Raw genomic sequence first — 461373 nt, 5'->3', positions numbered from 1 at the left:
CTTCGGCGCGCAAGTTGGCAGTCTCATAGACATCGTCAGATCCTGATGCTCCACGGAGTCCAGCCCGAAAGGCTAACGACGTTTGACGGTACAGCATCAACATTGGATCGGGCTCCTACCTACTCTAGGGGGGGCAGCCGGCTGACCGGATCGCGGTAGACACCAGGCACATGCCCCTCCATCCTTCAAGTCAGAGGGACAAGCAGGGCTCTATCGCGCGGGGGCGGGATGACAACCGACGCGACGGCTCACGCCATTTAAAAGGGGCTATCCATGTGTGGCGATCCGATCCCGATACTTGGTCCACTGCGCCCGCCGACGGGTGACATCGGGACGATCCTGCTCGGCGGCAATCATCGTCTTTTTTTGTAACTGAGCTTCTCGGCGTGGACGAACTCCCACATCGTGCGGTAATCGACCTTCAGGCCACGCTCAGCGAGTTCGGCCACCAGCCCGCGCACGGTAAAATCGTTTCGGCACCGTTGCATCAGCCATTCGCGGTGCGGCCCCGCAATCTTCTTTGGCCGATAGCCCCCGATCTGGTCTGGCTTGACGCTACCGGTCTCGTGGAAGCGCTGTACCCAGTTGATCGCCGTGCTGATGCCCACCCCAAATTGAGCCGCTGCCTGATGCCGCGACAGGCCACCTTTGATGACAGCTCTCACTACCCGCTCACGAAGGTCGTCCGAATAGTGGACTCGATTGAGGGCCATGTGCCGCGAAAGCGGCGGGTTGCTCTTAACCGCCGTTGGTTTGGCTGACGGAGAACTCATTCCAGATGAGGTCGGAGTTATACTTGATTTTATGGGGACGTGCTGTGCTCGTTCGCAGTTTGAGTTGAACGGAAAGGATGAGGATCGTTTGCGTCTCTACATTCGCCGGCTTCGGCCGACCACAGAATCGATAGATCGCGCAGTCGAACATCTCGCACGAGGCAATTCAGGTCACATGGTCGCCACGCTATCGGCATGCGCAAAAGTGATGGAGGCGGATGGCAACATAGACCCGGAGGAGATCAAAATGCTCGACGGATTCTCGCGGTCCATGACCGGGCTTCCGTTGCAATATCCATAACGGCGAGGAACCGTTCTTGCTGCCGACGCAGAAGACCAGCACCGTCTTGAAGCCGGCGTTTCGATCGACGGGGCCGGACCAGTAGCGGAGGAAATATGCGGGTTTCGGCGCCAGGGCATGCCCGATTGATTCCGCGGCTGCGCGGGAGATGCAAATTATCAAGTAAGTGCCCATCGGCGCCGTGACGGCAGCATGTTCTCGATTTTGACGATGTCGCGCAGCAGCTGCATCTCGGTCGCGTTGAGCCACGATCGCAGCTCTCCGAACTCGAGCAGATTGTCGACGTCAGGAATGCTGCGGATCTCGGCGAGACGACCTAGCTCGAAACCATCAAGCAGCTGCGGCAGGCCCGCGCCAACAAGGCAAAGGACGGCAAAACCGCGCTCGAGCAGCTCAACGCGCTGCAGGGCAACGCCAATCCGACCGAGGCCGAGACCGCGCAGATCGGCGAGCTCGAGACCAAGGTCGACGCGCTCGAGGCCGAGGTCGCCGAGCTCGACAAGCAGATCTCGGCCGAGGAAAAGAAGCTGCGCGCGGGCCGTCGCGAAAGAGGCGGCTGTCCTGGCGAAGGTCAAGGGCTATCAGCCGGCGGAGATCGTCGGGGAGATCCGCCAGGGCGACCGGCACGTCATCCTGTTGAATGATCCCTCGGCGCCGGTGCCGGCCGGCAAGGTTGCCTTGTCGACCATGCTGCCGCTGACGGATCGCGATTTGATGCCAGGGAACGGGCTCAGCAGCTCTACCGTTCAAAACGCTGATCCCTGATGCGGTCCCCGAGCGTGGCGCAGATAAACGCGATCGACCGCAAACTGTCATCGAAGGCGCCGCGCCTGGCCGCGATGCCGCCGGCCGAATTCGAGGCCGCGCTCGATCGTCACCAGGAGGAAATGCGCGCCGGCGTCGGCCGCGATCGCCGGCGCCGAGGTCAACATCATGGGCGTCGACGACGCGACCAGGCGAATCCGGGGGCAGATCATCGCATTCGAGCTGCAGGTCCGCGGCTAATGGGCAAGGTGTTCGACGGGGCTGATTATGAGCGCAAGCTCGACGCCGCGCGCAATGGGATCTCGACCAGTGAGGAGGCCCGTTTCGTCATCACGGGCGACCTGGCCGGCCTCAACGCGCGGAAGGCGTTCCAGGAAGCAAAAGAGCGCGCGCTGATGAAGGCGCGCAAAAAGATGCTCGACCGGATCGAGCAAGAGCAGGCGGACCACGCGCTCAACGATTGGATTCCGACAGAGGTCGAGGAGATCGTGACCGGGCCGAATGATGAGATCGTCTCGGTCGATGGCTGATGCGCATCGTTTTCCGCTATCTGGCGATGCAGGACATCGTCGATTTCGCGCTCGAGACGTTGCGAGAGCGATCGCCGGTCGGGCTCGGTCGGAGATCCGCATCCCGGTCTCTACCGGGATAGCCACACGGTTTTTCTAAATGGTCATGTCGTCAGCGACGTTTCGGCATTCCGTCGCGGCGACCAGATCAATATCTCCAACCCGGTCCCTTACGCGCGCAAGATCGAGATCAGCCGGATGAAAATGAAGGTCGAGCCGAAGGTCTACCAAGATACTGCGCTGCTCGTCGCGGCGCGGTTCGGCAATCGCGCCTCTGTGAGATTTACGTTCATGCCGGTCCGGTTCGGAGACATTGCGGCCTATGCCGCATTCGCGCAGCAGATCAAGGCCGGCCGGCGCCGAATGTTCGACAAGGCAGGCCAGGCGTGGCTTGTTCGTCAGCCAGCGCTCGAGATCAGGTCACGCTAGAGCGCTGAGTACTGCTTTGGACGACGCAAAGCGAGCGTGTCAGGCGACGCCGGCACATTGGCAAGAAATGTCGACTTTGTCAGCTTTTTGTCAGCTTGTCTACATAACAACTCGTTGCGATGAGAACCAATTACAACAATGCCTACGGGCAAAGTGTGGACCAGCAGCGCGATGCGTTGGCCGGCACTTCTGGCGCAGATACAACTGCTTTTACGGCCGCTTTAGCTGCTGAAGGGCCAGCCTCTTTCGCTGTTGACAAGAGGACAGGTGAGTCAGTCAGGCTACACAGAGTAAGTAGCAATATTGGCAACGCCCAAAGCGTTTCTTTGTTTTCTGATGCCAATGAACGCAATAAGGTGGGAAGTATGACCGTGGCGCCGGGGCGCGACAATTTGCGAATTCTCACCATAGAGAATGTCGGCCGGTCGAGGTACAAGGGGGTCGGGACGGCTATGATCGCAGTCGCCGATCACATTAGGGAGTCCGCGGGCCTTTCCACGCTATCCCTTCTCTCTCAAGATGAGGGAGCTTCAGAATTTTTCTACAAGAAGGGATTCCGGTTTACGGACGAGGACAAGAATGCGGAAATGCGGACTCTCATTTCCAATCCACGATACGCTCCAGATGAAATCCTTATGGGCGAGATGGAGCGCTAGCATACCTCAGGGGGCAGGGCTGGCCAGGCCCCCTGAGAGAAACCAGTTCATCTATAGTTAAGGCTTGTGCCGGCCGTCATGGATTGGACGGCCGGCCAAGCGCTGGCGTAGAACAGCCGCAACTAAATCTCTGGTGCAGGTGCCGCATTGGGCATCTGACATGGATCCCGACTTTGGGGCCAGGTACTTAGAGTTTTACGCCTGATTGGCGCACCCCGGGGACATGAACAGGCGATGGACATGAACAGGCGATCGCCGCTCGCGGTGGGCCGACCACGAAAATCAGGCGCTGAGCGCCCCTGATTGCGCATTTCATCTACCCCCGCAACAAGACGCGGATACTGCAACTCTGTTGCTCGGGCGACTTGGTGGGCACGAACCGCGTAGCGGGCGCGTGTGAAACCGTTTCGGAGCCGCAGTTGGATTAGAATTGACTAAGCTACCCAGGATCTCAGCAAGCTACGCCGACACTTCGTTGGTCATGGACGTTCAGCTTTTTATCGGGGCGAGGGCGGGGCCCGAGGACCTTACCCTCATCCCAAAAGGGGCTCTTTGATCCTAACGCTGTTCGCGCGCGCTGGTCGTTGTGACGCTTTTGAACTCCCTTTGCTTCATGTCGAAGTTAAAACGCGCTCGATCAACTCCAGAGGGCGGCCCACGTCTTGGGGCCGACAATTCCGTCAGCCTTCAACGGGGTACCATCGAAATCAACGTGAGATGCCTGGAATACCTTCACCGCAGCCTCAGTGTGCGGGCCAAAATCGCCGTCTACGGCCCCAGGATCAAGCTGAGGGTCCGCATAGTGTTTGAGTATCTCCTGGAGGAGCCTCACACCGCTGCCCTTTGAGCCCTTCTTGACCGTCTCTGGCGTTAGCCTGAACCAAGTCGCCGGCCCCACGATGCCGTCAACTTTTAGGGGAAACGAGAACGCCCAGTCATGCCCTACGGATCGATCAGTTTGATAACTTCTGACCGCCTTTCGGGTCACAGGTCCGAAGATGCCGTCATCTGTTCCGAGAGGAAGATAATATCGCTCAATCAACGCCTTTTGCGCCCTCTTTACCGCATCACCTAACGTGGATCAACCAGGTGACGATGGGTTGAGCTGTGCCACCGAAGATCGCTATCGCAAAAGCGTAAATCGTCGCGAAGGCGCCGCCGCGGATGTTCTTGGGCAAACCTTCGGCCATGCTCACATAGAAGGCGCTATACGGGACCGTTCCGATGAAGGTGAGCGCGCCGAGGCCTCCGAGAAGTGCGATGGCACTGCGGCTCTCTACGATCCACCAGAACACCGGATAGGTCATCAGCAGCGCGGTGACCTGCGGCCATATCATGATGTGCCGGCGTCCGGCACGATCCGCGAGCCAACCGCCCAGCAGTGCGGCGCCAATTCCTACTGCATTGCTGACGAGCGTGGTGGCGAAGGCGAGAGGCGCAGAAACTTGCAAGGTATTCAGCGCATAGGTGGTCATGTATTCCGTGATGTAGGTAAAAATTGTGCAGCTGGCCAAAATGACGAGTCCCAAGCTCATCATGCGGCGGACGGCACGCAATCTCTTCGCACTCTCGACGACGGGAGCCGAAGCTTCCGGGCGGTGTAATGTCTCCGGCAGGGCGCTCCGCAGCCAAAGTCCGAACGGCAGCGTGGCGGCGCCGAGCAAGAACGCGATCCGCCAACCGTACGCGTCCAGTGCCTCACTTGTCATCGCGAGGGAGAGTATTTCTCCAACCAGCGCTCCGGCGGTTGCAGCTATCTGTTGGCTGGCAGGCTGAAACGAGACAGCAAGACCCCGGGCTTCGGCCGGGGCCGCTTCCATCAAATAGGCAGTAGTCGGACCGACCTCACCTCCCAGAGCGAAGCCCTGCACCAAACGTGCGAAAATGGCCAGTAACGGAGCGCCAATTCCTATCGTCTCGTACGATGGCGTAACAGCTAACGCGAGGATCGCGGCGCTCATCATGGCAAAGCTGGCATTCATCGCGGGCCGGCGCCCGACCCGATCCGAGTACGAGCCGAGCACGATGGCCCCGATCGGTCTGGTTACAAAACCCGCGCCAAACGTCGCGAGCGACAGCATGAGGCTGGCAAACGGGTCGCTCGCCGGGAAGAACGCCTGACCGATCTGGATTGCGAAAAAGCTATAGGTCCCGAAGTCGTAAAATTCGAGAATATTGCCGATCGTTGCGCCCAACACGGCGCTGCCGGTCAGGCTTTCGTCCGGCGCAACGAGAATCGGCTTTCGATGCTCCGGAGTGAATTGACTGGCCATCCCCGATCCATCTCGGTCGCGATCTGGCCGAAGACTTCGGCCAGCCAGGTCGCGCGCGTTGCTCTCCATCTAACCTACACGCCGTCTATCTTGAGGCGGCCAGGCCGCGCGCCGATTTCCCAGATGTAGATGAAGCATGTCACGACGAAGCCCATCGTAACGCGTGCAATAAAAATGCCTGCTTCGTGCAGCCCGATTCAAGCCTTGCACTGATCGCGGCAATCGCCCGCAAAAATGAATAAAGGAAACCGCTGCAGCCATCGGGCGCGGGCAGTCGTTGTGGTCCTGCGCGATGGCGAGTTTGCGACAACATTGGCAGTCACCGAACAGAAGGCCTGCTTTCACACAGAAGGGCCGCCATGCGTGCATGCTGCGTTCAGCTGGCTGCGCGTGCGCGGAAGTGTCAGGCGATTGGCCCGGCTTTTTGCTCCACCGCGTGGTAGTTGCGTGAAGCTGCATGCTTTGTCGAGATTGTTCCCTGCAGAATAAGATCTTCGTGCGATCAAACGTAATGGGAGCTTGCATTGTTGATGGCACCTTGAAAACGGCCGACATCGCGCCGGCCGCCGCAGGCATCAGGCGGTGATATCCGGTCATGGCGAGCCGCAGCTCAGCTGGCCGCAAATGACAAGCGTGATGCGCCAGAGTTGAGCCCCGAAAAGTGGAAGTCAAAGGCATCAGCGATGGCGACGACGCGCCTCTGTGGGTGGATTGGATTCATCAATGTCGTCCTAGGATTATAGCCTTCCTTTCATATTGCGACGCTGCCGTCAGGTTATGGCCGCAAAGGCGTGCGGCCTCCGTAACCAATAGCGGTCGCGCTCCGCTCACGCATCTGCTGTGCACACGCGCTCGAAGCTCGATGGCAAAGCACGCCTGCAATCAAAAGCCTAGAATAGAATGTGTAGTATGAAAACGAAGACAATGACGACCATCGTGCTTGCGGTTCACGCGTTGCTCGGTTCGCCCAGCGGGGCTGTTGAAACCTACGATGTCACCGATTCGAACGGCGTGCCATTCATACGGGCGCGGATATTCGGTGTCGGAGATGGCCCTTTTTGTTGTGGCCCAGGTGACGAGCAGCGCGCACTGCGGAATTTGCCGCAATGGGAAATAGATCATTCACTGGCTGCGATTCAGTATTGGGCTGAAATCATTAAGGTCATACCGGGTCAATCGCCGGCCATCGTCAACGTCGCCAGGATTGCCATTGACAACGCATGGGCCTCTATCCAATCGTCAACCGATGGCGGGAACAAGGTGCAGGCGGCACTCACGAGGCAGGATCCCGGCTCGCTGACCTACGGGGCGCATGGCATGGTTGCGATCGGACAGATGGGGTTTTCAGCCGAAGCATACATCCCTTCGCAATTACCGATGACGCCAACGATAGGTCTCGCACCCGTTATGATTCATGAGATCGCCCATCAGATGGGAATCGCCAGTACTATTGACGGCTACGAAGCATCGCCGCATTTCCCCGAAGCGATAAATGCCTGGACGGACCATTTGCACGATGACAATGGCAAACAAGCCAAGCCGGGACAGGCGATCTATTGCTCCGGCTGCGCCAACCCGCGAGCTGACAACGTTTTCGACCTGCGCCGCGATCAGGGCTATTTCGCCGGGAAGCATATGAGTGAAGTGCTGGCCGGCGCCATGCCCGGTATTCCCGTGTAGGCGATGCATGAGGACGGGTCGCCGGATGCAGCCTTCGTCTCGCATAGCGAGCTCAAGAACAGCTTAATGAGCCACCAGCGATACCGGAATTACAGATCTTTCATGGAGGCGGAGTTGGCCGCGTTGCAGGATATCGGCTATACCATCGATCGGCGCAAGTTGTTCGGTTACTCTATCTACGGCAACGGTCAGAGTCTGATTAGCGCGACGTGCAGGCGCTCGGCGAGCATGGCATCGCAGCAAGCTTCGACTTTGGCAACAATGCGATGGGCAATCACCGTGAATATCGTGGGTATATTCGCACGATTGGCAATAACCCGGCCCCGATGCTGAACGAAATCGACGGTCCGCTCGTCAACACGTTCGATCTGACCGGGCGCCTGGCTGGCAGTTACGCGGCGATGTACATGTCGAACAGTGGTTATGTGGGCGAGATCAACGTGATGGGTGGCGCAACGCTGTCAGGGGACATCCTGTCTGATTACGCCCAACTTGACGAGAAGGGTTCGCCGCGCCTGACCAAATTGACGTTCGGTATGACGCCTGACGCGAATGGTCACTCAACGGGACAGCCGGACGCAAGCTTTGCAACCCGTTATGAAGGTAACATCATTGGACGCAACAGGTGACGACATCGCTGCAATCGCCGACTTTAATGGCGAGCGCGACAGCTCAGGGCGACAACACCTACGCGTTGACACTCTCGCGCCCAAGCGATGCCTATTCGCGTTATGGGGCCGCCCGGTCGGCGCGGCGCTCGATCGGGTAGCTGGCAATGCTGCGGCGGGACTGCACTCGCTGATCGCGGCACTCGACTTCTCCGCGCCCGACGGCACGGGGGTGACATCTGCGCTGCGTCAGCTTTCGCCGTCCATCTATGCGTCGGAGAAGGGCAGGCGTGTCAACGACAGCTTCTATGCGCGTTCTGCAGTGTATGACCGTCTCGAACAGGCCTTTGGAGGCGCGCCATCCTCGCCGATGGGGGTGATGGGTTATGGTCCTCAGCAGATGCGAGGCGGCAAATCTGGCTCTGCCATCGCTGGCTGGTATGGCAATGATTTCAGCGTCTCATCGAATCATTGGCTGAAAGCAACAAGTCTAAAAGGCTCGTTCACGATCGAGAGGGTACCGTCGAGCGCCGCACTTCCGTGCACCACGAGGCGGCTGAACGCACCAGTATCGTTCACTGCGACCTGCAAGCGCCCGGTGGACGTTTGCAGATAGCCCCCATTCGCCGTTATGTTGTTGTCACGACCATCGATGAGCGGCGCGACAGCCCCGCTATTGGTGAAGCGGCCATCGGTATTGAGCAGATAACTGCCGTTCAACCTGTCGCTGCAGTTGTCCGGCGGCGTCGCGTTGCTTACCGGCAATCACGAAGTGTACGACGCAACTGTCGCGCAACACGCAACCCTGTCCGGTCTATGGCAAGGATCACTCGCTTACTCAGCGTGGCGCCGGCCCGACTTCTTCTGACCTGCCATCCTATGACTTGCAGCGCTATGCAGCCTGGAGTTCTGCTTTTGGCGGATGGACAAGCCAATCGGGTGATCGCAATGCCGCAAGCACCAGATCCGGCATTGGCGGCTTCATGACCGGGATCGACGCGTCGGTATCTGACGACTGGCGGTTCGGTGTTCTTGCAGGCTATAGCCGCTCCACTTTCAACGTCGGCTCCTCTTCGTCATCAGGCCGCAGCGATAACTACACTTTCGGGACCTATGCCGGCACCGAGTGGAGCGTGCCAGAAGGAGCCATCGCCTTCCGCTCAGGCATTGCCTATACATGGCACGATCTTGAGATGAGCCGCAACGTTGCGTTCCCGGGGTTCAACGACAACTTGATCTCGGATTACGATGCGGGCACTTTCCAGAGTTTTGGAGAATTGGGCTACAAGGTCCATCTCGGCAACTGGTCGGTGATCGATCCCTATGCCAATCTTGCCCATGTTCGGGTCGCGACGAATGCTTTTAGCGAGAGGGGATTGAACGGGGCGGCGCTTGATATTCACGCCGACACGATGCAAACGACGCTCTCCACCCTTGGCGTCTATGGGACCACCCGTCTTCAACTTGGCGACATCGCCACGACTGCGCGAGCTGATGTTGGCTGGCGTCATGCCGTTGGTGACCGCATTCCGCTGTCGACAGCTAGCTTTGCTGCCGGTTCCAGCGCTTTTGTGGCTTCGGGCGTATCCATTGGCAAGGACGTGACACTCGTCGAATCCGGTCTGAACTTCCAGCTTTCCCGCGAAAGCACCCTTGGCATCGCCTACCAGGGCCAGTTCGGCTCAGGCGTCACCCAGAACGGATTCAATGCCATCTTCAACGTGAAGTTCTGATAGCATGGTCAGTCGACTTTTGGCCCGGCGCGCTACCCGCAGCAGGCTCATGTTGGTTCTAATCCAGGTCTCGTCGACAAAAACCTAGCGCCGGGATCGAGGTTAGCCTGCATGAACGCCAGCGCTGGCGCGCGCGGTTGGCGTGTTTTCGCCGCCTGCCGCAGATCATTGGCCACCGCTTGCTGAACCCTTCATTGCCAGAGTTGACGGTCTCCTACAGCCTGCGGAGGATGCGCCGCATTGCTGGGCGCCCGGCTCTTTAGCAAAGCTCTGCCAAGCGGTCACCACCTCCGCGCGTCCTCCTTCGGATTGCCCTCAGCCAGTCCGCGACCGTTTCAGCGAGAGACGGCGAAGGCATCGCCTGCGCCTGGCCGTGGTTCGGCCCGGACGGTTCATTTCCGTCGGCGAGGAAGAAGTAGGACCGTCGGGCCGACATACCCTCGGCCCTCAGGGGTGTATCCTAGTTCCTCGGCACCTGCTCGGGCAGCGATTTTCGGACAGAACTAGGTGGGTGAGCTCCGCATACAGAGCTTGAGCAAGATCTCTAACCTGCGCCTGTCGCTTCCTAACTTTGGTGAGAACGCTCGTGATGATCGCCAGAAGTGGCACCGATGATGAGGAAGCCCGCTTTTTACGTATTCTCGTTGCCAAACGATATTATCATGGCCAAGGCGGCGATTGCGCCGAGCGCAATGGGTCCCGCGATCAACCAAGCGCTAACTGTCCGCATAGCCAGCTCTTCACTATAGCACGACTCCATAGTGCCGAACTCTCCGGGGAGAGCCGGCCGTGTCGCGCCGCATGCAAATCTCCAGTTCCCTGCGATTACATTTCGCCCGAAACCTCGCGCGCTTACATCTGCTGATACCTGATACTGTTGCTCGCGCTTGCGACAACTACCGACCTATAGGGTAGGCAGCGGGATCTCGCCCGCTATAAGATTGTTAGGTTTGACGCTGCAATCTTGGGACTACAATTTCCATGCATTCTTCTTTTGTCCTCGCTGTGGGAGTTCTCCTGCTTCTTGATCGGGCGCGCGTCCTATCGGCTCGGTTACTGCGCTGGCCGCGAACAAGGTCGATGCGAGGCCTATCGTTTGTATATCAGGCATCCTGGCCGGCGCTGATCAAGGCGTGAGCCGCCGCAAAGTGCCTAAACTGTCCGCGACGCGCGCGTCGCGATCGGGTCGACGGTCTTTGCCCTGATCGCCAGTGCCTTCCTGTACGTCCTGTCGCCGCAGCCGAGCGATCCGAATTTGCGCGGCACCCTTCAGCCGCGGGATGGGGAAATCGTCCCGCTTGCGCTTGGCGGGCCAGTAGGAGGGGATGGTCCGGCAGGCAGGGGGCCGTACTCGACTCCCATGCGGTTGACTAGCACTTCGGGAAATCATCCTGCCAAGGTACTCGCATAAAATCGCCCCGCGCATGGGCGGGCTCGCGGATCTCCGCGCTGCTGACCCGCGGGCCGCCGGTAACATGAACCGGGACATGCCAAAGCCAGACGCCAGGTGTACGCTCGCTGGCGTAGCAAATGCGGCCGATCTGCTGACCGTCCTTGAGGACGGGATTTCGGTCGGCCGCAGCGCGAGGCTCATTCGTCGTCGCCCTTGTTTTCGATTGCCTTGGGCGCCTGCTACTCCTCGAGCTGCTCGCGCCGGCGCTGCTGCGCCTCGGCCGTGCGCTCCATTGCCGCGCGGACGTCGTCGACGGTCGCGTCGGTGTAGAATTCGGACGTGATGGCAATGGTGGAATGGCCGAGCAGTTCATACACAATGCGCAGATTGCCGGTCGCGCGCAGCGTCCGCATGCCGGTCGTGTGGCGCAGGTCGTGAATGCGTCCGTTCACGCCGGCTTTATCCCATTTTTGTTTCTTGTTTGAGGCGAAGCCGGCTGACGTGATCGGGGCGCGTTGGCCCTTGACTAGGCTCAGGACCTATTAATTTTGATTGATGCGTGATTCAAGGTCTCGGATTCGGAGGCTTTGATGGGTGATTTGTTTTTGCTGAGCGAGCGCCAGATGGCGCGCATATCGCTGTGTTTTCCGTTGGCGCTTGGCGTGCCGAGAGTTGACGACCGGCGCGTCGTGAGCGGCATCGTTTATGTCATCCGCAACGGCCTGCAGTGGAAGGACGCGCCGAAAGGCTACGGCCCGCACAAGACGCTCCATGGGAGAGGCGCGTGGATATGAAGGAAGCTTCGGCTATGACGGAAGCCTCCGGGCTGACGGACGAGGAGGGTGACATCGAGCAGAGTTTTGTGGCCAGGCCGATTAACCAGACGGAGCCGCGAGCGAACCGAAGCCCGCTGCATTCGCACTCGTCCGACAGCGCGATGCGCTGGGCCGAGCAGTTGCGCAAGGTGACCGTGAAGTCCCCATTGCAGTCGCTCCTCGTCGCGTTCCTGCTCGGGGTTTGGGTCGCGCGCCGGCGCTAGGGAATGTGTGGGTGTGTGAAGCTCAAGACGTCTCAGACCTCGCTGGGCTTCCACGATCTTGCGATCGCGAGCGCCCTCGATGAGGGCGGCGCTGAAGCCCGGCGGAGCGGGCAGCAACCTCTTTCCCGAAGGCGTTGCCACGGTAACGGCCCCCGACACGGTCTTGACCATGGCAAAGCAGGGCGTTGTCCTCAGGCGGCCCGCGGGATCGAACGGGCACCTCGCCAAACAGTCCGGCCTGCCGACCTACTCCGGCGACAACGACGGTCGCGGACGCCCAAAGCGCCGTCCGAAGCCCAAGATCAGCGAAAAGGCCGCCCGGAAGGCCCGCATCGGAATTCGAGAGGGAGCATTCACGACAGCAGGCCGAGCGCCGCCGTGAAGAAACCGCAAGAGCAAGAGACCGTGAGCTGCGGGACAAGGGGTCGCGAAGGCGCAGGTGGCGTTCGATCGGGCAAAAGGTGAGCATGAAGCTAAGGCGAGGGCCATTGAAAGCGGCGTGCGGCATTCGAGAGACGAGCCGAAGACGAGAAGGCTCGCTGGGAGAAGCAGAACAAAAAACTCGATGCCGCCCTGCGTCGGGCGCGCGAATAGCGCCACAGTGTCGTCTACGCTCGCTACGCGGGCTGGTCTCTCGACTCGCTCATGAAAGCAATGAACGGAACGGCCCCACGTCGCGAAGCATGCCCCAGCAGAACCATCGTCACGACAGCCTGCGTGAGCATCATGCTGACCTCCGCAAGGCGGCGGCCCAAGGCCGCCGCAGCCGCATCGCGAGGCCGCCGGGGCGCGGCGGATCGTCATCGTCGCCGTCGAGCTTGCGCAACGCGGCCACGATATCTGCGAGCCCGATGGTGTGGCCCATGCCGGGGATCTCGCGCAGGGCGGGGCAGGATTCGACGGCGTAGATGTCCGACGCCCATGATGACAGGATGATCCGCTTCTCCGGTACCGAGAGCCCGTTGTCGTTCAGGACATCCCCCGCAGACGCATAGTGCGCGGCTGGATGAAACGGGGGATTGAGATTGCCGGTGTTCGTGTTGGCGTTGGTCATCGGTTGACTCCCTTACACGCTCCTTTCCTCGGGACTGGTTTTCAGTGAGTTCGGGGCGGCGGCGACCGCCGCCCACGATGGTCTTTACTGCGCGTTGATCGCGATGCGCTTGACGTCCGCCCGCGAGTTCTCGGATTTCGGCAGCGAGATGGTCAAGACGCCGTTCTTGAACGACGCCTCGGCCTTGTCCTCGTCGACGTCATCGAGCGCGATCTGCCGCTGGAACGAGCCGTCGTGGCGCTCGGTGAAGTATTTGCCTTCGTCCTTGCGCTCGCTCTTCTTCTCGCCGCGGACGGTCAGCACGCCGTTCGCGATTTCGATCTGGACGTCCTTTCTCCGTCATGCCGGGAAGCTCGGCTGAGATCGTCAGCGCCTTGTCGGTCTCGCTCAGTTCGATCTTCGGCCAGCCGAATTGCCCTTCCATGAGCGGTGATAAACCTGTGCCGCGGAAGACGTCGTCGAACAGACGGTTCATCTCGCGATGCAGCGTCATGAACGGATCGTAGTTGCCGCGCGTGGACGCGAGCTCCTGGTTCCTCGACCAGGGAATGAGATCACGGATTGCCATGGCTTTCTCCTTCGTTGCATGAGGGAAGGGAGCGCGGCGGCGCTGGCGCGCGCCGCACTCCGCCGTCGCCCCTCGACCGGGCGTCAGGCCGCCTTCTTCTGCTCGATCTGCGACGGAGATCCACCGCTTCCGATCTGGATCCGGCGCGGCTTCATGGCCTCCGGCACCTCGCTGACCAAGTCGACGATCAGCAAACCGTCTCGGAAGGAAGCCTCCTTCACCTGGACGTAGTCGGCGAGATTGAACACCCGCCGAAATGGACGGGCGGCGATGCCCTGATACAGATATTCGCCGGTCGCCTTCTCGAGCTTGCTGCCCTCGATGGTAAGCGCGTTCTGCTCGGCCGTTACGGTGACGTCGCCGGCGCCGAAGCCGGCGACGGCGAGCGAGATCCGGTAACGGTCTTCGCCGAAGCGTTCGATGTTGTAGGGTGGGTAGTGGTCCTCGGTCGCCTGGCGCAGCGTGCCTTCGACGAGGCCGGCCAGGTCGTCGAAGCCGATGGTGGAGCGCCATAGGGGCACGAAGTCAAACGTGGTCCTCATAACCAAGTCCTCCAGAGAGCAAGATGGATACGAAGGAGCGCAGGACAGGGGTTTCGGACAGATCCGAAGACCCAACCCGGCGCCCGTGCCGGACCCGTTAAAGGCGCCCGGCGCACCGCTCTCGCGGCGAAAAATGACGTAGAAAAGCAAGAGGCTGTTTCAAGAGGGGAGCGCAAAAAAAATTGCAGCCGTCGGGCACAGCGCGTCGCCGTGCGCCGCCTTTCCGAAGGACTTGCAGATGCGACGAGAGGCATTTTGACAGCCAATCGCGTCCGAATATTTTTTTTGCGCCGGGGATCTCTTTCCCCGCTTTCGCAACACCGAAAACGACCGTGACGACCGTCAGGAGAGACGACGAGACGAAGATCTGGCCTATCCGTGCGCACCGCAGCAACATTCACCGCTATCGACGGCTGCTAAGGAAAATCAGGAGAAGGTCCACATAGTTTTTCCTTGCGGTTGAGCAGAAGCTGCTCGAGTTCCCGGCGGCAGCCGCCTTCCCGGTAGATCTCCGGTCGTGCGGAGGGGTATGCCTTCGCCTACGCATGGCTCGAAGAAAGCTTTGTCCGGACCGCCGTAGACTTGCTCCCTCGGCCCATCACCATCGACGTTGGTGAGGGCGCCAACGCCAAACGGCACCCAACCAATCTTCGCGCTCAATCGCCAAATTGACTGCACTCATAGGGCGATCGATTAACACATAGCAACCATTCATTGAAGGCACCTGACGGTGAAAGTGAGGAGGTGGCGCGGCCTGTTGCGATCCCCGCAATCAGGGGAATTGCCGCTTGGCAACTCCCGATGTTCCTTATATGTTCGACTTAGGCCGGAGAGGATTCGATCCAATGAATGTAGAACTTTTGGCCGCTCTCAAAGAGGTCGCGAAGCGTCGGGCGCGGGTGCGCTGCAGGTCTTGATCAAAGAGGGTATTAACAACTCTCGCGGCGGATTGACGAAGGAATACGGCGGTCGGACGTTAAAGAAGGTTCGTGCCCTCCGTCGTAAATGAGTCGTTCTGCGACATCGCTGGCGATGGTTTCCACGGATGCGAGCGACAAGTCGGTCTGCGCGTGCTCAGCGGCGAGGACTTTACGCCCAGCGAAAAGGCATATTGATTGGCTCGGTCCCGGCGTGTATTTTTGGGAAGGCGATCCGGTTCGGGCATGGGAGTGGGCTAAAGACCGAGGCTACTCTGAACCGTTCGTTATCGGGGCGATCATAGACTTGGGCGAATGTTTAGATCTCACTTTGCGTGAAAATCTTGAGTACCTAAGCATCGCCTACTCAGACCTGCGGCGCGTTCGGCGCCAAGCTAAGTCGAAGCTTCCTTCAAACAAGGATGGTCGCCGACTACCAAAACGCGACAAAGTACTCAGGTTTCTCGAGTGTGCGGTGATTACTCACCTTCATCACATGGTCGCAGATGCCGTCGCTGAAAAACGTTACCTCGATTTGATACAGTGCGCGGGTTGTTCGAGGGGGAGATCCCGCGTTTCGCGGCGCTCGATTCTATAGCCGCACCCACACTCAGATTGCCGTAATCAACCAGCGCCTTATCCGTGGTGTTTTTCTTCCGAGAAGTCTTGATAGCCGGTCGCTCGAGCAAGCGATGTCTGGCTCCTAGTCGGCTATTCACTCCCTGGCATTTAATCCAAACGTCTGGCCAGCTGGACAAGTTTGTTGTTTGCAGCGCCCAGTTGTCGAAGAGGTGCACCAAAGCTGAAAATTATCTCTGGATGAAAACTAGCGCCGTATTAGTGCGAGGCGTCGCCAAGGCTGATTCCGGGAAAATTCGGCAAGCGCCTGTGCCTCAGTTTGAGATTGTCTGGCTTCCTGCCTGCTTCTTGCACACGCGGCGCAACCCCGGACGGTCCGCTTGTCGATCCCCGTCAGCGCATCCTCCCGGCCAAGCCAGAAGCCGTCGCCGCGGTAGCGACAAGCCTCTTATCAGTCCGGCGAAAAATTTTAGAACAAAAATGGCCAGAATGCGTGACAATGGTTTTCAACTTCTTAGGGACGCGTCAGGCGGGGTGGATATGCGCTTGGTAAGGTTCTGACGCTCGGCGAACGACGTGTTGATTAGGGCCGGATCCGTTGTCCAAGAGGTAGATCTTGATCCGGCCGATGCACTTGGGTGGGCTATGGCCCCCGGATGCGGCCACCGCGAAAATCTGTTCAGCATCGCCTAATCAGCATCAAAATAACATCTCGCGCCCGCAGGGAGCCTGGCTACGGTATGATAGCCGAAGCAACGATTCGGCGGCCAGATCTGGCCTTGACCCCAAGTCCGCGCCGCCGTAGCGCCCCGTCCGAAAGGGCGGGGCGCTTTCCTTTTGCATATGTCCCTTGCGGGCGATTCTAGCAGAGCATCAGATGGGTACGCCGCAACTGTATACTGTCAAACAGGCCTTGGATCGTTGGTCGCGAGCGGTATTGTGGATACGGAAGCAGGCCTTCGATCGCGGGCGCGGCAGAATGTCGTGTTCGAACTCGGCTTCGTTATCGGGAAGTTTGGGGCAGCCAATGTGGCTGCGCTTATGAAGTCGACGGTGGAGAAGCCATCCGACCTTGATGGCATTGCCTATATTCCCTACGGCCCGGGCACTTCCTTGAAGACTGAGCTTGCACGCGAAATGTATCACATGAAAATCCCCTTCGATACCAAGGCTGTTCTTACAGCTTAGGTAAGCCTCGATCGTGCATCAATCTTGAAGAATGCTCGACGTGATCGAAGCCGGCGATGAGGGTGGTGATTGGCCGCGACCCAGGCGCGGCTAAGTAGGCTGATCAGTTTGATCTGCATCGCTAAGTCCAAGGGAGTAACTGGTGCTGCGACCGCCTGCGGCGTCTTTTGAATGCCGCTTGATCAAGTCATTAATGTCGCGCGTTGCGGTAGGTTGCGAGAGCTTGGCAATTTTTCCTACTTCGACGAAGTGAGCTTTCCCTGGAAGTCCGTCGAGCAGCCGATTTAGCATCAGTTGCTGGCGATCGCTGAGGCCGCTCGTGGCATGCTTTCCCAGAACGCTGCCTTCTGCAAGACGCTACCGATGATCGTCTCAGCGCCGTCGAAAGCCCGACCCAGGCAACCGAGAAACCAGTCGAGCCAATTGGTGATGTCGAGCGTGCCACGTCGGGTTCGCTCAAGGATGTCGTAGTAGGCTTTGCGCTCCTTCCGGATTTGCGCGGACATGCTGTAGAAGCGCTGCGTGCTTTGTTCGGAACGCACGAGTGCCAAATCGGCGATCGCCCACGAGCGCCGCCGCTTTGGCCATCGGCGCCTCCACGTTCTGCTCAAGCGGGAGGGCTATGTGATCAACCACAAGAAGCTGTTCCGGCTCTACCGGGAAGAGAAGCTTGCGGTGCGTCGCCGTGGCGGCCGCAGGCGGGCGATCGGGACCCGGGCGCCGATGACGGTGCCGATGGCGCCGAACGACCGCTGGTCGCTCGACTTCGTATCGGATCAGCTCACCGATGGTCGCCGCTTCCGTATCCTCACCGTGGTCGACGACTGCACCCGCGAGTGCCTGGCGCTGGTGGCCGACACCTCGCTCTCGGGCACCCGGGTGGCGCGGGAGCTGGACCGGCTGATGATTGAGCGCGGCAAGCCGAAGATGGTGGTCAGCGACAACGGCAGCGAGCTCACCGGCAACGCCATCCTGACATGGGCTGATCAGAGCCGCGTGGCATGGCACTACATCGCGCCGGGCAAGCCCATGCAGAATGCCTTCATTGAAAGCTTCAACGGCCGGCTGCGCGATGAACTGTTGAACGAGACGCTGTTCATGTCGTTGGCCCAGGCCCGTGTCGCGCTCGGATGCTGGCGGGTCGATTACAACGAGGCACGACCACACTCGCAGCTCGGATGGAAGACGCCGTCCGAGTTCGCCTTCACCTGCCACCTGCGGCGGGAGCTGGCGCTGCGCTATGCCGAGGGCTCCGCGCCAGCTCCCGCCGCTGCCACCGCCCAACCGGGCAAATCCAACAGCCGGGGCGAACTCAGGACTGGATAAAACTTGGGGGCAAGGTCATGCGACCTGGAGGGAACAGGCCGTGGCGACCAGGTTTGAGCGGATCGACGCTTTCGCACGGCCTGCGATCCTGCCGCGCCTCCGCCGTGTGCAGGCATGGCGCCGCGTCCGGCTGCAGCGCCTCCTATCTGATCCCAACATCGCACAGAAAGATCCGGGAAGGCTCAAGTCCATCAAAGCCGCACAAAATTACATGGCCGTCTCCGTGCGCGTCAAAGCCATCCTTGCCGGGATCATCGATCGCTAGGGGCGCCGGGAGCGGCGCGGTGTCGAGTGCGCGAAATCACCGCATGCGCCGCCTCGTGATAAGCGGTGATCTCGCGCTCTTCTAACACTTCGACCCGCTTGATTTCCGGAAATTGACAGCGGGACCGTCGACCGAGATTGCTGGGCGTAGCTTTGACGCGCGCATCCGCGTGATGGCAGAGAGCTTCCGTTCTGGACGCAGCCTCGGTGTTGGCCTACTCGCTTCAAGCTTTGCCAGCGCGGCAAGTACGATGCCGGTTGCGAGTTAGCCTTCAGACCATCTCCTCAGCGCCTCTATGGCGTTCTCCAAAGCCTTTTCATGGCATAATCTCCACGGGCGGCCTGCGGAAAAGCGCGCGGGCGGCTGGAGGGGCCACCCGCGCTAGTTTGCGCTTCGAAGAGGCTTTGCTGTCTCATGGGGGTTGCGCGAGCATATGAGCAGCCGAGCCATACATGCGTCAGCAACCAGCGTGCCAAGCCATCGTACCGGCATTCCGCCTGAACAGAGACAAAACGCTGCGCTTTCAACCCGCGGTCCCCGAACAGCTGTTTGCGCCTCGATTGCAGTTCCCCACATGCATGTCATCGACCGGACACAGCTGAGCGAGATCAGACGTGCAGGGATGCAACGGCGCCACGCAGCGCCGATGACGGTTAATCCAGGTCTTTCATCGTGTCGAAACTGGCAGCAAAACTGCCTGCGCTGCCGATGCTTGCGGGGGCGCCACGATCGACATGAAGCCGCTGTAAATAGGGCTGGGTGCAAACATCACGACGTTCGCAAGTCGGAAAGAGAACAAAACCCACACAAAACAATGCGAACTGTGGACCATTTTTTGGCACGAAGAATGCAGACCCTCGATATGCCCAGGGGCGCCCTCCCCTGGACATGGCCACCATCGCAACTTGAGGCCGTGGCTGGCCACTTGAGGTTAGCGGCGCGTGATATCGACGAGGGACAGTGCCTGTGCAGGACACGGGCAGGCACCTGCGTCACGTCGCCGCTAACTTCTGTCCGTCGCCAACAGCGCATCAATGGTTGGTCCGCTTAGCATTGACGTGTCGATAAGAAGGCACCCGCGATTCACACAGAGCATTCCGCACATTCTCGACACTTCGCGCGTCATAACGGATGACCCTCGCGTCCTCTTCGTCGCCTGGAAGACGCTGCACCGCCATTGATCAACGGAACGAGCCAACGACTATGGGACGTGTGAACGACAAGGTCATTCTGGTGACCGGCGGGGCTCGCGGAATGGGGGCAGCTAATGCGCGCCTGCTGGTGGCTGAGGGGGCCAGGGTCGTGATCACTGATATTCTTCATACAGAAGGAGAGGCTCTCGCGGCTCAACTTGGCAATTCGACCATCTATGTGCCTCAGGACGTTACCCAGCCGAAGCAGTGGGCCGAGGCGGTCGCAAGCGCCGAGGGTCGCTTCGGCGCGCTCCACGGGCTGGTCAACAACGCCGCGATCGCCAACATAGCCCCTATTGAGCAGTTCTCGCTCGATCAGTGGAACAAGACCCTTGCCGTCAATCTAACCGGCGTATTCCTCGGAATGCAGGCAGCCCTACCGGCCATCCGGCGCGCGGGCGGAGGTTCGATCGTCAACGTCTCGTCCGTCGAGGGGCTGCGGGGCAGTGCCGGACTCCACGCCTATGTCGCTTCGAAGTTCGGCGTGCGGGGCATAACCAAGTCCGCTGCACTGGAAGCCGCGGCCTCGGGAGTCCGCATCAACTCGATCCATCCCGGCTTCATTGCCACCCCGATGACCGAGAGCTTCGAGTCCTCCCTTTTCCCCGTTCCACTCGGGCGGGCAGCCGAGCCGCAGGAAGTATCGCAGGTCGTCTTGTTCCTCCTCAGCGACGAGTCCAGCTACCTTACCGGTTCGGAGGTCGTCATCGATGGAGGTCTGACGGTCGGCGTCCCACGCAAATGCCTGGCGCCCGAGAACCTCTTTTGATTAGCCTGACTGAATGTCCAATCTAGTCGGATAGAATGTTGCGATGTACTACGGTAGCGGAAATTACGAAGCTTTTGCCCGCCCTCGCAAACCCGAAGGTGTGGACAACAAGACTGCGTGGTTCGTCGGTGCGGGCCTGGCGGCGCTTTCCGGTGCGGCCTTCCTGATCCGCGATGGCCATATGCGTGGCGACCGGATCACCATCCTCGAACGGCTGAAGATACCCGGTGGGGCTCTCGACGGTAACCAAGACCTAGGAAGGGGCTTCGTGGTCCGGGGAGGCCGCGAGATGGAGGATCATTTCGAGTGCCTATGGGACTTGTTCCGGTCGATCCCTTCGCTGGAAACTGAAGGTGCCAGCGTGCTCGACGAATTCTACTGGTTGAACAAGGATGATCCGAACTACTCGCTGCAACGGGCGACGGTGAACCAGGGACAGGACGCGCGCACCGACGGCCTTTTCACTCTGAGCGAAAAGGCGGAGAAGGAATTGATCGCCGTCTTTCTTGCCTCCCGTGAGGAGATGGAGAACAGGCGTATCGACGAAGTGTTCGGGAAAGAGTTTTTCTGCAGCAATTTTTGGCTCTATTGGCGGACGATGTTCGCCTTTGCGGAGTGGCATTCCGCCCTGGAGATGAAGCTTTATCTGCATAGGTTCATCCATCATATCGGGGGCCTACCGGATTTCAGCGCGCTGAAGTTTACCAGGTACAATCAGTATGAATCGCTGGTTCTACCGTTGTGCAAATGGCTGTTGGAGCAGGGCGTCAACTTCCGCTACGACGTCGAAGTCACCGATGTCGATTTCGACATAAAGGCCGGATGCAAGCAGGCCACGGCTATCCACTGGCTGGAGGACGGCGTCGCCGGCGGCATCGGCCTTGGCGCCGACGATCTTGTCTTCATGACGATCGGGTCGCTCACCGAAAACTCGGACCAGGCAGACCATCACACGCCCTCCAGGCTCGACGAAGGCCCGGCGCCTGCTTGGGATCTGTGGCGGCGTATTGCGGCCAAGGACGCGGCGTTCGGCCGCCCGGATGTCTTCGGCGGCAATATTCCTGCAACCAAATGGCAATCGGCGACGATCACGACTCTAGATGCGCGCATTCCAGCCTATATCCGCAAGATCGCCAAACGCGATCCGTTCAGCGGCAAGGTCGTCACGGGAGGGATCGTCACGGCGAAGGATTCGAACTGGCTGCTCAGTTGGACTGTAAACCGTCAACCGCATTTCAAGTACCAGCCCAGTAATCAGATCGTCGTCTGGGTCTACTCACTTTTCGTCGACAAGCCTGGCGACTACGTGAACAAGCCGATGCAAGATTGCACGGGCGAGGAAATCACGCAGGAATGGTTGTATCACCTCGGCGTGCCGGTCGAGGACATACCGGGACTCGCCGCGATGGCCGCAAAGACAGTGCCGGTGATGATGCCCTACGTCACCTCTCTCTTCATGCCGCGGCAGGCGGGTGATCGACCAAATGTCGTGCCCAAAGGCGCTATCAATTTTGCCTTCATCGGCCAGTTTGCTGAGTCGGCGGAGAGCGATTGCGTCTTCACGACCGAATACTCAGTGCGCACGGCGATGGAGGCCGTCTACACGCTCCTCAACGTCGAACGTGGTGTGCCAGAGGTGTTCAATTCGACCTATGATATCCGCAAGCTGCTTGCGGCAATCGGCAGACTGCGCGACGGCAAGGAAATCCGAATTCCCGGTCCGGCGTTCTTGCGCGACCTAATGCTGAAGAATATCGGCGCTACAGAACCCGGCAAGACTGCTCAATGAATATCATCGATCTCCGAGTGAGGGCTTTGTGCGTTCGCCTGTCTTGTGCAGCTGGAGAGCTCGTTCTCCACGGCCCGTACGAGTGTGAATTGCAAGGGGCAAGCCCTTCGTCGAGTGTCGAAGGCGGCACACTCGTAACATTGCACATGACGGCACACGCGAAGGGCGGAATTGTTCTCGGGCCGCGATTCATAACATGGCGTGGTAATGGAAGCCGCAACAATCGTGCCCGCACATAATGCTGGCGGCCGACCCGTCTGCGTGACACTCGCGTTCGATGTGCCACCTGAGCTCCAAATCGACCAGGTGGCGGAAGGAGGTTTTCTCAGGACGCGCCGAGATGCAGTATCCATAACGTCGCCGGTCGGCGACGTGCAGCCCGGCTGCGGATAAAGCAGAGTGCGATCGGGGCCTTGTTTCTCAAGCTTAGTGGGTTGCTTGCCTTACCGCAGACGATGGCGATGGTTTGAGATGATCCAATATTTTCGAGCCTTCGCTGAACGACTTCGACCAGAATTTCTCCGCGAAGTCCAGATGGCACTTCAGTAGCTCTGAGGGAGTTTTAGAGTCGGCAAGATTTCTCAGAAAGCTTGCTTGTTCGTGCAGAGAGGAAGCAGCCAAACTTAATCCATCCTTTAATGCCGCGGCGTACAGGTGCCTTGTCGATTCGATCGATTTTTGCCATTCCGGAAAAATTGATGGAATGCGTGATGCCGCTGCTGCAGGTTCTCCAACGCCATCGGCGGCGGCGCCGGTCAGTCCGGGCTCTGGACGTGGCCGCCGTTCGCGTTTCTCGTCTTCGGTTGTATTCGCGTTCATTCGACGTCTCCTAGCCTAAAAGAGGATTTGTAACACCTGAGTTGTTCGCTGCTCAGTTCCGATCGTCAACCTTCAGAAGGTTACCACACCCTCCAACATGTCATACCTACCTCTTTTGGTACGGCGTGATCGCGCCGCAAATTGCGCATTCTAGGCGCCACTTGCTGGAATGTTCACCCATCCCCGGTTCAGAGGCTGAGAACCGCGGCAACCTCGTTGAGGACGAGCGCTGACTGTGTAGATCGACGGTGCTGCCAAAGGTGGTGCGGTCGCACGTCGATGCGCTTTGCCGTGATTGCGGCTGGCATTGGCCGCCATCACGCTCGCATCCATCGCGATGGCGCGGGAACGATAACCTGCCGTTTGGGCGGGGCGGCTCACGGGTATGGCGCGGACGCCTGGTTGATGTTGGGGGCGACGCCCGGCCGTTCAATCCGAACGACGCCGTCCATGTCGATATCCTGGATTCTCGAAGTCGGGATCGAGCAGGCGAAGCCCCGTGGCGACGTCATCAACGTTCGTCTCCCCATCCGGCTCTCGGAATCGGCCATCTGCATATTCCGTTTCGCGATTGCGCGTGCATTCGGTTTGCCTGTCGCGGGCGCGCGGCGCTTTTGCCTGCCACTTTCTCCTTTTGAGCGTCACGATGTGTAGCAGGCTATACTAACAGCTTAGTCCAGTCTCGTAAAACCGCCGCTCGACCCGCGCCGCAGGAAATTGAGGCTTTTCCGGCGAGGTGTGTTGTGGGCATGGCGAGATACTCCTTTGTCAGTGGGCTAAGAACGGTCCGAACCGGGCGCTCATCGTACCCCGTAGGTCAAGGTGCACACCGCGCAAAGATCGGCGCAGGCAACGATGCCGTCGGCTGTGCTGCCGATCGATAGTGATGCTGTGGCTGATGAAGGGGCGCGCACAGCTTGGGTCCGCCAGGTAGGCCCATACTGGCCCGTGGCGCTGCGGCCGGAGAGCAATATCAGCTACGCTGATGCCCGAGGCCTTTCACGTCTCGAGGCAAACGAGCTCGCGCGTTGACCTTGACGCCCCGCGGCGAGGTAAATCTGGGCCGTCGCGCTCGCGGTTAGCCAATATAGTTGAGGTTAACCGCGCTATGTTATTGACGTTGCGCCCCTATGCTTGATCCATTGCACCGGAAACTGCACACCCGGCCCACCGGAGAGGTGGAAGTGTCCTTCCAGCTGACCGTCCTGAAAGTGCTGGCCGGCCAATCTGCCGGGCGGGCCTCCGTTGCCGACATAAGGCACGCCGTTGAAATCCTGATGAACAGCGGCCGTGACTGGACCGATCGCATGAAGCGGCTGGCCGAACGCGCACCTGACCTGAATATCTTCTCGGCCGGGTTTGTCTTTCGCGATACTCTTGGCTGGGAAATCACGGAAGAGGGGCGGCAATTCCTCTCCGCGCTCGAAAAGGCCGTCGCCGATCAGAGCGAGCGGCCTCGATCAGCCATCGATCCCCCATCCAGCGAAGTCACCGCGCAACCGGTCATGGATGCGCAAAATCACTTATTCCTCCCCATAGTCACCGTCAAAGGTCGCGGCGTCGCCGCGGGAAAGGCGGGTCTAATCGACGTAGAGCATGACGCGGCGCAGCTTTAACTTGTCACGCGGCCTCTGGCCGAACCGCGTGCCGATATTTTGCAGCGAAGTTTCTAAGAGTGTGTCGTATCAACTTCCTGACAGTGGTCTCAAGCTGACAATAGAACCTCGACAATCTCTCAACGCGCGATGAATGGGCGGAGCACGCCCCGATGGGCGGCATTCATGTTTGGTGGAGTGGGCGCGCGTCGATTCGCGCAGCTTGGATAAATGAGTTGATTTTCAACGTAGGATGTTGTTGTCGCCGCGTGAGCCGATCGCTTACAAGCTCAGCGCGTGTAAATCTTTTGAAGAGCGTGGGTGAAACTGGCTAATCCCATTGGTAAGCAAGTGTTGCGTACATGGACCAGGCCGGAATCCTGCTCATCAAGCCGACGCGCGCGCGGAAGCTGCGTCTGTGGCGTAATTTGTGCAGTCTAACCGCTTAATTGTGGAAGTGGACTTCCTCGAAGGATGTGGCGAGTTTCCGAGCCGACACCTTAGTTGCTGCGCTGCTCTCGCAGGCGACAGCTGAGACGTTGCTCTCTTGCCGGGGAGCTTGATGACTGCGAAAGTCCTGGTTAGATCACTGTCCTTCAATTTGGAGAATCGTGCGGTGGCAATGGGTATTGTGAAGTGGTTCAATCCGACGAAGGGATATGGCTTCATCAGGCCGGAAGATGGAGGGCCGGATGTCTTCGTGCATATCCGTGCAGTCGAGAAGGCAGGCTATACGGGGTTAGAAGAGGGGGCTCGGGTCAGTTACGAGCTGAAGGCCAATCGCTCGGGCAAGATGTCAGCCGAAGATCTCCGGGTCGGGTAATCAGATCTGTGCGGTGATCTCTCTCCACTCGTCAGACTGCCGTCCGGTCCGGCCGCGGAGGACTGCTGCGCGCTACTGATGGACCGGCTCTTGTGGCGTGTGCGTCGTCACGTTCAGCGAGAGCGTGCAAGCGCAATCTCTCGAATGGTCCACGCTTGGCAAGCAGTCGAGGAACCGAATGGTTGGCGCGCGGTTTGTGCGTTTCGCAAGGAGTTCGTCCAACTCGGCAAAAGCTTGCAGCTACCATGAACGATGTCGGAGATCGCCATGCACGCCGCCCTGAGCCTGATCGCGATCTGGCTGCTGATCAACGCGCTGTTCTTTGTCGTGATGACGCCCGTCGGTAAATCGGCCCGTAACGCTCGGCGGGAAGCAGAGCGTACACACTCCATGTTCGGAGGTAAGCATTAGGCGACCGGCGGGTACATCGCCACGTCCCGGTCATGGCCCTAACGATCGAAGCCGCTGGTCTATCCGAAGACGCGAGGCTATCCGCCCGGCAATTCGTCGATGTCAACTTCTGAACCAATGTCGGCAAGTTGACATCGCCATGCGGCCGGAGCGGCTGAAACGCACGACTTTTCGGCCGGCACGCGGCTTGCAGTGTTCGAGCTGCCAGCTGGCACAAGCCGCCCAATGCACGCTGACGAGATCGGATGCGCATTGTTGGCTGCTTCCGCTTAACGCGAGACCTGCAAGCGTGGCCGTTCGACCTCATCCGGGACAAGCCCATGAACACGTCAGTGCTCTCCACCGCGTTGCGCTCGATTGCCTGTTTCACCTCCGCGGCGCTGTTGCAAGAGCGGACGGCTGCGGGGCCGGCTGACGACCCATTCCTTTGGCTCGAGGAGATCGAAGCGCCGCGCGCATTGGCTTGGGCACGGGCCGAGAACGACAAGACGCTTGGCGTGTTCCAGTCAGATCCCCGCTATCGGCGCTTTTACGAAGAGGCGCTCACCATCCTGCAGGCCAAGGAAGCAGGATGATCACGGCGCCCCATTCAGCATAGGAGGCGCGGAACGCGTCGACCTTGTCGGACAGGCCGTTAAGATGGATCAGCTTATGTCTACGGTTCGAACGGCGGCGACACACGGTCACCGGCGGCGCCGGCGTGACCGGATTCCGTACGTTTCGTTGGGGCGGCGCGGTCTGGAAAATTTCTGGCAAGACGACACGCAGGTGCGCGGCGTCTGGCGGCGCACCACGCTTGAGAGCTATCGCAGCCAAGACCCGCGATGGGAGACCATCCTCGATGTGGACGAACTGGCTGTCGCCGAGAACAAGAATTGGGTCTTTAAAGGTGGCAACTGCCTTCCGCCGGAAGAACGCCTCTGCCTGCTAACGCTTTCCGATGGCGGTAAGGACGCCGCGTTCATCCGTGAGTTCGACCGAGACGCCAAGGCCTTCGTTGAGGCCGGCTTTGATCTTCCCCAGGGTAAGCAGAGTGTCCGATGGCTCGATGGTGACACAGTCCTTCTTGCACGAGACTGGGGCGAAGGGACCCTGACGCAGGCCGGCTACCCCTTCGTGGTGAAGGAGCTCAAACGCGCTCAGCCGCTCGCTGAGGCGCGCGAGATTTTTCGGGGCCAACCGACCGATGTTCAGACGATGCCCTTCGTACTTCGTGACAGTGAAGGCCATATCCATGCGGCCGGCGCCATCCGCGTGATCAGCTCCTTCGAGCACGAGTATGTGCTCTTCGGCGCCAATGGGCCTATCACGCTCAATCTGCCCAGGAAGGCGGCTATCGTTGGGGTCGTGAGTGGCCGCCTGCTTGTGACGCTTGACGAAGAATGGACGCCGCCCGGCGACACCAGCTTCGCGACCGGTTCGATGATCTCGTATGACCTGGCCGAATGGAAGCAAGATCCGCTGCGCGCTAGACCGTCGCTTGTCTTCCAGCCTGGGCTCCGGCAGGCACTGAGCGGGCTCAGTCGCACGAGGAACTTGATGATCCTGACGATCCTTGACAACGTTCAGAGCAAGGCGTTCATCTACAAGTATGATCAAGGGGCTTGGTCCGCCACGCCGATCCCGGTCCCGGACAATGCGAATGTTAGCGTGTCAGCAGGTGATGTTCACGGTCTCCGACTATTTCACGCCAACATCGCTTTGGTACTTCGATGCCGCGAGCAAACAACTCGAGGCATTAAAGACGGCACCTGCGGCCTTCGATGGATCCCGGCATGTCGTGGAGCAGCTCGAAGCGACCTCGCGCGATGGCACGCGGATTCCCTACTTTCTGGTGCGGCCCAAGAACGCAAGATTTGACGGCGCGATCCTGACGCTTCTCTATGGTTATGGCGGGTTCCAGATTCCGCTCCTTCCATTCTATGCGGGACCAATGGGGCGGCTCTGGCTCGAACAGGGCAATGCTTATCTCGTTGCGAATCTGCGCGGGAAAACCTGATCCGCCGGAACATCACCAGTCCACGACGACTAGGCGTGATCGGCGGCAGCCAGGGCGGACTGCTTGTTGGCGCCGCAATCACCCAACGGCCCGAGCTCTTCAACGCGGCGATCATCCAGGTTCCGCTCTCTGACATGCTTCGATTCACCAAACTGGGCGCGGGCGCCTCCTGGATCGCCGAGTATGGTGACCCCACCATTCCCGAGCAGCGCACGTGGATCGAGGCCTACTCGCCCTACCAAAAGCTGGTGCCGGGCAAGACTTACCCCGCCCCTTTAATTCTCACCTCCACCAAGGATGGTCGCGTGCATCCAGCGCACGGCCGCAAGGCCGCCGCGAGGCTCGCTGCGCTGGGCCAGCCTTACTTCTACTACGAGAACATCGATGGGGGACATAGCGCTGCGGCCAATCTGATCGAATATGCGCGTCAGCTAGCCCTCGAATACACCTATGCATCCAGGCGGCTTTGTCTTGAGTAAGTTCGACGGACGGGGTGATCAAAGCCGATAAAGACCAGTCGTCTCGGCATCGCCACGTTGGTCAGCGGAGCTCATCAGCCGGCCGCAAGGCGATACCACCGAACGACGCGATCGGCGGGCAGGATGGTACGCCGGACTTTGACGACCCTTGGGAATTCGCGCCGCGCCCGAGAGGTCTTCGAACACGAGGTCGCCAATTGCGGCTCGCCATCCAGTCTGGCTAACCGCCCGCATTTCGGTCTGGCCGAATTTTCGCAGAGCATGATTGGCCCAAGACTTGCTACTCCAACCTCAAACTCCGTGAAATTCTTAAGAGATCACGCAGCAATCTCATGTTGCACCGAGCGGAGTTCTCCACTCGAAGCGAGCCTCACAGGCCAAGAGATCCGAAGCGCCTATGTGCCTCGATCGAGGTTTGATCGGAAGGTGGGCAGGGAGAGTAGGTTGGTAAGTTTGCCTGGCGGGCCGAGGGTCGAACGAGGTCTCAGTGGTTGGGCGGTCCCGCCAGTCAGCAATATCGGTTGTAGGTGCTGAAGAGAATCCAGGCTCATTGCAGGCCCAATAACAGCCACGCAGTTAGAGGGCGGGAAAGAAGCAAGTCAGATGCACAAACTACCGATCTTGAAAAGCCTTCATCTGTTTGAGGCGGTGAGCGAGTTTCCAAGCTTCTCAAAGGCGGCTGAGCGGCTGAACATGACGACCGGAGCGGTAAGTTACCAGATGCGCATCCTTGAAATTTGGTTCGGCAGGAGGCTGTTCGTTCGCCACAGCTCGGGCGTGCGGCTGACGTCCGACGGCGAACAGCTAAAGCACAGCTGTGCGAGCGTGTTCACAATGCTCGAGAAAGGATGCTACGAACTGCGAAGGCGCGATGCGGGAAGATCAGTGGTGGTGGGGTGCTCAACCACATTCTTGTCGCATAGCCTCTTACCTCGGATTGGTGCGTTCCGCCAACTACATTCGGACATTGACTTTGTCTTCGAGACCGATGCCGATCTAAACGCGTATCCGGCATATTGAAGCAACCGCTTCCCGTCCATGAGGTGCACGTATCCAACGAAATGATTGGCCCTGTAAGCAGCGCCGGCTGCACTCGAGGCGATCAAAAGCCCAGAAGACATCTTGTCAATTCCTCTGCTGCACGCGTCCGTCAGGTTGGACGCCTGGAACGAATGGGCCAACGCAGCTGCAATATGTTTGCGGGGATCGCGTGACGTCGTGTTCGATACATTCCCCTAGCTGTGAAGGCGGCCAAAAAGCGGACTTGGAGCCGCAATATCGTCGCAGGTTCTGGTCAGAAGCAACCTTAAAAAGGGGGAGCTTGTGGCTCCATTTGGCTTTGTGCCGATCGATCGCTCAATCTACATGTTTGTCAGTGAGCACGCGCGAAATATGGTCGCTGTTAAAGAGTTTCGGCGGAGGGTATTGGCAGAAATACTCAGCCGGGACTATCCACTGTCGCCGCTCCACGACGTGTCTCAAGAGGCGAAGCAGGTAGTCAATTGAAACTGTACCCGCAGGCTCACTCGTCACGTGAGTTCGTTGATGGCCGCGTGTCGACTTCCATAGCAGGCTCACACGAGGCAGAGTCTTCACGGATGAGGGGCCGGAAATCCGTGGTGCACTGCTAAGAGATGCAGGATTGTAAAAGGATCGTCGACATAGGCCAACCCCTTCGCGTATTCCGCATTTCCCCGGTGCAACGCTTCCCTTCTCGAAAATGAGAACGGGCACGGACTGATGATCGGGGCCGAGCCTCTCGATGAGCTCGGTTCGTGGCCGCAGCCAAGCAATCCGGTGAAGGTCGAGATTGGTGGCCCGACTTGGGAACGCGGACAGCACCCCCTCCAGCACGGCGCATTGCCAGCAATAGAACTCCTGCCCCGGAAATGCCGGATCTGCAAAGGGTCGTTCTAGAAGGCGCAGCTGATCGCGTGGCGTAGTGTGCATCGTGGATCTATCGATCGACAGGACATGAAATTTGAGAATGCCTGGATCTGACTATGGCGAAGGTCGGGACGACGAAAGCGAGAAATGCGCTAGCTGCACATATCAGCACGACCAGCCGGAAAGAGAGCTGATCACCCAGAAACGAAAAAACATGCCATTGCCTGCGACGCCGCTATAAGTACAACATTGAAACAGCCCGGAAAGGCGGCCGGCTCGATTCGGCGCCACTAACGAAACCATGTGCGTGTGAGCGGCAGCCGCAAATATTTGGCCGAAGCCAAGCATCGCGCTGCTGGAAGCGATCGCCACAGGCAGGCCCGCATCGAGTGACATGATTGCCAGGCATGCCGCGAGTAGCACCGCGGCCCCGGCGATGGTTGGTAAGGCGCCCAACCGGTCGAAAATCGGCTTGACAGCTAGCGCGCCCAGCAAGGCGAAAACGCCATTCGTCATGACAAACGTCAATAGAACGCCTCGATCAAGCACTCCTGCAGTTGTGGCACGTATTGCAGGATAGACGTTGATGAGGCCCGCTCCCAGATTGAGAAGAAGGACCGCAAAGAACGCGGGATAGAGCGGCGCCAAATCCAACATGGTTCCCGAGGACGGCGATTCAAGGACTGACGGAAGTCTATTGGAACGCTGCTTGATGCCAAAGAGCACCATCAAGGAAAGCATGACCGCCGATAAGTTGAGAGCCAAAACGCCGGGCAAGTGCAGCTGGTCGACGAGCATGGCACCTGCAAACATTCCGAGCAGATATGTGAGCCAGTCGATGTTGGCGATGTTGCGACGCACCGAGATCATGCTGTCTTCGGATGTGATACGGCGGAAGAAAGAGACTTCCGCGGACAAGTAGACGGGCTGGACCAAGCTCAGGACAGCGATTGAAGCATAGCTCAAAACAGAATCGATCTCGTCCGTGAAGGAGATGGAGAGCAGGGTGCAAATTCGAAGCACATTTACGATCATCATGACAGCGATCGGATCGCTTCTGTCGATAGGAGCAAAAATGACCGCAATCCCAAGGCCTGCAGCGCTGAAGAGATTGCTTTGCAGATCGGGGCTTTTGGAATTGATCTCGGCCGCGGCCAGATAGGATTGCAGAGCAGCTCGTGGTTTGTCTTGCCGCATCAAGATGTTGCCCTGCTCGAAGTGAGCTCCTACGCCGCATCAGCGCTTTACACCACGCTCGCCAGCCTCTCAGGCGCCCTCTGACGAATAAGACGGGCTAGTCGGGCGCGATCGGATCAGTAAGGCGGCGATTGACACTATAGGAGCCGTCAGCGCGTATGGGGAATGTCCTTTAAGAGTTGATCCAGATGGCCACGTGGGCATAGCTGCGGTATCGCAATGAATGGATTTTCTGAATCGATTTCACTGCCAAGGGTGGGCCGTTGCGCGGCACCCTAAACATAGCTCAATGGTACAGCAGTGGTGAACTTCAGATCCTCCATACTGATGAATGAGCTGACGTCAGCGAAGTCGAGCCGGGTGATCAGCTGTTTATAAACCTCATCGTAAACATCTACGCTCGGCACGACGAGGCGCAGCAAATAGTCGATCTCGCCCGTTAGGCGATAGGCTTCAACGATCTCTGGAATGTCGGCGATAGTGCGGCGGAAGTCCTCTACCCAGCCGATCGAATGATGTGAGGTGCGTACACCCACGAACACCGTCATGGGCAGATTGGCCTTGCGGCGATCCACCAGTGCGACGCGCCGACTGATCAAGCCGCTGTCTTCCATGCTCTTGATGCGACGCCAGCAGGCGGACACCGATAGATTGGTCGATTTGGCAAGCTCTGTGACCGGAATCGATGCATCCGCTTGCAAGCGGTCCAAAATCTTTCGATCGCGATCGTCCAAGAGGCATGTCCTTTCAGCCGGCTTCGGGGGCGGGCGCAAATAGTTTTTGCGTTGGAGAAATAAGGAGTTTGATTTGCGCTTACCAGCGATATCGAGCGAAACAATGCCGAGATTTGCTGCATACGGCACGTTAAGCTCATGTGGCGTTCGGTTGAAGTGGAGAACACCAAAGTGGAGCAGACGATCGGACTCATCGGGGGGATGAGTTGGGAGAGCACAGCCATTTACTACAAGGAAATCAACGAAATCGTGCGCCGGCGACGCGGCGGCCTGGCATCCGCCGACATCTTGCTGCGTTCGGTGAATTTTGAGGATATCAACGCCCTGCAGAGAGCGGGAGACTGGGAACAAGCCGCCAAACGTTTGGCGAAGATCGCTCGACAGCTGGTGGATGGTGGTGCTGGATGCATCCTCATCTGCACCAATACGATGCATCTGATTGCCGACACGGTCGCGGAGAACCTAGGCGTGCCGCTCATCCACATCATCGATGTGACCGGAGCAGCTCTCGTCACAGCGAGCATCAAGCGGCCGCTGTTGCTGGCCACGCTCTACACAATGGAGCAGCCGTTCTATTGTGACCGACTGCGTGAGCGGTTCGATCTTTCGCCGATCGTGCCCGACGAGAAGGATCGAAGCCGGATCCACAATGTTATTTTCAATGAGCTTTGCTGCGGTGTCATTTCGGATCAGTCACGTCAGGCCTTTATTGAAATCATCGCGCGCGGTCGCGCAAGAGGCGCCGATGCGGTCATCCTCGGCTGCACCGAGATCGGCCTGCTGATCGGGCCGGAGCATACACAGCTGTCGCTGTTCGATTCGGCCAAGCTGCACGCCAAGGCGGCAGCTGACTTCGCCGACGGCAAGCCGCCTGCCGGCGCCGTTTCAGTTGAGCCGCACAGAGGCTGTCCCACGATGACAGCTGATCGAGCGCCACGATATTCCCTCAGCTCTCATTTGCAAAGCTGCGCCGAGGTGGAAGAGCATTGATTCGAGATCTGCGCACTCGATGGTGTGTGCTTGGTCAGTCCGCCCAGACCACTTGTGGTATGAGCCATTTCAGCCCAGTGATCGAAGACGTCGGTTGTCCGAAGCCCGACAGTCAGACGTCGGTATCCAGACAGCGCGCCGAGAGGTGCCGCGATTCGTCAAAACGGCCGTCGGCGTCACTGGCACGTCGGTTGCTCGATGTGCCGAGCATCCGCTGCGGCGACTATTGCGATCTCGCGGCACCTGATCTGTAAGTCAGATGAAGCTTGCTCGTTCATTTCAAGTGGTCAGCGAGCTGCATCGGAGACGCAGCCTCGCCTGGCAAGCTCTCTATCTTCCGGTGGGGCTTCGGTCCTGCGCCGAGGATAAGATTGACTCTGTGCGGTATCGACGAATGGCGATCCTAAACGTGCTTCGCACAATTCGAACAACTTGCTGTGAACAGTTCCTCAAGTCGTTCTGGCAAAGGTCCACCTTCTGCCGGAGATCAACAGTCCAAGGCTTTGAGGATTGTAGTCATCTGCAGAACGGAGACCGTACGTAAATGACCATTGAGCCGATCGAGGATAATTGGCGGCTTGAAGAGGAATCGAGGCGACGAGACGAGCCCAAAGTCAAGCTCCTTCGCGCGCGATCGGATGTGGCCAGGTACCAAGCAGAATTGACAGAGCTCGAGCAAGCGCTGAAGCGTGAAGACGGCTCATCGATCTGCTCTGGGACACTTCAGCGCACGTGCGCAGGAGGTCGGAGAGCGTAACGTGCGACCACGTCAATTGGAGCCTGTCTCGGATCCCGCTAACCTCCGAGCGGATGCTGGGGGCAGCGTCCGACCGAGCGACAGCTGGAAGTAGGCTGCCAACCGGGTCTTCGCAACAGGGGCTTGGCTTGGTGCAATGGCTGAGCGGTGTAGAGCGCAAGAATTCGCGCACAAGTGCAAGTGGCGAGAAGCCAAGCCGCGAACGCTCACGCGCGTGACAAGTGTTGGGATCAGCCGTTTTGACCGGCTCATCTTTGTTCGCTCACAAGCAAGGCGCTGTCGCCGGGTTGCAAGGTTCACGCCTCCTCTGCGTCTTATAAATGTCATCTTGCCCAGGCCAGTGAGCCGCGCTACGGCCGATCCAGCCAGCGCTCAGCTTCACACAAAGCATGCTGCAAGGATGCGGGCGGCAAAGCTCGAGGTAGTCGATGACAAAGCGTTTCCGCGACTGGGCCTTATTGTCCTTCGTTGCTTTCATGGTTTTCTGCCCTATGGCCAAGGCGCAGGACCGCCGCATTGTTGCCGAACCTGTTGCACCTCACACGGTCTGCGACCGCCCGGTGCCGTCTGGCACAAACGATACGGCCAGGTTGCAAGACGCCATCGACCATTGCCCCGCCGGCGCGGCGGTCTATCTGGGCCGCGGCCAGTACTTCTCGGGCCCGCTCGGGATGAAATCAGGCGTCACCTTATGGATCGGACGTGGCGCCACGCTTGTCGCCATGGCCGAACCAGCTCTCTATGACAAAGGCCGGCGCCATTGTGGACGGATCGCAGGCAAGGGCGATGGTTGCCGTCCGTTCATCAGCTTTTCCAAGACGCGTGGCGGCGGCATCTATGGCGACGGCACCATCGATGGCCAGGGTGGAGCAGCCATGGCCGGCAGCACCGAAACTTGGTGGCAGTTGGCCCGCCGCGCCCAGACTGAGAGCGGCAATCAGAACGCCCCGCGTTTGATCCAGATCGATCAGGCGCAGGACATCACGTTCTATGGTGTCACGCTACGCAATGCGCCCAATTTCCACGTCGTGATGAACAGGGTCGAAGGTGCCACCTTTTGGGGGCTCACGATCGATGCGCCGGCCGAGGCCCGCAACACCGACGGCATCGACCCTGGCGCCAGCCAGGATGTGACCATCACCCGCAGCTTTATCCGCACTGGAGACGATAACGTGGCCATCAAAGCCGGCGACAATGGCCCAAGCCGTCATATCTCCATCGTCGACAATTACTTCGGCTGGGGACATGGAATGTCGATCGGCAGCGAAGTGAACTCCGGCGCCAGCGACATATTGGTGCGAGACCTGACGCTGGATGGCACGACATTCGGCCTGCGCATCAAGAGCGATGTCAGTCGAGGCGGCTTGGTGGAGCGAGTGACATATGAGAACGTGTGTCTGCGCGGCAACCGATGGCCGATCGCCTTCGATACAAAGTACAATCCACACGCACAAGGCTTCAGCATTCCAGTCTATCGCCGGATCGCTCTGCGCCATGTGCGCGGCGACAACGGTACGCTGCTGATGCGCGGTGTAGACGGCAAGCATGCACTTGACGTGACGCTGGAGGATGTTCGGTTTGCCGAGTCTGCGACTTGGCGGCTGGAAAACGCCAATGTAACCGCCGATCATTCTGCAGTGTCGCCGCCGCTGCCCGGCCGGGCTGGAGAGAGGGGGCCGGGCGGGTGGGAGCAATGCGCAAAGGCCTTCCGGAACTAGCCCGTCTTATTCGCGAGAGGGCGCCTGAGAGGCTGGCGAGCGTGGTGTAAAGCGCTGATGCGGCGTAGGATTCGGTTGCAAAGCCAACCCCATCACCTCAACCGCGAACGCCAGGCCCGCCATGACCGATGATACGATTCTGCCCTTCTCGTTTCCAGCCGTTCACGCCAAGAAAGTCACAGCTGCCTTCGATGGCGGTCGGCTGACCTCGAACGGGGGCGTGATGCTTCTGGCGATGGCCGAGCGGCGTCTCGGCTTGGCCGACAATTTGGCCCGGGTGTTCCCGGATCGGCGCGATCCGACGCGGGTCGTGCACAGCCTTGTCGATATGTTCCGCGCGCGCATGTTCGCGATCTGCTGCGGCTACGAGGACGCCGACGACCTCGATCATCTGCGGTCCGATCCCGCATTCAAGCTGGCCTGCGGACGGCTGCCGGACACGGGTCGCGATCTGTGTTCCCAACCGACGCTGTCGCGGCTGGAGAATGCTCCGCGCCTGCGCGACGTGATCCGACTGACCTACACTTTGGTCGACGCATGGATGGATAGCTACCCGCGCGAGCCGGCATCCGTCACGCTCGACATCGATGATACCTGCGATGTCGTCCACGGCCATCAGCAGCTCTCGCTGTTCAACGCTCATTATGACGAACGCTGCTTCCTGCCGATCCACGTCTACGACACGGAGAAGAGCCGGCCCGTGGCGGTCGTGCTGCGGCCCGGCAAGACGCCGGGCGGGGTCGAGGTGCGTGCCCATCTGCGCCGCCTGATACGGCATATCCGGACGCGGTGGCACAACACGCGAATTACGTTCCGTGGCGACGGGCACTATGCCCGGCCGGAGGCAATGGCGTGGTGCGAGACCAACGGCATCGACTACATCTTCGGTCTGTCCGGCACCAAGCCGCTCGCCAGAAAAGTCGACGAGGTCGCCGACGATATCCGCACCCGACGCGCCATCGAGAACCTAGCTGTTCTGCGCGGCTATACCGAGACGCGCCACAAGGCAAAGTCCTGGGATCGCGAACGGCGCACCGTCGCCCGTATTGAGGCGACGATGCTCGGCCTCGACATCCGCTTCGTCGTCACCAGCCTCGATGTCGGCTCGGCCGAGTGGATCTACGACAGCCTGTATTGCGCGCGCGGCCAAGCCGAGAATCTGATCAAGCTGCATAAGACGCAGCTCGCCTCCGATCGCACCAGTTGCCGTTCGGCGCTCGCCAACCAGGTCCGTCTCGTTCTCCACACCGCCGCTTATTGGTTGATGCTGACCGTGCGCGGCGCCATTCCCAAAGTCCGGGAATTGGCCACTGCCGAGTTCGCGACGCTGCGTCTTCGTCTCTTGAAAATCGCAGCCCGGGTCGTCGAAACCGCGAGCCGCATTCGCCTTGCGTTCGCCGCGGCATGCCCCGAAGCCGACCTCTTCCGCAGCTTGCCCGGCGCGCTGCTCCCGCTCGGCCCGTAACCGACCGGGCCTGCGCCCGCTCACCCGCCCCACTCCTCCAACGCGTACAAAACAGCTTGATGTAGAACCCGGTGACAAAAGGCCGGACGGTCACCCACGCCAGCCGCCAGCCCCCGTCAGACGTCAAGAACGACCGTGCTCTCGTGAATAGATCGGGCTAGTTAATGCGTAACCACAACAACTTCGTGTCCGGCGGGTCAGGTTTCGTGTCAATGCGGTTGAGATTGAGTGGCGTTGCGCCCCGGGTCGTTTCATGGCGCTCACGTCCCTGCCAAGCTTTCCGAGAAGACTTGTCGCGGTCAGCCGCTCTGGAAATCGCGCGCAAGTTCCCGGCGGCATACTCGCTGCGTTGGCAAGGTTCGGCTGCTGTTGCGCTGCGGCAGTTTGTATCGATCATCGAGCGCGCAGCGGATCGGATGGAGAAGGTCATATGCGAATGATCGCGCTATCCGCTGCGGCTCTCGCGGAATGTTGCTCTGTCTCGGCAGCCGATACTCAGTTGCTTTTTGTGTCGCACGCCGGAGAGACGGCCTATCACTCCGTGCAGGCAGCCATTGACGCACTGCCACCGCAAGGCGGGGATATCCAGATCGCGCCTGGCATCTATCGCGAAAAGGTCAAAGTCCTCAAACCTGGTGTTCATCTCAAAGGTACCGGCAAAAAGCCGGATGATACGATCATCGTGTACGGCGATGGCGCAATCAACGTGGGAGGGACAGCCCGTTCTGCGACGCTCAACGCCTCGGGCGATGACTTCCGGCTCGACAATCTGACGGTCCAAAACGACTATTCCCTCAAGGGGGACAATCCAGCTTCGCAGGCCGTGGCGCTATCGGTGACCGGCGACCGGGACGCAATCATCCATGTTCGCCTGCTTGGCGCCCAGGATACATTGTTCGCCGGTAAGGGCCCTAACGGTCGAATGTCGCGGCAGTACTTCTCTGATTGCTACATCGAGGGGCATGTCGACTTCGTTTTTGGCAATGCGAAGGCCTATTTCAGGCGCTGTGAGTTGCACGGCATCGCAAATCAAGCGGTTTTGTATACGGCGCAGAGCAAAGGAGCACCGGGCGAGGACAGTGCCTTTGTGTTCGATCAGTGCAGGCTGACTGCCGAGCCTGGTGCGCGCTATGTTGCGCTTGGCCGCGCTTGGCGCCCCTATGCCACAGTGATCTTCCTGTCGACGAAGATCGATGCGCCGGTCATTGCGGAAGGCTGGCGCGAATGGGCCCCCGGCAAGACGGATACGTTCAGGACGGCCTACTATGCCGAATACAAATCCTCCAGCATCGGGGCCAATCCCGCAGGCCGCGAGCCTCATTCTCATCAATTGACTGACAGCGAAGCCGCGAAATGGTCGCTGAAAGCGTTCTTCGGGGGCGCGATAGATTGGCTGTCCAGCGAACCTTCAAGATAAAAATTAGACGAACGCTCGGGAAGTGGAGGGTTTTCAAACCCTTTGACCCGAGCCTCGTTGCGCTCGGGCGGCTCGTCCACAGCAACTCGCATTCGGGCAGGGGCGGCCATCGTAGCGCGCCAGATTCTTGTTGCCTCCTTTAGAAGAAAAGCAAAGCGATCGACATTGCCGGCTGCGAATTCTTAATTCTTGTCAGCTTTTCGAAAGCTGGATCCCGTATTCTCCAGAATCCAACGACCGCTGAACGGCTGCCGCTTGCGGCCTTGTAAGGCGTGCGGATTGCGCAAGCCCTGTACCATCGCAAGGAGAGCAGGATGGATCCAACCGACCCCTTCTTCAATTCGGGCGCTTGAATCGAGGAGTACGCCGCGCAACAGGCGCGAGCAGGCAACGTGTCAATCGGCGTTCAAATTTGACCCCTCGTATTGCCTCAGGAAGTAATGTTACCCGGGATGAAGGTCTACGAACTGCCCCAGACCGGTCTCGAGCCGCGGCCAGCTCGGTGGAGAGGCTGTGGGCGGGGCGGAGTGCTCATCACACGCAGCGCCGTCCACAGCCTCGGGCCGTATTTCATCCACGGGCATGGATACGATGGCTGTCTCCGCCACCTTCCGCCGGAGGGACCGAAGCAGGCGCTGAACGATCGAATGCTGCTTGTCGCTGAACATCGAGGGATCGATCGTGGCGAGCCTGCCCACGATGGCCAGTGCAGTGAGCTGTGGCTCGACGGCGAGCCAGTTCTCGATGATCGCGAGATGGGGATCGAGCTTCGAGGGCATGCGAATACGCGTTTTGTATCGCTGTTTCGGCCGGCGGTGCGTGGCCCGCACTTCGGCGGTTTTTGCCGCCGTGCCGAGCGATCGGGCAAACGAGAGCGGATCAGCCGGCGATACGGTGGGAACCTTCGCAAGACCGCGCTTGCCGATCCGTTCGCCGAGCTCTTCCTGCGCCGTGCGGATCGTGGCAAGCAATTGTATGGGATCGAGAGTCCGATACGTGTGGCGCAGACGGCGCTTGACCGCTGATGGGAGTTTCGGGTGCCCCAGTGCACGTTCGTATGGTGTGGCAGGCGGATGATAGCGTTTGATGATCTTGGCACCCTCGCGGCGCTTCTCTTTGAGCTTGAATGACGGCTGGAAGAAGTTCACCAGCAGGCGCGCCGCCGCGTAGAGACGTGCCATCACGCGGGCCGTCTCGACCCCGTCGAAGCGCCCGTATCCGACGAGCCGCCGGACCACCGCACCGTTCTTCTGCTCCACGAAAGCCTGATCGTTCTTTTTGTAGGCACGTGACCGCGTTACCTCGATCTTCTGTGCTCGGCACCATGGAACGACGACGTCGTTCATGAACGCGCTGTCGTTATCGAAGTCGGCGCCACAGATCACCCACGGGAACAGGCCCTGCGCTCGCTTCATCGCTTCCACGACGAGGCTGCCATCGCGTGTCACCAGGGGCAGGCATTCCGTCCATCCTGTTGCGATGTCCACCATGGTCAAAGTCTGGATAAACGAGCCGGCGACGCTGGTCCCACCGTGCGCGACCATGTCGATCTCGCAAAAGCCTGGCGGCGGGTTTGCCCAGTCATTGAAAGTGCGGATCGGCACCTCGCGTCGAATCGCCGAGTAGAATCCGACTCGCCGCCGGCGCCCCCCAGCAGCCGCAATTTTAACGTCGATCAACATCCGATCGATCGTCGCCGCGCTCAGAGTTGTCAGCAGCGCACGCTCTGCGCTCGTTGGCTTCAGCCGGCCATGCCGCTCGAGTGCGGGCAACAGCACTGGGATCATCGATACGAGGCGCTTACCGCAGACGCGATCGGAGGCTTCCCACAGCGCGATCAGCGCGTCGCGCACGCTGGCGTATTTGCGTCGCCGACTTGTCGCTGGTTCGGTTGGGCTCGTTGCCCCTTCGTCCAGTGGTGGCCTGGGCCTGTCCCTTCCGGCAACCGACAGTGCTCGCACCGCGTGCTTGCGGTGCCAACCCGTCGTCGCTGTCAACTCGTCAAGGATCCGTCCCTTCTCAACTCGTCCAGCCGCACGGTAGCGCCTCGCCACCACGGCCAACACCTCGCGCCTTGCGCCCATGCTGATCCCGCTCGCCATTGGCGCCACCGACCTGATTCGGTAACGCCGCCCCAGTCATCAGCGGAATTGTTCGGTAACATTTTCGATGAGGCAATGCGCCCCTCATCGGCGTCCAATTTTGACCCCTTTGCGCGGCGGGCTTTGCTGGTAGCGCTCGTCTCGTCGGAGCTGGCCGGGATAGCGGAGGCGAGACGAGCGCGGGTGGCGTGATCGTCGTCTCGGCTCTTGAACCGCCAGCTATCGTTGCCGGTCTCGACAATGTCGCAGTGATGGGTCAACCGGTCGAGCAGCGCGGTGGTCATTTTGGCGTCGCCGAACACGCTCGGCCATTCGCCGAAGGCGAGATTGGTGGTCACGATGACAGAGGCGCGCTCATAGAGCCGGCTGACGAGGTGGAAGAGAAGCTGGCCACCGGACTGGGCGAAGGGCAAATAGCCGAGTTCATCCAGCACGATGAAGTCCATCCGGGTCAGATGCTCGGCGAGCCGTCCTTGCCGTCCGTTGCGGGTCTCGGTCTCGAGGCGATTGACGAGGTCGACTACGTTGAAGAAGCGTGAGCGTCACGAGAGGATCACGGGTGCCTGGGCTTGACTTGCGCGGAATGCTCTGGATAGCGCGGTCGGGATGATTGACGCCGCCGGCGCGCGGTGATGGGTTGATCCCGGTTCGGAGCGGGCAACGGGGATCAGAATGACCAGCGAGTCGCAGCTGCGCGAGAAGCTTCGGAAGATCGAGGCGTTGTTCGTGGGGGCCGGAACTGCTGGTGAGCGCCTTGCAGCGGAAGCCGCGCTGCAGCGGGTGCGGGCCCGGGTCGAGGAACTTGCTCGCCACGATCCACCGATCGAACAGCAATTCTCACTTCCCGACCAGTGGTCTCGGCACCTGTTTCTGGCGCTTTGCCGCCGATATGGGCTGCGGCCGTTTCGTTATCGCCGACAGCGACGTAACACGGTGATGGTCCGTGCGTCACGGGGCTTCGTTGATCGAGTCCTGCTGCCCGAGTTCACCGAGCTGGAGGGTGCGCTGCAAGTGTATCTGCACGAGGTAACGCTGCGCGTGATCCGCGAAGAGATCTACGACGACGCCAGCGATGCGCAGGAAGTTCCCGACGCCGTGCCGTCGAACTGATCAAGCGGCGAGCTTTGGCTCCGAACCATCGCGCTCGGCTTTCCAATTCCACGGCAGCAGCGTGTTCAGCTGATTGATCTTGGTACGTCCGGAGACGATGCGCTCGAGAACATCAGTAAAATAGTGCCGTGGGTCGATGTCGTGAAGCTTTGCGGAGTTGATGAGTGATGCGAGAGTGGCCCAGGTTTCGGCGCCGCCCTCACTGCCTGCGAACAGATAGTTTTTCTTTCCCAGCCCGATCGGCTTGATGCTGCGTTCGACCGTATTGCTGTCGATCTCGATGCGCCCATCATCGATGAATCGCGTCAGGCCATCCCAATGGTTGAGGGTGTAGCGGATCGCCTTGCCAAGGCCGGATTTCTTCGAGACTTCCAGCAGTCGCGCCTCGAGCCAGGGCTTGAAGTCCTCGATCAGCGGTCTGGTGTCGGATTGTCGCACCGCAGCTCGCTGCGTCGCCGGCAAACCGCGAATGCGATCCTCAATGGCGTAGAACATCGCGATCCGCTGCAGCGCTTCCGCGGCAATCGGCGATTTCGTCGCGATGTGGACGTCCCAGAACTTCCGCCGCGCATGCGCGAAGCAGAACGCCAGTTGTACCAGACGGCCGCCGTTTTTAATCAGCCCCTTGTACCCGGCGTAGCCGTCGACCTGCAGGATGCCGTCGTAGTCTCCAAACAGCTGCCTGGCGCGGATTGCCTTGCGATCCTCGGCGAACACGTAGACTACTGCCGGCGGCGCCGGGCCGCCCCACGGGCGGTCGTCGGTGGCGATCGCCCAGAACTGGCAGACTTTGGTTCTGCCACGGCCGGGATCGAGAACTGGCAGCGGCGTCTCGTCGGCAAACAGCCGCGGGTAGGACATCACTGCGCGGCGCAACAGCGCGTGAAGCGGCTTCAGCCACCAGGCGACGCGGCCCATCCACGAGGCCAGCGTTTGCCGGTCGAGCGTGATGCCTTGGGCGGCAAACATCTGTTCCTGGCGATACAGCGGCAGCTGGTAGCCGTATTTCATCACCGCGACGTGGGCCAGCAAGGCTTCCGTCACCATTCCACCGTCGATCGCCTGGGCCGGCGCGGGTGCCTGCAGAACACCCTGGCGGCATCCCCGGCAGCCGTACCGTGGACGCATGATGCGCTTGACCCGGTACTGCATCGGAATGACGTCGAAGGCTTCCTTGACGGTCTCCCCGATCTTGTGCAGCTGCTCGCCGCAGCAAGGGCAGATGTGGCTCTCGATATCGATCACGACATCGATGCGCGGCAAATGCTCCGGAAGCTTCCCCCGGTTGCGTCGCGCCGGTCGCTTTCCACGGCCCTCCGCTCCGTCAGGCAGCCTGCCTCCGGTCACGTCGTCGTTGGCGGCGGCACGAACCGCCTGTGCCCTGATGGTGAAGAGAGACAGCTGTCCGATATCCAGTGTCTCGGAGCGCGGACCGAAGATCGTGCGCTTGTACTGGGACAGGATCATCAGGAGCTTGTCGTTCTCCTGGATCGCAGCGTCGCGTTGGGCGATCGCTGCATCACGCTCGGTCGCCAGCGTGCTGCATTCCTCCGACAACGCCGCAAGCCGTGACGATAGCGTCATCACGGCTTGTCGGAGCAATGCTGGATCGGAAGGCAAATCACTCATGCAGAGCGATTCTACAACAACTCCGCATGAGTGACGAACGACTCTTGATAATGATCAACCAGCTCGCATCGGCTGATCCACAACTCGCATCGGCACACGCTTCCAGTCCGAGCCATCGAGCAGCACCGAGAGCTGAGCATGAGATAGCGACATGACGCCTTCCTTGATCGGCGGCCAGGTGAACTGCCCCTCGATTCTTTTGTAGTAAAGGACAAGGCCGCTTCCATCCCAAGTCAGGATCTTCACGCGATCTCGGCGCTTGGAGCGGAAGACATAAAGTCCGCCGTCGAACGGATCGGCTCCAAAGGCCTCGCTCACCAGCATCGCCAGCGAGTCCATGCCGCGGCGGAAATCGACCGGCTGCGTCGCAATCCAGATCGACAACCCAGCTCGAAGCCCGATCATCGACCAACCGTCCCGACCGCCGCCAGCACCTCGCACAGTGCCTCCCGGTCGACTGTCCCCCTGACACGGATGCGAATCGCGCCGACCTCGATCTCGATCGCCGCCTGCTCCTCACTCGGGCGCCCACAGCCGGTGATCGCGACCGGCACAAAGCCAGGTGGCATGCCTCTGTCCCCGCGCTCCGCGACCTGCGCCCGCGTAGCCTGGCGACGCCAGAGAAACAACAGGCTTGGACTGATGTCGTGTCGCCGCGCCACTGCGGACACGCTTGCACCCGGCGCAAAACTCTCCGCAACAATCGCCGCCTTCGCATCGGTCGACCAGCGCCGACGTCGGCCCGTCCCGGTGATGATCTCGACACGCTGCAGCGTGTCGGCGCCGTGTTCGAGGATAGGCATATGCCTATCCTTATCGCTATCCTTACGACTATCCTTTGACATTGTGACCTCGCGACAAACCATTCCGCGAGATCTTCCTAGCCGACCAGATCAACCCTCAGCGCGTGGTCTCCGCATGACGCTCACAGCGCCTCGCAGTCTTCGAGATTGTATTGGATCAGCTTGACTTTCCATGAAGCATCCCCGGTCTTTTCCCAGTTCTTGCGCCAGACGACGCTCTCGGTGCCCGAAGCGTCCGGCTCGGTCCAGCGGCAGCCGAGGCATCCCGCTGTTTCCTTGAGGCCGTTCGAGTAAGTCGGAAAATAGAAGTGCGGGTAGATGATTGTGAGTACATTCGTAAGCGCAGCTAAAATAGCATCAACGGGCTTCTTACGCCGGGCTTGACGTCGCATGCGCGCGATAGCGGTTCGCTCGTAATTGCCGTAGGAATAAAGGCGCGGTGCGTCATACTGCGCAACAGTGTCGAGAAACCGCGTGAACATGTCGGCTTCCCCTTTCTCATCATCCGCCCAGAACGAGTAGTGCTCGACGCGCTCGCCTTCGCAAACAACGAGCCCGATCAAATAAATGAAGCCAACTTCAGGATCGCCTTCCATATCAACATAGATGCGCACTCTCGCTTCTGGAATTGTGGGTGCGCCCAGCACATAGATTGTTCGGTCGCGAATGGCTAGCGCGTGCAATGCATGGTCTCGCCGGGTAAGTGGGATATCGGCGCGTTTGCCACAGCGCCGAGGCCGAAAGGTATGTGCGAGCTGGGTTAGCGTGAGAATGTCCTTGCGGGCGTATCGTTTGATCGCGTTTTCGCCGATTCCGCGCAGAAGGCTTAGATTGTCCTCCCGGATGGCTTGGTCACGGCAACGATCGCGGAACAAGCAGATACGGCAATGGTCATTCAGCAGCAGCTTCGGTGGGGCTTCGGCGCGCTGCAAGCGCTCGGCCTCTTTGAGGATATTTTCCGCCCTCGTCAGGCTCGATCCGAACCGAATGCTCGTCCTCGCGCTGTTTTGCCCGAGATAAACGGTTCCGCCATTAGGAAGCGTCTTCTGAATTTTGGCGAGAAGAACTGCGCGCGTGGCGAGTTGCTGGCGATCGAGAGCGCGAACCCGCGGCGCCGCGCAGAACAACACCGGCTCATACCGATAGGCTCCGAGTGCCGAAGGTCCATCGATCTTGCGAAGGGCATCAAAGTGGACAGCATAGCGATCGTCCTCCAGAAGACCTCCAAGAATAAGCGACGCTCTCTTGCTAAGACTCGCCGCCGACAATTTAAGGTTAGTCGCTATCTCGGCTTCGCCGTATTCGCGTTGGATCTTTTCTATTATCCTAGGTTCCTGATTGACTCGCTGTTCGATCAGGAGCTTCTCGTACCCGGATTGGGTCCCCTGCTCACCACGCAGTTGATAGTATGCCTTCAACCGGCAGTGCTGTAGCGCATCGACGACATCGCCAGTGATCTTGGAGGGCATCGTAAACCTCCTTTGCCACCTGCAAACCTAGGATGCTTATTGCGCGCGATTATCGCACAATTCAGGCAACTCAACTTCCGAAGGGGACGGGCTGTCGATAAAGGGAGTGCAGAGCGCGGGTTCGCCTTTTCGTGCGATGAAGCTGCCGAATCTACCATTGAGACGGAGGGACTGTTGTCGGATCGAAGCCTGCGGACTAGGTTGTGAACCGCATGAGCATAGCGACAGGCGAGCAGACCTGAGCTGCTGCCGGTTTGATGGACACCGAGATTAGGTGTTTCATGAAGCCGGAGGTGGCGATGAAAAGACGGAAGTTCAGCCGCGAGTTCAAGGTCGAGGCGGTCAAGCTGGTGCGGCAACGTGGGGTGTCGGTGGCGCAAGCTGGCCGTGACCTGGATGTTCATGAGAATGTTCTCCGCAAATGGGTGAAGGAGTTGGGCTCCGACCCGGCGCAAGCCTTTCCCGGCCACGGGCAGATGAAGCCGGAGCAGCAGGAGATCGAGCGGCTGCGCCGTGAGGTCGCCAAGCTGAAGGCCGAGCGGGATATCCTAAAAAACTGTCCAGCGCCGTGGCGTGCCTGCGCGGGGTAGAAACAGCCTTGTGCTATCGTCTGAGGCCGGGAGGGTAGCGGCCGTCAGCTTATTGGAGGCACTGTCCCCGTTAAAAAACGTGGTCCATGGGTGCATGCGGACTTGAGAGTGGTGACGGCGCTCCGGCGGCGATCCCGATTAGGAAGATGACAAATTGGCATAACCCAGACCCTCCTGCCCATGATTGGACGGAGGACCCGCAATGCTCAAGACGACAACTGCAGATCGCCCGGAATTGAAGCCAGTCAACGTCGGGGCGGCTGCCATCGACATCGGATCAAAGATGCACATGGCCGCCGTGAACCCGGCCTGCACCGATGTCCCAGTGCGCACGTTCAGCACGTTCACACAGGACCTGCATAGTCTGGCGGACTGGTTCAAGACATGCGGTGTGACCAGCGTCGCGATGGAATCCACTGGCGTCTATTGGATCCCGGTCTACGAGATTCTGGAGCAGCGCGGGTTCGAGGTCATTCTGGTCAACGCGCGGTATGCCAAGAATGTGCCCGGGCGCAAGACCGATGTCAGCGATGCTGCGTGGTTACGCCAGCTTCATTCCTATGGGCTGTTACGCGGCAGCTTCCGTCCCGATGCCGAGATTGCGACCCTGCGCGCTTATCTGCGCCAGCGGGAGCGGCTGGTTGAATATGCTGCCGCCCATATCCAGCACATGCAGAAGGCTCTGATGGAGATGAACCTGCAGCTCCATCATGTCGTCTCGGATATCACCGGAGCGACTGGTATGCGGATTATCCGAGCCATTGTTGCAGGCGAGCGCAATCCCGACGTTCTGGCAACCTATCGAGACGTGCGCTGCCATTCTTCAACGGAGACGATCCGCGCGGCGCTGATCGGCAACGACCGGGAGGAACATGTCTTCGCTCTGACCCAATCGCTGGAACTCTACGACATCTACCAGGCGAAGATGCTGGACTGCGACCGCAAGCTCGAAGTCTTGATCGCCGCGCTTAGCAACAGAGAAGCAAAGCCGGTCGGAAAGCTATCCCAGCCACGCGTAAAGACCAAGCAGGTCAACACACCCACCTTCGATGTCAGGACCGCGCTGTACGGTGTGCTCGGCGTTGATCTGACTGAGATCCATGGGCTGGGTCCGTCACTCGCATTGAAGCTCGTCGGCGAGTGCGGCAAGGATCTGAGGGCGTGGCCAACCGCCAAGCACTTCACCTCTTGGCTCTGCCTCGCACCCGGCAACAAAATCTCCGGTGGCAAGGTACTATCTTCACGCACGCGGAGATCCTCCAGCCGGGCAGCCGCACTACTGCGATTGGCAGCCACAACCGTGGGGCGGAGCGATACGGCGCTCGGAGCATTCTATCGCCGGCTGTCCTCACGCGCGGGCAAGTCGAAGGCGGTGACGGCGACCGCCCGCAAGATTGCAGTTTTATTCTACAACACACTCCGGCATGGCATGAGCTACAGGGATCCAGGTGCCGACCAATATGAGCGACAATATCGCAGCCGCGTCCTCGCTAACCTTCAGCGCCGGGCCAAATCGCTCGGCTTTGTCTTGCAGGCCATTCCGTGCAACGCCAATCAGGCTGTTTCTTAGGAAGGCCGCAGCCTACTTCGCGAAGGAAGCGACATGAAGTTCGCCTTCGTCGCGAAGCACCGGACGATCTGGCCGGTGGCATGGCTATGCGATGCGCTGGGAGTGTCGCGGTCGGGCTTCCATGCCTGGCTGAACCGCTCTCCCAGCGCCAGATCCCGCAGCGACGAGGAGCTCGGCGGCAAGGTCAAGGCCAGCTTCGCCGCCAGCGACCGCACCTATGGCGCACGCCGGGTGTGGCGTGACCTGCTCGCCGACGGGGCGGATTGCGGCCTGCACCGGATTGAGCGGCTGATGCGCCTGCAAGGCTTGCGGGCGCGGCCGCGACGTCGGCGCTTACCGAAGGACAGCGGCGATCGACAGCTCGAGACCGTACCGGCGAACCTCCTTGACCGGCAGTTCGCCGCCGAGCGGCCGAACCAGAAGTGGATCGCCGACTTCACCTATCTCTGGACGGCCGAAGGCTGGCTCTATGTCGCAGCGGTGATCGACCTGTTCTCACGCCGCGTGGTGGGCTGGTCGATGAGTGCCGCCATGACGGCACAGCTCGTGACGGACGCATTGTTGATGGCCGTCTGGCGGCGCGGCAAGCCGGATGCGCTGTTGCATCACTCCGACCAGGGCAGCCAGTACACCAGCGAGCAGTTCCAGCGCCTGATGGCCGACCACGGCATCGTTTGCAGCATGAGCCGCTCCGGCAACGTCTGGGACAACGCGGCGATGGAGAGCTTCTTCTCCTCGCTCAAGACCGAGCGTACGGCCAACAAGATTTATCAAACCAGAGATGAGGCACGCGCCGATGTGTTCGACTACATCGAACGATTTTACAACACGACCCGCAGGCACTCGACCATCGGCTATCTCAGCCCGGTTGAGTTCGAGCGCAAGGTGGGATTAGCTTAAGCGGGTGTCCATCAAACCGGCAGCAGCTCAGGTCGCCGGTCTTGGTGACGGCGGCGCGGGAGTTGGGTTGCCCGGTGCTGTAGGACCCGGCCCCGTTGGACCGGGGGCAGGCGGTGTTGACGGCCCCGGCAGCATCGGTGCCGATGCTGGAGCTGGGTCGTTGAGAAAGCTCGGTATCAGTGGCGAGCGATTACCGGCACCACCGTAAGATCCGGACGTCCCCATCAGCCTCCCCGGGGCTTGACCTTGCGGGATGCCGCGGCCGCCGCCTTCAAGGGCTTGCTGCCGCTCTCCTCCCACCGTTCGATGATCCCGTTCAATCGCGTGAGGTTGGCGGGCTCGGTGATCACGCCATTCCATCCGCTCACGGGCCAGGCACCGCACCGATCGGCTGGTAACGCATCAAGCAGATCGAGCAGGTTGGTCTGCAGTACCGGATGGGTCTTCACCAAGACGGTGACGCCGTCGATGCCCGGCGGTATGGTCTGGAATGAATCGCTCCCCATGACGCGCGCGCGCACCGCCTCGAACACCTGTGCGGCTTCCACGGGCTTGAGGCCTCGCAGCTCGGGATCGAGTCCTTGAACTGCGAGCTTGGCGCCAAGCAGCTTCTCGACCACCCCGGTCAGATGTCCCAACGCCGACGATGCCCCGAAATAGTCCTTCCGGTCCTTTGTGACGAAGAGGTATGGCCTGAGATCCACATCCGCCAAGGAAGGTTGAACCCGCGCCCAGGCACGGATTTGCGGGGAGGCCAGCCACTCGGCCAGGAGCGCGCTCTCGGGCGGATCGGCGGAGGTCGCCTCATCCTCCTTAGCCGGCTTGGCTGCGTTCCCATCTTTCGCTGCGGGCTTGGACAGGGCGGCTGCTTGCACCTGCGGATCCGCCGTCTCCCTCTCCAGTGTCGTAAGATCGGCGCAGTAGCCGTTCGTGTCGGCGGCCGCGGCATAGGCGATCTGATCGAACAAACGTGGGATGAAACGCTCGGCTAGCATCAGCTTCGCGAGTACCGGTAGATGGACATCAGCCCCGAACCCCCGCGCTTCCGCCGTGCGTTGCCGTAGCAGTAACGAATTGAGGAAACGCTTGATCTGGCGCGGATTGCCCTTTGCACCGCTGGCGAGGATCGGTCCGATTTGATCGCTGAGCAGCAAGGCGTTTTGGGCCGACGGTGCCTTATCGCCCAAAGCTTCCTTGATGGTCGGGAAATCGAGCGCTCCGCTTTCCCATGGCCTCCTCAAGCGCTCGCGCGCCACAGCGATCAATTTGTCGTAGCCCACATCGGTCACGCCGATCTCGGCGCCGACTAGCAGCAGCGTGACGTAGATGCGGGTCTCAGTCTCACCAAGTGCTGGGATACGAAATGGGACCTGGATGAGCTTTTCTAGATAATTGCGAGCGTAGTCACGCGGACCTGTTGTGTCCGGAAGATCAGGAAAATGCTTGCGGACGGCATACTCGATCATTGCCTCGTCGGCCGCGACCACGAAGGCGGTGCCGGACGTGAACACGAACAGCCGGATCGCTTCAAGCGTCTCGATCGCGGTGTCTGGCAGGCAGCGATCGAGATCGTCGACCAGAACCACGAGCTGCTTCACTCCTGCATCCTTGAGCAGCTGATCGAACGCCTTCCGAAACTCCGCGATCTCTTCCGGGACGTGTTTTGCCTCGGCATCGGGCTTGATCACCGATTTCAGGCCGTCGATAGCGGCGGTGATGTTTTCCTTAGTCGCAAGCTTCGTGGGATCCGCGAGCAAGCTCTCGAGGCCACCCACAATCGTATGCAGCTGATCCGGTGTCGGAATGCCGGTGAAGGCTGTTAGCGCGAGTCCGCCCGCATGCTTTGCGACCTTCAGCCAATCGATCCTCTTCAGCGCATCCTTGACCGCTGCCGTTGCCTTGGTAAGAGCAGGGCGCTTCTCGATGAGCCCTGTCACGATACCCTCGATCAGCGCGATCTTGGCGTCCTCGAAACCTTGGAAGCGCCATCCGTTGAACTTGAGGCAGAGAACGCCAGCATTGCTCCCGAACTGGTCTTCGATCATCTCGAGGACGCTCGACTTGCCCGCACCCCAATCGCCATGCACGCCGATCGTGAGCGGCTGCTCTGGGTGGTCGCGCAACGTGGCGACGATCGTCGAAGCGATCGCTTCGTTGTTTAAGAGGTCGACGCGAGTTTCGTTATCGGCGAGGATCATCGGAAAGCGAATGCCTCTAAGAAAAAGACAAGTCTTGGGCGACTCAACCAAAAATGGAGATAACTTACAAAACTCGCATAGAGTTGTAACCTCTATGTTCCGTTATCCACGAAATCGGTGCATAGACTTTGGTCGCGGTTGTGCCATGGGGAGCGCGAGACAGGCCTGAGCCGCGACTTCGACACGGCTGGGGCAGTCTGCTCAGGTAATGGTTAGGCCTAAACTTCAATCCTGGCGGGCCGTGTGACCCATTGGGCTTTTCGGTCGATCCATAGACCGGCTATGCCGATCTAGCGGCGTGAATGACTGGCGTCTCCTCGGGCCGCGCAGCGAGTTTCGACTGATAAGGTTGGTCGTAAACGGAGTCAGTCTCCAGACTGATAAGGAAATTAAGAAAAGCTCGTCAGTTCCGAGTGCTGCTGGCAAAAAGCATCAATGATGGCAGGGGAATTAACATCTTCGTTGCACCTGACTTGGCGGTCTCCGGCGAAGATCGTGCTTCGCGAACCAGCGCCCCAAGCCGATCAGAAGGCCGACTAGCCCCGTCTTTGCTATATTCGGTGAATGCTCGCTCTTCCGGCAATGGGGTCGCATCGGCCGTGCTGGCACGGTTCGTATCGAAACGTATCAGAGTCAGGGCGCAGCCGACACCGCTAGCCTCGAACTGGACTAAAAAGCTCAAGAGGGGCTATCGCTAGGCCTGGAACGATCCAGGGGCTGGACGATGGGCGAGGCGAAGCGCAAACGAGAGGCGGTTCTAAACGGCCCCTGTCCGTGTGGCTCGAAGAAGGCCGCACGCTTTTGTTGTTTCAATGGCAAGGAGTGGCACAAGCCCGCCGCCACTCTCGGGCTGAAGACCCTTCCACGTTCGTCAAGCGTGCCCAAGTGCTACATGAAGGAATTGGGGTCTTGCGTTGCCCCCATCTCCGGCGAACACATTATCTCAGAGTCGGTAATAAGGGTTCTGATGGGCGATGGCGAGTTCTCGATTGGAGGTTTGCCTTGGCTTGCGCCGGACGAAAGGAAGAGTCTAGCGCCCCAAAGCCTGCGTACGAACTGCTTATGCACCAAGCACAATAGCACGCTGCATCCGCTGGACGACGCGGCGCAATATTTCTTTGCGTCGCTTAAATCCTATCTCGAGCGCGATGAGGGGATGCGGCACGCCCTTGTCTCGGGGCATGACGTTGAGCGGTGGCTCCTGAAGACCGCGAAGGCCGCCGCGGTCTCAAAGAATCTCGCAAGGGGGCGGACACCCCTCTCCGGAGCGTTCTCGCAGGACTCCGCGATACTCGACATGCTCGACGACCCGCGCCATTGGCCGGAGGGTGCCGGACTCTATTGCACCATGAACGCGGGCGACCAGATGTCCAATCATCCGCGCTTCCAGTTGCAGCCGCTCACGAACGCTCAAGAAGATATCGAAGCACTAGCGCTGAAAATCCTGGGCCTTGGCTTCGTGCTGTTGCTCGAACCACTTGATGTCAACAAATATCCCTTCTTACATGGGGCAAAGTATCGGCCAGGAAGAATCATCATATCGTACCCGACCTCGACCTGCTGGCTCACGATGAGTTGGGATGATGGGAGGACGCATGAGGCATTGACAGTGCAGTATGTGCGAGCCGCGCCGTGAGATAGGCCGGCACCCAGATCAAGCATGCGGGCCAGCCGCTCAGTCTGGCGCGGGAGCTTTCGGCCAAACCCAGTCGTGGCCGGTTTTTGCCTTGAGCCTGGCTAGCAGCTTTTCCATCTTTTCGACGGTCATTACGTCGAGAAATTTGGTCAAGTCGTGCCACTCTGTTGCTCCCCCAATTTGGTATTCGAGCGAAAGATCGAATTTAAGGAGAAAGCGGTTGTCCTCAAATCCGACCTCCATCGCGTTCGAGAGGGAGTGATGATCGTCGTTATGAGCGTATCTCTTGTTTCTCATCTCGACGATCTGATCATGCACCCTGCGGAGTTTCTGGGGGAGGATAGCGCGCGAGAAGCCGCTGCCGCTGCCGCCTTGATGCAGACGAACATAGGTCACGACAAATGCCGTCGTGAGCATATCGAGTTCCAGAATAGCATCCATGTCCGCGGCAAACTTGTATTCTGACAGGCGTTTTGCCGTGTACTTCAATGCCACCAGCGCGGTGAACGAGTTCGAGATTTTGACGAGCTGCGACAATTCCTTGTCGACAGATTCAAGGATAGCGCATCCGTTGTCCGCTATCGCTTGGATATGGTTCCGCCACTCCTCGGGAAGGTGCTGAAGAGCCTCCTCAGGCAGTGAATAATATACGCTTTCTTCCTCGCGTTCGATGGGATCGTCTTGCAAGTGGCTCCTTTATCCGCTGGTTCATGCTGGCGCGATGTACATAACCGTCTGCGCCGAGGCCGACCAGGAGCGTATCCTTTTCCTGCGAGAGATGTCAGCAGACGCTTTTGCCGGCATCCATGCAGCTGTGGTATGGTAAGCGCATGCAGACGACAGAAGTCATTTCGCGCCTGAAGGCTGTAGAACCCAGATGCGGGCTTTTGGCGTGGGCGGACTCTATCTGTTCGGTTCCTGCGCCCGAAACGAGGCATGGTCCGATTCCGACGTCGATGTGTTCATCGATAGGGTGCCGGGTGCGGAACTGGATCACGATGCATTCATTGGTGCCTATGGTGTTTGAAATCCGCGCTGCCGGCCAATGTCGATTATGGAACGCGTACCCGAGTTTCGAAGTTCATCCGTGAAGAGGTCGAGCGGGAAGCCATCCGCGTCTTCTAACGGCACCCAGCAAGACCCCTGTTATCCGCCTTCTGCACATTGTAGATGAAGCCGAGGCCATCTGCCGAGCGCTCTCTGGTGTATCGAGCGCAAGCTTTCAGGAGTCTTGGTTGCTACAGCGTGCCGTAGAGCATGAACTGCTCATTATCTCGGAAGCCGCAAAAACCCTCCCGCTCCGAGGTCAAAGACGATGTGCCCGATGTTGCGTGGCGCAAGATCGAAACCTTGGGGAATTGTCTGCGTCACGAGTACAGCGACGTCGATCCCGAGCTGATCTGGAACATCACGCAGGACTACTTGCCGAATCTCCTGGCAGCTGCGCGGCGTCGTGCGGAGAGTTTGCGTGAGGGGGCGCCGGCCTAGGGTTCTGCCAGTGGCGGGGTCGATATTTCATTCTTCGGCGGTTCTGGCCTTTGACCCCCGCGGGGAGGCCATTTTTGCGTATAATATCGGCGTTGTTGAAACGATGGTGATCGTCCGGGAAGCTCTCGTGAGCGCCACGTACAGGTCGTTGCGGCTAAGCTTTTCAGGCGCAACGATAATGGCGTGATCGAACTGGAGGCCCTTTACGAGGAGTGTGCTTCCGACGGACCGTTGCGCTAGGCGCCGCCCAGTGTGTCGCATCTTGTTTTGAACGTGCCAGGCGGCATCCGCGAGAGTTGAATGCTCACCTCGGACGACCAGCCTCAGGGTGTTCTGCACAGCTTGCATGTTTCGCGGGATCGTGAGCACGGATTTCGCGGGATCGTGAGCAGCTTTTCAGCGGCTCAGCCCGCTTCGGCCGACAACTCAACCGGCTTAGGAACTGCCTCGTCAGTGAACGAGGAAGGCCGATGCCCACCCAGAGATTGTCGATGCGCCGGATCAAAGAGGTTCTCCGCTTAAAACATGTTCAAGGCTTGCCGGAGCGAGCCATCGCGCGCACCCTGGGCATCAGCAACGGAGCCGTGCACAGCTATCTGCGCCGAGCCGGGGCTGCCGGACTGAACTGGCCGTTGCCGGTCGGAATGACCGACGAAGACCTGGAGCTGCTGCTTTTCCCTGCGCCGAGGCCTGCGTCACAGAGCCCACAGCGGCCCGTTCCCGACTGGGGCTATGTCGACAAGGAGCTGCGCCGGCGCAACGTGACCCGCCGGCTGCTGTGGGACGAGTATCGCGCCAGCCATCCCGATGGATTCGGCTACACATGGTTCTGCACGACCTACGAGGCCTGGAAGGGGCGAGCCCGGCCTTCGATGCGGCAGACCCATCGTAAGCGTGGCGTTGAGGCCCTAGAGAATTTTGGTACTCAATCCTGAGAGCACCGCTAGAAGAAGAGTCATCTTCTGCAAGGGTGCTCACAATGGATGACCATTCGGACGACATAAGACGACCGTTGTCACCGCGCATCGAAGTGTACGCAGGCGCAGGTCGAAAGCGCTGGCCGGACGATTTGAAGGCACAGATTGCCGCGGAAAGTCTTGAGCCGGGGGCGATTGTCACAGATGTCGCGCGTCGCCATGGGTGCCGACCCCAGCAGGTGCACGACTGGCGGCGCCGGGCGCGTTTGGGCCAGTTAGTGCTGCCGGCTTCGGCGGACACGTTGTCGTTCGTGCCGGTGGTATCGGAATCGGCGCTACCGGCAGCCGCAGAGCCCACCGGGTCGCCGGAAGCAGCCGTAGTGACGGTTGAACTCCAGGGGGCACGAGTGGAGGTGCGAGGGACGCCTGGCCTTGCTGTGTTGAATGATGTGTTCTTGGCGCTTCGACGGACACGTTCATGCTGATGCCGCCCGCGAGCCTCATGATTTACGTGGCGACGCAACCTGTGGACTTCAGAAAAGGTGCGGAGGGCTTGGCGCTGTTGGCGAAGGAGACGCTGGGCCATGACCCGATGAAGGGCGTGGCGGTGGTGTTCCGTGCGAAGCGCGCCGATCGGGTGAAGATTGTCGTCTGGGATGGCAGCGGCCTTGTGATGTATTGGAAGCGGCTCGATGGCAGCGGCTTCAAATGGCCTCCCATCGTAGCCGGCGTGATGCGGATGAATGCCGCGCAGCTGTCCGCACTTCTGGCCGGCATGGATTGGACGCGGATGCACGCGCCTCGAATCCTGCAGCCGAAAGCACTTGCGTAGGACGTAAAATCTTCGCTGCATCGGGGCGCGAAGCATGGCAGACTTGGGCCAATGAGTGATTTGCCTGATGAGCTGCCGAGCGATCCGGCCGAGTTGCGTATCTTTGCCGCGGCTCTGCTGGATGGCTGCGCCAGGCTCGAGCGGTTGCTCAAGCTTGCAAAAGATGCGCAGTTCGGTCGATCCTCGGAAAAGCTGGACGCTGATCAGCTCCAGCTTGTTCTGGAGGATATCGATCAGGCCGTCGCGGCTCTCGAAGCAGCCGAAGATGGTGCCAATCCCAAAACATGCGAGAAGAGAGCTGCCGAGCGCAGAGCCAATCGTGGTCAGTTGCCGGAGCATTTGCCGCGCATCGTCGAAACCCTGATGCCGGCTGCAACCTGCTGCCCGTGCTGCGAAGGCGCCCTTTTTGAGATCGGTCACGATGAGAGCCAGAGGCTGGACGTCGTACCGGCGCAGTATCGCGTCATCGTTACCCGCCGACCCAGACTGGCCTGCCGCGCCTGTCACGGCGTCGTCCTCCAGCACGCCGCTCCCGAGCGACTGATTAGGGGAGGATTGCCGACCGAGCGACTGGTCGCGCATGTGATCGATGCCAAGTATCATTGGCATTTGCCGCTTTACCGCCAGGCGCAGATGCTGGCGACGTACGGAATAGCGCTGGACCGTTCCACGCTCGCCTTCTGGGTCGGGTATGCCGCCCAGGAATTGAAGCCCTTGTGGCATCGTCTGCGCCAGCTTCTGCTCGCCTCTTCGAAGCTCTGTGTCGATGAGACCCCCGCACCGGTGTTGGATCCGGGGCGCGGCAGGACCAAAACCGGCTACTTCTGGGCGCTCTCGCGCGATGACAGGCCCTGGGCCGGACCTGACCCACCTGGGGTGGTCTATGCCTATGCACCGGGCCGTGGGGCCGTTCATGGCTTGCGCTTGCTCGAGGGCTATCGCGGCATCATCCATTGCGACGGCTATCAGGCTTACAAGACCATGACCCGAGAGACGCGTGCGGACGCCCTGTCCGGGACGCTCGCATTCTGCTGGTCGCATCTACGACGCCAGTTTGTGAAGATCGAGCGCGAGGCTGCTCCGGCGCCAGCTCCGGTTGCCCGCGAGGCTCTTGAACGCATCGCTGCGCTTTACGCAGTCGAGAAAGCGCTCCGCGGCCGATCGGATGCCGAGCGCCGTGCTGGCAGGCAGGCGCATGCCCGACCTCTGGCTACAGCCTTGAAGCAGTGGTTTGAGGCGAAGCTTGATCACCTTGCACAGAAGAGCGACACGGCGAAGGCCTTACGTTACGCGCTGCGCCATTGGGACGGCCTGACGCTCTACCTTGATAACGGGCGCATCGAGATGGACACCAATGCGGTCGAGCGAGCGATGCGGCCGATCAAGCTCAACGCCAAGAACTCCCTTTTTGCCGGTTGCGACGAGGGCGCCGAGAATTGGGCAGTTCTGGCTTCGTTAATCGAGACCTGTAAGCTCAATGGCGTCACTGCCGAGCACTGGCTCGCTGATGTTCTCGCGAAGCTCGTCAATGGTTGGCCTGCGGCGCGACTGGACGAACTGCTCCCTTGGGCGTCGATCTACACGATGCATGCACACGATCCGAGGCTGGCGGCATGAGCCTGAACACGACCGCGGTCCGGATCAAGGTGACCCTCAAGGATGTAAAACCGGAGGTGATGCGATGTCTTGTCGTGCCGCTCACGCTGCGCCTTGATCGGCTGCATCTGACGCTTCAGGCGGCGTTTGGTTGGACGAATAGCCATCTCTTCGAGTTCCTGGCTGGCGACGCCCGTTGGGGTATCCCTGATCCCGATGGAGATTTTGGCCCTCAGCCCATCGATGCTCGCAAGACGCGGCTCTCCAATATCGTTCAAGAGACCGGCGCGAAGACGATCCATTATCTCTACGACTTCGGCGACAGCTGGGATCACGTGATCAAGCTCGAAAAGTGGTTCGACAACACGACAACAGAGGGACTTCCGTTCTTGCTCGAGGCCGCCGGCCGTTGTCCTCCGGAAGATGTCGGCGGTGCGCCAGGCTACGCCGAATACCTCGACGCCATCAGCGACGCCACCCATCCGGAGCACGAACATATGCGCCTCTGGGGCCCGGAGCAGTTCGATCCCAACGTCGTCGACCTGAAGGCGCTTGAGGCCGCTGTCAACGCGTTGTCCGACATATGGAAGCCGCGCCGGCACACCACTCGCTCAAAATAGACGTCAAGCGTCAATCAAATGGGCCTCAGAGCTACCCTTACGACCCATCTGGGCGGCGAGAAGGTTTTCGTGGATTTCGCCGGCGACACCATCGACGTCATCGACCCCTCAAGTGGGGAAGTGCAGTCGATGAAGCTGTTCGTCGCAGCGATGGGCGCCTCCAACTATACCTACGCCGAGGCCTGCCCAAGCGAGGGGCTCGCCGACTGGATCCGGGTCCACATCAACCTTTTCGCCTTCCTCGGCGGCGCGCCGACATTCGTGGTCTGCGACAATCTCAAGGCCGCCGTCACCAATCCCGACCGCCACGATCCTGGCCTCAACCGAACCTATGCCGAGATGGCGAGCCATTACGGCACGGCCATTCTCGCAGCCCGGCCGCGGCGCCCAAAAGATAAGGCAAAGGTCGAAGTTGCGGTGCAAGTCGCCCAGAGATGGATTTTGGCGCGGCTGCGCAACCAACGCTTCTTTTCGTTGGCGGAGCTGAACGCAGCCATCAAAATACTCGTCGTCGAACTCAATGCCCGGCAGATGCGCGACTTTGGCGCCAGCCGCGCCGAACTGTTCTCCGAACTCGACAAGCCCAAGCTCACAAAGCTGCCGGATCAGGCTTACGCTTTCGCGCGCTGGAAGCGATGCCGGGTCGGCCCCGACTATCATATCGAGATCGATGGACACTGGTATTCCACGCCATATCGGCTCATCCGTGAGCTTGTCGATGCCCGCATCGACGACAGGACGGTCGAGATCTTCCACAACGGCCGCAGGATCGCCAGCCACGCCCGCGCGCCCAACCGGCGGGGCCACACCACCACCGCCGACCACATGCCCAGCGCCCATCGGCGCTACGGCCAATGGACGCCCGCCGGAGTGATCGCCGCCGGCGAGCGGATCGGTCCGTCGACCGCCGCCTTCTTCCAGGCCGTGATCGCGGCCCGGCCGCATCCCGAGCAAGGCTTTCGCACCTGCCTCGGCATTCTGTCGCTGGCCAAAAGCTACAGCGCCGAGCGCGTCGACGCGGCCTGCCGGCGCGGCATTCTGATCAAGGCGCGATCCGTCGCCTCGATCCGCTCCATCCTCCAGAACGGCCTGGATCGCACCTTTCTCGACGAGCCCTCCGAACCCCAACCCCTGCGCCACGGCAACATCCGCGGCCGGGATTATTTCCACTGAAGCCAAGGAGACCTGTATGCTCACCCATCCCACCCACGAACGCCTGATCGAGCTCGGCTTGAGCGGCATGGCCAAGGCCTTCGAGGAGCAGCGACGATCACCTGATCTCGAAGCCTTGCCGTTCGAAGATCGCATCGGCCTGCTGGTCGACCGGGAAGCCGCGGAACGCGACACCAGGCGGCTCACTACGCGCCTCAAGCTGGCCGCGCTCCGCCAGAATGCTTGCTTGGAGGACGTCGATTTGCGCACGCCGCGGGGTATCGACCGGGCCGTCTTCGCCAAGCTGGTCAGCGGCGACTGGATCGATCGCCACGAGAATTTGCTCATAACCGGAGCGACCGGATTGGGCAAAAGTTGGTTAGCCTGTGCCCTCGGCCACAAGGCCTGCCGCGACAATCGCTCGGTTCTCTATCATCGCGTCCCAAGATTGTTCGAAGCGTTGGCACTCGCGCGGGGGGATGGACGTTATGCCCGCTTGCTCAAAACCCTTGGCCGCGCCCAGCTTCTGATTTTGGACGATTGGGGATTGTCAGTGCTCACCGCTGCCGAACGGCGCGATCTACTGGAAGTCCTTGAGGACCGCCATGGCCGCGCCTCCACCATCGTAACCAGCCAACTCCCTGTGGACACATGGCACGAAGTTATCGGAGACCCAACCTACGCCGACGCTGTCCTCGATCGCCTCGTCCATAACGCTCACCGCCTCCAGCTTGCCGGCGAAAGCATGCGAAAACGCAACGCCAGAACCATCACCCTTGACGAGCAGCCAGAACGCTGACTCTATCACCGCCTCGGCCGGAGCGGGCTGCTCACGATCGTCTGAATTCGCCGCTCATGATCGCGCGAAATCGCTGCTCACCATCACTGAAATATGCATCAGTGCGACTTCACGGCAAGGGAAACAAGGTTTGACTCTGTCCATTGTGGTCAACGACGGCAACCTCGTTGACTCGTCTTGTGGCCAACCGGAACAAAAGTGAAGCGGTCTTTCTCGGGAGGACGAACCAGCCTTGACGCGCTTCGGAATACACCGTCTTGTGACCCAATATGCCGCTATGGCGGGCGAAACGGTGCCGACGTTGGCGACGAAGCGCGTGAGCCCACATACGGTTCGGCACACACCGGCCGTGCACCTGCTGCGCGCCGGCGTCGACATCAACACGATCCGTGCTTGGCTCGGCCACGTGTCATTAGACAAGCGTCGAAGTCGCCTTCGTTGACCAAGGCTACACAGGCGACAAGCCTGCAGCGGCGGCTGCAGAACACGGCATTGCCCTCGAGGTCATAAAGCTGTCGGAGGCCAAACGAGGCTTTGTGGTATCCGTCCGAGGGCGGCCGTCTTGCGAGTTTTTCCGATCTGTAGCTGACTGTCCTTATGGACGGACATAAGGACAGTGCGGTGCTGAGCCGCATGGATTTGGTGGAGACCGGTCGGCGGCGACGCTGGACGCGTGCGGAGAAGCTCAGAATCGTAGAGGAGAGCTTCTCGGGGCCACGACTGGTGTCGGCGACGGCTCGCCGGTATGGGATATCACGTCAGCTTCTGCTGAGCTGGCGCAAGGCTTGGACCTGTCATGATCCGGCCGAAGAGGATTCGATCGGCCCGACATTCGTCCCTGCGATAGTTGCGGCAAGTACGCCGCCAACGACGGAAGCTGTCGAGACAGGTCAGATCGAAATCGTGAGCCCTCAGGGGCTGCGCGTGGTCTTCGGCCCCGGTGCGGATATCGAGGCGGTCGTTCGAATTGCTCGGGGCCTGGCGCGCCGATGATCCCGATCCCGACGGGCGTGCGGGTGTGGCTGGCGACGGGCCATACCGACATGCGGTGCGGCTTTCCGAGCCTGGCTCTGCGCGTGCAGGAAGTGCTCAAGCGCGACGCCATGGGCGGCGGTCTTTTCTGCTTCCGGGGCAAACGCGGTGATCTATTGAAGGTCATTTGGCACGATGGCCAGGGCGCCTGCTTGTTCACCAAAAGACTCGAGAGAGGCAGGTTCATCTGGCCATCGGTTGCTGGTGAATCGGTAACGATCTCTCCGGCGCAGTTGAGCTATCTGTTGTCCGGGATCGATTGGCGCAACCCTCAAGAAACCCAGCGTCCGACGCGGGTCGGATAGTCGTTTTACGGTTTGAATCTGCTGCTCGATCTGATTCAATGGCTCCATGATATCGAAGCCGGATGATCTTCCATCGGACCTTGTCAGTGCCCTGGCGGCGCTGCAGGCCGAGCGTGAGGCGCGACAGAAAGCCGAGGCGAAGGCCGCCAACTGGCAGGCGCAAGCCGCGAATGCGCAGGCGAAACTGTCGGATACCGAGGCGCTGATCGCTCATCTCGAGTTGCGCATCGAGAAGCTGAAACGCGAACTGCACGGGCAGCGATCCGAGCGCTCGGCACGGCTGCTCGAGCAGTTGGAGTTGGAGCTCGAAGAACTCGTCACCACGGCGAGCGAGGATGAGCTTGCCGCACAGGCCGCAGCGGCGAAGACGCAGAACGTCCGCCCCTTCATGCGCAAGCGGCCGGTGCGCAAGCCATGGCCTGACGATATCGAACGCGAGCGCGTCGTCATTGAGACTCCAACGACCTGCGCCTGCTGCGGTGGATCGCGGCTGGCGAAGATCGGTGAGGATGTGACCAAGACGCTGGAGGAGATCCCGCGCCGCTTCAAGCTGATCGAGACGGTACGCGAGAAGTTCACCTGCCGCGATTGCGAGAAGATCAGCCAGCCGCCCGCGCCGTTCCATGCCACGCCGCGCGGCTTCATCGGCCCACAATTGCTGGCGACGATCCTGTTCGACAAGTTCGGCATGCATATCCCGCTCAACCGCCAGAGTGCGCGCTTTAAGGCCGAGGGGATCGACCTGCCGTTGTCGACGCTGGCCGACCAGGTCGGCCACGGGACCTTCGCCGTCATGCCGCTCTTCCACTTGATCGAACGCCACGTGCTCGCTGCCGAGCGCCTTCATGGCGACGACACCACCATCCGTATTCTGGCGAAGGGCAAGTGCACGACCGGGCGGATCTGGACTTATGTGCGGGATGACCGGCCGTTCGCCGGGCCTGCGCCGCCGGCAGCGGTCTATTACGCCTCGAGCGACCGACGAGGCGAGCATCCACAGAGACATCTGGCCGCCTTCGCCGGCATCTTGCAGGCGGATTGCTACAGCGGCTTCGAGCCGCTGTTCGACCCGCAGAAGAAGGCGCTGCCGATTACGCCGGCGTTTTGCGTGGCCCATGCGCGGCGGGGCTTCTTCGAGCTGGCTGATATCGAGAAAAATGCTCGGGAAGGCAAGAAAGGCAAACCGGTCTCCCCGATCGCGCTGGAGGCTGTCAGACGCCTCGATACGTTGTTCGAGATCGAGCGCGCCATCAACGGCCGCGGTGCCGGCGAGCGGCGTGCCGCTCGCCAGGAACAGAGTAAGTCACTTCTCGAGGACATGCATGCCTGGCTGCTCCGCGAGCGCGAAACCCTCTCGCGTTCCTCCGAGGTCCTGAAGCCGATTAACTACATGCTCAGGCGCTGGGACGGCTTCGCCCGCTTCCTCGACGACGGCAGGATCTGCTTGACCAACAATTGCGCTGAGCGCGCATTGAGAGGCATCGCCTTGGGAAGGCGCAACTGGACCTTCGCCGGCAGCCAACGCGGCGCCGACCGTGCCGCCATCATGCTGACGATGATCACGACCTGTCGCCTCAACGACGTCGATCCCAAGGCCTGGCTCGCCGACGTCCTGGCCCGTATCGCCGATCATCCCGCATCGCGTCTGCACGAGCTCTTGCCCTGGGAATGGAAGCTCCTGCGCCAGGCCGACAAGCCAGCCAATCAGCAGGCCGCCTGACCTTCACCCTTCACCCAATGCCATCATAGACCTCGCCGTGCCCGCGCGCATGCGTCAATCAGGCGGCCTCCGTCGTATGCGTACGCTTTGTGCTGCTCCCAAGGCGATGGGTCGTCGAGCGCTCCTTCGCGTGGGCCACACGCTTCCGAAGACTTGTCAAGGACTACGAGCGATGCGCTCAAACCCTCGCCGACCTCCACCTCGTCGCCTTCTCATGCATCATGCTCAAAAACGTCGCTAAACTCGCTGCTAGTTCCTAACAGCCTCTAGCAATCATCTCGATTTGCTGCTCTTCCGAGCCATCGCACGATCTGAAAGTAGCAGCGTACAAACGCGCCTGCACGGCAATACAATTTGGAGTGTTGTCCAATGCAACAGCGACCCTCTCAAACATCCAATCGTTTCGGTTGTTCAAATAGGCGTCCGATTCGACGGAAAACACCGAAAACTCCAGCGCTGTGCTCGCGAGCGCGCAATAAGCCATCTCGAGTTTTTGCAAGTCGACATGAGATTGCCCGGCCAGCACGTAGCGCTGCAGATTCGAGAGCTCGACCTCCTCATGGTCCACCAGTTGGAGCGATCTTAAGGCCCGTCGCGCGAGCCAAGGCTCAAATGGCGCGGTTCCCGATTCCGCCGAAGATGGCTCCCTGCGCGAACTCCGCTAATTGCGATAGGGTAATCATGAAGCCGTCTTCGCTTATGCGCGAGACCAGACTTTGCTATACGCATTCTGCGCCGATGTATCTTCCAATACTCCTCGCGGAGGCCATGGCCATTCGCGGCCTTGTCCTTGGTCTAGCAAATGGCAGTGGGGCGACATTCGCGATTTGCGAGGGCATCGTCTGCACTCGGCACCTCTTGCAAGACCCGCCGTCCCCAGATCATGCGTGTCCACGACTCCTCTCCACCTGGCGCAATCTTCGCAAGGGTCTCCGGTGCATCGGCAATGGTGATCGGCCAACCCTCCAGAGTGGCGAGCCAGTCGTTGTTGAACGCCGTCTCTTGATATCGAAAACCCTCATCGGGCAAGATGACAACCGTTATCGCTCTGGGATGGCGACGTGCATACCATTGCCCCACCAAGGCGGCTGCCCCGCTCGTCGGGCCCATAAAAAGCGCGTGATCCCGAGAAAGCTGATGGGTGGCAGCGAAAGCTGGCAGAGCGCCAACCCAATGGACCTCATCGACTAGCTGGTGATCCAGATTGCGGGGCAAAATCGAGTTGCCGAGCCCGCGCAACAGCCGCCGGCCGGGCGTGTGGCCGAATAGCACACTGCGAGGGGTGTCAACAGCGATGACTACAAGTTCGGGAAAGACCTGGCGCAGGATAGCCGCCGTGCCGCAGAGAGACCCTCCAGATCCGGCGCAGCCGACCAGACAATCCACGTGGCCGACCTGACGCACGAACCATTCCGCAAGCCTGCCGTAGGCAAGGCAACTCTCCGGATTATCATACTGCCCAGGCCAAAAGGTTCCCGCATGTTCCGTGCGGATCGCCTGCAGCCGTTCCAGACGGCGGCTCTGAGCCCCCGAACCTTCAGGATCGTCCACAATATCGAGGCGCGCCCCGAGTAGTTTCAGTCGGCAGCGGAGCGTTCGATCGACCAGTGTTTTGGCGCTGATTATGGTCAAACGATAGTCGTGTGCCGCCGCGACCATGGCGAGGGCTAGGCCGAAAGTGCCGGATGTCGTTTCGACGATGTGACCACCTGGCGCAAGGCGCCCAGAGGCCCGCGCACGGGCAATCATGAAGCGGGCCGGAATTAGTTTCATCAACGGAAAGCAGGCAGCGAAGAGGTTAGGAGCAAGACGCGCTGGTCGCGGCGTTTCATAAGCGGCAAGGAACGTGCCGGCGGTGTTCATGAGCAGGCGGCTCCATAGCCGCGCGCCGCAAAGACCATGATGTCCTCAAATCCGGAACAATAGAGGCGCTCGGCTAAAGCGGCGGTACGTTGAGTGACGTCAGCTTCTTCCGCTGGGAAAAGGATACCCATTAGGCTGCCACTGTGGGCTACTTGAAGCCCGCAAGCGCCGACCTGTGCCGTCAAATGCAGCAAGTCTTCAAAATGGGACTTCGAGAGATAACGCTGGTTAATCCGAGAACTCGCGGTCGCCATTCGCCCGAGCAGCCGAGCATCCTGTCGCATAATCGCCTGGGCGGCCAAGCCTCGCAAACACCGAAATTGCTCAATCTCCCGTGCATCGTAACGCGCCGGCGGCAGTTGCAACGTGTCGACTGGCTGGTCGTTCGGATGCCTGAAGCCCACCACCATGAAATCCGGATACTCGTCGGCGAAAAGCTCGATGACCATGCCTTCGCGCTGAGCATATAAGACCGATTGGCCATCGTATGCGGCAGGATCGCTGGCACCTTCAGCCGCCACCGCAAGACGCGATACCGTCGCGCGGGAAAGTGCCGCCCCCGCCGAGACTGCCGCTGCGCGGATCGCCGCAACGACATCGGCGGTCGAAGAGCCGTAGCCATGACCCGCCGGAATATTGCTTTGGATCGTGAGATCTCCGCCAAATTGATCATAGCCGAGATGCTCGAAAGTCAGGGCTATCGCCCGCGCGGCCTTACTGCGACCAGGCGGACTCGTCCTTATCCCCTCGGTACTCTGCGGCCAAAACGTAGCGACCGAGTGCCGAGCTGGAAATGGCAAGGTGATCAGACCGCGATGAAGACGCCCGTCCTCTCCTTCAAACACTCCCTGCAACAACTCACCATGATGGCCGATTGCTCGGCCAACACCGACTTGCGTCGAGCCTCGCCGCGAGTTCGCCGACTGGGTTAAACTCACGACGATCCCCATCCAATAATGCCTAGCCGGTAACACCTACTCCCAGCCTAGCATTCATGATTGCAAAAGTCGGCTCCGATGACACCTACCAGACTTGGGGATACGCGAGTTGCTACCGGACCATTTGGGCAGTCCTGGCCTCGGATTGAAGGTGATGCTGCGGAAGCCGTCCAAAGTAGGCTAGCCAGAGCCGGGCCATAATGCAATGACTTCGCAGTTGCGCGATCAGGATCATGAGAACCATTTCGGCTGTGAGCGTGAACAGGCCACAACTGTCCTTCGTAGACGTTCGGAATAACACTTGTCTGCGGCAGCTGCTCGCGGTCCTGACCTGAACTCCGCGCAGCAGGCCATCATCGTGGCGACGCAAGCCAACGAACATCAAGAACGCAGCTATTCGGGATCGAGTTCGGCTCGACCTTAATTTGATAGAATCAAGTTGCCATCAGTGGTCATGAACGTTTCGATTCCGTCTTCGCGAACGACGACCGCGTCTTCGACCTGCAGGCCACCCCAGCCTGTTTCGTAATATGGTGTCTCTACACAGATTACCATCCCCTTCTCAATGATGTCTGTACTGGTCGGCGTAAGATCGGGCAGATCGTAGCCATCGATCCCGATGCCATGTCCAACATGCGAACGTGCAAAGTGATTGATGCCTTCTTTCCGCGTGACGTCGACGGCTCGCGCGAAGACGTCTGCGGCCTTAACACCTGGTTGAATCATTTCGAGTGCAGCCTGAACGCCGCGATGTAGCGCGCGATGATATGATTTCATCTTTGCCGACGGTTCCCCGAACACGGCGACCCGCGCAATATCGGCGCGGTAATGCTTGAAGCGCCCGCCGACGTCGAATCGGATGATGTCACCCTCGACCAAGCGAGCCTCAGATGGTTGTACGTTGGGCATGGCACTGCGCGTACCGAAGCCGATGCAGCCGAGCACTGGCTCGCAATCGCTTTCGACCGTCTTCCGGTGAAACGAACGCCCCATCTCGATTTCCGTGATACCAGCTCGCGCTTCCGCCACCGCGGCTTGGATCGAGCGCTCGGCGACTTGCGCGACGTATCGCAATCGGTCAATTTCCTCAGCTGTTTTGACGGCGCGAACTCTTCGGAACAGGCCAGAACCTGGGATGAGTGTCGCATTCGGCAGGAGCTCTTGCAGGCTTTCCCAATTGCCCGGCATGAGCCCGAGCTCGTCAATTGCAATACGTCCCCTGTCAGCGCCCGCGTCGGTCATCGCCTTGACGAGCGCCTTGACCGGCGTCCCATCGTCGGGCAGGCCCAAGAGGTGCAAAAGTTTCTCGTCAACACCGCTGTGCAATTTCTCTGTACGATACATCTCAAAGTAGCCGAACCTGCGGATATTGGGTACCCAGACATTCTGGTCGGCAAGCAGGTCCAGCAGAGCAGTTGAGGCCACCACGGTAGATCGCTCGGGGCCTTTTCGGGGGATAACGACGTAGGTCTGAGGCCCCCGTCTGATCCATTGTGATAGTGCCCAGTACCCACTTGCGTAGGTCACGTTCTCCGGCGAACTCGCCACCAGAGCGTCAATGCCCTCTGCCGCAAGGACGGCGTCGAGACGATCCAGATTGATTAACTTCTTGGATTGGCTTGGAAGCAAAAGCCCAGTCATGTCAAGCTCCACGCCTTTACTGTCATTAGGACCTTCACTGACATTAAGTTGCGACGTCATCGGAATAATGCTCCTGCGCCATCGGCAAGCGAGTGCCTTTCTATGCTCATGGGCTCCCGCCGGGACGTTCGGCCTGTGCAGCCTTTCACGAGGCGCGAGGCGTTCTCCGACCTAGATAGTTTCCTGGCGTCTGCAGAAACGTCCACTTTAGTAGCAACAAGCATGCCAGACGATCCTTAATTCAAGCTACTGATGAGATTGTGGGAAGTGGTTTTTCGAGCGACGATGGCGTGTGCCCGAAAGCTGACAGAGGCGGCGCGCCTGTAAGACACCGGACAAGTGTCACACTGGTCGCCTTCCGCTGCAAAGTGGCGCTTCAGCATTGCAAACAACGGATCGCGGGCACAACGCCATCCTGACATGGGGTCGTTCAGAGCCGCGTCGTCTGGCATTACATCGCACCCGGCAAACCGATGCAGAATGCCTTCATTGAAAGCTACACGAAATCCGGCTCTCTCCCGCGCGTCCGTTTGCAACCGTCTAGGAGCCCGTCCAGATATGTTTTCGTGACGGGCATTTGTTGTAGAGTAGCAGGCTCAGGCTGCGTTTGCGAGGTTGAACAGCTTGAGGAGGTTATGGACGGTGCAGATCATTGTCCACTCGGCGCGCACTTTCTCGATGCCCCGCAACAGGAACTGGCGGAAGCCTCTTGCCTGTTTGATCTGCCCGAACACCGGCTCCACCACTTGCTTTCGCAATCGGTAGGGTGTTTCGAAGCCGCCATCGTCGATCTTCTTTCGCATGGCCTGTGTCAGCGGGCCGCCGACTTTTCCGTTCGCTACTGTCGGGTGCTTGGCGCGTCCGGGCGCGACATAGCCATCGATGCTGCGTGTGTCGAGCGCTTCGAGATTGGCTTCGCTGCAGTAGCCGGAATCCGCTGAGGCCTGCCGCGGCTTGCGGCCAAGATTGCTCTCGATGGCCTCGATCAGGGGCACCAACTGGCCCTGATCGCTGCCGTGCTGGGTCAGTTCTTGCGCGACAATGATCTGGGCATGTGCATCGACGGCCGCCTGGGCATTATAGGCCTGAACGAAGCCATCCTTCGACTTCATGATGCGGCTTTCCGGATCGGTGAAGTTGCGTTGCGCCTTGGGATTGGGTTCCTCCGATGGCAGCGCCGCCGGTTTGCCCGGCTTCTTGCGGCCTTCGGCCTGGCGCTGCTGTTCCTTTTCGGCCTCGATGCGGCGCTCTTCCTCCGCCGCCAGTTTGGCGTCCGCTTCCAGCGCCGCCATCGCTTGCTGGATCTTCGCCAGCCGTTTCTGCTTGTCGACGGTCCAGTCCGGCAGTTCGTCGCTGTTGCCGAAAGTCTCATCCTCCGAGGCATCCGCCGCCTCGGCGGCCGCCAGCATGCGAGCGACCTCGGCCTTCAATTCCGCCTCGCGCTTCTTCATGCGCTCATAACTCATCGCCTTGTGTTTCGACGCGTTCGCCTTGATCTTCGTACCATCCAGCGCGACATGACCGAGCTTGACCAGCCCGGCCGTCTCGCACAACTTCAGAACCTGCACGAATAGCGCGCCGAGCGCCTTCAAATGTCGCTTGCGAAAGTCGCTGATCGTCCGAAAATCCGGCGCATCCAGCGCCACGATCATCACAAAATCGTTCCGCTCCCGGCAGGCCTTGGCAATCCGACGCGACGAATACAGCCCACTCGCATAGCTATGCAGCAGCAGCGCCACCATCATCCGCGGATCAAACGGCGGCTGCCCAAGCCCGCTCACATAGCTGCCCATGATCTCCCTGAGATCGAGGCTCTCCCGCACCAGATCAACCATAAACCGCGAGACATGGCCTTTCGGCACGAAGTCCTGCACATTCGGCGGCAGAAGCAGCGTCTGATCGATGTTCCAAGGCCGAAAATACTTGCTCATCGCCCAATGTTGAATCAGACCCGACCAGATTTGAACAGCGACTATCCAGACAAGCTCCTAGGACGACATGGGAAGGGTCGCCCGCATCGGACTCGCGGCGCGGACGTTCAGTCCTGAGTACCCTCATATCCGGCAGGGTCGAAGTCGCGCGCCGTTTATTCCTCTCCGGGCCCTAAGATCGGTTAGGTCACTACAACGCCGGTGCGCCTTCAACCGTCCACACCCCATCTTGGCCGCCCCCTCGTGGGTGGCCATGCGTCGAGAAGTAACCACTTCATCCGTAGCAACGTTGTAGAGCTTCCCTTTGTGATCGGCAATTCTCGCCATCTCTTTTTCCATTTGATCTTGGTCTGCGTCGTGGGCGTATCCGCGCAAATGGATCAGCACTAAGTTGCCGCGCCTGGGCAGCCGCGGAACCTTGTCGAGGATGTGCTGCGGTGCTCCTTTTTGATCTCTACGCCGTATCCGTAAACCAGTCCGTCGTCGTTGGCGATCTCGTGTATCACGTACTCGATTTCATTTAGCTCATCGGGCGTGAGGTCAAGTGCCACTGCAGTCGCCTTGGCTTCCTCGCGGTCGTACTCATCTTCAATGTGTCGGCTGTTCATTGGTTTCAAAGTTTTTGCATGGGTGATCCATGAACTGAGCCGCCCGGGTGGGCTGATCAGACGTCGTCGCGGTTGAACAGGTGACCTCAATGCACAAGCGGAGCGTAGAGTGTACTTGGTGCTAATGCCCACTGCTCAGAGTTGGCGTTGATCTTCCCTCAACGGAGGTGCGTTGGAGCACATTTAATCGCCTGCTCCGCATCTGCCGGCATGGGCAGCTGAGCTGGTCCGCAAACCTGAACAGTGCGATAAGTGTTACTCGGCGCCAGTCCCAGCGAGGAGGTAAAATGCTTTGGACTTGGCCACGGGGAGAGGTCGTCGCCGCATTCAGCGATCAGCTTCAGCGAGAGGTAAGAACCGAAGCCGTCGATCGTGGTGATGTTCGACGCCGCGAGGCCCGCGGCGCTGATCCATGGCCATGACCGCGATGGATGCTCCGTTTCTTCAACACGGCTTCGATCCGGGCGTCGCAGGCAGATGCCTTCTCGCGGTAGGCGTCGTAAAGCGCAAGTGCTTGCTCGAGCGCAAACAGATGCTCGGCGCGATAGCTTCCGGTGAGCGCCTTCGCGATCGTCTCGGCGCTGGAGTGGCAACTGTAATGGCGCAAGCACGCCAGCGCCTCCGGATCGCGCTCGCCTGCAAGGACCGCGCGTATGACACGCAGGCCGGTCGCGCCGGTGATGTCGGCGACAACGTAGTGCAGCTGAAGATTCATCTCCGTCAAGGCCTTCTGCATATGCTGGATGTGTGAGGCCACGTACTCCAGCAGACGCTCGCGCTGACGCACGTAGGCTCGTAGCTCGGCAATCTTCCCTTTGGGCCGAAAGCTGGCCCGCAGGAACCAAAATGAATGGAGCCGCTGCAGCCATTGCGCATCGCTGACATCGGTCGTGCGCCCCGGCAGGGGCTTGGCATCGCGCGTTGACAAGAAACACGCTAAATCCCCAGGGATCGAGAAGCTCGAAAATGGGAATCCAGTAGACGCTGGTCGACTCCATGACGACGGTCTCGACGCCGCATTGAGTAAACCAGTCGACCAGCCGATGCAGATCGGTCGTGAAGGTACCGAAGCTGCGGACTGGCTCCGGTGCGCGATCTGCCCTCACAGCAGCCATGTGCATAGTCGCTCCGACGTCGATGGCACGCGCGTTCGGGTGCACCATCGGCATCTTACCACCGTTCCTCGACTTCGATCTTTTGGGGTTCATATCCAGTCCTCCTGCTGACCGCGGTGGAAGGGCTGGGTCGCGCTATTGGTCAGATTCTTAAACGGGATCACCGGATGGCGTCACCACTCTCAAGTGCGCAACAACCCATGGCCAGGTTTTTTAGCGGGGTAACGTGCCACCAAAATCGTATCGGCCGCTCCCTTCCGGTCGGCAATCTAGCGCCGGCCCGTTTCTATCCCACAGGGGGAGCGCAGCGCCGCGCATAGTTTTTTTAGAAGGAGCGCTCACCAAGGCGGGATTGCTGAGCGCAAAGCGATGATCGACCGTGCACACGATCTGCCGATCCCCAAGCAGGCGGAAGCTCCGAACATCAGCCGCGGCAGCGTCTACTATCTGCCCCGTCCAGTGCCGCCCAAAGACCTCGCGCTGATGCAACGGCTCGACCGGCTGCATCTGTAGTTTCCCTTCGCCGGTTCGCGAATGCTGCGAGGAGAGCTGGCGCCGGTTGTTTGGACAGCGCCCCGCGGGATTTAAGTGGATTCCTGCCGGGTTATGCTGAACGCGGGGCCTTACGATTTTGTCGTTGCGTCGGGAGGGCGTAGCCCGACCAGAGCGACGACAAAATCGTCGGCGACGGTCATGCGGCCATCACCATAGCTTGCGTGCCGAAGTAAGCCTCGTCGGGCGTGCGCCCGTCAAGGCTCGAGTGAGGGCGTCCCTGATTGTAGAAGGCCAGATACTTGGCAATTGACGCTCGCGCCTCGGACACGCTGTCGTAGGCGCGGAGATAAACTTCTTCGTATTTGACCGTGCGCCAGAGCCGCTCGACAAACACGTTGTCGCGCCAGGCGCCCTTGCCGTCCATGCTGATGGCGATCTTCGCGTCCAGCAGCACATCGGTGAACTCGAGGTTGGTGAACTGGCTGCCCTGGTCCGTGTTGAAAATCTCGGGCCTGCCGTGCTTCGCCAACGCCTCCTGGACCGCTTCGACGCAGAAGGCCGCCTCCATTGTGATCGAGACGCGATGGGCCAGGACCCGTCGGCTGAACACATCGACGACCGCCGCGAGATAGACGAAGCCACGCCGCATCGGAATGTAGGTGATGTCCATTGCCCACGCCTGGTCGGGCCGCTCGATCTTCAATCCGCGCAACAGGTACGGGTAGATCTTGTGACCCGGTGCCGGCTTACTCGTGTTCGGGCGACGATAGACCGGCTCGATCCCCATGCGCTTCATCAGCGTCGCGATGTGGCGGCGACCGGCGTATACGCCCTCCCGCCGCAGCAACGATCGCTGCATACGCGCTCCCGCGAAGGGATAATCGAGATGCAGCTCATCGAGCCGACGCATCAAGGCAAGGTCCTCGGCCGAAACTGGCCGAGGTTCATAGTAGACCGTGCTGCGAGCCAGCTTCAGGACCTTCGCCTGGCGCACGATAGAAAGATCATGACCGCGGTCGATCATCGCTTTGCGCTCAGCAGGCCCGCCTTGGTGAGCGCGCCGGACAAAAAATCGTTTTCCAACGCCAGCTCGCCGATCTTGGCATGTAACGCCTTCAAATCGACCGGCGTCTCGGCCGACGCCTTGTCATGCCCAAACACGCCGGCGGCGCCTTCCAGGAGCTGGTTTTTCCAGATCGTGATCTGGTTCGGATGAACATCAAACAGTTGCGCCAGCTCCGCCAGCGTCTTGTCGCCTTTGACCGCAGCCAAAGCAACCTTCGCCTTGAATGCCGGAGAATGCATCCGGCGGCTCTTCTTCGTCATCTTCGCTCCTGATTCGCGGCAAGAATCCTCGCCGCTGTCAGGCAGAAAATCCACTCAAGCTACTGTCCGAATTTGCGGAGCCAGCTCTAGGCCTGCTGGCTACCGATGCAAGATCGGCCGCCGGCATGTCAGAACGCTAATGCGGCGGATGGGGATAGAGGCGCTCTACCGCCGTCCGCGCACCACCCAACCCGAGCCCGGCCACAAGATCTATCCGTATCTGCTGCGCGGTATCGAGATCACGCGTCCGAACCAGGGCTGGGCGATGGACATCACCTACATCCCGATGGCGCGAGGCTTCGTCTATCTGCCCGTGGTGCTGGACTGGCGACCCGCCGGGTTCTGTCGTGGCGGCTGTCGATCACCATGGAGGCTGCATTCTGCGTCGCGACACTCGAAGATGCCCTGGCCCGTCACGGCAAACCGGAGATCTTCTCTCGCAGTTCACCGGCGCGGCGCTCACCGGCGTGCTCACCGACAACGGCATCGCCATCAGTATGGACGGCCGGGGCGCCTGGCGGGACAACGTGTTCGTCGAGCGGCTGTGGCCCAGCGTCAAATACGAGGAGGTTTATCTGCGGGCCTACGAGAACGTCAGCGAAGCTCGTGCCTCGATCGGCCGATACCTATCGCAGCACAGCACACCGTCGGGGCAGGCTAGACGCTAGCGCGCGACGAGTTCACCCCGAAGATCACCGCACTGTTATCGGTGAGTGTTGTGAACGGAGCAAGCCGCGTGCCGAACTGAATTCGCAGCCTCTGAAGGCATTTCGTAGTGGCGCGCCGTGTCGAGGTGCCGACATTGGTTTCAACTCAGACAGTCTGTCAGTCGACAGGAGATCGACGCGGCACTGAAGGTAAAGAACGCGCTGGAAGCCGTGCCCGAGCAGGCATCAACGCAGCCTCTCAATGTTATGGCAGCGACAACGACCTTGCCCTGATGCGGCGGATCGACGAGTTGTTCACCGGCTGGTCGTTCCTGGCCTCGCAACGAATGACTGCAATGCTGAAAGCTGAGGCGCTTCAGGTCAATCGCAAGCGCGTGCAACGGTCGATACGCCAGGGTCGCAGCGCTGGACGTCCTAGCCTTGGCAAAGGCTCTACTTATCGACGCGGAAAATCTGCTCAGACGACCGGGACCACCTCACTGGGATTGGCATCACTTTTGCTTACTTTTGGTTCGCTGGCGGGCGGGTCTCAGGTGGAGATTAGAATGTTTAAGTTGTCGAAGATGAAAGTACTTGCGCTGCCTTTTGCGGCAATGATTGCGTTATTCCCAGCATCTGCGAAAGCGCCGATCTGGAGTTCGAGCGATCAATACGGCAATTTTTCCCTTAATGGCTATTCCTGGAACAACGACGTGTATGGTCAAGGTGCTGGACCTCAAACGATCTCGGTGCATTCGGTCAATCAATGGAGCTTGTGGTCGAACCAACCTGATACCGGCGGCATCAAGAGCTATCCCCACGAGGCTTTCAATGTTGGAAAACCGCTGAGCGCGATCAACAACCTGAGTTCAAGCTTCAATCAGAGCGTCCCGACTGGCGGCCGCTGGAACTTCGCCTACGATATCTGGGACAGCTCAAATGCCTACGAAATAATGCTTTGGACCAATTACACCGGGAATCCCGATGGAAGCGGCGATGTTAAACCCATTTCTTACAAGTATAATTCGTCAGGGACTGCCGCGATCCCAGTCTACACAAGCGTCAGTGTGGGCGGAGCGACTTGGAACGTGTTTGAAGGCTGGAACAAACACAAGGTTATCTCGTTCCTGCGCACTTCCAAGACCAACAGCGAGACCGTGGATATCAAGAGTATCCTGCAATGGATAAAGTCGAAAGGATATTTTGGGGACATAACCGTCGGCAGCGTCCAATACGGCGTTGAGATCACCTCGTCCCCCGGCGGACTAAGCTTTGACGTCAACCATTGGTCCGTGCTCTCGAAGTGACTACTTGGGACCGTCGATGAGGTGATCGTCGGCCCGAACGGGAGGTCTTTTCGGATCGTTTGCAGCAACGCGGCCCCTTGGTTGCCTCTGACCTGCCCCTGCGTATTTCCTCCAGATGGAGTTAGAGTCCGGCCTACCATCTAAATTCGGCTCGGCGTTGGCATACGGAGTAAAGATCGTCCTTGAGCGTGCCGGCTTTCAGTCTCCTCCTGAGACATCAGAAGTCAGCTCTGCCACACGCAGAGATGATAGAGAGCCGTTGATTGCCGAGGCGGTGGTCAGAATCACTGAGTCAAGCGACGACCGGATTTCCAACCATCGCCGAGACCACGTCAATCCGGGTACCGTCCGGAAGGTGGTTGGAATTCGCAGTGGCGCGATCTCCGGGTACATGAAGGCATCTGTTCGGGCTGGTCAATTGGCTGATCGATAGGTTTGGCGGCGAGCGTCTGCCAGCCATCGATCTTGCACAGGTTGATTCGGCCGGAGGCGAGCAGCGCCCAGAACAGAATGGCAGCGGTGTCCGCGGACAGCAGCACGGTCTGGATCTTGATCCGCCGCTTAAACTCCTCGTGCAGTCGTTAGATCGTACGCATACGACGAAGGCCGCCTGATTGACGCATGCGCGCGGGCGTGGCGATCTGTAAGATAGCGTTTGGTGAAGATCAGGCGGCTTGCTGATCGTCGGGCTTGCGGGTTTGGCGCAGAAGCTTCCATTCCCAGGGCAGCAGTTCGTGCAGGCGCGAAGCGGGAAGATCGGCGATGCGGGCGAGGACGTCGGCGAGCCAGGCCTTGGGATCGACGTCGTTGAGACGACAGGTCGTGATCATCGTCAGCATGATTGCGGCACGGTCGGCACCACGCTGGCTGCCGGCGAAGGTCCAGTTGCGCCTTCCCAAGGCGATGCCTCTCAATGCGCGCTCAGCACAATTGTTGGTCAGGCAGATCCGGCCATCGTCGAGGAAGCGGGCGAAGTCGTCCCAGCGCCTGAGCATGTAGTTCATGGGCTTCAGAACCTCGGAGGAGCGCGAGAGGGTTTCGCGCTCACACAACAACCAGGCGTGCATGTCGTCGAGAATCGGCTTGCTCTGCACCTGGCGCACAGCACGGCGCTTGTCGACGCTGCTGCCGTTGATGGCGCGCTCGATCTCGAACAGCGCATCCAGACGCCTGACTGCCTCCAGCGCGATCGGGGAGACCGGTTTGCCCCGGCGGCCCTCCCTGGCATTCTTCTCGATGTCGGCCAGCTCGAAGAAGCCCCGCCGCGCATGGGCGAAGCAGAATGCCGGCGTGATCGGCAGCACTATAGCGCGACATGTATGGAACGGCCCGCGGGCGCAAGAGCTTTCTCAGTCGACTTCACACATGGGAGCGGTGCGGTCATGTATACGGCCTGTAAAGCGCGGCGCATGACCGCTGGCCTCGATGAAGTCCGCGACACAAGGGGCTAAATCAATCAGACGCGCTTGAAGCGCATTGTCGCGCCAGCCTCACTCGTGTCGGGATTTCGTCCCGTGGGTTCATCGCCTGTTATTGCTCCTTGCCCTCTGCCGGCCCGCGCCGGTCAGATCTCTTTGACAACTGCTGTATTATCAAGCGGCAGGCGTAGTCGTCGCTAGCGTCTCCGGATGCCGATAAATCCCACCCCTGTTCAAGAGCGCCCAGGCAATTCGCGCTGTCTTGTTGGCCAGTGCGACCGCTGCCACCTTGTACGGACGTCTGGCGAGCAGCGACTTCAACCATGGCGGCGCCCGATCAGCCTTCCGGGCAATTCGCAGGACGGATGTCGCCCCAAGAACGAGGAGGCTCCGAAGTTCGGGGTTTCCCATCTTCGAGATTCGCCCCATCCGCTCCTTGCCCCCACTCGAATGCTGTCGCGGCGTCAGTCCCAGCCAGGCAGCAAAGTGACGAGCGGATTTGAAGCCGCCGGGATCTGGCACCAGCGCCTTGATGGTCGCCGCTGTAATGGCTCCAATGCCGGGGATGGTAGTCAGTCGGCGCATGTCCTTGTCGGTCCTTGCCGCAGCAACAATGGCTCGCTCGAGCTTGTCAATCTGGTCCGCCTGAGCCTCGATCTGATCGGCAACTGCCGTCAGCGCGAAGCGCGCTGCCGCAGGCAAGCGGATATCTGCTACATCCCGTACGATTGCAACCAACGCCTCGACCTTTGTCCGGCCGGCGGCGGCAATGATGCCCAACTCAGCCAGATGCGAGCGCAGGGCGTTGATCGTCTGCGTTTGCTGTTTCACCAGAAGTGCGCGACTCTTCAGGACCATCGTTCCGGCTTGTTGCTCGGCCGTTTTGATCGGAACGAAGCGCGTGGTCTTGCGAGTCACGGCTTCGCTGATGGCCTCGGCATCCGCCGCATCCGTTTTTCCACGCTTCACAAACGGCTTGACGTAAGCTGGTGGGATCAGCCGCACTTCATGGCCGAGAGTTGCAATCTCGCGTGCCCAATAGTGAGCGCTGCCACAGGCTTCTATTCCGACAAGGCAGGCCGGCTGCTTCGAGAAGAAATGCAGGACCTCGCTGCGCCGTAGTCTCCGGTTGAACACCGGCGAGCCATCGGCACCCGCGCCGTGAACTTGAAAAATGTGCTTCGCCAAATCCAACCCGATGGTGCTAACCTGCTTCATGGAACGGTCCCTCCTTGTGGCGTTCGAACAACGACCACGTTTTAGCACGATGATGCTGTCGGAGCGGGCCGTTCCACCACATCAATCAGGATGAGAGTGGCGCGTCAATCAAGATGAGACAAGGCAGCCGAGTGGGCGGATCATTGACGCTGGCCGCGGGTTTGGCAAGGCTTGATTGACGCTGCGCGACAATCACGCAGGATTGCCAGCGTCAATCGTTGCCTTGTCGAGTTCGTTGGGGGTCGTATGAACGGGCGGCCGGCCTGGACCGCGCTTGCGATCGAGGGCAACTTTTCGACGGTAACTTTCGACGTTCATCTCGAGGATCGTGGCGTGGTGGACCAAACGATCGATGGCAGCCAACGTCATTGCCTGGTCCGGGAAGATACGCCCCCATTCGCCAAATGGCTGATTGGCCGTGATCAGCAGCGAGCGTCGTTCGTAGCGGGCGGCGATCAACTCGAACAGCACACTGGTTTCCGCCTGATCCTTGCTCACATATGTGATGTCGTCGAGGATCAGGAGGTCATAGCGATCGAGTTTGGCGATCGCGGACTCCAGCGCCAGCTCGCGCCGCGCGACCTGCAGCCGTTGCACCAGATCAGTGGTGCGCGCGAAGAGAACGCGCCAACCGTTCTCGACGAGAGCCAGGCCGATCGCCGTGCCGAGATGGGTCTTGCCGCCGCCCGGTGGACCGAACAAGAGCAAATTGGCGCCGGCCTTCAACCAGGCGTCGCCAGCGGCGAGCGCCATCGCCTGTGCCTTTGATAGCATCGGCACACTTTCGAAGTCGAAGGTGGCGAGCGTCTTGCCGGCGGGCAAACGCGCTTACACCATGTGTCGCTCGATCCGACGGCGGGTGCGATCGGCCGCCTCGTGCTCGGCAAGGGCGGCGAGGAAGCGGGCGGCAGGCCACCCTTCCTTGTCCGACTGTGCAGCGAGCTTCGGCCAGATCGCCTTGACGCCCGGCAGGCGGAGCTCATTGAGAAGCAGCTCGACACGGGCAGTATCGACGGAGGTAGCGATACCAGTCATGCAGCCTCTCCCAGGTTCGAGCGGCCTGACATGACGCTGACGCAGGCGAGTTCATCGTAGACGTCGAGCGGCGCCAGCTTGACGGCGACTCGCGGGATCGAGGCCGCCTCAGGTCGGAAGCGGTCGCGCAGCGCGGCAAGATCGGGTAACTGTCCGGCGTCCAGATCCATCGCGATCACCTCGGCGAGTTCTGCTTCGCAGGCGCGCTCGTGAGCCAGCGCCAGAAGCTCGACCGTCACCTTGCAAGCGCGCCGGTCATCACCATGCTCCCGCAAGGTCTCGAACAGACGTTTGTAAGCTGCACGCGGGAAGAGTTGGTCGCGATAAACGAGATTGAGGAGCGCCATTGGCTTGCGCCGCAGGGCATGGATGACGTGCCGGTAATCCACAACATGACCGCCCTGGCGCTCGGACACAGGCCGACCGCGCCGCAGCGTCACGACCGGCGTGACACCAACGAAGCATTCGAGCCGGTCGTCGAAGATGCGCACGCGCAGGCGATGGCCGATCAATCTTGAAGGCACGGTGTAGAACACGCGCCGCAGGATGAAGCCGCCTGACGACGTCACCGGGATCACTTTCTCCTCAAAGTCGGTCGTGCGGCCTTTTGGCAGCGGCGCCAAGGCCTCCTTCTCGAGCGCGATCGGCTTGGCGACGTTGGCGTTGCGCCGGCCGACAATCTCGTCGACAAAAGCACGGTAGGCATCGAGACTGGCGAAGTCGCGCGTCCCTCGCAGCAACAGCGCATCTTCCAGTGCCCGCTTGAGATGGCCGTGCGCGCTCTCGATCGAGCCGTTCTCATGTGCGATGCCCGCATTGTTGCGCGTTGGCGCCATGCCATAGTGGCCCATCAGCCCGGCGTAGCGCTGCGTCAGATCCTCCCGTGCGTCGGCGGCCAGATTGCGGAACGCTGCCGACAGGCTGTCGCTGCGATGCTCCCGCGGCACGCCGCCAAGCGCCCACAGCGCGTTCTGCAAGCCCTCCGCCAGGGCGACGAAGCTTTCGCCGCCGAGCACGACATGGGCATGCTCGAAGCCGGAGAACGCCAACCGGAAGTGATAGAGCCGGTGATCGAGCGGCTCACCCGCGATGGTAATACCGAGCGCGCTCACGTCGGTGAAGTCGGACAGACCCAGGCGACCGGGCTCGTGCTGCTGGCGGAAGATCACGTCTTGTTCTGGGCCGTTGAGCGCCCGCCAGGCGTTGATGCGCCGCTCCAGCGTGCGGCGGATGTTCGGGTTCAACTCGTGATGCCGTCGGCGCAGCTCGTCCAGCACGCCGATCACGCGGATGCCGGGCGCAGCCTTCAGGATCGGAACGATCTCGGCGTCCCAATAGGGCCCGAGCGGATCGGCCCGGCGCCGGCCCCTCGGCGTCTTCTTCTGTGAGGGCGGGCGACAATCGCCCTCGATTCGATACGCGCTTGCCTTCGAGAACCCCGCCTTGGCCGCGGCGGCCTCGCGGGACAGTGTCAATCGGTAGGTCATGTACAGCCTCATCTGGTGGTCGGTGATGTCAAGGCCAGGCAAGGCATCGATTCCCTCTTGTCGAGACGAATCAACAGCTTGCACCAGCCGCACCCGGCCGCCAGACGGGTCCAAAAACGCGCGACGCCGATGGGGACGGTCCTCCGGTCGGGCTGCGCCCTCCCTTCGGTCCGTCCCCATCGGCGCAGTCTCACCTTGATTGTCGCTGGCGTCTCACCCTGATCGCCGCCGCGCAATGATTGGCGTGGACAAGATCGGCGAGATACGGCGCGCCTATTTCGAGCAGGACCGCTCCATCAAGGAGATAGTGCGCACGCTTTTGGTATCGCGCGCGACGGTGCGCAAGGTCATTCGGGGCCACAAGACCGAGTTCAAATACGCGCGGGGCGTTCAGCCGACGCCTAAGCTTGGCGATTGGGTCGAGGCTCTGACGGAGATCCTTGGAACCGAAGCTAATCTGCCGAAGCGGGAACGCCGCTCGACGCAGCGGCTGTTTGAGGAATTACGTGGGCGCGGATATGACGGCGCGCACGACAGCGTGCATCGCTTCGTCAAGTCCTGGCGCGACGAACGCGCCCGGGTCCCGGCTCTTGCCTATGTGCCGATGAGCTTTGCGCCTGGGGAAGCCTACCAGTTTGACTGGAGCCACGAGACGATCACGCTCCAGGGCTTGCCGCTGACGGTCAAGGCGGCGCACATGAAGCTGTCGCACAGCCGCATGCCGTTTGTGCGCGTCTACTTCCGCGAGACTCAGGAGTTGGTGTTCGACGCGCATGACAAGGCGTTCCGGTTCTATGGCGGGGTTTGCCGGCGCGGCATCTACGACAACATGAAGACGGCGGTCGAGGCGATCTTCGTTGGCAAGGCGCGCCGGTATAACCGCCGTTTTTTGCAAATGTGCTCGCACCATCTGATCGACCCGGTGGCCTGCACACCCGCCTCGGGATGGGAGAAAGGTCAGGTCGAGAACCAGGTTGGCAACTTGCGTGACCAGATGTTCCGGCCGAAGCCTCGGGTCAAGAGTCTCGCCGAGCTGAATGCGTGGCTGGAAGATCAGTGCATCGCCTACGCCAAACGAACCAGGCATCCGGAGTTCAAGGATCGGCCGATCTGGGACGTGTTCCAGGAAGAACGCGCGAGCCTGATGGAGCTTCGCGGCCCCTTCGACGGGTTCGTCGAGAAGGCCGTTAGGGCCAGCACCACTTGCCTGATCATGGCCGATCACAATCGCTACAGCGTCGATGCGCGCGCCGCCGGCCGGATGGTTCTGGTGCGCTCCCATGCCGAACGGATTGTCGTCTTGCTGGGCGACGAGGTGGTCGCCGACCATCCGCGCCACTTCCGGCGTGACCAGATCATCTACGATCCCTGGCATTATCTGCCGGTACTAATGAAGAAGCCCGGTGCCTTGCGCAACGGCGCGCCGTTCAAGGATTGGGCTCTGCCACCCGCCCTGACCCAGGTCCGCGCCAAACTGAAGCAACACGCCGACGGGGACAGACAGTTCGTCAAGGTGTTGGGCGCCGTGCTCGATCACGGGCTCGCCGCGGTCGAAAGCGCCTGCGCCGAAGCGCTGGAAGCGGGCCTCGCTAGTGGCGATGTAATTCTGACCGTGCTGGCACGCCGACGGCAGCCCACGCCGCCGCCCAGCATCATTACGCCCGACGCGCTGCGCCTGAAGATCGAACCCGCGGCCGATTGTGGCCGCTACGACAGCATAAGGAAGATCGCCTGATGGAACGCCATGAGATTCTGGAGGCCATGAGCGAACTCAAGCTTTACGGCATGCGCGCCAGCTTCGATGAGATTGTCGGTAAGGGTCTTGCGCGGCGCGATGAGATCTATCCGCTGATCGCCAGCCTGATCCAGGCCGAACGCACCCACCGGCAAGCCCGCTCGATCAGCTATCGTATCGGCGAAGCCAAGTTCCCGGTTCTCAAGGACATCGACAAGTTCGTCTTCGCGGACACGCCTGTCGATGAAGGACTGGTGCGTGAACTCGCCTCCGGGGGCTTCCTCGACGCCAAGCGCAACGCAATCTTCATCGGCGGCACCGGCACTGGCAAAACCCATCTATGCATCGCCGTGGCCTCGGCGGTCATTCGCGCCCGCGCCAGAGGACGCTTCTTCAATCTGGTCGACCTCGTCAATCAACTGGAGCAGGAGAAGGCCGCCGGTCGTAGTGGCCGGTTGTCCGAGAAGCTGTTGCGCTACGATCTCATCGTCATCGACGAGCTCGGCTATCTGCCGTTCAGCCAGCCTGGCGGCCAGTTGTTGTTCCACCTGATCAGCAAACTCTACGAAAACACCTCGCTGCTGATCACCACCAACCTCGCCTTCGCCGATTGGCCGCAAGTGTTCGGCGACGCGAAAATGACAACCGCCATGCTCGATCGGCTGACCCACCACTGCGACATCATCGAGACTGGCAACGACAGCTGGCGCTTCAAGAACCGCGCATAACCTCCTGCTCGCCACTCGCGGCCCGCCAAGACCGGCTCTCCTCCGCTACGTGGGGCTCCGCGACGCCGGTCTTGGCTCCGTCAGAGGGGTCATTCTTGGACGCGAAAAGGGGTCGCACTTGGATGCGATTTGACAGCTTACGGTGTGGGTAGGTGTGCAGTGTGTTCGTATTGTTGGCGTTCGCTCGCGCCCAGGAGTCGCGCGAAACGACCAGTTTTGAGGATTCTCAACCAACGGCACGAAAGGAGATGCTGCTGTCTTGCCTCGCATATGCCATCCGGCCGGCGCGCCCGGTCCATGGGATATCGCTCCAATGGTTATCCAATGGAAGAATGATCTCACGCCGTGTTACGGACATGCGATATTGCGCTTGTGCTGTCTTCCGCGCGCGGCTTGCAATCGCTGTTCTGGTTTTGAAAACGCCGCAGTATGACATAGGACGACCCCGCCACGTCGTCGAAAACGCGGTGCCGATCGACGCTGTCGTCGGGAGCTGCGGTCGGGGACGACCATCGTGCAGATTGCTGCTCGGCGAGTTCGATTTCGTTTCTGAGCGCATCGAGCGTGGCACCTGTCAGCGTTGCGGCAAGCTGAGCACGCGCACTGACAAATGATCTGGCTGGATAGCGAACTGTTTCCGGGGCCACCTCGTTCGGCACAGACAAGGACGTGGCAGTTCCGGAATCTGTCGCGAGGGAGACTGAATCAGACGCACTACTCGGCCACCTGGGCCGAGAGGATGTTCGCCTCATCCATGATCCTCGCGCTCGGCAGATGAATGAAGCTGGAGCAAAGATCCATTGCTCCTTCGCCTACCTGCCTATCGGGCCTACCGGGCAGGACCCAGGATCGTTGCAAGGGGGAGGCCTCGATCGCGTAGTAGCGATCACTTCCTCGGAGGCGGGGCCCTCCGTTCCATTGAGCATGGCAGATACGCGCCAGCGGAAGGCTGTTTGCGGCGTCAGGCCGGAGTCACCGAAGCTCGCGCCTGCTACCTCGCCAACCGTCTGAAACGCACGATCGGCGCCTGCACGCTGGACCTTGTAAGTCGTTGCTCCCGATACCGGAAACCAGACAAGATTAACGCTGCTATCCGAAGCATCGTTCGCCGTGAGCCCTTGAGGTGCTGACACCGATTGATCGTTTTCACTGACGAGCGTCGCGTTGGGCGTCGCGTTCCCCCCGGTGAGCGCGTCTAGCATGGCCTTGATCGCCTTGATTTGCGGTCCGGACTTGGTGACATAGTCATCGGTGTGATTGACGTAGCTCCACCAGTCCCAGCAGGCATCCGGATTGGTCGGCCGAAATGAGTGGGGCTTGGTTTGAGGATAGAGAATGATAAAACTGTTCGTATCCGCCCACGCATTGTAGCCGGCATAGTCGACAAACTTGGGGCCGATTTGATCGACATCCTGCTTGCATCCATGCAGCGCCACGTGAACGCGGCATGGAGCGCCCTGCTCGCAGTCCTGAGGTACAAAAGCATAGCCTTTATCGCCCAGGCTCAGCTCGTCGGTTGTATGCGGCCTAGTATAGAGTGACTGATCGAAGCTCTTGAGTGTGCCCGCGAGTTGCCCGCGATTGAGTGGGTTCAGGCGGCCATAGATGTGCTGCAGAATGATTCCGGCCTGATCGTAGCCGCATTGGTTGATATACGGTTCCTTGTTGGCGCTGCAGTCGTTCAGTCCCGCGTCGTTCTGTTTCGTCACCACGAAAGAATGGCCCGCGCCAAGCACGGTCTGATAGAAGAGATTGCCGCGCTTGCCATCGCCCAAATAGTGGCGGTAGAACTCGGCAGCCGCATCGGGCGCGGCTTTATAGACGACCGCGTCGTTGTAGCCGTGGAAGAGGTAGATTTTCTGCCTGGCAAGATTGCTAAGTGGATCGATCTCGCCGGCTGACGCCTTCGCATCAGCTTGATTCGTGAAGTGCTTGATGTTCAGGTCCGACGCAGGCCCTTTCATGCATTGACGCGTAGCCCGCCAGATCGGCCCCCAATACCCGGTGATGACATCCCAGAAGTTCGCCTCCGCGCACCAATAGGGGCCGCCAGCGACCACACCGACTCCCTTGATGATCGAAGACCAGGCTGTGCCGAACTGAATTGCCATGAAGGCGCCGGATGAAATGCCGGAGACCGAGCTCTCGCCGATCGCCGCATTATAACTGCGCAATGCCGAAGGCTGGGCAGCGAGCGGCGATATTCCAACGGCCATAGCACAGATCAGGCCGACAACGTGGTGCCGCAACATGGTCACGTGCATGGAAGCCTCGCCAATCAACAGGACCAGTGATTGGACAAACGTAGGGCAATTGAACTGGACAAGCGACCCACCAAAAATGAGGGGAGTCCGCCCAATCCGCTGGATAGTTGCCGAGCTCTCCACGTGACGATGAAACGAGGACGGCGCCCAGTCGCGTACCCGGTCGACGAGCCTCGTTTCGCGCCAGACGACGCGAAAAGGTGGACTTGATCAACCGCCAGCGCAGTGCAAAATCGGCATCACCTTCGGGCAATATTCACGCGACGTGAAGGTGATCAGGCAACACCCAGTGTCAATCGGCGTTTGACTGGGACCCCTATCGGCATCCAAAAGGGACCCCTTTGATCGGCTGTGCTCTGCTGGTAGCGCTCGGGTCGTCGGAGCTGGTCGGGGTTGGTGCGCCACGACGGCGCGAAGAAGGAGGTAGATCAATTGACCTAAAGCCTTCAAGCAGCCTTGCTGTGCAAGAGATGAGGGTAGGCCCCTCGGGCTCGGATTGCAGGATCAGAGTCCAAACCACCACAAGCTGCTTCGACACAACGGTCGAGGTGGTGAGCGTTGTTGGAAAAGGCGGGCGCAAGCCCGTCAGGTAAGCCTCAGGAAGGCGAGCGGAAGCGAACCGCCGATGAAGCATCGAAAACCAGTACAGACGTTGTCGAAACCAAGGGTTCAACCCTTCCTTGGGAGCAAGCCTATCGGGAGCCTGGTTACTGGATGGGTGACGACCGGTGTAGAGGCGGCGCGATCCTGATGGCAGGCTCTTACACGGAACGTGGGAACCTGTGTCGTGATGCCAAGGGAGAACCTGAAAGCGGCAGCACCGCTGAGGGGAGAGTACCGATGCACGGCGCAGGGGCGGACGGGTTCGCAGTAGTGATGAAGCCTGGTAATGCAGGTGGAGCGAAGGGACCCGATCATCTGGCCAACGACAACAGCCAACCCGCAATGGGGATGAACTGATGTCCGAGGCAAAGCCGTATGATATCTCCAAGCACCTTGTTTGGCAGGCTTGGAAACAGGTCAAAGCAAACCAAGGGGCCGCGGGCGTGGATGGCGTCTCCGTCGCGGCGTTCGAAAAGGACCTGAAGAGGAATCTCTACAAGGTCTGGAATCGCATGTCGTCGGGGACGTATTTTCCACCGCCTGTTCGTCTCGTGGAAATCCCCAAATCCGATGGCAAGAGTGTCAGGAAACTCGGCATTCCCGCCGTCGGAGACCGAGTGGCCCAGACGGTCGCAAAGATGGTCATAGAAAAGGAAGTGGAGCCAGTCTTCCACCCCGACTCTTACGGCTATCGGCCCGGACGCTCTGCGCTCGATGCGGTGGGGAAGGCGCGCGAGCGCTGCTGGAAATTCGATTGGGTCATAGACTTGGACATCAAGTCGTTCTTCGATACGATTCCATGGGACCTGATGGAAAAAGCTGTAGCCCACCATGTGGAATTGGGCTGGGTTCGTCTCTACGTCAGACGGTGGCTGCAAGCCACCGTGGAGCGGAAAGACGGGACCCGCGACGAGCGAACACGAGGAACCCCTCAGGGTTCTGTCGTCTCGCCCGTACTCTCCAATCTCTTCATGCATTATTGTTTCGATGCATGGATGCAACGGACCTTCTCACACCTGCGCTTCGAAAGATTCGCTGATGATGCGATCGTCCATTGCTGGAGTGAGGAGGAGGCCAAAGCCGTACTGGGAGCGATCCGTAATCGCCTTGCCGAGTGCGGTCTGGAACTCCACCCGGAGAAAACCCGGATCGTCTACTGCAAGGACAACAATCGGAGCGGAGGGTACGAGCAAATCACGTTCGACTTCCTCGGCTACACGTTCCGGCCGCGCAAAGCTCGGGACAGCAAGGGTGAGAAGTTTGTCAGCTTCGCACCGGCCATCAGCCGCAAGGCAGCCAAGGGAATCCGGCAGGCTATCCGCGAATGGCGGGTGACAAGCAGGAGCAACCAAACGCTGGAAGACCTAGCCAAACTGATCGACCCTGTCGCGAGAGGATGGCTGAACTACTACGGGCGGTTTTACCGCTCGGAGTGCGTCAACGTCCTTCGTCACGTCAACATGGTGCTCACCCGGTGGGTGATGGGGAAATATAAAAGGTTCAAGCGCCGGAAAACTGCGGCCATATCCTGGCTAGGACGTCTCGCAAAACGAGCGCCAAGCCTGCTGTATCTGTGGAAAGTCGGCATCAGACCAACGGCTGGATGATAGAAGCCGGATGAAGCGCGAGCTTCACGTCCGGATTCGTGAGCGCCTGGGGGTGAAATTCCCCCGGGCGACTCGACCGGAGACGAGACGAGTGCGGGTTGTTTGAACATCGTCGCGGCTTTTGAATCGCCAGCTGTCGTTGCCGGTCTCGACGATGTCGCAGTGATGGGTCAACCGGTCGAGCAGCGCGGTGGTCATTTTGGCGTCGCCGAACACGCTCGGCCATTCGCCGAACGCAAGATTTGTGGTGACAATGACGGAGGTACGCTCGTAGAGCCGACTGATGAGATGGAACAGAAGCTGGCCGCCGGACTGGGCAAAGGGCAAATATCCGAGTTCGTCCAGGACGATGAAGTCCATCCGGGTCAGATGCTCGGCAAGCCGGCCCTGACGTCCGTTGCGGGTCTCGCTCTCGAGACGGTTGACGAGGTCGACCACGTTGTAGAAGCGGCCACGGGCACCGGATCGGATGCAGCTCCTGGCGATGGCGATGGCCAGATGGGTCTTGCCGGTACCCGTTCCGCCGACCAGCACGACGTTGCGCTGCTGGGCGATGAAGCCGCCGCCGGCGAGATCATTGACCAGCGTCTGGTTGATTGGCGTGCCGTCGAACTGGAAGTCGGCGATGTCCTTGGCAAGCGGCAGCTTGGCAATGGTGAGTTGGTACTTGATCGATCGGGCCTGCTTCTCATTGATCTCGGCGGTGGGCAGGTCGCCAACGATGCGCCGAGGTTCGTGCTGGCGCTTGACCGCAGTCGCCATGATCTCGTCGAAGGCGGCCTTCATGCCATAGAGCTTGAGCTCGCCCATGAGATCGAAGATTTGGGTTCGTTCCATCAGATGGTCCTCCGGAGGTTATCGTAACGGGCACAGTCGGCGATCGGCGCATGGCGGAGCGTCAGTGCGGCCGGCGTCATGATGTTGGCCGGTGGAGCGGGTTCACGTTGCCGGGCCAGGATGTTGAGAACGACATCGGCGGAATGGACGCCGTGACCGAGCGCTTCGGCACAGGCGGCTTCCACCGCTGTCAATCGGCTTGCAAATTTTGGACGCCGATCCCCCGGCTTAGGGGGTCAATATTGCAGGCCGAATGACACATAAGGCGCGTATAGCGCGAAATGTATTCGATCTGCCGGCTGATATCGAAGATCATGTCCGCAGCATCTTCATCCTGCATGACCTCGCCGTTGAGGCTCAGTTTCAGATGCAGATCGTACGGATCGGTGACGAACTGTGCCGGGACCAGCACCGGACCGAAGGGAAGGAAGCCGGGCTGCCCCTTCGCGCGCAGCCAGTCCGTGCCTAACTGCTTATAGTCGGTGCGGGCGATCAGACTGCGCGAGGTCACGTCGTCGACGATGGCATAGCCCGCAACATGAGACATCGCATCGGCCCGAGAGATGTTCCGGCCGCCGCGGCCGATGATGACGCCGAGCTCAAGCTCCCAATCGGGCTTTTCCTCTATGGTAGGCACAACCAGCGCGTCGTAGGCTCCGCCAATCGTGGAGACCGGTTTGGTGAATGCATAGGGCTCGCCCGTCGCCGCCCTCTCGTCCATCATGTTCTCCGCCCAGCGCCTGAGACCCGCAGCGTCAAGCCCCTCGGGGCCGACGCCCATATCCAGCGTCAGGTCGATCACGTGCTTGCGGTAGTTGGCGCCCGTGCAGAAGACCTGGCGAGGCAGATCGACCGGAGGACAAATCGCAACATCCGAAAACGCGCGGAAGTGATCTTGAATGACCGTTTCCGTAATGGCCGCGCGCAAGTTGTTGACGGCCTCCAAAGCGCTATCCCAGTCCTGGAGAAGATCGAGAACGCTCTTGCCCGCGAGCCGCTCGTAACTGGGGGAGGGGTAGGCACGGACGAGATCGTCGAGTGCCGCAATGCGCTCGCCGATCGCAAAGCCCGCCCGCGGGATTTCGGTATCGGTGCGGAAAGTTGCGAGGCCGTATTCTTGGAGGATCATCGGTTAGGCTCCAGCGAAGAGGCAACGCTTTCGAGTAGATCGGAATCGACAAGATCTGAATAGTTGACGTTGCCTCCGCGTAGACCCGCGCGCTGGCGCTGGGCAATGAGGAGTGCAATGCCGTCCCGGTCGGGTACGAGCGAACTCGGGATAAAGCTGATCAAGGTTTCGGCGAGAGGGCCGGGAATGCCGGTTGCTGCAAGACGCACAACCGCAGCGTTTTTATTCGTCTGTGCCCATGCGCGCGCATGTTCCATTGCGGCAAGCCACGCCACCACATGTGCGCGAACGCGATCGTATGAGCTCTGGCGCACGACAAGTCCCTGGCCAGGAAGCGCGGGATAATGGTCGTTCACGCGCGCCAGCACCCGCGCACCCCGCGCAACGGCCATGCCGTCGAATGGCGGGCCGAGCAGGGTGGCGTCCCCGCCTCCTGCCAGCAGCGTCTCGCAGCGCTCGCGCACGCCGCCGGCAGGCTTGAGCGTATAGGATCCGCTATCTAACCCGCATTCATCGAGCAAAGCCCTGGCGGCCACAACGAACCCGTTCGCCGACGCGTCGACGAGGACTGTCCCATCTTTCAAACTTCGGACATCGGTTGTAGCCGCGGTGCCGACAAGAGAAAGGGGAGTTGTCCGCTCGATCTGTGCGACGATGCGCAAATCCCCTGCGCCGGGCCGCAGGTTCCAGTCCATGACATTGTCCATGGCTGTCACGGCTGCATCTGTCGTGCCGCTCATGAGGGCCTCGAACTGCTCATCCGACGATTTGGTCTCGATGCCATTTACTGAAAGCTGCACTGGCGCCGTAACCGTGCCGATGCGCGTCAAGATCGACGTCGCGGGCTCGACGAACCAATGAACGGTAACGTGCATTCTCATCTCCGTCACGCATAATAAATGAACGATACGTATCGTTCTATAAATGGCGTGAAGCTGCTGCTACCACCGGATCTAGTTCCGCAACATTTTGGCGGCCGCTTGCGTGAAGATCTCCCGCACCCACATGATGCCTGGATCGCGACTGCGATAGTGATGCCACTGCATCTGCTGTTCGAAGCGTTCCAGTCGGAACGGAATTTCCAGGATCGCAATGGGAAGGTGGCGTGCCGCAAGCTGCGCTGTGCGGCGATGAACGACTGCAATGCGATCGGTGCCGACAACGAGATGCGGCACGGAGGAAAAAGCGAACGTCGAAACCTCAGTGCGTCGCGCGATCCCGAGTTGATCCAGAAGAACGGAATCGAGAGCGCCCGAAGTTGTCGAGGAAAGATATCGGACGTGGCCTGCCGTGACGAAAGCCTTCCGGGTGAGGGGGCCTTTGCCGTATTTGCCGCGTCGCCAAGCTACACAGCAATAATCGTCTTCATACAGTTTGACCGAAGGGTGTTCGGGAGAGCAGACGATACGGGGGGCGATCAAGAGGTCAGCCTCACCGCGCTCGAGCAAGACATTGGGTTTTTCGCTCTGCCGCAAGAACTGGAAACGGATGTGCTCGCCAAAGGGCGCTGTGAGCTCGAGTGCCGACGGAATGATGGTATGAAGCGAATAGTCCGAGACGAGCAGCCGGAATTCACGGTTTGCTGCTTTTGGGTCGAAAGCCGGCTTGGTGGCCAAGGCGGCCTCGATGCGTGTGAGCACGTCGGTGATTTCCGGGCGCAGCGTTTCCGCGCGCACTGTTAGTTCCATCTTTTGGCCGACCCTGACGAGCAGTGGATCGTCGAAATATTGGCGCAGCCGACTGAGCGCATTGCTCATTGCGGACTGGCTGAGGTTCATGCGCGCCGCCGCCTCACTGATGGATTTTGTGACGATCAAGTGGTCGAGCGCCACCAGCAGATTGAGATCGAGGTTGTTGAACCGCATCTGCCAGCTCCGGATTTATGGATTCTCTGAATACAGATGATTGAAACTATCCATTTCCTTGATGAATTGCCAGATCGTATGCTGGCCGCAGCGGAAGACCACCTGCGGCGTTCCCGGGTGAGTTAGGCGCATCCGAGAAGAAACAATCGAGGAGGATACCCGTGAAGATCATTGGCCCCGATGAGCTGGTGTTCGGTGTCGACAGCGTGGAGGCGTGCGCTGCGTTCATCGCCGATTTTGGCTTGAAGCACAGGGGGGAGAAGGACGGGTCCGGCTTCTACGAGGCCCTCGATGGGACGGGCCTGTCCGTCTATCGCAAGGATGATCCCAACCTGCCACCGCCGCTGCCTACCAACAGCATGCTGAGAAAGACGATCTATGGCGTCGAGGATCAGGAGACGCTGAATCAGCTCAAGGAAGAACTGAGCAAGGACAGGCAAGTCCGAGTTCAGTCGGATGGCACCGTCGAAGCGGTGGACGACATGGGTTTTGCGCTTGGTTTCCGCGTTACGCGGCGGCGCAAGCTGAACCTGCTTCCGGAACGTATCAATTCTCCCGGCGCTGCTCCACAGCGAGGCTTCAACGAAATCGGCGCCAACGAGGACGCCGAAGCCTTGCCGCGAACCCTGTCGCATGTGGTCTATTTCGTGCCCGATGCGGCGAAGATGGAGGCGTTCTACGTCGAGCGTCTCGGCTTTACCTTGATGGATCGGTTCACCGGAGGAGGGCCATTCCTGCGTCCCGCGTTAAACACCGACCACCACACGCTGTTCCTGATCCAAACCCCGGAATACATGAAAGGGCTCGAGCACTTTGCATTCCATATGCAGGGACCGACCGAGCTGATGCTTGCCGGTTCGCGAATGGTGAAAAAGGGATACCAGTCATTCTGGGGACCGGGCCGCCACAAGTTCGGCTCCAACTGGTTTTGGTACTTCAACAGCCCAATGGGGACCCACGCCGAATTTGACGCGGACATGGATGTGTTCGACGACAAGTGGGAAGCGCGCGAACTGCCGATGATGACCGAGCATTCCCAGATATTCCTGCTCGAACATCGGGCAAAATGGGCTCCCGGCGGCTGAGTCGCGCGGCCTAACGAATGCGGCGCGCGAGGATTTTCCGCGCCTGCGGCTGTGTTTGCTTATCTCTCGGAAATCCTGCCGCCGATGGCGCACTTTCAGAACTTTTGCTCTAGGTTTCGAGGCTGATGATTTGAGCGCAGACAAAAGAAGGCCGCTGACCGATGTGGTGTGTCGTCTCTCGGATCTGGAAGACGGCAAAGCTTACGGCTTTGACCCGTTCAAGAGGGGGCGGGACACCGTTTTCGTCGTGCGCAGGGGAAACAAAGTCTACGCCTATGTGGACATATGCCCTCACTACGGTAGCACGCCGCTTCCCTGGAAGAAGAATGCGTACCTTACCGGCGATGCGCAGCACATCCTCTGCAGCGCGCACGGGGCGATATTCGATATAGAAACCGGCGTTTGCGTCCTGGGGCCATGTCTTGGCCAATCGCTGAGCCCGGTGGAGATCGCGATCTCGTACGAGGGGGACATACGATTCTTCCTCGGGGCGGACGACAAGTTGATCGGCGAACCTGTCGTGACCAACTGACGCCAGTTCGGGTGGGGGTAATCCGGCAAAAGAGCACAATCGCGCGTGCCGTTCTTGTCATTCGCCTCAAATTGGTTGATATTGGGCGAATGAATCAGATTTCCGCCACCCGGCAAAGCGCCATCCAGATCCTGCGTAACTATTTGAAGGAACGCGGTTTCGGCCCCAACGAGCAACTGCCCCCCGAGCGTCAGCTCGCCGAAGACCTCAACCTGACCCGAAGCCGCCTCCGGACCTCTCTGGCCAAGCTTGAGGATGAAGGGGTGATCTGGAGGCACGTCGGACAGGGCACGTTCATGAGCGCGCCTCCGGAATCGCTGCAAGTCTCCTCGTTCGGGGATCCGGGTCCTGTCCTGGAAACCAATCCTTCTGAAATTCTGGAGGCCAGGCTTTCGCTTGAGCCGCAGATCGCGTTCCTCGCGGCGCAGCGCGCGACGGGAAGTGACGTCGAAAGAATGGAAGAAATACTGGAAGAATCGAAGAATAAAGAGTCCTGGGAGGAATGGCGCGCGCTCGACCAGGCGTTTCATCTCGCCATTGGACAGGCTTCAAAGAACCAACTGCTGCTGAAACTTCTGGTCATGATTCAGGAAAGCCAGACCCAGAGGAACTGGGGGCGGCTGTCAGATTTGCCCGCCGCCAAGGCTCGGCGCGCCCATATCACGCACGAGCACGATGCGATCTTTCGCGCCATACAGTCGCGCGAGGCGCGCGAAGCTGCAGTTCACATGCGCCGTCATCTCGAGGAAGTGCGGAAGGCTTTGCTCGGTCCTTTCGCGCCGATTTAGCGCTTCAAAACATAACCTTCGCCCGTCTCCAGGCCTCGCGGCACGCGCTGTGGGTCAACCTATCGCTGTGTTCGGCCGACATTTCGGTCGATTGGTTGATTGACTTTCGCAAATTGGTCGAATATTGATCGGTATTGGTTGATGTTGGGTTAAGCGAGGGTTGCGCCTGTGACTGCATCAAATGCGGCGGTTAGTTTCGTATCGGCATCAGCGGTATCGGAAATCCTGGATTGGAAGCAGGTGATCGAAAGCCTGTCCCGGGCCTACTCCGTTCCGCACGGGCCGATGGTCAGTCCGCTTCGCACGGTGGCGCGCAACGGTCGGATGTGGCTGAGAAGTCTGACGGCGATCCCGCCCGGCGCCCGCTTCATGGGGGGCAAACTGTTCGGCATGGGGCCGAAGCCGGCGATCAATTATCTAATTCCGTTGTTCGAGCAGGAAACCGGCGAACTTCGCGCGCTTGTTGATGGGGCGTTCATAACCAGCTTCCGTACCGCTTCCACTTCGGCGGCCGCACTCGATGTGCTCGCGCCGGAGGAAGAATTGGTTGTTGGCGTGATTGGCAGCGGCCAGGAAGCGGTGGCTCATGCCCGCGCGATCCATGCTATCCGCAAAATCCGCGAGCTACGCATCTTCAGCCCGACGCCAGCAAGCAGGGCGCGCTTTGCAAAGACATTCGAGGCGGATACCGGCGTCAAATGCGTGGCGACGGAGACGCCCGAGGATGCGGTGAGGCCGGCGACTGTGGTTGTGGCGGCAGCGCGGTCGCGCGACGAGTCGCCGATTCTCTACGGTGACTGGCTGGACAACTGTCGCACCGTGGTTTCGGTCGGGTCCACTGTTCCGGAACAGCGCGAGATCGATACCACCGTGGTCGAGCGTTGCGACCTGATCGTATGCGACGTCCTCGACGAGGTCATGCATGAAACCGGTGACATGATCGCAGCAAAAAAAGCCGGCATCGGCTTCGAACACAAATGCGTATCGCTCAACGATCTGTTGTGCGGAAAGATCGAGGACAAGGTGCGGAATGCGCGCATGCCGATGTTCAAGAGCGTCGGCGCTGGCATTCAGGACATCGTCTGCGCCGAGCTTGCCTATGAGCTTGCGAGCAAAGCGCGCCGACTCGTGCCGCTGCCGATCGAATTCTACAGGAAGACGATCTAGAGCACCTGAGGAAAAAATCGACGCGGCTCTGGGTTCGAGAACGTTTCAATGGCCCCGAGAGAAAAAAGCGAAAGCGTCTTGAGCGCGATACGCAGAGGGAGGAAACAAGATGGCGGCCTATACGAAGAACGAGACGCGCGCCTGGACGCGCGAAAGGATGGTCGGTGCGGTGAATTGCACGATCCCTTCCTTCACCGGGGATCTCGCCGGCATCAATGAAAAGGCCATCCGTCACGATGTCGCGCTCGCCAAGAAGCACGGCTTCGTGGGATCGCTCGCCATCGGCGAAGTGAACATCACGCTGCCCGAGTATATCGATTTCGTCCGCATCATGAAGGAGGAGGCCGGCAAGGACTTCTACGTCATGCATCATGCGAGCTGGAACACGCTGGAGCAGAACATCGAGGCGGTGCAGCGCGCTGAACGGGCAGGGGCGGACTATGTACTCCTGACCTACCCTGCGAATTTCTATCCGCAGTCCGAGGAGGAAGTCTACGAGTACACCAAGGCGTTTTGCGATGCGACGAACCTCGGCGTTCTGTTGTTTCCGATGGCGATCTGGGGGTTTTCCCGGCTGCATCCGGCGGACATCTCGTCAAGCCTGATCCGGCGCATGTTGGATAATTGTCCGAATATCGGTGCGATCAAGGCGGAGGGCGGCCATCCCTCGATCATGAGTGTGATCGAATGCCACCGGCTCTTCAGCCAAGAGGTCGTGATCTCGATGCCGCTCGAATGGGACCTGATTCCTCTTTCGCAGCTCTTCCCGATCCAGCTATCGGCGACCTCGGACCATGAATTCTGGGGTCCGCTGATTCCGCAGGTGATGAAGCTCCTGCGCGAAGGAAAGTTTGACGAAGCGACGGAAATCTATTGGCGGATGCATCCCGCCCGCAAGGTCAAGAACCAGATGACTCAAGCGATGACGGGCGCCTTCATGTTGAACCGCATGCAGTGGAAATTCCAGGGCTGGCTGCAGGGCTACAATGGTGGCCCGCTGCGCGCGCCGACGCCGCGGATGCACGAGAACCACATGATGGCGCTTCGTAACGCGCAGAGAGCCTCCGGTCTCAATCCGAGCGAAGATCCGTTTCATGAGTTCTTCATCGGCCGCAACGTTGCCTGACCGAGTGAATGAAATGGTCGCGATTGCCGAAAAATATCAGTCAGGACGCCATCGGATCTTGATCGGGGATTGGCGCGACGGCGAAACCGGAGCCACGATCGAGGTCCGAAACCCCTCGAACGATGAAGTGATCGCTGAAGTGGCAAACGGCAGCGTGGCCGATGCGCTGGCCGCAGTGGATGCCGCCGCTGCCGCCGCGCCGGGATGGGCCGCCACCTCGCCGCGACAGCGGGCCGAGATCCTGCGCAAATGCTTCGAACTGATGATCGAAGAGGAAAAGCAGCTGGCCCGGCTGATCTCGCTGGAAAACGGCAAAGCGTATCCGGACGCGTTGGGCGAGGTGCGTTATGCGGCCGAGTTCTTCCGTTGGTATGCCGAGGAAACACCCCGGATCATGGGCGAGATGGGCCTGGCGCCCTCAGGGCAGAACCACATTCTCGTGTCCTACGAGCCTGTCGGCATCGCGGTGCTGGTGACGCCGTGGAATTTCCCCGCAGCCATGGCGACGCGCAAGATGGCGCCGGCGCTCGCCGCCGGCTGCACCTGTGTGCTCAAACCTGCAACGGAAACTCCGCTCACCGCACTGGCCGTCGCTGAAATCATGCTCAAGGCGGGTGTTCCAAAAGGCGCGATCAATGTGATCGTAACCTCCCAATCGGGCAAGTCGGTCGGCGCCATGTTGCACGACCCGCGCGTGCGGACGGTGTCGTTCACCGGCTCGACCGAAGTCGGGCGTGTTCTCCTGAAAGAGGCCGCCGACCAGGTGCTCACCACATCGATGGAGCTTGGGGGCAACGCGCCGTTTCTGGTGTGCCATGACGCCAATCTCGATGACGCGCTCGATGGCGCGATGGTAGCGAAGATGCGTAACGGCGGAGAAGCGTGCACCGCTGCGAACAGATTCTACGTCGCGCGCAATCTCTACGGAGACTTCACTGAAGGGCTGGCCAAACGCATGGCGGCGCTCAGGATCGGCGACGGCGTGGACGAGGATACCCAGCTCGGCCCCATGGTGAACGCCGCAGCCGTGATCAAGATCGACGAGCTTGTGCGGGATGCTGTCGCGCGCGGCGCGCGCGTCGTCACCGGCGGGCGCCGGCTCAATCGGCCGGGGCATTTCTATGCACCCACCGTGCTTGCCGATGTGCCGGAGGATGCCGAAATCCTCAAGAACGAGATCTTCGGCCCGGTAGCGCCTATCGTTCCCTTCGACGATGAGGCGCGCGCTGTGAAGCTGGCCAACGACACCGAGTTCGGGCTGATTTCCTATGTCTACACTGAGGATCTGAAGCGCGGTTTGCGCCTGTCGGGGCAAATGCAGAGCGGCATGGTCGCGCTGAACAGGGGGCTGGCGTCCGATCCGGCGGCGCCCTTCGGTGGCAGCAAGGCAAGCGGTCTGGGTCGCGAAGGCTCCACCGAAGGCATCAAGGAGTATCTTGAAACCAAGTACATCGCGGTCTCGCTGTAGCCGGCGATGAGGAGGTGCTGATCATTGGGCGGCCCGCGTAGGACGCGCGACCGCCACGAAAAAGCAAAATACGACGAGTGGGAGGAGGAAACATGGGCGCGGTGAAGAAGGTTTTCGTCGTCGGCGGCGGAATTGGCGGTTTGACGGTCGCCCATGCGCTCCAACGGATAGGCGTATCCACCAGAGTCATTGAAATGGGAGACAGGCGTGACCGGATCGGCACCGGCATTACGCTGCTTGGGAACGCCTTGCGGGCACTCGCCGAATTGGGATTGGTGGATGCCTGCCTCGAAGGCGGCCATGGTTGGGACATCGTGTCGGTGCGCGATGGTGCGGGAACGATCCTGAGCGAGCAGTCCTCGCCAAGAATTTGGGACCCCAATCGTCCAGCCGCACTGGGGATCATGCGGCCGCTTTTGGGACAGACCCTGGAGGACTTTGCGACGAAGAGCGGCGCGAAGATCGACTTCAATACAACGGTCACCCAGATTGATCAGGACAATGAAGGGGTGACGGTGCATCTGTCGAACGGCGAGACAGATCGCGCCGATCTGCTGATTGCCGCGGATGGCGTTTATTCCAAGGTCCGCCAGAAAATCTTCGGCGAAGAGTTCAAGCCGCATTATGCCGGCCAAGGGGGGTGGCGTTACACGGTCTCCCGTACCGAGGCCATGAATGGCTTCGTCCTGTATCGCCATCCGACGGGTCGAATGGTGGGCTCGCTGCCGCTGTCGAAGGAACTGTGCTATCTGTTCTTCCTGGAAAGCACGGATGAAAAGCTTCGCATCCCGCAAGATCAGGTATGCGATTATCTCCGTAACCTGCTCGCCCCCTTTACGGCGCCCGAACTGGTCGCGGCTGCCAACATGGTCGGCGAGGACAAGCACATCAGCTACCGCCCATTCGATGTCTTGATGATGCCGGCTCCCTGGCACCGTGGCCGTGTCGTGCTGCTGGGCGATGCGGCCCATTCGCTGACGCCGCAAATGACGTCCGGCGGCGGCATGGCGATCGAGGATGCGCTGGTCCTCTCTCAGGAACTGGATCGGAACGACGATCTGGAGACGGCGCTCGCGACCTATTCCCGTCGGCGTGAGGAAAGGGCCAGGCGCGTATACGACATCGCATACGCCATTTGCCAGGAAGAGCGCAAACCGGAGCATGGTCGGGATTATTCGATGGGCCTTCTTCGCGAAGGCTACGCGTTTCTGGCCGCGCCTGTCTGAGCCAGGAAAGGGCACAGCCAGATGGCGGCCTGCATCTGCCAGTCGAACGCAAGCTGATCACTTACTATCAAAGATAACCAGGGGAGGAATGCATGACGAGACAAGCGGGGTCGTTGCAGGGGGGGATTTTGACCACAGCTCCATGGATGACCGTATTCGGAGTGGTTCTGTTATCGCCGGTTCTGCCGTTCATGATGAAGGATTTCGCGCATCACCCGAATGCGCAAGTGTTGGTTACGACGGTGCTTGCCGGGCCCGCCGTGATAATTGCGCTGCTTTCCCCCTTTGTCGGAGTTTTGGTGAGACGTTTCGGGCGCAAGAACTGCCTGATGGCATCCATTGTCGTTTACGCAATCGCGGGATGCGCGCCGTTTTGGCTTACCGATATCTATCACATCATCGCCAGCCGAATGATCGTCGGTGCTACGGAGGCGATATTGACCGCGGTCGCTACCGTCCTGACGGTGGATTACTTCTCCGGGCGGGCGCGTGAGCGATGGCTGGCGTTTCAGTTCGGTTCCGCATCTGTGATCGCGGTGTTCGCGTTCGGCCTGGGCGGCGCCTTGGGCGGGCTGGCGTGGGGTTGGCACACACCGTTTCTCGTCTACGGCTTCATGATCGTGATGTTGCCGCTGTTCTTCTTCTTCCTGTGGGAGCCGGCCAACCCAGTTGACAAGTTTACCGAAAATGCCGGGCAATCGGGGCCGTTCCCCTGGAAGCAGATCGCGCCGCTGTGGCTGATGACAATGCTCGCGTCCATCGCCTTCTATGTGGTGCCGGTTCAGCTCAGCTTCGTTCTCAATTCTCGTGGACTTACGACTCCCGAAAGCATCGGAATCGCGAGCGCAATCGCCAACCTCGGCGTGCCACTCGGGTCGTTCCTTTTCCAGGCTTTCGCGCGTCAACCCGTGATGCGTTTGCTGACCTGCGGCCTGGCGTTGTTCGCAGGTGGCTTCGCGATGGTTGCGGCGGCTACGACTCCGGAGATTACGGTTGTTGGGGCGTTCATCGCGTGCGTCGGTGGAGGCCTGGTTATCCCGCTCCATTTGACGTGGATCATGTCCGCGCTTCCTTTCGAACAACGGGGGCTAGGGTCTGGTGGGTTCGCAGGCGCGTTTTACATTGGCCAGTTCTTCAGCCCAATTATTGCTGGCGTCCTCGCTGCAGGAACAAGCGGGCTTGGGGCTGCCATCGGCGTGCTGGGCTGGGCGGCCGGCGTGGCGGCGCTTATCGCTCTCGTCTACGGCCTGACGACGCTGGGCGGAAGCATCAAGCTCGAATTGGCTGAAGCAAAGTAGGGCGCCCGGAAGGGTAAAGCCAATGCGGCGCCAAAACGACTTGGCGCCTAGCGACGCTGCCGGACCGGACAGAATCCCGGTCCCGCATACGAGGGCACCATCTCCCGACTCCAGCATTCGAGCGGCGGCTCGCCGCCGGAGTAGCAAGATAACCGCCTGGATATGGACAATGAACCTCGACCAACTGCTTCTGCGTCAGTATCAGTCTGGAGAGAAACTCCCGGTTTCGATCAAAACGAGTCCTCTTGCCGAAGCGCTGGGGACCAGGATCGAAAAAATCGACGCAATTGCACCGCGCATCGAGCTGTCATTTGCGGTTGGTGAGCACTTTGTGCAGGCCGAGGACGTCGTCCACGGAGGCGCGGTCGCAACGATGCTCGATTCCGCCATGGCTTATGCGGCGTTACTGGGGATTCCCGACGGGCTTTCCGTCGCGACGATAAACATGAACATCTCCTGCATCAGGTCCGCAAGGCCCGGTCACTACAGAGCGGTTGCCGAGATCGAGCGCTGCGGAAAGAGTGTTGTGTTCGCGCGCGCGCAGCTTCTGGATCGCGAGGACAAGCTCGTGGCCACTGGGGTTTCCTCGCTTGCGATCGTCGCGCCTCGCCGTAACCGGGCTCACGATTCTTCCGACGGCGCGGAAGGTCGCGCGGCGGTGTAAGGCATGCGATCTATCTTTTGGGCTTCGGCCGGGAGATCTTCGCTCTTGCATCGGTCGAAAGCAGGTCAACGCCCCCGCAAAGAAGCCGGATGAACTCCGCATCGAGGGGCTCGCCGAAAATGAGGCGACGATAAATCGGCGCGTATAACATTTCGACGGCCCATGCAGGGTCGGCGTCGGACCTGAACAATCCTTCCTTTTGTCCTCGCTCGAAAGTCTCCTGAACAAGGCGTCGCCGGTTTTTTGCGAACCGTTCGTTGAACTCGGCGAGCAGCTCGTTTTTGTCATGACCTTCACAGAGGATCTGCACAACGAGTTTTCCAGCCCGGCCGCCGAAATATTGGGCGAGGGAGGTGAGGTGCCGCTTGAGTGCCGTGCGCGGATCAACGGCAGTCGGCATCGGAGTATTGCTGAAGTGGGACTCCATGAACGCATCGATAACCAGCGCGCCTTTGCTATTCCACCAACGATAGATCGTTGCCTTTGAGACCCCTGCCTCGCGAGCAACAGCCTCGATCGCGAGATCGGCGACGGAGACGGTTTGGAGCAGGTCCATCGTTGCCGACAAAATCGACCGCCTGGACTCAAGATCGCGAGGTCTTCCGATCGACCTCGTATCCGATGTGTCGGTATCTTCAGGGCTCATTTGTCTGCCGGTGGCAGCTCCCTTGGATGCGCGCCTTGCTTGGGTGGTTGATGCCATAGCCAGTGTTAGCGTTTCAAAATCAGGGACTCGGAGACCGTTCCGTTCCAGTAGCACGGCACCGCGCATTTCGACAAACGTGTTCGCGTGATTCGGCAGTGTCCTGATCAGAAGGAAGCTTGACAGTCACGTCTATAAACGATACGAAACGGATCGTATACTAAATGAGGGAGGCGAACGTGAAGCTCGGACGAATTTCGGTCGGAACTCCGTTCGGACCGGTAACCCGGCTCGTGGCGGCAGAGCCCGCGAAGAGCAGGGTCGTCGATCTCGCAACGGCGGAAATCCTGCGGCGTCAGGCGAAGGGCGCCACGCAAGAAGCAGCGCAGCGGCTGGCGTCAGCGATTTTCCCTGCGAGCATGGCCGCGGCAATCGGCCTCGGCGATGCCTTCCTCGAGACCGCGCATGAGGCCGCGGAGGCCCGCGGCGATGATGCCGCCACCGCCATTTCAGCCGTCAATTGGCTGAGTGCCGTCGATCCCCCTGTCATTCGTGACGGTCTCACCTTCGTGAAGCACATCAAGCAGTTCCACGAACGCGTCGGAGTGGAGCCGGCCGAATCGTTGCTTGAGATTCCCGGCTACTTCAAGGGCACGCCGTTCACCGCCGTCGGACACGATGCCGAAGTTCCGAAGCCGTTCTACACGGATCACTTCGATTACGAATTGGAGCTGGGCTATATCGTCGGCCGTGTCTGCCACAATCGGACGCCCGAAGAAGCGCGACAAGCACTGTTTGGCGTCACGATCTTCAACGATTTTAGCGCGCGCGACATCCAGAAAATCGAACTCAAGATTGGTATGGGTCCGGGGAAGGGCAAGGATTGCGCTTTCGGAATCGGCCCGTGGATCGTGACGATGGACGAGATCGGTCGTCTCGACGATCTCGAGATGGCGGTTCGGATCAACGGCAAGGAATGCTCGCGTGGCAACAGCGCGGAGACCGTTTGGAGCCCCGGCGAGTTGCTGGCCTATATCTCGATTTCGGAGTTCGTGCAGCCGGGCGATTTGATTGGCTCCGGCACAGTCGGCAACGGTTCCGGTCTGGAGATCGGCCGGAAGCTTGAGGTTGGCGACGTCCTGGAGCTTGAAGTCTCCCGGATAGGGACGCTCCGCAACAAGATCGGTCCGCCCGAAGAAAAGCGCTGGTGGCCCGAGAAGCGCAAGAAGTTCTGGTAGCTCATCGCTCAGGCCTGAGGCGCACCTCTTTGCTTGCCCTTTTTCCCTTTTGAGATTCGATCATGGCCAAACCTGTGCGTCGCATAGTAACCGGGCATCGCGCTGACGGTCGGTCTGTCATTCTCTCGGATGACCCGGCGCCGAATGTTCACGTCGTGCCGGGTACGCCCGGCCTGGCAGGAACCGTCCTCTGGGTTGCAGACAAGACGCCTGCGGATATCGTGCATCAGCAAGAGACGGCTGCTGCGGATCGCAAGCTGTCCATTGAGCCGCCGCAAGGCGGCAACGTCCTGCGCATCGCCGAATTTCCCCCCGACCACCTCTATTCGCAGGAAGAGCTCGACAAGTTCAGGAAGGGTATCGGCAGCCCCGAAGCGTTCGACACCAAAGCCCGGCATTTCTTCTTCCATAAGACGCACACGCTGGACTACGCGATTGTGCTGGAGGGAGAAATTTGGGCGCTGCTCGATGAGGGCGAGACGCTGATGCGGCCCGGCGATGTCCTGATTCAGCGGGGCACCAATCATGCATGGTCGAACCGCTCCGACCGAATCTGCAGGGTTGCATTCGTCCTAATCGACGCTGACCACAAATAGTATCACGCGGGGTCGACAGCGATGTCCAATCCGACCATCATCACCTGCGCATTGACCGGTGCGGGAGATACGACGGGCAAGAGTCCGGCTGTCCCCGTCACGCCAAGGCAGATCGCCGATCAGGCGATCGAGGCCGCCAAGGCTGGTGCCGCCGTAGTGCATATTCACGTCAGAGAACCGTCGACGGGCGCGCCATCCGTCGAATTCGGATTGTATGCCGAGGTCGTGGAACGTATCCGGGCATCATCGACCGACGTGGTCGTCAACCTGACGAGTGGACCCGGGTCTTTATATGCCGCGGACGGCCTGCTGCTTCAGCCGGCGCCAGGGGTAAATCCCCCCATGACGCCGCAGCAGCGGCTCGATCACATACTCAGGCTCAAGCCGGAAATCTGCAGTCTCGACGTTGCGACGCTCAATTTCGGCAGGATCGCAATGGTGAATCTCGTGAACGATCTCGAGTTCATGGGGCGGACCATCTCCGATGCCGGCATCAAGCCGGAAATCGAAGTGTTCGATCTCGGGCACATCCGGCTGGCCAAGCACTTGCTGGAACTGGGCGTGCTGAGGGCTCCGGCATTCTTCCAGTTCTGCCTCGGCGTTTCCTGGGGCGCTCCAGCCGAGTTGAATGTCCTTCAGTTGATGCGGGACATGCTTCCGCCCGGCGCGCTCTGGAGCGCGTTCGGCGTTGCGCACGACCAATTCAAGATCGCGGCGGCCGCGTGCGAGCTTGGAGGGCATGTGCGGGTTGGCCTGGAGGACAATCTCTACATCGCCAAAGGAAAGCTTGCCTCCAGCAATGCCGAGCTCGTCGAGGAGGCGGCCCGGATCGTGACCCGCCAGGGATCGAGGCCGGCTTCACCCGATGAGGCAAGGAAGCTCCTGCTCGGCAGCAACAATTATGACCGTTCTGGCGCCGGTCCAGATCGCAGCCCAACAATACCAATTAGCCAAGCCAATCTCTGAGCGCGCGAAAAACGCTGGCAAATATCAGCGAGCGCATCTCGGTCTTCAGAAAAGAAAAGTGGAGGAAAACATGTCGGGAAAGCTTCGGAAGATCGCTGTCGAGGAGGCGTTTTCAATTCCCGAGATTGCCGATCTCTTGATCGATATCGGCAAAAGCCCGACGCTGAGTTTGGACAAGACTTTCTTCGACCCGGTCTTCCGGCAGGGACTACGGCTTCATAAAAGGCCGGTTCGCGAGGATCTGCTCGATGTCGAAACCCATCGGCTGGCCGAAATGGACCGGCTGGGTGTCGACATGCAAATTCTGTCGCTTTCGAGTCCCGGCGTGCAGATGTTCGACGCCGACACGGCATGTGAGCTCTCCGCACTCGCGAACGACCGCTTGGCCGACATCGTGCGCCGCCGTCCGGATCGTTTCGGGGGGCTCGCGTGCTGTGCGTGCCATCCGAACAAGGAACTGGCCTGCGGGCCACGCCCGGAGCTGCGACACGTCCGCCATTTGCTCATCCGGGAGCGGCTCGCCGAACAATCCTTCCCGTTCGAGGAACGGCAGCCACGTCTCCAGCACGTTTTTGTAGAATACTGCTGGAGCGGGATGGCTCCCGGAATTTCATTCCGGAAGCTCTTCACGCCCTGCGCAGGAGGCATCTCGGCAATTTCTTTCGCGCGCCGTGTCAGCGCAACGTAGTGATCCTGCAACTGGGTCACGACCGCGCGAATCACCGCATCTACCTTTCGGCCGAATTCCGCACGAAACGTTTCATCAGCGTCCAGGCGCTCATGGAATGAGCGTTCAGGGACGGCTGCGCCGGACCTTGGAAGGCGAGCATGCGGGCGTTCCATGCCTCACAGGCCAGCCGGTCGGCGACCCAGCGAGCCTCGGCGGCTTGCTCGGCGGCGGCGCGGACCTGCGCGCCGTAGATTGGTTCGCGGGATTTGCTGCCCATGCCGACCATCAAAGCGCGGCGGCGGCCGTGCGGTAAACTATCAATCCGTTGGGGCCCGGCAGTCCGGCGAGATACCGGGGGGGCGGGTCTGGATGACAGGTGTTGCCGCGACTGCGCGCGGCGCATCGCTCTAGGAGCTTGTCTGGATAGTCGCTGTTCAAATCTGGTCGGGTCTGATTCAACATTGGGCGATGAGCAAGTATTTTCGGCCTTGGAACATCGATCAGACGCTGCTTCTGCCGCCGAATGTGCAGGACTTCGTGCCGAAAGGCCATGTCTCGCGGTTTATGGTTGATCTGGTGCGGGAGAGCCTCGATCTCAGGGAGATCATGGGCAGCTATGTGAGCGGGCTTGGGCAGCCGCCGTTTGATCCGCGGATGATGGTGGCGCTGCTGCTGCATAGCTATGCGAGTGGGCTGTATTCGTCGCGTCGGATTGCCAAGGCCTGCCGGGAGCGGAACGATTTTGTGATGATCGTGGCGCTGGATGCGCCGGATTTTCGGACGATCAGCGACTTTCGCAAGCGACATTTGAAGGCGCTCGGCGCGCTATTCGTGCAGGTTCTGAAGTTGTGCGAGACGGCCGGGCTGGTCAAGCTCGGTCATGTCGCGCTGGATGGTACGAAGATCAAGGCGAACGCGTCGAAACACAAGGCGATGAGTTATGAGCGCATGAAGAAGCGCGAGGCGGAATTGAAGGCCGAGGTCGCTCGCATGCTGGCGGCCGCCGAGGCGGCGGATGCCTCGGAGGATGAGACTTTCGGCAACAGCGACGAACTGCCGGACTGGACCGTCGACAAGCAGAAACGGCTGGCGAAGATCCAGCAAGCGATGGCGGCGCTGGAAGCGGACGCCAAACTGGCGGCGGAGGAAGAGCGCCGCATCGAGGCCGAAAAGGAACAGCAGCGCCAGGCCGAAGGCCGCAAGAAGCCGGGCAAACCGGCGGCGCTGCCATCGGAGGAACCCAATCCCAAGGCGCAACGCAACTTCACCGATCCGGAAAGCCGCATCATGAAGTCGAAGGATGGCTTCGTTCAGGCCTATAATGCCCAGGCGGCCGTCGATGCACATGCCCAGATCATTGTCGCGCAAGAACTGACCCAGCACGGCAGCGATCAGGGCCAGTTGGTGCCCCTGATCGAGGCCATCGAGAGCAATCTTGGCCGCAAGCCGCGGCAGGCCTCAGCGGATTCCGGCTACTGCAGCGAAGCCAATCTCGAAGCGCTCGACACACGCAGCATCGATGGCTATGTCGCGCCCGGACGCGCCAAGCACCCGACAGTAGCGAACGGAAAAGTCGGCGGCCCGCTGACACAGGCCATGCGAAAGAAGATCGACGATGGCGGCTTCGAAACACCCTACCGATTGCGAAAGCAAGTGGTGGACCCGGTGTTCGGGCAGATCAAACAGGCAAGAGGCTTCCGCCAGTTCCTGTTGCGGGGCATCGAGAAAGTGCGCGCCGAGTGGACAATGATCTGCACCGTCCATAACCTCCTCAAGCTGTTCAACCTCGCAAACGCAGCCTGAGCCTGCTACTCTACAACAAATGCCCGTCACGAAAACATATCTGGACGGGCTCCTAGGCGACCGCCTTGCCCGAGTTGCCCTCGCGCTCTAGCCGGGATTTGATCATCTCGTTGATCTGGCGCGTCGAGTTCACCACCCTCAGGCGGTGCTTCAATTCCGCCAAGGGCCATCTTGTGAGCAGTTGCACGAAAGCAAGGTTGGCAAACGACGACGTTGCGGTGGTGATGCTCTGAAAATCCAGCTCGACAATAACATCGCGCCGCGCCAGCGCGTTGCACAGCGCGTCGTAAAGGCGGCTACCTTGCTCGGCAGTATCTGCGCGGCCCGAAGTGCGAGCTACTACTATACGCTCTCGCATTTCCATCACCATTCGAGGTCTTCCCGGTCATCGGGAAGGGCTTCAATCGTATCCGTTCTGAGCACAATGTCGATAGTTGTTCCCGGGCAAAATCCGACGTTCCGGAACGATGAACGGGCCGCCTTGCGGCGGGAACCGGACTATCGCGTTGAGCGAGTAAATCGAGACCGTTCCGCCGTTTACCTTGACGGCATTGAGGAGGTAAGCGAGGCCGATCCCTCGATTTCCCGGGGTCGTCTTGGTCGTGAATCCGGCCTCGGTAGCCTTGATGATGGCTTGCGCGTCCGACAACTGCGGCAGCAGGGTCCGGACCCGCCCGGGGATTCCGAGCCCCATGTCCGACAGGGATATGTAAACCAAGGACTCCCGAGGGAAGTGCTGCGCGCAGATGGTGCCTATGTCGAGCTGGGTGTGGTCCTGAATGTTGTTGAACAGCTCGGCCACGCAATTTTTGAACATGTAGAGCGACGCGGGAGAGATCGACAGGCGCGCAGCGAGCCAAGGAACTAGGTTGTGTTCCAGCCAGCCATGGCAATCCTGATGAGCTATCCTCATCAGTGGTCGCGTTGTCGACCGTGGTGATGCATCCGGGCGGAGCTTTGCGCCGCAATGCTGCTCGAAGAACAGGGAGTCGTCCAGAAACCTGACGGCGTCACCATTGCCGCTGAGGTTGGTGAGCGTGATTTTGGTTTGATGCGCGCTCATCCATGCGAATAAGTTGCTGAGAAACACGATGCCAGCCGGTCGGACAAAGCCGAGATTGCCGAAATCGATGATAACCTCCGGCGGCCAGCCGTTGACGGCGTGCGCCGCGAGATCGGCCGCAACCTTCGACAGGGACAGTCCATTGAACTGGTACGGCAGCTTTACAATCGGCGCAGCCAACATGACCTCGAATCGAACTTTTAAAAACGCGGTAGTGTAGTCGTGACGTGGCAACCTGCGCCAGCATTCCTTGAGGGGAGAGGGGATTTGCGCGCACTGCGCAAGTGAAAACGCCGGTATCCGCTACCTGACCTCCTCCGGCGCGGAGGCGATCAGTATCACAGCAGGACGGCCTATACGAACTGCACGTGGGCTTTGATCCCGGAGCCGCCTCGGTGCACTGGCTCCCGGAAGAGCGTGCGATTGCCGTGTCCCGGGCGGCTAGGCGGCATGCTGGCGACAGACCTGATTTAGCCGCCGGTGGCGGCGCTCCGGCAAGCCGCCGCCGGGTGCGAGATCGGCCCGTCGCTGTTCGCGCGCGGAAATTTTCGGCGCTTAAGCGGCTAATCGTAATTTGGCCTATGCGGCGAGCGTGAGCTCGGCATGGCGCAGCCGACGCGCGTCGTCGTCCGGGCTGACAGGGGCTGGTTATGGCCTTACGCGAGGGGGCCACCGAGGGCCGCCCGAACCAATTGAGCGAACGTCGCCCCGTCCCGGCTCGCTCTAACCAATGTGCGGCCGGGGCATAGCCGCATCGTTCGCACCCCGAAACCTTTCCGGGGCGGGGGACGGGGAAGGGCATGGTCTCCGGTCCCGTTTTTTAAGACAGCTCTGTTGGGCGGGATCGGGGATCATCTCCCCCAAACTACCACCCGTTCAAGCCGGGGGAGCCTCCGGAAGAGCCTTTTGCGTAATGCTCTCAATGGTTTGGCAGTCGATGGTCAGCCGTACCGAGCCTTGAGGAGATAGGCGCGCAAGTCAACATCGTATCGATACGCGGCAGGGTCAGGCTCGCGATCCCCGGACAGCGCCAGCTCGTCTGCTGTGATGATGGTCTTGCGGCCGAGGTGCGCGATCTCGATGCGCTTGTAGGGTGAGGTGTGCCCGACAGGCACTGCTTCGCGATGGATCATGGCATGTCCCCGTACTGATCTCTGATTGGATAGGACCGGGGGGTTCGGTTTTCCTTTCTCCCGGTCCGCTGGCTCCCGGCCCCGTGGCCTCATCCAGCGCGGGGCCGGGGATGCTCTCAGTGGCGCAACTGAGGCGGCCTCATTGCTTTGTTATCTGGGTATGCGCCGGTTGATCGCATGCCCCACAGAAGAAGGTGTTACCGAATTCCAAGCGACTCACTTTAAAGCCCGCAGGAATGGCCTCCACCCTAAAATCAAAGGCTCCCTTTTGGGCCTTCGAAAGACGGGCAGCCCCTGACATTCCACAGTTCGGGCATGAAACTAACTCGGTCCACTGATCGCTGCGTTGCATGGTGTAGACTCTTTCACTGGCGGACAAAGCGCGCGGCGCGACGGTTGTCTGATTGTAAAAGAGGTCGCCAACTGAGGCGGCCTCAGTGCACGATGAAGGCACCCGTAAGCATCACCGCGATAAGCAGAGTGCCGCCGAAAAAAGCGATGCCAAGACTGACGCGTGCTGGGATTGAATATGAATCTAAATGGGGTTGTTCGATCATGCCACGCTCCCTTGTCGCTGGGCGGGGAGCGCGAACGCTCTCAATCACCGGTTGACGCCGTTACAGGGCGGTGATGGCCGAAGGTTGGAACAGCCGACGTTCCAAGGCTGGTCAATATTGCTCACGTGCCAAAAGAAATTGACGTGTCGTTAGCGAATTGGGGCGTTCCCGGATTCAAATTGGGAAAAATTGAACCAAGCCTGATACCGTGGAAAAAGGCCGCCAACTGGGGCGGCCTTCGACTTCTGTCAGATTGTGCATATTGCCCGGAGGGACCAAGACGTTCGTATGCGTGGGGCGATCATCATAACAGCAGTCGTATTGGCGTTCGCGTTGGCTTTGTCGCGTGGGCGCCAGCCCGATACGGATATCCTGCCTACGCAGCCGCTGCCTGCGGGCGGCCGGAAAACTTCAAATGCAGCCGAAGATCAAAGGATGTACCTGCCCGGCCTGCAATGGAACGGGCTTCCCGAAATTGTGGCGGGCTTCTGGGCTGGAATGTTGACTACCAACGGCGCATCTTTCGATCATGTCAAAGCCGAACGTTACAGAAGCAGATTTGAAGCGCGCCCGGAAGATTCATAACGCCTTGTGGCCCTTCCAAGGGATGGGCGGGGCGAGCCCGAACTGCATCATAAGTGCAATCGCCCGAGGCATCTCCGAGGGGCGTGAGCAAGGACTGGAACTAGCGAAGAAGGCTGCGGAATGACCGCCCCACTACCCAACTGAGGCGGCCTTACAGGAGATAAAATGACAGACGTCCCCTTCAAAGTAGGCGACCGAGTAAAGAAGCGCTCAGGTTACGAGTATCCGGGTTTCATCGTGTCGGTTTTTGCAAACCGAGCGGGGGCCGTTGTCGTGGAGGCGGACCACTGTGCCTTCTCCGGCATGTTGCACATCTTCAATGGCGACCAGCTTGAACATCGCTAGGGCAAACTAGGCCACTGCCGTGGTCGTGGCTGTCGAGATGATGACCGCTGGGCGGACCGTCGCGGCCATCCGCGACCGGACCTCCGCGGGGACCGCGCGACCGCGCCCCTTCAGCATATTTGCGTTTTTCGTTTTTTGTGTTTCGTTTGCCCGATCCGCTTTTCAAAAGGGAACGCGCATGCGGCGCATCGATCTGGTCACGGCCACAATGCAGGGCTGGGCGCGGCTCGACCCGGCGCAGCGCGACCAGTTTTTTGAGGCGTCGTGAGGCTCGACCGGCTTGAGCTGCGAGCTTGGCTTCGGCGGCGGCTCCAATATCCGCCGCTCGCGGCTGTCGATCCCGCCGCCTTCACAATCTCGGATGCCGATATTGCCTTGCTGATGAAAAACTTGCCTTTGAGGGCGGACGATGCCGATGGCGACAAGATCATCCCATAGGCACGGAACGCTTCCGCCCGAATTCGCCGCATGGATCGCGATCCGATCGCGCGACCCGGCCAAACGAGGTGTGCTCGTTTGTGCACTTCTACCTCGACGTCGGCCCGCGCCCGTCGTGGCGGCACCTGCTCATCCGCGACGACACAACCGGCGACTTTGGGCCGGGCAATGCCCGATGGCAGATTGCGCGGGGATATCGGCGGGCGCGCGCTCGACGATGATGGCGGGCATCGGAAACGCGTTGCTTGGTGACGCCGGGAAACTGGGTACTGGCCGAAATAGGCCACTCGCAGGAAACAAAACAGGTCGCCTTTCGCGAGGTCCGAACATCGGGCACTCCAATCCAAACCATTTTCTTTTGAACGTCATGATCCTCCACTACCACCCCGGCAAAGGACCCCCTTCGCCGGGGGCCGCAACCATCACTACTCTGCCTTCGGTGCTTCAACCGCAGCCGGTGCATCCGCCGGAGCCTCCACAGCCGGAGCCTCCGTAGGAACTGCCTCCACGGCCGGAGCTGCCTCTGGTACCTTCACTTCCTCTACCGTTGGTTCATCTGGTGTCATTGCGATCACTCCTCGGGAGGTTGGGAAAAACCGGCGTGGACACCTCCCATAAGCCCCGCCGATATTTCTGGCCATCAACACAAATATCGTGGGCCGGGGCCCGGCCCGTCACACCCGATTAATATCCCCGGTGGCTCTCCCCCGACCCCTCTGCGCCCCCCGGCTCTGGCACCGGGCAGCTCTCTGCTCAGGGTAGCGGATACATTTACGTATTTCTCACAGGAGCCGGTCAGCGCCGCCGCGATGGTGCGCAATCCCCGCCCGGCCGCCGCGCATCACCTCGACTGTCACGTCATCACCGCGACACCGTGCGAGCCATCAACGATGGGGTGTCCGCTTTTGGGGCCAAAGCCGGCGGGAATATCAGCACCGCCGCGGCAACCAGAGCGACCATACTGTGCCGCAAAACAACGCGAGCTAATGGTCAAAATTGCTCATTCATGAAAATTAAACGAAACGGGATTTTGCCATCAGAGTAGGACGGCAAACGTCATCGCGCCATCACCACGTCGAGCGCGCCACCATCACGACGGCGGCAGGCAGCGGCAGGGCGGGCGCAACGGCCTCGGCGGGCTGCTCGACGGACGCTGGTCTGATGGTCGCCAGCACCTCGTCGGTGATGGGGTTGTGGATCGTCACCGGCTTGCCGGTCGCGTTGGCTTCCTGTTCTGCCACCGCACGGGCCTGCGTGCCGGGCACGAGCGCGTCACCTTCATCGCTGGTGATGCAGACGACATCGGTGCTGCTTTCGAAATTCATTTTGAGTTCGCTTTCCAATCGGACGGGAGCGTCCAAACGGAACGCTAGTCGCCGGTTCAACCCCGGACAACGATTGGGAAGCGCGAGCCTCAGGGCCATTACAAGGCCGTCCAGCGCGCCGCCAGCGCCGGGGCTACAGGAGAACCACCGGCCAAGCCCCGCCAGCTCACCACGGGCCGCGCTGCGAGCCTGCGGCGGCCCTTAAAATCTCGCCGGGTACTCACAGGACACGCCAAAAATCTCAAATTTACAATGTGTTGAAATCGCAGCGCTTTTCAGGCTCTCGCCCGCTCAATTTCTTGCCCTTGTAGGGCGAGGCTTTCCAAGGCTCGCGTCCAGCGGCGGCCGGAACTTGATGCGCTCGCCGAAATCGATACCCGCCGAACCAGGTTGCCGAGATCCTCGTAGCCGAAGTCCGGATCGCAGGCCGCGTCGCTGATCAGGATGAACTTGCAGCGGCGGCGGATCATCTCGTAGGCGCCGAGATTTTCGAAATGGCCGCCGTCCGACAAGTAGACATAAGGGTCGTTCGACGGCACCGGAGATCGTCACTGCACTGCCCCGATCGAAGGCTGCTTCCGCGCGGCGGCGCTCTACAACGGCGGCATGTCGCTCGGCACGCCGCGCTTCATCGGTTCGGGTGACCAGAAATGGCGGTCAGCGTCGCCACAAACGACAGCGCCCTGCGCTCTTGCAACTGCAGTTCCTGCGATGCCAGCGTGTTCAGCGCCATGTTGACGACTAGGAACTGTGGCGGCGGCGTGGGTTCGTGCTGTGGCTGCCCATTCACGGGCTCGGCTTTGCTTGGCCAGATATCGCGCAGCTTGAGATTGTCGCGCTCGTCGAAGTCCGTGAATTTGTTTGGCGTCTGGCCCGCATGCGAGGCGCCGAGGACCGTACGGATCAGGCGGTTGCGGTAGACGTTGTGCAGCGAGAAGCGGTTAATATTGATGAAGTGCGACGCCCCGAGCCCGATGATGAGAAGGATGATGAAGGCCACTAACGTCCAAGCCATCGCCGTCAGAAGAGGTAACGGCTTCGTCACGAGCACATCGGTCACGGAAAGGGCCGAGCTCACGGGCGGAATCGACGGGTGCGCGAAATACGTCCGCGTGAGCGGCTTGCCGAACATCAGGTCGTCGAACTTCCACGAAATCAGGATGGCGGCACTCGCCAGGAAAACGGGCGTAGCGCAGCCGAGGATGACGCGGTAGGTGGCGGCGGTCCACGAATTGATCTGCTCGCGCACCATCGCGGCCCTTGACGGCGCCTTGCCGAGCACCGCGATCAGGATGCCGGCGAGACCGCCTGCGGCGGCAATGAGCTGCGGGCCGAAGTCGGCAAGTGCGAACATGGGTGGCGATCCGAACAGCACCAGCCCGGTAACGATAAGGAGGAAGCGTCTGCGCGGTTCGCAGCGCGGCCGTAAACTGCGAGGACGCGGCGGCAGTCACTGCATCGAATGCTCGATCAAGTTGAGAGGTCGACGAAAGCCGAGCAGGGATAAACCTGATGGTTCAGCTGCGACAGCACAAGCAAGCCGATGCAGGCGCGATATCTACGATCCGGCGGCCGCCAATGGGCTAAAGCCCGAAAGGCGCAGATCGCTGACGACTGATCGAAGCAGAATAAGACCCCGGCGCATACGTAGAGGTATTCGAGGTGCACGGTGTCTTGCCGACCTGCTTCTTGGCAGGGAAGGGCGACTACCCGGAAGACTACGCTTTTCATCAGCATGAGCGGGTCGGATGCTGACCACAGATTGACCACCGAAAACCCCGTGAACAAACGGCGATAAAGGTGATCAATCGCGATCAAACTTCATTGTTTTTGTTGATCTTTTCGTTTGCTATTTACCTTCGGGACGCAAGGGGGCGCAGGTGGCCGAAACATCCGGTTCGAAACTACGCTGTGAGCTTCCGAAAATGCGATGACCTGCGTCGGCGGCGCGAGGCCGAGAGCCGGGAAACTTTCACGGATTGTTTGAGCGACATAACTTGGCGCGAGGTGAGCGTAGTGCTTTTCCGTCATTCGCGTATCTGCGTGGCCAAGTTGTCGCGCGACCACCGCCATGGGCACGCCGGCCATCGCGAGATAGGAGGCGTGAGTGTGCCGTAGGATGTGGAAGTTCACTGCTGGTACGATCCCAGCCAGGCCACTCGCCTCATCAAGCGGCCGCTGTTGGTGCGAGGTCCCCCACGGCTTTCCATCACTCCTCAAAAAGATCCGCTCGCCAAAGGCAATGTTCGCTGTCCAGTGCCGGAAAGCAATCTTTCCTTCCTCCGCGAGAACGACGTGCCGGTTTTTGCCCTTGCTGAGCCGGACGGATAACGTGCCGCTATCATCGTTATAGTCTTCACGCTTGAGGCGGCCGAGTTCCGCGTATCGGCATCCGGTATGCAAAGCCGCTTCGACTAACTTCCGAAAGTCCTGAGGACAGGCATCAACCAGGCGACGGATTCAGCAAGAGTGAGGTAACGAACGACCGCCTCGTCGACCTTCTTGAATGGCTTCACTTTACGCCAAGCGGTGTCTGACGACGCGCGGTCGGCATAAAAGGCTCGGTTCAGCGCCGCCTTGAGGACGGTAAGAATGCGATTGGCGGTGGCCTTCCGCGCGCGGCGCGCATCCTCGTCATCAGGGGTCTCTCGCGTGGCTGGCCTGGCCGCGCCGCGCCTGGTTCGCAAGCGCTTGGGATCGGTTGCAATCTTATTGCGCCACCGAGTCAACTTTTCAGTCGTCAACTCATCGAAGATAACCGACCCCAGATCAGGCAAGATCCAAGCATCGAAGACGTATTTTGCACCTTTGACGGCAGCAGGCTTCTTTTCGGCGGCTATCTCCGACAGATAGTCGTTGACGGCATCCTCAACCTTGTACGGTCCGGTCCGAACAATTCCCGCCGCGACCAGGCGTTGCCGCTCCGCCCAGACACGAGATTGATCCTGTGCCTGCCAGAAATCGAAGACCGTGACGCCGTCAGCGTCGATGGTGTCGTCGGCCGCACCGATCGCCTTCGTCTCGTAGCCCCGTGTGCCACGATAAAAGCTGGCAACCCACGATCCCGAACCTGCGCCGCGATAGTAACCGAGACGCAGCCCCTTCGCGATTTTTGCGAAGTAGGGCGTCCGTCGCGCCGGCAACCGCGCACGAGCCGTACGGGTTTCAAGCGAAGAATGCCGCGCAGACCGCGCCAACTGCCGTTCCCCATTTCTTCAAGTTTTCTTCAACAGGCGGTCGAAGATGGTCACGAACAGTACCAAACGAGTACGAACTAAGCAATTGAAATCACAAGTGTTATTCTCGTTCGCCGACGTTCGCCAACGTACGCGATGCAATTCTCTCAAGGCTGAAACAGGGGTTCGATTCCCCTAGGGAGCGCCAAGCTGCGACATTCCGCGATGTTCTGCGACATTCTACGATGCCGCCCCCGTCAGGTAGCGCTATGTCGCGCGCTAACTGATTGCTCACCGCGGAAACGCCCGCGAGCTGATTTGAACTTTCGGAACAAAGTTCCCTTCAGGCATGTTATCGAAGCCCGCGGACAACACTTGAGGTGCGCTGGGGGGGCGCTCGCGACTAGGCAGTTGAGCGAGGTGTCGCCCGATGTGATGCAGGCGGCGGGGTAGAACCGTTTACGGCTTGATCCGGCACTTGAACCCCTCGCGCAGCCGCTCGATCGCAGGATAATGCATGGCGCTTGAACGGGTGGATGACGACAGCTCTGGGTTTGCGAGGCCGAAACTCGGCCTCGCATTTGCTGCTCGCTATGCTGAGACGTCGGTCGTGCTCCTGGTGCTGGGCGTGGCCTTGGTCATCGGGCTTGCGACCGCCGCGGATTACGGGCTGTCCACCGACGAATTCAACACCGACGAGTACGGCCCCAAGGCGCTTGCCTGGTACACGAGCGCCTTTGCGGACCGGTCTCAGTTCGAGGCGGTCGAAGAGTATCTGTGGATGTATGGACCGTGGTTTCAGATGCTTGTTGCGGCCGTGCAGTCGCTTGAGCTCGCGAACCCGATCACGGTCCGGCACGCAATGACCTTCCTGTTGGGCCTCGCCGGGCTCGCCGCCGTCGTGCCGATGGCACGGCTCACGGTCGGATACTGGGCTGGATTGACGGCACTCACCCTGTGCCTGCTGACCGGCTACCTGTACGGCAACCTGTTCTTCGCCCCGATCGACGTGCCGTTCCTGTTCGCCATGAGCTGGTCGACGCTCGCGATCGTCCTGATGGTGCGGCAGGAGGTGCCGAGCTGGCCTCTGACTCTTGCGACAGGCCTTGCCACTGGCCTCGCCATCGCGACGCGCACCGGCGGGGTGATTACGCACGCCTACCTCGTCGGCGGCATGAGCCTGTGCGCGCTCGAGGCGCTGCTGCGCCATGGCCGCGCGGGCTATGGCCAATTGCGCCAGATCGCGTTGCATACGTTGCTTGTCATCCTCATCGCCTGGCTGACGGCGATTGCGCTCTGGCCCTGGTTGCAGATTGGAAATCCGCTCACGCAATTCCTCGAGGCCTATCGGCACTTTGGTACGCTCGACACCTCGTTCGAATTCCAGAACTGGAGCCGGCTCACATTCACCGATAACGTGCCCGCCTGGTACATCCCCGGACAGCTCCTGGCGCGCCTGCCGGAGGGCTTTTTGGCGTTGCTGTTGATCGGCATGGCGGTCTGGATCGGTGCAGCAGCGTGGTGGAGCCGCGCCGCCCTCGGCGCCCTGCGTCGGTCCGGCGTCGCGGGCCTGCGACCAGTCGCGGCCGAGCTCGCAGGATCGCGCGCGGTGCTCGTCGTCGGTGTGGCGGCGTTCGGGCCTATCGTGGTGCTCATCCTGCAGGGCTCGACGCTCTATGACGGTGTCCGCCATGTATTGTTCGTGATCCCAATGCTCGCCGTCGTGGCCGCGCGCGGGCTTGCGAGCCTCTTGCCCTTCTTCCGACGCCTCCCGATTGTGCCCGCGGCCCTCGGGGTCGCGCACACGGCCGCCATCGTGGCGACGCTCATCATCTTGCATCCGCTCGAGTATATCGCGATGAACAGTCTGGCAGGCGGCGTTGCCGGCGCTTACGGCCGCTTCGACCTCGATTATTGGAGCATGGCGGCTCCCGAGGCGCTGCGCCGCCTCGAGGATCGAATTGACGCCGAAGGCCGGTTCGCGGGCGATCCGCCGCGCGTGCTGATCTGCCTGGCCTGGCGCGAGCAACTGGCAGGCGTGATGTTCCGTCGCAACTGGATTGCCGAAACGCATCCGGAAGAGGCCGACTACCTGATCACCACCGAGCGCTGGCCCTGTGCCGACGGCACGACGGCCGTATTGGTTGATGAGGTCACGCGATTCGGTCGCCCGTTCGCCAAGATCTACGCGAATCGTCGCGGGCTCGGTGAGTGACGCCAAGTCAGCCGCGACTTGAAGTCAGGCGCGACTCGGCAATGGCATCTACTTCTTCGCCCGCGATTCAATCGGGGGCGCGCCAGCCTTTCGGCCCAACGTGACCGGGCGACGTTTTCGCGGGGGGACTGCCTCACGCCGGCTCTCCTTGGCGCGATCGATCGCCACGGCGCGCGCTAGCCGCGTGATCATGTCGAGCTGGAGCCGCAGCTTCAGATGCAAGTTGAGCATGATGAGCAGGCTGATCACGACCCAGATATAGACGATGAGGTCGGAGCCGCGCCCGATTCCCACGAGGGCCGCAAGTGCTGTGGCGTGCTCTTGCATCCAGACGAAGTAGAGGCCGGCGAGCGCCGCGCTGCTCGCGAGCAGGCCGATGATCGGCACCGTTCGATGCGCCGACCAGGCGTAGACCAGAACCAACGTCAGAAGGGCCGTCAGCAACAGCTGCGCGATCATCGGTAGAGCCTCCGCTCAAACAGATCGATTAGGATGGTCAGCGCATCGGTGATGCGTTGACCCTTGCCCAGTGAATAGGCGCTGTACTCGATATTCACCGGCACTTCGACAAAGCGCAGGCGGCTGAGCGCGATCTGGTGCAGGATCTCGGACGCGTGCGCCATTCGGTTCTGTCGCAAGGAGATCGCGCGGGCGCCGCGCGAGGTCATCGCCCGTAGGCCATTGTGGGTATCGGTGACCGGCAGTCCGGTGCTTGCGCGCGTGAACCAGAGCGCGGCGCTGAGCAGGATGCGGCGCGCCATCGGCAGATTTGCGGTCGCGCCGGTGAGAAAGCGGCTGCCGAGCGCGAAATCGATGCCGGGCTGCTCGATCGCCGCGAGCAGCGCCGCGATGGCCGCGGGGGAATGCTGGCCGTCGGCGTCGAACGTGACAAGCGCATCCGCACGCTGCTCGAGGGCGTAGTCGATGCCGGTCTGCAGCGCGGCGCCCTGTCCGAGGTTGATCGGATGCCGGACGACGACCGCGCCTGCGAGCAACGCGACGTCGCCGGTGCGGTCGACGGAGCCGTCATCGACCACGACGACGGCGTATCCGGCGCGGCAAATGCCGGACACGACGCTGCCGACCGCCGGCGCTTCATCGTACGCCGCGACAACGACCCAGGGATTGCGAATCCGGCCGGTCATGTCTGATCCATCCGCAACAAGAACAACCCGTGGGAGGCTCGTATCATGGCGACGCCTTGCTCAAGACCACGCGCATCGCGTCGAACAAGTTCACCGGAATGGCGAACCGGTTGCCGGTCGGGCCGGCCGCGATCTTGCGGCCGAGCATGCGACCGACCTGGAAGGCGATCAGCGAGAGCGGCACGAATTTCCAGGGGTGATCGGAACTCTCGACGCGAAGGCCGACCGAATGGGCCAGAGACGCGATGCTGTCGCGGTTGAAGAACCACAGGTGCTGCGGAGGCGTCATCAGGCGCCAGTGCGCGCCGGTCGACCGCGCCGCCAAGGAACCGAAGTCTCCGGTCGTCAGCACGATGATTCCGTCTGACCGGAGATGGTTCGCGAACAGCGCGAGGGCTTCCTGCGGGTCGGGCAGATGCTCGATGACGTCGAGGAGGACGATGACATCCAGGGTGCCAAGCGACTTGAGAGTCGCTTCGCTCAGCAGGCCGCAGACGACGTTCAAGCCGAGATCGCCAGCGTGGGCGGCAGCCGCCTCCACCGGCTCGATGCCGCTCACCTCAAATCCGGCGCGGCGGGCTTCATCGAGAAAGAAGCCGTAGGCGCAACCGATCTCGAGCAGGCGGCCCTCTGGCTTGCGGCGCTGGATGAATTCGACCGAGCGGGCGAACTCGCGCCGTAACACGGGCTCGGCGCCGCGATAGTCGGCGTAGCCGTCGGACTGACGGCCGGAAAAGTAGCCATCGTCGTAGTAGGCGAGGGGATCGAAGCTCGATGCCTCGGTGCGTCCCAGTCCGCAGTCACGACATTGAAAGATGTCGCAACCGTTCTTGGTGTAAAGCAACCGATGCGGCGTCGCCCGGCTGCACGCGGGACACTCAAGCGTCGGCGCAGCTCGGTCGTTTCGCATCAGCACATGCGTCCCTCCAATGGCGCTTCTTCAGTGCGAAAAAACGCCTTCAACGCCGAACTGTTCCGCTCGGCGAACCGCCACGGGGTCGCAGGCTGCCTGGCTGGCCGCTGCGAAATAGATCGAGGATGGTCCACACTCTCGCTGGTGCAGCGCGGTGAAACGGCGGTCGTCCGAGGGGACGACGCCGAAGCTACCGGGCGCTAGCGTCGTCACGCTGGCGCAACGTCAGCTGAGGCTGATCTTGAGCTGCTTGGGCGCGTTGTCGCCCAGGATGCTGGCGGGCTGCTCGTCCGTGAGCTCCAGCGTCTTCATGACGTATTCGATAGGAGGGCACGGAGTGCTGCCGGCTTCCACCCGCACTTAATGCTTCTAAAATTATACAGCAATCTCAATTACATAAGAGTTTTCGGCTTTTTTCTGGCTTCCCGCGCCAAGTCCGCGCTGTTCCACGATATTGTACGATGCGACTCCGTTCGGGAGCCATCCTGCTCGACAACTGATTGATCGCGCCGGTCTGCATCAGCAGAGTTTGCCGCCCTGTGCTCGTTCGCTATCCCGGCGACGGAGCTTCAAGCACCCGCGTCGCCCGCCTTGGCGGGGCAATCCGACCACGAATCAAGCGGCGAGCGCCCCTCATTTCCGCTATGATCAAGCCATGACGATCGGGATTACCGGACCCGGCCGGAAGGCACCACGGCAAAGTGGCGTGGTCAGGCTGATCGTTGCGGCCGTCGTCATCACGATTGGCCTGATCCTGCTCTCGCTCGCGAGCAATTTCCTGGTCGATTGGCTGTGGTTTTCCTCGATTGGCTACTTGCAGGTTTTCTTGACGGCGATCGGCGCCAAGGCAACCGTGTTTTTTGCCGTCTTGACGGCGACCACCGTCGTCCTCTGGTTGAACGGAGTGTTGGCGGCGCGGTTTGCCATGCAGCAGCCGCTACAGATCGCAGTCGACCCGTGGAAGGTGGCGGGTATTACGCCGCCGCCCGATCCGTCCGCAATACTGTGCGATCGATTAACCCGGCCTCGCTTTATCGTTCTCGGCGCGGGTTTGCTCGGCGTGCTGGTTGCCGCAGGCGAAGCCGGCAATTGGGGCATGTTCCTGCAATTTCTCTACCAGGTGCCCTATGGCGAGGAGGATCCGCTCTACAACGAGGACATCGGCTTCTATCTCTTTTCGCTACCCGCCTATATCGCGATCAAGAACTGGATGCTGCTCGCAATCGTCCTGAGCGCGGTGTTTGCCGGAGCGATCTACTGGGCGCGCGGCGACATCGAGTACGACGTCCACAACCGATCAATCTCGCCGACGGTGATCGCGCATGGTTCGGCGCTGGTTGGCCTTCTGTTCGCGGTGAAGGCCTGGTCCTATGGGCTCGACCGCTATCTGCTGCTCTACGGCGACAATGGTGTCGTGGTCGGGGCGAGCTACACCGATGTCCATCTGGGGCTGCCGGCTCTGTGGCTGATGATCGGGCTTTCGATCATCGCGGCGTTCATCGCATGGGCCAATTTGTGGGCGTGCACCTACCGGCTTCTTGCCGCCGGGTTCATCCTCGTCGGCGCCGGCTCTGTCGTGCTGTCGAGCCTCGTCCCTTCGCTGTTCCGGCACTTCGTCGTCAAACCGACGGAGTTGGAGCTGGAGAAGCCCTACATCGAACGCAACATCGCGCTCACGAGGCAGGCCTACAATCTCGACCGGATCGCAGCCAAGCCGTTTGCCGCCGAACAGAGGCTGACCTTCAAGACCCTGGAAGCGAACAAGGCGACCATCGACAATATCCGGCTCTGGGACTGGCTGCCGCTGTCGAATACCTACGCGCAGCTGCAGGAGATCCGTACCTACTACAAATTCTACGATCTTGACGTCGATCGCTATTGGCTCGACGGCTCGTACCAGAGCGTGATGCTTTCGGCTCGCGAACTGCGGGCCTCCCTGCTGCCGGCGAACGCCCAGACCTGGGTCAACCGCCACGTGCTGTTTACGCACGGCAACGGCGCGGTGATGAGCCCAGTCACCCGCAAGAGCACAGAAGGACTGCCGTTCTTCTATTTGCGCGATATTCCGCCCGTTGCCGACGGCGGTCCCAAGATCGACGAACCGCGCATCTATTTCGGCGAAGAGAGCGACGACTACGTCATCGTCAAGGCCAGCATCCCGGAGTTCGATTACCCGAAGGGGAAAGACAACGCCTACGCGGCCTATGACGGCATTGGCGGTATGCCGATTGGAGCATTGGGATGGAGAACGCTGTTCGCCTACTACTTCAACGACGCGAACCTGGTCCTTTCAAGCTACATCACGGCCGACAGCCGGATCATGATCCGGCGCAATATTACAGAACGGGTGCGCACGATCGCTCCATTCCTCAGGCTCGATCATGATCCCTATCTGGTCATCAGCAACGGGCGGATGTTCTGGATGCAGGATGCCTACACCACGAGCTCCTATTTCCCCTCCGCGCAGCCCGTGCCGGAGCTCGATCTCAACTACATCAGGAATTCGGTGAAGATTGTTGTCGATGCCTATAACGGGACGGTCGATTTTTATCTGATCGACCCACGCGACCCCATTGCAGCGACCTACCAGCGTATCTTTCCGAGCCTGTTCAAGCCGTTCACGACCATGCCGGCGGATTTGCAGACGCACATTCGCTATCCGGAGGATCTGTTCCTGATTCAGGCGCGGCTGTATCAGACCTACCACATGGAGCAGGCCGAAATTTTCTACAACCGCGAGGACTTCTGGCAGTTTCCGCGACAGCCGGGCGGCGACGGCACCTCGGTGATGACCCCCTATTACATCATCATGCGGCTGCCCGGCGAGCCGCAGGCCGAGTTTTTCCTGATGCTTCCCATGGTGCCGAGCCGCCGCGACAACATGATCGCGTGGCTCGCCGCGCGCTGCGACGCGCCCGACTACGGCAAGCTGATCGTCTATGAATTCCCCAAGGAAAAGCTCGTCTACGGGCCGTTCCAGATCGAGGCGCGGATCAATCAGACTACCGAGATCTCGCAACAGCTCACGCTATGGAACCAGATGGGCTCGCGGGTGATCCGCGGCGCGAATTTGCTTGTGATCCCGATCGACAACTCGATCCTTTATGTATCGCCACTCTATTTGCGAGCGGAGCACGGACATCTGCCGGAGCTGAAGCGCGTGATCGCAGCCTACGGTGAGCATGTCGTGATGAAGGAGACGCTCGCTGATGCCCTGGCCGCGTTGTTCGCAGAGCCCGGTGCGGTGCCGGAGGATTCAAACGCAACGGAAACGGTGTCCCGTGCGGGCGGGGCGGCGAGCCCGGCGCAGCAGGCGCTCGATCGTTACAACCAGGCGGTAGAGCGATTGAAGGCCGGAGACTGGAAAGGGTTCGGCACGCAGTTCGATGCCCTGCGCGAGCCCCTGGAGGAAATGAACCGACGCTCCGCCGGCCACTAATGGCCCCGGGAAATTGTGAGCGCGGACGCGCGCCTCAACCGGGTATTGTTAAAGGTTACATTGCAATTTCAATCACATAAGAGTTCGCAGTTTTGTTCTGGGTGGCGCGCCAGCAAACTCAGGCACTTAGTTGCCATCAGCCGCGTTCGTTGAATAATGGTTGAATAAGACGCTGGTGAACAGCGGCGAACGCTTGGGGAATTTGCTGCCGACATTCGCAGACTAGCCCCGGCGCGATGCCTCACTGTGACTGGCGCATTCGCGAAAAATTTCGTCGTCGCCCTTGGTGTCCGGAAATACTCAAACCGCCGCTAGCGTGCGCTGCCGTACGCGAGCGCCCTCGGATGCTCGCATTGACGTTGCTCGTCGCACAATCGACCCTTGTCCTGTCGAGCTTTATGCGAACAGGAGGGCCACGTGAGATACTATCGACGAGAGAAAACTGGCGGACAACAGTCACACGTCAGTCTATCCGCTCCGAAAGCCGCAGAATTGAGCACGGTGGCCATTCGCTCAGCGGCTCACCTGCACGATTGACGATGCATGCGAAGTTACCGGCTTGGGACGCACGAAGCTTTACGAGTTGATAGGAGCTGGGCGTATCGTCACGACAACGATCGGACGTCGGCGACTAGTAGTGGTGCGCTCACAGAGCTGGTCCCGGTTGTTTGGACAGCGCCCCGCGAAAATTAAGTGGATTCCTGCCGGGTTATGCTGAAGGCGGGGCTTTACGATTTTGCTGTGGCGTCGGGAGGGCGTAAGCCCGACCAGAGCCGCAGTAAAATCGTTGGCGACGATCATGCGGCCGTCACCATCGTTTGCGCGCCGAAGTAAGCCTCGTCGGGCGTGCGTTCGTCAAGGCTCGAGTGAGGACGTCCTCGATTGTAGAACGCCAGATATTTGGAAATCGATGCTCGCGCCTCGAGCACGCTGTCGTAAGCACGCAGATAGACTTCCTCGTATTTGACAGTGCGCCACAGCCGCTCGACGAACACGTTGTCGCGCCAGGCACCCTTGCCGTCCATGCTGATGGCGATGTTCGCGTCCAGCAGCACGCCGGTGAAGTCGAGGCTGGTGAACTGGCTACCCTGATCCGTGTTGAAGATCTCGGGCCTGCCGTGCTTCGCCAGCGCCTCCTGGAGCGCTTCGACGCAGAATATCGTCTCCATCGTGATCGATACGCGATGGACCAACACCCGTCGGCTGAACACATCGACGACCGCCGCGAGGTAGACGAATCCACGTCGTATCGGAATGTAGCTGATGTCCATTGCCCAGACCTGGTTCGGCCGCTCGATCTTCAATCCGCGCAATAGGTACGGGTAGATCTTGTGGCCCGGTGCGGGCTTGCTCGTGTTCGGACGGCGATAGATCGCCTCGATCCCCATGCGCTTCATCAGCGTCGCGACGTGGCGGCGGCCACCCTGCATGCCCTCACGCTGCGACAGCGATCGCAGCATGCGCGCCCCTGCGAAGGGATAATCGAGGTGCAGCTCATCGAGCCGGCGCATCAAGACAAGGTCCTCGGCCGAAACCGGCCGAGGTTCATAGTAAACCGTACTGCGGGCAAGGTTCAGGACCTTCGCCTGGCGCACGACAGACAGATCATGACCGCGGTCGATCATCGCTTTGCGCTCAGCAGGCCCGCCTTGGTGAGCGCGCCGGACAAAAAATCGTTCTCAAGCTCGCCGATCTTGGCATGTAACGCCTTCAAATCGACCGGCGCCTCGGCCGGTCCGTTGTCCTGCCCAAACACTCCGGCGGCGCCTTCCAGGAGTTGGGACTTCCAGGTCGTGATCTGGTTCGGATGGACATCAAACAGTTGCGCCAGCTCGGCCAACGTCTTCTCCCCCTTCACGGCCGCCAAAGCCACCTTTGCCTTGAATGCCGGAGAATGCGTCCGGCGACTCCTCTTCGTCATCTTCGCTCCTGATTCGCGGCAAGAATCCTCGCCGCTCTCAGGCAGAAAATCCACTCAAGCTACTGTCCGAATTTGCGGAGCCAGCTCTCTCTCCTCATGGTAGACTACGGTGGCACAGCTACGCGGGCAAACTTGCGAGAAGCTGACGGGCTTCGCCCTTGGCTGCGAAAAGGCCGCATGTCGTTATCGATCTGGTTCCGTGGTCCGGGATGCTGTTATCCTTCGGCGTCAAGGCAGTAGAATTTTACCATGCCTGTAATCGACGTCCGGCCCCGCGCACTCGATCCAGAGGTCAACCACTGCGTTGGTCGGCGCTGTCTCGATCGGCTGCCCCTCGTTCATCTTCTCGTCCATTGCATCTCTCTTTCTCAACGCTTCGATCTCAGGCTTGATCGGTCGGAGCCGATTCCGCGGATTCAGCCTCAACGCTTCCCGAGCAGTCGCCAAAGGGGTTGGGCAGCTTCAGCATCGATTTCTGGAAGCTCGCGAGCGCTTCCTTCGCCGCCCTGGGAGCCGCCGCTCCCAGTTGCGTTACGACCCGTTCCAGCGAGTGCCAGTCGCCGATCACGGGCTGCTCCATCAATGCGTTCGCCTTGGCGTGCAGGTCGGCATTGCCGCGCTTGGTCGCTTTGCTGGACATCAGCGGAACTCCTTGCAGGCGTCGCCGCTGCGGAACGTCCCGGACGGGCAGGCCGTGCCCGGGATGTACGGATAGGCGCGGGGCGTGTCCTTGTGGAGCGCCTCGCCCACAGTTTGTCTCCGATGATGTTGGTGAGTGCCGAGGCGAGAATGCCCTGCACGTCGGTTTTCTCTTCAGCATGTCGTATTTGTCGTAGACATCGGTCACGTCGCCGTTGACGTGGTCGAGGGTTGCCTTGACGCAGTCGCGGGGAGCGCCGGCCCTGCGAGCGATGGTCGCTGCTGTTCGGCGCAGATCGTGCGGCGTGAAGTGATCCATCTTCAGGAACTGGCGGATGCCGATGCGGCGCTGCTTCGGGCAGACCGGTCAGCGCCTGCGAGATCGAGTTCCGCAGGATCGGGAGCTGGTCGAGCTGTTGCGCAACCCGCTTCTCAGCGTTCTTAACCCGTCCTATTCGTGAGAGTGCTTTTTTTAGTCCGATTGATGTGGCCGCACATCTGCTCTGACGAGGCGCACAGGATTGCCTTCGGCTTTTCACCGCCTGACGACCGGTACTTTGCAACGCGCTTGAGGTGTAGGTTGGGCGAACGGGGGGCGGACGCCCCGCCGCTCAAGGACCGAGCGGCAGCAGCGCGCCTGGCAAGCCGCGGATCAGGTCGGCCATGCCGCGGCAAACGCAAGGCGAATGCGGCTCGTGGTCTCGACCACACGGGCAGCGAGTTTCAAGAGACGAAGACGCAGCGTCGCGAACTCGGCTGTGGCCAATTCCCGGGCTTTGGGAATCGCGTCGCGCACGGTCAGCATCAGCCAATAAGCGGCGGTGTGGAGAACGAGGCGGACTTGATTGGCGAGCGCCGAACGGCAGCTGGTGCGATCGGAGGCGAGCTGTGTCTTATGCAGCTTGATCAGATTCTCGGCTTGGCCGCGCGCGCAATACAGGCTGTCGTAGATCCACTCGGCCGAGCCGACATCGAGGCTGGTGACGACGAAGCGGATGTCGAGGCCGAGCATCGTCGCCTCAATACGGGCGACGGTGCGTCGTTCGCGATCCCAGGACTTTGCCTTGTGGCGCGTCTCGGTATAGCCACGCAGAACCGGCAGGTTCTCGATGGCGCGTCGCGTGCGGATGTCGTCGGCGACCGCGTCGACTTTTCTGGCGAGCGGCTTGGTGCCGGACAGACCGAAGATGTAGTCGATGCCGTTGGTCTCGCACCACGCCATTGCCTCCGGCCGGGCATAGTGCCCGTCGCCACGGAACGTAATTCGCGTGTTGTGCCACCGCGTCCGGATATGCCGTACCAGGCGGCGCAGATGGGCACGCACCTCGACGCCGCCCGGCGTCTTGCCGGGCCGCAGCACGACCGCCACGGGCCGGCTCTTCTCCGTGTCGTAGACGTGGATCGGCAGGAAGCAGCGTTCGTCATAATGAGCGTTGAACAGCGAGAGCTGCTGATGGCCGTGGACGACATCGCAGGTATCATCGATGTCGAGCGTGACGGATGCCGGCTCGCGCGGGTAGCTATCCATCCATGCGTCGACCAAAGTGTAGGTCAGTCGGATCACGTCGCGCAGGCGCGGAGCATTCTCCAGCCGCGACAGCGTCGGTTGGGAACACAGATCGCGACCCGTGTCCGGCAGCCGTCCGCAGGCCAGCTTGAATGCGGGATCGGACCGCAGATGATCGAGGTCGTCGGCGTCCTCGTAGCCGCAGCAGATCGCGAACATGCGCGCGCGGAACATATCGACAAGGCTGTGCACGACCCGCGTCGGATCGCGCCGATCCGGGAACACCCGGGCCAAATTGTCGGCCAAGCCGAGACGCCGCTCGGCCATCGCCAGAAGCATCACGCCCCCGTTCGAGGTCAGCCGACCGCCTTCGAAGGCAGCTGTGACTTTCTTGGCGTGAACGGCTGGAAACGAGAAGGGCAGAATCGTATCAGCGGTCATGGCGGGCGTGGTGTTCGCGGCTGAAGGTGATGGGGTGGCTTTGCAACCGAATCCTACGCCGCATCAGCGCTTTACACCACGCTCGCCAGCCTCTCAGGCGCCCTCTGACGAATAAGACGGGCTAGGAGCTTGTCTGGATAGTCGCTGTTCAAATCTGGTCGGGTCTGATTCAACATTGGGCGATGAGCAAGTATTTTCGGCCTTGGAACATCGATCAGACGCTGCTTCTGCCGCCGAATGTGCAGGACTTCGTGCCGAAAGGCCATGTCTCGCGGTTTATGGTTGATCTGGTGCGGGAGAGCCTCGATCTCAGGGAGATCATGGGCAGCTATGTGAGCGGGCTTGGGCAGCCGCCGTTTGATCCGCGGATGATGGTGGCGCTGCTGCTGCATAGCTATGCGAGTGGGCTGTATTCGTCGCGTCGGATTGCCAAGGCCTGCCGGGAGCGGAACGATTTTGTGATGATCGTGGCGCTGGATGCGCCGGATTTTCGGACGATCAGCGACTTTCGCAAGCGACATTTGAAGGCGCTCGGCGCGCTATTCGTGCAGGTTCTGAAGTTGTGCGAGACGGCCGGGCTGGTCAAGCTCGGTCATGTCGCGCTGGATGGTACGAAGATCAAGGCGAACGCGTCGAAACACAAGGCGATGAGTTATGAGCGCATGAAGAAGCGCGAGGCGGAATTGAAGGCCGAGGTCGCTCGCATGCTGGCGGCCGCCGAGGCGGCGGATGCCTCGGAGGATGAGACTTTCGGCAACAGCGACGAACTGCCGGACTGGACCGTCGACAAGCAGAAACGGCTGGCGAAGATCCAGCAAGCGATGGCGGCGCTGGAAGCGGACGCCAAACTGGCGGCGGAGGAAGAGCGCCGCATCGAGGCCGAAAAGGAACAGCAGCGCCAGGCCGAAGGCCGCAAGAAGCCGGGCAAACCGGCGGCGCTGCCATCGGAGGAACCCAATCCCAAGGCGCAACGCAACTTCACCGATCCGGAAAGCCGCATCATGAAGTCGAAGGATGGCTTCGTTCAGGCCTATAATGCCCAGGCGGCCGTCGATGCACATGCCCAGATCATTGTCGCGCAAGAACTGACCCAGCACGGCAGCGATCAGGGCCAGTTGGTGCCCCTGATCGAGGCCATCGAGAGCAATCTTGGCCGCAAGCCGCGGCAGGCCTCAGCGGATTCCGGCTACTGCAGCGAAGCCAATCTCGAAGCGCTCGACACACGCAGCATCGATGGCTATGTCGCGCCCGGACGCGCCAAACACCCGACAGTAGCGAACGGAAAAGTCGGCGGCCCGCTGACACAGGCCATGCGAAAGAAGATCGACGATGGCGGCTTCGAAACACCCTACCGATTGCGAAAGCAAGTGGTGGAGCCGGTGTTCGGGCAGATCAAACAGGCAAGAGGCTTCCGCCAGTTCCTGTTGCGGGGCATCGAGAAAGTGCGCGCCGAGTGGACAATGATCTGCACCGTCCATAACCTCCTCAAGCTGTTCAACCTCGCAAACGCAGCCTGAGCCTGCTACTCTACAACAAATGCCCGTCACGAAAACATATCTGGACGGGCTCCTAGGTGTTTAGTCCCGGCATTTGCTGGAGCGGATTGAGGGTGAATCGTTCGGGCTCCTTTGTCCAGGCTTTGCAGATATATTCGTAGGGCGTGAGGCCCTTCAGGGTCTTCAGCCGCCGAGCGTAGTTGTATGCGTTAATGAAGTCAGCAAGGTGTGCTTCGAGCTGATCGTGTCGATCGTAATGATAGCGTTGGACGGTCGCTTCCTTGATCGTGCGGTTCATGCGCTCGACCTGCCCATTGGTCCAGGGATGCTTGATCTTGGTCAGCCGATGTTCGATGCCATTCTCTTGGCAGCGCATATCGAACATATGTGTCACGTATCTTGCCGTCGGGCCGTCCGCGTAGCGCGGCAAGAAGGTGAACTGGATCCCATTGTCGGTGAGAACCGTATGGATCTTGTAGGGCACAGCCGCGATCAGAGCTTCGAGGAAGGCGGAGGCGGAGGTCCTTCCCGTCTTCCTGACCAGTTGCACGAAGGCGAACTTGCTGGTGCGATCGATGGCGACGTAGAGATAGAGCTTGCCTTCAGCGGTCTGGAGCTCAGCAATGTCGATGTGGAAATAGCCGATCGGATAAGCCTTGAACTTTTTCTTCGGAGGCTTACTGCCTTCGACCTCCGGCAATCGACTGATGCCGTGGCGCTGGAGACAGCGATGCAGGGATGATCGCGTCAGATGTGGGATGGTCGGCTGAAGCGCATAGAGGCAATCGTCGATTGCGGCAATAGCGTATGCCGCCGGAAAGCAACAATGATCGCCTCCTCCTCGATGGAAAGCACGGTCGATTTGGCTTCCGTTGGGCCTGTCGGGAGATCGGCGACTGTCTCGCGCCCCTTCCACTTCGCGACGGTCTTTTGGTTGATCCCGTAGCGCCTGGCGAGCGCTCTCAGGCTCTCTTGACTATCTTGTATTGCTCGACGGATTGCCTCCGTCGTGGTGGCGCAGCCGTGTAAAACCTGTCCCATAGCGCATCCTTCGAATCGTGCGATAAGAATGCACCATCAAAGCTTGGGACTAAACACCTAGTGCCCATAGCTTTAGCAGCGACAAGGGCCATGTGCGAAGGTTGATAGATTGTCTCCGCCAACAGCAGGAGCACGTGATGACGATCGCTCTTGGCTGGCGGATACTCCGCCGGCCAAGTTCCTTTCAAGGGGTCCACTCGATATGCGGAAACCTGATCGAAATTGTCTAGCTGTACGGCTGAAGAGGAGCGATCACCAACTGGCCTCCTCACTCTACTCGCCTCCCGGCCGTTTGCTGTATGGAGACGGCCGCGTCGATGACCCTGATCATCAAGCGCCGTCATCGCATGCACGGTCGCCCTGAACAGACTGGCGGCTTCCACTCAGGCTTTCGCCGCCCTTTTGTGCAGGTGTGCATAAACCGGTTCCATTGGTCCGCATCGATGAGGTCACGCCGACTTTCCCGCAAGGCGAGCGCGCCTCAAAGATCGCCGACCAATGCCCGCGCTTGGTCCTGCAAATTGCAACGATTGTGATCGCCTTTTCGAAGTCTGCCGCACCGAAGCAACTCAGCACAAGATCAGACTTCACTTTGGTACATCAGCCCCGTGGGCGGGTGTTCCCCCGTTATGATTTTCGAGCGGCGTGGATGATGCCGCTTGAGTCCGCTGTGCCGCCGGAAGCCGCAGCAGAGGACTTCCGCGAACCTCCAAGATGTATGAACGGACGCATGCTGTTCCGGTTGCCTACATACGGCCGAAAGCCGCCCACACCCCGTCCTCGCCGTCCCAGCTGCCTCGGCTCGCCGCCTTGGAGTACTCCGTGGCGCGCTGCTCGAAGAAATTGGCGTGCTCGACCCCATTGAGAATCTCGACGAGCCAAGGCAGCGGATGCGGCTTGAGCTGCGTGAACCCATCCTCCTCGGCCTTGAAGAAGCCGAAAACCGGGGCAATCCGGAGTTGGGTCAGTCGCCAGTCGGCGACATAACGGACGTAGGCGTGGATCTGCTCAGGACGCATGCCCTCGATCTTGCCCAGGCCAAAGGCGAGATCGACGAAGTTCTCCTCCAGCTTTACCATCGTTCTGGCGACATCGACGATGTCGTCACGGACCGAGCGCGTCACGGCGCCGGTCTCGCGGTGCCATTCGTGAAACAGCTTGATGACGCCCTCGCAGTGGAGACTCTCGTCGCGCACCGACCAGCTTACGATCTGTCCCATGCCGTTCATCTTGTTGTGGCGCGGAAAATTGAGCAGCATAGCGAAGCTCGCGAACAACGCCATGCCTTCGGTAAAGGCGCCGAACATAGCCAGGGTGCGCGCGACATCGGCCACGGTGTCAACGCCGAACTCGTGCATGTAGTCCGCCTTGGCGCGCATTTGCGCATAGCTGCGAAATGCCTCGAACTCGGTCTTGGGCATGCCGAGCGTCTTGAGCAGCAGCGCATAGGCGTCGATGTGGACCGTCTCCATGTTCGTGAAGGCCGCCATCATCATCTGGACGGTGAGCGGCTGGAAAATCGGGATGTATCGCTTGAGATAATTGTCACCGACCTCGATGTCCGACTGAGTAAAGAAGCGAAAGATCTGGGTGAGCAGCGCGCGCTCGCTGGCGGTGACGCGGTCCGACGCCCAGTCCTTGAGGTCGTTGCCGAGCGGCACCTCCTCGGCCATCCAATGCGTCTGCTGCTGACGCTTCCAGAACTCGTAGGCCCAAGCGTAGCGATCAACGTCATAGCTGCCCGTCGAGTCAAGGAGACCAACGCGCCCCTTGCCGATCAGCGTGCGCGGATCGACAGACGAGAGATCGATCATTGACATGCGAGGCACTCCTCATAATCGGCGCGCTGCGCAGGCGGCTGCCGCGGCGCGGCCTCGTCATCGTCGACGATCTTGCCGGCGAACGCCGCGCGCGAGATCGATTTTGAACGGCAGTAATAAAGGCTCTTCACCCCACGCTTCCACGCCGTCCAGTGCAGCATGTGGAGGTCCCACTTATCGACCTCGGCCGGCAGATAGAGGTTGATTGACTGGCTCTGGCAGATGAATGCGGCCCGGTCGCCTGCAAGCTCGACGATCCAGCGCTGGTCGACCTCGAAGGCGGTGCGAAACACCGCTTTCTCGTGTTCCGACAGAATGTCGAGATGGGCGACCGAACCCTCCTGCGCAATGATCGACTGCCAGGTCACCGGGGTGTCGGCGCCCTTGGCGATCAGTACCCTGGTCAGATGAGGATTACGTACCGAGATGGCACCAGACAACGTCTTGTGGGTGTAGATGTTGGCCGGGATCGGCTCGATGCATGCGCTGGTGCCGCCGCAGATGATGCTGATCGAAGCAGTCGGCGCGATCGCGATCTTCTGGCTGAAGCGCTCCATCACGCCACGTTCCAGGGCATCCGGGCACGGGCCACGCTCGCGAGCAAGGGCGACGGATGCCGCGTCGGCATCACCCCGGATCTTCCGAAACATCTTTAGATTGAATGATTTCGCCAAGCCACTCTCCATTGGAATGCCATTCGCCTGGAGGAACGAGTGGAAGCCCATCACGCCAAGTCCGACGGAGCGCTCGCGCAGGGCGGCGTAGCGGGCCCGCTTCATACCCTCCGGCGCCGTCGTGATGAAGTGGGTGAGCACGTTGTCAAGGAAGCGCATGACGTCCTCGATGAAGCCGGGTTCCTCATTCCATTGGTCCCAGGTCTCGAGGTTGAGCGATGACAGACAGCACACCGCGGTGCGCTCCTCGCCGCGATGGTCGATGCCGGTCGGGAGCGTAATCTCGCTGCACAGGTTGGAGGTCGAGACCTTGAGACCGAGCTCGCGCTGGTGCTTGGGAAGCGCGCGATTCACGGTGTCGATGAACAAGAGATAAGGCTCGCCTGTCTGCAACCGGTTCTCAAGAATGCGTTGCCATAGCTGTCGCGCGTCGATCTCGCGGACGACCTCGTTCGTCTTCGGGCTGCGCAGAGCGAACGCGGTGCCGGCGCCCACGGCACGCATGAACTCGTCGGTGAGGTTGATGCCGTGATGCAAGTTGAGGCTCTTGCGGTTGAAGTCGCCGGACGCCTTGCGGATCTCGAGAAACTCCTCGATCTCGGGATGCTGGATATCGAGATAGACCGCCGCCGAGCCGCGCCGCAACGAGCCCTGGCTGATCGCCAGCGTCAGGCCGTCCATGACGTGGATGAACGGGATGACGCCTGAGCTGACGCCGCCCTTCACCTTCTCTCCGATCGAGCGAACATTGCCCCAGTACGTGCCGATACCGCCCCCGTTGGAGGCAAGCCACACGTTTTCGTCCCAGGTGCCAACGATTCCTTCGAGCGAGTCCGACACCGAGTTAAGGAAGCACGAGATTGGCAGGCCGCGCGTGGTGCCGCCATTGGACAGCACCGGCGTGGCTGGCATGAACCACAGCCGAGACATCGCGTCATAGAGACGTTGGGCGTGCGCAACATCGTCCGCGAAGGCACAGGACACCCGCGCGAACATGTCCTGGATGCTTTCGCCGACGAGCAGATAGCGATCGGTCAGCGTTAGCTTGCCGAACGCGGTCAGCAGGCCGTCGCGCGATCGATCGAGCGTGAGATCGGACGGCTTTGGCAATGGCGCGAGAGGCCGCGGCAGCGGAGCCGATGACGGCGGCGGCACAACACACCGCTGAGGCGTGGCAGACTTTGGCCGCGCCGGCCACGGCCGCACACTCGGCCACTCAATTAGATGACCATGCTGATTGAAATCGTAAGACGGCGACATCGGCAACCCCGCGATGTTAGGGGGTGAAGCCACGCGCACGACTTGCGAGGAGACGGGTCAAACGTCCCAGGCTGCAAGCGACGCACGGGGCACCCCGCCCGAGGACGTTCTATTCTGTCGCGGCAGGTCTCCTGGCTCGCGGGTCGCTGCGGCTGTCGGCCTTCCCGGTGCTGTCGCGGCCAGTGACCATTATGACAACCGCTCGCCGCTTACAGTTGCGGGGGCAGCCCCGGAATAGCCGTTACCGGCGCACCGGGTTCCCTCTTAGCTTCCATCCTACTAGATGCAGAATGGAAGACCGTGGCAGATCTACATACAGACGCCGCGCGTCGAGATTCGTCAAGGCTTGTGCCAGGGGAGTCGAGACGCAGGACGCCACGTCCGCTCCGGGTCCGGGCCCGCAACGCTCTGTTCGAGCAAATGCCCCCCCCCTGCTTCGGCCCATTCCGTGAAAAGAGTGGCAGCATTTTGATTTCGATGCTCCGTCGCGATGACGGGTGCCTATGCGAGTCCGCGTTGGATAGGAATCCGTTCGGCGAAGGTTCTGGGCGATGCTGGCGAGGGATAATCTCATGACGCGCAACGTTTGGCTTGCAATTCAAAGCGGTCGAGAATGCGATCGAGCTGCGCCAGCAAGGTGTTGCTCTTCTTGTGGAACTGGCGTGAGGTGCGTCCCTGCCATGATCGTGCGATCTCGGTGGCTTGCCGCGCGCGCCAGATCGAGCACGATAGCTCCACAAATGCTTGTGGTACCACTGAGCCTTCAACGCGCAACAGTCGCCGTCGCGCTTGCTGACGTGGCCAAGTGTTTTGGCGCCATGATTTACCAGAGCTCCGATCGCAGTAATGACCTTGCCGGCACAGCGGTTGTCCTCACTTGCGTGGTCATGGATGAAGCCGCCAAGGAGGCTCGATCTTAGTCAGCTTTTCGCAAGCTGCCCCTGCTAGCATGAAGCGGATAGGTCATCTCGCGGCGACGCCGCTATCCGGGTGTTACGACATGAACGCAGCCGATATTAATGCAACAGCGCCGCAGGTTGGCGCCCCCTCCGACACCGCCGAGAGCGGCGGCGATGACACGCGTGCAGCGCTACTGCGCCGAGCATTCGAAAAGGCTCTCGTTTCCGTCGCCACGCAAGTCATAAGCGATTCCCAGTCGGATATGGATGAGGCCATGAGCGAGCTTGATGATGGGTGAGCCGATGTTCGGCGCCACATAGAGATACAGCCCGCGTGGTGATCGAATCGAAGACGTGCCAAGTGAGACTTGGCACATGCCACCAGTTAGATGCGCATTCAATGATCTCAGATCCGAGCTGCGAGCGGGTCCGCGAATCCGAATGCACCTGGATCTTTTTGGCAGCGGGCTGCTGCGATTTCCTTTTAACGTCCCTAGTCCTACTGCGTCACAAACGATGATCTGTCTAGTGGTCGAACTTGATCGCACAACAAGGACATCTCGACAGCGTTCGGACGAGCCCATGTTCGAGGCGCCGTCGCATCGTCGCGATCGAATTTGGAATGTGACGTTGGGTCCGCAGCGCCAAATCCGCGGGGTCTGTAATCTGCGGGAATGCGATCGAGCAGGATCGGCCGGGCGTGCCGAGTGCCTGAGGGGGGAATCGTCTCCCGCTCGGAGATCAGGAATCCGTAGGCTGCGATGCACATTGTTGCGTGACGATGAAAGCCGCGCCAGCCGCGTCCCTCGAAGTGGCCGAGCCCGACCTCCTGCTTGAGTTCCTGATAGTCGCGTTCGATGCGCCAGCGCAATTTAGCCGTCTCAACGAGAGTCCGGAATGCCACATCCTCCGGCAATGTCGAGAGCCAGTATTTGGTAGGCTGGTCCTCGCCTTTTGGCCATTCGATCAGCAACCATTCCTCCAATCGCCGGGTGGTTTGCCAATAATCACGATGCGCGGCACGGACCCGCACGCGGGCAAAGTGCGAGGTCAGCTTTTCGTTCATTCCTTGCCGCCACGTGATGGTGCGCCAAGCTTTGGCCGGCAGGCCGATCGCGAGCGCCTTGACGGCGGCCGGCTGATGCTGACGGTACGCATCAGTTTCGGTGGACGGCCGCGGCCCGACCATGGCTTCGGCGGCAAGGGACCGGTACCGGGCGCCCATACCGTTGTGCTCGACAGAAGACCCGCCACATAGGTCAATCCCAGCGCCGTGATCTCCGTGCGCAGGTCGCTGTTATTGCCATAGCCCGCGTCCATCAGTACGACACCGCGTGGAAGGCCGCTCGCGCAGCCCACCGCAACTGCTCCAGCGCGATCTCCGGCTTGGTCCGGAAGCCAACTTCGGCAGGAATGCCCACCTTGCGCCGCCGATCGCAGTCCTCAGTCCATTCCTTCGGAAGATAAAGCGATAAGCGACAGGCAGGCTGGCGTGGTGGTTGGCAATCGAAAGTGACACCGCCACCTGACAATTATCCTGCTTGCCGAGCTGCCCGCAATATTGCCGTGCAACTCCAACTGAATGTCGCCCCTGCTTGGGAAATCCGGTATCGTCGATGATCCAGGCTTCGATGGGGCCCTGGCGTTCAATCGCCGGCAGGACCATCTCACGTACCTTGCCCAGCACCTTCTCATCCGACCAGGCGCCGCTGCCGACGAAATGCAGCAGCGATTGATGCTGGGCGGCCGTCCGTTCCGGAGCTGTCACCGCCGCCATCGGCTCCACGCTCTTGCGACCGCCACAGGCCATCAGGCCGACGCAATAGTCGCGCAGCGGCGCCTTCCGATCAGCATGACCGATGACACTGGCAAGCCCTTCCAAATACGTCGCAAATCGCTTCTCGCTCGTCTTGGTGCCACGCCCGCTCATGTCGGCCTCTCGACTGATGGTCCGTGCTTCATCCATCGCTGATTCTGGCCGGCGGTTTTGTGACTCAGTCAGACTAGGAGCCCGTCCAGATATGTTTTCGTGACGGGCATTTGTTGTAGAGTAGCAGGCTCAGGCTGCGTTTGCGAGGTTGAACAGCTTGAGGAGGTTATGGACGGTGCAGATCATTGTCCACTCGGCGCGCACTTTCTCGATGCCCCGCAACAGGAACTGGCGGAAGCCTCTTGCCTGTTTGATCTGCCCGAACACCGGGTCCACCACTTGCTTTCGCAATCGGTAGGGTGTTTCGAAGCCGCCATCGTCGATCTTCTTTCGCATGGCCTGTGTCAGCGGGCCGCCGACTTTTCCGTTCGCTACTGTCGGGTGCTTGGCGCGTCCGGGCGCGACATAGCCATCGATGCTGCGTGTGTCGAGCGCTTCGAGATTGGCTTCGCTGCAGTAGCCGGAATCCGCTGAGGCCTGCCGCGGCTTGCGGCCAAGATTGCTCTCGATGGCCTCGATCAGGGGCACCAACTGGCCCTGATCGCTGCCGTGCTGGGTCAGTTCTTGCGCGACAATGATCTGGGCATGTGCATCGACGGCCGCCTGGGCATTATAGGCCTGAACGAAGCCATCCTTCGACTTCATGATGCGGCTTTCCGGATCGGTGAAGTTGCGTTGCGCCTTGGGATTGGGTTCCTCCGATGGCAGCGCCGCCGGTTTGCCCGGCTTCTTGCGGCCTTCGGCCTGGCGCTGCTGTTCCTTTTCGGCCTCGATGCGGCGCTCTTCCTCCAGCCGCCAGTTTGGCGTCCGCTTCCAGCGCCGCCATCGCTTGCTGGATCTTCGCCAGCCGTTTCTGCTTGTCGACGGTCCAGTCCGGCAGCTCGTCGCTGTTGCCGAAAGTCTCATCCTCCGAGGCATCCGCCGCCTCGGCGGCCGCCAGCATGCGAGCGACCTCGGCCTTCAATTCCGCCTCGCGCTTCTTCATGCGCTCATAACTCATCGCCTTGTGTTTCGACGCGTTCGCCTTGATCTTCGTACCATCCAGCGCGACATGACCGAGCTTGACCAGCCCGGCCGTCTCGCACAACTTCAGAACCTGCACGAATAGCGCGCCGAGCGCCTTCAAATGTCGCTTGCGAAAGTCGCTGATCGTCCGAAAATCCGGCGCATCCAGCGCCACGATCATCACAAAATCGTTCCGCTCCCGGCAGGCCTTGGCAATCCGACGCGACGAATACAGCCCACTCGCATAGCTATGCAGCAGCAGCGCCACCATCATCCGCGGATCAAACGGCGGCTGCCCAAGCCCGCTCACATAGCTGCCCATGATCTCCCTGAGATCGAGGCTCTCCCGCACCAGATCAACCATAAACCGCGAGACATGGCCTTTCGGCACGAAGTCCTGCACATTCGGCGGCAGAAGCAGCGTCTGATCGATGTTCCAAGGCCGAAAATACTTGCTCATCGCCCAATGTTGAATCAGACCCGACCAGATTTGAACAGCGACTATCCAAACAAGCTCCTAGAGGCGCCTTGGGTGGGCCTTGCGGTGAACGGCGTGGCGGGTTTCATCAACGCTGGATGGTCATGGCTTTTGATCCGTCGAGGGCGGCAGCTTAGATCACCGGCTCTCGTCGCCGATGGGCGCCATCTTTTCACGGACGTGCTTTCTTCGGTTGGGGTGCTGGGTGGAGTAGGGATTGCGGCGATTTCCGGTTGGGCCGTTCTTGATCCTGCGCTGGCAGCGGCGGTTGCCTTGAATATTTTGTGGTCCGGCTGGGGTCTCATGTGGGAGTCGGTCAGCGGGTTAATGGATGAAGCAGTCGCACCCGAGACATTGGTACGAATTAGAGAGATCATTTTGGCCGAGGCGAAGGGCGCGATTGAAGCACATGATCTACGGACCCGACATGCCGGCCGCATGACGTTTGTTGACTTCCATCTTGTCGTCGACGGCAGCACCACTGTTTCAACCGCGCATGACATTTGCGATCGGCTTGAAAAGGCGATTAAGGAGGAAATTGGCGAATCGCTGATAACCATTCACGTTGAACCCGGCAACAAGGCTGAGCATTCTGGCGTCATGACCTTTTGAAGGTCCTCGCAAATGAAAATCGTTCGCACGTTCGAGTGAAATAATTCATATTGGAGTGTGGTCTCGCTTCGAAAGGGATGGCGTTGGTGTGGGATCGCTGCTAATCGTCGGCGTCCTCGTTATGCTGCAGCGCGGTCGACGCCATCGATTGCGCATGTTACTCTTAGACACCGACTTCGTGAGTCCCCCGCAAAGTGAAATCCAGATCGAGCCAGTTCAGAAATCTGCATCCGCGCAGCTCTGGCGCTGTCGTGGCATTTCTTATTGCGCTCGTCTGTCTTCTGGCGGGGGCGTTGCATCAGTTGCGCGATCTCCAAGTGAATGAGGCAATGGTTCGGCCGACCGCTGTGGAATCGTTGATCACAAACATCGGCTCCTCGGGAAAGATCGAGATATCCCGAGCAAACGTCGTCGCGGAGCATGACAAAGACGATAGTTTCTCCGTGAAAACGCTTGAGCAGATGTTTGTGTTGGCTCTCGTCAAGCCTCCATCGATTTTGCTTAGGGAGCCGCGGACTTCTCACCCGGACTCGCTGGCTGCGATCGAAACCCCTCCGCCAAGATACCTGACCTGACCACACTTCGCCGGGCTTTCGGGCCCGTATGTTGTCGTTCATCAGGTTGTCTCCATGTTGTTGATTCGTGCCGCCACGCGGTTCGCGTGCGCGTCGGTATTGCTTGTTGGCCCCTGGCTGACGGGCATGTCCCATTCCCAGTCGTTATCCCTTCAGACGGCGCTGCAGCGCGCGTTGGCCGCGAACCCTCGGCTGACCGCGGCGGAGCGCGACGTCGGCATCGCATCCGGCCAGAGTATCCAGGCCGGCGCGCTCATCAATCCGGAACTGTCGTACGAACAGGACAATTCCTTTGGTTCAGGTCGTTACCGCGGTACGCGATCGGCGGAGACGACACTGCAGATCAGTCAGCTCTTCGAACTGTTCGGCAAGCGTGATGCGCGCATCGCCGCTGGCAGAGCGGCGCTTGACACGGCCACCATCCAGCGCAAGGCGGTGCGGCTGGAAGTTCTCTCCGAAACGGCCATCGCATTCCTGGGCGTGCTCGGTATTCAACGTCGCATCCAAATCCTCGACGAGCACGTCACCGCTATCGACCGGCTGACGCCGTTGCTGCAGCGACGGGTCGACGCCGGCGCATCCTCGCCGGCCGAGACCGGCCGGGCTCAGGTCGCTTCCGATTTGGTGAAAGCCGACCGGGAGCGGGTCCGCGCAGTGCTCGCGAGTGCGCGCCGCGAACTCGCGGTGATCATGGGCGACACATCGCCCAAATACTCCGCCGTATCCGGAAGGCTTGAGGCAGTGGGACGGCCGTCGTCGTTCCAGTCTGTCGTCGCCGCGATCGACGCCAACCCTCAATTGGTGCGATGGACCGCGGTGTACGCGCAACGCAACGCTGAACTTCTGATGGCGCGCCTCAGGCCCTATCCGGACGTGCGGCTGAGCGCCGGCTGGCGGCATTTCAACGACGCCGGCGACGACGCCGTGCGCTTGGGCGTTTCGATCCCCATCCCGGTGTTCGACCAAAACCAGGGCTACGTCATCTCCGCCGAACAGAGCCTGGAGAAGACCCGTGCAGAACGAGAAGCAAACCGCGCCGCATTGATCGTTCTTGCCGGCCGCGCCTACGATTCGCTGCAGGGTGCGCAGCGCGAACTTGCGATCCTGCGCGATTCCACGATCCCGAAATCGCGCCAGGCGGCGGATGCAATCTTCGAAGGATATGCGCAAGGACGCTTCAGCCTGCTGGAGGTCCTCGACGCGCAGGCCAGCGTAGCGCAGGCGCGACTGCGAGAGCAGGAAGCGCAGCAAAACTTCCACATCGCCGTCGCCACTATTGAGGGGCTTGTCGGCAATCCATTCGCACTCGCGCGGGAGAGCGCACGATGAAAAAGACTTTTAGAATTTTGACCGTCGGCCTGTCGGTCGCCGTCTTCGGTTTTGTCGGATTCAAGGTGCTTTCGCCAGCCGCCAAGACTGGCTTGGCGAAGACGCCGGACCAAAGGACGAGGATGGCAGAGGGTCGTGCGGAGCCGGATGAGCACGGCGCGGACCGCGTCTTCATCAGTGACGCCAAATTGGCCGCGGGCGGCGTAGCCTTGGGCGCCGCGGGAAGTGCCGTGCTCAGCGAGACGCTGCACCTCAACGGCATGCTGCGGGCGAACCAGGAATCCGTCGTGCAGGTCACACCTCGGTTTCCTGGCGTCGTGCGCGACATCCGCAAGCGAATCGGCGACGCCGTGGTCAAGGGCGACCAACTCGCCTCGATCGAGAGCAACCAGAGTCTTACCGCATATGATCTCAAGGCGCCCATCAGCGGCACGATCATTGAGAGGCAAATATCGCTCGGCGAGTACGCATCCGAGCAGAAGCCGGCTTTCGTGGTCGCGGACCTGTCGACGATCTGGGTGGATCTTTCGGTGTACCGTCACGATTTCAAGCGCGTCCGTATCGGCGATGAAGTCCTGATTGATCCGGATGATGGTGGGGAGAATATAAAGGCGACGATCTCTTACGTCTCACCGGTCGGCGCGAGTGACACACAGACCGCCCTCGCGCGCGCCGTCCTCACCAATCCGGACGGCCGGCTCCGGCCGGGGCTGTTCGTGACGGCGCGACTCGTCTTGGCGAAACGCAATGCACCGGTAGCCGTCCGCGTCGGCGCGATCCAAACGCTCGAGAGCAAGACAATCGTGTTCGTGCGCGAAGGTGACAAGATCGAAGCCCGGCCGGTGCTGATCGGCGAGTCCGATGCTCAACATGCCGAGGTGAAATCAGGACTTTCCGAGGGCGAACGATACGTGGCCGAGAACAGCTTCGTCGCGAAGGCCGAAATGTACAAGGGTGGAGCTGCCGGTGAGTAAGTGTATCGTCATGCAACGAGGTGACCTGAGATGAACTTGGTTCTATCGTTCTCCCTCAGACATCGTTGGCTCGTGATGCTCTTTGTCTTCGGGCTGGTCGCGCTCGGAGTCTGGAAGTTCACGAACCTCCCGATCGATGCGGTCCCGGACATCACCAACGTCCAGGTCCAGATCAACACGAGTGCTCCCGGGTATTCGCCGCTGGAGACCGAGCAACGCATCACGTTTCCAGTGGAGACGGCGATGGGCGGCCTGCCCAAGCTCGAGTATACGCGCTCAACGTCGCGCTATGGGCTCAGTCAGGTGATCGTGGTCTTCAACGAGGGCACCGACATCTACTTCGCGCGACAGCTTGTCAATGAACGCATACAGCAGGTGAAGGACCAGCTTCCGGCGGGCGTCGATACGACGATGGGGCCGATTTCCACCGGCTTAGGCGAGATCTACAGCTACACCGTGGAGGCGAAACCGGGCGCCCGCGCGCCGGATGGGCGAGAATACACCGCGACCGAATTGCGGACGGTTCAGGACTGGGTCATCAAACCGCAGATGCGGACGGTGCCGGGCGTCATCGAGGTCAACTCGGTCGGCGGTTTCGACCGTCAGTTTCACGTGCTTCCGGATCCGGGGCGGCTGATCGCCTATAAGCTCGGCTTCAGGGATGTGATGAGAGCGCTGGCGGAAAACAACGCCAACGTCGGTGCCGGTTACATCGAGCGGAACGGCGAGCAGTATCTCGTCCGCACGCCGGGTCAGGTCGCCAACAAGGAGGAGATCCGCGACATCGTGATCGGCTCCCGCGGAGGCATTCCCGTCCGCATCCGAGACGTCGCGGAAGTGAAGGAAGGCCCCAACCTCCGCACGGGTGCGGCTACGGTCGACGGCGAGGAAACGGTGCTCGGCACGACGCTGCTTCTGGCCGGGGAAAACAGCCAGACCGTCGCGCAGCGCGTCGCGGCGAAACTGGCCGAAGTGTCGAAACTGCTTCCCGAGGGGATCATTGCGCGGACAGTCTACGACCGGACCAAGCTCGTCGAGGCGACGGTCGCAACCGTCGAGAAAAATCTCATCGAAGGGGCGACTCTGGTCGTCGTCGTACTCTTCCTGATCCTGGGCAATCTCCGCGCTGCGATCGTCACCGCGTGTGTCATCCCGCTCGCGATGCTGATGACGATCACCGGCATGGTCGAGGCGAAAATCAGCGCGAATCTGATGAGTCTCGGCGCCATTGACTTCGGCATCATCATTGATGGAGCGGTCATCATCGTGGAGAACTGCCTGCGGCTTCTCGCCGAGGAACAGCACAGGCGCGGACGACTGCTGTCCCTCCCGGAGAGGTTGACGGCGATCAGGGAAGGCTCGCACGAAGTCATCAAACCCAGTCTGTTCGGCACCATGATCATCGCGGTCGTCTACCTGCCGGTCCTGACGCTGACCGGCGTGGAGGGCAAGATGTTCACGCCCATGGCGCTGACCGTGTTGATGGCGCTTGCGGGAGCGGCGTTGCTTTCGGTCACGTTTGTCCCGGCAGCAGTCGCCCTGGTGGTGACCGGAAAGGTCTCTGAGCATGAAAACGCCTTCATGCGCATAGCAAAGCGGATCTACCTGCCGCTGCTGGCCGGGGCAATCCGGTTCCGCCGGACGGTTGCGCTCGTTGCCGTTGTCATCGTTATCGCGAGCGGGGCTGCGGCGACGCGGATGGGATTCGAATTCATTCCAAGCCTCGACGAGGGCGACCTCGCCATCACCGCTACCCGGATTCCCGGAACGAGCCTGACGCAGTCGCTGGACATGCAGGCAGCGCTCGAGCGCCGCGTGAAGCAGATACCGGAAGTGGAAACCTTCTTCACGCGCACCGGCACCGCCGAGGTCGCGACCGACCCGATGCCCCCTTCGACATCGGATGGTTTTGTGATGCTGAAGCCGCGCGCGGAGTGGCCTGATCCGTCCAAGCCGAAGTCCAAATTGGTCGACGAGATCGAGCGCGCCGCACAGGAGATACCCGGCAGCAACTACGAGTTTTCGCAGCCGATCCAGATGCGGTTCAACGAGCTGATCTCGGGCGTGAGAAGCGACGTCGGCATCAAGATCTTTGGAGACGATCTGGAGACCCTGCTGCAGTCGGCCCGCCAGGTGCAGGCCGCGGTCCAGAACATTCCCGGCGCCACCGACGTGAAGACCGAGCAGAGCGGCGGACTGCCGGTGCTGACCGTCAAGCTCGACCGGCAGGCGCTGTCGCGCTACGGGCTCAGCGTCGGCGACGTCCAAAACCTCGTGGAGATCGCCATCGGAGGAAAAAGCGTCGGGAAGCTGTTCGAGGGAGACCGCCGCTTCAACATCATGGTGCGTCTGCCCGAACACCTGCGTGGCAATCTCGAGGCCATCCGGACGATACCGATTCCACTCCCTCCCGTGGAAGACGCACTCCAAGGCGCAATTCGAACGTCCTTGATGAGTCCTGCCGCCGGTCAAATGCGGTACGTGCCGCTTTCATCGGTGGCCACAATCGATGCAGCTCCGGGGCCGAACCAGATCAGCCGGGAAAACGGAAAGCGAAGGATTGTCGTGACGGCGAACGTTCGCGACCGCGATCTGGGGGCGTTCGTTTCGGAGTCGCAGCAGGCGGTTACCGAGAAGGTCAAGCTGCCGTCCGGCTACTGGATCGTATGGGGAGGACAGTTCGAACAGCTCGTCTCCGCGACCAAGCGGCTGACGATCGTCGTACCCATTGCGCTTCTGCTTGTTTTCCTGCTGCTGTTCATGAGCATGGGATCGGTGGCAGATGCGCTGCTCGTGTTCAGCGGCGTACCGCTCGCCTTGACCGGCGGTATCGCCGCGCTGTTGCTGCGTGGAATCCCACTGTCGATTAGCGCCGGCGTCGGATTCATCGCCTTGTCAGGGGTGGCTGTACTCAACGGCCTTGTGATCATCGCGTTCATTGATCGTCTCCGCTCCGAAGGCAGATCGCTGCTCGAGGCGGTAGAGCATGGCGCCGCCGCGCGGTTGAGACCCGTCCTCATGACCGCGCTCGTCGCGTCGCTCGGCTTCGTGCCGATGGCTATTGCGACGGGCGCCGGCGCAGAAGTTCAGCGGCCGCTGGCAACCGTAGTGATTGGCGGCATCATTTCGTCGACGATACTCACCCTTCTGGTTCTACCAGCGCTGTACGCTCTCTTCCGGAGAGAAGCGGCGAGCAAGGAAAGCTTGTAATGACACGCTTCGTTCTTTTCTGCGCGGCCTTGCTGTTCGCTGCGCTCGCCATCGGCTCAACGCAGGCGGTAGCACTCGCTTCGATGTCCGCCGATCGCGAGGTATGGAGCCCGGCCCGAATCGACGCCCTTCCTCCGGAATTGCGCTGTGCGAATAGCCTCGATAGACTCCACCTTCTTTTTGTTCGGAGGATTGTTTCCTACTTTGCTCAGCGGCCCGCTTAGATAGTCGTTGAGAATTTCTTCAAGAACCGGACGTGCATGATCAGGAATATACAGCGCGATCACGCGGTCATTTGCTTCGGTCGTTTTGACCGCGCCGGTGCGTATATCTTGCGTTTTCATGTCGAGCACGTCAGGCGGCGTGCCCCGCTTCAATTCAACTTCGACGAATGTGCCGGTGGGCGGCTCTAGGCGCGTATCCGTCGGTTTGACGGCGTCAGCTGCCGCGAGTGCAACACGCAGTTCATTTTGAACACGTTGACCATGCGCGGCACGTTCACGAACAGCACCTGAACCGCCTCCTTGCTCGCCGACATAGCCTTGCGAAGTCGCAAATGCGATTATGTCAATGTGGGGTAGGTTGAAACGCGACGGCATACATTACGAACCTTCTGTGTCCATAAAGGCCGTTCGCATGGCGTGACGCTCTTGGAGACGGTCAACAAGGTCTTCCGTGGTGAGCTGCTTTCGCTCATCCAATATCGCCGTCTTCACAGCATCGTCTGCCGCTCTGACAATTTCTGATTGGCTTAAGCCCTCAGCCGCATGAATGATGTGTTTCCACGCCGGACGGACCACTTTCATCGGAATGACGTTGGCCGTGATGAGCGTTTTGATCTGTGCTGAGGTCGGCGCGTCAAACTCCAGAACTTGGTCGTAACGGCGCAACAAGGCCCGGTCGAGGAGTGACGGATGATTGGTCGAGCAAATGATAACGCTATCGGTCGAGTTACCTTCCTCCATAAACTGAAGGAAAGAATTCAGAACGCGTCGCATTTCGGCTACGTCATTCGTGGCCGTTCGTTGACCGCCGACCGCATCAAACTCGTCGAACAGGTAAACACCGCGGCGCTTGGCAGTCTCATCAAAAATAAAGCGCAGCTTCGCGGCCGTCTCACCCATATAACGCGTTATCATCCCTTCAAGGCGGATAATGAACAGCGGAAGGTGAAGCTCACCCGCCAAAGCCTCGGCAGACATCGTCTTCCCTGAGCCGGGTGGCCCCACAAACAGGACGCGCCGATTAGGAGTTTTGCCATGTTCGCGCAACCAGTCACGTTTGCGCTGCTGACGTAAAACATCGCTAAAGCGGCCCAGCAGGCGGTCGCCTAAAACAACATCCTTCAGCTTGTAACGTGGGTCGCGCATTTCAAGCAGCCCCTCTAGACTGCCCCGCGGACTTGCAAACGGAATCGCGACCGACGCCCCCCCGCGAATTGCGCGAGCGCGCTTTGTCGATTTCAGTTCGCATCTCTTGTGCGGTGTCGCGCCGGCCTTGCCGAGCTTCTGAAGCTGCGATCTGAAGCGCGATGGAAAAGAACCCATCCTCATCACCCTCAGCTCGGCTTCTCAACATAGCTAGAATCTGCTTGGCGCTCGACACGATAGATCCTCTCTACACGAATCGTACTACAGCCGCGCCCATCCGCGAACGCTTTTTTGATGCGTCATCCTCCGTTGTGTATGACCTGCGGTTAAGGGCGTTATACGGACGGCGATGCTGGACCGCTTCATCGCCGTTGTCTTCGCGTTCGGTTGTGAAGAACGAGCGCAAGCAGTCCCCCTGGATGCCGTCCGCCGACACGCGCCGTAAATAACCTCCAAGCAGGGCACTATCAGGAGTTGGATTAATTGTAGCTTGCGCTTCTGTGTGTTCATGGTATGTTCCAGGCGTTAAATGCACCCTCCCAATTAGGCCGTCATGGCAGATCAGATCGTCATCACGGAGAAAACCAGCCAGGCCAAAGACGTCCGCGCCGCAATTGGTTCTCGCTACGGTGATGTTCTTCCAGCTGAGGGCCATTTGTTCGATCTCCTCGAACCGGAGGATGTTGTTCCGGCCTGGAAGCGATGGTCGCCGATACTTTTACGGCCTGAAGGTCTTTACGGTACCTGCCCGGCAGAGGGCGGTAACAAAGCGGCCAAGCTCAAGGCCATTCGCGAGGCGTTGCGCACTGCCAAGCGCGTTTGGCTTGCAACCGATTGCGACCGCGAGGGTCAGCTGATCGGTCAGGAAATTCTTGAGCATTACGATTATCGCGGCCAGGTGATGCGAGTGCTGTTCACCGCGCAGGATTCGCAGACCATCCGCGACGCATTCGGTCGCGCAAAACCCAATACCGAATACTCTCGCCTATACGCCGCCGCGGTTGCGCGCCGACAGGCCGATCAGATTTACAACCTGTCGCTCACTCGCACCGCAACCGTCATCCTTGGACAAGGCGCGCGAAGAGTGATTGGAGTTGGTCGTGTAAAGACGCCGACATTAGCCATTGTATGCAAGCGTGAATTGGAAATCCGAAACTTCGTGCCGCTGGCCTATTTTGAGATTGTCGCCACCGCGAAAGTGGCGGGTGGGCAATTCCAGATGCGGCACGCGCCGCAGGACCGAATTGTTAAGCGCAAGATAGCCCAGGACGTAGTCAAAGCGGCTGAAGGCTTCGAGGGCGCGCTTACCGTGCGCGTCGAGGATAAGCGGCAAGTGCCACCCAAGCTGCATGATTTGCCGTCGTTGCAGAAACTCTGCGGCTCGCGCTTCGGCTGGTCAGCCAGCAAAACGCTCGAAGTGGCGCAGGAGCTGTATGACGGCCAAGGCAAGAAGATCATCACCTATCCTCGTGCAGAGGTTCGCTATCTGCCGCAAAACTTGATGTCGGACGTGCCGCGAATCGTAGCCGGACTACGGGCGGGCCAATCGTTCAGCGCGATCCCTGTACCCGAGCCGCCAGTGATTCGTAGAGGCGCGAGCGGCACGTTCTATGACAAGGGGCTGGAGGGTGCGAGCCATCATGCCGTCATTCCCAATGTCAACGCCATCGACAAGCTGCCGGAGGTCTGGCCCCGTCTGTCGTCTGACGAAAAGAAACTCTTTGACGTTATCGCAAGGGCATACCTGGCCGCCCTGATGCCCGACTTCCGTTACCGGCAGACAACCGCAACGCTCGATGTGCACGGCTTTGAATTCCGCGCAGCCGGTCGCCAGCCCATTGATCTCGGTTGGCGTGCCGCATTCCCGGAGTGGCAACCCGCCGACGAAAAGGGCGATGAGGCCCAATTGCTGCCGCCGCTGTGCAACGGCGAGACCGCGCAACTGCAAGATCCAAAAATTGAGAACAAGGAGACCCGGCCGCCGCCACGTTACAACGAAGGCACTCTGATCGAGGCGATGCAGAATGCCTGGCGTTTTGTCGATGACGAGGTTCTGCGGGATCGCTTGAAGGAAGCCAAGGGTATTGGCACGCCTGCGACCCGAGCCGAGATCATCGGCGGGCTTAAGAAGCAAGGTTTCCTGATTGCCCAGGGAAAGAACATTGTGCCGACCGAGACCGGCTTGTCGTTGTTCGGCGTTCTCAAACAAGCCGAACCGGCGCTAGTCGATCCTGGTGTGACGGCGCAACTTGAATGCCTGCTCGACGACGTCGTTGTAGGCAAACAGGAGATGGTCGGCGCGATTGACGCCGTATGCGATGTCGCCGAGCGCATTATCAGCAAGCTGAAGGAGGGGGCTACCGCGGTGGGACCTTCCTTGCTTGGCAGTGCAGGGGACAATGGCACAGCAACGTATCCACCGACGCCTGCGATGAAACGCTTTGCTGACAGCCTCGTCCGGCAAAAAGGCATCAAGCCACCACCCGGCTACAAGGCGTCGATATCGATCTGCCGCAAATTCCTTAGCGAACACGCGCCTAAAAAGTCCGACGGCGAAACGGCCGGTAAGCTCGACTCCAAACCGGTAAGTCCTGCACAATTGTTGTACGCCAAGAAGCTGGCGCAGGGGAAAGGTCTCATCATCCCCGATGATGCCCGGACCAACTCGGCCGCGATGTCCGCGTGGATTGATGCGAATCGAGACAAAAAACGCCGAAAGCTGAAATGCAAAACCTCCAACAGGCCGGTAGGATCGGTTGCACCTCAGGCTGCGCGGCGCAAGGCGTCTCGAAAACAAAAAATTGAGACCGACGCCGCTTCGGTGGCTTCCGCGCCAGCAAACTCAATCAGGACGCCGCTGCGGATTCCTTATGGCAACAAGGAAGTCGCTGTGAAGCTCGGTGCCCGTTATGGATCGGAGGGATGGTACGCTCCGCCTGGAGTTGATCTTTCTGCATTCGGCGAACGGGGTTGGCTGCTTTAGGTGATTCTAAGGAAATTCTTTCTGAACGGAATCAGGATTGCGCGGCCTGTGTAGCAACACGTCGCCGGGCAATAGATTGTCGGGCTGAATCAGGTGCAATCTGTGGTGGGCAGTGGTGTCAGGCTTCGCATTTTTGAGACCCTCCATCGCTCTGCAAGCGCCGCCGTCCAAAGGCGAGAGCGGTGATCTGTGCATGCTGCCTCCAGTGACAAGCGAAATAGAGCAACCGGTCCGCGAAACAGTCCGCAGCAAAAACAACACTTTCGCCAAGTACTTGATCTCATTGGTGGGCCCGGCAGCAGCCATAAGAAGTAGATTATGCCTCAAAAATCAGACTTCTAGCAGGATGTTGTTGTCTAGGATACCAACAAAAATACCAACAAGTCTGGGTTACTCAGAAAGATGATCTCGGACGGCAACGGCATTTCTCCAGGCTGAAATCGAGCCTAGCGAGCGTCAATTATTTCAGATATTTGAAGTCTTGCGAAGCGCGTTCGCAGCTTCGCACGGTAGATACACAGGTGTACGTGCGATTACTGAATTTCGCCGGTCATCGGCGATGATCTGGTGATAATTTGCCTCTGCCTCCACGCGAGCCTTGGGTACCCGCTGCGGTGGTCCACGCAGCGGAACAATTGCATGCTGAGCTTACGTCAAAGCCGGAACCGGATTGTCGTTTAGCAACGATCTCGCGTTTGATCTCCGATTCTCGCATGAAACGGGTTTGGACGGAATTATATAAGAAGAATCGGCCCGGCAAATACCAAACCACTGAAGAGTTTCTGCACCCGCGCGAGTGACGAATGCTACTTGGGCGGCGGTGCATAGGCGTCAGGCGGCTGACCTTCGTCAAAAGGGCGGCAAGGAGAATGCGGACCAAGCTACGCTTCTAGAAGCCGAAGCGGCGTTCGAAGAACGTCAGGGGGATCCGCCCAGAGATCCGAGTTGGACTGAGCAAGATCGCGGTGTGCAGCTGTTCTTCTGCCATGCGTGTGATTCGGCTATCGAGAGCGAGCCTGTCTTTTTCCAGGACATTGAGGCCAAAGCTAATCAGCTTCGAGAGCTGGCCGAAGGTCTGCGCCGACAAGCGTCGATATCGCGGTCTTTCAAACAGGAAAAAAAGGCTCGGCAATTAGAAGAGTTGGCCATGGATCATGAGGATGAAGCGGACATCCTGCTCCCACAAGCGAACCAGTCTAAATTTGCGCCGCAAGCCGATGATCCGTGGGTTATCAGGCGCGACCGTGGGGACGCAGAGATTCGAACGTATGTGGCCCTCCTGTCGACGACAACGTCGATGATTTTCAAGGATAGTCTCTTCGGAGTTCTCGCTATCGTCGCCAACGTTGTGCACGAACGCAATGACGTAACCCGAGCAATGGTCCGCGAGTGGCTTCGCGATCCTCGTGATCGCAAAGAGTTAGCGGCGACAAAGAGGTCGTCTTAACCCCCTAGTCGAAAAGCGATTCCGGAGCGTCTACATGAACGGTCACACGGCGAATGAACGCCGACGGAGACCGAAGTCATGCACCCAAAGCCAAGCGATGCGCTCGTTCGCATTCAAAAAATTATTGGGCCGAATGGCCTAATCCCAATCAGCCGCAGCGCCTTCTACCAAGGAATTCGGGATGGAATTTACCCGAAACCCATCCGGTTGGGAAAACGCACGTCCGTCTGGCGTGTGTCCGAGCTGTTGCGCGTGATTGAGGGAGGCCACGGAAAATGATCCCAATCACGAGCCCGGTAAAGTGTATTGAAAGGGCCGCAAACCCGGTGGCGGTCAGTCCGAGCGGTTGTGGAGGTGCGGTCATGAATACCTCCACGAAAAAAGCAGAACCAGGTGTTGTCGCCGAGTGGACCAAAGGTCAGGACGAAGTCATTTACGTAAGCCTTCAAGAACACGAGGGTCGAACCGTCGTCAACATCCGCGTCTGGTATCGGGGCCTATCTGCGAAGGATGGCATCAGCCTCGGCCTGGCGAAGCATGCGACCAAGATCGCCAAGAGGGCATTGAAGGAGGCAGAGGCGACCATAACGCGGGAGGACCACCACCATGAGTAAGTCGCCGCTCCACTTCAATCCAACCCGCTTTGAGGGCGCTCTGTCCGAGAAGCTGTATATCGGATTCGCTTCCGCATCCCGCAAGATGGAGCGCGAGAAGCTGATTAGATTGCTGCGTACCAAGCACAAGGACAATGACGAGGCGCAGACGCTGGCAGACAAGCTGGAAGCCTGCAAGAAGAACAAGCGTTGCCAATTGGCCCCATGCCCCGAATGTGCACCTGCTGGTCAGAAGCTGTTAGCCAAAGTTGCGGCGACGTTCCTAGCGAAGCAGGAAGGGGCCGGTCACCTTGTCTGTGTGAGCATCGTGCCAGCCGATGGCGTTTGCAAGCCCAAGGACCTGGACCCGGCATATGCTGCTCGTAACGTCCGTCGTTGGAAAGAGCGGCTTGGTCGCGCCGGTGTCACCTGGTTCGTCGGGGCTCTGGACTACAGTCTCAACGAACACGACACCGCACGCTACAAGCCGCACTGGTCCGAACACATCTACGGACTGACCACAACGACCGACATGGACAGGCTCAAGAAGGAATTGCGTAAGCAGTTCCCAGTGACCGAGGCGATCCCGCGGCCGGTTAAGGTCAAAATATGGGATGGTGACCCCGATGCCTTGGCCTACTTGCTCAAGCCGAACTACTGGCGTCGCGTGGCCACTGACGATGGCGAGCGGTTCACCAAGAATGGAATGCGGTCCTGCCGTGCCACCGATAAGCAGCGCCTGCGATCCAAAGAGAGGGTGCGGCTGGCCCTATACCTCGATGAGCTTGGTTTGCACGGTCGCCTCGTCCTGCGGTGGGCGCAATTTGTGAATCGCGGGGCCACGGCCTCCATCGAGGAACGTGCGCCCAAGACCGTAGGCACGCGGATCGCCTGATCCCCGGAAATGACAGGGCGGGAAGGCAAATATGAGCCTTTTACGCCCTTTTTCGCAGTCGCAAATGACAGAACTGCACTCAGTCGCCGCTGGTCAGTCAGGCCAGCGGCGGTCCGTGCCAACGAAAGCTGTAAAGGCACGATTTCGGCATCGCGTCTCGGCATGTGAGACGTGAGACACGCTCATCCGAGTGCCGGCCTGGGGCTTCACAATCGACTCACCCGATCAGTGCGTGCGGCATCGTGGCCGCTGCCTGACAATTGGAGAAATTACAAATGACCAGCGCGAAGGGCAGCATCAACGCCCGCTCAACAACAACTCACACCCCCCGTCTCTCACAGCCGAAGTGGTCCGTCCGCAGGTTTCGTTTCGGCACGCTGACCGGCCCCGCGTCCGTCGAACTATCCTTTCCGACTGAGGGCGGCGGCATCAGTAAGATCATGGTTCAGCAAAGCGAACTCCGTCATCAAAAGAAATTCTTGGACACCCTGTCGAATCGTCTGCCGGTTTTTCCCAGGAACGTCGGCTCCTCCGACAAAGCACGCTTCGGGTTCATCACCAACTTGGTATCGGCTTATGCCGGCCCTTTTGAACTTGTGCCGGAACGCACTGGCTTTGTCGACATCGGCACCTTCGCAACATACAGCGAGGTCATTTACGCTGATGGCCGACGCCAGCCGATCCCTGCGTTAACCAGCGCAATCGGCCGGACATTCACAGACCTGCGAGGTACGTCCAGGGGAAGCGAAAAGCTCCTGAAGCTGGCTAGGCATTCGAGCTATCTGGCATTTGGCATCGGTGTAGCCCTCGCGGCCGCGCTTCCGAGCTATATCAAACTTCGCCGGGATCAAACGGGCGATGAACATAACCATTTGACGGAGACCGCGGTCTTTAACCTGTCTGGCCGTAGCAGCAGCGGCAAGACATCCCTCAGTCTCGCCGCCATGAGCCTAGGCGGCTCGCCTGAGCGCGCCGGGACCCTGGACTTTAGCAGACGCGGCCTTGCCGAAACCGCGAGTGATAGCAACGATCTCATGCTCGTGCTGGACGACACCGAGAAAGCGGAAGACGGTTCGAGCGTCCTCGTAAAGACGCTTAAGAGCATCGTTCATACGGTTCCCGGCGGGCGCTCCAAGCGGATTTCTCGCGGCGTCGATCAGACCAAGTTCCCGCAGTTGTTCTGGAGTACGTTCGGCCTCAGTAGCAGCCCGCGACCGATCTCCGCGTTGGCGGCGGACTGCGGGTGGAGGATGACTCCCGGCGACCAGGTGCGACTATTCAACATTCAGGTCCCCAGCTCCAAGAAGGGCGGCATCTTTGATTTGATCAAGGGCGGGCCCGAGAAGCGTGCCAATCGCAGCATCAAGCTGATCGCTAAGCTCGAACGCGGGTACCAGAACCATCACGGCCACATCATTCCGCAATGGGTACATTATCTGATGGCCGAGGATCGTTCACAACGGGTCCTGGAGTTGGTCGAAGAGTTTATCAAGCAGATCGATCCGAAGAACGAAGGCTGGGAAATCCGGTTCGCCTACAAGTTCGCCTATATCTACGCCGCCATGATGATGGGCATCGAGTCGGGCATCCTTCCGTGGAGGCAAAGTCTGCCGTCGTGTGCGGCTAGGCGGTGCTACCGGCGAGCACGTCGGGCGGTCATGACCGAGCGTGATGGTTTCATCGAGCAAGCTGGTCGGTTGGACCTTTTGCTCAAACAGAAGGGTCGCGTGGTCGGTTACAACGGACGCACGCCTGTTGTCCTTACTGGCCGCTGTCTCGCGATCCGCTATCGGAAGAGCGGAAGGGACAAGATCGGCATACTCGACCGAGCACTTGCAGATTTTGCGGGATCGTCTGCGAGCAAGGTAAAGTTCACCACCGCGATGAGCACCTTGGGACTGATCGGCGACGGTCATGGGCACGCTGGAACGGTGCAAGAGCGCATTCAGATCGAGCGGCAAGGTACGGTGTCTGACCGCATTCGCCTCTGGTGTATTGATGAGAGAAAGCTCGCGAGACTGCTCGAAAGGAGATTCGTGAGTTCGTGACCTTAGATGACCCGGCCATAGCAACAACTAAATGGTGAGCCAGAAGATGAATGCCGAAGGGCTGGGCGTCATTGCGGATTCCGATGATCTCGCCCGGGTGTACCGATTTGATCTCGCCCACCATTCCGATTTGATGTCGCCCGGGGCGCGAGGCGTTCTGGCTGTCTGGTTTCTGGCATCGGCGAAGCCGCGTGGTCAATCTTGAATCGCGGTTCGACGGGTTGGTTTTTTCTGTTGCTCCTCCTGTGGGCATGTGGGCAACGCTCTTGCGTTGTCCAAGCGTAGCGGCATGTCCACAGCGCCACAGGCTCAGGCCTTTCGGTCGGGTTTGCGGGTTCGCCGCATGCTTTCGCCGTTCAGATCGATCCGGTGGGCGTTATGGACCAGGCGGTCGAGGACGGCGTCGGCGTAGGTGGGATCGCCGATCAGCGCGTGCCATTGATCGACCGGGAGCTGGCTGGTGACGATGGCGGAGCGGCGGCCGTAGCGGTCCTCGAGGATCTCCAGGAGGTCGTGGCGGGCCGCGGCGTCAAGCGGCTCGAGGCCCCAGTCGTCGAAGATGAGGAGATCGACGCGGCCAAGCGCGCGCAGCAGGCGGGAGTGGCGGCCGTCGCCGCGCGCCAAAGCGAGATCGGTGAACAGCCGCGGGACGCGCTGGTAGAGCACGGAGCGATTGTCGCGGCAGGCCTTGTTGCCGAGCGCTGAGGCGAGCCAGCTTTTGCCGACGCCGGAGGGCCCGCAGATCAGCAGGTTGGCGTGGTCATCGATCCAGCGGCCTTCGACCAGCATCGTCAGCAGGCTGCGGTCGAGGCCGCGTGGGGTGCGGTAGTCGATGTCTTCGACGCAGGCCTCCTGGCGCAGCTTGGCGTATTGCAGCCGCTTCGACAGCCGCTTGTCGCGTCGCAATGACGCTTCGCGTTCGAGCCGCAGCGCAAGCCATTCGGCGTGGCCGAGGCTTGCGGCCTCGCCGCCGGCTTCGATGTCGGCGAAGGCCTTGGCCATGCCGTGAAGGCCGAGCGCGTAGAGTTGATCGAGGGTCGGATGCGTGAGCAAGACGTGATCTCCTAATTGTAGTAGCGCGGCCCGCGGATGTTGGGATGAAGGATCGGCGCGTCGTCCGCGGAGCGCTTGGGTGAAGGACGCCGATCGAGATTGTTGGCGAGAATCGACTTGACCGAGCCGTAGGTGCGCGCGCCGATATCGATCGCCCGCATGGCGGCGGCATCGAGCCGCTCGTGCCCGTAGGATCGGGCGAGCCGGATGATGCCGAGACAGGCGCGGAAGCCCTGTTCTGGATGCGCGCGCTCGTCGAGGATCAGGTCACACAGCGCCGCGGTGGCCGGCCCGATCGAGGCTGCGTCCTTACGGATGCGCTCGATGGTCCAGCCAGCGTAGCGCCGATGACTGGACGCCATGTGCTCCGGCACGGTCGTGTGCTTGTGGTTGCCGCTCATGCGCTGATGCGCGGCGATCCGCTCACCCTTGTGGAAGATCTGTACGCATCCGGCGGGCGCCGTCTTGTCTGACACGCTGTAATTCGCCAAGCGTGTGACCTTAAGTCTAGCTTTAAGGTCATCGGGCGATGCGGGTCGAGGTTTTGGGCGGGCTGGAGCGTCGGCGGCGTTGGTCGCAGGATGACAAGGCACGGATTGTCGAGGAGACGTTGGCGCCGGGCGCAAAGGTGACAGCGGTTGCACGTCGCAACGGAGTAGCGGCCAGCCTGGTGTTCACCTGGCGTCGTCAAGCGCGGACATCCGAGCAGGTCGCACCGTCTTTTGCGCCGGTGCAGATCGCCGCCACGGAGGCGGAGGAAACTCCGAAGCTCTTACCTGCGGGTGATAGCCGAGGGCGGTCTGTAGTGGCCGCGCGTACTGGATTGATCGAGATCGACCTCGGTAACCGGCGACGGATCCGAGTGGATTCGCACGTCGATCCAGAAGCGCTGGCGCGGGTCCTCGAGGTACTTGAGCGCCGATGATTGCGATACCGGGTAATGTGCGGGTGTGGCTTGCGACCGGCCACACCGATATGCGCCGCGGCTTCCCGAGCCTCGCGCGTCTGGTCCAGGAGAGTTTGAAGCGTGATCCGCATGCCGGTGATCTCTATGTTTTTAGAGGCCGCCGCGGCGACCTGATCAAGATCATCTGGCATGATGGCCAAGGCGCGTGTCTGTTCACGAAGCGGCTGGAGCGAGGCCGCTTTTTGTGGCCATCAATGGCGGATGGCGTTGTGACGATCAGCGTTGCGCAGCTATCCTATCTCCTCTCCGGAATTGATTGGCGGATGCCGCAGGCAACCTGGCGTCCACGGGCTTCCGGTTAAATCGAGCGGGATTTTTTGCGACGAATATGGTTGATTCGTCCTCGTGACGACGCCCGCCGATCCGCTTCCCACCGACCTTGCCGCAGCACACGCGATGATCATTGCGCAGCGCGAGCAGCTGACGCTGGCGAAGAGCGAGGTGACCGTCGGCCGGCTGGAGATCGAGCGGCTGAAGCTGATGCTGGCCAAGGCACGGCGAGAACAGTTCGGGCAATCTTCTGAGCGCGGCAAGCTGCTGGTCGAGCAGCTCGAACTCGCCATCGAGGATCTTGAAGAGACCCAGGCTGAGCAGGAAACCAAGGCCGAGCTCGCAGCGCCGGAAGCCGCCAAACAGCAGCGCGTGCAAAATCCACGGCCGCCGCGACGTCCGTTGCCGGACAATCTACCGATCGAACGCATCGTCGAACCCGCTCCTTGCGTATGTGGCAAGTGCGGCAGCGAGCGACTGCACAAGCTCGGCGAGGTGGTATCGAAGACCCTGGAATGTGAGCCACGGCGCTGGAAGATTATCGAGCATGTCCGCGAAAAGTTCTCCTGCCGGGATTGTGAGGCAATCACCGAGGCGCCGGCGCCCTCCCATCCGATCCCGCGAGGCTTTGCCGGGCCGAGCCTGCTGGCGATGGTGCTGGTCAACAAGTTCCTGCTGCACCAGCCGTTGAACCGACAGAGCAAGACCTATGCCCGCGAAGGGATCGAGATCGACGTCTCGACCCTGGCGGATCGGATCGGCGCCTGCGTGGTGGCACTCGATCCCATCATTGAGGCGATCCGGATCCACGTCATGAGCGCGGAACGCATCCACGGCGACGATACGACGGTGCCGGTGCTGGCCAAGCTCAAGACGGTTACCGGCCGGATCTGGACCTATGTTCGCGATGACCGGCCGTTTGGCGGCACGGATCCGCCGGCGGCCCTGTTCTACTACTCACGCAACCGGGCTGGAGAACACCCGCAAAGCCATCTTGCCGGCTATGTCGGCCTCATGCAGGCCGATGCCTTCGATGGGTATAACCAGCTCTACAAGGCCCAAAGGAAGCCAGCTCCGATCCTTGAAGCGGCCTGTTGGAGCCACGGCCGCAGAAAGTTCTTCGACTTGGCGAAATCTGGAGAGGCGCCGATTGCCAGCGAGGCCGTGCGACGCATCGATATCCTTTTCGAGATCGAGCGCACCATCAACGGCAAAACGCCGGAACAGCGGCTTGCGGTACGTCGTGATAAGTCGAGGCCGATCGTCGCCGATCTCGAAATCTGGATGCGTCAGCAGCGAACCTTGCTCTCATCAGGCAACGATACTGCAAAGGCGATCAACTACCTGCTCAACCGTTGGGCGGCGTTCACCCGCTTCCTGGACGATGGTCGCGTCTGCCTCTCGAACAACGCTGCCGAACGAGCGTTACGCGGTGTGGCTGTCGGAAGACGAAATTGGACCTTCGCCGGTTCAGATGCCGGCGGCCATCGCGCCGCCGCCGTCTATACCCTGATCGAAACCTGCAAGATGAACGACGTTGATCCGCAAGCCTGGCTCGCGGATGTGTTGGCCAGGCTTCCAGATCACCCCGTCAACAAAGTCGCCGACCTGCTCCCGTGGAATTGGAAGGCGACCCAACAGTCCACAGCGGCTGCCGCCTGAGCGCCACGGCTGACCGGCGCGCCTGCCCGGGGTGCTGACCGGATGCGTACGAAGATCTCGACGGTGCGAGCCGTGAAGCGCACCTCCACCTCGGCGCGGACGAAGCGATGCGGAACGCTGTAATAATGCGCCTCGACCTCGACGTGATAATCGATGCTGACCCGGCAGATCCGCCACTCGGCGAACACGTAAGGGTTCTCCGGCAAGGCCTTGAGCGCCGGCCGGTCGATCTCCTCCAATAGCTTGCGGCGGGTGACGCCGAGCCGCCGGATCGGCCGCTCCTCGTTGAGCCGGGTGAGCAACTCGGCGATCGCCGCATTGACCTCGGCGAGGCTGTGGAAGGTGCGGTGGCGCAGCCGCCCGAGCAGCCAGCGCTCGACCATGAGGACCGCCTGCTCGACCTTCGCCTTGTCTCGTGGTCGTCGCGGCCTGGCCGGCAGAATGGCCGAGCCGTAATGCGCCGCCATGTCGGCGTAGCTGCGGTTGATCTGTGGATCGTAGAGGCAGGCCTTGATCACCGCGACTTTGGTGTTGTCCGGCACCAGCAGCGCCGGCACGCCGTTGATCGCCTCGAAGGCGCCGACGTGGCCGTTGATCCAATCGGCGACCCCCTGCGTCCAGGTCGCCTGCGCGTAGGTGAAGCTGGAAGCGCCGAGCACCGCGACGAAGATCTGCGCGGCGCGCCGCTCGCCGCTGAGCCGGTCGATCACGACCGGCACGCCGTCACCGGCATAATCGACGAACAGCTTGTCGCCGGCCGCATGCGACTGGCGCATCGTCACCGACAGCCGGCCTTCCCAGGCGCGGTAGAGCTCGCAGAAACGCGAATAGCGATACCCGCCGGGCTCGCTTGCGATGTACTCCTCCCACAGGATCGACAGCGTCACATGCTTGCGCCGGAGTTCGCGGTGCACCGCCGCCCAGTCCGGCTCCGCCTGCCGGCGATGGCCCCGCCGCGTGCCGGAACCCGCACCGGCGCTGGCGAACAGCCGGGCCTCCAGATCAGTGTCGGTGATGTCGTCAGACAACGGCCAGCTCAGCCCCGCCGCCTCAAAACGGCGGATCGTCAACCGCACCGTCGAAGGCGCCGTCCCCAACCGCCGCGCAATCTCGCGGGTCGGCATCCCAGCCGACTTCAATCTGATCACTTCGCGCACATGGCGCATCGCAAGCCTCTCCGTCGGCATCCAGGTCCCCCTTCGCAAAGCCGAAAGGCGGGACCGTATCGGAGCCAGAAGAGGCCTCGTCACCCCGGGCGACATCATCCCGGAATGGTGGGCGAGATCATCTCGGAATGGTGGGCGACATCGAGCGGAATCAGCACGTCATGTCATCTGGCTACAATTGATAATGCCGTTGACCTGCGGCTGGCGGTAATGGCCCTTCTAAAGGAGAAACGAGACTTTCGCGGTTGTCCTGCTACCTGCAAACAGCAACACATGAATGAGGTAGCCGAGGAAATTGAGAATTCTCCCGAAGAATTCAAAGTTTCGTTCAGAGAATGGATTGAGAAAGTGGGGAAAGCTACTCCACATTTAGCGTGGCGGGCGGAGCTTCACGCTACGCTACTTCGCGTAGTGCCATTGAGATCGGGAAGGTCCTAGAACCTTTCAACGGCGAACGCATTCGCCGATGCTCAGAAATGGACCCGCGGAGCGGGACCGCTTGAGCCGGTTTGTTAGTTGGAAACTGACCGCTCCTGATTACTTCCTATCACGCTGCCAGAGACTCTGTCTGCTGCTGTTGCTGGGGCATGTGGTCAACGCGTCAGCGTTGTCCACCATGTCCACAGCCTTCGCGGCCTGCATCCGTTCGCGCCAGGCCGCCATCGGCGTGCGATAGCCGAGCGCCTGATGAAGGCGACGATCGTTATAGAAGGCGATCCAGCTCGCGATCCCTGCCTTGGCCTCGCGGCCGTCGGCATAGCCCTTGAGATAGATGTCCTCATGCTTGAGCGACCGCCACAGCCGCTCGATGAAGACGTTGTCCATCCAACGACCGCGGCCATCCATGGAGATCTTGATCCCTGCGCCCGCCAACGCGCCGGTGAAGGCCGCGCTGGTGAACTGGCTGCCTTGGTCGGTATTGAAAATCTCCGGCCTGCCGTACTTCGCCAGCGCCTCTTCCAGAGCCGCCACGCAGAACGAGACGTCCATCGTGTTCGATAACCGCCACGCCAGAACCGCACGGCTCGCCCAGTCGATGATGGCGACGAGATAAAGAAAGCCACGGCCGATGGGCAGATACGTGATGTCGGCGGCCCACACCTGGTTCGGCCGGTCGATCGTCATGTTGCGCAACAGATAAGGATAGATCTTGTGGCCCGGCGCCGGCTTCGTCGTGTTCGGCTTCGGTCCCAGCGCCGCGATGCCCATCTTGCGCATCAACCGCTGCACGCGCTTGCGATTGACCTGAAGCCCCTCAGCCTTCAGCATTGCGGTCATTCGCCGCGAGCCCAGGAACGGCCAGGCGATGAACAGCTCGTCGATCCGCCGCATCAGGGCAAGGTCGTTGTCGTTGGCCGGCCGGGGCGGCCGGTAGACCCCGGAGCGCGCGATGCCAAGCAACAGGCATTGCCGACGGATCGACAGCGCCTTGTCGGCGCGATCGAGCATTCCTCGACGGTCCGGCGTGCTCATCTTCCGGACCTCCGCGCTAAAAAATCGCGCTCGACCGTCAGTTGTCCAATCTTGGCGTGCAGCTTCTCGATCTCGCGTTCGCGCGTTTCCTCGCTCTCGCGCCCGACACCCGCATCAAAGGCCCGCGCCGCCTGGTCCAGCAGTTGCTTCTTCCAGGCATAGATCTGGTTCGGGTGAACCTCATAGCGCTGGGCCAGATCGGCCACCGTCGCCTGCTCCCGCACCGCTTCCAGCGCAATCTTTGCCTTCAGTGCCGCGTCGATCTTGCGTCTCGTCTTCGTCCTCATCATGCCCTCCGTCTATCAAACGGAGCGGCCCTTTTCCAACTTAACCTCTGGTCCCAAAATCGGGGTCCATTTCAGCTCAGTGGACTTACCTTTTCCCAGCGCTATCGCGTCGGCAGGTGAAACCGAGCACGTCGCAAATCAAAATGGATGACCTGTTTTTGCAACCGCCGACACGGCCTCTCGCCACAAGCGCTCTCCTCTATCGAGAGAGATTCGAGCTATCATATAATTTTCAAGATCGGCCATTTTTAGCGTCTCGGCGAGCTTTTTGCGATCTTCATCAGTCATGGGGGAGCCCATCGTGGTCGCGACCGTCAAGGTGATGAACGTTGGTGCGATCTGCCTGTCGTTGGGCTGCGCAGTTCCGACGGCTCTGATCCCGACCGTAAGCTCCGTTCGCATTTCGGATTATTGAGCCCTAGCCTGGGCGAGTCTGTACTCAATATCACCACCGAGCTTCCGAGCTTTAATCCGCGAGATGATGCTCTGCATCAGCAATGCCCCTTTCCGTGAGCATCTGTCCAACCCCTGGCAATCCATAAAGCCGTGGGCCGCGATTTGATCCAGGCATTCGGCAGTAGGTCTAGCCTCGTCGTATGATTGAGCAACCAAGAGGCTTTGAGCGCGCTGTGCTCAGGGAGCTTTGCCTCATCATCAACTGGGGCCGCGCGGGCGATCTGAGATTCAATCCGGTGCCGTTTGGTGATTGGCGTCTTTTCGGCTGCGTTCTACACTTTAAGTCAGCGCAAGCGGCGATGCCGTTGTTTGCGCGGAAAAACTGCGGCAGTTGATCGCCAGAAATGTTCCGTGCGAGCGCGTATTCCAGAGCTCGGGTCCATCTGCTGCGCGTCCGATAGTCGATTTCCGTCCACATTGTGGCCTCGATGATAACGCGCAGCGGATGCCAGTTGGCACGCACTGGAACAGTTAGGATAGCAGGTGCGATTTCAAGCATAGCCGGAAGAAGCTCGTTGTCGGCGAGATGTCGGTAGCCACGAAGAACAGCTCGGAGGTATCGATACTCAGCGAACCGGCGTTTGCTCCTGGATACGCGGTCAGCCGTCTTTCGTATCTTGGTGATCCGGTCGACGATTTTGCGCTCGGATTTAAGCAAGGATCTGTGCGAAGACTTCATCAGCGACTCTCCTGTCGAAAAGCGATGCTGAAAATTAGCGTCTTCGCGAACGCAGGAGCCGGATTTACTCAAGGCGACATTTCAGGCGACGGTCGAGGCGAGAATCGTCAAGAATTCGCAATTTTTGAATTCGCAGCGCTGAAAGGCTGTTTTGCTATCCATCATGGGGCATGCGACAATGACCGCAGCTGCGTTGGACGATTAGCGTGCGAGGTTAACCTGGACGTCGGTTCGCTGATGCTGCTTGAGCCGATGTTGCCTTATGATGCGAGGTTTTCGCGAGACTCGAAAACCCTCCTTAGCAAGGTTCCGCGTCGTGAGCTACGCGCACGGATCGGTGGAAACCGCGAGTTGATCGGGCGTCGCGTGACGGCCGAGCGGGCGGACGATGATCTGGCGCTTTCGGTTGCCGCAAAACTCCCATCGCTCGCTGGGAGGACAACTTTTATAACGGAAGAAATGGTCGGCAATCACGTGCTCGACTTAATCGGACTATCCATAGCGAGAACAATTGGGAGCGCTACCGTTCGCGTCTCGAATGCAAAAGCGTTATTGCTGGGACAGATTCGTTCAGTGGTGGAAGCGAGGCTCGCCGATCCCGAGCTCGTCGGACAGAAGGTCGCCGATATCGTTGGAATAAGCGTCCGATACGCCAATGCGCTTCTTGCCGAACAGGATTCCTCGCTTCAACGTCTCATTCTGTCCCGACGGCTCTTGCGTTGTCGGTTTGCTCTTGAAGATCCCAACCAGGCCCATCAAACCATAGCCGAAATTGCACGGGTGGGGATTTTCGGACATGACCCATTTTGGCCGCTGCTTTAAAGCTGCTTATGGGGTTTCACCGCGCGAGTATCAGAAAGCGGCGGCGCAAATCCGGCAAGCTGGTCGGCTCTGACCTACGCGCGCCTGCGAGAGGAAATGGTGGCAACGTCCGTCGGCATCCACTTAGGGTCATTTTCGACAGTTTCGGCGGGACTGTCAGTTGGTGGATGTCCGCTTTTTCCCGCAACCATGAGGATCGGGCTAGGAGCATTGCTTTCGGCCAGACTGCCGTGATCCGCTCCCGAACTGGGGCTCGAAGCATGCTACGAACTCGCCGATTAGGAATGGACTGCCATCAAGCCAATGCTGCCGAACAAGCCGCGCGGCATTCCCCGGGTAAACGACCGTCGGGTCTTCAACGGTCTCTTCTGGGCTTTGCGATCTGGAGCCCCTGGCGTGATCTGCCCGAGGTGTTCGCGTCCTAGTATTCTTCCGCAAGCATGATTGTGATGATGCGTTTGGTAACAGATGGATCTGAGGGATCCGGTGATCTCACCGTCATGTCTTTTGAGAAATAGTCGATCTTGAAAAAGATCGTGCGGCCCTCGACAGCGAATGATCCGAAGTCGTGCTCTTCGTGAGGGTCGTTTTCCTGGCAGAAATCATCGTAGAGCGAGATCGTATCAAAGATCCGCTCGGCCACCTCCGGACCAAGAGCCGCCACGCCCGGCGTCATGAAGGCTGCACCTCGGGTGAGGTCGTGACGAAGTTCGTCATTGAGAAAACGAATAATTTCGTTCTGGTCGTCCATTTGCGTGCCCATGGTTTGTTGGTCAAACGAAATGCTCAGGCCGTGTTAGCGACCTGAGCCATGGAGATCGGTAGGAACGATAGATTTCAATCGCTGTTCAGCAATGCCACCGAGCTGACCGGTCGCACGAACTCAGATGCGCTTGGGTAGTCGCGCCACTTCAGTGTCAGCGTGTCATTGCTTCGTTTGGTAACAATCGCGGGCCACCAACCATCATCAACAGTATCCTGAGCGATGACGAGATGACCGGGCGCGAGCTGTGACGAGCTCTTGGGAAGTGACGTAGTGATCGCGCATGGCTCGCCACCTACCAGCGAATTGATCTGGTCATAGAGTTGTTGATCGATACTCGGCACCAGCCCATTACCGGTGGCATGAATTCGACCAGCCGGTAGCTTGTTCGCGATCTCGAAGTGCTTTTTGGTGGCTGGTACCGCGAGCCGCAGGCCCATCGCTGCCGCGGCTCTTGCCAATAGCGCCTCGTTCTCGCCGGTGAACCGTGCCGCATGCGGTTTGCGGTCTTTGTCCAGTCCGAACATGATGACGGTCTTGGCAGAAGGTTTCTTCGCTTTGGGTCGTGTTGGCTTCTTGGACATTCAAGGCTCTCCTCTGGAATCAAAAGAGGCCCGCTTAGGGCCTCAAGTGGTAGACTGAGTGATGGTTACTAGTCACATCTGCCGCGTTGGATGCGGCCTCATTTCGCAGCTCTTGCCTCAGGCATGTAGAGCCACGCGGTCACAGCGATGGAACAGCGGACAACCCTTGTTGCTGCATCGAAAACAATCATCGATGTTGTTGCCGTTGCAGATGTTCAGTTCTAGCTGAGCGCTGTACCGCCAGATTGCATGTTGGACGAATCTTGGAAAAACCCGCGGGTAATCGGGATTGAATTGTCTTGCGTCAATTCGCGAGGCGATAAGCCTGATGATTTCGGCGCATCCGCCCTCAGCGTAGCAGGCAGGCCCAAATCCGTGCTTCGCTCCGAGCCCGCGTTGAATGCCGGTGCGCAATAGAAAGTTGTGCACCAGGGTGTCGATGGCGATCATGCCAGAGCCTACTTCTATCCAGGTAGGTTTGGTCGACGGTGCCGCCATCAAGATATCGGCCAAGGCCATATTCAACAACTTGTCGGACACGCCAAAAACATTTCGCAGTGGATCGATCAATGCACTCCGCATGCGGGAAGCGCGGTGCTTGGCTGTGCTGCTCAAACTCGCTTGGTCAAGCGTTTGATCTACCCACTCGACCAAGTTGCCATCCGCAACATCGCGGATAAACAAGAAGAGCGAATATGTCGTCTGGTTCAGACGTCCGTTGCGGAGGTCGTGTCGAGGCAATGAGCAGTGAGGGGCAATCCATGGCTGTGCGCACGTCCGACTATCCTTCCGATAACCGCAACCGTGAAAGCTCCAGTAGCTTCGCAGTTTCGAGCAGGCCGGAGGCCGAGCGGTCGCTTGTTGTAAATCGTGCCAGGCAGGACTGCCATGATGATCCATGTAGCTGCGTGCTGCATGATCACTGATGCCCTGCAGCGAGAACGCTTCCAGCAAGTACTTGAATAGCTGCGGCGTGTCGTAATTTAGAATCGCCTGTCGCAGCCGATTGGATTCTGCGCTGATCAGATTTTCTGCGCCGGCCAGACGACAGACCGTATCGACCAGTAATGCCGCGCGATCCAAGGCTAGGAGCTTGTCTGGATAGTCGCTGTTCAAATCTGGTCGGGTCTGATTCAACATTGGGCGATGAGCAAGTATTTTCGGCCTTGGAACATCGATCAGACGCTGCTTCTGCCGCCGAATGTGCAGGACTTCGTGCCGAAAGGCCATGTCTCGCGGTTTATGGTTGATCTGGTGCGGGAGAGCCTCGATCTCAGGGAGATCATGGGCAGCTATGTGAGCGGGCTTGGGCAGCCGCCGTTTGATCCGCGGATGATGGTGGCGCTGCTGCTGCATAGCTATGCGAGTGGGCTGTATTCGTCGCGTCGGATTGCCAAGGCCTGCCGGGAGCGGAACGATTTTGTGATGATCGTGGCGCTGGATGCGCCGGATTTTCGGACGATCAGCGACTTTCGCAAGCGACATTTGAAGGCGCTCGGCGCGCTATTCGTGCAGGTTCTGAAGTTGTGCGAGACGGCCGGGCTGGTCAAGCTCGGTCATGTCGCGCTGGATGGTACGAAGATCAAGGCGAACGCGTCGAAACACAAGGCGATGAGTTATGAGCGCATGAAGAAGCGCGAGGCGGAATTGAAGGCCGAGGTCGCTCGCATGCTGGCGGCCGCCGAGGCGGCGGATGCCTCGGAGGATGAGACTTTCGGCAACAGCGACGAACTGCCGGACTGGACCGTCGACAAGCAGAAACGGCTGGCGAAGATCCAGCAAGCGATGGCGGCGCTGGAAGCGGACGCCAAACTGGCGGCGGAGGAAGAGCGCCGCATCGAGGCCGAAAAGGAACAGCAGCGCCAGGCCGAAGGCCGCAAGAAGCCGGGCAAACCGGCGGCGCTGCCATCGGAGGAACCCAATCCCAAGGCGCAACGCAACTTCACCGATCCGGAAAGCCGCATCATGAAGTCGAAGGATGGCTTCGTTCAGGCCTATAATGCCCAGGCGGCCGTCGATGCACATGCCCAGATCATTGTCGCGCAAGAACTGACCCAGCACGGCAGCGATCAGGGCCAGTTGGTGCCCCTGATCGAGGCCATCGAGAGCAATCTTGGCCGCAAGCCGCGGCAGGCCTCAGCGGATTCCGGCTACTGCAGCGAAGCCAATCTCGAAGCGCTCGACACACGCAGCATCGATGGCTATGTCGCGCCCGGACGCGCCAAACACCCGACAGTAGCGAACGGAAAAGTCGGCGGCCCGCTGACACAGGCCATGCGAAAGAAGATCGACGATGGCGGCTTCGAAACACCCTACCGATTGCGAAAGCAAGTGGTGGAGCCGGTGTTCGGGCAGATCAAACAGGCAAGAGGCTTCCGCCAGTTCCTGTTGCGGGGCATCGAGAAAGTGCGCGCCGAGTGGACAATGATCTGCACCGTCCATAACCTCCTCAAGCTGTTCAACCTCGCAAACGCAGCCTGAGCCTGCTACTCTACAACAAATGCCCGTCACGAAAACATATCTGGACGGGCTCCTAGGTGATTGGCACACCTGTTACGAGGTCGGGGCTTTCTTGACTTGCCGGGCCGCTTGTAGCTGGTCCGGCTTGCTCCCACGTCTAGACGACCAACTTGGGGAGCGCGCTGTGCGGCCTCCGTAACGCATCTGCCGGGGTAACGGTGAAGGCCAGTCCGTCCTCGCTCGTGTGCCTGCGTCAGCGACAGTGCCGCAAATCATGACGTTGCTAGCCCGATCTATTCACGAGAGCACGGTCGTTCTTGACGTCTGACGGGGGCTGGCGGCTGGCGTGGGTGACCGTCCGGCCTTTTGTCACCGGGTTCTACATCAAGCTGTTTTGTACGCGTTGGAGGAGTGGGGCGGGTGAGCGGGCGCAGGCCCGGTCGGTTACGGGCCGAGCGGGAGCAGCGCGCCGGGCAAGCTGCGGAAGAGGTCGGCTTCGGGGCATGCCGCGGCGAACGCAAGGCGAATGCGGCTCGCGGTTTCGACGACCCGGGCTGCGATTTTCAAGAGACGAAGACGCAGCGTCGCGAACTCGGCAGTGGCCAATTCCCGGACTTTGGGAATGGCGCCGCGCACGGTCAGCATCAACCAATAAGCGGCGGTGTGGAGAACGAGACGGACCTGGTTGGCGAGCGCCGAACGGCAACTGGTGCGATCGGAGGCGAGCTGCGTCTTATGCAGCTTGATCAGATTCTCGGCTTGGCCGCGCGCGCAATACAGGCTGTCGTAGATCCACTCGGCCGAGCCGACATCGAGGCTGGTGACGACGAAGCGGATGTCGAGGCCGAGCATCGTCGCCTCAATACGGGCGACGGTGCGCCGTTCGCGATCCCAGGACTTTGCCTTGTGGCGCGTCTCGGTATAGCCGCGCAGAACAGCTAGGTTCTCGATGGCGCGTCGGGTGCGGATATCGTCGGCGACCTCGTCGACGTTTCTGGCGAGCGGCTTGGTGCCGGACAGACCGAAGATGTAGTCGATGCCGTTGGTCTCGCACCACGCCATTGCCTCCGGCCGGGCATAGTGCCCGTCGCCACGGAACGTAATTCGCGTGTTGTGCCACCGCGTCCGGATATGCCGTATCAGGCGGCGCAGATGGGCACGCACCTCGACCCCGCCCGGCGTCTTGCCGGGCCGCAGCACGACCGCCACGGGCCGGCTCTTCTCCGTGTCGTAGACGTGGATCGGCAGGAAGCAGCGTTCGTCATAATGAGCGTTGAACAGCGAGAGCTGCTGATGGCCGTGGACGACATCGCAGGTATCATCGATGTCGAGCGTGACGGATGCCGGCTCGCGCGGGTAGCTATCCATCCATGCGTCGACCAAAGTGTAGGTCAGTCGGATCACGTCGCGCAGGCGCGGAGCATTCTCCAGCCGCGACAGCGTCGGTTGGGAACACAGATCGCGACCCGTGTCCGGCAGCCGTCCGCAGGCCAGCTTGAATGCGGGATCGGACCGCAGATGATCGAGGTCGTCGGCGTCCTCGTAGCCGCAGCAGATCGCGAACATGCGCGCGCGGAACATATCGACAAGGCTGTGCACGACCCGCGTCGGATCGCGCCGATCCGGGAACACCCGGGCCAAATTGTCGGCCAAGCCGAGACGCCGCTCGGCCATCGCCAGAAGCATCACGCCCCCGTTCGAGGTCAGCCGACCGCCATCGAAGGCAGCTGTGACTTTCTTGGCGTGAACGGCTGGAAACGAGAAGGGCAGAATCGTATCATCGGTCATGGCGGGCCTGGCGTTCGCGGTTGAGGTGATGGGGTTGGCTTTGCAACCGAATCCTACGCCGCATCAGCGCTTTACACCACGCTCGCCAGCCTCTCAGGCGCCCTCTCGCGAATAAGACGGGCTAGAGTGACATCAAAAAAAGTGACTTTCAAGCCTTAAAACAAATCATAAGCCATTGAGTTTACTGCATAATATGCCGTTTTTGGCTGGTCTCGGCCGTTTGAGCGGCTGGCCAGCCAAGGCCGAGCAGTTAGCCCGTCTTATTCGTCAGAGTGCGCCTGAGAGGCTGGCGAGCGTGGTGTAAAGCGCTGATGCGGCGTAGGATTCGGTTGCAAAGCCAACCCCATCACCTCAACCGCGAACGCCAGGCCCGCCATGACCGATGATACGATTCTGCCCTTCTCGTTTCCAGCCGTTCACGCCAAGAAAGTCACAGCTGCCTTCGATGGCGGTCGGCTGACCTCGAACGGGGGCGTGATGCTTCTGGCGATGGCCGAGCGGCGTCTCGGCTTGGCCGACAATTTGGCCCGGGTGTTCCCGGATCGGCGCGATCCGACGCGGGTCGTGCACAGCCTTGTCGATATGTTCCGCGCGCGCATGTTCGCGATCTGCTGCGGCTACGAGGACGCCGACGACCTCGATCATCTGCGGTCCGATCCCGCATTCAAGCTGGCCTGCGGACGGCTGCCGGACACGGGTCGCGATCTGTGTTCCCAACCGACGCTGTCGCGGCTGGAGAATGCTCCGCGCCTGCGCGACGTGATCCGACTGACCTACACTTTGGTCGACGCATGGATGGATAGCTACCCGCGCGAGCCGGCATCCGTCACGCTCGACATCGATGATACCTGCGATGTCGTCCACGGCCATCAGCAGCTCTCGCTGTTCAACGCTCATTATGACGAACGCTGCTTCCTGCCGATCCACGTCTACGACACGGAGAAGAGCCGGCCCGTGGCGGTCGTGCTGCGGCCCGGCAAGACGCCGGGCGGCGTCGAGGTGCGTGCCCACCTGCGCCGCCTGATCCGGCATATCCGGACGCGGTGGCACAACACGCGAATTACGTTCCGTGGCGACGGGCACTATGCCCGGCCGGAGGCAATGGCGTGGTGCGAGACCAACGGCATCGACTACATCTTCGGTCTGTCCGGCACCAAGCCGCTCGCCAGAAAACTCGACGAGGCCGCCGACGACATCCGCACGCGACGCGCCATCGAGAACCTGCCGGTTCTGCGTGGCTATACCGAGACGCGCCACAAGGCAAAGTCCTGGGATCGCGAACGGCGTACCGTCGCCCGTATTGAGGCGACGATGCTCGGCCTCGACATCCGTTTCGTCGTCACCAGCCTCGATGTCGGCTCGGCCGAGTGGATCTACGACAGCCTGTATTGCGCGCGCGGCCAAGCCGAGAATCTGATCAAGCTGCATAAGACACAGCTCGCCTCCGATCGCACCAGCTGCCGTTCGGCGCTCGCCAATCAAGTCCGCCTCGTTCTCCACACCGCCGCTTATTGGCTGATGCTGACCGTGCGCGACGCGATTCCCAAAGCCCGGGAATTGGCCACAGCCGAGTTCGCGACGCTGCGTCTTCGTCTCTTGAAACTCGCTGCCCGTGTGGTCGAGACCACGAGCCGCATTCGCCTTGCGTTTGCCGCGGCATGTCCCGAAGCCGACCTGATCCGCGGCTTGCCAGGCGCGCTGCTGCCTCTCGGTCCTTGACCGGCGGGGCGTCCGCCCCCCGTTCGCCCAACCTACACCTCAAGCGCGTTGCAAAGTACGGGTCGGTCAGGCGGTGAAAAGCCGAAGGCAATCCCGCGCGCCTCGTCAGAGCAGATGTGCGGCCACATCAATCGGACTAAAAAAAGCACTCTCACGAATAGGACGGGTTAGCCGAGCGTGAGCGAGGCTGCCAAAGTGTAAATCGGCGCCGAAGCATGACCCTCCAACGTGAGGTGAATCAAAGACTTATCGTGCCGATCGGCGCCGGGACCCCACACCGAATAACAGACGACGGGATCAGTGAGACGCAACTGTTTGAATGCGTTCTCCCTTGTGCGGGCATCCTGGACGCAAAGGTTGTAGCGCGCCCGCCACGCCGGAGGCCGTTCGAATGGCGCATTCAGGTCTCCGTCAACACGTACAACCCCGGTGATCGCTTTAGGCGCCACTGGCTGCGGAAACGCCAGGCTTAACGGTCAGCTTGTGAATGTCCACGCGCGAAGCGGCGACTGAGGCCGTCGCTGACACGAGCCGGAACTGGGAAGGCACGGGCTCTATTTTGACAGCCGCGGCGGTAGTGTCTCAGTTTGAATTTTCAGGGCGCGGTTATTGCAGATAGGAGAAGGCGATAAACGCCACAACGATCATAATGATTATTCTGACCCCCTCTAACCTTCCCGCAATTGGAAACGTGGGGTCCAGCTCTGGACGTTCTAGTATCTTCGCCTCTGCCTCGCGGTAGCCATGCCAACTCCTCCAATCCGCAGCAATTTCAAGCACAGTGACGAATGCTAGGAACGGAATTATCCAGCGAACTACTGGAAACAGATAGTCTGCGGCCTTCGCCATTGGTTGCGTCTTCAGCCAAATGAAGCCGCCTATCGTCGCGATTGATAATTGAACGAAACGGTTGAAAGCACGGTCCATCCGGTCGGTGTAATAACTGATCTGTGCGCAAATTCGCTTATAGCGTTCTTGATCCATGTGCCCCTCCGCACTATGCTTACCGCCAAGCAATAAAGGTTGTAGCGCGATGCCAAGAGGACCAAAAGGCGAAAAGCGCCCCGCCGACGCCATCGGCAACGCCATCATGATTGCCAAGATCGCCACCGGCGACACGGGTCTCTCGTGCCGATTCGAGCCGCGATGAGCAAAACCCGACGTACTGACCTACGGCTGCCACAGATCGCAGTTGTCGCAGAAGGTAATGCTCTCGAGATTTCTGATATCCATCGTCTCGACGTCCCCGAGCCTTAATCCATCGGCAGATGCCACGGCCTCCTGAAAGCCCATGCTGCTGAGCTGGCCGCTCGCCAGTGCGCAATCCGTGGGAAAATCTAGCGCTCCCTGATTGCTCGGTCCGGTCTTGCGGACGACACTGACCTTGTTAGGCGTGTTCGTGCGATGAACTTGCGCAAAATTGCTCTGAACGAAGGGGACATCGCAGAGCGTGCGGCCGGGAGCCCAAGTAATGCGGCCGAGACGCATCTTCCCGTCACCCATGCGTAGAACGTCAAAAGGAGTGGCGAGCGCTGTGGGTATATCGAGCACCCGAGACGATCGCGTTGTTTCCCGGAGATCGCTGGAGAAGCGGCCGCTCGACAGGATTCTCGCCTTGCGCCTTGCACCGGCCGTGAATTCCTGGAGCAGGTTGGAGGCAAAGGACGCCAGCGGGGCCGAGAACGACGTGCCGCTCAGCACGACCGGCTCGAACTTTTGCGACGTACTGTTCCAGGACAGGGTCGGCACCGCACAACCGGGCGCGCCGATATCGACAAAGGATTTGCTCTTGTTGGATTTAGCCCAATATCTATTGTCGGATGACACGGCGCCAACCGTCAATACATTCCGCTTGGAAGTGCCCCCCCACTGCGCCGGAATGATGCCGACGACGTCCGCTCCGTCATTGCCGGCGGCGATCACAAACAGAACTTGTTGCTGCTCATCGAAATAGCCGCTGAAGTCGGGCGCCTCTTCCATCGTCTCGATATTGAATTTGAGGCTCAGGTTGACGGACACGATATCGGCTTGACCCCAGCCGGTTCCGGACAGGCTTCGCGTGACCGCGTTGGCATCGACACCCAGCTTGTTGCCGGGAAGCCGCTGATAGCCCATTAAGTCGACGATGAAGCCACCTTGCGTATCGATGTGTTGCCAGAGCCAGCCTTCATCCAGAAGCTGCGTTCCTCCAAGCGCCAGCGTGAGCACGCCGACGCCGTGGCTGGCATTCTCCGAGTTCTCGTTAAAGTATTCCGGTGGACGCGCGACCGTCCACAAAAAGCGCTCTCTCAGTGGATCGTCATCGCGCGGACTGGGATGGAAGAAGTTTTGGCTGAACGGGGCGGTGCCGACCTTCCCGCGCGGGAATCCGGTGTCGAGGATCAGCAGTCTGCCCGTGAGCGGCATTTTACCGATGCGTTTGCGCGCTTCGAGGACGGTCTTGAGTTCGTCGAGATCGATCGGCCATTTCTTGGCCGCGCCGGGCGTGCAGTCGCCGGCGCCGCCACTGAGCGGTTCAGCAAAGTACGGCGTGAACTTCGACAATTGGCCGACCGCCGAGGCCGTCGGCGGCAAAGCCGCGAAGATTTCCTTCGCAGCCGCCTTGACATCGGTGCCTTCCTTGAGGGTGAGCTGATATCCGCCAGGCGCGAAATCCGACGTAACAACGCTGGAGCCGGTAGGCAGTCTGCTGAAGTCGGTCGTCTGATTGGACGCCCGAATATCTTGCGCTCGCGCGATGCGCTCGAATGCGGTCGAATTCAGGATCAGGTTGCTGTCGAGCGACGTTGCGTCGGTGGCGAGCGATCCTTTCAGCAGCTTCTTGTATTGTTCGCTCGCACCAGGATCGAGAATGCGCCCGCTGTCGAATCCCGCGACGATGGCGGGGCCCTGCTGGACCAATTTCTTTGGAATCGTCTTGTTGAGATGTTCGTAGCCTATCAGTTGGCCGCCCCAATTAGTGCTGGAGACATCCTCGAGCGCCGCGGTCGTACTCGCGCTTGCGATCCATTTGGTGCTTTTGGGGAGCGCGGCAGCAGACGGTTCGGTCTTGCGCATCGCATCCTGCAACGTACGCGCCGTGGTCGGGCTCAGCTTGCCCCATTCGATGCGCGTGTTCGATGCCTTGGCCGTCGCAAGCTGCTCGTCTGCATAGAGGCAGGCCGGAAAGACCAGCGTTGCGTCCTTGGTAAGAATCGTCTTCCCAGATCGAATATCTTCATTGCCGGCGTTGGCCGATAGAAAGACCGGAAGATAGTAGCGGCGCGCATTGGCGGTACCGCAGATCTCCGCGATCAGCTTCAAGATGTCCGAGTTGGCCGTGGCCGGGATCATCCGTTCTTTTCCGAGCTTGGCGGCTGCTACCACCAGCTCGGGAGTGAGTTTTGTCGTTTTGATGAGAAGGTCCTTGCTGGTGTCCTGGCCAAGAGCCGATGGCGAACAGAGTCCAAGCAAGGAAATCAGGCACCAGGAAACGAGCAGCTTACGAGCGCGCATCGTGGCCCTCAAGGCGAGAATCGATCGTGACAAAACCGCGCGTCCTGGTGAACGCCGCATATGCGTGCCTTCTTGTCGTCCGCCCAGTCGCGGATGAAGTCCGCCATCACCCCGGTAAGTCCTGTTATCGCGGAGACGCGGTTAATCGCGATATAGCCCGAATTGATGCCGACGATCGACCGTGGATTTACCGGCTTGTCGTCGACCGCCAGCATGTAGGCGGAGCCGCCGCTGTCACCCGGACAAATCACGACGCCGCCCCGGGTTCGAACATGGCCGGTCGGCAACGTGGCCAACTGGTATACCCTCGCGCTGCCGCCATAAAGCTCGCCGTCGCCGGCGAGGGTATTCACATTGCGACAGCCAAACCCGAGCAGATACAGGTTGCTGTCGATGCGAACGCGCGTCGACCGCAGATCGAGATTTTCAAATCCTATGGTGCTGGGAAAATCCTTCGAACTGTAGCACAAGGCAATATCGGCCTCGAGTGTCTCGCCGACGAAAAGCGGATGCGTGGTGCAGTCGATCGGAAATATATCGACGCCCAACTCCACTTTTGCCTGGGTCGCACCAGTGACGCAATGTGCCGCCGTTATCACCGCGCGTTCGCCAACGATGGTGCTGGTGCAGGCAAAATTATCCGACAGAAAATATTTGAGCGTTGCCGGCCACGTCGCTACGTCCTGCCTGGTGCCGCCGTCGATCTGGGGGGCGCCTGCGCCGGCGGGCGTAGCTTTCTTCATGACGATTTCGGCCGCGTAACCGGACGAAATACTGCCAAACGCGAGCAGCAGCGCGGCAACGCCCAGCAACCGTGTCACGCGCTGGCGACGGGATTCATCCGACATTGCGAAGCTCCAGCCCTATTGCTTCGGCAGGGCGCGGAATAGCGACCAAACGAAATCCAGTTGAGTATAGCGGAGGATCGACTTGCCGTTGGCGTCCTTGGTAATGAACCAGTTCGAATCCGGCGGTCCGTTAGCGCTCTCGCCATTCGGCATAAAGACCTGTAGCCGATCGTTGCCGCTCGCGCCGATGGTCGCGCGTGCATGACAAGTGATGCACGACGAGCTCTTCTGGAAGCCTCCTTCGGGTTGCGAGTTGGCGAGCAGCGTAATGTTTCCACGCGAGTCGACGAAATCTGTTTGCGTGCCCCTCAGCCGAAAGAACGCCCATTTGGTTCCCTGTAAACCGATTCCGCTGGGCGCCAAGTTGCAATTATACGGAGCGGTCGGACATGAAAAGCTGTCGCGCGATTCGAGCATCCATGGCTCATTTCCCGGGCGCGTTGGGTTATCGACATGCTCGAACGTTGCCCAGAACCAATTCGGCAGATCCTTCGTGGTGATATGGAGCGCGGTTAGACCGAAAATGATGGTCGTGGTGCCCTGGCGAAGCGTCGTCCAGTGGTACCGGGGCTTGTCCGCTTCGCTAATCACACGCCATTGCGCCTTGATCTCCTTGGCCGGAAGCGGGAAGGAGATCGTCAATTCACCGGCCTTGGCGAGCGCGTTCTGACCATCCCGATTGTAAAGCGTCTTGCTGCGGACGAATTCGTAGGCCTCCTTGTTGAGACGGGTTTCGTTGATTTGGTTTATTGCCGCGAGGGGATCAAACGCCGGCTGAAAAATTCCAAGTTGATTGTCGCGGGCGATTTGTTGGAGCGGCCTGGGATCGACGTCGGCAGCGTTCCGCGAGGCCACCACAGCCGGTTGGTCCAGCCAATCGCCGGGATCCTTTCCATCCGATCGAAAAACCTCACCGCGCGCGTTCTTCCAAGTTTCCCAGACAACCGGTCCGTCCGCACCGAATTTTGCGGTAGGACTTGCGGCGCGCCTTGTCACATCTGCGGGCCAATTGAGCGCGACAAACAATTTCCACGCGTACTCGTCAGGACGATTAATCGCGGCCGCCGTGTCCTGCGGAATATCATAGGGCTCGCTTTGGGCAGGTGTCCCTGACGCGAAGCAAACCGCAGTCAAAACCATGAAAAGTCTACTAAAGGCCGGACTATTGAAAGGTGCGGAAATGAAGAACGGAACCAGGCGATACATCGCAGCCTCCGGTCAATGGAATACGCCCATATCATCGGTTGCACGACCGAGGGATGTCAAGACAAAGACGTCAATCGAGGATAGCGGTGGTCGGATCCCTCTGACGACCCTTGGGTTCGCCTGCTCGTTCCGGTTGACTTCGGCAATCCGGGCTAATACAATCAAAAGTAGCATATTTGGCGTGGAATCGAGGCACAAATGAATTTGTTGCACACCTCGATCAATTGCGCATCTCCGATGCATGTGCGGACCTAGTACCCAGAATCAGAGCTGAGTGATACGGCGGCCTTTGAAACGGCGTTGACGGACCTTTTTCTTGGTCCAGACGAAGGGCTCGGCTCTGTCGTTGTATGCGTTGACGTAGGCATCGATGTGCTCCTGAAGCTGCGTGAGGCTTGTGAAGGAGGTGCCGCTGAGCGACTGCCCCTGCAAGATCGAAAACCATACCTCGACCTGATTGAGCCAAGACGCACTTGTCGGCGTGAAATGAAATTGCACGTTGGGGTGGGCCTTGAGCCAATGCTCGTTCTTCTTGTGGGTGTTGAGGTTGTCGAGGATGACGTGAAGCTTCCGGTTCGGAAAAGCCGCGGTGACGCTGTTCATGAAGTCGAGAAACTCGACGCGGCGTCGGCGTTTTGAATGCGCCGCGATGATCTTTCCGGTGGCGACTTCGAGCGCCGCAAACAATGTTGTGGTGCCATGCCGCTTGTAATCGTGGCTCTGGCCGGTCAAGGCGCGGCCATTGGGCAACTTCAGATAACCCTGCGCTCGCTCCAAAGCCTGGATCGAGGGCTTCTCGTCCACGCACAGCACAATGGCCTTCGCGGGCGGGGCGACATAGAGGCCGACAACATCGGCGGCTTTGGCCGTAAAGTTCGGGTCGCTGCTCTCACACCAGGACTTACGAGCCGCGAGGTCAATCTTGTGGCTGCGCAGGAACCGCCAGACATATTGGACGTCAACATCGCCCAGCGCCCCGGCCAGCAGGGGCCCGGTCCAGCGTGCGAACCCGTCCGGCGGCGGCTTGTCCAGCAGCTTCAGAATCCGCTTGTCGGTGGCCTTCGTATAGATTGGCTGCTTGCCCGGTCGCGCGGCTTGTCTTGCAGCCCTTCAAGGCCTTGGTCGGCATAGCGATGCCGCCAAAGGCTAACAATCCGCGGCTGGACCCCAACTTCCTTGGCGATCGACCGAGTGCTGCGTCCATCCGCCGCCAACAGAACTATCCGCGCCCGCTTCAAATCGCGCTGCAACGTCACCGGGGAGCGGCAACACGCCTCAAGCACCTTGCGATCTTTCCTCGAAAGGTGGACTTCTCTTGCTTCGGGTATCATCCCGACCTTGAATCACGACTCACGCTTTAAGAAAAGTAGGTACTAGTCATCGAGCGCAATTTCGATTGGTGAATCGGATGACCAACAAGATCAACGCATGGACAGATTTCCAGCAATTCATGGATGATTGCTGTCAGAGGCTGAATGTCGATCCTGATGTGTCGGGCCACGGTCGCTGGTGGCGCGCCATGACCTATCAGGTATTCGTCACCGACGGGAAAGTCAAAGGTCAGAGGGTTGTCATGCCGGGCGATCCCGACAATTCAGTTGTACTTCATGCGTTGCGGGGCGACACGCCTGATTTTAGCAGCACGGGCCGTTTCAAGCGCATGCCGCTGGGCGGAGCGTTTTTTGATGATGCCGATATTCTCGAAATTGAGGACTGGATTCGTCGCGGCTGTCCCGAGAATCCGGATCCTATCCCAATGGCCTGAAGTCCTTTATAGCCCCCACAGGATACCCGCCCAGGCGAACGAGTGAAGGTTATTTTTCCGATTGGCAACGGAATTTCTTCCAGAGCGAGCAAAGCGAAGCTACGAATCCATAGCCAGCTTCCCCCAGATGAAGCACGCCACGATTCTTCCGGTAAAGAAATAGCCGGGTATTGGACCGACAAGTAGGTCATCAACGCGCGCTAATGAACGCGAGGATAGCCTGACGTCCTCGATACCGCCAAATCCTCGTAATCAGGATTGTTCACTCCCTTAAGTTGTGTAATAGTTCAGTTTTCGGAGTTCCATGAAACTCATTGATTGGTTTCGGGGCAAGAAATTGGTGACACTTAGCGTCACCGGAAATCTGCCGTCCGTCGTCCAATTTTTCACTGGAGATGACGCTCCATCCAAGTGGTGGTCTCACCCGCTCGGCAACGAAATATACAACGGCTATCAAGCTCTCCTTGATGATAAGGATTCGCTGCAGCTCAAGCTTGTAGACCGAAAGGTAACCCTCGCTCATCGTAGTCTATGGCCAACCTTGCTGCGCCTTGCAATCGATCCTGCGCGACGTAAGTCGGTGAAGGGGAAGCTCTCGAAACCTGCGGCGAAGCTTTTAGGTATCGTCGAAAAATCTGGATCGGTGCGCCTTGATTTCGTTGAACCTGAGTGGTCAGGCGGCTCGAAGGGTCTGAAGCGTGCTCGTGAAGAGTTAGAGCGTTATGGCGCTGTATTGACGCAAGATGAGCATACAGAGCGAGGTAGCCATCAGCTTGTGCTGGAAAGCTGGGAGCATTTCCGAGAGCGCGCCAGGATCCCGGAAAAGGATCTACCAAGCCTGCAAGAGGCGACGGCAAAGATTTCAAAATTGGTAGGGCCGCATAAAACGACGCTAACTTCTTAAAAATGATGGAGGCGACATTGAGAAATTGCTTATTCGTTTTGGGGCTTTTTACGTTGATTGCTCCTGCTCATTCGGCTCAAGAGAAATCGCTACTAAAGCAAGACCAGTTGCGCGTTATCCCGGGCGTTGATCTTGGAATTGCCGACGATGAAACGTTTCGGCGACCAAACTCTTGGGGCGATCTCAATTCCAGCAAGACAAAATTTGCGAGCGAGGAAAAGCTGTTGCCCACTGAACGTCTCCTGGGCGGGCTGCATAGTGGTCCGGCAAGCAGGCCGGGCCTGTCAATCGCGTGGCGCAACGCTGCGCAGGTTGAAGAAATTGAGGTAAGGGTTAGAAATCTTGGTAATCAACCGGGAGAGGGGCGTGTTTGGGTTGACGTCCTTGGAGAGAGCGGAAATCGAATCTTGCGTCTTGAGCCTCCCGACGAGCTCAAGATCATCCGGCTGCCTGCGTATGGAAATGGTGGTCGTGAGGGCAAGATTGTGCGGATGAAGTCTAGTCGTGAGTTGAATAATATCATCGATCAATTTGACCGGGACAAACGCCGATATCATGTGCAAGCGACAGTCGAGACGATTGGGATGAAGGACGCGAACATTGGGGATAATATCAAAACCAAGTCGTGGAATGTCCCCCACCGTGTCGAGCCTAAGCAGCGAAACGCATTCAATTACGTTTACAAGAACGTCGAAGACAAACCCGTAAGGGTCAGATGGCTCTTCGAGAGAACACCCTATCCCGCAAATTGGAAGATAACGGGTATCCCTGCGTCCAACGCACCTTTCGTCGTCGCACCCGGCGAGGAAATTAGAGGTGCGTTGACGATGGATGCCCCGCAGCAAATAGAGCAGGGTGCATTTGTTGAAGCAAGACTCTCGCTAGTCAATGCCGATACCGGCGTTGTCTGGCAACAGAGAGAATGGTTTCAGGTTTTTGATCTCATTCCTCCTGTCGTCACGGATTACCGTTTGGTGCTGACAGACGATAGACGCATCGCGATACAGGCATTGGTTTCCGATCAAGGGTCGGGCGTCCTTGAAGCAACGGGAGTTTCGACTCAGTATTCAACAGACGGCGGCCTCACCTGGGCCTCTAAAGCACACAACTATAAGGCTGGGAATTTCGTCGTGCCGACGCTATTCGAAGCTGTCTTGGGGCCTTTCGCTCCGGGTACTGATGTCCAGATACGGTTCAACGCAAAGGATACGGCGGGCAATTCAAGTTCGCTGATTCCTGACGCAGCTACCGCGGTGCTGGCACCCAAGGGGGCAGAGAAGCTTATTGATCTTGCCACCGTGTTCCCGAGGACACAACCCAACGCTGTTTTCACGCTTGAACCGGGAGCGTTGGATCTAGGGCAGATCGCAAGCCGGTTTGCGGCGGAAATTGCGACTTCCTCCAATGACGCTGCCCATATCGAATCTCTTTCGACACTCTTGAAGCAGGTTCCGGTTACAGAGGCTGCGCGAACCGACTTAATGAACGCAGCTCGTCGGTTATCAACGGATAGCACGAAGACAATTGCCGCCCAGCGCTTTCAAGAGGTGATCGGCGATCTCGCAATAAGCTCTGCTCAAACAGCCGAGGCACGGGCGCTTCCACTTACGAAGATTGATGCGCCGGGCTCTGCGCAGCTCAAGATGTCTACAATTGGCTTCAAAATTCAATGAGAGTGCCCTTTATTGTTGTGGGCGTTCTTCTCGCCTCAGTTGGCGTTTCGGCGGCGGAGCCGTTTGAGCTTCGCCGCCCTTTGGGACTGATTGAGCCCGACATACCGCTCAATCGGCCGTTGACACGCGAGTTGGTAGAGCTCGGCAAGAAACTCTTCTTTGAACCCGCCTTGTCCCGGTCAAAGGCCACAAGTTGTGCAACGTGCCATGACCCTGCCTTTGGATACGCAGATCCAAGATCCGTAAGTGTCAATGACAATGGCTTGCCCCAGAAGCGAAACGCGCCATCACTTTACAATGTAGGCTTTTTGCCTACGTTGATGTGGGATGGACGATTTCGATCTCTTGAACAACAGGCTCCAGATACGTTCAAGAAGAATGGCGATATGGGACAAGACATAGACGATGCGGTCGCTGCGCTCGCGACCTTGCCCGAGTATCCCGCGTTATTCCAAGCTGCCCTTGGATCGATACCAACAGCGGATGGACTAGCGCGTGCGCTTGCGGCCTTTCAGCGTACATTGGTCTCTGGGGATTCGCCGTTTGACCGGTTCCTGTTTGGAAATGATTCCTCCGCGCTAAACGAAACAGAGCAGAGGGGGTTGGAAGTCTTTTCGAATAAGGCAGGTTGTCTCAACTGCCACGACGTGTTCCACCCGCGTTTTAATGCGCTAGGCGGAGGCGTAGCTCTCTTTACCGATTTTCGGTTTCACAATCTCGGTGTCGGATACCGTCTAGGTGGATTTTCTGATGGTGGGCGCTACCTCTGGTCAAGAGACGCGACAGAATGGGGGTCGTTTCGGACTCCCGCTATTAGAAATCTCACGCTGACTGCGCCTTACATGCACAATGGCAGCTTCAACTCACTCGAAGAGGTGGTGGACTTCTATAACCGGGGAGGGAATCCTAACTCGAACCTTTCGCCATCTATTCATCCCTTGTTTTTGACAAGCATAGAAAAGCAGCAACTTGTCGCTTTCTTGAAGTCGTTGACCGATCCTGAAGCCGCCAGGCTGGCAACAATCTCCAAGCCGCAGCCTCAGCCGGCAGTGCCGTCATTTGCGAAGCATGAATCTTCCCTCAAGGAATTAATCTCATCCGAGCGGTGAAGTTGGTCGGGCGTCGGACGACGAACCCGCAAGCTTTGCGAAGCAGGCGGTCATGAGCTCCTGCAGACGGAGGGCCTTTCGCCGGTCCAAAAGACCTGGCGCGACCGCCGCTGTGGCATCTTGGTGAGACATGGAGACTGATCTGGCTGCTTTTGCTCTTTGACTTCGGTAGCGTCGTCTTCGCTCGCATTACATTCCCCAAAAAAATGGCCGGTCAGGCGCGCTTGGCGCCTGACCCTGACGCTTTCCCTGCCCGCTGCCCGCTGGCATCACACGGACCAAACAATGAGACGAATCATCATTTCTTTTGCGTGTGTATCGTTGCTCCTCTGGACTGCCGGCCTTTGCGCGGAACCTATCCAGGTCCAAGCGATAGCTGTGGTCGACGGCGACACGATCGGCGTCGGCCCAAATCGCTATCGCCTAGTGGGCTACGACACCCCTGAGATCAAGACGCCTAGGCGCAAGGTGTTCGCGGATGAAAAGGCGCTGGCGACGATCGCCAAAGAGCGGTTTATCGAGCTGCTGCACATCGGGTTGCTCGACCAGACAGAGGTCCCGTGTTCATGGCCGGCCGATACCGTTGGGACCGACGATTGCAACGGTGGCCGGAAGTGCGGTCTGCTCAAACTAAATGGCAAGAATATCGGCGACACGTTTATCGCCGAGGAACTGGCCATGCCGTATGTGTGCGGTGAATCTCGCTGTCCGCGGATGCCCAAATGGTCGAAGATCATCAAGTCCCAGTTTCCGGCTCGGAGACCTGAATGAGTGTTCAACATGATGAAGCGAGCCGGCTGTTGCCGATCATTGTTAAGGCAGCCAAGGCGAACCAATATCTGACCTACCAGGACGCCGCTGAATTGCTCGGACGGCCGAGGGACAACGCCCGAGCCGTCGCGCAGACTTGCGACCTCCTAGACTCGGCCGCGGCTTTCGCTGAAGTGCCATTGTTAGCTCTGGTTGTCGTGTTGAATGCGGACAAGAAGATCAATCCCAGGGCCTGGACCACGAAGGAAGTTGAACCGGGTATCCGCGACGGCATCATTAGGCGATCGAAGGCACACACCTTTACCAGCAAAGACTTCGAGGCAATCAAGAAAGCGCTGGAACGTTTGAAGGGCCACAGCAACAAATCGTCGTGGAAGTACCTGACCCAATTCATGCCGTCTGCAGAGCGCCGCCGGCAGTTGGCGGGAATGTTAGAAACGGCGCTTGTCGGTGACGCAGTAAACGATCTTGATGATCCGGGGACCGACGATCCGGGCTCTAAAATGGTATTGGCCAAGCAATATGCGCGCGATCCAAAGGTGAGGGCGGCAGTGAAACTACGCGCTGGCGGCAGGTGCGAGTATTGCGGCGAGGACGGCTTTGTTTGCGAAAACGGCGCGCGTTATCTGGAATGTCACCACATTATCGCATTGGCTGACGACGGTGCTGATCGCATGACAAACGTAATCGCGCTCTGTCCCGGCGACCATCGCAAGGCTCACTTTGGAAAAGATCGCGAAAAGATCGAAGCGGAAATGATTAAAAAAGTGAAGGCTGCAGAGACACAGCGCCTTCGAAGGAGCCGTTCGGCTGGTCTCGTCTTGTAAGTCACGGAGCCGCGCCGTCCGGACCGCCTCAAGGCCGAGCCCTGCGGGCGCTACGTTTCCACCGGCTCGCGGTTCGCGACCTTCTCGCGCGAACTTTGCGCCTTCGTCGTCTCGGAAGGGGGCAAGGTCCGCTACAGCGCCCGATCGGCGCGTCTCCGCCAGGCGAAGGGCTGGATCAGACCGGGCATGCCTCTACCGGCCGATTCCTATAGCGCGCGCGTCCGCGCCGGCGAGGGGCTGTCGAGCCCCGAGGAGGCGGAGCCCGATCAGTGGTTCGAGGACTGGCAGCGCGACGGGGTGCTCGTCGAAGACACCCGTCATCTAGGGCAATGGGACCAGACGCTGACCTTGCTGTGGTTCCTCCAAGTAACACTACCACCATATACCTCCGGGAAGGGAAAGGAAGGAGGGTCTTCAGCAACGCTTGAAGCAGACCGCGCGCCCTTGCGCGGCATTGGCGCACGCCACGAGAAGCCATCCGCCATGTGGCACGCGCCACAACTCCGGTCTCTGCAAATCGCCTTGCGGCCAGTAGTTTGTCGGCGTGGCATTCTCCGACGCAAATCCCCCATGGAAAAACTCGACGACACGGCCTCGCTAAATCTGGATAGAGGCCAGGCACGTAAGGACCCGCTAACGTAGAAGGCACACTATTTAAACGCAAGACGGGCATCGAATCAGAAGACAGCTTATTCTCTGCAAGATAGCGGGCAGCTGTTGATTCGCCCGGCGGCACACACGGGGGGAGAGCCACGCTATGTCAGTTTGGCGATTGATTGTCCGGATTTCACATTGGAAAATTTGGCGTCTTATCGAGCGAATTGCGCACTCGATCGCCGTCGCTCTTGCTATCGTGGCCATCGCCTGGATCTGGGTGCGCCCTACGGAGAAAAGTGGCGGCCAGCCGAACTTTGCAGGCGCAGAGCAACAGCAGAAGCGGCTCGCGATCTTTCTCGATGGCACATGGAACAGCGTTAACAGCAATACGAATGTCTGGCGCATGCGGGCGCTGTGTGCCGCGAAGGGCAAGGATGGCAAACCTCAGCTCGTCTACTACGAGGTCGGGGTCAACGGTTTCTTGGGCGGTGTTTTCGGCCAAGGGCTCGATGAGAACATCCGTCTGGCTTACGAGTGGCTTATCGAAAACTACAATGACGGCGACGAGATATTCGTTTCGGTTTCAGCCGGGGCGCATTTACAGCCAGAAGCTTGGCTGGATTGATCGCGCTCGAAGGCATCCTGAAAGCAGGCTCACCTGTCGGCCTAACCGAACTTTTTGATCGTTACAAAAAGGGAAATGAGGAAAGCATCTGGACGTTGAAGGATAGGGAGGCGTCGGGAGAAACAAGCAAGCTGACAGACCAAGAAAAGTGGTTACTCAAATACTCTCAGCCCACCAAAGTTAAGCTCGTCGGCGTATGGGATACTGTCGGTTCGGTAGGCTTGGCGGCTGGCAATATTCCGCACATTAGCCGCTCGCAATTCGATTATCTCCAGACAGGATTATTTGTCCCAATCCTAAACGGCTATCACGCACTTGCGATCGATGAGCATCGCAGCGACTTCGCTCCCACACTTTGGACCGTTCGTCACCCCAAAAGATCCTAACGCGAAGATCGCGCAGCCGCGCCAACTATCCAACGTTGAGCAACGCTGGTTCGTGGGTGCGCATGCTAACGTCGGGGGCGGCTATCAGGGCGATTTTCTTGCTCAGGCTCCGTTGCGCTGGATGATGCAGAAGGCGGAAGCCCATGGGCTTTCGTTCCGTTCGGAGGTTACTTTGGATGGAGAGGCTCTTAAAGCACGGATCATTGATTCTTATCACTCGTTCGTCGAGGGATTGTACGCCATGGTTTATGCGCCTCTTTATCGCACAATCGGCGGAGAGCCGGATGTTCGGGAAAACGGGACCCACATTAAGGTGAACGAGACGATCGACGCCAGCGTGTTCGAGCGATGGCGCGCTGATCCGGCGTATCGCCCGACCAATCTTGTCGAGTGGGCAAAGCGCAAAAAAAAGTTGATCCCAGCCAATTGCAAACTTCCGTCCGGGCTGACGATCCTCGTGTAGGCGTACCCGACCAATAACTCGCGGGAGATGCAACGGAGCTAATGTCCGCCTTTGGCCCCAACCGGATCAACCGCGACAGTCTGGCGATGTCCGTTCGCTGGGGTAAAGCGGACTTGGCAAACGGACGATCCAACTTCCGAGTCTGACCCCGAATGTATGGTCCGGCCGCGCGTTGCAAGAAGACTTGGTCGAGCTGGCGATGAGCGGTCTTGCATCAATGTATCCGGCCTCTGATCGGAGCGTGTGGTGCTCCGGGCCATCATGGATATCAGCGCGCGTACGTTCTCGTTAGCGTGCGCCGCTTTGGCGGCAAATACATGGGCGATCGCGTGCTCGTTTATTTCGGCTATCCGCAGGCGCAACAGGATGACGCCGAGCGAGCCTTGCGCCATCTTTAAACGCTCGGGCTTGGCCGTGGCATGTCCGCGAGTGGCCCAATGTATGGACCGGCGTTGGCGGACGTATAGCGCGGTATATCGTTAGTGGCTGGGCTTTGATTTGGTTGTGAGTTCCACGCTCGCTCTTGATGCGATTCACGATGGGGAGTGGTAGGTTTTTGGCAAGCTCAATTTTTTCGACGATTCGTTTCATGTCGTTGTCATCCGGGACGCGCAGGAGATGTATGTCCTTGCTCTGGTCACCCAAAAAGGCGGAAGCGGCAAGAGCACGCTGGCGGTCGGAATCGCAGTCGAAGCGATGGGGAACGGGGAGCGCGTCGCAATTGTCGAGGCGGATCCACAGGGCACGATTTCAAAATGGAAAGAGCGGCGCGGCCATCCCTATCCGCGGGTCGTTCGGATCGCGGATCCCGCCGAAATAGAAGGCGCGCTCGTCCCCCTTAAAGCTGAGGGGATCTGGCTTACGGTCATCGATACCGCCGCCACGAACAATGGACTGGCTATGCGCGCCATCGCGAGGGCGGATCTTTGCCTGATCCCGGTGCGTCCGAGTCCGGCGGACATCGAAGCTGCGATACCGACGCTGATTGCTATTCGTAGGCTCAACCGCCGATTTGCTTTCGTCCTCAATCAGACGCCACCGCGGGGCTGCCGCTTGAGTGAAGCTGCAACGTCGCTCAATTCGCTCGGGGTGCTTGCGCTTCCCTATGTCGGACAGCGCAATGACCACCAGGACGCGCTTGGGGCAGGATTAGGCGTGACCGAGTTTGCACAAGAGGGAAGAGCCTCGGAGGAAGTTCGTGAGCTGTGGCGCTGGGTCTTGAAAAAGCTTGTCGAGGGTCGTTAGATCATGAGCCACACGCAAAAAAGGCGGCGTGCTAGCCATACGCGCTGTGCGCGACGCTCGCTGGTGGAGCTTACCGCGGCGGCGAGCCGAGCGGTTGACGATGGCCTGTTTGTGTTGTCCAGCGGGATTGCTGCTTCCAATCCGCGATCGGAGCACACAGGCGACAAGACGTCTGATCAAACAATCCTTGGAAGGCAAGCGACGGCCCCGAGTCCCGTGGCGGTGCTTGAATCTCGGAATGCGGCGGCGTCTCGAAAGGACGGACTCCTAGATTCCGACACTACCACCGAGATGATGGTGAAGATTCCCAAGGACTATCAAAATAGCGCTTTTGAAAACATCAAAACCAGCCTGAACGCTGCGTTGGACCATGCAAAGGACCTCGTAGAAACACGGGTCGGAGGCGAAGCGGCGTCGAATGACATCGGCGGTTTCAGTGTTGAAAGCAATTTTTTGACCGTTCTCAAAGAAGCCGCAACGGAGTTGCGCGCGGATGCGGTCGAATTGATTGTGCAGAAGGAACCAACCGACAGCGCAGGGCAGCCACAACCGCGATACATGCGGCGGCTCACTGACGAGGCGGTCAGATTGCTGGACGATCTTCGGAGCGGCAAGCTGGAGAATCAGGCGAACTTCATCCTGAGCGAATGCTTCAGAGAAGCCGCCAGCGCGTTCTCTATGATCAATCAGCAGCTCAAGCGCGACGGCTATGCCGCGAGCATTGATCCATCAATCTTCAACTGGCTTGCCAATATCACCGAACCGGAGACGCGCGACACCGGGACCATGCGGCTTGAGATCGTACCCAACCACCGAGGTCGTCCGAGCACGTACGCGCGCCAGGTCGCTCAATTCATCTGGCACCTTGTCGAGGGGCAAGGCTGCCGACGACAGGCCGCATATCGGGGAGCGCTCACGAAGTTCAGCATAAGCGCGAGTTTCGCCGAGAAGGCCTATGCCTTTTGGGAGCCGATCTTCAAACGGGCGGGACCGCACGTGAAGATGCTGACCCGCATTTCAGATCCAGAAATGTAACGCTAAGCAGCGCGGGCATTTGGCGTCGGATTTGACTGAGGCCGAGACCCGGACAGAGGTGGAAGAGTTCGTTCACCTCGAGACTCTGGAACTGCACAGCAAGTTTGGCGGCTTAGTGTCGTAGCGTCGAACAGATTATTTGAAACCCGTCTCATGACCACGAAAACTTATTGCAACAAAGCTATCGTGCGCAGCGTCAACGTCTTCACGAGGCGGTCCGACGTGTCGAAATCCGCGTGAATTTAAGGTCGGCCGATGCGCTTAGTTCCCGTTGTTTCTTGGCCGCGTTCATTTACTATCGGCGGATAGCGAGGTCGGCTTCTGTCGCATACGCCGCGCTTCCTGACCTTGAGGCGACCACAAGATCGTTCCGATGTCTGCCTGTGGCCGAGCGTTACTAAGAGCCACTGGTGCGCTTGCCTAGCGCCGCCAAAAGTCCTTGAAGCGAGTAGGGGACAATTCGGTATAGCGCACGGTGTGTTGGATGTTTTTGTGTCCGAGGTAGGCTTGTAGCGCGCGTGTGTCGTGGCCCTTGTTGGCGAGAGCGTAACCGCAAGCGTGTCGCAGCATGTGCGGATGGGCCTTAAAGCCCAACTTGGCTTCGATCCCAGCCCGTTCGACCATCCGAGCGAAGCCAGCTGTAGTAAACGGAGTGCCGCGCTCGGACGTGAATACGAATGGCGACTTCGGTTCTTGCTCGCGCCGAAGCCTGCGAAGGGCGCGTAGTTCGTCGCCGAGGATCGGGTGCGTGCTCGGCGTCCCCTGCTTTACCCGTCTCACGTGCAGCGAAGCGGAGGTGAATTCGATCTGATCCCAGCGTAGATCGGTCAATTCTGATGCCCGAAAGCCATGCCGGTAGGCCACGAGGATTATGGTTGCGTCACGATGGCCGTGGCGATTGGCCTTGGCAGCCTGCGTTAGGCGCTGCACTTCATCGTCAGTCAAATACTCGCGCGTTCGTAGCTCAGCGTTCTTTCGCCGAAGCGGCGTTCGAACTGTTCGTTTTTCGATGGCTGACGACGTGATTCTAGATGCGGATTTTGCCATGTTTTTATGCTCGCTTGTGAGTAAACTGTTCGAAGAATGGCTGTTTTATGAACGCTAAAAGCGCTGAATTCTGAGCGCGAAAGCTACTCGCTGCGGCAATACTTAAAGGCCAATGAAGTAGGTGTTCCGCCGACCAACTGTGAACATGTTGATTAAATGGTATCGAGCCAGATTCAGCGAGCGGGGCCTGCTGTTGTTGGGACTTCTCTAGTCGCGCAGATGATAAGAAAACCAAAAGCCCTCTGAAATAGACATGCCGGTCGGCGTGTCGTTTGCGGTGCTAGCCCGTCTTATTCGTCAGAGTGCGCCTGAGAGGCTGGCGAGCGTGGTGTAAAGCGCTGATGCGGCGTAGGATTCGGTTGCAAAGCCAACCCCATCACCTCAACCGCGAACGCCACGCCCGCCATGACCGACGATACGATTCTGCCCTTCTCGTTTCCAGCCGTTCACGCCAAGAAAGTCACAGCTGCCTTCGATGGCGGTCGGCTGACCTCGAACGGGGGCGTGATGCTTCTGGCGATGGCCGAGCGGCGTCTCGGCTTGGCCGACAATTTGGCCCGGGTGTTCCCGGATCGGCGCGATCCGACGCGGGTCGTGCACAGCCTTGTCGATATGTTCCGCGCGCGCATGTTCGCGATCTGCTGCGGCTACGAGGACGCCGACGACCTCGATCATCTGCGGTCCGATCCCGCATTCAACACAAATACTCCAACGGCCCCGGCTCGTACCGCTCTGGGGCCGTTTTTTTCCTTCTACTAAAAGGGTATGGTGGTTGTCGCTGTAGCCGACCGCGGGGCTCGTCAGCTTCTCGAAAGCTGGGTTAGAGCTATCGCTGAAAGTTGGTGACGGCGGGAATCGGGAAGGCGGCATATCGTGGGGGTGCTTGACGCCTCCACTTCTCGACCGAAGGAGCGATATGCCGTGTCCAAAGATAACATCATCAAGTTGATTCAGCCAGGAAACGTCGACGATCAACTCACCGAAATCTTGCGCAATGGGGCGCGTGCTCTGTTGGCCCAGGCGGTCGAGGCCGAGGTCGCGGACTTTCTCGGCAAGCATGCCGATTTGAAGACTGCGGACGGCCACCAGCGCGTCGTGCGCCACGGTCACCTGCCGGAACGCGAGGTGATGACCGGTATCGGTCCGGTCGGCGTCCGCCAGCCGCGTGTCCGCGATCGCGAGGCGGAGGCTACCGATCCCGACCGCATCCGGTTCTCTCCGTCGATCCTGCCGCCCTACATGCGCCGCTCGAAATCGATCGAGACGCTGCTGCCGATCCTTTACCTGAAGGGTATCTCCACCGGCGACTTCTCCGAGGCTCTGGCGGCGCTGCTCGGCAAGAATGCTGCCGGGTTGTCGGCATCCGCCATCGGCCGTCTGAAGGACGGTTGGCTTGACGAACACACCGCGTGGCAGAGGCGCGATCTGTCGGCGAAGCGCTACGTCTACATCTGGGCCGATGGCATCCATCTCCAAGCACGCCTCGAAGACGAAAAGCAGTGCATCCTGGTGCTGATCGGCGCGACGCCGGAGGGCCGCAAGGAACTGGTCGGCTTCACCGATGGCGCCCGCGAGAGCGCGCAGGACTGGCGCGATCTGCTGCTCGACCTGAAGCGGCGCGGGCTCGGCGTGCCGCCGCGGCTCACCATCGCCGACGGCGCGCTCGGGTTCTGGAAGGCCGCCGGCGAGGTCTGGCCGAAAACGCGCGAGCAGCGCTGCTGGGTACACAAGACCGCCAACGTGATCGCCAAGTTGCCGAAGAGCCAGCAGCCTAAAGCCAAACGCGCGTTGCAGGAGATCTGGATGGCCGAAACCAAGGCCGCCGCCGAGCTGGCGTTCGACGCCTTCATCGAGAGCTACACGCCCAAATACGAGAAGGCGGCCGACTGCCTGAGCAAGGATCGGGACACGCTACTGGCGTTCTACGACTTCCCGGCCGAACACTGGAAACACCTGCGGACCACCAATCCCATTGAAAGCACCTTCGCTACCGTGCGCCACCGCACGATCCGATCGAAGGGCTGCCTGTCCAACAGAACGGCGCTCGCGATGGTCTTCAAACTGCTTGAGGCCGCGCAGAAAAGCTGGCGTCGTCTCGATGGCCACAACCAGTTGCCAAAACTCGTTCTCGGTGTGACATTCAACGACGGGATCGAGGTCATCGCCCAACCGACTGACCGTCAGCCCATAACCGCCGCCGCCTGACCGGCCGCGCCGTCACCAAAATTTGGCGATAGCTCGCTGGGTTAGATATCAAAGTATTATTAGATACAAAGCACTAAGAGAGCGCTATTCAACGAGGCAACGCGATGAATATCGACCCATGGCACACAGAAAGCTTTATGGAGTCTTACAGTATCCTGCTGCAGGAACAGTCGAAAGAAGTGAGCGCACAGGCCAACTCACAAGTACACTCGCCCCCGCATCAAGCGAGCTTTGAGCGGGAGCAACAAGCCGATGCAGGTCCTTCCCATGCTGTTGTCTCGGTTGACGTGGAGGATCGCCTCGATACGGTAAACCAGCAACCCGACATGAAGCTTGTTGTCGTTTCGAACCGCGTTGCGCCCTTCGACCCCAATAAGCCCCAGACCGGCGGGCTTGCCGCGGCCCTCGAGCCGGTTGTGGAACGTTCCGGCGCGGTCTGGATGGGCTCCTCGGAGAAGCGCGGCGACGGGACCGAGCAGCCCCTCCCGCTCGTGAAGACCGGTGCAGGCGATGTGGCGAGGCTCGATCTGCCCGCCGCCGACTATCCTGGCTATTATCGAGGTTTTTCGAATTCGACGTTGTGGCCGGCATTGCACTCCCTACCGGACCGGATGTCGGGCTCGGAAGAGGATTATGGCAGCTATCGAAAGATCAACGACTTTATGGCACGTGCGGCGTTCGATTTGCGGGATCGGGACGCATTCTGGGTGCATGATTATCATTTGCTTCCGCTCGGTGCCGATCTGCATAAGCTCGGCATTGAGCGGCCAACCGGCTTTTTCCTACATACGCCATGGCCGGCGCCTGACATGATAGAGCGCGTACCACACCATCGCGAACTGATGACGTCGATGCTGAAGTACGATCTGCTCGGCTTTCAGACGAACCGGGATCTGAACAATTTCCTGGCCTGTCTCCAGACCCATTTCGGCCTGGAGAGCAAGGATGGCGTCGTGACCTCCGAGCGTGGTCAGACGCGACTTCGAAAATTCCCAATCGGTATCGATCCCAAGCAGTTCGCAGGGTATCTTGCGGCAGACCTCTCGCCCGCAGAGCAAGAAAAAATCTCGTCATTATTGCAGAATTTCGAGGGAGCGAAGTTTGCGATCGGCGTAGACCGACTCGACTACACGAAAGGTATCGACAAACGGGTCGAAGCTTTCAATCAGCTTTTAGCGGCCGAGCCGCACAGCATCTCGCTGTTGCAGATAGCGCCGTCTTCACGCGCCGACGTCGAAGAGTATCAAAAATATAAAGACGACGTGGAGAGCGCGATCAACCACGTTAATGCCGAGCATGGCACAGACGAGTGGAGTCCGATCCACTACAAGAATGACTCATTCAGCCAGGCTGCACTCGCGCGCCTCTACCGCGCGGCGCATGTCGGCGTCGTGACACCGTTGCGTGATGGAATGAATCTTGTCGCTAAGGAGTATGTTGCTGCACAAGATCCGAGGGATCCCGGCGTTCTGGTACTATCGAAGTATGCGGGTGCGGCTGAAGACTTCAACGAGGACGAGGCGCTGCTGGTGGATCCGAACCGTCCAGAAGAGATCGCGGCCGCAATTTCCAAGGCGGCCCACATGCCGCTTGAGGAGCGCGTCAAGCGCTGGCGGTCGATGATGGACAAACTTGAATCCTATACCATCCACGACTGGTCGGCGGACTACGTTCGGGAACTGGACAAAGGCCGCGTCACGGTTCCGGCTGATCAGTTCCAGTATCTCGGTCTCGGCTGGACCAACGAGGCCCAAATGCCCCTGTATCAGAACTATGCCGAGGCGCTGACCGCCTACAACGAGATCGATCCCTCGGAGGCCGCCTATGCAGACGTGAGGTCGGCCTTTGAGGCGTTAGCGGCTCCACTGAAGCATACGCAGGACAGACTCTGGGATCTGCCGGCGGCGACAGCTTCGCTCGCCAGTCGTCGCGGATAAGAGCCCGGTGCCGGGAATGACTGATTGGGAGAACGCGCTTCTGTAGCAGGACAGAGGAACAAGCCAGATCTGGGGCGCTGACGCGGTTCTCGCGGGCCGCGCAGGCCCGCATGGTGATCGGGAACGTGAATAAGCTGGGTTAGCCCGTCCTATTCGTGAGAGTGCGTTTTTTAGTCCGCTTGATGTGGCCGCACATCTGCTCTGACGAGGCGCGCGGGATTGCCTTCGGCTTTTCACCGCCTGACCGACCCGTACTTTGCAACGCGCTTGAGGTGTAGGTTGGGCGAACGGGGGGCGGACGCCCCGCCGGTCAAGGACCGAGAGGCAGCAGCGCGCCTGGCAAGCCGCGGATCAGGTCGGCTTCGGGACATGCCGCGGCAAACGCAAGGCGAATGCGGCTCGTGGTCTCGACGACACGGGCAGCGAGTTTCAAGAGACGAAGACGCAGCGTCGCGAACTCGGCTGTGGCCAATTCCCGGGCTTTGGGAATCGCGTCGCGCACGGTCAGCATCAGCCAATAAGCGGCGGTGTGGAGAACGAGGCGGACTTGATTGGCGAGCGCCGAACGGCAGCTGGTGCGATCGGAGGCGAGCTGTGTCTTATGCAGCTTGATCAGATTCTCGGCTTGGCCGCGCGCGCAATACAGGCTGTCGTAGATCCACTCGGCCGAGCCGACATCGAGGCTGGTGACGACGAAACGGATGTCGAGGCCGAGCATCGTCGCCTCAATACGGGCGACGGTACGCCGTTCGCGATCCCAGGACTTGGCCTTGTGCGCGTCTCGGTATAGCCACGCAGAACCGGCAGGTTCTCGATGGCGCGTCGCGTGCGGATGTCGTCGGCGGCCTCGTCGAGTTTTCTGGCGAGCGGCTTGGTGCCGGACAGACCGAAGATGTAGTCGATGCCGTTGGTCTCGCACCACGCCATGGCCTCCGGCCGGGCATAGTGCCCGTCGCCACGGAACGTAATTCGCGTGTTGTGCCACCGCGTCCGGATATGCCGTATCAGGCGGCGCAGATGGGCACGCACCTCGACGCCGCCCGGCGTCTTGCCGGGCCGCAACACGACCGCCACGGGCCGGCTCTTCTCCGTGTCGTAGACGTGGATCGGCAGGAAGCAGCGTTCGTCATAATGAGCGTTGAACAGCGAGAGCTGCTGATGGCCGTGGACGCATCGCAGGTATCATCGATGTCGAGCGTGACGGATGCCGGCTCGCGCGGGTAGCTATCCATCCATGCGTCGACCAAAGTGTAGGTCAGTCGGATCACGTCGCGCAGGCGCGGAGCATTCTCCAGCCGCGACAGCGTCGGTTGGGAACACAGATCGCGACCCGTGTCCGGCAGCCGTCCGCAGCCCAGCTTGAATGCCGGATCGGACCGCAGATGATCGAGGTCGTCGGCGTCCTCGTAGCCGCAGCAGATCGCGAACATGCGCGCGCGGAACATATCGACAAGGCTGTGCACGACCCGCGTCGGATCGCGCCGATCCGGGAACACCCGGGCCAAATTGTCGGCCAAGCCGAGACGCCGCTCGGCCATCGCCAGAAGCATCACGCCCCCGTTCGAGGTCAGCCGACCGCCATCGAAGGCAGCTGTGACTTTCTTGGCGTGAACGGCTGGAAACGAGAAGGGCAGAATCGTATCGTCGGTCATGGCGGGCCTGGCGTTCGCGGCTGAAGGTGATGGGGTTGGCTTTGCAACCGAATCCTACGCCGCATCAGCGCTTTACACCACGCTCGCCAGCCTCTCAGGCGCCCTCTGACGAATAAGACGGGTTAGGCATGGAATAAGGACCCCGTATTCGGGGTAATCGGCATCCAATCGGGGGGCTGACTCATTTCTGATGAAGTTTGCCGGGCGACTGTGGTTCTTAAGCGGAGAATCAGCGCCATGCGGACGGGCTTTCAAATCTCATCGCTAGTACCGAGTGGTTTGGTGTTTGATGGCGTAAGTGACTCAATGGATTCGCTTATTCTGGCTGTCAGGTCGGAAGCTGCGGAGGCTCGGTGCCCTTTGTGCGCGACAGCGTCGGGCCGCATCCATAGCCGCTACGTCCGGCACGTTGCCGATTTGCCATCAGCGGGCAGAAAGGTGCGCCTCCGATTGCTCACGCGGCGCTTCACATGTGAGGTGCCGCATTGCCGCCGGCGGATCTTCGCAGAGCGGTTCGGAGAAGACATCGTCCCGCTTCGACGGCGCCGGACGGCACGGCTGGAATACATCGTCCATCACTTGGGGTTGGCGCTCGGCGGCCGGCCGGCGGCAAGCTTCGCCAAGCGGCTCATGCTGCCTGTCAGCAACGATACCTTGCTACGGGTGGTCCGCCGGCGGACGGCGATGCCGACAGATCCGTTGCTTGTTGTGGGCATCGATGACTGGGCGTTCCGGAGAAACCATCGGTACGGGACCATCGTGTGCGATTTGGAGCGTCGGCGGATCGTTACCCTGCTGCCCGACAGGGAAACTGCGACCGTTCGGGCGTGGCTATCGAAGCACCCAGCGATCAAAATTGTGTCGCGAGATCGCGGTGGTGGATACGGCGAGGCAGCAGCCAAGGCGCTGCCGAACGCCATCCAAGTTGCCGACCGCTGGCATCTGATGGAAAATGCGAGCGCTGCCTTCCTTGATGCGGTGCGCCGCTCCATGAACAGAATCCGGACCGCAATCGGAGCGACGACGATCAATCCGGAATTGCTGACCTGTGCGGAAAAGCTGCGCTATCAGGGCTATCTGCGGCGCCAGGACAGCCATGCCGCAATTGCGGCTCTCGTCAGCGACGGTGTGCCGCTCAAGGAGATCGTCCGCCGCACAGGACATAGTCGCAATCTGGTTCGCCAAATTAGCCGCGCGGCGGTACGGATGTGTTCCGCACCCGTCAAAGCACCCTGGACGAGCATCTGCCGTTCCTGGACACGCAGTGGTCAGGCGGCTGTCGCAACGGTGCCGAACTCTGGCGCCGTTTGAAGGGACAAGGCTTCAAGGGATCGCTGCGCGTGGTGGCGGAATGGGCCACGCGACGGCGACGCGCCGAGACTATCAGCCATCAACAATTGCAGAAGGTCCCCGCCGCGAGGACGATAGCGCAGCTGATGACGACGAAGCGCGACCACCTAACCAAGGCCGAGACCGTCACGCTTGCCGTCATCGAACAAAACGTTCCTATGCTGGCCGATGCCCAAGCTCTCGTTGGCCGCTTCCACGCGATGATCCGAAGGAAGGCCGAGATGGAGCTCGAACCTTGGATTGACGAATCCAAGCGGAGCCTCATTGCCTCGTTCGCGAATGGAATCGCCAACGATAAGGGCGCGGTGCACGCCGCTATTACGCAACCATGGTCCAATGGCCAAGTGGAAGCTCAGATCACCAAGCTCAAGCTGGTCAAACGGCAGATGTACGGGCGCGCTAAGCTCGATCTCCTTCAGGCTAGAGGCTGTTAGGAACCAGCAGCGAGTTTAGCGACGTTTTTGAGCATGATGCATGCGAAAGCGATGAGGTGGAGATCGGCGAGGGTCTGAGCGCATCGCTCGTAGTCTTTGACAAGTCTTCGGAAGCGTGTGGCCCAGGCGAAGGATCGTTCGACGACCCATCGCCTTGGGAGCAGCACGAAGCCTCGTTTGGCCTCCGACAGCTTTATGACCTCGAGGGCAATGCCGTGTTCTGCAGCCGCCATTGCAGGCTTGTCGCCTGTGTAGCCCTGGTCAACGAAGGCGACTTCGACGCTCTGACCGGTCTCTGCCTGAATCGTCTTGGCGATCCGGCCAATCTCGGCGCGATCGTCGGTGTTGGCGGGCGTGACATGCAGCGCCAGAAGATGGCCGAGCGTATCGACTGCCAGATGCAGCTTCGAACCTTTTTTGCGCTTGGCTCCGTCGTAGGCGCCGCGGGCGCCACTCTCGGGCGTCGAGCGTAGAGTTCGACTGTCGATGATGGCGGCGGTCGGCTGCGCGGGTCGGCCAGCCGCAAGGCGCAGGATGACGCGCAGATCCTCGGCCAGGGCCTCAAAACAACCCGCGCGCAACCACCGCTGCGCCTGTTGATAGACGATCTCCCACGGCGGCAAATCGTTCGGCATCCAGCGCCAGGGCGCGCCGGTCTTCACGATATAGCGCAGGCCGTTGAACACCTCGCGAAGCGCATGCGTCCGCTGCGAGGCGTCCTCGGGCAAAAGTGTCAGATACGGCGCAACAAGCGCCCATTCGTCATCGGAAACGTCAGAAGGATAAGGCTCGCGGGGAATCGACATCCCGCAAACCTCAACATCTATGGTTAATCAGTCCCTAACAGCCTCTAGATCAGCCGACAGCGCAAGACCCTGGGGTTCGAGCACCCGTCTCGTTAACTCCCCAAAGAACTCGCGCTTCATTCCTGTCAATACTTCCTTCCCGAGCTCTCGCCTGGCATCATCATCGCCAGTCAAGGTACACTCGGCCAGGCGGAGATCCAAACGTCTTGAATACTCCTCTTCATCGCAAAGCCGTTCCTTCATCGCGGCATAATCTTTCGGGACGAGCCGCTTCAACACCCTCTCCCATGGTTCCCACGCTGTGACGAGGTAGTTCTCGAAGTCCCTCACTTCCTGCTCGCGCACTGATACCTGGGCATCGGCAAGATCGGTTTGGGTAACGTTGGAAACCTCGAAATAGCGCATGCTCGGCGCGATGTGCTCGAGCTCCAGAGCGTCGCGCAGCATAACCTGGTAGGCCAGATAAACCTCGATCTCGTCGACAAACCTTAGCGAGCGGACCTTTTCGCGAGCGATCCGGCGTAGCGCATCCAAGCGGAACTGGACACGGCCGCGCTGCAAGATTTTGTTGAGTTCCCCGTCGAGCGTCCCACTCTCAACATCCGCATTTAGGCGCGCGGTCTGCATGCCATTCCAGGCCAAAGTGACGCGATCTTGGCAGCTGGAGGTCGCATCGAACGCGAGTCGGAAGTACTGCTCGCGCAATGCTGGGGACGTCTCTGCCTGCCGTATTCCCTCGCGAACTGATTGCCGGAACGTCTCATTGCGATAGTTCACGGTGTCTCGCAGCATGTCGAGGAAGTGTGCGTAGTCCGCGGCGTTGTCATCGTTCGAGAACGTTTCCCAGAGAGCCACGGCCTGCGGGTCACCCTCGAGCCAGTCCGCGACAGCCTCGTGAAGAGGCCGCGCTGGGGCTTGCTCCACTCCATCATTTTGCTCCACTCCATCATTCATGGAGAAAAAGATTTGCGGTCCTTGATAGCCCTCGGCATAGACCGCTCTCTCCAGGTTCGTCCGCACCCGTTCGGACAGCGGATTGCCCTCGACACCAACCATGCACATTGGATGTAGTTCCAGCAGGTTCTCAGGCAGGCTGCTCAGCATGTTCCCGTCCGCTGCGACAAACAGAAGATTGCGCCCGAGTGCAGGTAGGTTGGTCAGGTGATTAAACCTGACATCCAGGTAACGGAGTTCATCTGGCAGGGGGGGCAGGCAGTTCAGTTGATTGAAGCTGGCATCAAGGTGCCGGAGCGCCGGCGGAAGGCCGGGTAGGTTGGTGAGATAATTACCGGCGACGTCCAAGCGCCGAAGCCAGGCCGACAAGCCGGGCAATGAGGTCAGGGACAGATGTGTAAGGTTTAGGGACGCCGCGCTCAATGTCCTCTCGCAAGCTCTTATTCTGCGTACCGCCTCTAGCCGCCGCTCGCCCTCGTCTTCTGCCGCCCAGGCCTCAAGAACCTGGTCCTGCGAAGATCCACCAACGGCCACGGCCTCGCGGCTCCCCGGATCGTTGCTGGGCCGAAGGCGCCGCGTGAGCGCGCGAGCGAGACTCCAAAGAGGGCCTGCCCGGTGAACCGGTTCGGACGAACCGGGAGTATCGCGATCCCCCGGTGTGGAATGTGGGCTCATCAACACCTCTCGTTCTGTGGTGAAATCATGAAAATGCGCTGGGTGACGCTTCTCGCGCCCGAGAGTGTTCAAGATGCAAAGGCCGTTACTCTTGCTATAGCGAGGCCCTACCGAGCGTCGGTCTGGCCCGCTCGAGCGACCTTTCGAGCCGAGCAAGCGGCGGAGGCGCGATCGCGATATCGGGTCCTTTCGCACATCTTCAAGCCCTGGCTCCCGTTTGCATCGTGCGTGGTTGGTAGAGAGGCTTATGTTCATGTAGCATTCACCGACCACGTCGTTCCGGTGCTGTGACTAGCGTGCCTCAAGTAGGAAATCGGCGAGGCTCTGACAAGTTGCACGCCTTTGAGCCCCCGGTCGACCAGGTCGCGCAGGAACGCCGACCAGCGCCCTCGCAGACGCCCAGAATCTCACGGAAACCTTTCGAATTGACGGCACTGGCGACGAGAAGCGAGACTTGCGGACCTCACCAACCCAGCTGCGCTTCATCACGATGCCGTCGCGGTACAGATAGGGATGCTCGCCTTCAATGCACCGATGCCGCCAAGTCGCGATCTCGTGCAATAATTTTCTTGTTGAGGTTCGAGACCCTGCTCGGGCTGACACCGGTGCCACACAGGGCCTCGGTGATGTCCTCGACCCGACGTACAGAAATGCCTGCCAGATACATGTCGATGAGCGCCTCCTCGACCGAGCTCTCCCGCCAACGGTACCGTTCGATGATCGCGGTCTCGAAGGTCTGCCGACGCAGCTTTGGAATCTTAGACTGACCTCGCCACCCCTGGTCTGCAGCGTCCGATCGTAACTGCCGGCTCGCGCCTCGCTGCGCTCGTACCGGTCCGCCCCGCAAAGCCGGTCGACTTCCGCCTCGAGCATGGCTTTCAACGTCTCTTCCACTGTCCCGCGAACCATCTCGCAATGATGATCCCTGATTCGGGCTTGGTCGATTTGGATCACCTGCCCCCTCGGCATCTCGTCTTATTGCTTGCTCTTTCAATCTATGAAGAAGCCATGATTACCGAAAGTGCGAGAGATCCTGGACCTTATTTAGGGGCCCACTCCTTCGCCCGCAACTGTTCAAGGTATCTCTGCGACGGAAGGCCGTAGGTGCAGGTCAGCGCTCCTGCTCGCCCGCAGCGCCAGTCCCGCCAGATCAAACCAGCTGTAGTCGTCCGTTCTTTAATCGCGGGCAGGGTGTCAACCCCGATCGACAAAAATGATCCCCTGCCGGGTTCATGGTTCTTTCCGCGGTCGTCTCTATGCAGTGAGCGCCGCATGATGGCGTTCAAGAAGTGTGGCATCTCGATGTTAAGAGCGCGGTGCGTTACCGCCCGCAGGGGCGACTTCGAGATTGCCAACACCTTCGTCCCGGCAGGGCGATGCGCTCAGACCCTCGCCGGCCTCCACCTCATCGCCTTCGCATGCATCATGCTCAAAAACGTCGCTAAACTCGCCGCTGGTTCCTAACCCGTCCTATTCGTGAGAGTGCGTTTTTTTAGTCCGATTGATGTGGCCGCACATCTGCTCTGACGAGGCGCGCGGGATTGCCTTCGGCTTTCACCGCCTGACGACCCGTACTTTGCAACGCGCTTGAGGGATGGGTTGTGCGAACGGGGGGCGGACGCCCCGCCGGTCAAGGACCGAGAGGCAGCAGCGCGCCTGGCAAGCCGCGGATCAGGTCGGCTTCGGGACATGCCGCGGCAAACGCAAGGCGAATGCGGCTCGTGGTCTCGACGACACGGGCAGCGAGTTTCAAGAGACGAAGACGCAGCGTCGCGAACTCGGCTGTGGCCAATTCCCGGGCTTTGGGAATCGCGTCGCGCACGGTCAGCATCAGCCAATAAGCGGCGGTGTGGAGAACGAGGCGGACTTGATTGGCGAGCGCCGAACGGCAGCTGGTGCGATCGGAGGCGAGCTGTGTCTTATGCAGCTTGATCAGATTCTCGGCTTGGCCGCGCGCGCAATACAGGCTGTCGTAGATCCACTCGGCCGAGCCGACATCGAGGCTGGTGACGACGAAACGGATGTCGAGGCCGAGCATCGTCGCCTCAATACGGGCGACGGTACGCCGTTCGCGATCCCAGGACTTGGCCTTGTGCGCGTCTCGGTATAGCCACGCAGAACCGGCAGGTTCTCGATGGCGCGTCGCGTGCGGATGTCGTCGGCGGCCTCGTCGAGTTTTCTGGCGAGCGGCTTGGTGCCGGACAGACCGAAGATGTAGTCGATGCCGTTGGTCTCGCACCACGCCATGGCCTCCGGCCGGGCATAGTGCCCGTCGCCACGGAACGTAATTCGCGTGTTGTGCCACCGCGTCCGGATATGCCGTATCAGGCGGCGCAGATGGGCACGCACCTCGACGCCGCCCGGCGTCTTGCCGGGCCGCAACACGACCGCCACGGGCCGGCTCTTCTCCGTGTCGTAGACGTGGATCGGCAGGAAGCAGCGTTCGTCATAATGAGCGTTGAACAGCGAGAGCTGCTGATGGCCGTGGACGCATCGCAGGTATCATCGATGTCGAGCGTGACGGATGCCGGCTCGCGCGGGTAGCTATCCATCCATGCGTCGACCAAAGTGTAGGTCAGTCGGATCACGTCGCGCAGGCGCGGAGCATTCTCCAGCCGCGACAGCGTCGGTTGGGAACACAGATCGCGACCCGTGTCCGGCAGCCGTCCGCAGCCCAGCTTGAATGCCGGATCGGACCGCAGATGATCGAGGTCGTCGGCGTCCTCGTAGCCGCAGCAGATCGCGAACATGCGCGCGCGGAACATATCGACAAGGCTGTGCACGACCCGCGTCGGATCGCGCCGATCCGGGAACACCCGGGCCAAATTGTCGGCCAAGGCTTCATGGAGCGGATCAGCCCCGGGATGCGTTCCAGATTGCCGGACTTCACGCATGAGCGGATGTCCCGCATCTCGGCAAAGCGCGGGCCCGCGTTGGAGAACGAGGCGCCGCGGTTGAACACGACAGACAGGAGAACGCCCTTGCAGTCGGGCGCGAGCTCGTCGACGCCCGGACAGCCATGGCGGAGCATCGCCATGTAGCGCGGCACGTCGTGATTGGAGAACACGTCCTCGGCGACATCCCACGGGATGTCGACCACGGCGCGGAGCTTCTGGGCAAGTGCCCGGGCAGGAACACCGGTGACGCCGCAGGTCTTGGCGAGCGCCTTGACCATGGCGTCGGGGATCTTGCCGGTCCAGTCGGCGATGAACTGAGCGCGGCTCGTCTGTCCGACATCGTATCCGATGCCGATGGTGACGCCGGACTGCTCGCCCGGCCACTCGGGATGACGATAGCGGTGCTCATAGACCTCGCGGCTCGAGACTTCCGACTCGACAATAAGGTCGAATGCGGCCTGCGAAATGCCGTGCAAATCGAACATGGTTTCTCCGGATTTAAGATTGGGTGGGAGCCAGAAACGCGAAGGCCGCCCGAAGGCGGCCCCGCTGGATCGTGGTTTGTGGTGAAGGCCGTCAGGCCGGGATGGTGATGCCGAGCGCGGTCGCGATCGCGCTCATGCGATCGGCGCCGAGGACCGTGACCAGCGTGCTCCAGCCGGCCTTGAAGCGGTCGTTGGTGGTATCCATCGGGTCGCGCTGCGCGAGCAGCGAGAACCAGAGCAGCGCAGCCTGCGGGTTTGACGAGATCGCAGTCTGGATCGCCGCGATGTCGGCAGCCGTGAGCTGCGCCAGCAGGTCCTGCGGCGCAACGAGGTAGTTCGACGCGAGCTTCGCCTGCTGGTTGGCGTACTCGGCGTTGAAGGCATCCTCGGTGGGCATCGTCTGGGCCGTGTCGGTCCAGACGATGTTGGCGAAGCCGTCGCCTGTCGTGTACCACTGGGCGAACGGCGTGAGCTGCTGCAGCGTGGCGGCGAGGATTTTCTGAGGAGAGATGTTCGTCATTGCATCACCACTCCCCAGATTGTGCCGTCACCCGGTCCGACGTTCGTCGTGGTGAAGCCGGCCGCCGCGCTCATCCACGCGATCTCCGCGTGGTGGATGGCGAACTCGCTGACGTCGATTGCCACCTGCTGCGAGATCGTCGTGAAGATTTGGCCGACCGTGCCGCTGAAGGCTCCGTTCTGGCCCCAAAGCCCGAACAGATTGCCGTTCGCTCCATCAATCCACAGCTCAAGCCATGACGTGCCAGCGCTCGTTCCGTTGTCGGCGAGATCGATCGTCTGACTGAACCCGAGCTGCACGGGAGGTGCTGGCCCAGGAAATGAACTGGACGCGCTCCGCGCCGCCTCCCATTTCGGTGAACGAGGCCGTCGTCGTGGTGTACTGCCCGCCGGTGAACTTGAGCAACGACCGCGGCCGCTGATTGAACCACGACGCAACGCAGCGCGCGGTTGTCGAGTCCTGAAAGCCGCTCGCGGTGTTGTAGACCATGCCCACCAGCGAGCGGGTGTCGTCACCGAGCTTGACCTCGACGCCGAGATTTCCAAGCGGGGCGTGCGTGGTCTGCGAGAACTCGAGCGCAATCGCCCCAGTCCCGTCGACATAGGCATAGACGTAGTACATCGTCGACGGCGTGAGCCCGGTGGCGGTGACGCCAAGACCGTTGGGTGGAATCTGATAGAGCTTGCCGTTGATCTGAAGTGCGCACCCCCGGTAGGGGATAAGCAGCAGCGTGGTCGAGTTGGCGAAGATCAGCCGACCGCAGTGAACGGGCTGCGACGCGACGTTGAGGTTGGTCAGCGCCGAGCCGTCGACCGCCGGCAGCTTGCCGGAAAGGTCGAGCTGCACGATGTCGCCCACCCCGACGCCGACATCCTGCGCTGCCGCGGTGCCAAGGTGCGGCAGTCCAGCCAGCGACGAATACTGCGTCGGCGCGGTGGTCACCGGAACGACAATCTGCAGCGCGGGATTGTCCTGACTGACGACGACCGAGGGATCGGCGGTGACGACAATCGGAGCTGAACTCATCGGGAGGCACCCATGTTGTTCTGCAGCGTGCCGCTCCAGATCGGGAGCGTGAGCGCTGGCCGGCCGTTCGAGGCCGGCAGATTGCAGACGAGCGACTGCTGGAAAAGCCCGACGGGGCTCTTCTGTAGTCGCTCTTTCTTGATAAGGACGGCGAAGATCCCGTTCGGGCCGTCCCAGATCGAGATCCCCCCGGCGTCCGAGGACGTCGAGGTGAGCATGAACAGCGCGGCAGGGTCCTGCATCGTGCGGCGCACGCCCATGATGAACGTGGCGCCGACGATGGAGATCGGCGTGATGCCGTCTGCTTCAGTGAACTGAAACAGGGTGTAGAAATCGGCATCGTTGCTGATCGTGATGTTGACGGTTGCGGGCATGTCGCCACCTTCCGTTAGCTGTACTGGCCGCCGGTGCTCTGAGACCCGGCGATCGAGCCCGGGAAGTAGTTCACGCCCTGACCCTGCGTGGTGATGGTGCCGTTCATCGACGCCAGCCAACGCGCGCCCGTGCCATGCTGTTGGCGGTCGCTTCGACCACCACCTCATCACTGGCCAGCAGGGTCTTGCCAAATCCCTCCAACGCAGTCCGCGTCATATCAATGCGGCCCGCATGTCTGAGCCTGCCGTCCTCCCAAACCACCACCTCCCCGAAAGTTCGGTGGACGTCGATGCCAATCACCCGTCGCATTCGCACCTCCTGCCAATCAGAATACATGACGGGAGCTACGGGCGACACGACAACTACGGATTCGCGCTCTCAGCGCAACCGGGCGAGTCGCAGAGGCGGCCAGCTACTAACTCGAGCTCGCGGCTCATCGTATGCATCGGCCTGCCCGCACCTTCGTGCTCCCGGTGCCTCTGTCCCGATGGTCGCACCATACGCTACGATCTTGAATATCGCAGCGGAACATCGGCACCGAGAAATCTCATACCGGTTACCAATCCCATTGAAAGCACCTTCGCTACCGTGCGCCACCGCACGATCCGATCGAAGGGCTGCCTGTCCAACAGAACGGCGCTCGCGATGGTCTTCAAACTGCTTGAGGCCGCGCAGAAAAGCTGGCGTCGTCTCGATGGCCACAACCAGTTGCCAAAACTCGTTCTCGGTGTGACATTCAACGACGGGATCGAGGTCATCGCCAAACCGACTGACCGTCAGCCCATAACCGCCGCCGCCTGACCGGCCGCGCCGTCACCAAAATTTGGCGATAGCTCAAGCAGGTCGTCGCAGGTGTAGTCGGTCGAAGGAGGGTATGGCGCAACAGTCGGTGAGACGGGGCCGGAAGAACCAGATGTACCCATCGTGCCCAGAGCACGCATTTATGATTTGGTTCCGGTCCGCGAACTCCCATACGGGCCCGCAGCTCCATCGCTGCATCAGAGGCCGGACAGATGGCAGCATCCGACCACGTGCCAATCTTCTTCAAAAACCGTTTGCATCTGGCGGGGCGTCCACAGATGGGAACGCGCCCTAGGTGTTGATCGGTTCATCTTGTGCGGAACGCACCGGGTGACACAGGACACCCGGTGCAACGCCTTGACCAGCCACGGTGCGCTGAGAACGCTTTGGCCAAGGGGTTTGGCGCCTATGCAATCACGGCTTGGGCGTCAAAGCCGTGGTGACGCTGCCAAAGGTCAGCTTCAGCTGCGAGCCGACACCGTTGCCAAACGAGGCGCTCGAACTGTCGCAGCATTCTGAATTGCGTTATAAGCTATTGATCTAATTAAGGACGAAAACGACACCAAATTCAGAATGCGCGTTGATATTGCTTTTCATCCCGCCTGATTTTGATTCCGCCATTCGGAGGTTCGATCCCTCCCGCCCCAGCCATCCAGTGCAGGCTAACAGGCAAGTATCTGAAAAAGCACGAGAATAGGCCTAGAATGGCCGATTTCTGTGGGCTGCGTCGGTCTCCGTCATCTCGGCATCTACGGTTTCCAAGGCCAGAGGGCCGAAAGTCTCCCGCCCTGTCCCCAGAAGTTCCCGTTTTGAGGAGCGACCCAGCGGAGACTAATTCGACCTAGACTGCCACCCGAGCTTGGCACTCTGCCTCGGTCGGTTCTCTCGCCTCGACTGCACGGGTTGTGGAATCGGTCGCTGATACTAGGGGCCTCGCGCCTCGTGAATCTTTCAGAGGCGGGGCATCCGCCGAATTGGAAGGAATGGAAGAGAACGGTTGAACCTTGGTACGAAGGCTGCCGTGGGTGAAGCGGTTAACGCCGCTTGCCTTCCTCGTAGTCGTCAAAAATCTCGAGAAATTCTTCGAGCGTGACGATCTGGAGAGTCGGCGGAAGAACCGCTGCAAGGTCAGCACGCTTCTTCAAGATTCGTGCGTCCTCGCTGACGAAATAGCTGCAACCGGTCTCAGCGGCTTCGGAGAGGTGGGAAGCATCCGCTGCGTGCTTGTCGGGGGCTGCGTTCCCCTGCAGGATCGTGGCCACCTTCTTGCGTTCGGCATGCTGCTGTGGGATCAAGCTCGGTCGCAAGTTGAATATGCGCGGCATCACGGCTGACTTGACGTCTGCTGGTGTGTTGGGGTGGCTGGCTTCATCACGCACCCCTCCGGCTACCACGATGTTAATGGTCCGCTTCTCGATGAGCGCCTTAAAGCGTTTGACTAGGGCGTCGCGCGCGGTCCCATGGCAATCAAGGGCATTCGCATCGACTGAAATGTTCGATTTGCGCGGTGGAATTGGCCTGCGGCCATTATCCTGAAAAACGCCTTTTGACATGGTTTGGGTGTTGCCGACGGGATGCGGACGACATAGTCGCCGGCGCGGAATTTTCAAGCGCTCTCCCAAACAGCCTAGTTGATCGGACCCGTTGTCCGGCGAACGTTGCCAGGCATCGACGGTACCGCAACCCCGCTTGCAGATGCAGGTTGAGGCCCTCGGCTGGCACATCGATTGGCGCCAGGTCCACCCTCCTCGTAATTTGTCACGGAAAAGGCGCGTTCTACTCTAGCGTGCCTTGACATTTTCAGTCCCGTAAATATGTGCCCAAAGGGGGGCGATCTTGGATCGAGCCCGTTGTCCGTGGAGGGACAATGTCAAAGCGCCGCAATGTCTTCATTAGCCATCACCATGCGGATGACGAGCATGTGGGCGGTCTAACAAAGTTGCTGGATCGGCAAGGCTTTCAGATACGGAACAGCTCGATTCGAGCAAAACCGTCAAATCAGGTTCGCTTGGACAAGAAGCAAGTTCCCGAGGCGACATTGAAGCGGCTTCTACGCATGAAGATGTCTTGGGCTTCAACCGTAATTGTATTGATTGGCAAAGAAACGCACCAACGACCATGGGTAGACTGGGAAATTCGTAAGGCTAATGAACTGGGTAAGCGGATCGTCGGCGTTTTCACGAGGGGCGGGACCGAAGCAGATATTCCGCCTGCTTTTGAAGAATATGGCGATACGCTGGTGAATTGGAATTCTGATAGCGTCATCCAAGCGATCGAGGGCACGAATAGCCCGTTTGAGTCCCCCGGCAGTGCCGCGCCGCGCGAACTCGTTCATGCTTCGCGAACGTCTCGCTGCTGAAAACGCGATGGCGAGGGTCTATTTTTACGTTGTAGCTCGCGACTTTGGGTTTGCGCCAAATCCGTTCCACGGGATGTGCACCCTCGCTACATGCAAGCCAACCATTCGCCGCACCGTACGAGCCGGTGACTGGGTTGTCGGCATGGGTGGCACAAAACTGAATGCGGTCGGCCGTTGTATTTATGCGATGCAAGTAACCGATGCACTGACGTTCGAAAAATACTGGGAAGGCTTGGAATTTCGCGCTAAGCGTCCAGTCCGAAACGGCAGTCGGAAAACGATAGTCGGGGACAACATCTACCACCGATCGCCTTCTTCTAAGAAATGGCAGCAAGAAGATTCTCACCATAGCAAACCAGATGGATCGCCAGATCCGCATAACATTCAACACGATACACAGACCAACCGCGTGCTAATATCGAGCCACTTTTATTACTTTGGCAGGACCGCGCCGCTTGTTCCTGAGGAAATCCTAGGCGATCTTGGTTTCCGCAACGGAATCGGTCATCGGGTCTTCTCGACTCAGAATGCACAACCGTTTTTGTCGTGGCTCGACACTTCCTTTGGAGGTCAGGTGAACTTGGTGCTCGGCGACCCATTTCAATTTTCGCAGAGCGCAGCCCGCTACTCCAAGAAAGCCGACAAGGTGATTTGACGATCGTCGACCACAATTTGTGTTGTCCGTTGCAATCGAAGGTGGCGCGAAACATCGTCAGGTAAGCTATGACACCAGCCGCTCGCTCGAAATCGACGCTGAACACGGAGAAAGCCAACATGTTCATCGCCGACTTTGAACGGCAACCGACCGCTTCAGACCGGAGGAGGTAAATCCGATCCTCCTCGGGTTATTTGGGGAGGTGGGGGGGATCATGGCCGCGGCCAAGAAGCTCAAGCGGGAAGGCGCGGCGTTCGTCGGATATCGCCGCGCGGTTGAGGAGGAATTCGGCGACGCACTCTGGTATTTCGCCGCCCTTTGTCGGCGCTTAGAAGTGCCCTTGCACGAGGTGCTCGCCGCAGCCTCGTCGGAGGGCTACATGTGTTTGGTGGCGGCCGCGGATGATCCGCCGGGCGCCATATCCCGGGTCTCGTCTCCGCAACCATCCGGCACATTCGATGAAGTCTTGCTCAGTCTTGGAGGCAATGCCGCTCATCTCCTTGTCTTGACAAAGCAGGCCCCGGACGCGCGAGCCCGCCTGATTGCTTTCGCCGACGCGTTCCTGCGCGCGTTGAATGCTGCGGGCATTTCATTCGCTGAGGTCGCGTCGGCCAACGTTCGAAAGGTGCGGGGTAGATTCCTGACGCCCGTTCTGCCCGAACTTCCCGAGTTCGACGGAACCTTCTCCGAAGAAGAACGTCTTCCGCGCGAATTCGAGATCGTCATCCGTCAACGCTCCGGAGGTCGCAGCGTCCTGGAAATGAACGGAGTGGTCATCGGCGACCCCCTGACCGACAACATCGCCGACCGCGACGGGTACCGGTTTCACGATGTTTTTCATTTTGCGAATGCCGCAGTCATGCATTGGTCGCCGACCTTTCGGGCCCTGATAAAACGCAAGCGCAAGAGCGATCCCGTTGTTGATGAGACACAGGACAGCGGTCGAGCCATCGTCGTCGAAGAAGGCCTCTCGGCCTTCGTTTTCTCGCACGCGAAAACACTTGCTTTCTTCGAAGGCCAATCCTCGTTGTCTTTCGATCTTCTCAAGACGGTACGGCAATTCGTCGATGGCTACGAGGTGGATGCTTGCCCGATGAAGCTGTGGGAAGATGCCATTTTGCAGGGCTACGACGTGTTCCGTCGTGTTAAGAGAGACGAGGGCGGCATCGTTCGTGGAGATCGCAATCGCCGCAAACTGGAGTTCCGGCCCCTCGGAGCAGTCTGATGAATGCAGCCGCCCGTTTCGTGGCCACCGTCCGCGGCCTCGCCTTCGAAAACGTCTTCAATCCTTATTTCGATCGTTGTCCCGTTCATGACAGGGCAGACGCGCCGGACACTCGGTCCGCGACCCTGAGCGCCATTATTGGGGCGGCGGCCTCTAGAGGAATCCACTCGGTGTGGATTGGAAGGGATCTTGGTTATCGCGGTGGTCGGCGCACCGGCCTCGCGTTGACGGACGACGTCCACGTTGCCGCTCACGCGGCCCGCTGGGGCATCGAGACCCAACGCTGCACAAAAGGATTGCCAGTCAAGGAGAGGACAGCCGAGCTGGCATGGTCAGTGCTCGACGAGATTGAACTTCCCGTGTTCTTGTGGAACGTTTTTCCTCTGCACCCTCACGAGCCGGGCCTTCCCTTCACGAACAGGTCGCATCGGGCTTCGGAGCGCGCGGTAGGGGAAGAAATACTCTCCGAATTGCTGCGGCTACTTCGGCCGGAACGGGTAGTCGCGCTCGGCGGCGACGCGGCCAGTTGCGGCGAGCGCGTAGCACCGGGAAGGTGCCTGAGGGTCCGGCACCCTAGCTACGGCGGCCAAGCCGATTTCCTGCGTCAGATGTCCGATCTTTATGGGCCGCGCAGGGGCTCGAAATCACAGGCCGATCTGTTCGGTGCCGGCGTCCCTCCATAGGGATGCTCCTCGTGGAGGCGAACGTCACACGAGTATGTGATTATGCGCGCCGCCGTCGCCGGGATCACCGTTACCCTGGCTTGCCGTCAGGATCGCCCCCTAATGAATGCTGCTTCCGACAAGCAGTCGCCGGACCAACCCGCAGCGTAGGATCTGCTCTCTGGAGCTGCGGACCCGCATCGCGACGCAGCCGCTTCCGTACCAGTATGGGTCACGCTTTCAACCAAGCGGACAACTCGGTTGCTGAATGCTTTTCTTGATTATAGACCATAAACACCGGTGACGGATACCCTTGCAAATCGCCGTAGACCACACGATCATAAATACCCAGATATTCCCGCTCCGCCCAAGTGTGGTCTCCAGCCGAATCGACGCCGGGGAAGATCGCTGTGCTCGTTGGGCTCTTATGCCCATCCGCCAAACCTAGCTCCCAAGGCATCCATCGGCTATCCTTCGAGTTCTTAGTGGTCAATAGAAGGAATTTGTGCGACTGGCGGATCCGGCCGCGCAAGATCGTCGCCGTCTCCCGCGATGTCGTCGGTGGAAGAGACTCGTCCTTCTTGTCGACATATACGATCGCGCCATGCCGTTCGAGAATCGCTATGATCCCAGGTAACAGATCGACGTCCTTGGTTGAATGGCTCAGAAAAGTGGAACCCTGTGGCGACCGGGCCTGCGCTTTGCGAACAACAGAGGCGTGTTCGCTCAGGGGGCCGGCATTTCGCTGAATTCTGTCCCGCGTGATGTACTCAACCATTGCGATCCATTCGCCGCCTGTTGTTGGCGATCAATCGATTTGACTTGGAATTCGCGCGCTCGATGATGGTCGTGAGCGAAGCGGGACTGTTCCACAACTCGTGCCACCAGATCCATTCCGCATATCCGCTGTCGATGTTGTCTTGCAGGCGGTCGGGCTTGGCGGTCCCACCGTTTGAAAAAACCTCAAGCGTAGGGAGCAGAACCGCGATCAAGCCCATGCCTTGAGAAAGCGACGCCTCGATCTCCCAGTCAACATATCGTCGCTTGGGGGTGTCACGACCGCAAAGCACGATCGCGCACGAGCTTCCCTTCAGGTGGTTATCTCTGATGGAGCGCATGATGTAGTCGAAATCCGCGCTGTCGATTCTGCGCTCGATCGAATCGTCGGTGATCGCTTCGAAACCATCGTGGAATACCGACGAAAATTCTTCGTAGTACAGCTGGTCACCGCGATGGTGATAGCTCACGAATATGCGCCTGCGTTGCGGCTGATAAGGAGCAAAAGGGTTGGCCATGCTCATCAGGCCTCGAATGGCTCGAGCATGTTGCAGGAAAGCTGCCGGAACCATTCCTGCACGCTAGCAGGCCTTGCATTGCTCGTCATGAGTGCCGGCGAAAAAGTGCCTTCTGCGACATGGACGCCCAGCTGGCGATAGGCCTCGAATTGTTCTTCGTCGTAGAACTGGTCCAAGGTTGACTGGTGAGGGAAGTCGGGATGAAGCAGGCGGTACCTTTTCAACAGCTCCGCCTCGTTGCCTGTAAGCGAGAGCTTCAGATAGAGCATCAGACCAATGCCTTCGGTGCGGCCGTCCATGGTTGCCGGATAGATCACACGGAAAAGCTGCGCGTGTGTCTTACTGAAACGCGATTTCGGGTCGGGTCGCATATCGTCGAGCCGCGGCTCGATCCGAATACCCAGATCGATCTGCGCGTGCCGGACGAGAGTCAACTTACCGTGGAACGTGCTCTCAGGATCCGCTTCGCCGTCCACGCAAACTATGAACTTACAACGGCGTTTAAGCAGCTCGTAGACACCCATATTCTCGATGTGGCCGCCGTCCGAAACGTTGAGCCATGCATTTTTTTCGGCCATGCCTATTCCGAACATCTCGCGAACTAGGCACGTAAATCCGGGGAAATCCCAGAACGTTTGTTCTCGGGGGTTCGCGATCCAATATCCCAAGCGGACATTCAACAAAGTCATCAACGCGGAAAGCGTGGGCATCGAACCAAGACCCATATGCGGAGAAGCCGCGGCTCCCGAGATCGCCATCGCGGTAGCCAAGTCAACCTCCGCGTTCTTAGCAGCCCACGCCCTAGTTCGGCTGTAGCGGACAGCTTTCGAACCGATCCAATGCTTGGAGAACAAGAAAAAATCCGCTTTTCGATCCCGCAGCACTTGGCTGGTGCTCGACGGCAAATTGACTGCGGCATTAATGAGGTGATACGGCGCCCGTCCGCTGGCGTTTAGCGATGCCAACGGCATCGTCGGTCCGCCCGTTTTCGGTCGAACGAACGTCCTGGCTAACGCGTCGCGGTACAGTTTGTGCGGGCCGGTCAGATTGACATCGAGGCCAAGCAACGAGAAGAAGAGAGAAAATAGGAACACGCAGCCGAGCACGGCTATCCCCGGCACATGGTGGATGGGGTTGAACCAGGATGCGGTGGGGTCGATCGACATTCGGCCCAATTCTCTGAGCAAATAGAGCACGGCAACCGCAAGGATGGGGACAACAAAACCCGCGGCGTACAGCGCGACGCGGAGAAAGTTCTTTCGGAATTTCTCGCTTCGGAATACCGGCAGGTAGCGGGCTAGGGCGGGTGCGGCGACCACGGAGAGGGCGACGCTTCCGGTGATCTTGGAATCCCACAGCGCGTCGAATTGGACAAACCCCCATTCGATCGCGAACATCAAGGTGCAGGCGAGGGCAGCGCCGGCAGCGACGGCAACTACTACCGCTCCTGACTGTGCCGTCGCCCCGGCGCGAAGGGAGAAGCCGGATAAGTAGACGGTAATGAGCGTCACAATCGAGAGCGTCAGGGTGGCCTTAGACCAGAAATCGTGCGTCATTCCAGCGCCGAGATATGTGGCAAGCAGAGCTAGCAAGGATAGGACGCATAACGGTGCGATCCAGTTCATGATCATTCCCGACAAGGTCCCGGTGATCATGAGCCAGCGGTGTTTCAGGTCGACAGCGCTCAGATACTTGGCGTTCTGGCGAACGTGGCGCACCGCATCGGTGTCGGGTCCAAATGGCCGTGCAAGTTCGTCGAGTGCCCCTCCGGTACCGATGACGGAGGTTATAAACGAACCAGTGTAACCACCGCCCGAGACTGTAGACAGATAATCGAAGTCCTTCATCAACCCACGGTCCGCGAGAACCTGAACAACGCCGAGACAGAAAGTCGCGGACCTGATGCCGCCCCCGGAAAGAGCCAAGCCAATGGCGTTAGTTTCATTCGCGTCCAGACCGACCGCGAGGCGCCGAGCCAGGATTTCCGCACCTTCATCTGCATTGATGCACTTTTCTGGTGTGCATGAAGGGTTCGCATGGGCGGCGATACCCTCGTCCTGTCCAAATTCAAGCGGAAGAAAGACTGCCTGAAGCTGAGCCTGACTGAGAACTTCTAGTCCGAGTTCGTCGGGGATCACTTTGCCGTAAGCCAACATCTGCAGATGTTCGGCGAAGGCGACGAGCTTCTCGCGAACTTGCGCTAGGTCGATTCGAAAGTCATTGGCGCCGTCCCGGGAATCTAGCAGCCCGGCCTCCTTGGCGCGGTGCCACTTCGCCGTCACTGGTCGCAAGACTACGTTCAACATAGTCGTCGCGGTCTGGGCGAACTCCTGACAGCCGAGATTGTCCTTTATCGCTTTCCGCGTCAATCCGAAGATTTCCCAAAGGCTCTCCAGAGCTCGCGCTTCGACGCCGTATTGATACGGCAGCCGTTGTGTTGAAATCCTAGTACGAAGTTCGGTCAGCAGATCGTGAGCGGCTTTCTGATCGGGCGACATTCCATCGCCTTCCCTTGGATTCTCATTCTCCCCAGCGTTACCGGTCATTGCGGACCTCCCGTCCAGCGAAATGCGCATGGTACACGATTCGTCTGCGGCATTGGACCGTGGAATGCCTAGGGGTCGATCTTGCCAGTTTGTGCTTCGCCCATGATGGCGGTGCCGGCAAGTTCGATGACTTACGGTGCAACGATGTGAATCTGGGGCCGACACTGTACTTACAGGTCGAGACTCGTCGTTCTTGCTCGGGACTTGTCCTCACGCTGTTCGCAACTTTCTCCTTTCGCCGAGCATCAATCTAACCGGCCCTGACAAGTTTTGACCTTGCGCTGGGATGATCACGATAGCAGGTTACCGTATCGATAGGGGCGACTCAGAGTTTAGGCCTCGACATCCCCAAGTTGAGCGCTAAAGTGTCAAGGTGGAGGCCGCCATCAAAATGGGGATGAAGAAGTGGCATTCCTTTCACCTTTTTACGATCTTGATGTTTTTGTTAGTTACTCGCACGGGAATGCGCCAGGCGATGCAAATTCGCCATTAATGCGCTGGACTCACTCGCTTATTCGCGAACTCAAGAGGGAAATTCAGGCCGTAGAGGTTGAATTCGACGAACTGACGCTTTGGTGGGATGACCTTATTGATCCGACCGTCGATCTCACCGACGAACTTCGCGAAAAAGTCCGATCCTCGGGCATCCTGATGATCGTGATGTCGCCCCGGTACTTGGCATCAAGTTGGTGCAAAGACGAATTGGAATGGTTCCGACAACAAGTGCACGATAGGGCCAGGGACCGCGGACGGGTCTTTGTCATTCGCGCACTGCGAACAAATGAGAGCGATTGGCCTGAATTCTTGCTCGATGGTCGAGGGCATGCGCCGATCGGATTCAGATTTCACGACCCGTTGCATCGGATGCCTTACTGCTGGCGTGACACCCAGGTTGCCAAAGAAGAGTATGCGCAACAATTGTGGCGGCTGCAGATAGCTTTGACTAGCCATCTTCAAGCGCTACGCTCTCGCAGAGCGCAAGCCATGGAGCCGATGAAACCGATACCGGCCTCGCGGCGAATATATCTTCACGCGCGCTCTGAGCATACCGAAGTGTTTGAGAGCGTCAGACGAGCCTTGGCGGAAAAGGGTATTACCCCCCTAACCGCAAAACACGATGCTGTGCGCAGTTTGGCCGACTGGGGTCAGGAGAGTAGAGCGCGAGTAGAGACCGCTAAGCGATGCTCCGCGCTCGTTCTTCTTCGTGGTGATGGAAGCGAGAGCTTTGTTGGTGATCTACTTGATATTGGCGTTGACGAACGAGAGCGAATTCAGGCAGCCCGTGGGTCTCCTTTGCCGTGCGCGGTCCTTGACCAATCTGGAGAACCGCTACCGCTGGATGTCTCTCGTTTCGGAATTGAGCGTTTCGATATTTGTGACGCAAGCTGGCGAGACAATTTTGGCGGTTGGCTCGCAGAAGTGCGGCAGACTCTCCCCGCATCCCCATGACCCCTCCAGAACCGAGCGCCCAAGAATTCCTTTCGACCGCACGCCCGAGGCGGCCTTATCCGGGATTGCGCCCCTTCGAGGCTGAGGAGTGGTCTATCTTCTTTGGTCGCGAGAAGATGATCGACGACGTGATCGAGCGTCTTGCATTGCAGCGCCTCGTGATCATTCACGGGGCGTCAGGCATCGGAAAGTCATCGCTTGTAAGAGCGGGAGTTCTTCCAAAGTTGGCCCGTCAACATTTGCGCCACGGTGAAGCATGGTTGACTTGCAGCATTAGACCGTCAGGCGGGCCGCTATGGAATCTCGCGAAAGAGCTCGCCCGGCTGGATGGCAGTGAGAATGATCTGGACACTATCAGTAGGATCGTTCGGCAACTAAGTCAGAGAAACGCAACACTTTCCTTAGTTGCGAACTCTCTAGAGAACCTTCGGGGACGAACACTCTGTATCCTAGTTGATCAGTTTGAGGAGCTTTTTCGTTTTGCAAAGGAAACTAGTCGCGAAGAAGCGGCTTGCTTTGTGGATCTTCTCGCACGCCAAATCGATGTTCCAAATTCGAGCGCAGCCCATAGCAGTGGTCAGGGAGGAAGAGCGGAGGGCCGAGAATTGTCGACCCAGAGTGCGCATGTAATCCTGACAATGCGCTCGGAGTTCTTGGGCGAGTGCACGCGCTTTAATGGGTTGGCTGAAGCCATCAATCGTGTCCAGTATCTCGTACCTCGAATGGACTATCACGAGCTTGTACGAGCGATCTGCCGCCCGGCAATAATCTATGGTGGCGAGGTCAGCGGCCCGCTTGCGGATCAATTGATTGCGGAAGCTGACGGTCAAGGCGACGAGTTGCCCCTTATACAGCATGGTCTGATGTTGCTTTGGGACGAGGCTTCCTCCCATAACCAGACCGGCGAAATTGTGCTCAAGCCTAGACAACTTGAAACAGCTGAAGGACTAGCAAGTTTACTGTCGAAGCACGCCGACACCGTGACCGCCGAAGCGGCCACTAGCCAAGTCATGAAGAAGGCGGTTGAACGTATCTTTAGAGCACTAACAGAACTAAATGCAGAGGGTCAGGCAATCCGGCGGCCGCAAAAGTTTCGCGAACTCGTCGCCGTGTCGGGAATTGATGAAGATGCGTTGCGGCCAATTATCGAAGCGCTGCGCGCTGACGGGGTCTCATTTCTAACCCCATATCCGCCCACTCCAATAGAGCCAGACACCATTGTGGATATTAGCCATGAGGCGCTAATTCGCCGTTGGAAGAGTATCGCCGATAAGAACGAAGGTTGGCTACAGAGAGAGTTTCGAGACGGCTTGATTTGGCGCTCTCTGGTCGAGCAAGCTGAAAGTCTTCTGTCGAGCCGCCCCCATCTTTTGTCGGCCGCCACGACGGAAGCACGTTCTCAGTGGTTCAGGGATCAGAGCGAACCGTGGGCGAACAGGTATGGTGGACACTGGTCGCGTGTCCAAGCATTGCTGGACGAAAGCGAGGCAGCAGTTCGACGGCAGGTCGAAGAAGTCGACCAGCGGCGCCAAGAGAAGGAGGAGTTGAGGCTGGAACGGGAGCGTCGTGCCGCGGCCGAACGCGTTGCAGAGGAGCATCAACTGCGGACTCGCGCGGAACGAGAACTTTCCCGCCGACGACTGCGCTACACTATCGTTCTAAGCGCCGCTGCTTTACTCTTTTTGCTGGCCGCAGTCCTTGCTTTCTATCTAAGCCAAGAAGCAACGCGGGCGAGAATAGAAGCTGAGCGCGCTAGAGAGATCGCGGAGCGCGCCCAAAGCGACGCGGTGCTACAAGCCCAAGTCGCGAAGTTCAAGGCTGAAGATGCCGATAGAGAAAAGCAGCGAACGCAAGATGCGTTGTCCGCCGCGCAAGAGGCAAATGCGAAACTAAATGCAGCACTCACGCAGGCACAACAGACTCAAGCGTCATCTGGTGAAGTCGTTGCAGAGAACCGAGGCGTTTCGGATTTGCTCGAGGCATTGAAGACAAACACAAATCCCTACCAAGCGGCAGTTTTAGGACAAAGTATAGCCGCGCTGGGCGCGAAGATAACTTCAAAGCAGATGGCAGTTGCGGTCGATAGGCTCGTTGACCTGCTAGATGATTCGAACGATCCTTCTGTGCAGAATGCTTTCAGTCAATCGCTTGAAGCGATAGCGCAAGCCTCGAAACAGGTTGAAGCCACTCAGGTATTCGTTCGTCGGCTTGAGAGTGCATTAACAAACGCTTTGGATGTAGGCAGCAAGATTGCGATTGCTCCAGCTTTGCAAATCGCCTCATCCAAACTTGGCCGCCAAGACGCGGAGAGAGCGGCTGCTACCATTGCAAATGAGTTGTCGCCATTCATCCAGGAATTTACTTTTACACAGGCCGAACAGGTAGCCACGATACTTCTAAGAAACATTTCAGAAACCGATGACCCCAATGCCCAGTCAGTTCGTGCGCTCGAGTCAGTCGCTCTGAAGCTTTCGCCATCAGCTGCCCAAGACCTCGCGCGTCAAATATCCTCAAGAGGCCTCTCTGGCAAGCTAGAGCGGGTCTTACTCGCCTTGCGGAAAGGGCGAACGTCAGATGTGTCTAGTAAACTGATATGCATTGGAGATAGCACAAGTCGTAATCAGCAATGCCCGCCAGAAGCTATTCGGTTGCCCTGCGGAACAGATATCCGGAATTGGGCAAAGCAAACTCAATGCCAAATACTGGACACAAAAAAGCTTGCTGACACATCAGGAGGCGCCTGCGGCTATGCAATTTTTCGAGTGCAATGCAGCGAGGGCCGCTGACTGTTGAACGGCCACTACGAAAGTTAGAGCAGGAGCCGGAGACGTGCGCAAATTCCATAACATTCGATTTGCGTGCGCCACATGCAACACCACAGCCATTTGCGGTCGGCGGCTTACGCTTACGCTACTAGGCTGGCGGCGCCGCCGTCTCAATGAGCTATCGCCAAATTTTGGTGACGGCGCGGCCGGTCAGGCGGCGGCGGTTATGGGCTGACGGTCAGTCGGTTGGGCGATGACCTCGATCCCGTCGTTGAATGTCACACCGAGAACGAGTTTTGGCAACTGGTTGTGGCCATCGAGACGACGCCAGCTTTTCTGCGCGGCCTCAAGCAGTTTGAAGACCATCGCGAGCGCCGTTCTGTTGGACAGGCAGCCCTTCGATCGGATCGTGCGGTGGCGCACGGTAGCGAAGGTGCTTTCAATGGGATTGGTGGTCCGCAGGTGTTTCCAGTGTTCGGCCGGGAAGTCGTAGAACGCCAGTAGCGTGTCCCGATCCTTGCTCAGGCAGTCGGCCGCCTTCTCGTATTTGGGCGTGTAGCTCTCGATGAAGGCGTCGAACGCCAGCTCGGCGGCGGCCTTGGTTTCGGCCATCCAGATCTCCTGCAACGCGCGTTTGGCTTTAGGCTGCTGGCTCTTCGGCAACTTGGCGATCACGTTGGCGGTCTTGTGTACCCAGCAGCGCTGCTCGCGCGTTTTCGGCCAGACCTCGCCGGCGGCCTTCCAGAACCCGAGCGCGCCGTCGGCGATGGTGAGCCGCGGCGGCACGCCGAGCCCGCGCCGCTTCAGGTCGAGCAGCAGATCGCGCCAGTCCTGCGCGCTCTCGCGGGCGCCATCGGTGAAGCCGACCAGTTCCTTGCGGCCCTCCGGCGTCGCGCCGATCAGCACCAGGATGCACTGCTTTTCGTCTTCGAGGCGTGCTTGGAGATGGATGCCATCGGCCCAGATGTAGACGTAGCGCTTCGCCGACAGATCGCGCCTCTGCCACGCGGTGTGTTCGTCAAGCCAACCGTCCTTCAGACGGCCGATGGCGGATGCCGACAACCCGGCAGCATTCTTGCCGAGCAGCGCCGCCAGAGCCTCGGAGAAGTCGCCGGTGGAGATACCCTTCAGGTAAAGGATCGGCAGCAGCGTCTCGATCGATTTCGAGCGGCGCATGTAGGGCGGCAGGATCGACGGAGAGAACCGGATGCGGTCGGGATCGGTAGCCTCCGCCTCGCGATCGCGGACACGCGGCTGGCGGACGCCGACCGGACCGATACCGGTCATCACCTCGCGTTCCGGCAGGTGACCGTGGCGCACGACGCGCTGGTGGCCGTCCGCAGTCTTCAAATCGGCATGCTTGCCGAGAAAGTCCGCGACCTCGGCCTCGACCGCCTGGGCCAACAGAGCACGCGCCCCATTGCGCAAGATTTCGGTGAGTTGATCGTCGACGTTTCCTGGCTGAATCAACTTGATGATGTTATCTTTGGACACGGCATATCGCTCCTTCGGTCGAGAAGTGGAGGCGTCAAGCACCCCCACGATATGCCGCCTTCCCGATTCCCGCCGTCACCAACTTTCAGCGATAGCTCCGTCTCAATCGCTCTACAATTTTAGCGATTATGCAAAGAGTTGAATAAGTACTTGAGCAAGTCGCGGCCGACATAACCGCATGGTCATACTCGCGTTCGTACAATGCAGCAGAAGCGTAGAGTTATCGAATGAGAATCAGTTTTAGTCGAAAGGGCTTTGACAGCGCTGCCGGCGGCGCGCCATCTCCGATCATTGATGGCAAGCCAATAAGCTTGCCTATCCCGACCCGACACCGGTCAGACACTACGTACGGCGACGTCGGACTGGGTAAGATTGTGGAACGCGTAACCCACGGCAGGATCTCCGGTTCGGATCTTTGCCATCGCGATCCAATGTTTCAGGATAACTGTTGCGCCTTCGGCCAAGTCGCGGCGGCCCAATCGCACCTAGACAACCACGGCTTTGGCGTTGGCGACGTCTTCCTTTTCTACGGTCTCTTCGCGGACGAAAGGGGTCGCGACCGCCATCATCGCATATTTGGCTACCTCCGCGTATCGGAGAAGCTCACACTTGGCTCAAGCTCGCTCGTTCCGCCACATTGCTTGGAGGGCTTTCAGTACCGGCATCCTCACACGATAGGCCAATGGAACGATAACAACACACTCTACTTTGGTCGTGGAAATGTTGCTCGAAGTGCGTCGCAAGTGTTGCGCCTCTCGAAGCCTGGAGTGGTGTCTTGCTGGCAAATACCCGAGTGGTTGGGCGGTATTGGTCTTTCGTATCATTCGAAGCCGGCTCGATGGGCCGTGGAAGGTGAGCTGAAAATCGTGAGCCGCGGCCAGGAGTTCGTCACTGAGGACGTCATCGATAATTCGGCGGCTCGTCAGTGGGTCGATGACATAATTCGAGAGATTGATGAGGGGTGATGAAGGCGCCTAGAGTAATCATTGTCCTCCTTCGGCAACCATCGACCGCTGTCACCGAACGCCGGGACGATCCATTTTGGGAGATTGGAAGTTTCGGTTGCACCGGATGTCACAGTCGCAATCTGATGAACCCTAAGCGCGTCCGCGAACTTGTCGGTGCCCGACTGGCATTCGTGCAAGGCGGAGCACTTGGCTTTCGGTTGGTACATGTGACGTCAGAGATCTGGGTCGAACCCGTAGGTCGTGGGCTTTGAAGCTCGCTGGGCACCTGCAGAAATGCCTCTCGCCTACTGGTCGGCGCCGCTGGTGATCGATAACGGTGGCAACAGCGATGTCCGTTTGCTCGCCCTGGAAAGTCGTGGGGTTCTACGATCGACTCCCATATCGCAGTTCGCCAGTGCATTCCGCAGTCGGCGCTCACCGGTCGCGGGCGACGTCGGCGCTGCTATCATCGCTTGTTACCGGCGGCGCCGAACGCCGGCGCGCGTCGCGAAGACCTACGCTGATGCCATGCCGCATCTGCCACCGATCATTGAGCTTCACCGAAAGCAACGATACCGAGCAGTGCGGAAAATGCAGCAATCTTCCGCGTTAGCCGGCGGTCGATGCAGCAAATAGAATGTCGGTGTGCGTACGTCGACGCTCGTCACCTTGCGTTTCTTGTGGCGGGGCGTTGCTTTTCGTCGTTGGAATCACGAAAACCATGCCACAATATGCGAAGAACCCCAGATTGTACCTGCCGTCGCTCCAACCTCGCGCGCTAGACGCTTTGCGGGTTGCCCCCTGAACCATAACCCGTCACCGTCTATCCTGCGCCGGCTCTTTTACGAATAGGCCATCGGCGTGGTTCGATTGCGCGGCTGGTCAGGCACTCGAGCGACAGGCGAACTGAGGGCAATGCCTCGTCATTGTGCGTGTCGGTATCTGTCGATGGTTTCGACCAAGTCTAACAGTCGTGTTTGGATAGCCAAGAGCTCAATACCCGGTCTGAGAAATGGCCGATCGCACGCCGAAAGAAAGTAGGACAGCACTGCGTCTGAATGGCGTGCCAGGGCGATAAGATGCTGTCTTCTCGGGCCGTGTGTGCCCGCAAACCAATGCTTTACGGTTCTTTCACTCGCGCCCGTCCAGATCATCACCGTCTTGATGGCTCTGTGGGTCGTTCCGAGCTCATTTCTTGGCGCGACAGCAATCGCTTGTTCGAAAGGAACCACCGCTATCTCCTCCGTCGAGACCGTGCGACCTACGGTGTAATTTCCTGCCCCTATTCGGCAACATCGTATCCGTCCGAGGGCGGCCGTCTTGCGAGTTTTTCCGATCTGTAGCTGACTGTCCTTATGGACGGACATAAGGACAGTGCGGTGCTGAGCCGCATGGATTTGGTGGAGACCGGTCGGCGGCGACGCTGGACGCGTGCGGAGAAGCTCAGAATCGTAGAGGAGAGCTTCTCGGGGCCACGACTGGTGTCGGCGACGGCTCGCCGGTATGGGATATCACGTCAGCTTCTGCTGAGCTGGCGCAAGGCTTGGACCTGTCATGATCCGGCCGAAGAGGATTCGATCGGCCCGACATTCGTCCCTGCGATAGTTGCGGCAAGTACGCCGCCAACGACGGAAGCTGTCGAGACAGGTCAGATCGAAATCGTGAGCCCTCAGGGGCTGCGCGTGGTCTTCGGCCCCGGTGCGGATATCGAGGCGGTCGTTCGAATTGCTCGGGGCCTGGCGCGCCGATGATCCCGATCCCGACGGGCGTGCGGGTGTGGCTGGCGACGGGCCATACCGACATGCGGTGCGGCTTTCCGAGCCTGGCTCTGCGCGTGCAGGAAGTGCTCAAGCGCGACGCCATGGGCGGCGGTCTTTTCTGCTTCCGGGGCAAACGCGGTGATCTATTGAAGGTCATTTGGCACGGTGGCCAGGGCGCCTGCTTGTTCACCAAAAGACTCGAGAGAGGCAGGTTCATCTGGCCATCGGTTGCTGGTGAATCGGTAACGATCTCTCCGGCGCAGTTGAGCTATCTGTTGTCCGGGATCGATTGGCGCAACCCTCAAGAAACCCAGCGTCCGACGCGGGTCGGATAGTCGTTTTACGGTTTGAATCTGCTGCTCGATCTGATTCAATGGCTCCATGATATCGAAGCCGGATGATCTTCCATCGGACCTTGTCAGTGCCCTGGCGGCGCTGCAGGCCGAGCGTGAGGCGCGACAGAAAGCCGAGGCGAAGGCCGCCAACTGGCAGGCGCAAGCCGCGAATGCGCAGGCGAAACTGTCGGATACCGAGGCGCTGGTCGCGCATCTCGAGCTGCGGATCGAGAAGCTCAAACGCGAACTGTACGGGCAGCGCTCCGAGCGCACGGCGCGGCTGCTCGAGCAGTTGGAACTGGAGCTCGAAGACCTCGTCGCCACGGCGAGCGAGGATGAGCTTGCGGCGCAGGCCGCAGCGGCGAAGACGCAGAACGTCCGCCCCTTCACGCGCAAGCGGCCGGTGCGCAAGCCATGGCCTGACGATATCGAACGCGAGCGCGTCGTCATTGAGACTCCAACGACCTGCGCCTGCTGCGGTGGATCGCGGCTGGCGAAGATCGGTGAGGATGTGACCAAGACGCTGGAGGAGATCCCGCGCCGCTTCAAGCTGATCGAGACGGTACGCGAGAAGTTCACCTGCCGCGATTGCGAGAAGATCAGCCAGCCGCCCGCGCCGTTCCATGCCACGCCGCGCGGCTTCATCGGCCCACAATTGCTGGCGACGATCCTGTTCGACAAGTTCGGCATGCATATCCCGCTCAACCGCCAGAGTGCGCGCTTTAAGGCCGAGGGGATCGACCTGCCGTTGTCGACGCTGGCCGACCAGGTCGGCCACGGGACCTTCGCCGTCATGCCGCTCTTCCACTTGATCGAACGCCACGTGCTCGCTGCCGAGCGCCTTCATGGCGACGACACCACCATCCGTATTCTGGCGAAGGGCAAGTGCACGACCGGGCGGATCTGGACTTATGTGCGGGATGACCGGCCGTTCGCCGGGCCTGCGCCGCCGGCAGCGGTCTATTACGCCTCGAGCGACCGACGAGGCGAGCATCCACAGAGACATCTGGCCGCCTTCGCCGGCATCTTGCAGGCGGATTGCTACAGCGGCTTCGAGCCGCTGTTCGACCCGCAGAAGAAGGCGCTGCCGATTACGCCGGCGTTTTGCGTGGCCCATGCGCGGCGGGGCTTCTTCGAGCTGGCTGATATCGAGAAAAATGCTCGGGAAGGCAAGAAAGGCAAACCGGTCTCCCCGATCGCGCTGGAGGCTGTCAGACGCCTCGATACGTTGTTCGAGATCGAGCGCGCCATCAACGGCCGCGGTGCCGGCGAGCGGCGTGCCGCTCGCCAGGAACAGAGTAAGTCACTTCTCGAGGACATGCATGCCTGGCTGCTCCGCGAGCGCGAAACCCTCTCGCGTTCCTCCGAGGTCCTGAAGCCGATTAACTACATGCTCAGGCGCTGGGACGGCTTCGCCCGCTTCCTCGACGACGGCAGGATCTGCTTGACCAACAATTGCGCTGAGCGCGCATTGAGAGGCATCGCCTTGGGAAGGCGCAACTGGACCTTCGCCGGCAGCCAACGCGGCGCCGACCGTGCCGCCATCATGCTGACGATGATCACGACCTGTCGCCTCAACGACGTCGATCCCAAGGCCTGGCTCGCCGACGTCCTGGCCCGTATCGCCGATCATCCCGCATCGCGTCTGCACGAGCTCTTGCCCTGGGAATGGAAGCTCCTGCGCCAGGCCGACAAGCCAGCCAATCAGCAGGCCGCCTGACCTTCACCCTTCACCCAATGCCATCATAGACCTCGCCGTGCCCGCGCGCATGCGTCAATCAGGCGGCCTCCGTCGTATGCGTACGCAACATCTTTCCATTCACCACATTTATTGTCGGCTTGATGTGCAAGCGGCTAGCGCCGGCGAAGGCGCCGGCCCCGTTCGAGGCTTGCTCGCCGCTCGATCGCAGACCGATCGGAAGAAGTGGTGGTGGATCAGAATCGGGAACGCAGCGTTGACGATGCTGGCCGGCGCGTAATACGAGCCGCAGAGTACGTGCGGATGTCAACTGAACACCAGAGATACTCGACTGAGAACCAGTCGGATGAGATCCACAAATATGCGTCCTCTCGCGGCATTGAGATCGTGAAAACGTATGCCGATTCGGGAAAAAGCGGACTCCGTATCGATGGTCGCGATGCGCTCAAGCAGCTGATCGATGACGTTCAAGGTGGCCGCGCCGATTTCCAGACGATCCTTGTTTATGACGTTAGTCGCTGGGGTCGCTTCCAGGACGCGGACGAGAGTGCTTATTACGAATATATCTGCAAGCGAGCAGGGATCGCCGTCCAGTACTGCGCGGAGCAGTTCGAGAACGACGGTAGTCCTGTTTCAACGATAGTGAAGGGCGTAAAACGCGCCATGGCCGGCGAGTATAGCCGGGAACTATCCGCTAAAGTGTTTGCCGGCCAATGCAGGCTGATTGAGATGGGATTTCGCCAGGGTGGGCCTTATAGCGCGACATGTATGGAACGGCCCGCGGGCGCAAGAGCTTTCTCAGTCGACTTCACACATGGGAGCGGTGCGGTCATGTATACGGCCTGTAAAGCGCGGCGCATGACCGCTGGCCTCGATGAAGTCCGCGACACAAGGGGCTAAATCAATCAGACGCGCTTGAAGCGCATTGTCGCGCCAGCCTCACTCGTGTCGGGATTTCGTCCCGTGGGTTCATCGCCTGTTATTGCTCCTTGCCCTCTGCCGGCCCGCGCCGGTCAGATCTCTTTGACAACTGCTGTATTCATCAAGCGGCAGGCGTAGTCGTCGCTAGCGTCTCCGGATGCCGATAAATCCCACCCCTGTTCAAGAGCGCCCAGGCAATTCGCGCTGTCTTGTTGGCCAGTGCGACCGCTGCCACCTTGTACGGACGTCTGGCGAGCAGCGACTTCAACCATGGCGGCGCCCGATCAGCCTTCCGGGCAATTCGCAGGACGGATGTCGCCCCAAGAACGAGGAGGCTCCGAAGTTCGGGGTTTCCCATCTTCGAGATTCGCCCCATCCGCTCCTTGCCCCCACTCGAATGCTGTCGCGGCGTCAGTCCCAGCCAGGCAGCAAAGTGACGAGCGGATTTGAAGCCGCCGGGATCTGGCACCAGCGCCTTGATGGTCGCCGCTGTAATGGCTCCAATGCCGGGGATGGTAGTCAGTCGGCGCATGTCCTTGTCGGTCCTTGCCGCAGCAACAATGGCTCGCTCGAGCTTGTCAATCTGGTCCGCCTGAGCCTCGATCTGATCGGCAACTGCCGTCAGCGCGAAGCGCGCTGCCGCAGGCAAGCGGATATCTGCTACATCCCGTACGATTGCAACCAACGCCTCGACCTTTGTCCGGCCGGCGGCGGCAATGATGCCCAACTCAGCCAGATGCGAGCGCAGGGCGTTGATCGTCTGCGTTTGCTGTTTCACCAGAAGTGCGCGACTCTTCAGGACCATCGTTCCGGCTTGTTGCTCGGCCGTTTTGATCGGAACGAAGCGCATGGTCTTGCGAGTCACGGCTTCGCTGATGGCCTCGGCATCCGCCGCATCCGTTTTTCCACGCTTCACAAACGGCTTGACGTAAGCTGGTGGGATCAGCCGCACTTCATGGCCGAGAGTTGCAATCTCGCGTGCCCAATAGTGAGCGCTGCCACAGGCTTCTATTCCGACAAGGCAGGCCGGCTGCTTCGAGAAGAAATGCAGGACCTCGCTGCGCCGTAGTCTCCGGTTGAACACCGGCGAGCCATCGGCACCCGCGCCGTGAACTTGAAAAATGTGCTTCGCCAAATCCAACCCGATGGTGCTAACCTGCTTCATGGAACGGTCCCTCCTTGTGGCGTTCGAACAACGACCACGTTTTAGCACGATGATGCTGTCGGAGCGGGCCGTTCCACCACATCAATCAGGATGAGAGTGGCGCGTCAATCAAGATGAGACAAGGCAGCCGAGTGGGCGGATCATTGACGCTGGCCGCGGGTTTGGCAAGGCTTGATTGACGCTGCGCGACAATCACGCAGGATTGCCAGCGTCAATCGTTGCCTTGTCGAGTTCGTTGGGGGTCGTATGAACGGGCGGCCGGCCTGGACCGCGCTTGCGATCGAGGGCAACTTTTCGACGGTAACTTTCGACGTTCATCTCGAGGATCGTGGCGTGGTGGACCAAACGATCGATGGCAGCCAACGTCATTGCCTGGTCCGGGAAGATACGCCCCCATTCGCCAAATGGCTGATTGGCCGTGATCAGCAGCGAGCGTCGTTCGTAGCGGGCGGCGATCAACTCGAACAGCACACTGGTTTCCGCCTGATCCTTGCTCACATATGTGATGTCGTCGAGGATCAGGAGGTCATAGCGATCGAGTTTGGCGATCGCGGACTCCAGCGCCAGCTCGCGCCGCGCGACCTGCAGCCGTTGCACCAGATCAGTGGTGCGCGCGAAGAGAACGCGCCAACCGTTCTCGACGAGAGCCAGGCCGATCGCCGTGCCGAGATGGGTCTTGCCGCCGCCCGGTGGACCGAACAAGAGCAAATTGGCGCCGGCCTTCAACCAGGCGTCGCCAGCGGCGAGCGCCATCGCCTGTGCCTTTGATAGCATCGGCACACTTTCGAAGTCGAAGGTGGCGAGCGTCTTGCCGGCGGGCAAACGCGCTTCCACCATGTGTCGCTCGATCCGACGGCGGGTGCGATCGGCCGCCTCGTGCTCGGCAAGGGCGGCGAGGAAGCGGGCGGCAGGCCACCCTTCCTTGTCAGACTGTGCAGCGAGCTTCGGCCAGATCGCCTTGACGCCCGGCAGGCGGAGCTCATTGAGAAGCAGCTCGACACGGGCAGTATCGACGGAGGTAGCGATACCAGTCATGCAGCCTCTCCCAGGTTCGAGCGGCCTGACATGACGCTGACGCAGGCGAGTTCATCGTAGACGTCGAGCGGCGCCAGCTTGACGGCGACTCGCGGGATCGAGGCCGCCTCAGGTCGGAAGCGGTCGCGCAGAGCGGCAAGATCGGGTAACTGTCCGGCGTCCAGATCCATCGCGATCACCTCGGCGAGTTCTGCTTCGCAGGCGCGCTCGTGAGCCAGCGCCAGAAGCTCGACCGTCACCTTGCAAGCGCGCCGGTCATCACCATGCTCCCGCAAGGTCTCGAACAGACGTTTGTAAGCTGCACGCGGGAAGAGTTGGTCGCGATAAACGAGATTGAGGAGCGCCATTGGCTTGCGCCGCAGGGCATGGATGACGTGCCGGTAATCCACAACATGACCGCCCTGGCGCTCGGACACAGGCCGACCGCGCCGCAGCGTCACGACCGGCGTGACACCAACGAAGCATTCGATCCGGTCGTCGAAGATGCGCACACGCAGGCGATGGCCGATCAATCTTGAAGGCACGGTGTAGAACACGCGCCGCAGGATGAAGCCGCCTGACGACGTCACCGGGATCACTTTCTCCTCAAAGTCGGTCGTGCGGCCTTTTGGCAGCGGCGCCAAGGCCTCCTTCTCGAGCGCGATCGGCTTGGCGACGTTGGCGTTGCGCCGGCCGACAATCTCGTCGACAAAAGCACGGTAGGCATCGAGACTGGCGAAGTCGCGCGTCCCTCGCAGCAACAGCGCATCTTCCAGTGCCCGCTTGAGATGGCCGTGCGCGCTCTCGGAGCTATCGCCAAATTTTGGTGACGGCGCGGCCGGTCAGGCGGCGGCGGTTATGGGCTGACGGTCAGTCGGTTGGGCGATGACCTCGATCCCGTCGTTGAATGTCACACCGAGAACGAGTTTTGGCAACTGGTTGTGGCCATCGAGACGACGCCAGCTTTTCTGCGCGGCCTCAAGCAGTTTGAAGACCATCGCGAGCGCCGTTCTGTTGGACAGGCAGCCCTTCGATCGGATCGTGCGGTGGCGCACGGTAGCGAAGGTGCTTTCAATGGGATTGGTGGTCCGCAGGTGTTTCCAGTGTTCGGCCGGGAAGTCGTAGAACGCCAGTAGCGTGTCCCGATCCTTGCTCAGGCAGTCGGCCGCCTTCTCGTATTTGGGCGTGTAGCTCTCGATGAAGGCGTCGAACGCCAGCTCGGCGGCGGCCTTGGTTTCGGCCATCCAGATCTCCTGCAACGCGCGTTTGGCTTTAGGCTGCTGGCTCTTCGGCAACTTGGCGATCACGTTGGCGGTCTTGTGTACCCAGCAGCGCTGCTCGCGCGTTTTCGGCCAGACCTCGCCGGCGGCCTTCCAGAACCCGAGCGCGCCGTCGGCGATGGTGAGCCGCGGCGGCACGCCGAGCCCGCGCCGCTTCAGGTCGAGCAGCAGATCGCGCCAGTCCTGCGCGCTCTCGCGGGCGCCATCGGTGAAGCCGACCAGTTCCTTGCGGCCCTCCGGCGTCGCGCCGATCAGCACCAGGATGCACTGCTTTTCGTCTTCGAGGCGTGCTTGGAGATGGATGCCATCGGCCCAGATGTAGACGTAGCGCTTCGCCGACAGATCGCGCCTCTGCCACGCGGTGTGTTCGTCAAGCCAACCGTCCTTCAGACGGCCGATGGCGGATGCCGACAACCCGGCAGCATTCTTGCCGAGCAGCGCCGCCAGAGCCTCGGAGAAGTCGCCGGTGGAGATACCCTTCAGGTAAAGGATCGGCAGCAGCGTCTCGATCGATTTCGAGCGGCGCATGTAGGGCGGCAGGATCGACGGAGAGAACCGGATGCGGTCGGGATCGGTAGCCTCCGCCTCGCGATCGCGGACACGCGGCTGGCGGACGCCGACCGGACCGATACCGGTCATCACCTCGCGTTCCGGCAGGTGACCGTGGCGCACGACGCGCTGGTGGCCGTCCGCAGTCTTCAAATCGGCATGCTTGCCGAGAAAGTCCGCGACCTCGGCCTCGACCGCCTGGGCCAACAGAGCACGCGCCCCATTGCGCAAGATTTCGGTGAGTTGATCGTCGACGTTTCCTGGCTGAATCAACTTGATGATGTTATCTTTGGACACGGCATATCGCTCCTTCGGTCGAGAAGTGGAGGCGTCAAGCACCCCCACGATATGCCGCCTTCCCGATTCCCGCCGTCACCAACTTTCAGCGATAGCTCGCGCTCTCGATCGAGCCGTTCTCATGTGCGATGCCCGCATTGTTGCGCGTTGGCGCCATGCCATAGTGGCCCATCAGCCCGGCGTAGCGCTGCGTCAGATCCTCCCGTGCGTCGGCGGCCAGATTGCGGAACGCTGCCGACAGGCTGTCGCTGCGATGCTCCCGCGGCACGCCGCCAAGCGCCCACAGCGCGTTCTGCAAGCCCTCCGCCAGGGCGACGAAGCTTTCGCCGCCGAGCACGACATGGGCATGCTCGAAGCCGGAGAACGCCAACCGGAAGTGATAGAGCCGGTGATCGAGCGGCTCACCCGCGATGGTAATACCGAGCGCGCTCACGTCGGTGAAGTCGGACAGACCCAGGCGACCGGGCTCGTGCTGCTGGCGGAAGATCACGTCTTGTTCTGGGCCGTTGAGCGCCCGCCAGGCGTTGATGCGCCGCTCCAGCGTGCGGCGGATGTTCGGGTTCAACTCGTGATGCCGTCGGCGCAGCTCGTCCAGCACGCCGATCACGCGGATGCCGGGCGCAGCCTTCAGGATCGGAACGATCTCGGCGTCCCAATAGGGCCCGAGCGGATCGGCCCGGCGCCGGCCCCTCGGCGTCTTCTTCTGTGAGGGCGGGCGACAATCGCCCTCGATTCGATACGCGCTTGCCTTCGAGAACCCCGCCTTGGCCGCGGCGGCCTCGCGGGACAGTGTCAATCGGTAGGTCATGTACAGCCTCATCTGGTGGTCGGTGATGTCAAGGCCAGGCAAGGCATCGATTCCCTCTTGTCGAGACGAATCAACAGCTTGCACCAGCCGCACCCGGCCGCCAGACGGGTCCAAAAACGCGCGACGCCGATGGGGACGGTCCTCCGGTCGGGCTGCGCCCTCCCTTCGGTCCGTCCCCATCGGCGCAGTCTCACCTTGATTGTCGCTGGCGTCTCACCCTGATCGCCGCCGCGCAATGCCGTATCAGGCGGCGCAGGTGGGCACGCACCTCGACGCCGCCCGGCGTCTTGCCGGGCCGCAGCACGACCGCCACGGGCCGGCTCTTCTCCGTGTCGTAGACGTGGATCGGCAGGAAGCAGCGTTCGTCATAATGAGCGTTGAACAGCGAGAGCTGCTGATGGCCGTGGACGACATCGCAGGTATCATCGATGTCGAGCGTGACGGATGCCGGCTCGCGCGGGTAGCTATCCATCCATGCGTCGACCAAAGTGTAGGTCAGTCGGATCACGTCGCGCAGGCGCGGAGCATTCTCCAGCCGCGACAGCGTCGGTTGGGAACACAGATCGCGACCCGTGTCCGGCAGCCGTCCGCAGGCCAGCTTGAATGCGGGATCGGACCGCAGATGATCGAGGTCGTCGGCGTCCTCGTAGCCGCAGCAGATCGCGAACATGCGCGCGCGGAACATATCGACAAGGCTGTGCACGACCCGCGTCGGATCGCGCCGATCCGGGAACACCCGGGCCAAATTGTCGGCCAAGCCGAGACGCCGCTCGGCCAGCGCCAGAAGCATCACGCCCCCGTTCGAGGTCAGCCGACCGCCATCGAAGGCAGCTGTGACTTTCTTGGCGTGAACGGCTGGAAACGAGAAGGGCAGAATCGTATCATCGGTCATGGCGGGCCTGGTGTTCGCGGCTGAAGGTGATGGGGTTGGCTTTGCAACCGAATCCTACGCCGCATCAGCGCTTTACACCACGCTCGCCAGCCTCTCAGGCGCACTCTGACGAATAAGACGGGCTAGCTCGCTTGCGACAGCGGGATGACGTTACCACCGGCAATTGATGTGAGGTGGTCCGCCCACCACTGCATCATCCGCCGACGATCTGGCATCCATTCAGCAGCATTGTAGGCGCGCCTGACTTCATTTCTTTCAACATGCGCAAGTTGGCGCTCAATCCAGTCTCGGTTGAAAAGATTGCTCTCATTAAGGATCGTAGACGCTACAGCTCGGAAGCCATGCGTTGTCGCTCGACCATGATATCCCATGCGATAGAGTGCATAGAGCATGGTGTTGCTCGACATACACCCCTCTTTGCCCGGTGACGGGAAAATATTAGGACTGTTGCCCGCGAGCGCGCGTAGCTTATGCAACACGGCGACTGCTTGGCGTGATAAGGGGACCAGGTGCTCCAGCCGCATTTTCATGCGTTCGGCAGGAACGCGCCACTGGGCAGAATTCTGGTCAAGATTCTCTAGCTCGTTCCACCTTCCGGCGCGGAGTTCGGTGGTGCGAAGAAACGTCAGGGTCACAAGCTTTAAGGCGAGTTTGGTTTGTTGTTCACCTCCGTACGTTTCTAATCGCTTTAAGAAAGTGGGCAGCTCCAGCATTGGCATCGCTCTGTGACGCTGTGGTTCTCCCGCTGCTCGCAAGGCGTCCTTGAGATCAGAGGAGGGGTCTCGCTTCGCTCGACCCGTCACGATTGCAAAACGGAAAATTTGGCCGACCAGCTGCTTTAAACGTCGTGCCGTTTCGTTTACCCCGCGCTTTTCGACCTTGCGCAGCATGTCGAGTAGCTCTGGAGGTTCGAGTTCGGCAATCGGGCGACGCCCAATTGCTGGAAAGATATCTGCTTCCAAACGTCTTAGGATTTGGCCAGCGTAATAAGGCGTCCGACCGCCTTTCCAGTTTTCGTGCCATTCGCGGGCGACTGCTTCGAACGTGTTTCCAATGGCGATATCGGCAGCCCGTTTGCGCTCACGTTTTACAACTGACGGATCGACGTCAGCAGCTAGATTGCGTTTGGCATCGTCGCGTGCTGCTCGCGCCTCAGTAAGCCCAACAGCAGGATAGACGCCGAGTGCAAGCGTGCGTTGCTTGCCGTGCCAGCGATAGGCTAAGCGCCAGTATCTTGCTCCATCTGCATTAACCAAAAGGTGCAAACCGCCCCCGTCAGAGAGCTTGTACGGGCTAGTTTTCCCCTTCGCATTGCGGCACTTCACATCAGTCAAGGGCATGTTGGTATCTCGCTGCTGAGAACTTTCAGCTACCAACAAAAGTACCAACAAACCGGGTGGATGTCAGTATACAGAATGCGGACGTTGGCGGCCCTGGTTGGACCTTCATCTATCTGTAATCGTGAACGAAATGTCACCTTTATTGGACTTTGGTGGATGTTCCGGGACGTTGGTGGATAGCTGTTATGGTGGGCCCGGCAGGACTCGAACCTGCAACCAGACCGTTATGAGCGGCCGGCTCTAACCATTGAGCTACAGGCCCCGCCGCCTTGCGGGCCGCGTGGTGCGGCTGGCAACGGTGCGGGCTCCGTTTACAGGGTGCGCGGGGTTTCGGCAATGCCGCACCTCGCGCTCCCTGACCATCCGCGTCAGTCGACCGAGACGCCGGCGAACTCGACGACCTTGCGCCATTTCTCGGTCTCGTCGGCCACCAGTTTGCCGAATTCGGCCGGGGTCATCGGTTTCGGGATGCCGCCGACCTCGGCGAGGCGCGCCACGAGTTTGGGGTCCTTCAAGGCTTCGCCGACCGCCTTGTTGAGGATGTCGACGATCTCCGGCGGCGTGCCCTTCGGCGCGGAGATGCCGTAGAAGCCGACCGACTCGAAGCCCGGCACGGTCTCGGCGATCGCCGGCACGTCGGGCACGCTCGGCCAGCGCTGCGGCGAGGTCACGCCGAGCGCACGGACGCTGCCGCCGCGCGACTGCTCCAGCGCCGACGGCAGATTGTCGAAGATCAGCTGCACCTTGTTGGAGATGATGTCGGGGAAGGCGATCGCTGATCCCCGATACGGCACGTGCTGCATGTCGCATTTGGTCATCGCCTTGAACAATTCGGCCGACATGTGCACCGAGGTGCCGTAGCCGGACGAGGCGTAGGCGATCTTGCCCGGATTGGCCTTGCAATAGTCGATGAACTCCTGAACCGTCTTCACCGGCATCGCGTTCGACACCACCAGCATGTTGGTGAGCTGCATGATGCTGGCGACCGGGGTGGTGTCGCGCAGGAAGTCATAGGGCAGCTTCTTGTAGAGCGAGGTCGAGATCGCGTTGTTCGGCGCGACGAACAGCAGCGTATAGCCATCCGCGGGCGAGTTGATCGCGGCGGCGGCTGCGAGGTTGCCGCCGGAGCCGGTGCGGTTCTCGACCACGAATTGCTGGCCGAGATGATCCGACAGCCACTGGCTCATGATGCGGGCGACGATGTCGACCGGGCCGCCGGCGGCAAAGCCGATCAGCCAGCGTACCGGACGGTTCGGATAGTCGGATGCGGAGGAGGGGGCAATGGAGGCAATGCAACACATCAAACCAAGCAACGCGACACGCGCAAATCGGATCATCATCTCTTCCCGTCATTTTCTTGTGACTGTTGCCGGCATGGTTTCACAAAACGCTGGCTTTGCCTACGACCCCGCCCGTGCGACGATAGTCTTGCTCACGTGCAATGCTTGAGGCTCGAGATGAAATTCGCTGTTATGATTTGCGCCGGCGTGCTGCTGCTCGCGGGCGGCGCGGCGGCGCAAGAGGGGGGCAAGACCATTTCCAAAACCACGATCCGTTTCGCCACGGCGACGCCGGGCGGCGGTTTTCCGCTCTATGGCAACGCGTTCGCCGAGGTGATGAACGCGGCCGATCCGACATTGTCGATCGAGCCGCGCAACACCAAGGGCTCCAACGAGAACATCCCGCTGCTCGAGGCCGATAGCGTCGATATCGCAACCGTCGCCGGCGAGCCGTCCTACGAGGCCTTGATGGGCATCGGCCGGCCGAAGGCCACCAAATTGAAGATACTCACCGCGATGTATTCGAGCCCGGGCATGTTCGTGGTCCGCGCCGACAGCCCCTACAAGACGATCCAGGACCTGGTCGGCCAGCCGGTCGCGTTCGGCGCCAAGGGCTCCGGCCTGCCGATCCTGTCGCGCTATATCCTCGACGGCATCGGGCTGAAGCAGGACGAGGACTTCAAGTCGATCTATCTCGATCGCGCCGGCGATGGCCCGGCGATGGTCGAGGATGGCCGCGCCGCGGCGCTGTGGGGCGCCGGCATCGGCTGGCCCGGCTTCAGCAAGATGGCCGAGAGCGCGAGCGGTGCGCGCTTCATTGCGCCTGATACCGACGAGATTGCCCGCATCCGCGCCAAGCACACCTTCCTCAAGCCGCTGACGATCCCCGCCGGCAGCTATCCGAAGCAGACCGAAGCAATTTCCTCGGTCGGCTCCTGGAGCTATATCCTGGTGCGCGAGACCTTGCCCGACGATGTCGCCTATCGGCTGGCGAAGACGCTGCACGGCGTTGAGGCAACCTTCTGCAAGAAGCTCGCGCAGGCCTGCGAGACCACGGCGGCAAACACCGTCGCCGCCGCGCCTGACATCAATCTGATCCACCCCGGGGTGCTCAGATATTTCCGCGAGATCGGGGTGGCGAAGTGAAGCGCGCGAATAGGGAGTAGCGCATAGCGAATGGTTGTTTCCGTTCGTCACTCGTTACCCGCTATTCGCCACTCACTATTCGCCGCTATTTCTTGATCAGCGGGCACGCCGGGTCCGGCGGGCCGAACGCGTCGTCGCCCGAGATCTTCGCCAGGATCTTGTAATAGTCCCACGGATATTTCGACTCGGCCGGGGTCTTGACCTGGACCAGCCAGAGGTCGTGCACCATCAGATTGTCCTCGCGCAGCTTGCCGTTGCGGGCGAAGAAATCCTCGACCGGCTTCTCGCGCATCTTGGCCGCGACCTTGAGCGGATCGTCGGTGCCGCTCTCCTTGATCGCATTCAGATAGGCGGTCACCGAGGAGTAGACGCCGGCCTGCCACATCGTCGGCATCCGGTTCATCTTGGCGAAATAGCGCTTCGACCATTCCCGGGTCTTGTCGTCCATGTCCCAGTAGAACGAGGTGGTCAGCAGCAGGCCCTGCGCGGCGTTCAGGCCGATCGAGTGGATGTCGGTGATCAGTGCCAGCAGCGCGGCCATTTGCTGCCCGCCGGCGAAGATGCCGAATTCGCCGGCGGTCTTGATCTCGTTGGTGTTGTTCGGCGGACCGCCGGCGATGCCGATGATCTTGGCCTTCGAGGCCTGCGCCTGCAGGATGAAGGACGACAGATCGGGCGTGGCGAACGGCGGCCGTACCGCGCCGAGCACCTTGCCGCCGTTCTTGGTCACCACGGCGGAGGCATCCTTCTCCAGCGAATGACCGAACGCGTAGTCGTCGGTGATGAAGAACCAGCTGTCGCCGCCGCGCTTCACCACCTCCTGCGCGGTGCCGACCGCGAGCGCCCTGGTGTCGAACACCCACTGCATCGTATAGGGCGAGCAGAATTTGCCATGGAAATCGGTCGCGCCGGTCGAGTGCGTGATGAACAGCTTCTTCTTCTCTTTGGCGATGTTCTGCACCGCGAGCCCGACCGCCGACACCGGCACGTCGACGATGAGGTCGACCTGATCGACGTCATACCAGCGCCGTGCGATGGTCGCGCCGATGTCCGGCTTGAGCTGGTGATCGCCGACGATCACCGTAATGGGCTTGCCGAGCACCTTGCCGCCGAAATCGTCGACCGCCATCTGCGCGGCGGTGACCGAGCCCTGTCCGGTCGGCGTCGAGGCCGGACCATTCATGTCGGTCAGCACGCCGATCTTGACGACGTCGTCGGACACCTGCGCCGATACGGTCGAGGAGGCCAGCAGCGCGGCTGCGAGCGTCCCGAACATGGCTAGTCTGGTGGCGATCATTCTGTCTCCCTCCTGAATTGGCGCATTGGCCATTATTGGTTGTGCCTGATCTCCGCGACCCGGTCATATTGGTTTCTTTTGCAGCTACTTTGGGGTCCGCGTCAACGCGCCATCGGTCTAATGGCGGGTGCCGGAATCGGCCCGAGGCGGTTTCTTTCGCCGCCGATTCAGTCCATAGCGGGCCATGGCCACCACCCAGCGCTTGCCGGCTTCGCTCGCCCCGCTCGACGCGGTGCTCGCCGCCGTGCTGCGCGATGTCGCGCCGGTCGAGCCGATCATGTTGCCGCCGGCCGATGCCTTGCATTGTATCGCCGCCGAGATGCCGGCCTCGTGCGCCTATCCGCCGCAGGATGTCGCTGTCAGCGACGGCTGGGCGATGCGTGCCAATGACCTGGTCGGGGCGTCGTCCTATGCGCCATTGCCGCTCGCCGAGCCTCCGGTCTGGGTCGAGGCCGGTGCGGCGATGCCCGAGGGCACCGATTGCGTGGTCGATGCCGACGCCGTCGACACCTCCGGCCCGCTGCCGCAGGTGCTTGCCGAAGCCATCCCGGGGCAGGGCGTCCGGCGCGCCGGCAGCGACATTGCCGGGAGGCGCACGTTGATCGCAGCGGGAGAGCCGCTGTTGCCGCGCGGTCTCCTGCTCGCGCGGGCGGCCGGACTGCAGCTGTTGCGCGTGCGACGACCAAGGCTTCGCATCATCAACGTCGCCAACGGTGAGCTGACCGCGCAATCGATCGCTGACACCGCGCGCCTGGCGGGTGCTGAGGTCCTCTGCACCGAGGCGGCGGCGGATGTGACTTCGATTGCCGGCGCATTCGATGCCGATGGCTGTGATCTGATCATCACGATCGGTGGCACCGGGGTTGGTCGCACGGATGCTGCGGTGAATGCGCTGACGACGCGTGGCGAATTGATCGCGCACGGCATTGCCCTGCAGCCCGGGCGCACCACGGCGGTGGGACGGATCGACACGACGCCGGTCATCGCCTTGCCGGGCGCGCCGGATCAGGCGTTCGCGGCCTGGTGGGCCATTGCGCTTCCGGTGCTCGATCGCCTGTCGGGCCGGCGCCCGCGCAACACGCTGGCGCTGCCGCTGGCGCGCAAGATCGCTTCCGGCGTCGGCATTGCCGAGGTCGTGCTGCTGACGCGCCAGCAGGGTTGCTGGGCTGTGCTTGCGATCGGGGAGCTCTCGCTCGATGCCATCGCGCGCGCCGAAGCCGTGCTGATCGTTGCTGGATCCGCGGAGGGCTTTGCTGCGGGCACGGTCGTCGATGCCTATATGTTGCGGGAGTGAGTTCCCGAGATGACCGATACGTCGACGCCAAAACCCAACCCATCCGTCGAGCAGGACCAGTTCCTGACCATCCTGTCGCGCGAGGAGGCGCTCGCGCGCTTCGAGGCGGCGCTGTTCCCGCGCCAATGGCCGTCCGAGACGGGGCGGCTCGCCGACGCCCTCGGCCGTGCGCTGGCGGAGGACGTGGTGGCGCCGATCGACGTGCCGCCGTTCGATCGCTCCAATGTCGACGGCTTTGCCGTGCGCTCGGCCGATCTGGTACGCGCCGGTGAAGCCGCGCCGGTGCAACTCGCGCTGAACGATGAGACCATCTCGTGCGGGACCGCGCCGGCCCGGCCGGTGCTGCCGGGCACCGCGACTGCGATTGCGACCGGCGGTCCGGTGCCGCGCGGTGCCGACGCGATCGTGATGGTCGAGCACACCCAACCCGCCGGCAATGGCGCCATCGAGGTCCGGCGCGCGGCGTCGCCGGGGCAGTTCGTGTCCTATGCCGGCTCCGACATTGCACGTGGCGAGGCGCTGTTGCGCGCGGCAACCATCATCGGCTCGCGCGAGATCGGCATGCTCGCGGCCTGCGGCATCGCCGAGGTCCTGGTGGTGCGCCGTCCGCGCATTGCGATACTCTCGACCGGCGACGAACTGGTTCAGCCGGGCGAGGTGCTGCGGCCGGCCGCGATCTACGACACCAATGGCGCGATCGTCACCGCGGCGATTGCCGAGAATGGCGGTGACGCGCATTTTCTCGGCGCGATCGCCGACGATGAGGCCAAGCTCGAGGCCGCGATGCGCAAGGCGCTGGCGGAGAGCGACATGCTGGTGCTGTCGGGCGGCACCTCGAAGGGCGCGGGCGACGTCTCGCACCGGATCATCGCCCGCCTCGGCAAGCCCGGCATCATCGCGCATGGCGTGGCGCTGAAGCCGGGCAAGCCGCTGTGCCTCGCGGTCTGCGACGGCAAGCCGGTGGTCATCCTGCCGGGCTTTCCGACCTCGGCGATGTTCACCTTCCACGACATGATCGTGCCGGTGCTGCGGCGGATGGCCGGCCTGCCGCCGCGGCCGGATGCCAAGGTGGCGGCGAAGGTGCCGGTGCGCATCGCCTCCGAGCTCGGGCGGACCGAGTTCGTGATGGTGTCGCTGGTCGAAGGCGCCGACGGCCTGATCGCCTATCCCGGCGGCAAGGGGGCGGGCGCCATCACGTCGTTTGCGCAGGCCGATGGCTTCCTGAAGATCGAGGCGCTTGCCGACCAGTTGCCGGCGGGCAGCGAGACCGAGGTGACGCTGTTCACGCCGCATGTCCGGGTGCCTGATCTCGTCATCGTCGGCAGCCATTGCACCGGGCTCGATCTCGTCACCGCACCGCTGGCGCATGCCGGCCTTGTGGTGCGTTCGATCGCAGTCGGCAGTCTCGGCGGGCTCGCGGCCGCCAAGCGCGGCGAATGCGATCTGGCGCCGATCCATCTGTTCGACGACAAGACCGAGAGCTACAACACGCCGTATCTTGCCGACGGCCTCGAGCTGGTGCCGGGCTGGCGGCGCATGCAGGGCATCGTGTTCCGCAAGGACGACGAGCGTTTCGCCGGCCTGAGTGCAGTGGAGGCTGTGCGCGCGGCGCTCGCCGATCCCGCCTGCATCATGGTCAACCGCAACCAGGGCGCCGGCACCCGCATCCTGATCGATCGGCTGCTGGGCGGCAGCCGGCCCGACGGCTACTGGAATCAGCCGCGCTCGCACAATGCGGTTGCGGCCGCGGTGGCGCAGCATCGCGCCGATTGGGGCATGACCATCGCGCCGGTCGCGGCAGCCTCCGGGCTCGGTTTCATTCCGCTGGCCGAAGAGCATTACGACTTCGCGCTGGTCACGGCGCGCAAGCAGCGGCCCGCGGTGCAGGCGTTTCTCGAAGCGCTGGCGTCAGACGAAGCCCGCGCCGCGTTGATCGAGGCGGGGTTCAGGCCGGCGTAAGGCGATCCGCGACATTCACCGCTGTCGTCCCTGCGTGGGTTCTGATTCAACAGTCAAACAACTGGTTCGGTGTCATCACCCGCGCATGCGGGTGATCCAGTATTCCAGAGGCGTCGGTGATTGAGCCGATAGGCCGCGGCGTACTGGATCGCCCGGTCGAGCCGGGCGATGACAGTGTGGAAGGGGACATGGCTTCGCATTCTCGCGACATGTTTCGCCCGAGCTTTGCTCTTCGTTTCACCCTCTCTCTTGAAGAGGGCGCAGGGAAAGCCGGGTGCCGATTGCACCCATGGGCCCCGAGCAAAGGTAGAAAGCTCGGGGGTAGGACCACAGGTGTAACCGGAGCAGTCCGGCTTTCCCTGCGCGATGGGTTACGGCTTACTTCGTGCTCTCCCCGGCGAGACTGGGCTTGTTTGTCACCGCCGCCGCGAAGATGCTTCGCATCTCGCGGGGGACACCGGCCGCTAGGGCGTCAGGACCACACGTCTATATTTTGAAAGGCGGTGAAAGGTCCTGAAAGCGACAAAACCCTTTAGAACAAGGGTTTTTCATCTACCCTACCTCATCGGCTTTCAGCGCACTTCGCCAAAATCAGGGCCCGGCCCTAAGCCTCTCGCGACCCTCCAAGGACTGAGAGGCCCAAAGCCGAGCCCATGGTCCCAAACCCTTCGAGGAGCCTGAAACCACCATGGATACTACCACAACCACCGAACCTGCCGGCAAGCGCCGGCGCAACAGCAGCGTCGTCCTGACCGACCGCATGTGTGAGAAGCGGGTCGCCAAGCGCACCAAGATTTACGACCGCAAGTGCCCCGGCCTCTATGTCAGCGTCATCACGGCCGGCGTCGCGACCTTTTCGTTCAAGTTCACCGACCCGGAGACCGGCAAGCAGCGCACTGGGTGGCTGGGCGTCTACGGCCCCGACTTTCGGGTCGAGGATGCCCGGGCCAAGGTCTACGCGCTGCGCGGCATGGGCGCCGCGGCACTCGCCGAGACCTTTCGCGACCGCAAGGTCCAGCAGGCGAAGCGCGGAAAGACCGTGGCCGAGATCATCGAGGAGCGGATCGCGTGGATGAAGACCGAGGTCAAGAAGGCGGACGGTGAGATGCGACCCCGGATCGAAACGTGGGAGAACGTCGCGTCCCATCTGCGCCGCTTTCTCAGCCCCGGCCTCGGCAAGAAGCTCGCCAGCGAGGTCACCAAGCAGGACATCGCGACACGGTCCAAGGACATCGTTGCGGGCAAGTTCGGCAAGCCGTCCGTGAGCAATGCCCGCCACTTCAGGCGCGCGGCCAGCGGCTTGTTCAACTGGGCGGCGGAGCCGGAGCAGGACTACGTCGGCGCCAGCCCGTGCATCAATCTCGGCAAGCTCGACCCTGAGCATCCGCGCACGCGCGTACTGTCTGAGGACGAGATCAGGACTTTCTGGCACGGCCTCGACCGGGACGACCTGCCTTGGGATCGCAGGACCCGGCTCGCGCTGAAGTTCGAGTTGGTCACCATGCTGCGATCCGGCGAGTTGCTGGCCGCGCATCGCAGCGAACTCGTCGACCTCGACGGCGAACTCCCTCGTTTCGACGTTCCGCTCAAGCGGGTGAAGAAGCGGCGGGTAATCCAGCAGCCGCTGTCCGATCTGGCCGTGGAGATCATTCGAGAGGCCTTGACCAGCGACAAGCAACAATACGTCTTTGCCAGCCCGCTCGGTGATCAGCCGATGAACCGCAAGGTCATGGCGACGGCGCTGCGCGGCACCAAGGTCAAGGGCAAGGTGAAGACGCCGGGCATCTGCTCATTGCTGGGTCTGCGGCCATTTACGCCGCACGATCTGCGGCGCACGGCGGCGACCCTTGCGGGCGACCTCGGCTTTGACGATGCGTGGATCGCGAAGTGCCTCGATCATGCCGCGAGCAAGAAGGGCGACGTGATCGTGCCCAGCGTCACCGGCAAGGTCTACAATCACTCGACGCGGATGAAGGAGAGGCGCGCCGTGCTCGACGGTGTCGCCGCAGAGTTGCGGCGGATCATCGGCAGGCCTCCAGTGAATGCCGTTGAACGAACCGAACTACGGCTTGCGGCGTAATCTGCCGGAAAGCAATGACGAGGGGCGGCCATTGAGCCGCCCTTTTTCTTTTCGGCCTCACTTGCTAAAAGACAGCATGACCGAAGAACAACTTAACCAATGGTGGCGCGATCTTTGCCGGGCGGTCCGCCCTGACGATGAGATAAAGACATGGAGCTACGAAGGCGGTTACGGCATCCCCTTCAAAATCTGGGACGTCACGTTCAAGAAGCCATCGATCATCGTCTATTCGTCAACAATAAAGGACAAGCGGACAATCACCAAAAATGAGTTCTTGCTGATCGCTCCGCGATGGGTTGGCTACCGCGACGATGGGATCGGCCGCGACGTCATGCAAACAAAATCGCAGAACACGTCGTATATTTTCGGGATGTTGAAGTGGTTGGAAGACCGCACTGCAGCCCATGGATGACAGGCATGCCAAAGACGCTGCCCGCCTGCTCGCGCTCGCGATGCTGACCGGCGCGGCCTCGGCACCGGACAGGTCACCGTAGCGGGCGTGGACGGCGGCGAACCCCGCGTTCGCGATGGCGAGTGGATCGTGATCGCCGCGCTCGGCCCTCAGCCGTCGAATGGTGTCCTCGAAAAAGCGGGCGGCTTGCGCGGCGCGTCGGGGTTCGCTCATGTGTGTACCCTCGAAAGCGGACGTCAAATTGCCCGTGGGCAGGTCGGTTACCTCTGAAAGCGGCTGAAAGCGGCGCTCGATGCAGTTGGCATGTCTCAAATGGGCCAAGCTCAGACGTTTCGGGATCGAACAAGTTTTCGTAATCTGTTCAGGTCGCCGTTAGGTTGTCGGTGCTAAGAGCGTGCCGCATGGGAAAAAGATCAGCGATGGGGACCAGATGTCTGTAGAGAAAGAAGCATCTCGCATCTGGCGCGGTCGGATCAGAGATATTCTGAACCAGCAATGGGACCCGATTGGCGGGTGCCCCGCCGACGAATACGATGGTTATGTTGGTACCATCGCCACGATGGTCCGCGACAATACGACCGACGATGCCCTGATGAAATATTTGGAATGGGCCGAGGCTGTGCACATGGGCTTTGGCCGATTTGATCCCGAGCGCGCTAGGACCGTGATCGCATCGATACGAGCACTCGGTAAAGCGCCGTAGCGGGAGAAGCATTTCTGCTGAACTTCCGCTAAGGGTCACACTCGGAAGTCGGAACGCGCAACCGTGAGGTCCGCTTCACCCCCGACACCGGACTTTCGATAGCCAGTGCGGCACGTCCGAAAAGGGCCAAGAGCGGTCATCCTAGGTTCGATAGCCGGATAAGCGTGTCTGCTGTCGCTGCCATCGCAGAAAGTGCCCTCAATCGTTCGATTTTCTGAATTGGACGTATTGAGCTTCAAGCAACGCTTCTTTCCCTTCCATCTCCTTGTGCGACGGCCATCGTGCAATGCATACGCGCACATATTGGTTGTCCCGGTAATTCAGCCTGTCCCAATCGAAGAAACTAATAAACTGCAGCTGGGCGTCGGCCGTGACTGCCCCAATCGGGTGGTCCCAATATCCTGAATTGATCTCCCGATTGATCATGGCGGGCACAGATTTCCCGATACGAAGTTCCACGGATATTGCCGACGTGACCGATCCGTAGCTCGCGTTTCCCAGAGATGCCGGCTCTGCCACCATCTTGTCGAACAGGATCGCCTCTACTTCGGAGAAGCGCTGCTCGAACGACCATCCGTCGTTTTCGTAGGGACCTTCGACGCGAAAGAACTGATTGAAGATTTCGCGGCTAGCTATCCGAAACCTCACCATCAATTCATTGAGATTATCTGCAGGCGCCATGACACCTATCTCACTCAGGTTCTCGGGACTGTTCCTATCCCGGCTACTTCATCTCCGACAGCCGCTCCGCATAACGGGCCATCAGATCGACCTCGATATTGACCTCGCTGCCGGCCTTCCAGCCGCTCAGGGTGGTGACACCCCTCAGCATTAAAGCCGAGTTCTCTATTGGTATGAACCAAATAGGGCAGCTGACGAAGCCATTCGGAATGCATGTTGGGCATGTTGATCGCACAACGTTAATTTCTGCCAAGGGTCAATCGCGTCACTTTAACCGTCCGCTGCTCACTTCCGATCTACCCCCGGAAACGGACATCGTCAGAGTCGGTCGGCATGTCGAAAAAGGCACGCCCAGCGAAAACCATATAGCCGCGCGGGCGGCCTTGGAATATCATTGTCCGCAAAGGAGATCACTGGATCGGCGCCGCCAGAACGCGGGCGCAGACAGGGATCTCTCATGGGCATGGAGCTAGTCGACCTCATCAACGAGGTGAAGGCCACCCGCGACGTCCTAGCTACAGGCGATGTCGAGCGCGACAAGATACTCAAGCAGGTCAGGGCCGACGTTGATCGCTTGGCCCTGCGCGTCAACCGGCCGGGCTTCGACAACATCAGCGACGACGCTAACCGCAAGGCGGCCATCGGCCTGCTGCGGCTAAAGCACGATCTGAAAATTCCGAAGCATGATGTGCAGCATCCGTTCGTAGCCTCGGAGGATCAGATCGCCGAGGCCACCACGCATATCGAGGCCCTCAAGGCGCTGATGCACAGCGCAGACGTGGGCAGGCTTCCGGAAGCGATGCGCAAGGCCCTGTCGTCGTTTTCGTTCGGCAGCAATGGTTTTATTCTGCCGGTCGAATTGAGCGACCGCATCTTGTCCTGCGTGGTCAGTCCGACCGACATCACTTCGTTGTTCGACAACGTCACGATCAGCGGCTCGTCAATCAAGTTTCTGGTTGACCGAGGCGACATCGACAACGCGGCATGGGCGTGCCAGAGCGCCTGCTTTGCCAACAATCCAAGCGGCGTCGATCTGGCTTCCCTGCTCGGCGAACTGGAGATCAAGCCGGAGCCGCTGCGCTACATCGCCTGCGCGACAAGCGATGTCCTTGAAGACAGCGGATTTAGTGTCGAGAACTGGCTGCTCGGCAAGGTCAGCCGCGCGTTCCGCAACACGGTTAGCGAAGCGGTGATGATTGGCAGCGGCGTCGGCATGCCCATCGGCATTCTCAATCCGGCGAGCGGCATTCCGATCTGCGACACTGCCGCGCCAACGCCTGCTGGTCAGTTCACATGGCAAGACCTCGTGATGTTGCGATTTGAGGTGCCGATGCAGTTCTGGGACCCGGCGGGTGCCTATCTGATGAACCAGCGTACCGCCGGAATGTTGTTTTCCATGAGCGATGCCAATGGCCGACCGATCATCGTTCCCAGCCTGCAAGACCCGCTGGTGTTTTCCCTGCTCGGCTCGCCGCTGCGGATTGCGTCGCAGATGCCGGACGTCGCGCCGGGTGCAACGCCTGTAGCCTATGGCAATTGGAAGTCGGCCTACACAGTCGTGAATAGGAAAGCAGTAACAATGCAGCACGACCCCTTCAGCGCAGGATTTTGTTCGTTGTTCAAGTTCGAGGCTCGCCTTGGCGGCGCAGTGACGTGCGCAAACGCGGCACGATTGCTGCGGATCAAGTGAACATCAAAAGTACGCATACGACGAAGGCCGCCTGATTGACGCATGCGCGTGGGCGTGGCGATCTGTAAGATAGCGTTGGGTGAAGGTCAGGCGGCCTGCTGATCGGTGGGGTTGTTGGCTTGCCGCAGGAGCTTCCATTCCCAGGGCAGCAGTTCGCGCAGACGCGAAGTGGGAAGATCGGCGATCCGGGCGAGGACGTCGGCGAGCCAGGCTTTGGGATCGACGTTGTTCAGGCGGCAGGTCGTGATCATCGTCAGCATGATGGCAGCGCGGTCGGCGCCGCGCAGGCTGCCGGCGAAGGTCCAGTTGCGCCTGCCCAACGCGATGCCGCGCAACGCTCTTTCAGCGGCATTATTGCTGAGGCAGATCCTGCCATCATCGAGGAAGCGGGAGAAGTCGTCCCAGCGCCTGAGCATGTAGTTCATGGGCTTCAGGACCTCGGAGGAGCGCGACAGGGTTTCTCGCTCGCGGAGCAGCCAGTCGTGCAAGCCATCGAGAAGCGGCTTGCTTCTCTCCTGGCGTACGGCACGCCGCTCGTCGGCATTGCGGTCGTTGATGGCGCGCTCGATCTCGAACAGAGCGTCAAGACGCCTGACCGCCTCCAGCGCGATCGGGGAGACCGGTTTGCCCTTGCGGCCTTCCCTGGCCGTTTTCTCGATGTCGGCCAGCTCGAAGAATCCCCGCCGCGCATGGGCCAGGCAAAATGCGGGCGTGATCGGCATCGCTTTTCTTTTCGGATCGAACAACGGCTCGAAGCCGCTATAGCAATCCGCCTGCAAGATACCGGCGAAGGCGGCCAGATGCTTCTGGGGATGTTCGCCCCGTCGGTCGCTCGAGGCGTAATAGACCGCCGCCGGCGGCGCAGGCCCGGCGAACGGCTGGTCATCCCGCACATACGTCCAGATCCGCCCAGTCGTGCACTTGCCCTTCGCCAGGATGCGGATGGTGGTGTCGTCGCCATGTAGGCGCTCGGCCGCGAGCACATGGTGCTCGATCAGCTGGAACAGCGGCATAACGGCGAAGGTTCCGTGGCCGACCTGGTCGGCCAGCGTCGACAGCGGCAGATCGATCCTCTCGGCCTTAAAGCGCACGCTCTGACGGTTGAGCGGGATATGCATGCCGAACTTGTCGAACAGGATTGTCGCCAGCAGTTGCGGACCGATGAAGCCACGCGGTGTGGCATGGAACGGCGCGGGCGGCTGGCTGATCTTCTCACAATCGCGGCAGGTGAACTTTTCCCGCACCGTCTCGATCAGCTTGAACCGGCGCGGGATCTCCTCCAACGTCTCGGTCACATCCTCGCCCAGCTTCGCCAGGCGCGATCCGCCGCAGCAGGCGCAGCTCGTTGGCGCCTCAATGACGACCCGCTCGCGTTCGATGTCGTCCGGCCAAGGCTTGCGCACCGGCCGCTTGCGCGTGAAGGCCCGAACGTTCTGTACCTTTGCAGCCGCGGCACGCGCGGCGAGCTCATCCTCACTCGCCATGGTGATGAGTTCTTCGAGCTCCAATTCCAATTGCTCGATCAGCCGCGCCGTGCGCTCGGACCGCGGCCCGTACAGTTCGCGTTTGAGCTTCTCGATCCGCAGTTCGAGATGTGCGATCAACGCTTCGTTGTCCGACAGCTCCGCCCGCGCGCTGGCGGCATCCGCGACTGCGATATCGCGCTCAACTTGCAACGCCTTGCGCTCGGCCAGCAGCGCCATGTAGGCGCTCGCAAGATCCGCAGGAAGATCGTCTGGCTTCGAGCTCATGAAGCCATTGAATCAGATCGAGCAGCAGATTCAAACCCAAAACGGTTATCCGACCCGCGTCGGACGCTGGGTTTCTTGCGGGGTGCGCCAATCGATTCCGGACAACAGATAACTCAACTGCGCCGGCGAGATCGTTACCGTTTCACCGCCAACCGATGGCCAGATGAACCTTCCTCGCTCGAGTCTTTTGGTAAAAAGGCATGCTCCTTGGCCGTCGTGCCAGATCAGCTTCACAAGATCGCTGCGGCGACCGCGGAAGACAAACAAATGACCGCTGAGCGGGTCTTTGTGCAGCACCTCCTGCACTTGGAGCGCCAACGACGGAAAGCCTCGGCGCATGTCCGTGTAGCCTGTCGCGAGCCACACTCGCGCGCCCGTCGGAACCGGGATCATCGGCGGACCAAAGCATCGAGAACGCGACGTAGCGCATCTCCATCAACGTCGCCATCGACCCGGATGCGGTGCCCGCTACCAAGATCAATCTCGATGATGCCCTGGCTCTTGCGTCGACGCGCCGTTGGCGTCAACGGCGCTTCGGCCACCTCCCGCGGTAGCGCAGACGGCCCAATCTCGACCGGAACAAACGGCGCTATGCTCGCTTCGCCGTGCCTGCAAAGCTCCTTACGCCACCTGAACAGCTGGCTCACATGAAGCCCGGCCACGCGAGCCACCTCGGAAACATTGGCGCCGGGCTCGAGCGACGCTGCGACGAGCCGTTCCTTCTCATCCTGCGACCACCGGCGCCGCCGCTCGACCGTTGTGATCACCTCCGCCCTCGAAATCGTCATAGCGCTTCTCCTAGGATTACCCCTAGGACCTGCAGCGCTCGCGCCCATCAAACAAGGCGGCCCTTAGCGGAGGGATACCATCAAAAGGCCGACTCCAAATGATGAGCTTGTTTATTGACGGTCACATCCCGATCACACGCGCGCGCCGGGTCGGACGCAATAGCCTCACGATCAGGTGCCCGTTCTGCCAGAACATCCATGTCCACACTACCGGCGGCGGCCTCGGCCCGTGGTACGGCTATTTTCGCGCGCCGTGCGATCCTGCCGACCTGCCGCCCGATACGGGGTTCTGGTCGCCCGACGGCTACTATCTGACTGGGACCGCGCTGCCGCAGCCGGATCGTGCCCTGAGCGGCTCATCTGCGACCGTACTGCCATTTCCAATGGAGCGTTCGTCATGAGCGATTTCACAATCACCAAAGACAAGTTGCAACGCATCGCTGACGTCAGCAATCGCCACAACAAGGCGGTCATCAATGACATCATGGAAAAGTTTGCCGACTCTCCGGCGACGGCCTACCCGCTAGCCATCGGCTACATCGTCGCGATGGCGATGAACGAGGTCAAAGGTCCTGAGCGTCAAAATTTTGTTAAGCTCCTCAATAGCGCTATGGCCAACTGTAGCTTCGCACTTACGCCGGTGCAGGATGATCATGACACATGATGGATCGTCTTCGGGCGTTACAGTCACTGCTTGCCAGTGTCGAACGGATTGCTGCCGAACAGCGGCGTAGGATCACCGGCTGAGGGCTTGCAGATTTCTAATTTGGTGCCGTCGTCCTTATCCAGCCGTCCATCCAGCGCCAGTAAGGCATCGTCGAATGTGTGCATTTCGTCCACGTTCAGGATCAGAGCGGTTGCGATGTGAACTGCATCGGGCGGTTTCAGCCCGGCATACCCTCCGGTCATGAGCTTGCGAGCGCGATGCCCGACCACCGTGTCAAGCGCAGTAATCAGAATGAAGTCGTTCTCAAAAAATTCCGCGATCCGGTCGGATGACGAACCAAGGCGCATGTCTGGATTTTTGCAGACCTCTGCGAGACAAAAGGCGGAGGTGGCGATCTCTAGCCGATTTTTCCTTGCCGCCTCGATGACGCTTTTGCACATCATCTCGCGATCTTCGACAGCGCCGCCCGGCTGTAAAATCTTTTCTTTCTGGATCAATGCAATCCAGCTACATGCGTCCCAATAGACGCGCTTAGTGATTGCCATTCCGAAGTCTCGCCAAATACTCTTCGGTGCGCAGACCACCAGTGAAATCTTCGTCCTGAATATCTTCGACGTCCGGCAACTCGCTTCTGTCCCGTAGGAACCGGATTTCGTGAATTTCGGCCTCACGCAACGCGCCGGGACCCCGATACTTCAACTTGCCGAATGCGAGAATGCGGCGACCGCGAAACACATCGCGGATTTGATGGTCCTCAAGCGCGGCCAGTGCCTGACCGGAAACGAAGCACTTGATGGTCTCACCGTTGACCCGAAGTCGCACACGCACGATTGGCTTACCCCAGCCGTCGCGCTCGATGCTGTCGATGTAGCCCTCAACGGAACCGATTTCCTCGTAGGGTTTCTGGTCCGGCTTGAGGATGGTTCGGATATTCCCGGCGGCCCGACGTGCGATATCAGGCGTGATGTCCAGTACCGGCAAATCCGGAATACCGTAATCGACCAGCGTTTTGTCGAGTCCGTTACTGACGCGCTGGAACAGCTTATCCGCGCGGCCAAGGGCCGCATCGGAGAAATAGGATGGACGCTCGTTCGTCGTCTCCAACTGCAAAAGGCCAAGAGCAGTCTGCCTTGCAACGATCTCGGCGCGGCGATCGATGTTGGTCCCGAAGTCGTGGGCGAACGGCGCTACCTCAAAGGAGATCGGGCTGTTCGTCGTCGCCTTCACGACGCGCCAGTCGATGGCGGTGGTGCCATCCCCGGCGACGGCCTGCTCGACGGCTTTGAGAATTTCAAAGAAGTCGCGAACCTGATCAAGCAAATCGTCCACGGTCGGAGAATCGACTTCTCCGCGCGCGCGAACGCTGATTTTGACCGGCTTGCCCATAGCTCTCACATTGCGCCGGATGATCCGACTATCCCAGCAATCATAACGAAGATTGCCATATTTGTCCGTTCCAATCGTTAAAGGGATTTCGATTGATCGCCGCGCGCCGGGGTTAATTTTGGCAGGCAAAACCCATAAGAAAGCCCCGCTAAGTGCCAGCAGCGAGGCTTTCCTTCGAGGTTGCCGGGGATGTCAGGCTAACCGCCCCGGCAGGCTGATGTTACGCCCGCCATCGCAGCGCTGTCGAGGGATAGCGCTTCGGCGCGCATCGGTTTAAATAGGTCATGATACTGCCTCAAGCTCGATCCGCGATCAGTGCGTCGACGTCGGCTTCGGTCAGTGCCGGTTCGGCGAGCAGCGCCGCCGCAACCCGTTTGATCGCGTCCCAATGCGCTTCGATCAGCTTGCGGGTTTGGGCCATCGTCTCATCGAGCAACTGCTCATAGGCCTGCCCCTGCTCGTCGTCGAAGTCGATTGCCAGCGGCCCGGTGCCAACCGTCTGGCCATTCTGCAAGAGATACATCCTTGCAACGAAGCTCATCGCGGTGTGACAGTCGGAACCTTCCATATAGAACGGGCGTTCGCGCCAGCGCCGCGCGATGTCAGTTGACTTATGCGGGTGGTAGCGGTGCTGCGCCAGCGGCCCCGCTATCGCCACCATGGCGTCCTTTTGACACGCGATCACATTGTCCGGATCGAGGTGCGCCGCGCTGACGGTCAGCACAGCCGGGTCATCGCCGCTAATCGGCTTGAGCGTTGCCAGTCCGACGCCGACCTTGAGCAGCCGCGCCACCACTGCGTGCCCGGCCTCGTGATGTGCGATGATCTGCTGTCGCCGGGCCGTCTTCACCGGCGTCCTCCGGTTAGGCGTGGCCGCAGCACTGAATTGATCGCGCCACGCTCGGCGCGGGCCTTGGCCTGATGCAGGCGCGGCAGCAACACCAGTCCGCTATGCCCCGATAGCGACCAAATTCCGCAGCGCACCGAAATGACGCGATGGGCCAATAGGCGACCTCGTTACTCCGTCTGGTACACGGACAGCTGAACGTTCATCCCTACCTCACCCGCAGCTGCCGCCAGTTGGGCCGGAATGGTCAAGGACTTAGACAACGACGAATGGGGCAAGGCCATAGCTACGTCCAAGCTCGGCATTCCAATCGCACCTCGAGAAACCAGCCCCGGAATGCAGGCGCGAATTGACTGGATAAGGTCGAGAGCAGTGGCCCATTGATCTCCGTGTTCTGCAATATCGATCTGAGCAAACGCCCGATCAGGTGACGCCTCATAACGGTCGACCTGTAGTCCCAACGACGCATTCAGATCGAAACGCGAGAGAGCCACGTCCGGTATGCGAATTACGATGGTGAGTGGCTGTGAGCTTGGCATGATCCATTGTATTCCGGTTCTCGGGACGTCGGCAAAGGGTCAATCGCGACCGGCTCGAGCCATCAGAATGACTGGCAAATGTCCGCAATGCCGCCGAAAGCGGAATGAGAACTGATTGCCCCTTCATCCGTTGGCAACGCTCAAGTTTGGCGGTCGCTCGCGGGTCCAAATACGACCCGCGTGGCTGGGAGGCCGCCGCCGTGGCGCGCCCGCCAACCTGAGGGCCGCCCATGCGTTTAAATCGGCGGGGAGGAAATCCTTGGGCGGCTGCGATCATCGCACCACGGGCGCGCGCGGCGCGGCAGGACGGGGGCTTGGGACGGAAGGCGCAAACTTTTCAAAACGACCGGGACAGGGGTGCCGCCAGCCGCCGATGGAACCGCGCGCGCCCGGCACAACAACCGCCCCGGTCGTACTACAATCATTGATGGAATATACGGCCTTAGTTACACCGGAGCTTGCGCTACCGTGGTGCATAATTTACAAATGCCGCACCGAATAAATTGCCCGCATTTGCAGGTACTTAGCTGGTGCGAAAGATAGGTGCGAAATGATCTATGGGTATGCCCGCGTTTCCACGACAGGCCAGACGCTGGCCACGCAACACGCCGCCCTTGCCGCCGCTGGCGTCGATAAGGTTCAAAGCGAAAAGGTTTCCGGCGTCGCCGCCCGGCCCGAGCTAAAGCGGCTGCTCGGTCTGATGCAGCCCGGCGATGTGCTGGTGGTCAGCAAGCTCGACCGGCTGGCGAGATCGGCACTTGACCTGTTGCGGATCATTGATCGCATCCGCACCATCGGCGCAGACTTCCGCTCGCCCGGCGATGCATGGGCGGACACCACCACACCGCATGGTCGTTTGATGCTGGTCATTCTCAGCGGCATCGCGGAGTTTGAACGCGAGTTGATTCTACAGCGTACGTCCGAGGGCCGTGCCCGCGCCAAAGCCGAGGGCAGGAAGTTCGGTCGCAAGCATAAGCTCACCATCCACCAGCAACGCGAGGTCATGGCGCGCCTTGACGCGGGCGAAGCGATGCGCGCCATCGCCCGATCTTATGCCGTCAACCACACAACGATCTCACGCCTTGCCGATAGACACGCGGGTTCGATCACCGCATAGCACTGTCGCGCTAATGCGATTGCGCGGGCTTGTTGATCAAGAGATTGAGCGCGGCTTCGAGTTCGGCTGTGCTGCTCGGATTGTCGTAGCTCTCGACCAGCGTGGCATCGATGCGCAGCGGCGCGTCAAGTCCTAGGAGCCCGTCCAGATATGTTTTCGTGACGGGCATTTGTTGTAGAGTAGCAGGCTCAGGCTGCGTTTGCGAGGTTGAACAGCTTGAGGAGGTTATGGACGGTGCAGATCATTGTCCACTCGGCGCGCACTTTCTCGATGCCCCGCAACAGGAACTGGCGGAAGCCTCTTGCCTGTTTGATCTGCCCGAACACCGGCTCCACCACTTGCTTTCGCAATCGGTAGGGTGTTTCGAAGCCGCCATCGTCGATCTTCTTTCGCATGGCCTGTGTCAGCGGGCCGCCGACTTTTCCGTTCGCTACTGTCGGGTGTTTGGCGCGTCCGGGCGCGACATAGCCATCGATGCTGCGTGTGTCGAGCGCTTCGAGATTGGCTTCGCTGCAGTAGCCGGAATCCGCTGAGGCCTGCCGCGGCTTGCGGCCAAGATTGCTCTCGATGGCCTCGATCAGGGGCACCAACTGGCCCTGATCGCTGCCGTGCTGGGTCAGTTCTTGCGCGACAATGATCTGGGCATGTGCATCGACGGCCGCCTGGGCATTATAGGCCTGAACGAAGCCATCCTTCGACTTCATGATGCGGCTTTCCGGATCGGTGAAGTTGCGTTGCGCCTTGGGATTGGGTTCCTCCGATGGCAGCGCCGCCGGTTTGCCCGGCTTCTTGCGGCCTTCGGCCTGGCGCTGCTGTTCCTTTTCGGCCTCGATGCGGCGCTCTTCCTCCGCCGCCAGTTTGGCGTCCGCTTCCAGCGCCGCCATCGCTTGCTGGATCTTCGCCAGCCGTTTCTGCTTGTCGACGGTCCAGTCCGGCAGTTCGTCGCTGTTGCCGAAAGTCTCATCCTCCGAGGCATCCGCCGCCTCGGCGGCCGCCAGCATGCGAGCGACCTCGGCCTTCAATTCCGCCTCGCGCTTCTTCATGCGCTCATAACTCATCGCCTTGTGTTTCGACGCGTTCGCCTTGATCTTCGTACCATCCAGCGCGACATGACCGAGCTTGACCAGCCCGGCCGTCTCGCACAACTTCAGAACCTGCACGAATAGCGCGCCGAGCGCCTTCAAATGTCGCTTGCGAAAGTCGCTGATCGTCCGAAAATCCGGCGCATCCAGCGCCACGATCATCACAAAATCGTTCCGCTCCCGGCAGGCCTTGGCAATCCGACGCGACGAATACAGCCCACTCGCATAGCTATGCAGCAGCAGCGCCACCATCATCCGCGGATCAAACGGCGGCTGCCCAAGCCCGCTCACATAGCTGCCCATGATCTCCCTGAGATCGAGGCTCTCCCGCACCAGATCAACCATAAACCGCGAGACATGGCCTTTCGGCACGAAGTCCTGCACATTCGGCGGCAGAAGCAGCGTCTGATCGATGTTCCAAGGCCGAAAATACTTGCTCATCGCCCAATGTTGAATCAGACCCGACCAGATTTGAACAGCGACTATCCAGACAAGCTCCTAGCAATGATGATCGGCGTTCGCTCAACTTGACCAAGATCGATGCGGCAGCGGTGTCGCCAGCGAGGGCCTTGACGAAGAATGGCCGGATCAATTGATCGAGCCTTTCCAATTCTAATTTTATGGTGGCAATCCGCGTCGCGTTGTTGATCTGCGGCAGCGCCCGGTCCAGTGCGGCCTCGACCTCGCGTTTGGTCATTCCGTATCGGCGCATGATGGCGCGCACACTGATCCCGGCCATGCGATGCGTGAGAATTTGAGCGTCGAGATCGTCAGCGACGAGATCGGTTATGAGATCGGCCATCGGCTTCCTCCACGAACGGATTATAGCGGCGGCGATGACGGCAGCGCCAATCCAGTCGAAAACATTTTTTGCATGCAAACTTGCTTTTTCGTTCGGCGAGAAAATACGCGCCACAATTGCAGATCGGACAGAACAGCCTCATCCGCTCGCCGCCATGCATGAGCATGAGCGGAATGTAGCCAAATCGGATCACCTGCTTGAAATCACCGCTCAAAAAAATCTCGCCGTGCGCGGCGAGGATGTTGGTTTTTCCGCCATCCGCCCATTTCCACACGGTCCTCGCGCTCGGTACCAGCGCCCCGGCCCGATGCAGCAGCATGACATTGAGCCGCCGATGGCTTTCGAGGAACTGGTCCTCGCGCCAAGTATGCCCGTGTGTTGCACCGCCCATCGTGAGTGAATTGTACACGGTTCAACTGTCCACCCCAAAGGAAGTAGCCTGCAAGCGTAACCGTCACAACCGTAACCACCCTTATAGGGTGGTGTTACGGCTGTTACGGTTGTTACGCCTGCTGCGAAGGCCGTAACAGACCGTTACACTTGTGACGCTTTGTGACGCCTTGTTACGCCGTTAGGCGGCAGACAGGCCAGACATAATCGTCCCAGATACCGATGCGGCCCTTGTCGCGCAGGCCGTCTTTGATCCGCATGAATTGTGTCCGCTCGCCTTTTTCGCCCTTTTTTCCAATCACGGACCTCTGCCGCAGGCGTCCGCGCCAAGTTTCAAGAGCAACACCTTTCGATCCAGGCGGACAGTGCGGATCATTCGGCGGCGGCTCGACGTGGTCGGCAACGCATTCGTTGAGTTCGCGCAGTCCGGCCTTTTCGAGGTTGGTTAGCTGCTTCGCTGGCTTTGCCATGGCCGCCGCTGGGCCGCTGTCAATGACGTCAATGATCGCCACGTCGATGGGATCACCATCCTCGTCCTGCCCCAGCACGAATGGTTTCATTCGGAACGTCGCGATTTCGCGCTCGGGCTGGTCGTTGGCCTTGGTGACCTTCGCGGTTTTGACCGCGCTGTCGCCGCTGATCTGCACCATGAGATCGACGTCTCCGAGATGGGCATTCGATCCGCGTGCGCCGCGTGATTCGTCCTTGCCGGTATGGCCGACCAAAGCAATGTGGATGTTGGCAAGCTCATGTAGCTTCCGCAGATGGGCGGCAACGCGGTTCTGATCCTTGGCCTTGTCCTCATCGCCGCCACCGATGGCGATGCCCTTGTTGTAGGTGTCGATGATTAGCAGACCCACTTCGTGACCCAATCGCCGCGTAGCATCGCACAGCGTCACCGCGATCACATCAACACAAGAAGGATTGAGCAGATCGACAACAGTCTTCACGATGGCAATGGGAAGTCCTGTCACCTGATCGCGTTGCCGGTAGGCGGCAAACCGGCGCTCATACAAATCGCCGCGCTCAAGTGCGAGGACGAGCACACCGCATTTTTCCTTGGCGCGATGGCCCAAAAAATCTGCCTGCCGCGCGCAATGCACTGCGAGGTCAGCCTCGAGGGCCGACTTGCCGCAGCCCGGTGGCCCGATCAGCGAAGAGGTCTCACCCCGTGCGATCAGGCCTTTCATGATCCAGCGTTTGTTCGTGGCCTGCGCCGCATCGTCAAATAGCGTCATTACCAGCGGCTGAACGGCAACGGCCGTGGGCGCGTTCTGGTCCGGCAAAACACCGTCAGTGATGTCGCGCAGCGCCGCCGCGCCAAAATCTCGGTGTACTTGGTTGGCGTCGGCTTTAACTGTCATGACACCATCGCCAGCAGTTTTGTCAGGTTGGCGCGCCGCACTTCGATCCGCCGCGCCAGCAATCGCCGCGCCAGTTCCGCAACATTGCGCCGTCCCGCTTCGTCCTCGTCTTCGTAAATAGTGGCCGTCTCGATGAAATCCGGGACATACTCTGCCAGTGCTGGCAACCGACAGGCCGAGCCAGCAGCCCAGGTGCCAACGCCAAGCGCCGCTAATATCGACAACCCGTCTTCGATGCCTTCCGCAACCGCGACAGCCATGTTGTCGGTGATCGGTGAAAGCCAGATCGGCGCAGTCACTTGCTGACCGATGATGATTTTGTCGCCGTCGGTGCCGGCCTTGCCCGATCCGTCTGCCCGCAGCTTGGTTAGATGGACGGCCCGGACATCGTCGCCGTTTATCTCAAGCACCGAGGTGCCGTCATCTGCGATGCGGCTCTCGCGCACTGCGCCGAAGGCCGCGATCATAGCTGGCGGATGACCGTCACGCGGCGGCAGAAACCGCAATGTCGGCGGGATCGGCCCAGGATAGACGCGAGGCCCTCGTAAATAGCGTTCGGCGGCGGTGCCCTTGATCGGTAGCGATTGCCGCCAGAGCCACCTCGCTTTGCCATGACTGCGCGCCACGACCTCAGCATGGTCGGCTTCCGCTTCCGCTCGGCGCTTCGCCACGTCGCCGGCATTGCACGAGAGGGAGCCATCAGTCGCGTACCCCTTGGTCCCGCAATGAGCGCAGTGGTAGCTCGCGAAGTCGCTGTGCTTCCGCCATATGCGCAGAACTTTTTTAAGTCGGTTGCATGGTTTGCGACTTGCCGAACAGCACGGGCATATTGCATCGAATTTGCCGAACTTGCCGTTGGTCAGACGGTCGATGTCGGCCAGACTCAATTCGGAATGCATTGCAGTCCCTCCCGTTTGGGAAGGCCAGCACGTCGGCGCGGCTATGGCGGTCAGGAGATTTCGTGGTACTATTCAGTCGTTCCACATTCTGCAAAGCACCACGGCAATCCCGGCCGCACCGTTCGCGCGCGTGCGGCCGTTAGCTTTTCGAGACGGCTCCACGCCGTTCACTGATCGGCATGTTCGTCCTCCGACTTTCGTGCGCCCTTCGGGTAGTGATGCTTCCCGCGTCGGCGTCCATCGACCGAGGCCTGCCAAGCGATGATCTCGTCGGCGAACCACACTTTCCGATTTGCCGAAATGAAGGTCCCGCGCGGAAACAGGCCGTCTTTCTCCATCCGCCACAGCGTCGCTTGGCTGACCGGCACGATCTCCCGGACCTGTGTTTCGTTGAGCATGCGGCGCGGTTCGTGCGCCTCGGTGGTCTGGCGCGGTGCGGCTTGCGCTGGTTTGCGAACAGTCATCGAATATCCCTCCGCGCGCGTGCGGCTCCGACGGCTGGCGTGATGGGCCCTCCGCGCGACAAGACAGCTGTTTGTTTGAATGAGCCTCGAAGGCTCTGAAATCGGCTGCTGCCTACCTAGGCCCGCCGATATGACACCGTGATCCGCCGAGGCTCACAAGTCAAGTCACGCCGCGCGATAAGTCATTGAAATGGCAACCGAAAAGGCGGTCACTCTTATTGATCCCTTTCCTGTTGCGATCACAGCAAAATTTAGCAAAATTTGACGCACGGTCGCTTTTTGGCCACATTTCAAAATGGCCGGCCGTGTGAGCTGATTCCGAATTTCGGAAAGCTATCCTATTGTAATCTCTACAAAATAATTCGCGCTATTCAGCCCATGAAAAATATTTTGCGGCTGGAATCCGATCATTTTCATCGATGAAATAGGGCCTATTGGGGCCTGTCAGTTTTGGGCGGGCGTTGTCCTGATTGGCAGAAATTGCAGAAGTCCTTGTGGGACAGGGCTTTCTTGCATTCTTGGCGCGCGAAGAAAACGCTGGACGTCAGGACCACACGACTTCGCCGTCCGCCTCATGCGCATTCGTCGATTGGCGCATTCCGCGTCCACCGCATCTCACCACAACACCCGTGACGATCGCGAAGCGCCCCTCGATCGGGTGAGATGGGCGCACTCTACACCGGATTCGCTGTTCGTGAAAACAGAATTATTTTCGCGCTGAGGACTGGACAGAGTATATCGCCTTGTAATTGCTGGGAAAATCACTGTTTTGGCGCGCGCCGTGCCATCGCGACGTTAGCGGGCATCGGCGTTGCGGTTGCCGATCCGGCTCAGTGCCGCATGGCCATCTCGACGAACTCCAGCACCGAGCGCGGGACCTCATCGTATTCGACGAAACGGCGCCGAAGCTCGTCGGCAATATCGGTCGTCACGTCGCGGGACCATCCTTCGTTGGTGTTGAAGGCCACGATGCGGACCGGATGGCTGTACTGGTCCTCCAGCAGTCGGCGGATCAGCGTTTTCCGGTCGGTGCCTTCGTCGGTTTCGCACCAGGCACGGCCAAGCCGGCCAAAATCGTTCAGCACCAGATAGGTGTCGTGGTCGATTTGATGCGGCACGATCGAAGGCGCGCGAGGCATAGCTGCTACTCCTGCGATGTACGTTATCGTTTTCCGGTCACCCCGTGCATTGGAAACTTGGAGGTATATCCGCTGGGTAGTGCGATGGCGCGTGACGTGAGACGAAGGTGCAATGGTTGCCTTGGATCAAAGCGTCCCGTCGCTGGTTATCCTCCACCACCGACATGGGCCCCGTCGTCGGCCTCGGTGGTTGAGCAACCAACGGGGCTCCCACCCGCTCAGGGAGCGGTGCGATGTTAAGAAGGCTTCGATTTAGGAACACAACACTCGAAGAAGTGCTGGCGGTCGACACGCAGCGCCTGCGGAAGAGATTCCGGGTGCGTAGCCAGCCCCCGAGAGAGAGCCGATCGGCAAGGGTTGCCAAGCCTGGGCGGCCTGTCAGTCAGCGGACCGACTGATCATGCGGGATAGCGAGCCGGCGCGGGTCAATCCGGCCGCCGTGCGTTATCCGCGACCTTGCGCTTCGACCTTGGCCTTGGGGTCATCAGGCACGGCGACGATCCTGTCGGCGCCGGTCATCTGGCCGGCGAGGCGCTTCATCCGGTCATAGCCGATCGCAACGTCGAGGGCGAAATTGATCGCCCGCGCGATGAAAACCACGATACCCCAGAGGAAGTCGATCATCCCACCGGCCGCTTGGTCTTGCGATGCCGGTGTGTCGCGGCCGGTCGCGCACCAATTCAAGCCAGGGCGGGCCGGCAGTCAGTGAACTCGCCAGGCAAGGATTGCGACCAAGGGGGATGAGCAATCCCATGACGCCATCCCAGCCCCTCAATTTCCGCCGGATCGCCGCCGTCCTTGCCGCTGCCGGCACGCTGTTCTGGCTCTACACCTTCTACGCCATCGCCCATGTGGCGCCGGGCGACGGCACCGGCTTTCAGTGGCTTGCCGTGATTCCGCTCGGCATGATCTTCGGCCTGTTCTTCCTGCCGGTCTGGCTGTTGGTGGCGATCGGCCGATTGCCGCGGTTCACGGCGGCGCTCGGCGCCGGCGGCCTGATCGCGTTCGCGGTGATCTGGGCGCAGCTGCTGCAGGAATTCCCCAAGCCCAGTTCTATTGAGACGCAGCTCTATTGAGACCCGGTTCTATTGAGCGCCGGCCGCGTCCAGCGCCGCCAGCCGCTCGGCCTCCGCGATGTCGTCCATCGTGTTGGCGTTGAAGAACGGGTCGAGCGGCGTGGTCGGCCAGGCCATGGTGGCGAGCCTGTAACGGGCGGTCCAGCGGTCGATCTTGCGCATGTCCTCCACGACCAGTGCGTGGCGGAGCTCGTCGCGCAGGTCGACGCGCCACAGTGCGATCACCGGATGCGACTGGCCGTCGGAGGCCGCGACCGCAAGCTGCGCCTTTTCGTCGATGAGCGCCCGATGCAGCCGCGCCACCAGGTCGCGCGGCAGGAACGGGCAATCCGCGGCGGCGCTCAGCACCAGCGCCACTTCGGGCCGGTTCGCCGCGAACCAGTCGAGCGCGGCGAGAATGCCGGCGAGCGGGCCCGGAAAATCCTTCACGGTGTCGGCGATCACGGGCAGGCCGAACGCCGCGAACCGCGCGGGATCGCCATTGGCATTGAGGATCAGCTCGCTGCATTGCGGCTTGAGCCGCGCGATCACCCGCTCCAGAATGGTGCGGCCGCCGATCGTGCGCATCGGCTTGTCGCCGCCGCCCATGCGCCGCGCCAGGCCGCCCGCCAGCAGGACGCCGGGAATCTGCGCCGGGTCGACGCGCGTCATAACGTCAGTCGTCACGCGCTTCGCCCTTGCGTTTGTTGCGCGCGGATTCATCCTCGACATAGTCGAGGTTCTGGTCGAACACGATGCGCTCCTGTCCTGATAGCGCAATGAAGCGCTTGCCGCGGGTGCGCCCGACCAGCGTCAGCCCGACCTGCCGCGCCAGCTCGACGCCCCATGCCGTGAAGCCCGAGCGCGACACCAGGATCGGGATTCCCATCCGCACCGTCTTGATCACCATCTCCGAGGTCAGCCGTCCCGTGGTGTAGAGGATCTTGTCGGCGGGATCGACGCCATGGCGATAGATCCAGCCCGCGATCTTGTCGACCGCGTTGTGACGGCCGACGTCCTCGGTGTAGCACACCGGCGTGCCTTCCTTGCACAGCACGCAGCCATGGATGGCGCCCGCCTCCAGATAGAGCGAGGGCATGGTGTTGATGGTGTGCGTCATCTGGTAGAGCCAGGAGGTGCGCAACTCGGCCTTGGGCAGCGCGACGCTCTCGACCGCCTCGAGCAGGTCGCCGAACGCGGTGCCCTGCGCGCAGCCCGAGGTCTGGGTGCGCTTCTTCAGCTTCGCCTCGAAATTGGTGTTGTGCTCGGTGCGGACGACCACGACGTCGAGGTCGTCGTGATACTCGACCTCGGTGACGACGTCGTCGTATTTCAGCATGTTCTGGTTCAGGAGATAGCCGAGCGCCAGATATTCCGGATAGTCGCCGATCGTCATCATGGTGACGATCTCCTGCGCATTGAGATATAGCGTCAGCGGCCGCTCCACCGGCACCCTGATCTCGACCGCCGCGCCGGTCTGGTCGGTGCCCGTGACGCGCTCGGTCAGGCGCGGATCGTCCGGATTGGGGACGATCAGGGGAACAGGCGCTTTCTCGATTTTCATCATGTTGGTCAGGCTAGCATGACAACGGCTCACAGCCGATATAAAGCGTCAAGAGTTGATGCCTAGTCCCCGGTTCCGGCCGGTAGGGAGACTGCAATGAAAGTGATTGGCCTCGCGGGATGGAGCGGCGCCGGCAAGACCACCTTGCTGTCGCGGGTGATCCCGTATCTGCTTGGCCGCGGTCTTCGCGTCTCCGTGATCAAGCACGCCCATCACGAATTCGATGTCGACGTGCCGGGCAAGGATTCCTGGGTGCACCGGCAGTCCGGCGCGACCGAGGTGCTGGTGTCGTCGACGCGGCGCTGGGCGCTGATGCACGAGCTGCGCGGGGCATCCGAGCCGCGCCTGCCGGAGCTGCTCGCCAAGCTGGCGCCGGTCGATCTGGTCGTGGTCGAGGGGTTCAAGCGCGAGCCGGTCAACAAGATCGAGGTGCATCGCGCGGCCAACGGCAAGCCGCTGCTGTTTCCCGGCGATGCGAGCGTGGTCGGCATCGCCAGCGATGTTGCGGTTGAAACGTCGCTGCCGATCGCCCATCTCGACGATATCGAGGAGGTCGCCGCCTTGATGCTGCGATTCGCGGTCGCGGTCGACGACGTGCTGGCTGTGGCTTCGGCCGGGAGCTGACGAGGCGGAATGGCGCAACTGTCCGACGATTGCTTTGCCTTTGGCGGACCGATGATGTCGGTGGACGAGGCGGTGAGCCTGATTGCCGCGCGCGTCAGCAGGGTTTCCGACGTCGAGACCGTGCGGCTTGCGGCAGCCGATGGCCGCGTGCTCGCCGGCGACATCGCAGCGCCGCTGCCGCTGCCGCCCTTCACCAACTCCGCGGTGGACGGCTATGCGGTGGCGAGCGCCGACCTGCCGACGAGCGAGGCGCAGGCGTTTCCGTTGTCCGGCCGGGTGCAGGCCGGTGCGTCGGCGCAGGCCTCCGTGAAGCGCGGCGAGGCGATGCGCATCTTCACCGGTGCGCCGATGCCCGAGGGCGCCGACACCGTGTTCATGCAGGAGGATGTCCGGCTCGAAGAAGGCAATGTCGTGCTGCCGGCCGGGCTGAAGCCGGGCGCCAATGTCCGCCCGGCCGGCGAGGACATTCCGCTCGGGCATGTTGCGCTGCAGGAAGGGCAACGGCTGCGACCGCAGCATGTCGCGCTTGCGGCGGCGCTGGGGCTGACCGATCTCACCGTGGTCCGGCGGCTGCGGGTTGCGGTGTTCTCCACCGGCAACGAACTGGTCTCACCCGGCGATCACCGCGCGCCGCCGCAGCTGTTCGACTCCAACCGTTTCATGCTGATGGCGATGCTGCGCCGGCTCGGCTGCGAGGTCAGCGATCTCGGGATCCTGCGCGACGAGCGCACCGCACTTGCCTCCGCGCTACGCGACGTTGCCGGCGCGCACGACCTGATCCTGACCACCGGCGGGGTCTCGACCGGCGAGGAGGATCACGTCAAGGCCGGTGTCGAGGCGGTCGGCAAGCTCGTGCTGTGGCGGATGGCGATAAAGCCGGGGCGGCCGGTGGCGATGGGCATCATCGACGGCACGCCGCTGATCGGACTGCCGGGAAATCCGGTGGCGAGCTTCGTGACCTTCGTCCATGTGGTGCGGCCGACCGTGCTGGCGCTGATGGGCGCGCGGCAGGAGCCGCTGGTGCCGCTGCCGGTGCGCGCGGCCTTTGCCTACAAGAAGAAGATCGCGCGGCGCGAATATGTCCGCGTCAGCCTCCGTCTCGCGGCGGACGGCGCGCGCGAGGCGGTCAAGTTTCCGCGCGAAGGCGCCGGCCTGCTGTCGTCGCTGGTCGACACCGACGGGCTGGTCGAATTGGGCGAGCAACTGACGCGCGTCGAGCCCGGCCAGACGGTCGGCTTCCTGTCCTATGCAAGCCTGATGTGAGCGCGCTGCGTTGACGACGCAGGGCGCGTTGACGATGCAAGGCGGCTCCGCCATGGTCGAATCATGACCACGACAAAGCTCGATCTCACCGGCCTGAAATGCCCGCTGCCCGCGCTGAAGACGCGCAAGGCGCTGAAGGGCGTGACGGCAGGCGATTTCCTCGAAGTGCACTGCACCGATCCGCTTTCGGTGATCGACATCCCGAATCTCATTCGGGAGACCGGCGACAAGGTCGAGATCACCGAACGAAGCGACGTTCGCATCGTTTTTTTGATCGAGAAAGCAAATGGCACGATAGATAATTCAAATGCTGCATCGCCGCGTGCGCGATAGATGCAGCTTGATATCTACCTTTTGCCAATCGACACCTATTTTCCATTCTGCGCGAATTGATAATCTCCACCGGGTTGTGGAGATCAAGTCGTGCCCGGATCAGGGCGCGTGGGGCAATACAGGGCAGGCCTAACGTTCAGAGCGGGCCGCGCGACCGGGGCATATCCGGCCGTGTCGGGGGTTGGCATTTCGGGAATGCGCGTGGCTGATCCCGGCGCATGCAGGAAATGCGCGGAGCAATGTGATGATTGCGCCGCAATGGGATGGGACGGGATCGAACACGGCAGAACGCCTGATGCAACGGCGGCTGCAGGGAGGTTTCAATGACGACGATGAGCAGCGCCGGACGCGTATCGGCTGCAGGCGCAGGTTTCCTCGACAAGGAACACACGATCGCGGCCGCCGGCTTCAATCGCTGGCTGGTGCCGCCGGCCGCGCTGTGCATCCATCTGTGCATCGGCATGGCCTACGGCTTCTCGGTATTCTGGCTGCCGCTGTCGCGCGCGATCGGCCTGACCGCGCCGAAGGCATGCCCGGACATTTCGCTGTTCCAGGAATTGTTCACGACCACTTGCGACTGGAAGGTCGCGAGCATGGGCTGGATGTACACGCTGTTCTTCGTCGTGCTCGGTCTATCCGCCGCAATGTGGGGCGGCTGGCTGGAGCGCGTCGGCCCGCGCAAGGCTGGCTTCGTTTCCGCGCTGTGCTGGTGCGGAGGTCTCGTGCTCGGCGCGATCGGCATCATCACCCATCAATTGTGGCTGATGTGGCTCGGCTCCGGCGTGATCGGCGGCATCGGCCTTGGCCTCGGCTACATCTCGCCGGTGTCGACGCTGGTGAAATGGTTCCCCGACCGCCGCGGCATGGCGACCGGCATGGCCATCATGGGTTTCGGCGGCGGCGCCATGATCGGCGCACCGCTCGCCAATCTGCTGATGAACTATTTCAAGACGCCGACCTCGGTCGGTGTCTGGGAAACCTTCCTCACCATGGGCGTGATCTATCTGGTGTTCATGATGATCGGCGCGTTCCGCTACCGCCTGCCGCCGTCTGGCTGGCAGCCGGAGGGCTGGACGCCGCCGGCCAAGGCCAACGCGATGATCTCGACCAAGAACGTGCACCTCGATAACGCGCACAAGACGCCGCAGTTCTGGCTGATCTGGTGGGTGCTGTGCTTGAACGTGTCGGCCGGCATCGGCGTGATCGGCATGGCCTCGCCGATGCTGCAGGAGATCTTCGCCGGCAAGCTGATCGGGCTGCCCAATATCGGCTTCAACGCGCTCGACGCTTCGCAGAAGGCGCAGATCGCGGCGATCGCCGCAGGCTTCGCCGGCCTGCTGTCGCTGTTCAACATCGGCGGCCGGTTCTTCTGGGCCTCGCTGTCGGACAAGATCGGCCGCAAGAACACCTATTACACGTTCTTCGTGCTCGGCATCGTGCTCTACGCGCTGGCGCCGACCTTCGCCGCGATGGGCTCGAAGCTGCTGTTCGTGCTCGGCTTCGGCATCATCCTGTCGATGTATGGCGGCGGCTTCGCCACCGTGCCGGCCTATCTCGCCGACATGTTCGGCACCCAGTTCGTCGGCGCGATCCATGGCCGGCTGCTGACGGCCTGGTCGACCGCGGGCATCATCGGCCCTGTCGTGGTGAACTACATCCGCGAATTCCAGCTCGCCGCCGGCGTGCCGCGCGACCAGCTCTACAACACCACGATGTACATCCTGTGCGCGATGCTGGTCGCGGGCTTCATCTGCAACTATTTGATCAAGCCGGTCGATCCGAAGTGGCACATGAGCGACGCCGAGGTGGCGAAGCTGCAGGCGGCGACGGCAACCGGCGGCAATGGTGCGACCGGATCGTTCGGCATCGGCAAGGGCGGTCTGGACGGCAGGGCGGCGCTGTTCTGGCTGTTCGTCGGCATTCCGCTGGCCTGGGGCATCTACATGACGCTGCTCAGCGCAGTCAAAATCCTCTGACCGCGACCATCATCGCCGCGGGTTGCCGGTTCCCGGCACCTGCGGCGTTCGCTTTATCCAATGAACAGAAAAAGGATTGGGGGATTTCAATGTTGCGCACCCGGATTTGCCTTGCCGCCGCGCTGCTCGCCATAGGGCTTCATGCTGCCTCCGCCCAGACCGCGGCGCCGGCCGCCCCGGCACCGACCGCCACCACGGCCAAGCCGTCGAAGATCAAGCTGACGATGGAGAAGCTGAAGGCCATGAAGGCTCAGTGGCGCGCCAACAAGCCCAAGCTCAAGGCCTGCCGCGGCGAGGTGAAGTCGAAGGGGCTGACCGGTGACGACCGCTGGTTCTACATCGAGGAGTGCATGGGCAAGACGTGAGAACCGCCCGTTCCGCAATGGGTTGGTTTCAAGGGGCGCGACAGCGCCGGCTGCATGCCCTTAATGCTGTTTGGAATGCTTCGAATTTAGTTGGCATCTGGCATGCCAACGGCTAGACTATTGATCTGGCAGCAGGAAACGAGACGCCCTGATGACGACGGATGACGTTCACAAGGTCCGCAATTTCGAGCACCCGGGTGCCGGGCGGAAGCGCGCCAAGGCCACGCCCAAGGGCCGCCAGGTCGATCCGACCGCGGCCCACGAGGTCGAGCAGCTGCTCGGCGACCGTCCGCGGCAGCGCGACATGCTGATCGAGTACCTGCATTTGATCCAGGACACTTATCACCAAATCTCGGCGGCGCATCTCGCCGCCCTTGCCGACGAGATGAAGCTGTCGTTCGCCGAGGTGTTCGAGACCGCGACCTTCTACGCGCATTTCGACATCGTGAAGGAGGGTGAGCCCGATATCGCGCCGCTGACGATCCGGGTCTGCGATTCGCTCACCTGCGCAATGCTGGGCGCGGAGCGATTGCTCGAAGAACTCAAGGACAAAGCGGGTCCCGGCATCCGCGTCGTCCGCGCGCCCTGCGTCGGGCGTTGCGACACCGCGCCTGCCGCCGAGGTAGGCCACAATTTCATCGACCATGCGACCGTCGACAACGTGCTGGCGGCAGCGAAGGCCGGCGACACCCATGCGCATCTGCCGGCCACGATCGGCTACGATGCCTATGTCGCCGACGGCGGCTACAAACTGCTCAACCGGTTGCGCTCAGGTGAACTCGCCAGGGAATACCTGCTCAAATCGCTCGACGATGCCAGCCTGCGCGGGCTCGGCGGCGCGGGCTTTCCGACCGGGCGCAAATGGCGTGCGGTGCTCGGCGAGCCCGGCCCGCGGCTGATGGCCGTCAACGGCGACGAGGGCGAGCCCGGCACGTTCAAGGATCGCTATTATCTCGAGACCGATCCGCATCGCTTCCTCGAGGGCATGCTGATCGGCGCGCATGTCGTCGACGCGCCCGAGGTCTACATCTACATCCGCGACGAATATTCGGCCGCCCGCGAAATCCTCGAACGCGAGATCGCAAAACTTCCCGCCGGCGGCCCGAAGCTGCACATGCGCCGCGGCGCCGGCGCCTATATCTGCGGCGAGGAATCCTCGCTGCTTGAGAGCATCGAGGGCAAGCGCGGCCTGCCGCGTCACAAGCCGCCTTACCCGTTCCAGGTCGGCCTGTTCGGCCTGCCGACGCTGATCAACAATGTCGAAACGCTGTGGTGGGTGCGCGACATCGTCGAGAAGGGCGCCGAGTGGTGGAAGAGCCATGGCCGTCATGAGCGGCACGGGCTGCGCAGCTTCTCGGTCTCCGGCCGGGTGAAGAATCCCGGCATGAAGCTCGCACCCGCCGGCATCACGGTGCGCGAACTGATCGACGAATATTGCGGCGGCATGGCCGACGGCCACGTCTTACACGCCTATCTGCCGGGCGGCGCATCGGGCGGCATCCTGCCGGCTTCGATGGACGACATCCCGCTCGATTTCGGCACGCTGGAGAAATACGGCTGCTTCATCGGCTCGGCGGCGATCGTGATCCTGTCGCAGCAGGACAGCGTTCGCCTGGCGGCGTTGAACCTGATGCGCTTTTTCGAGGACGAGAGCTGCGGCCAGTGCACGCCGTGCCGCGCCGGCACCCAGAAGGCGGCGCAGCTGATGGAGCGGCCGGTCTGGAATCGGGCCCTGCTCGACGAATTGAGCCAGGCGATGCGCGATGCGTCGATCTGCGGCCTTGGCCAGGCCGCCTCCAATCCGCTGACATCGGTGATCAAATACTTCCCCGACGAGTTCAAGGAAGCTGCCGAATGACGAAGATCACGTTCGAGCTCGACGGCAAGCAGGTCGAGGCCAATATGGGCGAAACCATCTGGCAGGTCGCCAAGCGTGGCGGGCAGGAGATTCCGCATCTCTGCTACTCGCCGGCGCCGGACTACCGGCCTGACGGCAATTGCCGCGCCTGCATGGTCGAGATCGAGGGCGAGCGCGTGCTGGCGGCGTCCTGCATGCGCACGCCGTCGGTCGGCATGAAGGTCAAGACCGCGAGCGCGCGCGCCGTCGCGGCGCAGAAGATGGTGATGGAGCTTCTGGTCGCCGACCAGCCGGCGCGCGAGACTTCGCACGATCCGGACTCCAAGTTCTGGCACTGGGCGGAGAAGACCGGCGTCACCGAAAGCCGCTTTCCGGCGGCGGAGCGCTGGACCGCCGATGCCAGCCATCCGGCGATGCGGGTCAATCTCGACGCCTGCATCCAGTGCGGCCTGTGCGTGCGCGCCTGCCGCGAGGTCCAGGTCAACGACGTGATCGGCATGGCGTACCGCAACCATGACGCCAAGATCGTCTTCGACTTCGACGACCCGATGGGCGAGTCGACCTGCGTGGCCTGCGGCGAATGCGTGCAGGCCTGCCCGACCGGCGCGCTGATGCCCTCCGTGATGCTCGACGACAAGCAGACCCGCGTCACCTATCCGGATCGCGAGGTGGATTCGCTGTGCCCGTATTGCGGCGTCGGCTGCCAGGTCACCTACCAGGTCAAGGACGAGAAGGTGATCTATGCGGAAGGCCGCGACGGCCCGGCCAACCACAACCGGCTCTGCGTCAAGGGCCGCTTCGGCTTCGACTACATCCATCACCCCAATCGCCTGACCAAGCCGCTGGTGCGGCTGCCCGGTGTCAGGAAGGACGCCAACGATCAGGTCGATCCGGCCAATCCCTACACCCATTTCCGCGAAGCGACGTGGGAGGAGGCGCTCGATCTTGCTGCGGCGGGCTTGCGGAAAATCCGCGACGAAAAGGGTGCCAAGGCGCTCGCCGGGTTCGGCTCGGCCAAGGGCTCGAACGAGGAAGCCTATCTGTTCCAGAAGCTGGTCCGCACCGGCTTCGGCTCCAACAATGTCGATCACTGCACGCGCCTGTGCCACGCCTCGTCGGTGGCGGCGCTGTTCGAGGGCTTGAGCTCCGGCGCGGTGTCGGCGCCGTTCGCGGCCGCGGCCGACGCGGAAGTGATCTGGGTGATCGGCGCCAATCCGACCGTGAACCATCCGGTCGCCGCGACCTTCATCAAGAACGCCGCCAAGCGCGGCGCGAAGCTGTATGTGATGGATCCGCGCCGGCAGACGCTGTCGCGCCACGCCACGCAGCACCTCGCATTCAAGCCGGGCAGCGACGTCGCGATGCTGAACGCGATGATCCACACGATCATCACCGAAGGCCTGACCGACGAGCAGTACATCGCCGGCTATACCGAGGGCTACGAAGACCTCAAGGCCAAGATCGTCGACTTCACGCCCGAGAAGATGTCGGCGATCTGCGGCATTCCCGCCGAGACGTTGCGCGAGGTGGCGCGTGCCTACGCGCGTGCCAAGTCGTCGATCATCTTCTGGGGCATGGGGATCAGCCAGCATGTCCACGGCACCGACAATGCGCGCTGCCTGATCGCACTGGCCCTGATCACCGGCCAGGTCGGCCGCCCCGGCACCGGGCTGCATCCGCTGCGCGGCCAGAACAACGTGCAGGGCGCCTCCGACGCCGGCCTGATTCCGATGTTCCTGCCGGACTATCAGCCGGTCGGCCGTGACGACATGCGCGGCGCCTTCGAGAAGCTGTGGGGGCAGGAGCTCGATCCGGTGCGCGGACTGACCGTCGTCGAGATCATGAACGCGATCCACGCCGGCGAAATCCACGGCATGTATGTCGAGGGCGAGAATCCGGCGATGTCGGATCCGGACCTGCAGCACGCGCGCGGCGCGCTGGCCATGCTCGATCACCTCGTGGTGCAGGACCTGTTCGTCACCGAGACGGCGTTCCACGCCGACGTCATCCTGCCGGCCTCGGCGTTCGCCGAAAAGTCCGGCTCCTTCACCAACACCGACCGCCGTGTACAGCTGGCGCGCGAGGTGATCAGGCCGCCGGGCGATGCAAGGCAGGATCTTTGGATCATCCAGGAGATCGCCAAGCGGATGGGATTGCCCTGGAGCTATGCTGGCCCGGGCGAGGTCTTCACCGAGATGGCTCAGCTGATGCCGTCCCTGAAGAACATCACGTGGGAGCGCCTGGTGCGCGAGGGCGCGGTGACCTATCCGGTCGACGATCCGGACAAGCCGGGCAATGAGATCATCTTCACGACCGGCTTCCCGACCGAGAGCGGCCGCGGCAAGATCGTGCCGGCCAAGGTGATCCCGCCGGACGAGCTGCCCGACGCCGAGTATCCGATGGTGCTGTCGACCGGACGCGTGCTCGAACACTGGCACACCGGCTCGATGACGCGCCGCGCCCAGGTGCTCGACCAGATCGAGCCCGAAGCGGTCGCGTTCATGACGCCGAAGGACATGCGGAAGAAGGGGCTCGCACCCGGCGACTTCATCCGCCTCGAGACGCGCCGCGGCGCGGTCGAGGTCAAGGTGCGCGCCGATCGCGACGTGCCGGAGAACATGGTGTTCATGCCGTTCTGCTATGCGGAGGCGGCAGCGAACCTGTTGACCAATCCGGCGCTCGACCCGTTCGGCAAGATCCCGGAATTCAAGTTCTGCGCGGTGCGCGCCGAAAAGGCCGAGTTCCGTTCGGCGGCGGAGTAAAGCGAGCGCCGTCTTCGAGGCCAGGTGTCACGGACGGCCACCTGCGAAAATCAAGTAAACGGCCCTGTCGCATCGCTGAAAAAATATTGGGGCGCCTGATATCGGGAAGGCGCTAAGGCTGTGCTGCTCGCTCGGATCGCGCGGGGATGACCCATCGCGCAGGTCAAAGCGGCCGACAGACTGAGTCAGAGCAGACAGCGTTGGAGGCGTAACCATGTCACGTCACCACAAGATGCCGCCGATCCCGCCGGCCAACCGCAGCCCCAAGGGCACGGGTGGCGGAGTGGAGGTCAAGAAGGACACGTCATCCACCAAGGCGGTGGGCAACCCTGCAGAGCAGGGCGACACGGCCAACATCAAGCAGAACACGACGAACGCCGGATATTTCAAGGGGCGTCGTGCGGGCTAGCTAGCGCGTTTTCGAACGAAGTGGACCCCGGTTCGCGTGAAGAAAACGCGTCACAAAAAGCTGGAGCTTCGGTTCTGATTCAATCAGAACCGGATGCTCTAGCCGGATGCTGCTCGCTTTCATTCCGCCGCGGCGGGCGTCGTCTTGGCGGCCTCAAGCGCTGCTGCAATCGCCTCGTCGACCCGCTCCAGCCAGATGAACTCCAGCTTGGCGCGGGCGCCGGCGGGGATGTCGTCGTAGTCGCGCTTGTTGCGCGCCGGCAGCATGACCCGGGTCAGGCCCGCGGCTGCGGCCGCGACCACCTTCTCCTTGATGCCGCCGACCGGCAGCACGAGACCACGCAGCGAGATCTCGCCGGTCATCGCGGTGTCGCTGCGCACGGTGCGATCGGTCAAGAGCGAGGTGAGGGCGGTGAACATTGCAACGCCCGCGCTCGGGCCGTCCTTCGGCGTAGCACCAGCAGGAACGTGGACGTGGATGTCGCTCTTCTCGAACACGCCGGGATCGATGCCGAGCTGGGTGGCGCGGCTCTTCACCAGCGTCAGCGCGGCCTGCACGCTCTCGCGCATGACGTCGCCGAGCTGTCCGGTGATCATCAGCGCGCCGCGGCCCGGCGTGCGGGAGGCCTCGATGAACAGGATGTCGCCGCCGACCGGGGTCCAGGCGAGGCCAGTGGCAACGCCGGGAATGCTGGTGCGCATCGCGATCTCATTCTCGAACCGCGGCTGGCCGAGCAGCGACACGATGTCCTTTGGCGTGATGGTGACGTGGCTGGTGCTGCCTTCGGCGATCTGCACCGCAACGTTGCGCAGCACCTTGCCGATCTCGCGCTCGAGGTTGCGGACGCCGGCCTCGCGGGTGTAGCTCTTGATGATCAGCCGCAGCGCGTCCGGATCGAGCTCGACCTGCTCGGCCTTGATCCCGTTGGCTTCGAGCTGGCGCCGCACCAGATAGCGCTTGGCGATCTCGAGCTTCTCGTCCTCGGTGTAGCCGGGAAGGCTGATCAGCTCCATGCGGTCGAGCAGCGGGCCCGGCACGCCGTCGAGCATGTTGGCGGTGGCGATGAACACGACGCGCGAAAGGTCGAACGGCACGCCGAGATAATTGTCGCGGAAGGTGCCGTTCTGCTCGGGATCGAGCACTTCGAGCATCGCGGCCGACGGATCGCCCTGGATGCCGCGGCCCATCTTGTCGATCTCATCCAGCATCATCACGCAATTGCGCGCGCCGGCCTTCTTGATCGCCTGGATGATGTTGCCGGGCAGCGCGCCGATATAGGTGCGGCGATGGCCGCGGATCTCGGCCTCGTCATGCACGCCGCCGAGCGAGACGCGGACGAACGGCCGCGACATCGCGCGCGCGATCGATTGCCCGAGCGAGGTCTTACCGACGCCGGGCGGTCCGAGGAAGCAGAGGATCGGCGCCTTGCCGCCGGGCGCGAGCTTGCGCACCGCGAGGTATTCGATGATCCGGCTCTTGATCTTCTCCAGCCCGTAATGATCCTGGTCGAGGATCTTGCGCGCCTCGGCAATGTCGATCGGCTTCTCTTCCGGAAGGCTCCAGGGCAGGTCGATCAGCCAGTCGAGATAGCTGCGCACCATGCCGGACTCGGCTGCCGCTTCCGGCATCCGCTCATAGCGGCGCAGCTCCTTCTGCGCCTGGCTTTCGGCTTCCGACGGCATCTTGGCCTCGGCGATCGCCTTGGTCAGCTCGGCGACTTCCGCGGCCTTGCCATCGCCTTCGCCGAGCTGGCGCTGGATCGTCGCCATCTGCTCGCGCAGGATCGCCTCGCGCTGCCGCTCGTCGAACACCGCCTTGGTCTTCTGCCCGATCTCCTGGCTCAGCCTCAGCACCTCGATGCGCTCGGCGAGATGACGCGACACCTTGTCCATCCGCGCCGCGAGATCGATGGTTTCCAGGATGTCCTGTTTCTCCGGCGGCTTGATGTCCATGTAGGAGGTTGCGAGATCGGCGAGCGTCGCCGGCGAGGTCGCGCTCTGCAGCGCGGCGATCAATTCGGGCGGCGTCTGCGGCAACAATTGCGCGGCCTCCAGCGCCTGGCGCTGCAGATTGAGGAAACGCGCCTCGATCTCGGGCGAGGTCGTGGTGGGTTCGGGGATCTGCAGTACGCGGGCCGCGAGGAACGGCGTGCCCGGCAGATAGTCGAGCACGCGCATGCGCTGCACGCCCTGGCAGACCAGATGATGGGTGTCGTCTGCGCCGGTGATGTAGCGCACGATGTTGGCGACGGTGCCGACACGGTACAGCCCGTCCGGGCCGGGATCGTCCGCCTCGGGGTCGCGCTGCAGCAGGATACCGATCTGGCGCTGCTCGCGCACCGCCTGCTGGGCCGCGGCGATGGATTTGGCGCGGTTGATCGAGATCGGGATGATGACGTCGGGAAACAGCACGGTGGTGCGCACCGCGATGATGATCAGCGCGTCGCTGGGGATCGGCGCCGCTGCCGTGGTCGAGCCTGAAACGTCTGAAGCAGCCATGTCGAAATCCTCAGCTCGATTTTCCGAGCCGCAGGCCGACGCAGCCATGCGCGGCAAAGCGGCTGATGGTGTAGCGGCCGGTCGGCAGCGCGATCCGGCGCTCGAACCGGCCCTGCGGCAGCTCGAGGCGCAGGATGCGGGCGTCGCGGAGCTCTGCGGGCAGGATGCGGCGGCCGGAGATCACCAGCGTGCCGCCATCGAGCGCGGCCTCGACCTCATCGGGGTCGACCCCCGGCAGCGCGACCAGGATGAGGATCTCCTGATCCGTCTCGATCACGTCCATCGGCGGTTCCCAGCTCGGCTCGCTGCCCGCCTGCGGGCGCAGGTTCAGGAAACTCTGGTGCAACCGTTCGGCCCGGGCGAGCGCCTCGATCGCGTCTGTCAACATCCAGTTGATCGGATCCTTGGGGCCCATGGGCAGTCTCCACGTCGCATTGGGAGGCGAGGTTACCGGTCTTGCCGCCGACCGTAAACCGGCCCCTCGCGCCGCCGATCGAGGGTAAAATCGTTCGAAATCTCTCGATTTGCAGCACGTGTGCGATGCGCCGGCCACCTCCGGTCGCTTATGCCGCGGCTATGCGACAGGGCTGGTTGTCCTCTCGAATTCCTACGGTGTTGTCGGCATCTTTTGTCCTGACGCGGTGCGCTCGCGCGCCGCCAACAGGAAGGTGGGACATGACCTTGCTCCAGCTCCACGATGTCCGGCCGCGCGGTTCGGTCGGTGCCATCCGCCCCGTACTGAAGCGGACGATCCGGCGGATCGTCCTTGGCTTCAGGGCGATCCACCGCTCGATCGCCGCCGCGAAGATCCATCGTTTGCGCAACGAGCTCTTGCTGCATCGCGGCCATGAGGACTGGGCGCGGATGAACCTGAACACGCGCGGCGCCGATGCCGAGAAATATCCGCGTCCGCCGGTCGTGCTCGGCGAGAAATGGGACTACTGAGATGCGCGTCGTTTCATCGATCCGTGTCCTGCTGCGCAGCGCAGCAGAGGGGCTGTTCAAATTCCTCGCCTGGATCGGCGAGGAGCCGATCAGCGTTTACCGGCCCGAAGCGCACTACATGCGCGGTCCCGGACCGGCCTGGCGGGCCAAGCATCAGCCGGGTCAGGTTGCCTCGCTTCGGCGCGTCAGGTGATCGAGCAGGTTCATCGGCAGCGGAAACACCACGGTTGAGGAGCGCTCGCCTGCGATATCATGCAGCGCCGCGAAGTAGCGGAGCTGCATCGCCTGCGGTTCCTGGGCCAGGGTCCGCCCGGCCTCGACGAGCTTCTCGGCGGCCTGCTGCTCGCCCATCGCGTTGATCACCTTGGCGCGCCGCAACCGTTCCGCCTCGGCCTGCTTGGCGATCGCCCGCACCATGGTTTCGTTGAGATCGATGTCCTTGATCTCGATCCCGGTCACCTTGATGCCCCAGACGTCGGTCTGCTTGTCGAGGATCTCCTGGATATCGGCGTTGAGCCGGTCGCGTTCGGCGAGCATCTCGTCGAGCTCGTGCTTGCCCAGCACCGAGCGCAGCGTGGTCTGTGCGAGCTGACTGGTCGCAGCCATGTAATCGCTGACCTTGATGATGGCGCGCTCGGCATCGACGATGCGGAAGTAGAGCACGGCGTTGACCTTGACCGAGACGTTGTCGCGCGAGATCACATCCTGGGGCGGCACCACCTGCACCACCACCCGGAGATCGACCTTCACAAGCTGCTGAACGATCGGAATCAACAGGAAGAGCCCGGGCCCCTTCACACCCGTGAAGCGACCCAGCGTGAAGACGACGCCGCGCTCATATTCGCGCAGGACACGAACCGCCTGCGTCAGGAATACCACGATAACCAGCGCCAGCGCCGCATAGCCGAAATAATCAAGCATCATTGCTGTACCTCCCTGCCGGTGGCGATCGGCGCGCGCCGCACCACCAGCGTCAAATCGATCAGATTGGCGACCTCGACCGTCTCTCCGGACTGGAAGGTCTCGGCGCCGCGCGCTTGCCAGCGCTCGCCATTGGTGAAGACGTGACCTGATGTCCCGGACCAGTCGAGCACCTCGGCCGACAGGCCCTGCATGGCCTGGGCGCCGAGGCGCAGCTGCTCCCGGGCGGCGCGGCGCAGCGCGCCGAGCACGGCAACAAGGAAGGCAGCAAGCGCCGCCGCGGTGAAGCCGATGACCCACCATGACAGGCCGGAGCCCGGCGTCTCGTCCCGGAACAGCATCAACGCGCCCAGCACGAAGGCGACAAGCCCTCCGGCGCCGATCACGACCGTCGGGTTGAAGGCCTCGATGGCGAGCAGCGCGATCCCGACCAGCATCAGGGCGAAGCTCGCGTAGTTGGTCGGAAGCAGATTGAGGGCGTAGAGGCCGAGCAGCAGGCAGATCGTGCCGACGACCCCCGGGGCGACCATGCCCGGCGACATGAATTCGAAGATCAGCCCGTAGATGCCGACCATCAGCAGGATGAACGCAACGTTGGGATCGGTGATGACCGCAAGCAGGCGCGAGATCCAGCCCGGTTCGATCGCTTCGATCGCGATATCCTTGGTCGCAAGCCGCTGCGTCTTGCCGGCTGCGACCTCCACCGTCCGGCCGTCGACCTGTCTGAGCAGATCGGCCGGATCACGTGCGATGATCTCGATGACGTTGGCCTGCAGCGCAGCGTTGGTGGACAGGGTGGCGGCCTCGCGCACCGCCTTCTCGGCCCAGTCGGCGTTGCGGCCGCGCAGCTCGGCGAGGCTGCGGATGAAAGCGACGGCGTCATTGGTCGCCTTCGCCGTCATGGTATCCTTCGGTTGCGGCTGGCGGTCACCATCCTTGGTGTCCTTGTCGGGGCCGGGCAGACCCGGTACGCCGCCGATCTGCACCGGCGTTGCGGCCCCGATATTGGTGCCTGGCGCCATCGCCGCGATGTGCGTCGCATAGAGGATGTAGGTTCCGGCGCTCGCTGCATGCGCGCCGGAGGGGGCGACATAGCCGACCACGGGGACAGGAGAGGCAAGCACGTCGGCGATGATTTCGCGCATGCTGGTGTTCAGACCACCCGGCGTATTCAGCCGCAGCACGACAAGCTCGGCGCGCCGTTCGGCGGCCTTGGCCAGGGCGCCCTTCACATAGCTGGCCGACGCTGGCCCGATGGCTCCATCGATCGAAACGGTCACGGCGAGGCGGCTGTTGTCCTCCGCGGCACCGGGACGGATGGAGACAAAGAGGGCGATGAGCGCGGTCGCCGCAACGAGGGCTGCCCTTAAGGTCTGCACGGCAAGCACTCCCTTGCCGAAAATATGGGGCGCCGCTTCGGAACCTCAATATGGGGCGTGGTGTCACGGGCGATGCCGGCGCGTGCCATTGTGCATTGCGATGAAATGCGCCGGCCTGGCACATCTCAATGCGCGGCGGCGAGGTATTCGTCGGCAAGCTCGGCCATCGCCTGCGCGAGTTCGGCCTTCGCCGATCCGTTGAGTTGGACGATCGGCAGCCGCGTCGACGGCTGCATGAACCCGAGCAGCGCCAGCGCGAATTTCAGTGCGGCGGGATGCTCGCCCTCCAGCAGCGTCGCGAGCTGCACCAGCCGCTGGTGCAGCTCCCGCGCCTGATACAACCGTCCTTCGCGGAAATGCCGGTGAACGGCCACATACAGATCGGGCGCGACGTTCGCCACGGCCGAGATGCAGCCATCGCCGCCGGCCGCCATATAGGCGAGCGATGAATTGTCGTCCCCCGTCAGCATCCGGAACGTTGCCGGCAGGCGTGGGCGCAGGCGCGCCAGGCGGGCGACGTCGCCCCCGCCGTCACGCAATCCCACGATGCGTGGCGCGGCGGCGAGCTCGAGCAGCGTCTCGTCGGTGAGGCCCTTCACCGTTCGCGACGGGATGTCGTGCAGGATCACCGGCAGCGTGGTGGCCGCGGTGACGGCCTGGAAATGCGCCGCCATGCCCTGTGGCATCGGCTTGTTGTAATAGGGCACGACCGACATGATAGCGTCGGCGCCGGCCGCCGCCGCGGCCCGGGTGAACGTGACGGCACGATCGGTTGCGTTCGAGCCGGCGCCGGCGATGATGCGGACCCGCTTGCGCGCGATGCCGGCCGCGATGCGAACCAACTGCACGCGCTCCGCGGGCTCAAGCGTCGAGCTTTCGCCCGCGGTCTCGCCGACCACCAGCGCGGTCGCGCCGGCCGAGATCTGACGCTCGCACAGCCGGCCGAACGCCTCGGCGTCGATCTCGCCCTGATGGTTGAAGGGGGTCGGAAGATCGGGGATGAAGCCCGACAGCCATTCGGCCGTGTCCGCTTTCGAAGCCGCTTTCGCAGTCACCGCTTTCGCAGTCATGGGGGTGGCTCAGGCCACGCGGCTTGCGGGGAGGTTCGCGGTCTCGCCGCGCATATCGAGCTCGATCTCGCGCGACAGCTCGATGATCATTTCGGGGTGCTGGCCGTTCTCGAACAGCGCGTATTTGACGGCCTGGGCGCGGTTGACGAACAGGCCGCCATAGAGGCCGTTCTGTTGCTGGGCGACCCACTGGCCGCGGTGGTTGCGGCCGATGAAGACGATGGTGGACGCTGAGCTACACGAGGGAGGTTCGACGAGTTTCACGATGGTAGTCCTTCTTTTTGTTTCTGAGGCGTTTTCTTCACGCGAACCGGTATCCACTTCGCTCGAAAACGCTACAGTCACAGTCACGCGATCAATGTCTGATTTGCCGGATATGAAATCGAGCGCGTGCGAGCAGCGACTTCATAGGAGCGGCATAGGATTTGAGGGGTGATTTCAGAGGCGCTGGACGATGCCGGTGCCGAGCGCGCACAGCGCGACATAGGCGGTCATCTCGTCCCAGTGATTGAGGTTTTTGGCAAACGGCATCTCGCGCTTGACGAGCCCGGCCAGCGCGCAGATCAGCGCCGACATCCACAGCAGCGTGACGAGGCCCTTGCCGAAGCCTGTGCCGGCGAACACGGCGAAGCCGATCATGATGGCGAGCCGGAAGCCGAATCGGACCAGGACCTGGGCCGACTGCAGCTGCCGCGGCAGTTGTTTGGTCTTCACGGCGGGGCCGTCATCAGCCGATATTGTCGACGAACAGCGGTTCGTAAAGCGAGCGCGTCTCGCGACGGACGGTGGGTACGCTGGTCCGGCTGTCGGGCGCGCTGATCCGCTGTGCCTCGACGAAGGCGCTGAGGATCGCGAGCGCGAGATCGCTGTGGCGGGTCTCGATCGACTGGTCGAGCCAGTCAGGAAGTTCGCGTTCGCGCGACAATGCGCAATGCCATTCGCCCTCGTCATAGACCAGGCGGCGGACCTGCCATTGCGGCAGTTCGAGATCGAGCAGCGCGATCGCTGCATCGGTCCAGGCGCCGGACTGGATCAGGCGCTCGACCCGCGCGCTCTTGCCGCTCTGTCCGACCGACGGAAAGCGCCGGCAGGTCTGGCTGATGATGTCGGCCATGAACTCGGCTGACACCGCATAGGCGTCGCGCAGCCGGTCGCCGAGGTCGGTGGAAGTGTTTTGGGTTAGCACGGACATGGCGTCATCTCGTCGAAGGCGCGGCCCAAGAAAGAGTGGCTCAAGGCATTGGCCGCAGGCCCAAAATGGCCGGATAGCCATTTGAAAACGAGAGGAGGCGAGGGGCGGAGATATAGGGATTCCATAAAGATGGAACCCACGTCGTTGTCCAGGCGAAAGCCAGGACCCATTACCTCGGATGGAAATTCGTTGGGCGATGCTGGGGCCGCCTATCCCGTTCATCATCAAGTGCGGTGGTTATCGGTCCTGGCTTTCGCCAGGACGACGGCGGAGGGGAACGGCCCTTTATAGGATTCCTATAACGTCCTTATGCGCCACATCTCGAAAACCTATGCCCCGGATGGCACCTCACCACCATCCGGCGCGGAGCGCTTATACGGTCGCCCGCGCCCTGTGACCATAGGAGTCTCACATGATGGACATTCTCATGGCGGCGCTCGCGATCGGCTTCTTCGCGGCCGGCATCGGCTACGCCTACGCCTGCGAACGGCTGTAAGGGAGGCGGCGATGATCTTCGATTACTCGCTCGCCGGCCTCGTCTCGCTCGGCCTGTTGTTCTACCTCACCTACGCATTGCTGCGGCCCGAACGCTTCTAGGCGGCCCGCGATGCTCGCGCTTTGCACAATTCTGTTAGCCGACGCGGTGCTGACCGGGCTGCTGCTCGGTCTGTTCGCGTCGCTGCTGCGCTTCGCACCCATTCGAAAGGCTTGACGCAATGACCGTCATCGGCTGGATTCAAATTATTCTCTTCTGCGCGATCGTGGTCGCGCTGGTCAAGCCGCTCGGCTGGTACATGACCCGCGTGTTCAACGGCGAGCGCACCTTCCTCTCGCCTGTGCTGCGTCCGATCGAGCGCGGCATCTACTGGGTCGGCGGAGTCGACGAGCGGCGCGAGCAGCACTGGCTGACCTATACGGTCACCATGCTGCTGTTCCATGTCGGCGGCTTCGCCCTGATCTACGGCCTGATGCGGCTGCAGGCGGTGCTGCCGTTCAACCCGGCCGGACAGTCCGCGGTGGCCGAGGACCTCTCCTTCAACACCGCGATCTCCTTCATCACCAACACCAACTGGCAGAATTACGGCGGCGAGAGCACGCTGTCCTATCTGGTCCAGATGCTCGGCCTGACCCACCAGAACTTCCTGTCGGCGGCAACCGGCATCGCGCTCGCGATGGCGCTGATCCGCGGCTTCACCCGCTCGTCGATGCGCACGGTCGGCAATTTCTGGGTCGACGTCACGCGCTGCACGCTCTATGTGCTGCTGCCGATCTGCATCGTCTATGCGCTGTTCCTGGTCTGGCAGGGTATGCCGCAGACGCTCGGCGCCTATGTCGACGCCACCACGCTGGAAGGCGGCAAGCAGACCATCGCGCTCGGCCCGGTGGCCTCGCAGGTCGCGATCAAGATGCTCGGCACCAATGGCGGCGGCTTCTTCAACGCCAACGCCGCGCATCCGTTCGAGAACCCGACGGCGCTGTCGAACCTCGTGCAAATGATCTCGATCTTCGCGCTTGGCGCGGCGATGACCAACGTGTTCGGCCGCATGGTCGGCAACGAGCGCCAGGGCTGGGCGATCTTCGCCGTGATGGGCATCCTGTTCGTCGCCGGCGTTGTCGTCACCTACTGGGCGGAAGCCAACGGCACCTCGACGCTGCAGGCGCTTGGCCTGACCGGTGGCAACATGGAGGGCAAGGAGGTCCGCTTCGGCATCGTCGCGTCCTCGCTGTTCGCCGTCGTCACCACTGCCGCCTCCTGCGGCGCGGTCAACGCCATGCATGACAGCTTCACCGCGCTCGGCGGCATGATCCCGCTGATCAACATGCAGCTCGGCGAAGTCATCATCGGCGGCGTCGGCGCCGGCTTCTACGGCATGCTGCTGTTCGTCGTGCTGGCGATCTTCGTCGCCGGCCTGATGGTCGGCCGCACGCCTGAGTATGTCGGCAAGAAGATCGAGGCGCGCGAGGTCAAGATGGCGATGCTCGCGATCCTGGTGCTGCCGCTGATGTATCTCGGCTGGACCGCGGTCGGCGTGGTGCTGCCGTCGGCGGTGGCCTCGATGGCCAATGCCGGGCCGCACGGCTTCACCGAGGTCCTCTATGCCTTCACCTCGGCGACCGGCAATAACGGCTCGGCGTTCGGGGGCCTGACCGGCAACACCCTGTTCTACAACCTGACGCTTGCGTCTGCGATGTTCGTCGGCCGCTTCTTCATGATCGTGCCGGCGATGGCGATCGCGGGATCGCTGGTCGAGAAGAAGTCGATCCCGGCCTCGGCGGGCACGTTCCCGACCACCGGCGGCCTGTTCGTCGGCCTTGTCATCGGCGTCATCCTGATCATCGGCGGCCTGACCTTCTTCCCGGCGCTGGCGCTCGGGCCGATCGTCGAGCACCTCGCCATGAACGCCAACAACCTGTTTTGATCCGATACGTCCGGAGTGACATCCATGGAAACCATGAAACTGCAGAAGCAGGTGACGGCGTCGACCATGCTCGACCCGAAGATCCTGGTGCCGGCGATCTGGTCGGCGTTCGTCAAGCTCGATCCTCGCCTGATGGCGAAGAACCCCGTGATGTTCGTCGTCGAGGTCGTGGCCGCGCTGACCACCGTGATCTTCGTGCGCGACCTCGTCACCGGCGGCGCCAACCTCGGCTTCACCTTCCAGATCATCCTCTGGCTCTGGTTCACGGTGCTGTTCGCCAATTTCGCCGAAGCCGTCGCTGAAGGCCGCGGCAAGGCGCAGGCGGAATCGCTGAAGAAGACCCGCACCGAGAGCCAGGCCAAGCTGCTCACCGGCACCGACCGGACCTATCGCATGGTGCCCGGCACCTCGCTGAAGGTCGGCGACGTCGTGCTGGTCGAGGCCGGCGACAACATCCCGTCCGACGGCGAGGTGATCGAGGGCGTGGCCTCGGTCAATGAGGCGGCGATCACGGGTGAATCCGCGCCGGTCATCCGCGAATCCGGCGGCGACCGTTCGGCGGTCACCGGCGGCACCCAGGTGCTGTCGGACTGGATCCGCGTCCGCATCACCGCGGCGCAGGGCTCGACCTTCATCGACCGCATGATCAAGCTGGTGGAGGGCGCCGAGCGGCAGAAGACGCCGAACGAGATCGCGCTCAACATCCTGCTCGCGGGCCTCACCATCATCTTCGTGTTCGCCACGGTGACGATCCCGAGCTACGCGGCCTATGCCGGCGGCTCGATCTCGGTCGTGGTGCTGGTGGCGCTGTTCGTCACGCTGATCCCGACCACGATCGGCGCGCTGCTGTCGGCGATCGGCATCGCCGGCATGGACCGCCTGGTGCGCTTCAACGTGCTGGCGATGTCCGGCCGTGCGGTGGAAGCCGCCGGCGACGTCGACACGCTGCTCCTGGACAAGACCGGCACCATCACGCTCGGCAACCGCCAGGCGACGGCGTTCCGCCCGATCCGCGGCGTCTCCGAGCAGGACCTTGCCGACGCGGCGCAGCTCGCCTCGCTCGCCGACGAAACGCCGGAGGGCCGCTCGATCGTGGTGCTCGCCAAGGAGAAGTACGGCATCCGCGGCCGCGACATGCACGAGCTCGCCGCGACCTTCGTGCCGTTCACCGCGCAGACCCGCATGAGCGGCATCGATGCCGGCTCCTCGTCGATCCGCAAGGGCGCGGTCGACGCGATCCTCAGCTATGTCGACGGCGGCTCGCCCCGCACGGTCGCATCGGGCAACACCGTTCGTGCGGTCGCGGCGACGATGAGCGCGGAAGCGCGCGAGATACAGTCGATCGCCGACGAGATCGCCAAGGCCGGCGGCACGCCGCTGGCCGTCGCCAAGGACGGCAAGCTGCTCGGCGTCGTGCACCTGAAGGACATCGTCAAGGGCGGCATCCGTGAGCGCTTTGCTGAGCTGCGCCGCATGGGCATCCGCACCGTGATGATCACCGGCGACAATCCGATGACCGCAGCCGCGATCGCGGCCGAGGCCGGCGTCGACGACTTCCTGGCGCAGGCAACGCCCGAGGACAAGCTCAAGCTGATCCGCGACGAGCAATCCAAGGGCAAGCTGGTCGCGATGTGCGGCGACGGCACCAACGACGCGCCGGCGCTGGCGCAGGCCGATGTCGGCGTCGCCATGAACACCGGCACGCAGGCCGCCCGCGAGGCAGGCAACATGGTCGACCTCGACTCCAACCCGACCAAGCTGATCGAGGTGGTCGAGATCGGCAAGCAGCTGCTGATGACCCGCGGCGCGCTGACCACGTTCTCGATCGCCAACGACGTCGCGAAGTATTTTGCGATCATCCCGGCGATGTTCCTCGCGTTCTATCCGCAGCTCGAGGTGTTGAACGTGATGCGGCTGACAAGTCCGCAGAGCGCGATCCTGTCGGCGATCATCTTCAACGCGCTGATCATCATTGCGCTGATTCCGCTGGCGCTGAAGGGCGTCAAGTATCGCGCGGTCGGTGCCGGCGCGCTGCTCGGCCGCAACCTGATGATCTACGGCCTCGGCGGCATCATCATCCCGTTCATCGGCATCAAGGCGATCGACCTCATCGTCGCCGCCCTGGGCCTGGCGTAACCCGCACAACCGTCATTGCGAGGAGCGAAGCGACGAAGCAATCCATCGATCCCGGTGCTGAACCATGGATTGCTTCGCTTCGCTCGCAATGACGAAAGAGAACTAGGAGACCTATCATGTTGAGAGAAATCCGCCCCGCCATTCTCGTACTGGTCCTGCTGACCGCGATCACGGGCCTTGCCTATCCGCTCGCCATCACCGGGATCGCCGGCGTCATCTTTCCGAGGCAGGCGCAAGGCAGCCTGATCGAGAAGGACGGCAAGGTGATCGGCTCCGCCCTGATCGGGCAGGAGTTCAAGGAGGACAAATACTTCCACGGCCGGCCGTCGGCAACGCTCGCGCCCGATCCGAACGATTCCTCCAAGACCGTGCCGGCGCCGTACAACGCGGCCAATTCTGGCGGCTCCAACCTCGGCCCGACCAGCAAGGCGCTGAATGACCGCATCAAGGAGGACGTCGAGAAGCTGAAGGCGGAGAACCCGACAGCGACGGTGCCGGTCGATCTCGTCACCACGTCGGCCAGCGGTCTCGATCCCGACATCTCGCCGGACGCCGCGTTGTTCCAGGTGCCGCGGGTCGCCAAGGCGCGCAGCATGTCCGAGGATGCGGTGCGGCAGCTGGTGACGCAGAACACCCAGGGCCGCTTTGCCGGCGTGCTGGGTGAGCCCCGCGTTAACGTTCTTGCGCTCAACCTGGCGCTGGACGCGGCAAACGCGAAATAGGGGAGTAGGCCGCCACTCGCAGGATGACTATATTGCGGTATGGCCAATCAGCGCGACCCTGAAAAACGACCCTCGCCGGATGCGCTGCTGGAGGCGGCGCGCCGCGAGGCCGATCGTTCGGGACGGCTGAAGATCTTCATCGGCGCAGCCCCCGGCGTCGGCAAGACCTACGAGATGCTGCAAAGCGCCCACGCCCGCCTCAAGGCGGGCGTCGACGTCGTGGTCGGTGTGGTCGAAACCCACGGACGGGTGGAGACCGAGGCGCTGCTGAAGGGCCTCGAAGTGCTGCCGCGGAAACGGCTGGCCTATCGCGACCAGACGCTCGAGGAGATGGACCTCGACGCCTTGATCGCGCGGCGGCCGCAGCTCGCGCTGGTCGACGAGCTCGCCCACACCAATGCGCCGGGCAGCCGGCATCCCAAGCGCTATCTCGACGTCGAGGAGCTGCTGTCGCACGGCATCGACGTCTACACCGCGATCAACATCCAGCACATCGAGAGCCTCAACGACGTCGTCGCGCAGATCACCCATGTGCGGGTGCGCGAGACCGTGCCGGACTCGGTGGTCGATCGCGCCGACGCCATCGAGCTGATCGACCTCACGCCGGACGATTTGATCCAGCGGCTGAAGGAGGGCAAGGTCTATGTGCCCAAGCAGGCCGAGCGGGCGCTGGAGCATTATTTCTCGCCCGGAAATCTGACCGCGCTGCGCGAGCTGGCGCTGCGCCGCACCGCCGAGCGGGTCGACGAGCAGCTGCTCACCCACATGCAGGCCAATGCCATCCAGGGTCCCTGGGCGGCCGGCGAGCGCATCCTTGTCTGCCTCAGCGAGGACCCGCGCGCGGCCGGCCTCGTGCGCTACACCAAACGCCTGGCCGACCGGCTGCATGCGCAGTGGACCGCCGTCAGCATCGAGACGCGGCGCAGTCTGCAACTGAGCGACGAGCAGCGCGACCGGCTTGCCGACACCATGCGGCTTGCCGAATCGCTCGGCGGCGAGGCGCTGACGCTTCCCGGCGTCGGCCGCCGCATCGCCGACGACGTCATCAATTTTGCCCAGGCCAACAACGTCACCCAGATCATCATCGGCAAGTCGACGCGTTCGCGCTGGTTCGAGCTGACCCACGGCTCGGTGGTGCACGATCTGGTGCGCCGCGCCGGCAATATCAGCGTCAACGTGATCGCCGGCGACGAGCTGCCGGTCGGCAAGGCGGCGGTGCAGACCGCGCAGCGGCAGGAGCCGTTCAATCCGCGGCCCTATCTGATGTCGCTGCTGCTGGTGGCAATCGGCCTGGGCGCGGCCAAGCTGATCCAGCCATTCTTCGGCATCGAGAATGTCGACCTCGTCTTCCTCACCGCCGTGGTCGGCGCCGCGGCGCGTTACGGCCTGTGGCCGTCGCTGCTGGCCAGCGTCGCCGCCTCGCTGTGCTACAATTTCTTCTTTCTGCCGCCGGTCTATACTTTCACCATCACCGACCCGACCAATGTCGCGGCGTTCTTCTTCTTCATGCTGATCGCGCTGATCGTCTCCAACGTCGCGGCGCGGGTGCGCATCCAGGCCGACACCGCGATCGGCCGCGTCCGCACCACCGAATCGCTCTACGCCTTCAGCCGCAAGCTTGCCGGCACCGCGACGCTCGATGACGTGCTGTGGGCGACCGCCTACCAGATCGCGCTGATGCTCAAGGTGCGCGTGGTATTGCTGCTGCCGGAGGACGGGATGCTGACCGTCAAGACCGGCTATCCGCCGGAAGACCAGCTCGATCAGGCCGACCTTGCCGCCGCCAACTGGGCCTGGGGCAACGATCGCCCGGCCGGCCGCGGCTCGGACACGTTGCCGGGGGGAAAGCGGCTGTTCCTGCCGATGCGCACCGGCCGCGGCCCGATCGGGGTGATCGGTATCGACGACGATCGCACCGGGCCGCTGCTGACGCCGGACCAGCGCCGGCTGCTCGACGCGCTGGTCGATCAGGGCGCGCTGGCGATCGAGCGCGTGCTGCTGGTCGAGGACATGGATCGGGTCAAGCGCACCGTCGAATCCGATCGGCTGCGCGGTGCGCTCTTGACCTCGATCTCGCATGATCTGAAGACGCCGCTCGCCTCGGTGCTCGGCTCGGCCTCGGCGCTGCGCGATCTCGGCGCCAGCCTGAGCGATGCCCAGAAGCATGATTTGCTCGCCACCGTGATCGACGAATCCGAGCGGCTGAACCGCTTCATCGCCAATCTGCTCGACATGACCAAGCTGGAATCCGGCGCGATCGTGCCGAACACGGCGCGGCACGATGTCGGCGAAATCGTCGGCAGCGCGTTGCGCCGGGCGGGCAAGATCCTGGTGCACCACCGGGTGTCGCTGGAGCTCGCAGCCGACCTGCCGATGCTGGAGCTCGACGCCGTGCTGTTCGAGCAGGTGCTGTTCAACCTGCTCGACAACGCCGCCAAATATGCCCCGTCGGACACCACGATCTCGATCCGCGGCGGCCGCGACCGTGACGCGGTGACGCTGCAGATCCTCGATGAAGGCAACGGCATTCCGGCCACCGAGCTCGAAAGCGTGTTCGACAAGTTCTATCGCGCCGAGAAGGGCGACCATGTCCGCCCCGGCACCGGCCTCGGCCTTGCGATCTCGCGCGGCTTCGTCGAGGCGATGCGCGGCACGATCGCGGCGGCCAACCGATCCGACCGGACCGGCGCCGTCATCACCATCCGCCTGCCTGTTACGGCCGACACCACCGCGCTGGACACCGCTGCATGAATGCTATCCCCATCAAGGTCCTGGTCATCGACGATGAGCCGCCGATCCGCAAGCTGTTGCGGATGGGGCTGAGCACACAGGGCTACGACATCCTCGAGGCCTCCAACGGCAAGCTGGCGCTGGAGATGCTGGGCGAGGGGCCGGCGCTGATCATCCTCGATCTCGGATTGCCCGACATCCAGGGCCACGATCTGCTGCGCATGATCCGCGGCCGCAACGAGAGCGTCCCTATCGTGGTGCTGTCGAGCCGCGGCGACGAGGCCGGCAAGGTGCAGGCGCTCGATCTCGGCGCCGACGATTACCTGACCAAGCCGTTCGGCATGGATGAATTGCTGGCGCGGCTGCGCGCGGCGCTGCGCCACCAGTTGCAGGTGCAGGGCGAGCGTCCGGTGTTTCGCTCCGGCGATCTCTCAGTCGATCTGGTGCGCCGGATCGTCAAGGTCGGCGACAAGGAGATCAAGCTGTCGCCGAAGGAATACGACCTGCTGCGCGTGCTGGTGCAGCACGCTGGCAAGGTGCTGACCCACCGCTTCCTGCTGAAGGAATTATGGGACGAACTGACCGACGCGCAATATCTGCGCGTCTATGTGCGCCAGCTGCGTCAGAAGATCGAGGCCGATCCCGAACGCCCGCAATTCGTGCTGACCGAGACCGGCATCGGCTATCGGCTGCGCGCGGCGGACTGAGCTGTCACAGCGATCGGAACCTTCGTCTCCGTCAAGGCTTGGTTTCCCTTACCGGGAGAGAAGCCATGGCAAGGAAATACTCGCGGAAGGCATCTGGTGATGTCGAGCGTGTGATGAAGAAACGCAAGGCCGGGACGCTGCGCAGCGGCCGCTCGAAGAAGAAGGTGACGAGCCGCAAGCAGGCCATCGCGATCGGACTATCCGAGGCCCGCGCCAAGGGGCGGAAGGTGCCGAAGAAGACGGCGAAGAAGCGCAAGACGGCAAAGAAGGCCGCGAAGAAGCGCAAGAGTTCGAATAAGCGGTAAGGCCGAACTGCCTCCTTCCGTCATGGCCGGGCTTGACCCGGCCATCCACGTCTTTCCTCTCCAAGAAGATGGATGCCCGGGTCAAGCCCGGGCATGACGAGTGATACTCAGCTCAACCAGCTTTTCGCGACCGCGCACCGGACCGGTGCGCCTTCTTCGCGGCACGGCGGTGCGAGGCCGGGCGGCGCGCACTGGAGTGCGCGCGCTTCGCGCCGCCTTTCCGGTCTTTCAGGCTCTGCTTCAGGGCATCCATCAGATTGACGACATTGCTGGGCTTCTCCTCACGCTCGACGGCCTTGATCGGCTTGCCGGCGGCCTTGCGGCGTACCAGCGCTTTCAACGCGGTCTCGTACTCGTCCCTGAATTTCGATGGGTCGAAACGCGCGACCTTGCTGTTGAGGATGTGGCCGGCAAGTTCGATTATGTCCTTGGTGACCTTCGGGCTCTTGATGTCGTCGAAATAATCGTCGGCATCACGGACTTCGTACGGGTAGCGCAGGGTGGTGCCGAGCATGCCCTTGTCGAGCGGCTCGATCGCGATCACGTGCTCACGGTTGGTCAGCACGATGCGTGCCAGCGCGACCCGATCCTGGTCCTTCATGGCGTCGCGGATCACCGCGAACGCGTCGGCGCCGGCCTTGCCGTCGGGCCTGATGTAATAGGGGTGGTCGAGATAGCGCTTGTCGATCTCGCCCTCGGGCACGAAGGAATCAATATCGATGGTGTGGTTGCTGTCGATCTGGACCGCCTCGAGCTCGTCCTTCTCGATCTCGACATATTTGCCCTTGCGGACCTTGTAGCCGCTGCCCTTCTGGTCGCCCTCGACGACGTCGCCGGTCTCGGCATCGACCATCTGCTGCTTCAGCCGGTTGCCGGTCTCCCGATTGATCATGTGAAAGCGTGTCTTCTCGACCGCCGTCGAGGCCGGGTAGAGCGCCACCGGGCACGACACCAGCGACAGTTTGAGCGTGCCTTTCCAGTAGGCGCGGGGAGCGGCCATGATCGCCTCCAAACAGCTTGAGTTTGGAACTTGAACGGATACCGTAGGTTTTGGTTCCTGATGGCCGCAGGCTCGCGGCGGCCGCCGTTTGTGCCGAGGCCTGTACGTGTCGCTGAGAAACCTCACCACCTATCGCAAGAAACGCGACTTCGAGAAGACCAATGAGCCGTCGGGCGACGTCAAGGTAGCGTCCGCGACGCAACGTCGCTTCGTGATCCAGAAGCATGACGCGACGCGGCTGCATTATGATTTTCGGCTTGAGTTCGACGGCGTATTCAAGTCCTGGGCGGTGACGCGCGGGCCCTCGCTCGATCCGCATGACAAGCGACTCGCGGTCGAGGTGGAGGATCATCCGCTCGACTACGGCGATTTCGAAGGCACGATTCCGGAAGGCCAGTACGGCGGCGGCACGGTGCAGCTCTGGGACCGCGGCACCTGGGAATCTGACGATCCCGAGCGCGGCTTCAGGAAGGGCGACCTGAAGTTCACGCTGCACGGCGACAAGCTGCACGGCAGCTGGGTGCTGGTGCGGATGAAGAACGACCGCTTTGGCGGCAAGCGCACCAACTGGCTCCTGATCAAGCACCGCGACGAATATGCCGTTGACGGCAACGGCGAGGCGATCCTCGACGAGGACCGCTCGGTCGCCTCCGGCCGCTCGATGGCAGAGATCGCCGCCGGCAAGGGCCGCGCGCCGAAGCCCTTCATGCTGGCCAAGGGCAACGGCAAGGCCAAAGCGGACGCGGTCTGGCAGTCCAATCGCGGCATGGCCGCGGACGCGCGCGCGAAGACCAAGGCGCCGGCGCCCAAGGCGAAATTGGAGGCACAATCAAAGGCGCACCCGAAGCAGGTGGCGGAGATGCCGGACTTCGTTCCGCCGCAACTCTGCGCCGCGGTCGAGAGCCCGCCTAACGGCACGGGCTGGTGCCACGAGATCAAGTTCGACGGCTACCGCGTGCAGCTCCGCGTCGAGGACGGGGAGGTTGACCTGAAGACCCGCAAGGCGCTCGACTGGACCGACAAGTTCGGCGCGATCGCCAAGGAAGCCGGCAAGCTGCCGGACGTCCTGATCGACGGCGAGATCGTTGCGCTCGACGAGGGCGGCATGCCGCATTTCTCGACGCTGCAGGCCGCACTCTCCGACGGCAAGACTGACCGGCTGATCTTCTACGCCTTCGACCTGCTGTTTGCGGGCAATGAGGATCTCCGCCCGCTGCCGCTCACCGAGCGCAAGGCGCGGCTGAAGGAATTGCTCGCGGCGCGCAAGGGCAAGAACCCCTTGATCCGCTATGTCGAGCATTTCGAGGAGCGCGGCGAGGCCGTGCTGGATTCCGCGCGCAAGCTCGGGCTGGAAGGCATCGTCTCGAAGCGGCTCGACGGCGCCTACCGCTCCGGCCGGTCCGACGACTGGACCAAGGCAAAAATCCGCGCCGGCCATGAGGTGGTGATCGGCGGCTGGAAGACCACCAACGGCAAATTCCGCTCGCTGATGGCCGGCGTCTATCGCGGCGATCATCTGGCCTTTGTCGGCATCGTCGGCACCGGCTTCGGCCAGGACACGGTCCGCCGCATCATGCCGGCGCTGAAGGCCGCGGCATCCGACACGAGCCCGTTCGGCGGCAAGGACGCGCCGAAGAAAACCCGCGACGTGCACTGGCTGAAGCCGGAACTGGTCGCCGAGATCGAGTTCGCCGGCTGGACCGATGCCGGCAACATCCGCCAGGCGGCATTCAAGGGCCTGCGCCAGGACAAGCCGGCGCATGAGGTCGAGGCCGAGCGGCCGGTCGTAACCACAGTGGTGAAGCCGATGGCCAAAGGAAGATCATCCGGGAAATCGTCCGGCGAGGTGATGGGCGTCACGATCTCCCATCCGGACAAGGCGTTGTGGCCTGACGCCGGCGACGGCGAGCCGGTGACCAAGCTCGATCTCGCCAGCTATTTCGAGGCGGTCGGCACATGGATGATCGGCTACCTCAAGGGCCGGCCATGCTCGATCGTGCGCGCCCCTGATGGCATCAAGGGTGAGACTTTCTTCCAGCGTCACGCGATGGCCGGCACGTCAAAACTCCTGAAGCTCGCCAAGGTGTCCGGCGACCGCAAACCCTATATTCAGATCGACCAGATCGAGGGCCTGGCGGCGGTCGCGCAGCTCGGCGGCCTCGAACTGCATCCCTGGAATTGCGCGCCGGATGCCTATGACACACCGGGCCGCCTGGTGTTCGATCTCGATCCCGCGCCCGACGTCGCGTTCAGCGACGTCATCGATGCCGCCAAGGACATGCGCCAGCGGCTCACGGCCGTGGGCCTCGAAAGCTTCTGCAAGACCACCGGCGGCAAAGGCCTTCACGTCGTGACACCGCTGCTCGCAGGCGCCAGGGACAAGGTGACGTGGAAGGAAGCCAAGGCATTCGCGCAAGGCATCTGCCAGTGGATGGCGCAGGACGACCCCGAGCGCTATCTGATCAACATGTCGAAGGCCAAGCGCACCGGAAAGATCTTCCTCGACTATCTGCGCAACGATCGGCTCTCGACCGCGGTCGCGGTGTTGTCGCCGCGGGCGCGTCCGGGCGCGACGGTGTCGATGCCGCTGACCTGGCCGCAACTGCGCGGCGATCTCGATCCGAAGAAGTATACGGTGCGGACAGTGCCGGCGCTGCTGGCGAAGACCAAGGCGTGGGACGGCTACGAGGATGCGGCATCGTCGATCAAGGCGGCGATGAAGAAGCTCGCGGCACAGTAGCAAATGTTGGGCAAGTCTGTGCCGCTGGCTTAGGTCGTCATACCCCGCGAAAGCGGGGTATCCAGTACGCCGCGGCTTATCGGTTCAATCGCCAGCGTCTCTGGAATACTGGATCACCCGCTTTCGCGGGTGATGACAGTCGTTGATGTGGATCGGGCACAGCACTGCCACGCGCTACAATCGTCCGAGCAGTAGCAGGATCAGCAAGATCACGATCACGAGGCCGAGACCGCCGCCGCCGTAATAGCCGGTGCCGTAGAACGGTCCGCCGCCGATGCCGCTGAAGCCGCCAAGCAGCGCAATGACCAGAATAATAAGGATGATCGTTCCAATTGACATCTCAAGCTCTCCTCAGCTCCGTGGGCCTGTGGTCTCTGCCCTTCGCGTGAGGAAACAAACCGGAACTGTGAAGGTTCCAGCACTCGCGGCGCGATAAAGTCGGCATATCTTCCATTTGTGAGGAACAGAACTACATCAACATGATCCATGGAGGAGTGCACCGCGATGTCGGCGCCGCTGATCGTTTCGATTCCCCATAGCCTCGGCCGCGACGAGGCCATGCGCCGCCTGAAGCCGGGCTTGTCGCGCGCGGTGGCGAGCGTGCCGGTGTTGAGTGTCGATGAAGAGCGCTGGGACGACAACCGCATGAGCTTTCGCGTCCGCGCGCTAGGGCAGGTCGCGGCCGGGCATCTCGATGTCGAGGATAGCCATGTGCGCCTCGAGGTGACGCTGCCCTGGCTGCTGCAGCGCTTTGCCGAAGTCGCGCAGATTGCGATTCAGAAGCGCGGACAGTTGCTGCTGACCAAGCGTTGATCCGCGGGGCTAGCCGTGCGAGCGCGCCCGCCTCGCGGCTTGCTTCGCGCCTGCCGCGGCCTTCGCCTTCAGCACCGCGACCGGCAGATCGGCGAACAGCGCTGAAAGCTGAATCTTGTTTTCGCCGCCCGGGAGCGGATATCCAGCCACGTCGAGCTCGCCCTCAAAGGCCTCGGGGCGCGGCCAGCTGCGTCCGCCCTGAGTGAACGGCGCAAATGATTTCGCGACCGCGACGATGACCGCGTCGCGCCCATGGCGCCGTGCGAAGGCAATGACGTGGTCGCGATGCGCTCCGCTGACGGTGAGCGGCTGGTAGTCGCCGCTGGTGAAGACGTCGCGCAGCTCGTTGCGCAGCCGCAGCAAATGCCGCGTCCAGGCGAACTTCAGACGGCCGTCGCGCCAGCTCTGCGCCAGTGCGTCCCAATCCGGCATCTCCGGCGCCGCAAGCATTCCTGCGCGTTCGGCAAAGTCGACCGGGCGGCGGTTGTCGGGGTCAACAAGCGAAAAGTCCCAGCTTTCGGTGCCCTGGTAGAAGTCCGGCACGCCCGGCATCGTCGCCTTCAGCGTGATCTGGCTGAGCGAGTTCAGCGCCCCGATCAGCGCGGTGCGTTGCGCCAGCGTTTCCAGCGCGCCGAGGAATTCGGGCGAGGTTTTGCGATCGAGAATCCGCGCGATGAAGGCCTTGACGCCGGCTTCATAAGGTTCGTGCGGATTGAGCCAGCTGGTCTCCTGCTTGCCCTCGCGTGCGGCCTTCAGCGCATAGGCCTGGATGCGCGCGACTAAGGACTCATCGTCTGGATCCCAGGCGCCGAGCAGGGCCTGATACAGCATGTATTCGAATGTCGCCGATGGCGCGCGCATCTCGCCGTCGAGCACCAGATGCGGCGCGTTCAGGACCTTCCAGCGCGCCACCGCGCTGGTCCATTCGCCGGGGATTTCCGCGAGCGCCATGATGCGGGTGCGGGCGTCCTCGCCGCGCTTGGTGTCGTGGGTTGCGGTCGAGGTCATGCCGTGCGGCCATTCGCTGATACGGGCCGTCATCATGGCGTGGAAGCGTTCGGGCGCGAGCGCGCTCGCCGCCGGATCGCCGCCGACCTCGTTCAGCGCCAGCAGGCGGTGGTAGCGATAGAAAGTGGTGTCCTCCAGCGACTTCGCCATCATCGGCCCGGTGAATTGCTGCACCTTCAGCGCGAAGCGCCGGACGCGCGGCGCACTGTGCGGCGGACGGCCGGGCTTCAGCAGGTCCATGGTCAGCGCGTCGCGCAGGAAATCGAAAATGCCTTCATCGGCGGCGAACCAGTCGGCACGGGCGCGCGCGATCGTCTCGTCGATCAGCGCGCGGTCATGCGCGGTCGGGCCGGAGGCGGTGAGATAGGTGCGATAGACCGGAAAGTGCAACACATAGAGCTCGAGCGCCTGCCGCAGGCTGTCCGCCGAGAAGTCCCGCGAGGAATAGTGCCCGCTCGCGATGCGCGCGAGCAGTCGCGCCAGCACGGTGAATTCACTGGTCAGCAAGGTCTCCAGCACGCGGCGCTTGGCCGCGCGCAGCACCGGCGTCAGGTTCGGCGACTGGTTGCTGATCTGGCGCCAGATCTCGCTGAGCGGCTCGAGGCCTTTGGCATCGACCAGCACCTGGCTGATCGTGTTCATCCACTCATAGCCGGTGGTGCCGTGGACGCCGCTGAATTTCGTGAGCTTCTCGTCCTCGCCGAGGATCTTCTCGATCACCATGTAGAACGGCTTGGCCTTGGCGCCCTGCGCCGAGCGGATCAGGCGGCGCAGGCGATGGAAATACTGCGCGGGATCGCGCAGGCCGTCGATATGGTCGAGCCGCAGGCCCTGCAGCCGGTCCTCGGCGACCAGCCGCTTCACCAGGCTGTGGCTCGCCTCGAAGGTGGCGGCGTCCTCGACGCGAAGGCCGGCCAGTGTGTTGACGTCGAAGAAGCGGCGATAGTTGATGTCGCTGGAGGCGAGCCGCCAATGGCCGAGCTTGTAGTGCTGGCGCTCCAGCAGGTGATGCAACGCCAGCGTCTGGGCAGGGCGGTCCTCGCCCGCCCTGTAAGCATCGAGCCCGCGCGCGATGATCTCGGCGCTGCCCGCGATCGCCTTGATCGCCGCCTTCAGTGCCGGGGCCTCCTTGCGGTTGGGGTGACGCAGTCCGCGATACCGGGCGGCGAGTTCGAGCATCGCGCGTCCGGCCGGACTGTCTTCAGCGGCGGCCTCGCGCACGACGGTCCGCAGCACCTCGCCATAGCGCTCCGGCGCGATCGGCAGTCGGTGCTCGAAATACCAGGCGGATAAACTGCCTTCGTTGGCGTCATAGCGCAGTTCGATCTCGCCACGTTCCAGCGCCTGGCCATAGGACGAGCCGAGGATCGGCAGCAGGACGCCGCCGCGCGCGCGATAGGGCAGCAGGTCCCAGTCGATGTCGAACGAGGTCGCATGCGGCGACAGTGGTCCCCATTCCAGTACGTCGAGCCACCACGGATTGTCGGCAAAATGCACGCCGACATGGTTCGGCACGAAATCCAGGATCAGGCCGAGGTCGTTGCGCTTGAGCGCATCGCTGAGCCGCGCGAAGCCCTCTTCGCCGCCGAGTTCCGGGTTGAACTTGGTGTGGTCAACGACGTCATAGCCATGGGTCGAGCCCTTGCGCGCCTTCGTGAAGGGCGAGGCATAGACATGGCTGATGCCGAGCGCCTTCAGATACGGCACGACGCCGGCGGCGGCATCGAAGTCGAAATCGGCGGTGAGTTGCAGTCGGTATGTCGCGATCGGGATCGCCGAAGGCATTGTGCTATCCGATGTGCCAGCGCACCGCCCAGCCGGGGAGGTCGCTCGACAACGCGCCGCCCCAGATCGCAGTTCCCTTCGGCTCCGCTGCGCCGGTGATGGCGCGATCCGACAAATTGGCTGTGAGCCGCAGCGTGCGGCCGTCGCCCATCTGCCAATGCGCGGTCAAGAGGTCACCCGCCACTCTGGCGTCGCCAAACCGGGCTCTTGCAAGCCGCGGCGTGATCTCGCGCCGGCGCACGGCGAGCAGGTCACGCACCAGGGTGAGCCGCGCGCGCGCCGGATCGTGGCCGAGCGCCGCCCAGTCGAGCACCGCCGATCGCACCGTCGCCGCGGCGAGCGGATCGGGAATGTCGTCGCCATATTTGGCATAGGCCCAGGCGAACTCCCTGCGCCGACCGGCGCGGACGGCGTTGGCGAGGTCACCCTTGAAATCGCAGAAGAACGGGAAGGGCGTCGTCGCGCCCCATTCCTCGCCCATAAACAGCATCGGCGTGGTCGGCGCGATCAGCGTCACCGCGAGCGCCGCCGCGACCGCTTCCGGTTTCGCAATGCTGACAAGGCGATCGCCGAGCGGCCGGTTGCCGATCTGGTCGTGGTTCTGCAGGAAATTGATGAAGCAGGTCGGCGACAGCGCGCCGCTCGGCTCGCCGCGCGCCTTGCCGCCCCAGAACTCCGAGACTTCGCCCTGATAGATGTAGCCGGACGACAGCGCGCGGGCGAGATCCTGCTTCGGCGCCCGATAGTCGCCATAGTAGCCCTGCGTTTCGCCGGTCAGCAGCACGTGCCAGGCGTGATGGTAGTCGTCGTTCCACTGTCCGCGGAATTTGCCGTGCGGCGGGTCTTCGGTGGCATCGAGCAGGCTTGCGATGTTGTCGCCATTCTCGAGCACGAGATTGATCTGCCGGCCGGTCTCGGCGGCGAACTTGCCGGCGGCCTTGCTGAAGTCATGGATGACGAAGATTTCGCCGGCTTCGACGATGGTGTTGACCGCGTCGAAGCGCAGCCCGTCGAAGCGATAGTCGCGCAGCCAGCTCACGACGCTGCCGATCGCAAACGCGCGCACTTCGGGCACGCGATAATCGATCGCGTTGCCCCACGGCGTATGCGCGTCACTGAAGAAGGTCGGCGCATAGCGGCCGAGATAATTCCCCTCGGGGCCGAAATGGTTGTAGACGACGTCGAGCATCACCATCAGCCCGCGCAGATGCGCTTCATCGATCAGGGTCTTCAGGTCGTCGGGCCGGCCGTAGGCGCTGTCGGGCGCATACCACAGCACGCCGTCATAGCCCCAGTTGCGTTTCCCTGCGAAATCCGCCAGCGGCATCAGTTCGAGCGCGGTGATGCCGGTTGCGACCAGATGATCGAGCTTGTCGATCATGGCCCGATAGGTGCCTTCCGGCGTGAAGGTGCCGACATGCGCCTCGAGAATGACGGCCTCGTGCCACGGGCGTCCGCGCCATTCCGTGGCGCGCCATTTGAACGCCGAGTGATCGATCACCTCGCTCGGGCCGAACACGTCGTCTGGCTGGAAGGCGGAGGCGGGATCCGGGACGTCGATCTCGTCATCGATGCGGAATTTGTAACGGGTGCCGGCGCGCGCGCCCGGGATTTCGGCGACATACCAGCCGGCGGCATCGCGCGTCAGCGCATGCGGCTTGTCGAGCAGCAGGTCGACGCGCTTGGCCCCCGGCGCCCAGAGCCGGAAGCGCGCGCCATCGGGTGTCAGCTCGGCGCCGAAATGCTGTGTGCTCATGCGGAGCCTGCAAATGCCAGCACCGAGCGCGGCGGTGCGGTGGTATCGGCGCCGGATGCGAATTGCTCCGCCGTTTGCTCCGCCTTGGTCGTGTTCAAGACCTGCTGCCAGCTGCTGTATTCCGCTATCCTCGGCATCCTGAACACGATCTCCTGCGGCGCGGCATTGATCACGATAAAGATCGGCTCCTGCCCTGGTTCCATCGGCCCCAGCACATAGGCCAGGAAGCGGCTCTCCGGGAATTTCCAGTCGGATTCCTTCATCTCCTCGGCCGCAGGCGTCAGCCATAGCACGCCATAGCTTCCGTCGGTGCGACGGCCGTCGAGCCAGCGCTGGCAGCGGATCTGGCCGAAGCGGCGGCGCAGCGCGGTGAGGTGGCCGATGAAATCGATGGCGTCATCATCGGTGCCGACGTTCTCCCAGCCGATCCAGCCGGTCTCATTGTCCTGGCAATAGGCGTTGTTGTTGCCCCCTTGGGTGTTGGCGACTTCGTCGCCAGCGAGGATCAGCGGCGTGCCCTGTGCAAGCAGCAGGCAGGCCAGCGCATTCTTCCGGAGCTGGCGCCGCAGCGCGACGATGGCGGGATCGTCGGTCGGGCCTTCATGGCCGCAATTGTTGCTGTGATTGTCGTTGGAGCCGTCGCGATTGTCCTCGCCATTGGCCTCGTTGTGCTTCTCGTTGTAGCTGAAGAGGTCGGCGAGCGTGAAACCGTCATGCACCGTGATGTGGTTGACGCTGGCGCGGGTCGCGCGGTTGTCGTGGTGAAACAGATCCGAGGAGGCGGTCATGCGGCCCGAGATGTCGCCGATCAGACTGCCTTCGCCGCTCCAGTAGCGCCGCATCGCGCTGCGGTAACGGTCGTTCCATTCCGACCATTGCGATGGGAACGCGCCGACCTGGTAGCCGCCGAGACCGAGGTCCCAGGGTTCGGCGACCATCTTCACGGTCGCCAGCACCGGGTCCTGGCGGATCGCGGTGAGGAACGGATGGTTGCGATCAAACCCGTTCGGCCCCCGCGCCAGGGTGGTGGCGAGATCGAAGCGGAAGCCGTCCACGTGGCAGACCTCGACCCAGTAGCGCAGCGAATCCATCACCATCTGCAGCACGCGCGGATGGGTGAGGTTGACCGAGCTGCCGCAGCCGGTGAAGTCGTCATAGAAGCGCGGGTTCTCGCGGTTCAGCCAGTAGTAGGAGGCGTTGTCGATGCCGCGGAAGCACAGCGTCGGGCCCATATGGTTGCCCTCGGCGGTGTGGTTGTAGACCACGTCGAGCAGCACCTCGATGCCGGCATCGTGCAGCCGCGCCACGGTGGTGCGGAACGAGTCCAGCGCATTGTCCTGGGCATAGCGTGCCTCGGGCGCGAAGAAGGCGAGGGTGTTGTAGCCCCAGTAGTTCGACAGTTTCTTCTCGACCAGCACGCGGTCGTCGATCAGGCCGTGGATCGGCAGCAGCTCGATGGTGGTGACGCCGAGCCGCTTGAGGTGGTCGATCATCGCCGGCGACGACAAGCCGCCATAGGTGCCGCGCAAATTCGGCGGCACATCCTCGCGCTTCTGCGTCAGGCCCTTGACGTGCGCCTCGTAGATGATGGTGTCTTCCCAGGGAATGTGCGGCCGGATCTCGCGGCGGCCCCAGTTGAAGGTCTCGTCGACCACGACCGCCTTCGGCATGCCGCGGGCATTGTCGCGCCGGTCGAACGAGAGGTCCTCGCGCGCGCTGCCGGTGCGGTAGGCGAAATGCGCATCGTTCCACACCAGCCGGCCGGCGAGCCGCTTGGCATAGGGATCGAGCAGCAGCTTGTTGGCGTTGAAGCGGTGGCCGCGCTCCGGCGCATACGGCCCGTAGACGCGATAGCCGTAGAGCTGGCCGGGCGAGACGTCGTTTAGGTAACAATGCCAGACGTCCTCGGTGCGTTCCGGCAGCTCGATCCGCTCGAGCTCGCGGCGGCCTTGGCCGTCGAACAGGCACAGCTCCACCTTCTCCGCATTGGCCGAGAACAGCGCAAAATTGGTGCCTCTGCCGTCCCAGCTTGCACCAAGCCGCGCGGACGTTCCCCCGCTCAGTCGCATGAATCAGCTTTCCGGTACAAGGAAGATCGCAGCCAGCGGCGGAATGGTCAGGTTCAATTCCGGCGTGGCGCCCTCCGAGGCACGTACCTCGCCGATGTTGCCGACATTGGTGCCGCCGTAATGTGCAGAATCCGAGTTGAGCACCTCGTGCCACTTGCCCGCGAACGGCACGCGGACGCGATAGTTGCGATAGACGTTGGGCGAGAAGTTTGCGACCACGAGGCAGCGTGCGCGCGCGTCATTGCCCTTGCGGATCCAGCCGAACACATTGTTGTTGGCGTCGTCGGTGATGACCCATTCAAAGCCGGCCTGGTCGCAGTCCAGCTCATGCAGTGCCGGCAGCGCGCGATAGAGCCGGTTGAGGTCGCGGATCAGGTTTTGAATGCCCCGGTGCTTCGGTTGGTCGAGCAAATGCCAATCGATCGAGTGATCGTGATTCCACTCGCGCTCCTGGCCGAATTCGCAGCCCATGAACATCAGCTTCTTGCCGGGGTGTCCGAACATGAAGCTGTAATAGGCACGCAGATTGGCAAAGCGCTGCCAGTCGTCGCCGGGCATGCGGCCGAGGATCGAACGCTTGCCGTGCACGACCTCGTCATGCGACAGCGGCAGGATGAAGTTCTCCGAGAAGGCGTATTGCAGGCCGAACAGGATGTCCCCGTGATGGTGTTTGCGGTGGATCGGATCCTTGCCGATGTATTTCAGCGTGTCGTGCATCCAGCCCATGTTCCACTTGTAGCCGAAGCCGAGCCCGCCATATTCGACCGGACGCGACACCTGCGGCCACGCGGTGGATTCCTCCGCCGCCGTCGTCGCCTGCGGAAAATGCGCGAACAGCTCGGTGTTGAAGCGGCGCAGGAAGTCGATCGCCTCGATGTTCTCCCGGCCGCCATATTTGTTCGGGATCCAGCCGCCCGCTGGTCGGCTGTAGTCAAGGTAGAGCATGGAGGCGACGGCGTCGACGCGCAGCCCGTCGATGCCGTAGCGCTCGAGCCAGAAGAGCGCGTTCGACACCAGGAAATTGGTGACCTCGGTGCGCCCGTAATTGTAGATCAGCGTGCCCCAATCGAGATGGCGGCCCTGCAACGGGTTGGCGTGCTCGTAGAGCGCGGTGCCGTCGAAATGGCCGAGGCCGTGCGGATCATCGGGGAAATGCCCGGGGACCCAGTCGAGCAGCACGGCGAGGCCTGCGCCATGGCAGGCATCGATCAGCGCGGCGAAATCATCGGGTGAGCCGAAGCGGCTGGTCGGCGCAAACATGCCGGTCGGCTGGTAGCCCCAGGAGCCGTCGAACGGATGCTCTGATATCGGCAGGAATTCGATATGGGTAAAGCCCATGTCGCTGGCGTAGGCGGGAAGCTGCTCGGCCATCTCGCGATAGGTCAGCCACTCGTTGCGGCCCTTGCGCCGCCACGACCCGAGATGGACCTCGTAGATCGACATCGGCGAGCTCAGCGCGTTGACGCGGTCGGGCGCCGGGCGCGGGTGCGAGATCTTGCGCTCATCGATCACGATCGAGGCGGTCTTCGGACGCACCTCGGCGGCAAACGCCAAGGGATCGGACTTCAGCGGCAGATGCTGGCCGTTCCGCGCGACGATCTCGAACTTGTAGTGGTCGCCGACGCGCGCACGCGGGATGAACAGCTCCCAATAGCCCGGACCGCGCACCCGCATCGGATGACGCCGTCCGTCCCAGAAATTGAAGTCGCCGACCACGCTGACCCGCCGCGCATTCGGCGCCAGCACCACGAAGCCGATGCCGTCGACGCCGTCGAGCGTCATCGGATGCGCGCCGAGTGTGTCGTAGACGCGTTGATGGGTGCCCTCGCCGAGCAAATAGAGGTCGAAATCGCTCAGGATCGGCGGAAAGCGGTAGGCATCCTCGAGTTCGACGACGTTGTCGCCGAAGCGGGCGCGGAGCTGGTAGCGCGTCGAACCGTTCGGCAGGGGACCTGCGAACAGGCCGGAATCATGGATTTTTGCCAGCGGCGCCGTCTCGCCATGCTCGCCGATCGCCTCGACATTGCTGGCATCAGGCAGGAAGGCGCGCACGACGCTGCGATCCCCCTCGGTGTGCAGTCCGAGATAGTGGAAGGGATCGGAGTGGCGGCCCTCGATGATGGCATAGGCCTCGGCGGGCAATTTGGTCATGCAACCTCATGCGGCTGTTGGGCCAGGAGTCTCAACAGGCCAGTCAGTGGGACGCGGAGCCAATCTGGCCGGTTGGCCAGCTCATACTCGATCTCGTAGAAGGCTTTCTCAAGCAGGAAAAAGTTGAGCAGGCGATCGGCCGCCCTGGCATCAGTAGGCCACAGCCGCTGGCCGGCCATGGTCACGCGATAGGCCGCCAGCAGGGCGTCCGCGGCCTGGTCGCGCCATTCGGCCAGAGCGAGGCTCAGCCTGCCGCTCTCGTCGGGGGCGACCTTGAGCGCCCGCTCCAGCGCGACGGTCGCCGCATAGTCGATCGAGCGGATCAGGCCGGCGACATCGCGCGCCGGCGGCGCCTTGCGGCGGCGTTCAGCGATGGTGCGGCCGGGGCCGCCATCGAAATCGATGATGAAGACGTCGTCCTTGACGACCAGCAACTGGCCGAGATGCAGGTCGCCATGATGGCGGATGCTGAATCCATCGGTCTCGCGCGGCAGCAGCGCCTTGAGGCGCTCCGGCAGCATGTCGTGCTGAGCCTGCAACTGATCGGCCAGCAGCCGGTCGGATTCTTTCAGCGAGCCGCGCCGCTGCTTCAGCGTGTCGAACACGCGCTCGGCGCGTGCCATGATCTCGTCGTTCCAGCGCTGCAGGTCCTCGGTCCTGGTCGGCTCGGGCGCGAAGTCCGGCAGGTCGCGGTTGCTGGCGAGCGCGATATGCAGCTCGGCGAGGCGTTGTCCGCTGTGCGACATGTGGCGCAGCCAGGCGGCATGATCGCCGTTCTCCGCCGGGTTCTCGCTCACCCAGAGCAGGCGCTGTCGTTCGACCAGGCGGTCGAGGTGGGCGGCGGCGACCGTCCAGAGCTCACCCTGGTTGACAACCATCGCATGCAGCACGGCGATAGCACTGCGCTTGTCGCCCTCGATCAGCTCGGCGGTGCCGAGCAGGGCAGGGCTGTTCGGAAAGCCGACCACTTCGGTGAGGAAGCGGCCCATCTCGATCTCGGGATTGATGCCGACCTCGAGCTTCCGGTAGATCTTGGTGACGTATTCATTGTCGACCAGCGCGGTCGAATGCGGCTGATCGTTCTCGAACACGCGGATCCGCTCCGGCTGCCGCACCGGCCGGTCGGAGAAGCGGCTGGTCGGCCGGAATTCGAGCTTCACGCCCTGTTCGCCTTCATCGACCGTGAGGTTTTCCCTGAGATTGCGCAGGAACAGGCCGGTGAAGATCTGGTCGGTCGCGACATCGAGCAGCGTGCCCTCGCGCGCGCCCTGGCGCACGGCGGCAAAGGCGCGCGGATTGTAGCGCTCGCGGTCGAAGCGAACCCACTCGATCTGCATCGGCAGCACGTAGCGGCTGGTGGTACCGCGCTGCGTGGTCTCGAAGAAGGCGAGCCACGGCCGGTTGTCGCCGACGTCGCAGAACGGGATCGCGGAGACCAGCATCGGCAGGATCGCACTCGCCGAGCGCTCCGGGTACCAGCGGGTGCGGGCGAGATGGCCGGGCAGCACGTCGTGCTCGAACACGCCGCGGGTGTGCGCCAACGACATCCAGGTCGAATTCATCGGCACCACCAGCGTCTCGAATTCCGGCACCGCGCGCGGCGTCACCGGCTCGGACTTGTCGCGCTCCTGCAGCTGGAACCAGTAGAAGCCGTAGGGCGCGAGCGTGATCATGTAGGGCGGCTCGCCGATCGCCGGGAAGCGGGTGCGCCCGAGCATCTCGAGCGGGATGCGGTCCTTGAAGGCGGAGAGGTCGAGCTCGGTGGCCTGCGCCGAGCGCGACAGATTGGCGACGCACAGGATCGTTTCGCCCTGGTACTGGCGCACATAGGCCAGCACCGAGCGGTTCTCCGGGCGGATGAAGGTCATGGTGCCGCGCCCGAAGGCGAGCGTCGACTTGCGCACCGCGATCAGCCGCTTGGTCGCCGACAGCAGCGACGACAGGCTGCGCGACTGCGCCTCGACATTGACGGATTCGTAGCCGTAGACCGGGTCCATGATCATCGGCGCGTAGAGCCGCGCCGGATCGGCGCGCGAGAAGCCGCCGTTGCGGTCCGGCGACCACTGCATCGGCGTCCGCACGCCGTTGCGATCGCCGAGATAGATGTTGTCGCCCATGCCGATCTCGTCGCCGTAATAGATGATCGGCGTGCCGGGGAAGGACAGCAGTAGCGAGTTCATCAGCTCGATCTTGCGGCGGTCATTGTCCATCAGCGGCGCAAGGCGGCGGCGGATGCCGACATTGATGCGGGCACGCGGGTCGTTGGCGTAGGTCGACCACAGATAGTCACGTTCGACATCGGTGACCATTTCCAAGGTCAGCTCGTCGTGATTGCGCAGGAACAGTGCCCACTGGGCCGCGGCCGGAATGTCGGGCGTCTGCCGCAGGATGTCTGTGATCGGGAAACGATCCTCCTGCGCGATCGCCATGTAGATGCGCGGCATCAGCGGGAAGTGATAGGCCATGTGGCATTCGTCGCCATGGCCGAAATATTCCTGCACGTCCTCCGGCCATTGATTGGCCTCGGCTAAGAGGATCTTGCCCTTGGCATAGGCGTCGAGCTCCTGGCGCAGCCGCTTGATGATGGCATGCGTCTCCGGCAGGTTCTCGTTGTTGGTGCCGTCGCGCTCGCACAGATAGGGAATGGCGTCGAGCCGGAAGCCGTCGACGCCGGTGTCGAGCCAGCGCTTCATCACCTGCACGATGGCGCGCACCACGCGCGGATTGTCGAAATTCAAGTCCGGCTGATGCGAGAAGAAGCGGTGCCAGTAGAACTGGCCGGCTTCCGGATCCCAGGTCCAGTTCGACTTTTCCGTATCCGTAAAAATGATCCTTGTATCGAGGTATTTCTGGTCGGTGTCGCTCCAGACGTACCAGCTTCGCGCGCTCGAATTCGGCGGACTGCGGCGCGCGCGCTTGAACCAGGCATGCTGGTCCGAAGTGTGGTTGACGACGAGCTCGGTGATGACGCGCAGGCCGCGCTTCTTGGCTTCCTGGATGAAGCGCTTGAAGTCCTTCATCGTCCCGAAATCGGGATTGATGTCGCCATAGTCGCCGATGTCGTAGCCGTCGTCGCGGCCGGGCGAGGGATAGAACGGGAGCAGCCACAGCGCGGTGACGCCGAGCTCCTGCAGGTAGCCGAGCTTCTCCGTCAGCCCCGTGAAATCGCCGATGCCGTCATTGTTGCTGTCGGCGAATGCCTTGACGTGGAGCTGGTAGATGATGGCGTCCTTGTACCACAGCTGGTCCGCGGTCTCGGTCGCGACCTTCTCCTGGGTATCGACGGAGGAGAATACGTTCATGTCGGCTCCTTCAGGCGACACAGCGCAACAGCAACGCGGGATCGCGCGCAGGATCGATGCGTAGACGGACGCCTCCCCATTCGAGCGCATGGCGCTCGCCAGTGGCAAGGTCTTCCACTTCCGTGACGGGGCGGCGAGCTTCGCCACGGCCGACCATGACGTCGCCGAGCGGAAGCCAGACCTCACGCGGCTCTGGCGACAACGCAATCGCGGCCGCGATCACATTGCCCTGATCGGTCGCCTGCTTGACGAAGCCGATCACGCCGCCGTCATCGACATTGATAAAGCGCAGATCCGCGAATTGTTGCAAGACCGGATTGGCACGCCTGATCCGGTTGAGGGCGGCGATGTAGGGCTTGATGTTCCCCGGCTGATCCCAATCGCGAACCCTGATCTCGTATTTCTCGGAGTTGAGATACTCCTCGCGGCCGGGGACCGGCGTGTGCTCGAGGAGCTCGAGGCCGCTGTAGATGCCGTAGCTGCTTGAGAGCGTCGCGGCCAGCGCGACACGCGACTTGAACATCCAGGATTCGCCGCTTTGCAGGTGGAAAGGCAGGATGTCGGGTGTGTTGACGAAGAAATTCGGCCGAAAGAAGTCACGCTCGGGGTAGCCGATCAACTCGCCGAGATATTGCTCGAGCTCGACGCGCTGCGTGCGCCAGGTGAAGTAGCTGTAGGACTGCGTGAAGCCGAGCTTGGCGAGACCCTTCATCAGTTTCGGCCGCGCGAAGGCTTCCGCCAGGAAGAGCACATCCGCATCGCGATCCTGCACCTCGCGGATCAGCCATTCCCAGAATGCCAGCGGCTTGGTGTGCGGATTGTCGACCCGGAAAATCTTGACGCCCTGCTCGACCCAGAACAGCACGACGTCGCGCATTGCGCGCCACAACGCGCCGGCATCCTCGCAGCCGAAATCCGGGTTGACGACATCGTCCCAGCGCTGCGGCGGATGTTCGGCCGTGCGCATCGATCCGTCCGGGCGCCGCTTGAACCATTCCGGATGCTCGGTCAGCCAGGGATGATCGGGCGAGCATTGCACGGCAAAATCAAGCGCGACCTCGAGGCCATGCATCTCGCATGCCGCCACGAAAGCGCGGAAGTCGTCGAGCGTGCCGAGCTCCGGATGCACGGCGTCGTGGCCGCCCTCGGCTGCGCCGATCGCATAGGGGCTGCCGGGATCATTTGCTTGCGCTAGCGCGGCATTGTTGCGGCCCTTGCGGTGTTGCCGCCCGATCGGATGGATCGGCGCCAGCAGCACGACGTCGAAGCCCATCGCGGCGATATCTGGAAGCCGCGCGGTGCAATCGTTGAAAGTCGCATGCGCGCCCGGCGTCTTGCCTGATGTCTTGCCCTGGCTGCGCGGAAACATCTGGTACCACGCGCCGGTGCGGGCCCGCGGCCGGTCCGCGGTCAGGGGGTAGAGCTGCGATCGCACCAGGTCGCGGCGAAACTGGCTGCCCGCCATCGCCTCCCGCAATTCCGGCGCGAGCAGCGCGCCGGGTTCGCCGGTCTGTAGAAAGATCTCGCACTGCCTGATGATGACGGCGGCCGCGGCCGGCCCCCCGGCTTGCGCCTGGGTCAGCATGCCAGCGCCTTCGAGCGCGTCCAGCGTGTGGTCGGTGCCGTCGCGCTGCTTCTGCTCGAAGCGATGCCGCCAGCTGGCGAATTGGTCGGTCCAGGCTTCGATCGCGAACGAGTAGCGGCCGGGCCGCTCGGGCACGAAGGCGCCGCCCCAGCGGTCGTCGCTATGCGGCGTCATCGGGGCGATCTGCCACTCGCCGTCGCCCTCGCGCCGCCACACCAGTGCTGCTGATATCACGTCATGTCCGTCACGGTAGATGTCGGCCCAGACCTCGACGGCTTCACCCGCGATGCGCTTGACCGGAAAGCGGCCGCCATCAACCGACGGATAGACATCGGTGATATGAAAAGTGCCGTGGGCACTCTCGACAGGCCGGGCGGTTTTGTTCACGGTGATGCCGCCATTGAATAGGCAAATGAAGTCCCCGCGCCGGGAAGGAGGCGCGCCAGATCCATATAGAAAGCCGCTCGTCGGACAATGGTTCCCGGCGGGAACGCCTGATAGGGTAGAGCGTTGAACATCAACTATCCCTTTCCCGTATCTGTACAATTTAGCAACGATCCCAATACCGTTGCGAGCAAGTAGCGTGCCGAATGGACCCTTACGCCAAAGCCCAGACCCTCGGAATCCAGACCGAGTATATCGATGGCAGCGGTCACCGCCGTGTGACAACCCCCGAGGCGCTCACCGCGATCCTCGACGCGCTGCCGCCCCAGACGCCGCGGCGGATCGTCGCCGATCCCGTCGTGATCCGCGCCGGCCATGGCACCCGAGATGGCACCCGAGATGGCGGGCGAACACAGCTGTCGGAGGCAGCCCAGCTGCCGGTGCGCTGGAAGATCATGAATGGCACTGGCGTCCTCGCGCAAGGCGAGACCCATGAGCGGAGTGTGACGTGGCCGTCCGGTCTCCCCGAAGGCGTGCACCGGTTGCAGCTATCCGACGTATCGGGCAGCGAGGAGCTGCCGCTATTGGTTGCGCCAGAACGTGCGTTCGGCGGCGAGTTTGATCGCTGCTGGGTGATCGCGGTCCAGCTCTACGGCGTACGGTCAGCGCGCAACTGGGGCATCGGCGACTTCACCGATCTCGAAGGCCTGCTCGCATTCGCCAATCGGCTCGGTGCCGACGGCATCGGGCTCAATCCACTGCATGCGCTGTTCGATGACCGGCCCGGCGATTGCAGCCCGTATTCGCCGAACAGCCGGCTGTTCCTCAACGCGCTCTATGTCGACGTCGAGAAGATTGCCGAATTCCACATCGATGCGGAGACGCAAGCCGCGCTGGCGCAGCTGCGCTCCCACGACATGGTCGACTATGTCGGCGTCGCGGCGCTGAAATGGCGGGCGCTGCGCGCGGCCTTTGCCGCCTTCAAGGCCAACCCCGGCCTCGGCCGCTGGCAGGATTTTGAGGATTATCGCAAGGAGCACGGCGCGCTGCTGACTCGCTTCGCCTGCTTCGAGGTGATCAGGCACAAGCTCAACACGCCGTGGTGGGAATGGCCGGACGAATGGCGGCAGCCCAATGACGCGGCCTGCGGCAAGCTGCGCCGGGCGCGCGACTCTGCCGCCGAGGTCGAGTTCATCGAATTCGTGCAATGGACCGCGGACCGCCAACTCGGCGCCTGCCAGGCGCTCGCGCACAAGCTCGGGATGCGGGTCGGGCTTTATCTCGATGTTGCGGTCGGCGTGCAGTCGGATGGCTTCGACGCCTGGAACGAGCAAACCGCGATCTCGCGCCATCTCGGCGTCGGCGCGCCGCCGGACCCGCTCAACACCGCAGGCCAGGACTGGGGACTTGCCGGCTTCAACGCCGCGGGCCTCGAACAGCGTGCCTTCGAGCCGTTCAGGCAGATGCTGCGCGCCTCGATGCACCATGCCGGCGCGATCAGGCTCGACCACGCCTTCGGGCTCAAGCGGCTCTATCTCGTGCCACGCGGCTTCGGCCCTGCCAATGGCGCCTATGTGCTGATGCCGTTCGAGGCGCTGCTGGCGGCGACCGCGCAGGAGAGCGTGGCCAACCGCTGCGTCGTGATCGGCGAGGACCTCGGCACCGTACCCGAAGGCTTCCGCGAGCAGATGAATGGTTGGGGTATCTGGTCCTATCTGGTGATGATGTTCGAGACGGACGACCATGGCGTCTTCCGCAACGCCGACTATTATCTGCCGAACGCGCTCGTCACCTTCAACACCCACGACCTCTCGACCTATGCCGGCTGGCGCTCGTTCAGCGACCTCAAGACCAAGCGCGCGCTCGGGATCGATCCCGGCGAGACCGACGAAGGGCGCTGGCGCGCGCTCGGCCAGCTCGACGAGGTGCTGCGCCGGCACGACATCCACAGCCACGCTTTCTATTCGGTGGCGAGCTTCCTGGCGCGGACGCGATCGCGGATAATGGCGGTGTCGATGGAGGACCTGCTCGGCATCGTCGATCAGCCGAACATCCCCGGCACCGTCTACGAGCATCCGAACTGGAAACGGCGGCTCCCGGTCTCGCTCGAGCATCTCGCGTCGGCGATCGACATCGACGCACTCAAGCGCGCAACCCGGGAACGGTCGCACGCCTGACAACGCGGAGCACGGCGCGTGGCTTCCCGTATCGAAGACTACGGACTGATCGGCGATTGCGAGACCGCGGCGCTGGTCGGCCGCGACGGCGCGATCGACTGGCTGTGCTGGCCGGCATTCGATTCCGACGCTTGCTTCGCGGCGCTGCTTGGCGCGCCGAAGAACGGCCGCTGGCTGCTGGCGCCTGCAGAGGCGATCAGACGGACCTCGCGCCGCTATCGGGACGATACGCTGATCCTGGAGACGCGGTTCGAGACCGAGGGCGGCGTGGTCGACCTGATCGACTTCATGCCGCCGCGCGGCCACGCCTCCGACGTGGTGCGCCTGGTTCGCGGCATCAGCGGCCGCGTCAGGATGCACATGGAGCTGGTGATCCGCTTCGGCTTCGGCTTCGGGGTCGATGTCCCCTGGGTGAAGAAGAACCCCGACGGCGAGGGCTGCTCGCAATCAGTGGCCAGGACATGACGGTGCTGCGTACGCCGGTCGAAACCCGCGGCAAGGATCTGACCACGATCGCCGATTTCGAGGTCGGCGAGGGCGACACAGTGCCGTTCGTGCTGACCTACGGAGCGTCCTATCAGCTGGTGCCCCAGCCGATCGATCCCGAGGCGGCGCTCAGGGATACCGAAGACTACTGGAAGGAATGGTGCAGCCGCTCGACCTATGACGGCGGCGATCAACGCGGCCTCGTGATGCGCTCGCTGATCACGCTGAAGGCGCTGACCTTCAGGCCGACCGGCGGCATCGTCGCGGCGCCCACCACCTCACTGCCGGAAAAGCTCGGCGGCGCGCGCAACTGGGACTACCGGTTCTGCTGGCTGCGCGACGCCACCTTCACGCTGCTGGCGCTGATGAATTCGGGCTACACCGAGGAGGCGGCGGCCTGGCACAATTGGCTGCTGCGGGCCGCGGCCGGCGCGCCGGCCAATATGCAGATCATGTACGGCATCCTGGGGCAGCGGCGCCTGCTGGAATGGGAGGCCGGATGGCTGCCCGGCTACGAAGGCGCGCAGCCGGTCCGCGTCGGCAACGCCGCGCATGCGCAACTGCAGCTCGACGTCTATGGCGAGCTGATCGACGCGTTCCACCAGTCCCGCATGGCCAGGCTGAAGCTCGACGAGGAGAACTGGTCGCTCGAGTGTACGGTCGTCAATCATCTCGCCGAGGTCTGGGACCAACCGGATCACGGCATCTGGGAGCGCCGCGACCAGCCAAGACACTACGTGTTCTCCAAGGTGATGTGCTGGGTCGCCTTCGACCGCGCCATCAAGAGCGCCGAGCGGTTCGGCTTCAAGGCGCCGCTGGTGAAATGGCGGGTGCTGCGCGAGGCCATCCACCGCGATGTCTGCCAACGGGGCTTCGATGCCGGCCTCAACAGCTTTGTCGAGAGCTACGGCTCACAACTGCTCGACGCCAGCCTGTTGCTGCTGCCGTCGGTCGGCTTCCTGCCGCCAGCCGATCCGCGCATCCGCGGCACGATCGATGCGATCGAGCGGCACCTGATCCGCGATGGCTTCGTGCTGCGCCACGATCCGCGCGAGGTTTCCGATGAAATCCAGCCGATCGAGGGCGCGTTCCTGGCCTGCAGCCTGTGGCTCGCCGATGCCCATGTGCTGGCGGGCGATGTCGACAAGGCGCAGACCATGTTCGACCGCGTGGTGGCGGTCGCCAACGATCTCGGGCTCCTGGCGGAGGAGTTCGACAGCGGCGCCGGCCGGCAGGCCGGCAATTTCCCGCAGGCGCTGACCCATATCGCGCTGATCAACACCGCACACAATCTCAGCGACGCCCGGGCGGCCGCCGAGAAGCCGGCGGTGCAGCGGTCGACCTGATCGTGGCTTTTGCTTTGCGCATTAACGGCCCATCGTCAGCACCACATCCATCGCCCGGGCGAAACCGTCGTGCTCGTTGGTTTCGGTCACATGCGTGGCGCGTGCCTTGACGTCATCGCTGGCATTGCCCATCGCAAAGGAGACGCCGCTTCTCGCGAACATCGGCAGATCGTTCTGCATGTCACCGATCGTGGCGACATTCTCGAGCGACACGCCAAGGCGTTTCGCGATGCCCTCGACGAAGGTGCCCTTGTCATGGCCGGGCGGGGTGACGTCGAGATAGTAGGTCTGCGAGCGGACCGCGGTCGCATCATTGCCGACCATCTGCTGCATTTCCGCCTCGCAGCGCTGCAGCAGGGCGGCATCCGAACTCGCGCCGACGATCTTGCAGGCCTGGCCGAGATAGGGCGTGAAGTCGTCGACGATGGTCGGATCGTGCTTGATGGTGTGCTGCTCGTGGGCGGTGTACTCGCCGTTGGGATTTCGCGTCAGCCAGCGGTCGTTGGTGAACAGCCAGATGTCGACGCCATAGTTGCGCAACAAGTCGACGCAGCCTTTCGCCGTCGCCGCGGGGATCAAATGCTGCTCGAGCGGCTTCATTTGCGGATCGACGATCGAAGAGCCGTTGAAGGCGCCGATCGGCTGCGTGATCGCGAGCGGCGCGACCAGGAAGCTCATCCCGATCGTCGGGCGGCTGGAGACGATGGTGAAGCCGATACCGGCCTCATGCAGCCTGCGCACCGCCGTCCTCGCGCCGTCGGTCAGGGTCTTGGTCTTGGTGAGCAGCGTGCCGTCGACATCGGATACGACAAGAGCGATGCGGGTCATGGGCGGTCCAGCTTCAGTTGACTGACAATGTCTTCGATGATGGCTTCCACGGTGCGGTCGATCGCAACCGTGATCGGGCGTTCGTCCGGCGTCGGCGGCTCCAGCGTGCGGAACTGGCTGGCGAGAAGGCCCGGCGGCATGAAATGGTCCTTGCGTGCGGCGAGCCGCGCGGCGATCAGCTCCTGCGTGCCGTCGAGAAAGACGATGCGGATCTCGTCGCGGCCATGCACCAGGATGTCGCGATAGGCGCGCTTCAGCGCCGAGCAGGCGATGACGGCACGTTCGCGGACACCGCAGGTGCGGTCGATCTCATCGGCGATCGCGCGCAGCCAGGGCCAGCGGTCCTCGTCGGTGAGCGGCTGGCCGGAATGCATCTTCGCGACATTGCTTGGCGGATGAAAACTGTCGCCGTCCTCGAAGCGCCAGCCGATCCTGATCGCGAGACGATCGGCGATGGTGCTCTTGCCCGAGCCGGAGACGCCCATCACGACCAGTGCGCAGGGGGTTTGCCCGTCAGCCAAGAAAGTCACCCACGAAAATCCTCCGGCAGCGCGGACTGATCGATCAGCCAGACGGTTTCGCCCAGCGATCGCGCGCGGTTTGCCGGCAGGTTCTCGCCTGCGAACAGGCGCGTCAAGATCGCGCGCTTGCTTTCGCCTGCCACCTCGAACAGCATCTCGCGGCAGGAGGCGAGGGCGGGCAAGGTCAGCGACACGCGCGGCACGAACGGCTCGACATTGGCCTTGGGCACGCCGACCACCCAGCGCCGGGTTTCCTCAACCGCGGGGTAGCCGGGAAACAGCGAGGCGGTGTGGCCATCGGGCCCGATGCCCATCAGCACCAGGTCGAACAGCGGCCGCGCCGGATCGAGCTGCTCGGCGCCGTAGAAGGCCATCAGCTCGTTCTCATACAGCGCCGCGCTGATGTCGGGATCCCTGAGGTCCGCAGTGTCGGTTGCGATCGGGTGCACATTGGCGGCAGGCGCACAGCGGTCGAGGAAGGCCTGGCGCGCCATGCTCATATTGTGCAGCTTGTCCTTGCGCGGCACCAGGCGTTCGTCGCCGATGAACCAGTCGACGCGGTCCCATGGAATCCTCTCACGATAATCCGGCGTCGCCAGCAGCTGGTAGAGCGCCTTGGGGCTGGAGCCGCCGGTGAGACACACCGCGATCCGGCCGCTGTTCTCCGCAAGCCTCGCGATCACCCGTTCGGCGGCGACTTTCGCCAGTGCCGCCGGATCCGCGACCGTGATGATCTTGCGCTGGCCGCTCGCGGTCATGATCAGCCGAGCTTCCGCCAGCTGCGGCCGTCGCGCGTCAGCAGCGCGTTGGCGGCCTCCGGGCCTTCGCAGCCGGCCTTGTAGGGTTGCAGGCCGCGCCCGCCGGCACTCTTCCAGGCGTCGAGGAAGGGCTGCACCGCCTGCCATCCGGCCTCGACGCTGTCGGCGCGCTGGAACAGCAGATTGTCGCCGATCATGCAGTCATAGATCAGCGTCTCGTAGCCGGTCGATGGCTCGGCCTTGAAGTAGTCCTTGTAGCGGAACTTCATCTCGACGCCGTCGATATTGATGGCCGGGCCCGGCACCTTGGTGTTGAACTGCAGCTCGATGCCTTCGGTCGGCTCGGTGGAGATGACCAGGTAGTTCTGCGACAGGCGGTCGACCGCCGTATCGCGGAACATCGCGAACGGCGCCTGCTTGAACTTGATCGCGATCTCGGTGCGCTTGCTGGTCAGCGCCTTGCCGGTACGCAGGTAGAACGGCACGCCGGCCCAGCGCCAATTGTCGATGGTCAGCTTCAGCGCGGCATAGGTCTCGGTCGAGCTGCCGGGCTTGACGTCCGGTGTCTTGAGATAGTCCTCGATCTCGGTGTCGCCGATCCTGCCGGTGCGGTACTGGCCGCGTACCGAATTGGATAGTGCTTCCTGCTCGCTCTGGGTCTGGATCGCGCTCAACACCTCGGCCTTCTCGGAGCGTACGGCGTGGGCATCGAAGCGCGCCGGCGGCTCCATCGTCACCAGCGACAGCAGCTGGAACAAATGGTTCGGCACCATGTCGCGCAGCGCGCCGGTGGCGTCGTAGAAGCTGCCGCGATGGCCGACGCCGAGCTTCTCGTCGACGGTGATCTGGATGTGGTCGATGTGGTTGCGATTCCAGATCGGCTCGAACATGCCGTTGGCGAAACGCAGCACCAGGATGTTCTGGACCGTTTCCTTGCCGAGGTAATGGTCGATCCGGTAGATCTGGTGCTCGTCCATCAGCTTCAGCAGCGCGGCGTTCAGCGCCCTCGCCGATGCCAGATCGGTGCCGAACGGCTTTTCGATGATCAGCCGCCGCCAGGCGCCGTTCTCCTCCAGCATGCCGGTGCGTCCGAGCTGCTCGCTGATCGGCAGGAAGGCGCTCGGCGGGGTCGCGAGATAGAACAGTCGGTTGCCGCCGGTGCCGCGCGCCGTCTCGAGCTTGTCGAGCCGTTCGTTCATGGCATCGAATGACGCTGGATCGCGCGGATCGGCCTCGACCGAGGTGACGCATTCGAATAGCCGCTTCGCGATCGCCTCATCTACCGGGCGGGTGGCGAATTTGCGAAGCCCCTGCATCAGGCTGTCGGTCAGCTGCTCGCTCGACATCCCCTTGCGGACAATGCCGACGACACAGAATTTATCCGGCAAAAGATTGCCTGCCGCAAGATTGTAGAGCGCCGGGACGACCAGCCGGTGTGTCAGATCGCCGGTGGCGCCGAAGATGATGAAGGAGCAGGGATCGGGTTTCTTCTGCACGTGACCTTCCGCTGTTGTCTTCTAGAGCCCCCGTTCCGATTGAATCGGAACGGGGGCTCCAGATTCTGGTTTTGGCGCGTTGTCTTCACGCGAACCGGTGCCCATCCCGCATCAAGTGCGGGACAGGCTTCGCTCGAAAACGCTCTAAGCCTTCTTCGGCGGCTCCTTGTGACCGCCGAAACCTGCGCGCATCGCCGAGAGGATCTTCTCCGCGAAGGTGTGATCCTTGCGCGAGCGGAAGCGGGTGTAGAGCGCAGCCGTCAGCACCTCGGCCGGCACCGCCTCATCGATCGCGGCATTGACGGTCCAGCGGCCTTCGCCGGAATCCTCGACAAAGCCGGAATAATTGTCGAGCGTGTGGTTGTGCGCCAGCGCCGAGGCGGTGAGGTCGAGCAGCCAGGACGGGATCACGCTGCCGCGTCGCCAGACTTCGGCGATGTCGGCGATGTCGAGATCGAACCGATGCTCCGGCGGCAATGCCTCGATATTGGCGTTCTTCAGGATGTCGAAGCCTTCGGCATAGGCCTGCATCAGGCCGTATTCGATGCCGTTGTGGATCATCTTGACGAAATGCCCGGCGCCGACAGGACCGGCGTGGATGTAGCCCTGCTCGATCCTGGCATCGCGGCCCTCGCGGCCGGGGGTGCGCGGGATGTCGCCGATGCCTGGCGCCAGCGTCTTGAAGATCGGGTCGAGCCGATCGACCACGCCCTTGTCGCCGCCGATCATCATGCAATAGCCGCGCTCGATGCCCCAGATGCCGCCGCTGGTGCCGACATCGACATAGTGCAGCCCGCGCTCCCGGAGCGCCTTGCCGCGGCGGACGTCGTCCTGCCAGAAGGTGTTGCCGCCGTCGATGATGACGTCGCCGGGCTGCATCAGCTTTGCGAGCGCGTCGATGGTGGTTTCGGTGATCTTGCCGGCCGGCAGCATCACCCAGGCGGTGCGCGGCGGTTCCAGCTTGAGGACGAAATCCTCCAGCGACGAGGCGCCGGTGGCATTGTCCGCCACCAGCGCCGCGACCGCCTTGGGATCCTTGTCGTAGACCACGGTGGTGTGGCCCTGGGTCATCAGGCGGCGAACGATGTTGCCGCCCATCCGCCCGAGGCCGATCATGCCGAGTTGCATCCTCGCCTCCGTCAGTTCAACGCAGCCGAGATCGCGGCGTCGAGCGCCGCGAGCCCGGAGGCGAGGTCACCCTTGAGATGCACGCGCAGTGCCCGCCGGCCGCGCTCGGTAAGCACGTCGAAATCGCCGCGCGCCTGCGCCGCCTTGATCACGCCGAAGCTCGCCTTCTGGCCAGGCACCGCCAGGTCGTGGCCATCGTCGGTCGTGACCTGCAGGAACACGCCGCTGTCGGGGCCGCCCTTGTAGGCCTGCCCGGTCGAATGCAGGAAGCGCGGGCCGAACTCGGCGCAGGTCGCAAGGTGCTTGGCATCGCGCACCTTCAGCCGCATCGCCTGCATGGCGTCGATGGTGTCGCCGTCGCGCTCGATATAGGCGAGCAGCGCGACATAGTCGCCGCGGCCGGAGCGCGAGAGATGGGCCTTGATCCAGGAATTGAGGTCGCCATTGGCGCCGGCCTTGCGCAGATCCTCGGCGTTCTGCGCATCGGTGTAGAGATCGACCCCGTCGGCGGACACCACCGGCTGCTCGGCCGGCAGCGACCCGGTCTTCTCGAAGGCTGCCGTCAGCTCGCGCGTCTTGATCTTGGCGGCCTCGACGTCGGGCTGGTTGAACGGGTTGATGCCGAGGATGGAGCCCGCCACCGCGGTTGCGATCTCGAACCGGAAGAACTCCTGGCCGATATGGTCGATCGACTTCATCACGATGCGCACGACGGGATGACCCGCAGCCTCCAGCGCGGCGAGTTTTGCCTCATGGGCAGCATCGTGCTCGCCCTCGGTGCGCAGGTCGATGAAGAAGCGGTCGTTGCCGTAAACCGCGGCGTCGCCGATCGTCTCGCCCTCGATCGGGGTCAGGCCCTTGCCGTCCTTGCCGGTCGATTCCGCGATCAGCTGCTCGGCCCAGGCGCCGAAATCGGCGACGTCAGGCGAGGAGAAGATCGTCACCTTGTCGCGGCCGTCGAGCCCGGCGATGCCCATCGCAAGCCCGAGCTGCACGCCCGGGTTTTCCTGCGGCGGCACGTCGGCCCCGCAGGAGCGCACCATGGCGAGCGTATGGCCGAGCAGGCTGCGGACGTCGATACCCGCGGCGGCCGCCGGCACCAGGCCGAACGGCGACAGCACGGAATAGCGGCCGCCGATCGCAGGATCCCCGTAGAAGATGCGGGCGAAACCCTGCTTGATCGCGACCTTCTGCAGCGATGAGCCTGGATCGGTCACGGCGATGAAACGGTGGCCGGCCAGCTCCTTGCCGATCGCCTTGGCCACCCGATCGAAGAAATAGTCCTTCATCACGTTCGGCTCGGTGGTGCCGCCGGATTTGGAAGAGACGATGAACAGCGTCCGCGAGATGTCGACATACTCCTCCATCGCGCGCACCTGCGCCGGGTCGGTGGAGTCGAGCACGTGCAGCCGCGGGAAGCCTGTGCGGTGCGGGAAGGTTTGCGCCAGCACCTCCGGCCCGAGGCTCGATCCGCCCATGCCGAGCACGACGGCGTCGGTGAAGTTCTGCCATTTCACGCGCTGCGCGAAATCCTCGTAGTCGGCCACGTCGGCAGAGGCCGCGCTGGTCAGCCAGCCCAGCCATTTGTTCTCGTCGTCGCCGGTCCAGATCGACTTGTCCTTCTGCCACAGCCTCCGGATCTTGGCCGAAGCGCGCCATTCCTCGGCGCTCTTCTCGACCGCCTTCCCGATGGTGGCGCCGAGCGCGAGCTTCTGGTGGTCGATGCCGCCGCCGAGCGAGGTCGCGCGCTTATGGGCCACCGCGCCGTAGAGCTTGTCGGCCGCATCGGCGAACAGCTTGACGCCGTCCTTGACCAGTTCCTCGGTGATCGCATCGAGCGAGATGCCGGACTTCTCCAGCTCCTCCAGCACGTGACGGGCGTCGTCGACATTCTCCTCGAGGCTGTCGCGCACCTTGCCGTGATCGCGGAACGCGTCGAGCGTTGCCGGCGGCACGGTGTTGACGGTGTCGGGGCCGATCAGCTCCTCGACATAGAGCACGTCGCTGTAGTCCTTGTTCTTGGTACCGGTGGACGCCCACAACAGCCGCTGCGGCTTGGCGCCCTTGGCCTTGAGCTTGTCCCAGCGCGCGCCCGAGAACAGCCGCTTGTAGTCCTGGTAGGCGAGCTTTGCATTTGCGATCGCGACCTTGCCCTTCAACGCCGCGAGCCGCTCCTTTTCGTGCGGATCGTTGGCCTTCGCGATCTTCTCGTCGAGCTGCTTGTCGACGGCACTGTCGATGCGGCTGACGAAGAAGCTCGCGACGCTTGCGATATGGGAGGGGTCGCCGCCCTTGGCGACGTACTTCTCCAGGCCCTTGAGATAGGCCTCCGCGACCTGGCGATAGACCTGCTGCGAGAACAGCAGCGTGATGTTGATGCTGATGCCTTCGCCGATCAGATACTCGATCGCAGGCAACCCCTCCGGCGTCGCCGGCACCTTGACCATCAGGTTCTTGCGGTGGACGTCCTTCCAGAGCCGCTCGGCCTCCGCGATCGTGCCCTTGGTGTCCATCGCGAGATAGGGCGACACTTCGAGGCTGACGAAGCCGTCGCCGCCGTGGCTTTTGTCGTAGACCGGGCGAAGCACGTCGGCGGCGTGCTGGATGTCCTCGACCGCGAGATGCTCGAACAGGTCGGCGACCGAGCGGTCGCCCTTCTTGAGGGCCTGGCCGATCGCGCCGTCATACTCGTCCGAGCTGCCGATCGCCTTCTCGAAGATCGACGGGTTGGACGTCACGCCTTTGACGCCGTCGGTCTCGATCAGCCGCTTCAGGTCGCCGTTGGCGACGAAGCCGCGGGCGAGGAAGTCCAGCCAGACGGCCTGGCGGTGATTTTCGAGTGCTTTGACGGGGTTCATGGGTGCCTGTTCTCGTTCGATCGAGGGTCGATTATTGGGTTCCCGGGCAGCTTTCGGGGGCGGAGGCGGATTGTCAACATGAGGTGGAGCCCGGGCGGAATATCAGCATTCCCAAGGGATAACGCCATTCACAACAGTTCGATCCCTTGGGAGGCGGCCCGAGCAGACCCTGATCTCGGCACATTTTTATGACGCATCGCGGCGCATGGCCGCACGTCAGGGCCGCAGGTAGAGGTAGCCTTGGGATTGCAGCTCGGCGAGGCGGACCACGCCGCCGCGCTCGGCGGCAACGAAGCCCGGGAGCAGGTCCTTCAGGCCGATGTTCTGTGATTTCATGGTGTTGCGGCAGGCGGCGAGTTCAATTCCGGACCTCGTGAACTGCCCGACACGCTTTGCCAGGTCTGGGTTGGCTGCGGCCGAATGAAACGCCTTCAGCGCCCGGCCGTGCACCACGAGCGCGATCGTCACATTGTCCCGGCCGCCGACGCCGTCGAGATGGTTCTGGATGTTGCCGATCACGAAATTGACCTTGTCGAGGTCATCGAGGTGATAGACCACCTTCAGCTTCTGCGGCGGTGCCTCGGTGGCGGCGGTCGCCCGTGACGCCGCGAAGGCGGCGCCGATCGCCGAGAGGGTGCCCCACAGGATGCTGCGTCGGTGCATGGCGTCCCCCCGCGCTGATGTTGTTGATTTGGTGTTTTCGAGTTGGGCAAGCCGATCACTTGTGGCGGAGCGCAGCGAGTTCCTGGCGGTCGGTCACAAGTTCGGCGCATTCACTCAAGTCAGTGCGGTCGACGCGAAAGATCTTGTCGTCGGCGCCGGCGAATAGCGCTTCGCGCGCGTCGTCGTCGGGCTTGTCACGATTCCACACCATGATGCGGCCAAGGCGCGCGATCGCGGATTTGTTGTCCTTCGACAACGCCACGGTGATGCCGCCGCCCTCACAATCCACGCCGCATTCGAAGCGGACCTCGTGGCCGGACTCGGTTGCGATCGCGTGGTTGCAGTAGCCGCTGGAGTCGAAATTGCCGGGGCGGTGGCGGTAGGTGACGCCGAGGCGGAACGCGTAATTGGTGGTCTTGTCCTCCGGCGCGTCTTCGGCTGACACCAGAAGCTTCATCGCGCTGACCTTCTGCTTCGGGTGCTGCGCCAGATGATTTGCATCGTAGCGCCGCACAAAGCAGGCATAGGCTTTCGCGCCGGGCGGTCCGGCGAACATCCTGTTGTCGAAGGCGGCCGCCGTCGCCTTGTCGATGGCTTCCTGCGCCCGGGCGGCTAACGCCGCGCCGGCACAGGCTGCGGCTGCGAGTGCGACAACAAGGAACGTCCGCTCCATGACCGTCTCGGGAATATGCCGTGCCTCCAAGGTGTCACTTCTAGGCGCGGCAATGGTGCCGCGCGGAACTGCGCGGGCTCGTTGCCTTAGTCGCGGCGACAACGAGGCACGTTCAACGCTGTCTGACAGATTGTTCATGCAGCTTGTGAGGCATGCATCTTGACGCCAAGGCTGGACAGTCACACCTTTTCAGGGAGGCTAACGTTCATCGCCGGACGGGGAAGTTGCCCCGCTCGGATGTCGGCCTCGGAGGCCTGGGCCCCGGTAAACCACGGATGTTGCGGAGGCGCTACAACCGTCAAAAACAGGCTACCTTCGGGGGATATTGATGAACCATTAAGCTTCCTGCCTGTTGATAAGGCAGAGGCTGCACGCGCCGTGCATTGCCGAAGTGAGTCGGTCGAGTGTCCAATGGACCCAGCGTGCCGACGCTGATTCGATCCTTGGATACTCTGGTTGCGACTCGCGTCAGTCGTGCGGCGATACATATCGTGGAGAGAGGGATCATGTACAACGATTCTTTGTTCAACGCCTTCGCAAGGTCGTTTGAAGCGCGAAGCCAGACCGACATGTCGATGGCCGAGTATCTGGAGTCGTGTCGAAGCGATCCGATGCGATATGCCAATGCGGCCGAGCGGTTATTAGCGGCGATCGGTGAGCCTCAGATGATCGACACGGCCAAGGACCCACGCCTTGGCCGTATCTTTTTGAACCGTACGATCAGATCGTATCCAGCCTTCGCCGGCTTCTACGGCATGGAGGACACGATCGAGCGCCTGGTCGGCTTCTTCCGCCACGCCGCGCAGGGTCTCGAGGAGCGCAAGCAGATCCTCTATCTGCTCGGGCCGGTCGGCGGCGGCAAGTCATCGCTTGCCGAGCGCATCAAGGCGCTGATGGAAATTCATCCGATCTACGTGCTGAAGGCGGGTGACGAACTGTCACCGGTGTTCGAGAGCCCGCTCGGGCTGTTTGATCCCGAGACGCTTGGCCCGATGATCGAGGAGAAGTACGGCATTCCGCGCCGTCGGCTGAGCGGGCTGATGTCGCCCTGGGCCTACAAGCGGCTCGAAGCCTTCGGCGGCGACATCTCGCAATTCCGCGTCGCGCGCATCCAGCCCTCCCGGCTGCGCCAGATCGCGGTTGCCAAGACCGAGCCCGGTGACGAGAACAACCAGGACATCTCCTCGCTGGTCGGCAAGGTCGACATCCGCAAGCTCGAGACCTACGCCCAGAACGATCCCGACGCCTACAGCTATTCCGGCGGCCTCAACCGCGCCAACCAGGGCGTGCTCGAGTTCGTCGAAATGTTCAAGGCGCCGATCAAGATGCTGCACCCACTGCTGACCGCGACGCAGGAGGGCAACTACATCGGCACCGAGAACATCGGCGCGATCCCGTTCACCGGCATCATCCTCGCGCACTCCAACGAGGCGGAGTGGCAGAGCTTCAAGACCAACAAGAACAACGAGGCCTTCATCGACCGCATCTGCGTCATCAAGGTTCCGTACGTCCTGCGGGTGACCGAAGAGCAGAAGATCTACGAGAAGCTGATCCAGGGCTCCGAGCTTGCCGCCGCGCCATGTGCTCCGGCGACGCTGGAGACGATGGCACGCTTCTCGGTGATGTCGCGGCTGCGCAAGCACGAGAACTCGACGCTGTTCGGCAAGATGCGGGTCTATGACGGCGAGAGCCTCAAGGAATCCGATCCGAAGGCGCGCAGCGTGCAGGAGTACAAGGACGCGGCCGGCGTCGACGAGGGCATGGACGGCGTCTCCACCCGCTTTGCCTTCAAGGTGCTGGCCTCGACCTTCAACCACGACACCACCGAAGTCGGCGCCGATGCGGTGCATCTGATGTATGTGCTGGAGCAGGCGATCCGCCGCGAGCAGCTGCCTGACGAGACCGAGAAGCGCTATCTCGAATTCATCAAGGCCGATCTTGCGCCGCGCTACGCCGAGTTCATCGGCAACGAGATCCAGAAGGCCTATCTGGAATCCTACGCCGACTACGGCCAGAACCTGTTCGACCGTTACGTCGACTACGCCGATGCCTGGATCGAGGATCAGGACTTCAAGGATCCCGACACCGGTCAGCTGATGAACCGCGAGCTGTTGAACCAGGAGTTGACCAAGATCGAGAAGCCGGCCGGCATCGCCAACCCGAAGGACTTCCGCAACGAGGTCGTCAAGTTCTCGCTGCGCTCGCGGGCACACAACAATGGCAAGAACCCGAGCTGGACCTCCTACGAAAAGGTTCGCGACGTGATCGAGAAGCGGATATTCTCGCAGGTCGAGGATCTGCTTCCGGTCATCTCGTTCGGTTCGAAGAAGGACGGCGAGACCGAGAAGAAGCACGGCGAGTTCGTCGAGCGGATGGTGGAGCGCGGCTATACCGAGCGCCAGGTCCGCAGGCTCGTCGAGTGGTACATGCGGGTGAAGCAGGCCGGCTAGTGCACGATCCGGAGAGCCGGCACCGGCTCTCCGTTCCGTTCCGTCCCGTCCAAGAAGAATGCGATGCGACTGGTGATGATCGCATCCGGCGCGAGGCAGATGCAAAGTGGTCATGCATATCGTCGATCGGCGGCTGAATCCGGGTAGCAAGAGCCTGGAGAACCGTCAGCGTTTCCTGCGGCGCGCCAAGGCGCTGGTGCAGGGGGCTGTCAAGAAGTCGTCGCAGGACCGGGACATCAAGGATGTCCTGGAGGGCGGCGAGGTGACGATCCCGCTGGACGGCATGGACGAGCCGCGGTTCCGGCGCGAGGGCGGCACGCGCGACATGGTGCTGCCCGGCAACAAGAAGTTCGTCGAGGGCGACTGGCTGCAGCGCCCGAACCAGAGCGGTGCCAAGGGCTCCGGCGCCGGCGAGGGCGACAGCGAGGACGCCTTCCGCTTCGTGCTCAGCCGCGAGGAGTTCGTCGACCTTTTCCTCGACGACCTCGAATTGCCCGACCTTGAAAAGCGCAAGCTCGCGGAAACCGAGAGCGAGGGCCTCCGGCGCGCGGGTTATGCGACATCGGGCTCGCCCGCCAACATCTCGATCAGCCGCACGGTGAGCCGGGCGCTGGCGCGGCGTGTGGCGCTGCGCCGGCCGCGCAAGGACGAGGTCGAGGCGCTCGAGGCCGAGCTTGCGGAATGCGATGACGAGACGCGGCGCCGTGAGCTGGTGGCGCAGCTCGAAGCGCTGAAGGCCAAGGTCAAGCGCATTCCGTTCATCGATCCGATCGACATCCGCTACCGGCGCTTCGAGACAGTGCCGAAGCCGGTGGCGCAGGCCGTGATGTTCTGCCTGATGGACGTCTCCGGCTCGATGTCCGAGCACATGAAGGATCTGGCAAAGCGGTTCTACATGCTGCTCTACGTGTTCCTGAAGCGGCGCTACAAGCACGTCGAGATCGTGTTCATCCGCCACACCGACCGCGCCGAGGAGGTCGACGAGGATACCTTCTTCCATGGACCGGCGTCCGGCGGAACGCTGGTGTCGAGCGCGCTGGTTGCGATGAACGACATCGTCCGCACCCGCTTCCGCCCGGCCGACTGGAACATCTATGCCGCCCAGGCCTCCGACGGCGACAACATGACGTCCGACAGCGGGCTGACCGGCCATCTCCTGACCGACAAGATCCTGCCGGTCTGCCAGTTCTTCGCCTATCTCGAGGTCGGCGAAGCCGCCAACTACACTTTCGACATGCCCGACTCCTCGCTCTGGACGCTCTATGAGCGGCTGCGCAACGAGGGCGCGCCGCTGTCGATGCGCAAGGTGAGCGAGCGCGGCGAGATCTTCCCGGTGTTCCAGGACCTGTTCAAGCGCCGCAGCAAGCAGGAAAGGGTGTAGCGTGATGGGTTCTTCCGGCGAACGGCTGTTCGAGGGCGCCGACTGGGATTTCCAGACCCTGCAGCGGGTTCACGACGCCTGCGAGCAGATCGCGCGCACCGAACTCGGGCTCGACGTCTATCCCAACCAGATCGAGGTGATCACCGCCGAGCAGATGCTCGATGCCTACTCGTCGGTCGGCATGCCGCTGTTCTACAAGCATTGGTCGTTCGGCAAGCAGTTCGCCTTCCAGGAAGCCTCCTATCGCAAGGGCCTGATGGGCCTCGCCTATGAGATCGTGATCAATTCCTCGCCGTGCATTTCCTATCTGATGGAGGAGAACACGGCGACGATGCAGACGCTGGTGATCGCGCACGCGGCGTTCGGGCACAATCACTTCTTCAAAAACAACTATCTGTTCAAGCAGTGGACCGACGCCGACGGCATCCTCGACTATCTCGAATTCGCCAAGGGCTATATCGCGGTCTGCGAGGACCGCCATGGCCGCGAGACGGTGGAGCGGACGATCGATGCCGCGCATGCGCTGATGTCGCATGGTGTCGACCGCTACCCCGGCAAGAAGACGCTCGACCTGCGTGCCGAGGAGAAGCGCGCCGGCGAGCGCCGGCAGCACGAGGAAAGCGTGTTCAACGATTTGTGGCGGACGGTGCCGAACACCAAGGCCAAGAGCAAGGCCGCGCTCACCGCCGAGCGCCGCCGCGCACTGCTCGGTTTGCCGCAGGAGAACATCCTCTACTTCCTCGAGAAGACCGCGCCGCGTCTCGCACCCTGGCAGCGCGAGCTCATTCGCATCGTGCGTCACATCGCGCAGTACTTCTATCCGCAGGGCCAGACCAAGGTGATGAACGAGGGCACCGCGACCTACGTCCATTACCGCATCATGAGCCGGCTGCATCAGCAGGGCCGGCTCACCGACGGCAATTTCCTCGAATTCCTGCAGTCGCACACCAATGTGGTGTTCCAGCCCGAGTTCGACGACCGTCGCTATTCCGGCTTCAATCCCTATGCGCTCGGCTTCGCCATGATGCAGGACATCGAGCGGATCGTGAAGACGCCGGAGGACGAGGACCGCGAGTGGTTCCCCGACATCGCCGGCAAGGGCGACGTCGAGGGCGTGCTGCGCGAGATCTGGAGCAACTACCGCGACGAGAGCTTCATCAACCAGTTCCTCAGCCCGGCGCTGATCCGGCGCTTCCGCATGTTCCATTTGCACGACGACCCCGCGGAAAGCCAGGGGATCAAGGTCGATGCGATCCATGACGAGCGTGGCTACCGCCGGGTCAGGCGCGAGCTGGCGCGGCAATACGACGTTGGCTTTGTCGACGCCAATATCGAGGTCGTGGACGTCGATCTGGACGGTGACCGCCGTCTGATGCTGCGTCACTCAACCGTGAAGGGCGCGCAGCTCAACGAGACCGACACGCGGCGCGTGCTGCAGCATCTCGCCGATCTCTGGTCCTACGACGTCGCGCTGACCGAAGTCGACGGCACCGACAAGGTGCTGAAGGAATATGTCGTCAGCCCGCGCGCGGCTGCGGTCGCGGCTTGAGGACAACACGAGCGAACGGATAGCGCGGCGCCGACCGCCGCGCGGAATGCATGTCTTGCTCGGTGAACCTTCGCGTCCGTCGAAGGCTCACATCATGAACATCCCGGCAACATTCCGGAGTTTGAAAGCGCAAGCGCTCCTGCGCGCGAACGTGACTGCCGGCATGCGGAAATTGCGCAGCCATCTTCCTGGAGCTTGTTGGCGATTGCCTGCGCGGGCGCGATTGATAATGTGCGCCGCGTCAAGAAGACCAAGAAAAGGATATGCCCTTGTCAACTCGCTCCCGCCTGGCGGGCTTTCTCGCCTTCACCGCGCTCACGGCCGCGTCGATCTCACCGTCCGTTGCCGCCGACACCGCGATCAGGATCGGAAACACCGCGCCCTATAGCGGCCCGGCATCGGCCTACGGCACGATCGCACGCGCCGAAGCCGCCTATTTCCAGATGCTCAACGATCAGGGCGGCATCAACGGCCGCAAGATCGACTTCGAGAGTCTGGACGATGCCTATTCGCCCTCGAAGACCGTCGAGCAAACCCGCAAGCTCGTCGAGCAGGACGAAGTGCTCGCGATCTTCAGCGCGGTCGGCACCGCGCCCAACATCTCCGTGCAGAAGTATCTGAACATCAAGCACGTGCCGCAGCTCTTCGTGTCCTCCGGCGCGACGCGCTGGAACGACCCGAAGCAGTTCCCGTGGACGGTCGGCTTCAATCCGACCTACGAACTGGAAGGCCGGCTCTACGCAAAATACATCCTGAAGACCAAGCCGGACGCCAAGATCGCCGTCATCACGCCGAACGAGGACGCCGGCAAGGATTATCTCAGGGGTTTCAAGGACGGGCTTGGCGAGCATGTCGGCCAGATCGTCGCGGAGACCACGTACCTCACGACCGACCCGACCATTGATTCCCAGATGGTGACGATGCGCGAGTCCGGTGCGGACGTATTCTTCGCCGAAGCGACGCCGAAATTCGCAGCCCAGGCGCTGCGCAAGGCGGCGAGCATGGGCTGGAAGCCGCTCACCATCCTGCCGACCGTCTCCAACTCCGTCTCCGCCGTGCTGGAGCCGGCCGGGCTCGAGAACGTCATCGGCGTCGTCACCGGCCTTTATCTGAAGGACCCGACCGATCCGCGCTGGGCCGACGATCCCGCGCAGAAGGAGTTTTCGGCCTGGATGAAGAAGTACCAGCCGAATGCGAGCCCGGGCGATCTGTTCAACGTGCAGGGCTACACGGTCGCCCAAGTGATGACGGCGGTGCTGAAGAACTGCAACGGCGATTACAGCCGCGACAACATCATCAAGCAGGCCACCAATTTGAAGGCGCTCGAACTGCCGATGCTGCTGCCGGGCATCAAGGTGCAGACCGAGCCCGACAATGTGACGCCGATCCGCCAGATCCAGATGGCGCGGTTCGACGGCAAGTCGTGGGCACTGTTTGGCGACGTGCTGAGCGACAAGTAGCCGGCCCATCGCGCGCAATCCGGGCCTTCCGGCGCAGTCCGGAAGGCACGGCGCGGACGCGCGAGGCTGCTAACCCCCAGCAGCAAAGATCTGCCACTCGCCCGGAATACCCTTGAGCGCGCGATTGCCGCGGGGGTCGAAGCGCAATCCAGAACCTGCGACGAGGTCCTTCACGGTGCCGGACACAAGCACCTCGCTCGCAGCGGCAAGCGCGGCGACCCGCGCCCCGATGTGAACTGCAATGCCACCCACGTCGTCGCCCATCATCTCGCATTCGCCTGTGTGCAGCCCGGCGCGGATTTCGATGCCGAGCGGCCTGATCTCCTGCGCGATGGCGCAGGCGCATCGGACGCCGCGGGCCGGCCCATCGAATGTCGCGAAAAAGCCGTCTCCCGTCGTCTTCACCTCGCGCCCGCGAAACTGCGTCAGCACGCGGCGAATGATGGCATGATGATCGTCGAGCAGGTGGCGCCAGCGCCGATCACCCAGCTCAGCCGCCTTCTCGGTCGAGCCGACGATGTCGGTAAACATCACCGTGGCCAGCACGCGGTCGATCGCGACGGCGCCGCGTGATCCGGTCAGGAACTCCTCGATCGCGTCGGCGATCTCCTCGGCATTGTCGCCGAGATAGAAGATGTGATCGCTTCCGGGCAACTCGAGCAGGCGCGCGCCCGGAATCCTGGCGGCAACGTCACGTCCGCCCGCGACATTGACGACTTGATCTTCGCTGCGGTGGATCACCAGTGTTGGCACGCGGACCGCCGGAAGGATGCCGCCGATCTCGATTTGGCTGTTCATCTGCATCAGCGCCTTCACCGCTGTGGGGTTGGCGCCCAGCCGCTCATTGCGCGCCCACCAGCGTTGGAACGCCGCGTCGTCGGCGTGCGAGGGAGCGAAGCGTTGCACGCTGCCGCCGGTGCCCCAGGCGTTGTCGACATAAACGAAGAACGCGGCCAAGGCCTCGTCGGTCGGAAACCAGTAGGAAAAGCGCGAGAAGCTGCCGTAGAGCACCAAAGCGCGACAGCGGTCCGGATAGGTGGCCGCGAAAATCGCGGACAGCGGCGCGCCCTCGGAGATCCCGAGCAGCGCGGCCTGCTCCATGCCGTTGGCATCCATCACCGCGCGCAGGTCATCCATCCGCACGTCGAGACCAGGGAGCTCGGGCACGCGGTCCGAACCGCCGGTGCCGCGCTTGTCGAAGGTCACGACGCGGGCATAGCTCGCGAGGCGATTGAGGAAGCGGGCAAAGTCGGGTTGGTCCCAGTAGTTTTCGACGTTCGAGACGAAGCCCGGCACCATGACCAGGTTGATCGGCCCGTTGCCAAACACCTGATAGGCGATGTGGACGTCGCCACTCTTTGCGTATTGCGTCGCCGGCTGCATCGATGGCCCCCGCTCGCTCACCGGGATCATCCCGGCGAGAGCTCCGCGCGCAGCATAGCAAACATTCCGGCTGGCCGGAGAACCGACATCCGGCGCGACGGCCGGGGCCTGCGGGGGTCAGCGTAGGCTGGCGTTGATCTTGTCCAGCACGGCCGAACCGGGGCACAGCGCCTGTTCGTCCATCGTGTTGAGCGGGGTTTCGACGGTGTCGAGATGGGTGTGCAGATCCTCGGCATCCGGATCGACATAGAGCAGACCGGTGACGATCTGGCCCTTGGCCGCATGCTTCTGCAGGAAGGTCTGTGCTCCGAGCCGGTCGTGCGGATCGTAGTCGGCGTCGAGCTTGCGCAGCGCGAGCCGCGTGCCGTCATGCTGCTCGACCACCTGCACCGTGCCGGGCGCGTAGTCGACGCTGATCGGCTCGCGGCCGACCAGCACGTCGAGGCGGTTCACCGCGTCATTGTGCTCGCGGACATAGTCAAAACTCTTGGTCGAGCCGGCGTGGTTGTTGAAGGCTATGCAGGGGCTGATCACGTCGATGAAGGAGGCGCCCTTGTGGCGAATGGCGGCCGCGATCAGCGGCACCAGCTGGGTCTTGTCGCCGGAGAAGCTGCGCGCCACGAAGGTGGCGCCGAGCTGCAGCGCGATTGCGACCAGGTCGATCGCGTTGTCGGTGTTGGTGACGCCCTTCTTGGACTTCGAGCCGCGGTCGGCGGTCGCCGAGAACTGGCCCTTGGTCAGGCCGTACACGCCGTTGTTCTCGACGATGTAGGTCATGTTGACGGCGCGCCGGATCGAATGCGCGAACTGGCCGAAGCCGATCGAGGCGGAATCGCCGTCACCGGAAACGCCGAGATAGATCAGGTCGCGGTTGGCGAGGTTGGCGCCGGTCAACACCGACGGCATGCGGCCATGCACCGAGTTGAAGCCGTGCGAATTGCCGAGGAAATAGTCCGGCGTCTTCGACGAGCAGCCGATGCCGGAGATCTTCGCCACCCGGTGCGGCTCGATCGAGAGCTCGTAGCAGGCCTCGATGATCGAGGCGGTGATCGAATCGTGGCCGCAGCCGGCGCACAGGGTCGAGATCTTCCCCTCGTAATCGCGATGGGTATAGCCCAGCTCGTTCTTCTTCAGGCCAGGATGATGAAACTTCGGCTTTGCAATGTAGGTCATGTCACGGCCTTGCGGAGAGGGGTCACCTTGAGATGATCCTGATGGTCGCCGATCGAATTGGCGATGAAGCGCGCGGTGATCGGCGTGCCGTCATAGTGCAGGATCGGCACCAGCCGCACAGGGTCGATGCCGTTCTCGTTGACGATCAGCTGGCGGAGCTGCGCGTCGCGGTTCTGCTCGACCACATAGACGAAGTCGTGATCGGCGATGAAGCTCGCGACGCTGGAGTGGAACGGGAAGGCGCGGATGCGCATGCGGTCGAGCTGATGGCCGCGCGACTCCAGGATTCCGATCGCCTCGTCCATCGCGGGCGAGGTCGAGCCGAAATAGATCACGCCGCATTTGGTCGGCTTCGCCGCATTGGCCTGCAGCGGCCGCGGCACCATGTCCTGCGCGGTCTCGAACTTGCGCACCAGGCGCTGCATGTTGTCGGCGTAGACGGCGCCTTCCTCGGAATAGCGCGCGTAGCGGTCGCGCGACGTGCCGCGGGTGAAGTAGGATCCCTTGGTCGGATGCGTACCGGGATAGGTCCGATAGGGGATGCCGTCGCCGTCGACGTCGAGATAGCGGCCGAAGTCGCGGCCTTCCTCGAGCATCTCCGCGGTCATCACCTTGCCACGGTCGTACTGCCTTGCGTCATCCCACTTCAGCGGGCGGCACAGCCGGTGGTTCATGCCGATGTCGAGATCGAGCATCAGGAAGATCGTGGTCTGCAGCCGCTCGGCGAGATCGAAGGCGGCGGCGGCGAACTCGAACGCCTCGGCCGGATCTTCCGGGAACAGCAGCACGTGCTTGGTGTCGCCGTGCGAGGCATAGGCGCAGGCGATCACGTCGCATTGCTGCGTGCGGGTCGGCATGCCCGTCGAGGGGCCGGCGCGCTGGATGTTCATGATCACGGCCGGGATCTCGGCGAAATAGGACAGGCCGATGAACTCGGTCATCAGCGAGATGCCCGGGCCCGAGGTCGCGGTGAAGGCCCGCGCGCCGTTCCAGGAGGCGCCGATCACGATGCCGATCGAGGCGAGCTCGTCCTCGCCCTGCACGATGGCGTATTTCGCCTTGCCGGTCTCGGGATCGTGGCGATACTTCTTGCAGTGGCTGGTGAAGGCCTCCGCCACCGACGATGACGGCGTGATCGGATACCAGGCGCACACGGTGGCGCCGCCGTAGACGGCGCCGAGCGCGGCCGCGCTGTTGCCCTCGATGAAGATGCGGTCGCCGACCTTGTCGGACTTCTTCACCCGCAGCCCGGTCGGGCACTTCAGGTTCTGCAGCGCCCAGTCGCGGCCGAGATGCAGCGCATGGACGTTGGAAGAAAGCAGCTTCTCCTTGCCCTTGTACTGCTCGCCGATCAGCTGCTCGACCAGCTTGGGGTCGAGGTCGAGCAACGCACAGAGCGCGCCGAGATAGATGATGTTCTTGAACAGCTGGCGCTGCCGCGGATCGGTGTAGGTCGAGTTGGTGATCGCGGTCAGCGGCACGCCGATGACGGTGATGTCCTCGCGGAATTTCGACGTCGGCATCGGCTTGGTCGAATCGTAGAACAGATAGCCGCCGGGCTCGATCGAGGCGACGTCCTTGTCCCAGGTCTGCGGGTTCATCGCCACCATCATGTCGACGCCGCCGCGGGCGCCGAGATGGCCTTCCTCGGTGACGCGCACCTCATACCAGGTCGGCAGGCCCTGGATGTTGGAGGGGAAGATGTTGCGCGGGCTGACCGGCACGCCGTGGCGCAGGATCGAGCGCGCGAACAGCTCGTTGGCGGAAGCCGAGCCCGAACCGTTGACGTTGGCGAAACGGACGACGAAGTCGTTTACGCTGCTGATCGGGCTTTGGACTGACATGTTGATCCCGCTTGAACCATATCGATGAGGTACTTCTGCATGTCCCAGGCGCCGGTCGGGCAGCGCTCGGCACACAGCCCGCAATGCAGGCAGACGTCTTCGTCCTTTGCCATCACCCGCCCAGTCTTCAGGCCTTCTGCGATGTAAAGCGCCTGGTCGTGATGCGGCGAGGGCGCTTTCAACCGTTGCCGCAGCTCATCCTCCTCACCGTTCTCGGTGAAGGTGATGCAGTCCATCGGACAGATGTCGACGCAGGCGTCGCATTCGATGCAGAGCGGCGCGGAAAACACTGTCTGTACGTCGCAATTCAGGCAGCGCTGCGCCTCACCGAGCGCGAGCTTGAGGTCGTAGCCGAGCTCGACCTCGGCGCGGATATCCTTCAGCGCGATCACCTTGTCGCGATGCGGCACCTTGAAGCGCTTGTCGGCGGAGATGTCGTTGTCGTAGCTCCACTCGTGGATGCCCATCTTCTGCGAGGAGACGTGCACCTCGGGCAGCGGGCGCTCGTTGATGTCCTCGCCGGACAGCATCCTGTGAATGGAAAGTGCGGCATCGTGGCCGTGCGCCACCGCCCAGATGATGTTCTTCGGCCCGAACGCGGCGTCGCCGCCGAAGAACACCTTGGGATTGGTCGAGACGAACGTCTTGGGGTCGACCTTCGGCATGTGCCACTTGTCGAATTCGATGCCGCAATCGGCTTCGATCCAGGGGAACGCATTCTCCTGGCCGACCGCAACGAGCACATCGTCGCAGGGAATGGTCTGGTCAGGCTCGCCCGAGGGCACCAGATTGCGGCGGCCCTTGGCGTCGTACTCGGCTTGCACCTTCTGGAAGGTGACGCCGATGAGCTTGCCCGCCACATGCTTGAATGCCACCGGCACCATGAAATTGAGGATCGGGATGTCCTCGTGGATCGCGTCTTCCTTTTCCCAGGGCGAGGCCTTCATTTCCTCGAAACCCGAGCGCACGATCACCTTGACGTCCTCGCCGCCGAGGCGGCGCGCGGTGCGGCAGCAATCCATCGCGGTGTTGCCGCCGCCGAGCACGATGACGCGGCGGCCGATCTTGTCGACATGGCCGAACGACACGTTGGCCAGCCACTCGATCCCGATATGGATATTGGCGGCAGCCTCCTTGCGGCCGGGAATGTCGAGCTCGCGGCCGCGCGGCGCGCCCGAGCCGACAAAGACCGCATCGTAGTTCTCGGCGAGAAGCTGCTTCAGGCTGTCGACGCGCTGGCCGCCCTTGAACTCGACACCGATGTTGAGGACGTAGTCGGTCTCCTCGTCGATCACGCTGTCGGGCAGGCGGAACTTTGGAATCTGGCTCCGCATCATGCCGCCGGCCTTGGCGTCGCCGTCGAACACGCTGCAGTGATAGCCGAGCGGCGCCAGATCGCGCGCCACCGCAAGCGAGGCGGGGCCGCCGCCGACCAGCGCGATGCGCTTGCCGTTCTTCGGTCCCGGCTTCGGCAGCCGATGCTTGATGTCGTCCTTGAAGTCGGCGGCGACGCGCTTCAGGCGGCAGATCGCGACCGGAGTTTCCTCGACGCGGCCGCGGCGGCAGGCCGGCTCGCATGGACGGTCACAGGTGCGGCCCAGGATCCCGGGGAACACGTTGGACTGCCAATTGATCATGTAGGCGTCGCTATAACGCCCCTCAGCAATCAACCGGATGTACTCGGGAACGGGGGTGTGTGCGGGGCAGGCCCATTGGCAATCGACTACTTTATGAAAGTAATCCGGTGCCGAGATATCAGTCGGTTTCATTCCTACCTTTGACCCGCGCGAAAAAGCCTGACCGCGCGGCCTTATCGTTGACGATGAACGCTCACGTGGCGTTGTTCTGGTTTTTGAATTGGATCATAGGTTTATCTTATTAGAGCCGTTCCAGTGAAGGCAAAGGCTAAATTGTCCGATCATCCGCTTTCGCGCGGCTGATGTGCGTCTAGCGTTAATCTCATTCGCGTCATGTGGCGGTGCAGCATGCGTGCGCCGCCGCGACGTACCGTCATCCGCGCGGAAGGTCGCTCTTCGCGATATCCCACAACAGCCGGTAGACGCCGCTGGTGACCACCAGCGGTTTCAAGGCTGCGTTGCCGGTGATAGCCGCCGCGGCCGCAGGGACCGCGCCGACATCGGTGGCGTCGATCAGCACGAACCAGTCGCCGGCGCCGGGATCGGCCTTCGCTGCCTCCGGCGTGAGCGGCTTCGACAGCACAGGGTCGTTCTCCAACAGGTGCATCGAGATGATGCGGTCGCGCGATGCCGGATCGAGTTGCTCCCGCAATGCAGCGCGGAGTTTGTCCGCACCGTCCGCCGGCGGACGCAGCCGGATGATACCGAGCGCAGCGCCCCTGCCGACGCCGCGGCTGATCGTGATGCGCGCGACGCCGCGGATCATGTTCTGAAAGCGCGCGATATTGGCCTTCGACCAGTCGGTCTGGTTGGCGAGCGCCGTGCGGTAGGCCGGGCTCTCGAGCACGTCGAAGGTCGCGGTCGAATAGAGGCTGAGATATTTCGGCTTGCCGTCGTGAGCGACGTAGCGGCGGGCTTCCGCGAATCCGTCGATGGCGACGCGTTCTTCGAGATGCTCGCGATCGTACCAGCGATTGAATTCAGCCTCGTGTAAGCCGTCGATATCCATCGACGTCAGCAGCATGCCTTGTCCGGCGATCGGCATCGAGTGCTCCTTTTTTGCCTGTTTTATCTGCGCAATATCGCCTGATAGCGCGGGGCAGGGAAGCCGGTTCCCAGTGCCCGAGAGCGTGCATACCAAGGATTGCCACAATTGCTGCAATCCTGTTCAGCGCGGGTTCACAGAGGTAGCATTTCCATTCGTTTCGCAAACTCTCGAGAAGCAAAGGGACGACCGCTATGGCGCGCATTCTGTGGGCATTGATTGTCGGTCTGGTGTCGCTCGCGTCGCTTCCCGTGCACGCGCAGGATCAGGAGAAACGCCTCGCGCTGGTTGTCGGCAACGGCGCCTATGAGGCCGGCGCGCTGCAGACTGCCGCCAACGATGCCGGTCTGATTGCGCAGACCTTGCAGGCCGCCGGCTTCGACGTCATCGGGGCCCGCGATCTCGATGGCGAGACGCTGCGCAAGTCGTTCCGCGATTTTATGCAGAAGGTGCAGGACGCCGGGCCGAACACCGTCGCCTTCGTCTATCTCGCCGGCTACGGCGTGCAGCTCACCGGCGAGAATTACTTCGTGCCTGTCGATGCCAAGATCGCCCGCGACACCGACGTGCCGGTCGAGGCGATCCGCATCTCGGATTACAGCCGTCAATTGTCGGCGCTGCCGATCAAGGCGGGCGTGATCGTGCTCGATGCGGCGCGCAGCAATCCGTTCGCCAAGGAAGGCCAGCCGCTGGCCGGTGGCCTTGCGCTGGTCGATCCCGATCCGAAGATGCTGATCGCCTTCAACTCGGCGCCCGGCACCGTTGCGCCTGACGGGGCGCCGCCTTACGGGCCCTACGCGCAGGCGTTGGCGGAAATGATCCGCGCCGGCGGCCTGACCCTGCCCGAAATGTTCGACCGCGTTCGCCTGCGCGTCAACGAGATGACCAAGGGCGCCGAGATCCCCTGGAATGCACAGAAGGTCGACGCGCCGTTCATGTTCTTCGAGCGCAAGCCGGATGCGCCGCCGCAGCAGGTCGATGCCGGACTGCGCACCAAGCCGATCCGCGATTTCCCGGCGCAGGATGCCTACGCCGCAGCGCTGGAGCGCGACACGCTGCAAGGCTACGAGGATTATCTGCAGGCCTATCCGACCGATCCGCTGGCCAAGCGGGTGCGCGCGATCGTCGCGGCGCGGCGCGAGGCCATCACCTGGCGGCGCACCTATAACGCCGACACGCCGGATGCTTATTGGTCGTATCTGCGGCGTTATCCGCGCGGGCCGCATGCCTACGACGCAAGGCGCCGGCTCGCCTATCTGTCGGCCGCGCTGGAGCCGCCGCCGCAGTTCACGGTGCTGGACTACGATGTGCCGCCGCCGCCGCCCGACGAGATCGTCTATGTCGACCGCCCGGTGCTCTATTACACCGATCCGCTGTTCGCCTTCGCGCCGCCTCCGCCGCCGCCGGTGTTCTTCCTGCCGCCGCCGCCGCCGGACTTCGTCGTGCTGCCGCCACCACCGCCGCCGATCGGCCTGTTCGTGCTGCCGACGCCGTTCTTCGTGGCGATCCCGGCCTATGTCGCTGCGCCGGCCTATGTCGTGCCGCCGCAGAACAACATCGTGTTCAACAACATCCACAACACGACTGTGATCAACACGGTGATCAACAATCCCAACCCCACGCCGGCGCAGCTCCATGCCGCCGGGGTGACGGCGGCGATGGGCGGCGCGCCGGTGACGGCGGCACCGCAACTGCCGGCGGCGGCGATGCAGCGCGCCAATCTGGCACGGCCGGGCGCGCCGCAAGGCGTGACGCCGGCACAAGGCGCGGCGATGGGAGCTCCAGGCGCGGCACCGAACGCGGCGGCTGCGCCGAATACGATGGGCGCGCCAACCGCACCGGGCGCGCCGGGCGCGCACACTCTGCCGGGCGCGAAGAATGGCCCGCCGCTGCCGCAGTCGGCGACCGCGCCGGCCAACGCGACGCCGCATGGCGCCGTGCAGTCGGGTACGGCGCAACCTGGCGCCGGGCAACCCGGCGCAAAGCCGAATGCGCTCCCGCCAGGCAAGCCGGCGACCGCGATGGCGCCTGCCAATGCGCAGCCTGCGCCTCCGGCCGAGCCCACGGCTGTCCCGGCGGCAAACGCACCCGCGTCACCCGCGACCGGCGGCAAACCGGGGAGGCAGCCGCTCTCGCATGCCGCGACGGCGCCGACCAGCAATGTGAAGCCCGCAACGGCGCCGTCGCCGGCGAGCCGCGCGGCACCGGCACGGCCGACGCCGGCTGCGCGGTCGGCACCCGCGCGTGCGGCGGTGTCGCCGCCACCGGTCTCGCGGCCCGCGCCGCAGCGTGCCGCAGCTCCGCCGCCGCGCGCCGCAGCCGTTGCGCCGCGTCCGGCGCCGGCACCGGCTCCGCGTGCTGCACCGCCGCCGCCGCGGCCTGCGGTGCAGGCGCAACGCGCAGCGCCGCCGCCGAGGCCCGCGCCGGCGCGGGCAGCGCCGGCCTGTCCTCCCGGCAAGTGCAAACACTGAGGGCGTGACGTCATGCGCCGGGCAGGTCAGCATCCATGAGCATCACGGCCTCGCTCGGGTCGCGGAGCGTCGCGAAATTCCTGATCGGCACAATCATCGGGCTGGTGGCGTGCCGCCAGCCCGCACAGGCGGCCGAACTCGCAGCGCAGGACGTCGCGCTGCTCGATCGCCTGAGCTGGGGCGTCAACGCCTCGAGCGCGGCGCATCTGCGCGAGGTCGGCGTCGAACGCTGGCTGCAGGAGCAATTGCACCCGGCCAACGCCGCGCTGCCGCCGGCGGTGCATGCGCAGATCGAGGCGATGCCCGACGTGCACCGCTTTCCGTTCGATATCGCGGTCGCCTTCGACTTGCAGGCCAAATCGGCCAACCAGGTCGCCGATCCCGAGCAGCGCCGGGCGGCGCAGACGGTGTTTCAGCAGGGCATGAACGATCGCGTCAAGCAGGCCGCGGCCCGCACCATCCTGCGCGCGCTCTATGCGCCGGATCAGCTGCGCGAGCGCATGACCTGGTTCTGGTACAACCACTTCAACGTGTTCCAGTACAAGGCCACCATCCGCGTGCTGCTGGGCGACTACGAGGATCACGCGATCCGCGACCATGCGCTCGGCAAATTCCACGACCTGCTCGCCGCGACGCTGCATCATCCGGTGATGCTGCGCTATCTCGACAATGCCGACAACGCGGCCGGCCACCGCAACGAGAACTACGCGCGCGAGATCATGGAGCTGCACACCATGGGCGTCGGCTCCGGCTATACCCAGGCCGACGTCGAAGCGCTGGCGCGCATCCTCACCGGCGTCGGCGTCGACTTCGCGTCGGAGGATCCGAAGCTGAAGCCGGAACTGCAATCCCAGCTGGTCCGTGAAGGCGGTTTCGAGTTCAATCCGGCGCGCCACGACTATGGCGACAAGACCTTCCTCGGCCATCAGATCAAGGGCCGCGGCCTTGCCGAGGTCGACGAAGCCCTCGACATCCTCTGCCGTCACCCGGCCACCGCCACGCATATCGCAAGGCAGCTCGCGACCTATTTCGTGTCCGACAATCCGCCCGACGCGCTGGTGCAGCGTATGGCGCAGACGTTCGAGAAGACCGACGGCGATATCGCGGCCGTGATGTCGACGCTGGTGCACGCGCCCGAGTTCAGCGCGACGCTGAAGGATGGCGCCAAGTTCAAGGATCCGGTGCTCTATGTGATCTCGGCGGTGCGGCTCGCCTACGACACCAAGGTCATTCTCAACACGATGCCGATCCAGGGCTGGCTCAATCGGCTGTCGGAAGGCCTGTTCAATCACGAGACGCCCGACGGTTATTCGATGCTGTCGACGGCCTGGAACGGGCCGGGGCAGATGATGCTGCGCTTCGAGATCGCGCGGGCGATCGGCTCCGGCTCGGCCGGGCTGTTCAAGCCGAACGAGCCCAATACCGTCGACCAGCCGGCGTTTCCGCAGGTCATGAATGCACTCTACTTCAGCACCATCAGGCAGACGCTGAGCCCGACCACGCTCGCCGCCCTCGACCAGGCGGTCTCGCCGCAGGACTGGAACACGCTGTTCCTGTCGTCACCGGAGTTCATGCACTGAAAGGGAGGTTCGCCAATGAACCGCCGCGACCTGATCAAGGCCTTCGCTGCTTCCGCGTCTCTCACCGTTGCCGGCCGGGTCTGGGCGGCGCCCGCGACCGACGCGCGGCTGCTCGTCGTGTTCCTGCGCGGCGCCTACGACGCCGCCAATGTGATCGTGCCGGTCGGCAGCGAGTTCTACTACGCCACGCGCCCGACGCTTGCGATCGCGCGGCCGGATGCCGGCAATCCGAACGCTGCGCTGGCGCTCGATGCCGGATGGGGGCTGCATCCGGCGCTGCGTGATTCGATCTATCCGCTGTGGGCCAAACGCGAGATCGCATTCGTTCCGTTCGCCGGTTGTACCGACGACCTCTCGCGCAGTCATTTCGAGACCCAGGACACGATCGAGCTCGGGCAGACGGTCGGCGGCAGCCGCGACTACCGCTCCGGCTTCATGAGCCGGCTGGCCAGCGAGCTGACGCGGGTGAAGCCGATCTCCTTCACCGATCAGCTGCCGCTGATCTTCCGCGGCCACGCCCAGGTCCCGAACACCAGCATCGCGAGCGTCAGCAAGCCCGGGGTCGACGACCGCCAGGCGCAATTGATCAAGCAGATGTACACGCAGGGCAGTCTGGCGAACTCGGTGGCGGAGGGCTTTCGCGTCCGCGACGATGTCTACAAATCCGTCTCCGAGGAGATGACGGCGGCAAACCGCGGCGCAGTCTCGCCACGCGGCTTCGAGCTGTCGGCGCGCCGGATCGGGCACTTGATGCGCGAGCAGTTCAATCTCGGCTTCGTCGATGTCGGCGGCTGGGACACCCATGTCAACCAGGGTGCGGCGACCGGCTATCTTGCCAGCCGCCTCGGTGAGCTCGGCCGCGGCCTTGCCGGTTTCGCCGAGGAGATCGGGCCGGCGATGTGGCGCGACACCGTCGTGGTCGTGATCTCCGAATTCGGCCGCACCTTCCGCGAGAACGGCAACCACGGCACCGATCACGGCCATGGCAGCGTCTATTGGGTGATGGGCGGCGGCATCAATGGCGGACGGATGGCCGGCGAGCAGGTCAAGGTCGCGGAGGCGACACTGTTCCAGAACCGCGATTATCCCGTGCTGACCGACTACAGGGCGTTCTTCGCCGGCCTGATCCAGCGCGTCTACGGCCTGCAGCAGCCGAGCCTCGAGCGCATCTTCACCGGCATCAAGCCGAAGGATCTGAATTTGGTTTGAAGGGGGGCACTGCCAAAATATCGAAAACAACCCCATGCAAAGTAGCCGTCGGTTGCCGGTGTTCGACACGGCAACTTGACACGTCGGGCAAATCAGCGGTATTCTTCTATTATTCAGAAATCGCGCAAGGGCGGCCGCCTGGCCGGCGAGCAGGTCCAGGTCGCGCAGCCAACGCTGCTCCAGAACCGCGACTATCTTGTTCTGACCGAGTACCGGGCGTTCTTCGCCGGTTTGATCCGGCATTAGGTAGCAAACTCACCTTCCAAAGCGGCGACCCAAGCTGCCCGCAATGCTAGATTCCTCACCCTCACGACATTGCGGGGTTAAGCATGATGGACGAGCAATTCAGGGAAATAATCTCCTATCTCAGATCCATTTTGATTGTTTCCCTCATCGGAGTCGGATTTTTGATTTCGATATCCATTCATCAGCCGTGAAAAATGATGAACGAACTTGCCTTGAACGGCCTAGCAAAGCGCCGAGCGCAGTTAGCGGGCGATATCGAACAGGCGCTTCGTCTAACGAGGCTGGCGCGCCCAGGCAATTGTACGGAGGCATGGTGTGTGGAGTAGTGGGCGATATTGGTGTCGCACTCTACCCCGGCCAGTCAGCTGAAGATGTGCTGAAGATCGCGGCAGTAATTGAGTGTGAACTGGATGACATTACACACTATGGCGCCCGGAACCTCGCCAGAAAAATTCTGCTTGCTATGGGTTGCGGGCTCCATACGGCGGGTGGCGCTCGTGATTGAACTTCTGCACGTCGGTCGCAAGCTTGATAAAGCTGTCGGTATGCGCCTCTATTTCCTTTGAATCGTAGCTGTAGCTTTCGCCGCCGTCCTTTTTGGTCAGGTGGTGAAAGCCATGGGAAGGGGGAATTAGCGAATATAGAGTTTGGCCGGGAGATGCCTGCTGGCCCATAACCATGCCATGGGCTATTCGGTTTCTAAGTGTAGATAGTTCTTCGGCTTTTGAGACAAGCGCCTCGAAGCGGGCCTCTTGCTCTTGGTTTGGGTGCGACTGAAAGTACTTTTCGGCAGAGGCTCGAACAGCCTCCATCCTTGTTCTGAATATCCGGGCCTCGCGGCCATAGTCTCTCAGTAGCGCGCTATCTACTGGTCTGCCCTCGAATATCGAGTACGTATATGAAAGGTGAGCCTCGAGCGTTTCCCACTCGCTAATAGCTCGGCCCACTGCAGCATACAGGGCCTTCAAATCGGTGTCTGGCATGGCGAAGAAATCCGATATCCGAGAAATTGAACTAGAGCCCGATGCCTGGCAGCGTTTTGAGCGCGCCGTGAAGATGGTATCGAATCCCACCGCGGTTGCCATTGAACGCAATCTCACGTCGCCTTCGCCGCCACATCGGCGATCGCCTTCATCACGGCGTTGCGGATGCCGGGGTCGTAGAGGATGTGGCCGGCGCCATCGATGATGCGGACCTCGCTGTCCGGCCAGCGCGCGGCGAGCGCGTGCGAGGTCGCGGGCGGGCACAGCAGATCGTAGCGGCCCTGCACCAGGATGCCGGGAATGCCGGCGAGCTTGCCGGCGTCGTCCATCAGCTGGTTCGGCCGCATGAAGCAATCATTGGCGAAGTAATGCGCTTCCATGAACGGCGTCGAGGGCAGGGCGCCTGATGACTTGAGATCGAGCCGCGTCTGCTTCGGCGTATGCTCCGACAGCGTGCGCTCGGTGTCGTGCCAGGCGCGCGCGGCCGGCGCATGCACCGCGGCGTCGGGATCGAGGATGCGGCGGTAATAGGCCGCAAGCGGCGCTGCACGGTCCTGCTCGGGCAGGAAGTTGAGGAAGTCTTTGTGGAGGGACGGATAGAACCGCGGCAAGGTCCGCAGGAAGACATCCTCCAGCTCGTCGCTGGTGCCGAGAAACGTCGCGCGCAGCACCAGGCCGCTGACGCGCTCGGGATGGGCTTGCGCATAGGCCAGCGCCAGCGTCGCGCCCCAGGAGCCGCCGACCACCATCCAGCGCGCGAAGCCGAACCGCTCGCGGATCTTCTCCATGTCCGCAATCAAATGCTGCGTCGTGTTGTGGTCGCGGCTGCCCTTCGGCCGGCTACGGCCGCAGCCGCGCTGGTCGAACAGCACGGCGTGAAAGCGCTCGGGATCGAACAGCCGGCGATGATCGGGCTGGCAACCGCTGCCGGGACCACCATGCAGATAGACCGCGGGAACGCCGCCTTCGCGCCCAACGCTCTCGACATGGAGGTTGTGGCCACTGCCGACATCGAGCCATTCCGATGTCAGGGGAGCAAAAGGATCGGCGCGCCTCGCGGCCTTGCCAGCATCGGCGTCAGGCGCCATCACGTTTGTCCTGGCGTTCGTCCGCCTCCAGCGTGCCGCCGGCAAAATTGCGATAGAGGAAACGATTCTGCATGCCGGCGGATTCCTGCTCGGCCTGCTTGAAGATCTCCTCGTGCCGCGGCGACAGCGCACAGGCCGGATCGGTGTTGCCGGCGTCGCCGGTCAGGGCAAAGGCCTGGCAGCGGCAGCCGCCGTAATCGACCTCGCGGAATTCGCAGGACTTGCACGGCTCCGGCATCCAGCCCGTGCCGCGATAGCGGTTGAAGGCCTCCGAGTTCTGCCAGATCCAGGCGATCGAATGGTTCGAGCGCACCGACTCGAATTCGAGCCCGGTGATGCTTTCGGCGGCGTGGCACGGCAGCACCTTGCCGGCCGGCGAGATGTTGAAGAACTGGCGGCCCCAGCCGCCCATGCATTTCTTCGGCCGCAGCGCGTAGTAATCCGGAACGACGTAGTCGATCGCGAGCGTGCCCTTCAGGCGGGCCTGCGCCTCCTCGACGAGGCGGCTGGTCTCTTCGATCTGCGCGACCGTCGGCATCAGCGCGGCGCGGTTCTTCAGCGCCCAGCCGTAATACTGCACGTTGGCGACCTCGAGCCGGTCGGCGTCGAGGTCGACCGCCATCTGGATGATGTCGGGGAGCTGATGCAGGTTCTGCCGGTGCATCACGGCATTCACCGTGAGCGGCAGTTCAAGCTCGCGCGTCCATTTCGCGACCTCGAGCTTCTTTTTGTGCGCGTCCTTCAGCCCGGCCACGCGATCCGCGACGATGGGTTCGTTGCCCTGGAAACTGATCTGCACATGGCTGAGGCCGGCATCGGCCAGCGCCGCGAGCTTGGCCCTGGTCAGCAGCACGGCCGAGGTGATCAGGTTGGAATAGAGCCCGACATCGGTCGCATGCTGCACCAGCTCGACGATGTCCTTGCGCGCGGTCGGCTCGCCGCCGGAGAAATGGATCTGCAGCACGCCGAGTTCGGCAAGCTCGCTCAGCACCTTCTTCCATTCGTCGGTGGTGAGCTCGGTAGAGCCGCGGTCGAGCTCGACCGGATTCGAGCAATAGGGGCATTGCAGCGGGCAGCGGTGGGTGATCTCGAGCAGCACCGCGAGCGGGATGCCGTAGGTTTCGGCCGCCGAGCGGGCGCCTTCCAGCACCGCGAGCCCGTCGCTCGGGCCTGATGGTGTCGTCTTGTTGTCGGCGAGCGTGTCACTCATGCTGTGCTCTCGCGCGCTTCGGTGAGAAAGCCCTTGTCGGCCAGATCCTGCAGCATTGCAATCACGTCGGTCGCGATCGCCTCGCGTGGCGCGGCGTATTTTTCCGCGAGCTGGTCCACCATCTCGGCGACATTGCGCACGCCGTCGCAGAGATGCAGCACCTCGACCGCGATCTCGTCCGGCGCCAGCACGCGTTCCGGCGCCAGGATCACCCAGACCTGCCGCGTCTCGTCGAATTTCAGCCTGGTGTGGCGCGGCAGTTTCGGCCGGCTGGTCTCGCTGACGCTGATGTTGCGGCTGGCCATGATCTAAGTCTCTTTATTTGAGCATGATCTTTCGGAAAACCGGTTCCCACTTTTCCGGATCATGCTCTAGCTCGCTTTCGGCACGAAGGCGCCGGGCGGAATGTGGCCGTCGACATAGGCGTGATACAGCGCGTCGAGCTGCACCCACAGCACGTTGGTCTTGAAGATCAGCGCGTTGCATACCGCTTCGCGCTCGGCCGGCGTCTTGGCGTGCTGCTTGACGTATTCGAGCGCAAAGCCGGCGTCGCGCGGCGCCTGGGTCAGGCGGCGGCTGAAATAGCTCATGATATCGGGGTTGACGAAGTCGTAATGCTTCAGCATTCCCGAGATGCGCTCCTCGTGCAGGTTCGGCGCGAACAATTCGGTGAGCGAGGAGGCGATCGCCTCCAGCGGCGTGCGGTCGCGGCAGAAATGCACATAGGCTTCGACGGCGAAGCGCGTCGCCGGCAAAATCCCTTCGGTGGATTCCACATAGGCCGTGGCAAGGCCGAGGCCTTCGGTCAGCTTCAGCCAGCGCTCGATGCCGCCCTCAGTGCCGAGATCGCCGTCATGATCCTCGATGCGGTGACGCCACTCGACCCGTGTGTTGCGGTCGCGGAAGCGCGAGATCACCATCGCGTCCTTCAGCGGGATCGTGCTCTGGTAATAATAGCGGTTGAGCGCCCAGGCCTGGACCTGGCCCTTGTTCAGCTTGCCGCCGTGCAGCAGGCGGTGGAACGGGTGCAGGCTGTGATAGCGCGTCGCGCCGATCTGGCGCAGCGTCGCCTCCATCGCCTCGGCGCTGTCGAGCGTGATGCCCTTGCCGATCGAGAGCGCGGTCATTCCGTTTGTAGGCACCACATTCACAGCACGATCTCCGTTCCGTCGGAAGGAATCTGCCAGCCCGCCTGTTCGGCCGCCTTGCGCTCGGCCGAGGTCCCAAGCAGCGCCGGGTTGGAGTTGTTGATATGCAAAAACACTTTTCGTCCGATGTCGAGCCCGGCGAGGCTCGCGATCGCACCCTGATCGCCCGACATCGCGATGTGTCCCATGCCCTGGCCGGTCTTGTTGCCAAGGCCCGCCGCGATCAGTTCGTCGTCGCGCCACACCGTGCCGTCGAAGAACACCAGTGGGGCGCCCTTGAGCCGCGATTTCAGGTCGTCGGTGACCCGCGCGCAGGCGGCCAGGAAGTAGAAGTATTGGCCGCTGCGCTTGTCCGCAATACGCAGGCCGAGCGTATCGCCGGCGCCCGCCGGGTGCGCCTTGCCCTCGAGATACCAGGCGCCCTTGCCGGGAACCTCGAACGGCAGCACCTCGAGCCCCGACGGCGATCCGTCGGACAAAGCCGGTTCAAAGCCCTGATCCACCGCGATCGGCCGTCGCGCGACGTTCTTTTCACTGAGCACGTTGAAGATGCTGTTCGAGCGCAGGATCGCGAGCACCCGCTCATGGGCGTAGATCGCAAATGGCGAACCCTCGCGCATCGACAGCAGCCCCGCGACCGCATCGATCTCGCCATTGGTGAGGATGACGCCGGCGATCGGGCTGTGGCGCAAGGCGCCGGGCTTCGGATGCAGCTGCGGCGTGGCGATCAGCTGCTGACGCAGATCGGGGGAAGCGTTGACCAGGAACCAGTGCGCGCCGTCGCCGCTGACGGCGATCGAGGCTTGCGTGCTCTGCAATTCCGGATGATCGCTTCGCGCCGTCCTGCAGACGGCACACCCGCAGTTCCACTGCGGAACGCCGCCACCCGCCGCGGCACCCAGGACGACGACACGAAGCATGATCCGTCCCCTGGAGAAGTTTGGCCCTGACGAGGTTTGATTGGGACCCAGAGTTTGATTGGGACCCAGAAACGTTACGAGGTGGACCCCGGATTTGAACACACTCCCTTGCTCGGGAGCGCGTTACGCCCGGATGCCCACCTGCGCTAAAACGCTAAACGTGTATAGGGCGCTGCCGCTTACTTGCGGGTGGCGCACATATACATGTTGATTTCCATGCCGACCGACACTTCCACGATCTTCGGTGCTTTCCAGGCCATTTGGCTCTCCATGTTGCAACCGGACGAACTTTCCGCCCTGCAGTTAAACTACTGCGGTTGGAGAAGTTCGCCACTTAAATTTTTTGCAACGTGCTCTGCTCAGGGCATGCTGCACTGCGGCAAGCGGAACTCGCCCAGTCACAAATTTGTGCGCGCATTTCCCGTCAAAAGCCCGTGCCGTCAGACCTTTTTCCTGTTGTTCGCCACACGGTGAATGGTGATGTTGGGCTAACAAACAGGGGCCGCGCGGTCCTCCGAAGGTCCTGATGACGATTCTACAGCTTCCGGTGACGGGAGCGACTAACCGAGCCGAGTTCAGCCGATGCCACGCTATTTCTTCAACACCCGTATCGGCGACGAGCTGATCTCCGACCCTGACGGCGAAATCCTGCGCGACCCGGATCGTGCATGGGAAATGGCGCGGGCGATGATTCGCGAATTGCTCAAGACCGAGGGCGCCGACGGCGCGCTGCTCAGCGCGGTGATCGAGGTGACCGACGACGAGGGCGAGATCGTGCTGGAGTTTCCCTTCACCGAGGCGATTCTCGATCGCCCGGACCGCTCCCTGACAAGGCACTGAGATAAGGCATTGACGCACGCCGACGGGGCTGCGTGGTCACAACCATGCGTTGGCCCATGCCAGCATGTGTCCGATTGCAATTGTCCGGACATATTCCTAAGGCTATGAACGGAAAGCCGAACCGCGCCGATCGACCTCAATGGCGCAATCAACAACGGCTTCCACCCTGGGGAGAACAATCATGAAAAAACACTCGTTCGCACCGCGCAGCCTGCTGCTTGCCGGAGCGATGTTGGGGGCGTTCACACTCTCTGCTGCGGCGCAGCAGCCGACGACCCCGCCGGCGGCAGGCGCGGCCCCTGCCGCCCAGCCGCTCCCGCCGGGCTCGCCCATGATCGGGCGTCCGGACAATGAGGCCGCCGCCAAGCTCGCGCCTGTGGCGCCGCCGCCGCTGCCGTCCGCGACCGACAAGCTGCCGCTCGCCAAGCTCAAGGTGCCGGCCGGCTTCAATGTCGAGGTCTATGCTGCGGGCATGGCGAATGCGCGTTCGCTGGCGCTTGGCGACAAGGGCACCGTGTTCGTCGGCAGCCGGCTGGTCGACAAGGTCTATGCGATCGTCAACAAGGACGGCAAACGCTCGGTCAAGGTGATCGCCTCGGGCCTCTATCGTCCGAACGGCGTCGCCTTCAAGGACGGCACGCTCTACATCGCCGAGCTCTCGAAGGTCTCCAAGATCGACAAGATCGAGGACAATCTGGACAACCCGCCGAAGCCGACCGTCATCTACGACAAGCTGCCGAAGGACGAGGCGCATGGCTGGAAGTTCATCGCGATCGGTCCCGACAACAAGCTCTATGTTCCGGTCGGCCAGCCCGGCAACAACGTGCTGCATGACGCCGACCACGGCCAGATCCGCCGCATGAATCTCGATGGCTCCGGCGCCGAGGTCTACGCGCTCGGCGTGCGCAACTCGGTCGGCTTCGACTGGAATCCCGAGAACAAGCAGATGTACTTCACCGACAACGGCCGCGACTGGCTGTCGGAGACGGTGCCGGAAGACGAGCTCAACCGCGTCACCAAGGCCGGCGAGGATTTCGGCGCGCCGTATTGCTGGCAGGGCAACATCATCGACCAGGAACTCGGCTGGGGCAAGAACTGCAAGGACTATACGGCGCCGGTCGGCCTGATGGGCCCGCATACCGCTTCGCTCGGCATGCGCTTCTACACCGGCAGCCAGTTCCCGAAGGCCTACAAGGACGCGATCTTCGTCGCGCGCCACGGCTCCTGGAACAAGTCGCAGAAGCAGGGCGGTGACATCGTCGTCGTCAGGCTGAACAAGGACGGCACCGTGAAGTCGGTCGAGCCGTTCCTGACCGGCTTCCTCGAGGACAACAAGTATGTCGGCCGCCCGGTCGACGTGATGCTGCTGAAGGACGGTTCGATGCTGGTCTCCGACGACTGGAACGGCGCGGTGTATCGCATCAGCTACGGCAAGCAGAAGGTCGCCAACCAGTAAGTTGAAACCAGGGATCGGGGGCAGCGTCCGCTGCCCCCGATTTTCTTTTTGAAGTGCATGCAAGGATGGACCGATGCGTAAGTTCGCAATCGCTGCGGCGCTCGCCGCTCTCAGCTTCTCCGCAAATGCCGAGTCCATCCAGGAGCGCTCTGCTGCGTGCTTTGCCTGCCACGGCGAGCATGGCGCCTCGGAAACCGAGAACACGCCCTCGCTTGGCGGCCAGCAGGCGCCCTATGCGCTGATCCAGCTCTTCATGTTCCGCGAGAAGCTGCGCACCTTCGAGCCGATGAACGAGATGGCGAAGTCGATGACCGACGACGATTTGCGCGCCTTCTCCGATTTCATCGCAACCCTGACCAAGCCCACGCCGCCCACCGAGGCCGGCGATCCGGCGCGGATGGCGCGCGGCCAGGCGCTGGTGCAGCAGAACCGCTGCAACGCCTGCCATAACACCGATTTCTCCGGCAAGGAGAACGTCCCCCGCATCGCCAACCAGCGCGAGGACTACCTCGCCAAGACCATGGCCGAATACAAGGACAACAGCCGCCACGGCTACGACGCGACCATGGCCGACGTGATGCAGCCGGTCGCCAAGGAGCAGATCGCCGACCTTGCCTATTACATCGCGCATGTCCGCTGAAACATCGGGCGGCGGGCCGCTGGCCTTGTTCTCCGTGCGGCGCTAAAACGCCTGCGTCACACGGAGTTGCACATGCAGGATCTTTGGCGTCTGTCGGCGGCTGAACTCGCCGGCCTCATCAAATCGAATAAGGTATCGGCGAAAGAGGCCGCCGAGGCCGGGCTCGCCCGGCTCGACGCGGTCAACCCGAAGATCAATGCCGTGGTCGATCACCGGCCGGACGACGTGCTGGCCCAGGCCGCTTCGATCGATGCGGCAATTGCGCGCGGCGAGGCGGTCGGTCCGCTCGCCGGCGTGCCCATCACCATCAAGGTCAATGTCGACCAGGAGGGCTACGCCACCACCAACGGGCTGAAGGCGCAGCGCGACCTCATCGCCAGGGTCGACAATCCGGTGGTCGCCAATCTGCGCAAGGCCGGCGCGGTGCTGCTCGGCCGCACCAATTGTCCGGCGGTCTCCTATCGCTGGTTCACCACCAATCTCATTCACGGCGACACCAAGAACCCGCGCGATCCAGCCATCACCCCGGGTGGCTCGTCGGGCGGCGCGGGCTCGGCGGTTGCCGCCGGCATCGGCCATATCGCCCACGGCACCGATATCGCAGGCTCGGTCCGCTATCCCGCTTACGCTTGCGGCGTGCACGGCCTGCGCCCGAGCATGGGCCGTGTCCCGGCCTTCAATTCGGCGCTGCCGGAGCGGCCGATCGGCCCGCAGATCAGCGCGGTGTCGGGGCCGCTGGCGCGGACCGTCAACGATCTGCGCATCTCGCTCACCGCGATGTCGGCGCCCGACTATCGCGACCCCTGGTACGCGCCGGTGCCGCTCGAGGGCCCGCCGCGGGAAAAGCGCGTTGCGATGTGCCTCAATCCCGATGGCCTCAACCCGGTGCCGGAAGTGGTCGCCGCGGTGGCGGATGCCGGCAAGCGACTGCGAGAGGCAGGCTGGATCGTCGAGGAGATCGCCGACACACCGTCCCTGCGTGAGGTGGCGGAAATCCAGACCCGGCTCTGGCTCGGCGACGGTTACGAGGCCCAGCTCGCATTCGCCGAGCGCGAGGGCGATCCCGGCGCGCTGGCCTGCCTGCGCGGCGTCCGCGCCAGGGTACATCCGTTCGACCTGTCGCAGGCGCTGACCCGCCGCGCGACCTTGACCCGCGAATGGTTCGCCTTCTTCGACAAATATCCGGTGCTGCTGATGCCGGTGTCCGGCGAGCTGCCGTTCCCCGATCACCTCGACCGCAAGGACGAGGCCTCGTTCGCACGGGTGTGGCATGCGCAGCTGCCGCAGATCGCGATCCCGTTCATGGGGCTTCCCGGGCTCGTCGTCTCCACCGGCCTCGTCGGGCGGATTCCGGTCGGCGTGCAGCTGGTGGCCGGCCGCTACCGCGAGGACCTCTGCCTTGCCGCGGGCGAGGCAGTCGAGGCCGGCGGCACGCCGTCGTCGCCGATCGATCCAGCGGGGTAACAGCAATGACGATGTCACGCGTCTATGATTTCACCGCCAAGTCGCTGTCCGGCGACGACGTGCCGCTGCAGCGCTTCGAGGGGCAGGTGCTGCTGATCGTCAACACCGCGAGCGCCTGCGGGTTCACGCCACAATACAAGGGCTTGCAGGAGCTGCACGCCGACCTGTCGCCGCGCGGCTTTGCCGTGCTCGGCTTTCCCTGCAACCAGTTCGGCGCGCAGGAGCCGGGCGACGCAGCGCAGATCGCCTCGTTCTGCGAGACCAACTATTCCGTGACGTTTCCGATGTTCGCCAAGATCGACGTCAATGGCGCCGGTGCGCATCCATTGTATGAGCACCTGAAACGTGAGAAGTCGGGCCTGCTCGGACCCTCGATCAAGTGGAACTTCACCAAGTTCCTGGTCGATCGCTCCGGCAAGGTCGTGGCGCGGCATGCGCCGACCGCCCGGCCCGAAGGATTGAAGAAGGAGATCGAGGCGCTGCTATGAGCGACAACAACGACGATACCACCAACGAGCAATTTCCGGACCGTCTCTCGATCGATCCGAAGAGCCCCTATTACAACGAGGCGATCCTGTCGCGTGACGTCGGCATCCGCTTCAAGGGCGCGGAGAAGACCAATGTCGAGGAGTACTGCATCAGCGAAGGCTGGGTGCGGGTCACCGCCGGCAACGCCAAGGACCGTTACGGCAATCCGCTGACCATCAAGGTGCACGGGCCGGTCGAGCCGTATTTCCGGGACAAGGCAAAGTCCTGATCGGAAGCGCACCGAGGCGCTTCGTTAGGCCGTCATGGCCGGGCTTGTCCCGGCCATCCACGTCTTGGGCGCCACCGAAAGAAAGACGTGGATGCCCGGGACAAGCCCGGGCATGACGGGAAGTTAAGCACGCACTCGTCAAAGGATTGAACACCATGTCCGTCCGTATCGTCGACGTCCGCGAGGTCACAAAGCCGATCTCCTCGCCGATCCGCAACGCCTATATCGACTTCAGCAAGATGACTTCGAGCCTGGTCGCCGTGGTCACCGATGTGATGCGCGACGGCAGGCGGGTGGTCGGCTATGGCTTCAATTCCAACGGCCGCTACGGGCAGGGCGGTCTGATCCGCGAGCGGTTCGCGCCGCGGCTCCTGGAAGCTGATCCGAAATCGCTGCTCGATGCCGACGGCAGCAATCTCGATCCGGACAAGGTCTGGTCGACGCTGATGTCGAACGAGAAGCCGGGCGGCCATGGCGAGCGCTCGGTCGCGGTCGGCACCATCGACATGGCGGTGTGGGACGCAGTGGCGAAGATTGCCGGCAAGCCGCTGTTCCGGCTGCTCGCCGAGCGCCACGGCGTGAGCGCCAATCCGCGCGTCTTCGTCTATGCCGCCGGCGGCTATTACTATCCGGGCAAGGACCTCGGCGCGCTGCGCAAGGAGATGCGAGGCTATCTCGACCGCGGCTACAACGTCGTGAAGATGAAGATCGGCGGCGCGCCGCTCGCGGAGGACCGCGAGCGCATCGAGGCGGTGCTCAAGGAGATCGGCAGTCACGCGCAGCTTGCGGTCGACGCCAATGGCCGCTTCGATCTGGAGACCGCGATCGCCTACGCCAGGATGCTGCGGGAGTATCCGCTGTTCTGGTACGAGGAGGCCGGCGATCCGCTCGACCACGCGCTGCAGGCAGCACTTGCCGAATTCTATCCCGGCCCGATGGCGACCGGCGAGAACCTGTTCAGCCACCAGGATGCGCGCAACCTGATCCGCTACGGCGGCATGCGGCCGGATCGCGACTGGCTGCAGTTCGATTGCGCGCTGTCCTACGGGCTGTGCGAGTATCAGCGCACGCTCGCGGTCCTGAAGACGCACGGCTGGTCGCCGAGCCGCTGCATCCCGCATGGCGGCCACCAGATGTCGCTCAACATCGCGGCCGGCCTCGGCCTCGGCGGCAATGAGAGCTATCCCGACCTGTTCCAGCCCTATGGCGGTTTCCCGGACGGCGTGCGCGTCGAGAGTGGCCACATCGTGATGCCCGACCTTCCGGGTATCGGTTTTGAGGGCAAGTCGGATCTCTACAAGGAGATGAAGGCGCTGGCGGAATAGGGAGCGCGGTCGTCGCTGCCACGCTCCCCGCAATGACGGGGCGAGGTTTGCGATCCTCGCCGTCACCGCCGCATCAATCGCAGACCCGCGCGGTGCGGATGCGCCAGCCGCGAGGCGTATGGACTCGCCGCCGGACCAGGTAGCAGCCGCCGCCGTAGGTGGGATAACCGTAATACGGATAGCCGTAATAGCCGGGTCCGAAGTAGAAGCCGGGTCCGATGCCCCAGCCATATCCGCGATAAAAGCCGCCGCGATAGAAGCCGCCATGGAATCCGCCGCCGCCATGGAAGCCGCGCGCCGAGGCCGCATTGGATGCAAGCATCGCGATCGAAGCTACGGCGAACGCAACGACGATCGCTTGGCGCACCATTTTCACTTTCAGTCTCCCGTACGGATTCATGCGCTAGTACCTGCTGCTGCCGCCGTAGCCGAAGCGGTAGTTGATGCGCGCGGTGACGAGGTCGATGTCTTGGCTGATGTCTTCGTTGCGCGTATTGACGCCGAGATTGGCCGGTGCAACGCCGGTGAAGGCGCTGTTGGCGGTGCCCATAAAGAGATGGTCGTATTCGACGGCCAGCGACCAGTTCGGCGCAAAGCCATACTCGAAGCCGACGCCGACGGTGCCGCCCCAGCGGGTGTCGTTGGCCGTACCGAGTTCGATGCCGGTTGCGTTCGACCAGCCGGAATATTGATTGTCGGTGACGGCAGCGCCGCCCTTCACATAGAGCAGGGCATTGTTCCAGGCATAGCCGATCTGACCGGTGAACAATCCGAATGCGTCGACCTTGCTCTGGTTCGTGACGTTGGGAAAGACGAGGCTCTGGCTGGATCCGGAGAGGTCGGCCCAGTTGCCTTGCGCTTCGACGCCGAACACCCACGATGCGGACTGCCAGCGATAGCCGATCTGACCGCCGACCGTGCCGCCCGAATTGCTGGCACAACCTTCACCGACGGTTGGGCTCACAGGCACGCCGAAGAGGGCGGTGTTGTTCCAGCAATTCCTGTCCCATCCACCGCCGCCGTTGATGCCGACATAGAAGCCGCTCCAGTCGTAAGCGGGCGAGACCATCGCTGGCGCTTTTGTCGGTACGTATGTGCGCGGAGCGAGATCGGCTGCAAGGCCGGTGTGGCGATTGCCGCGAGACCAGCAACGCCGAGCAGAATTCTTTTCATGATGATCCCCATGCGGTTTCAACCAACCCCGTCAACGAGCATACGGAAAGCGCTGCCGATGTATCGTGAAATTGTCGCAAGCTCGATGAATGTCGGATTGTAAAAAATGTTTCGCATCGCGCGCCTTCGCGTTGTCAGGACGGAGTCAGGATTCGACGGCGACGCTTGCGAATCCGTCCGGGAATCTTGCGCGCGTTGTCGGTTGCATTGTCCTCGGCGAGTCCGACGGCCATCGTCAGCAGCAAAGCGCAATGTTCGAGACAAGCTTCGGACATGAAGAAAGACGCAGAAGGGCGTTCGCGTTTGCCCAAGCCGCCTGTCGAGCAGCCTTCGCCGTTGAGCAACTTGTTCACCCTATTCGAGCCGATCATGTCGCCATTGTTGGGCACGGGCGTCGTGGTGTCTCTCGATGTCGTCGAGGCGATCGAGGTCGTTGATGTCTCCGGATTCGCGCGGGCCGTTCGGCGAGGGATCGTCGAGCCAGTTGATCCGCTCCAGCCGAGCGCCGTTGCATGTCCTGCGATCCGGCCGTTGGGCTCGCCCGGATGGGCGAGTACGCTCGTGCCTCCGTCTCGGTGTCGAGGCGGACCCCATGCCCGGGAGGACCGGTATCGCGATCCAGGCGGCCCGCTCACCAAATTTTGTGAGCAATGCTCAAGAAAATGTTGAACGTTGCTCATGTTCCGGTATACTCATGCTGGAGAGACGCCTTGCTCCGGGTGGTCACCGGGAGAGGCGCGGAACCGGCCATGAGGATAGCCGCATGCCATATTCAGCGAAGAATCTCCGGGACGCCGCCGATGCCGGGGTGATCAGCGCGGCTGATCTGGACCGCTTGCTCGCCTTCCTGGCGAGCAGCGACGGGCAGGGCGCGGACGGTGGCGCCAGCCCGGCGGCGAAATTCGATGCCGCGCATGTGCTCTGGTACGCCGGCGCGCTGATCGTGATCGGCGCCATGGGCCTGTTCTCGACCCTGGCGTTCACCCAGATGGGCGGCCGGGCGCTGACGGCCAGCGCGATCGCCTACGCCACCGCTTTCACTGTCGCCGGTCACCACCTCTGGTATGGCAAGAATCTGCGGGTTCCCGGCGGCCTGCTGATCGCGATCGCGGTCTCGATGGCGCCGCTCGCGGTCTATGGCATCCAGGATGAGCTCGGCTGGTGGGGCAAGTTCGGCAAGCCCGGAACCGTGCACGACTTCTACATCTGGGTGAAGGGCAGCTGGCTCTTCATGGAGATCGCAACCATTGCCGCCGGCATCGTCGCGCTGCGCTACTTCCGCTTCGCCTTCATCGTCGCGATCATCGCGTTCGCGCTGTGGTTCATGTCGATGGATCTGGCGCCATGGTTCAGCGGCATGGACTATGCCGACTTCGAGACGCGGCGTCGCGTATCGATCTGGTTCGGATTGGCCGTGCTCGCGGTGGCGTGGATCGTCGACTATCGCAGCCGCAATGGCGACTTTGCGTTCTGGCTGCATCTGTTCGGCCTGATGGCGTTTTGGGGCGGAATTACCGCATCCGAAGGCTCGACCGAACTGGGCAAGGCGGTCTACTGCCTGCTCAATGTCGGCCTGATCGCGCTCGCCGTGATCCTGATGCGGCGCGCCTATGCGGTGTTCGGCGCGTTCGGCATCTGCATCTATCTCGGACATCTCGCCGACGTCGTGTTCAAGGACTCGCTGTGGTTCCCGTTCGCGCTGTCGCTGATCGGAATTGCCGTGATCGCCGCCGGTCTGCTCTACCATCGCAATGAGCGCGCGATCGCTGGCTGGATCGATGCGTATCTGCCGGCGGGGCTGCGGCCGCGATCCGCGACGGCGTGACGCCGGCATCCGTAGCGCCTTTAGAACCGATACAATCTGGAATTCCTACAAGAAGGGCGGCGCGCAAGCGCCGTTCTTCGTTTCCCGGCGCAAACCCGGAAGCCGACAGAAACCATTTGCATCCTTGACTTTTCCAACGCTGGACGCTCGGCGAGGCGTACCTGCGTGCTTTCGTCGCGACTTTATTCCGTTCGCGCGCAAAAATTTTCCCGGCCGCGTCGTCTGGACGCACAGCGCCCCACGTCTCTAGAGGACGGCGCATCGCCCTCGTGCAAGGCGAGAGTTGCTTCGAGAGTTGCTTGGGGACGACGTCATGACATCGAGATCACAAACCAACCGCCGCACTGTGTTGCTGGCGAAGCTTTCGCTACTCACGGCGAGCTATCTCGCGCTGAGCGTTCCGCTCGCAACCTCAGTTGCGCAGGCGCAGCAGGCGCCAGCGCAAGGCGTCTCGACGTTGCCGCCGGTGACCGTCACCCCGCCGGCCGCGCAACGCCGCCGCAGCGCGCCGAAGGCCTCACGCAATGCCGCGGCCACGCGCGGCCGCCGCACCCAGACCGCGCGGCGGATCGAGCCCGCGGCTGCGGCAAAACCGTTCGCGGAATCGCAGGACGCGCGCACCGGCACGTCAGGCTATTTCGCCAACAGCACCTCCGTTGCGACCAGGACCAACACCGCGATCGTCAACATCCCGCAATCGCTCAACGTCATCACGCGGGAGCAGATCCGCGACCAGAACTACCAGGGCCTCACCGACGTCACCCGCTACGTCCCCAGCGTCGCCGTGCATCAGGGCGAGGGCAATCGCGACGAGCTGGTGATCCGCGGCGTTGATTCCAGCGCCAATTTCTTCGTCAACGGCTTCCGCGACGACGTGCAGTATTTCCGCGACTTGTACAACGCCCAGAGCATCGAGGTGCTGAAGGGGCCGAGCGCGCTGACCTTCGGCCGCGGCGCCGGCGGCGGCCTGCTCAACCGCACGCTCAAGGAGGCCGACGGCAACCGCGTCTATGAGGCGACGGCGCAGACCGGCTCATGGGGCGATCGCCGCGTCACGCTCGATGCCGGACAGGCGATCAACGAGAACGTCGCAGCAAGGCTCAACGTGTTCTACGAGGGCGCCGACGCGTTCCGCGATTTCAACCATCTGGAACGCTACGGCATCAATCCGACCGTGACGCTGAAGCCCGACGACAACACCAAGATCAAGCTGAGCTACGAGTACTTCCACGACGAGCGCACCGCCGATCGCGGCAATCCCTCGCAGGGGCTGCCGGGCGGCGCGACCCGCTTCAATCCGACCACGCCGTTCGCGCCGAACGGGGATTTCTCGACCTTCTTCGGCAGTCCGGCCCTGAACACCGCGCAGGCGACGGTGCAGACCGGCATGGCTATTATCGAGCACGATTTCGAGAACGGGCTGACGGTGCGCAACGGCACCTTCGCCGCCGACTATCAGAAGTTCTATCAGAACGTCTATCCGACCGGCGGCCCGCTCGCCGGCGCGGTCAACCCGGCCGACACCGCGGTCAATCTCGGCGCCTATCAGCACACCACCAACCGCGACAACGTTTTCAACCAGACCGATTTCACCTACAAGACCTGGACCGGTCCGCTGTTCCACACCGTGGGCTTCGGCACCGAGTTCGGCCGCCAGACCGGCGTCGACATCCGCAACACCGGTGTGTTCCCGAACGGCACCAACACCATCGTGCAGAACCCGTTCGCGCCGACCTATTTCGGTCCGGTGACGTTCATCCACCATTTCACCGGCATCAACACCGACGGCGTCACCACGCCAGATTCGAACAGCCGCTACGCGCTGAACATCCAGTCCGGCTATGTCAGGGACACCATCGAGATTTCGCGTAGCCTTCAGATCATCGCCGGCGCGCGGTTCGACCGCTACGACATGTCGGCCACCGACATGAACACCAACATCAACCGCGGCCGCGTCGACAATCTGGTGTCGCCGCAGGGCGCCCTGATCATCAAGCCGATGGATTCGATGTCGGTCTATACCGCCTACAGCATCTCGTATCTGCCGGCCTCGGGCGACCAGTTCAGCGCGCTAACCGACGGCACGCTGATCCTGCAGCCGCAGCGCTTCGAGAATGTCGAGCTCGGCATGAAGTGGAACGTCAATCCGAAGCTGCTGTTCTCGACCGCGGTCTACAATCTGAACCGCACCAACCAGCCGATCGCCGATGGCAACAATCCGGGCTTCTTCTTCCCTTCGGGCAGCACGCTGACGCGCGGCGTCGAGGCGAGCCTGACCGGTTACGTCACCGAGCAGTGGCAGTCGTCGCTGGCCTATGCCTATACCGATGCGAAGATCACCAGTGCGACTTCGGCGACCGTCGTTCCCGGCAACCGCGTCCAGCTCGTGCCGTACAATCAGTTTGCCTGGTGGAACAAGTATCAGTTCACGCCGATGTGGGCGGCCGCGCTCGGCGTGATCTATTTCGGCGATTCCTTCGCCTCATCCGACGACACCGTGCGGCTGCCGAGCTTCGTCCGCTTCGATGCCGCGGTCTATGCCAAGATCGACGAGACCTGGAGCGCCCAGCTCAATGTCGAGAACATTTTTGACAAGGGCTATTGGGCCTCCGCCGACGGCAACAACAACATCTCGCCGGGACAGGGCCGCACGGTGCGGCTGATGGCGAGGGCGAGGTTTTAGGCGCAGAGAGTGTCGACAACCTATCAGCATCGTCATGGCCGGGCTTGACCCGGCCATCCACGTCTTTCTTACGTGGGGCGCCAAAGACGTGGATGCCCGGGTCAAGCCCGGGCATGACGACGACTGAGACTGTCCGCTCGCAATGACGTGGAGAGAGCGCCCTCTCAGCCCAACCGCATATCCAGCAGCCGCCGGCCTTCGCCCTTCAACAGCTTCTTCACCGCACTCGAGGCGATCACCTCGCCATTGTTGGCGTAGGCCTCGTGGTTCTTCTCGATGTCGTCGAGGCGGTAGAGGTAGTTGACCATGACGCCGGAGGATTCGCGCAGGCCCTTGGGCGAGAGGTCGCCGAGCCAGTTGATCCGCTCCAGCCGCGCGCCGTTGCCGAGATGGAAGCGCGCCACCGAATCGATCAGCCGTCCCTTCGGCGTGCGCGCCTTCAGGAAGTAGTAGGCGGCGAGCGGCTCCAGCACGGTACGCAGCTGCGCGGCGAGCTCGGGGTTCTCGGACCAGCCGGGCTTGCCGAGGCTTTCCAAGAGCTGGCGGTCCTCATCGGTGAGCGGCACGTCGTCGGCCTGCTTGACCCACTGCATGAAGCCCGGCACCGGCGACAGCGTCACGAAGGTGTCGAGCTTGGGCAGTTCGCGGCGCAGTTCCTCGACCACCTGCTTGATCAGGAAGCTGCCGAAGGAGATGCCGCCAAGGCCGCGCTGGGTGTTGGAGATCGAATAGAACACCGCGGTGCGGGCCCGCTCGACCGCCACCGACTCGCGCTCTTCCGCCAGCAGCGGCGCGATCGCGCCCGGGATGGTTTCCGTCAGCGCGACCTCGACGAAGATCAGCGGCTCGTCGGTCAGCGCCGGGTGGAAGAAGGCGTAGCAGCGGCGGTCCACCGGATCGATGCGGCGGCGCAGATCGTCCCAGTCGCGGATCTCGTGCACGGCCTCATAGCGGATGATCTTCTCCAGAATATTGGCCGGCGATGACCAGTCTATCCTGCGCAGCACCAGAAATCCCCTGTTGAACCAGGATGAGAGCAAATGCGACACGTCGCGATCGAGCGCGGCGAGGTCCTTGTTGCCCTTCATCAATGAAAGCAGATCGGATCGCATCGACACCAGCTCGCCGGTGCCGCCCGGCGCGCGATTGAGCCGGCGGATCAATTCCTGGCGGCGCGGCTCGGAGGCGAAATGCAAATCGCTGGCGTCGTCGCCATTGGCCGTGTCGTTCACCTTGGCGCGCCAGCTTTCGATCGCCTGCGCCAGCCTGGCGTGATCGGGCCCGAAATCGCGCGCCAGCGTCTGGAAGAACGACAGCCGCCCGGGAGTATCGAGATGGTGGTAGCGGTCGAGCACTTCGCGCGCCATCGCGGTACCGGAGGCTTCGCCGCGGCCGGACAAGAGCGCCTCGCACAATTCCAAGAGCTCGGACGGATCCTGCTTGTCGTCGGCCGGGCTGGAGCGGCCGAGCAGCACGCGGCCGCGTTCGGAGATCGTCGAGAGCAGGTCGGAGAAAAAGGCGTTGGCCATGAGCGGGTCGTATCCAGCGGGTCGCATCCAGTGAAGCCGGACCTTACACGGGATTTAAGGTCGGGAGGACTGCAATCAAGCGCAGGGATCGTACGGAAATATGTCGCAGCCCGACAGCGGTATAATTCGTCATGACTACTCCCGATGACGAATCCCGTTCACGTTTTCTCGCACGTTTTCTCCGCGAACGCGGTCGGTGTCTTGCCGGTGACCTGGCGGAAGGCGTGGGAGAATGCCGGCACGCTGGCATAGCCGAGGTCCGCGGCGACCTGCTTGACCGAAACATTCGAATTGGTCGACAGCCGCTCGATCGCGGCCGCGATGCGGGCGCGCTGGCACCAGCTCTTGAAGGAGAGCTGCGTCTCCACCGAGAACAACCGCGACAGCGTCCGCGCCGAGGTGCCGACCATGCGCGCCAGCGCGTCGATCTCATGATCCCCCGTCGGATCGGCCAGCACGATATCGGCGGCGCGGCGGCAGCGCGGCTCCTGCGGCAGCGGGATGAAGGTCGCGGAATCCTCGGCCTGGTGCAGCTCCAGCATCACGAGGCGGATCAAGAGGTCGGTGCGCTTGCGTCCGCATGATGTGTCGAACAGCGCGAGGATCGCCTGGTGCACCAGCGGCGAGACCCGCACCACGAATTCGTGGCCGAGGCTGTCGCTGCGCTCCTCGCGTGCGAGCCAAGCCTGGTCGAAATACAGCGTACGCATCTCGATGTCGGCGAGCACATCGATCGCATGCGGCAGCAGGGCAGGGACCCACACCGCGCGGTCCGGCGGCACCAGCCAGCGGCCCTTCGGCGTGGTCACCTGCATGGTGCCCGAGGCGGCATAGACCAGCTGGGCCTCGCGGTGCATGTGCGGGTCGAGCCGGACGCCCTTTTGGTAGCTGCGTGCGACCAGGTGCACGCCTTCGCCGGTGATGCGCCGGTCCTTGTGGAGGGCTCTGATTGGCGGTTCAGCGATAGTCATTGGCGACATCCCGTCAGGACAAGCACCTATAACCTATTTTTCGAGCAATTGAAGAATCGCGTGAGAGACGTGCCCATGAACAGTCCGAGCCGGGTGATCACCTTCGTCAACGCCGCCCATTTCATCGATCACTACGCGATGCTGATCTTCGCCGCCGCCGTCATCATCATGGGCCCGGCGCTCGGCATGGCCTATTCGGAACTGTTGCCCTATGCGACGCCGGGCTTCATCGCCTTCGGCGCCGGCTCGCTGATCACGGGCTGGCTCGGCGACCGCTGGAGCCGCCGCCACATGATGCTGATCTTCTTCGTCGGCATCGGCCTGTCGATGATCTCGGTCGGCTTCGTCTCGCGCCCGCTGCAACTCGGCGTCGCGCTGCTGGCGATCGGCATCTTCGCATCGATCTACCATCCGGTCGGCACCGCGATGATCGTGTCCTATGCCGAGAAGCTCGGCGCCGAGATGGGGATCAACGGTGTCTGGGGCAATCTCGGCGTCGCCTCGTCGGCGCTGGTCACCGGCGTGATCGGCCAGTATCTCGGCTGGCGCTGGGCCTTCATCGTGCCCGGCGCCGTCACCGTGCTGATCGGCGTCGCCTTTGCGATGACGGTGGTGCATGAGGACCGCAAGGGCTCCAAACAGGCCGCAGCCCAGGCGCGCGTCGCCAAGCAGGACATGTGGCGCGTGGTGCTGTCGCTCCTGATCGTGGTGATCGCGATCTCGACCACCTTCAACGCGGTGACGGTGGCGCTGCCAAAACTGTTCGCGGAACGGCTCGCGGACCTGACCAGGAGCCCGGCGCTGCTCGGCGTGATCGCGGCCGGGGTCTATGTGTTCGGCGCGATGACGCAGTACACGATCGGCAAGCTGCTCGACAGGCATTCGCTGAAGACGGTGGCGCTGCCGCTGTCGTTCATGCTGGCGCCGTTCCTTTATCTCGCGGCGAACCTGTCCAACCTGCCGCTGATCGTGGTCTCGATCGGCATCGTGATGGGCGCGTTCGGCCAGGTGACGGTGAACGATGCCATGGTCGGCAAGTACACCACCGAGGAATGGCGCTCGCGCGCCTATGCGGTGCGCTATTTCGTCGGCTTCACGGCGGCCGGCGCCTCGGTCGGCCTGGTGGCCTGGCTGTACGACCAGGGCGGCTTCGCCATGATGCTGCGTGCCTTTGCCGCGCTGTGCCTGCTGGCGATTGCGGCCGCGATCATCCTGCCGCGCGAGATCCGGACGCCGGCCACGAGGGCAGGCTGACGCAATAGTGTCTTGCCACCCGGTTCGCCGTTGAGATAGTACCCGCCCGCTCGCCCGGCGGGTGCGCGGCTCATGCGCGGGCGGCAATCCGTGAGCTTGGTCACGCTTCGCGAAACTTTGTTCCAATCCGAAGGTGTGGTAGGTTTAACCGAGCCTCGGGGACGAAGGCGCCGGTTGCGCCTCGAGCACAAAATTTATTGGAGCAGCCGGAGCGCTATGGGAGAAATTCGCGACTTCAAGTCAGGCCGGTCACAGCCCGACAATACACAGCCTCCCGGCGAGACGCCCGGCAATTCGATGCCGCGGCGCCTGGCAGCGATCGTTGCCGGCGATATCGCCGGCTACAGCCGGTTGATGCAACTCGATGAAGAAGGCACGCATACCCGCGTCAAGCGGATCGTGCGCGATCTCGTCGAGCCCACCATTGCCGAGCACCACGGCAAGCTGGTCAAGACCACCGGCGACGGCTTCATCGCGATATTCGACAGTCCGGTCGAGGCCGTCCGTTGCAGCATCGTGATCCAGCAGAACATGATCGGCCGCAACGCGGCGATCGCGAAAGATCACTGGATCGAGTATCGAATCGGCGTCAACCTCGGCGACGTCATCATCGAGCCCGACGATATCTATGGCGACGGCGTCAATGTGGCGTCGCGTCTCGAAGGGATTGCGGCGCCGGGTGACGTCTTCATCTCCGGCGGCATCTACGAGCAGATCAAGCACAAGATGGTCTGCGGATACGAATCGCTTGGCGACCGCAAGGTCAAGAACATCACCGATCCGGTCCGGGTTTATCGCGTGCTGCCGGACGCCGCCGCGTACCAAAGGACGCGCCGGCGCCGTGAGTCCATCCTGCTCACGCTGCTCGGATTGGCGGTCGCAATCATCGCCGGCGGCGTGCTCTGGTACATGCTCGTGCAACCGCGCAGCAAGCCGGCCGACGTGGCAAAGGCACCTCCGTCGCCGGCGGCATCGCCGACCGTCCAGCAGCCGGCTCCGAGCCCGGCTCCAGCTCAATCTGCAAGTCCGGTCCCAAGTCCGGTCCCAAGCCAGAGCCCAAGTCAGATCCCAAGCGCAGCGCCGACACAGCAGGCGTCGCCGCAGGCCTTACCCTCGGCAATTCCGGCCCCGTCCGTGCCGGAGCCCGAAATGGTCTCGCTGCAGGGCGGCAGCTTCTCGATGGGAAGCAATGACGATCCTTCGGAGCGGCCGGTCCGCAAGGTGACGGTCAAGCCGTTCGCCATGGGAAAATATCCGGTCACCGTGCGCGAATGGAATGCCTGCGCGGAGGCCAAGGCTTGCGGCTTCACGGTCACCGGCAAGGACGACGTTCCGGTCACCAATGTGAGCTGGAATGACGCGAAGCAATATGTGGCGTGGCTCGCCGAGCGCACCAAAAAGGCCTATCGGCTGCCGAGCGAGGCCGAATGGGAGTATGCGGCGCGTGGCGGAACGCAATCGAAATACTGGTGGGGCGACCAGATGCAATCGGGCAACGCAGGTTGCAAGGATTGCGGCGGTAGTGCTGCGACCGAGCAACCGGTCAAGGTTGGCAGCTTCAAGCCGAACCCGTTCGGCCTCTACGATATGGGCGGCGGGGTCGATCAATGGGTGGAGGATTGCTGGCACAGGAGCTACCAGGGCGCGCCGGTCGACGGCGCGGTGTGGTCCGGCGGCGACTGCGCCTCCCATGTCCTTCGCTCCGGCTCCTGGAAGAATGACGCGCGCTATGTGCGTCCGGCCAATCGCGACAATTACGATACCAATGTGCGCTACCCGACCCACGGTTTCCGGGTCGCGCTGTCTCCCTGAGCGATCATCTGCAATCGCGGGGTTTCATGGAGGGGATATGAAAAGTACAGGCTTGATCATGCTCGCCGCGGCACTGACGTTGTTCGCGGCTCCGGCCAGCGCGCAGAACAAGCCGGCGGGGAAGGACACCAAGCTGTATTTCCTCTGGCCGCACAACGGAGTGACGGTGAAGAGCCCGTTCTGGTGCCGCTTCGGGCTGCGCAATATGGGCGTCACCCATGCCGGCGACGACTATCCGAACAGCGGCCACCACCATCTTCTGGTCGACGTGAGTGAGCCGTTGAATCCGAACGAGCCGATTCCGTCGGACAAGTCTCATCTGCACTTCGGAGCAGGTCAGACCGAGACGCAGCTCGACCTGCCGCGGGGCAAGCATACCTTGCAGCTGGTGCTGGGCGATGCCAAGCACTATCCATTCAGCCCGCCCGTCGTCTCCGAGAAAATCACCATCCGGGTCAGATAGGCCGATACGGATAGCTCCCCTGCGGGACCGGCGCTTGCGCCGGGCCATGCCGTGCGGTTTGTTGCGCGCCTGCCGGACAACAAGATTCGGCGTGGAGGGGCACCGATGTCGTCTCGACTGCAGCGTCTGGCTGGCCTCGTTCTGGGAGCGATGATGATGGCCACATCTGCCAATGCCGACGCCTTGAAGGATCAGATCGCGCCGAGCGGAAAGCTCCGGGTCGCGATCGCGATCAGCCCGGCGGGCGGCGCGTTCTGGTCGACCAAAACCGAGAACGGTTATGCCGGCGTTCCCGTCGACCTCGGCAAGGAGATGGCGGCGCGGCTCGGGGTGCCGGTCGAATACGTCGTGCACCAGAATTCCGGCCAGATCACCGACGCGGCGTCGAACAACAGCTGGGACGTCACCTTCCTGCCCAAGGATCCCGATCGCGAAATCAAGATGACGTTCGGGCCGATCTACGAGGTCGCCGACGCCACCTATATCGTCAGGCCGGGTTCCAAGATCACGAATTTCGCAACGCTCGACCAGGACGGCGTCAAGGTTGCCGCCGTCAACAACACCACGACCATGCGTGGTGCGATCGCGCATCTCAAGCACGCCAAGGTCACGGGTTATCAGACCTATGACGAGATCTTCCATCTCCTGGAGAACGGCGAGGTCGACGCCTTTGCGCTGTCGCGCGATCAGCTGATCGCGATGGCGAAGAAGATTCCGGGCACGTGCGTGCTGGACGAAACCTTCAAGCAGACCGTCACCGCGGTCGCGGTGCCGCTCAACCATCCGCTCGCCGCGGCGTTCGCCACCAAGTTCATGACGGAGGCAATCGCCAACGGCACGCTGCGCAAGGCTTATGACAATAACGGGCTGAAGGACTCGCCGGTTCGGACCGAGGTGAAGTAGGTCCGCGGGGCCGTGGCGGTCGCGCCGGCGCCCGCTGCCGGACCGCGCGCTGGCGTGGGCGACATCTGTGCAAGCTGCATAAATCGGCGCCACCGCGCCAGCCTGGCTCGCGGATGATCTGGTAAGTTATTGTATTAGAACGATTTTTAAGACTGCGGCCGACGCCTGCGGTTGGCACATGCATTGCTTTTGATTGCATCAGTCAATGACGACTGCCGTCCTCCGGATTGCCGAAGCCAGTGAAGGCCATGGCGAGGGGATCAAGGCGCCCGGCCCGGGCGTCTCGAGCATCGTCAGACCCCCATCTCCCCGGACGGACGAGCATTTCAATCAACCCGCGTCGCTTCCGGCATCGCATCCGGCGCGGCCGAATTGCGCAAGGGGACTTTACGAATGGCCTATCTCGCACCGTCCGAATTCGTCACCAAGATGGTCGACGCCGGCGAATCCAAGATCTTCATGTCGACCCGCGACACCGTGATCCGCGCCTACATGGCCGGCGCGATCCTGGCGCTGGCGGCAGCGTTTGCGGTCACCATCAACGTCAACACCGGCGTGACGATCGTCGGCGCTGCGCTGTTTCCGGTCGGCTTCTGCATGCTCTATCTGTTCGGCTTCGACCTGCTGACCGGCGTGTTCGTGCTGTCGCCGCTCGCGCTGATCGACAAGCGGCCCGGCGTCACGCTGGGTGGCGTTCTGCGCAACTGGGGGCTCGTGTTCATCGGCAATTTCGCCGGCGCTTTCACGGTGGCGGTGATGATGGCGATCGTTTTCACGTTCGGCTTCTCCTCGCCGCCCGACAAGGTCGGCCAGGTGATCGGCACCATCGGCGAGAGCCGCACCGTCGGTTACGCGGCGCATGGCGCAGCCGGCATGCTGACGCTGTTCATCCGCGGCATGCTCTGCAACTGGATGGTCTCGGCCGGCGTCGTCGGCGCGATGATCTCGACCACGGTCAGCGGCAAGGTGATCGCGATGTGGATGCCGATCATGCTGTTCTTCTACATGACCTTCGAGCATTCGATCGTGAACATGTTCCTGTTCCCGTCCGGCCTCATGCTCGGCGGTCACTTCACGATCATGGACTATCTGATCTGGAACGAGATCCCGACCGTGGTCGGCAACCTGGTGGGCGGCCTCGCCTTCACCGGGCTCACGCTCTACACGACGCATATCAAGACGGCGCCGAAGCGCCAGCGCCTCGCGGCTTGATCCAGGCCGGCTGATGGGGCTCTCCTGTCATGGAGGGCCCCATTCGCATTGGGACGGTCGATGCCGCGCGCGCTGAAAATATCGGTCGGGCAATTCTCTGATAAGGGCCGCAAGGACACCAATCAGGATTTTCACGGCGTGCTGATCCCGGACGAGCCGCTGCTCGGCCTGAAGGGCATCGCCGTGGTGCTCGCCGACGGCATCTCGTCGAGCAGCGTCAGCCGCGTCGCCGCCGAATCCGCGGTCAAGAGCTTCCTGACCGACTACTACTGCACCTCGGAATCCTGGTCGGTGAAGAGCTCGGCGCAGCGGGTGCTGGAGGCGACCAATTCCTGGCTGCATGCACAGACCAGGCGCAGCCAGAATCCCTACGACAAGGACAAGGGTTACGTCTGCACGCTGAGCGCCATGGTGATCCGATCGACCACGGCGCATCTGTTCCATGTCGGCGACAGCAGGATCTACCGTGTCGCCGGCAACAGCCTCGAGCAATTGACCAACGACCATCGCGTCGTGATCTCGTCGCAGCAGAGCTATCTCGGCCGTGCGCTCGGCGTGAACCCGCAGCTCGAGATCGACTACCAGAATCTTCCGCTGGAGCGCGGCGACACTTTCCTGCTGGTGACCGACGGGATCTACGAGCACGTCGCCCCGCGCCAGCTGGCGCGGACGATCCTGGACGGAGCGGTTGACCTCGATGCTGCGGCGAAATCGATCGTCGAACAGGCCTATGAGAACGGCAGCCCGGACAATCTCACCGCGCAGATCATCCGGATCGACGCCTTGCCCGACGGCGATGCCAGCGAGGTGTTCGGCCAGCCGACCGAGCTGCCGTTGCCGCCGCTGCTCGATGCAAGGATGCTGTTTGATGGCTACCGCGTCGTGCGCGAGCTGCATGCATCACACCGCAGCCACATCTACCTCGCGGTCGACGAGGAGAGTGGCACCACGGTCACGATCAAGATTCCCTCGATCGACCTGCGCGACGATGGCGCCTATCTGAAGCGCTTCATGATGGAGGAGTGGGTCGCTCGGCGGATCGACAGCCCGCATGTGCTGAAGCCGTTTCTGCCGCAGCGCAGGCGCAATTTCCTCTATGTCACGATGGAATATATCGACGGCCAGACCCTGACGCAGTGGATAACCGACAATCCCGCGCCGGCGCTGGAAACGGTTCGCGACATCACCGAGCAAATTGCAAAAGGGCTGCGCGCCTTCCACCGCAGGGAGATGCTGCACCAGGACATCAGGCCCGACAACATCATGATCGACCGGACCGGCACGGTGAAGATCATCGATTTCGGCTCGACGCGGATCGCGGGTGTCGCCGAGGCGGCGCCGTCGGGCGGCGAGGATATCCTGGGCACCCAGCAATACACCGCGCCGGAGTATTTTCTGGGCGAGGCCGGCACCGCGCGCTCCGACCTGTTCTCGCTCGGCGTCGTCACCTATCAGATGCTGACCGGACGCTTGCCCTATGGCGCGCAGATCGCGCGCGCCCGCACCCGATCGGACTTCAACAGGCTGGTCTATCGTCCGGCCGCACATGGCGGCCGCGACGTCCCGAATTGGGTCGATGGCGCGCTGGAGCGCGCCGTGCACGCCAATCCGCTCAAGCGCTATGAAAGCTTGTCGGAGTTCCTGTTCGACCTGCGCAATCCCAACGCAAAATATCTGACGACGTCATCGACCCCGCTGATCGAGCGCAACCCGGTGCTGTTCTGGAAGTCGACCACGCTGCTGCTGGCGCTGGTTGTGGTCCTGCTGCTCGGCTACGGCGCGCATCATCTGCGGTAGAGAATCCAACTCCGCCACCCAAGTCCCGTCATCCTGAGGAGCGCGCTCTTGCGCGCGTCTCGAAGGATCGACGGCCCGGCTGTGGCCGATTCATCCTTCGAGGCTCGCCCAGCGGCGCAAGTGCGCCGCAAGGCTCGCACCTCCAGCGACAAAGGCGAAGCCTTTGCGCGGGGATGACGGGGATAGGTCCACGGATGCCGCAATAGGACCGATGCAGCTAATGCGTCGCGCTGGCCGGAATCGGATCCAGTCCGCTCTTCACCAGCGCGTCGCGCGCGTCCGGCGAAGCGAGGAAGCTGATCAGCGCCTTGCCGGCGTCGGGCTCCTTTGAGACGCTCGCGATGCCGGCCGAGAACACCGTGATCTTCTGCAGCGGCTCCGGCAGCGGGCCGACGATGTCGATGCCCGTGACCGGCTTCAGCTCGGATATCTGCTGCAGGCCGATCTCGGCCTCACCCTTTGCGACGATCTCGCCGACCGGGGTCGCCGGAATCATCCGCGCCCTGTCCTTCATCTGATCGGCGATGCCGAGCTTTGCGAACATCTCGGTCGAGACATAGACGCCGCTGGCGCTGTCGGAATAGGCGACCGATTTCGCCGCCAGCAGCGCCTGCTTGACGGTCTCCGCCGAGCTGAGATCCGGCTTCGGTGCGCCTGCCTTGACTGCGATCCCGATCGGCGACTTCACGAGGTCGACGCGGCTGTCGGCCACGACCTTGCCCTGCTTGACGAGGTCGCCGAGCGCATAGCCGACCATGATCAGCACGTCGGCCGGCTCGCCGCGCTCCAGCCGCACCGGAATGGCGTTGGTCGTGGTGCCCATCGACGGCCCAAAGGCGGTCACCACCTTGTGCCCGGTCTTGCGCTCGAACTCCGGCACCAGTGCCTTGTAGGCCGCGGTCAGCCCGCCCGAGATCATGACGTGGACCTCGGCGGCGGAGGCGGCTGACGTGAAGGCGAGGGCGCCGATCAAGGCGAGCGCGAGGGCGCGGAAGGCAGTGGCGGAACGCATGGAGTTTCTCCCTGGACGATTCTTGGGACGGGGTCGTCGTGGCCGGGGAGACTACTGCTCGGGAAGAGGCGTGACTAGTCATCGATCGTCATTGCGAGCGAAGCGAAGCAATCCATCGCTCCACATATGCGGAACGATGGATTGCTTCGTCGCTTCGCTCCTCGCAATGACAGGGAGAGTTGTACGCCCTCACGAGTTTACATGCACGAAATCGCGTAGCAGCGGGTAGATTTCGTTGTTCCAGCGCTTGCCGGAGAACACGCCGTAATGGCCGACCCCGGCCTGCATGTGATGCACCTTGCGATAGGTGCGGACGCCGGTGCAGAGGTCCTGGGCTGCAAGCGTCTGGCCGATCGAGCAGATGTCGTCCTTCTCGCCTTCCACCGTCATCAGGCCCATGCGCCGGATCGCCGCCGGGTTCACCGGGCGGCCGCGATGCATCAGCATGCCCTGCGGCAACAGATGCTCCTGGAACACGTCGCGCACCGTCTCGATGTAGAACTCCGCCGGCAGATCCATCACCGCGAAATACTCGTCGTAGAAGGTCTTGATCACCGCGGCCTTGGCGGTCTCGCCCTTGGCGAGATGGTTGGCGAGATCGACGTGCTGCTTGATGTGACGCTCCAGGTTCATCGACACGAACGCCGTGAGCTGCACGAAGCCGGGATAGACCTGACGCAACGCGCCCTTGCACTGCATGGGCACGTAGTTGATCAGATTGTCCTCGAACCATTTGATCGGCTTGCTCTTGGCGAACTCGTTGACCTTGGTCGGCTGGATCCGCGTGTCGATCGGTCCGGCCATCAGGGTCAGCGACGCCGGCCGCGCCGGATGATTGTCCTCCGACATGATCGCGGCGGCCGCCAGCGCCGACACCGAGGGCTGGCAGATCGCCACCATATGCGCGCGCGGACCGATCTGGCCGAGGAAGTCGATCAGATGGTCGGTGTAGTCCTCGAGCCCGAAGCGACCCTCCTTGCGCGGGATGTCGCGCGGGTTGTGCCAGTCGGTGATGTAGACGTCGTGGTCCTGCAGCAGGGTCTTCACCGTGCCGCGCAGCAGCGTGGCAAAATGGCCCGACATCGGCGCCACCAGCAGCATCCGCGGCTGCTCCGGTCCGTCCACCTTCCTGAAATGCAGCAGTGAGCCGAACGGCGTCGCATAGGCGACCTCCTCGGTCACCTGGTATTCCCTGTTGCCGACGGTCACGCTGCCGATGGCGTAGTCGGGACGGGCGTAGGTCAGGGTAGAGCGCGAGATCAGCTCGAGCGCCGCCGCGAGCCGCCCGTACACCCGGTCGGTGGTGCCCTGCGGCACCAGATTGAGGTATTTCAGCGCCGCTGCGGCCCCGGTCCGCCATGGCGCCGTGAAGTCCATGTGGTTCTGGTAAGCTTGGTACATCATTGACATCATACGCATCCGCCCCTGGCCCGGCTGGCTATGCAATATCGACGCCAGAGAGGAGGCGGGCTGCCCGGCAAATTGGCACGTGGCTTGCTGCAAAAATGAACGGCTCAGGGGCGCGGCGGCTTGGACCGGCGCGCAGGTCCGGGGCCAAGGACGCGTTCAGGGCGTGAGGAGCGGGCATGGCGAAGGCGACACTCACCATCAGCAGCAAGAATTATTCGTCGTGGTCGCTGCGCGGCTGGCTGCTGGCGAAATTCGCCGGGCTGGAGTTCGAGGAGGTGGTCACGGCGCCCGATGACGCCTCGGCACGGGCCGAATTGCTGCTGCTGTCGTCGTCGATCCTGGTGCCCTGCCTGCGCCACGAGGGCGCGACCGTCTGGGATACGCTGGCGATCGGCGAGTATCTCAACGAGATCATGCCGCATGCCGGGCTGTTGCCGGACGACCGGATCCAGCGCGCGCATTGCCGCTCGATCTCGGGCGAAATCCATTCCGGCTTCACCACGCTACGGGCCTCGCTGCCGGTCAACCTCAAGGGCCATTTTCCCGGCTTCAAGATCTGGTCGCGGGCGCAGGCCGATATCGATCGTGTCTGCGTGATCTGGCGCGATTGCCTCGGCATATCAGGTGGGCCGTTCCTGTTCGGCGAACGCCGCACCATGGCGGACGCGATGTATGCGCCGGTCGTGACCCGCTTCATGACCTATGACGTGAAGCTCGACCCCGTGCTCGCGGCGTATGCCAGGACCATCATGGCGATGCCCGAGATGCAGGAATGGATCGAGGCCGCGAAGGCCGAGCCTGCCGACGTCGAGGAGCTCGAGGTCGAATATTAGGCAGCGCACGGGCGGCCTGCCTGCGTCGGCGGCTCAAGCTCCAGGCAAGCTTTGCTCAACAGACGTGCCGCCGGCGTCAGGTCCTGGCGGCGCGCGGTGCGCGCGATGCAATCCGCGCCGAATGCAAATTTGCGCCTTGCGCCAGATGCTTCCGCCGCGACATCAGCACCGGGCGAGACCGATCGCCACAGCACAACCGGGCTGGCAAGGATTTCGCATAGCAACATCGAGCTGTGACCGCGACGATGCGACGCTGCCGAAAATTTGGACGCTGAGCCCGCGCCGCGATCTCGCGAACACGAGAACCGTGGAGGCTTGAAATGAATCAGCACGCCGTCGTCAGCAAATTCTCCCACGTCAAACCAGGTGACACCGATTTCAAGGGCGGAGGTCTGCGCGACTTCTTCCTGTATCGCGATCTCGGCATCGCCGACGCCACCGGCGGGCAGGTGATCTGCCATCTGGTCAAGGCCAATCCCGATCTGCCGCCGGAGCAGGGCACCGGCTGGCACAAGCATCTGTGCGATTTCCAGATCGTCATCATGACCAAGGGCTGGGCCCGCTTCATGTACGAGGACAAGGAGACGCTGGTCGAGGCCGGCGACGTCATCCATCAGCGCCCCGGCATCACCCACTACCTGTTCGATTACTCGAAGGACATGGAATACCTCGAGATCGTCAGCCCGGCCGATTTCAAGACCGTGGATGTGCCGCCGGCGACCGAGACGGTGCCGCCGGTCACGCCGTGGAAATGACCGCGAGGAGGGATCGCAATGTCGTCTGCGGAGGAATTAACCTTTGTCGTCGGCCGCTGGCTGCGGCCGATCATCGTGCTTCTGTATGTGGTGCGCAGCCTCGGGCTAATGACCACATCTAGCCGTGAACAACGGAGTACGGCGCTCGATCAGTGATTCGGACGCGGTTCGTTCCACCCGCGTTCCGAATCTTAAAGTCGTGCGCGTGCGCGTCGCGTTTTGAAACAGCGCTTCTGCGCCGTTACGCCGCGCCCACCTGCTTCAGGCGCGGCATCCGCCAGGCAATGACGTTGACCTCCAGCGCGCCGCCGGTCGTGTCATTGCGCCACTGGCCGTCGATGAAACGGCAGGCGAACGGCAGCTGATACGTTCCGCTGTGATCCTCACAAAGCACTTCCACGCGTTGTTCCGGCGAAGGTTCGCCATTGCCGTCGAATTGCGCCAGCCGTTTTTCGCGCGTAGCCATACGATCTGTCTCCACTGCCCAAGGTCGAGCCAAAAGGGGTCGAACCAAACGAGTTCCGAAGGCCCCCGTCCCCACGAGTAGTCCTCGCAATGGGTGAAGCACACCGCTTGAATGCGGTTTCAGTGTGGTATGTCTGCCGTGCTTTCAGCGTCGCGAGCACAAAACTGTGAAAGACGCTTCTGACCGGGGGTGATGATGTTCGCTCGTATCGCTGCTGCCTTGCTCGCGCTGATTGCGCTCGGCGTCGTCGGAACTGCGCATGCGCAAGACGTTCCCGGCATCGAGATATGCACCGTCGAGAAGACGATGGAGCGGCGCACTAGTTGTCTGCAGAGCAATGTCGATTTCCTGCAGAAGACCATCAACAAGCTGACATCAGATCATCAGCAGAAGCTCGACGCAGCCAACCGGCAGATCGAAAGCCTGAAGAGTTCGGTCGCGAGTTTGCAGAAGCTCGTCGCCGACCAGCAGGCGGCACAGGCCAAGCTGACCGAAGATTTGAAGAAGAAGGCTGACGCTCCGCCGGTGAAGGATGCGACGCCGGCCGCGAAGGATGGGACGAAATAGCGCACCGTCATTGCGAGCCACCCGGTCGGCGCAAAGCGCCGCCGGATGACAGGCTCCGCGAAGCAATCCATTGCGCCGCATATGCGGATCGATGGATTGCTTCGTCGCTTCAGCGCAAAATTGCTTTGCAATTTTGTCGCGAGCTCCTCGCAACGACGGCGGAAAGAGTCGGGCTCGTCACGCCACCCGATACTGCTCCATCACATCACGATCCGGCTCGTAGCCGAGCCCGGGGCCCTGCGGCACGGCGACATGGCCGTTGGCGTCGACCGCGATGCGATCACCCCACAGGCAGGCGGGGCGCTTCATGAAGAACATTTCGATCAGGCCTTCGTCGCGGACCGCCATCAGATGCAGCGTGGCGAGGAAGCCCGGCCCGAAATAGGGCGAGTGCGGAATCACCTGGACGCCGAACTCGTCGGCGAGCACGGCCACCTTCAGGAATTCGGTGACACCGCCGACCTTGATCACCGACGGCTGCGCGTGGCTGATGGCGCCGGCGGTCATCATCTGGCGGAACTGATGCACGGTGCAGGCGTTCTCGCCGGCTGCGATATCGAGCCGGCCTTCCCGACGCACCTCCGCGAGCGTCGCAAAATCCTCCGGCGGCCAGACCGGCTCTTCCAGGAACATCGGCGCGGCCTGCTTGCAGTCGCGGGCGAATTGTATCGCCGCTGGTCCATCCAGCGGGCAGTTCATGTCGACCATCAGCGGCACGGCGGGGCCGATCGCCTCGCGCGCGGCTGATACCGCGGGCACGGTGGTCTCGTGCAGCTTGATCGCGGCATAGCCAAGTTTGATCGCCTTCCTGCATTCGGCCGCGATCTGCGCGGGATTGCCGATCCGCATCAGGCTTGCATAGGCCGGAATGGAGCTGCGCCGCGCGCCGCCGATCAATTGATGCAGCGGCGTGCCCTTCACCTTGCCGGCCAGATCCCACAGCGCGATGTCGAGCGCCGAGATCGCAAACATCGTGATGCCGTAGCGGCCGAACAGATGCAGATTGCGCTGGATCTGCTCCATCACGGCGGGAATTTGGGCGGCGTCGGGCACGTCGAGGCCGCGGGCCTGCGGCGCGATCATCTCGGTCACCGCCGTGCAACTCGTCTTCGGGCAGACATATGCGAAGGCATCGCCCCAGCCGGTCAGGCCGGCATCGGTCGACACCTCGACCAGCACCATGTCGAGCGCCGAGATCGCGGATGCGCCCTGACGGAAGCTCGCGGGCCCTGCGTCATAGGGAATCCGGACATGGTGGGCGCGGACATCGGTGATCTTCATTGTTGTTGTCCTTCCGATCGCAGGATGTGCCTGGTTCCGGCCATCCCAACTCTTGCCTGTGACGAGTCTTGCTCGTCAATCGTGTCGAAGACGTGGATGCCCGGCTTCGGGCCGGGCATCAGGGACTGCGAAATCGTGGAGAAAGTCGTTACGAGCTCTTCTCGCCGCTCATGACGGGACCGAACCGCTCCCAGCTCTCGCCCTTGAAGCGCATCATCTGCAACTGCTCGATCGGTGCATAGTCGTCCGGCCCGGTCTTGATCTTGGTGCCGGGCAGGTAGACGCCGATCTCGAAGTTGAGGCTGGCCGCCTGCTTGATCAGGTTCTCGCGGGTCAGGTCGTCGCCGCATTGCCGCAACACCTGCTCCAGCCCCTTGGCGACGCCATAGCCGAACACGGTCGAGGCGTCGTTCTGGTCGCCTTCGGGATACCACTTGGTCATGAAAGCGCGCCACTCGTTCATGGGTGGATCGTTCTTCCACTCGTGATCCGCGGGATCCTTCAGATACTGGGTCGACAGGATGTCCTGGCTCGCCTCGTAGCCGGCCGGCTTCATCACGCCGCCGATCGAGACCGAGACGTTGGTCAGGAACTGGACCGGATGCCAGTCCAGCTCGGCGGCCTTCTTGATCGCCTGCGCCGCGAATTTCGGCGTCGCGATGTTGACGAAGATGTCGGGGTTGGCGCCCTTGATTTGCACGATCTGCGAATCGACCGTCGGTGAAGACGTCTCGTAGGAGGATTCGACGATGATCAGCTTCTTGGCCTGATCGCCGAGCCCGTCGTGCAGGCCAATCAGATAGTCCTTGCCGAAATCGTCGTTCTGATAGAGCACGCCGATGGTCTTGCCGGGATATTTTTGCAGAATGTATTTGGCATAGATGCGGGCCTCGACCTGGTAGCTCGGCTGCCAGCCCATGGTCCACGGGAAATTCTTCGGGTCGTTCCACTTGGCGGCGCCGGTGGAGACGAACAGCTGCGGCACCTTCTTGGCATTCATGTATTTCTGGATCGCGGTGTTGCCCGGCGTTCCCAGCGGATTGAAGATCAAAAGCACCTCGTCGCTCTCGACCAGCTTTCGGGCCTGCTCGACCATCTTCGGCGGGCTGTAGGCGTCATCATAGGAAATGAAGTTGACCTTGCGGCCGTTGATGCCGCCCTCGCTGTTGAGCTTGTTGAAATAGGCGGCTTCGGTCTTGCCGATCGTGGCATAGGCGGACGCCGGACCCGAATAGGGCATGATGTTGCCGACCTTGATCTCGGTGTCGGTCGCGCCCGGATCGTATTTCTTCTGTGCGTTGGCGGCGGTTGCAACGGCGATCGTCAAAAGCCCCGCAAGCGCCGCTGATTTGACGCAGTTGACATAGCTCAGGCGTCGGTAGTGCATCATTGTCCTCCCTGACATGCTGGCCGCGGCTCGTGCAGTCTTGATTTTCGGGCAGCTTGATGAGCCGTCGGATCGATGCAACTGCGAGTATGCACGATTGCAACGCTGTTACCAGCGACGGCTTTGCGGGTAATTTCGCGGAGCGGAACCACGGTTTCGCCGCCGCGCAGCAAGGACTGTCAAGCGCCGCGTTCGGCAGACGCGCATGATGTGCGTGCTTTGAAGGAAGGCCGTCGTCCATGAATCCAGCCCAGAAGGCGCTCTGGTACATCGAGGGGCACCTGCGTCGGCCGATGACGCTCGATGACATCGCAGCCATCGCCGGGGTCTCGCGCTTTCATCTGGTGCGGGCATTCGCCGAGGCGACCGGGTTCTCGGTGATGCGCTATTTGCGGGCGCGCCGCCTCAGCGAGGCCGCGCGCGAGCTCGCTGCCGGCGCGCCCGACATCCTCAGCCTGGCGCTGGATGCGGACTACGGCTCCCACGAAGCATTCACCCGCGCGTTCCGCGACCATTTCGGCGTCACACCGGAGGCGGTGCGCGCCACGACGTGCCTGACCAAGCTCAAGCTGCAGGAGCCGATCACCATGATCTCGACAGCTCTCGATCACATCGATCCGCCGCGCATTGCGACCGGCAAGGCCTTTCTCGTGGCCGGCGTCGGCGCGCGCTACAACCACGCCAATGCCAGCACGGCCGGCATTCCGAACCAGTGGGAAGGCTTCCATCAGCAATGCGCGCATATTCCCCGCCAGGTCGGCAACATCGCCTATGGCGTCTGCTGCAATGGCGACGACGCCGGCAATTTCGACTACATCGCAGGTATCGAGGTCGCCGATTTCTCCGACCTGCCGCGCGAGTTCGCGCACGTCAGAATCCCGGCGCAGAAATATCTCGTGTTCACCCACACCGACCACATCTCGACCATCCGCCGCACCGTCAACACGATCTGGAATCGCTGGCTGCCGCAATCCGGCATGAAGGTCGCCGACGCGCCGACCTTCGAGCGCTACGACGAGAAGTTCGACAAGAACAGCGGCAACGGCGGGCTCGAGATCTGGGTGCCGGTGGAGGGGTAAAGGGCGCATGATGCTGCGACGGCCGTGCCGCAAACTCGATGTCGTCCCTGCGGAAGCAGGGACCCATAACCACAGATGTTGATGACGGCCCGCCGCCGGAACGACGAGTCCCGCTTACAACTCTCGCCGCGGAGTATGGGTCCCTGCTTTCGCAGGGACGACGCCAACTATGATGCTGGCACGCGCCCTACATCTGAGTTGCCCGACGGGCGCAAGCCCCCATCGCAAAAAACGTTTCGGTTTATCGTAATTACAGCTCGGTGTATGGTTCGCGAAGCCGCGTCCGCACTACAACTGTCATCGCCCGGCTCGACCGGGCGATCCAGTACGCCGCGGCCCCTCGGCTCATGCACCGGCGTCTCTGGAATACTGGATCACCCGCATGCGCGGGTGATGACACCGAACAGACTGTTCGACAATCGAATCAGAACTCACACGTGCTTGGTACTCGTGAGTGCCTAGGCCTAATGCGACCGCGCCAGGCAGAACGCGACGACCTCTTCCAGCGCCGTCTTCATCGGCGAGGGCGGGAACAGCGCCAGCGCGTCGACCGACATCGCGCCGTAGTGCTGGGCGCGGCTGATCGTGTCTTCGAGCGCGCGGTGCTTGGTCATCAGCCCGATCGCGTGGTCGAGATCGGCAGCGCCGATCTCGCCGCGCTCGAGTGCGCGGATCCAGAACTTGCGCTCGGTGTCGTTGCCGCGGCGGAAGGCGAGCACGACGGGAAGCGTGATCTTGCCCTCGCGGAAATCGTCGCCGACATTCTTGCCGAGTTTTGCGGATTTGCCGCCATAGTCGAGCACGTCGTCGACGAGCTGGAAGGCGATGCCGAGATTCATGCCGACCGAGCGGCAGGCGGTCTGTTCGGCCTTGGGCCGGTTGGCGATCACGGGGCCGACCTCGCAGGCGGCGGCGAACAGCTCCGCGGTCTTGCCGCGGATCACGGCGAGATACTCGTCCTCGGTGGTCGCGGTATTCTTGGCGGCGGCAAGCTGCATCACCTCGCCCTCGGCGATGGTGGCGGCGGCCGCGGACAGGATGTCGAGCGCGCGCAGCGAGCCGACCTCGACCATCATGCGGAACGCCTGGCCGAGCAGGAAGTCGCCGACCAGCACGCTGGCCTCGTTGCCCCACAGCATCCGCGCCGACAATTTGCCGCGGCGCAGCTCGCTCTCGTCGACCACGTCGTCATGCAGCAGGGTCGCGGTGTGCATGAACTCGACCGCGGCGGCGAGTTTGATATGGCCGTCGCCGGAATAGTCGGCGAGCTGGGCCATCGCCAAGGTCAGCATCGGACGCAGCCGCTTGCCCCCGGAGGAGATCAAATGATTGGCGACCTCGGGGATCATGGTGACCTCGGAGCCGGTCCTAGAGAGGATCGTCGCGTTGACGCGCTCCATGTCAGCGGCGAGAAGTCCCACCAGCCCGTCGATCGAAGCATTGGACGGGCTTTCGAAGGGTACAATAACCGCCACGCTGGTCTCCAATTTTGCCGAATTCGCACTATGCTCAGCTATAACAATAGAAACTGCGCGGTGCAGCGGCAAGGCCATCAAGTTATTGACATGTGGCGCATTGGCCGCACAGCCGGGCCAACAGGAGAGTGCGTTTTGCGGGAATTGGTACGGACCAATGACATTGTGCTGGTCTCCGCCATCGGCGCGTTGCTCGACAGCGCTAACATCCATCATCTGGTGCTGGACCAGAACATGAGCATCATCGAGGGCTCGCTCGGCGTGCTGCCGCGGCGGATCCTGGTGCATGAGGACGACAACCACGAGGCCCGCCAGCTGCTGACCGACGCCGGCCTCGGCCACGAATTGCGGGCCGATGATTAGAGCGTTTTCAAGCGAAGTGGACCCCGGTTCGCGTGAACAAAACGCGTCAAAAAAGGAGTCTCCGGCCGCTGACATCACCGAGGACGGATTTCTCGGCGGGCAATTGCGCCTGCGGCAGCCGCGCGGCGGCCATCGCGCCGGCCATGACGCGATCCTGCTGGCCGCGGCGACGCCGGCGCGATCCGGCGACCGCGTCGTCGATCTCGGTTCCGGCGTCGGCGCCGCCGGGCTCGCCGTGGCGCGGCGGGTGAGGGGGATCGATCTGGTTCTGGTCGAAATCGATCCGGCGCTGGCCGAGCTCGCACGGAATAATGCAGGTACCAATGCGATCATGGCCGACGTGATCGTGCTCGATGTCGAGGCCCGTGCTGCAGCCTTCGATGACGCCGGCCTGACGCCCGACAGCGCCGACGTCGTGTTGATGAACCCGCCGTTCAACGATCCATCCAGGCACCAGGCCTCGCCGGACGGCGTGCGGGAGCGCGCCCATGTCGCGACCGCGACCACGCTCGCCGGCTGGGTCCACGTCGCGCGACGGATTCTCAAGTCGAACGGGCAGCTTGCGCTGATCTGGCGGGCCGACGGCATCGCCGAAGTGCTGGCCGCGCTGGACCGCGGCTTCGGCAGCCTCGAGATACTGCCGGTTCACGCCGAGGCGACGTCGCCGGCGATCCGAATTCTGGTGCGGGCCGTCAAGGGCGGCCGGGCGCCGGCGCGGCTCCATGCCGCACTGCTGCTCAAGGAAGAGTCAGGTGTGCCCAATAAATGGGTGCAGGAGATTTTGGCGGGAAAGGGGGAATTGCCGCTGGCGCGGCGCTAGCAGGCGCGCTGCCCGCGTCGTCGTTGGCACCAAATTACTGCGAAGCCGTTTCTGACTGGCGATCAGGCGTTGAGGTGAAGTGGATCGCCGCCAGGAGCGCACCGATCAGCAAAATCAGCAGGTAGATCTTCATGAGTCCCTCTCCGCCGCGCGTTGCAACCCCAATGACAAAATGCAAAACGCGTTCCACGGATTCCAATGACAGTGGCGTGATAAAAAGTGGTTAATTCGAGGTAACGGCATGAGTGAACAAATAAGTGATCGCGCCAGACGTTCGGGACTGCTCGAGCGTGCGCAGAAAATGCTTCCGGCGCGGTTCAGGCGCGGCACGGCGGTGGTGCCGGTGGTGCGGCTGTCGGGCGTGATCGGCGCGGTGACGCCGCTGCGGCCCGGCATGACGCTCTCCGGCGTCGCCAAGATGCTGGAGCGTGCCTTTGGCACTCGGAATGCCAAGGCGGTTGCGCTGGTGATCAATTCGCCGGGCGGCTCGCCGGTGCAGTCGCGGCAGATCCATTTGCGCATCCGGCAACTGGCGGCCGAGAAGAAGCTGCCGGTGCTGGTGTTCGTCGAGGACGTCGCGGCCTCCGGCGGCTACATGATCGCCTGCGCCGGCGACGAGATCTATTGCGACCCGTCCTCGATCCTGGGCTCGATCGGCGTGGTCGGCGGCAGCTTTGGCCTCGAGGGGCTGATCAAGAAGATCGGGGTCGAGCGCCGGCTTTATACGGCGGGCAGCCACAAGGCGATGCTCGACCCGTTCCTTCCCGAGAACCCTGATGACGTCGCCCGGCTGAAGGCGATCCAGCGCGAGATCCATGCGATCTTCATCGCGCTGGTGAAGCAGAGCCGCGGCAGCCGCCTCAAGGGTGCCGACGACGCGCTGTTCACCGGCGAGTATTGGGCGGGCGACACCGCGATCGGTCTCGGGCTTGCCGACGCCATCGGCGACCTCCGCTCCACCTTGCGCGCCCGCTATGGCGAGAAGGTGCTGACCCCGGTGATCGCGCCCGCGAGCGGCATGCTGTCCGGCCTGCTCGGCCGCAGGGCGGCGGGGGCGGGCTCGCTGGCGGCGCTGGACGGCATCGCCGCGCTGCCGGACGATCTGATCTCGGCATTGGAAACACGGGCGATTTGGGCCAGATTCGGGCTGTGAACACACGGTTGTGAGCGCGCCATTTAGTCCCAAAAGTGCGATTGCGGCGCAGGCCCGCTTGCGTAAGAATGCCTGTCATTGGGGGCCTGACAGACGTGAACGACAAGGATCGACCGATGCCGCCGCTGATTGCATTCGCAGGCGTCCTGGGTGGCTTGGCCGTGGTCCGCTGGGCATACAAGACGGCCGTCCGGATCAACCAGGAACTGGAAGAGGCGCGATTGTCCCGCGTGGCCGAAGCCGCGCATGCGGGCGAAATCAAGACCCTGCGCCGCGACCCCGTGACCGGGGCCTATCGCCCGGGCTAAGGCCTTAGGTCTCCCAATCTTGCCATTCAGGGATTGTGCTCCCTCTCCCGCTTGCGGGGGAGGGTCGGGGTGGGGGCTCTATCCGCGAGTCGTATCGTGGATAGAGCCCCCACCCGGATCGCATCCAAAGATGCGATCCGACCTCCCCCGCAAGCGGGAGAGGTGACGATAGCTCGCAGAAACATCCCCATCGCCTTGATTCCATTGGCTGCCGCCGATACGGTCCCGCGCGCTTCACAACCCCCCTCGCGAGACCTGTCGTGACGATGGACGCCCTGCCTGACCACATGCGCCCGGAACGTTCGTTCCAGGGCTTCATCCTGGCTCTCCAGCGATTCTGGGCCGAGCAGGGTTGCGTCATCCTGCAGCCCTACGACATGGAAATGGGCGCCGGCACCTTCCATCCTGCGACCACGCTGCGCGCGCTGGGGCCAAAGCCCTGGAACGCGGCCTATGTGCAGCCCTCGCGGCGGCCCAAGGACGGCCGCTACGGCGAAAATCCCAACCGGATGCAGCACTACTACCAGTTCCAGGTGATCATGAAGCCGTCGCCGCCGAACCTTCAGGACCTGTACCTGAAGTCGCTCGCCGCGATCGGCATCGATGCCGCCATCCACGACATCCGCTTCGTTGAGGACGATTGGGAGAGCCCGACCCTGGGCGCCTGGGGTCTGGGGTGGGAATGCTGGTGCGACGGCATGGAAGTCTCGCAGTTCACCTACTTCCAGCAGGTCGCCGGCGTCGAATGCGTGCCGGTCGCGGGCGAGCTCACCTACGGGCTCGAGCGGCTCGCGATGTATGTGCAGGGCGTCGACCGCGTCTACGACCTCAACTTCAACGGCCGCGAGGGCGCCGAGAAGGTCACCTATGGCGACGTCTTCCTGCAGGCCGAGCAGGAATATTCGCGGCACAATTTCGAGTATTCCGACACCGCGATGCTGTTCGAGCAGTTCAGGATGGCCGAGGACGCCTGCCGCAAATATCTCGCCGCCGGCTGGCAAGAAAATTCTAAGAGCTTGGGCGGCAACCAGAAGGAACATCTGATGGCCTTGCCGGCCTACGACCAGTGCATCAAGGCGAGCCACGTGTTCAATTTGCTCGATGCCCGCGGCGTCATCTCGGTGACGGAGCGGCAGAGCTACATCGCCCGCGTGCGCGACCTGGCGAAGGCCTGCGGCGAGGCATGGATCCACACTGAAACGGGCAGGGCGGTCTGATGCCCGATCTTCTCCTCGAACTGTTCTCCGAAGAAATTCCCGCGCGCATGCAGGCGAAGGCGGCGGACGATCTGCGCCGCATGGTGACCGACAAGCTGGTCGCCGAGGGTCTGGTCTATGAAGGCGCCAAGGCGTTCGCGACCCCGCGGCGGCTGGCGCTCACCGTGCACGGCATTCCGGCACGCCAGCCCGACCTGAAGGAAGAGCGCCGCGGCCCGCGCGTCGGCGGACCCGAGCCCGCGATCCAGGGATTCCTGAAGGCCACCGGCCTGTCCTCGATCAGCGAGGCAAAAATCCAGACCGATCCGAAGAAGGGCGATTTCTACATCGCGCTGATCGAAAAGCCCGGCCGCGCCGCGATCGACGTGATCGCGGAAATGCTGCCGGTGATCATCCGCACCTTCCCCTGGCCGAAATCGATGCGCTGGGGTGCGCGCTCGGCGAAATCAGGCTCGCTGACTTGGGTGCGCCCGCTGCACGCCATCACCGCGACCTTCGGTCTGGAGACCGAGGAGCCCGATGTCGTGAAATTCTCCGTCGACGGCATCGAGGCCGGGCAGACCACCTACGGCCACCGCTTCATGGCACCAGCCGCGATCTCGGTACGCCGCTTCGAGGACTACGAGGCCAAGCTGAAGGCCGCCAAGGTCATCCTCGATCCGCAGGCGCGCAAGGACATCATCCTTGAGGACGCCAAGGAGCTCGCCTTCGCGCAAGGCCTCGAGCTGGTTGAGGATCAGGTGCTGCTCGACGAGGTCTCGGGCCTCGTCGAATGGCCTGTCGTGATGATGGGATCGTTCGAGAAGGAATTTTTGGCAATCCCCGACGAGGTGATCCGCGCCACCATCCGCAACAACCAGAAATGCTTCGTGGTCAAGGATCCCAAGACGGGGAAGCTGACCAACAAGTTCGTGCTGACCGCCAACATCGAGGCGCCCGACGGCGGCAAGACCATCGTCGCCGGCAATGAGCGCGTGATCCGTCCGCGGTTGAGCGACGCGAAGTTCTTCTACGAGACCGACCTGAAGACCAGGCTGGAAGACCGGCTGCCGAAATTTGAGCAGATCGTGTTCCACAAGGAGTTGGGCTCACAGGCGGATCGCATCAGGCGAATTGAACGATTGGCCGCAGAGATCGCGCCGCTGGTCGGCGCCGACGTGGAGAAGACCAAACGCGCTGCGCAACTCGCTAAGGCGGACTTGCTGACCGAAGTCGTCGGCGAATTCCCCGAGCTGCAGGGCCTGATGGGCAAGTACTACGCGCTTGAGCAGGGCGAGGACGCCTCCGTCGCGGCCGCGAGCGAGGAGCACTGGAGGCCGCAAGGGCCTGCGGATCGCGTGCCAACCGATCCGGTGAGCGTGGCCGTGGCGTTGGCTGACAAGCTCGATATGCTAGTTAGCTTTTGGGCAATTCTTGAGGAGGCGTCGAGCTCGAAAGATCCGTTCGCCCTACGACGAGCAGCGTTCGGCGTGATTCGAATAATCGAGTCCGGCGTGCGGCTGAGGCTTGAGTCGACGTTTCTAGATCATCTTGAGAAAACGGTTAGCTACCAGACCACGATTACGCCTGCGGGCAACGCAGTTGAAATCGCCATGATGTTTCAAAAATTTGAGATGATGCGTGCACACAAGGCGATTGAGCGACCAATCACGGACGAAAAAATTTCCGCAAAGATCGACGAATGCAAGGTCGATTTCCGTAAGGTTCTGGAGAATCGGTCCAGTAGGCTTCTCACTTTCTTCGCAGAACGTCTAAAGGGGCAACTCCGCGAACAGGGCGCGCGCCACGACCTCGTCGATGCCGTATTCGCACTTGGAGGCCAAGATGATTTGTTTCTTGTCGTGCATCGCATAGAGGCGCTAGGCAAATTCCTTGATACCGACGATGGCAAGAACCTGCTCGCGGGGACCAAGCGTGCGAATAATATTCTTGCCATTGAAGAGAAGAAGGAACAGCGGAAGTTTGACGGTGTGGCCGATCGCGAACTCTACAAGGTTGAGGAGGAGGCCACGCTCGCGTTCGAGATCGCTAGAGCTAAGCAAAGTACTCTGCGTGCGGTTGAAGCCGAGGACTTTGAAGGTGTTATGGTTCACTTGGCCAGACTTCGCCCCGCGGTCGACGCGTTCTTCGACAAGGTCAAGGTCAACGACGACGATCCAAAGGTGCGCGAAAACCGTCTCAAACTGCTCAACGAGATCCGCGCCGCGACGCGTGCGGTGGCGGATTTCTCCAGGATCGAGGGCTGATTGATGGACCGCGCAACGCTCGCCGCTTACGACAAGGAAGCGGCGGCGTTTGCGCAGGACTGGCACGAGCAGCCGGCGCCGGTCGATCTGCAGGACATCGTCACCCGTTTCTTCATCAAGGGCGGCGTCACAGCCGATATCGGCTGCGGCAGCGGCCGCGAGGTGGCGTGGCTGAATGCCAATGGCTTCCCGGCCGAGGGCTTTGATGCCTCCGAGGGTCTGCTCACGGAAGCTCGCACCCGCCATCCGGCGCTGCGCTTTGCGTATGCCGAACTGCCTGAGCTGTCCGGCATTGCCGCCGACGGCTTCGACAATGTGCTGTGTGAGACCGTGATCATGCATCTCGATCCCGCGCTGATCGCGCCGTCGGTGCGTCGCATGTTCGACATCGTGAAGCCCGGCGGCGTGTTCTATCTGAGCTGGCGTGTCACCGCGAGTGACGATGCGCGTGATACACACGGCCGGCTCTATGCAGCCTTCGATGCGGCCTTGGTGCGGACTGAACTGGCGGCGGCCGAATTGCTGCTCGACGAGGAAGTCGTCAGCGCGTCGTCCGGCAAGGACATTCACCGGCTGGTCGCAAGCAAAGGCAGGCGATGATGACAAGGCTCGCGACATGCGCCTGCGGACAGCTCCGCGTCACCTGTCAGAGCGAGCCTCTCAAGATATCGCTGTGTCATTGCCTGGAGTGCCAGAAGCGGACCGGCAGCACCTATGGCGTCGCGGCGTTCTTTCCGCGCGCCGATGTCGAGCCGCAGGGCGAGGCGCGCGAATACAGCCGTGTCGGCGACAGCGGGTCCGCGGTGGTGTTCCATTTCTGTCCGAATTGCGGGACGTCGGTCTATTGGGAGCCGCGCCGCGCGCCGGATCTGATCGGCGTTGCGGTCGGCGCCTTCGCGGACCCGGATTTTCCCGCGCCGTCGCAATCCGTCTTCCCCCAGCGCCGCCATCGCTGGGTCGTGGACAAATGACCGGCCACCGCCGAGCTGCGTGCTGCGCTGGAAATATTTGGACACAATTTGCAATTTGTTAACCATGCCCTGCGAAGGTCCTGCCGGGTCAACGAATTCTTAAGAAATCGCCCTTTGCGCCAATGCAGAGACCTCCCCGATGACCTCGATCGGCACCACGCCCAATCCCTACGCCCAATACGGTTCGGCCTATGCGCGGGCCGCGGCGACGCCCTCGCTGGCGGCGACCTTGTCGGGCGACGGAACGGCCGGCGATCTCTCAGCGTCCTCGACGTCAAATGCCGCAACCAACCTCACGCTGTCGGATGCCGCCCGCGCCCAAATCGCCAAGGCGCAATTGCCCGACTTCGCAACGGTGACGAGCGATGCGCGGGTCACGCTCGACCGGCTCTACACGGTGGCCGGCGTCAAGGCGCCGATCGTCGACGGCAAGACCACGATCGATCTCTTGACGCTGGATCGCCGTTCGCTGTTTGCGATCTCGACCAACAATGGCGGCAAGTTCACGCCGGACGAGCAGGCGGTTGCTGCCACCGAATTAAAGCAGCGCTTCGACACGGCGCTGGCGCCGTCGCTTGCGACCACGCGCCTGACCGGCGACTACAGCGTCAGCTACAAGGCGGCGCTCGATTATCTCGATGGCGCGAGCGACGAGGAGAAGGCAGCCGCGACCTGGGCCAGCCAGCGCTCCGCAGTGCTCAAAGGCTATCAGGCGACGCAGCAGGATCCGAACACGGCGCCAGCTGGAATTACCGGTGACCCGATCGCGGCCGCGCTGGCGGGAACCACGTCTCCTGCGACGGGCACGACGCGCGACTTCAGCAGCATCGCCAGCGACGTGCGCGCGTTCCTCGATCGGCAGAAGAGCCAGGCTGCGAGCAACGGCAAGGAACTGGTCTACGATGCCAGGCGCAAGACCGGCCAGCTCGCCGACCTGTCCTCGCTCGACAACCGCTCGCTCTCGGCGATCTCGCTGAACCAGGACAAGAAGTTCTCCACCGACGAGATCTTCGCGGCCAAGCAGGAACTCAGCACGCGGACGCGCCTTGCGGTGCTCGACGCGCTGAAGCAGAGCCAGTCCGCCGGCGACCCGCGCCAGTTCAGCCTCGGCATCCTCAAGCAATATTCCTCGATGAGCGCCGAGGAGCGGCAGGCGGCCAACTGGACGCAGGATTTCCAGGATGCCGCGATCAAGAGCTACAAGTCGACCTCGACGCTGCTCTCGATCCTGAAATCGTAGGCATCCATGAAAAACCCCACCCGGTGGGGAGGCCGGGCGGGGCTTTCAAGTCCGGTCGATCTGCGCGCACATCCGCTTGCGCGGCGCCCGGACATCGCGTTCAGGCGGCTGGGGGCTTACTCGACCACCTGAACGATCCGTCGCGAACGCGGCTCGACCAGAACGGTCTCACCATTCACGACGGTGTAGCGATAGGGCGTCGCGCCGAACCGTTGCGGCACGTCGTAATAGGTCACGCCGGCGTCCGGCAGCACGGTGCCGACCACGACCCGATCCGGCACGGTGTAGTTCGGCACGCGCTCGCGCACGATGTATTCGCGGAATGCCGGACGCTGCTCGACCGCGATTGCTCCGTCATCCTCGACGGCGACCGCCGGACCACCGCGGACGATGCCGACGGTCTGGGCCTGTGCGGCAACAGCCGGCACCGCGATCGCGGCAGCAACCGCTGCAACGGCAAGTATTCTGTTTCGCATGGCTCGCTCCATTGTTTTCACGCAGCACGCGGCCTTCGCCAGCGCACATGGCGAGCCAATGCCTCGGGTGAGGTGATGTTCCGGAAAAACCGCCGCCATACACGCGGCATTTTGGAGCAATTTTCGTGAGCTGCGGGAACCTGAGGGCGTGACGGGCGTCTTGATGTGGGAACCCCCGCAGCGGATAAACTGCCGCTCGATTCGCTCCTCCAAAAACCGCCGGAGAAACTTCAATGGTCATCACCGCTGGGCATTTGCCGCACATTGTCGCTCTGATTGCAGGCATCCTGATCCTGATCATGCCGCGGCTGCTCAATTACATCGTCGCGATCTACCTGATCTTTGTCGGGCTGGTGGGGATGGGCCTGTTGCGCTGGCTGCACCTGTAGCGGGAAACCGGGGTTTCGCGGCTTGCGCGGAACCCCCCAAAATGGTGTAAGGCGCGCATCTTCGACCCCTCCTTCCGGATTGTTGTCTGACATGGCCAAAGCCGTCGCGAAGTCCAAGAAAATTGCTGCGAAAACTGCCGAGAAAACTGCAGCGAAATCAAAGCCCTCCGCAGCGGCCCGCAAGGCCGCGCCGGCGCGCAAGGCGCTGAAGAAGAGCGCCCCGAAGGCGGCGCCGAAACCCGCCGCCAAATCGACTGCGAAGCCGGCTGCAAAGCCCGCCAGCAAGGCGCCGGTGAAGGCGGCAACTTCAGCGAAAAAGGCAGCCCCGGCTGCGATCAAGGCCGGCAAGTGGGTCTATACGTTCGGTGACGGCAAGGCCGAGGGCCAGGCGACCTTGCGCGATCTGCTCGGCGGCAAGGGCGCCAACCTCGCGGAAATGGCCAATCTCGGTCTGCCGGTGCCTCCCGGCTTCACCATTCCGACCTCGGTCTGCACCTATTTCTACGATCACGACAAGACGTATCCGAAGGAATTGAAATCTCAGGTTGAGAAGGCGCTCGATTATGTCGGCAAGCTGACCGGCAAGACCTTCGGCGATGCCGGGAACCCGCTGCTGGTCTCGGTGCGCTCGGGTGCGCGCGCCTCGATGCCGGGCATGATGGACACCGTGCTCAATCTCGGCCTCAACGACCGCACGGTCGAAGCGCTCGCCGAGCTCTCCGGCGACCGCCGCTTCGCCTATGACAGCTATCGCCGTTTCATCACGATGTATTCCGACGTGGTGCTCGGCTTCGAGCATCATCACTTCGAGGACATCCTCGACACCTTCAAGGACGGCCAGGGCTATTCGCTCGACACCGATCTGACCGGCGACGACTGGGTCGAGCTGGTCGGCAAGTACAAGGAAGCGGTCGCCAAGGAGACCGGCCACGACTTCCCGCAGGATCCGCACGACCAGCTGTGGGGCGCGATCGGCGCGGTGTTCTCATCCTGGATGAACGCGCGCGCGGTGACCTACCGCAAGCTGCACGACATCCCGGAATCCTGGGGCACCGCCGTCAACGTGCAGGCGATGGTGTTCGGCAACATGGGCGAGACCTCGGCGACCGGCGTTGCCTTCACCCGCAACCCCTCGACCGGCGAGAGCAAGCTGTACGGCGAGTTCCTGATCAACGCGCAGGGCGAGGACGTCGTCGCCGGCATCCGCACGCCGCAGGACATCACCGAAGAAGCGCGCCAGGAATCCGGCTCCGACAAGCTGTCGATGGAAGCCGCGATGCCGCACGCCTTCAAGGAGCTGACGCGGATCTACACGCTGCTCGAGAAGCACTACCGCGACATGCAGGACATGGAGTTCACGGTCGAGCAGGGCAAGCTGTGGATGCTGCAGACCCGCGGCGGCAAGCGCACCGCGAAGGCGGCGCTGCGCATCGCGGTCGAGCTCGCCAATGAAGGCCTGATCTCCAGGAAGGACGCGGTGACGCGGATCGATCCGGCCTCGCTCGATCAGCTGCTGCACCCGACCATCGATCCGGCCGCCAAGCGCGACGTGATCGCGACCGGCCTGCCGGCGTCGCCGGGTGCTGCCTCCGGCGAGATCGTGTTCTCGTCGGACGAAGCGGCCAAGCTGCAGGCCGACGGACGTAAAGTGATCCTGGTCCGCATCGAGACCAGCCCGGAAGACATCCACGGCATGCACGCCGCGGAAGGCATTCTCACCACCCGCGGCGGCATGACCTCGCACGCGGCGGTGGTCGCGCGCGGCATGGGCAAGCCCTGCGTCTCCGGCTGCGGCACCATCCGCGTCGATTACGGCCGCGGCACCATGAGCATCGGTTCGCGCACCTTCAAGACCGGCGACGTCATCACCATCGACGGCTCTGTCGGCCAGGTGCTGGCCGGCCGGATGCCGATGATCGAGCCGGAACTGTCCGGCGAGTTCGGCACGCTGATGGGCTGGGCCGACGAGGTCCGCAAGCTCGGCGTCCGCGTCAACGGCGACACGCCCGATGACGCGCGCACCGCGGTGAAGTTCGGTGCCGAAGGCATCGGCCTCTGCCGCACCGAGCACATGTTCTTCGAGGAGACCCGCATCCGTACCGTGCGCGAGATGATCCTCTCCGAGGACGAGCAGTCGCGCCGCGCCGCGCTGTCGAAGCTGCTGCCGATGCAGCGCGCCGACTTCGTCGAGCTGTTCGAGATCATGAAGGGCCTGCCCGTCACGATCCGGCTGCTTGATCCGCCGCTGCACGAGTTCCTGCCGCACACCCAGGCCGAGATCGAGGAAGTGGCGCGCGCCATGAACACCGATCCGCGCAAGCTCGCCGACCGCGCCCGTGAACTGTCCGAGTTCAACCCGATGCTCGGCTTCCGCGGCTGCCGTCTCGCGATCGCCTATCCTGAAATCGCCGAGATGCAGGCGCGCGCGATCTTCGAGGCCGCCGTCGAAGCCGGCAAGCGCACCGGCAAGCCGGTCGGCCTCGAGGTGATGGTTCCGCTGATCGCGACCAAGGCCGAGTTCGATCTGGTCAAGGCGCGGATCGATGCGACCGCCAAGGCGGTGATGAAGGAAACCGGCGCCAAGCTGACCTACCAGGTCGGCACCATGATCGAGCTGCCGCGCGCCTGTCTGATGGCGGGCGAGGTGGCCGAGACCGCAGAGTTCTTCTCGTTCGGCACCAACGACCTGACGCAGACCACCTACGGCATCAGCCGCGACGACGCCGCGAGCTTCCTCGGCACCTATGTCGCCAAGGGCATTCTCGAGATCGATCCGTTCATCTCGGTCGATCGCGACGGCGTCGGCGAGCTGGTCAGGATCGGCGTCGAGCGCGGCCGCAAGACGCGTCCGAACCTGAAGGTCGGCATCTGCGGCGAGCACGGCGGCGATCCGGCGTCGGTTGCGTTCTGCCACGAGGTCGGGCTCGACTACGTGTCCTGCTCGCCCTATCGCGTGCCGATCGCGCGTCTCGCCGCAGCCCAGGCCGCGCTCGGCAAGGCCGCCGCCAGCCAGGCGTAACTAGCTGGCGCAAGCTACGTAGGTCACAAACGACGTATGCCCGGGCTTGTCCCGGGCATACGGGTTTCTGGAGCGCTGCAAGCGGATATCGTCATTGCGAGCCACCCGGTCGGCGCGAAGCGCCGCCGGATGACAGGCTCCGCCAAGCAATCCATCGCGCCGCTTGCTGAGACATGGATTGCTTCGTCGCTAGCGCTCCTCGCAATGACGGTGGAGGCTGCGTGCAAGACTTTGTTCACCATCTTCGTTGACCGGATGTTCACGACCTTCATGCGCCGCGCATTTACCAAGGCGCGCGATGCAACGCGCGAAGACTCTGCGATTGCTTGAGTGTAGCGCGCGGGCAACGCCGATTAACTCCGCGGCAACCTAAACAAGTTAGCAACGGGAAAGGTCGAATTGCGCGGATGTACCGCGTTCGATTGCACTCAGTAAGCGTTGCGTGAGCGTACGATGTTTGTGTCGCGTAACCAGCCGAAGGGCGCACGTCTTGCGCTCTTCGGTCTCGGTCTTGGCATCTTCGCACTGATGCCGACCGAGATCGGATATCAGGATATTGCTTCGCTTTTGGCCCGGCAGCCCGGCGTCGCCGAGCGCTGGCAGAAGCGCGTCTTCGCCTCCGCGGTCGGCTCGATCCAGGTCGCCACCTACAGCTTCGGCCGTCCGATCGGAACATCCGCGCCGCAGGACCCGCAGATCCTGCTCGCCAGGCTGGACAATTCGAGCGTCGATATCACCGGCACGGTGACGCGCAATCCGATCGCGGCGCCGCCGCCGCGTTACGCGGCATCCGATTTTCCCAAGGTCGATCGCACCATGAAGGGCGATCGTCTCGTGGTCAGGCGGCCCGATCAGGTCGAGCCTGCAGAGCCCGCAAACACGGCGCCGGCGAACGAGGATCCCACGACATCGAATTCGTCGGTCAAGGGCATGAAGACCGCGACCGCACCGGCCGACAGCGCGCCGCTCGATCCGGAATTGCAGGAAGCGCTGCGCGCGCCGCCGCTGCCGCAATATGCCAAGCCGTCGCCGCAACAATACGACGTGTCGCTATCGCTCGAGGCCAGCCCGCTCGACGATCTGAAGCCGGCGCCCGCGAAGCCTGCTGCTGCGCCCGCCGATGCAGCGCATGAGCGCGACCCGTTTGCATTCAAGACCGCAAGCCTGTTCTTCGGCTCGTCGCTCGGCACGCCCGAGAATCTCGAGCGTTGGCAGCCCGGCGAGGCGCCGGTCGTCGTGATGCCGGTAGCGCAGCCCGATCCCGACATGAAGGTGATGGCGTCATTGCCGGTTGATGCCGACGGCCCGGTCAGGGCCGGCGAGATGGGCGAGAGCATCGCGCCGAAGGGCGAGGTCAACGCCGACGACCAGCACACCAAGACGCCGGCGGAGCGGCTCGGCCTATTCGACGACAAGTCGCGCGCCAAGTCGGAGAAGTGCCTGGCTGAGGCGGTCTACTTCGAAGCCCGCGGCGAAGCAGTGCGCGGCCAGATCGCAGTCGCCCAGGTGGTCTTGAACCGCGCTTTCTCCGGCAAATATCCGGAGACGGTGTGCGGCGTGGTCTATCAGAACAAGAACCGCCACTACGCCTGTCAGTTCACCTTCGCCTGCGACAACACCGCCGACGTCGTCCGCGAGCCCGATATGTGGGACCGCGCCAAGAAGATCGCGAAAGCGATGCTCGACGGCAAATTGTGGCTGCCCGAAGTCGACCGCTCGACCCACTACCATGCCTATTGGGTGCGGCCGTCCTGGGTCAGCGAAATGAAGAAGATGTACAAGTTCGGCGTCCACACCTTCTATCGCCCGCGCGCCTGGGGCGACGGCAGCGACGCGCCGAGCTGGGGCAACCCGGCCGAAACCGCCAAGATCTCGGCGCAGCTCGCCGAGGCAGCCCAGAGTTCGGCCGAGCAGGCCAGCGCCAGGCGATAGGGCCTTCGGTCGCCTTGTTCCCGGGTGCGGCATGCCCGAAATGACGCGCGTCATCCTTTCCAATTCTGCAGAGCAGCCCTGCGGGCGAAGATTTTTCTCCGGCTCCCTCTTGGGCTTTTCATGCATATGCATTAACTCCCCGTAATGTTCGGCGGGGTGGTTCCCCCGCAGCAGTTGCGGGGAAAGACAACATGGCCGTTACCACCGGGGATCTTCGACCGGCGTCCGGCACCTGGCGTACGCCACTCGTGATCATCGTCTGCGGCTGCGCGATCGCATTGTTGAGCTTCGGCCCGCGCTCCAGCCTCGGCTTCTTCGTGCAGCCGATGGGCCATGAATTCGCCTGGGGCCGCAACGTGTTCGGCCTCGCGCTGGCGCTGCAGAACCTGTTGTGGGGTCTCGGCCAGCCGATCGCAGGCGCGATTGCCGACCGCTTCGGCCTGCTGCGCGTGATGATCGTCGGCGCGCTGCTTTACGCTGCCGGCCTGCTGCTGATGCGCTACTCGACGACGCCGCTGTCGCTCGACATCGGCGCCGGCGTCCTGATCGGCTTCGGGCTGTCGGGCTCCTCGTTCAACCTCGTTCTGTCGGCGTTCAGCAAGCTGCTGCCACCCGCGCAGCGCGGCATTGCGCTCGGCGCCGGCACCGCCGCGGGCTCGTTCGGCCAGTTCCTGTTCGCGCCGTTCGGCGTTGCGATGATCGACAATTTCGGTTGGCAGACTGCGCTGCTGGTGTTCGCCGCGCTGATGCTGCTGATCCTGCCGCTGTCGCTGGCGCTCTCGACGCCGCCGGCAGAGACGCATGATGCCGCGCCTGCCGATCAGCAATCGTTCAAGACCGCGCTGGCGGAAGCCTTCGGCCATCGCTCCTACGTGTTGCTGGTGCTCGGCTTTTTCACCTGTGGTTTCCAGCTCGCTTTCATCACCGTGCATCTGCCGGCCTATCTCGCCGACCGCGGCATTCCGGCCTCGACCGGCGGCTGGGTGATCGCGGCGATCGGCCTGTTCAACATCGTGGGCTCGCTCAGCGTCGGCTGGCTGCAGAACGTATTCCCGAAGCGCTACATCCTGTCGGTGATCTATTTCACCCGCGCGCTGTCGATCATCGCCTTCATCTCGTTCCCGATCACGACCTTCTCGGCGATTGCATTCGGCGCAATCTCTGGCCTGACCTGGCTCTCCACGGTGCCGCCGACCTCGGCGCTGGTTGCGCTGATGTTCGGCACGCGCTGGTTTGCGACGCTGTATGGCTTCGCCTTCGTCAGCCATCAGGTCGGCGGCTTCCTCGGGGTCTGGCTCGGCGGCATCGTATTCGAGCAGTTCGGTTCCTACACGCCGATCTGGTGGCTGTCGGTGCTGTTCGGCGTGCTGTCGGCGCTGATCAACCTGCCGATCGTCGAAAAGCCGGTCGTGCGCCCGGTTGCGCAGCCTGCCTGATGGGTTAAACACTGCTCCGAAACCAAGATTACGGGGAGTGCTCATCGTGGCAACGTTCAAGGCAATCAGGATCGACAAGGCGGACAAGGGTACCACCGCCGCACTGACCCAATTCGACGACGCGGAATTGATGGACGGCGACGTCACCGTCCGCGTCGAATGGTCGACGCTGAACTACAAGGACGGCCTCGCGCTGACCGGCAAGGCGCCGGTGGTGCGCCGCTTCCCGATGATCGCCGGCATCGATTTCGCCGGCACGGTCGAGCAATCCAGCCATCCCGACTGGAAGGCGGGCGACAAGGTCGTCTGCAACGGCTGGGGCATGGGCGAGACCCATCTCGGCGCCTATGCCGCAAAGGCCCGCGTCAAAGGCGACTGGCTGGTAAGGCTGCCGGACGGCATCTCGGCCCGCGATGCGATGGCGGTCGGCACCGCCGGCTATACCGCGATGCTGTCGGTGCTGGCGCTCGAGAAGCACGGTCTCACGCCGAAGAGCGGCCCGGTGGTGGTGACGGGCGCTGCCGGCGGCGTCGGCTCGGTCGCGATCGCCGTGCTGTCGAAGCTCGGCTACCACGTCATCGCGTCGACCGGGCGGATGTCGGAGGCCGACTATCTTAAGGGGCTCGGCGCCAGCGAGGTGATCGACCGTGCCGAGCTGTCGGGTGCCCCGAAGGCGCTTGCCAAGGAGCGCTGGGCCGGCGGCGTCGACAGCGTCGGCTCGACCACGCTCGCCAACCTGCTTTCGATGACCAGATACGGCGGCGCCATTGCGGCCTGCGGCCTGGCGGCTGGTATGGACCTGCCGTCGTCGGTCGCGCCCTTCATTTTGCGGGGCGTGTGCCTTCTCGGCATCGATTCCGTGATGTGCCCGATCGAACTCAGGCGGACCGCCTGGCGCCGCCTTGCCAGCGATCTGGACAAGGCAAAACTTGCTGATATCACTCATGAAATCGCGCTGGACGAGGTCATGGGCTTTGGTGCGAAAATCCTCGGCGGCCAGGTCCGCGGACGGATCGTGGTAAAAATAGTCTGAGGACGTTCAGACTTTACCAACCAAGCTGCTCCAATGTTGCCACGGTTGGTATGGTAAGCAGCGGGTAAAGAGACTTGCAGCATGATCCCGGGGGGCCGGGTTTCCTCGCGCAGACGTCGAGAAGCGTCGGTTGCGGGGATCATGCTCAACAAGGAGCGGGTGCCCGCGCTCGTAAGTGGAGTAGCTCATGCTTGCGCGTTTGGTGTTGGGGGCCGTCACGGCCGGGGCAATGGTCGTGCCGGCGTTCGCAGGCATGATGAACGCCGATGAGGCCCGCAAGTTCGTCGCGGGCAAGGTATTCGCCTTCACCTGTTTCGATGGCACGCGCGGCGCCGGCCGCATCCTCGACGACATGGGCGCGGCTGGCTCGGTCCAGTTCTCCGGCTCCGGTCCGATCCGCCATGTGCGCCTGCCCGGCAATACGCTGCAGATCCGCGGCCAGAGCGTTTGCGCGTCGCTGAAAGGCATTCCGTTCGAGCCGTGCTTCAACCTCGACAAGCAGGACGAGCGCTCGTTCCGTGGCTCGGTCTCCGGCATGGGCTTCGCCTATTGCGAATTCCGCCACCAGGGCGGCCAGCAGATGCTGATGGCGCGCGCGGTGGCGCGGCCGCGCTCGCTGCACCCGCGCACCCGATCCGCGGATGCCTCGCAGACTGAAGTGTCGCGCGTAGAGACGCCGCAGGTCGGAAGCGCAAAGCTCGAGCCGGTCAAGGCCGAACCCGCCAAGGTCGAGAGCGCGCCGGAGTTGCGCCGCTCCACCGACTAACGCTCTGCTGACCAACGTTTCATCTGCGCGTTAACGGGAATAGCGCCGCCAAGCCGTAGTCATACGGATGGCGGTCGCCACGCGTTGTTATCTACTCAATACCCAGCGTTCGCCGATAGGGGCGGGATGTGGGGGCTCCGATTTTGAGTAGTCATATGGCGCAGTATTTTTTCCGGATCAGTGACGGCGATTACGCTGGCGCGTCCGACCACGCGACGGAGTTTGAAAGCCGTGATGTGGCCTGGGCCGAGATGACCAAGGTCTGCGGCAATTTCCTCGGCAGCATTTCGCGCAATCTGAAGCAGAACAGCGAATGGCACATGGAGCTGCTCGACGAGGGCAGAAAGCCGGTGTTCAGGATTCGCCTGGTCGCCGAGTCCGTCGACTAATTCTCCTCGTGGCGTGGCGCATGCGTTCACCCTCAAGTGAGCCGCGAGTCCGTCGCCTTGCCTCGCCGTCACCCAGCTGGTCGTCTCGCCAGACACCCTGACCCGCGACTTTGGTGTTCACTTCCCAACGCTCGCGGCTACCTGGGCGCGTCGCTTTTTCCAACTCAATCGCACTGCGTTCGTTCTTCAGGCATCCCATCGTCGGCGCCGGTAGTCTTACGGAGGCTGTGTTAACCAAACATCGAGCAGCGTGCCACATTATGCCGCACTCGCCCCCTCGCACGGGCGGTTGGAATCGCGTCGGAAATGCACCTGTCGTTCGGAGAGCTCCGTGACACGATTTATTCAGGACATGCGTATCGGGACAAAGCTTGCGATCACGTCGATAGCGGCCGTGCTGTTGGTCGGGTTGATGATCTTTCTGCAGATGACTGGCGCCGCTGATATTCGCAAGGTGACGTTGTATGCCGCTGGGCAGCAAGCCATCGTCGGCGATGCAGCCGCCACCATGGCAGAGTTGCGCGGCATGCAGATGGCAGTCCGCGACATCCTGCTCGCAGGATCGGAAGCTGAGCTGCAAAAGGCCGATGAAGTTTTTCTGCAACGCAAGACCTCGGCGCTCAAATATGCCGGAGAGATGGCGCGATTGTCCAAATCGCCCGAGAACGGTCAGCGGATCGCACGGATTCCGGTTTTGATCGAGGCGTTCGACAAGGGCAAGGGACAGCTCGAGGTCCTGCGCAGGCGAACCATCGATCTGGAAGCGAAGCGGGTCGCGGGCGACGCCAATCCGGAAACGGCGGCGCAGCTCTCCAGGTTCGCGGATCAGATCGCGCAGATCCGCAAGGATGTGACCCTTCCTATCAATGTCGAAACCGAGAGTAACGCCGAGAAGATTGCCGAGTTCGCCAGGCACCGCAGCGAAGATGCGCGGTCGGCCGCCGAGGCGGAGGAAGCTTCGGTCGAACGTACCTTGTTCTCGGTTGGCAGCGGTGTTGCGTTGCTGCTGATCGCGAGCTGGTTTTTCTCGCTGTTCACGGTGGTCCGCCCGATACGCGCCTTGACGGTTGCGATGAAAGAGCTCGCCGGCGGCAATCTTGGCGTGGTCCTTCCGGGGCTCGGCCGCAAGGACGAAGTAGGCGGCGTGGCCGACGCGGTGGAGAGGTTCAAGCTTATGTCCGAGCAGAAGGCCCGCGACGAGACGGCGGCCAAGGTCAAGCAGGATGAACTCACGGCGGAACGGCGCAAGGCGGAGATGTTCAAGCTCGCCGACGCGTTCGAAGGCGCGGTCGGCGAGATCATCGAGACCGTCTCCTCGGCATCGACCGAACTCGAGGCTTCCGCGGGCACGCTGACGTCGACTGCCGAACGGGCGCAGGAACGCGCCACAGTGGTGGCCGCGGCCTCAGGGGAGGCCTCTGCGAACGTGCAGTCGGTGGCGTCGGCGACCGAGGAATTGTCGTCTTCGGTCAGCGAGATCAGCCGCCAGGTCCAGGAATCGGCGCGCATGGCCAGCGATGCTGTCGGTCAAGCGCACGTCACCAACGATCGCGTCAGCGAGTTGTCGAAAGCCGCGACCCGGATCGGTGATGTCGTCGAGCTGATCAGCACCATTGCCGGCCAGACCAATCTCCTTGCGTTGAATGCGACTATCGAGGCCGCACGTGCAGGCGAGGCCGGCCGCGGCTTCGCCGTGGTTGCTTCCGAAGTGAAGGCGCTGGCCGAGCAGACGGCGAAGGCGACCGGTGAAATCGGACAACAGATCTCCAGCATCCAGGTGGCGACGCAGGAATCGGTCAAGGCTATCGAACAGATCAGTGGCACGATCGAGCGTCTGGCGGAAATCTCCTCGGCTATCGCTGCAGCTGTAGAAGAGCAGGGCGCGGCAACGCAGGAAATATCGCGCAACGTGCAGCAGGCCGCGCACGGCACCGAGCAGGTTTCAGCCAACATCACCGACGTTCAGCACGGCGCAACCGAGACGGGCTCCGCCTCCTCGCAGGTCTTGGGGGCCGCACGATCGCTGTCGGGCGATAGCCAGCGCCTCAAACTCGAGGTCGCGAACTTCCTCAGGACGATTCGCGCGGCGTGATGCCTTATCCCCCCGCTTGCGGAACAGGCGGGGGCGGCGCTGCGGCGACGGCCCGCCTGCGAAACAGGATCCGCTGGTACAGCCAGCCGATCGCGACCAGCACGATGCCAAGGCACATGAACGACAGCGCCCGGTAGACACCGGTCAGTGTCGACATGTCGACCAGGAATGCCTTCAGGATCGTCAGCCCGATCACGGCAGCGGACGCGAGCCGCGCCCGCTCCGAATTGACCACGATGCCAATGCCGAGCAGCGCGACGCCGAACATCAGCCAGGCGATCGAATAGGTATATTGCTCCGCGCCTGTGGTCGCGCCGCGCGCCAGCACCGGTCCGTGATAGAGCCTACGGATCTCGAGCGTCACGTAAGCGAGCGCGAGGATCAGCGCGCCGGCTGCGATCGTGTTGGCGTATGCCGCGGGACGTTGGCCCGCCACCGCGTAGGACAGCAGCAGCGCCAGCACGGCCGGCAGCGCATAGCCGAGCAGCAGCAGATTGATGAAGCTGCCGCCGACGTCATGCGCCCACAGCATCGGATTCTCCAGGAACAGCAGCCCAAACACGCTGGCGAGCCCGGCGAAGGCAGTGAGCAGGACCGCGCCGACATTGTGGACGATGCTGCCGGTGCGCAGGCGCAGCCGCTCCAGCCCGATCGCCATCGCGAGCGTCACGCCGACCTGCAGCGCGACCTCGGTCAGGCCGGCGCTATCGCGATAGACATCGCCGCCATTGACCGCGTGACGGATCTCCATGAAGGCGAGCAGCACGGTGAACAGGATCGCGGCGGATTCGATGATCCGCAGCGGGACGTCGTCGCCATTGCGGCGCAGGAAATGGCTTGCCGCCCAGAACGACAGCGCCGGGACGCCATAGCCCCACAGCAGCCAGTTGAAGATCGGCGTGGTGCCGACGGCATCGCCGGCGATCCGCGGCTCGTAGCCGATGCGCAGCACCACGATGCCGGCCAGGATCGCAGCGAGCCAGCGCAGGAACGGGATCGGCCGCTGCACCGAGAGCCATGCCGTGCCCATCGACACCAGCGCCAGCGCGATGGTGAGCTAGCCCTTGTCGAGCGCGAAGGTCAGCGCAAGCGCCAGCGAGGCGAGCGCGCCGGTCGCCGACAGTGCGATCGAGGGCGACAGCTCCGGCCGCTCGCCGCGCCGGGTCAGCGCCTCGGTCGCGGCCGCGTAGGCCGCCGCCAGCAGCACGGCGAGGATCGCGAACGGGATCGAGCGGTCGAGATGCGCGATGCGCGCATAGAGCGCGACCAGGAGCGCGACCGGCGTGAACACCGCCGCCGCGGCCCAGGTCACCGTGACCTTCGTGGTGGCAAAACGCAGTTGCGCGAGGAAGCCGGCGATGCCGAACGCGGCTGCGAACAGCGCCGCGGTGACGAGATGCAGCGAGACCGAACCGTCGGTCGCGGACGGGCCGATGCCGGGGATCGCACCGCCCGGCAGCACCAGCATGTCGACGTTGCGACGCACCGCCCATTCGCCGAACACGATGAAGACAAAGAGTGACGCGGCGCCGATCGCACGGGTCGCAGCCGGCGCGCGCCAGGCGACGAGCAGGCTGCCGGCTGTGAGCAGCGCGAAGCCGATCATCGCGATGTCGGCGTGGGCGCTGCTGAGCACGATCAGCATGGCGCCGAACAGATAGGCCGCGAGCGATCCCGACGAGATCGGCTCGATCTCTTCGCCATCGCCGTCGGGGCCAAACATGAAGCCGCAGACCACGAGCAGCGCCGCCAGCACGAAGCCCGCGATGACGTGGAAGACGTGCGGCGCGATCATCTCTGGCCCGCATTGCAGGCACGGGAAGGTCCACAGCAGTGCGAAGGCGATCGTCGTCACCGCAAGCCAGCGCCACAGCCGGATGCGGGCGAGGCCGAAGGATGCGGCGGTGACGACGGCGAGATAGATGTAGAGCGACCAGAAGTCGGGCTTGTCCGATGAGACCAGGATCGGTGTGACGAAGGCGCCGACGATGCCGAGCCCGGCCAGTGCCGGCCCGTGCAGCAGCGCGACCGCGAGCGTGCCGAGCGCGACCATGCCGAGCAGGATGAAGGCGGTTGCCGGTGCCAGGAAGTCGTACAGCGCGTAGGCGGCATAGACGGTGGCGAATGCCACTGCGGTGCCGGCGGCGGTGAGGATCGCCGGAATGTTGGCGATCGGCAGCGCCGCGATGTTGGAGATGCTTTCCTTGCGCCGGGTCCATTCACCGGCGCCGAGCAGTGCCAGCGCAAACAATCCGCCGAGCATCGTGCGCACGCCGGGGCCGAGCAGCCCGGCCTCGATCGAGTAACGCACCATGAAGAAGCCGCCGAGCGCGAGCGTCAGGCCGCCGATCCACACCACCCAGCGCGTGCCGAGCGTCTCCTCGAAGCCGGGCGTTGGCTCCGGCGCGGGCGGGGGTTGCGGCAGCGGCGGTGGCGCGGCGCTCGCAGCATCCGCGGCCGGCTCTGGCTGCGCGTCCGGCTCGCTCGGTACAGCCTCGGGGAGCGGTGGCGGCGCGATCGGAGGTGCCGCCGGGAGCGTCTGCTCGAACTCCTGCAGCGGGGCCAAGGGCGGCGGCATGGCGGTCCGGGCGGCGGCTACGCCTGCGGCCTCGATCTTGTCCAGCCGGCGCTGCAGCAGCGCGATCCGGCCCAGCGCCTGGCGCGCGAAAATAAGCGCGACGATAGCGAGGACGAGGGTGAGGAAATCGAACGGCGAATCGAACATCGGGCCTCCGGCAGGACGCGCCGGACCATCGGCCAGCCGGCCGCCCGTCGCAACCTAGTAGTGCAGTTGGGAGGACCGGAAGTTCAAGCGATCCGGCGTGGCCCGTTCGTGCTATTCCAGGTTGATGTGGAAGGGGCGGCCTTCGACGCTCATGCTGCCGGGGCCCATCGCATCGAGCGCGCGCAGCATCCGGCCCTCGCGTCCCAGCGCCTTGTCGGCGAGGCTGACGATCAGCCGGTTGGGCGCCGCGATCGGCGAGGCCTCGCGGATCAGCCGGGCGATGGACATTTCGTCGCGGTGCGGATTGAGCGCGCAGACGGTGACAAATGCGCTCGCGGTCGAACGGCTGATGCCGGCGTAGCAATGCACCACCATCGGTGCGCGGCGATCCCAGCCGCGTACGAAGGTCAGCACCTTCTCGATATGCGTCTCGTTGGGCGCCACGAACCCGTCCATCTGCTCGATGATGTCGTCCATCGACACTTTCAGATGGTTGGCCGGCAGCACGGAGGGCGGCCGCTGCACTTGGTCGACATTGGCCATCACGGTCAGCACATGGCTGGCGCCGGTGGCACGAACCGTGTCGGAGAGCGTGGCGAGCGAGCAGACGTGAAGCATGATGGTCCTTGGGTATCGGGGGCGTCCGATTATAACGGCTGCTCCCGGGTGGGCAAAGGCGGGCGGCGCCATGCCCGCGCCTCGTTTTGCGCCGCAACCGGCGGCACGTTCCGCGGTGCCGCGCCTACGACGCGTGCAATGCCTTGAAACGCTCGAGGAACTGCTTTTCGGCCCTCGCTGCGGTCCACGGCGTTAGATAGTCGCGCTCGGTCGCCTCCGGCAATTCCGGATCGCGGCCGAACAGCCGCTTGGCTTCGGCCTGCGAAAATCCCGCCAGATGCGTCGCCTCGAGATAGGCCGCGCCGCGATCGGCGGCCTTGATCTGCTGGGTGATTTCATCCGCCAGCACGGCAGGCAAGCCGAAGCGGATGTGGATCGCCGACAGCAGCCGCTTCTCCACCGCCTTGTATTCGCCGGCGAGCACCGCCTTGAACGGCGAGATCATGTCGCCGATGACATATTCCGGTGCGTCATGCAGCAGTGCGGCAAGCCGCACGCGGATGTCGACGCGCGGCGTCTGCTGGCGCATCACGGCTTCGACGAGCAGCGTGTGCTGAGCCACCGAGAAGATGTGCGCACCGCTGGTCTGTCCGTTCCAGCGCGCGACCCGCGCCAGTCCATGCGCGATGTCGACGATCTCGATGTCGAGCGGCGACGGATCGAGCAGGTCGAGCCGGCGTCCGGACAACATCCGCTGCCAGGCGCGGGCGGTCTCCGTCGAGTTACGCGCAGTCATTTCGTCTTGAGCCGCGGTGTGCGGAGTTTCCCGCTGCAGGCCTCATGGCAGAAGCAGGTGACGAGGTGATCGTTGACCATGCCGGTCGCCTGCATGAATGCGTAGACGATGGTCGGGCCGACGAACTTGAAGCCGCGTCCGCCGAGCTCCTTGGAGACCTTGATCGACACCGGCGTCGAGGCCGGCACGCTTGCCGTGGTCTTGAACTGATTGACCTTCGGCTTGCCGTCGACGAAGTCCCAGAGGAATTTCGAGAAGCCGGGACCTTTCTCCATGATCTCGAGATAGCCCTTCGCACTCGCCACCGCGCCTTCGATCTTGGCGCGGTTGCGGACGATGCCGGCGTCGTTCATCAGCACGTGCACCTTCTTGGCGTTGTAGCGCGCGATCTTCTCGGGCTGGAAATCGTCGAAGGCTTTGCGGAAATTCTCGCGCTTGCGCAGGATCGTGATCCAGGACAGGCCGGCCTGGAAGCCGTCGAGGATCAGCTTTTCATAGAGCGCGCGGTCGTCATACTCAGGCACGCCCCATTCATTGTCGTGATAGGCGACGTAGAACGCGTCCTCGCCCGGCCAGGGGCAGCGCGTCTTGCCGTCGGGATGCAGTTGCGCGGTACGGCTCATGCGACGGTCTGCTTGGGTGTGATGCGGACAGAGCCCGGCTCGGCGAGGTGAAGCGCGAGCCCGCCCGCTGTCAGCGGCAGGCCGGCGTCGAGCGCATCGGCGACGCGGTCGATGCGGACCAGCGCGAGGCCTTTCTCGCCGGCGGTCGAGCCGATGGTGCCGACCTGCTTGTCGCCGGCGAGGATTGTCGCGCCGGCCTCGGGGGAGGGGCCGTCGAGAATGATCTTCACCGTGCGGGTGCGCGCCGTGCCGCGGTGCTGCATGCGCGACACCACCTCCTGGCCGACATAGCAGCCCTTGTCGAAATCGACGCCGTTGAGGCGGTCCATGTTGGTCTCGTGCGGGAAGGCGTCGCCATACATGAAGTCGAGCCCGCCGCGCGGCACGCCGGTCGCGATCCGGTGCGCCTCATAGGCGCTATCGTCGACGAGATCGGCGCCGATCAGATCAGCGAGCTTCTGCGTCAGATCTTGCGGGATCAGGATGCGCCAGCCGAGCGCCGGGTTGCGCGGATCGGCGAAGGCGAGATCGGGGATCGCCGCCGGCTCGCCACCCCAGGCTGCCAGCACGCCGAGACTGTCGGAGAGGTTCTCGACCACGACCTTGGCGCGCAGCTTGTAGAAGCCGAGCTTGTCGGCGAGCCCCTTGGCGAGCGGGCGCGGCGCGTCGATCAGGAAGCCGCCGCCATGGCCTGTGGGTATCTCGGTGATCAGGAAATCGACGATGATCTTGCCTTGCGGCGTCAGCAGCGCGCCAAACCGCGCCTGCCCCGGCCGCAGCTGCTCGACATCCGTCGTGATGAGGCCGTTGAGGAAGTTGCGGGCGTCCTCGCCAGAGACCTTGACCACGCCCCGATCCGGAAGAAACGCTGCTTTCATTCGCAAAATTGGCTCTTTTCCAAGTTCCTTGGGAAACGCGCAGGCCGCGGATATCCCCTGCCAAGCTAAGGCGCTAGAGTGCGCCGAACAAGGCCCGCGCGACAGCGGAAAGCGGGCGCCGAGGACCGATGAATCAGCATTTTGACACCATTCTAAAATCCGGCACCGTGGTCAATCAGGACGGCGAGGGCGTGCGCGATATCGGTATCGTGGGCGGCCGCATCGCCGCGATCGGCTCGCTCGGCCAGGCCTCAGCCGGCGAGGTGATCGACTGCAAGGGCCTGCACATCCTGCCCGGCGTGATGGACACCCAGGTGCATTTCCGCGAGCCCGGGCTGACGCAGAAGGAAGACCTCGAGACCGGCTCGCGCAGCGCCGTGATGGGCGGGGTCACCGCTGTCTTCGAGATGCCGAACACCAACCCGCTGACCGTCACCGAAGAGGCGTTCACCGACAAGATCAAGCGCGGCCACCACCGCATGCATTGCGATTTCGCGTTCTTCATCGGCGGCACCCGCGAGAACGTGCAGGACCTGCCGGAGCTCGAGCGGGCGCCGGGCTGTGCCGGCGTCAAGGTGTTCATCGGCTCCTCTACCGGCGCGCTCTTGGTCGAGGACGACGAGAGCCTACGGCGGATCTTTCAGGTGATCCGGCGCCGCGCCGCGTTCCATGCCGAGGACGAATACCGCCTCAACGAGCGGAAGCCGCTGCGCATCGAGGGCGATCCGCGCTCGCATCCAGTGTGGCGCGACGAGACCGCAGCGCTGATGGCGACCGAGCGTCTGGTCAATCTCGCGCGCGAGACCGGCAAGCGCATCCATGTGCTGCACATCTCGACTAAGGAAGAAATCCTGTATCTGCGCGACCACAAGGATGTCGCCTCCTGCGAGGCGACGCCGCACCATCTCACCATGGCCGCGCCGGAATGCTACGAGCGGCTCGGCACGCTGGCGCAGATGAACCCGCCGGTGCGCTCGGCCGATCACCGCGCCGGCATCTGGTACGGCATCGAGCAGGGCATCATCGACGTGCTCGGCTCCGACCACGCGCCGCACACGCTGGAGGAGAAGGCCAAGACCTATCCGGCCTCGCCGTCGGGCATGACCGGCGTGCAGACGCTGGTGCCGCTGATGCTCGATCACGTCAACGCCGGGCGGCTGTCGCTGGCTCGGTTCGTCGATCTCACCAGCGCGGGGCCGGCACGGCTGTTCAACATCGCCTGCAAGGGCCGCATCGCGGCGGGCTATGACGCCGACTTCACCGTGGTCGACCTCAAGCGCAGCGAGACCATCACCAACAAATGGGTCGCTTCGCGCGCGGGATGGACGCCCTATGACGGCGTGAGGGTGCAGGGCTGGCCGGTCGGCACCTTCGTGCGCGGCAAGCGGGTGATGTGGCAGGGCGAACTGACGACGCCGTCGCTCGGCGAGCCGGTCCGGTTCCTCGAGACGCTGAAGCAGTAACCGCTGGAGCGGTTACTGCCGGGCCAAGGCCAGCGAGAACTCGCCGTTGCGCACGCGCGCGGCGAGGCCCTCGGCGAACTTCGCCACCGCATCCTCGCCATAGGTGCCGACCAGCTCGGCGAGCGCAGCAAACAGGCTCGCCTGCGCGAGGCAATCGCCATCGACGCCGTCATGACGCGCTTCCGCCCAGGCCTCGTTCAGGTAGCCCAGCGCGGCTTGCTTCTGCTCGTGATCGGGACGCGGGTCTTGGTGATGGGGAAAGGACGCTGGATGGCGCATGGAACTCATCAAAATGAATGCGCGCGGTCCGGACGCGAACCACTGCGACGCGCGAGATGTATCACGCATGCGGGTACCGCCTAGCCCACATCTTTCGAAAAGGTTAACGCGCGCTTCGGCATTTAAAGGGGAATTCCGGCTATTGCGGCCGCTCTCAGCCAAATGAGCTGTGGATATGGTCGAGCACCCCGCGCGGCGAGGCGCACAGGTGGCTGGCGCCGGCCTCGAGCAGCTCCTCGGGCGTGCCGTAGCCATAGGTGACGCCGACCGGGCGGATGCCGTTCCTGATAGCCCCGATCACGTCGTGGCTGCGGTCGCCGATCATCACTGCTTCGGCCGGATCGGCCCCGGTCTGCTCCAGCGCATAGGCGAGCAGGTCGACCTTGTTGACCCGCGTTCCGTCGAGTTCGGAGCCGAACACGTGGTCGAAATACCCGTTCAGGCCGAAATGCGCGACGATCCGCGCCGCGAACACATGCGGCTTCGAGGTCGCCACGTACATGCGGCCCGGCCTCTCGCGCAGCTCCGCCAGCACCTCGGCGATGTCAGGGTAGACGCTGTTCTCGAACAGCCCGACATCGCCGAATCGTTCGCGGTAGAGCTCGACGGCGCGGTCGGCGAGCTCCTCGCCGCCGAGCAGCAGCGCAAAGCTCGCCCGCAACGGCGGCCCGATGCACCAGGTCAGTTCGCCCTGCGACGGAACCGGCCGGCCGAGCTTTCCCAGCGCATACTGGATCGAGCCGGTGATGCCGGGCTTCGGGTCGGTCAGGGTGCCGTCGAGGTCGAAGAAGATCACGCGATCAGTTGGCATAGCGGGCCGTCAGGTCGCGCGAGATCTTCGAGCCTTCCTCGATGTAGCGCCGGATCGCCACGGTGGCTGCGGGGGTGCAGGACCGATAGGTCTGCTGGAAGCCGTTATAGCCGCGGTTGAAGCCCGCGATCATGCGGGCGCGGCGGTCGCCTGAGGGGGTTTCGGCGTCGATCAGCGCCTGCATCTCGTTGCGCCATTTGGCGCCCTCGTTGGAGCCGCAGATGCCGCGCAGATAGTGCAGGGCGCCGAGGATCTCGGCCAGCCGCTGCAGGTCGCCGTCGAACGGCGCAGCCGCGTCCTGCGCCCGGGCGGGCGAGGCAAGGCATGCCGACATCAGGATCACAACGGCGAGAAAGGCTCTGATCATCAGGGGTTCCGGAATGGCCGTGGTATGCCCCCTCAATGCGCCCGAGGCAAGGCGGCAAAGGGCCTTTAATACCGCCTCCCAAGCGCCCCAAAACAGGCCTCAAACCAGCCGCCGGGCGGCCGCAATGACCTCATGAAGACCGCCGGTGACCTTGAGGTCGCCGATCGCCTCCGGCGCCAGCCATTTGAAATCATCGTGCTCGTCATTGAGGACTGGCTCGCGGGACGCCCAGCGCGCCGCGAATGTCATGATCATGTAGTGCCCGGTGCCGGGGCCGGTCGGCAGCACCTCGCGCCAGCCGGCCAAGCCCAGGATTTCGACCCTGAGGCCGGTCTCCTCGTCGATCTCCCGGTGCAGGGCGGTGTGCAGCGTCTCGCCGAACTCGACCCGGCCGCCCGGCAGCGAATAGAAGCCTTTTCCGGGCGAGCGGGCGCGGCGCACCAGCAGCACCTTGCCGTCGCGAAAAATCGCGCCTGAGACGGCGAGCTGCGGGCGGATCGGAGGTTCAGGAGAGGTCAAGGCAATCAACGATCAGGTTCAAGCACTATATGTCCGATAAATCAGGCGCCCGCCATGATGCTGTCGACATCGGCCTCCGCGGCGCCGTTGATGATGCCGGCGGTCAGCATCACCAGCGGCTTGACCCAGACGATCGCCTGCTCGGCGAGCGCGACCCGGCTCTTGTCCTGATGCAACTGCCGCATCGCGGAGCCGACCTCGGTCAGGATCTTGGTCATGCTGTCGGTGAGGTGGTCGAATTCGGCCCGGATCTGGGCGTCCGCGGTCTCATAGGCCTCGATCGCGAGGTCACGCGCCTTGAAATTGGAGGCGGTGAAATGCTCGGCATAGGACAGCGGCTGCCATTCCAGGAAATCGCTGGCGCATTCCGGCATGTCCGGCACCATCTCCAGCAGCATGATGGCTTCGTTGAAGTGATTGAGGTAGTCGGTGGCAAGCCCGGTGCGGGGATTGATGTTGGCGGCGCGCAACAGCGCCGCCCGCGCCTCGTCGGGGTACGTCGGTCGCGGGGAAGAGCCCGCTATGGCGGCCGTTGAGGTCATTGATCGCAGTCTTTAACGTTCCAAGTTAAGGCAGAATAAACGGATACCACTCTGGACGGGAAATGTGCGGACGCTTTGTCATAACCTCGCCGCCGGCGGCCTTGCGCGAGATGTTCGGCTATATCGAGCAGCCGAATTTTCCGCCACGGTATAATGTTGCGCCGACCCAGCCGATCCCGGTGGTGCTGTTGCAGAATGGCGGCCGGCATTTTCAGTTGATGCGCTGGGGCCTGATCCCGTCCTGGGTCAAGGACCCGCGGACGTTCTCGCTGCTGATCAACGCCCGCTCCGAGACGGTGCGGGAGAAGCCTGCGTTCAAGAACGCGATCAAGCGGCGCCGCGCGCTGATCCCGGCCGACGGCTATTACGAATGGCAGGATGCCGGCGGCCGCAAGCGGCCGTTCTTCATCCATCGCCGCGACGGTCACCCGCTCGCCTTCGCCGCGCTTGCCGAGACCTGGATGGGCCCGAACGGCGAGGAGCAGGACACCGTCGCGATCGTCACCGCGCCCGCAAGCCCCGACCTCGCGCAACTGCATCATCGCGTCCCGGTCGCGATCCGGCCCGAGCAATTCGCGCGCTGGCTCGATTGCCTGCCCAACGACGTCGACGACGTGATGCCGATGCTGAAAGGGCCCGATGTCGGCGAGTTCGCCTGGCACCAGGTAACGATGCGGGTCAATGCCGTCGCCAATGACGATGCTCAATTGCTGCTGCCGATGAGTGCGGAAGAGATCGCCGCGGAAGATGCGCCGCAGCCGAAGAAGATAGCGCCGCGCAAGGCGGCTGTGCGGGAGGACGACGGGCAGGGGTCGTTGTTTTGAGGGCTAGCTGAAGCCGCGCGCCGTGCGGCGTGGATTTGCGCCCACCTTTCTCCACATCGTCGTCCCGGCGAAGGCCGGGACCCATAACCACCGTATTTGGTGATGAGCAGGATCGCGGCCCCAGCGTCGCGCAACAATTGAGATCTGGGGTAATGGGTCCCGGCTCCCGTGCGCAATTGCGCACTAGGCCAGGACGACGAAAGATGGTCCTCGATTCAACCTGTCAAACAGCTTGTTCGGTGTCATCACCCGCGCGCGGGTGATCCAGTATTCCAGAGACGCCAGTGTTCGAGCCGAGCGGCCGCGGCGCGCCCTCAGGTGCGCAATTGCGCACCGGGGAATGACGGACGGAGTTATCACCCCTTCACTGACGCCACGCCCTCGATCTCGATCAGCATCTTCGGATTGGGCAGCGCCACCACGACGCAGGTGGTGCGCGCGGGGTAGGGCGCGGGACCGAACGCGCCGGCATACAGGACGTTCATCGTGGCGACGTCGGAGGCGCGGGTCAGCAGCACGTTGACCTTGACGAGGTCGCGCATCGTGGCGCCGGCCTCGTTCAGCACGCGTTTGAAGTTGGTGACGACATTGGCGAACTGCGCCTCGAAACCGTCGGGCAGCTCGCGGTTGGCGTCGAAGCCGGGAATGCCCGAGATGAACAGCAAATCGCCGACGCGGGCGCCGAACGAGAGCGGTGGCGCCTGGACGCCGGGCGGAGGAGGGAAATGCTTGATCGCTGTCGATTCTGTCATTGGGGTCACCCGTCTGCGCGAGAGGGAAGGGAAGTGGTGTCGATGCTGCGCGGCGCCACCGCATCGCGGCGCCAGAGATTCTTGCCGAAGAGATTCTGACCGATCATGCCTGCGAGCATCGCGACGACGAAGACCACGATCGGCAGCGACAGCCCGGCGAGGTTGACCAGCGCCGGTCCGGGACAGATGCCGGCCAGGCCCCAGCCGATGCCGAACAGCACCGCGCCGGCAACCAGCGGCGCATCGATGTCGTTGCGGTCGGGCCAGAGGAAGCGCGCCGAGAAGGCGGGTGCGGCGCGCCGCCGCGCGATCGCAAAGCCTGTTGCTGCGACCGCGACGGCGCCGGCCATCACGAAAGCTAGCGTCGCATCCCAGGCGCCGAATAAGTCGAGGAAGCCGAGCACCTTCTGCGGATCGGTCATGCCCGAGATCAGAAGGCCCGCGCCGAAGATCAGGCCGCAGACGAAGCTGGCAAGAAGTGCCATCGCTAGCCTCCCAATCCGTGTCTTGCGATCGCAACCGTCGCGATCGCCGCCAGCATGAAGATGATGGTGGCCGCAATCGAGCGGCCGGACAGCCGCGCAAAACCGCAGACGCCGTGGCCCGAGGTGCAGCCATTGCCCATCCTTGTGCCGAACCCGACCAGCACTCCCGCGATCGTGATCACCACGAGGCTCGCATTCATCGACGGCCGCGGCAGCGGCGCGCCTGATAGCGCCGCGATCAGGGGCGCTGCGATCAGCCCCGCGATGAACGCGACGCGCCAGGAGCGGTCGGCGGTATCGGCCTGGAGCAGGCCGCCGACGATGCCGGTGACGCCTGCGATTCGCCCGGTCAGCAGCATCAGCAGCGCCGCGGCAAGCCCGATCAGCGCGCCGCCGGCGAGGCCGGAAAAGGGGGTGAAATCGTGCATCGATGCTGATCCCTGTTGCGCGAACACCTCAGCGATCCGGCAAAGTGGCGGGCGCGGATGCGCCAACGGTCGCGCGACTGTGGAGGCGATGATAGACTCCGCCAGATCAGGAACAAGCGCAATCCCGCGTGTTTGCCGGCATTTCAACGATGCCATCAGCCGGCTGGATTGCCGCGATTCGACCTACATCTCACTTCGTCCGGAGAACCCCCATGAGATTGTCATCCGCCATCCGCGCCGCGCTGTTCGCGCTGGCGCTGCTCACCGGCTCGTCCGCCGCCCTGGCCGACGAGGGCGCCGTGACGCTCGTGATCTTCAAGGGCGGCTGGATCTTCGGCGGCTCCGCCGGCAAGGGCGTCCTGACCTTCCACGGCCAGACCTACGGGCTCACCGCCGGCGGGCTGGACTATGGCCTCGTGTTCGGCGGCTCGCAGACCACCTTGCAGGGACGGGTGCGCAACATCCGCCGCGCCCAGGACATCGCGGGCGTCTACGCCGCGGCCGGCATGGGCGTTGCGCTCGGCGCCGGCGTGCGCGGCATCCTCTTGACCAACCAGAACGGCGCGGTGCTCGAATTGAGCGGCAAGCAGGTCGGCCTGATGGCCAATGTCGACCTCAGCGGGCTTGCGATCACGTTGAAGGAGTAACGGGCGCGCGGTTCGAGCGCTCGCAATTCGTTGGATGGGTGACGTTGATCCGTAGCCCGCATGAGCGAAGCGATATGCGGGACCGCGCCAACCCCGGATGTCGCTTTGCTCATCCGGAATACAGGTCCTTTTCCGGGGGACATCGGCCGATCCACTCCGCCAATTCGCACCACGGCTGCAACATCCAATGCCCGGACGCCGCACCCGACGGCGACGGCAACACGAACACATCCGGGAAACCGCTGATCTGCGGCTGCCGGCCGAACGCGAGCGCGCTGGTCGGCCTGCCGTAAACCAGGCTCGCGGCCTTCTTGCTGGTGAAGGCGATGGTCTTCGGCCGATACGTCTCGATCTTCGCCCTGAAGCCCGCGACATCGAACGACCCCCGCGCGATCTCATGATCCATCCCGGCGCCGCTCTTGGAGAGATCGGTGAAGCCGATGCCGAGTTCGAGCAATGCCGCGAACTCATCCGGCCGATAGCGCCGCGGCGTGACGCCGGCCTCATGCAACGCGCGCCAGAACCGGTTGCCGGGATGCGCGTAGTAATGCCCGACCGCGGCCGAGCGCGTGCTGGCCGCGGTGCCGACGAACACCAGGCGCAGATTGGCGCGGAGCTGGTCGGGGAGGCGGTGAATGTCGCTGTCGGGCATCTCGACGGGGCCGATGGTTTACCCGGCGGTGAGCTAGCGCGGGATGAGATTAGGTTGAGTGGCAAACGCAGAGGCGGTGCGCTCCCTCTCCCGCTTGCGGGGGAGGGCTGGGGTGGGGGCTCTCTCCGCGAGTCACATCGTGGAGAGAGCCCCCACCCATATCGCATCTTCGATGCGATATGACCTCCCCCGCAAGCGGGAGAGGTGGAGCGAGTCTGCCGCCTGACCGGTTCAACCTAACGTCATCGTTGTTTAGCGCGTCGGCTCCTTGATCCCTTCCTCGGTCGTGACGGATTGCGCAGGCCCGGTCGCGCGGACCATCAGAAACGTTCCCGAGAACCTCGTGCCGCGGATGCTCCAGCGGCCGTCGATCTCGGTCGCGTCGGCATTGACCGCGCCTTCGTAGTGGACGGTGCCGTAGCCGTAGCCGGGTGGCTCATAGCGCTTCACGAACGTCACCGCGCTGCCGGAGCGATGCCCTGCAAGCGAGGCATTGTGGGTGGCGAGCGGGCAGCCTGGCGTCAAGCAAGGCTCGGTCACGCTGCCGCCGAGCGCGCCGCCGGCGTCGATCAGCGTCGCCAGGAACGTGACCATGCCGGAGCCCGGCTGAACATAACTGCCGTCCCAGACGCCGGTGAGATTGTCGGTCATGGCGGTCTCGGTGAAGTGTGAGTGATCAATCGTCCGGATGATGTGGAGCGCCCAGCGCCTCAACGCAAGTTGCGCCCGCCCGCGCCCGGTTGCCTGCGCTGGCAAAAGGGTCTGTAATCCGCCCCAACAGATCAAGAAGAATTTCGGGAGCTGAACATGACGGGAGAGGCGAAAACCCATTGCGAGGTGATTGTCGTCGGCGCCGGCGTCGCCGGCATCTACCAGATCAAGCGGCTCGCCGATCTCGGCATCGACGCCACCGTGCTTGAGGGCGCGCCCGATCTCGGCGGCACCTGGTACTGGAACCGTTATCCGGGCTGTCGTTTCGACTCGGAGAGCTACACCTACGGTTTCTCGTTTTCGCGCGAGCTGCTCGACGAGTGGCACTGGAAGGAGCGCTTCTCCGGGCAATCAGAGAATCTGCGCTACCTCAACTACGTCGCCGACAAGTTCGACCTGCGCAAGCACATGCAGTTCAACTGCAAGGTCGAGGCGATGCAGTTCGACGAGGCGCGCGATCTCTGGCAGCTCAGGATCGGCGATGGCCGCCGGCTGACCTGCCGCTTCGTGGTGCTGGGGATCGGACTCCTGTCGGCGCCGACCATGCCGCGCGTGCCTGGCATCGACGACTTCAAGGGCCGCTCGTTCCATACCTATTACTGGCCGCACGAGCCGGTCGATCTCGCCGGCAAGAAAGTGGCCGTGATCGGCACCGGCGCCACCGGCATCCAGGTGATCGGCGAGATCGCCGACAAGGTAGGCCAACTCACCGTGTTCCAGCGCCGGCCGAACTGGAGCGCGCCGCTCAACAACTCTGCGATCTCCGTGGAGGAGATGGCCGACATCCGCGCGCGCTATGACGAGATCTTCGCCGCCTGCGCGCTGACGCCGGGCAGTTTTGTGCACGGGCCCGACAAACGCGGCTTCTACGAGGTGAGCCGCGAGGAGCGTCTTGCGCTGTGGGACAAGCTGTATGACGAGCCCGGCTTCGGCATCTGGCTGGCGAACTTCCGCGAGATCTTCATGGATGAGGCGGCCAACGCCGAACTGTCGGCGTATATCGCCGATCGCATCCGCGGCCGCGTCAATGATCCCAAGGTCGCCGAAAAGCTGATCCCGCGGGATCACGGCTTTGGCGTGCAGCGCCTGCCGCTGGAGACGAACTATTTCGAGGCCTATAATCGCGACAATGTGCATCTCGTCGATCTCGGCGAGACGCCGCTGGTGCGCGTCACCGAGACCGGGCTGCGGACGACCGAGCGCGACTACGACTTCGACATCATCGTCTACGCCACCGGCTTCGACGCCATCACCGGCGCTTACGATCTGATCGACATCACCGGCATCGGCGGCCAGAAGCTGGCCGACAAATGGAAGCAGGCGCCGTCGACCTTCCTCGGCATGCTCGTGCACGGCTTCCCGAACTTGCTGATGCCGACCGGCCCGCAAAGCGCCTCCGCCTCGACCAACTTTCCGCGCGGCATCGAGAACGGCGTGAACTGGTGCACGAACCTGCTGCAATACATGTGGGACCGCGGCCTGACCCGCGCCGACGCGACCCTGGAGGCGCAAGAGCGTTGGACCGCGCATGTCGCAAAAATGTACGAGATCATGCTGATGCGCAAAGCCAAGTCGTGGTTCACCGGCTACAACTCCAACGTCGCCGGCCACGAGGAGGGCACCGTACGCTACTTCGTCTACAACGGCGGCACGCCGAAGTTCTTGGGGATCATCAATGGCGTTGCGGAGAAGGGCTATCAGGAGATTGAGTTTGGTTTGGGGGCGCGCGGCGGCGCGCAAGCGACCGTTGGCGCGTCGGCATCGTAGGGGGTAGCTACTTGTCCGCCGTAGCTCGACGAACGAAGGCGGAAGCGTAACCCATCATCTTCTCGCGGTCGTTATCGCGATCATTACGATGGCTCGCAAAGGTGCTGTCGCGGACCACTGAACCGCTCTGATCGTCGTTCGACCTCGCCGCGCGGTCGAACCAGGGGCGAAGCGACGACGGGAAGCAATCCGGTGCAGTAGACAGCTATCTACACTGTCCGCATTTAGGACCTTCGATAGTCGATCATCCACGTCGCTCTCAGGCTGTCGCCACCGATATCACATCGAGCAGCGAACATACGGCGTCTCCATTGGCACCGGCTCCTTGGCGCTGAGCGTGATCTTATTCTCGCCAGAGAGTTTCACGTCGATTGCTACGTCTGAAATCGCGACGCCGTCCGAGCACGACGCAATCACTCGAACATTCTGCCCGTCATCGTGCAACGATTTGACAGTACATTTTTGAAACGTGCCGGTGATTTGCTTTCCCTGGACGATTAAGCCGCCCGCGTGGAGATCGGCATCTTTCTTGAACGCGAGCTTGTTGTTCTCCTTGGTGAATACCTTGTCGCAGGCCGAGGCGTCGATCGTCCAGGCTCCGTTCAAATCGGCAGCCTGTGTCGAGGCCGATTGCGCAACGAGAAGTACGAATAGTACCGCATTGAAGGTTCTCATGAAAATCTCCAATTAAATGGTCATTAGGCTACTGGACCCTCTGCGAACCGGACGTGGAATTGTCGCTAAATCGTTTATTTGAGGGGAGCATGATAGCATCATCGACGCGGCACTTCATCGCTTTTGAGCATCATGGCATGCGATGAGATAACGGATTTTCGTTGATCCAAGTCAATGGTTCTGCGGAGCACGTGGCGGCCTTGGGCCGGTTGCTGTCGTGACTGCCCCTGTACGATCCGCACACACGCGATGGATTTATGAGTGCGCGCCCTAGAAGCAAAGAGGCCGGGCTCTCGCCCGGCCTCTTCCTTCTGGATGGATGCCCGGGTCATCTGGCGCGAAGACGCGCTTCGCGCTTTTGCCCCGGGCATGACGAGCGGAGAGGGCGAGCCCTCACAACACCCGATTGCTCTCCTTCACCTTGTCCGCATCGAGATACAAGCTCTCGCCCATCTCCTTGAACTTGGCGCTCATCTGCGCCATGCCGTCCTCGATGGTGCCTGACATCGACGTCCCGATACCCGTCGGATCGTTGAGCGTCGCGGCGTAGTCGCGGACGTCCTGGGTGATCTTCATCGAGCAGAACTTTGGGCCGCACATCGAGCAGAAATGCGCGACCTTATGGGCTTCCTTCGGCAGGGTCTCGTCGTGGAAGTTCTTCGCGGTCTCGGGGTCGAGGCCGAGGCTGAACTGGTCCTGCCAGCGGAAGTCGAAGCGGGCGCGCGATAGCGCGTCGTCGCGGAGCTGGGCTGCGGGGTGGCCCTTGGCCAGGTCGGAGGCGTGGGCCGCGATCTTGTAGGTGATGACGCCGACCTTGACGTCGTTGCGGTCGGGCAGGCCGAGATGCTCCTTCGGCGTGACGTAGCAGAGCATGGCGCAGCCGAACCAGCCGATCATCGCGGCGCCAATGCCCGATGTGATGTGGTCATAGCCCGGCGCGATGTCTGTCGTCAGCGGTCCGAGGGTGTAGAACGGCGCCTCGCCGCACTCCTTGAGCTGCTTGTCCATGTTGATCTTGATCTTGTGCATCGGCACGTGGCCGGGGCCCTCGATCATGACCTGGCAGCCCTTGTCCCACGCGATCTTCGTGAGCTCGCCGAGCGTCTCGAGCTCGGCAAACTGCGCGCGGTCGTTGGCATCGGCAATCGAGCCGGGACGCAGGCCATCGCCAAGCGAGAACGAGACGTCATACTTGCGCATGAGGTCGCAGATCTCGTCGAAATGCGTGTAGAGGAAACTCTCCTTGTGATGCGCGAGGCACCACTTCGCCATGATCGAGCCGCCGCGCGACACGATGCCGGTGACGCGGTTGGCGGTGAGGTGGATATAGGGCAGCCGCACGCCGGCGTGGATCGTGAAATAGTCGACGCCCTGTTCGCACTGCTCGATCAGGGTGTCCTTGTAGAGCTCCCAGGTCAGCTTGACGGGATCGCCTTCGCACTTCTCCAGCGCCTGGTAGATCGGCACGGTGCCGATCGGCACCGGCGAGTTGCGCAAAATCCATTCGCGGGTGGTGTGGATGTTGCGCCCCGTGGAGAGGTCCATCACGGTGTCGGCGCCCCAGCGGATCGCCCACACCATCTTGTCGACCTCTTCCTCGACCGACGAGGTCACCGCCGAGTTGCCGATATTGGCGTTGATTTTCGTGAGGAAGTTGCGGCCGATGATCATCGGCTCGAGCTCGGCATGGTTGATGTTGGAGGGGATGATGGCGCGGCCGCGCGCGATCTCCGAGCGGACGAACTCCGGCGTGATGAAGGCCGGCACAGCGGCGCCGAAGCTTTCGCCGTCGGCAAGCGCGGCCTCGGCGCGCTCGAGCTGCTGCTTGCGGCCGAGATTCTCGCGCTCGGCGACGTAGATCATCTCCTTGGTGATGACGCCGGCGCGGGCGAACTCGAGCTGGGTGATCTTGTGGCCGTCGAGCCCGCGCAGCGGCGTGTGGTGCGCGGTGAACGCCTTGGCGGCATGCGACGCGCCGACATTGCCGTTGTCCTCCGGCTTGATGTCGCGGCCCTGATATTCCTCGACGCCGCCGCGCTCCTTGACCCAGGCGAGGCGATTGCGCGGCAGGCCGGTGTTGACGTCGATGGTCACGGCCGGATCGGTGTAGGGGCCCGAGGTGTCGTAGACCGGCAGGTTCGGCTCGCCGGCACCTTCCGACAGGATGATCTCGCGCAAGGGAACGCGGAGATCGGGTGCGGCCTCCGGCGTCGCAAAAATCTTGCGCGAGGAGGGCAGCGAGCCCGTGGTGACGGCGGGCCGGGTGGTGTCGGGGTTGGAGCGGATGTTCATAGCGCTATCCTCCGTTTTAATTCGTGTGCGAAATGTTGACCTCGTCATCCTGAGGAGCGCGAAGCGCGTCTCGAAGGATGAACGAGCCGGGCCGTCGACCCTTCGAGACGCGCGTGCCGCGCTCCTCAGGGTGACGGAATGGGCAGGGTGTTGTGGCCATCACGCCGCCTCCGCGTTGAGGCCGAGCCACTGCCGCACCCGCGCGTCGGGGTCGGCGTTCTGGGTGACGTCAGAGACGACGGCGATCGAGTCGGCGCCGGCAGCGAAGATCTCGGCGGCGTGCTCGAACTTGATGCCGCCGATCGCGACAAGCGGGATCGCGCCGATCCGCTTCTTCCACTCGGTGATCTTCGCAATGCCCTGCGGTTCGAACCGCATCGACTTCAGCGTGGTGAAGAAGATCGGGCCGAGCGCGACGTAGTCGGGTTTTGCCGCGAGCGCGGTCGCAAGCTCGGCGTCATCGTGGGTGGAGACGCCCAGCGTCAATTTTGCTTTGCGGATTTCACCGAGGTCCGCGTCGGCGAGGTCTTCCTGGCCGAGATGCAGGTGCTCGGCACCGGCAACGATCGCCGCGCGCCAGTAATCGTTGACGACGAGTTTCGTCGGCGTGCCCTTTGTGATCGCCAGCGCATCGCTGACGATCTGCAGCGCCCCGGCATCGTCGAGCTCTTTCGCGCGCAGCTGGATGGTGCCGACGCCAAGCTTTGTCAGGCGCTCGACCCACTTGATGCTGTCGACGACGGGATAGAACGGATCAGGATACGGCATGCCAGAACGGGGTCCCAACGACGGGGGTGGAGGGGGAGGCGAAGTCGCGGGCTTCCATCAGCCCGGCTTCATAGGCGGTGCGGCCGGCTTCGACGCCGAGGCGGAAGGCGTTGGCCATCGCGACGGGATCGGCGGCCTTGGCGACCGCAGTGTTGAGCAGCACGGCGTCATAGCCGAGCTCGAGCGCTTCGGCGGCATGCGACGGCGCGCCGAGACCGGCGTCGACCACCAGCGTGATATCGGGCAGGCGGTCGCGCAAAAGTTTCAGCGCGTCGCGGTTGGTGATGCCCTTCGCGCTGCCGATCGGCGCGGCCCATGGCATCACCACCTTGCAGCCGGCATCGACCAGCCGTGAGGCGACCGAGAAATCCTCGGTGCAATAGGGGAACACCTCGAACCCGTCCTTGATCAGGATCGCGGCGGCCTCGACCAGGCCGACCACGTCGGGCTGCAGCGTGTCGTTGTCGGCGATCACCTCGAGCTTGATCCAGGGCGTGCCGAACAATTCGCGCGCGAGCTTTGCGGTGGTCACCGCCTCCTTGACGCTGCGGCAGCCCGCGGTGTTCGGCAGCACGGTGACGCCGAGCTCGCGGATCAGCGACCAGAACGCATCGCCGGTCTTGCCCCCGGCCGCCTCGCGCCGCAGCGACACCGTGACGATGCTGGCGCCCGAGGCGCGGATCGCGCCCTGCATGATCGCCGGCGAGGGATAGAGCGCCGTGCCGATCAGGAGGCGGGAGGGGAAGGATTTGCCGTAGAAGGTGACCATGATCCGTGGTGTCTCCTCAAGCTATGCCGTCGTCCCGGCGAAGGCCGGGACCCATAACCACGACCGGGCATTGTTGCGACGAGCGTCTCCAAGTGTGCCCAAGGAAGGGCCGCGTCGTATGGGTCCCGGCTCCGTGCGCAAGCGCGCACTCGGCCGGGACGACGTGGGGAAAGTTCGTGCACGCATCGCCATCACCCTCCCTGCCGCGGCGTGATGATCTCGATCTCGTCGCCGGCTTGCAGCCGCGTCTCGGCCCAGCGGCTCTTCGGCACCACGTCGTAATTCAGCGCGATCGCGAAATGGGTGCCCTCGTAGTCGAGTTCGGCCAGCAGCGCATCGACGCTGGAAGCCGCGATCTCCCGGTGCTCACCATTTACAATCACACGCATTGGACGATCACGCGCATTGCATCACCTCATTGTCGATTTCGCCGCGCGCGATGTAGGCGAGCGTTAGCTCGGCCAGCGCCGGCGCCAGCAGGAAGCCGTGACGGTAGAGTCCGTTCACCGTGATGCGGTCCTGCTCGATCCTGATTTTGGGCAGATTGTCCGGAAATGCCGGGCGCAGGCCGGCGCCGAACTCGACGATGCGCGCCTCGGCGAACGCCGGATGCACCACATAGGCGGCCCCTAACAGCTCCAGCGCCGAGCGCACGCTGACGCCGTTGTCCTCGGCCTCGATCGATGTCGCGCCCAGCATGAAGCGGCCGTCGCCGCGCGGGATCACATAGAGCGGCCAGCGCGGATGGATCAGCCGCACCGGGCGCGACAGCTCGACCTCCGCGGTCTCGATGATGATCATCTCGCCCTTGACGCCGCGCAGGCTCGGCTCACGGTCGCGCGCGGCAAGGCCGCGGCAGTCGATCACGAGGCCGTCGAGATCTTTGGCGAGATCTTGGGCCTCGGCGTCGCTGCCGAACTTGATGGCGCCGCCGGCCTTGGCGATCGCGGCATGCAGTTGGGGCAGCACGCGGCGCGGCTCGACATGGCCCTCGTCGGGATAGAACAGGCCGTCACGGAAGCGGCCCTCGAGCGACGGCTCGAGTTCGCGGAGGCCCTCGGCGTCGAGCCTTCGGTGATTGGTGGTGAGGCGGGCGAAGCGCTCGAAATCGGCGCGGTCGCGCGGATGCGCCACCACCAGCGAGCCATTGAACGGGGTTTTGGGGAAATGCTGCCGCCACAAATCGAGCGCGCGGATGCCGAGCCGCGAGATCACGGGCTCGGATGCCTCCGCCTCGCACCAGGGCGCCAGCATTCCGCCGGCGAAGTGGCTTGTGGATTCCGTCATCGCGGCGTCACTGCGCTCATGCAGGGTGACGGCCCGTCCGGCCTCTGCGAGCAACAGCGCATGCCAGGCGCCGGCTATGCCTGCGCCGATGATGGAGACGGGGGAATCCCCCCGCGGTCTTGACGTCTGATACATCCCTGTCCCTTCGCCGGCATGACCCGGATCAGGTTCAAAGGGTCACCGCGGTCCCGAACTGATCGCCGTGATGGCGAAGTCCAAGCTTGCGGTATCTCAGCTCCTCCTTCGGAGCACCCCTCGGAACGCCCCTAATGTAGGCGGATGGGCGGATGTGTCAACTTGTATGCCAGGGACCGCACCTTGGGACGGCACCGCGGCGTGCGCAAAACTCGCGTGCCCCGGACGCAGCGCAGCGCGACAGCGGTGCGCTGCTGAGCCGGGGCCATTCTGCCGATCACAGGTCCCGGCTCTGCGGCGCAACGCTGCGCGCTGCACCGCGTCCGGGACACGAAGGCACTTATTTGGAAGCCTGTTCCGGCTTCGGTTCGGCGGTATCAGCCGTCATCTGGTCCTGGCTGGCGTCCTGTTTGGCGAGCTCCTTCGGTGCCGCACCCGCGCCGCCATGCTTCGCTTGCTTGAGGTGATCCCCGCGCTGGCGCTTTGCGACATAGTAATAGCCGCCCGCGAAATAACGCACGGCTCGGTCGTGATCGCCATTGGCGGCGCGAAAGGCGCCGGCGAGGTATTTGACGCCGTATTTGAGATTGGTTCCGGGCTCGCGCAGACCTTCGGCGGTACCGGTGTAGCCCAGGCCGCGCGCGGTGCCGAGCTTGATCTGCATCAGCCCGATGGTGCCGCCGCGCCCGATCAGCTGCGGATGGTACTTGCTCTCGCGCACGATGACGCGATGCACCAGCTCTTCCGGCACCAGGTTCGCCTGCGCCTCGGCCGCGACCATCGCCTCATATTGCACGCGCGATTGTGCATGCGCGCTGGTGCCGGAGGCCAGCTCTGCAATCGCGGCAAGGCAGCCAAGAAGGCAGCTAAGGGCTTGTACGGTCTTCATCTCGGTCGCTCGGGGCTTTCAGATGCGCGTCGGTTCTGCGGTCTGAATGGTACGGCGAGCGGGCAGGAATGTGGCAGAACCTTCGCATCAGCGAAGGTTCTGCGTCCGTAATTGTCCGAATGCCGGTGAAGCGGACGACGCGATTGCGAAGACAGATGCTTCAAATTGTTTGCTTCAATTGTCTCAGCCGAAAATTGTCTGCTTCAGTTTTTTCCGCTCTAAATTTCTTGGCCGCTTTTTGCCGCACGCTATCCACAAAGGTTTTTCGTGCAAACGATTCGGTGAAGGTTTACACTTCATCCATGGCAGCGCGCACTCAGTCAGCGCGTCTGTCCCTTCCAAAGCACGCAAGAAAACAACATTCGGGAGAAGCGCCATGGTCCGTCAGGACACAGGCTATATGCCTCGCGAAAATCCCTGCGCGCAATGCGGCAAGCCGATTGCCCGCCCCGATTGGGTGGAGCACAGCGAGGGGCGCACGTCTTATCTGTGGAATTGCCGCGCCTGCAATTACCGCTTCGAGGCGATCGCGATCTATGACGTAGCTCAGCTCACGCCACTTGCAGCCTGAATCTTTGTTGTCGCTCAGATCAGCCTGATCAGGCCGCAGATTTCTGCGGCGGCTGCAACTGCTGTTGACGCGCCGGCAATTCGATCCGGACCACGAGCCCGTGTGGCTTCCGATCGTGCAGCGACAGCGTGCCGCCATGCGCGAGCACGATGGCGTTGGCGATCGACAGGCCGAGGCCGAAACCCTCGGCCTCGTCCATGTTGCGCGCCTGGTCGCCGCGCACGAACGGCTCCAGCACGGTCGCCTTGTGCGCGTCCGAAATGCCGGGGCCGTCGTCCTCAATGTCGACCACGAGACTGTTGGCCTTGACTTCGAGCCGGACGGCGACTTCGCCGCCGAAGCGTGCGGCATTCTCCACCAGATTGGTGATGCAGCGATGCAGGTCGGCGGGCCGCGCGGTCGCCATGGCGTGCTGCGGCCCCTCGTAGCTCACCTTGTGCCCCATGTCGGCGAACTGGTCGGTGACGAGGTGCAGCGTGCTCGCGATGTCGACCAGCGTCATCTCCTCGAGCTTGCGATCGTTGCGCAGGAACGACAGCACCGATTCCAGCATCGAGCGCATCTGGTCGAGGTCGCGCAGCATGCGGTGGCGATGGGTCTCGTCCTCGATGAACTCGGCGCGCAGCCGCATCCGCGTGATCGGCGTGCGCAGATCGTGGCTGATCGCGGCCAGCATCTTGGTGCGGTCGTCGATCAAGGCGGTGATGCGCTCGCGCATCCGGTTGAGCGCCTTGGCCAGCGAACGGATCTCCTCGGGGCCGCGCTCGGGCAGCGGCGCGGCCGCGCCGTTCAGGCTGAAGGTCTCGGCGGCCTTGACGAAGGACGACAGCGGCGCCGTCAGCGCCCATGCCGCCCACAGGCCGAGCAGGGTGACGCTGATGACGGCGAACAGCACCGTCATCATCCACGGCCCACCCCAGAACGGCCGCATATGCTGATCCGGCATCAGGTTGGCGGCGAACATGGCGCCATCGGGCAGGCGGATCGCGACGCGGCGGATGTCGCCGTCATGCGGCGTGCTGCCCGCCTCGCGCGGCAGCGAGAAGACGTGATAGCCGGCGCCGAGCCGGCGCAGCGCGTGCAGGTTCGGCGTGTCGGTCTCGGTGAGCGCGCCGGTATCGGCCGGCACCTCACCGATTGCGAGTTGCGGGAAGGCTCTGGCGACGTCGGCCAGGAGCCGCGGCCGCTCCGATGCCGGGGCATGCCCGAGCAATTGTGCCGCAGCGGCGAGCTGGGCGTGGCCGCGATCCGAAGGCTCGGCCCTGTCAGGGCGATGGATCAGGAAGGTGGTGGTAATGATCAGATGCAGCGCGACGATCGAGACGACAACCAGCGCCGCCATCTGGGCGCCGATCCCCCGCAGACTCAGCACGCGCAGCAGCTTCATGGTCAGTTGCTCGTGGCGGCAACCGCCTCCACCCTCGGAGTGAACACATAGCCGCCGGAACGCACCGTCTTGATCATGGTGGCTTCCTGCGGATCGGGCTCGATCTTGCGGCGGATGCGGCTGACCAGCACGTCGATCGAACGCTCGAACGAACCGGCGCTGCGGCCCTGCGTCAGATCGAGCAGGCTGTCGCGCGACAGCACGCGGCCGGGCCGCTCGCAGAAGGTGCGCAGCAGGTCGAATTCGGCGCTGGTCATGGCGACGCGTGCACCCTCCGGGTTGCGCAGCTCCCGCAGGCGGATGTCGATGCGCCAGCCGAGGAAGCTCAGCGTGGTCGCGCCCTCGATCGCGCTGGCGTTGCGCGCGGCGGCCTGCCGGCGCAGCACCGCGTTGATGCGCGCCAAGAGCTCGCGCGGGTTGAACGGCTTGGCCAAATAGTCGTCGGCGCCCATCTCGAGGCCGAGGATGCGGTCGACGTCCTCGCCGCGCGCGGTCAGCATGATGATCGGTGTCTGCGACTCCGCGCGCACCTTGCGGCACAGGCTGAGGCCGTCCTCGCCGGGCAGCATGACGTCGAGCACCAGGAGATCCACCCGGTGGTCGGTCATCGCCTTGGCCATTTCGCGGCCATCGGAGGCGGTCGTGACATGGCAGGAATTGGTGCGGAGATATTTTGCGATGAGGGACCGCGTCTCGCGGTCGTCCTCGACGACTAGGATATTGGGCGCAGCCTGGGTCATACCGACTCTTTTGTCCGTGATTCGGGGGAAGCGGCTCAGGAATTTTGTTTCAGTATATTTCTGAAATCTTGCCCGGCAGATGGAGTTTACAGGTCGCCGGGGCGGAGAAAAGTTATCGTTCTGTCATCAAGCCAATGCGTTGAAATTCGGGCCGATCTGTTGCCGGCCGGCGCCCCGGGGTCCGTGATCACCGCGGCCCGAAAAGGGGAAGGTTAGCTGTCATATCCGGGGCCGGAACCCGAACCCCCGGCGACGCGTTGTTTCTACTTTCAGGCCAGGAGGGTGAGATGGCTGTCGACGTCAGGACCGAGACGGTGACCGACACCAGCATCAGACCGCATCAGCTCATTGCAAGCGATCGGGTCGAAGGTACCGCGGTGCGCCGGGCCAACGGGGACATGGTCGGCCACATCGAGCGCCTGATGATCGACAAGATCTCCGGCAAGGTGTCGTACGCGGTGCTGAGCTTCGGTGGCTTCCTCGGCATCGGAACCAATTTGCTTCCGCTGCCTTGGGGCCGGCTGCACTACAATCTGAAGTTCGAAGCCTACGAGCTCGACATCGAGGATGACGAGCTGAAGCGCGCACCGTCGTTCCGCGCCGACAAGGATTTCGACTGGGGCGACCGCTCGCAGGAAGTCGAGCTGCATCGCTTCTACGGCGTGCCGCCTTACTGGGGCGGCTTCTGAGCGCGCAGCACTTCGCGCAAACATTGCGGCGAGCGCCAGCCTGTGCAGCGCGGTTCGCCGGGACGACTTAGTGAGCCAAACATCGTCACATCGGGGACTGCGCGTCCGGCGCAGTCGTGAGGCTCAACCGCAACTTACTTGAGAGATCAAGATCGCTCTCGTCAAGCACCGCAGCGTTTCCCTGCGCTTGACGTCCACACGCTCCGGTTTGCTGCATCGCTTCCACCGCGTTCCCAAGTGACGTTCCCGAGTAGTGGGGCGGCTTTTGATCGCAGGCCCGGTAGGAACGGTTGCCGAGATGACGGGTTTTCCCTGCATCGATTTTGCGAAATGAGGAGAGCCATATGTTGATGAAATCCATCATTGCCGGCGTTGCCGGCACCGCGCTGCTTGCAACCGCAGCCTTTGCGCAGACGCCGACCGACAAGGGCGACAAGATGTCTCCGGCGGCATCGACGACATCGACCACGTCACCAGCCTCGTATCAGGGCAATTGGCGCGCCTCCAAGGTCGTCGGCCTCAGCGTGTACAACGACAAGAACGAGAGCGTCGGCTCGATCAATGATCTGCTGATGGACAAGGACGGTGCCATCAAGGCAGTCGTGATCGGCGTCGGCGGCTTCCTTGGCGTCGGCGAGCATCTGGTCGCCGTGCCGCTCGACAAGGTGAAGTTCGCAAGCGAGCCGATCGCCTATACCGGCGCGTCGAACACCGGCAGCACAACCAAGTCGACGACCACCACGGGCGCGGCACCTGCTGCCGCGACGTCGAAGCCGAATCCCTGGTATCCGGACCACGCGGTGTTCGCTGCGACCAAGGATGAGCTGAAGGCGATGCCGGAGTTCAAATACGCCACCGATTAACGCGCATCGCATGCTGTGAAAGCCAAACGCGCCCGGTGCTGCCGGGCGCGTTTTGTTGTGCCTTGCACGAAAGTCAGCTCGTCTGCTGTCGCACGAGACGCCGCGGACTCATACTTGATGTTGCGGAAACCTCCGCCTGGTTCATACTGCCGCCAATCCCTTCCTCCAGAGCTCTTTCCGTTCCGATGGAATCGGAACGGAGCTCTAGATTCTTGTTTTGACGCGTTTTCTTCACGCGAAGCGGTATCCACTTCGCTCGAAAACGCTCTAGAGTGCCTCGACTTCACGATCCATTGGCCGAGGAAGAATATTCCGACGCCTGCAAGAGGTGACGACCATGGACGTCGACAAGGCCACCGCAGTGATTTCCGCAGCTGGCATTGAGCTGACCGATCGGCGCCGGAACGGCACGGATGATGGCTGGTCCCTCAGTTTCTCCAATGGCGCTGTCCTGGAGGTCAGGGACAATGGGGAAGTCTCTGCTTCCGGCAAAGGGGCCGAGGCGGTCGCAGGCCTTCTCGGGTTGCCCAAAAAATCCGGCTGAGGCTGACGCCACGACCGGGTGCCGGGCTCGGTGTGAGCCTTCACTTCGCCGGCTGATATCCGTCGGTCAGCGTCCCGAGAAAGGCGACGACATCGTCGATCTCGGCGGACGTCAGTGCTGGCTCATCTCCAGCCTTGCGGTCAAACGGCGGATCCAAGCAGACGTTGGCCTTTGGCCTGTCGGGCAGATCGTCATATTTGTCGATGCTGCCGTCGACCTTGCGCGGGTACCAACGCTCGGGCCGGGTTTCCCGCTCGACATAGAACCGCACGACGTCGCGCAGGGAATGCACCGCGCCGTTGTGAAAGAAGGTCTGGCGTAGCGCGACATTGCGGAGTGTCGGGGTACGGAAGAGGCCGCAATAGTCTTCGCGCTTCAGGAAATCCGTGCGCAGGGGTCCGCAGAGGCCGAGGTCGAAATAGGCCGGGTCCTTGTTGGCGGGAATGTCGGGATTGCGCGGCACGCCGAGAGCAATCAGTCCGTAATCGGTGAACTGCGGCGGGGTGCCGTCATTGCCCCGCCGGCTGATGTGGCAGGAGGCGCAATTGCCCTTGTTCGCTGCATTGAACAGGTCGAGCCCCCGCGCTTCCGCGGGCGTGAGTTCGGCCTTGCCGGCCAGCACCGCGTCATATTTGCTCGAATAGGGATAAAAAGTCGGATAGTCCTGCTGGTACACTTCGAGTGCCTTGAGGGCCGTCTTGTACGCGGTGGCGGGATTGGCGGCCTTCCTGGGCCCGACAATGGCCGCGATCGCCTTGCCATGGCCTGCCGCGAGCACCCGGCGGGCCACGTCGGCCTCGTCTCGATTGCCCATCTCGAAATCCGAGAGCAGTGGAATCCTGGCCTGGTCGGCACCACGGTCGACCCGCCCATCCCAGGTGAGGCCACCCGTCGGGCCATTGTCGACGCTTTCGTCGGCCTCGTCCTCGGAATCATGGAAATGCTCGGTGAAGGACGGCACCACCTGCAGATATTTCAGGGAGGGGACGGCGCGCACCCCCGGCTGACGCAGGTCGCCACCTCCCAGTTGCACCGGCATGGCATTGGCCGGGCCGAAACCGTGGGCGGGATCGTGGCAGGACGAACAGGCGAGCTTGCCGGACGGCGAGAGAGATGGATCGAAAAATAGAGCCTGACCGAGTGCGCTGAGCCGCTCGGCCAGCCGGCGCGCCTCGGCACGCGACATTTCCTGCCTGGCCTGGCCGGGACCGATGGTCAAAGCCAGCAGCACCATCGCGGACGCGAAAGCCCGATACTTAATCCGCATGTTGCAAACCGCGCCTATGGCTGGACATCGTCATGGCGATCCGAAGGTGCCTTTGCCGAGCGTCTGGGCTATGACGAAGACCGAACGGAACGATAGCAACAATCCGGTGAGTGCAGGGGGCTGGAATGCGAACGAAATCGGCGGTTGTCGTTTTTGTATCGAGTTTCTTCATCGGTGCGTGCGGTCCGGCGCTGGCGGCCGGGGACAGTCCGGGCCCCAAGAAGGATGCCGCCGGCGATCTGGCGCTGATCGACACTGTCGTCGTGATCTATGCGGAGAACCGCAGCTTCGACAATCTCTACGGCCGTTTTCCGGGCGCGAATGGCGTGGCCAAGGCGTCCGCCTCGACGCGGATCCAGCGCGATCGCGACGGCAAGCCGTTCCGTGAGTTGCCGCCGATCTGGGAAGGCCTGACCGCCAAGGGTGTCACGCCGCCGATCACCCAGGCCGAGACCGAGCATCTGCCCAATCGCCCCTTCTATGCTGACGACCCGAAGGGCTTCAAGCTGAGCTACGGCACCATCACGCGCGACCTCTGGCACCGCTTCTATCAGAACCAGATGCAGATCAATGGCGGACGTAACGACAAATTCGTCGCCCATGCCGACTCGGGCGCCCTGGTGATGAGCCTCTGGGACGGATCGAAATTGGCGATGTGGAAGCTGGCCGAGAAATATGTGCTGGCCGACAATTTCTTCATGGGGGCCTTCGGCGGCTCCTTCCTCAACCATCAATGGTTGGTCTGCGCCTGCGTCCCTTACTATCCCCGTGCCGATACCAACCCCGCCAAGCCGTCGATCTCGGTTGTCGAACGCGATGGCGTGACGTTGACGCAGGCCGCCAACTCGCCGATATCGGCGATGGACGGCATTCCGAAATATGCCGGCGACGGCAATCTCACCCCTGATTTCTACGCCGTGAACACCATGCAGCCGCCCTATCAGCCGAGCGGCAACGACCCCGCGAAGGATGGCGACAAGGCCTATGCGGATCCGAAGAATGCGACGACGCTTGTGCCGCAGATCGAGCCGACCATCGGAGATTTGCTCAGCCTCAAGCACGTGACGTGGGCCTGGTATGGCGGGGCCTGGCAGGATGTGCTCGACCATGGCAACAAGTCGCCGGTGCCGAACTTCCAGTATCACCACCAGCCGCTCAATTACTATGCGAGCTTCGCCCCGGGCACCGCGGCCCGTGCCGAGCATCTGCTTGACGGCGGCCTGGCGGGCAAGGAGTTCATCAAGGCGATCGACGACGGCAAGCTGCCGCAGGTTTCCTTCTACAAGCCGCAGGGCGACCTCAACGAACATTCGGGCTATGCCGATATCCAGGCCGGCGACAGCCATATCGCCGATGTCGTCGCGCATCTCGAGAAGAGCCCGCAATGGCCGCATATGCTGGTCGTCATCACCCATGACGAGAATGGCGGCCTGTGGGATCACGTGGCGCCCCCCAAGGGCGATCGGTGGGGCCCTGGCTCACGCATCCCGGCCATCATCGTCTCTCCCTATGCCCGCCGCGGTTATGTCGACCATACGCCGATGGACACGACATCGATCCTGCGCTTCATCACGCGCCGCTTCGAACTGCCGACGCTGCACGGCATCACCGTGCGCGACGCTGCGATCGCCGCTCATGGTCAGAAGCCGCTCGGCGACCTGACCAGCGCGCTGGTGCTCAAGGGGAAGTGAGGCGGAGGCTGTGTACCCTTCCGGCCGCGCTTAGGAGCCAGAGCGCGAGGCGCTTCGGCTCGCGCCTTGCCATCGGCCACAGGCCGGACAGCATCGCTTTCAGATGAACGTGTGACCGCGGTGCTGCACGGCATGCATCCGCGGCCTTCGCATGGCCGGCATCACCAGCCCAGTTCGCGGAGATAGGCCGCACGGGCGGCAACTCCGGTGTGGGTGAAATCCGTGAAGACCCCATCCACGCCGAGGCGGAAGAACTTCAGATATTCCAGGCCCGGATCGCCGCGATAGTCGGCCGCCAGATATTTCTTCTCGTTCCGGAAGGTGAAGACATGCACGAACAGCCCGAGCTTGTGCGCATCGGCAATGACGCTGGTTGCTTCCTGCGTCGAGGCCTCCGGCGTCGATCCCTTGTACGGCTTGCCGTCGGCGTTGCTGTCCTTCCAGGGTGAGATCTTCAACGGAACGATATAGGCCTTCCACGGACCGATGCCGTCGGCATAGGTCTTGATCTCCGCGAGGCCATCAGGGGTCAGCATCGCATCGAAGCCGCGCGAGTCGCCGGCGATAGTCCAGTCGTACGGACGGGACGTGGCGATGTTGTTCAAGAGGACCTTGCCGGTCTTGAAGTCGACGCCGTTGCCGTCCACCAGCTGGACCTGCCGCGTTTCCAGTCCATGGCTGCGCATGTATTTCAGGCTGCCGGGCTCAAAGCTCTGAACGATGATCGGAGCGTCCTTCGCGTTGAGGCCGTTCTCCTTGATGATCTTGATCAGGGCATCCTCGAGTGGATGGCTGCCGGGCGCACCGCAGCCATTGGCGATGGCCTGGGCATTGTTCCAGGTCGGATTCTTGGTTTCCGGATAGACCATGATGGGACGCCCCACAGCCTTGCTCTTGGCCTTGGCGATGTCGATGACGTCCTGGAAACTGATGATCGGGAATTTGCCGTTGAACAGCTTCGGCCTTTCGTTGGCCGCATCATAGGTGGTGCCGGCAATCCAGTCCTTCAGCTCGGCCATGGTGAAGTCGGTGATCGACCAATCATTGGTATGGTCATCGCCGTCGACGATCAGCGCTTTCAGCACCGATTTGGGATCGGCCGGATCGATCAGATCGGTGGGGAATTCGGCAGGTCCGGTGGTGGGAAGCTGGGTCCAGTTCGGCTTGAGGCGGACGCCCGGCGTCGTGCGCTTGCGGGCCGCGACCGCTGCATTGGTCTTCGCCACCTCGGCAATGTTGGTATTGTCGCCGAGCCACGGGTTGTGACGCGCCACCAGCACGCAATCCCTGGTCAGGTGCAGGTCTTCTTCGAGCGCGTCCGTTCCGAGATCGGCGGCGAGCTCATACGATGCCTCGGTCTCCTAGGGCACCAGGCCCGGCACGCCGCGATGCCCGATGACGAGCGGCGGCTTTCCGTCGAGGGTCAGGAAGGGCTTGTTGCCGGCCGGCACTGACGTGGTTTGCGCTGACGCCATCGATGGCGGGAGCATCGCCAAAGCCGCCACACCGAAGAGCATCGCTGCAAGATGTACTTTCCGTCCTGAACGAATGTGCTTCACGGCCGCGCCTCCATCTTTGGTGTAGCGTCGGGTCGAGTGCCACAAGGGCCGAGCCGGCCGACGCTGCTGTCTTCTTGTCTCAATCTCCTGACAGCTGGATGACTGTCGGGCGGGGTGGGCCGACAAAGGCTTTTGAAATGCATCGCGGCGACGCGCACGTCACAGCGGTTCGCCGCCGAGCGTCGCGCGCTTCATCGCTCGATCCGGACGGTCATGCCAGGCTCGAGGCCTTCCGCGGCGCCGGCGGGATCGAGACGCAGCCGCAGCGTGTTGCGGTCGTGATCGCCGATCACGCGCTCGGCCTGCCAGGTGGCGAAGGTGCCGAGCGGCCGCAATTCGGTGATGGCGGCCTTGGTGGTGCCGGCGGCGGCATTCCGGATCACGTTCACGGTCTTTCCGATCGCAAGGCCGTCGAGATGGTCCTCGCGCACGTTGAACGACATCCATTGCTTGCCGGCCGCCGCCACCATCAGGATCGGCTGGCCCGCGCGAACGTTCTCGCCCACTTCCGCAGCGATCACGCTGACCACGCCGTCGGCCGGCGCGCGCAACACCATCTTGTCGAGCCGGCGCTCGAGCACCGCGACGGCGGCCGCGGCCGCCTGCACCTGCGCGTCGGCGATGGCGCGCTCCTCCTTGGTCGGCCCGGCCACCGCGGCGTCGTAATTGGCCTGGGCTGCCGCCACGCCGGCGCGTGCCGCGGCAACGTCATTTACCGCCTGGTCGAGCGCCTGCTGGGTTTCAAAACTCTGGCTCGCCAATGTGCTGATCCGCTTGAGCTGGACCTCCACATAGTCGAGGCGCGAATTGGCCTTGGAGATGGCCGCCTTAAGGGAATCGATCTGCTCGCGGCGCACGCCGGCATAGACATTGTTGCGGCTTGCGACGGCAGCGGCAAGGGCGGCCCGCGCCTGGTCGGCTTGCGCGGTCAATTCGATCGCGGAAAGCTTCGCCAGAACGTCGCCTGCATGCACCTGCGCGCCTTTCTCGACCGCGATCGACACCAGCTGGCCGTTCACCTCCGGCTCGACCCTGACTTCGGTCGAGCGGACGATACCGACGGTTGCGGGCGACGACGTCGCGCGCTTCTCGAAATAGATCAGCGCGCCCGCGACGAGCACAAGCGGGACCGCGATCAGGGCGATGCGCCTAGCGTTGGGCATGTTGCTGTCCTCTCTTGAACACCAGCGCCGAGATCACGGCGAGCGCGAAATAGCCCAGCGCCAGACACCACAGTCCGAGCCAGTCATGCGAGACTTCCCAGATGCTGGCGCCGAGCTGGTTGATGCGCACGAGTCCGTCGATCGCGGAGTCGGCCGGGAACAGCCGGCCCAGCGCGGTGGCGGCAGCGGGGATGGCCTCGCGCGGCCATGCGAAGCCGGCAGTGAAGAATTGCGGCAGGCTGGTCGCCAGCAGCAGGATCGTGGCGTTTTCCGGCCGCGTGAACCAGGCGCCGATCGCCTGTCCCATAAAACTCGTCGCCAGCAGGAAGACGGTCGCCAGCGCGAAAATCTGCGGCAGTTGGCCAAGCGTCGAGAAACCGTAGACGCGCGGCAGCACGATCAGATAGAGCGCGAGCGCCGGCAAATAGATCGTCAGATGGGCGATGCCGCGCCCGAACACGCCGGCCAACGCGCCGCGGCCGCTGGCCAGCGCGGTGCCGGTCAGCATCGCCGCGCCGATAAGGAGCGTCTGCTGCAGGATCAGGATGAATGCCGCCGGCACGATGTAGCTCGCATAGCCGCCGACCGGATTGAAGATCGGTTGCAGCAGAACGTCAGATGGGCTGATGCTCGCGAGCTTCGCCTTGACCAGACTTCCGTCGGCGCGGCCGCCGCGCGACACCAGCTCCGATGTCAGCGTGCCGATCGCGGTGGCGACGCTGCTTGCGGTCGATCTGAAGACGAACAGATAGGTGGCGTCGGCGTAGACCGGAATGTGGGCGGTGATGCCCTTGAGCACGTCGCGCTCGGTGCCAGGCGGAATTTGGACCGCGGCAAGCGCATCGCCGCGGTCGATCGCGGTACGTGCCTCCGCCAGCGTGCGGGCGCGCACCGTCACGCTCAACGTGCCGCTGGCATCGAGCGTCTCGACGATCTGGCGGGAGAGATCGCTGAGATCATTGTCGACCACTGCAATCGGCAGCTTGCGCAGGATCTGGTTCAGATAAGGCTGCGGATAGTAGATGCCGTAGATCAGCGGGGCGATGAACAGCAAAGTGAAGGCGCTGCGTGTTCCGAGTACGCGCCGCCACTCCCCGATGAAGGCGCCGCCGACGCCTGGCGGTGTCTGCTCGCTGACGGGCGGTTCGGCCGGCCTCTCCGTCGCAAACCAGCCCCTGCGCGTCAGGCTCGCCATCCGCAGCCATGCGAGGCCGGCGAACAGCAGCGCGAGGCCGGCGAGCGCTGCGAAGGGAACGGCGGATTCCGTTGCCGGCAACCCGCGCGCCGCCTGTCCCATCAGCACCGCCATGTACCAGCGCAGCGGCAGGATAGCGCTCCAGACCTGCGCAAATGTATTCATGCCGATGGTGGGGAAGCCGACGCCGGCATAGCCGAACGCAGGGGAGGCGATCAGGCCGGCAAGTCCCAGCCCGGTCGCGAGGTCGCCGACCAGGAGCTGCAGCAGCGCGCCGACCGACAGATAGGCGATGATGAGGAGCGAGCCGGCAGCAATCATCAGCAGCGCGTCGCCCTTGAAGGGGATCTGCAGCACGCCCTCCAGCACCAGCGGCTGCGCCAGCATGATCACGACGAAGAGCACGAACAGCGGCGCCAGCTTGCCGGCAAGTGCTGCGACCGGATCGCCGCCGGCGCTTGCGAGCCACTCCCGCGCATTGCGGCGGCGGAATTCGGAGCCGACCGAATAGCCCGCGGCGAGCGTGATCACGACATGGATGATGGTCGGCAGCAGCGCGCGCAGCAGGAATTGCGCGTAGTTCTTCTGCGGGTTGACCAGCGCAATGGTCTCCGCGCTCAGCGTACCGATCGAGGACGGCGCCGGCGCCGCGCGCCTGGCGGGCGCTGCCGCGTTCGCCGCGGCGGTCAGCGCATCGCTCAGCCCCGAGGAGGCGATGCCGGCCGCGGTCAGGAATTGCTGGTTGTAGAAGCCGACGACCTGAGGACGGCGATCGGCCTTCAGGTCGCGCTCGAAATTCGGCGGGATGAAGATCGCCGAAATCGCCTTGCCGGACCGGATGTCCTGCACCGCGGTCGACAGCGATCCGGAATCGTCGACGATTCTGAGACTCGGCGACGCGGCGACATGCTGCATCAATGCGCGCGAGGTATCCGACTTGTCGGCGTCGACGATGGTGACGCCGAGCCCGCGGATCACCGGCTGGCTGAACACGGTGGTGAGCACCACGAACGCAAACAGCGGCACGCCGAAAATCAACAGCAGCGCGACGCGATCGCGGAACAGCCACAGGCATTCGCGTTGCGCGACCAGCCAGAATCCCGGCTTCGATGCCAGCCTCATTGGCGCGACCGCCAGTCGAGATAGGCGCTCATGCCCGGACGCAATTCGGGCACCGGCTGCACCGGGTAGGCGCGGATCGAGAATGTCCGCAAATCGAAATCGCCGGTGGCGCGCGTCGCCCGCCAGCCCGCATACTCGCCCTTGGTAGCAATCAGCTTGACCTCGACGGTGACATGACGGTCGTCGAGCGCGGGAATGCGGACGTCGAACTTGTCGCCGACCTTGAGGCCTTTGACCAGATCCTCGCGCAGATCGAAGTGGATCCAGAGATCGCCGAGATCGATCAGCGTCACCAGCGGCACGCCCGGCGAGACATATTCGCCGGGCTCGACATTGCGCTGATAGACCTGCGAGGCGATGGGAGCATAGACTGCGAGCTGATCGATGACCGATTTGACACTCTGAATGTCCGCTTCGGCCTTCTCGACATTGGCTTTCGCGATCGCGCGCTCTTCCTTGGTGTAGCCGTTGACCGCCTGCTCATAGGCCGACTTGGCCTGATCGAGCCCACGCTCGGCTTCATGCAGCGCATCGGTGGTCTGGTCGAGACGCGCCTGCGGCGCGTTGCCTTGCTCGGTCAACGTCTTGGCGCGATCGAAGGTCTTCTGCGCCAGCACCTGGGCTGCCTCCGCGCGCTCCATCTCGGCCTTGCGCGCGGCGATGGTTTCGGCCCGCGTGCCGACCAGCACATTGGCGAGCTGGGCGTCCGCGACGGCCTTGGCCGCGCGCATTTGGTCCTGTTTTGCAAGGGTTTCCGGATTGTCGATGCGCACCAGCACGGCGCCCGCGGTGACGTTCTGGCCGCGCTCGACCGGGATCTCCTTGACCCGTCCGTCGACGCGCGCGGCGATATCGAGCCGCGTGGCATCGACCTCGCCCTGCACCAGCAGCGGCTCCGGCCGCAGCAGATAATAGATCGACAGCGCAACGATGATAGCGGCAATGACACCGACGATGATGGCCGGCGTGCGCGTCGCGGCGTGCGGATTCTCGGGCGGATTCTCTTGGCGTGGTGCAGGTGCCGGCTCGGGCGTGCTTTGGTTTTCGTTACCAGAGGCTTGCGCGTCCATAGCTGACTCCACTCGGCTCACGACCACGATAGTCGCTTACTATGGCGTCGATGTTAAATCCTGCCAACCTCGGCTGCTTGTCCGATCCGGCTCGAATTTGACCGGCTTCGAAAGCAATGCATCGGTGTTGCCGAAGGCATCTCGTTGCAAGATTCTCATCGGCGGGCGGTTGCATGCACAATTCCGGCAGCAGCGGGAATTGGCGTCGTGCATCAGCCGGACGTCTCCGAGCGCGAAGCTTGAATGCGCGTGCACGCGACCGGCAAGCCTGCCGTGCGTTGAATCCGAATCTGCCCGGATCTGCTGATGCGATCACCAGCGTGCGGGTTGACGCGACTTCGGCGCCAGCGACGCCGAGCAAACACAGCAGCCTTGCCTGCCGCGCATAGCCTGCCGGGTCACACGGATATTTGAAGCCCTGCGCCCGAATAAATCGTATCCGATTAAATCGGGATACTTGAAGTCGGCTCATACGGTGCCTTTATCAAGCGCGAACGAGTTAATCGTATGCGATGTAAATCGCGGGAGCGTTACCATGACCACCAGGATTTCCCAGGTCGGAACCACGTTCAAAACCATCGCGCTGGCCCTGGCGCTGTCGGCCATCACGGCGGCGACGGCCTCGGCCCAAGCCGCGATCTCCGAGCCGGCCGCCTACCAGGCGCTCTATCCCTACCGCGACGTGCTCAATAACGGCGCGCCGACGCCGGCGGCAAAACTGGTGCTGGAGCCGCCCGCGGTGCTGCAGGCGCTTCAGGCCCAGGAGAGCGGCATCGGCGTTGTCCATCTGCCGCGCCACGGTTCGCGTCGTGCAGGCCGATAGAGCTAGCGCTTTCAAAACGAAGCGGATCGATTGCGCGATCCCGGTGATCGCGTTGTCGAAGTTGTTCACGGTGCCAGCGCGCCGCCCTGCACGCCGATTGGTGCGGCGCATCCTATCAGCCCGGAAATCCCGATGTTAGGCTGGTCGCGGCAGGAGCGTTTGCGTCCTGTCTGACAGTAACGGGAGGACGACATGGCTGAGAGCGTCTACAAGGTTATCGAGCTGATCGGTACCAGCAAGGACTCCTGGGAAAAGGCCGCCACAGCGGCGGTCAGCAGGGCCGGAGAGTCCCTGCGCGATTTGCGCGTTGCCGAAGTCGTTGAGCTCGATCTGCAACTGGACGCCGCGGGCAAGGTCGAAGCTTACCGTGCCAAGTTGAAAGTCTCATTCAAGTTCGAAGGTTCGTAGGCGCACGCAAAGCGGCTCCCACGAATTCGCGATGGCGTCTAGAGCTTCGGTTCTGATTTGAATCAGAACCGAAGCTCTAGTCTTTTTGTCTTGACGCGTTTTCTTCACGCGAACCGGCGTCCACTTCGCTCGAAAACGCTCTAGTTCGACTTCACCAGCGGGCAGCCGCCCTTGTCGAGCGGGCGGAAGGCTTCGTCGCCGGGCACGGTGGCGATCAGCTTGTAGAGGTCCCACTCGCCCTTGGATTCCTCGGGCTTCTTGACCTCGAACAGGTACATGTCGTGCACCATGCGGCCGTCGATACGGATATGGCCGTTCTTGGCGAAGAAGTCGTTGACCGGCGTGGCGCGCATTTGGGCCATCACCTTCGGCGCCTCGTCGGTACCGATCGCCTCGATCGCCTTCAAATAATGCATGGTCGCCGAATAGAGGCCGGCCTGGATCATGGTCGGCATGTGGCCGACCTTCTCGTTGAAGCGCTTCGAGAAGGCGCGGGTCTCGTCGTTCATGTCCCAGTAGAACGCATCGGTGACGATCAGGCCCTGGGTTGCCTTGATGCCGAGCGAGTGCGTGTCGGTGATTTCCTGCAGCAGCGCGATCATCTTCTGGCCGCCCTGGGTCAGGCCGAACTCGGAGGCCTGCTTCAGCGCGTTGGTGGTGTCGCCGCCGGCATTCGCCAGCGCCACGACCTTCGCCTTCGAGGCCTGTGCTTGCAGCAGGAACGACGAGAAGTCCGACGAGTTGAGCGGATGTCGCACGTCGCCCAGCACCTTGCCGCCGCTTTCCTTGACGACGTTGGCGGCATCGCGCTCCAACGCCATGCCGAAGGCGTAGTCGGCGGTGACGAAGAACCAGGTGTCCTCGCCGCGCTTGACCATCGCCTTGCCGGCGACGTTCGACAGCGCGTAGGTGTCGTAGGTCCAGTGCACCGTGTTGGGCGAGCAGGCGGTGCCGGTGATGTCGGAGGAGCCGCCGCCGGAATTGATGTGGATCTTGTTCTTCTCGCGCGTCAGCGCCGAGATCGGCAGCGCGACCGAGGAGGTCGGCACGTCGAAGATCGCGTCGACCTTGTCATTGTCATACCAGTTGCGCGCGATGTTGACGCCGACGTCGGGCTTGTTCTGGTGATCGGCGACGACCACCTGCACGGGCTTGCCCTTCACCTTGGCGCCGTAATCGGCGACCGCCATCTCGACGGCTGCGACCGAGCCCTTGCCGGTGGCGTCCGCATAAAGGCTCGACATGTCGGTGAGGACGCCGATCTTGACGACGTCGTCGGAGATCTGGGCGTTGGCCGCGGTGCCGGAGGCCGCCAACGCGAGGCCGGCCGCAGCTGCGGCCAAGAGCGATTTCATCGTGTTTTCTCCCTGATTTTTCGTTGGAGTTACTTGGAGGGTTGCTTCCACGGGCACCTTCTATCTGGTGCGGCAACCTGTCGCAAAGACGACTTTTTGGGCATACGCGGCCGGATGGAACAGCCGGATCCGCGCCCTTACAGCGCCGGTAGCGCGGTGACGGCGGCCTTGATGGTGCCGTCGGTTTCCACGATGACCCGGATCGTCTTCGAATCGAACTCGATGCCGGCGAGCCGGATGCTGTTGACCTCGGCGTCGACGCGGATGCCTTCCTCGTTCTTCTGCAGATCGGCGATCGCGGCAGCGATCTTGCGTTGCGCATTGCTCGCGAACGGCTTGAGGTCGACCACCAGGCGGTCGGCGAGCGCCTGCTGCAGGTGCGGGATCGCCGCGCGCGCGGCGGCGCCGAGCAAGCCGAACGCGGCCTCGGATTCGACCGCCAGTTCGACGTCGGCCAGCCGCAGCGTCTGCGCCTGCTGGTCGAGCCGCGGCCGGCCCCAGATGTACACGGTCGCCTCGGCGCCAAGGCCGAACCAGCTGGTCTTCTCCTTGGCGTGCACCAGGAGCGAGATCAACAGCCGGTCGCCGGAGGCGGCGATGCTCGCGCTCTTGACGGTCACGTCGACCGGGCCGGAGCCGTCCTCCGGGAAGGTCTTGCCCTTGAGCTGCGCCTCGACGAGCTGGGTCAGCGTGGTGAAGGACATGTCGACCGGCAGGCCGACCGCGACCTGGCTCGGCATCGGCGGCACGATCGAGAGTTTGTCCGGGAACGGACAGTTCGGGGTGGTCTGCGTCTCCGTGATCCGGGTCTCGGCCTCGATCCCCATTGTGAGGTTCATCGAAGACGCATCGACCTTCGGCTGTGCGGCGATGGCGCGGATCGGCTTCAGCTCGAGCCACATCGGCGGCATCGACGAGGTGCCGCCGGTGCCCTGCAGCGGGATCGAGCGGCAGGCCTTCGTCCATTGCGCGTGGGCGCTGTTCTGGAACACCGGGTCGTTGTGCAATCGCGCCTCGACCGCGGAAATCTGGTCGGCGACCGCCTTGTCGATCACCGGCTTGACCTGGGCCGGCACGCTGATGCGGACGCCGGCGGCCGACAGGCTGGTGTCGCCGAGATTGACCTGCGCCTGCAGGTTCGGCTCGATCCGCCAGGACGCACCGAGCTTCGGCCGCGAGGTCAGGGTGACGCTGCCCTTGATCTCGGCGTTGGCGTTGACATTCTTGATGTTCACTGCGCCGATCTGCTTGGCGACATTGCCGCCGAGCAGGCTGCCGAGTGCATTGCTGACCGCGCCGGTCGCCTGCGCCGACAGCGAACCGGTAACCTTGAGCGTTCCGCTGATCGGCGTCGTCAGCGTCAGCACATCCTGCGCGCCGGTGGCCGCGATCGGCCCGCGCGACGCCGTCCAGCCGATGTCGGCATTTTGCAGGATCTGCTGCACCGGATTGTCGGCCTTGCCGCCAAACGTCTTCGGCGCGCCGCGTTCGGCGGCGTCGCGGATCGCCGACAGGGCGACCGAGACCTGCGCCACGACCGTCGAGGAGCGGGGCGCCTGCGGCAGCGGCGGCAGTTGCGTGAGCTGCGGCGACGGCACGGTGGCGCTCGGTGCGAGCCACTCCATCGCCTTGAGGCTGATCACGAACGAGACCAGCACCACCGCAATTCCGAGCGCTATCGTCCTTGGATGCATCGGTAGACGCATCGTACCCCCGGTAGAAATGAACTTGACCGGGGTTGTACAGGCCCCCCGAGCAGGGCGCCAGTGTGGCCGGATCAAGCTGCTTCGGGGGCGGAAGCAGGTCGCGGCTAGAGATCGCCAAGCGATCGCCACGGAGGTTAACGATTATCAACGCGACGACGGCCCCGGCGTGGCACCGGGGCCGTTGTCGATGTCTCGATATGTCCGGCTTAGCGGATCGCCGAGCCGAGGTCGGCGCGGCGGTCGGTCATCGGCAGCACGATCACCTTGGTGCCGACGTTGACCCGCGAATAGAGGTCGGAGACATCTTGATTGGTCAGGCGCAGGCAACCGGAGGAAACGCGGGTGCCGATCGTCTCCGGCGCGTTGGTACCGTGGATGCGATAGATGGTGCCGCCGAGATACATGGCGCGAGCGCCGAGCGGGTTGCCGGGGCCGCCGGCCATGTGGCGCGGCAGATAGGGCTGACGGGCGATCATCTCCGGGGGCGGGGTCCAATCCGGCCATTCCGACTTCTTGGTGATGGTCTGGGTGCCCGACCAGGTGAAGCCGTCGCGGCCGATGCCGATGCCGTAGCGCATGGCCTGGCCGTTGCCGAGCACGAGATAGAGATAGGTGTTCGGGGTATCGATGATGATGGTGCCCGGCGCCTCGCGGGTCGGATAGGTGACGACCTGGCGGCGCAGCCGGGCAGGCAATTCAACGGAACGGCCTTCCTCCTGTGCCTGGGGCATCGACTGCACCGGCGGCTGCACCGCCTCGGTCGGCGGCGTGAGGATGAACGGGAACATCGGCAGCGGCGCGGCCGCGGCGGAATTCGAGAAAGCGACGGTACCGATCGCCAGCGCACCGAAGGCGGCGGCAGCGAGACGTGCGTTCAGCTTGATGGAATTGAACATTGTCGACCCCTGTTGTTTGCGCCCTGCGCGCCAGTTCCGGCGCGTCGTTGGGTCAAACCAGTACAGGCGAGGCGTTTCAGGACGTTTGCACGAAATCGCCAAAATGGTTTCGTGCCGTTAGGGATTTGTTTCGTCCGTGTTTCGTCGAACGGTTAAGGGCGGGTTGCCGGAAGGGACGGCAAGACCTCAGGGATGGACGTATCCGGCCAATCCGTCCCACAGCAGCTTGGCCGCGGTGATGACCAGAATGGCGTAGCAGGCGCGGTAGAGCGCGCGCTGGTCGAGGCGTTCGTGCAACCGCCAACCGGCCCAGACGCCGACCGGCACGGCCGGCACGCAAAGGGCCATCAGGATCCACAGGCCGCGCGAGGGCGTGGCGAGCACGAGCCACGGACCGGCCTTCAGCAGGTTGCCGACCGTGAAGAACAGGCTGGTGGTGCCGGCGTAAAGCGTCTTCGACATGCCGAGCGGCAGCAAATAGATCGCCAGCGGCGGTCCGCCCGAATGCGCCACCATCGTGGTGACGCCGGAGGACAGGCCGGCGAAGGTCGCCTTGATCGTCGAGCGCGGGCGCGGCTTGATCTCGCCGCCGCCGAGAAACCACAGCGCCGCGAACACCAGCGTCACCAGCCCCATCACGATCTCGACCGCATGCCGGTCAAGATCGCGCAACACGAAATAGCCGAGGCCGATGCCGATCACGAGCGCCGGCAGCAGCATCGCGAGGTCTGTGCGCGACCAGGTGTTGGGGCGCCAGAATCGCAGCGCCGTGATGTCCATGACGACAAACAGCGGCGCCAGCAGCGCGCCCGCCGCGATCGGATCCATCGCCAGCGAGAGCAGCGGGATGCCGACGATGGCAAAGCCGCCGCCGAACGCGCCCTTCATGAAGGCGATCAGGAACACGCCGGCGAAGGCAACGGCGAGCACGAACGGCCCGGGCAGGTCAGCGATAATGGACGTGATCATGGTGTCGTGCGGAGCGTTGTGGTCGTACTCAACATGGCCACGCGCGCATGCACGCGCAATGCAAACATTGCTCTCGGTGCACATTGCTCTCGGTGCAATCGGCGTGCGCGCGCCTAGCCGGCGCGCATCCGCGGCAGGCCCGGCCGGTCACCGTTGATCGCGGCGCGGCGGTCGGTGACGGCGTGGTGGAATTGCTCGAGCGTCAGTCCGATCACCGAGAGATCGCCTTCCTCGATCGCGCCGTCGTCATAGCAATCGAGCGCCTCGCGCAATAGTGCGTCCGCATCGCTCTGCATCGCCGCGAGCTCCTCCGTCGTCTCGGCGCCGCGCACCCGCGAGATCAGCGTCAGCAGATTGTCGCGATGGGTGATGTAGTGCTCGCGCTCCTCGCGTTTCATGTAGTGGCGCAGCCAGGCGCCGGCCGAGCCGAGGCCGGAGATCAGCAGGATGCCGCCCCAGATGTAGTCGGAGTATTTTTCGAGGAAGGTGCGCTCGGTGCCGTCGATATAGGCCGCCGCGCCCTGATGCGCCGGCAGCGCGGCATCCTTGTCGGTGTCGGGCTTCTCGATCTTGGACGCCGCCGGCAGATCGCGCGCGACCTGGAGCCGCAGCGTGAACAATTGCCGGTCGAGCGCGCCGACCGTGGCGTCGTCCAGCCGATGCTGCGCGATGATGAGGTGATTGACGCCGACGGTCTCGACCTTGTCTTCCGGTCGCGCCGGCGACGACGAGAAGATGCTGCCGGCGATCTCCTCGGATTCGTAGCGCGGATGCTTCTGCGCGATGGCTTCCGAGACATCGATCGGGAGGAATACCGGCTCGCCGCGCGCGGCTGCCGTCGCCGTGATCGCATCCGACGTGATCTTGCTGTCGAGCGGGCCGACCGTCATGTAGGCGTCGAGCGAGGGATCGCGCGCGAGGTCGGCGATCTGGCTGGTCTTGAACTGGCCGACCGCGACCTTGTCGGGGTTGACGCCGGACTCGGTCAGGATCACGCGCAGCAGCGTGACATTGGCCTGGGTGCTGCCGACCACGCCGACCTTGTGTCCGGCGAGATCGTCGATGCCCTTGATCTTCGCGGATCGCCGCTTGCCCTTGCCGCCCGAGGGCGCCCACAGCACGACGACGTTCTTGCGCAGGATCGCAACCGACTCGGCGCTCGCGGGCAAATCGAGATCGCCGCGCACCACCGCGAGGTCGACCTTGTTGGCGGTGAACAGCGCGATGCTTTCGGCGGAGCCTTGCGTCGTCAGCGGCTTCAGCCGCACCGCGCTGCCGTCATGCGTAAAGGCCTGTGCGAAGCCCTGGATCAGCTTGACATCCTCGCTGCCGGTCGGGCCGACCGCGATCGAGAGCGTCGCCGGACGCAGCCCATAGAACAGCGCGCCGGCGGCGAGACCGAACAAAAGCATGCCGGTCGCAAGGATCAAGAGCGACGAGTTTCGTCGCCGGAGCCTGCGGCGCGTGGTGCCGGGATTTTCACTCTGCTCTGACATCTCACTGTCACGATACACGAAAAAGCGGCGGTTTGCCGCGAAAAACAACCTAACATTTCGATGACGTCATACGTTTGAAACATCCATGTCAGAACGTCGTGCGAGCAGAATCAAGATTAACGATTTGGATCTCCTGCGATGCGCATTCTCGTTGCGACCGATGCCTGGCATCCACAAGTTAACGGCGTGGTCCGGACGCTGACGTCGCTTGCGCGCAGCGCGGCCGGGCTCGGCGCCGAGATCGAATTCTTAACCCCCGACGGTTTCCGCTCGGTCGGCGTGCCGACCTATCCGGGCCTGCGGATGGCGCTGCCGAACCGCCGCGAGATCGCGCGCCGGATCGAGGAGGCGGCGCCCGAGGCGATCCATATCGCGACCGAAGGGCCGATCGGCTGGGCGGTGCGCGGCTATTGCCAGCGCAACAAGCTCGCCTTCACCACCTCCTATACAACGCGCTTCCCGGAATATGTTTCGGTGCGCACCGGCATTCCCGACAGCGTCGGCTACGCGGTGCTGCGCCATTTCCATGCCGCCGGATCGATGACGATGGTCGCGACCGACTCGCTGCGGTCAGAGCTCGCCGAGCGCGGCTTCCGCAGGCTCGGCTTCTGGACCCGCGGCGTCGACACCAGGATATTCAATCCGGACCAGCCGGCGCTCCTCGATCTGCCGCGGCCGATCTTCATGACCATGGGCCGCGTCGCGGTGGAGAAGAATCTCGACGCCTTCCTGTCGCTCGACCTGCCGGGCTCCAAGGTCGTGGTCGGCGACGGTCCGCAACGCGCAGCATTGCAGCAGAAATATCCCGACGCGATTTTCCTCGGCGAGAAGAAGGGCCAGGATCTGACCTCGCACCTCGCCGCCGCCGACGTCTTCGTGTTCCCGAGCCTGACCGACACCTTCGGTGTCGTGCAGCTCGAGGCGCTGGCCTGCGGCACGCCGGTCGCGGCGTTCCCGGTCACCGGCCCGAAGGACGTCATCGCCGACCATCCGATCGGCGCGATCGACAACGACCTGCGCGCCGCCTGCCTGCGCGCGCTGACGATGTCGCGCGCCGACTGCCGCAATTTTGCGTTGGAACGTTCCTGGGAGAACAGTGCGCGTCAGTTCATCGGCAATCTGGCCACGTTGCAGCCGAGCCGCGCGCCGCGGCCCGCCCGCCGCGTTGCCGGCCGCAGTGCGGTTCCGAATTAACAGCTCAATCGAACGAGAGACGAGAAACTATCTATGGCTGAAATCATCAAGCTGGGTGCCGACCGTTCCATGGACTTCGACCGCGAGACGGTCGAGCAGGCCTATGACCGCTGGGCGCCGATCTACGACCTCGTGTTTGGCGGCGTGTTCAGCAAGGGCCGGCAGGCTGCGATCCAGGCCACCAACAAGATCGGTGGCCGCGTGCTCGAGGTCGGCGTCGGCACCGGCATCTCGCTGCCGCTCTATAGCCAGAACGTCCGCATCTTCGGCACCGACATCTCGGAAGCGATGCTGGACAAGGCCAGGAAGCGGGTTGCCGAGCAGGGCCTGAAGAATGTAGAGGGCCTCGCGGTGATGGACGCCGAGAAGCTCGAATTCCCCGATAATTCGTTCGACGTGGTGATGGCGCAGTACGTGCTGTCGGCGGTGCCGAACCCGGAGGCCGCGCTCGACGAGTTCGCCCGCGTGGTGCGTCCGGGCGGCGAGCTGATCATCCTGACCCGGGTCAGCGCCGATGCCGGCGTCCGCCGCTTCATCGAGCAGAAGCTGCAGCCGGTGGTGCGCCCGCTCGGGTTCCGGACCGCCGAATTCGCCTGGTCGCGCTACACCAAGTGGCTCGCCGGCGCGCGCGGCATGGAGCTCGCGGAACGCCGCCTGATCCCGCCGCTCGGCCATTTCTCGCTGGTCCGCTTCCGCAAGGCCGACGTCGCCAAGGCGGCCTAACAAGGCGGCCTGATAGGGCGGCCTGAGGCAGCCCAGGCGGGCCAAGCCTTGATCCTGCCGGGTGAGGTGGCGCACAGCGCGGCCCGAACCGGGAGGCGCCAACATCTTTCGCCTCATCCCCGTGAACCTGTTCGGGATGAGGCGAGACCCTGCTCCGGTTGCGTCAAGGCGTCGCTCCGCATTGTCATATGTCATTATGATGATGTCACACGCGCTACATCGAATCCCTGTAAATCCAGTCCCGAAAGATGTTGGGGGAACCAATGATCAAGAACTTCCTGCAAGAGCTCCGTACCCAGCGCTGGGATGACCACCGCTTCTACCATCACAGCCGAATCAACCAGAGCCTGCACTTCGTCAGCGCGCTGAGCTTCCTGTTCGCCTATGTGATGCTGTTCTTCGATCCGGTGGTGTCGGCGCTGGTCGGCTGGCTGGTCTCGATGACCTCGCGCCAGGCCGGTCACTTCTTCTTCGAGCCGAAGGGCTACGACCACGTCAATCAGGCGACCCACGAGCACAAGGAAGACATCAAGGTCGGCTACAATCTGCAGCGCAAGGTCGTGCTGATGGCGATCTGGGCGCTGTCGCCGATGGTGCTGTACTTCGATCCGACCCTGTTCGGCCTGTTCAAGCCCTGGGTCACGATGGGCGACTTCACCCGCCAGGTGGCCAAGGTCTGGCTCTTCGTCGGCATCGGCGGCCTCCTGTTCCGCACCATACATCTGTTCTTCATCCGCGACGTCGAGACTGGCCTCGTCTGGATGACCAAGATCGTCACTGACCCCTTCAACGACCTGAAGCTCTATCACAAGGCGCCGCTGTTCCTGATGAAGGGCGAGCTGATCGATCCGGGCCTCGAGAAGCACGTCAAGCACGCCTGATCGTTGATCCCTCATCTTTCCGAAATGCGTCATGCCCGGGCTTGTCCCGGGCATCTACGTCTTGGGACACCTGTGAAGAGACTAGTAGGCCGAACTGCTCGTCGTGACGGCGCTGCGCTCCCTCTCCCGCTTGCGGGGGAGGGTTGGGGTGGGGGTGTCACCGCTTGCGATAATCTTTGTGGGGAGAGAGCCCCCACCCGTAACGCATCTCGCGATGCGCTACGACCTCCCCCGCAAGCGGGAGAGGTGAAGGAAGGACAACAGCGGGGCGAGGGAACGCGAGAGCAGCGCCCGCCGAGCTCAGCGGCCGAACTTCACGGCGACCATCTCTTTCAGGATCTGCCGCTTGATGTTCTTGTTGGTGAGGCCTTCCTTGTGCCACCACCAGCCGTCGCGCTTCATTTTCTCGGCGGCTGCGATGAAGCGGTCGGCCACCTCGCTGAAATCGGCGTCGGTGTAGTTCAGGCTGAAGATCAGGCGGCCGGTGCCGACCCAGCTCAGCGCCAGCCCCTCGGCCCGCAGATAGTATTGCAGCATCCAGTTGTAGCGGGACGGCTCGGTGTAATGGACGGTCCAGATCGACGAGATGTTGCCGACGCGAACCGGCAGGCCCTGGGCCGTGAGGCGGTCGTTGAGCGCCTTGGCGCGGCCGTTCCAGGTCTCGTCCAGTCCGTTGTAGATCGAGCGGAAGTTCGGGCTGGCGAGCCGGCTCAAGAACTCGTCCATCGCCGTCATCACATAGGGATGCGAGTTGAAGGTGCCGCGGGCGAAGCAGATGTCGGCCGGCCGGTCGTCGCGGAAGCGCCGCATCAGATCCTTGCGGCCGCACACCACACCGACCGGAAGGCCGCCGGCCAGGCTCTTGCCGTAGGTCGCCATGTCGGCCTTGACGCCGAAATATTCCTGGGCGCCGCCGGCGGCGAGCCGGAAGCCGACGAACACCTCGTCGAAGATCAGCACGATGCCGCGCTCGGTGCAGACCTCGCGCAGCTGCTTCAGCCATTCGGTGTAGGCGGCGCGGTCGTACTTCGAGGAGCGCGACGAGTCGACCAGCGCGGAATCGCCGGGCGCGTTGGCATTCGGATGCAGCGCCTGCAGCGGGTTGACCAGCACGCAGGCGATATCCTTGCGGGTGCGCAGCACATGCAGCGTCTTCTCCGACATGTCGGCGAGCGTGAAGGTCTCGTGCGGCGACACCGGATTGCCGACGCCGGGCTGCACCTCGCCCCACCAACCGTGATAGCTGCCGGCGAAGCGAACCAGATGCGTCCGCTTGGTGTGGTAGCGCGCGAGCCGCACCGCCTGCATCACGGCCTCGGTGCCCGACATGTGGAACGAAACCTCGTCGAGGCCGGAGATCTCGCAGAGGCGCTTGACATTGTCGGCGATGATCGGGTGGTAGGGGCCGAGCACGGGACCGAGCGCATGCGCGCGCTTCTCTCCCCCGGTGATGCACTCCTTGTAGAAGTCGTTGCCGAAGATGTTGACGCCGTAGGAGCCGGTCAGGTCGTAGAACTGGTTGCCGTCGAGATCGGTGACGGTGACGCCGCTGGAGGCCTGCACGAAGGCCGAGGTGCTGAGATGCTCGCGCACCAGGCGGCTGTACTGGAACGGCACGCGGTAAGTTTCGGTGAACTGCAGATCGGAGATGCGCTCCGTCACCTCGGCGGTGAGCGCGCGGCCCTTGGGGTAGCGGTCCTGGTACACCCCGGCGAGCCGGAAGAAGCCGTCCTGGCGCTGCATCGCGACCTCGGCGGGCGCGCCGTCGGAGCGGAAGAACGCGTCGATGTCGAATTCGTAGTGCGGCACCAGGCGCGCCACCATCTTGGACATCTTGGAATGCCCGGTCAGCGAGCGGTGCTTGGCGCGCGACAGGGCAAGCCGGGCTTTGACTTTGGGGAACGCTGCGGCGGCGCCGGCAAGCGCGGCGGCGGACAGCGAGAGAATCGGAAGGGATGTTTCCATGACAGAAGCGCTAGCCTCAGCACCTAACAAATTCATGACAGTCAAGGGCCTGATCTCGGCATTCACCCAGCAGGAGGACCTCAATTTCCTGCTCACCAACCGGATTCCGCGGGCGGCGCTGACCCGCTTCATGGGCTGGTTCTCCAAGGTCGAGAACCCCTTGGTGCGCGATGCCTCGATCGCCTGCTGGAAGCTGTTCTCCGACCTCGATCTGTCGGAGGCGAAGAAGACCGAGTTCACCAGCCTGCACGACTGCTTCACCCGCGAGCTGAAGCCCGGCCTGCGACCGGCGGTGGCCGATCCTGCCATCATCGCGAGCCCGTCGGATGCGATCATCGGGGCGCATGGGCGGATCGAGGACACGCAATTGTTCCAGGTCAAGGGCGCGCCCTATTCGCTGCTCGATCTCCTCGGCGATGCCGCGCTGGTCGAGCAGCACAGGAACGGCCGCTTCGTCACGCTGCGGCTGACCTCGAGCATGTATCACCGCTTCCACGCGCCCTATGACCTTGCGATCGACAAGGTGACGTTCATTCATGGCGACGTCTGGAACGTCAATCCGATCGCGCTGAAGCGGATCGAGCGCCTTTTCTGCAAGAACGAGCGCGCGGTGCTGCGCGGGAAACTCGCGGCCGGCGAGGCGCTGACGCTGGTTCCGGTCGCCGCCATCCTGGTGGCGAGCCTTCGCCTGCATTTCCTCGACATCACGCTGAACGCGCAGTCGCGGGGTCCGGTGGATTTCCCCTGTGACGCCCATGTCAAGAAGGGCGATGAACTCGGCTGGTTCGAGCATGGCTCGACCATCATCATGCTCGCGCCCGGCAATTTCGAATTCTGCGACAATGTCGCGGAGGGAGCGCGGATCAAATGCGGCGAGCCGCTGCTAAGGAAGCCTGCCAACTGATCTCGTTGTTTCGTTCGCGTCATTCTTTGTGCATGATCTGCACGGAAAACCGGTTTCCACTTTTCCGGATCATGCTTTAGAATAGCCGGGATCGTCGTGCTGACGATCCTAAATCGCAAACCTTTGGGACACGAGATGGCGCGGACGCCTGTGCTGGCGGCGGGAGGCATTGTGCTGCGGGAGACACCGCCGCGCTTCGCCGTCGTGCGCCTGCGCAAGCGAAATGAGTGGGTGCTGCCGAAGGGCAAGCTCGACGACGGCGAGACGCCGCGCGATGCCGCCGAACGCGAGGTGCTGGAGGAAACCGGCCACGACGTCGACGTGCACGAATTCCTCGGCACGCTGGTCTATGATTCCGGCGGCCGTTCCAAGGTGGTGCATTACTGGCGCATGGAAGCCGGCGGCAAGCCGGTGCGCGCGCTGATGAGCGACATCAGGGAAGTCGACTGGCTGCCGCTCGATGCGGCGCTCGAGCGCCTGTCGCGCGGCTATGAGCGTGCGTTCCTGGAAAATGTCGGACCGATCGCGCTGCAGGCCGCGGAGGACGCCGAGCGCGCGCGGCGGGCGCTGGCACGCGCTGCGGCCGCGGAGCGGCGGCGCAGCCGCGCGGCGATGGGCCCGCCGGTCATCGATGAGCAGGACGCCGTCAACCCGTCTGACGTCGCTGACGCGCCCGTGCTCGCGGAGACGCCGGCCATCGAACCGACGGCGTTGGCGCAGAGCGAAGGCGATACGCCGGCGATGGCGCCGGACCGCAGCGCTGCGGAGGCTGGCGACGTGGTCGAGGCGGAGCATGTCGCGGAGGCGGCCGCATCCGAAGCGCCGTCGTCATCCCTGTGCGACATCGCGCCGGGTGCGATGACCGTCCAGCCCAGGCCGCGCAAGAACTTGATCGAGCGCGTGCGCGACTGGCTGCGCCGCGCGGCCTGATCAGCGGCCGATGCCCTGACGTCGTACAGCCGGAGCCGCGGCTGGCTGCCAGCCGTCAATCTCACGCTGCAAGGCAATGCAGTCGCCGCTGAGCTTGGGCGAACCCAATTCACGTGCCACGAGCTGTGCGGCATGAACCTCGGCCATGGCGCCGCGAATGTCTCCGTGTTCCAGCTGGAGCCTGCAGATCTGCAGCCTCAGCCGCACGATCTGGATCCGTCCGTCGATGCTCGACCAGAGCTGGCGGGCGAGATGGAGATGCCGCATGGCTTTTTCGTGATCCTGCCGGGACAGTGCAAGGATCGCCTGCGCTTCGTTGGTGAGCGCGCGGATCGAGGGCATCGGCCAGCGATCCGGATGTCCCGAAAGTTCGCAGATCAATGCCTTGGCCTGACCGGCCCGATTCGTGTGTGCCGCAACCAGCGCCAGATGCGCGAGCAGCATTCCCCGCCGCTGCAGGGTCCACCAGGTCTTGCCGATCAGGCTCCGTTCCAGGCTCGCATGGGCGGCTTCCGCTTCGCCTCTTGCGAGCAGCAACATCGCGCGGCCCGGCTCCGGGCACCAGCCCAGCGTGTAGGCCCTGTCATAGGCTTCAAGCGCTGCGTCCTCATTGCCGATCGCAGACAGAATATCGCCCAGCACCCGGTTGGCATCGCCCATCGACCATGGCGCATCGCTGGTCAGGCGCGCGAGCGCATCCTGAATCCGAGCCAGCGCCTCGTCGAGCGAGCCCCTGACGCCGAGCACCTCGGAGCGATGCAGCTGGCATGAACCCGTCAGTTCCATGCCGCTGCTCGAACAGAAATTCTGGTAGCTCCGTGTCCACTGGTCGGCCCGTGCCCAATCTCCGAACATCCGGGCTGCCCAGAGAATGTTGCAGTAGAGGTTGCCGCCCATGATCGGGTCCAGATTGTTGCTGGACAGTGCGACCGCGGCGGCGTGGTCCTGATCGGCCAGTCCGCCATGGGTGTCGCCGAGGCATAGCCGATAGAAGCCGCGATAGGCGAGGCTCAGAGCTTCGATGTTGAGTGCATCCTTGTATCTGACGGCAGTATAGGCAGCGTCGGCCAACGCGAGTGCCTGTTCCGGCTCTCCATCGAAGGCGGCCAGTTTCGACTTCATCCATAACAGCAAGGCCGTCGTCGGAGGATCGTCGAGCGTTGCGGTCCAGTCTTCCGCGCGCGCGAGCCAGCCTTTTCCGATCGCGGCCTGACCGCTCTCGAAATGCAAACCCGACAGCGCGATCGCGTCGACCGCCGCCCCGGCAGCGTCGCCCGCCTTGCTCTTGGCGCCGACCGCGCGAATAAGAATCGGAACGGCTGCCGCGGCTCTGCCGAGGCATTGCAGGGCGAGCGCCCAATCGTCCAGATCGTCGGCGCTGAGCGCGCCGTCTTCATCGGCGCTCTGAAACAAGGTTGCCGCCTGCAGCCATAATTGTCCGGCCGCTGCGCGTCGCGCGAGACCGATTGCTCCGATTGCACCGGTTGTGCCGTCTGGATTGTGCGCAGCAGGTTCCGGCTGCCTGATCTCGGAATCGTGAAAGAACCGATATCCCTTGCCTGGGAGATTTCGGATCGCTCCGTCCATGCCGCCCTTGCGCAGCGCGGCGCGCAACGAACTCACCGCCCGCTGCAGCGAGTTGTCGGTGACCGTCACATCCGGCCAGATGGCTTCGAGCAGTTCTTCCTTGGATATGACCCGATCGCGGTGTCGAACAAGATAGACCAGCAAATCGAACACACGCGGCTGCAATGGGACCTCGTGCCGCGCGCACAGCAGGACGCGGCCAGCTTCATCAAGCTCGAACAGTCCAAATCCGAAGGCCATGTCTATGGGTGCGGGCTCGGCGGAAAAGGTTCAGGCAAAGATCAGACAAAGATCAGACAATGATCAGACCGCGGTAAGGACAGTCAGCGTCGACGGCGCCTATACATCCCTCACGGCTCGCGATCATCGGAGCCAGGCCTGCTGTTCAACACTCGCAACTGAGGAGATTTCGATGGAACTCTATGTCATTCGCCGTCCGAGCGCCTGGGCCAACATGAGCGAGCTGGAGCTTGCCGGCGCAACCTCCGCCAGGATCGGCGATCAGCAGATGCCGGACCGCGTCCGCTGGATCCGTAGCTACGTGGTGCATGAGGCAGATGGTCGCATCGGCACTTTCTGCATCTACGAGGCGCGCGACGGCGACTCGATCCGGGAGCATGCGCGCTGCGTCGGCATGCCGGGCGAGGAATTCTACAAGGTCGCGACAACCGTGGTGGTGCGTGGTGATCCGGTCCAGCCGCCCATTGCAGCCGAGTGACGCCTGGGGGGCGTCGCATGGCGTATCCCGGCCAATCAATTATCCGGGACGCCATCACTATTTGATCAAGGAAACGATTATGTCGATTTCATTTATGGAGTCCGTGTCAAGTCCGGTACGTAGGCATTTTTCCATCCTGCTTTTGCGCATCCGCCGGATCGTCAATCAATTGGTCGCAGGCATGCTCGCAAACCGCGAGCGGCAAGTCAGCGGCCTGATGCCGCGTGAGCCCGGCAGCCGGCGGTCGAAGCGCGCCGGCGACCGCTGCTCTCGGCCGATCATTCGAAGCGGGCTTCTCGGGCTGGTGATCGCGGGTTTGTCTTCACCCGTGTTCACCAGAGCGGAGGAGCCTGTCGTTCTGGAGCATCGCGCAGCTTCAGTTCAGCAGGCCGTCGTCTCGCCTCAGCGTAGCAAGCACGGCTGCAGCCATCGCTCTGATTGGAGCATCGTTGCCGCATCGACCATCACGGTCCTTCTCGACCGTCGCACGTAATCCGCCGCATCGCAGGGCCAATTGCACTGCACGACGCATTTCAACCCGACTTACGGACTTCCGGCGAGGCTGCGGCCTCGCCGAAAGCCGCACCTCATACTCAAAGGAGATTCACATGAACGTTCAGACCGAAATGCCCGCCGTCGATCTCGCCGCCGTCAAGGCACGCCAGCAAGCCACCTGGAGCTCGGGTGACTACGCCATCGTCGGCACCACGCTTCAGATCGTCGGCGAAATGCTCTGCGAGGCGGTCGACCTGCGCAGCAATCAAATTGTGCTCGACGTCGCCGCCGGCAACGGCAATGCGACGCTGGCGGCGGCACGGCGCTTTGCCGACGTGGTCTCGACCGATTACGTCGGAGCGTTGCTCGAGCGCGGCCGCGAGCGCGCGGCCGCAGAACGTCTGCCCGTCACGTTCCAGGAAGCGGACGCGGACAAGCTGCCGTTCGCCGACGCGAGCTTCGACGTCGTGCTGTCGACATTCGGCGTCATGTTCACCGCCGACCAGCAGCAGGCCGCGAATGAGCTGCGCCGGGTCTGCCGCATCGGCGGCAAGATCGGCCTTGCGAGCTGGACGCCGGAAGGTTTCATCGGCCAGGTGTTCAAGACCATCGGCAAATATGTGCCGCCGGCACCGGGCGTGAAATCTCCCGCGCTATGGGGTACCGAAGCCCATCTCGTCGCCTTGTTCGGTCCCCAGGCGACGGTTGAGGCCACGCGCAGGCACTTCAATTTCCGTTACAAGTCGCGCGAGCATTTCCTCGATATCTTCCGCACTTACTACGGTCCGGTACTGAAAGCATTCGGAGCGATCGATGCCGTCAAGCAGCAATTGCTTGCCGCCGACATGTTCCGCCTGATGGACCAGTTCAATGTCGCGAAGGACGGGACGCTGGTCATCCCCAGTGAATATCTGGAGGCCGTGATCACCAGGCGGGGCTGATCTGCCGCTTGCTGCTTTTTCGATCGGAGCGTGGCGCCGGCGTTTTTCGCCGGCGCCACATTCGTTCAGCTACTGGCGCTTGTCCTTGGGCGGCGGCTTTGCCGCGCGCGGCGGCGGTGCGCGCCGTTGCACGAAGCCGGGGCGTGGCTGCAGTGCGGGCCGTTGCATTCCGGGGCGGATGCCCGGTGCGGCCTGCTGGATTCCGGGGCGGATCTGGCCGGGTGCCTGCGGCACCGGCTCCGCCGTGCCTTGTCGCGGCACGCCTGGCTGACCCGGCTGACCCGCCGGTTGTCCGGGCTGGCGCACGCCGCCCGGCGCCGCTGTGCGGCCGGGTTGCAGACCGCCTTGACGTGCAGGCGACTGTTGTCCGCCGGGCTGCGTCGCGCCGCCCTGACGCGCAGGTTGTTGTCCCGCGGGCTGTTGTCCGGCCGGCGTCCGCACACCGGGCGCGTGCGGCAGCGTCGCGCCGCCGGGTTGGCCGGACAGCGCGTGTTGTGCGCCGCCTTGCTGCTGCGTGCCCGGCTGCTGCGAGCCCTGCCGGCCGGGCGTGCCCGGTTGCTGCGGCTGGCCCGGTCGGTTCGGCTGGCCGGGCTGCTGCTGGCCCGGACGGTTCTGCTGACTCGGCTGTTGCGGAGCGTTGCGGTTCTGGCCCGGCAGGCCGTTCTGGCGCTGAAGGTTCGGCTGCACCGGCTGGCCGCGGTTCGGATAGGGCGCGGCCGGATTGCCCCTGCGGAAGTCGGGATTGGCGCGGCGGAAGTCACGCTGCTCGGACACCACCTGGCGGCCCAGCGTCTGCGCGCTGTGGACCTGGCGCACCAAACCCTGGTCGCGCGTGATCTGCTGCGGCGAGATCGTCAGCGGCACCGCGGCGAAGCGGGCGCCGCCGCTGCCCGGACGAATCGCAAAGCCGCTCGCGCCGCGCGTCAGCACGCCGAGCGAGGCACCGCTGCGATCATTGACCTCGATGCGGCCGACATGCCCGTCGGCGTCGGGATAGAGCTTGATGCCGACATTGTTGCTGGTCGCGGTCGCGCCTTCGGGCACTTCGACGAGACCGGTGGTGCCGCGGATGCCGAGCGTCGCGGTCGGCGTCGAGATCTTCATGTCGCCGGTCCTGGCGACCGCGGCGGCGACGAAGGCCGCCGTTCCCTTGCCGACGCTGAACAGCGCGCTGTTCTGCTGGCCGCCGTCCTCATAGACGTAATTGTCGATCGCGATCCTGGCGTTGGCGCGCAGGTTGAAGGTGGTGCCGTCGTTGAAGGTGATGCCGAGCGAGGAGGTCGCTGATGTCGCGACCTCGTCATTGGCAAAGATGTCGTCGCGGATCTGCAGCGGCGTCGTGGCGTTGTTGCGCGTGACCGTGGCGGTCCCGGTCAGCGTCGCGACGTTGCCGATCGGCTCGGGCGCTGTGGCCTGCGGTATCGCGGCCGGAGCAGGTGTTGCGGGCGCAGGCGTAGCGGGTGTCGCACTCGGCGCCGGGGCCGGCGAAGGTTGGGCTTGCGCGAGCTGCGTCAGCTCGGCCGCGGCATCGGCCGTTGTATGCCAACCGATCGCGACGCCGATGCCAAGCAGAAGCGCGAAGAGGAAGCTGCGGCGCATCACCATCGATTCCCGGGAGGGCACTTGGGGCTCGCAATTGAGCCGCGTCCGGCTGAATGCCGAATGAACGGTCCCGCCTTGTTGTCATGGCAGGCCGCAACGATCAAGCACCGCGCTCCCTCGCAGGAGGCGCGGTGCTTGTTCGCTGTCGGAGGGTTTGGTTAGCCGCGCTTGTGAGGGGTGATGTTGAGTGGTTTCGCCGGCTTGGCCGCAGGCGTATAGCTCGCGGGCTGCGGGGCCGTTGCCGGCGGCACGTAGTGGAAAACCGCCTTGCAGCCGTCGCTGAGCAGCGCACGCTGCCGGACCATGCAGGCGGTGACGCGATCGACGTCGGGGATCTCGGAGCTGCACAGCCGCATCGCGTCGCCGGTGCACATCTGCTGCTGCTCGTCGGTGTAGGCATAGGACGCCGAGGTCAACAGACCGAGCGTGAACGCGGTTGCCGCCAGCAATTTGCCGTGACGACGTGCGGAAGCGGTGAAAGCCATGATGTCCCCCTTGTGATGATCGCGCCGAAGCAGCGCGAGGCCCCGTGCATCCATCACTAGGTAGGCCTGGTTTCAGCAATTCTTCGTCCGCACCGCAAAATGGTTTCGTCGCATCCCCATTTGTTTCGTCAACCACGCCCGGACGGGTACTGGTTACCGCGCCGCCGTGGCCGGAGCTCCCTCGAGCGCGAGCACGGCCTCGCGCTGGGCCTCCGGCATGGCGCGGATGCGGCGCCTGGCGGTGAAGCGCATCGCGGCAAAGCCGCCGAGGAACACCACGATCTTGCTCACGATGCCATAGATCGGCATCACGATCGCCCATGTCGTGATCTCGCAGGTCAGCGCGACGAAGGCGTTCACCGCGGCGGAGACGAACATCAGGCCCGCCCAGGCATAGCCGACGATGACGGCGACATCGGGCACGACGGTCTGCGCGATCTCGGGCAGATAGCGGTTGAGCCAGCCCGGCTTCAGCATCACGACGCCGACGATCGCGTAGATGATGCTCGGCTTGAACAGCACGAAGCGCGGGTCATGGGTGAGCAGGGTCGCGGAGCCGGCGGCGACGACCAGGAACAGGCTCAGCCACTCCATGGCGTCGATCCGCTTCCCGCGCAGGAGCTGGATGCCGATCTGCGCAACGCCGAACGCGATGCCGAGGCCGACCGCGAGCGCGGTGTTGTGGGTCAGCAGAAATAGAACAAGAAAGACCAGGGTCGACGCCAGGTCGAGGGCCAATAGCCTGGCCGCGTTGAGGAAGTGCTTCATCGGGCGTTGAAACTCCACTTGCCGTGTCGCGCGGCCGCACGATCCGTGCATGCGTCGACACCAGTGAGGCAGATTGTCGTGCTGAAGGCCTATCGATTTCTGAAATCGAGGAGTGAATTCTCACTCCGGTCGGGCGATTTCCGCCAGATCAGCGGTTGCCGCGGCCGCCGCCTGACGGCGAAACTCTGATGGCGTCAGCCCGGTGTCCGCCTTGAAGGCGCGGTTGAATGGCGCCAGCGACTGGAACCCGGCATCGAGCGCAATCGTCAGCACCGGCACTTCGGCCTGGCTGGCATCGGCGAGCGCCGCCTTAGCCTCGTCGAGCCGATAGCGGTTGAGGAAGGCGTTGAAATTCCGGTGGCCGAGCCCGTCATTGATCAGCGTGCGCAGCCGGTATTCCGGCATGCCGAGCCGCGCCGCCAACAGGCCGATGGTCAGCCCTTCCTGCCGGTAGGTGCGCTCGGTGGTCATCAGATGGTTGAGGCGATTGAGCGACGCGCGGTCCTGGGGCGCGCGGTCCTTGGTCGCAAGGCCGTCGGGCTCGAACGATCCGGACGCCCGGCCGGCCTGGCCGCCGCCCGCGGCCGGCTGGCTCTCGGGCGGATCGAACAGCATCATCCAGATCGACATCAGCGCGAAGGTGGCGAGGCCGAGCGCGGCGCTCAGGCTGATCGACTGGGTCGGAATTGCCGCCAGCCCTGCCGCGGCGGCGAACACCATCTGCAGGCCGACGCCGATCACCAGCGCGATCAACAGGCGGCCGCGCGCCGTCGTCACGGCGGTGCGCCAGCCCTTCGGAATTTGCGCGACCCCGAGCACGGCGAAGGCGATCGTCGCCAGCGCGAGCATGCGGCCGCACGTCCCGGCGACATCGGGCCAGATCGTCCAGCAATTGTGGCTGACAACGCCTAGGCCGGCGAGGAGCGTCCATACGGCAGCGTGCCAGGGCCGCAAGACGAACTGCGCATCGAATATCGCGCGCGCCCACAGCCAGAAAATCACGGGAGAGCCCATGGCGAAGGCGACGAACGGCGAGCTCCAGCCGAATGACGCTGCGGGAAAGAATGGTGCGGTCGAAATCGCATAGGCCGCGCCAGCCGCGCCCATCGCGGCGCCGAGGCTTGCGGCACGATTGACCGCCGCGTAGCGCAGCAGCAGCACCGCGCAAACGACCAGGAACAGTGCGACCACTGCTCCCCGGAGACCGAGCTCAAGAGCCGTCAACGCCATCGCAAGCCGCCCGCAGGTTCAAATTCACCCTCGACAAGCTGTTCTTATAGCGCTTCGGGCGATCCGCATGAAGGGATGGGTACGAGCCGTGATAAGGCGCGAGGGCGGATGTTCAAAATCCGATGTCCGCCAGCCGGTTGCGCGGCAGCGGACACCGGAGGGATCTCCAATTGCGACGGCCTAGCTGACCCGCTTCCAGGTCTGGCCGCCGCAGAACATGCCGCCGAAGGCGCAGCCCTGCACGCGTATCGCATTCGAGCCCTGCATCGCGATCGTCGAGTCGTAGTCGCGGCCGGAGTCGGGATCGTGGATGCGGCCGCTCCATTTGCTGCCGTTGGGCTTCATGTTGATCAGGATGCGTTCGTTGGTCTTCACCGAATAGCCGCACAGATTGGCGCCGCAGGCTTCGACGCGGACATTGCCCTTGTTCTCTTCGGTGACCCAGACGCCGACCGGTCCGGTCGGTGCCGGGGCGGCGGCAATGGGAGCGGGCTGTGCCGCGACCGGGGCCGGTGCGGGCGCGGCTTCGACCGGCGCAGGGGCTGCCGTCGCAACCGCCGTTGACGGGGCGGGAGGAGGCGCTGAAGGCGCGAACACCGTTGCAACCGGCGCGGCCGGCACCGGCTGCGGCGCGTCCGACGACGCCACATCGTCGTCATCGTTGGACTTCGAGCCGAGAAGATTGATGTTGCCGATGGTGCCGTTATAGCCCGGCGCCGAGATGCGGATGCAGGACAGCGCGCTGCAATTGCGCGGCGCCTCGACATGGATGCGCTGGCCGTCGATCTGGAACGTGATGCCGGAGCCGCCGGCATGGGCTGATGTGGTGGCCATCAGCAGCGCGGCGATCGCAACGAACGTTTTCATGACAGTCTCCGTGGGCGTTGGGCGGCGGGGTTTGATTGATCCGGACGCTACCCGCTGTCGGCGCCGGCTTCCGTGATCGATGTCACGTAGGGCGAGCCGCGCTCCTGACTACGCGGCTGTCCAATTTGTAACCGAATGCCATCGAACCTGAGGCTTCGTCGCGCGCGACCGATGGAGGTCAACGCTCTTCCGCAAGCGATGGAGGCAAACATGAAACGCTTGAGCCTGGTCGCGCTGCTGCTTGTCGCTTGTAGCGCCGTCGCCGCCCATGCCGACAACGACATCTACACCAACATGTTGAAGCAGCGGCGCGGCGACGACGCGCTGCATGTCGACACCGCATTCTGCGATGCGCAGTTCGGCGCACCGCAGAACGGCACGCCGACGTCGCGGCGATACAAGAGCTGCATGCGCGCCCGCGGCTGGCGCTTCAGCCGAACCATCCGCGAGCCGCGCCGCCGCGACGACGGTTATCCCGATCCCGACAATCCCGGTCTGGTCTGCCACGACTTCACGATCGGCGGCATCACCGGATCGAGCTGCTCGAATTTTTGAGCCACCGTCATTGCGGCTCGCCGCGCGAGTAACAATCTGTTTCCAAGACAAGGAAAATTACAAATGATTGATCGGTTTTGTTTGCAAAATCGGGCAGTCGTTGATGTTCTACTTATGAGCGAATACGACGTCCAGCGATGCACAACGACAATCAGAAAGCACCGAAGGAGCGAAAGCCGAAGGCGCGCAAGTTCTATATCCTGAACGAGCGTTTTGGAGAGAGGCCGGCGGATTTCGAAGTCGAGAATCTGGCCGTTCTGCGTGGGGGTCAGGGTGCGCTTGCGCCGCCAAAAGGAAGGAGGGGCTTTCCGGCCTATCCGGAGGTGCCGCGCGTCGTGATCGGTAAGCTTGGCAGGAAGGCGTCTCCGCCCCGCGACTTCGAGCTCTTTCATTCGTATTGGCTGGTTTCTGATCCTCTCAAACGGCTGTTTGAAGAACTCGATCCGGACGCCTTCGTCTTTCTCACGTGTGATGTCCGACTGGCGGATGGGTCAGCGGGGCCGATCTATTGGCTGTGCGACGTCGTCCGCGTTATCGAGGCTTTTGACCAAAGGACGTCTGACGAACTTCGGAAGCATCGATATCGCGGCCTTCTTGGCAATACTTCCCTCGTTTTCGACGACGAAGCCATCGGCAGCGCCCGCGTCTTTTGCACGCCGCACGCTGTCAACATCTTCGCCGATCAAAGCGTCAAGGATGCCTGCAAGCAGGCTGGCATCAGGGGAGCGATGTTCACACCTTGTTTCAAGGAGTGAGATTGGACCACGGAGCGGGAATGCCCGAGCGAAATAGGGCGCGCAAGTTTTATATAATGACCTGCAATTTTGCGGGAAAGCCGCCCGATTTCGAGGTCGAGAATCTGGCTGTTCTGCGCGGAAGCGCGGGAGCCCTTGCACCGCCAAAGGGAAAGCGCGGTTTTCCGGCCTATCCGGAGGTGCCGCGCATCGTGATCGGCAAGCTCGGCAAGAAGGCGGCCCCACCCACCGATATCGAAATCTTTCATTCGTACTGGCTGATATCCGATCGCCTGAAGATTTTGTTCGAAGACCTCGATCCGGAGGCTTTCGCGTTCCAGGCCTGCGAGGTTCGACTGGCGAATGGATCACCGGGGCCGAGCTATTGGCTGTGCGACGTCGTGCGCGTTCTCGAAGCCTTTGGCCCAAGTACCTTGGACGACATCCGCAAACATCCTTACCGCGCATTCCTGCTGGTCAGGGAATCACTCGTATTCAATGAAACGGCGGTCGGCGAGGCTTACGTTTTTTCCACGCCATACTCCGTTGAAATCTTTTGCGACCAGCGTCTCAAGGATGCCTGCAAGCAAGCCGGCATGAAGGGAGCGACGTTCAAGGCTTGTTTCAACAAGTGAGCTTGGATCGGGAAGCGGCCGACGGGAGAGGACGGCAACGTGGAGCGCTGGAGACCGAATTTGGCAACGCAATCGTGGGATGGGAATAGGCATGGTCTATCTGCTTGAACCTGTGCCACGCCGCTGGATGCGCACTGCGGGAGTCCTGGGGGATTTGCTGCGCAAACAGATCGATGGCATCGCGCTGCAACCCGGCGACGTCCCGGCGGAGAAGAAGCTCGAAGGCCGGTTTGAATTGCCGGATTTCGGCAGCGCGGGAGACGGCTTCCGTTTTGTCTCCGACCGCGGTCGGGCAGCGCTCGAGGAGTTGACGCCGGGCTGTGTCGCGTTCTTTCCGATCAGTCTGAAGGTGCCGACGCGCATGCGGTCGGCCGAAGCCTATTTCTTCTTCGATGTGTTGCCGCGTGCGCAGCTCATCGACTGGGATTCAAGCCCGACCGGTCCGCGCCTGGTACGTGCAGCGGATGGCAGGGAGAGCCGCGCCCTCGGGTCTATGATCACCGACCCGTCGGTCAAGTTCAAAGCGGAGAGGCCGGAGACGCCGCCGATCTGGCGCGAGGCCGATCTGGATCGCCCGACCGTGAATTTCTTTGTCAGCAAGAAGCACGTCTTCCTGCGCGACGAAACATGGGAAGCTCTGAACGCAAGGTTTCCAGGCCAACTCGTGGCCAGGAAGTTCGCTTAGGAGGGGACCATGCGGAATGTTTGGGACCGAGCCTGGCGACGCAATCGGAGGGTGGGGCATGGTCTATTTGCTTGAACCGAAGCCATACACCTGGATACGCAGTCCCGGCTTGCCGTCAGAATTGTTGGACAAACAGGTCCATGGCGTCACGCTGGCGCACGAAGACGTTCCGGCGGAGACGACGGTCAAAGGCAGGGTCGCACTACCTGATATCTGCCATGCTAACGACGGCCTGCTTTTCGTCTCGGAGCGAGCACGCGCCGCACTGGAGGAACTGGTGCCGGGCCGTGTCGCGTTTTTTCCATTGAACCTAAAGGCGTCGGAGAATCTGCTGGTTGGCCGAGGCTTCTTTCTCTTCGACGTGTTGCCGCGCGCGCAGCTGATCGACTGGGATCTAAGCCTGACCGCCCCGCGCATCGTACGTCCAGCGGATGGCAGGGAGAGCCGCGCCCTCAAGGCTGGGATCGCGGACCCGTCGGTCAAGTTCAAAGCGGTGAGGCCGGAGACGCCGCCGATCTGGCGCGAGGCCGATCTGGATCGCCCGACCGTAAATTTCTTCGCGAGCAAGAAGCACGTCTTCCTGCGCGACGAAACTTGGGAAGCGCTGAACGCGAGGTTTTCAGGGCAACTCGTGGCCCGAAAGCTGGGGTACTAGCTCGTCATGGTTGAAGCGCATACCGGCAGACACGGCAGGGCAAGTTCGGACATGACCATTCCAACAGCCGAGAAGCGTGCGAAGACCAGAGCACGGAAATTCTATCTCATGGGTCCAGACATTACGAAGGGCGGCGGAGCGGGCTTTGAGGTCCAGAATTTGGCGGCCCTGCTCTGCGGACGGAGAGTCCTCGGTCCGCCTGTTGGCGAGCGCGGCTTTGCAGATTTCGACGAGCCGCCCCGTGTCTTGATTGCAGGGTCCCTCGGTCGCCCCCCTCGAGACCTGGAGATGTACCACGAATACTGGCTGGTGTCGGACCGTCTAAAGCAAGTGCTTGAGGCAGTGGATCCCGCCGGAATCGCCTGTGTCAAATGCGCAGTTCGGAATTGTGATGGGACAGATAGACCTGACTATTGGCTCTGCGATGTCTTGCGCGTTCTGGATGCGGTCGATGAGGGCGCATCTCGCGTCAAGATAAGTCGTAGAGATTATGAAGGGCGGCCCTGGAAGGGCTACAGTCTTCTTGGGGGTGCCAGCCTTATTTTCAGAGGTGACGTTGTTCGAGCCGCGCATATCTTTCGGCTGCAATTTCTGACGCCGCAGATCATCTGCGATCAGGAGTTGAGGGACGCCTGCAAGAAATCGGGTCTGAAAGGCATCCGGTTCAGAGATGCGGCAAATTACCTCGGATATTGATTCTGCTTGGTGCAGCGCTCGGAATTGTCACGGGAGAGTTTGATGACCGATCGGGGCAAGCGCGCGGCTCAGGGAGCGCGGAGTTATTACTCGATTGAGGTCGATTTCAAGGTCGCCAGTAAGTCGAAGTATCCTAAATGGGTGAACAAGAAGGAGCAGATGAAGGGCTTCTTTCCGCGGCCAGAACAGGCCTTTCGCGGGTTGCATTTCTCCGAGCCGCCGCAGTTCAGATTCGAGCGTAAGCGCATCAGTTCCGCATTCCTGGATGCGGAACCAGTCACGCTTAGCATTTGGCTGATTTCGGATCGCCTGAAGGTCTTGTTCGAAAAGCTCGATCCGGAAGCTTTCGTATTCCACAAGGTCGAGGTCGACTACGGCGATGCGCCGAATCCTGGTCCCGATTTCTGGTTTGTCTACATCATGCGGACGCTTGACTGCATCGATGAGGAACTCTCAGTCATCAACTATTATGACAACATCCCGGGCATCAAGAACTATCGGGCTCTGATCGATGTCAGGATGAGGCCGGAGGCCGTCGGCGCAGCGCACGCGTTCCGCCTGACCTATGCCAAAAGCACGTTGATTGTGGATGACGTCATCGTGGCGGCCTTGAAGGCCGACAAAATCCGTGGCTTCGAATTCAAGCCGATCCAAAAATAATTCGACCGGACGCGACCCGACAATCGCGGCCTGGTCTGCCATGATTTCACGAACGGCGGCAGCACCGGATCGAGCTGCTCGAATTCTTGACCCGTCATCCTGATCCGTCATCCCGTGGAGGCCGCACAGCGGCCGTCTCGAAGGATCGACGGCCCGATTGTGGCCGTGCATCCTTCGAGGCTCGCAAGAGCTCGCACCTCATCAGGATGACGGGGCGGGTGTGTGTTGATAAAAACGTAAAGCGCCCGGCGGGGTGGCCACCGGGCGCTGAACTCAATGCCAAGTCGAATGTCCTAGAACACGCCGAGAATGATGGCGCCGACGAAGGCGAACGCGATGTACGCGGCCACAATGCTCAGCTTGCTCAGCAGAGGACTCGCGAAATCCATTGGGGGGTGCTCCCTTGGTTCACAACGCTGCCCGCATTAACGCTGAAGCTAGCAATCGGTTCCTGGTCGAAAAAGTCAGCGTTGCTGTCCGGCCCGCACTTCCCTGGCAATGCCGCATTGCGGTACCCGGATCAAAACGGCGTCGAATCAACGCGTTGAAGCGTCCTCAAATATTTTCCGGGGACCTCTGAACCTGACAGTGCCTGCGGGGCCTTCCGGGCGGTTGCTGACCTTCGAAAGCGGGCTCTCGACGTCACGTCGTCCTATGGCGGCGAGGGTGTCGTTCGCTGCACCTGGTGATCGAGATGATCGATCTCTGGCAGGGCAGGCGTTGCTCTGCCGAGTTCCAACGCATGGTTAAGGAGCGTTGAAATCAACGCGTCGTATTGCGTTGAAGAGTCTTTAATCAAATTCGCAGAACCTCCGCGCCATGACGCGTGGAGTTCGTTTGTATCTCGTCGGCTCCCTTGTCCTTGTGTCGCTTGCTGGTTGCGGCCGCGGTCTGTTTCAGACCGCAGAGCGCGAGCCGTGGCGGGCCGAGGCCGAGGCCGCTTGCCTGAAATCCGGCGCGGTCAAGGAAAGCGCCGACCTCGTCCGTATCGATCCGATCTCCGGGCCCGGCGCCTGCGGCGCCGAGTTCCCGCTCAAGGTCGGCGCCCTCGGCGAAGCCAGTTCGGCTTACGGATTTGCCGACGACAGCCTGCGTCCGCCGGCCGCGATCGGCAACCAGCCGCGCTGGCCGATCAACCGGCAGCCCCCGCCGCCCGCGCAGGCGCCATACTCCGATCAAGCGGTCGGCCAGCCGAGCTACGGTAGCCAGCCGAACGGGCCGGTCTCGCTGTCGGCGCCCGGCGTTCCGCAGCAACAGGACGAGATCGACCTGCCGCCTGACGGCTCGCCCGACGCCAGCGGCGAGCGACCCTATTATCCGGGCCTGCCGTCGAATCAGCGGCGCGACAGTGCGGCCGCGCCTTACTCGCCGGCGCCGTATTCGCAGCAGCCGCCCGGCGCGGCGGCGCCGCCGCCACGGCTCGGTCCGTCAGGTGGCAACCCGGTCGGGACGGTCGGTCCGGTCGCAGTGAAGCCGGCGGCGACGCTGGCGTGCCCGATCGTCTCGGTGCTCGAGCGCTGGCTCGCCGATTCCGTGCAGCCGGCGGCGCAGCGCTGGTTCGGCGCGCGCGTCGTCGAGATCAAGCAGATCTCGGCCTATTCCTGCCGCGGCATGAACGGCAATTCGCACGCGCATATTTCCGAGCACGCGTTCGGCAATGCGCTCGATATCGCAGCCTTCACGCTCGCCGACGGCCGCCGCATCACCGTGAAGGATGGCTGGAAGGGCCTGCCGGAAGAGCAGGGCTTCCTGCGCGACATCCAGGCCGCCGCGTGCCAGCAATTCACCACCGTGCTGGCGCCAGGCTCCAACGTCTATCACTACGACCACATCCATGTGGATCTGATGCGCCGGGCGAGCCGGCGCCTGATCTGCCAGCCGGCCGCCGTCTCCGGCGAGGAGGTCGCGGCACGCGCCGGCGGCCGTAACCCCTATGCAACGCGCGAACCTTATGTCACAGGATCGCTCGGCGGCAGAAAGCCGGCTCCGCGGGGTAAAGCGGGGGTCAACGAAGAAGACGAATTCGCCGACGAATAGGGACGCGTCTGATACTCCGTATTTTTACTGGGGATGCCGTGCAAACGGTAGCCACTATTTGCTGCATATGCTCGTTCAGCTGGGCGCAGCCGGCTGGTTACTGGGGGATTGCTTTGCAAGACGTGCCGATCATTCTCGTCATCGAAGACGATCGTGATCTTCAGATGATGGTAGAGGACGCCCTGAGGGACGGCGGCTATGAGCCGGCGATCGCAGGCTCGGGCGAGGAAGCTCTGACGCTGCTGAAGGCGTTCCGAACCAAATACAGTGCCCTGGTCACCGACATCCGCCTGCTTGGCCG

Annotated in this window: 402 protein-coding genes, 1 tRNA gene, 49 pseudogenes and 2 riboswitches (1 of these 454 cut by a window edge); of the genes and pseudogenes, 229 read left to right on the top strand and 223 right to left on the bottom strand. The window is 62.2% G+C overall.

All coding sequences use genetic code 11. The annotated features are described in order from the left end of the window. Positions 1–282: 282 nt before the first annotated feature. The 3 genes and pseudogenes from HAP48_RS05195 to HAP48_RS49910 form a co-directional block, all read right to left on the bottom strand. Positions 283–713, bottom strand: a pseudogene (locus HAP48_RS05195) (helix-turn-helix domain-containing protein); the annotation flags it as partial. A gap of 519 nt (positions 714–1232) precedes the next feature. Further along, on the bottom strand, positions 1233–1649 hold the full coding sequence (locus HAP48_RS05190; RefSeq protein ID WP_166214512.1) for a hypothetical protein: 417 nt from the start codon (positions 1647–1649) through the stop codon (positions 1233–1235). Between the two features lie 237 nt (positions 1650–1886). Further along, positions 1887–2009 carry a hypothetical protein gene (locus HAP48_RS49910; protein WP_256375226.1) on the bottom strand — a complete coding sequence of 41 codons (123 nt, stop codon included), beginning with the start codon at positions 2007–2009 and terminating at the stop codon, positions 1887–1889. Positions 2010–2078: 69 nt separating this feature from the next. Between HAP48_RS49910 and HAP48_RS05185 the strand changes: the two genes are divergently transcribed. The 3 genes from HAP48_RS05185 (at position 2079) to HAP48_RS05175 (ending at position 3493) form a co-directional block, all read left to right on the top strand. Then, complete coding sequence (locus tag HAP48_RS05185) at positions 2079–2369, top strand: hypothetical protein (RefSeq protein WP_029085208.1); 291 nt, start codon at positions 2079–2081, stop codon at positions 2367–2369. A 237-nt stretch (positions 2370–2606) separates the two neighbouring features. Continuing rightward, entirely contained in the window at positions 2607–2837 is a 231-nt protein-coding gene (locus HAP48_RS05180; protein ID WP_224496914.1) for a hypothetical protein, read from the top strand. Between the two features lie 119 nt (positions 2838–2956). Then, positions 2957–3493 (top strand): GNAT family N-acetyltransferase, encoded by a 537-nt coding sequence (locus HAP48_RS05175; RefSeq protein ID WP_029085180.1) that lies wholly within the window; start codon positions 2957–2959, stop codon positions 3491–3493. 637 nt (positions 3494–4130) lie between these two features. Here the strand turns inward: HAP48_RS05175 and HAP48_RS05170 are convergent. Further along, positions 4131–4535, bottom strand: a complete 405-nt coding sequence (locus HAP48_RS05170; protein WP_166216884.1) for a peptidoglycan-binding domain-containing protein — start codon at positions 4533–4535, stop codon at positions 4131–4133. Positions 4536–4560: 25 nt separating this feature from the next. Continuing rightward, on the bottom strand, positions 4561–5766 hold the full coding sequence (locus HAP48_RS05165; RefSeq protein WP_166214513.1) for an MFS transporter: 1206 nt from the start codon (positions 5764–5766) through the stop codon (positions 4561–4563). 924 nt (positions 5767–6690) lie between these two features. On the opposite strand from HAP48_RS05165, the gene HAP48_RS05160 reads away from it, so the two are divergent. Both HAP48_RS05160 and HAP48_RS05155 read left to right on the top strand, forming a co-directional pair. After that, the gene (locus tag HAP48_RS05160; protein WP_225024707.1) at positions 6691–7446 is read left to right on the top strand and encodes a hypothetical protein; all 756 of its coding nucleotides are present in this window, start codon (positions 6691–6693) and stop codon (positions 7444–7446) included. 209 nt (positions 7447–7655) lie between these two features. Beyond that, complete coding sequence (locus HAP48_RS05155) at positions 7656–8075, top strand: hypothetical protein (RefSeq protein ID WP_029083946.1); 420 nt, start codon at positions 7656–7658, stop codon at positions 8073–8075. Positions 8076–8522: 447 nt separating this feature from the next. Here HAP48_RS05155 and HAP48_RS05150 read toward each other — a convergent pair whose 3' ends face one another. Then, positions 8523–8774: a hypothetical protein gene (locus HAP48_RS05150; RefSeq protein WP_176539522.1), complete on the bottom strand. Its 252-nt coding sequence runs from the start codon at positions 8772–8774 to the stop codon at positions 8523–8525. A 164-nt stretch (positions 8775–8938) separates the two neighbouring features. On the opposite strand from HAP48_RS05150, the gene HAP48_RS05145 reads away from it, so the two are divergent. Then, positions 8939–9787: an autotransporter outer membrane beta-barrel domain-containing protein gene (locus HAP48_RS05145; protein WP_224496913.1), complete on the top strand. Its 849-nt coding sequence runs from the start codon at positions 8939–8941 to the stop codon at positions 9785–9787. Positions 9788–11419: 1632 nt separating this feature from the next. Here HAP48_RS05145 and HAP48_RS05140 read toward each other — a convergent pair. Continuing rightward, positions 11420–11686 carry a tyrosine-type recombinase/integrase gene (locus HAP48_RS05140; RefSeq protein ID WP_224497137.1) on the bottom strand — a complete coding sequence of 89 codons (267 nt, stop codon included), beginning with the start codon at positions 11684–11686 and terminating at the stop codon, positions 11420–11422. 84 nt (positions 11687–11770) lie between these two features. Between HAP48_RS05140 and HAP48_RS05135 the strand changes: the two are divergent. Beyond that, positions 11771–11959: pseudogene (locus HAP48_RS05135) on the top strand (transposase); the annotation flags it as partial. A gap of 11 nt (positions 11960–11970) precedes the next feature. Continuing rightward, on the top strand, positions 11971–12219 hold the full coding sequence (locus tag HAP48_RS05130; RefSeq protein ID WP_210293180.1) for a hypothetical protein: 249 nt from the start codon (positions 11971–11973) through the stop codon (positions 12217–12219). 724 nt (positions 12220–12943) lie between these two features. Here HAP48_RS05130 and HAP48_RS05120 read toward each other — a convergent pair. The 3 genes and pseudogenes from HAP48_RS05120 to HAP48_RS05110 all read right to left on the bottom strand — a co-directional run bounded on the left by HAP48_RS05120 (position 12944) and on the right by HAP48_RS05110 (position 14383). Next, entirely contained in the window at positions 12944–13273 is a 330-nt protein-coding gene (locus HAP48_RS05120; RefSeq protein ID WP_029083950.1) for a hypothetical protein, read from the bottom strand. Positions 13274–13357: 84 nt separating this feature from the next. Beyond that, positions 13358–13841 (bottom strand): annotated as a pseudogene (locus HAP48_RS05115) (Hsp20/alpha crystallin family protein). An 83-nt stretch (positions 13842–13924) separates the two neighbouring features. Further along, the gene (locus HAP48_RS05110; protein WP_166214514.1) at positions 13925–14383 is read right to left on the bottom strand and encodes an Hsp20 family protein; all 459 of its coding nucleotides are present in this window, start codon (positions 14381–14383) and stop codon (positions 13925–13927) included. A 2339-nt stretch (positions 14384–16722) separates the two neighbouring features. Between HAP48_RS05110 and HAP48_RS49905 the strand changes: the two genes are divergently transcribed. Beyond that, positions 16723–17067 (top strand): TIR domain-containing protein, encoded by a 345-nt coding sequence (locus tag HAP48_RS49905; RefSeq protein ID WP_084518648.1) that lies wholly within the window; start codon positions 16723–16725, stop codon positions 17065–17067. Between the two features lie 290 nt (positions 17068–17357). On the opposite strand, the gene HAP48_RS05100 is transcribed toward HAP48_RS49905, so the two are convergent. Further along, the gene (locus tag HAP48_RS05100; protein ID WP_224497169.1) at positions 17358–17618 is read right to left on the bottom strand and encodes a Fic family protein; all 261 of its coding nucleotides are present in this window, start codon (positions 17616–17618) and stop codon (positions 17358–17360) included. A gap of 7 nt (positions 17619–17625) precedes the next feature. Here HAP48_RS05100 and HAP48_RS05095 point away from each other — a divergent pair. The 4 genes and pseudogenes from HAP48_RS05095 to HAP48_RS05080 form a co-directional block, all read left to right on the top strand. Further along, a pseudogene (locus HAP48_RS05095) lies at positions 17626–18393 on the top strand (IS3 family transposase); the annotation flags it as partial. 40 nt (positions 18394–18433) lie between these two features. After that, the gene (locus tag HAP48_RS05090) at positions 18434–18658 is read left to right on the top strand and encodes a hypothetical protein (RefSeq protein ID WP_029085191.1); all 225 of its coding nucleotides are present in this window, start codon (positions 18434–18436) and stop codon (positions 18656–18658) included. A gap of 1203 nt (positions 18659–19861) precedes the next feature. Next, positions 19862–20620: a glucose 1-dehydrogenase gene (locus HAP48_RS05085; RefSeq protein ID WP_166214515.1), complete on the top strand. Its 759-nt coding sequence runs from the start codon at positions 19862–19864 to the stop codon at positions 20618–20620. Between the two features lie 43 nt (positions 20621–20663). Next, a complete protein-coding gene (locus HAP48_RS05080) occupies positions 20664–22409 on the top strand; it encodes an oleate hydratase (protein ID WP_166214516.1) in 1746 nt (581 codons plus the stop codon). Positions 22410–22835: 426 nt separating this feature from the next. Here HAP48_RS05080 and HAP48_RS05075 read toward each other — a convergent pair whose 3' ends face one another. Beyond that, positions 22836–23228, bottom strand: coding sequence for a hypothetical protein (locus HAP48_RS05075; protein ID WP_084518698.1), 393 nt, complete (start codon positions 23226–23228; stop codon positions 22836–22838). A 279-nt stretch (positions 23229–23507) separates the two neighbouring features. Here HAP48_RS05075 and HAP48_RS05070 point away from each other — a divergent pair, with 279 nt between their 5' ends. The 5 genes from HAP48_RS05070 (at position 23508) to HAP48_RS05050 (ending at position 26632) form a co-directional block, all read left to right on the top strand. Continuing rightward, positions 23508–23882, top strand: coding sequence for a hypothetical protein (locus HAP48_RS05070; protein WP_029084429.1), 375 nt, complete (start codon positions 23508–23510; stop codon positions 23880–23882). 530 nt (positions 23883–24412) lie between these two features. Continuing rightward, positions 24413–24844 carry a hypothetical protein gene (locus HAP48_RS05065; RefSeq protein ID WP_166214517.1) on the top strand — a complete coding sequence of 144 codons (432 nt, stop codon included), beginning with the start codon at positions 24413–24415 and terminating at the stop codon, positions 24842–24844. 595 nt (positions 24845–25439) lie between these two features. Next, complete coding sequence (locus tag HAP48_RS05060) at positions 25440–25646, top strand: cold-shock protein (protein WP_029084427.1); 207 nt, start codon at positions 25440–25442, stop codon at positions 25644–25646. 267 nt (positions 25647–25913) lie between these two features. Beyond that, a complete protein-coding gene (locus HAP48_RS05055; protein WP_156928958.1) occupies positions 25914–26057 on the top strand; it encodes a hypothetical protein in 144 nt (47 codons plus the stop codon). Between the two features lie 245 nt (positions 26058–26302). Then, positions 26303–26632 carry a hypothetical protein gene (locus HAP48_RS05050; protein ID WP_035978014.1) on the top strand — a complete coding sequence of 110 codons (330 nt, stop codon included), beginning with the start codon at positions 26303–26305 and terminating at the stop codon, positions 26630–26632. Here HAP48_RS05050 and HAP48_RS05045 read toward each other — a convergent pair. Further along, positions 26622–26711 (bottom strand): annotated as a pseudogene (locus HAP48_RS05045) (DedA family protein); the annotation flags it as partial. The gene HAP48_RS05050 and the pseudogene HAP48_RS05045 sit on opposite strands and share 11 nt — an antisense overlap. Here HAP48_RS05045 and HAP48_RS05040 point away from each other — a divergent pair. From HAP48_RS05040 to HAP48_RS05030, 3 genes are all read left to right on the top strand, one after another. After that, positions 26697–27917, top strand: a complete 1221-nt coding sequence (locus HAP48_RS05040; RefSeq protein WP_338028979.1) for a prolyl oligopeptidase family protein — start codon at positions 26697–26699, stop codon at positions 27915–27917. The pseudogene HAP48_RS05045 and the gene HAP48_RS05040 sit on opposite strands and share 15 nt — an antisense overlap. Positions 27918–27974: 57 nt before the next feature. Beyond that, positions 27975–28535, top strand: coding sequence for a prolyl oligopeptidase family serine peptidase (locus HAP48_RS05035; protein WP_338028994.1), 561 nt, complete (start codon positions 27975–27977; stop codon positions 28533–28535). 603 nt (positions 28536–29138) lie between these two features. Beyond that, entirely contained in the window at positions 29139–29555 is a 417-nt protein-coding gene (locus tag HAP48_RS05030; protein ID WP_029084426.1) for a LysR family transcriptional regulator, read from the top strand. Between the two features lie 336 nt (positions 29556–29891). On the opposite strand, the gene HAP48_RS50680 is transcribed toward HAP48_RS05030, so the two are convergent. The 3 genes from HAP48_RS50680 to HAP48_RS05020 all read right to left on the bottom strand — a co-directional run bounded on the left by HAP48_RS50680 (position 29892) and on the right by HAP48_RS05020 (position 32353). After that, positions 29892–30485, bottom strand: a complete 594-nt coding sequence (locus HAP48_RS50680; RefSeq protein ID WP_215907974.1) for a DUF3088 family protein — start codon at positions 30483–30485, stop codon at positions 29892–29894. Positions 30486–30587: 102 nt separating this feature from the next. Beyond that, positions 30588–31619, bottom strand: coding sequence for an MFS transporter (locus tag HAP48_RS05025; protein ID WP_166214518.1), 1032 nt, complete (start codon positions 31617–31619; stop codon positions 30588–30590). A gap of 275 nt (positions 31620–31894) precedes the next feature. Further along, the gene (locus HAP48_RS05020; RefSeq protein WP_029084424.1) at positions 31895–32353 is read right to left on the bottom strand and encodes an Lrp/AsnC family transcriptional regulator; all 459 of its coding nucleotides are present in this window, start codon (positions 32351–32353) and stop codon (positions 31895–31897) included. 138 nt (positions 32354–32491) lie between these two features. Here HAP48_RS05020 and HAP48_RS05015 point away from each other — a divergent pair, with 138 nt between their 5' ends. From HAP48_RS05015 to HAP48_RS05000, 4 genes are all read left to right on the top strand, one after another. Next, positions 32492–33343 carry an aspartate/glutamate racemase family protein gene (locus tag HAP48_RS05015; protein ID WP_084518697.1) on the top strand — a complete coding sequence of 284 codons (852 nt, stop codon included), beginning with the start codon at positions 32492–32494 and terminating at the stop codon, positions 33341–33343. A 1185-nt stretch (positions 33344–34528) separates the two neighbouring features. Continuing rightward, positions 34529–35818 (top strand): glycoside hydrolase family 28 protein, encoded by a 1290-nt coding sequence (locus HAP48_RS05010; protein WP_166214519.1) that lies wholly within the window; start codon positions 34529–34531, stop codon positions 35816–35818. 121 nt (positions 35819–35939) lie between these two features. Further along, the gene (locus HAP48_RS05005; RefSeq protein ID WP_166205074.1) at positions 35940–37283 is read left to right on the top strand and encodes an IS1380 family transposase; all 1344 of its coding nucleotides are present in this window, start codon (positions 35940–35942) and stop codon (positions 37281–37283) included. Between the two features lie 430 nt (positions 37284–37713). Further along, a complete protein-coding gene (locus HAP48_RS05000) occupies positions 37714–38700 on the top strand; it encodes a pectinesterase family protein (RefSeq protein ID WP_051346694.1) in 987 nt (328 codons plus the stop codon). A gap of 443 nt (positions 38701–39143) precedes the next feature. Here HAP48_RS05000 and HAP48_RS04995 read toward each other — a convergent pair whose 3' ends face one another. Both HAP48_RS04995 and HAP48_RS04990 read right to left on the bottom strand, forming a co-directional pair. Next, positions 39144–40553, bottom strand: coding sequence for an integrase catalytic domain-containing protein (locus tag HAP48_RS04995; RefSeq protein WP_166209478.1), 1410 nt, complete (start codon positions 40551–40553; stop codon positions 39144–39146). Positions 40554–41002: 449 nt separating this feature from the next. Beyond that, positions 41003–41344, bottom strand: a pseudogene (locus tag HAP48_RS04990) (ATP-binding protein); the annotation flags it as partial. Positions 41345–41474: 130 nt separating this feature from the next. On the opposite strand from HAP48_RS04990, the gene HAP48_RS04985 reads away from it, so the two are divergent. Next, a complete protein-coding gene (locus HAP48_RS04985; protein ID WP_166202962.1) occupies positions 41475–41912 on the top strand; it encodes a hypothetical protein in 438 nt (145 codons plus the stop codon). Here the strand turns inward: HAP48_RS04985 and tnpC (HAP48_RS04980) are convergent, their stop codons facing one another. The 4 genes from tnpC (HAP48_RS04980) to HAP48_RS04965 all read right to left on the bottom strand — a co-directional run bounded on the left by tnpC (HAP48_RS04980) (position 41913) and on the right by HAP48_RS04965 (position 45813). Next, the gene (gene tnpC / locus HAP48_RS04980; RefSeq protein ID WP_166215215.1) at positions 41913–43496 is read right to left on the bottom strand and encodes an IS66 family transposase; all 1584 of its coding nucleotides are present in this window, start codon (positions 43494–43496) and stop codon (positions 41913–41915) included. Positions 43497–43595: 99 nt separating this feature from the next. Next, the gene (tnpB, locus tag HAP48_RS04975; protein ID WP_166202960.1) at positions 43596–43946 is read right to left on the bottom strand and encodes an IS66 family insertion sequence element accessory protein TnpB; all 351 of its coding nucleotides are present in this window, start codon (positions 43944–43946) and stop codon (positions 43596–43598) included. Next, complete coding sequence (gene tnpA, locus HAP48_RS49900) at positions 43943–44344, bottom strand: IS66-like element accessory protein TnpA (protein ID WP_166202958.1); 402 nt, start codon at positions 44342–44344, stop codon at positions 43943–43945. Before tnpA (HAP48_RS49900) ends, tnpB (HAP48_RS04975) begins: the two co-directional genes overlap by 4 nt. Before the next feature lie 122 nt (positions 44345–44466). Then, positions 44467–45813, bottom strand: a complete 1347-nt coding sequence (locus HAP48_RS04965; RefSeq protein ID WP_166214520.1) for a TM0106 family RecB-like putative nuclease — start codon at positions 45811–45813, stop codon at positions 44467–44469. 299 nt (positions 45814–46112) lie between these two features. Between HAP48_RS04965 and HAP48_RS04960 the strand changes: the two are divergent. From HAP48_RS04960 to HAP48_RS04950, 3 genes and pseudogenes are all read left to right on the top strand, one after another. Further along, a pseudogene (locus HAP48_RS04960) lies at positions 46113–46367 on the top strand (transposase); the annotation flags it as partial. Positions 46368–46605: 238 nt separating this feature from the next. Next, a complete protein-coding gene (locus tag HAP48_RS04955; RefSeq protein WP_166204212.1) occupies positions 46606–47973 on the top strand; it encodes an IS110 family RNA-guided transposase in 1368 nt (455 codons plus the stop codon). Continuing rightward, positions 47974–48873, top strand: a pseudogene (locus HAP48_RS04950) (IS3 family transposase); the annotation flags it as partial. 224 nt (positions 48874–49097) lie between these two features. Here HAP48_RS04950 and qatA read toward each other — a convergent pair. After that, positions 49098–51071, bottom strand: coding sequence for a Qat anti-phage system ATPase QatA (qatA, locus tag HAP48_RS04945; RefSeq protein WP_166214521.1), 1974 nt, complete (start codon positions 51069–51071; stop codon positions 49098–49100). Positions 51072–51594: 523 nt separating this feature from the next. Between qatA and HAP48_RS50675 the strand changes: the two genes are divergently transcribed. After that, a complete protein-coding gene (locus HAP48_RS50675) occupies positions 51595–51744 on the top strand; it encodes a WGR domain-containing protein (RefSeq protein WP_420869890.1) in 150 nt (49 codons plus the stop codon). Between the two features lie 51 nt (positions 51745–51795). Then, positions 51796–52707, top strand: coding sequence for a hypothetical protein (locus HAP48_RS04935; RefSeq protein WP_224496910.1), 912 nt, complete (start codon positions 51796–51798; stop codon positions 52705–52707). Positions 52708–52746: 39 nt separating this feature from the next. On the opposite strand, the gene HAP48_RS04930 is transcribed toward HAP48_RS04935, so the two are convergent. Beyond that, positions 52747–53394, bottom strand: a complete 648-nt coding sequence (locus HAP48_RS04930) for a hypothetical protein (RefSeq protein ID WP_051346746.1) — start codon at positions 53392–53394, stop codon at positions 52747–52749. Positions 53395–53584: 190 nt separating this feature from the next. Between HAP48_RS04930 and HAP48_RS04925 the strand changes: the two genes are divergently transcribed. From HAP48_RS04925 to HAP48_RS04865, 15 genes and pseudogenes are all read left to right on the top strand, one after another. Then, complete coding sequence (locus HAP48_RS04925; RefSeq protein ID WP_224496909.1) at positions 53585–53734, top strand: nucleotidyltransferase domain-containing protein; 150 nt, start codon at positions 53585–53587, stop codon at positions 53732–53734. A 121-nt stretch (positions 53735–53855) separates the two neighbouring features. After that, positions 53856–54195, top strand: a pseudogene (locus HAP48_RS50670) (HepT-like ribonuclease domain-containing protein). Positions 54196–54665: 470 nt separating this feature from the next. Further along, positions 54666–55082 (top strand): annotated as a pseudogene (locus HAP48_RS04920) (sigma factor-like helix-turn-helix DNA-binding protein); the annotation flags it as partial. A 92-nt stretch (positions 55083–55174) separates the two neighbouring features. Continuing rightward, positions 55175–55597 carry an IS66-like element accessory protein TnpA gene (gene tnpA, locus HAP48_RS04915; RefSeq protein ID WP_084518858.1) on the top strand — a complete coding sequence of 141 codons (423 nt, stop codon included), beginning with the start codon at positions 55175–55177 and terminating at the stop codon, positions 55595–55597. Further along, positions 55591–55944 carry an IS66 family insertion sequence element accessory protein TnpB gene (gene tnpB, locus HAP48_RS04910; RefSeq protein ID WP_091968098.1) on the top strand — a complete coding sequence of 118 codons (354 nt, stop codon included), beginning with the start codon at positions 55591–55593 and terminating at the stop codon, positions 55942–55944. The genes tnpA (HAP48_RS04915) and tnpB (HAP48_RS04910) overlap by 7 nt, the downstream gene beginning before the upstream one ends. 51 nt (positions 55945–55995) lie before the next feature. Continuing rightward, positions 55996–57561, top strand: a complete 1566-nt coding sequence (gene tnpC, locus HAP48_RS04905; protein ID WP_166214523.1) for an IS66 family transposase — start codon at positions 55996–55998, stop codon at positions 57559–57561. Continuing rightward, a complete protein-coding gene (locus tag HAP48_RS04900; protein ID WP_166214524.1) occupies positions 57558–58160 on the top strand; it encodes a plasmid pRiA4b ORF-3 family protein in 603 nt (200 codons plus the stop codon). The genes tnpC (HAP48_RS04905) and HAP48_RS04900 overlap by 4 nt, the downstream gene beginning before the upstream one ends. Before the next feature lie 45 nt (positions 58161–58205). Next, positions 58206–59333: pseudogene (gene istA / locus HAP48_RS04895) on the top strand (IS21 family transposase); the annotation flags it as partial. Between the two features lie 16 nt (positions 59334–59349). Further along, the gene (gene istB / locus HAP48_RS04890) at positions 59350–60111 is read left to right on the top strand and encodes an IS21-like element helper ATPase IstB (protein ID WP_029085260.1); all 762 of its coding nucleotides are present in this window, start codon (positions 59350–59352) and stop codon (positions 60109–60111) included. Between the two features lie 277 nt (positions 60112–60388). Further along, positions 60389–60553 carry a tyrosine-type recombinase/integrase gene (locus HAP48_RS50665; RefSeq protein WP_210293178.1) on the top strand — a complete coding sequence of 55 codons (165 nt, stop codon included), beginning with the start codon at positions 60389–60391 and terminating at the stop codon, positions 60551–60553. Beyond that, positions 60531–60662, top strand: a pseudogene (locus tag HAP48_RS50660) (IS5/IS1182 family transposase); the annotation flags it as partial. The gene HAP48_RS50665 and the pseudogene HAP48_RS50660, both read left to right, overlap by 23 nt. Positions 60663–60708: 46 nt before the next feature. Continuing rightward, complete coding sequence (tnpA, locus tag HAP48_RS04880) at positions 60709–61104, top strand: IS66-like element accessory protein TnpA (RefSeq protein ID WP_166202956.1); 396 nt, start codon at positions 60709–60711, stop codon at positions 61102–61104. Then, complete coding sequence (gene tnpB / locus HAP48_RS04875; protein WP_063676425.1) at positions 61101–61448, top strand: IS66 family insertion sequence element accessory protein TnpB; 348 nt, start codon at positions 61101–61103, stop codon at positions 61446–61448. The genes tnpA (HAP48_RS04880) and tnpB (HAP48_RS04875) overlap by 4 nt, the downstream gene beginning before the upstream one ends. A 46-nt stretch (positions 61449–61494) precedes the next feature. After that, entirely contained in the window at positions 61495–63168 is a 1674-nt protein-coding gene (tnpC, locus tag HAP48_RS04870) for an IS66 family transposase (protein ID WP_166205228.1), read from the top strand. An 86-nt stretch (positions 63169–63254) separates the two neighbouring features. Continuing rightward, positions 63255–63428 (top strand): annotated as a pseudogene (locus HAP48_RS04865) (transposase); the annotation flags it as partial. On the opposite strand, the pseudogene HAP48_RS04860 reads toward HAP48_RS04865, so the two are convergent. The 4 genes and pseudogenes from HAP48_RS04860 to HAP48_RS04845 all read right to left on the bottom strand — a co-directional run. Further along, a pseudogene (locus tag HAP48_RS04860) lies at positions 63425–63757 on the bottom strand (ThiF family adenylyltransferase); the annotation flags it as partial. The pseudogenes HAP48_RS04865 and HAP48_RS04860 sit on opposite strands and share 4 nt — an antisense overlap. 206 nt (positions 63758–63963) lie before the next feature. Next, the gene (locus HAP48_RS04855; protein ID WP_051346761.1) at positions 63964–65031 is read right to left on the bottom strand and encodes a PLP-dependent cysteine synthase family protein; all 1068 of its coding nucleotides are present in this window, start codon (positions 65029–65031) and stop codon (positions 63964–63966) included. Continuing rightward, the gene (locus HAP48_RS04850; protein WP_084518767.1) at positions 65028–65981 is read right to left on the bottom strand and encodes a GHMP family kinase ATP-binding protein; all 954 of its coding nucleotides are present in this window, start codon (positions 65979–65981) and stop codon (positions 65028–65030) included. Before HAP48_RS04850 ends, HAP48_RS04855 begins: the two co-directional genes overlap by 4 nt. Before the next feature lie 408 nt (positions 65982–66389). Continuing rightward, on the bottom strand, positions 66390–67670 hold the full coding sequence (locus HAP48_RS04845) for a M24 family metallopeptidase (RefSeq protein WP_224496907.1): 1281 nt from the start codon (positions 67668–67670) through the stop codon (positions 66390–66392). A 331-nt stretch (positions 67671–68001) separates the two neighbouring features. Here HAP48_RS04845 and HAP48_RS50655 point away from each other — a divergent pair. Beyond that, a pseudogene (locus tag HAP48_RS50655) lies at positions 68002–68110 on the top strand (integrase core domain-containing protein); the annotation flags it as partial. A gap of 96 nt (positions 68111–68206) precedes the next feature. Here HAP48_RS50655 and HAP48_RS04835 read toward each other — a convergent pair. The 3 genes and pseudogenes from HAP48_RS04835 to HAP48_RS51045 form a co-directional block, all read right to left on the bottom strand. Next, entirely contained in the window at positions 68207–69541 is a 1335-nt protein-coding gene (locus tag HAP48_RS04835) for an IS1182 family transposase (RefSeq protein ID WP_166202952.1), read from the bottom strand. Between the two features lie 386 nt (positions 69542–69927). Then, a complete protein-coding gene (locus tag HAP48_RS04830; RefSeq protein WP_029084754.1) occupies positions 69928–70149 on the bottom strand; it encodes a hypothetical protein in 222 nt (73 codons plus the stop codon). 254 nt (positions 70150–70403) lie between these two features. Further along, positions 70404–71357 (bottom strand): annotated as a pseudogene (locus HAP48_RS51045) (IS110 family RNA-guided transposase); the annotation flags it as partial. Positions 71358–71585: 228 nt separating this feature from the next. On the opposite strand from HAP48_RS51045, the pseudogene HAP48_RS04815 reads away from it, so the two are divergent. Then, positions 71586–71774: pseudogene (locus tag HAP48_RS04815) on the top strand (IS3 family transposase); the annotation flags it as partial. Between the two features lie 181 nt (positions 71775–71955). Here HAP48_RS04815 and HAP48_RS04810 read toward each other — a convergent pair. After that, positions 71956–73085 (bottom strand): IS3 family transposase gene (locus HAP48_RS04810; RefSeq protein WP_166214525.1). Its coding sequence is split into 2 segments (ribosomal slippage): positions 71956–72833 and positions 72833–73085, totalling 1131 coding nucleotides; the frame shifts between segments, so codons are not numbered across the junction. A 112-nt stretch (positions 73086–73197) separates the two neighbouring features. Between HAP48_RS04810 and HAP48_RS04805 the strand changes: the two are divergent. After that, positions 73198–73717: pseudogene (locus HAP48_RS04805) on the top strand (DDE-type integrase/transposase/recombinase); the annotation flags it as partial. Between the two features lie 143 nt (positions 73718–73860). Further along, positions 73861–75039, top strand: a complete 1179-nt coding sequence (locus HAP48_RS04800) for a glycoside hydrolase family 12 protein (protein ID WP_156929028.1) — start codon at positions 73861–73863, stop codon at positions 75037–75039. A 413-nt stretch (positions 75040–75452) separates the two neighbouring features. On the opposite strand, the pseudogene HAP48_RS04795 reads toward HAP48_RS04800, so the two are convergent. The 5 genes and pseudogenes from HAP48_RS04795 to istA (HAP48_RS04775) form a co-directional block, all read right to left on the bottom strand. Next, a pseudogene (locus HAP48_RS04795) lies at positions 75453–75620 on the bottom strand (IS256 family transposase); the annotation flags it as partial. 84 nt (positions 75621–75704) lie between these two features. Then, a pseudogene (gene tnpC / locus HAP48_RS04790) lies at positions 75705–76340 on the bottom strand (IS66 family transposase); the annotation flags it as partial. A gap of 291 nt (positions 76341–76631) precedes the next feature. Continuing rightward, entirely contained in the window at positions 76632–77675 is a 1044-nt protein-coding gene (locus HAP48_RS04785) for an IS110 family RNA-guided transposase (protein ID WP_029084756.1), read from the bottom strand. 192 nt (positions 77676–77867) lie between these two features. After that, a pseudogene (istB, locus tag HAP48_RS04780) lies at positions 77868–78710 on the bottom strand (IS21-like element helper ATPase IstB). Continuing rightward, complete coding sequence (gene istA / locus HAP48_RS04775) at positions 78707–80239, bottom strand: IS21 family transposase (protein WP_420869852.1); 1533 nt, start codon at positions 80237–80239, stop codon at positions 78707–78709. The pseudogene istB (HAP48_RS04780) and the gene istA (HAP48_RS04775) overlap by 4 nt, the downstream one beginning before the upstream one ends. A 193-nt stretch (positions 80240–80432) precedes the next feature. Between istA (HAP48_RS04775) and istA (HAP48_RS04770) the strand changes: the two genes are divergently transcribed. Together istA (HAP48_RS04770) and istB (HAP48_RS04765) are read left to right on the top strand one after the other, a co-directional pair. Then, complete coding sequence (istA, locus tag HAP48_RS04770; RefSeq protein ID WP_166214526.1) at positions 80433–81932, top strand: IS21 family transposase; 1500 nt, start codon at positions 80433–80435, stop codon at positions 81930–81932. Next, positions 81932–82660 carry an IS21-like element helper ATPase IstB gene (istB, locus tag HAP48_RS04765; RefSeq protein ID WP_166214527.1) on the top strand — a complete coding sequence of 243 codons (729 nt, stop codon included), beginning with the start codon at positions 81932–81934 and terminating at the stop codon, positions 82658–82660. The genes istA (HAP48_RS04770) and istB (HAP48_RS04765) overlap by 1 nt, the downstream gene beginning before the upstream one ends. A gap of 338 nt (positions 82661–82998) precedes the next feature. Here the strand turns inward: istB (HAP48_RS04765) and HAP48_RS04760 are convergent, their stop codons facing one another. Both HAP48_RS04760 and HAP48_RS04755 read right to left on the bottom strand, forming a co-directional pair. Next, a complete protein-coding gene (locus HAP48_RS04760) occupies positions 82999–83325 on the bottom strand; it encodes a hypothetical protein (RefSeq protein ID WP_224496906.1) in 327 nt (108 codons plus the stop codon). Positions 83326–83472: 147 nt separating this feature from the next. Continuing rightward, on the bottom strand, positions 83473–84924 hold the full coding sequence (locus HAP48_RS04755) for an extracellular catalytic domain type 2 short-chain-length polyhydroxyalkanoate depolymerase (protein ID WP_166214528.1): 1452 nt from the start codon (positions 84922–84924) through the stop codon (positions 83473–83475). A gap of 959 nt (positions 84925–85883) precedes the next feature. Between HAP48_RS04755 and ltrA the strand changes: the two genes are divergently transcribed. Continuing rightward, complete coding sequence (gene ltrA, locus HAP48_RS04745) at positions 85884–87134, top strand: group II intron reverse transcriptase/maturase (protein ID WP_166208664.1); 1251 nt, start codon at positions 85884–85886, stop codon at positions 87132–87134. A gap of 24 nt (positions 87135–87158) precedes the next feature. On the opposite strand, the gene istB (HAP48_RS04740) is transcribed toward ltrA, so the two are convergent. From istB (HAP48_RS04740) to HAP48_RS04720, 5 genes and pseudogenes are all read right to left on the bottom strand, one after another. Beyond that, positions 87159–87971 (bottom strand): IS21-like element helper ATPase IstB, encoded by an 813-nt coding sequence (gene istB, locus HAP48_RS04740; RefSeq protein WP_166214529.1) that lies wholly within the window; start codon positions 87969–87971, stop codon positions 87159–87161. A gap of 8 nt (positions 87972–87979) precedes the next feature. Beyond that, positions 87980–88165: pseudogene (locus tag HAP48_RS04735) on the bottom strand (IS21 family transposase); the annotation flags it as partial. Beyond that, positions 88162–89100 carry a fumarylacetoacetate hydrolase family protein gene (locus tag HAP48_RS49895; RefSeq protein WP_051346726.1) on the bottom strand — a complete coding sequence of 313 codons (939 nt, stop codon included), beginning with the start codon at positions 89098–89100 and terminating at the stop codon, positions 88162–88164. The gene HAP48_RS49895 and the pseudogene HAP48_RS04735, both read right to left, overlap by 4 nt. Next, entirely contained in the window at positions 89097–89975 is an 879-nt protein-coding gene (locus HAP48_RS04725) for an ABC transporter substrate-binding protein (protein ID WP_166214530.1), read from the bottom strand. Before HAP48_RS04725 ends, HAP48_RS49895 begins: the two co-directional genes overlap by 4 nt. 78 nt (positions 89976–90053) lie before the next feature. Continuing rightward, positions 90054–90965 carry a LysR family transcriptional regulator gene (locus HAP48_RS04720; RefSeq protein ID WP_029084543.1) on the bottom strand — a complete coding sequence of 304 codons (912 nt, stop codon included), beginning with the start codon at positions 90963–90965 and terminating at the stop codon, positions 90054–90056. Between the two features lie 161 nt (positions 90966–91126). On the opposite strand from HAP48_RS04720, the gene HAP48_RS04715 reads away from it, so the two are divergent. The 9 genes from HAP48_RS04715 (at position 91127) to HAP48_RS04675 (ending at position 100319) form a co-directional block, all read left to right on the top strand. Continuing rightward, positions 91127–92050, top strand: a complete 924-nt coding sequence (locus HAP48_RS04715) for a VOC family protein (RefSeq protein ID WP_166214531.1) — start codon at positions 91127–91129, stop codon at positions 92048–92050. A 130-nt stretch (positions 92051–92180) separates the two neighbouring features. Continuing rightward, the gene (locus HAP48_RS04710; protein ID WP_051346728.1) at positions 92181–92582 is read left to right on the top strand and encodes a Rieske (2Fe-2S) protein; all 402 of its coding nucleotides are present in this window, start codon (positions 92181–92183) and stop codon (positions 92580–92582) included. Positions 92583–92671: 89 nt separating this feature from the next. Then, positions 92672–93370, top strand: a complete 699-nt coding sequence (locus HAP48_RS04705) for a FadR/GntR family transcriptional regulator (RefSeq protein WP_166214532.1) — start codon at positions 92672–92674, stop codon at positions 93368–93370. 168 nt (positions 93371–93538) lie between these two features. Then, on the top strand, positions 93539–94537 hold the full coding sequence (locus tag HAP48_RS04700) for an ornithine cyclodeaminase family protein (protein WP_166214533.1): 999 nt from the start codon (positions 93539–93541) through the stop codon (positions 94535–94537). Between the two features lie 109 nt (positions 94538–94646). Further along, entirely contained in the window at positions 94647–95663 is a 1017-nt protein-coding gene (locus tag HAP48_RS04695) for a dihydrodipicolinate synthase family protein (RefSeq protein ID WP_166214534.1), read from the top strand. Between the two features lie 13 nt (positions 95664–95676). After that, positions 95677–97131 carry an NAD-dependent succinate-semialdehyde dehydrogenase gene (locus tag HAP48_RS04690; RefSeq protein ID WP_035978100.1) on the top strand — a complete coding sequence of 485 codons (1455 nt, stop codon included), beginning with the start codon at positions 95677–95679 and terminating at the stop codon, positions 97129–97131. Between the two features lie 92 nt (positions 97132–97223). Further along, complete coding sequence (locus tag HAP48_RS04685) at positions 97224–98357, top strand: FAD-dependent oxidoreductase (RefSeq protein ID WP_029084548.1); 1134 nt, start codon at positions 97224–97226, stop codon at positions 98355–98357. Positions 98358–98449: 92 nt separating this feature from the next. After that, a complete protein-coding gene (locus HAP48_RS04680) occupies positions 98450–99655 on the top strand; it encodes an MFS transporter (protein ID WP_063618994.1) in 1206 nt (401 codons plus the stop codon). A 169-nt stretch (positions 99656–99824) separates the two neighbouring features. Beyond that, a complete protein-coding gene (locus HAP48_RS04675; protein ID WP_051346730.1) occupies positions 99825–100319 on the top strand; it encodes a PaaI family thioesterase in 495 nt (164 codons plus the stop codon). Between the two features lie 10 nt (positions 100320–100329). Here the strand turns inward: HAP48_RS04675 and HAP48_RS04670 are convergent, their stop codons facing one another. Beyond that, positions 100330–100965, bottom strand: a complete 636-nt coding sequence (locus HAP48_RS04670) for a TetR/AcrR family transcriptional regulator (RefSeq protein ID WP_029084549.1) — start codon at positions 100963–100965, stop codon at positions 100330–100332. 236 nt (positions 100966–101201) lie between these two features. On the opposite strand from HAP48_RS04670, the gene HAP48_RS04665 reads away from it, so the two are divergent. From HAP48_RS04665 to HAP48_RS49890, 4 genes are all read left to right on the top strand, one after another. Further along, positions 101202–102200 carry a fumarylacetoacetate hydrolase family protein gene (locus HAP48_RS04665; RefSeq protein WP_029084550.1) on the top strand — a complete coding sequence of 333 codons (999 nt, stop codon included), beginning with the start codon at positions 101202–101204 and terminating at the stop codon, positions 102198–102200. A gap of 62 nt (positions 102201–102262) precedes the next feature. Beyond that, positions 102263–102796 carry a cupin domain-containing protein gene (locus HAP48_RS04660; protein WP_035978101.1) on the top strand — a complete coding sequence of 178 codons (534 nt, stop codon included), beginning with the start codon at positions 102263–102265 and terminating at the stop codon, positions 102794–102796. Between the two features lie 21 nt (positions 102797–102817). After that, a complete protein-coding gene (locus tag HAP48_RS04655; protein WP_051346732.1) occupies positions 102818–103762 on the top strand; it encodes a beta-keto acid cleavage family enzyme in 945 nt (314 codons plus the stop codon). Then, complete coding sequence (locus HAP48_RS49890; protein ID WP_156928985.1) at positions 103698–104450, top strand: amidohydrolase family protein; 753 nt, start codon at positions 103698–103700, stop codon at positions 104448–104450. Before HAP48_RS04655 ends, HAP48_RS49890 begins: the two co-directional genes overlap by 65 nt. 40 nt (positions 104451–104490) lie before the next feature. Here the strand turns inward: HAP48_RS49890 and HAP48_RS04645 are convergent, their stop codons facing one another. Beyond that, the gene (locus HAP48_RS04645; protein ID WP_156928986.1) at positions 104491–104709 is read right to left on the bottom strand and encodes a hypothetical protein; all 219 of its coding nucleotides are present in this window, start codon (positions 104707–104709) and stop codon (positions 104491–104493) included. A 191-nt stretch (positions 104710–104900) separates the two neighbouring features. On the opposite strand from HAP48_RS04645, the gene HAP48_RS04640 reads away from it, so the two are divergent. Continuing rightward, positions 104901–106235 (top strand): IS1182 family transposase, encoded by a 1335-nt coding sequence (locus HAP48_RS04640; protein ID WP_166214537.1) that lies wholly within the window; start codon positions 104901–104903, stop codon positions 106233–106235. 52 nt (positions 106236–106287) lie between these two features. Here HAP48_RS04640 and HAP48_RS04635 read toward each other — a convergent pair whose 3' ends face one another. The 4 genes from HAP48_RS04635 to HAP48_RS49885 form a co-directional block, all read right to left on the bottom strand. Then, positions 106288–106605 (bottom strand): STAS-like domain-containing protein, encoded by a 318-nt coding sequence (locus HAP48_RS04635; protein WP_051346860.1) that lies wholly within the window; start codon positions 106603–106605, stop codon positions 106288–106290. Between the two features lie 30 nt (positions 106606–106635). Next, positions 106636–107481 carry an ATP-binding protein gene (locus HAP48_RS04630; protein WP_029085243.1) on the bottom strand — a complete coding sequence of 282 codons (846 nt, stop codon included), beginning with the start codon at positions 107479–107481 and terminating at the stop codon, positions 106636–106638. Positions 107482–108239: 758 nt separating this feature from the next. After that, on the bottom strand, positions 108240–108431 hold the full coding sequence (locus tag HAP48_RS04625; protein ID WP_166214538.1) for a hypothetical protein: 192 nt from the start codon (positions 108429–108431) through the stop codon (positions 108240–108242). Between the two features lie 434 nt (positions 108432–108865). Continuing rightward, on the bottom strand, positions 108866–108988 hold the full coding sequence (locus HAP48_RS49885) for a hypothetical protein (RefSeq protein WP_275949025.1): 123 nt from the start codon (positions 108986–108988) through the stop codon (positions 108866–108868). 288 nt (positions 108989–109276) lie between these two features. Between HAP48_RS49885 and HAP48_RS04620 the strand changes: the two genes are divergently transcribed. From HAP48_RS04620 to HAP48_RS04610, 3 genes are all read left to right on the top strand, one after another. Further along, positions 109277–109573, top strand: coding sequence for a hypothetical protein (locus HAP48_RS04620; RefSeq protein WP_029085152.1), 297 nt, complete (start codon positions 109277–109279; stop codon positions 109571–109573). Positions 109574–109738: 165 nt separating this feature from the next. After that, positions 109739–109918 (top strand): hypothetical protein, encoded by a 180-nt coding sequence (locus HAP48_RS04615; protein ID WP_029085151.1) that lies wholly within the window; start codon positions 109739–109741, stop codon positions 109916–109918. A 264-nt stretch (positions 109919–110182) separates the two neighbouring features. Then, positions 110183–110356 (top strand): hypothetical protein, encoded by a 174-nt coding sequence (locus HAP48_RS04610; RefSeq protein ID WP_156929114.1) that lies wholly within the window; start codon positions 110183–110185, stop codon positions 110354–110356. A 1067-nt stretch (positions 110357–111423) separates the two neighbouring features. On the opposite strand, the gene HAP48_RS04605 is transcribed toward HAP48_RS04610, so the two are convergent. The 5 genes from HAP48_RS04605 to HAP48_RS04585 form a co-directional block, all read right to left on the bottom strand. Then, positions 111424–111681 (bottom strand): hypothetical protein, encoded by a 258-nt coding sequence (locus tag HAP48_RS04605; protein ID WP_166214539.1) that lies wholly within the window; start codon positions 111679–111681, stop codon positions 111424–111426. A gap of 275 nt (positions 111682–111956) precedes the next feature. Further along, positions 111957–112220 carry a hypothetical protein gene (locus HAP48_RS04600; RefSeq protein WP_029085148.1) on the bottom strand — a complete coding sequence of 88 codons (264 nt, stop codon included), beginning with the start codon at positions 112218–112220 and terminating at the stop codon, positions 111957–111959. An 89-nt stretch (positions 112221–112309) separates the two neighbouring features. Then, positions 112310–113035, bottom strand: a complete 726-nt coding sequence (locus HAP48_RS04595; RefSeq protein WP_029085147.1) for a hypothetical protein — start codon at positions 113033–113035, stop codon at positions 112310–112312. A gap of 467 nt (positions 113036–113502) precedes the next feature. Then, entirely contained in the window at positions 113503–114084 is a 582-nt protein-coding gene (locus tag HAP48_RS04590; RefSeq protein ID WP_234583696.1) for a tyrosine-type recombinase/integrase, read from the bottom strand. Positions 114085–114095: 11 nt separating this feature from the next. Then, entirely contained in the window at positions 114096–114878 is a 783-nt protein-coding gene (locus HAP48_RS04585) for a hypothetical protein (protein ID WP_224496905.1), read from the bottom strand. A gap of 496 nt (positions 114879–115374) precedes the next feature. On the opposite strand from HAP48_RS04585, the gene HAP48_RS04580 reads away from it, so the two are divergent. Continuing rightward, on the top strand, positions 115375–117072 hold the full coding sequence (locus HAP48_RS04580) for a hypothetical protein (RefSeq protein WP_029084876.1): 1698 nt from the start codon (positions 115375–115377) through the stop codon (positions 117070–117072). A gap of 48 nt (positions 117073–117120) precedes the next feature. Here the strand turns inward: HAP48_RS04580 and HAP48_RS04575 are convergent, their stop codons facing one another. The 4 genes from HAP48_RS04575 to HAP48_RS49880 all read right to left on the bottom strand — a co-directional run bounded on the left by HAP48_RS04575 (position 117121) and on the right by HAP48_RS49880 (position 119490). Further along, positions 117121–117531: a DUF2304 domain-containing protein gene (locus HAP48_RS04575; RefSeq protein WP_051346788.1), complete on the bottom strand. Its 411-nt coding sequence runs from the start codon at positions 117529–117531 to the stop codon at positions 117121–117123. Further along, positions 117528–118217: a glycosyltransferase family 2 protein gene (locus HAP48_RS04570; protein WP_035978298.1), complete on the bottom strand. Its 690-nt coding sequence runs from the start codon at positions 118215–118217 to the stop codon at positions 117528–117530. Before HAP48_RS04570 ends, HAP48_RS04575 begins: the two co-directional genes overlap by 4 nt. A gap of 43 nt (positions 118218–118260) precedes the next feature. Continuing rightward, positions 118261–119127, bottom strand: coding sequence for a class I SAM-dependent methyltransferase (locus tag HAP48_RS04565; RefSeq protein ID WP_156929056.1), 867 nt, complete (start codon positions 119125–119127; stop codon positions 118261–118263). Positions 119128–119355: 228 nt separating this feature from the next. After that, the gene (locus tag HAP48_RS49880; RefSeq protein ID WP_256375217.1) at positions 119356–119490 is read right to left on the bottom strand and encodes a hypothetical protein; all 135 of its coding nucleotides are present in this window, start codon (positions 119488–119490) and stop codon (positions 119356–119358) included. 295 nt (positions 119491–119785) lie between these two features. Here HAP48_RS49880 and HAP48_RS04560 point away from each other — a divergent pair, with 295 nt between their 5' ends. Beyond that, positions 119786–122569, top strand: coding sequence for a UPF0182 family membrane protein (locus HAP48_RS04560; RefSeq protein ID WP_166214540.1), 2784 nt, complete (start codon positions 119786–119788; stop codon positions 122567–122569). A 532-nt stretch (positions 122570–123101) separates the two neighbouring features. Further along, the gene (locus HAP48_RS50650) at positions 123102–123287 is read left to right on the top strand and encodes a MerR family transcriptional regulator (protein WP_166216893.1); all 186 of its coding nucleotides are present in this window, start codon (positions 123102–123104) and stop codon (positions 123285–123287) included. Between the two features lie 79 nt (positions 123288–123366). Here the strand turns inward: HAP48_RS50650 and HAP48_RS04555 are convergent. From HAP48_RS04555 to HAP48_RS04545, 5 genes and pseudogenes are all read right to left on the bottom strand, one after another. After that, positions 123367–124490, bottom strand: a protein-coding gene (locus HAP48_RS04555; RefSeq protein ID WP_224496904.1) for an IS3 family transposase whose coding sequence is annotated in 2 segments (ribosomal slippage) — positions 123367–124235 and positions 124235–124490 — 1125 coding nt in all. Because the reading frame shifts where the segments join, the coding sequence is not laid out codon by codon here. A 228-nt stretch (positions 124491–124718) separates the two neighbouring features. Further along, a complete protein-coding gene (locus HAP48_RS49875; protein WP_275949024.1) occupies positions 124719–124844 on the bottom strand; it encodes a hypothetical protein in 126 nt (41 codons plus the stop codon). Positions 124845–124872: 28 nt separating this feature from the next. Next, positions 124873–125130 carry a hypothetical protein gene (locus HAP48_RS04550; RefSeq protein WP_029084327.1) on the bottom strand — a complete coding sequence of 86 codons (258 nt, stop codon included), beginning with the start codon at positions 125128–125130 and terminating at the stop codon, positions 124873–124875. 198 nt (positions 125131–125328) lie between these two features. Continuing rightward, positions 125329–125466 (bottom strand): annotated as a pseudogene (locus HAP48_RS50645) (tyrosine-type recombinase/integrase); the annotation flags it as partial. Positions 125467–125740: 274 nt separating this feature from the next. Next, positions 125741–127077, bottom strand: a pseudogene (locus HAP48_RS04545) (IS1380 family transposase). Positions 127078–127259: 182 nt separating this feature from the next. Between HAP48_RS04545 and HAP48_RS04540 the strand changes: the two are divergent. Beyond that, complete coding sequence (locus HAP48_RS04540) at positions 127260–128594, top strand: IS1182 family transposase (RefSeq protein ID WP_166202952.1); 1335 nt, start codon at positions 127260–127262, stop codon at positions 128592–128594. Between the two features lie 52 nt (positions 128595–128646). On the opposite strand, the pseudogene HAP48_RS04535 reads toward HAP48_RS04540, so the two are convergent. From HAP48_RS04535 to HAP48_RS04525, 3 genes and pseudogenes are all read right to left on the bottom strand, one after another. Continuing rightward, positions 128647–129614 (bottom strand): annotated as a pseudogene (locus HAP48_RS04535) (IS481 family transposase). A gap of 746 nt (positions 129615–130360) precedes the next feature. Continuing rightward, a complete protein-coding gene (locus tag HAP48_RS04530; RefSeq protein WP_198031293.1) occupies positions 130361–131434 on the bottom strand; it encodes a ribonucleotide-diphosphate reductase subunit beta in 1074 nt (357 codons plus the stop codon). Next, positions 131425–133218, bottom strand: coding sequence for a ribonucleoside-diphosphate reductase subunit alpha (locus HAP48_RS04525; RefSeq protein WP_224496569.1), 1794 nt, complete (start codon positions 133216–133218; stop codon positions 131425–131427). Before HAP48_RS04525 ends, HAP48_RS04530 begins: the two co-directional genes overlap by 10 nt. A 254-nt stretch (positions 133219–133472) precedes the next feature. After that, positions 133473–133686: riboswitch (cobalamin riboswitch) on the bottom strand. A gap of 682 nt (positions 133687–134368) precedes the next feature. Here HAP48_RS04525 and HAP48_RS04520 point away from each other — a divergent pair. Further along, positions 134369–134566 (top strand): hypothetical protein, encoded by a 198-nt coding sequence (locus tag HAP48_RS04520; RefSeq protein WP_166071913.1) that lies wholly within the window; start codon positions 134369–134371, stop codon positions 134564–134566. A gap of 200 nt (positions 134567–134766) precedes the next feature. On the opposite strand, the gene HAP48_RS50640 is transcribed toward HAP48_RS04520, so the two are convergent. The 4 genes and pseudogenes from HAP48_RS50640 to HAP48_RS04510 all read right to left on the bottom strand — a co-directional run bounded on the left by HAP48_RS50640 (position 134767) and on the right by HAP48_RS04510 (position 137662). Beyond that, complete coding sequence (locus HAP48_RS50640; RefSeq protein WP_420869851.1) at positions 134767–135456, bottom strand: IS701 family transposase; 690 nt, start codon at positions 135454–135456, stop codon at positions 134767–134769. Then, positions 135453–135587, bottom strand: a pseudogene (locus HAP48_RS51040) (transposase); the annotation flags it as partial. The gene HAP48_RS50640 and the pseudogene HAP48_RS51040, both read right to left, overlap by 4 nt. Then, positions 135565–136233 carry an IS701 family transposase gene (locus HAP48_RS50635; RefSeq protein ID WP_477021273.1) on the bottom strand — a complete coding sequence of 223 codons (669 nt, stop codon included), beginning with the start codon at positions 136231–136233 and terminating at the stop codon, positions 135565–135567. The gene HAP48_RS50635 and the pseudogene HAP48_RS51040, both read right to left, overlap by 23 nt. A 93-nt stretch (positions 136234–136326) precedes the next feature. Beyond that, a pseudogene (locus HAP48_RS04510) lies at positions 136327–137662 on the bottom strand (IS1182 family transposase). Positions 137663–137719: 57 nt separating this feature from the next. Between HAP48_RS04510 and HAP48_RS04505 the strand changes: the two are divergent. The 5 genes and pseudogenes from HAP48_RS04505 to HAP48_RS04485 all read left to right on the top strand — a co-directional run. Next, a pseudogene (locus tag HAP48_RS04505) lies at positions 137720–138292 on the top strand (cation diffusion facilitator family transporter); the annotation flags it as partial. A gap of 251 nt (positions 138293–138543) precedes the next feature. Continuing rightward, on the top strand, positions 138544–138867 hold the full coding sequence (locus HAP48_RS04500; protein ID WP_029079118.1) for a hypothetical protein: 324 nt from the start codon (positions 138544–138546) through the stop codon (positions 138865–138867). A gap of 54 nt (positions 138868–138921) precedes the next feature. After that, entirely contained in the window at positions 138922–140196 is a 1275-nt protein-coding gene (gene ihpA, locus HAP48_RS04495) for a divalent metal ion exporter subunit IhpA (RefSeq protein ID WP_166213764.1), read from the top strand. Then, on the top strand, positions 140193–141170 hold the full coding sequence (gene ihpB, locus HAP48_RS04490) for a divalent metal ion exporter adaptor subunit IhpB (RefSeq protein WP_029079116.1): 978 nt from the start codon (positions 140193–140195) through the stop codon (positions 141168–141170). Before ihpA ends, ihpB begins: the two co-directional genes overlap by 4 nt. A 30-nt stretch (positions 141171–141200) precedes the next feature. Continuing rightward, positions 141201–144380, top strand: coding sequence for an efflux RND transporter permease subunit (locus HAP48_RS04485; RefSeq protein WP_166213765.1), 3180 nt, complete (start codon positions 141201–141203; stop codon positions 144378–144380). Between the two features lie 56 nt (positions 144381–144436). Here HAP48_RS04485 and HAP48_RS04480 read toward each other — a convergent pair whose 3' ends face one another. Together HAP48_RS04480 and HAP48_RS04475 are read right to left on the bottom strand one after the other, a co-directional pair. After that, positions 144437–144979: a hypothetical protein gene (locus HAP48_RS04480; RefSeq protein ID WP_166213766.1), complete on the bottom strand. Its 543-nt coding sequence runs from the start codon at positions 144977–144979 to the stop codon at positions 144437–144439. A 3-nt stretch (positions 144980–144982) separates the two neighbouring features. Then, a complete protein-coding gene (locus HAP48_RS04475; protein ID WP_224496903.1) occupies positions 144983–145927 on the bottom strand; it encodes an AAA family ATPase in 945 nt (314 codons plus the stop codon). A 376-nt stretch (positions 145928–146303) separates the two neighbouring features. Here HAP48_RS04475 and HAP48_RS04470 point away from each other — a divergent pair, with 376 nt between their 5' ends. From HAP48_RS04470 to HAP48_RS04445, 7 genes are all read left to right on the top strand, one after another. Continuing rightward, a complete protein-coding gene (locus HAP48_RS04470) occupies positions 146304–148733 on the top strand; it encodes a type IA DNA topoisomerase (RefSeq protein WP_166214543.1) in 2430 nt (809 codons plus the stop codon). Positions 148734–149529: 796 nt separating this feature from the next. Next, entirely contained in the window at positions 149530–150180 is a 651-nt protein-coding gene (locus HAP48_RS04465) for a hypothetical protein (RefSeq protein ID WP_166214544.1), read from the top strand. A gap of 78 nt (positions 150181–150258) precedes the next feature. Next, positions 150259–150459 carry a helix-turn-helix transcriptional regulator gene (locus HAP48_RS50630; RefSeq protein ID WP_166214545.1) on the top strand — a complete coding sequence of 67 codons (201 nt, stop codon included), beginning with the start codon at positions 150259–150261 and terminating at the stop codon, positions 150457–150459. Positions 150460–150542: 83 nt separating this feature from the next. After that, complete coding sequence (locus HAP48_RS04460) at positions 150543–150794, top strand: hypothetical protein (RefSeq protein ID WP_166214546.1); 252 nt, start codon at positions 150543–150545, stop codon at positions 150792–150794. Next, positions 150787–151668 carry a hypothetical protein gene (locus HAP48_RS04455; RefSeq protein WP_166214547.1) on the top strand — a complete coding sequence of 294 codons (882 nt, stop codon included), beginning with the start codon at positions 150787–150789 and terminating at the stop codon, positions 151666–151668. The genes HAP48_RS04460 and HAP48_RS04455 overlap by 8 nt, the downstream gene beginning before the upstream one ends. A gap of 275 nt (positions 151669–151943) precedes the next feature. Continuing rightward, positions 151944–153716: a DUF927 domain-containing protein gene (locus tag HAP48_RS04450; RefSeq protein ID WP_166214548.1), complete on the top strand. Its 1773-nt coding sequence runs from the start codon at positions 151944–151946 to the stop codon at positions 153714–153716. A 31-nt stretch (positions 153717–153747) separates the two neighbouring features. After that, positions 153748–153921: a hypothetical protein gene (locus tag HAP48_RS04445; protein WP_166202928.1), complete on the top strand. Its 174-nt coding sequence runs from the start codon at positions 153748–153750 to the stop codon at positions 153919–153921. A 104-nt stretch (positions 153922–154025) separates the two neighbouring features. On the opposite strand, the gene istB (HAP48_RS04440) is transcribed toward HAP48_RS04445, so the two are convergent. Beyond that, entirely contained in the window at positions 154026–154769 is a 744-nt protein-coding gene (gene istB / locus HAP48_RS04440) for an IS21-like element helper ATPase IstB (RefSeq protein ID WP_166214549.1), read from the bottom strand. A gap of 11 nt (positions 154770–154780) precedes the next feature. Continuing rightward, positions 154781–155224, bottom strand: a pseudogene (locus tag HAP48_RS04435) (IS21 family transposase); the annotation flags it as partial. 74 nt (positions 155225–155298) lie between these two features. Here HAP48_RS04435 and tnpA (HAP48_RS04430) point away from each other — a divergent pair. From tnpA (HAP48_RS04430) to tnpC (HAP48_RS04420), 3 genes are all read left to right on the top strand, one after another. Then, positions 155299–155694, top strand: a complete 396-nt coding sequence (gene tnpA / locus HAP48_RS04430) for an IS66-like element accessory protein TnpA (protein WP_166204418.1) — start codon at positions 155299–155301, stop codon at positions 155692–155694. Continuing rightward, on the top strand, positions 155691–156038 hold the full coding sequence (gene tnpB / locus HAP48_RS04425; RefSeq protein ID WP_166204419.1) for an IS66 family insertion sequence element accessory protein TnpB: 348 nt from the start codon (positions 155691–155693) through the stop codon (positions 156036–156038). Before tnpA (HAP48_RS04430) ends, tnpB (HAP48_RS04425) begins: the two co-directional genes overlap by 4 nt. Positions 156039–156132: 94 nt before the next feature. Continuing rightward, the gene (gene tnpC, locus HAP48_RS04420; protein ID WP_175612385.1) at positions 156133–157668 is read left to right on the top strand and encodes an IS66 family transposase; all 1536 of its coding nucleotides are present in this window, start codon (positions 156133–156135) and stop codon (positions 157666–157668) included. 44 nt (positions 157669–157712) lie between these two features. Here the strand turns inward: tnpC (HAP48_RS04420) and istA (HAP48_RS04415) are convergent. The 3 genes and pseudogenes from istA (HAP48_RS04415) to HAP48_RS04405 all read right to left on the bottom strand — a co-directional run. Continuing rightward, a pseudogene (istA, locus tag HAP48_RS04415) lies at positions 157713–158834 on the bottom strand (IS21 family transposase); the annotation flags it as partial. 651 nt (positions 158835–159485) lie between these two features. After that, a pseudogene (locus tag HAP48_RS04410) lies at positions 159486–160594 on the bottom strand (IS3 family transposase); the annotation flags it as partial. A gap of 138 nt (positions 160595–160732) precedes the next feature. Continuing rightward, entirely contained in the window at positions 160733–160882 is a 150-nt protein-coding gene (locus tag HAP48_RS04405; protein ID WP_166214550.1) for a hypothetical protein, read from the bottom strand. A gap of 694 nt (positions 160883–161576) precedes the next feature. On the opposite strand from HAP48_RS04405, the gene HAP48_RS04400 reads away from it, so the two are divergent. Together HAP48_RS04400 and HAP48_RS04395 are read left to right on the top strand one after the other, a co-directional pair. Continuing rightward, complete coding sequence (locus HAP48_RS04400) at positions 161577–162551, top strand: hypothetical protein (RefSeq protein ID WP_175612361.1); 975 nt, start codon at positions 161577–161579, stop codon at positions 162549–162551. A 303-nt stretch (positions 162552–162854) separates the two neighbouring features. Beyond that, a pseudogene (locus HAP48_RS04395) lies at positions 162855–162961 on the top strand (transposase); the annotation flags it as partial. Positions 162962–162972: 11 nt separating this feature from the next. Here the strand turns inward: HAP48_RS04395 and HAP48_RS04390 are convergent. The 3 genes from HAP48_RS04390 to HAP48_RS04380 form a co-directional block, all read right to left on the bottom strand. Further along, a complete protein-coding gene (locus tag HAP48_RS04390; protein WP_166214551.1) occupies positions 162973–163302 on the bottom strand; it encodes a DUF3768 domain-containing protein in 330 nt (109 codons plus the stop codon). Positions 163303–163388: 86 nt separating this feature from the next. After that, positions 163389–163898 carry a hypothetical protein gene (locus HAP48_RS04385; protein WP_166214552.1) on the bottom strand — a complete coding sequence of 170 codons (510 nt, stop codon included), beginning with the start codon at positions 163896–163898 and terminating at the stop codon, positions 163389–163391. 117 nt (positions 163899–164015) lie between these two features. Further along, positions 164016–165038, bottom strand: coding sequence for a hypothetical protein (locus tag HAP48_RS04380; RefSeq protein WP_166214553.1), 1023 nt, complete (start codon positions 165036–165038; stop codon positions 164016–164018). Positions 165039–165044: 6 nt separating this feature from the next. Here HAP48_RS04380 and HAP48_RS04375 point away from each other — a divergent pair, with 6 nt between their 5' ends. Continuing rightward, positions 165045–166379 carry an IS1182 family transposase gene (locus tag HAP48_RS04375; protein ID WP_166202952.1) on the top strand — a complete coding sequence of 445 codons (1335 nt, stop codon included), beginning with the start codon at positions 165045–165047 and terminating at the stop codon, positions 166377–166379. A 423-nt stretch (positions 166380–166802) separates the two neighbouring features. Here the strand turns inward: HAP48_RS04375 and HAP48_RS04370 are convergent, their stop codons facing one another. Beyond that, positions 166803–168146, bottom strand: coding sequence for an IS1380 family transposase (locus HAP48_RS04370; protein WP_166208111.1), 1344 nt, complete (start codon positions 168144–168146; stop codon positions 166803–166805). 375 nt (positions 168147–168521) lie between these two features. Here HAP48_RS04370 and HAP48_RS04365 point away from each other — a divergent pair, with 375 nt between their 5' ends. Next, the gene (locus HAP48_RS04365) at positions 168522–169865 is read left to right on the top strand and encodes an IS1380-like element ISBdi2 family transposase (RefSeq protein WP_166204320.1); all 1344 of its coding nucleotides are present in this window, start codon (positions 168522–168524) and stop codon (positions 169863–169865) included. 606 nt (positions 169866–170471) lie between these two features. Here HAP48_RS04365 and HAP48_RS04360 read toward each other — a convergent pair. The 5 genes and pseudogenes from HAP48_RS04360 to HAP48_RS04340 form a co-directional block, all read right to left on the bottom strand. Continuing rightward, entirely contained in the window at positions 170472–170984 is a 513-nt protein-coding gene (locus tag HAP48_RS04360) for a hypothetical protein (RefSeq protein WP_166214554.1), read from the bottom strand. Positions 170985–171035: 51 nt separating this feature from the next. Further along, on the bottom strand, positions 171036–173360 hold the full coding sequence (locus HAP48_RS04355) for a S8/S53 family peptidase (RefSeq protein ID WP_166214555.1): 2325 nt from the start codon (positions 173358–173360) through the stop codon (positions 171036–171038). Between the two features lie 8 nt (positions 173361–173368). After that, positions 173369–174208 (bottom strand): trypsin-like serine protease, encoded by an 840-nt coding sequence (locus HAP48_RS04350; RefSeq protein ID WP_166214556.1) that lies wholly within the window; start codon positions 174206–174208, stop codon positions 173369–173371. 15 nt (positions 174209–174223) lie between these two features. Beyond that, the gene (locus HAP48_RS04345; protein WP_166214557.1) at positions 174224–175414 is read right to left on the bottom strand and encodes a hypothetical protein; all 1191 of its coding nucleotides are present in this window, start codon (positions 175412–175414) and stop codon (positions 174224–174226) included. A 264-nt stretch (positions 175415–175678) separates the two neighbouring features. After that, positions 175679–176745, bottom strand: a pseudogene (locus HAP48_RS04340) (IS630 family transposase). Positions 176746–176822: 77 nt separating this feature from the next. On the opposite strand from HAP48_RS04340, the gene HAP48_RS04335 reads away from it, so the two are divergent. From HAP48_RS04335 to HAP48_RS04295, 10 genes and pseudogenes are all read left to right on the top strand, one after another. Continuing rightward, the gene (locus HAP48_RS04335; protein ID WP_166214558.1) at positions 176823–177179 is read left to right on the top strand and encodes a hypothetical protein; all 357 of its coding nucleotides are present in this window, start codon (positions 176823–176825) and stop codon (positions 177177–177179) included. Between the two features lie 304 nt (positions 177180–177483). Then, on the top strand, positions 177484–178083 hold the full coding sequence (locus tag HAP48_RS04330) for a hypothetical protein (protein ID WP_166214559.1): 600 nt from the start codon (positions 177484–177486) through the stop codon (positions 178081–178083). A gap of 2 nt (positions 178084–178085) precedes the next feature. Then, complete coding sequence (locus tag HAP48_RS04325) at positions 178086–179756, top strand: hypothetical protein (RefSeq protein WP_166214560.1); 1671 nt, start codon at positions 178086–178088, stop codon at positions 179754–179756. Next, entirely contained in the window at positions 179753–180865 is a 1113-nt protein-coding gene (locus HAP48_RS04320; protein WP_166214561.1) for a cytochrome-c peroxidase, read from the top strand. Before HAP48_RS04325 ends, HAP48_RS04320 begins: the two co-directional genes overlap by 4 nt. A gap of 285 nt (positions 180866–181150) precedes the next feature. Further along, the gene (locus HAP48_RS04315; RefSeq protein ID WP_166214562.1) at positions 181151–181636 is read left to right on the top strand and encodes a thermonuclease family protein; all 486 of its coding nucleotides are present in this window, start codon (positions 181151–181153) and stop codon (positions 181634–181636) included. Beyond that, entirely contained in the window at positions 181633–182463 is an 831-nt protein-coding gene (locus HAP48_RS04310; RefSeq protein WP_166214563.1) for an HNH endonuclease, read from the top strand. Before HAP48_RS04315 ends, HAP48_RS04310 begins: the two co-directional genes overlap by 4 nt. A gap of 757 nt (positions 182464–183220) precedes the next feature. Then, positions 183221–184071, top strand: a pseudogene (locus tag HAP48_RS49870) (phospholipase effector Tle1 domain-containing protein). Further along, positions 184010–184534: a phospholipase effector Tle1 domain-containing protein gene (locus tag HAP48_RS49865; RefSeq protein ID WP_166214566.1), complete on the top strand. Its 525-nt coding sequence runs from the start codon at positions 184010–184012 to the stop codon at positions 184532–184534. Before HAP48_RS49870 ends, HAP48_RS49865 begins: the two are co-directional and overlap by 62 nt. A 618-nt stretch (positions 184535–185152) precedes the next feature. After that, positions 185153–185779 carry a ParA family protein gene (locus HAP48_RS04300; protein ID WP_166214567.1) on the top strand — a complete coding sequence of 209 codons (627 nt, stop codon included), beginning with the start codon at positions 185153–185155 and terminating at the stop codon, positions 185777–185779. Positions 185780–186073: 294 nt separating this feature from the next. Beyond that, entirely contained in the window at positions 186074–186814 is a 741-nt protein-coding gene (locus HAP48_RS04295) for a hypothetical protein (protein WP_224497131.1), read from the top strand. Positions 186815–187234: 420 nt separating this feature from the next. On the opposite strand, the gene HAP48_RS04290 is transcribed toward HAP48_RS04295, so the two are convergent. After that, the gene (locus HAP48_RS04290; RefSeq protein WP_166214568.1) at positions 187235–187861 is read right to left on the bottom strand and encodes a tyrosine-type recombinase/integrase; all 627 of its coding nucleotides are present in this window, start codon (positions 187859–187861) and stop codon (positions 187235–187237) included. A 405-nt stretch (positions 187862–188266) separates the two neighbouring features. Between HAP48_RS04290 and HAP48_RS04285 the strand changes: the two are divergent. From HAP48_RS04285 to HAP48_RS04275, 3 genes and pseudogenes are all read left to right on the top strand, one after another. Further along, positions 188267–188557, top strand: a pseudogene (locus HAP48_RS04285) (transposase); the annotation flags it as partial. 225 nt (positions 188558–188782) lie between these two features. Next, positions 188783–190066, top strand: coding sequence for an IS256 family transposase (locus HAP48_RS04280; RefSeq protein ID WP_166208639.1), 1284 nt, complete (start codon positions 188783–188785; stop codon positions 190064–190066). Between the two features lie 104 nt (positions 190067–190170). Beyond that, positions 190171–192003: an alpha,alpha-trehalose-phosphate synthase (UDP-forming) gene (locus HAP48_RS04275; protein ID WP_224496645.1), complete on the top strand. Its 1833-nt coding sequence runs from the start codon at positions 190171–190173 to the stop codon at positions 192001–192003. 310 nt (positions 192004–192313) lie between these two features. Here the strand turns inward: HAP48_RS04275 and HAP48_RS04270 are convergent, their stop codons facing one another. Then, a complete protein-coding gene (locus HAP48_RS04270) occupies positions 192314–192922 on the bottom strand; it encodes a transposase (protein ID WP_338028993.1) in 609 nt (202 codons plus the stop codon). 463 nt (positions 192923–193385) lie between these two features. On the opposite strand from HAP48_RS04270, the gene HAP48_RS50410 reads away from it, so the two are divergent. Next, positions 193386–193679 carry a hypothetical protein gene (locus HAP48_RS50410; RefSeq protein WP_338028978.1) on the top strand — a complete coding sequence of 98 codons (294 nt, stop codon included), beginning with the start codon at positions 193386–193388 and terminating at the stop codon, positions 193677–193679. Between the two features lie 213 nt (positions 193680–193892). Beyond that, a pseudogene (locus HAP48_RS04260) lies at positions 193893–195439 on the top strand (ISL3 family transposase). On the opposite strand, the gene HAP48_RS04255 reads toward HAP48_RS04260, so the two are convergent. The 5 genes and pseudogenes from HAP48_RS04255 to HAP48_RS50400 form a co-directional block, all read right to left on the bottom strand. Next, complete coding sequence (locus tag HAP48_RS04255; protein WP_166214569.1) at positions 195436–196245, bottom strand: IS5 family transposase; 810 nt, start codon at positions 196243–196245, stop codon at positions 195436–195438. The pseudogene HAP48_RS04260 and the gene HAP48_RS04255 overlap by 4 nt on opposite strands. Positions 196246–196272: 27 nt before the next feature. Continuing rightward, positions 196273–197547, bottom strand: a complete 1275-nt coding sequence (locus HAP48_RS04250) for an NEL-type E3 ubiquitin ligase domain-containing protein (RefSeq protein WP_166214570.1) — start codon at positions 197545–197547, stop codon at positions 196273–196275. Positions 197548–198397: 850 nt separating this feature from the next. After that, a pseudogene (locus HAP48_RS04245) lies at positions 198398–198783 on the bottom strand (transposase). A 721-nt stretch (positions 198784–199504) separates the two neighbouring features. Beyond that, the gene (locus tag HAP48_RS50405) at positions 199505–200113 is read right to left on the bottom strand and encodes a transposase (RefSeq protein WP_338028993.1); all 609 of its coding nucleotides are present in this window, start codon (positions 200111–200113) and stop codon (positions 199505–199507) included. Next, a pseudogene (locus HAP48_RS50400) lies at positions 200090–200768 on the bottom strand (IS1380 family transposase); the annotation flags it as partial. The pseudogene HAP48_RS50400 and the gene HAP48_RS50405, both read right to left, overlap by 24 nt. A gap of 125 nt (positions 200769–200893) precedes the next feature. Between HAP48_RS50400 and HAP48_RS04235 the strand changes: the two are divergent. Continuing rightward, positions 200894–201364, top strand: a complete 471-nt coding sequence (locus HAP48_RS04235; protein ID WP_224496902.1) for a hypothetical protein — start codon at positions 200894–200896, stop codon at positions 201362–201364. Here HAP48_RS04235 and HAP48_RS04230 read toward each other — a convergent pair. The 5 genes and pseudogenes from HAP48_RS04230 to HAP48_RS04210 all read right to left on the bottom strand — a co-directional run. Continuing rightward, a complete protein-coding gene (locus tag HAP48_RS04230; RefSeq protein ID WP_166214571.1) occupies positions 201348–201776 on the bottom strand; it encodes a hypothetical protein in 429 nt (142 codons plus the stop codon). The genes HAP48_RS04235 and HAP48_RS04230 overlap by 17 nt on opposite strands. Next, positions 201773–202075: a hypothetical protein gene (locus tag HAP48_RS04225; protein ID WP_234622350.1), complete on the bottom strand. Its 303-nt coding sequence runs from the start codon at positions 202073–202075 to the stop codon at positions 201773–201775. Before HAP48_RS04225 ends, HAP48_RS04230 begins: the two co-directional genes overlap by 4 nt. Further along, entirely contained in the window at positions 202005–202802 is a 798-nt protein-coding gene (locus HAP48_RS04220; RefSeq protein WP_166214572.1) for a hypothetical protein, read from the bottom strand. The genes HAP48_RS04225 and HAP48_RS04220 overlap by 71 nt, the downstream gene beginning before the upstream one ends. Continuing rightward, positions 202799–203176, bottom strand: coding sequence for a hypothetical protein (locus tag HAP48_RS04215; RefSeq protein ID WP_166214573.1), 378 nt, complete (start codon positions 203174–203176; stop codon positions 202799–202801). The genes HAP48_RS04220 and HAP48_RS04215 overlap by 4 nt, the downstream gene beginning before the upstream one ends. Positions 203177–203294: 118 nt before the next feature. Next, positions 203295–203486 (bottom strand): annotated as a pseudogene (locus HAP48_RS04210) (IS110 family RNA-guided transposase); the annotation flags it as partial. A gap of 249 nt (positions 203487–203735) precedes the next feature. On the opposite strand from HAP48_RS04210, the pseudogene HAP48_RS04205 reads away from it, so the two are divergent. After that, positions 203736–203978: pseudogene (locus tag HAP48_RS04205) on the top strand (IS256 family transposase); the annotation flags it as partial. A 1034-nt stretch (positions 203979–205012) separates the two neighbouring features. Here HAP48_RS04205 and HAP48_RS04200 read toward each other — a convergent pair. Further along, positions 205013–205588: a PIN domain-containing protein gene (locus HAP48_RS04200; protein WP_166214574.1), complete on the bottom strand. Its 576-nt coding sequence runs from the start codon at positions 205586–205588 to the stop codon at positions 205013–205015. A gap of 257 nt (positions 205589–205845) precedes the next feature. Between HAP48_RS04200 and HAP48_RS04195 the strand changes: the two genes are divergently transcribed. From HAP48_RS04195 to HAP48_RS04180, 4 genes are all read left to right on the top strand, one after another. Then, positions 205846–206337 (top strand): TIR domain-containing protein, encoded by a 492-nt coding sequence (locus HAP48_RS04195; protein WP_166214575.1) that lies wholly within the window; start codon positions 205846–205848, stop codon positions 206335–206337. Beyond that, positions 206312–206992 carry an Nmad2 family putative nucleotide modification protein gene (locus HAP48_RS04190; protein WP_224496901.1) on the top strand — a complete coding sequence of 227 codons (681 nt, stop codon included), beginning with the start codon at positions 206312–206314 and terminating at the stop codon, positions 206990–206992. The genes HAP48_RS04195 and HAP48_RS04190 overlap by 26 nt, the downstream gene beginning before the upstream one ends. A 214-nt stretch (positions 206993–207206) precedes the next feature. Next, positions 207207–208217: a nucleotide pyrophosphohydrolase gene (locus HAP48_RS04185; protein ID WP_210292789.1), complete on the top strand. Its 1011-nt coding sequence runs from the start codon at positions 207207–207209 to the stop codon at positions 208215–208217. Further along, positions 208217–208900: a uracil-DNA glycosylase gene (locus tag HAP48_RS04180; protein ID WP_166214576.1), complete on the top strand. Its 684-nt coding sequence runs from the start codon at positions 208217–208219 to the stop codon at positions 208898–208900. The genes HAP48_RS04185 and HAP48_RS04180 overlap by 1 nt, the downstream gene beginning before the upstream one ends. A 211-nt stretch (positions 208901–209111) precedes the next feature. On the opposite strand, the gene HAP48_RS04175 is transcribed toward HAP48_RS04180, so the two are convergent. From HAP48_RS04175 to HAP48_RS04165, 3 genes are read right to left on the bottom strand one after another with little or no spacing between them, the layout of a single operon-like run. Next, positions 209112–209657, bottom strand: coding sequence for a toll/interleukin-1 receptor domain-containing protein (locus HAP48_RS04175; protein ID WP_166214577.1), 546 nt, complete (start codon positions 209655–209657; stop codon positions 209112–209114). Then, complete coding sequence (locus tag HAP48_RS04170) at positions 209650–210180, bottom strand: TIR domain-containing protein (protein ID WP_224496900.1); 531 nt, start codon at positions 210178–210180, stop codon at positions 209650–209652. The genes HAP48_RS04175 and HAP48_RS04170 overlap by 8 nt, the downstream gene beginning before the upstream one ends. Then, a complete protein-coding gene (locus HAP48_RS04165) occupies positions 210180–212720 on the bottom strand; it encodes a patatin-like phospholipase domain-containing protein (RefSeq protein ID WP_224496899.1) in 2541 nt (846 codons plus the stop codon). The genes HAP48_RS04170 and HAP48_RS04165 overlap by 1 nt, the downstream gene beginning before the upstream one ends. A gap of 405 nt (positions 212721–213125) precedes the next feature. Here HAP48_RS04165 and HAP48_RS04160 point away from each other — a divergent pair, with 405 nt between their 5' ends. Both HAP48_RS04160 and HAP48_RS04155 read left to right on the top strand, forming a co-directional pair. Next, complete coding sequence (locus tag HAP48_RS04160) at positions 213126–214169, top strand: toll/interleukin-1 receptor domain-containing protein (RefSeq protein ID WP_166214578.1); 1044 nt, start codon at positions 213126–213128, stop codon at positions 214167–214169. Next, positions 214166–216955: an nSTAND1 domain-containing NTPase gene (locus HAP48_RS04155; protein ID WP_338028977.1), complete on the top strand. Its 2790-nt coding sequence runs from the start codon at positions 214166–214168 to the stop codon at positions 216953–216955. Before HAP48_RS04160 ends, HAP48_RS04155 begins: the two co-directional genes overlap by 4 nt. 189 nt (positions 216956–217144) lie before the next feature. Here HAP48_RS04155 and HAP48_RS04150 read toward each other — a convergent pair whose 3' ends face one another. Beyond that, positions 217145–218428, bottom strand: a complete 1284-nt coding sequence (locus HAP48_RS04150) for an IS256 family transposase (protein WP_166208639.1) — start codon at positions 218426–218428, stop codon at positions 217145–217147. Between the two features lie 227 nt (positions 218429–218655). Here HAP48_RS04150 and HAP48_RS04145 point away from each other — a divergent pair, with 227 nt between their 5' ends. The 5 genes and pseudogenes from HAP48_RS04145 to HAP48_RS04125 form a co-directional block, all read left to right on the top strand. Further along, a complete protein-coding gene (locus HAP48_RS04145) occupies positions 218656–219393 on the top strand; it encodes an Nmad3 family putative nucleotide modification protein (protein ID WP_166214580.1) in 738 nt (245 codons plus the stop codon). A 1337-nt stretch (positions 219394–220730) separates the two neighbouring features. Then, complete coding sequence (gene tnpA / locus HAP48_RS04140; protein WP_166202956.1) at positions 220731–221126, top strand: IS66-like element accessory protein TnpA; 396 nt, start codon at positions 220731–220733, stop codon at positions 221124–221126. Beyond that, the gene (tnpB, locus tag HAP48_RS04135) at positions 221123–221470 is read left to right on the top strand and encodes an IS66 family insertion sequence element accessory protein TnpB (protein ID WP_166214581.1); all 348 of its coding nucleotides are present in this window, start codon (positions 221123–221125) and stop codon (positions 221468–221470) included. Before tnpA (HAP48_RS04140) ends, tnpB (HAP48_RS04135) begins: the two co-directional genes overlap by 4 nt. Before the next feature lie 46 nt (positions 221471–221516). Continuing rightward, positions 221517–223190 (top strand): IS66 family transposase, encoded by a 1674-nt coding sequence (gene tnpC / locus HAP48_RS04130; RefSeq protein WP_166214582.1) that lies wholly within the window; start codon positions 221517–221519, stop codon positions 223188–223190. 258 nt (positions 223191–223448) lie between these two features. Further along, a pseudogene (locus tag HAP48_RS04125) lies at positions 223449–223922 on the top strand (recombinase family protein); the annotation flags it as partial. Between the two features lie 289 nt (positions 223923–224211). Here HAP48_RS04125 and HAP48_RS04120 read toward each other — a convergent pair. From HAP48_RS04120 to HAP48_RS04080, 9 genes and pseudogenes are all read right to left on the bottom strand, one after another. Next, a complete protein-coding gene (locus HAP48_RS04120; protein WP_166214583.1) occupies positions 224212–225255 on the bottom strand; it encodes an IS110 family RNA-guided transposase in 1044 nt (347 codons plus the stop codon). Between the two features lie 192 nt (positions 225256–225447). After that, positions 225448–226290 carry an IS21-like element helper ATPase IstB gene (istB, locus tag HAP48_RS04115; protein ID WP_166214584.1) on the bottom strand — a complete coding sequence of 281 codons (843 nt, stop codon included), beginning with the start codon at positions 226288–226290 and terminating at the stop codon, positions 225448–225450. Continuing rightward, positions 226287–227075, bottom strand: a pseudogene (locus tag HAP48_RS04110) (IS21 family transposase); the annotation flags it as partial. The gene istB (HAP48_RS04115) and the pseudogene HAP48_RS04110, both read right to left, overlap by 4 nt. Positions 227076–227111: 36 nt before the next feature. Then, positions 227112–228395 carry an IS256 family transposase gene (locus HAP48_RS04105; RefSeq protein ID WP_166208639.1) on the bottom strand — a complete coding sequence of 428 codons (1284 nt, stop codon included), beginning with the start codon at positions 228393–228395 and terminating at the stop codon, positions 227112–227114. Positions 228396–228492: 97 nt separating this feature from the next. After that, positions 228493–229245: pseudogene (gene istA, locus HAP48_RS04100) on the bottom strand (IS21 family transposase); the annotation flags it as partial. 193 nt (positions 229246–229438) lie between these two features. Continuing rightward, positions 229439–230095, bottom strand: a pseudogene (locus HAP48_RS04095) (IS1380-like element ISNha3 family transposase); the annotation flags it as partial. A 122-nt stretch (positions 230096–230217) separates the two neighbouring features. Then, on the bottom strand, positions 230218–231435 hold the full coding sequence (locus HAP48_RS04090; RefSeq protein ID WP_166214586.1) for a tyrosine-type recombinase/integrase: 1218 nt from the start codon (positions 231433–231435) through the stop codon (positions 230218–230220). A gap of 186 nt (positions 231436–231621) precedes the next feature. Beyond that, positions 231622–231697 (bottom strand) — tRNA-Ile (locus HAP48_RS04085). A 106-nt stretch (positions 231698–231803) separates the two neighbouring features. Further along, entirely contained in the window at positions 231804–232772 is a 969-nt protein-coding gene (locus tag HAP48_RS04080) for a Bug family tripartite tricarboxylate transporter substrate binding protein (RefSeq protein ID WP_166214587.1), read from the bottom strand. Positions 232773–232892: 120 nt separating this feature from the next. On the opposite strand from HAP48_RS04080, the gene HAP48_RS04075 reads away from it, so the two are divergent. Then, complete coding sequence (locus HAP48_RS04075) at positions 232893–233861, top strand: TAXI family TRAP transporter solute-binding subunit (RefSeq protein ID WP_166214588.1); 969 nt, start codon at positions 232893–232895, stop codon at positions 233859–233861. A gap of 85 nt (positions 233862–233946) precedes the next feature. Here the strand turns inward: HAP48_RS04075 and HAP48_RS04070 are convergent, their stop codons facing one another. Next, positions 233947–235158 (bottom strand): ABC transporter substrate-binding protein, encoded by a 1212-nt coding sequence (locus tag HAP48_RS04070; protein WP_166214589.1) that lies wholly within the window; start codon positions 235156–235158, stop codon positions 233947–233949. Between the two features lie 184 nt (positions 235159–235342). On the opposite strand from HAP48_RS04070, the gene HAP48_RS04065 reads away from it, so the two are divergent. The 5 genes from HAP48_RS04065 to HAP48_RS04045 all read left to right on the top strand — a co-directional run bounded on the left by HAP48_RS04065 (position 235343) and on the right by HAP48_RS04045 (position 241606). After that, positions 235343–236452, top strand: a complete 1110-nt coding sequence (locus tag HAP48_RS04065; RefSeq protein WP_166214590.1) for a molybdopterin-binding protein — start codon at positions 235343–235345, stop codon at positions 236450–236452. A gap of 9 nt (positions 236453–236461) precedes the next feature. Beyond that, complete coding sequence (locus HAP48_RS04060) at positions 236462–238411, top strand: molybdopterin biosynthesis protein (protein ID WP_166214591.1); 1950 nt, start codon at positions 236462–236464, stop codon at positions 238409–238411. 688 nt (positions 238412–239099) lie between these two features. After that, positions 239100–240491 carry a tyrosine-type recombinase/integrase gene (locus HAP48_RS04055; RefSeq protein WP_166214592.1) on the top strand — a complete coding sequence of 464 codons (1392 nt, stop codon included), beginning with the start codon at positions 239100–239102 and terminating at the stop codon, positions 240489–240491. Beyond that, the gene (locus HAP48_RS04050; protein WP_166214593.1) at positions 240460–240903 is read left to right on the top strand and encodes a hypothetical protein; all 444 of its coding nucleotides are present in this window, start codon (positions 240460–240462) and stop codon (positions 240901–240903) included. Before HAP48_RS04055 ends, HAP48_RS04050 begins: the two co-directional genes overlap by 32 nt. A 430-nt stretch (positions 240904–241333) precedes the next feature. After that, positions 241334–241606 (top strand): hypothetical protein, encoded by a 273-nt coding sequence (locus HAP48_RS04045; RefSeq protein ID WP_166214594.1) that lies wholly within the window; start codon positions 241334–241336, stop codon positions 241604–241606. Positions 241607–241804: 198 nt separating this feature from the next. Here HAP48_RS04045 and HAP48_RS04040 read toward each other — a convergent pair whose 3' ends face one another. Together HAP48_RS04040 and HAP48_RS04035 are read right to left on the bottom strand one after the other, a co-directional pair. After that, the gene (locus HAP48_RS04040; RefSeq protein ID WP_166214595.1) at positions 241805–242287 is read right to left on the bottom strand and encodes a hypothetical protein; all 483 of its coding nucleotides are present in this window, start codon (positions 242285–242287) and stop codon (positions 241805–241807) included. Between the two features lie 43 nt (positions 242288–242330). Further along, positions 242331–242426, bottom strand: a pseudogene (locus tag HAP48_RS04035) (riboflavin synthase); the annotation flags it as partial. A 318-nt stretch (positions 242427–242744) separates the two neighbouring features. Here HAP48_RS04035 and HAP48_RS04030 point away from each other — a divergent pair. Further along, the gene (locus tag HAP48_RS04030; protein WP_166214596.1) at positions 242745–243977 is read left to right on the top strand and encodes a phage major capsid protein; all 1233 of its coding nucleotides are present in this window, start codon (positions 242745–242747) and stop codon (positions 243975–243977) included. An 86-nt stretch (positions 243978–244063) separates the two neighbouring features. On the opposite strand, the gene tnpC (HAP48_RS04025) is transcribed toward HAP48_RS04030, so the two are convergent. The 3 genes from tnpC (HAP48_RS04025) to tnpA (HAP48_RS04015) are packed head-to-tail and all read right to left on the bottom strand — an operon-like array spanning position 244064 to position 246516. Next, entirely contained in the window at positions 244064–245728 is a 1665-nt protein-coding gene (gene tnpC, locus HAP48_RS04025) for an IS66 family transposase (RefSeq protein WP_166204034.1), read from the bottom strand. A gap of 45 nt (positions 245729–245773) precedes the next feature. Beyond that, entirely contained in the window at positions 245774–246121 is a 348-nt protein-coding gene (gene tnpB / locus HAP48_RS04020) for an IS66 family insertion sequence element accessory protein TnpB (RefSeq protein WP_028182053.1), read from the bottom strand. Continuing rightward, the gene (gene tnpA, locus HAP48_RS04015; RefSeq protein WP_028182054.1) at positions 246118–246516 is read right to left on the bottom strand and encodes an IS66-like element accessory protein TnpA; all 399 of its coding nucleotides are present in this window, start codon (positions 246514–246516) and stop codon (positions 246118–246120) included. The genes tnpB (HAP48_RS04020) and tnpA (HAP48_RS04015) overlap by 4 nt, the downstream gene beginning before the upstream one ends. A 101-nt stretch (positions 246517–246617) precedes the next feature. On the opposite strand from tnpA (HAP48_RS04015), the gene HAP48_RS04010 reads away from it, so the two are divergent. Together HAP48_RS04010 and HAP48_RS04005 are read left to right on the top strand one after the other, a co-directional pair. Then, positions 246618–246917 (top strand): hypothetical protein, encoded by a 300-nt coding sequence (locus tag HAP48_RS04010; RefSeq protein ID WP_166214597.1) that lies wholly within the window; start codon positions 246618–246620, stop codon positions 246915–246917. Continuing rightward, the gene (locus HAP48_RS04005; protein WP_166214598.1) at positions 246914–247180 is read left to right on the top strand and encodes a hypothetical protein; all 267 of its coding nucleotides are present in this window, start codon (positions 246914–246916) and stop codon (positions 247178–247180) included. Before HAP48_RS04010 ends, HAP48_RS04005 begins: the two co-directional genes overlap by 4 nt. A 23-nt stretch (positions 247181–247203) precedes the next feature. On the opposite strand, the gene HAP48_RS04000 is transcribed toward HAP48_RS04005, so the two are convergent. From HAP48_RS04000 to HAP48_RS03990, 3 genes are all read right to left on the bottom strand, one after another. Further along, positions 247204–247728 (bottom strand): type II toxin-antitoxin system VapC family toxin, encoded by a 525-nt coding sequence (locus tag HAP48_RS04000; protein WP_166214599.1) that lies wholly within the window; start codon positions 247726–247728, stop codon positions 247204–247206. Then, positions 247715–248569: a hypothetical protein gene (locus tag HAP48_RS03995; RefSeq protein WP_166214600.1), complete on the bottom strand. Its 855-nt coding sequence runs from the start codon at positions 248567–248569 to the stop codon at positions 247715–247717. Before HAP48_RS03995 ends, HAP48_RS04000 begins: the two co-directional genes overlap by 14 nt. Positions 248570–248864: 295 nt before the next feature. After that, positions 248865–249362 carry a hypothetical protein gene (locus tag HAP48_RS03990; RefSeq protein WP_166214601.1) on the bottom strand — a complete coding sequence of 166 codons (498 nt, stop codon included), beginning with the start codon at positions 249360–249362 and terminating at the stop codon, positions 248865–248867. 1143 nt (positions 249363–250505) lie between these two features. On the opposite strand from HAP48_RS03990, the gene HAP48_RS03985 reads away from it, so the two are divergent. Then, positions 250506–251072: a recombinase family protein gene (locus HAP48_RS03985; protein ID WP_166214602.1), complete on the top strand. Its 567-nt coding sequence runs from the start codon at positions 250506–250508 to the stop codon at positions 251070–251072. A gap of 10 nt (positions 251073–251082) precedes the next feature. Here the strand turns inward: HAP48_RS03985 and HAP48_RS03980 are convergent, their stop codons facing one another. From HAP48_RS03980 to HAP48_RS03940, 9 genes are all read right to left on the bottom strand, one after another. Next, positions 251083–251241 (bottom strand): hypothetical protein, encoded by a 159-nt coding sequence (locus HAP48_RS03980; protein WP_166214603.1) that lies wholly within the window; start codon positions 251239–251241, stop codon positions 251083–251085. A 19-nt stretch (positions 251242–251260) separates the two neighbouring features. Next, positions 251261–252595: an IS1182 family transposase gene (locus tag HAP48_RS03975; RefSeq protein ID WP_166202952.1), complete on the bottom strand. Its 1335-nt coding sequence runs from the start codon at positions 252593–252595 to the stop codon at positions 251261–251263. Further along, on the bottom strand, positions 252492–252956 hold the full coding sequence (locus HAP48_RS03970; RefSeq protein WP_166214604.1) for a hypothetical protein: 465 nt from the start codon (positions 252954–252956) through the stop codon (positions 252492–252494). The genes HAP48_RS03975 and HAP48_RS03970 overlap by 104 nt, the downstream gene beginning before the upstream one ends. After that, entirely contained in the window at positions 252925–253365 is a 441-nt protein-coding gene (locus HAP48_RS03965; RefSeq protein ID WP_166214605.1) for a hypothetical protein, read from the bottom strand. The genes HAP48_RS03970 and HAP48_RS03965 overlap by 32 nt, the downstream gene beginning before the upstream one ends. A 154-nt stretch (positions 253366–253519) precedes the next feature. Then, positions 253520–254710, bottom strand: coding sequence for an AAA family ATPase (locus tag HAP48_RS03960; protein ID WP_166214606.1), 1191 nt, complete (start codon positions 254708–254710; stop codon positions 253520–253522). After that, positions 254707–255609 (bottom strand): DUF7146 domain-containing protein, encoded by a 903-nt coding sequence (locus HAP48_RS03955; protein ID WP_166214607.1) that lies wholly within the window; start codon positions 255607–255609, stop codon positions 254707–254709. The genes HAP48_RS03960 and HAP48_RS03955 overlap by 4 nt, the downstream gene beginning before the upstream one ends. A gap of 167 nt (positions 255610–255776) precedes the next feature. Then, positions 255777–256073, bottom strand: coding sequence for a helix-turn-helix transcriptional regulator (locus HAP48_RS03950; protein ID WP_166214608.1), 297 nt, complete (start codon positions 256071–256073; stop codon positions 255777–255779). An 830-nt stretch (positions 256074–256903) separates the two neighbouring features. Beyond that, positions 256904–257212 carry a hypothetical protein gene (locus HAP48_RS03945; RefSeq protein WP_029079108.1) on the bottom strand — a complete coding sequence of 103 codons (309 nt, stop codon included), beginning with the start codon at positions 257210–257212 and terminating at the stop codon, positions 256904–256906. A gap of 444 nt (positions 257213–257656) precedes the next feature. Then, entirely contained in the window at positions 257657–257836 is a 180-nt protein-coding gene (locus HAP48_RS03940; protein ID WP_166214609.1) for a hypothetical protein, read from the bottom strand. A 128-nt stretch (positions 257837–257964) separates the two neighbouring features. Between HAP48_RS03940 and HAP48_RS03935 the strand changes: the two genes are divergently transcribed. Beyond that, the gene (locus HAP48_RS03935; RefSeq protein ID WP_224496898.1) at positions 257965–258288 is read left to right on the top strand and encodes a hypothetical protein; all 324 of its coding nucleotides are present in this window, start codon (positions 257965–257967) and stop codon (positions 258286–258288) included. A 9-nt stretch (positions 258289–258297) separates the two neighbouring features. On the opposite strand, the gene mobA is transcribed toward HAP48_RS03935, so the two are convergent. Further along, entirely contained in the window at positions 258298–258939 is a 642-nt protein-coding gene (mobA, locus tag HAP48_RS03930) for a molybdenum cofactor guanylyltransferase MobA (protein WP_166216920.1), read from the bottom strand. 4 nt (positions 258940–258943) lie between these two features. Then, positions 258944–259834: a formate dehydrogenase accessory sulfurtransferase FdhD gene (locus HAP48_RS03925; RefSeq protein ID WP_166214611.1), complete on the bottom strand. Its 891-nt coding sequence runs from the start codon at positions 259832–259834 to the stop codon at positions 258944–258946. Between the two features lie 93 nt (positions 259835–259927). Between HAP48_RS03925 and mobB the strand changes: the two genes are divergently transcribed. The 8 genes from mobB (at position 259928) to HAP48_RS03885 (ending at position 269421) form a co-directional block, all read left to right on the top strand. Continuing rightward, positions 259928–260455: a molybdopterin-guanine dinucleotide biosynthesis protein B gene (gene mobB, locus HAP48_RS03920; protein WP_166214612.1), complete on the top strand. Its 528-nt coding sequence runs from the start codon at positions 259928–259930 to the stop codon at positions 260453–260455. 9 nt (positions 260456–260464) lie between these two features. Continuing rightward, the gene (locus HAP48_RS03915; RefSeq protein ID WP_166214613.1) at positions 260465–261718 is read left to right on the top strand and encodes a molybdopterin molybdotransferase MoeA; all 1254 of its coding nucleotides are present in this window, start codon (positions 260465–260467) and stop codon (positions 261716–261718) included. A gap of 63 nt (positions 261719–261781) precedes the next feature. Beyond that, positions 261782–262051: a sulfurtransferase TusA family protein gene (locus HAP48_RS03910; protein ID WP_166214614.1), complete on the top strand. Its 270-nt coding sequence runs from the start codon at positions 261782–261784 to the stop codon at positions 262049–262051. 323 nt (positions 262052–262374) lie between these two features. Next, positions 262375–264027 carry an OFA family MFS transporter gene (locus HAP48_RS03905; protein WP_166214615.1) on the top strand — a complete coding sequence of 551 codons (1653 nt, stop codon included), beginning with the start codon at positions 262375–262377 and terminating at the stop codon, positions 264025–264027. A gap of 89 nt (positions 264028–264116) precedes the next feature. Further along, a complete protein-coding gene (locus HAP48_RS03900) occupies positions 264117–264392 on the top strand; it encodes a hypothetical protein (protein WP_166214616.1) in 276 nt (91 codons plus the stop codon). Between the two features lie 151 nt (positions 264393–264543). Further along, positions 264544–266250, top strand: a complete 1707-nt coding sequence (locus HAP48_RS03895) for an NADH-ubiquinone oxidoreductase-F iron-sulfur binding region domain-containing protein (RefSeq protein WP_175612363.1) — start codon at positions 264544–264546, stop codon at positions 266248–266250. Further along, positions 266247–269012 (top strand): formate dehydrogenase subunit alpha, encoded by a 2766-nt coding sequence (gene fdhF / locus HAP48_RS03890; protein WP_166214617.1) that lies wholly within the window; start codon positions 266247–266249, stop codon positions 269010–269012. Before HAP48_RS03895 ends, fdhF begins: the two co-directional genes overlap by 4 nt. A gap of 214 nt (positions 269013–269226) precedes the next feature. Next, positions 269227–269421, top strand: a complete 195-nt coding sequence (locus HAP48_RS03885) for a hypothetical protein (protein WP_035976334.1) — start codon at positions 269227–269229, stop codon at positions 269419–269421. Between the two features lie 119 nt (positions 269422–269540). On the opposite strand, the gene lon is transcribed toward HAP48_RS03885, so the two are convergent. Together lon and HAP48_RS03875 are read right to left on the bottom strand one after the other, a co-directional pair. After that, positions 269541–271919 carry an endopeptidase La gene (lon, locus tag HAP48_RS03880; RefSeq protein WP_166214618.1) on the bottom strand — a complete coding sequence of 793 codons (2379 nt, stop codon included), beginning with the start codon at positions 271917–271919 and terminating at the stop codon, positions 269541–269543. A 10-nt stretch (positions 271920–271929) separates the two neighbouring features. After that, positions 271930–272334: an Hsp20/alpha crystallin family protein gene (locus tag HAP48_RS03875; protein WP_166214619.1), complete on the bottom strand. Its 405-nt coding sequence runs from the start codon at positions 272332–272334 to the stop codon at positions 271930–271932. 260 nt (positions 272335–272594) lie between these two features. Here HAP48_RS03875 and HAP48_RS03870 point away from each other — a divergent pair, with 260 nt between their 5' ends. Then, a complete protein-coding gene (locus HAP48_RS03870) occupies positions 272595–272864 on the top strand; it encodes a hypothetical protein (RefSeq protein WP_166214620.1) in 270 nt (89 codons plus the stop codon). A gap of 1 nt (position 272865) precedes the next feature. Next, complete coding sequence (locus tag HAP48_RS03865) at positions 272866–273057, top strand: hypothetical protein (protein ID WP_166214621.1); 192 nt, start codon at positions 272866–272868, stop codon at positions 273055–273057. Here the strand turns inward: HAP48_RS03865 and HAP48_RS03860 are convergent. The 6 genes from HAP48_RS03860 to HAP48_RS03835 all read right to left on the bottom strand — a co-directional run bounded on the left by HAP48_RS03860 (position 273027) and on the right by HAP48_RS03835 (position 277426). Further along, positions 273027–273788, bottom strand: a complete 762-nt coding sequence (locus HAP48_RS03860) for a slipin family protein (RefSeq protein ID WP_166214622.1) — start codon at positions 273786–273788, stop codon at positions 273027–273029. The two genes, HAP48_RS03865 and HAP48_RS03860, sit on opposite strands and share 31 nt — an antisense overlap. After that, on the bottom strand, positions 273785–275164 hold the full coding sequence (locus tag HAP48_RS03855) for an NfeD family protein (RefSeq protein WP_166214623.1): 1380 nt from the start codon (positions 275162–275164) through the stop codon (positions 273785–273787). The genes HAP48_RS03860 and HAP48_RS03855 overlap by 4 nt, the downstream gene beginning before the upstream one ends. 125 nt (positions 275165–275289) lie before the next feature. Further along, entirely contained in the window at positions 275290–276234 is a 945-nt protein-coding gene (gene dapA / locus HAP48_RS03850) for a 4-hydroxy-tetrahydrodipicolinate synthase (protein ID WP_166214624.1), read from the bottom strand. 9 nt (positions 276235–276243) lie between these two features. Beyond that, on the bottom strand, positions 276244–276498 hold the full coding sequence (locus HAP48_RS03845; protein ID WP_166214625.1) for a hypothetical protein: 255 nt from the start codon (positions 276496–276498) through the stop codon (positions 276244–276246). A gap of 174 nt (positions 276499–276672) precedes the next feature. Further along, positions 276673–276948 carry a hypothetical protein gene (locus tag HAP48_RS03840; protein WP_166214626.1) on the bottom strand — a complete coding sequence of 92 codons (276 nt, stop codon included), beginning with the start codon at positions 276946–276948 and terminating at the stop codon, positions 276673–276675. A 13-nt stretch (positions 276949–276961) separates the two neighbouring features. Next, entirely contained in the window at positions 276962–277426 is a 465-nt protein-coding gene (locus HAP48_RS03835) for a hypothetical protein (protein ID WP_166214627.1), read from the bottom strand. A gap of 507 nt (positions 277427–277933) precedes the next feature. On the opposite strand from HAP48_RS03835, the gene HAP48_RS03830 reads away from it, so the two are divergent. The 7 genes from HAP48_RS03830 to HAP48_RS03800 all read left to right on the top strand — a co-directional run bounded on the left by HAP48_RS03830 (position 277934) and on the right by HAP48_RS03800 (position 286446). Then, on the top strand, positions 277934–278023 hold the full coding sequence (locus HAP48_RS03830) for a K(+)-transporting ATPase subunit F (protein WP_016846764.1): 90 nt from the start codon (positions 277934–277936) through the stop codon (positions 278021–278023). 119 nt (positions 278024–278142) lie between these two features. Continuing rightward, positions 278143–279846, top strand: coding sequence for a potassium-transporting ATPase subunit KdpA (gene kdpA, locus HAP48_RS03825; protein WP_166214628.1), 1704 nt, complete (start codon positions 278143–278145; stop codon positions 279844–279846). A gap of 24 nt (positions 279847–279870) precedes the next feature. Next, a complete protein-coding gene (gene kdpB, locus HAP48_RS03820) occupies positions 279871–281982 on the top strand; it encodes a potassium-transporting ATPase subunit KdpB (protein ID WP_166214629.1) in 2112 nt (703 codons plus the stop codon). Positions 281983–282098: 116 nt separating this feature from the next. Continuing rightward, positions 282099–282704: a K(+)-transporting ATPase subunit C gene (locus tag HAP48_RS03815; protein WP_166214630.1), complete on the top strand. Its 606-nt coding sequence runs from the start codon at positions 282099–282101 to the stop codon at positions 282702–282704. A gap of 39 nt (positions 282705–282743) precedes the next feature. Then, positions 282744–285455: a sensor histidine kinase gene (locus tag HAP48_RS03810; protein WP_166214631.1), complete on the top strand. Its 2712-nt coding sequence runs from the start codon at positions 282744–282746 to the stop codon at positions 285453–285455. Continuing rightward, on the top strand, positions 285452–286141 hold the full coding sequence (locus HAP48_RS03805; protein WP_029079080.1) for a response regulator: 690 nt from the start codon (positions 285452–285454) through the stop codon (positions 286139–286141). Before HAP48_RS03810 ends, HAP48_RS03805 begins: the two co-directional genes overlap by 4 nt. 65 nt (positions 286142–286206) lie before the next feature. Continuing rightward, positions 286207–286446 carry a DUF6496 domain-containing protein gene (locus tag HAP48_RS03800; protein ID WP_166214632.1) on the top strand — a complete coding sequence of 80 codons (240 nt, stop codon included), beginning with the start codon at positions 286207–286209 and terminating at the stop codon, positions 286444–286446. Between the two features lie 112 nt (positions 286447–286558). Here the strand turns inward: HAP48_RS03800 and ku are convergent, their stop codons facing one another. Beyond that, positions 286559–287446 carry a non-homologous end joining protein Ku gene (gene ku / locus HAP48_RS03795; protein ID WP_166214633.1) on the bottom strand — a complete coding sequence of 296 codons (888 nt, stop codon included), beginning with the start codon at positions 287444–287446 and terminating at the stop codon, positions 286559–286561. Positions 287447–287552: 106 nt separating this feature from the next. Between ku and ligD the strand changes: the two genes are divergently transcribed. Then, a complete protein-coding gene (gene ligD, locus HAP48_RS03790; RefSeq protein ID WP_166214634.1) occupies positions 287553–290186 on the top strand; it encodes a DNA ligase D in 2634 nt (877 codons plus the stop codon). Positions 290187–290360: 174 nt separating this feature from the next. On the opposite strand, the gene HAP48_RS03785 is transcribed toward ligD, so the two are convergent. Further along, on the bottom strand, positions 290361–290525 hold the full coding sequence (locus tag HAP48_RS03785) for a DUF3309 family protein (RefSeq protein ID WP_021080901.1): 165 nt from the start codon (positions 290523–290525) through the stop codon (positions 290361–290363). A 165-nt stretch (positions 290526–290690) separates the two neighbouring features. Here HAP48_RS03785 and HAP48_RS03780 point away from each other — a divergent pair, with 165 nt between their 5' ends. Further along, entirely contained in the window at positions 290691–290999 is a 309-nt protein-coding gene (locus tag HAP48_RS03780; protein ID WP_029079076.1) for a polyhydroxyalkanoic acid system family protein, read from the top strand. A gap of 9 nt (positions 291000–291008) precedes the next feature. Here HAP48_RS03780 and treY read toward each other — a convergent pair whose 3' ends face one another. The 6 genes from treY to HAP48_RS03750 are packed head-to-tail and all read right to left on the bottom strand — an operon-like array spanning position 291009 to position 305042. Continuing rightward, on the bottom strand, positions 291009–293792 hold the full coding sequence (gene treY / locus HAP48_RS03775; protein ID WP_166214635.1) for a malto-oligosyltrehalose synthase: 2784 nt from the start codon (positions 293790–293792) through the stop codon (positions 291009–291011). Between the two features lie 4 nt (positions 293793–293796). Further along, complete coding sequence (treZ, locus tag HAP48_RS03770; protein WP_166214636.1) at positions 293797–295548, bottom strand: malto-oligosyltrehalose trehalohydrolase; 1752 nt, start codon at positions 295546–295548, stop codon at positions 293797–293799. Then, positions 295545–297617, bottom strand: coding sequence for a glycogen debranching protein GlgX (gene glgX, locus HAP48_RS03765; RefSeq protein ID WP_166214637.1), 2073 nt, complete (start codon positions 297615–297617; stop codon positions 295545–295547). Before glgX ends, treZ begins: the two co-directional genes overlap by 4 nt. Before the next feature lie 3 nt (positions 297618–297620). Next, the gene (gene glgB, locus HAP48_RS03760) at positions 297621–299768 is read right to left on the bottom strand and encodes a 1,4-alpha-glucan branching protein GlgB (RefSeq protein WP_166214638.1); all 2148 of its coding nucleotides are present in this window, start codon (positions 299766–299768) and stop codon (positions 297621–297623) included. Further along, positions 299765–303070, bottom strand: coding sequence for a maltose alpha-D-glucosyltransferase (gene treS / locus HAP48_RS03755; RefSeq protein WP_166214639.1), 3306 nt, complete (start codon positions 303068–303070; stop codon positions 299765–299767). Before treS ends, glgB begins: the two co-directional genes overlap by 4 nt. 10 nt (positions 303071–303080) lie before the next feature. Further along, positions 303081–305042: an alpha-1,4-glucan--maltose-1-phosphate maltosyltransferase gene (locus HAP48_RS03750; RefSeq protein WP_166214640.1), complete on the bottom strand. Its 1962-nt coding sequence runs from the start codon at positions 305040–305042 to the stop codon at positions 303081–303083. A 203-nt stretch (positions 305043–305245) separates the two neighbouring features. Between HAP48_RS03750 and malQ the strand changes: the two genes are divergently transcribed. Both malQ and HAP48_RS03740 read left to right on the top strand, forming a co-directional pair. Further along, entirely contained in the window at positions 305246–307216 is a 1971-nt protein-coding gene (gene malQ / locus HAP48_RS03745) for a 4-alpha-glucanotransferase (RefSeq protein WP_166214641.1), read from the top strand. A gap of 18 nt (positions 307217–307234) precedes the next feature. Further along, positions 307235–309048 (top strand): annotated as a pseudogene (locus tag HAP48_RS03740) (glycoside hydrolase family 15 protein). A gap of 21 nt (positions 309049–309069) precedes the next feature. Here the strand turns inward: HAP48_RS03740 and HAP48_RS03735 are convergent. From HAP48_RS03735 to HAP48_RS03700, 8 genes are all read right to left on the bottom strand, one after another. Beyond that, positions 309070–309876, bottom strand: coding sequence for an HAD family hydrolase (locus HAP48_RS03735; RefSeq protein WP_166214642.1), 807 nt, complete (start codon positions 309874–309876; stop codon positions 309070–309072). Continuing rightward, positions 309873–310361, bottom strand: coding sequence for a gluconokinase (locus HAP48_RS03730; protein ID WP_175612438.1), 489 nt, complete (start codon positions 310359–310361; stop codon positions 309873–309875). Before HAP48_RS03730 ends, HAP48_RS03735 begins: the two co-directional genes overlap by 4 nt. 41 nt (positions 310362–310402) lie before the next feature. After that, complete coding sequence (gene pgl, locus HAP48_RS03725; RefSeq protein WP_166214645.1) at positions 310403–311155, bottom strand: 6-phosphogluconolactonase; 753 nt, start codon at positions 311153–311155, stop codon at positions 310403–310405. A gap of 2 nt (positions 311156–311157) precedes the next feature. Further along, positions 311158–312651, bottom strand: coding sequence for a glucose-6-phosphate dehydrogenase (gene zwf, locus HAP48_RS03720; protein ID WP_166214648.1), 1494 nt, complete (start codon positions 312649–312651; stop codon positions 311158–311160). A gap of 144 nt (positions 312652–312795) precedes the next feature. Then, the gene (gnd, locus tag HAP48_RS03715) at positions 312796–313779 is read right to left on the bottom strand and encodes a phosphogluconate dehydrogenase (NAD(+)-dependent, decarboxylating) (protein WP_166214650.1); all 984 of its coding nucleotides are present in this window, start codon (positions 313777–313779) and stop codon (positions 312796–312798) included. 11 nt (positions 313780–313790) lie between these two features. Next, positions 313791–316637, bottom strand: coding sequence for a bifunctional transaldolase/phosoglucose isomerase (locus HAP48_RS03710; protein WP_166214652.1), 2847 nt, complete (start codon positions 316635–316637; stop codon positions 313791–313793). A 216-nt stretch (positions 316638–316853) separates the two neighbouring features. Further along, positions 316854–317300: a DsrE family protein gene (locus HAP48_RS03705; RefSeq protein ID WP_166214654.1), complete on the bottom strand. Its 447-nt coding sequence runs from the start codon at positions 317298–317300 to the stop codon at positions 316854–316856. Positions 317301–317355: 55 nt separating this feature from the next. Further along, positions 317356–317973 (bottom strand): hypothetical protein, encoded by a 618-nt coding sequence (locus tag HAP48_RS03700; protein WP_166214656.1) that lies wholly within the window; start codon positions 317971–317973, stop codon positions 317356–317358. 506 nt (positions 317974–318479) lie between these two features. Here HAP48_RS03700 and HAP48_RS03695 point away from each other — a divergent pair. From HAP48_RS03695 to HAP48_RS03680, 4 genes are all read left to right on the top strand, one after another. Next, positions 318480–320423 carry a PrkA family serine protein kinase gene (locus tag HAP48_RS03695; protein WP_028342433.1) on the top strand — a complete coding sequence of 648 codons (1944 nt, stop codon included), beginning with the start codon at positions 318480–318482 and terminating at the stop codon, positions 320421–320423. Positions 320424–320535: 112 nt separating this feature from the next. Further along, the gene (locus HAP48_RS03690; protein ID WP_166214658.1) at positions 320536–321804 is read left to right on the top strand and encodes a YeaH/YhbH family protein; all 1269 of its coding nucleotides are present in this window, start codon (positions 320536–320538) and stop codon (positions 321802–321804) included. 4 nt (positions 321805–321808) lie between these two features. Beyond that, positions 321809–323353 (top strand): SpoVR family protein, encoded by a 1545-nt coding sequence (locus tag HAP48_RS03685; protein ID WP_166214660.1) that lies wholly within the window; start codon positions 321809–321811, stop codon positions 323351–323353. 263 nt (positions 323354–323616) lie between these two features. Then, positions 323617–324813 (top strand): ABC transporter substrate-binding protein, encoded by a 1197-nt coding sequence (locus tag HAP48_RS03680; protein WP_420869850.1) that lies wholly within the window; start codon positions 323617–323619, stop codon positions 324811–324813. A 69-nt stretch (positions 324814–324882) separates the two neighbouring features. Here the strand turns inward: HAP48_RS03680 and HAP48_RS03675 are convergent, their stop codons facing one another. The 5 genes from HAP48_RS03675 to HAP48_RS03655 form a co-directional block, all read right to left on the bottom strand. Continuing rightward, the gene (locus HAP48_RS03675; protein WP_224496897.1) at positions 324883–326226 is read right to left on the bottom strand and encodes an adenylate/guanylate cyclase domain-containing protein; all 1344 of its coding nucleotides are present in this window, start codon (positions 326224–326226) and stop codon (positions 324883–324885) included. A gap of 87 nt (positions 326227–326313) precedes the next feature. Next, the gene (locus tag HAP48_RS03670; protein ID WP_166214664.1) at positions 326314–327369 is read right to left on the bottom strand and encodes a 2-oxoacid:ferredoxin oxidoreductase subunit beta; all 1056 of its coding nucleotides are present in this window, start codon (positions 327367–327369) and stop codon (positions 326314–326316) included. Beyond that, positions 327366–329213: a 2-oxoacid:acceptor oxidoreductase subunit alpha gene (locus tag HAP48_RS03665; RefSeq protein ID WP_166214666.1), complete on the bottom strand. Its 1848-nt coding sequence runs from the start codon at positions 329211–329213 to the stop codon at positions 327366–327368. Before HAP48_RS03665 ends, HAP48_RS03670 begins: the two co-directional genes overlap by 4 nt. After that, complete coding sequence (locus HAP48_RS03660; RefSeq protein ID WP_166214668.1) at positions 329183–330982, bottom strand: FAD-dependent oxidoreductase; 1800 nt, start codon at positions 330980–330982, stop codon at positions 329183–329185. The genes HAP48_RS03665 and HAP48_RS03660 overlap by 31 nt, the downstream gene beginning before the upstream one ends. A gap of 241 nt (positions 330983–331223) precedes the next feature. Further along, positions 331224–331895 (bottom strand): DUF4286 family protein, encoded by a 672-nt coding sequence (locus HAP48_RS03655; RefSeq protein WP_166214669.1) that lies wholly within the window; start codon positions 331893–331895, stop codon positions 331224–331226. Between the two features lie 194 nt (positions 331896–332089). Between HAP48_RS03655 and HAP48_RS03650 the strand changes: the two genes are divergently transcribed. From HAP48_RS03650 to HAP48_RS03635, 4 genes are all read left to right on the top strand, one after another. After that, entirely contained in the window at positions 332090–334366 is a 2277-nt protein-coding gene (locus HAP48_RS03650) for a caspase family protein (RefSeq protein WP_166214671.1), read from the top strand. Positions 334367–334401: 35 nt separating this feature from the next. Then, positions 334402–335946, top strand: a complete 1545-nt coding sequence (locus HAP48_RS03645) for a DUF1800 domain-containing protein (protein ID WP_166214673.1) — start codon at positions 334402–334404, stop codon at positions 335944–335946. Between the two features lie 15 nt (positions 335947–335961). After that, positions 335962–337155: a DUF1501 domain-containing protein gene (locus HAP48_RS03640; RefSeq protein ID WP_166214675.1), complete on the top strand. Its 1194-nt coding sequence runs from the start codon at positions 335962–335964 to the stop codon at positions 337153–337155. 75 nt (positions 337156–337230) lie between these two features. Further along, a complete protein-coding gene (locus HAP48_RS03635) occupies positions 337231–337401 on the top strand; it encodes a hypothetical protein (RefSeq protein WP_166202930.1) in 171 nt (56 codons plus the stop codon). A 461-nt stretch (positions 337402–337862) separates the two neighbouring features. On the opposite strand, the gene HAP48_RS03630 is transcribed toward HAP48_RS03635, so the two are convergent. The 7 genes from HAP48_RS03630 to pqqA form a co-directional block, all read right to left on the bottom strand. Next, on the bottom strand, positions 337863–338486 hold the full coding sequence (locus HAP48_RS03630) for a hypothetical protein (RefSeq protein ID WP_166214677.1): 624 nt from the start codon (positions 338484–338486) through the stop codon (positions 337863–337865). Between the two features lie 11 nt (positions 338487–338497). After that, complete coding sequence (gene pip, locus HAP48_RS03625) at positions 338498–339472, bottom strand: prolyl aminopeptidase (RefSeq protein ID WP_166214679.1); 975 nt, start codon at positions 339470–339472, stop codon at positions 338498–338500. Further along, positions 339462–340682, bottom strand: a complete 1221-nt coding sequence (gene pqqE / locus HAP48_RS03620; RefSeq protein WP_166214681.1) for a pyrroloquinoline quinone biosynthesis protein PqqE — start codon at positions 340680–340682, stop codon at positions 339462–339464. The genes pip and pqqE overlap by 11 nt, the downstream gene beginning before the upstream one ends. Then, the gene (gene pqqD / locus HAP48_RS03615; protein ID WP_166214683.1) at positions 340679–340987 is read right to left on the bottom strand and encodes a pyrroloquinoline quinone biosynthesis peptide chaperone PqqD; all 309 of its coding nucleotides are present in this window, start codon (positions 340985–340987) and stop codon (positions 340679–340681) included. The genes pqqE and pqqD overlap by 4 nt, the downstream gene beginning before the upstream one ends. 66 nt (positions 340988–341053) lie before the next feature. Continuing rightward, a complete protein-coding gene (gene pqqC / locus HAP48_RS03610; protein ID WP_029079046.1) occupies positions 341054–341809 on the bottom strand; it encodes a pyrroloquinoline-quinone synthase PqqC in 756 nt (251 codons plus the stop codon). Positions 341810–341829: 20 nt separating this feature from the next. Next, a complete protein-coding gene (pqqB, locus tag HAP48_RS03605; protein WP_166214685.1) occupies positions 341830–342750 on the bottom strand; it encodes a pyrroloquinoline quinone biosynthesis protein PqqB in 921 nt (306 codons plus the stop codon). Positions 342751–342929: 179 nt separating this feature from the next. Further along, a complete protein-coding gene (gene pqqA / locus HAP48_RS03600; protein ID WP_035635412.1) occupies positions 342930–343010 on the bottom strand; it encodes a pyrroloquinoline quinone precursor peptide PqqA in 81 nt (26 codons plus the stop codon). A gap of 322 nt (positions 343011–343332) precedes the next feature. Between pqqA and HAP48_RS03595 the strand changes: the two genes are divergently transcribed. The 7 genes from HAP48_RS03595 (at position 343333) to HAP48_RS03565 (ending at position 349232) form a co-directional block, all read left to right on the top strand. Beyond that, complete coding sequence (locus tag HAP48_RS03595; RefSeq protein WP_029079044.1) at positions 343333–343590, top strand: DUF6894 family protein; 258 nt, start codon at positions 343333–343335, stop codon at positions 343588–343590. 181 nt (positions 343591–343771) lie between these two features. Then, positions 343772–345046, top strand: a complete 1275-nt coding sequence (locus HAP48_RS03590; protein WP_175612364.1) for a PQQ-dependent sugar dehydrogenase — start codon at positions 343772–343774, stop codon at positions 345044–345046. 73 nt (positions 345047–345119) lie between these two features. Then, positions 345120–345686 (top strand): c-type cytochrome, encoded by a 567-nt coding sequence (locus HAP48_RS03585; protein ID WP_166214688.1) that lies wholly within the window; start codon positions 345120–345122, stop codon positions 345684–345686. A gap of 72 nt (positions 345687–345758) precedes the next feature. Continuing rightward, positions 345759–347150, top strand: coding sequence for an amidase family protein (locus HAP48_RS03580; protein WP_166214690.1), 1392 nt, complete (start codon positions 345759–345761; stop codon positions 347148–347150). A gap of 11 nt (positions 347151–347161) precedes the next feature. After that, the gene (locus tag HAP48_RS03575) at positions 347162–347638 is read left to right on the top strand and encodes a glutathione peroxidase (protein WP_166216932.1); all 477 of its coding nucleotides are present in this window, start codon (positions 347162–347164) and stop codon (positions 347636–347638) included. Continuing rightward, positions 347635–347907: a DUF3297 family protein gene (locus HAP48_RS03570; protein ID WP_029079039.1), complete on the top strand. Its 273-nt coding sequence runs from the start codon at positions 347635–347637 to the stop codon at positions 347905–347907. Before HAP48_RS03575 ends, HAP48_RS03570 begins: the two co-directional genes overlap by 4 nt. 155 nt (positions 347908–348062) lie before the next feature. Beyond that, on the top strand, positions 348063–349232 hold the full coding sequence (locus HAP48_RS03565) for a mandelate racemase/muconate lactonizing enzyme family protein (RefSeq protein ID WP_166214692.1): 1170 nt from the start codon (positions 348063–348065) through the stop codon (positions 349230–349232). 73 nt (positions 349233–349305) lie between these two features. On the opposite strand, the gene HAP48_RS03560 is transcribed toward HAP48_RS03565, so the two are convergent. The 3 genes and pseudogenes from HAP48_RS03560 to HAP48_RS50625 all read right to left on the bottom strand — a co-directional run. After that, complete coding sequence (locus HAP48_RS03560) at positions 349306–349602, bottom strand: hypothetical protein (RefSeq protein ID WP_166216935.1); 297 nt, start codon at positions 349600–349602, stop codon at positions 349306–349308. A gap of 33 nt (positions 349603–349635) precedes the next feature. Further along, the gene (locus HAP48_RS03555) at positions 349636–350301 is read right to left on the bottom strand and encodes an outer membrane protein (protein WP_338028976.1); all 666 of its coding nucleotides are present in this window, start codon (positions 350299–350301) and stop codon (positions 349636–349638) included. Positions 350302–350731: 430 nt separating this feature from the next. Next, positions 350732–350915, bottom strand: a pseudogene (locus HAP48_RS50625) (MCD, Malonyl-CoA decarboxylase MCD); the annotation flags it as partial. Positions 350916–351168: 253 nt separating this feature from the next. On the opposite strand from HAP48_RS50625, the gene HAP48_RS03545 reads away from it, so the two are divergent. Then, the gene (locus HAP48_RS03545) at positions 351169–352230 is read left to right on the top strand and encodes a V-type ATP synthase subunit I domain-containing protein (protein ID WP_166214696.1); all 1062 of its coding nucleotides are present in this window, start codon (positions 351169–351171) and stop codon (positions 352228–352230) included. Between the two features lie 313 nt (positions 352231–352543). Next, entirely contained in the window at positions 352544–354913 is a 2370-nt protein-coding gene (locus tag HAP48_RS03540) for a TonB-dependent receptor (RefSeq protein ID WP_224496896.1), read from the top strand. 164 nt (positions 354914–355077) lie between these two features. Here the strand turns inward: HAP48_RS03540 and HAP48_RS03535 are convergent, their stop codons facing one another. Then, the gene (locus HAP48_RS03535; protein WP_166214698.1) at positions 355078–356442 is read right to left on the bottom strand and encodes a malonyl-CoA decarboxylase; all 1365 of its coding nucleotides are present in this window, start codon (positions 356440–356442) and stop codon (positions 355078–355080) included. Between the two features lie 158 nt (positions 356443–356600). Beyond that, on the bottom strand, positions 356601–357413 hold the full coding sequence (locus tag HAP48_RS03530; RefSeq protein ID WP_166214700.1) for an AraC family transcriptional regulator: 813 nt from the start codon (positions 357411–357413) through the stop codon (positions 356601–356603). 75 nt (positions 357414–357488) lie between these two features. Here HAP48_RS03530 and HAP48_RS03525 point away from each other — a divergent pair, with 75 nt between their 5' ends. The 6 genes from HAP48_RS03525 to HAP48_RS03500 all read left to right on the top strand — a co-directional run bounded on the left by HAP48_RS03525 (position 357489) and on the right by HAP48_RS03500 (position 364854). Further along, positions 357489–358667, top strand: coding sequence for an MFS transporter (locus HAP48_RS03525; RefSeq protein ID WP_166214702.1), 1179 nt, complete (start codon positions 357489–357491; stop codon positions 358665–358667). A 216-nt stretch (positions 358668–358883) separates the two neighbouring features. Further along, on the top strand, positions 358884–360479 hold the full coding sequence (locus HAP48_RS03520; protein ID WP_166214711.1) for an SUMF1/EgtB/PvdO family nonheme iron enzyme: 1596 nt from the start codon (positions 358884–358886) through the stop codon (positions 360477–360479). A gap of 37 nt (positions 360480–360516) precedes the next feature. Beyond that, positions 360517–360942, top strand: coding sequence for a DUF4399 domain-containing protein (locus tag HAP48_RS03515; RefSeq protein WP_166214713.1), 426 nt, complete (start codon positions 360517–360519; stop codon positions 360940–360942). A gap of 105 nt (positions 360943–361047) precedes the next feature. Further along, entirely contained in the window at positions 361048–361845 is a 798-nt protein-coding gene (locus HAP48_RS03510) for a transporter substrate-binding domain-containing protein (RefSeq protein ID WP_175612365.1), read from the top strand. A 393-nt stretch (positions 361846–362238) separates the two neighbouring features. After that, complete coding sequence (locus tag HAP48_RS03505) at positions 362239–363057, top strand: formate/nitrite transporter family protein (RefSeq protein WP_166214717.1); 819 nt, start codon at positions 362239–362241, stop codon at positions 363055–363057. Between the two features lie 60 nt (positions 363058–363117). Beyond that, positions 363118–364854 (top strand): bifunctional protein-serine/threonine kinase/phosphatase, encoded by a 1737-nt coding sequence (locus HAP48_RS03500; protein WP_166214719.1) that lies wholly within the window; start codon positions 363118–363120, stop codon positions 364852–364854. Between the two features lie 217 nt (positions 364855–365071). Here HAP48_RS03500 and HAP48_RS03495 read toward each other — a convergent pair whose 3' ends face one another. Next, positions 365072–365866 carry a substrate-binding domain-containing protein gene (locus HAP48_RS03495; protein ID WP_166214721.1) on the bottom strand — a complete coding sequence of 265 codons (795 nt, stop codon included), beginning with the start codon at positions 365864–365866 and terminating at the stop codon, positions 365072–365074. Positions 365867–366055: 189 nt separating this feature from the next. Beyond that, the gene (locus HAP48_RS03490; RefSeq protein ID WP_175612439.1) at positions 366056–367279 is read right to left on the bottom strand and encodes a polyhydroxyalkanoate depolymerase; all 1224 of its coding nucleotides are present in this window, start codon (positions 367277–367279) and stop codon (positions 366056–366058) included. A gap of 173 nt (positions 367280–367452) precedes the next feature. Between HAP48_RS03490 and HAP48_RS03485 the strand changes: the two genes are divergently transcribed. From HAP48_RS03485 to HAP48_RS03475, 3 genes are all read left to right on the top strand, one after another. Beyond that, positions 367453–368109 (top strand): glutathione S-transferase, encoded by a 657-nt coding sequence (locus tag HAP48_RS03485; RefSeq protein ID WP_166214725.1) that lies wholly within the window; start codon positions 367453–367455, stop codon positions 368107–368109. A 320-nt stretch (positions 368110–368429) separates the two neighbouring features. Continuing rightward, positions 368430–368864 (top strand): cupin domain-containing protein, encoded by a 435-nt coding sequence (locus tag HAP48_RS03480; RefSeq protein ID WP_166214727.1) that lies wholly within the window; start codon positions 368430–368432, stop codon positions 368862–368864. 18 nt (positions 368865–368882) lie between these two features. Next, on the top strand, positions 368883–369020 hold the full coding sequence (locus HAP48_RS03475; protein ID WP_166214729.1) for a hypothetical protein: 138 nt from the start codon (positions 368883–368885) through the stop codon (positions 369018–369020). A gap of 85 nt (positions 369021–369105) precedes the next feature. Here the strand turns inward: HAP48_RS03475 and HAP48_RS03470 are convergent, their stop codons facing one another. After that, on the bottom strand, positions 369106–369330 hold the full coding sequence (locus HAP48_RS03470; RefSeq protein WP_166214731.1) for a hypothetical protein: 225 nt from the start codon (positions 369328–369330) through the stop codon (positions 369106–369108). A gap of 195 nt (positions 369331–369525) precedes the next feature. Between HAP48_RS03470 and HAP48_RS03465 the strand changes: the two genes are divergently transcribed. Next, the gene (locus HAP48_RS03465) at positions 369526–369897 is read left to right on the top strand and encodes a DUF3450 domain-containing protein (RefSeq protein ID WP_166214733.1); all 372 of its coding nucleotides are present in this window, start codon (positions 369526–369528) and stop codon (positions 369895–369897) included. Between the two features lie 177 nt (positions 369898–370074). Here the strand turns inward: HAP48_RS03465 and HAP48_RS03460 are convergent, their stop codons facing one another. Further along, positions 370075–371178, bottom strand: coding sequence for a mandelate racemase/muconate lactonizing enzyme family protein (locus tag HAP48_RS03460; RefSeq protein WP_166214735.1), 1104 nt, complete (start codon positions 371176–371178; stop codon positions 370075–370077). Between the two features lie 148 nt (positions 371179–371326). Beyond that, complete coding sequence (locus tag HAP48_RS03455; RefSeq protein ID WP_166214737.1) at positions 371327–372568, bottom strand: ABC transporter substrate-binding protein; 1242 nt, start codon at positions 372566–372568, stop codon at positions 371327–371329. Positions 372569–372804: 236 nt separating this feature from the next. Here HAP48_RS03455 and HAP48_RS03450 point away from each other — a divergent pair, with 236 nt between their 5' ends. After that, a complete protein-coding gene (locus HAP48_RS03450) occupies positions 372805–373644 on the top strand; it encodes an AraC family transcriptional regulator (protein ID WP_166214739.1) in 840 nt (279 codons plus the stop codon). Between the two features lie 464 nt (positions 373645–374108). On the opposite strand, the gene HAP48_RS03445 is transcribed toward HAP48_RS03450, so the two are convergent. Next, positions 374109–375119: a polyprenyl synthetase family protein gene (locus HAP48_RS03445; RefSeq protein WP_029079017.1), complete on the bottom strand. Its 1011-nt coding sequence runs from the start codon at positions 375117–375119 to the stop codon at positions 374109–374111. Positions 375120–375254: 135 nt separating this feature from the next. On the opposite strand from HAP48_RS03445, the gene HAP48_RS03440 reads away from it, so the two are divergent. The 9 genes from HAP48_RS03440 (at position 375255) to HAP48_RS03400 (ending at position 383437) form a co-directional block, all read left to right on the top strand. Beyond that, complete coding sequence (locus HAP48_RS03440; protein ID WP_106320528.1) at positions 375255–375482, top strand: putative signal transducing protein; 228 nt, start codon at positions 375255–375257, stop codon at positions 375480–375482. Further along, on the top strand, positions 375475–376302 hold the full coding sequence (locus HAP48_RS03435; protein WP_224496895.1) for a tRNA1(Val) (adenine(37)-N6)-methyltransferase: 828 nt from the start codon (positions 375475–375477) through the stop codon (positions 376300–376302). Before HAP48_RS03440 ends, HAP48_RS03435 begins: the two co-directional genes overlap by 8 nt. Positions 376303–376543: 241 nt before the next feature. After that, positions 376544–377455, top strand: a complete 912-nt coding sequence (locus HAP48_RS03430) for a S49 family peptidase (RefSeq protein WP_166214741.1) — start codon at positions 376544–376546, stop codon at positions 377453–377455. A 116-nt stretch (positions 377456–377571) separates the two neighbouring features. Next, positions 377572–377763: a hypothetical protein gene (locus tag HAP48_RS03425; RefSeq protein WP_029079014.1), complete on the top strand. Its 192-nt coding sequence runs from the start codon at positions 377572–377574 to the stop codon at positions 377761–377763. 266 nt (positions 377764–378029) lie between these two features. Continuing rightward, on the top strand, positions 378030–378980 hold the full coding sequence (locus HAP48_RS03420) for a glycine--tRNA ligase subunit alpha (protein ID WP_166216944.1): 951 nt from the start codon (positions 378030–378032) through the stop codon (positions 378978–378980). After that, positions 378980–381226 (top strand): glycine--tRNA ligase subunit beta, encoded by a 2247-nt coding sequence (gene glyS / locus HAP48_RS03415; protein ID WP_166214743.1) that lies wholly within the window; start codon positions 378980–378982, stop codon positions 381224–381226. The genes HAP48_RS03420 and glyS overlap by 1 nt, the downstream gene beginning before the upstream one ends. 3 nt (positions 381227–381229) lie before the next feature. Further along, a complete protein-coding gene (locus HAP48_RS03410) occupies positions 381230–381826 on the top strand; it encodes a class I SAM-dependent methyltransferase (protein ID WP_166214745.1) in 597 nt (198 codons plus the stop codon). Continuing rightward, on the top strand, positions 381823–382197 hold the full coding sequence (locus tag HAP48_RS03405; protein ID WP_166214747.1) for a GFA family protein: 375 nt from the start codon (positions 381823–381825) through the stop codon (positions 382195–382197). Before HAP48_RS03410 ends, HAP48_RS03405 begins: the two co-directional genes overlap by 4 nt. Before the next feature lie 139 nt (positions 382198–382336). Then, positions 382337–383437: a hypothetical protein gene (locus tag HAP48_RS03400; RefSeq protein ID WP_166214749.1), complete on the top strand. Its 1101-nt coding sequence runs from the start codon at positions 382337–382339 to the stop codon at positions 383435–383437. A gap of 116 nt (positions 383438–383553) precedes the next feature. Here HAP48_RS03400 and HAP48_RS03395 read toward each other — a convergent pair whose 3' ends face one another. Continuing rightward, positions 383554–383913, bottom strand: coding sequence for a DUF1236 domain-containing protein (locus HAP48_RS03395; protein ID WP_166214751.1), 360 nt, complete (start codon positions 383911–383913; stop codon positions 383554–383556). Positions 383914–384146: 233 nt separating this feature from the next. Here HAP48_RS03395 and HAP48_RS03390 point away from each other — a divergent pair, with 233 nt between their 5' ends. The 9 genes from HAP48_RS03390 to HAP48_RS03350 all read left to right on the top strand — a co-directional run bounded on the left by HAP48_RS03390 (position 384147) and on the right by HAP48_RS03350 (position 394969). Next, positions 384147–384302 carry a DUF3096 domain-containing protein gene (locus HAP48_RS03390; protein WP_084518327.1) on the top strand — a complete coding sequence of 52 codons (156 nt, stop codon included), beginning with the start codon at positions 384147–384149 and terminating at the stop codon, positions 384300–384302. Between the two features lie 91 nt (positions 384303–384393). Further along, positions 384394–387321, top strand: coding sequence for a pyruvate, phosphate dikinase (gene ppdK, locus HAP48_RS03385; protein ID WP_166214753.1), 2928 nt, complete (start codon positions 384394–384396; stop codon positions 387319–387321). 36 nt (positions 387322–387357) lie between these two features. Continuing rightward, entirely contained in the window at positions 387358–387651 is a 294-nt protein-coding gene (locus tag HAP48_RS03380) for a hypothetical protein (RefSeq protein WP_166214755.1), read from the top strand. A gap of 123 nt (positions 387652–387774) precedes the next feature. Then, positions 387775–389253 carry a cell wall hydrolase gene (locus HAP48_RS03375; RefSeq protein WP_166214757.1) on the top strand — a complete coding sequence of 493 codons (1479 nt, stop codon included), beginning with the start codon at positions 387775–387777 and terminating at the stop codon, positions 389251–389253. A 191-nt stretch (positions 389254–389444) separates the two neighbouring features. Further along, the gene (locus HAP48_RS03370; RefSeq protein WP_166214759.1) at positions 389445–390689 is read left to right on the top strand and encodes an MFS transporter; all 1245 of its coding nucleotides are present in this window, start codon (positions 389445–389447) and stop codon (positions 390687–390689) included. Between the two features lie 46 nt (positions 390690–390735). Continuing rightward, positions 390736–391722, top strand: coding sequence for an acrylyl-CoA reductase (NADPH) (acuI, locus tag HAP48_RS03365; protein ID WP_166214761.1), 987 nt, complete (start codon positions 390736–390738; stop codon positions 391720–391722). Positions 391723–391909: 187 nt separating this feature from the next. Then, complete coding sequence (locus HAP48_RS03360; RefSeq protein ID WP_029079002.1) at positions 391910–392488, top strand: hypothetical protein; 579 nt, start codon at positions 391910–391912, stop codon at positions 392486–392488. A gap of 155 nt (positions 392489–392643) precedes the next feature. Then, a complete protein-coding gene (locus HAP48_RS03355) occupies positions 392644–392877 on the top strand; it encodes a DUF6894 family protein (RefSeq protein ID WP_016844381.1) in 234 nt (77 codons plus the stop codon). Positions 392878–393229: 352 nt separating this feature from the next. Then, complete coding sequence (locus tag HAP48_RS03350; RefSeq protein ID WP_166216947.1) at positions 393230–394969, top strand: methyl-accepting chemotaxis protein; 1740 nt, start codon at positions 393230–393232, stop codon at positions 394967–394969. Positions 394970–394973: 4 nt separating this feature from the next. On the opposite strand, the pseudogene HAP48_RS03345 reads toward HAP48_RS03350, so the two are convergent. The 5 genes and pseudogenes from HAP48_RS03345 to ygfZ all read right to left on the bottom strand — a co-directional run bounded on the left by HAP48_RS03345 (position 394974) and on the right by ygfZ (position 400549). Further along, positions 394974–397694, bottom strand: a pseudogene (locus HAP48_RS03345) (DUF2339 domain-containing protein). 111 nt (positions 397695–397805) lie between these two features. After that, positions 397806–398312 (bottom strand): tyrosine phosphatase family protein, encoded by a 507-nt coding sequence (locus HAP48_RS03340; RefSeq protein ID WP_166214763.1) that lies wholly within the window; start codon positions 398310–398312, stop codon positions 397806–397808. 124 nt (positions 398313–398436) lie between these two features. After that, positions 398437–399048 carry a YfbR-like 5'-deoxynucleotidase gene (locus HAP48_RS03335; protein ID WP_166214765.1) on the bottom strand — a complete coding sequence of 204 codons (612 nt, stop codon included), beginning with the start codon at positions 399046–399048 and terminating at the stop codon, positions 398437–398439. Next, positions 399045–399671, bottom strand: coding sequence for a DNA-3-methyladenine glycosylase I (locus tag HAP48_RS03330; protein WP_166214767.1), 627 nt, complete (start codon positions 399669–399671; stop codon positions 399045–399047). The genes HAP48_RS03335 and HAP48_RS03330 overlap by 4 nt, the downstream gene beginning before the upstream one ends. After that, on the bottom strand, positions 399668–400549 hold the full coding sequence (gene ygfZ, locus HAP48_RS03325; RefSeq protein WP_166214769.1) for a CAF17-like 4Fe-4S cluster assembly/insertion protein YgfZ: 882 nt from the start codon (positions 400547–400549) through the stop codon (positions 399668–399670). Before ygfZ ends, HAP48_RS03330 begins: the two co-directional genes overlap by 4 nt. A 128-nt stretch (positions 400550–400677) precedes the next feature. Here ygfZ and HAP48_RS03320 point away from each other — a divergent pair, with 128 nt between their 5' ends. Next, complete coding sequence (locus HAP48_RS03320; RefSeq protein ID WP_166214771.1) at positions 400678–402012, top strand: dihydroorotase; 1335 nt, start codon at positions 400678–400680, stop codon at positions 402010–402012. A gap of 12 nt (positions 402013–402024) precedes the next feature. Here HAP48_RS03320 and HAP48_RS03315 read toward each other — a convergent pair whose 3' ends face one another. The 5 genes from HAP48_RS03315 to HAP48_RS03295 form a co-directional block, all read right to left on the bottom strand. Beyond that, on the bottom strand, positions 402025–402291 hold the full coding sequence (locus HAP48_RS03315; protein ID WP_028332620.1) for a hypothetical protein: 267 nt from the start codon (positions 402289–402291) through the stop codon (positions 402025–402027). Between the two features lie 154 nt (positions 402292–402445). Then, entirely contained in the window at positions 402446–403102 is a 657-nt protein-coding gene (locus tag HAP48_RS03310) for an HAD family hydrolase (RefSeq protein ID WP_166214773.1), read from the bottom strand. Further along, complete coding sequence (locus tag HAP48_RS03305) at positions 403092–403469, bottom strand: TIGR02301 family protein (protein WP_029078994.1); 378 nt, start codon at positions 403467–403469, stop codon at positions 403092–403094. Before HAP48_RS03305 ends, HAP48_RS03310 begins: the two co-directional genes overlap by 11 nt. A 99-nt stretch (positions 403470–403568) precedes the next feature. Beyond that, entirely contained in the window at positions 403569–403988 is a 420-nt protein-coding gene (locus HAP48_RS03300; protein WP_166214775.1) for an NUDIX hydrolase, read from the bottom strand. A gap of 41 nt (positions 403989–404029) precedes the next feature. Next, positions 404030–404530: a hypothetical protein gene (locus tag HAP48_RS03295; RefSeq protein ID WP_166214777.1), complete on the bottom strand. Its 501-nt coding sequence runs from the start codon at positions 404528–404530 to the stop codon at positions 404030–404032. Between the two features lie 62 nt (positions 404531–404592). Between HAP48_RS03295 and HAP48_RS03290 the strand changes: the two genes are divergently transcribed. Continuing rightward, a complete protein-coding gene (locus HAP48_RS03290; RefSeq protein ID WP_166214779.1) occupies positions 404593–405354 on the top strand; it encodes an SOS response-associated peptidase in 762 nt (253 codons plus the stop codon). A gap of 356 nt (positions 405355–405710) precedes the next feature. Here the strand turns inward: HAP48_RS03290 and HAP48_RS03285 are convergent, their stop codons facing one another. Genes HAP48_RS03285 through HAP48_RS03275 form a run of 3 tightly spaced genes read right to left on the bottom strand, consistent with a single transcriptional unit; the run spans position 405711 to position 407019 of the window. Then, on the bottom strand, positions 405711–406106 hold the full coding sequence (locus HAP48_RS03285) for a RidA family protein (RefSeq protein ID WP_166214781.1): 396 nt from the start codon (positions 406104–406106) through the stop codon (positions 405711–405713). A 5-nt stretch (positions 406107–406111) separates the two neighbouring features. After that, positions 406112–406591 carry a DUF6691 family protein gene (locus tag HAP48_RS03280; RefSeq protein ID WP_166214783.1) on the bottom strand — a complete coding sequence of 160 codons (480 nt, stop codon included), beginning with the start codon at positions 406589–406591 and terminating at the stop codon, positions 406112–406114. Positions 406592–406593: 2 nt separating this feature from the next. Further along, positions 406594–407019, bottom strand: coding sequence for a YeeE/YedE family protein (locus HAP48_RS03275; protein ID WP_166214785.1), 426 nt, complete (start codon positions 407017–407019; stop codon positions 406594–406596). 212 nt (positions 407020–407231) lie between these two features. On the opposite strand from HAP48_RS03275, the gene HAP48_RS03270 reads away from it, so the two are divergent. Beyond that, complete coding sequence (locus tag HAP48_RS03270) at positions 407232–407666, top strand: hypothetical protein (protein ID WP_166214787.1); 435 nt, start codon at positions 407232–407234, stop codon at positions 407664–407666. Between the two features lie 109 nt (positions 407667–407775). On the opposite strand, the gene HAP48_RS03265 is transcribed toward HAP48_RS03270, so the two are convergent. Both HAP48_RS03265 and HAP48_RS03260 read right to left on the bottom strand, forming a co-directional pair. Beyond that, positions 407776–408318, bottom strand: a complete 543-nt coding sequence (locus HAP48_RS03265) for a mismatch-specific DNA-glycosylase (protein WP_166214789.1) — start codon at positions 408316–408318, stop codon at positions 407776–407778. 252 nt (positions 408319–408570) lie between these two features. Beyond that, the gene (locus HAP48_RS03260) at positions 408571–408969 is read right to left on the bottom strand and encodes a hypothetical protein (RefSeq protein ID WP_166214791.1); all 399 of its coding nucleotides are present in this window, start codon (positions 408967–408969) and stop codon (positions 408571–408573) included. Positions 408970–409125: 156 nt separating this feature from the next. On the opposite strand from HAP48_RS03260, the gene HAP48_RS03255 reads away from it, so the two are divergent. Beyond that, positions 409126–410796, top strand: a complete 1671-nt coding sequence (locus HAP48_RS03255; protein WP_166214793.1) for a flavin-containing monooxygenase — start codon at positions 409126–409128, stop codon at positions 410794–410796. Positions 410797–411075: 279 nt separating this feature from the next. Here the strand turns inward: HAP48_RS03255 and HAP48_RS03250 are convergent, their stop codons facing one another. The 7 genes from HAP48_RS03250 to HAP48_RS03220 all read right to left on the bottom strand — a co-directional run bounded on the left by HAP48_RS03250 (position 411076) and on the right by HAP48_RS03220 (position 417611). After that, positions 411076–411471 carry a hypothetical protein gene (locus tag HAP48_RS03250; RefSeq protein WP_029078984.1) on the bottom strand — a complete coding sequence of 132 codons (396 nt, stop codon included), beginning with the start codon at positions 411469–411471 and terminating at the stop codon, positions 411076–411078. 393 nt (positions 411472–411864) lie between these two features. Next, positions 411865–413763: a phosphomethylpyrimidine synthase ThiC gene (thiC, locus tag HAP48_RS03245; RefSeq protein WP_166214795.1), complete on the bottom strand. Its 1899-nt coding sequence runs from the start codon at positions 413761–413763 to the stop codon at positions 411865–411867. Positions 413764–413922: 159 nt separating this feature from the next. Then, complete coding sequence (locus HAP48_RS03240) at positions 413923–414531, bottom strand: thiamine phosphate synthase (RefSeq protein ID WP_166214797.1); 609 nt, start codon at positions 414529–414531, stop codon at positions 413923–413925. Further along, entirely contained in the window at positions 414518–415300 is a 783-nt protein-coding gene (locus HAP48_RS03235) for a thiazole synthase (protein ID WP_166214800.1), read from the bottom strand. The genes HAP48_RS03240 and HAP48_RS03235 overlap by 14 nt, the downstream gene beginning before the upstream one ends. Before the next feature lie 191 nt (positions 415301–415491). Continuing rightward, positions 415492–415689: a sulfur carrier protein ThiS gene (gene thiS / locus HAP48_RS03230; protein ID WP_166214802.1), complete on the bottom strand. Its 198-nt coding sequence runs from the start codon at positions 415687–415689 to the stop codon at positions 415492–415494. A 7-nt stretch (positions 415690–415696) separates the two neighbouring features. Further along, positions 415697–416722, bottom strand: coding sequence for an FAD-dependent oxidoreductase (locus tag HAP48_RS03225; RefSeq protein WP_166214804.1), 1026 nt, complete (start codon positions 416720–416722; stop codon positions 415697–415699). Then, positions 416710–416853, bottom strand: a riboswitch (TPP riboswitch). (Overlaps the previous gene by 13 nt.) 209 nt (positions 416854–417062) lie before the next feature. Beyond that, on the bottom strand, positions 417063–417611 hold the full coding sequence (locus tag HAP48_RS03220) for a lytic transglycosylase domain-containing protein (RefSeq protein WP_166214806.1): 549 nt from the start codon (positions 417609–417611) through the stop codon (positions 417063–417065). A 376-nt stretch (positions 417612–417987) separates the two neighbouring features. Between HAP48_RS03220 and HAP48_RS03215 the strand changes: the two genes are divergently transcribed. Next, positions 417988–418182 carry a hypothetical protein gene (locus HAP48_RS03215; protein ID WP_029078977.1) on the top strand — a complete coding sequence of 65 codons (195 nt, stop codon included), beginning with the start codon at positions 417988–417990 and terminating at the stop codon, positions 418180–418182. Positions 418183–418210: 28 nt separating this feature from the next. On the opposite strand, the gene HAP48_RS03210 is transcribed toward HAP48_RS03215, so the two are convergent. Next, the gene (locus HAP48_RS03210) at positions 418211–419569 is read right to left on the bottom strand and encodes an ATP-binding protein (protein ID WP_166214808.1); all 1359 of its coding nucleotides are present in this window, start codon (positions 419567–419569) and stop codon (positions 418211–418213) included. A 2-nt stretch (positions 419570–419571) separates the two neighbouring features. Next, positions 419572–420309: a response regulator gene (locus tag HAP48_RS03205; protein ID WP_029078975.1), complete on the bottom strand. Its 738-nt coding sequence runs from the start codon at positions 420307–420309 to the stop codon at positions 419572–419574. A gap of 287 nt (positions 420310–420596) precedes the next feature. Between HAP48_RS03205 and HAP48_RS03200 the strand changes: the two genes are divergently transcribed. Further along, positions 420597–420998 (top strand): PRC-barrel domain-containing protein, encoded by a 402-nt coding sequence (locus tag HAP48_RS03200; RefSeq protein ID WP_166214810.1) that lies wholly within the window; start codon positions 420597–420599, stop codon positions 420996–420998. A gap of 85 nt (positions 420999–421083) precedes the next feature. On the opposite strand, the gene HAP48_RS03195 is transcribed toward HAP48_RS03200, so the two are convergent. Continuing rightward, complete coding sequence (locus HAP48_RS03195; RefSeq protein WP_166214812.1) at positions 421084–421362, bottom strand: hypothetical protein; 279 nt, start codon at positions 421360–421362, stop codon at positions 421084–421086. Between HAP48_RS03195 and HAP48_RS03190 the strand changes: the two genes are divergently transcribed. Then, positions 421343–421861, top strand: a complete 519-nt coding sequence (locus HAP48_RS03190) for a PRC-barrel domain-containing protein (RefSeq protein WP_166214814.1) — start codon at positions 421343–421345, stop codon at positions 421859–421861. The two genes, HAP48_RS03195 and HAP48_RS03190, sit on opposite strands and share 20 nt — an antisense overlap. A gap of 337 nt (positions 421862–422198) precedes the next feature. Beyond that, positions 422199–422405, top strand: a complete 207-nt coding sequence (locus HAP48_RS03185) for a hypothetical protein (RefSeq protein WP_029078972.1) — start codon at positions 422199–422201, stop codon at positions 422403–422405. 40 nt (positions 422406–422445) lie between these two features. Here HAP48_RS03185 and HAP48_RS03180 read toward each other — a convergent pair whose 3' ends face one another. Further along, positions 422446–423639, bottom strand: coding sequence for a cytochrome-c peroxidase (locus HAP48_RS03180; RefSeq protein WP_224497129.1), 1194 nt, complete (start codon positions 423637–423639; stop codon positions 422446–422448). A 158-nt stretch (positions 423640–423797) separates the two neighbouring features. Between HAP48_RS03180 and HAP48_RS03175 the strand changes: the two genes are divergently transcribed. Then, the gene (locus HAP48_RS03175; RefSeq protein WP_166214818.1) at positions 423798–425363 is read left to right on the top strand and encodes an acid phosphatase; all 1566 of its coding nucleotides are present in this window, start codon (positions 423798–423800) and stop codon (positions 425361–425363) included. 161 nt (positions 425364–425524) lie between these two features. Here HAP48_RS03175 and HAP48_RS03170 read toward each other — a convergent pair. The 4 genes and pseudogenes from HAP48_RS03170 to HAP48_RS03155 all read right to left on the bottom strand — a co-directional run. After that, positions 425525–426709: pseudogene (locus tag HAP48_RS03170) on the bottom strand (glycerophosphodiester phosphodiesterase family protein); the annotation flags it as partial. Between the two features lie 404 nt (positions 426710–427113). Next, positions 427114–428085, bottom strand: coding sequence for an HlyD family secretion protein (locus tag HAP48_RS03165; RefSeq protein ID WP_166214820.1), 972 nt, complete (start codon positions 428083–428085; stop codon positions 427114–427116). Continuing rightward, on the bottom strand, positions 428072–430402 hold the full coding sequence (locus tag HAP48_RS03160; RefSeq protein WP_166214822.1) for an ABC transporter permease: 2331 nt from the start codon (positions 430400–430402) through the stop codon (positions 428072–428074). Before HAP48_RS03160 ends, HAP48_RS03165 begins: the two co-directional genes overlap by 14 nt. Beyond that, the gene (locus tag HAP48_RS03155) at positions 430399–431472 is read right to left on the bottom strand and encodes an HlyD family secretion protein (protein WP_166214824.1); all 1074 of its coding nucleotides are present in this window, start codon (positions 431470–431472) and stop codon (positions 430399–430401) included. The genes HAP48_RS03160 and HAP48_RS03155 overlap by 4 nt, the downstream gene beginning before the upstream one ends. A 535-nt stretch (positions 431473–432007) precedes the next feature. Between HAP48_RS03155 and HAP48_RS03150 the strand changes: the two genes are divergently transcribed. Together HAP48_RS03150 and HAP48_RS03145 are read left to right on the top strand one after the other, a co-directional pair. After that, a complete protein-coding gene (locus tag HAP48_RS03150; protein WP_224496893.1) occupies positions 432008–432295 on the top strand; it encodes a hypothetical protein in 288 nt (95 codons plus the stop codon). 192 nt (positions 432296–432487) lie between these two features. Next, complete coding sequence (locus HAP48_RS03145) at positions 432488–432703, top strand: dodecin family protein (protein ID WP_166214826.1); 216 nt, start codon at positions 432488–432490, stop codon at positions 432701–432703. A gap of 140 nt (positions 432704–432843) precedes the next feature. Here the strand turns inward: HAP48_RS03145 and HAP48_RS03140 are convergent, their stop codons facing one another. From HAP48_RS03140 to HAP48_RS03120, 5 genes are all read right to left on the bottom strand, one after another. Beyond that, positions 432844–434058, bottom strand: coding sequence for an ABC transporter substrate-binding protein (locus tag HAP48_RS03140; RefSeq protein WP_166214828.1), 1215 nt, complete (start codon positions 434056–434058; stop codon positions 432844–432846). A 137-nt stretch (positions 434059–434195) separates the two neighbouring features. Further along, positions 434196–435764 carry a DUF4403 family protein gene (locus HAP48_RS03135; RefSeq protein WP_166214830.1) on the bottom strand — a complete coding sequence of 523 codons (1569 nt, stop codon included), beginning with the start codon at positions 435762–435764 and terminating at the stop codon, positions 434196–434198. A gap of 206 nt (positions 435765–435970) precedes the next feature. Continuing rightward, positions 435971–436660 carry a L,D-transpeptidase gene (locus HAP48_RS03130; RefSeq protein ID WP_166214832.1) on the bottom strand — a complete coding sequence of 230 codons (690 nt, stop codon included), beginning with the start codon at positions 436658–436660 and terminating at the stop codon, positions 435971–435973. A gap of 186 nt (positions 436661–436846) precedes the next feature. After that, a complete protein-coding gene (locus tag HAP48_RS03125; RefSeq protein WP_166214834.1) occupies positions 436847–437629 on the bottom strand; it encodes a sulfite exporter TauE/SafE family protein in 783 nt (260 codons plus the stop codon). A gap of 113 nt (positions 437630–437742) precedes the next feature. Further along, a complete protein-coding gene (locus HAP48_RS03120; protein WP_166214836.1) occupies positions 437743–439125 on the bottom strand; it encodes a TAXI family TRAP transporter solute-binding subunit in 1383 nt (460 codons plus the stop codon). A 138-nt stretch (positions 439126–439263) separates the two neighbouring features. Here HAP48_RS03120 and HAP48_RS03115 point away from each other — a divergent pair, with 138 nt between their 5' ends. The 3 genes from HAP48_RS03115 (at position 439264) to HAP48_RS03105 (ending at position 441923) form a co-directional block, all read left to right on the top strand. Beyond that, entirely contained in the window at positions 439264–440319 is a 1056-nt protein-coding gene (locus HAP48_RS03115; protein ID WP_166214838.1) for a glycosyltransferase family 4 protein, read from the top strand. A gap of 33 nt (positions 440320–440352) precedes the next feature. Then, positions 440353–441042 carry a class I SAM-dependent methyltransferase gene (locus HAP48_RS03110; RefSeq protein WP_029078955.1) on the top strand — a complete coding sequence of 230 codons (690 nt, stop codon included), beginning with the start codon at positions 440353–440355 and terminating at the stop codon, positions 441040–441042. Positions 441043–441305: 263 nt separating this feature from the next. Next, positions 441306–441923: a hypothetical protein gene (locus HAP48_RS03105; protein ID WP_166214840.1), complete on the top strand. Its 618-nt coding sequence runs from the start codon at positions 441306–441308 to the stop codon at positions 441921–441923. A 300-nt stretch (positions 441924–442223) separates the two neighbouring features. Here HAP48_RS03105 and HAP48_RS03100 read toward each other — a convergent pair whose 3' ends face one another. After that, entirely contained in the window at positions 442224–443888 is a 1665-nt protein-coding gene (locus tag HAP48_RS03100) for an aminotransferase class III-fold pyridoxal phosphate-dependent enzyme (RefSeq protein WP_166214842.1), read from the bottom strand. A gap of 34 nt (positions 443889–443922) precedes the next feature. Between HAP48_RS03100 and asd the strand changes: the two genes are divergently transcribed. Then, positions 443923–444792, top strand: a complete 870-nt coding sequence (gene asd / locus HAP48_RS03095) for an archaetidylserine decarboxylase (protein WP_166216950.1) — start codon at positions 443923–443925, stop codon at positions 444790–444792. Positions 444793–444927: 135 nt separating this feature from the next. Beyond that, on the top strand, positions 444928–445722 hold the full coding sequence (locus HAP48_RS03090; RefSeq protein ID WP_166214844.1) for an NUDIX hydrolase: 795 nt from the start codon (positions 444928–444930) through the stop codon (positions 445720–445722). Here the strand turns inward: HAP48_RS03090 and HAP48_RS03085 are convergent, their stop codons facing one another. Next, the gene (locus HAP48_RS03085; protein ID WP_234622372.1) at positions 445723–447498 is read right to left on the bottom strand and encodes a winged helix-turn-helix domain-containing protein; all 1776 of its coding nucleotides are present in this window, start codon (positions 447496–447498) and stop codon (positions 445723–445725) included. Here HAP48_RS03085 and HAP48_RS03080 point away from each other — a divergent pair. The 4 genes from HAP48_RS03080 to HAP48_RS03065 all read left to right on the top strand — a co-directional run bounded on the left by HAP48_RS03080 (position 447430) and on the right by HAP48_RS03065 (position 449463). Next, positions 447430–447612 carry a hypothetical protein gene (locus HAP48_RS03080; protein WP_234622385.1) on the top strand — a complete coding sequence of 61 codons (183 nt, stop codon included), beginning with the start codon at positions 447430–447432 and terminating at the stop codon, positions 447610–447612. The genes HAP48_RS03085 and HAP48_RS03080 overlap by 69 nt on opposite strands. 109 nt (positions 447613–447721) lie before the next feature. Continuing rightward, positions 447722–448027: a nickel-binding protein gene (locus tag HAP48_RS03075; protein ID WP_029078950.1), complete on the top strand. Its 306-nt coding sequence runs from the start codon at positions 447722–447724 to the stop codon at positions 448025–448027. A 79-nt stretch (positions 448028–448106) separates the two neighbouring features. Then, a complete protein-coding gene (locus tag HAP48_RS03070) occupies positions 448107–448520 on the top strand; it encodes a hypothetical protein (RefSeq protein WP_166214848.1) in 414 nt (137 codons plus the stop codon). 115 nt (positions 448521–448635) lie between these two features. Then, positions 448636–449463 carry a class I SAM-dependent methyltransferase gene (locus HAP48_RS03065; RefSeq protein ID WP_166214850.1) on the top strand — a complete coding sequence of 276 codons (828 nt, stop codon included), beginning with the start codon at positions 448636–448638 and terminating at the stop codon, positions 449461–449463. 69 nt (positions 449464–449532) lie between these two features. On the opposite strand, the gene HAP48_RS03060 is transcribed toward HAP48_RS03065, so the two are convergent. The 5 genes from HAP48_RS03060 to HAP48_RS03040 form a co-directional block, all read right to left on the bottom strand. Then, a complete protein-coding gene (locus tag HAP48_RS03060) occupies positions 449533–451086 on the bottom strand; it encodes a FecR domain-containing protein (protein WP_420869849.1) in 1554 nt (517 codons plus the stop codon). Between the two features lie 137 nt (positions 451087–451223). Next, positions 451224–451550, bottom strand: a complete 327-nt coding sequence (locus tag HAP48_RS03055) for a hypothetical protein (RefSeq protein ID WP_224496892.1) — start codon at positions 451548–451550, stop codon at positions 451224–451226. A 153-nt stretch (positions 451551–451703) separates the two neighbouring features. Further along, the gene (locus tag HAP48_RS03050; RefSeq protein ID WP_224496891.1) at positions 451704–452336 is read right to left on the bottom strand and encodes an inner membrane-spanning protein YciB; all 633 of its coding nucleotides are present in this window, start codon (positions 452334–452336) and stop codon (positions 451704–451706) included. Positions 452337–452438: 102 nt separating this feature from the next. Beyond that, positions 452439–453548: an AraC family transcriptional regulator gene (locus HAP48_RS03045; RefSeq protein ID WP_166214852.1), complete on the bottom strand. Its 1110-nt coding sequence runs from the start codon at positions 453546–453548 to the stop codon at positions 452439–452441. 180 nt (positions 453549–453728) lie between these two features. Beyond that, positions 453729–454415, bottom strand: a complete 687-nt coding sequence (locus tag HAP48_RS03040; RefSeq protein WP_166214854.1) for a DUF2147 domain-containing protein — start codon at positions 454413–454415, stop codon at positions 453729–453731. Positions 454416–454625: 210 nt separating this feature from the next. Here HAP48_RS03040 and HAP48_RS03035 point away from each other — a divergent pair, with 210 nt between their 5' ends. From HAP48_RS03035 to HAP48_RS02995, 9 genes are all read left to right on the top strand, one after another. Beyond that, complete coding sequence (locus HAP48_RS03035) at positions 454626–454970, top strand: hypothetical protein (RefSeq protein WP_166214856.1); 345 nt, start codon at positions 454626–454628, stop codon at positions 454968–454970. Between the two features lie 137 nt (positions 454971–455107). Continuing rightward, positions 455108–455725: an imm11 family protein gene (locus HAP48_RS03030; protein ID WP_166214858.1), complete on the top strand. Its 618-nt coding sequence runs from the start codon at positions 455108–455110 to the stop codon at positions 455723–455725. A gap of 2 nt (positions 455726–455727) precedes the next feature. Then, positions 455728–456339, top strand: a complete 612-nt coding sequence (locus tag HAP48_RS03025) for an imm11 family protein (protein ID WP_166214860.1) — start codon at positions 455728–455730, stop codon at positions 456337–456339. 91 nt (positions 456340–456430) lie between these two features. Continuing rightward, a complete protein-coding gene (locus tag HAP48_RS03020; RefSeq protein ID WP_166214862.1) occupies positions 456431–457024 on the top strand; it encodes an imm11 family protein in 594 nt (197 codons plus the stop codon). 58 nt (positions 457025–457082) lie between these two features. Next, positions 457083–457679 carry an imm11 family protein gene (locus HAP48_RS03015; RefSeq protein WP_166214864.1) on the top strand — a complete coding sequence of 199 codons (597 nt, stop codon included), beginning with the start codon at positions 457083–457085 and terminating at the stop codon, positions 457677–457679. A gap of 51 nt (positions 457680–457730) precedes the next feature. Continuing rightward, positions 457731–458375, top strand: coding sequence for an imm11 family protein (locus tag HAP48_RS03010; RefSeq protein WP_166214866.1), 645 nt, complete (start codon positions 457731–457733; stop codon positions 458373–458375). Positions 458376–458417: 42 nt separating this feature from the next. After that, positions 458418–459035, top strand: a complete 618-nt coding sequence (locus tag HAP48_RS03005) for an imm11 family protein (RefSeq protein ID WP_166216962.1) — start codon at positions 458418–458420, stop codon at positions 459033–459035. 819 nt (positions 459036–459854) lie between these two features. After that, the gene (locus tag HAP48_RS03000) at positions 459855–461072 is read left to right on the top strand and encodes an extensin-like domain-containing protein (protein WP_166214868.1); all 1218 of its coding nucleotides are present in this window, start codon (positions 459855–459857) and stop codon (positions 461070–461072) included. Positions 461073–461185: 113 nt separating this feature from the next. Beyond that, a protein-coding gene (locus HAP48_RS02995; protein WP_050403215.1) for a response regulator crosses the window boundary here: on the top strand, positions 461186–461373 show its 5' end (the start). 196 nt of this gene lie beyond the right edge of the window; only the first 188 of its 384 coding nucleotides appear in the window; its start codon is at positions 461186–461188; its stop codon lies off the right edge, out of view.

The organism is Bradyrhizobium septentrionale, assembly GCF_011516645.4.
Taxonomy (GTDB): domain Bacteria; phylum Pseudomonadota; class Alphaproteobacteria; order Rhizobiales; family Xanthobacteraceae; genus Bradyrhizobium; species Bradyrhizobium septentrionale.
This window is presented reverse-complemented; position numbering and strand designations above follow the sequence as displayed.

Excerpts from the sequence above, each read along its gene's own strand:
- HAP48_RS49910 (WP_256375226.1), bottom strand. The coding sequence starts at position 2,009 with ATGATGTTGACCTCGGCGCCGGCGATCGCGGCCGACGCCGGCGCGCAT.
- HAP48_RS05185 (WP_029085208.1), top strand. The coding sequence starts at position 2,079 with ATGGGCAAGGTGTTCGACGGGGCTGATTATGAGCGCAAGCTCGACGCC.
- HAP48_RS05180 (WP_224496914.1), top strand. The coding sequence starts at position 2,607 with ATGAAAATGAAGGTCGAGCCGAAGGTCTACCAAGATACTGCGCTGCTC.
- HAP48_RS05175 (WP_029085180.1), top strand. The coding sequence starts at position 2,957 with ATGAGAACCAATTACAACAATGCCTACGGGCAAAGTGTGGACCAGCAG.
- HAP48_RS05165 (WP_166214513.1), bottom strand. The coding sequence starts at position 5,766 with ATGGCCAGTCAATTCACTCCGGAGCATCGAAAGCCGATTCTCGTTGCG.
- HAP48_RS05160 (WP_225024707.1), top strand. The coding sequence starts at position 6,691 with ATGACGACCATCGTGCTTGCGGTTCACGCGTTGCTCGGTTCGCCCAGC.
- HAP48_RS05130 (WP_210293180.1), top strand. The coding sequence starts at position 11,971 with ATGAAGGAAGCTTCGGCTATGACGGAAGCCTCCGGGCTGACGGACGAG.
- HAP48_RS05120 (WP_029083950.1), bottom strand. The coding sequence starts at position 13,273 with ATGACCAACGCCAACACGAACACCGGCAATCTCAATCCCCCGTTTCAT.
- HAP48_RS05110 (WP_166214514.1), bottom strand. The coding sequence starts at position 14,383 with ATGAGGACCACGTTTGACTTCGTGCCCCTATGGCGCTCCACCATCGGC.
- HAP48_RS49905 (WP_084518648.1), top strand. The coding sequence starts at position 16,723 with ATGTCCCTTGCGGGCGATTCTAGCAGAGCATCAGATGGGTACGCCGCA.
- HAP48_RS05085 (WP_166214515.1), top strand. The coding sequence starts at position 19,862 with ATGGGACGTGTGAACGACAAGGTCATTCTGGTGACCGGCGGGGCTCGC.
- HAP48_RS05080 (WP_166214516.1), top strand. The coding sequence starts at position 20,664 with ATGTACTACGGTAGCGGAAATTACGAAGCTTTTGCCCGCCCTCGCAAA.
- HAP48_RS05075 (WP_084518698.1), bottom strand. The coding sequence starts at position 23,228 with ATGAACGCGAATACAACCGAAGACGAGAAACGCGAACGGCGGCCACGT.
- HAP48_RS05070 (WP_029084429.1), top strand. The coding sequence starts at position 23,508 with ATGCGCTTTGCCGTGATTGCGGCTGGCATTGGCCGCCATCACGCTCGC.
- HAP48_RS05055 (WP_156928958.1), top strand. The coding sequence starts at position 25,914 with ATGCACGCCGCCCTGAGCCTGATCGCGATCTGGCTGCTGATCAACGCG.
- HAP48_RS05050 (WP_035978014.1), top strand. The coding sequence starts at position 26,303 with ATGCGCATTGTTGGCTGCTTCCGCTTAACGCGAGACCTGCAAGCGTGG.
- HAP48_RS05040 (WP_338028979.1), top strand. The coding sequence starts at position 26,697 with ATGGATCAGCTTATGTCTACGGTTCGAACGGCGGCGACACACGGTCAC.
- HAP48_RS05030 (WP_029084426.1), top strand. The coding sequence starts at position 29,139 with ATGCACAAACTACCGATCTTGAAAAGCCTTCATCTGTTTGAGGCGGTG.
- HAP48_RS50680 (WP_215907974.1), bottom strand. The coding sequence starts at position 30,485 with ATGCACACTACGCCACGCGATCAGCTGCGCCTTCTAGAACGACCCTTT.
- HAP48_RS05025 (WP_166214518.1), bottom strand. The coding sequence starts at position 31,619 with ATGCGGCAAGACAAACCACGAGCTGCTCTGCAATCCTATCTGGCCGCG.
- HAP48_RS05015 (WP_084518697.1), top strand. The coding sequence starts at position 32,492 with ATGTGGCGTTCGGTTGAAGTGGAGAACACCAAAGTGGAGCAGACGATC.
- HAP48_RS05010 (WP_166214519.1), top strand. The coding sequence starts at position 34,529 with ATGACAAAGCGTTTCCGCGACTGGGCCTTATTGTCCTTCGTTGCTTTC.
- HAP48_RS05005 (WP_166205074.1), top strand. The coding sequence starts at position 35,940 with ATGACCGATGATACGATTCTGCCCTTCTCGTTTCCAGCCGTTCACGCC.
- HAP48_RS05000 (WP_051346694.1), top strand. The coding sequence starts at position 37,714 with ATGCGAATGATCGCGCTATCCGCTGCGGCTCTCGCGGAATGTTGCTCT.
- HAP48_RS04985 (WP_166202962.1), top strand. The coding sequence starts at position 41,475 with ATGACCAGCGAGTCGCAGCTGCGCGAGAAGCTTCGGAAGATCGAGGCG.
- tnpC (WP_166215215.1), bottom strand. The coding sequence starts at position 43,496 with ATGACGCTATCGTCACGGCTTGCGGCGTTGTCGGAGGAATGCAGCACG.
- tnpB (WP_166202960.1), bottom strand. The coding sequence starts at position 43,946 with ATGATCGGGCTTCGAGCTGGGTTGTCGATCTGGATTGCGACGCAGCCG.
- tnpA (WP_166202958.1), bottom strand. The coding sequence starts at position 44,344 with ATGCCTATCCTCGAACACGGCGCCGACACGCTGCAGCGTGTCGAGATC.
- HAP48_RS04965 (WP_166214520.1), bottom strand. The coding sequence starts at position 45,813 with ATGCCCTCCAAGATCACTGGCGATGTCGTCGATGCGCTACAGCACTGC.
- HAP48_RS04955 (WP_166204212.1), top strand. The coding sequence starts at position 46,606 with ATGCTCAAGACGACAACTGCAGATCGCCCGGAATTGAAGCCAGTCAAC.
- qatA (WP_166214521.1), bottom strand. The coding sequence starts at position 51,071 with ATGATCCTCGCCGATAACGAAACTCGCGTCGACCTCTTAAACAACGAA.
- HAP48_RS04935 (WP_224496910.1), top strand. The coding sequence starts at position 51,796 with ATGGGCGAGGCGAAGCGCAAACGAGAGGCGGTTCTAAACGGCCCCTGT.
- HAP48_RS04925 (WP_224496909.1), top strand. The coding sequence starts at position 53,585 with ATGCGGGCTTTTGGCGTGGGCGGACTCTATCTGTTCGGTTCCTGCGCC.
- tnpA (WP_084518858.1), top strand. The coding sequence starts at position 55,175 with ATGGATGACCATTCGGACGACATAAGACGACCGTTGTCACCGCGCATC.
- tnpB (WP_091968098.1), top strand. The coding sequence starts at position 55,591 with ATGCTGATGCCGCCCGCGAGCCTCATGATTTACGTGGCGACGCAACCT.
- tnpC (WP_166214523.1), top strand. The coding sequence starts at position 55,996 with ATGAGTGATTTGCCTGATGAGCTGCCGAGCGATCCGGCCGAGTTGCGT.
- HAP48_RS04900 (WP_166214524.1), top strand. The coding sequence starts at position 57,558 with ATGAGCCTGAACACGACCGCGGTCCGGATCAAGGTGACCCTCAAGGAT.
- istB (WP_029085260.1), top strand. The coding sequence starts at position 59,350 with ATGCTCACCCATCCCACCCACGAACGCCTGATCGAGCTCGGCTTGAGC.
- HAP48_RS50665 (WP_210293178.1), top strand. The coding sequence starts at position 60,389 with ATGGCGGGCGAAACGGTGCCGACGTTGGCGACGAAGCGCGTGAGCCCA.
- tnpA (WP_166202956.1), top strand. The coding sequence starts at position 60,709 with ATGGACGGACATAAGGACAGTGCGGTGCTGAGCCGCATGGATTTGGTG.
- tnpB (WP_063676425.1), top strand. The coding sequence starts at position 61,101 with ATGATCCCGATCCCGACGGGCGTGCGGGTGTGGCTGGCGACGGGCCAT.
- tnpC (WP_166205228.1), top strand. The coding sequence starts at position 61,495 with ATGATATCGAAGCCGGATGATCTTCCATCGGACCTTGTCAGTGCCCTG.
- HAP48_RS04855 (WP_051346761.1), bottom strand. The coding sequence starts at position 65,031 with ATGAACACCGCCGGCACGTTCCTTGCCGCTTATGAAACGCCGCGACCA.
- HAP48_RS04850 (WP_084518767.1), bottom strand. The coding sequence starts at position 65,981 with ATGGGGATCGTCGTGAGTTTAACCCAGTCGGCGAACTCGCGGCGAGGC.
- HAP48_RS04845 (WP_224496907.1), bottom strand. The coding sequence starts at position 67,670 with ATGACGTCGCAACTTAATGTCAGTGAAGGTCCTAATGACAGTAAAGGC.
- HAP48_RS04835 (WP_166202952.1), bottom strand. The coding sequence starts at position 69,541 with ATGAGCAAGTATTTTCGGCCTTGGAACATCGATCAGACGCTGCTTCTG.
- HAP48_RS04830 (WP_029084754.1), bottom strand. The coding sequence starts at position 70,149 with ATGAACAGCCGACACATTGAAGATGAGTACGACCGCGAGGAAGCCAAG.
- HAP48_RS04785 (WP_029084756.1), bottom strand. The coding sequence starts at position 77,675 with ATGAAGCAGGTTAGCACCATCGGGTTGGATTTGGCGAAGCACATTTTT.
- istA (WP_166214526.1), top strand. The coding sequence starts at position 80,433 with ATGATTGGCGTGGACAAGATCGGCGAGATACGGCGCGCCTATTTCGAG.
- istB (WP_166214527.1), top strand. The coding sequence starts at position 81,932 with ATGGAACGCCATGAGATTCTGGAGGCCATGAGCGAACTCAAGCTTTAC.
- HAP48_RS04755 (WP_166214528.1), bottom strand. The coding sequence starts at position 84,924 with ATGCACGTGACCATGTTGCGGCACCACGTTGTCGGCCTGATCTGTGCT.
- ltrA (WP_166208664.1), top strand. The coding sequence starts at position 85,884 with ATGTCCGAGGCAAAGCCGTATGATATCTCCAAGCACCTTGTTTGGCAG.
- istB (WP_166214529.1), bottom strand. The coding sequence starts at position 87,971 with ATGGAACGAACCCAAATCTTCGATCTCATGGGCGAGCTCAAGCTCTAT.
- HAP48_RS49895 (WP_051346726.1), bottom strand. The coding sequence starts at position 89,100 with ATGATCCTCCAAGAATACGGCCTCGCAACTTTCCGCACCGATACCGAA.
- HAP48_RS04725 (WP_166214530.1), bottom strand. The coding sequence starts at position 89,975 with ATGCACGTTACCGTTCATTGGTTCGTCGAGCCCGCGACGTCGATCTTG.
- HAP48_RS04720 (WP_029084543.1), bottom strand. The coding sequence starts at position 90,965 with ATGCGGTTCAACAACCTCGATCTCAATCTGCTGGTGGCGCTCGACCAC.
- HAP48_RS04705 (WP_166214532.1), top strand. The coding sequence starts at position 92,672 with ATGAATCAGATTTCCGCCACCCGGCAAAGCGCCATCCAGATCCTGCGT.
- HAP48_RS04695 (WP_166214534.1), top strand. The coding sequence starts at position 94,647 with ATGGCGGCCTATACGAAGAACGAGACGCGCGCCTGGACGCGCGAAAGG.
- HAP48_RS04690 (WP_035978100.1), top strand. The coding sequence starts at position 95,677 with ATGGTCGCGATTGCCGAAAAATATCAGTCAGGACGCCATCGGATCTTG.
- HAP48_RS04685 (WP_029084548.1), top strand. The coding sequence starts at position 97,224 with ATGGGCGCGGTGAAGAAGGTTTTCGTCGTCGGCGGCGGAATTGGCGGT.
- HAP48_RS04680 (WP_063618994.1), top strand. The coding sequence starts at position 98,450 with ATGACGAGACAAGCGGGGTCGTTGCAGGGGGGGATTTTGACCACAGCT.
- HAP48_RS04675 (WP_051346730.1), top strand. The coding sequence starts at position 99,825 with ATGAACCTCGACCAACTGCTTCTGCGTCAGTATCAGTCTGGAGAGAAA.
- HAP48_RS04670 (WP_029084549.1), bottom strand. The coding sequence starts at position 100,965 with ATGAGCCCTGAAGATACCGACACATCGGATACGAGGTCGATCGGAAGA.
- HAP48_RS04660 (WP_035978101.1), top strand. The coding sequence starts at position 102,263 with ATGGCCAAACCTGTGCGTCGCATAGTAACCGGGCATCGCGCTGACGGT.
- HAP48_RS04655 (WP_051346732.1), top strand. The coding sequence starts at position 102,818 with ATGTCCAATCCGACCATCATCACCTGCGCATTGACCGGTGCGGGAGAT.
- HAP48_RS49890 (WP_156928985.1), top strand. The coding sequence starts at position 103,698 with ATGACCGTTCTGGCGCCGGTCCAGATCGCAGCCCAACAATACCAATTA.
- HAP48_RS04645 (WP_156928986.1), bottom strand. The coding sequence starts at position 104,709 with ATGGGCAGCAAATCCCGCGAACCAATCTACGGCGCGCAGGTCCGCGCC.
- HAP48_RS04640 (WP_166214537.1), top strand. The coding sequence starts at position 104,901 with ATGAGCAAGTATTTTCGGCCTTGGAACATCGATCAGACGCTGCTTCTG.
- HAP48_RS04635 (WP_051346860.1), bottom strand. The coding sequence starts at position 106,605 with ATGGTGATGGAAATGCGAGAGCGTATAGTAGTAGCTCGCACTTCGGGC.
- HAP48_RS04630 (WP_029085243.1), bottom strand. The coding sequence starts at position 107,481 with ATGTTGGCTGCGCCGATTGTAAAGCTGCCGTACCAGTTCAATGGACTG.
- HAP48_RS04625 (WP_166214538.1), bottom strand. The coding sequence starts at position 108,431 with ATGATCCATCGCGAAGCAGTGCCTGTCGGGCACACCTCACCCTACAAG.
- HAP48_RS49885 (WP_275949025.1), bottom strand. The coding sequence starts at position 108,988 with ATGATCGAACAACCCCATTTAGATTCATATTCAATCCCAGCACGCGTC.
- HAP48_RS04620 (WP_029085152.1), top strand. The coding sequence starts at position 109,277 with ATGCGTGGGGCGATCATCATAACAGCAGTCGTATTGGCGTTCGCGTTG.
- HAP48_RS04615 (WP_029085151.1), top strand. The coding sequence starts at position 109,739 with ATGACAGACGTCCCCTTCAAAGTAGGCGACCGAGTAAAGAAGCGCTCA.
- HAP48_RS04605 (WP_166214539.1), bottom strand. The coding sequence starts at position 111,681 with ATGAATTTCGAAAGCAGCACCGATGTCGTCTGCATCACCAGCGATGAA.
- HAP48_RS04595 (WP_029085147.1), bottom strand. The coding sequence starts at position 113,035 with ATGTTCGCACTTGCCGACTTCGGCCCGCAGCTCATTGCCGCCGCAGGC.
- HAP48_RS04580 (WP_029084876.1), top strand. The coding sequence starts at position 115,375 with ATGGCGCTTGAACGGGTGGATGACGACAGCTCTGGGTTTGCGAGGCCG.
- HAP48_RS04575 (WP_051346788.1), bottom strand. The coding sequence starts at position 117,531 with ATGATCGCGCAGCTGTTGCTGACGGCCCTTCTGACGTTGGTTCTGGTC.
- HAP48_RS04570 (WP_035978298.1), bottom strand. The coding sequence starts at position 118,217 with ATGACCGGCCGGATTCGCAATCCCTGGGTCGTTGTCGCGGCGTACGAT.
- HAP48_RS04565 (WP_156929056.1), bottom strand. The coding sequence starts at position 119,127 with ATGCGAAACGACCGAGCTGCGCCGACGCTTGAGTGTCCCGCGTGCAGC.
- HAP48_RS04560 (WP_166214540.1), top strand. The coding sequence starts at position 119,786 with ATGACGATCGGGATTACCGGACCCGGCCGGAAGGCACCACGGCAAAGT.
- HAP48_RS49875 (WP_275949024.1), bottom strand. The coding sequence starts at position 124,844 with ATGGACGAGAAGATGAACGAGGGGCAGCCGATCGAGACAGCGCCGACC.
- HAP48_RS04550 (WP_029084327.1), bottom strand. The coding sequence starts at position 125,130 with ATGTCCAGCAAAGCGACCAAGCGCGGCAATGCCGACCTGCACGCCAAG.
- HAP48_RS04540 (WP_166202952.1), top strand. The coding sequence starts at position 127,260 with ATGAGCAAGTATTTTCGGCCTTGGAACATCGATCAGACGCTGCTTCTG.
- HAP48_RS04530 (WP_198031293.1), bottom strand. The coding sequence starts at position 131,434 with ATGTCAATGATCGATCTCTCGTCTGTCGATCCGCGCACGCTGATCGGC.
- HAP48_RS04520 (WP_166071913.1), top strand. The coding sequence starts at position 134,369 with ATGAACGCAGCCGATATTAATGCAACAGCGCCGCAGGTTGGCGCCCCC.
- HAP48_RS50640 (WP_420869851.1), bottom strand. The coding sequence starts at position 135,456 with ATGGTCGGGCCGCGGCCGTCCACCGAAACTGATGCGTACCGTCAGCAT.
- HAP48_RS50635 (WP_477021273.1), bottom strand. The coding sequence starts at position 136,233 with ATGGATGAAGCACGGACCATCAGTCGAGAGGCCGACATGAGCGGGCGT.
- ihpA (WP_166213764.1), top strand. The coding sequence starts at position 138,922 with ATGTTGTTGATTCGTGCCGCCACGCGGTTCGCGTGCGCGTCGGTATTG.
- ihpB (WP_029079116.1), top strand. The coding sequence starts at position 140,193 with ATGAAAAAGACTTTTAGAATTTTGACCGTCGGCCTGTCGGTCGCCGTC.
- HAP48_RS04485 (WP_166213765.1), top strand. The coding sequence starts at position 141,201 with ATGAACTTGGTTCTATCGTTCTCCCTCAGACATCGTTGGCTCGTGATG.
- HAP48_RS04480 (WP_166213766.1), bottom strand. The coding sequence starts at position 144,979 with ATGCCGTCGCGTTTCAACCTACCCCACATTGACATAATCGCATTTGCG.
- HAP48_RS04475 (WP_224496903.1), bottom strand. The coding sequence starts at position 145,927 with ATGGGTTCTTTTCCATCGCGCTTCAGATCGCAGCTTCAGAAGCTCGGC.
- HAP48_RS04470 (WP_166214543.1), top strand. The coding sequence starts at position 146,304 with ATGGCAGATCAGATCGTCATCACGGAGAAAACCAGCCAGGCCAAAGAC.
- HAP48_RS50630 (WP_166214545.1), top strand. The coding sequence starts at position 150,259 with ATGCACCCAAAGCCAAGCGATGCGCTCGTTCGCATTCAAAAAATTATT.
- HAP48_RS04460 (WP_166214546.1), top strand. The coding sequence starts at position 150,543 with ATGAATACCTCCACGAAAAAAGCAGAACCAGGTGTTGTCGCCGAGTGG.
- HAP48_RS04455 (WP_166214547.1), top strand. The coding sequence starts at position 150,787 with ATGAGTAAGTCGCCGCTCCACTTCAATCCAACCCGCTTTGAGGGCGCT.
- HAP48_RS04450 (WP_166214548.1), top strand. The coding sequence starts at position 151,944 with ATGACCAGCGCGAAGGGCAGCATCAACGCCCGCTCAACAACAACTCAC.
- HAP48_RS04445 (WP_166202928.1), top strand. The coding sequence starts at position 153,748 with ATGGTGAGCCAGAAGATGAATGCCGAAGGGCTGGGCGTCATTGCGGAT.
- tnpA (WP_166204418.1), top strand. The coding sequence starts at position 155,299 with ATGCGGGTCGAGGTTTTGGGCGGGCTGGAGCGTCGGCGGCGTTGGTCG.
- tnpB (WP_166204419.1), top strand. The coding sequence starts at position 155,691 with ATGATTGCGATACCGGGTAATGTGCGGGTGTGGCTTGCGACCGGCCAC.
- tnpC (WP_175612385.1), top strand. The coding sequence starts at position 156,133 with ATGATCATTGCGCAGCGCGAGCAGCTGACGCTGGCGAAGAGCGAGGTG.
- HAP48_RS04405 (WP_166214550.1), bottom strand. The coding sequence starts at position 160,882 with ATGACTGATGAAGATCGCAAAAAGCTCGCCGAGACGCTAAAAATGGCC.
- HAP48_RS04400 (WP_175612361.1), top strand. The coding sequence starts at position 161,577 with ATGTCGGTAGCCACGAAGAACAGCTCGGAGGTATCGATACTCAGCGAA.
- HAP48_RS04390 (WP_166214551.1), bottom strand. The coding sequence starts at position 163,302 with ATGGACGACCAGAACGAAATTATTCGTTTTCTCAATGACGAACTTCGT.
- HAP48_RS04385 (WP_166214552.1), bottom strand. The coding sequence starts at position 163,898 with ATGTCCAAGAAGCCAACACGACCCAAAGCGAAGAAACCTTCTGCCAAG.
- HAP48_RS04380 (WP_166214553.1), bottom strand. The coding sequence starts at position 165,038 with ATGTTGAATCAGACCCGACCAGATTTGAACAGCGACTATCCAGACAAG.
- HAP48_RS04375 (WP_166202952.1), top strand. The coding sequence starts at position 165,045 with ATGAGCAAGTATTTTCGGCCTTGGAACATCGATCAGACGCTGCTTCTG.
- HAP48_RS04370 (WP_166208111.1), bottom strand. The coding sequence starts at position 168,146 with ATGACCGATGATACGATTCTGCCCTTCTCGTTTCCAGCCGTTCACGCC.
- HAP48_RS04365 (WP_166204320.1), top strand. The coding sequence starts at position 168,522 with ATGACCGATGATACGATTCTGCCCTTCTCGTTTCCAGCCGTTCACGCC.
- HAP48_RS04355 (WP_166214555.1), bottom strand. The coding sequence starts at position 173,360 with ATGCGCGCTCGTAAGCTGCTCGTTTCCTGGTGCCTGATTTCCTTGCTT.
- HAP48_RS04350 (WP_166214556.1), bottom strand. The coding sequence starts at position 174,208 with ATGTCGGATGAATCCCGTCGCCAGCGCGTGACACGGTTGCTGGGCGTT.
- HAP48_RS04345 (WP_166214557.1), bottom strand. The coding sequence starts at position 175,414 with ATGTATCGCCTGGTTCCGTTCTTCATTTCCGCACCTTTCAATAGTCCG.
- HAP48_RS04335 (WP_166214558.1), top strand. The coding sequence starts at position 176,823 with ATGACCAACAAGATCAACGCATGGACAGATTTCCAGCAATTCATGGAT.
- HAP48_RS04330 (WP_166214559.1), top strand. The coding sequence starts at position 177,484 with ATGAAACTCATTGATTGGTTTCGGGGCAAGAAATTGGTGACACTTAGC.
- HAP48_RS04325 (WP_166214560.1), top strand. The coding sequence starts at position 178,086 with ATGATGGAGGCGACATTGAGAAATTGCTTATTCGTTTTGGGGCTTTTT.
- HAP48_RS04320 (WP_166214561.1), top strand. The coding sequence starts at position 179,753 with ATGAGAGTGCCCTTTATTGTTGTGGGCGTTCTTCTCGCCTCAGTTGGC.
- HAP48_RS04315 (WP_166214562.1), top strand. The coding sequence starts at position 181,151 with ATGAGACGAATCATCATTTCTTTTGCGTGTGTATCGTTGCTCCTCTGG.
- HAP48_RS04310 (WP_166214563.1), top strand. The coding sequence starts at position 181,633 with ATGAGTGTTCAACATGATGAAGCGAGCCGGCTGTTGCCGATCATTGTT.
- HAP48_RS49865 (WP_166214566.1), top strand. The coding sequence starts at position 184,010 with ATGAGCATCGCAGCGACTTCGCTCCCACACTTTGGACCGTTCGTCACC.
- HAP48_RS04300 (WP_166214567.1), top strand. The coding sequence starts at position 185,153 with ATGTATGTCCTTGCTCTGGTCACCCAAAAAGGCGGAAGCGGCAAGAGC.
- HAP48_RS04295 (WP_224497131.1), top strand. The coding sequence starts at position 186,074 with ATGGTGAAGATTCCCAAGGACTATCAAAATAGCGCTTTTGAAAACATC.
- HAP48_RS04290 (WP_166214568.1), bottom strand. The coding sequence starts at position 187,861 with ATGGCAAAATCCGCATCTAGAATCACGTCGTCAGCCATCGAAAAACGA.
- HAP48_RS04275 (WP_224496645.1), top strand. The coding sequence starts at position 190,171 with ATGAATATCGACCCATGGCACACAGAAAGCTTTATGGAGTCTTACAGT.
- HAP48_RS50410 (WP_338028978.1), top strand. The coding sequence starts at position 193,386 with ATGATCGAGGTCGTCGGCGTCCTCGTAGCCGCAGCAGATCGCGAACAT.
- HAP48_RS04255 (WP_166214569.1), bottom strand. The coding sequence starts at position 196,245 with ATGTCGATTCCCCGCGAGCCTTATCCTTCTGACGTTTCCGATGACGAA.
- HAP48_RS04235 (WP_224496902.1), top strand. The coding sequence starts at position 200,894 with ATGGCGGAGCATCGCCATGTAGCGCGGCACGTCGTGATTGGAGAACAC.
- HAP48_RS04230 (WP_166214571.1), bottom strand. The coding sequence starts at position 201,776 with ATGACGAACATCTCTCCTCAGAAAATCCTCGCCGCCACGCTGCAGCAG.
- HAP48_RS04220 (WP_166214572.1), bottom strand. The coding sequence starts at position 202,802 with ATGAGTTCAGCTCCGATTGTCGTCACCGCCGATCCCTCGGTCGTCGTC.
- HAP48_RS04215 (WP_166214573.1), bottom strand. The coding sequence starts at position 203,176 with ATGCCCGCAACCGTCAACATCACGATCAGCAACGATGCCGATTTCTAC.
- HAP48_RS04195 (WP_166214575.1), top strand. The coding sequence starts at position 205,846 with ATGTCAAAGCGCCGCAATGTCTTCATTAGCCATCACCATGCGGATGAC.
- HAP48_RS04190 (WP_224496901.1), top strand. The coding sequence starts at position 206,312 with ATGCTTCGCGAACGTCTCGCTGCTGAAAACGCGATGGCGAGGGTCTAT.
- HAP48_RS04185 (WP_210292789.1), top strand. The coding sequence starts at position 207,207 with ATGGCCGCGGCCAAGAAGCTCAAGCGGGAAGGCGCGGCGTTCGTCGGA.
- HAP48_RS04180 (WP_166214576.1), top strand. The coding sequence starts at position 208,217 with ATGAATGCAGCCGCCCGTTTCGTGGCCACCGTCCGCGGCCTCGCCTTC.
- HAP48_RS04175 (WP_166214577.1), bottom strand. The coding sequence starts at position 209,657 with ATGGTTGAGTACATCACGCGGGACAGAATTCAGCGAAATGCCGGCCCC.
- HAP48_RS04170 (WP_224496900.1), bottom strand. The coding sequence starts at position 210,180 with ATGAGCATGGCCAACCCTTTTGCTCCTTATCAGCCGCAACGCAGGCGC.
- HAP48_RS04165 (WP_224496899.1), bottom strand. The coding sequence starts at position 212,720 with ATGACCGGTAACGCTGGGGAGAATGAGAATCCAAGGGAAGGCGATGGA.
- HAP48_RS04155 (WP_338028977.1), top strand. The coding sequence starts at position 214,166 with ATGACCCCTCCAGAACCGAGCGCCCAAGAATTCCTTTCGACCGCACGC.
- HAP48_RS04145 (WP_166214580.1), top strand. The coding sequence starts at position 218,656 with ATGAGAATCAGTTTTAGTCGAAAGGGCTTTGACAGCGCTGCCGGCGGC.
- tnpA (WP_166202956.1), top strand. The coding sequence starts at position 220,731 with ATGGACGGACATAAGGACAGTGCGGTGCTGAGCCGCATGGATTTGGTG.
- tnpB (WP_166214581.1), top strand. The coding sequence starts at position 221,123 with ATGATCCCGATCCCGACGGGCGTGCGGGTGTGGCTGGCGACGGGCCAT.
- tnpC (WP_166214582.1), top strand. The coding sequence starts at position 221,517 with ATGATATCGAAGCCGGATGATCTTCCATCGGACCTTGTCAGTGCCCTG.
- HAP48_RS04120 (WP_166214583.1), bottom strand. The coding sequence starts at position 225,255 with ATGAAGCAGGTTAGCACCATCGGGTTGGATTTGGCGAAGCACATTTTT.
- istB (WP_166214584.1), bottom strand. The coding sequence starts at position 226,290 with ATGACTGGTATCGCTACCTCCGTCGATACTGCCCGTGTCGAGCTGCTT.
- HAP48_RS04090 (WP_166214586.1), bottom strand. The coding sequence starts at position 231,435 with ATGCCCTTGACTGATGTGAAGTGCCGCAATGCGAAGGGGAAAACTAGC.
- HAP48_RS04080 (WP_166214587.1), bottom strand. The coding sequence starts at position 232,772 with ATGATCCGATTTGCGCGTGTCGCGTTGCTTGGTTTGATGTGTTGCATT.
- HAP48_RS04075 (WP_166214588.1), top strand. The coding sequence starts at position 232,893 with ATGAAATTCGCTGTTATGATTTGCGCCGGCGTGCTGCTGCTCGCGGGC.
- HAP48_RS04070 (WP_166214589.1), bottom strand. The coding sequence starts at position 235,158 with ATGATCGCCACCAGACTAGCCATGTTCGGGACGCTCGCAGCCGCGCTG.
- HAP48_RS04065 (WP_166214590.1), top strand. The coding sequence starts at position 235,343 with ATGGCCACCACCCAGCGCTTGCCGGCTTCGCTCGCCCCGCTCGACGCG.
- HAP48_RS04060 (WP_166214591.1), top strand. The coding sequence starts at position 236,462 with ATGACCGATACGTCGACGCCAAAACCCAACCCATCCGTCGAGCAGGAC.
- HAP48_RS04055 (WP_166214592.1), top strand. The coding sequence starts at position 239,100 with ATGGATACTACCACAACCACCGAACCTGCCGGCAAGCGCCGGCGCAAC.
- HAP48_RS04045 (WP_166214594.1), top strand. The coding sequence starts at position 241,334 with ATGTCTGTAGAGAAAGAAGCATCTCGCATCTGGCGCGGTCGGATCAGA.
- HAP48_RS04040 (WP_166214595.1), bottom strand. The coding sequence starts at position 242,287 with ATGGCGCCTGCAGATAATCTCAATGAATTGATGGTGAGGTTTCGGATA.
- HAP48_RS04030 (WP_166214596.1), top strand. The coding sequence starts at position 242,745 with ATGGGCATGGAGCTAGTCGACCTCATCAACGAGGTGAAGGCCACCCGC.
- tnpC (WP_166204034.1), bottom strand. The coding sequence starts at position 245,728 with ATGAGCTCGAAGCCAGACGATCTTCCTGCGGATCTTGCGAGCGCCTAC.
- tnpB (WP_028182053.1), bottom strand. The coding sequence starts at position 246,121 with ATGATCCCGGTTCCGACGGGCGCGCGAGTGTGGCTCGCGACAGGCTAC.
- tnpA (WP_028182054.1), bottom strand. The coding sequence starts at position 246,516 with ATGACGATTTCGAGGGCGGAGGTGATCACAACGGTCGAGCGGCGGCGC.
- HAP48_RS04010 (WP_166214597.1), top strand. The coding sequence starts at position 246,618 with ATGAGCTTGTTTATTGACGGTCACATCCCGATCACACGCGCGCGCCGG.
- HAP48_RS04005 (WP_166214598.1), top strand. The coding sequence starts at position 246,914 with ATGAGCGATTTCACAATCACCAAAGACAAGTTGCAACGCATCGCTGAC.
- HAP48_RS04000 (WP_166214599.1), bottom strand. The coding sequence starts at position 247,728 with ATGGCAATCACTAAGCGCGTCTATTGGGACGCATGTAGCTGGATTGCA.
- HAP48_RS03995 (WP_166214600.1), bottom strand. The coding sequence starts at position 248,569 with ATGGGCAAGCCGGTCAAAATCAGCGTTCGCGCGCGCGGAGAAGTCGAT.
- HAP48_RS03985 (WP_166214602.1), top strand. The coding sequence starts at position 250,506 with ATGATCTATGGGTATGCCCGCGTTTCCACGACAGGCCAGACGCTGGCC.
- HAP48_RS03980 (WP_166214603.1), bottom strand. The coding sequence starts at position 251,241 with ATGCCCGTCACGAAAACATATCTGGACGGGCTCCTAGGACTTGACGCG.
- HAP48_RS03975 (WP_166202952.1), bottom strand. The coding sequence starts at position 252,595 with ATGAGCAAGTATTTTCGGCCTTGGAACATCGATCAGACGCTGCTTCTG.
- HAP48_RS03970 (WP_166214604.1), bottom strand. The coding sequence starts at position 252,956 with ATGGCCGATCTCATAACCGATCTCGTCGCTGACGATCTCGACGCTCAA.
- HAP48_RS03960 (WP_166214606.1), bottom strand. The coding sequence starts at position 254,710 with ATGACAGTTAAAGCCGACGCCAACCAAGTACACCGAGATTTTGGCGCG.
- HAP48_RS03955 (WP_166214607.1), bottom strand. The coding sequence starts at position 255,609 with ATGCATTCCGAATTGAGTCTGGCCGACATCGACCGTCTGACCAACGGC.
- HAP48_RS03950 (WP_166214608.1), bottom strand. The coding sequence starts at position 256,073 with ATGACTGTTCGCAAACCAGCGCAAGCCGCACCGCGCCAGACCACCGAG.
- HAP48_RS03945 (WP_029079108.1), bottom strand. The coding sequence starts at position 257,212 with ATGCCTCGCGCGCCTTCGATCGTGCCGCATCAAATCGACCACGACACC.
- HAP48_RS03940 (WP_166214609.1), bottom strand. The coding sequence starts at position 257,836 with ATGATCGACTTCCTCTGGGGTATCGTGGTTTTCATCGCGCGGGCGATC.
- HAP48_RS03935 (WP_224496898.1), top strand. The coding sequence starts at position 257,965 with ATGACGCCATCCCAGCCCCTCAATTTCCGCCGGATCGCCGCCGTCCTT.
- mobA (WP_166216920.1), bottom strand. The coding sequence starts at position 258,939 with ATGACGCGCGTCGACCCGGCGCAGATTCCCGGCGTCCTGCTGGCGGGC.
- HAP48_RS03925 (WP_166214611.1), bottom strand. The coding sequence starts at position 259,834 with ATGATGAAAATCGAGAAAGCGCCTGTTCCCCTGATCGTCCCCAATCCG.
- mobB (WP_166214612.1), top strand. The coding sequence starts at position 259,928 with ATGAAAGTGATTGGCCTCGCGGGATGGAGCGGCGCCGGCAAGACCACC.
- HAP48_RS03915 (WP_166214613.1), top strand. The coding sequence starts at position 260,465 with ATGGCGCAACTGTCCGACGATTGCTTTGCCTTTGGCGGACCGATGATG.
- HAP48_RS03910 (WP_166214614.1), top strand. The coding sequence starts at position 261,782 with ATGACCACGACAAAGCTCGATCTCACCGGCCTGAAATGCCCGCTGCCC.
- HAP48_RS03905 (WP_166214615.1), top strand. The coding sequence starts at position 262,375 with ATGACGACGATGAGCAGCGCCGGACGCGTATCGGCTGCAGGCGCAGGT.
- HAP48_RS03900 (WP_166214616.1), top strand. The coding sequence starts at position 264,117 with ATGTTGCGCACCCGGATTTGCCTTGCCGCCGCGCTGCTCGCCATAGGG.
- HAP48_RS03895 (WP_175612363.1), top strand. The coding sequence starts at position 264,544 with ATGACGACGGATGACGTTCACAAGGTCCGCAATTTCGAGCACCCGGGT.
- fdhF (WP_166214617.1), top strand. The coding sequence starts at position 266,247 with ATGACGAAGATCACGTTCGAGCTCGACGGCAAGCAGGTCGAGGCCAAT.
- HAP48_RS03885 (WP_035976334.1), top strand. The coding sequence starts at position 269,227 with ATGTCACGTCACCACAAGATGCCGCCGATCCCGCCGGCCAACCGCAGC.
- lon (WP_166214618.1), bottom strand. The coding sequence starts at position 271,919 with ATGGCTGCTTCAGACGTTTCAGGCTCGACCACGGCAGCGGCGCCGATC.
- HAP48_RS03875 (WP_166214619.1), bottom strand. The coding sequence starts at position 272,334 with ATGGGCCCCAAGGATCCGATCAACTGGATGTTGACAGACGCGATCGAG.
- HAP48_RS03870 (WP_166214620.1), top strand. The coding sequence starts at position 272,595 with ATGACCTTGCTCCAGCTCCACGATGTCCGGCCGCGCGGTTCGGTCGGT.
- HAP48_RS03865 (WP_166214621.1), top strand. The coding sequence starts at position 272,866 with ATGCGCGTCGTTTCATCGATCCGTGTCCTGCTGCGCAGCGCAGCAGAG.
- HAP48_RS03860 (WP_166214622.1), bottom strand. The coding sequence starts at position 273,788 with ATGATGCTTGATTATTTCGGCTATGCGGCGCTGGCGCTGGTTATCGTG.
- dapA (WP_166214624.1), bottom strand. The coding sequence starts at position 276,234 with ATGACTGCGAAAGCGGTGACTGCGAAAGCGGCTTCGAAAGCGGACACG.
- HAP48_RS03835 (WP_166214627.1), bottom strand. The coding sequence starts at position 277,426 with ATGTCCGTGCTAACCCAAAACACTTCCACCGACCTCGGCGACCGGCTG.
- HAP48_RS03830 (WP_016846764.1), top strand. The coding sequence starts at position 277,934 with ATGATCTTCGATTACTCGCTCGCCGGCCTCGTCTCGCTCGGCCTGTTG.
- kdpA (WP_166214628.1), top strand. The coding sequence starts at position 278,143 with ATGACCGTCATCGGCTGGATTCAAATTATTCTCTTCTGCGCGATCGTG.
- kdpB (WP_166214629.1), top strand. The coding sequence starts at position 279,871 with ATGGAAACCATGAAACTGCAGAAGCAGGTGACGGCGTCGACCATGCTC.
- HAP48_RS03815 (WP_166214630.1), top strand. The coding sequence starts at position 282,099 with ATGTTGAGAGAAATCCGCCCCGCCATTCTCGTACTGGTCCTGCTGACC.
- HAP48_RS03810 (WP_166214631.1), top strand. The coding sequence starts at position 282,744 with ATGGCCAATCAGCGCGACCCTGAAAAACGACCCTCGCCGGATGCGCTG.
- HAP48_RS03805 (WP_029079080.1), top strand. The coding sequence starts at position 285,452 with ATGAATGCTATCCCCATCAAGGTCCTGGTCATCGACGATGAGCCGCCG.
- HAP48_RS03800 (WP_166214632.1), top strand. The coding sequence starts at position 286,207 with ATGGCAAGGAAATACTCGCGGAAGGCATCTGGTGATGTCGAGCGTGTG.
- ku (WP_166214633.1), bottom strand. The coding sequence starts at position 287,446 with ATGGCCGCTCCCCGCGCCTACTGGAAAGGCACGCTCAAACTGTCGCTG.
- HAP48_RS03785 (WP_021080901.1), bottom strand. The coding sequence starts at position 290,525 with ATGTCAATTGGAACGATCATCCTTATTATTCTGGTCATTGCGCTGCTT.
- HAP48_RS03780 (WP_029079076.1), top strand. The coding sequence starts at position 290,691 with ATGTCGGCGCCGCTGATCGTTTCGATTCCCCATAGCCTCGGCCGCGAC.
- treY (WP_166214635.1), bottom strand. The coding sequence starts at position 293,792 with ATGCCTTCGGCGATCCCGATCGCGACATACCGACTGCAACTCACCGCC.
- treZ (WP_166214636.1), bottom strand. The coding sequence starts at position 295,548 with ATGAGCACACAGCATTTCGGCGCCGAGCTGACACCCGATGGCGCGCGC.
- glgX (WP_166214637.1), bottom strand. The coding sequence starts at position 297,617 with ATGCGACTGAGCGGGGGAACGTCCGCGCGGCTTGGTGCAAGCTGGGAC.
- glgB (WP_166214638.1), bottom strand. The coding sequence starts at position 299,768 with ATGACCAAATTGCCCGCCGAGGCCTATGCCATCATCGAGGGCCGCCAC.
- treS (WP_166214639.1), bottom strand. The coding sequence starts at position 303,070 with ATGAACGTATTCTCCTCCGTCGATACCCAGGAGAAGGTCGCGACCGAG.
- malQ (WP_166214641.1), top strand. The coding sequence starts at position 305,246 with ATGGACCCTTACGCCAAAGCCCAGACCCTCGGAATCCAGACCGAGTAT.
- HAP48_RS03735 (WP_166214642.1), bottom strand. The coding sequence starts at position 309,876 with ATGACCCGCATCGCTCTTGTCGTATCCGATGTCGACGGCACGCTGCTC.
- HAP48_RS03730 (WP_175612438.1), bottom strand. The coding sequence starts at position 310,361 with ATGGGCGTCTCCGGCTCGGGCAAGAGCACCATCGCCGATCGTCTCGCG.
- pgl (WP_166214645.1), bottom strand. The coding sequence starts at position 311,155 with ATGACCGCGAGCGGCCAGCGCAAGATCATCACGGTCGCGGATCCGGCG.
- gnd (WP_166214650.1), bottom strand. The coding sequence starts at position 313,779 with ATGCAACTCGGCATGATCGGCCTCGGGCGGATGGGCGGCAACATCGTT.
- HAP48_RS03710 (WP_166214652.1), bottom strand. The coding sequence starts at position 316,637 with ATGAACCCCGTCAAAGCACTCGAAAATCACCGCCAGGCCGTCTGGCTG.
- HAP48_RS03705 (WP_166214654.1), bottom strand. The coding sequence starts at position 317,300 with ATGCACCGACGCAGCATCCTGTGGGGCACCCTCTCGGCGATCGGCGCC.
- HAP48_RS03700 (WP_166214656.1), bottom strand. The coding sequence starts at position 317,973 with ATGGAGCGGACGTTCCTTGTTGTCGCACTCGCAGCCGCAGCCTGTGCC.
- HAP48_RS03695 (WP_028342433.1), top strand. The coding sequence starts at position 318,480 with ATGTACAACGATTCTTTGTTCAACGCCTTCGCAAGGTCGTTTGAAGCG.
- HAP48_RS03690 (WP_166214658.1), top strand. The coding sequence starts at position 320,536 with ATGCATATCGTCGATCGGCGGCTGAATCCGGGTAGCAAGAGCCTGGAG.
- HAP48_RS03685 (WP_166214660.1), top strand. The coding sequence starts at position 321,809 with ATGGGTTCTTCCGGCGAACGGCTGTTCGAGGGCGCCGACTGGGATTTC.
- HAP48_RS03680 (WP_420869850.1), top strand. The coding sequence starts at position 323,617 with ATGCCCTTGTCAACTCGCTCCCGCCTGGCGGGCTTTCTCGCCTTCACC.
- HAP48_RS03675 (WP_224496897.1), bottom strand. The coding sequence starts at position 326,226 with ATGATCCCGGTGAGCGAGCGGGGGCCATCGATGCAGCCGGCGACGCAA.
- HAP48_RS03670 (WP_166214664.1), bottom strand. The coding sequence starts at position 327,369 with ATGACCTACATTGCAAAGCCGAAGTTTCATCATCCTGGCCTGAAGAAG.
- HAP48_RS03665 (WP_166214666.1), bottom strand. The coding sequence starts at position 329,213 with ATGTCAGTCCAAAGCCCGATCAGCAGCGTAAACGACTTCGTCGTCCGT.
- HAP48_RS03660 (WP_166214668.1), bottom strand. The coding sequence starts at position 330,982 with ATGAAACCGACTGATATCTCGGCACCGGATTACTTTCATAAAGTAGTC.
- HAP48_RS03655 (WP_166214669.1), bottom strand. The coding sequence starts at position 331,895 with ATGCCGATCGCCGGACAAGGCATGCTGCTGACGTCGATGGATATCGAC.
- HAP48_RS03650 (WP_166214671.1), top strand. The coding sequence starts at position 332,090 with ATGGCGCGCATTCTGTGGGCATTGATTGTCGGTCTGGTGTCGCTCGCG.
- HAP48_RS03645 (WP_166214673.1), top strand. The coding sequence starts at position 334,402 with ATGAGCATCACGGCCTCGCTCGGGTCGCGGAGCGTCGCGAAATTCCTG.
- HAP48_RS03640 (WP_166214675.1), top strand. The coding sequence starts at position 335,962 with ATGAACCGCCGCGACCTGATCAAGGCCTTCGCTGCTTCCGCGTCTCTC.
- HAP48_RS03630 (WP_166214677.1), bottom strand. The coding sequence starts at position 338,486 with ATGGCAACCGCGGTGGGATTCGATACCATCTTCACGGCGCGCTCAAAA.
- pip (WP_166214679.1), bottom strand. The coding sequence starts at position 339,472 with ATGGCGCCTGACGCCGATGCTGGCAAGGCCGCGAGGCGCGCCGATCCT.
- pqqE (WP_166214681.1), bottom strand. The coding sequence starts at position 340,682 with ATGAGTGACACGCTCGCCGACAACAAGACGACACCATCAGGCCCGAGC.
- pqqD (WP_166214683.1), bottom strand. The coding sequence starts at position 340,987 with ATGGCCAGCCGCAACATCAGCGTCAGCGAGACCAGCCGGCCGAAACTG.
- pqqC (WP_029079046.1), bottom strand. The coding sequence starts at position 341,809 with ATGACCGCGCTCTCGATCGGCAAGGGCATCACGCTCGACAGCGCCGAG.
- pqqB (WP_166214685.1), bottom strand. The coding sequence starts at position 342,750 with ATGCTTCGTGTCGTCGTCCTGGGTGCCGCGGCGGGTGGCGGCGTTCCG.
- pqqA (WP_035635412.1), bottom strand. The coding sequence starts at position 343,010 with ATGGCCTGGAAAGCACCGAAGATCGTGGAAGTGTCGGTCGGCATGGAA.
- HAP48_RS03595 (WP_029079044.1), top strand. The coding sequence starts at position 343,333 with ATGCCACGCTATTTCTTCAACACCCGTATCGGCGACGAGCTGATCTCC.
- HAP48_RS03590 (WP_175612364.1), top strand. The coding sequence starts at position 343,772 with ATGAAAAAACACTCGTTCGCACCGCGCAGCCTGCTGCTTGCCGGAGCG.
- HAP48_RS03585 (WP_166214688.1), top strand. The coding sequence starts at position 345,120 with ATGCGTAAGTTCGCAATCGCTGCGGCGCTCGCCGCTCTCAGCTTCTCC.
- HAP48_RS03580 (WP_166214690.1), top strand. The coding sequence starts at position 345,759 with ATGCAGGATCTTTGGCGTCTGTCGGCGGCTGAACTCGCCGGCCTCATC.
- HAP48_RS03575 (WP_166216932.1), top strand. The coding sequence starts at position 347,162 with ATGTCACGCGTCTATGATTTCACCGCCAAGTCGCTGTCCGGCGACGAC.
- HAP48_RS03570 (WP_029079039.1), top strand. The coding sequence starts at position 347,635 with ATGAGCGACAACAACGACGATACCACCAACGAGCAATTTCCGGACCGT.
- HAP48_RS03565 (WP_166214692.1), top strand. The coding sequence starts at position 348,063 with ATGTCCGTCCGTATCGTCGACGTCCGCGAGGTCACAAAGCCGATCTCC.
- HAP48_RS03560 (WP_166216935.1), bottom strand. The coding sequence starts at position 349,602 with ATGGTGCGCCAAGCGATCGTCGTTGCGTTCGCCGTAGCTTCGATCGCG.
- HAP48_RS03555 (WP_338028976.1), bottom strand. The coding sequence starts at position 350,301 with ATGGTCTCGCCCGCTTACGACTGGAGCGGCTTCTATGTCGGCATCAAC.
- HAP48_RS03545 (WP_166214696.1), top strand. The coding sequence starts at position 351,169 with ATGCCATATTCAGCGAAGAATCTCCGGGACGCCGCCGATGCCGGGGTG.
- HAP48_RS03540 (WP_224496896.1), top strand. The coding sequence starts at position 352,544 with ATGACATCGAGATCACAAACCAACCGCCGCACTGTGTTGCTGGCGAAG.
- HAP48_RS03535 (WP_166214698.1), bottom strand. The coding sequence starts at position 356,442 with ATGGCCAACGCCTTTTTCTCCGACCTGCTCTCGACGATCTCCGAACGC.
- HAP48_RS03530 (WP_166214700.1), bottom strand. The coding sequence starts at position 357,413 with ATGACTATCGCTGAACCGCCAATCAGAGCCCTCCACAAGGACCGGCGC.
- HAP48_RS03525 (WP_166214702.1), top strand. The coding sequence starts at position 357,489 with ATGAACAGTCCGAGCCGGGTGATCACCTTCGTCAACGCCGCCCATTTC.
- HAP48_RS03520 (WP_166214711.1), top strand. The coding sequence starts at position 358,884 with ATGGGAGAAATTCGCGACTTCAAGTCAGGCCGGTCACAGCCCGACAAT.
- HAP48_RS03515 (WP_166214713.1), top strand. The coding sequence starts at position 360,517 with ATGAAAAGTACAGGCTTGATCATGCTCGCCGCGGCACTGACGTTGTTC.
- HAP48_RS03510 (WP_175612365.1), top strand. The coding sequence starts at position 361,048 with ATGTCGTCTCGACTGCAGCGTCTGGCTGGCCTCGTTCTGGGAGCGATG.
- HAP48_RS03505 (WP_166214717.1), top strand. The coding sequence starts at position 362,239 with ATGGCCTATCTCGCACCGTCCGAATTCGTCACCAAGATGGTCGACGCC.
- HAP48_RS03500 (WP_166214719.1), top strand. The coding sequence starts at position 363,118 with ATGCCGCGCGCGCTGAAAATATCGGTCGGGCAATTCTCTGATAAGGGC.
- HAP48_RS03495 (WP_166214721.1), bottom strand. The coding sequence starts at position 365,866 with ATGCGTTCCGCCACTGCCTTCCGCGCCCTCGCGCTCGCCTTGATCGGC.
- HAP48_RS03490 (WP_175612439.1), bottom strand. The coding sequence starts at position 367,279 with ATGATGTCAATGATGTACCAAGCTTACCAGAACCACATGGACTTCACG.
- HAP48_RS03485 (WP_166214725.1), top strand. The coding sequence starts at position 367,453 with ATGGCGAAGGCGACACTCACCATCAGCAGCAAGAATTATTCGTCGTGG.
- HAP48_RS03480 (WP_166214727.1), top strand. The coding sequence starts at position 368,430 with ATGAATCAGCACGCCGTCGTCAGCAAATTCTCCCACGTCAAACCAGGT.
- HAP48_RS03475 (WP_166214729.1), top strand. The coding sequence starts at position 368,883 with ATGTCGTCTGCGGAGGAATTAACCTTTGTCGTCGGCCGCTGGCTGCGG.
- HAP48_RS03470 (WP_166214731.1), bottom strand. The coding sequence starts at position 369,330 with ATGGCTACGCGCGAAAAACGGCTGGCGCAATTCGACGGCAATGGCGAA.
- HAP48_RS03465 (WP_166214733.1), top strand. The coding sequence starts at position 369,526 with ATGTTCGCTCGTATCGCTGCTGCCTTGCTCGCGCTGATTGCGCTCGGC.
- HAP48_RS03460 (WP_166214735.1), bottom strand. The coding sequence starts at position 371,178 with ATGAAGATCACCGATGTCCGCGCCCACCATGTCCGGATTCCCTATGAC.
- HAP48_RS03455 (WP_166214737.1), bottom strand. The coding sequence starts at position 372,568 with ATGATGCACTACCGACGCCTGAGCTATGTCAACTGCGTCAAATCAGCG.
- HAP48_RS03450 (WP_166214739.1), top strand. The coding sequence starts at position 372,805 with ATGAATCCAGCCCAGAAGGCGCTCTGGTACATCGAGGGGCACCTGCGT.
- HAP48_RS03435 (WP_224496895.1), top strand. The coding sequence starts at position 375,475 with ATGATTAGAGCGTTTTCAAGCGAAGTGGACCCCGGTTCGCGTGAACAA.
- HAP48_RS03430 (WP_166214741.1), top strand. The coding sequence starts at position 376,544 with ATGAGTGAACAAATAAGTGATCGCGCCAGACGTTCGGGACTGCTCGAG.
- HAP48_RS03425 (WP_029079014.1), top strand. The coding sequence starts at position 377,572 with ATGCCGCCGCTGATTGCATTCGCAGGCGTCCTGGGTGGCTTGGCCGTG.
- HAP48_RS03420 (WP_166216944.1), top strand. The coding sequence starts at position 378,030 with ATGGACGCCCTGCCTGACCACATGCGCCCGGAACGTTCGTTCCAGGGC.
- glyS (WP_166214743.1), top strand. The coding sequence starts at position 378,980 with ATGCCCGATCTTCTCCTCGAACTGTTCTCCGAAGAAATTCCCGCGCGC.
- HAP48_RS03410 (WP_166214745.1), top strand. The coding sequence starts at position 381,230 with ATGGACCGCGCAACGCTCGCCGCTTACGACAAGGAAGCGGCGGCGTTT.
- HAP48_RS03405 (WP_166214747.1), top strand. The coding sequence starts at position 381,823 with ATGATGACAAGGCTCGCGACATGCGCCTGCGGACAGCTCCGCGTCACC.
- HAP48_RS03400 (WP_166214749.1), top strand. The coding sequence starts at position 382,337 with ATGACCTCGATCGGCACCACGCCCAATCCCTACGCCCAATACGGTTCG.
- HAP48_RS03395 (WP_166214751.1), bottom strand. The coding sequence starts at position 383,913 with ATGCGAAACAGAATACTTGCCGTTGCAGCGGTTGCTGCCGCGATCGCG.
- HAP48_RS03390 (WP_084518327.1), top strand. The coding sequence starts at position 384,147 with ATGGTCATCACCGCTGGGCATTTGCCGCACATTGTCGCTCTGATTGCA.
- ppdK (WP_166214753.1), top strand. The coding sequence starts at position 384,394 with ATGGCCAAAGCCGTCGCGAAGTCCAAGAAAATTGCTGCGAAAACTGCC.
- HAP48_RS03380 (WP_166214755.1), top strand. The coding sequence starts at position 387,358 with ATGCCCGGGCTTGTCCCGGGCATACGGGTTTCTGGAGCGCTGCAAGCG.
- HAP48_RS03375 (WP_166214757.1), top strand. The coding sequence starts at position 387,775 with ATGTTTGTGTCGCGTAACCAGCCGAAGGGCGCACGTCTTGCGCTCTTC.
- HAP48_RS03370 (WP_166214759.1), top strand. The coding sequence starts at position 389,445 with ATGGCCGTTACCACCGGGGATCTTCGACCGGCGTCCGGCACCTGGCGT.
- HAP48_RS03360 (WP_029079002.1), top strand. The coding sequence starts at position 391,910 with ATGCTTGCGCGTTTGGTGTTGGGGGCCGTCACGGCCGGGGCAATGGTC.
- HAP48_RS03355 (WP_016844381.1), top strand. The coding sequence starts at position 392,644 with ATGGCGCAGTATTTTTTCCGGATCAGTGACGGCGATTACGCTGGCGCG.
- HAP48_RS03350 (WP_166216947.1), top strand. The coding sequence starts at position 393,230 with ATGCGTATCGGGACAAAGCTTGCGATCACGTCGATAGCGGCCGTGCTG.
- HAP48_RS03340 (WP_166214763.1), bottom strand. The coding sequence starts at position 398,312 with ATGCTTCACGTCTGCTCGCTCGCCACGCTCTCCGACACGGTTCGTGCC.
- HAP48_RS03335 (WP_166214765.1), bottom strand. The coding sequence starts at position 399,048 with ATGACTGCGCGTAACTCGACGGAGACCGCCCGCGCCTGGCAGCGGATG.
- HAP48_RS03330 (WP_166214767.1), bottom strand. The coding sequence starts at position 399,671 with ATGAGCCGTACCGCGCAACTGCATCCCGACGGCAAGACGCGCTGCCCC.
- ygfZ (WP_166214769.1), bottom strand. The coding sequence starts at position 400,549 with ATGAAAGCAGCGTTTCTTCCGGATCGGGGCGTGGTCAAGGTCTCTGGC.
- HAP48_RS03320 (WP_166214771.1), top strand. The coding sequence starts at position 400,678 with ATGAATCAGCATTTTGACACCATTCTAAAATCCGGCACCGTGGTCAAT.
- HAP48_RS03315 (WP_028332620.1), bottom strand. The coding sequence starts at position 402,291 with ATGCGCCATCCAGCGTCCTTTCCCCATCACCAAGACCCGCGTCCCGAT.
- HAP48_RS03310 (WP_166214773.1), bottom strand. The coding sequence starts at position 403,102 with ATGCCAACTGATCGCGTGATCTTCTTCGACCTCGACGGCACCCTGACC.
- HAP48_RS03305 (WP_029078994.1), bottom strand. The coding sequence starts at position 403,469 with ATGATCAGAGCCTTTCTCGCCGTTGTGATCCTGATGTCGGCATGCCTT.
- HAP48_RS03295 (WP_166214777.1), bottom strand. The coding sequence starts at position 404,530 with ATGACCTCAACGGCCGCCATAGCGGGCTCTTCCCCGCGACCGACGTAC.
- HAP48_RS03290 (WP_166214779.1), top strand. The coding sequence starts at position 404,593 with ATGTGCGGACGCTTTGTCATAACCTCGCCGCCGGCGGCCTTGCGCGAG.
- HAP48_RS03285 (WP_166214781.1), bottom strand. The coding sequence starts at position 406,106 with ATGACAGAATCGACAGCGATCAAGCATTTCCCTCCTCCGCCCGGCGTC.
- HAP48_RS03280 (WP_166214783.1), bottom strand. The coding sequence starts at position 406,591 with ATGGCACTTCTTGCCAGCTTCGTCTGCGGCCTGATCTTCGGCGCGGGC.
- HAP48_RS03275 (WP_166214785.1), bottom strand. The coding sequence starts at position 407,019 with ATGCACGATTTCACCCCCTTTTCCGGCCTCGCCGGCGGCGCGCTGATC.
- HAP48_RS03270 (WP_166214787.1), top strand. The coding sequence starts at position 407,232 with ATGAGATTGTCATCCGCCATCCGCGCCGCGCTGTTCGCGCTGGCGCTG.
- HAP48_RS03265 (WP_166214789.1), bottom strand. The coding sequence starts at position 408,318 with ATGCCCGACAGCGACATTCACCGCCTCCCCGACCAGCTCCGCGCCAAT.
- HAP48_RS03260 (WP_166214791.1), bottom strand. The coding sequence starts at position 408,969 with ATGACCGACAATCTCACCGGCGTCTGGGACGGCAGTTATGTTCAGCCG.
- HAP48_RS03255 (WP_166214793.1), top strand. The coding sequence starts at position 409,126 with ATGACGGGAGAGGCGAAAACCCATTGCGAGGTGATTGTCGTCGGCGCC.
- HAP48_RS03250 (WP_029078984.1), bottom strand. The coding sequence starts at position 411,471 with ATGAGAACCTTCAATGCGGTACTATTCGTACTTCTCGTTGCGCAATCG.
- thiC (WP_166214795.1), bottom strand. The coding sequence starts at position 413,763 with ATGAACATCCGCTCCAACCCCGACACCACCCGGCCCGCCGTCACCACG.
- HAP48_RS03240 (WP_166214797.1), bottom strand. The coding sequence starts at position 414,531 with ATGCCGTATCCTGATCCGTTCTATCCCGTCGTCGACAGCATCAAGTGG.
- HAP48_RS03235 (WP_166214800.1), bottom strand. The coding sequence starts at position 415,300 with ATGGTCACCTTCTACGGCAAATCCTTCCCCTCCCGCCTCCTGATCGGC.
- thiS (WP_166214802.1), bottom strand. The coding sequence starts at position 415,689 with ATGCGTGTGATTGTAAATGGTGAGCACCGGGAGATCGCGGCTTCCAGC.
- HAP48_RS03225 (WP_166214804.1), bottom strand. The coding sequence starts at position 416,722 with ATGTATCAGACGTCAAGACCGCGGGGGGATTCCCCCGTCTCCATCATC.
- HAP48_RS03220 (WP_166214806.1), bottom strand. The coding sequence starts at position 417,611 with ATGAAGACCGTACAAGCCCTTAGCTGCCTTCTTGGCTGCCTTGCCGCG.
- HAP48_RS03215 (WP_029078977.1), top strand. The coding sequence starts at position 417,988 with ATGGTCCGTCAGGACACAGGCTATATGCCTCGCGAAAATCCCTGCGCG.
- HAP48_RS03210 (WP_166214808.1), bottom strand. The coding sequence starts at position 419,569 with ATGAAGCTGCTGCGCGTGCTGAGTCTGCGGGGGATCGGCGCCCAGATG.
- HAP48_RS03205 (WP_029078975.1), bottom strand. The coding sequence starts at position 420,309 with ATGACCCAGGCTGCGCCCAATATCCTAGTCGTCGAGGACGACCGCGAG.
- HAP48_RS03200 (WP_166214810.1), top strand. The coding sequence starts at position 420,597 with ATGGCTGTCGACGTCAGGACCGAGACGGTGACCGACACCAGCATCAGA.
- HAP48_RS03190 (WP_166214814.1), top strand. The coding sequence starts at position 421,343 with ATGTTGATGAAATCCATCATTGCCGGCGTTGCCGGCACCGCGCTGCTT.
- HAP48_RS03195 (WP_166214812.1), bottom strand. The coding sequence starts at position 421,362 with ATGATGGATTTCATCAACATATGGCTCTCCTCATTTCGCAAAATCGAT.
- HAP48_RS03185 (WP_029078972.1), top strand. The coding sequence starts at position 422,199 with ATGGACGTCGACAAGGCCACCGCAGTGATTTCCGCAGCTGGCATTGAG.
- HAP48_RS03180 (WP_224497129.1), bottom strand. The coding sequence starts at position 423,639 with ATGGTGCTGCTGGCTTTGACCATCGGTCCCGGCCAGGCCAGGCAGGAA.
- HAP48_RS03175 (WP_166214818.1), top strand. The coding sequence starts at position 423,798 with ATGCGAACGAAATCGGCGGTTGTCGTTTTTGTATCGAGTTTCTTCATC.
- HAP48_RS03165 (WP_166214820.1), bottom strand. The coding sequence starts at position 428,085 with ATGCCCAACGCTAGGCGCATCGCCCTGATCGCGGTCCCGCTTGTGCTC.
- HAP48_RS03160 (WP_166214822.1), bottom strand. The coding sequence starts at position 430,402 with ATGAGGCTGGCATCGAAGCCGGGATTCTGGCTGGTCGCGCAACGCGAA.
- HAP48_RS03155 (WP_166214824.1), bottom strand. The coding sequence starts at position 431,472 with ATGGACGCGCAAGCCTCTGGTAACGAAAACCAAAGCACGCCCGAGCCG.
- HAP48_RS03150 (WP_224496893.1), top strand. The coding sequence starts at position 432,008 with ATGACCACCAGGATTTCCCAGGTCGGAACCACGTTCAAAACCATCGCG.
- HAP48_RS03145 (WP_166214826.1), top strand. The coding sequence starts at position 432,488 with ATGGCTGAGAGCGTCTACAAGGTTATCGAGCTGATCGGTACCAGCAAG.
- HAP48_RS03140 (WP_166214828.1), bottom strand. The coding sequence starts at position 434,058 with ATGAAATCGCTCTTGGCCGCAGCTGCGGCCGGCCTCGCGTTGGCGGCC.
- HAP48_RS03135 (WP_166214830.1), bottom strand. The coding sequence starts at position 435,764 with ATGCGTCTACCGATGCATCCAAGGACGATAGCGCTCGGAATTGCGGTG.
- HAP48_RS03130 (WP_166214832.1), bottom strand. The coding sequence starts at position 436,660 with ATGTTCAATTCCATCAAGCTGAACGCACGTCTCGCTGCCGCCGCCTTC.
- HAP48_RS03125 (WP_166214834.1), bottom strand. The coding sequence starts at position 437,629 with ATGATCACGTCCATTATCGCTGACCTGCCCGGGCCGTTCGTGCTCGCC.
- HAP48_RS03120 (WP_166214836.1), bottom strand. The coding sequence starts at position 439,125 with ATGTCAGAGCAGAGTGAAAATCCCGGCACCACGCGCCGCAGGCTCCGG.
- HAP48_RS03115 (WP_166214838.1), top strand. The coding sequence starts at position 439,264 with ATGCGCATTCTCGTTGCGACCGATGCCTGGCATCCACAAGTTAACGGC.
- HAP48_RS03110 (WP_029078955.1), top strand. The coding sequence starts at position 440,353 with ATGGCTGAAATCATCAAGCTGGGTGCCGACCGTTCCATGGACTTCGAC.
- HAP48_RS03105 (WP_166214840.1), top strand. The coding sequence starts at position 441,306 with ATGATCAAGAACTTCCTGCAAGAGCTCCGTACCCAGCGCTGGGATGAC.
- HAP48_RS03100 (WP_166214842.1), bottom strand. The coding sequence starts at position 443,888 with ATGGAAACATCCCTTCCGATTCTCTCGCTGTCCGCCGCCGCGCTTGCC.
- asd (WP_166216950.1), top strand. The coding sequence starts at position 443,923 with ATGACAGTCAAGGGCCTGATCTCGGCATTCACCCAGCAGGAGGACCTC.
- HAP48_RS03090 (WP_166214844.1), top strand. The coding sequence starts at position 444,928 with ATGGCGCGGACGCCTGTGCTGGCGGCGGGAGGCATTGTGCTGCGGGAG.
- HAP48_RS03075 (WP_029078950.1), top strand. The coding sequence starts at position 447,722 with ATGGAACTCTATGTCATTCGCCGTCCGAGCGCCTGGGCCAACATGAGC.
- HAP48_RS03070 (WP_166214848.1), top strand. The coding sequence starts at position 448,107 with ATGTCGATTTCATTTATGGAGTCCGTGTCAAGTCCGGTACGTAGGCAT.
- HAP48_RS03065 (WP_166214850.1), top strand. The coding sequence starts at position 448,636 with ATGAACGTTCAGACCGAAATGCCCGCCGTCGATCTCGCCGCCGTCAAG.
- HAP48_RS03055 (WP_224496892.1), bottom strand. The coding sequence starts at position 451,550 with ATGGCTTTCACCGCTTCCGCACGTCGTCACGGCAAATTGCTGGCGGCA.
- HAP48_RS03045 (WP_166214852.1), bottom strand. The coding sequence starts at position 453,548 with ATGGCGTTGACGGCTCTTGAGCTCGGTCTCCGGGGAGCAGTGGTCGCA.
- HAP48_RS03040 (WP_166214854.1), bottom strand. The coding sequence starts at position 454,415 with ATGAAAACGTTCGTTGCGATCGCCGCGCTGCTGATGGCCACCACATCA.
- HAP48_RS03035 (WP_166214856.1), top strand. The coding sequence starts at position 454,626 with ATGAAACGCTTGAGCCTGGTCGCGCTGCTGCTTGTCGCTTGTAGCGCC.
- HAP48_RS03030 (WP_166214858.1), top strand. The coding sequence starts at position 455,108 with ATGCACAACGACAATCAGAAAGCACCGAAGGAGCGAAAGCCGAAGGCG.
- HAP48_RS03020 (WP_166214862.1), top strand. The coding sequence starts at position 456,431 with ATGGTCTATCTGCTTGAACCTGTGCCACGCCGCTGGATGCGCACTGCG.
- HAP48_RS03015 (WP_166214864.1), top strand. The coding sequence starts at position 457,083 with ATGGTCTATTTGCTTGAACCGAAGCCATACACCTGGATACGCAGTCCC.
- HAP48_RS03010 (WP_166214866.1), top strand. The coding sequence starts at position 457,731 with ATGACCATTCCAACAGCCGAGAAGCGTGCGAAGACCAGAGCACGGAAA.
- HAP48_RS03005 (WP_166216962.1), top strand. The coding sequence starts at position 458,418 with ATGACCGATCGGGGCAAGCGCGCGGCTCAGGGAGCGCGGAGTTATTAC.
- HAP48_RS03000 (WP_166214868.1), top strand. The coding sequence starts at position 459,855 with ATGACGCGTGGAGTTCGTTTGTATCTCGTCGGCTCCCTTGTCCTTGTG.